Origin of the sequence: Pseudomonas sp. CFBP13509, assembly GCF_005233485.1 — a bacterium.
Classification (GTDB): Bacteria; Pseudomonadota; Gammaproteobacteria; order Pseudomonadales; family Pseudomonadaceae; genus Aquipseudomonas; species Aquipseudomonas marginalis.
On sequence record NZ_QGAA01000001.1, the window covers coordinates 56,290 to 507,180 of the forward strand.

The following is a 450,891-nucleotide window of genomic DNA, read 5'->3' on the forward strand; positions in this document are numbered from 1 at the left end:
GCGGCAGGCGCACGGTGCCGCCGAAGCCCGGGTAGATGCCCAGCTTGACTTCAGGCAGGCCGATCTTGGCGGTGGCCGCCATGACGCGGAAGTCCGCCGCCAGGCACATTTCCAGGCCGCCGCCCAGCGCGATGCCATTGATCGCGGCAACGGTCGGTACGTTGAGGTCTTCGAAATCGCTGAAAATCTTGTTGGCTTCGAGGTTGCCAGCCACCAGCTCGGCATCGGGCAGCTTGAAGTTGTCGACGAATTCGGTGATGTCAGCGCCGACGATAAACACGTCCTTGCCGCTGGAGACGATCACACCTTTGATCGATGCATCAGCCTTGATGGTGTCTACGGCCTGACGCAGTTCGTTCAGGGTTAGACGGTTGAACTTGTTGACGGACTCACCCTTGAGGTCGAACTTCAGTTCGACGATGCCACTTTCAAGAGCCTTAACCGTGATGGCTTTACCTTCGTAAATCATCAACTGATCTCCACGATATGGAAGCTGAACAGTACACATTGGACGCTGGCCTATGCTTGGACATTGATAATTTCGTCAATGCTCAGGCCAATCCGCCAGGCACACCCGCCAATGCGATAGTCGGGTTTCTGTATGAGCGGTCTGACAGACAAACGCTCAATTCATACGCCCGTTTGATTTGGGTACGCCACCTTCATCCAATTCCGAGCAATTGTCAATCGCTCGAAAGGCTAGGAAAAACGCGACTTTCCAGTCATTTCAGAACCCCGGGGCCAGGCCCGCAATTCGTCAATATTCAACTATTCACGAAATCAATAATGAAAAAGATAGGGAAAACCGCTGTACAGAACCGGATATGCCGCTAGGCTAGCGACAACCGTAACGCGCCTGGATGAACATCCGACGCGGAAAACCCAGATTTACCGGCCTGCCTGGCCAACTCCAGCCCGATGATGCTTTCGGGCTTTTTATTTCCTGGCGTTTGGTATTTTTGTAGGAGCGAGCTTGCTCGCGAAAAATTCAAGGGCGCCGCGTATAACCTGAATACCCGCGTTATCGTTGACGATTTTCGCGAGCAAGCTCGCTCCTACAGAGAGCGGCAGAGGGCAGCATCAGGCCAGGGCCTTGAGCAATGTATCAATGGCCAACAGGTCGCTCGCCTCGCCCTTCTCTCCCCAGTAAAGGGCGATCATTTGCTTGTCGGCCTCGACCTTGTAGACATTCGCCGGCAGCGTTGCAAAATGCGGCAACAACTTCTCGTCCACACACACTTCGCGCCACTGATTGACCCACACGCCAGGCTCCAGCTGCCAGTAGCTCCAAACGGCCGGCATACTGCCGCGCCGGGGTCGGCAGTACTGCGCACACGGGCTCGGCGGCTCTTGCTTGAGCCAGTGCGGCCACTCCTGGGGCGCCAGTTGCATGGCCAGGCCGATGCGGCGTGCCTCCATGCGCAGGGCCATGCGCCCGCTCTGATGGCGTGATGGGCGCAGCCATGCCAGGGGGCTCAGAACCACGACAAGGATTGACACCACTATCCAGACCGTCATATGTGTACTCCCGATTTTTCTGATGAGCGGATTTGACCTGACGCAACCCTATCCGCTTGAAAGCAGCCATACTGAATCTATTGCAGTCCCCTGGAGGAACGCCCCATGTCCTACGAACATATTCTGGTCGCCGTAGACCTGACCGAAGAGTGCGATCCAGTGATCAAGCGCGCCCGAGCGTTTGCCGTTGCCAGTGGCGCAAAACTGTCACTGGTGCATATCGTCGAGCCCATGGCCATGGCCTTTGGCGGCGACGTGCCCATGGACCTTTCCCAATTGCAGCAACAACAGTTCGACCAGGCCAAGGAGCGCCTTGACCGCCTGATCGTCAAATACCCCGAAGTGACCAAGGAAAACTCCCACCTCACCTACGGCCAACCGCGCCAGGAAATCCACCACCTGGCCAAGGAGCAGCATTGCGACCTGATCGTGGTCGGCAGCCATGGCCGTCATGGTTTGGCGTTGCTGCTGGGTTCTACTGCCAATGATGTGCTGCACGGTGCGCCGTGCGATGTATTGGCCGTCAGACTGGTAAAAACCTCTTAAGGCCACATTTGAACCGCATTTCATATGAAAAAGCCCGGCGCCCATATTAGGGCGCCGGGCTTTTTTATTGCACGAAGGTCACTCAGGCATCCAGCTCGGCCCAACGCTCGACCAGCACTTCCAGCTCCTGGTTCAACGTCTCCAGGGAGGCGATGACCTTGGCGGTTTCCGCCGCCGGACGCAGGTAGAAACCCGCGTCAGCCATTTCCGCTTCTACTGCGGCGATCTGCTGTTCCTTGGCGTCGATATCACCCGGCAAGGCTTCCAGCTCACGCTGCAGCTTGTAGCTGAGTTTCTTCTTGGCCGCCGGTGCCGCTTCCTGGGCCGGTGCAGCCGCTTCCACCGGAGCCACCACAGCGGAGGTCAGGTCGGCCTTGCCGGACTTGCTCTCGGTCACGCCCAACAGGCGCGGCGAGCCGCCCTGACGCAGCCAGTCCTGGTAACCACCGACGTATTCGCGCACCTTGCCTTCACCTTCGAAGACCAGGGTGCTGGTGACCACGTTGTCGAGGAATGCCCGGTCGTGGCTGACCATCAGCACAGTGCCGTTGAAGGTCAGCAGGACCTCTTCCAGCAGCTCGAGGGTTTCCACGTCGAGGTCGTTGGTCGGTTCGTCGAGCACCAGCAGGTTGGCCGGCTTGCTGAACAACTTGGCCAGCAGCAGGCGCGCACGCTCGCCACCGGACAAGGCCTTCACGGGCGTACGCGCACGTTGCGGGCTGAACAGGAAATCACCCAGGTAGCTGAGTACGTGGCGGCTCTGGCCGTCGATATCGATAAAGTCGCGGCCTTCGGCGACGTTGTCGATCACGGTCTTTTCCAGGTCCAACTGATGGCGCAACTGGTCGAAGTAGGCCACGTCGATGCGCGTGCCCTCTTCCACCGTGCCGCTGGTCGGTTGCAGACCATTGAGCATCAGCTTGAGCAAGGTGGTCTTGCCGGTACCGTTGGCACCCAACAGGCCGATACGGTCGCCGCGTTGCAGGACCATGGAGAAGTCCTTGATCAGGAACGGGCCATCCGGGTGATGGAAGCTGACGTTCTCGAGCACCATGACCTGCTTGCCCGACTTATCGGCGGTATCCAGCTGGATATTGGCCTTGCCGGTGCGCTCGCGACGTTCGCTGCGCTCGACGCGCAGGGCCTTGAGGGCACGCACGCGGCCTTCGTTACGGGTACGGCGCGCCTTGATGCCCTGGCGGATCCAGACTTCTTCCTGGGCCAGTTTCTTGTCGAACAGGGCGTTGGCGGTTTCTTCGGCGGACAGCGCAGCTTCCTTGTGCACCAGGAAGCTGGCGTAGTCGCCGTTCCAGTCGATCAGGCCGCCACGATCCAGCTCAAGGATGCGCGTCGCCAGGTTTTGCAGGAAGGAGCGGTCGTGCGTGATAAACAGCACGGCGCCCTGGAAATCCTTGAGGGCTTCTTCCAGCCAGGCGATGGCGCCGATGTCCAGGTGGTTGGTTGGCTCGTCAAGCAGCAGCAGGTCGGGCTCGGACACCAGGGCCTGGGCCAGCAGCACACGACGACGCCAGCCGCCGGACAACTCGGCGAGGGTCTTGTCGGCCGGCAGCTGCAGGCGGCTCAAGGTGCTGTCCACCAGTTGCTGCAGGCGCCAGCCGTCACGGGCTTCGAGGTCCTGCTGGACGTGCATCAGCTTGTCCAGGTCGGCTTCGGTGACGCAGTTCTGGGCCAGGTGATGGTATTGCGCAAGCAACTCACCGACACCGTCCAGGCCTTCGGCAACCACGTCGAACACAGTCCGTCCGTCGGCAACCGGCAATTCCTGCGGCAATTCGCCAATCTTGAGGCCTGGGGCGCGCCAGACAGAGCCGTCATCGGGCTTCTGGTCGCCCTTTACCAGCTTCATCATGCTGGACTTGCCGGTGCCGTTGCGGCCGATGATGCACACCCGCTCACCACGGGCGATCTGCCAGGACACCTTGTCCAACAACGGCATAGCGCCGAAAGCAAGGGACACATCGCTGAATTTGAGCAGGGTCATACGCTTCTCCAAAAACTGGGCGCGCATTCTACCTGACTTGAGGGTGGGATGCGGCCAGCATTTTCGCTACCGACACGTTCTGTAGGACATTTCCGGAGAACTTGAACGAACCACCCGGCAAAGCTTTCGCCGGCCGCTGGCAAAAGGCTAAGCTAGGGGCAATCAGTGTCGGCGGTGCCGGTGCTAGTCGTGATTTCTCTGCACGGACGTCTCATGCGCAGTCGCCTTTTCAACTTTTTATCTTGTCTGCTTTTTTCCGCCACCGCCGTTCAATCCGCCCAGGCCGTGGACCTCACCACCCAACGTCAATATTACGATGAAGCCAAACGCGCCCTGGCCAAGGGCGATACCGGCCCCTACATGCAATACAGCCAGGCCCTGGCCGACTACCCGCTGACGCCTTACCTGGCCTACGACGAACTGACCGCCCGGCTGAAGACCGCCAGCAACGAGGAAATCGAACAATTCCTTGCCAAAAACGGCGACCTGCCCCAGGCCAACTGGATGAAACTGCGTTGGTTGCGCTGGTTGGCCGAGCGTGGCGACTGGCAGACCTTTGAAAAGTACTACGACCCCAAGCTTAATTTCGTCGAGCTGGACTGCCTGCACGGTCAGTTCCAACTGACCCACAACTTGAAGGCTGAAGGCTACAAAACCACGGAAAAACTCTGGATGACCGGCAAATCCCAGCCGGCCGCCTGTGATGCCACCTTCAGCCAATGGGCCGCCGACGGCCAACTCACTGAACAAAAAATCTGGGACCGCGCCAAACTCGCCGCCGAAGCACGCAATTACCCGCTGGCCAACAGCCTGGTAAAAACCCTGCCGACCCTGGGCGCCCAGGGCCGCCTGATGGTGGACGTAGCACAGAAGCCCGACATGCTCGGCGACCCGTCGCGCTTCCTACCGGCCACCGAGGCGATGTCTGACGCCGTCGGCCTGGGCCTGCGCCGCCTGGCACGCCAGGATCCGGACAAGGCCATGGCCCTGCTCGACGGTTACGCCAGCAGCATGCACTTCTCCCGTGACGAAAAAGTGGCAATCGCCCGTGAAATCGGCCTGACCCTGGCCAAGCGCTTCGACCCGCGAGCGCTTGAGGTGATGACCAAGTACGACCCCGAGTTGCGCGACAACACCGTGTCCGAATGGCGCCTGCGCCTGCTGTTGCGCCTGGCCCGCTGGGAAGATGCCTACCAACTGACGCGCAAACTCCCGCAGGATTTGGCCACCACCAACCGCTGGCGCTACTGGCAGGCCCGGAGCCTGGAACTGGCCGAGCCGAAAAACCCGCAAGCCCTGGTGCTGTACAAGAATCTCGCGCAGGAGCGTGACTTCTATGGCTTCCTGGCCGCCGATCGCTCCAAGGCTCCGTACCAGCTGAAGAACAAGCCGCTGCTGATGAGCCAGGCGCTGGTCAACAAAGTGCGTAACACCCCGGGTGTGCGCCGTGCCCTTGAGTTCTACGCCCGTGGCCAGATCGTGGATGGCCGCCGCGAGTGGTACCACGTCAGCCGCCATTTCAACCGTGACGAAATGGTCGCCCAGGCCAAGCTGGCCTACGACATGAAGTGGTACTTCCCAGCGATCCGCACCATCAGCCAGGCCCAGTACTGGGATGACCTGGACATCCGCTTCCCGATGGCCCACCGCGACACCCTGGTGCGCGAAGCCAAGGTCCGTGGCCTGCATTCCAGCTGGGTATTCGCCATCACCCGCCAGGAAAGCGCATTCATGGACGACGCCCGCTCCGGCGTCGGCGCCAGCGGCCTGATGCAACTGATGCCCGGCACCGCCAAGGACACTGCGCGCAAGTTCAGCATCCCCCTGGCCTCACCCGCCCAGGTGCTGGACCCGGACAAAAACATCCAGCTCGGCGCGGCTTACCTGAGCCAGGTGCACAGTCAGTTCAACGGCAACCGTGTCCTCGCCTCTGCCGCCTACAACGCCGGTCCCGGCCGCGTGCGCCAGTGGCTACGTGGCGCCGACCACCTGAGTTTCGACGTATGGGTGGAAAGCATCCCGTTCGACGAAACCCGCCAGTATGTGCAGAACGTGCTGTCTTATTCGGTGATCTACGGGCAGAAGCTCAACTCGCCACAGCCGTTGGTGGACTGGCATGAGCGCTACTTTGATGATCAATAAGGTTTGAAGCAGAAATGAAAATGCCCGCATTGAGAGATGCGGGCATTTTTTATGCGCACCGCAACTCAGTGTTCGCTGCTCTCCTCAACCCCATCACTGAACTGCAACGCCGCCAATCGCGCATATAACGGATTGCTCGCAATCAACTGCTGATGCGTGCCCACCGCCACCAGCCTGCCCTGATCCATCACCGCGATACGGTCAGCGTTCTTCACCGTCGCCAGTCGATGGGCGATAACCAGCGTGGTACGCCCTTGCATCAATTGCGGCAACGCTTGCTGGATCAGGTGTTCACTCTGGGCATCCAGGGCACTGGTGGCTTCGTCCAGCAGCAGGATCGGCGCGTCCACCAGCAACGCACGAGCAATCGCCAATCGTTGGCGCTGGCCGCCGGAGAGGCCCATGCCGCCGTCGCCGAGGTGGGTCTGGTAGCCGTCGGGCATTTGCAGGATGAAATCGTGGGCGTGGGCGATGCGGGCGGCGGCTTCGACTTGCTCGCGCGTGGCCGCTGGGTTGCCGTAGCGGATGTTCTCCTCGACGCTGCCGAAGAACAGCGCCGGGCTCTGGGACACCAGGGCGAAGTGGCGACGCAGGTCCAGGGGGTCCAGATCGGTCAGCGCCTGGCCTTCAATCAGGATGCGGCCTTGCTGGGGATCGTAGAAGCGCAGCAGCAGGTCGAAAAGCGTCGATTTGCCCGCGCCGGACGGCCCCACCAGTGCCAGGGTTTCGCCGGGGTTGATGCTCAGGTTCAGGCCGTCGATGGCGTAGCTGTCCGGCCGCGAAGGGTAGGAAAAACGCAGGTCCTGCAGCTCCATACGGCCGCTGACGCGCTCGGGCAACTGCACTTTACCCGTGGCCGGCGCCTGGATCTCGTTGCTCGACTGCAACAGCTCACCAATGCGCTCCGCTGCACCGGCGGCACGTTGCAGTTCACCGAGGACTTCGCTCAGGGTACCGACGGCGCTGCCGACGATCAGGCTGTAGAACACGAACGCAGCCAGCTCGCCGCCGGAAATGCGCCCGCTGATCACATCCATGCCGCCGACCCACAGCATCACGCCCACCGCACCCAGCACCAGCATGATCACCAGGGTAATCAACCAGGCGCGCTGGGCGATGCGTTTGCGTGCGGTGGTGAACGCCTCTTCCACGGTCACGGCAAAGCGTTGCTCGTCCTGGACCTGGTGGTTATAGGCTTGCACGGTCTTGATCTGGCCAAGGGTCTCGGACACGTAGCTGCCCACATCAGCAATACGGTCCTGGCTCAGGCGCGACAGGCTGCGCACGCGACGGCCGAAGATCAGGATCGGCGCCAGCACCAGCGGCAGCGCCACCACCACGATGCTGGTGAGCTTGGGGTTGGTGATGAACAACAGCACGATGCCGCCGATCACCATCAAGGCATTACGCAGGAACAGCGACAGCGACGAACCGATCACCGATTGCAGCAAGGTGGTGTCGGTGGTCAGCCGCGATTGGATTTCCGAGCTGCGGTTGTTCTCGTAGAAACCTGGGTGCAGGTAGATCAGGTGGTTGAAGACCTGCCGGCGAATATCCGCCACCACCCGCTCACCGATCCACGACACCAGGTAAAACCGCGCAAACGTGCCCACGGCCAAGCCCAGCACCAGCACCATGAACAGGCCGATGGACTGGTTGAGCAGGTGCGGCGATTGGGTCATGAAGCCCTGGTCCACCAGCAGGCGAATGCCCTGCCCCATGGACAAGGTGATGCCGGCGGTGACGATCAGCGCGACCAGAGCACCGAGGGCCTGCCAGCGGTAGGGCGCGATGAAACGACTGGCCAGGCGAATTGCACGGCGTTGACGGACTGAGAGCATGGAGGGCATCACCTGATCGGAAAGGGTTGGTACCTGCCTGCTTACATGGGGGGAACTTGCGCGAATAACAATGAGTCAGGTTAATTATGCCCGCCGATGCTGGCCCCTAGAGGCTATCGGTCTAACACCCGGCTGGAAATCCACAGCGGTTTCTGGTGGACTGGGTGTTCGAACCGGTGATCTCGTAAGGAGTTGTAACAGCGCGGTCACTCGGGGGTTATACAGTAGGTACACAACCTGATGAGGAGACAGGCCATGACCTTGCAAAACAGCAGCGATGCCAAGATTGAAGTGATCCGCCAACCGCAGCACTTGCCTTGCTCCGTGATCGACGCCCAGGGCCGCGAAGTGCAGATTACCGAAGAGATGATCCAGCAAGCGTGCCGCGAGCTGGAACAGCGACTGGTCAAGCCTGCCCAGCAAGGCTGAAGGGCCTACGCTCTTTCAAACCCGGCCCCGGTGGCCGGGTTTTTTATTCGGTGTTTAAACGGTTGCCGCGCCCAATGCGGACACGATGCGCGCCAACACCGCTGACTCCCCATTCACAATGCGCACCTTCAAGCCGTCGATTTCACGACGCTCCGGATAATGCTTGCGCAGCACGTCGAACGCCTTGCGTTGTTCTTCGACGGTACCCACCAGGCTGCGGCGGAAATCCGCATCATCACGGCGCGGGTCGTACACGCTGCGGCACAACGTCGCCAGCGCCCAGGCCGGATCGGTCGATGCGTTCAAGTGCACTTCGGCCAGCCACGGTTGCGGCAACAAGTCGCCCAACTGAATGCTCGGCTCCTGGCCCAGGTGCCCGCAGAACGCCTGATAGATCTGCGCCGTACCGCGCTGCTTGCCGTCCAGGCTGTAACCGGCGATATGCGGGGTGGCCAACACACACAGGTCGGCCAGGTCGACGTCCACCTCGGGCTCGCCTTCCCAAACGTCCAGCACCGCTTGCAGGTCTTCACGCGCCAGCAGCACATCGCGCAGGGCCGCGTTGTCCACCACCGGGCCACGGCTGGCGTTGATCAGCCAGGCGCCGGGCTTGAGGCGGTTGAGGCGGTCGCGATCAAACAGGTGCCAGGTGGAACCATTGCCGGACTTGGTCAGCGGCGTGTGCAGGCTGATCACATCGCATTGCTCGATGATCTGCTCGAGGCTGACGTAATCGCCGTCTTCGGCGATCTGCCGCGGCGGGTCGCAGACCAGCACGTTCCAGCCCAGGCCCTTGAGCACTTCGATCAGCCGCCCGCCCACTTCACCGGCGCCGACCACGCCATAGGTACGCTGATTGAGGTCGGCGCCTTCGATCTCGGCCAGGGTTTGCAGGCTGCCCAGCACATAGTCCACCACGCCACGCGCATTGCAGCCGGGGGCGCTGGACCACTGGATACCGGCCTGCTTGAAGTAATCGAGGTCGAGGTGGTCGGTGCCGATGGTGCAGGTGCCGACAAAACGCACCTGCGTGCCGTCCAGCAGGGCGCGGTTGACGTTGGTCACCGAGCGCACCAGCAGCACATCGGCCTGTTCGACGGTGGCGCGGTCGATGGAACGGCCGGACACTCGGCGAATCTCGCCAAATCCTTGGAAGAACTCATCGAGCAGCGGGATATTTTCGTCGGCAACAATCAGCATGGCAGGCTCCTTTGGCGGATCAGCAGTGTACAGGGATGCGATCTTCAATGTGGGAGGGGGCTGGCAGGTCGCTTACAAATCCCTAACACAGGTTTTTTCCTGACCGTTACGTCAAGGCGTAGAATCCGCGGCCTTGCACCCTCTTGACTGGACTTGCGTACGTGAACACTGCCACTGCCCCCCTCACCCGCCCCGCCCGCATCAGCCGGGAAGTGGGTGGCCTGCTGACGCTCGCGCTGCCGATCATGATCGGCCAACTGGCAACCACGGCCATGAGCTTCGTCGATGCGGTGATGGCCGGGCGCGTCAGCCCCCAGGACCTGGCGGCGGTGGGCCTGGGCAATTCGATCTGGATTCCGGTGTACCTGCTGATGACCGGTACGCTGCTGGCCACCACGCCGAAAGTCGCCCAGCGCTACGGTGCGGGCCACTACGGCGAAATCGGGCCGTTGGTGCGTCAGTCACTGTGGCTGGCGGTGGTGGTCGGCATCATCGGCGCACTGCTGTTGCTTTGCGCCGAGCCGATCCTGCATGCCATGAAGGTCGAGCCGGACCTTATCGCCCCCACCATGGGCTACCTGCATGGCATCGCCGCCGGGATGCCGGCCATCGCCCTCTACTACGTGCTGCGCTGTTTCAGTGATGGCCTGGGCCGCACCCTGCCCAGCATGGCCATGGGCCTGTGCGGGCTGGCGCTGAATATTCCACTGAACTACATCTTCATCTACGGCCACCTGGGCGTGCCGGCCATGGGCGGCGTGGGCTGCGGCTGGGCCACGGCCATTGCGATGTGGGTGATGATGCTCGGCATGGCCGCCTGGACCCGCTGGGGGGCGGCCTACCAGAGCAGCGAACTGTTCAAGCGCTTCGACTGGCCGCAGTGGTCGGTGATCAAGCGCGTACTGGGGATTGGCCTGCCGATCGGCATCGCGATCTTTGCCGAATCGAGCATCTTTGCCGTCATCGCCCTGCTGCTCGGCAGCCTGGGCGCCACCGTTGTGTCGGGGCACCAGATCGCGCTGAACGTCAGCTCACTGGTATTCATGATCCCCTATTCCCTGAGCATGGCCGTCACCGTGCGCGTCGGCCAGGCCCTGGGGCGTGGCGAGGCGCGTGAAGCACGCTTCGCCGCCGGGGTCGGCATGGGCACGGCGCTGGCGTACGCCTGTCTGTCGTGCAGCCTGATGCTGGTGTTTCGCGAGCAGATTGCGGCGATCTACACCCCGGACCCCATCGTCATACACCTGGCCTCGACGCTGATCGTGTTTTCAGCGCTGTTTCAGTTCAGTGACTCGATCCAGGTCACCGCCGCCGGCGCCCTGCGTGGCTACCAGGACACCCGTGTCACCATGGTGCTGACCCTCTTTGCCTATTGGGGCGTGGGGCTGCCGGTGGGGTACGCCCTGGGGCTGAGCAACTGGCTGGGCGAACCCAGCGGCCCGAGCGGTTTGTGGCAAGGGCTGATCGTGGGCTTGAGCTGTGCGGCGGGGATGCTGCTGGTGCGCCTGGCGCGCAGTGCACGCCGGCGCATTCGCGCCAACAAGGCATAAGCACAACGCGTACCCCTGTAGGAGCGAGCTTGCTCGCGAAAAACCCGAGAGCGCCGCGTTCCTTCAGGATACCCGCATCATCGTTAACGCCCTTCGCGAGCAAGCTCGCTCCTACAGGGACCGGTGTTAGTCGAGTTTTTTGCGGATCCAGTACAGATAGGTACCGGCCTGCTCCTGTTGATCCACCAGTTCATGGTCAAGGAACACGCAGAACTTGGGGATATCGCGGCGCGTCGACGGGTCGGTCGCGATCACCTTGAGCAAGCCGCCGGGCGGCAGGTCGCGGATGTGCTGGTGCAGCATCATCACCGGCTCAGGGCAGTTGAGGCCCGTTGCGTCGAGGGTGCCATCCACGGCGGTGTCGAAAATATCGCTCATTGTCTACTCCTGAAACCGGCGCTCAGTTTAGCGGGCCTTGGTTTTCTTCACATCCACCAGCCGACGCAGGTGGCAGGTCACTTCTTCACGGTCGTGATACAGCTGCTTGCAGCCGATCTCCACCCGAATGCCGCGCGCCTTGAAACCGTCCTCGATACGTTCCAGCAGGCGCTTGACCTCGGCGTAACGCTGTTTCATCGGCAACTTCAGGTTCACCACCGCCTCGCGGCAATACCCTTCGCCGATCCAGGTCTCAAGCAGCGCCGCGTTGCGCGCCGGCTTTTCGACGATGTCGCACACCATCCAGTCCACCGGCTGCTTGGGCACGAAAGTAAAGCCGTCGGCCATCAGGTGCTGCACCAGGCCGGTGTCCATCAGGCTTTCGGCCATGGGACCGTTGTCGATGGCGGTCACCAGCATGCCACGGTTGACCAGTTGCCAGGTCCAGCCACCAGGGGCCGCGCCCAGATCGACGCCGGTCATGTCGCCATGCAGGCGCTCGTCCCACTGGTCGCGGGGGATAAAGTGGTGCCAGGCCTCTTCCAGCTTCAGGGTCGAGCGGCTGGGCGCGTCCCGGGGGAATTTCAACCGCGGGATGCCCATCGGCCACATCGCCGAGTTATTCGACTCGGCCAGGCCCATGAACACTTCGCGGCCGCTTTTGAAGGTCAGCAGCAGGCGCGGCTTGCTCGGGTCGTCCACCAGCTTGCCGGCGTTCAACAAGGCTTTGCGCAGGTGCACTTCGAATTTCTTGCAGAAGTTCGAGAGTTCCTTGCCGTCATTGGTGTCGACCATCTCCAGCCACAGGCTGCCGCACACCGGGAATTCACGCAGGTGAGCGAGGATCACGCTGATACGGTCGGTTTCCGGCAGGTCGATAAACACCCCGCGCGCCCACTGCCGCGGGAAGATCAGCTCGGCAAAGCGCTGGCCGTGCATCAGGCGCTGGGCGCCGTCTTCTTCGGTGCAGACAAATTCGGCGCAGGCGCTGCCGGTCTTGGCCTTGGCGTAGCCGGAAACGTTCAGGCGCGCGGCGTGTTCCGCGATCTCGGAACAGACTTCGCCCTCAAACCCCGGGCGGCAGTGCATAAAAAGGGTGTTCATCGACTCTCCTGGTGACTCAACTGACGTTGCGCTATCGCAATGCCTGTCATGAAAACGCGCGCATGATAGCCGAGTTCGGAACCTTGGTTCTGTCCATAGAGTCCAGTAATTAGCCAGCTACTGAAAACAGCGCTAGTTTGAAAGCTCTGTTCGTCCCGTCAGGTCCGTAGCCGTGCGGACCATAAGGAGTCATGTAATGTCATCCCTTGATAGCCTGAGAACCCTTAAAACTTTAGAAATCGACGACAAGACCTACCACTATTTCAGCCTGCCCGAGGCCGCCAAGCGCCTGGGTGACCTGGATAAGCTGCCGATGTCCCTCAAGGTGCTGCTGGAGAACCTGCTGCGCTGGGAAGACAACAAGACCGTCACCGGCGCCGACCTCAAGGCCATTGCCGCCTGGCTCAAAGAGCGCCAGTCCGACCGCGAGATCCAGTACCGCCCCGCCCGCGTCCTGATGCAGGACTTTACCGGCGTACCCGCCGTGGTCGACCTGGCCGCCATGCGCGCCGCCGTGGCCAAGGCCGGCGGCGACCCGCAGCGCATCAACCCGCTCTCGCCCGTGGACCTGGTGATCGACCACTCGGTGATGGTCGACAAGTTCGGCAACGCCGACGCCTTCGAGCAGAACGTCGACATCGAAATGCAGCGCAACGGCGAACGCTACGCCTTCCTGCGCTGGGGACAGAGCGCCTTCGACAACTTCAGTGTGGTACCGCCGGGCACCGGCATCTGCCACCAGGTCAACCTCGAATACCTGGGCCGCACCGTGTGGACCAAGGACGAGGACGGCCGCACCTACGCCTTCCCAGACACCCTGGTGGGCACCGACTCCCACACCACCATGATCAACGGCCTCGGCGTGCTCGGCTGGGGCGTGGGCGGGATCGAAGCGGAAGCGGCGATGCTCGGCCAGCCGGTATCGATGCTGATCCCGGAAGTGATCGGCTTCAAGCTCACCGGCAAATTGAAAGAAGGCATCACCGCCACCGACCTGGTGCTGACCGTCACCCAGATGCTGCGTAAAAAAGGCGTGGTGGGTAAATTCCTCGAGTTCTACGGCGACGGCCTGGCCGACCTGCCCCTGGCGGACCGCGCGACCATCGCCAACATGGCCCCGGAATACGGCGCCACCTGCGGCTTTTTCCCGGTGGATGAGGTGACGCTGGACTACCTGCGCCTCTCCGGTCGCCCGGCTGCCACTGTGAAGCTGGTCGAGGCCTACACCAAGGCCCAGGGCCTGTGGCGCAACGCTGGTCAGGAGCCAGTGTTCACCGACAGCCTGGCCCTCGACATGGGCAGCGTCGAAGCCAGCCTCGCTGGGCCGAAACGCCCACAGGACCGTGTGTCCCTGCCCAACGTCGGCCAGGCGTTCAGCGACTTCCTCGACCTGCAGTTCAAACCCACCACCAAGGAAGAAGGCCGCCTGGAAAGTGAAGGCGGCGGCGGTGTGGCCGTGGGCAACGCCGACCTGGTGGGCGAAACCGACTATGAATACGAAGGCCAGACCTATCGCCTGAAAAACGGCGCCGTGGTGATCGCCGCCATCACCTCCTGTACCAACACGTCCAACCCCAGCGTGATGATGGCCGCCGGCCTGGTGGCGAAAAAAGCCGTGGAGAAAGGCCTCACGCGCAAACCCTGGGTGAAAACCTCCCTGGCGCCTGGCTCCAAAGTGGTCACCGACTACTACAAGGCCGCGGGCCTCACCCAGTACCTGGATAAAATTGGCTTCGACCTCGTGGGCTATGGCTGCACCACCTGCATCGGCAACTCCGGGCCGTTGCCCGAGCCGATTGAAAAAGCCATCCAGAAGGCCGACCTCGCCGTAGCGTCGGTGCTGTCCGGCAACCGCAACTTTGAAGGCCGCGTGCACCCCCTGGTGAAAACCAACTGGCTGGCCTCGCCGCCGCTGGTGGTGGCCTACGCTTTGGCGGGGACCGTACGCATCGATATCAGCAGCGAACCGCTGGGTAACGATCAACAGGGTAATCCGGTGTATTTGAAGGACATCTGGCCGAGCAGCCAGGAGATCGCCGACGCCGTTGCGCAGGTCAGCACCGGAATGTTCCACAAGGAATACGCCGAGGTGTTTGCCGGTGACGAACAGTGGCAAGCCATTGAAGTGCCACAGGCCGCGACCTATGTGTGGCAGAAAGACTCCACCTACATCCAGCACCCGCCATTCTTCGACGACATCGCCGGGCCTCTGCCGGTGATCAAAGACGTCAAGGGCGCCCACGTACTGGCGTTGCTGGGGGACTCGGTGACCACCGACCACATTTCCCCCGCCGGCAACATCAAGACCGACAGCCCCGCCGGCCGCTACCTGCGCGAGCAAGGCGTGGAGCCGCGTGACTTCAACTCCTACGGCTCACGTCGGGGCAACCATGAAGTGATGATGCGCGGCACCTTCGCCAATATACGCATTCGCAACGAAATGCTTGGCGGCGAGGAAGGCGGCAATACGCTGTACATCCCCACCGGCGAGAAAATGCCGATCTACGATGCGGCCATGAAGTACCAGGCCTCGGGCACACCGCTGGTGGTGATCGCCGGCCAGGAGTACGGCACCGGCTCCAGCCGCGACTGGGCCGCCAAGGGCACCAACCTGCTGGGGGTCAAGGCGGTGATCGCCGAGAGTTTCGAGCGGATTCACCGTTCCAACCTGGTGGGCATGGGCGTGCTGCCGCTGCAGTTCAAGCTGGATCAGAACCGCAAGGCGCTGAAGCTTACGGGCAAGGAGAAGATCGATATTCTCGGCCTGACCGAGGTAGAGATCGTGCCGCGGATGAACCTGACGCTGGTGATTACCCGCGAGGATGGCAGCAGCGAGAAGGTCGAGGTGCTGTGCCGGATCGATACCTTGAATGAAGTGGAGTACTTCAAGTCGGGGGGGATTCTGCACTATGTGCTGCGGCAGTTGATTGCCAGCTAAGGGTCGCTGGAGATCAAATGTGGGAGGGGGCTTGCTCCCGATGACGGTATGTCAGTCAAAACATCTATGACTGATCCACTGCCATCGGGAGCAAGCCCCCTCCCACATTTTGACCGCGTCTAACGCTTCAGATCAGCCGAACAACCACTTCCACAGCAGTACCAGCACCACTACCGCCAGCACCGGCCGCGCAATGCGGTAAGCCTTCGGATGCTTGCGCTTCCACTGCTTGACCACACCGCTGAACTTGTCGCTGAAGGTCTTGCTCCAGGCATACGCCTGGTTGATGCCGCCGACGCGCTCGTCATCCAGGTTCTGCGGTGCGGTGGCGCGGCCCAACTGCTTGCTGACCCAGCGGTTGACGCGGGTCATCAGGCGGTTGCTCAGCGGACGCTCGATGTCGCAGAACAGGATCACGCGGGTCTTCTCGGTTTCGTTCTTCACCCAGTGCACATAGGTTTCGTCGAACATCACGTCTTCACCGTCGCGCCAGGCATACACCTGGCCGTCGACGAAGATGCGGCAGTCGTCGGAGTTCGGCGTGGACAAGCCCAGGTGATAACGCAGGGAACCGGCAAACGGGTCACGGTGCGGGTTGAGGTGGCTGCCGCCCGGCAACAGCGCGAACATCGCGCCCTTGACGTTGGGGATGCTGCTCACCAAGGCCACGGTTTTCGGGCACAGCACCTCGGCCGATGGCAGGGGTTTGTCGTACCACTTGAGGTAGAAACGCTTCCAGCCCTTCTTGAAGAACGAACCGAAACCGGCGTCGTTGTTCTTTTCGGCGGCGCGGATGTAACCCTCGTCGAACAGGTGCATGGCCTCTTCGCGGATCACCTCCCAGTTGTCCTTGAGCACGTCCAGTTCCGGGAACTTGCTGCGGTCCAGGTACGGCTTGGACGGCACGGCCGAAAACAGGTACATCAAGGCGTTATAGGGGGCGAACAGCGCCGAATGGTTGACGAACTGGCGCAACATCGGCAAACGGGCCTTGCCGCGCAGGTGCACATACAGCGTGCTGCCGATAAACAGCAACAACACCGACAGTTTGGCGGCCAAAGAAAAGGTCATGCAGCAACTCCTGGAAATAAGCGCCTGGCCAACAGCCTCCCGGCGACGGGAGACCAGACGTGACAGCCGGCCATGATAAACAGTTGGGCCATTATGCAGAAGGCCCAGGCTGACCGGCTGACATAAATCAAGCCTGGTTTTCCTGCTCGGTAAACAAATCGCTGAACAGCATGCTCGACAGGTAGCGTTCACCGGAGTCCGGCAGGATCACCACAATGGTCTTGCCCTGCATTTCCGGCTTCTCGGCCAGGCGTACGGCCACGGCCATGGCGGCACCGCAGGAGATACCGCACAGGATGCCCTCTTCCTGCATCAGGCGCAGGGCCATGGCCTTGGATTCCTCGTCGGTCACCAGTTCCACGCGGTCGACCATCGACAGGTCGAGGTTTTTCGGCACGAACCCGGCGCCAATCCCCTGGATCTTGTGGGGGCTGGGCTTGATCTCTGCACCGGCCAGGGCCTGGGTGATCACCGGCGACACCATCGGCTCGACAGCCACCGACAGGATCGGCTTGCCTGCAGTGTTCTTGATGTAGCGCGACACACCGGTGATGGTGCCCCCCGTGCCCACGCCCGCCACCAGCACGTCCACGGCGCCATCGGTGTCGTTCCAGATTTCCGGGCCGGTGGTTTTTTCGTGGATGGCCGGGTTGGCCGGGTTTTCGAACTGGGCCGGCATAAAGTAGGTGGCCGGGTCACTGGCAACGATTTCGCCGGCCTTGTCGATGGCACCCTTCATGCCCTTGGCCGGCTCGGTCAGGACCAATTCGGCGCCGAGGGCCTTGAGCACCTTGCGGCGTTCGATACTCATGGACGCCGGCATGGTCAGCAGCAACTTGTAGCCACGGGCGGCGGCGACAAAGGCCAGGCCGATACCGGTATTGCCGGAAGTCGGTTCCACGATGGTCATGCCCGGCTTGAGCTTGCCGGTGCCTTCGGCGTCCCAGATCATGTTTGCGCCAATGCGGCACTTCACCGAATAACCCGGGTTACGCCCCTCGATCTTGGCCAGGATGGTCACGCCACGCGGTGCGATACGGTTGATCTGAACCAGGGGCGTGTTACCGATGGAGTGCGCGTTGTCTGCAAAAATGCGGCTCATGGCGGGTCCTATTAGGCGGTTTTCAGAAAGGCTCCAAGGGTATGCCTCGTGCTGCAAAGCGTCCAGTCGAAGGAACGTTGCACCTGCCGCAGGGGTCCACCGCACCAGTATGGACAGAGGACTCTCCCCATGAAACGTCGCTACAGCTGGCCACTATGGACCATTGCCGGATTGCTGGTGGTCCTGGTCGCCGTGAGCATCGCGCTCCCTTACCTGGTGCGTAACTACCTGAATGACAAGCTCGCCGACATGGGCGATTACCGCGGCCAGGTGACCGACGTGGACCTCGCGCTGTGGCGGGGTGCGTACCGGATCAACGGCCTGGAGATCGTCAAGGTCGACGGCAAGGTGCCCGTCCCGTTCGTCAAGGCGCCGCTGATCGACCTGGCGGTGAGCTGGCACTCTCTTTGGTACGACCACGCGGTGGTGGCCAAAGTGCTGTTTATCCAGCCCGAGGTTAACTTCGTCGACGGCGGCGCCAACAAACAAGCCTCCCAGACCGGTAAGGGTACCGACTGGCGCGAGCAGTTGAGTAAGTTGGCCCCCATCACCCTCGACGAAGTACGCATCGAAGACGGCAAGATCGCCTTCCACAACTTCAGCTCCAAGCCCGTGGTGAAGATCGACGCGACCGACGTCAACGCCAGCTTCTACAACCTGACCAATGTGGTCGACGTGAAAGGCCGGCGCGACGCGCGCTTCGACGGCAAGGCCCTGCTGCAAGGCCAGGCCCCGCTGGAAGCCACCGCCACCTTCGACCCGCTGAGCAATTTCGAGAACTTCGAGTTTCGCTTCCGCGCCAGGGACTTGCAGCTCAAGCGCATGAACAACTTCGCCGCCGCCTATGGCAAGTTCGACTTCAAGGCCGGCACCGGGGACGTGGTGATCGAAGCCCAGGCGGAAAAAGGTCAATTGACCGGGTACATCAAGCCGCTGCTGCGCGACGTGGAAGTCTTCGACTGGCAGCAGGACGTGGAGAACAAGGACAAGAACATCTTTCGTTCGATCTGGGAGGCCGTGGTGGGCGCCAGCGAGACCGTATTGAAGAACCAGGCAAAGAACCAGTTCGCCACCCGCGTGGAACTCAGTGGCAGCGTGCACCAGCAAAATGTCAGCGCGTTCTCCGCATTTTTGGCGATTTTGCGTAATGGTTTTATCCAGGCGTTCAATGCGCGCTATGAGCAGCCCAAGCCCAGCGCAGATTAAAATGTGGGAGGGGGCTTGCTCCCGATGGCAATGTTTCAGCCAACAGATTCATTGGCTGATCCGCCGTCATCGGGAGCAAGCCCCCTCCCACATTGGTCATTCAGAGACTGAATAACCCGTCTGCGTTCACAGTCGCCGGGGCCGCGCGGTATAGTCCGGGCATTGATGAATTCGAGGAATGACCGATGAAGTTCGAAGGCACCCAGGCCTACGTTGCCACTGATGACCTGAAACTGGCCGTCAACGCTGCCATCACCCTGGAGCGTCCGCTGCTGGTCAAGGGTGAGCCCGGCACCGGCAAGACCATGCTCGCCGAACAACTGGCCGAGTCCTTCGGCGCCAGGCTGATTACCTGGCACATCAAGTCCACTACCAAGGCCCACCAGGGCCTGTACGAGTACGACGCGGTCAGCCGCCTGCGCGACTCGCAACTGGGAGTGGACAAGGTGCACGACGTGCGCAACTACCTGAAGAAGGGCAAGCTCTGGGAAGCATTCGAGTCCGAGGAGCGGGTGATCCTGCTGATCGATGAAATCGACAAGGCCGACATCGAGTTCCCCAACGACCTGCTGCAAGAGCTCGACAAGATGGAGTTCTACGTCTACGAAATCGACGAGACCATCAAGGCCAGGAAGCGCCCGATCATCATCATTACCTCCAACAACGAAAAAGAGCTGCCGGACGCGTTCCTGCGCCGCTGCTTCTTCCACTACATCGCCTTCCCCGACCGCACCACCCTGCAAAAAATCGTCGACGTGCACTACCCGGACATCAAGAAGGAGCTGGTCAGCGAGGCGCTGGACGTGTTTTTCGACGTGCGCAAAGTCCCCGGCCTGAAGAAAAAACCGTCCACCTCCGAGCTGGTTGACTGGCTCAAGTTGCTGATGGCCGACAATATCGGCGAAGCGGTGCTGCGCGAGCGCGACCCCACCAAGGCCATCCCGCCTCTGGCCGGTGCCTTGGTCAAGAACGAGCAAGACGTGCAGTTGCTCGAACGCCTGGCATTCATGAGCCGTCGCGGTAATCGATAATGTTGCTCAACCTGTTCAATGAAATGCGCGCAGCCAAGGTCCCGGTGTCGGTGCGCGAGCTGCTCGACCTGATCAACGCGCTGAAACAGCGCGTGACCTTTGCCGACATGGACGAGTTCTACTACTTGGCCCGGGCGATCCTGGTCAAGGACGAACGGCATTTCGACAAGTTCGACCGCGCCTTCAGCGCCTACTTCAATGGCCTGGAAAAGCTCGACGATCACCTGCAGGCGCTGATCCCCGAAGACTGGCTGCGCAAGGAGTTCGAGCGCTCGCTGAGCGATGAAGAGCGCGCACAGATCCAGTCCCTGGGCGGCCTCGACAAGCTGATCGAGGCATTCAAGAAACGCCTGGAAGAACAGAAGGAACGCCACGCCGGCGGCAACAAATGGATCGGCACCGGCGGTACCAGCCCGTTTGGCTCCGGCGGCTACAACCCCGAAGGCATTCGCGTCGGCGACGCCGGCAAACGCCAGGGCAAGGCGGTAAAAGTCTGGGACCAGCGCGAATACAAGAACCTCGATGACCAGGTGGAACTGGGCACCCGCAATATCAAGATCGCCCTGCGCCGCCTGCGCAAGTTCGCCCGCCAGGGTGCGGCCGAAGAGTTGGACATCGACGGCACCATCGACCACACCGCTCGCGATGCCGGGCTGCTGAATATCCAAATGCGCCCGGAACGGCGCAACACCATCAAGCTGCTGTTGCTGTTCGATATCGGCGGCTCGATGGATGCCCACGTGAAGATCTGCGAAGAACTGTTCTCGGCCTGCAAGACCGAGTTCAAGCACCTGGAGTACTTCTACTTCCACAACTTCGTGTACGAGTCGGTGTGGAAGAACAACCAGCGCCGCACCTCCGAGCGCACCTCCACCCAGGACCTGCTGCACAAGTACGGTGCCGATTACAAAGTGATCTTTATCGGCGATGCGTCGATGGCGCCCTATGAAATCACCCAGGCCGGCGGCAGCGTCGAGCATTGGAATGAAGAGCCGGGGTATGTGTGGATGCAGCGCTTCATGGCCAAGTACAAGAAACTGATCTGGATTAACCCGTATCCCAAGGATACCTGGGGTTATACGGCCTCGACGGGGATTGTGCGGGAGTTGGTGGAGGATCAGATGTACCCGCTGACGTTGCGCGGGCTTGAGGAAGGGATGCGCTTCCTTTCGAAATAAACGCCGGTCCCCATAATGCAGGAGATCTCATGTGGGAGGGCGGTGCGACGATTCGACTTGCTCCCGATAACGGTGGTTCAGTCACTGATGTGTTGGCTGACACACTGCTATCGGGAGCAAGTCGAATCGTCGCACCGCCCCTCCCACATTTTAAATTGCGGTGTTATGTAAAGCGGCGCAAATACTCGACATGCTGCCGATGCGCCGTTTCCTGCACCACCGGCGCCAACCTCACCTTTTCTCCCGGCAAACACTGCGCCAGCCGCGCCAGCGCCAATGGCGTCAACGCCCCTAGACGCGGGTACCCGCCAATGGTCTGGCGATCATTGAGCAACACAATCGGCTGCCCATCCGGCGGCACTTGGATGCCACCCAACGGGATCCCTTCGGAAATCAGCGAGGGCCCCTGGTACTGCAACGGCGTACCGAGCAAGCGCATGCCCATACGGTCGGCGCGGCTGTCCAGGGCCCAGTCGGTGTTGAAGGCATCGAACAGGCTCTGGCCGCTGAACAGGCCAATTTGGGCGCCGACGATCACCTCCAGCGGCACCTTGGCCGGCAACGCCTGTTCGCTCAGCACTTTCATCGCACTGCCGGTACCGGAATAGGCCAAGCGCCCGCCTTCGGCCAAGGCCTTGCCGAAACCGTCCGGCCCGCCCAGCGCCTCACGTACCACCGTGGCGCAGCTGCCCAGCACATCCGGCGCATCAAACCCGCCGGGCGCCGCCAGGTAAGCCCGCGCGCCGCTGAACGGCTGGGTGAAGCGCAGGCGCTGGCCCTTTTGCAGGATAAAACTGCGCCCGGGGCTGAGGGCGCGCTCGTCGATATACGCGCCCAGATCCGCACCGGCCAACGCCAGCAGGCAATACTCCTCGGCCTGCACAGTAAAGCCGCCGAGGGTGATTTCCACCACCGGCGCGTCCAGCGCATTGCCCAGCAGCCAGTTGGCCCAGGACATCGACACCCAATCCAGCGCGCCGCCCTGGGTCACGCCCAGGTGACGCACGCCAAAACGACCGGCGTCCTGCAACAGGCACAGCGGCGTGCTGGCCTCGATGATCAAGCGGCTCATGCCTGCGCCTCCAACGGCGTGTCATCGCCACCCAGATTGATAAATTCGGCGTGGCTGACTGACTCAAAGCGTACCGTGTCGCCAGGCTGCATCAGGCTGTAGCCGTCGCGCTCGCGATCAAACAGCTTGGCCGGGGTACGGCCAATGAGATTCCAGCCACCGGGGGACACCACCGGATAGGCAGCGGTCTGTCGCTCGGCGATACCGACGCTGCCGGCCGCCACGCGCTGGCGCGGGGTGCTCAGGCGCGGTGTGGCGAGGATTTCATCCACCAGCCCCATAAAGGCAAAACCGGGGGCGAAGCCGAGGGCGAATACCTGGTATTCGTGGGCGCTGTGGCGGCGGATCACGTCGTCGACGGCCAGGCCACTGCGCTGGGCCAGCAATGTCAGTTCAGGGCCGACGCTCAGGTCGTACCACACCGGCAGCACATGGCATTGGCCGCTGCCCTGGGCCTGGGGTTGCAGGCCGGTCAGGGCCTGGTCGATCAATTCCCGCGCCTGGGCCGGGCTCAACGCCGTGAGGTCGTAATGCACCATCAAGGTGGTGTAGGACGGCACCAGATCCACCAAGGCTGCGCCAAAACCGCTGCGCAAGCGATGGGTGGCGGCGAGCATCCACGGCATATTGGCTTCGGCGATCACCTCGAACAGACGCACCATCAGGCAGTCGATCGCCACCACTTCAATCCGCGGCTTCATGCTGGCTTCAATGCCTCGCGGATACGCTTTACGGCGGCGACCGAGCTGGCATTGTCGCCATGCACGCACAGGGTATTGGCGCGCAATAGCAGCGGGCTGCCGTCGCTGGCGGTCAGGGGTTGGCCACGGGAAAGGGTCAAGGACTGTTGGACAATGACCTCTGGATCATGGTGCACCGCCCCCGGCAATTGACGTGAAACCAGATGGCCGTTGGCGTCGTAGGCACGGTCGGCAAAGGCCTCGAACCACAGGATCACCCCGTATTCGTCGCCCAGTGCCTGGGCCACGCTGTTGTCGCGGGTCGCCAACAGCATCAGCGGCAGGTCGCCATACGCAGCCACGGCCTCGATCACCGCACGCAGTTGCGCCGGGTTGGCCATCATGTCGTTGTACATCGCGCCATGGGGTTTGACGTAACTGACACGTCCGCCCTGGGCACGGCAGATGCCGTCGAGGGCGCCGATCTGGTAATGCAGCAGGTCCTGGATTTCCTGGGGGGTGTAGGCCATGGAGCGGCGGCCGAAGCCTTGCAGGTCCTGGTACGCCGGGTGTGCGCCCACCTGTACACCGTGCTTGAGGGCCAGGCTGACGGTCTTGCGCATGATGCTCGGATCGCCGGCATGAAAGCCGCAGGCCACGTTGGCGCAATCGATGAACGGCATCACCTCGGCGTCCAGACCCATGGTCCAGTTGCCAAAGCTCTCGCCGATGTCGCAATTCAATAGCAGACGGCTCACGGTGGTTGCTCCTGTAGGCTTTGTTTTTTGTAGTGTGGGATTTTTTACGCAGAACTCGCAACTTGTCCTGATACCCCAACGGCGCTTATCGTGGAATAGCCTGATTTTTGGCGTTTGCCCGGTGCGGCGTCCAACTAATAAAAACCGATCCATGCATAAGAAAAAGTTGATCCCATGAATTTGAAGTTCCTCGAAACCTTCGTCTGGGTGGCCAAGCTCAAGAGCTTCCGCCTGACTGCGGAGAAGCTGTTCACCACCCAGGCCTCGATTTCCAGCCGCATCGCCGTGCTGGAAAGCGAGCTGGGGGTAAAGCTGTTCCTGCGCGACTCCCGGGGCGTCAGCCTGACCCCGGAAGGCTTGAAGGTGCTCGATTACGCCGAGCAGATGATGGTGACCATGCAGGGCCTGAAACAGTCCCTGGAAACCACCAGCAGCAAGGTCGGGCGCATTCGCATCGGTGCGATGGACACGGTGATCCATACCTGGCTCAGCCCGTTGGTGGCGGAACTGATGGATCATTTCCCCCTGGTGGAAATCGAATTGATCGCCGACACCGCGCTTAACCTCAGCGATCAGCTGCAAAAAGGCTTTCTCGACCTGATCCTGCAAACCGACCTGCTGCGCCTGGAAACCGTGCGCAGCCTGGAGCTGGCCAGCCACCCCATGGCCTGGATCGTCGCCAGCCAGTCGATCTACAACCGCGACTACGCCTCCCTCGCCGAACTGGCCCAGGAGCGCATCATCACCTACTCGAAAAACTCCCACCCGCACCAGGACGTCATCAGCCTGATGCAGGCCAACGGCGTGGCCGCGCCACGGATGAACTGCGTGAACTCGGTGTCGGCGATTACCCGGTTGTTGCGCGATGGCTTCGGGATTGGTGCGTTGCCGCCGGTGCTGGTCAGGGAAGAACTGGCGCGGGGCGAATTGGTGATGTTGCCGATGGCGCAGAAACTGCCGAACCTGCAGGTGGTGGTGTCGTGGCGCGTGGGGGTGGAATTGGTGGAGGAGATCGTGGGGTTGTGCCAACAGGTCGTTGCCCGCTATGCCGAGGAAGTCGGCGAAGAGCGGATGGTGCTGAGCAACTGAATAAACCGGTACAAATGTGGGAGGAGGCAAGCCCCTCCCACATTAGGCCGAGGTGTGGGTTAGAGACCTTTCAGGTCCCGCTCTTCGATTGGCCGGCTCTGGCGCAAGCGCTTGCCACCCAGCACCACCCAGTCGATCAGGCGGAACAGACACTCCAGGCCAAACGACAGCAGCATCGCCCCGCCCAGGCCCCAGCCCATGGCTTCGGGGGTCAGCAGGATCTGGTAGCTGTAGCCGTTCCAGGTCTCCAGGCGGATATCCGGGTCGGCGGCCACCGCCACTTGCAGGGCACGGATGTACCACGGGCCTTGCATGGCCTGGAATTGCTTGTCCAACGCCACCTGGCGGTCAAGCATGGCGCCCAGGCTGTTGGCGTCGCTCTGGAACACCGGGTCGTCGCTGGCGCGGTAATGCGCCACCAAGGCCTTCAAGTCACCGTTGAAGAACTGTCGTGCGGTGGTTTCAAACCCGCTCAGACCGGTCTGCGCCTCGATCAGGTGGGCTTCGACGCGCTTGGCGTAGTCGTTGATAAACCCCGGCACTTGCACGCCGACCAACAGGCCAATGGCAAACAGCACCAACCGCAGATAGCTGAGCAACATGGTCGATATCCTTACTCGGTAACGCCCTGGCTGACGCATTCACCGCGTCGCCACAGGCTCCATTGGCCCGGTTCGTAGCGGGTCCAGTTTTCGTTGTCGGTCAACGGCTCGGTGGCGATCACCGTCACCACATCGTTGGGGGTGGTTTCGGCCTGAAAATCGACGATCACGTCGACATCCTTCAGGCGCGCCGGACCAAACGGCGCACGCCGGGTGATCTGCGCCAGTTTGGTCGAGCAATAGCAAAACAGCCAGTCACCGTCGCTGAGCAGGCAGTTGAACACACCTTTGCTGCGGTATTCGGCGCAGGCGGCGATCAGGTCCGGCAGCATCTGTTCGATGTCCACCGGCTCGGGGAAGGCCTCGCGCACGCGGTTGAGCAGGTCGCAGAAGGCCGCTTCGCTGTCGGTATCGCCGACTGGCCGATAGAACGTGGCGCGGGGGTGGAAGTCTGCCAACTGGCCGTTGTGGGCGAAACACCAGTTGCGGCCCCACAGTTCGCGCACGAACGGGTGGGTGTTGGCCAGGCTCACCTTGCCGACGTTGGCCTGGCGGATATGGCCGATCACCACTTCACTCTTGATGGGGTAACGCTGCACCAGCAGGGCGACTTCCGACTCACTGCTGGCGGCCGGGTCCTGGAACAGGCGCAGGCCACGACCTTCGTAGAAGGCGATGCCCCAACCGTCGCGGTGGGGGCCCGTACGTCCACCGCGCTGCATCAGCCCGGTAAAGCTGAACACGATATCGGTGGGGACGTTGGCACTCATGCCCAATAATTCACACATGCCAGGGCTCTCGCTGCAGGGCGGACAACGTTAAAGGCGCGGTTCGACCCGCATACCGCTCACCGGTGCAGGACGACGGAACGGCTCATCGTCTTCATCCACAGGCTCGGCGGCCAAGGCGGCGTCGGTGGCGGCCTTGCGCTCACGGCGGGCGTTGGCGGCGCGCTCGATGGGCCAGCGGATCAGCACAAACACGAGGTACACACCAAAGGCGATCAGGGTGTACATGAACAAATCGGAAATCGCCCGCCAGGCGTTATTGCCGACCTTGAGCACCAGGTCCAGGGCCGTGATGGCCACGGCCGGCGCGAACTGAGTCTTGACCGGGTCGACGATGGTCGGGCTCAACAACAGCACGGCCATCAGCAATTGCAGCGGTTCGCGCAGCCAGCGCCAGATCCAGCGGGTCATGCGCCACCACACCAACAGGCAGCCCAAGGCAGCGAAGGCGTAAAGGCCCCAAGCGGTCAGATAGTCGTTCTCGGTCATGGTGTCCATGGCAAGGTAGGCAAACAGGCGGCTATGATAACGGCTTTTGCGTGTCGCGGCTGCAATGCCTGCCACCTTCCGCCAGACAGAGAGTGCTCCATGCCTTCATCGACCGCCCCGATTGCCCGTAAAGCCCCAGGCCAGGACCCGTACGCCTGGCTGCAAGAGCGCGACAGCGTTGAAGTCCTTGATTACCTGAAGGCCGAAAATGCCTTCCAGGAAGCCCAGCTCGCCGACCAGCAGGCCCTGCGCGAAACCCTGTTCGAGGAGATCAAGGGCCGCATCCTCGAAACCGACCTGTCCCTGCCCTCTCCCTGGGGCCCGTATCTGTATTACACGCGCACCACCGCCGGTGACGAATACGCCCGCCACTACCGCTGCCGCCGCCCGGCCGACGACGGCAACCAGGTGGACGACAGCAGCGAAGAGCTGTTGCTGGACCCGAACGTGCTGGCCAACGGCGGCTTCTTTTCCCTCGGCGCATTCAGCATCAGCCCCGATCACCAGCGCCTGGCCTACAGCCTCGATACCAGTGGCGAAGAGATCTATACCCTGTTCGTGAAGGAATTGGCCACCGACAAAGTCAGCGAACTGGCGTTCGAGAACTGCGACGGCAGCATGACCTGGGCCAATGACAGCCTGACCCTGTTCTTCGGCGAGCTGGACGACACCCACCGCCCGCACAAGCTGTATCGCTACCGCCTGGATGGCACGGCGGCGCAGGAAGTGTTCCATGAGCCCGACGGGCGTTTCTTCCTGCACTGCTACCGCTCCAGCTCCGAGCGCCAGTTGCTGCTCTCGCTCGGCAGCAAGACCACCAGCGAGGTCTGGGCGCTGGATGCCGACCAGCCGCACCTGGACTTCACCTGCCTGGCGCCACGGGTCGAGGACCATGAATACGATGTCGACCACGGCCAACTGAATGGCGCGTGGACCTGGTTTATCCGTAGCAACCGTGATGGCATCAACTACGCCCTGTTTGTGGCGACCGACATTGGCGACGTGCCAACCGAGGATGAGTGGCAGAACCTGATCCCCCACAGCGATGACGTGATGCTCGACGGCGTCAGCCTGAACACCGGTGCCATGACCCTGAGCCTGCGCATCGGCGGCCTGCCGGTGATCGAAGTACACCCCCAGGGCTTGCCGCCGTATCGCGTGGAGTTGCCCGATGCCGCCTACAGCCTCTACGTGCAAAACAGCCTGGAATTCGTCAGCGACAAGATCCGCCTGCGCTATGAAGCCCTGAACCGCCCGGCCCAGGTGCGCCAGCTGGAACTGGCCAGCGGCGCGCAACAGGTGCTCAAGGAAACCCCGGTACTCGGCGTGTTCAATGCCGATGACTACGTCAGCCAGCGCCTGTGGGCCACCTCCGCCGATGGCACCCAGGTGCCGATCAGCCTGGTGGTCAAGCGCGACCAGCTCGGCAAGCCAACACCGTTGTACCTGTATGGCTACGGCGCCTATGGCTCAAGCCTCGACCCGTGGTTCTCACATGCACGCCTGAGCCTGCTGGACCGTGGCGTGGCCTTCGCCATTGCGCATGTGCGCGGCGGTGGCGAACTGGGTGAAGCCTGGTATCGCAATGGCAAGCAGGAACACAAGCAGAACACCTTCAGCGACTTTATCGCGTGTGCCGAACACCTGATCGCCGAGGGCCTGACCACCTCCAGGCAACTGGTCATCAGCGGCGGCAGTGCCGGCGGCCTGTTGATCGGCGCGGTGCTCAACCAGCGTCCGGAGTTGTTCCAGGCGGCGATTGCCGAAGTGCCGTTTGTCGACGTACTCAACACCATGCTCGACCCGGAATTGCCGCTGACCATCACCGAGTACGACGAGTGGGGCAACCCCGAAGAGCCCGCGGTGTATGAACGCATCAAGGCCTACGCGCCGTACGAAAACGTCAGCGCCCAGGCCTACCCGGCCACCCTGGTGATCGCCGGCTACAACGACAGCCGCGTGCAGTACTGGGAAGCGGCCAAGTGGGTGGCCAAGTTGCGCGCAACCAAGACGGACGACAACCTGCTGTTGCTCAAGACCGAACTGGGTGCCGGCCACGGCGGGATGAGCGGTCGCTACCAGGGATTACGTGACGTAGCACTCGAATATGCATTTGTGTTCAAGGCGCTGGGGCTGGTTTAAGGAACTTAGCGGGGCGGTCCTGTCTGAACATTCAGACCGCCTCCTGATTGATGGACCAAGATTGCAGCCATGGCACTCCCGACTTTAATGAATACCGAAATCCGCGACATGCTCATGGACTGCGGCCTGTTCGACCCGTTGTTGCCGGAAGACTTTTACGTCGCCGCCGGCTACTTCAATATCAGCAGCATTGCCGAGGGCGAGGTGATTTTCCTCGAGGGCGATGCCGGCACCTTCATGTGCATCATCCACAGCGGCCAGGTGGCGGTGCAGAAAACCAACCACACCGGCCAGCGCCTGACCATCGCCACCCTGCGCAGCGGCCGGGCCTTTGGGGAGATGGCCGTGCTTGACGGCGAGCGACGCTCCGCCAGTTGCGTGGCCGCCAGCGACTGCGTGTTGTTGAACCTGGGCAAGGACGCCCTGGAAAAGATGCTCAATGAAACGCCGCGTGTGGCGGCGAAGATCATCCGCGCAATCGCCATCGCGTTGTCCAAGCGCCTGCGCATGGCCGATGGGCAATTACTCTCCCAACAGTTTTAACCGTCGGGCGTCTTCGGCTTGCTGTCGTTCTGCTGCAGGCCAGGCACCGTCTGGTCCTTCGGCGGCGTCGGCAATACGATGGGCACCAACGGCGGTGAACCGTTCGTCTTCGGCACGGCCGGCGGGGTGATCTGCGGATACAGCGTCGGCGTTGGCGTGCCCGGTGCGCCGGGGCTAGGTGCCGGCGCCACCGGTACGGTTTGCAACTCCTGAGCCTGCGCCGCACCCAATGCGAGCGCGCTCAACACAATGACCGTTAGAATGCTGCACTTCATCGATGGCTCCATGGCCTGACCGGAATGTCGTAAGGCTACTCCCAACCGCGCAAGAATGCCCTTCCCAATGAGATTTCCATGAAACGTTTCGTTCTGCTGGACACCACCCCGATCCCCGACAACGGCGGTGCCTTGTGCCTGTTCGAATACGGTGAAGACTTTGTCATCAAGATCCAGGGCGGTGACGGCGGCCAGTTGATGAACACGCGCATGCACGGCTCCGAAGACGCGCTGGCGCAAATCCCTTGCCGCAAGGTCGCGGGGCGCCCGGGCTCACGGGTATTGATCGGTGGGTTGGGCATGGGCTTTACCCTGGCGTCGGCGCTCAAGCACCTGGGCAAGAGCGCCGAAGTGGTGGTGGCGGAACTGGTGCCCGGTGTCGTGGAATGGAACCGGGGGCCACTGGGGGAAAAGTCCGGCCGCCCACTGCTGGACCCGCGCACGGTGATCCGCATGGAAGACGTGGCCAAGGTGCTGCAGGCCGAGCCCCAGGGCTTTGACGCGATCATGCTCGACGTCGACAACGGCCCCGAAGGCCTGACGCAGAAGGCCAACAGCTGGCTCTATTCCGCCGGTGGCCTGGCTGCCTGCGCCAAGGCCTTGCGGCCCAAGGGCGTGCTGGCGGTGTGGTCCGCCAGCGCCGACAAACTGTTCAGCGACAAACTGCGCAAGGCCGGTTTCAAGGCCGAGGAAGTGCAGGTGTTTGCACATGGCAACAAGGGCACCCGGCATACCATCTGGATAGCGGAGAAGCTCAAGGGCTGAGCACGCTTCCCAAGACGCCCCTCCCACATGTTGAGCCCTGTCAGTTGTGGGATTTGCGGTAGTCGATCACGTACGGCACTTTTTTGTCGAAGGTCTTCTCCAGCTCATCGCGGTCCAGCCGGGTCATGCCGCCCAGTTGATGGGCGGTAAAACCGCTGTCACCCACCTGTGAGCCCGGCGCCAGGCTGACCATGCGCTTGGCGACCGCTTCGATAGCATCCTTGTAGCCGCCTTTCTTGTTCAGGTTGTACTGGCCCAGATCAATCTGCGTGCGCAGCCAGTTACCCCAATAGAACTCCAGGAACTCCGGGGCGATCTGCCCGTCATTCGGCTTGCCATAGGCGGCCTTGCGGGTGAAGTACACCAGGCTGCGGAAGGTGTCGTCCTGCAGGTTCTTGAAGCCCAGGTGTGCCGGCAGTTGTTCCGGCGGCAGGGCCTGGCCCTGGTTGTCCTTGAGCCAGACCTTGCGGGCCGCTTCCATGCGCTGCCAGAAGCTCGCCAAGTTCGGGCTGTTGCTGAAGTCGTCGGTGACCTTGACCCACATCTTCAAGCGCGGGCCGCCGCCGGGCACTTCCCACAAGGTGGTGAAACTGTGGTGACCGTCGGTCAGGTACAGCTGGCCGGCAGGGCCGACCACCACGGTTTTCATGTCCTCGGGATGGGTGCCCACCGGGTCCTTGCAGGTGAAGCTGTCGGGCTGGTGCAGGTCAGCCTTGTCGGGCACTTTGCCGGCCTCACCCTGGCCGTTGGTTTCGCAGTATTCATCGAAGACCTTGGCGGGTTTGTCGGCGAACAGGCCCAGGCTGTAGTAGATCTGGTCGAAGCCCACCACCGCCTGGGTCGGATGCAACTGTTCAAGGGCAACCTCGATCACCTGCCCGGGCTTGGGCGTCGAGAACGCCTGGGCCTGAAGGGTAACGACACACAGCAGCAGTGCAACAGTCCATGAAAGCAGACGCATGTTTTTCAGATCCTTATGAGTAAAGTAAATCGATCCCAGCAGTCATTTGCGACGCAAGCGGCTAGAATCAACGCTATCCGTGACCACCAAACAGCCAGGAGCCATGATGAGCTCGACCAACCCGCCCTCCCACACCGCCAAGCTGGACCGCATCCTTGCCGATGCCCAGCGCGACCGGGAAATGGGCTACCGCGACAAAGCCCTGAAGATGTACCCCCACGTGTGCGGCCGCTGCGCCCGTGAGTTCGCCGGCAAGCGCTTGAGCGAACTCACCGTACACCACCGTAACCACAATCATGATGACAATCCCCAGGACGGCTCGAACTGGGAGTTGCTGTGCCTGTACTGCCACGACAACGAACACTCGCGCTACACCGACCAGCAGTACTTCGGCGAAGGCTCCACCAGCAGCCCGACGATCGCCAAGGCCACGCATAACCCGTTTGCGGCGTTGGCGGGGTTGATGAAGAAAGACGACTGAAGAGTGTCGTCGCCTGTCCTGGCCTCATCGGGAGCAAGCCCCCTCCCACATTTTGAGTTGTGAACACTTTCAAATGTGGGAGGGGGCTTGCTCCCGATAGCGTTAGCCCAAGCAATACACCGCCTTGAGGCCGTATAATCGCCGCTTTTCTCCAAGGCACCCTTCCCCGTGGCCAATAAACGCTACAGCTGCATCGGTCTGTATAACCCCAAATCCCCCGAAAACGTTGGCTCGGTCATGCGTGCCGCCGGCTGCTACGGCGTGGCCTCGGTGTTCTACACCGGCGTGCGCTACGAGCGCGCCCGGGACTTCATCACCGACACCAAGAAGGTCCACCACGATATTCCGCTGATCGGCATCGATGACCTGAAGAAGATCCTGCCCCTGGGCTGCATCCCGGTCGCCGTGGAGCTGGTGGACGGTGCCCGCCCGCTGCCCGAATACACTCACCCCGACCGCGCGCTGTACATCTTCGGCCCTGAAGACGGGTCGCTGGATAAAGACATCCGCGATTGGTGCGAAGACGTCGTGTACATCCCCACTACCGGCTGCATGAACCTGGCCGCCACCGTCAACGTGGTGCTCTACGACCGAATGGCCAAGGGCAACAACACCCGTTCGGGCCCCAAGTACTGATCTTTTGGGAACATCCGGCGCCTGCGCGCAGTCAGCTGCATACACTTGACCTTGTTGGAGACAGATCATGAGCGACAGCACAACCTTGCGACCTATCATCGAACACACCCCCTTCCAGAATCAGCCCACCCAGAACGTGCACGGCTGGGAACGTATCGGCTCAGTGGCCGGTGGCGTGATGATGGTGGGCAAAGGCCTGCGCCGTGGCGGGATTTTCGGCCTGATTCAGGTGGCGATCGGCGGCGTGGCACTGGCGCGCGGGTTTACCGGGCACAGTGCGCTTAAAGACAAGCTGGAACAGGGCCGCCAGGAAATGAACAGCGTACGCACGAAGATCGAGCGTGCCGGTGCAGAGCTGAAAAACCTGAAGACCAAGGCGGAAGTGGCGGCTGAGAAGGCCGTTAAGACCACTGGTTAGATTCAAATGTGGGAGGGGGCAAGTCCTAATGCCATCATGTAGGAGCGAGCTTGCTCGCGAAAAACTCACAGGCGCCGCGTTCATTCAGGAAGCACGCGTTATCGTTGACGTTTTTCGCGAGCAAGCTCGCTCCTACATGGCATTAGAGCTTGCCCCCTCCCACATTTTGTTTTGTGTATGGCGAAGACTCAGCGCAGCAGCTTGCTGTCCAGTACCACCGACGATTCCCCAATGATGCTCTCGGCCAACTGCACAAACTCCGCAGTAGTGATGCTGTTGGCGCGCATCACCGCCTGCGCGAGGTCATCCAGGGAGCGCTTGTTGTGAGTCTTTACGCGGATCTCGCGATCCAGCTCCTGCAACACCACCACCGCCCGTGACACCGTCGCACCGCTGACGTGGTCGCCGCGCAGGCTGGTCACGTCCTTGCCTTCCTTGGCCAAGCGCGCCTGTATCGCCTGATAGCGCTCATCGGTCACCCCGCCGGCACGGCGCACCAGCTCAATGGCGTAGTACTCCGCCAGCCCCTCGCTGATCCAGTCGCTGGTGTCGTGGTCGTTGAAGCGGCCAATCGCCTGCACCACTTCACGGATCAACGGGCTGCTGCCGTTCTCGCTGACCAGCGGCGTGCGGCTGTTGAGGTAGATCGAGTCGCGCGCCGAGACCGCACCACGGCGCATCGGATCGCTGGCGCCCACCACCAGCAGCTTGGCCGGATGACGTGGGAACGCCGCTTCCACCTGCGGCCAGACAAAGGTCAGCAGTGTCAGCACATCCATCCGCCGCATGGCTTGCCCCTTGGGCGAGGCGATGGTCACTTCGGTCTCGCCCAGGCGCACGCGGCGGCTGCCCAGGGTGCCGGCGAGCATCCAGCCGGTGGGCCGGTCAAACAGGCGCGAGACGTTGTCGATGCGGAACTTGTTCTTGCCGATGCGCGGCCAGGCGGTTTCGATGCTTTTCCAGCCGGCCGGCAGTTCGAACACCAGGCGCGAGACCAGTTCGACGCCGTCCTGCTGGTCGAGGCGTGCGGGCGGCACCAGGTCTTCGCCGCGAAACAGCGCCCAGCTCGGGGTCATCCGAGCTTCGTAAATACCCGGTTTGCGCGCGTGGCTCAGGCGCACCCGATAGGTCAGGCTGGCCTTGTTGGCGCTGGGTTGCCACAGGCCACGGTGGTCATTGACACTCCACTGGCCATCGGCCTTGAAGTCGCTGTAGTCGCCGGCGCGGCCCAAGTCGAAGTTCAGGCTGCGCACCGCCGAACCCTGGGACAGGCTCACCCGCACCTCGGCCTGATCGTCCTGGGGCAGCAGCTTGACGTGATAATCCAGGTCGACTTTCTTCGCGCACCACGCAGGCATGCTCAACGCCAGCAACACCAGGCTTGCCGCCAGCTTGGTTCCCGCCCTCATACACACTCCTTGTTCAGCCCGCGCGGAAGATCAGGTAATCCTCCCAGTCGTCCTCGGGCACGCTGCCTTCGCTGAGCATGCGCCCGGACTGGGAAATGCGTTCGTGGTGCACGGCATCGCGGTCGCCGCAGACCAGGTGGTGCCACAACGGCAGGTCCTTGCGCTCGCTGACCAGGCGGTAGCCGCAGGTGGGCGGCAGCCATTTGAACTGGTCGGCCTGGCCCGGGGTGAGCTGGATGCAGTCGGGTACCGAGGCACGGCGGTTGGAGTAGTCGGTGCACTGGCAGGTTTTCAGGTCCAGCAGCTTGCAGGCGATGCGCGTGTAATAGACGCTGTTATCGTCTTCATCCTCAAGCTTTTGCAGGCAGCACAGGCCACAGCCGTCGCACAACGACTCCCACTCCTCCTGGTCGAGGTGTTCAAGGGTTTTGCGTATCCAGAAAGGTTCGACTTTGGCGGCCATGGCTCTACATCGGTATCGGTAGGTGAAAAGGCCGCCAGTCTAGTGCCCAAGGCCCCTGGGGCCAAGCGCTTACGACTGTCGGTATGACAAGACTTGTCAGTCTAGCGGGGGCGCAGTAGCTTTGAGCGCCGAATTGACGATCAGGAGCTGCCCATGACACGCGTTGCCGATTACCCGATCCATACCCAGTTCACCGAACGCTGGTCGCCCCGTGCCTTTACCGGCGAGAGCATCCCGCAGGAAACCCTGCTGAGCTTCTTCGAAGCCGCACGCTGGGCACCGTCGGCCTACAACTCGCAGCCTTGGCGTTTTCTCTACGCACGCCGTGATACGCCGGACTGGGAGCGCTTCCTGGGCCTGCTGAATGAATTCAATCGTGGTTGGGCACAGCATGCGTCGGCCCTGGTGATCATTGCCTCGAAAACCGACTTCATCGCCCCCGGTGCCACGGAAGAAACCCCGGCACTCTGGCACACCTTCGACACCGGCTCGGCCTGGGGCCACCTGGCGCTGCAAGCCAGCCTCAGCGGCTGGCACACCCACGGCATGGCCGGCTTCGATCAGGAGCTGACGCGCAAGGAGCTGAAGATTCCACAGGGTTATGCGCTGCATGCCGCCGTTGCGGTGGGCAAGCTGGGCGACAAATCGACCTTGCCGGAGTACCTGCAAGGCCGTGAAGCGCCAAGCCCGCGCAAGCCGCTGAGCGAGCTGGTGTCAGAAGGTGATTTCAGCCTCTGAAACTGACGCAATCTCAAAATGTGGGAGGGGGCTTGCCCCCGATAGCGGTGGTTCAGTCAATAGATACAGTGACTGACACTCTGCTATCGGGAGCAAGCCCCCTCCCACACTTTCTCCCCGCACCGCCTCAGTAACCGCGCTCGAAATCCACTTCCCCGCGCAAGGCTTGCTTGGCCTTGTACGCGCGCAGGTTTTCCAGGAACAACTCCACCATCATCGGCGGCGAGGTCGGTGCGGAGCTGTGCCCGGTCAACAGAAGGCCCCAGGCGGTCCAGAACGGGTGGCGCTGCGGCAACGGTTCCTGGCGGCACACGTCGATCACCGCGCCGGCCAGGTGCCCTTCTTTCAGGGCCTCGACCAGATCGGCATCCACCACCGCCACACCGCGCCCGACGTTGATGAACAAACCGGTCGGCTTGAACTGCTTGAACAGCGCTGCGTCGTACAGGTCATGGGTGTTCGGTGTGTTGGGCAGCAGGTTGATCACGTAGTCCACCTCCCCCACCAACCGGCCCAGTTGGTCGAGCCCGGCCACTTCGATAAACGGCGCTTGTTCCCGCGCAGTGCTGGCGATGCCGTACAGCTTGACGCCGAACGGCACGAGAAACTCGGCGACACGCTGGCCGATGTCACCGGTACCCACGATCAATGCCTTGCGCCCCGCCAGGCTCTGGCCGGTGCGGCTGTCCCACTTGCGCTCGACCTGGCTGACCAGTCGCGCCAGTACTTCGCGCTCGTGGCCCAGCATGTAGGTGAGGACAAATTCGGCCATGACCTGGCCAAAAATACCGACGGCGCGGGTCAGGCGATAGTCGCGGGGCAAGCCTTCGGCCAGCAGCGGCGTAATGCCGGCCCAGGTCGATTGCAGCCACTGCGGCTGGTGTCCCTGGCGCAACAGCGTCGCCAACAGGTCCGGCTGGCCCAGCCATACCGGGCAATCGGCGGCCAGGCGCGACAGCTCGGCCGAGTCGCCGCTGGTGAGCACCTCCAGGTCCGGCGCCGCGTCATTGAGCAATTGGGCGTAGAGCGGGTGATCCTGTTCAGCAATCAGAACACGCATGGTTCAAACCTTTCAAAAACAGTGCAGACGGCCGCCCGCTTCCCTACGGCCACCGCCCACTAATACGATTCCATTGAAACCTGTGCCCCGGGCGAGGCACTGCCCGATCACATCGGGTCGTTGCGACGCAGCAGCTCTTCGGGCAGGTGCTCGATGTACTCGTCCTCGGCCGGCGGCATTTGCAGGTGATAGCCCTGCTTGTCGAGGTTTTCCAGCACCACGATGATGTCTTCGCGGGACAACTTGCGCTCCGGCGTCAGCACCATGTCGAAGGCGTGGTGCGGTTTGCCGAACGCCGCCATCAAGGGCTCCGGCACGCGCTCCAGGGCGTCGCTTTTGAGCACGTAGAGGTACATGCCGTCTTTTTTCAGGCTGCGATAGATCGAGCAAATACGTTTCAAGGCTGTTCTCCGGCAGGGGCCAGGCTGTCGAGCAGCGCCTGACCCATCAACTCGCGGCGCCAGCCACGCAGCGAGTCTGGCAATTGGTAAGGCCCATCGGGGAAGCCACTTTTAACCAGGGCTTCGAGGGTTTTCTTGCGCAGCATCAGTTCCGGCGCCATCTCCAGGCGCTCGGCGAATGTCTGGCCGAGGGCGCGCAGTTGCTTGATCAACGTGGCGGCGTCCACCGGCAGCGGTTCGGCCACGGCCGGCGGCCACTGGTCCATGGACACGCTGCCGGCACGCTTGATCAGGTCCAACAGGAACTGGCCATCCTGGCGCACGGTACGCGGGTGCATGTCTTCGATCTTGCCCAGGGCGGCGAGGTTGTCCGGCTGGGACTTGGCCAGGGGCCACAGCGAGTGTTCGCGAATGATGCGGTTGCGCGGCAGGTCGCGGGCGCGGGCCTGTTGCTCGCGCCAGGCGCAGAGTTCACGCAATACGGCAAGCTGGGCACGGGAGAGTTTCCACGCCAGCTTGGCGTCACGGTAGACCTCGTACGGGTCGACTTCGCGGCGCAGGTTGGCAACCAGTTCGGCACCGTCTTCCAGGACCCAGGCGTATTTATCATCCGACAAGCGCGGGCGCAGGCGAATGTAGACCTCGGCCAGGTGCACGGCGTCTTCGGCGGCGTAGCTCACCTGGGTCTCGGACAATGGCCGCTGCAGCCAGTCCGAACGGGTCTCGCCCTTGGGCAACTCGATATCGAGCACGGCTTGCACCAGGCGCGAGTAGCCCATGGAGAAGCCGAGGTTCAGGTAGGCGGCGGCCAATTGGGTATCGAACAACGGCACCGGCAGGCTGCCGGTCAGGCGCAGCAACACCTCAAGGTCTTCGCTGCATGCGTGCACCACCTTGATCACCGCCGGGTTCTCCAGCAACGCGGCCAGGGGTTGCCAGTTGTCGATGGTCAGGGGATCGATCAGGTAAGCGCGTACGCCATCACCGATCTGGATCAGCCCGGCAATGGGATAAAAGGTGTCGACCCGCATGAATTCGGTGTCGAGGGCGACGAATGGCAACTGCTGCCATTCGGCGCAATGCTGGCCGAGGCTATCGTTGTCGCAGATCCAGTGAATATCGATGGCCACACGGCTCTCCCTTGAAGAATGGCGCGCAGTATATATCGCGAACGGGGCTAGCGAGCATCCGCAGTGCACAGGCAACCATGAAAACTCAGACAGGAGATGAAGAATAGTCCGACAAGTGGGAGTTATCCTTTCTTACGAAGAACGTAGACCCGCCACAGGCTGGAGCCCGGCATGAATTCCTGCTGACTCAAGACCTTGAACCCGGCCTGGCGAAATTCCTCTTCCACAGCGGTACGCGAGGGTACCGAGACAATCACCGTGTCGCGGCTGACCCGGTGAAACTCGCGCAGCAACGCCATGCGCCCTTCGCTGCTGGGCACATGACGAAACAACTCCAGGCAGAAAATGCAATCCACCGCATTCGCCGACAAACCGATGGAAAATGCCGAGCCCTGAAAGGTCTTGACGCGCTTGAGCAATGACGGCGGATGGTGGCTACGGGCGTGGTCGAGCATGTCCTGGGAATTGTCCGAGGCCAGGATCACGCGGTTGACGTGCTCGGCCAACACCGGCCAGAAGCGCCCCGAGCCGCAGGCCAGGTCCAGGATCAGCCCCGGCTCGCCAGCGACCTTGAGCGCCTGGCGCACCAACCACTCGTCGCGCCATGACGCCAGGCGCTGGCGCAGACCGGGCGGGCGCGTGTCACCGCAGACCCTGGCGTGCTCAAGGCCACAGCGTTCGGCGTATTCGATCTCGATGGAAGAAGGAGGTTGTGGCGACATCGCAGGCTCATGTGACTGAAACGGTAGTGAACGACCTTGATTCGCAGCTTAACCCTTGCAACGTGAAAAAAAGGTCGAAGCCCTCACCAGCGTAAAAACCATCACGCCTGATGCAGATACCAACGCCAGTCCTGCTCGCCCACCTCGCCCATGAACTGGCGGTATTCAGCATGTTTCACCGCCAGGTACACGCCCAGGAACTCGCTGCCGAACGCCTCCCGCGCCCAGCTTGAAGCCTCCAGTGCGCGCAGGGTGGTGAGCCAATCGGTGGGCAGCAACGCCTTGGCCTGGGCGTAGCCGTTGCCTTCCACCGGGGCACCGGGGTCGCGTTGTTCGCGAAGGCCACGGTGGATGCCCGCCAGGATCGCGGCCGCCGCCAGGTAAGGGTTGGCATCGGCGCCGCAAATGCGGTGTTCGATATGCCGGGAATGGGCCGGACCACCCGGCACCCGCAGGCTGACGGTGCGGTTGTCCACGCCCCAGGTGGCGGCCAGCGGCGCATAGCTGTTGGTTTGGAAACGGCGATAGGAGTTGGCGTTGGGGCAGAACATCAGCAGTGAATCGAGCAGGGTGCTGAGCATGCCCCCCACTGCGTGGCGCAGCAGTGGCGTGCCGTCGGCGGCTTCACTGGCGAACAGGTTGTTGCCCTCGGCGTCGGCCAGGCTGACGTGCATGTGCATGCCGGTGCCCGCCAGGTCATCGAACGGCTTGGCCATGAAGCACGCAGCCATGCCGTGTTCGTGCGCCACGCCCTTGACCAGGCGCTTGTAGCGCACCGCTTCGTCCATGGCTTGCAGGGCGTCGGCGCGGTGTTCCAGGGTGATTTCCACCTGGCCCGGGGCGTATTCGGAGATCGCCGTGCGCGCCGGAATGCCTTGCAGTTTGCAGGCGCTGTAAAGGTCGGCGAGGAACGGTTCGATCTGCTCCAGCTCACGCAGGCCGTAGACCTGGGTTGCGCGTGGGCGCCCGCCGTCCACGTCCCGTGCGGGTTGCGGGCGGCCATTGCCGTCGGGCTTCTGGTCGAGCAGGTAGAACTCCAGCTCCGCCGCCATTACCGGGTAATAACCGTCGGCGTTCAGGCCCTCGATCACCTTGGCCAGCAAATGCCGGGGGTCGGCCACGGTGGCGGGCAGGCCTTCGGTGGGGTGCATGCTGACCTGCACCGCAGCGGTCGGGATCAGCCGCCACGGCATGCGCTGCAAACTGCCGCTGATCGGGTAGGCGCGGCAGTCGATATCGCCCACTTCCCACACCAGCCCGGAATTTTCCACATCGTCGCCATTGATGGTCAGGCCGAGGATGGTGCTGGGCAGCGGCCGCCCGCTTTCATACACCGCCAGCAATTCGTCGCGGTGCAGCAACTTGCCGCGCGGCACGCCGTTGTTGTCGAGGATAAACAGCTCGAACATCTCGATGTCCGGATGCTGTTCAAGGAAGGCGTGGGCTTCGTGCAGGCTGGCAAAAACACTCATGGGGGGTTCTCGTACGTTTGTTTCAGGCAGGCGCGCACAAGGGTGCGTCATCCGTGGGGTAAATCAGCGTAGGAGAAGGGGGTCTGGCGGGCGCGCGTGGCGGCAGTGGAACAGGGCCCAGAAGGCGAGCTCGGAGGGCAGTGTCGCAGGGTGAGTGTCGGAAGAGCCGCCCATGGGTGGATCACAATGATAGAGATGCGCCCAGCGTCACACGCCCGCATAGGTGTTTAAATTCAGGGTTGATGGAGTTTGGTTGCGACTTGGCTAAACATTCAACGCCCCTTGCTACCTGGCCTTGCTGCTGGAAATAATGACCGCCCCCGAGCATGCCCCAAGGACTCGATCGCATGAAAACAACGATAACCCTGTGCGTACTGGTAAGCCTGGCCACCTCCGCCCTGGCCGACACCGCCCCCTCGCGCCTTGACCAGGTGCTTGAGCGCGGCACCCTCAGCGTCTGCACCACCGGCGACTACAAGCCCTACACCTCGTTGCGCGCCGATGGCGGCTATGAAGGCATCGACATTGCCATGGCCGAGTCCCTGGCCAAGAGCCTTAATGCCAGGATCCAGTGGGTGCCCACCACCTGGAAAACCCTGATGCCGGACTTCCTCGCCCAGCGCTGCGACATTGCCGTGGGCGGGATTTCGGTGTCCCTGGAACGCCAGAAAAAAGCCTTCTTCAGCCAGTCCCTCGGGGTCGACGGCAAGATTCCGCTGGTGCGTTGCGCCGACGTCAAGCGTTACCAGACCGTGGAGCAGATCAACCAGCCCCAGGTGCGCGTGATCGAACCGGCAGGCGGCACCAACGAAGTCTTCGCTCGCGCCCATCTGGGCCAGGCGCAAATCCGCCTGCACGACAACGTGACCATCTTCGACGAACTGCTGGCCGGCAAGGCCGACGTGATGATCACCGACGCCAGCGAGGCGCGTTACCAGCAGAAGCAAAAGCCCGGGTTGTGCGCGGTCAACCCGGAGCGGCAGATGCAGTACAGCGAAAAAGCCTTCCTGCTGCCCCGCGATGATGTGGCGTGGAAGAGCTATGTCGACCAGTGGTTGCACCTGAGCGTGGCCACCGGCGTCTACGACGGCATCGTCAGCCAATGGTTGGCGGCGCCCTGAGCCATGGCCGTCTACGCTGTGGTCACATCAATAAGAACGAGGGACGGAACATGAAGGGATTGCTCCGCGCCACCTGGCTGCTGCTGTTGTGTTTCAGCCAGGTGCACGCCGACACGCCGGGTGAGGACGCCCAGGCCGCCAAGGCCTTGCTGGGAAAAGCCCTGGCCTACTACCAGACCAACGGTGACAAGGCCTTTGCGGCGTTCAGCCGCCAGGGCGAGTTCATCGACCACGACCGCTATGTGTTCGTGGTCGATACCCAGGGCGTGCTGCTGGCCAGTGGCGGGCCCTCCTCCGCCCTGATCGGCCGCGATGTGTCCGAGGTACTCGGGCCGGAGTTGCGCCAGTCATTCAAGGACGCGCTCAAGGTGCCGGAAGGCCAGGGTATCCAACAGGCCGACTACCGCTGGCAGAACTGGAACGACGGCAAGGTCGAGCACAAGCATGTGTTTTACCAGCGCGTCGGCCAGCGCATCCTCGCTGTGGGTTATTACCTGCCGCGCGCCACCCCGGAACAGGCCCGGGCCCTGCGCAACAAGGCGGTGAACGCGTTGGTGAAGGATGAAGCCGGCACGCTCAAGGCCATCAACTCATTGCAGGGCGGTTTCCTGCAGGATGACCTCTATGTGTTTGTGGTGGACTTGAACACCCAGCGTTACGTGGCCCATGGCACCAACCTGCGACTGATCAACACCGATTTCAGCAAGATCAAGGACCCCGACGGCAAGCCGGTGGGCGAGCCGATCCTCAAGCTGATGGCCGAGCAGGACCAGGGAGAATACAAATACCGTTGGAAGAACCCGGTGACGGGCAAGGTCGAGAACAAGCATGCGTATATCCGCAAGAGCGGGCATTTCATGGTTGCGGTGGGTTACTACAGCCCCTGATCTGAACTGGAATGCATTCAAATGTGGGAGGGGCGGTGCGACGATTCGACTTGCCCCCGATGGCAGTGTGTCAGTCGAAGATGTTCCAACTGAACCACCGCCATCAGGGCATGGGTATCTACACAATTTTCAGAGACAAGCCCGCTCGCCACAAGGAGATTTGTCAGGGGCTGAAAAGTTGTGTAGATACCCATGGCCTCCGGGGGCAAGCCCCCTCCCACATTAGGTCTCTATTGTGTCAGTCAGCGAGTTTTGTCTTCCCGCCCGCGCAGCACGCGATTGGGCATCGCGATCGCCGCCGCCAACCCCAGCAGCGACACCCCCGCACTCACCAGCAGCAAATGCCGGAACGTCACCCCCAGCTCCCCGCGCAGGGCATCCTGCGCCGGGCCTGGCGCGGCGTTCAGGCCGTCAAGCAGCACGTTGCCGGAACCGCCTTCGGCCACCAGCGCACCGCTGGCCAGATGGGCGAAGCTGGAGTCCTGCAACAACGCCAGCAGCAACGCCGACATGCACGCCACCCCCACCGCGCCGCCCAGGGAGCGGAACAGGTTGGTGGTGCTGGTAGCAACGCCGATGTCCCGTTGCTCCACCGAGTTCTGCGCCCCCACCAGGGAGGTGGGGAACTGCATGCCGGCGGCGATCCCGCACAGCAACATGAACACGCCGGTCAGCAGCATATCCTGGGGCGCACTGTAGGCCATGCCCAGGATCGCCAGCGGGCTTAACAGCGCGCCGCTGAGGATCATCGGTTTGTAACGCCCGGTCACCGAGGTCATGCGCCCGGCGCAATAGGCGCCGATGGGCAGGCCCATCGCCAGGGGCAGCAAATGCAAGGCGGCGCTGTCGGCACCGCCGCCGGTCACTGTCTGAAAGCGCAAGGGCATCAGCACCGTCAGGGAAATCGCCTGGAAGCTGGTGAAGAAAATCGTGCACCAGCACAGCACCGCACTGCGGTTGGCAAACAGGTGCATCGGCAGCAACGGCTCGCGGGCGCGGCGCTCGTGCCAGACGAACAGGGTCAATGCCACCAGGGCACAGGCCAGCAGCCCCAACACCTGGCTGTCACGCCAATGATGGCCCTGGCCGATTTCGGTAATGCCCAACAGCAAGGCGGTGAGGCCGATGATCATCAGCACCGTGCCGAGGTAATCGATGATCGGCTTGCGTTGCGGCGCCGGCAGCCCCACCAGGGTGCGATGGGCCACGTACCAGGCACCGGCGCCCAGCGGCAGGTTGATCAGGAACACCCAGCGCCAGGATAAATACTCGGTCATGTAGCCGCCCAACACCGGCCCGGCCACGCTGGCCACTGCGTACATGCTGCTGAAATAGCCCTGATAGCGCCCGCGCTCACGGGGCGGGATGATGTCGCCGATGATCGCCTGGCTCACCGAGATCATTCCGCCGGCGCCGATGCCCTGCAGCACCCGCGCCAGCACCAGTTGCTCCATGCTCTGGGCCATGCCGCAGAACAACGAAGCGACGGTGAACAGGCCCATGCCGATCAGCATCATCGGCCGCCGCCCGTAGAGGTCGCCGAGCTTGCCGTAGATCGGCACCGCCACCGTCATCGCCACCATATAGCCGGAGATGACCCAGGCCAGCAGGTTGACGTCGTGGAATTGCGCGGAGATGGCGGGCATGGACACGGCGACGATGGTCTGGTCCAGGGCACCGAGGAAGATCGCCATCATCAACGAGGCGAGAATACTGCGCACCGCGGGGAGCGGTGGCGCGGGCTGATTGAGCTGAGTCACGGCAGAACCTTCGAGCAGGGCCCGCGGGAAAAGGCAGCCCGCGGGAATGCTCGATACGATAGCAGGCTATTCGATAGGCTCGTAAGGAAGTCCGACGTAATTTTCCGCGATGGTCTGGCGCCCGGCTTCGGAGTGGATGAAGTACTCCAGCTCGCTCTGGGCAATGCGCTGGCTGAATCCGTCGGACTCAGGGAATTGATGCAACATCGAGGTCATCCACCAGGAAAACCGTTCGGCCTTCCACACCCGGCGCAGGCAGATGGCGGAATAACGTTCGAGCAAGTCCACGCGCCCCTCGCCATACACCTTGAGCAAAATCCGGAACAGGGTGCTCACGTCGCTGGCCGCCAGGTTCAAGCCCTTGGCCCCGGTGGGCGGCACGATATGGGCCGCATCGCCGAGCAGGAACAGGCGCCCGTACTGCATCGGTTCCACCACAAAACTGCGCAGGGGCGCGATGCTTTTTTCGATGGAGGGGCCGGTGACCAGTTGTTCAGCCAAAGCGTTGGGCAGCCGGGTTTTCAGTTCCGCCCAGAAGCGTTCGTCCGACCATTCGCCTACCGGCTCCTCGGCCGGCACTTGCAGGTAATAGCGGCTGCGCGTCGGTGAACGCATGCTGCACAGCGCAAAGCCCCGTGAATGCTTGGCGTACACCAGTTCCGCGTGCACCGGCGGGGTGTCGGCAAGGATGCCCAGCCAACCGAAGGGGTAGACACGCTCGAACACCTTCAGCGATTCAGCCGGGATCGACTGGCGCGCCACACCGTGGAACCCATCACAACCGGCGATGTAGTCGCACTCCAGGCGAAACGCCTGGCCCTGATGCTCGAACGTCAGCCAGGGTCGATCACTTTTAAGATCATGGGGCTGCACGTCGCGCGCTTCATACAGCGTGGTGGCGCCAGCGGCGGCGCGGGCGGCCATGAGGTCGCGGGTGACTTCGGTCTGGCCGTAGATCATCACCGATTGGCCGCCGGTCAGCGCCTTGAGGTCGATGTGGGTCAGTTGACCGTCCAGCGCCAGCTCGAAGCCATCATGTACCAGGCCTTCGGCATCCATGCGCTGGCTCACGCCCGCCTCGCGCAGCAGGTTGACCATGCCTTGTTCCAGCACCCCGGCGCGGATACGGCCTTGTACGTAGTCGGCACTCTGGCGCTCCAGGATCAGGGTCTGGATACCGGCGTTGTGCAACAGCTGGCCGAGCAAGAGTCCGGAGGGACCAGCGCCGATAATGGCGACTTGGGTTTTCAGGGTTTTCATTATTTTTATCGCCCGCAAGTTCCACCCGAACGGATCGAGTGAAAGAGTTGTCATTGATCTTGTGGCTGACAGTTTTCACTTGAGTGCGCAGTATAAGAAGGTGAAAACTGCGACAAAACCTGCGCTTTTTGCCAATTTGGGCGATTACCGCACCACTGTCCTGAGTATCGGATTGAAACCATGACCAACACCGCGATTCCGGTCTTCAAGCTTTACGGAGAAAGCCAGCAATGGCCGACCCCCGATTTGTTGCACTGCGAAACCATTTCCCGGCGCAGTCGGGAATACCAGTGGGAAATCCAGCCCCACCGGCACGCGGATCTGTGCCAACTGCTGTACGTGCACAAAGGCCAGGCCGAGTTGGAAATCGAAGGCCAGCGCACCACCCTCAACGAAGCCACGCTGCAGGTATTGCCGCCGTTGTGCGTGCATGGGTTTCGCTTTGCCGAAGATGTGGAAGGCTATGTAGTTACCCTGGCGGCACCGCTGGTCAGCCACTTGCAAGCCCAACTGGGCGCAACGGCAGGCGGTTTGCAGACCCTGGGCAGCTACCCGGCGGGCAAGGACAGTGATTACCTCAACAGCCAGTTCGCCCGCCTGCAGGACGAATACGCCGACGACCAACCGGCCCGGGACATGCTGATGCACGCGCTGGTCAGTGTGCTGCTGGTGTGGATCAGCCGCCAGGCCATCCAGCGTCGCCACCCGCGCGCGCCAAGGGGCCGCGAGTATTTCCGGCGCTTTACGCAATTGGTTGAACAGCACTATCGGGAACACCCGAAGATTGAGGATCTGGCCCACAAACTGGGTATCTCGGTCTCACACCTGAATGGGACGTGTCGGGAACTGGGCGGGCAGCCTGCCTTGCAGATCATGCATGACCGTCAATTACTCGAGGCCAAGCGCCTGCTGACCTACACCAGCATGACCATCAACGAAATGTCGGAAGTACTGGGTTTTTCCGACCCGACCAACTTCTCTCGGCTGTTCCGCCGACGGGTCGGGTTCTCACCCAAGGCGTTTCGCGAGCAACTCAAGGCCGAACAGCCGTCTACCTGAGTGCACTGAAACTGCCGGTGTGGGGAACGCATTGGTCCTGATGGCAGCTGATCGCAAAGGTCGGCTGCATCCGGGTCTGCTCCACGCGGTAGGCGGCGGTGCCATACAGGCCGGTCGCCAAGGCGCAGAGGAAGAAAATCATCAGGTATTTGCGGGTTTTAATGCTCATGGCACAGACCTCTGAGCGGATCTACAGGGTGCTGTTTAAAGCATAGGTCAACCAGGGCGAGTTGCCATTATTGGGCGACATTCAACAGGGTTATGTCGCCCTAAAGACACCTATCCCACACCGGCTCCTCGGGGAACCTCACCACCAGGAAATCCAGCAGGCTGCGCAGCGCCGAAGGCATGTGTTTGCGTGACGCATAGACCGCGTAGATGTTCATCTGCCGGGGTTCGGCCTCGGGTAGCAGACGTACCAGTTCACCACGGCGGATGTGATCGCCGGCCTGGTAGCTGGGCAGCATCGCCACACCCGCGCCGGCCAGCGTCACGCGTAACAACGTACTGGCTTCGTTAGCGGTGATATTGCCGTGCACCGGCACCGAGACGTGCTCGCCGTGCTCCTCGAAATGCCACAGGCTTTTGCCGAAGTACGAATGGGTCAGGCAGTTGTGCCGGGCCAAGTCTTCGACTTTCTGCGGCGCCGGGTGCTCCAACAGGTAGGCCGGGGTTGCGCACACCACGGAGCGACAGACCGTCAGGCGCCGGGCGATCAGGTTGGGGTCCAGGTCGTTGCTGGTGCGGATGGCCAGGTCGATGCGCTCGTCCACCAGGTTCACCGTGCGGTCGAGCATTTGCAGGTCAATGGTCACCAGGGGATAGCGCTTGACGTACTCGGCAATGGCCTCGGCCAATTGCGCCTGGCCGAACGAGGTGCTGACACTCAGGCGCAACAGGCCACGGGGCGCCTTATCAGGCTCACTGACGGCGGCCTGCATATCACCGCACAACTCCAGGAGTTGCCGACAGCGTGGCAGGGTTTCGCCACCGGCCGCCGTGAGGCTGAGCTTGCGCGTGGTGCGGTGCAACAGGCGCGCGCCGACCCAGTCTTCCAGCTCGGCCAGGTAACGCGACACCACCGGGCGCGACAGGTCCAGATGGTCGGCGGCGGCGGACTGACTGCCCAGGTCCACCACCGTGACAAACACGCGCATTGCTTGAAGACGATCCATGATTTGCCCGATTTCAGAAACAAACTATGTCCTAGCATCGCATTTTTAGTTCGGTTTAGTGCAACTAAGCTCTGTGCATCCTTTGAATCCACTGCTGGAGCTGCCCGATGTTCTCAACCCTCAAGCGCTTGACCTTCACCGCTGCCTTGGCGTTTGCCGGCCATGCAGCGGCGGCCGACCTGACCCTGGATGTCTACAACCCTGGCGAGGCGGCGATCTTCCCGGTCAGCTCGGTGCTGGTCAGCGGTGCCAAAGACGCGATCCTGGTGGACGCGCAATTCGGCAAGGGCCAGGCCGAGCAACTGGTGCAGAAGATCCGCGCCAGCGGCAAACACCTGACCACCATCTACATCAGCCATGGCGACCCGGATTACTACTTCGGCCTCGACACCCTGACGGCCGCGTTCCCCGACGCCAAGGTGCTGGCGCCGCAACCGGTGGTCGACCATATCAACGCCACCGTGGCCGGCAAACTTGAGTTCTGGGGCCCGAAAATGGGTGCCGACAAACCGGGCAAAACCATCGTGCCCCAGGTGCTGCAAGGCCACAGCCTGACCCTTGAAGGGCAGCAGTTGGAGGTGATCGGCCTGGATGGCCCGCAGCCGGACCGCAGCTTCGTGTGGATCCCGTCGATCAAGGCCGTGGTCGGGGGCGTGGTGGTCGCGCAAAACATTCACCTGTGGATGGCCGACACCCAAAGCGCGCAATCCCATAAAGACTGGCTTGCGACCCTGCAACGCATCGAACAGTTGAAGCCACGCACGGTGATTCCTGGCCACTACCTGGGCACGCCGTCACCGCAAGCCGTGGCCTTTACTGCCGACTACATCAAGGCCTTCGACGTAGAAACCGCCAAGGCCAAGGACGCCGCCGCCCTGATCGCGGCCATGAAAAAGCGCTACCCCACCCTCGCCGACGAAAGCTCGCTGGAACTGAGCGCCAAAGTCGCCAAGGGCGAAATGAAGTGGTGAATGCCTTTAAACCCTGACCGTACTGGAGAACATCATGAGCAAGATCGCAATCATTGGGGCCACCGGCCGTGCCGGCAGCCAATTGCTGGAAGAAGCCCTGCGTCGTGGGCATAGCGTGGTGGCTATCGCGCGTAACACCGACAAGCTGGCTGTACGCCCCGGCGTCACCGTCAAGCAGGTTGATGCACTGGATGCCAATGCCCTGGAACAAGCCATCAGCGGCAGCGATGTGGTGATCAGCGCGGCACATTTCGCCACCCTGCCCGCCAGCGCCGTGATCGGCCCGGTAAAAAAAGCCGGGGTGAAACGCCTGCTGGTGGTGGGCGGCGCCGGTTCGTTGCTGCTGCCCGGTGGCGGGCGTGTGATCGACAGCGAGGGCTTCCCGGCGGAATACAAAGCCGAAGCCAGTGCAGGGGCCGCGTTTCTCGACGTGCTGCGTCAGGAAAAGGACCTGGATTGGACGTTCCTGTCGCCGTCGGCCTTGTTCGATGGCACCCAGCGCACCGGTAAATTCCGTCTGGGCCAGGATGACTTGCTGGTGAGCAGTGACGGTAGCAGCTCGATCAGCTTTGCCGACTACGCCATCGCCATGCTCGATGAAGTGGAAACACCGAAGCACTCGCGCCAGCGCTTCACCGTCGGTTACTGACCTCCCTCCCACTCCCGTAGCAGCTGCCGAGCGCAAGCGAGGCTGCGTCAGCGGTGTACCTGACACACCGCAACGCAGCCTCGCTTGCGCTCGGCAGCTGCTACGGGATTTTCGCGGAGGTTGCCTGATCAACCAGCCAGTTCATCAGCGCTTCAAGCCCTGCCGACGGCACCGTCCCCGGCGGATACACCAGGTAGTACCCCTTCCCCGTCGGTACCCGCAGTTCAAACGGCATCGCCAAGCGCCCCGCCTTGAGATCCTCGCCCATCAACGCACTGTCGCCCATCGCCACCCCGGAGCCCTGGGAGGCCACGTTCATCGCCAAGTCCAACGTCTCGAAATGATGCCCCTGGCTCACGTTGCTCAACCGCGTATCCGCCGCCTGGAGCCAGCGCGCCCAATCGCGCTCATCCCGCGTGGGGTGCAACAGCACCTGTTGCTGCAAGTCCGCCGGGGTGTGCAAACCGGCGAGCAGCGCCGGTGCGCAGACCGGGGTGAGTTGCTCATCGAACAAATGCCGCGCCTCGGCCGATTGCTCGGCGATGGGCGCATAGATCACCGCCGCGTCGAATTGCTCGCGACGAAAATCCACGCTGTAGGCCACGGTGGTGGTGAGTTCCACCGGAACGTCCGGGCGCTCCCGCTGCCATTGCATCAGGCGCGGCAACAACCAGCGCATTACGCAGGTGGAGGCCTTGATTTGCAGGGTATGGCGGCGATTGCCGATCTGCTCCACCGCGTCACCGAGCAGGCCAAACACCTGCTGCACCCGTTGCGACCACTCGCGACCTTCTTCGGTCAGGCTCAACCCCCGTGCCTGGCGCTGGAACAAGGCGTAGCCCAAATGGCTCTCCAGCCCGGCGATCTGCCGGCTCACCGCACCTTGTGTGATATGCAGTTGCTCGGCGGCGCGGGTGAAGTTGCAGCACTGGGCCGTGACCCAGAAGGTATGCAGCGCGGGCAGGGGCGGAAGGCGTTTCATAAGGGCGCAGCCATGACGTGAGGACATGGCTAGTATGACTTTTTATCGATTGTTGCCGCTACGGGCCAGCCGTTCCAATACCGCCACGAATCCATAACAAGAGCGACACCTATGGCGACCTGTGGCGAAGTATTGGTCAACCTCCTGGAAAGCTACGGCGTGGACCAGGTGTTTGGTATTCCCGGCGTGCACACCGTGGAGCTGTATCGCGGCCTGGCCCGCTCGAGCATCCGCCACGTCACCCCACGCCACGAACAGGGCGCCGGCTTTATGGCCGACGGCTATGCGCGTACCAGCGGCAAACCGGGCGTGTGTTTCATCATCACCGGCCCCGGCATGACCAATATCACCACGGCCATGGGCCAGGCCTATGCCGACTCGATCCCGATGCTGGTGATTTCCAGCGTGCAATCGCGCAGCCAGTTGGGCGGCGGGCGCGGCAAACTGCATGAGCTGCCGAACCAGGGCGCGATGATGGCCGGCGTGGCGGCGTTCTCCCATACCTTGATGTCGGCAGCGGAGTTGCCCGCCGTGCTGGCGCGGGCGTTTGCGTTGTTCCAGGCCGGCAGGCCGCGCCCGGTGCATATCGAGATTCCATTGGATGTGCTGGTGGAAAACGCCGATGCACTGCTCGGCAGTCAACCGGTCAGCATCGCCCGTGCCGGTGCGGCACCGGCGGCGGTCAAGCAGATGAGCCAGTTGCTCGCCGCCGCCAAACGCCCGCTGATCCTGGTCGGTGGCGGCGCGATTGAGGCGGCCGCCGAATTGACCCGCCTGGCCGAAGCCCTCGGCGCGCCGGTGGCCCTGACCATCAATGCGAAGGGCATGCTGCCTTCCGAGCATCCGCTGCTGATCGGCTCGACTCAGTCCCTGGTCGCTACCCGCGCGCTGGTGGCCGAGGCCGATGTGGTGCTGGCCATCGGCACCGAGCTGGCCGAGACCGACTACGACGTGACCTTCGCCGGTGGCTTCGAGATACCCGGTGCGCTGCTGCGCGTCGATATCGACCCCGACCAGACCGTGCGCAACTACCCGCCGCATCTCGCCTTGGTGGCCGACGCAAGGATCGCCGCCGATGCCTTGCTGGCCGACTTGAACCGCACGCCGCTGGGCCCCCGCCACATCGACTGGGGCGCTCAGCGCGTCGCCCGGTTGTGGGCCGAACTGGCCCCCACCTGGGACGCCGCCACCCGCGCGCAAACCCTGTTCCTCAATACGGTGCTGGAGGCACTGCCGGGCGCCGTGCTGGTGGGCGATTCGACCCAACCGGTGTACAGCGGCAACCTGACCCTGAACCTCGATCACCCGCGCCGCTGGTTCAATTCCTCCACCGGCTACGGCACCTTGGGCTACGCCCTGCCGGCCGCCATCGGCGCCTGGTTGGGCCGTGGCGATGGGCAACCGGTGGTGTGTTTGATCGGTGACGGCGGGCTGCAATTCACCCTGCCGGAACTGGCCAGCGCAGTGGAAGCGCGCACGCCGATCATCGTGCTGCTGTGGAATAACCAGGGATATGAAGAGATCAAGAAATACATGCTCAACCGCGCCATCGAACCGGTCGGCGTAGACATCTACACCCCGGATTTTATCGGCGTGGCCAAGGCCCTCGGCAGTGCTGCCGACAGCGCTCACAGCGTTGCACAGCTGCGCAACGCCTTGCGCGCCGCCGCCGATCGCCCGGGGCCGACGCTGATTGAGATCGACCAGGACCTATGGATGCAGGAGCCAGCGGTATGAGCGCAGTAATGAACGGTGTGTATATCGACGGCGCATGGCGTGCCGGCCATGACGTGCTGGAGGTGATCAACCCGGCCACCGAGGCGACCCTGGCCCGTGTCAGCGTCGGCGATGGGCAGGCCGTGACCGAGGCCGTGGATGCAGCCAGCGCGGCCTTTATCGACTGGTCGAAAAGTAGCGGCCGTGATCGCGCCAGCCTGCTGCGCAAAATCGCCCAAGGCGTCAGCGCGCAGCGCGAACAGTTGATGCACCTGCAATCGAGCAACAACGGCAAGCCGCTGTTTGAAGCCGGCATCGATGTGGACGACGTGATCGCCACGTTCGAGTACTACGCCGGTATCGCCGACGACATGGACGCCGGCCAGGACCGCCCGGTGGCGCTGCCCAGCGATGACTTCAGCGCGCGCCTGCGCCGTGAGCCGTGCGGCGTGGTGGGGTTGATCGTGCCGTGGAATTTCCCGATGGTCACCACCGCCTGGAAACTCGCCCCGGCCCTTGCCGCCGGTTGCTGCGTGGTGCTCAAGCCCTCGGAAGTCACGCCCTTGGCGGAGTTGCAGTTGGCGCAAATCATCGCTGACGCGGGGTGCCCGGCGGGGGTGTTCAACCTGGTCTGCGGCACCGGCTTGGCCGTTGGTGCACCGCTGGCGGCAGACCGTCGCGTGGCGAAGATTTCCTTCACCGGCAGCAACGCCGTGGGGGTGCAGGTGATGCAACGTGCAGCGGAAACCATCAAGGGCGTGAGCCTGGAATTAGGCGGTAAATCTTCGCTGCTGGTACTGGCGGATGCCGACCTCGACCTGGCGGTGGAGCTGGCGTGTGGCGGTGGTTTTTTCAACGCCGGGCAAATGTGTTCCGCCACCAGCCGCGTGCTGGTGGCCGACAGCCTGGCGGATGAATTCCTGCAACGCTTGCAGGCACGGGCTGAAGCAATTCGCGTCGCCGACCCATTTGCCGACGACGTGGAAATGGGCGCGTTGATCAACCGCGTGCAGTATCAGCGGGTGCTGGGGCATATCCAACGGGGCATTGAGGCTGGCGCGCGATTGGTGTGTGGCGGCGAACGCCCGGCGAACCTGGCGAAGGGCTACTTCATTCGCCCAACCGTGTTTACCGACGTGCCATTGGACAGTGCATTGTGGAACGAAGAAATCTTCGGCCCGGTGCTGTGTGTACGACCTTTTGCCACTGAGGAAGAGGCCATTGCCCTGGCCAACGACAGCGATTTCGGCCTGGTGGCCAGCGTGGTCAGCCGTAGCGTCGAGACCACCGAACGCGTGGCGAATGCCTTGCAGGCCGGGTTGGTGTGGATCAACGCACCGCAGGTGATCTTCCCGCAGACGGCGTGGGGTGGTTACAAGCAGAGCAGTATCGGCCGTGAGCTGGGGCCGTGGGGCCTGGCGGCGTTTCAGGAGATCAAACATGTGATCCGGTCTATCTGACGACGCAGAACAAATATGGGAGGGAGCTTGCACCTAATGCCAGTCAGTTAAGGAGGAACACTGTAACTGTGGTGAGCGGGCTTGCCCGCTCTCACACTTTGACTTGCGGTGTTTCAGTTAACCGCAATTTTTAGATAGCCCCTGCGACTTTCTCATTTGCCCCCCTCCCCCATGCGTGGCCTGATTCGCCCTTGTTCATTCAAGGCAGGCCCATGGAAAACGTTCAGGCAAAACCCACCACCGCCGTGTGGCTGATGATCAGCGTCGTGCTGGTCGCCCTTAACCTGCGGCCGTCGATGGCCGCCGTGGGGCCGTTGTTGTCGTCGATTCGCGGCGAGGTGCCGTTGAGTTTCAGCAGCGCGGCGTTGCTGACCATGTTGCCGGTCATGGCCATGGGCCTGGCGATGTTCTTTGGCATGGGCCTGGCCAAGCGCGTTGGCGAGCACCGCAGCATTGTGCTGTCACTGCTGGTGATTGGCGTGGCGACGTTGTCGCGGCTGTTCCTGGATTCGGCTCTGGAATTGATCGTCAGCGCGATTGCCGCCGGTGTGGGCATCGCCATGATCCAGGCGTTGATGCCGGCGCTGATCAAGTCGCGGTTCAGCGAAAACGTGTCGTTGTTCATGGGCCTCTACGTCACCGCTATCATGGGCGGCGCGGCGCTGGCGGCAGCGTTCTCCCCCTTCGTGCAGGTGCAGACCGGCAGCTGGCGCATCGGCCTGGCGATCTGGGCGTTTCTGGCGTTACTGGCCCTGGTGTTCTGGTACGCCCAGCGCTCGGTGTTGCCACCGTTGCCCCAAGCCGCCGCCGGCCCTCAGGAATCGTTTTTCGGCAACGGCCGCGCCTGGTTGCTGGCGATCTTTTTCGGCCTCGGTACGGCGTCCTACACCTGCGTGCTGGCGTGGCTGGCGCCGTACTACGTGGAGCAAGGCTGGAGCGAACAGAATGCCGGTTTGTTGCTGGGTTTCCTGACCGCGATGGAGGTGGTGTCCGGCCTGGTCGCGCCGGCCATCGCCAACCGCCGCCGGGATAAACGCGGGGTGGTGGCGGTGTTGCTGGGGCTGATCATCCTCGGGTTCTGCGGCCTGATCCTCAGCCCGCAACACCTCAGTTTGCTGTGGCCGTGCCTGCTGGGGCTGGGTATCGGCGGGTTGTTCCCGATGAGCCTGATCCTGTCCCTCGACCACCTCGACAACCCGCGTCGCGCGGGGAGCCTTACCGCATTCGTGCAGGGCATCGGCTACCTGATTGCCGGCCTGTCGCCGCTGATCGCCGGGATGATCCGTGACCAGCTGGGCAGCTTCGAATGGGCCTGGTGGTCGTTGACGGCGGTGGTCGTGGTGATGCTGCTGATCGTCACGCGCTTCAACCCAAGGCATTACGCACAACATATTCGCTGACGTCGTGTTGCAAACAGTATTTGTCCCACGCAAAACATTGAAACGCCCTACAGAGCTTTCTATTGGCACGGCCGTTCCGTTAAGCTTTCGCGCTGTCTTGTACTGACTTCGGTACATGGGGTTTACGGACGAAACCGATGTTAAACAGTAACTTGCTCAGAAAACTCGATATGCAGGACTTGATGGTGTTTATCGCCGTCTATGACCAGAGCAGCGTTACCGACGTGTCAGAAACGCTGTTCGTCAGCCAGTCCACCGTGAGCTACAGCCTGAAGAAACTGCGGACCAGTTTTGAAGACGAGCTGTTTATCAACACGCGGGCGGGCATGCGGCCTACGTACAAGGCCACCACCATGTACGCCCATGTGCAGAAGATCCTCGAAAGCATCAACCTGTGCCATGCCGGTGGCCAGGCCTTCGACCCGACCCAGAAGGCCGTGACCTTCAATGTCTGCGCGCCGGAGTACTTCGAACAACTGATCCTGCCGCGCCTGTTGAAGCATTTCGACCGCGCCGACCTGCCGGTGATCGTCAATGTGCAGAAACTGGAAGCCGACATCCCCGCCGACGACCTGCGCGAGGGCCGTCTGGATCTGGTGATCTGCTTCGGACCGCACTTTCACCGCGCCCATAAAGACTTCAAGACCCAGATGCTGCTGGAGGACGATCTGGTGTGCGTCTTCGATAAACGCTCGGCACCGCGCGAGCCGGCATTCAGCCTGCAATCGTTCGTCGAGCGGCGCCACGTGTTCCCCACGCCATGGACCTCCGACACCAACATGATCGACGGCTGGCTGGCGCGCCAGGCCCAAAAGCGCCAGGTGATCGCCCGCGCCAACAGCTACAGCGCGGCGCTGAAGATGATCACCGGCACCGACTTCATCGTCACCCTGCCGCGCCGCGTGCAGAAACTGCTGGCACCGGCAACGGTGTTCGGCCACTGCGAGGCCCCCAACGGATTGCCGGGGTTCACCCTGGATATGCAGTGGAATGAAAGCAGTGAACAGGACAGTGCCAATACCTGGTTTCGTGAACAGGTGGTGAAGGTGTGTGCGGATCAGGGATTACTCTAACTTCTGTGGCGAGGATTAGCCGATGGCGACTTTGCTGTAGGAGTCGCGATCCATGTCGACCAGCTGGACGCTGAGCTGAACCTGTAGATCCGCCGGCCAGTCGCCCAGATCCTGCAACGCTGCCAGCAGGCTTTGCGACAATTGTTGCTTGACCTGCGGCGACCGCCCGCTGAGCAGTGACAGCTTCACCGCGATGAAACCGCGTGGGTTGAGGGAGGTGCCCACCTGAAAACTCTCGAGCTTCACAGCGCGGCTTTTGATATCGAACTCGGAACCGAACTGCCCGGACGCCATCAGCACATTGTTGAGCCGCAACAGGGTTTTCTCGACGGCCAGGCTTGTCAGGTTGGCGGTGTATTCCAAGTGCAGGTGTGGCATGGATGACTCCGAGTCATTCGTAGGAAAGTCTGTAGATATAGCACGGATAAAAGCCTCAGGCCTTGTTCGCCTGACCTCGATCGCTCATGAACGCTTCCAGCCGCGAACGCACCCAGCGTTCGGCCGGGTCGGTGTCCACATGACTGAGCCAGACCATGGACAAATCCAGGGTCGGCGTCTCGAACGGAAACGGCTCGCAGAACAGGTTGCCCGACACCGCCATGGCCTCGGCCGTGTAGTCCGGCAGGCTGGCAATCAAGTCGGTCCCGGCCAGCAGCGCGGGCAATGCGCTGTATTGCGGCACCGACAACACCACATGGCGCTTGCGGCCGATTTCCGCCAGCCACTCATCGGCAAACCCGGACACGTTGGCGGTGTGGGACACCAGCACATGGGGGCGCGAGCAATATTCATCGAGGGTCAGCGGGGTGTCCGAGGCATCGGCGCGCAGCAGTCGCGGACGAATGTGGCGCAGCAACTTGCGCTTGGCATTCGCCGGCAGGCCACGGGTCTGGGTGATGCCGACGGTAATATCGCCGGACGCCAGCAGATCGGGAATCCGCCAATAGTCCACGTGCTGCACCACGAACACCACCTGCGGCGCTTCCTGGCGCAAGGCGCGCAGCAACGGTGGCAACAGGCCGAACTCGACGTCGTCGGACAGTCCGATGCGAAAGGTCATGGTGCTGACGGACGGGTCGAAATCGTGGGTCAGGCTCAAGGCCGACGACAGTGAGTCCAGGGCGGGCGACAGGTGCTGGATGATTTCCTCGGCGCGCGCGGTAGGTTCCATGCGATGGCCGACGCGAATGAACAGCGGGTCGTTGAACAAGGTACGCAGACGGTTGAGGGCCGAACTGATGGTCGGCTGGCCGAGAAACAGCTTCTCGGCCACTCGCGTCACATTGCGCTCGAGCATCAGTGCTTCGAAGACCACCATCAGGTTGATGTCGGCCTTGCGTAATTCATTGCGATTCATCGGCGCCTGCCCCTAGCCCAAGACAAGCCGCAGTTTAGAAAGCCGGGCCGGCCGCGTCTATGTGCACACTGTTCATCACGCGGCTTTGGGACTATAAACAGCGCTCGAACGTCGCAGGAACACTACCGTGCTGGTCATTTTTGGCCTGCCCATTCTGGTGGCCGGGTTCTGCCTCTGGCTTATCCGCTTTGTCACCCGCCCCACCGTCCGCACCTTATTGCGGGTGTTTGTCGGCCTGTGCCTGTCGGCAGTGGTGGCGTACCTGATGCTGGCTTCGGGTTTTCCTGTTTCGTTGCTGGTTTCATAGCCCCCTCTTTGAACTGGATGCTATTGCCTTGATAAACATCCGCAACATCGCACTACCGCTGTTACTGGCCGGATGTACCGCCATGACGCCCTACAAGGCACCGCTCGAAGGCCCGCGAGCACAGCTCAAAAGTGAGTTGAGCACCCACGCCAGCTACAACGAATGGCTGTCTGTCAGCGTTTCGACGGATCATGAATGCCTGCAAGGCAGGGTGGGAACGCCGAGTAAGGAAACCGCACTGTTTGCGGTGCACGGCAGTACTTCGCGCCCCGACAGTTACGTGGACATCGCCGCCGACCAACCGCTGCACTTGATCGTGTCGGGCCTGGCAAGCGCCGGCCGGCGCTGTGTGATTGAGTTCAACACCCAGTTCGCCGCCCAAGAGCGCTACTTGCTCAAAGGCGGGATTGCCGACGCCGACAGTGGGTGGTGTCGCGTTAAGGTGATCAATGCCGATACCGGCGCCGCGCTGGCGGAATTCGAAACCCCGACCCAGGTAACACCCGCCCCCACGGAGAGCCCTTCGTGGAGGCAGTTCATGGCCCGTCAAGGGTGCTTTTTAGCCCCGGCCGAACATTGATCAGGGCTTGAGCGGACGCTCCTGATCCCGCTCGGACAGCTCAGTGCCGTCGTCCGGGTGCTTCCAGGTCTGGGGTTTTTCCTCTTCATGTCGCCGGGGTTGCTCATGCTCCGGCTCATCTTGGCGCTTCGGTTCATTGCCCATAGCCATCTCCCTTCCGTAAGAATGGGTCATACCTTCCAGCATAGAACAGAGCGGGATCTTTGAAAGGCGCGCAAATTCATAACCAACAGACATTAATCAATCCATATTTTTCACTTTTCATTTCTAAATGTGTCAGCCACTATCCTCGGTCTTACGCGAAACAAGCACTTAAAAGAACGCTGGAGACACAAAACCATGACTAGCCCTTCCCGGCCCGATTCTGCCCGTTCGAAAGTAGGTGCGGTATTCCGCGTTACTTCGGGCAACTTCCTTGAACAGTTCGACTTCTTTCTGTTCGGCTTCTACGCCACCTACATTGCTGCCGCGTTCTTCCCTGCCGCCAATGAATTTGCCTCATTAATGATGACCTTCGCCGTGTTCGGCGCGGGCTTCCTGATGCGCCCACTGGGCGCCATCATCCTCGGCGCTTATATCGATGACGTCGGTCGCCGCAAAGGGTTGATCGTGACCTTGTCGATCATGGCCAGCGGCACGCTGTTGATCGTGCTGGTGCCGGGTTATCACACCATTGGCCTGTGGGCGCCGCTGCTGGTGCTGCTGGGTCGCCTGTTGCAAGGTTTCTCGGCCGGCGCGGAGCTGGGCGGTGTGTCGGTATACCTGTCTGAAATGGCCACCCCAGGCCGCAAGGGGTTCTACACCAGCTGGCAATCCGGCAGCCAACAGATCTCCATCGTGGTCGCCGCCGCCCTGGGCTATGGCTTGAACGTGTGGATGGAACCAGCGGTGGTTGCCGACTGGGGCTGGCGCATTCCGTTCGCCATTGGTTGCGTGATCATCCCGTTCATCTTTGTGCTGCGCCGTAACCTGCAGGAAACCGAAGAATTCGCCAACCGCAAGCATCGCCCGACCATGCGCGAGGTGCTGGCCACACTGGTGAAAAACTGGACCGTGGTCATCGGCGGCATGCTGATGGTGGCCATGACCACCACCGCGTTCTACCTGATCACCGTGTACGCGCCGACCTTCGGCAAGACCGTGCTGCAACTGAGCACCTCCGACGCGCTGCTGGTGACCTTGCTGGTGGCGGTGTCGAACTTTGTCTGGCTGCCGATCGGCGGCACCCTGAGCGACCGCTTCGGCCGCAAGCCGGTGCTGATCGCCATGACCGCGTTGACGGTGCTCACGGCTTATCCGGCACTGTCCTACGTGGTGAATGCACCGAGCTTCGCCCATATGCTGGAGACGCTGCTGTGGTTCTCGTTCCTGTACGGCATGTACAACGGCGCGATGATCCCGGCGCTCACGGAAATCATGCCGGTGGAAGTGCGCGTGGCGGGCTTCTCCCTGGCCTACAGCCTGGCGACCGCGATCTTCGGTGGGTTTACCCCGGCGATCTCCACCTGGTTCATCCACATCACCGAAGACAAGGCCTCGCCGGCCTACTGGATGATGTTCGCTGCGTTGTGCGCGCTGTGTTCGACCCTGGCGCTGTATCGTCGCGCCAACGCACGCGGGCAGGTGATGCAGGGGGCGGCGTGATGGGGCCTTTGTTCAAGACCCTGACGGCCCTGGCCCTCGGTGCCCTGGCGCTGACGGCCCAGGCCGAGGAACTCAAGGTGATGACCTCCGGTGGCTTCACCGCCGCCTATAAACTGCTGGGCCCGCAATACGCGCAGTACAGCGGCGACACCCTCGACACCGTCCTCGGCCCCTCCATGGGCAAGGCGCCGGAAGCGATTCCCAACCGTCTGGCCCGTGGCGAACATGCCGACGTGGTGATCATGGTCGGCTATGCCCTGGATGACTTGATCAAACAAGGCAAGGTCGACCCGGCGTCCCGCGTGGAACTGGCGGATTCGCGCATCGGCCTGGTGGTGAAGGCAGGTGCGACCAAACCCGCGATCGGCACCGATGCCGAGCTCAAGGCCGTACTGAGCAAGGCCAAGTCCGTGGCGTATTCGGACAGCGCCAGCGGTGTGTATGTCGAGAAAGAGCTGTTCAAGAAGCTCGGCATGCCCGCCAAAGGCACCATGATCGAACGCCTCCCGGTGGCCGAACAGGTCGCCAAGGGCGATTACGAAGTGGGCTTGCAGCAGGTGGCGGAGTTATTGCCGGTGGCGGGTGTGACGTACGTCGGCAAGATCCCGGAAGACGTGCAATCGGTGACGCGCTTTGCGGCGGGCATTCCGGTCAATGCCGAACACCCTGCGCAGGCCAGGGCGCTGTTGCAGTTCCTGGCCTCGCCCCAGGCACAACCGGTGGTGCAATCCACCGGCCTGGACTCGGTGGCGCGCTGACCGAAACGGTATCTCCCGCGCCCACCGCTCCAATTCCAGCGCCGCTGGCGGCAAAGTCCGCCCGCGGCGCTTGTTCCTTCAAGCCCCCATCGCAATGGTGACGTTGCCCATGCGCATGGACGCGACGTTGCTGGTGCCCATCGTGAATAGCGGGATGTAGAGCAATATCGTACAAGCGCCAGTGGGAAGCTATGGAGTAGAACTGCCAGAAAAACTGCCGCTGAGGCTTAGCCTGTTTCCGAGAGGCCAGTCAGTTGCTTCTTGTTTTTCCTGACGTAAAGACACGGTTGCTCGGGTTCCCTAGAATCCCGCGTTCGACTCTATGACTAAGGACCCAGGCATGGCCGAACCGATCGTAAAAAGCACACCGCTGACCTGGTATGTGGAGCATTTCGCCTTCTTCAGCGGGGCTTTCACCTTTCTCGCTATCGCGGGGCTGTTGATATTTATCTACCGGCGCTCTGGATCGCTGCTGTTTCTACGGGATTGGATATGGCGGTTTTTTGGTGGCAAAACGCGCTTCGAAACAGACCGTTTTGAACGCATGCGCAAGGACTTGCGCGAGCTGGAATATTATCGCTATGAATTCAACATCCCCGCCAATACGCTGCGCGAGGCCGACTTGGCTGAGGATTGGATGTACAGCAATGACTTCACCCCACGCGACTTCGGTCGCGTGAAGCGCTACATCGAGTGGAGCGACTTTACAGCACTGAGCTTCATCACCAAGCGGTTCGCACAGTGGCGTATCAACTGCTTTTTCTTTCTTGCTATCGCGCTTCTGGCGGGCGTAGCCATTGCGGTTCCGCTGATTGAATCCAAGTATCTGATGGTGTCCCTCAAAAACGCCCCGGATGCCCCCTCGTTCTATTTATCGGAAGATAACGTGAAGTTCGGTATCTGGTCTGACACCGTCCTCAAGGTCGAGCACTGTCGCTCGTCCGAGTCGCTCCAGGCGTTCCTGCGCCCAGGATTACCGGAAGATAAACTCGACATCATTTGCTCATTCTTCCTCGACAAGACCTACAACAAATACGTACGAGAAGGCCTGGGCCAACAACGCGGGCTGCTGTTCTCGCTGGTGCTCGTGTCGATGGCATGGATGATTTACCTGGTGATCCTGATCGCGCGAATGGAAGTCGCCCGCAAACTCTATAAACAATGGCAGGCCAACCAGCCTTGAAAAAACAAGTGCCTGCTAGCCGCCCCTTTTCGACTGAGAGTTCAATGAGCAAGGCATCTGACAGAAAAACGCTTCACCGCGCGCTGAAATGGGCGGCCTGCCTGGTGGGCCTGCCTTGCCTCGCCGCGCTGGGTTTCTTCACCTGGCAAAGCTTCTACCCGGTGAGCGCCGCTGCCGGCTGGAGCGTTCAGGTCGTACACCGCGACGTGCCAAAAGCCGCCTCGCTGATGCCGTTGCCGGACGGCGCGCTGATGGTCAGCCTGGAGCTCGACGACGCCAAGGGCAGCATCGTGCGCATTCATCCGGACGGAACACGCGAAGTGGTGGTGGGCAACCTGTCCAAACCCGACGGTATGTTCGCCACCCGTGGCGGCTGGGTGTTCAGCCAAGAAGCACTCGACTCCCCCGTCAGCTTCCTCAAGGACGGTACCGTCACCGAATTGTTCAGGGGCGAAAACGTGCAAGGCCTGTGGGACGACGGTGACTACCTCTATGCCATGGAGGACCGTCGCGACGAGGGGCGCATCCTGCGTTATCGCTGGAGCGACCAGACCTTAAGCGTCGTTCGCAAAGGCCTCGACGAGGGCGAATCGATCATCCGCTGCACCGATGGCCGCATGCTCTACACGAAGAAGAAAGAAGGCATGGTCCGTGAGCTGACCGAAGACGGCAGCGACCCGGTGGTACTGGCCAAGCTGAACCAGCCGACCTTTTTGATGTGCGATGAGCGCGGGTTATGGATCAACGAAGACGCCACCCACCGCGCGCGGTTGTTGCTGATCGATAAACAGGGGCGCCAGCAGACGATTTTGTCGTTCTTGAAGGCGCCACAGTCGATTGTGCCGACCGGGCATGGGACTTATCTGCTGGCCGAAGGTGGGCGTGATCGCGTGCTGGAGCTGACCCCGCCCCAGCCCGTTATCGCGCAGGAATAAGCGCGCTGCACTACAGCTGAAACCGCGCAACCGCCTCGTTCAGCGAGACCGCCAATTGCGCCAGTTCGCGGCTTGATCCATTGATCTGCCCGGCGCCGGAAGAGGATTGCGCAGACAGGTCGCGAATATTGACGATGTTGCGATCGACTTCCTTGGCCACCTGGGCCTGCTCCTCGGCGGCGCTGGCGATGACCAGGTTGCGCTGGTGGATCTGGTCGATGGAGTCGGTGATCTGGCTCAATGCACCGCCCGCCCCCTCAGCCAGGGCCAGGGTGTCGGTGGCACGCTGGGTACTCGACTGCATCGAGCTCAACGCCTCGTTGGACCCCGTGCGCATCGCGGTCACCATCTGGTCGATTTCCAGGGTCGATTGCTGGGTACGGTGGGCCAGTGCACGGACTTCGTCAGCCACCACCGCAAAGCCGCGCCCGGACTCACCGGCCCGCGCCGCCTCGATCGCGGCGTTGAGTGCCAGCAAGTTGGTCTGCTCGGCGATGGAGCGGATCACATCGAGCACCTTGCCGATATCGCGCGATTGCTCGGCGAGGTTCTGCACCAGGGTCGAGGTTTCGCCGATGTTGGTGCTCAGGGCTTGAATGGCGCTGACCGTTTCACCCACACGGTGCTGGCCTTCGCGCGCGGTTTCATTGGAAAGGCGAGTGGACTCGGAGGTGGACACCGCATTGCGCGCTACCTCATCCGCCGCCGAGGTCATCTCGTTGACGGCGGTGGCGGCCTGCTCGATTTCAGCGGTCTGCTTTTGCAGGCTGCGGCTGCTCTGGTCGGTGATGCCGTTGAGGTCGGTGGCCGATGACGCCATCTGCCCGGCCGACTGGCGAATCAGTTGCAAGGTCCCGCGCAGGTTGGCCTGCATGGTCTTGAGTGCCACGAGCAGGCGCGTCACTTCGTCGTCGCCGCTCACGTCCACCGTTTGGGTCAGGTCACCCTGGGCAACGTTCTCGGCAGCCCGTACGGCATGACTGAGCGGGCCGACAATGCTGCGCGTGAGCAACCAGGCCAGCAGCACGGTACTCAACCCGGCCACGATCACAAAGCCGAACACCATGGTGCGCGAACGGCCGTACTGCGACTCGGCCGCCTGGCCTTGCTGGTTGATCTGGGCGTTGTAGTAGTCGGCCAGGGCATTGAGTTGGGCCCCGGAGCCATCGACCACGGTTTTCATATCCACCAGCAACAGCTTGTTGAGTTCAGCGCCCTGCTGCTTGTCGGCGAGGATGAACGACTGCGCCAGCCCTTGCTGGTATTGGCGCAGCGAGACCTGGAACTGATCATAGAGCGTGCGTACTTCGGGGGTGTCGATCACTGCATCGAGGTCGGCCAGCCGTTTGCTCAGGTCCTGGCTGCGGGTGTCCATCTGGCTACGGTATTGCGGGATGCTCGCCGGGTTCGGGTCCAGGGCCATGCGCAAAGAGATCGTACGAATGCGCAGCATGATTTCACGAATGTCCGCCACCAGCCGCATCTTCGGCACCAGCCCGCTTTCCACCTGCACCGCGCTGGCGCGGATGCTTGCCATGTTCGACAGTGCAAAAAAACCCAGCAGGGCCACGAGCAAAGCAATCAGGGCAAAACCCAGACCCGCACGGCGGGCGATGGACAGGCTGCGAAGGGACATTAGGGGGGACTCTCTTATTGGGGATACGATGTCGTACGAGAGTGTTTCGGCCGTTTGGATAAAGACTTGAGGGACGTACACCCAGGAAATGGGAAGTTATAAATATCAGTGAGTTATTTGCAGCGTCGCCGAGCATGATGCCCACGAGAATACTGGGAACACATCAAAGATGACGAAACGGAGTAACCCATGAACATCCGACCTATCCACACCGAACAGGATTACAAGGACGCGCTCAAGTCTGTCTCCGCGCTGTTCGACAACGAACCAGAACCCGGCGCCCCGGAAGGTGATTACTTTGACGTAATGATCACGCTGATCGAGGCCTATGAAGCCAAAAACTTTCCCAATCGATGCCATTCGCTTCAGAATGGAACAGTCTGGCCTGTCAGCGGCTGATCTTATTCCCGCCATTGGTCGCCAGAATCGTGTTTATGAAGTGCTGAATGGAAAACGAGCGCTGACCTTGCCAATGATTTGGAAGCTGCATGAGATGTTTGGAATTCCAGCAGAAAGCCTGATCAAGCCAGTAAGGCATGCTTGAAGACGGAATACGGTTGGTTGTGCCTGCTGGAAACAACCACTGCGGCCCTTTTTGCTGCTAGGAACGAGTAGCTTGCCCCCAAATCTCAGAAACGAAAAAGCCCCGTAGCTGAATAAGCTACGGGGCTTTTTCTATGTAATGGCGGAGAGATAGGGATTCGAACCCTAGGTACCGGTGAAGGTACAACGGATTTCGAATCCGTCCCATTCGGCCACTCTGGCATCTCTCCAACGGCGCGCATCATAACAGCCTGTTTCGTGGAAGCAAAGCGCAGAAGCGATTTTTTTCCGTGCTATCAGATGCTTGCGTCGATTAAAGCGGTACGCCGAGACGCTTGGCGACTTCTTCGTAGGCTTCGATCACATCACCGAGGCCTTGGCGGAAGCGGTCCTTGTCCATCTTCTTCTTGGTGTCCTTGTCCCACAGGCGGCAACCGTCCGGGCTGAATTCGTCGCCGAGGACGATGGAGCCGTCGTGGAACACGCCGAATTCCAGCTTGAAGTCCACCAGCAGCAGGCCTGCGTCGTCGAACAGCTTGCTCAGCACGTCGTTGACCTTGAGGGACAACTCCTTCATGCGTGCCAGTTGCTCGGCGGTGCCCCAGCCGAATGCCACGACGTGGGATTCGTTGATGAACGGGTCGCCCTTGGCGTCGTCCTTCAGGAACAGTTCGAACGTGTAAGGATTGAGCTTGAGGCCCTCTTCCACGCCCAGGCGCTTGACCAGGCTGCCGGCGGCGTAGTTACGCACGACGCATTCCACCGGGATCATGTCCAGCTTCTTCACCAGGCACTCGTTGTCGCCCAGCAGTTGGTCGAATTGGGTCGGAATACCGGCCGCTTCGAGTTTCTGCATGATGAAGGCGTTGAACTTGTTGTTCACCATGCCCTTGCGATCAAGTTGTTCGATGCGCTTGCCGTCGAACGCCGAGGTGTCGTTGCGAAACAGCAGGATCAGGCGGTTGGCGTCGTCGGTCTTGTAAACCGACTTGGCTTTGCCGCGGTAGAGTTCTTCACGTTTTTCCATGATGGGCTCCGCTTTGAGTGAGGTGGGCTAGGCGATATGTCGCCAGTCGAGCCCTGAATCTTGATCGGCCAGTTGCAGCCAGTCCGGGTCGCACCCGAGGGTGTCGACAAAACATTGCCGGGCAAGCGTCGGCAGGTTGTTCTTGCTGCTCAAGTGGGCCAGGACCAGGTGTTGCAGGTCTTGCCAGCCCAACTCATACACCAGGTACGCCGCCTGATGGTTGTTCAAATGTCCCAGTTCGCCGCCGACCCGTTGCTTGAGAAAGTACGGATAGTGACCGCGAGCCAACAGGTCCCGGCAGTGGTTGGACTCGATCATCAAGGCATCGAGGTTCCGGTATCCGTCCAGTACCTTGGCGCAGTAGGAGCCCAGGTCGGTGAGCACGCCGAAACGCCGCTCTCCGTCACTGAATACATACTGCGTCGGTTCCTGGGCGTCGTGCGCCACGGCAATCACATCGATGCTCAGGGCACCGATTTGCAGCTGCTCGCCACCGGCCAGGAAACCTGCGGGTTCTATAGGTTTGCGCATCCCGCGCAGTGTGCCGCGACTGAGGTACACCGGAAGATTGTAGCGCCGAGACAGCAAACACACGCCATGCACGTGGTCGGCATGTTCGTGGGTCACCAGAATCGCGCTCAGCTGCGAGGGGTGAACCCCCAGGCGCAGCAGGCGCCGCTCGGTTTCCTTTAACGAGAAACCACAATCCACCAGCACGTACGTGTCGTCATGGGCGACCAGCGTGCCGTTCCCTTGGCTACCGCTGCCGAGAACGGCAAAACGCATCGGATCAGCCCAGGTTGTCCTGAATCACGCCCAACACTTTGCGCGCCGTTTCAGCCGGCGCGACGGTGTTGATGTTCTTCTCGACGGTGACCTGCACAGTCTCGCCAACCTTGCTCAAACGCACCTGATAACGCTCGGCGCGGGTCTCGATTTCTTCCTTGGTCGGCTTGCTGCCGAACAGTTTGCCGAAGAAACCAGGCTCTTCGTCTTTGCGCTCGGCCTTTTCAGCCACGTTGATGTAGTACAGGCCCAGGCTGCGGTTGATGTCTTCAACACGCCAAGGGCCTTGCTCCAACGCGCGGCCGACGCTGGCCCAGGCGCGATCCAGGTCTTCACCCAGGTTCAGCACCACGTTGCCGCTGCCGTCCTCGGTGAGGCTGACGCGGCTCGGGGTGTCGTAATCACGGGCGGCGAGCAGGGAAACGGAACCGCCCTTCTCGGAGATACGGCTCATGCTGGCCAGCATCTCGTCGACCAATGCCGAGTCGACACCGGTGTTGACCGAGCGGTTGGTGAAGTCGACGTTGGCGGTGCTGCCGGCAGGACGCTCGGCGCTGACCACGTAGACTTCACTGGTGTTGCGCTGCACGCCCGGCTCGATGCGCACACGCACACGGGCTTCGCTGTCGGCGGCGACACCGCCGGCCTGCAGGCGCTTGGCCATAGTGGCGGACAGCTCGCTGCCTTGCTGCCATGCCGTGGTGAATTCACCGGTCTGCGGGCGCTGCTCGTCGATGCGGAAACCGTTGTCCTGGAAGAACTGCACCGCTACCGGCCAGACTTCGGCAGGTGGACGCTGCGCCACGATCCAACGCGAATCACCGCTCTTCTGCAGGCTGTAGTCGCTGGCATCCGCCACGGCCGAGATCGGCTGTGGACGTGGCACGACGTATTCACCCTTGGTGGTGTCGTCGGCAACGTTGCGTGGAATCGGCAGCAACGGGTCAAGGCGCTTGGCGACGTTGACGTCCGGCGGCAGTTGCATCGGTTTGGTTGCTTGTGCTTCCAGGTAATCGCTGCCGCGGTCACGGAAGTAGCCTTCCGGGCCCCAGATCCAACCGCAGCCACTGGTGCTGGAGATAATCAAGGCAAGTGCGGAAAGTCCGGCCAATCGCTTCATGCGTAGTGCTTCCTCAATTAAACCAGGACGCCGGACTGGCGCAGGGCCTGTCGCAGCGGTTCGTGACAGGCTTCGCTGAGGCGGGTGAGCGGCAGACGGATACCGTCCGGCATCAGGCCCATCTCGAACAGCGCCCACTTCACGGGAATAGGGTTGGATTCGATAAACAGTGTCTTGTTGAGCGGCATCAGCTTCTCGTGGATCGCACGGGCGGTCACGGCGTCGCCAGCGATGGCGGCGGCACACAGGTCGCTCATGGCGCGCGGGGCCACGTTGGCGGTCACGGAGATATTGCCCTTGCCGCCCAGCAGGATCAGCTCGACAGCCGTGGCGTCGTCACCGGAATACAGCAGGAAGTCGCTGCTCACCCCGGCCAGGATGTCCTTGGCGCGCTGCAGGTCGCCGGTGGCTTCCTTGATGCCGATGATGTTCGGCACGGTAGAGAGGCGGATCACGGTCTCGGCCTTCATGTCGCACGCGGTACGACCCGGCACGTTATAGAGGATCTGCGGAATGTCGACGGCTTCGGCAATGGTGCGGAAGTGCTGGTACAGGCCTTCCTGGGTCGGCTTGTTGTAGTACGGGGTCACCAGCAGGCAAGCGTCGGCGCCGGCTTTCTTGGCGTTTCGGGTCAGCTCGATGGCTTCGCGCGTCGAGTTGGCGCCCGTGCCGGCGATCACGGCAATACGCCCCGCGACACGCTTGACCACGAATTCGATCACTTGGATGTGTTCTTCCACATCGAGGGTGGCCGATTCACCTGTGGTGCCGACCGCCACGATGGCGTTGGTGCCTTCTTGCAGGTGGAAGTCCACCAGTTTGCCCAGGCTGTCCCAGTCGAGATGACCTTGTGCATCCATGGGTGTGACCAGTGCCACCATACTGCCCGCAATCATGCAACCGCTCCTGCCGGAAAAAGAGAGCCGTAATGGTACTGGCGCCAAGATGCTTGTACAAGCGAAGTACCGCCTGAGGATGCGTTCTGGCGCAACTAAACGACGGGCAATGCCATCATTGGGCCAAAGCACGGGTTGAGGCTGGGCAAAATCAGGCGGATCACGCAATGAAAACGCCACCTCCTATCCCTTGGCGACGCTTTTCGCTACCCTTCATGCTTTGATCGATACAGCCCTCACAGTATCGACCGCTCATCGTTTTAGGAAGGCTGCATGTCCACCCCCACAGTTCGCGAACAATTCCTTGTTATCAGTGCCCTCGGCGCCAACCCCATGGAGCTGACCAACGTCCTGTGCCGCGCCAGCCATGAAAACCGCTGTGCCGTGGTGACCTCCCGCCTGACCCGCCATGGCGAGTGCAGTGCGCTGGTCCTGCAGATTTCCGGCACCTGGGATGCCCTGGCGCGCCTGGAGACCGGCCTGCCGGGCCTGGCCAAGAAGCACGACTTCACCGTCAACGTGGTGCGCAGCGCCGCCCTGGAAAATCGCCCGCAGGCGCTTCCTTATGTGGCGTATGTCAGCTCGGCCTACCGCTCGGACATCGTCAATGAGCTGTGCCAGTTCTTCATCGACCATAACGTCGAACTGGAGAACCTGACCTGCGACACCTACCAGGCCCCGCAAACCGGCGGCACCATGCTCAACGCCACCTTCACCGTGACCCTGCCGGCCGGCGTGCAGATCAGTTGGCTGCGCGACCAGTTCCTGGATTTCGCCGATGCCCTGAACCTCGACGCGCTGATCGAGCCGTGGCGCCCACAGAACCCAATGTAAGGAAGTCATCATGGCGGTAGTCATCGATAAACCGGTCGCCGATTTCGAAGCCCAGGCCACCAGCGGCCAGACCTTCAGCCTTGCCGCCCTCAAGGGCAAGCAAGTGGTGATCTACTTCTACCCGAAGGACAGCACCCCGGGCTGCACCACCGAAGGCCAGGGTTTCCGTGACCAGTACGCAGCATTCAAGGCCGCCAACACCGAAGTGTTTGGCGTGTCGCGCGACAGCCTGAAGTCCCATGAGAACTTCAAGGGCAAGCAGGAATTCCCGTTCGAGCTGATCAGCGACAAGGATGAGGCGGTCTGCCAACTGTTCGACGTCATCAAGCTGAAGAAGCTGTACGGCAAGGAATACCTGGGTGTGGATCGCAGCACCTTCCTGATCGACAAGGACGGTGTGCTGCGCCAGGAATGGCGCGGCGTGAAAGTGCCGGGCCATGTGGACGCCGTTCTGGCCGCAGCCCAGGCATTGAACAAGGCCTGATCTGTAGCGCGGATCACTGCAGCGATGAAGCAGTGATTCGCGCCTACCCTTACAACAAAGGTGCCACCACCGGCTCCTGCCGCGGCCACGCATCCAGCACGGCCTTGAACAGCGTCGCCAGGGGAATCGCAAAGAACACCCCCCAGAATCCCCACAGTCCACCAAACAACAGCACTGCACAGATGATCGCCACCGGGTGCAGGTTGACCGCCTCCGAGAACAGCAGCGGCACCAGCACGTTGCCATCCAGGGTCTGGATGATGCCGTAGACCGCCATCAAGTAGATGAACTGGTCGCTCCAGCCCCACTGGAACAAGGCGATCAAGGTCACCGGCACCGTCACCACCACGGCACCGACATACGGCACCACCACCGAAATCCCCACCAGCAGTGCCAGCAAGGCGGCGTAGTTGAGGTCCAGTGCGATAAACGCAATGTAGGTAACGCCCCCGCAGATAATGATCTCGATGACCTTGCCACGAATGTAGTTGGCGATCTGTCGGTTCATTTCTTCGGCCACCCGGGTGATCAGCGCTCGTTCGCGCGGCAGATAGCCGCTCACCCAACGCCCGATCATGGCGCGGTCCTTGAGGAAGAAGAACACCAGGATCGGTACGAGCACCAGGTAGATCATGATGTTGACCAGCAGCGGCAGGCTGGACAGGGAAAAGGTCAGCGCCCATTGCCCGAACTTTCCGATTTCGCCCCGTGCCACTTCTATCGCCTGCAGCACTTGCTCGTCCGACACCAGATGCGGGTAGCGCTCCGGCAGCAGCAGCAACAGCGACTGCCACTTGGCGAGCATGCCCGGCAACTCGTTGAACAACGTGATCAGTTGGTGCCACAGCAGCGGTAACACCACGACAATAAACACCACCAGCAGCCCCATGAACAAGGCAAATACCAGGCCCACAGCTGCGCCGCCCGGCAAGCGTAAACGCTCCAGGGTGGTGACCAGGCCCTGCATCAGGTAAGCCAGCACCATCCCCGCCAGTACCGGCGCCAGCATGCCTCCCAAGGTGAGTACGGCCGTAAAGGCCAGAAACAGCAGGACCGCCAGCACCACGGCTTCTTCATCGGAGAAGTAGCGCTGGATCCAGTCTCGTAACACTTTGAACATCAATCAACCTCGGGTGGTAGGGGCAAACGGTTCAGGCCTTGCGCAACCAGTAACGGTACACACCGGCGGCGTCTTCTTCATGCAGCAGGGTATGGCCGGCCAGCTTGGCGAAGGTACGAAAATCACGCTGGGAACCTGCGTCGGTGGCGATCACCTTGAGCACAGCGCCACTGGCCAATCGATTGAGTTCCAGCTTGGCCTTGAGCAGAGGCAACGGGCAATTGAGGCCGCTGGCATCGAGTTCGGCATCAAAGGCTACAGCGTCGGTCATGGTTTTACTCCGGGCACGCATTCGGGGTGCTTAGAATATCTGGTCCGAAGCTCAGTGTCCGGCTACAGTAAGCTCTTTGTCGAAAGGCTCTGTGCATGACTTTTTTGCGCCCTACCCTGCTGACGCTGGCTTGCCTGCTGGCCTCCCCAGGCTTCGCTGACGACCTGCCGTCACTTGGCGACGCCAGTTCTGCCATTGTCTCGCCGCAACAGGAATATCAGCTGGGCCGCGCCTGGCTGGCCTACCTACGGGGCCAGGTCTCGCAGTTGAACGACCCGCAGCTCAAGGATTACGTCGAAACCAGCGTGTACAAGCTGGTGGAAACCAGCCAGGTGAATGACCGGCGCCTGGAATTCATCCTGATCAACAGCCCGCAACTGAACGCCTTCGCCGCACCCGGCGGTATCGTCGGCGTGAACGGCGGCCTGTTTCTCAATGCCCAGACCGAAGGGGAATACGCGTCGGTGCTGGCCCACGAACTGGCTCACTTGTCCCAGCGTCACTTCGCCCGTGGTGTCGAGGCGCAGCAGCGCATGCAGATCCCGATGATGGCCGCCCTCCTCGGCGGCATCATTGCGGCCGCCGCCGGTGCCGGGGATGCCGGGATCGCCGCAATCGCCGGCACACAGGCCGCGGCCATCCAGGAACAACGACGATTCTCTCGCCAGAATGAACAGGAGGCGGACCGTATCGGCATCGTCAACCTGGAGAAAGCCGGCTACGACCCGCGCTCCATGCCAACCATGTTCGAACGCCTGATGCGTCAGTATCGCTTCGACGCCAAGCCGCCGGAATTCCTGCTGACTCACCCGGTGACCGAATCGCGTATCGCCGACACCCGCAACCGCGCGGAACAAGCCAAGGCCGGCGGCAAGGAAGACAGCCTGCGCTACCAATTGATTCGCGCGCGGGTACAGTTGCAATACGAAGACACCTCCGGACTCGCCGCCAAGCGCTTCCAGGCGCAACTGGACGAAAATCCTAAAAACGACGTGGCGCGCTATGGCCTGGCCATCGCCCAGATCAAAGCCTCCCAGTTCAAGCAGGCACGGGAAAGCCTGCAACCCTTGCTGGCCAAGGCGCCCAACGACATCACCTACAACCTGGCGCAAATCCAGTTGGACATCGACAACAACCACCTGCCCGATGCCCAGCAACGCACGGATCGGATGCTGACCCAATACCCCGGCAACTACCCGCTGAATCAGATTCGGGTAGATCTGCTGCTTAAACAGAATCGCACCGCCGATGCGGAAAAGGCCCTGGATGGCTTGCTCAAGTCTCGCCCGGACGATCCGGATGTGTGGTACCAGGTCGCCGAGACTCGTGGCTTGTCGGGCAATATCATCGGCCTGCATCAGGCTCGCGCCGAATACTTTGCTTTGGTGGGCGACTTCCAGCAGGCGATTCAGCAGTTGGACTTTGCCAAACGTCGCGCCGGCAGCAATTTCCCGTTGTCGTCACGCATCGATGCACGTCAGCGTGAGTTGATCGAACAGGAGCGCCTGGTTAAAGGCATGATGGGCTAAACCCATCGCCCACAAAAAGCCCCGCCCTCGTAACACGAAGGCGGGGGCTTTTTATTGGCCTGGTGGGTTACTCGGCCAGCTTGAAGGTAATGAAGCTGGCACGCCCCTGACGAAGCACGCGCATCGATACCGAGCGGTTCTTCGGCAACGCCTTGGCGATGTCGGTGAACTGCTTGGTAGTCTCAATCGCCTGATTGTTCAGGTGAGTGATCACGTCGCCAGGCTGCAGGCCGATCAACGCTGCCGGGCCGTCCTGCACTTCCTTGATCACCACGCCGCTCTTGAGATCGAAGGCTTTCTTCTGCTCGTCAGTCAGCTCGGCCACGGCAATGCCCAGGCGATTGCTGCTGCGCTCGGCGCCCGGCTTGGTGTTACCCAGGGCATCCAGGGTCGCGCCCTCTTCAGGGATCGCACCCACGGTCAGCTCGACATTCTGGCGCTTGCCATCACGAATCACTTCCAGCTTGGCCTTGCTGCCGGCCTTGAGTGCGCCAACCAGGTGCGGCAGGTCGGCCGACATAACGATCGGTTGACCGTTCATGCTCAGGATCACGTCGCCCACTTGCAGACCGCCTTTGGCAGCCGGGCCGTCATCCTGGATTTGCGCGACCAGGGCGCCCGCCGGCTTGTCGAGGCCGAAGGATTCAGCCAGGTCCTTGTTCACTTCCTGGATGACCACACCCAACCAGCCACGGCTGACCTTGCCACCACTTTTCAGCTGATTGGAAACATCCATGGCCACGTCGATAGGAATGGCGAACGACACCCCCATAAAGCCACCGGAACGGGTGTAGATCTGCGAGTTGATCCCCACCACTTCGCCCGCCAGGTTGAACAACGGGCCACCGGAGTTGCCCGGGTTGATAGGCACGTCGGTCTGGATGAACGGCACATAGTTCTCGTTCGGCAGGCTGCGACCAATGGCACTGACGATACCCTGGGTAACGGTATGGTCAAAACCAAACGGCGAGCCTATGGCTACCACCCACTGCCCCGCCTTCAGGTCCTGGGACTTGCCCAGCTTCAGCACCGGCAGGTCCTTGCCCTCGATCTTCAGCAAGGCCACGTCGGAACGCGGATCGGTGCCGACCAATTTGGCTTTCAGCTCACTGCGATCAGCCAGGCGCACAAGGATCTCGTCGGCGTCGGCAATCACATGGTTATTGGTGAGGATGTAGCCATCTGGCGAGATGATGAAGCCCGAACCCAGGGACTGCGCTTCACGCTGGCCACCACCGCCGCCACGCGGAGTACGAGGTTGTGGCATACCACGCTCGAAGAACTCGCGCAGCATCGGCGGCAGGCCTTCCAGGTCAGGCATCTGCTGGTTGGAGACTTTGCGATCCGGCAGCTTCTGGGTGGTACTGATGTTCACCACGGCAGGCGAGGCTTGCTCAACCAATTGGGTGAAGTCAGGCAACTCGACCGCTTGCGCGGGCACGGCCTGACCCAGCACCAATACCGTGGCGACTATGGATAGGTAAGACTTCAAACGTGGTATCGACATACAGCTCCCGTTACGACGAGCAGGGTTGAGCGACAGGGTTCAAGAAACGCCGAAAACTGCGAACGACATCTTTGTTCCGCGAACTAAACAAGGCCAGGGCCAACAAGCCCTGACCTATAAAAAACATGGGAGATTTTTGCAAGTGAAAATGCTGATCCAGACATTTCATGCTCTCGGCAGCCAACCTGGCATGGACGTACTGTGAAAGATCTGGATGAACATAGGATTAACGACTCACGGCTTGGGGGTGGCCTTTTTTTCACCGCGCACCGACAGTGCGATGCGTTCGGCGGTGCCAATAGGTATTTCGCCGACCACAGTCACCATCATTTCGCCATCCACCGTATTCAAGCGACGAGATACAGCAACCGTAGGGCCTAATTGGGTGCGAGTCTCGGTCACGCTCACATCGCTGATCGGTTCGAGAAACACCGAGAAGCGCGCCAGTCCATCTTCATACATCAGGCTGTCGACCGTGGCCTTGGTATGGGGATCCTTGCGGGCACTGCTATTGGTCAGCTGAAAGCCTGGCGGCAACCACTCCAAGTGCCACGCCTCGGTGGCCTCTACGGCCGCTGCCTTGGTATCGCCGACGGCGATGGAGGTGCATTCGCCGCTAGGCTGCAAGTCGCGATCATTAGGCGTGGAGGTGTCCAATCGAGTGAACTGAAAGCGCTCCAGCAACTGCCCTTGATCATTCAGCAACAAGGACTTGAGCGGCAGCGCAGTTTCACGATCAAGGTGCAGCTCAAAACCGTAGCGGTATTGATCACGGGGTGTAATCGAAACAATCACTGCATTACGACCGGCCACGCGAGACTTTCCGATAACGGCCAGTTCGTAGAATTGATTGAGTCTTTGCGGATCGAGGGCGCGCGAGGGCGCATCACGCGAATTGCCCAGGCCGGCGACAAGAGTGCCGCTGACGCACTGAGTGCGGCCATCTACGCGAACGACTTCCTGGGCAGAACCATCAAGCTGCAAGAGCCGCTCACGGACCTGGCCATTCTGGGCGCGATGCCAGATGTCGTGGGTAGAAAAACTGCCATTACGTTCGTAGACAAACGTACCTTGGAAACTTTGCTGCTGCTCTGCACGCCCAAGTCGAGTCAGCCAGTCTTGGGCTTCGTCGGCATGGGCGGGGAGTGCAAACCAACCACTGAGCAATAACGTAAGGAGCGGTATGGCGCGCATAGGGCTCCTTAACGGATCAGCGGTTTTCCAGGCTTGCAGCGCGAGCGTATGGCAGAGCGCTTTCAGTGCCTTTCAAGGCGGATTCCTGTGCGTGTTGGCGCAGGTAGCCTGGAAGACGCTGGTCCTGCCAGCCGGATTGCCCTTGCAGCACACCGTTGGCCATAGGGCCGGTGGTGTCGGAGCTTTCTTTGTAGCCGGCCAGTACCGCTGGGCCTTTGACTTGCGGACCGGCCATGACCGGTTGCTGAGTCTGCTGGGCCAGTTCGGCCCCGGCGATTTCGTCCTGGTTGTACAGGCGAACACCGGCCAGCACTGCAACAGTCACCGAGGCAGCCACTGCCAGGCGACCCAGGCTGCGCCAAGGGCCACGAGCAGCTTTTGCCGGAACGGCTTCATCAGCCAGCGCGGCAGAAACGGCCGCAGCAATATCCAGACGAGGGATTAGAAGATCCTTGTGCATCACCGCCCGAGCGACTTGGTAACGAGACCAGGTATCACGGGTTTCGGCATCATCAAATGCGTTGAGCACTCGACGAAGTTCCAGTTCATCCGCTTCGTTATCCATCACTGCGGACAGCGATTCCTGCAGGGCATCACGACTCATGGCGGTTCCTCTCTTGGCTGTCGCCGCTGTCTTTAGTTTTCCTGCAACAACGGTTGCAAGGCTTTATCGATGGCTTCCCGGGCCCGGAAAATCCGTGACCTTACAGTCCCCACCGGACACTGCATGACGCTCGCAATGTCTTCGTAACTCAGACCATCGAATTCACGTAAAGTTAACGCCGTACGCAAATCTTCTGGCAGTTGCTGAATTGTGCGATGAACGGTGCCTTCGATCTCGTCGCGCAGCAATGCACGCTCCGGCGACTCGAGATCTTTGAGGCCGTGATCACCATCGTAAAATTCTGCATCTTCTGAACTTACATCACTATCCGGTGGGCGGCGTCCGCGAGACACCAGATAGTTCTTCGCCGTGTTGATGGCGATGCGGTAGAGCCACGTGTAAAACGCACTATCACCGCGGAAATTGCCCAGTGCACGGTACGCCTTGATAAAGGCTTCCTGTGCAACGTCCTGCGCTTCATGGGTGTCGTGCACAAACCGCACGATCAACCCGAGAATTTTGTGCTGGTATTTCAGCACTAGCAGATCAAATGCTCGCTTGTCACCGCGTTGAACGCGCTCGACCAGCTGCTGATCCTCTTCCTGGGTTAGCATGAACACTCCTCGTTGTACTTGAAGGAGGCTTGCATAACTAAACGATCAGGCTTGCAAACATAGACTCGGACTTTTCGCAAAAGTTCTCCCCCTTCAAGCAAGTTTCCGGCACGCACTGATTTGGCACACACGAAAAACGCAGCGCGGGCAACGCCGGCTGCGCGAATAATCTTGTCGTCGGTTTTCTGACGCGTCCAATGCTCCCGACGGGCCAATAAACTCAACGTTTCCCAGCTTTCGGGCAACCTGCTATTGAGTCGAGGCTTATGCAAAAAGTTCCCACCTCAATAACCTGCCGATTTTACCCGAGCCGTGCACCGTAATCTCACATTGCCACGAATGCCCGGCTATTGTGCCGCTCCCCCCCTCTATATACTAGTGGCCCGTGTGACCCTTTGATTCGCCGATCCAGGCGTCCTGTTTGCGCCAGCCCTGTGGATCGCTTTTTGCGGAATCCTTCAAATGAGCCAACAGTTTCAACACGATGTCCTGGTGATCGGTAGCGGCGCGGCCGGCTTGAGCCTTGCGCTGACCCTTCCCAGCCACCTGCGCATTGCCGTCCTGAGCAAAGGCGACCTGGCCAACGGTTCGACATTCTGGGCCCAGGGCGGTGTCGCCGCGGTGCTGGACGACACCGATACGGTGCAATCCCACGTTGAAGACACCCTCAACGCCGGCGGTGGCCTGTGCAACGAAGACGCGGTGCGCTTCACCGTCGAGCATAGCCGCGAGGCGATCCAATGGCTGATCGACCAGGGCGTGCCCTTCACCCGCGACGAACACGCAGGCAGCGATGACGGCGGCTTCGAGTTCCATCTGACCCGCGAAGGCGGCCACAGCCATCGGCGTATCATCCACGCCGCCGATGCCACCGGTGCCGCGATCTTCAGGACCTTGCTCGACCAGGCCCGCCAACGCCCCAACATCGAACTGCTGGAACAACGCGTCGCTGTCGACCTGATCACCGAAAAGCGCCTGGGCCTGCCGGGCGAACGCTGCCTCGGCGCCTATGTGCTCAACCGCGCCAGCGGCGAAGTGGATACTTATGGTGCGCGCTTCACCATCCTCGCCTCAGGCGGCGCCGCCAAGGTCTACCTCTATACCAGCAACCCCGACGGCGCCTGCGGCGACGGCATTGCCATGGCATGGCGCTCGGGCTGCCGGGTGGCCAACCTGGAATTCAACCAGTTCCACCCCACCTGCCTGTATCACCCACAGGCCAAGAGCTTCCTGATCACCGAAGCCCTGCGCGGCGAAGGTGCACACCTCAAGCTGCCGAACGGTGAGCGCTTCATGCAGCGTTTCGACCCGCGCGCCGAGCTGGCTCCACGGGATATTGTCGCCCGCGCCATCGACCATGAAATGAAGCGCCTGGGCATCGACTGCGTCTACCTGGACATCAGCCACAAGCCCGAAGCGTTCATCAAGACCCACTTCCCGACCGTCTACGAGCGCTGCCTGGCGTTCAACATCGACATCACCAAAGGGCCGATCCCGGTGGTACCGGCGGCGCACTACACCTGCGGCGGTGTGATGGTCGACCAACATGGACGTACCGATGTACCCGGCCTGTACGCGATTGGCGAAACCAGCTTCACCGGCCTGCACGGCGCCAACCGCATGGCCAGCAACTCACTGCTCGAATGCTTCGTCTACGCCCGCTCGGCCGCAGCCGACATTCTCGAACAACTGCCGCGCATCCCGGTGCCGGCCGCCCTGCCCCGCTGGGATGCCAGCCAGGTTACCGATTCGGACGAAGACGTGATCATCGCCCACAACTGGGACGAGCTGCGGCGCTTCATGTGGGATTACGTGGGGATCGTGCGCACCAACAAGCGCCTGCAACGGGCGCAACACCGGGTGCGACTGCTGCTGGATGAGATTGATGAGTTCTACAGCAACTACCGAGTAAGCAGAGACCTGATTGAATTGAGGAACCTTGCTCAAGTAGCGGAACTGATGATCAGGTCAGCCATGGAACGTAAGGAATCTCGGGGTCTGCACTACACGCTGGACTATCCAGGGATGCTGCCAGAGGCGAAGGATACGATCCTTACACCGACCTGATGAGGCACGTTAGGAGCCCATAGCGTAGCACCATAGGACCCCGTTTTGTAACAGCTTTGGCGCACATTTGTCCCAACGCTGGGGTCCTTATCGTGCGCCTGAGCGAGCGTGCAAGGGCCTACGGGGGTAAGCGCGCAGGTTAGTAGTTACAGGTGGTCACTCAGAAATTTCTGTCAGATCCTTAAAGGGCTCCAGACGCATCCGCTATGACCTCTCCGACCAGTCCAGCGATTAGCTCGCCATGAGCGCAGCCATAAAGAACCGCTACGATGCCGACCAGCTTCCATGTGGCTTTCGACATAGCGATAGCCTTGAGGACGGCCAGCCATTGTTTCTTGGCGGCCATAGCGGTCTCCTACGTGAAGTCTGATAAAGAATGTGGGGCATTGCCCTGCACATTTTGCATAGCAACGCATTTCACATGGGCTCATCTGAAGGTCCACCATTTAGATAGACGCTCAGATCAACCCACGAGGCCCATCACGGACCTCATGGATACAGCGGGTGTTACGGCTTGACGACCACACGGGTGATCAGCGGGAAGTCCACGACCTCTACTTGCAGTTTCTCAGTTGCGTCTTCAGGGTTCGCCAGCTTGATCCTGACCTTGGCCTGAGCCATTACGTCAGCGATACCGCTTACCTCGAAGTCCCAACCCTGTACGCCCGCGTTGCGGCTCGCATGGATCTTCCATACGTCGCCCTCTTGATCGTGGCGGAACGACAGCGAGGCAAAGCCCTTAGGCAGCATGAAGACGCCACGGTCAGACCCAGAGTAGAACTGAGTGCGGCAACCCAACAGGTCCTCAATGGACTCGACACCGGCGCGCTGGGCAGCACGTTCAAGCATTGCCTGCTCGGTCATGTGCATCAGCAACACGAAGTCGCTCAGAGAGTTACCTACAGACTGGTTAATGCTCATGGTCAAAGCGTCGATCCAGTCCTCAGCACGATCACGCGGAGTGGTGCCCGCAATGGTGACCTCCTTGGCTTCGGTGCTTGGGGACTTAATGAGGATGTCCACAACGGTGGAACCACATGCCTTCTCGAAGTCGGCCAGCATCTTGTCCATCATCTGCTCCATGCCGTTGCCAGTGAAGCCAGCAACAACGTGGGCATCCAGAAGGGTGAAGCGGTGCGAAAAGAACGCAGCGGTATTGGTCGGCTCAGTGAAGATGAAGTCGCCCGCTACGGCCTCACCTTTAGTGATCTTGGAGTGATCGTAGATCGACTGGCGTGGGTCAAACTCGACGTTGCGATTGACCATGTTGACCAGTTGAACGGGGGTCGGCTCGGTGCCCTTAGGGCGGAACTCACAGGGGATCGCATCGATAGCGTTGTCGTGCCATTCGCCACCATTGAAGAATTCGTCCATGGCTTGAGTGATGACCTGGGCCAGAAAACTGGAGTCAGTAGTCTGGGCGCCCATAGATGCCTGGGTGGAGAACTGAAGGTTACCGCCATTGCCCCACACGGCAGTCTCATAGGAAGTCGGCGCGGTGTAGCGGTCGCGTTGGTCGCGGTGATCTGTAGATTTGGATGGGTTGGACATGAGATTGGTCTCCTGAAATAGAATGAAGTAGAGGTAGGTGGGCGACGTGACGGCGAGACTTAGCTGTTCTCAAGCCAATTAGCAGACGAGAAGTCGCTACGACCATTAGCGCTACGAATGGCATTACCCATAGCTCGGTATTGGTCTTCACGGGCGTGGCGCTTGGCACGACGACGCGCTTCGTCCAAAGGGGAGGTCTCGTAGGACCTGACGCGCTCTTCATGCTCACGAGCCTCGCGTTGGCGACTCTCAGCTTCCTGCGCTTCACGGGCCTTACGGACCTGAATGGCTCGAATGACTTGAGGGAAGGCAGCAGCGCTCAGACCAGCGTCCAGGTACTGGCTTACGATGACTTCCTGGGCGGGCTTATTGGTTCCCGCTGTGGCAATCAAGGTAGCCAGCATCACGCCTTCAGCGTAAGCACGAGCCACGACCTGACCTTGTACTTCGACAGTTTCAGGGGTTACGTTTTGGATATTCAGTTGCATGGTGTTGGGTCTCCTACATCGAGACATTGATTCATGGCCTTGCCGCATAGAGGCAACGTGACCAGATGGCAAGGAGTAGCCGCACGGGCCTCTCAAGGTCATGATCAATATCTTCTGGGTTTGGGTTGGTTGGTGCGATCACGGGTCTGTAGCTTGGCGGGTGTGATCCGGGTGCCGATGGCGGACGGCGATAAGTTAAAGCGGGGAAGTGATCGGTTGGCGGGTTAGTGGGATGCGCATAGGTGCGCGCATGACTGCATCGAGGTTCATGCTGGTTGTTGTAGTGATGAACTCAACGAATGAGACCATGACCGGATTGGTCGCCTTCAGGTGTCCTATAAGTTTCTGGTAGTCCACTCCATATTCATCGTTGGTGATGACCTGTTCGCGGACATGCCAATCACGCCAGATTGTGCGCAGGGTGATCAGCTTTGTTCGGCTGGCTGGAGACGTGAAGAATGCGTTTAGCTGGTCAGCAAAGGTCACGGGTGTTGCTCCCGCTGGTGATACGGGTAGCGCTGACACTTACGTGCCTCCCGATAGTAGTGAAGCCTCCGCTCGATGATGGCGCGACGATCCTCTTCAGGGAGCCCGGCGAGCATTAGTTTCAGAGTCAGGCAAAGTAGGTGGCGTTGGCGGTTACTCAACGGCCCCAGATTTGGGGGCGTTAACGCCTTCATCGGGTCACCTCCTTAGGCCGCTTGGCTTTTGCCTTGAGGGCTTTCGTCGCGACTACCCGTAGGTTGACTTCCTCGGCGTGCTTATTCAGCCAGTCGAGACCTCGCGGCTTGACCCGCCATCCCTCCTTGTTACCGAAGTCCGTCGAGACCTTCACGAAAGCACCGACCGCAAAGCCCTGTTTCTTCGGCCTTGGGGACCCTTCAGGGCTACCAAAGCTGTCCACTGGATAGACGAACCACTTCATCTTGACCAATTCAGCAAGGGCCAAACGGGGCTGCTGTACGCCCGCCACACGGCAAGCCTCAGTCCATGTGAGACCAGCGCCACGGGCCTTCAGGTCGAGGGTCGTAGCCTTGGGCATATTAGCGTCCAAGAGGGCATCCTTCTGGCGCAGTTCACGGACGGCACTGTTACGCATGGCAACGAATGCATCTACGACCATCACATAAAAGTCCAGTGAACAGGACATCGCGTAAGCAATGGTCGCTCGCTCAGTCGCGTAGGTTCCTCGGTCAGAGCCGCCATTTTCACTATGCAGATTTGCACAGTGGTCAAAGTAGTCGCGGTCACGACCACGCCATTGAGCTGGTGGCTTTGTCAGGCCAGGAAGTGCCCTGTTGATTTCAGTTAGACTCCACAGGCCCTCGGCGTTCGGCTTGAAGGTGCGACCCTCGATAACGATGGGCAGCAGGTCGGTTGGGTTGTTGGTTAGCATAGTTGTCGTGTCCTTTTTGGTAGTGCCCTCCAGGTCGCACCCACAGCCGAGCATCCAGACCCCGACAAAGGGACCCGGCGTGGCATGGAAGGCACTATCAGAAAGACTGGATTGATGGCTGGCCCAGCGACGGGCGTGACCAGGGAATGGCTGCTGATATTTATTTCAGAATAAACCGAGCTGTCCCTGTTATTGTGAGGGTTTTTAAATCCACTTGACGAACCGCTTAGATTCCTTTAGGGAATCATGAAGTCCGTACCGGATGGCGAGACCCGTGGCAGACCCAAAGGGAGGGAGTTCCTTATGGGATCTTAAAGTCCACTCCGTGAGTAGGGATTATTTTGCTATTGCAAATCCCTTCACCCTGGGTCCACCTTCATCCCAGGGAGTCCGCATTGAGAAACTCAGAGTTTTACCCCCAGACCTTAAAGAGCTGGGTCATAAAGGTTTCTTTTATATTATCCGGCGTTAAGTCTGAAGGGCCCGGAATAGAGCCTCCGAGTCCAATTCAGCCTTGATTGAAGGGTGCCGCTCGACGTAGGAGGCGATCCCATGAGCAGCATGTCGGGCAGCCTTGGCGATGCGCTGTGCGGTCCGTAAACTGATCTCGCCGGTCTTGCAGGCCTCCGCCGTGATCTCCGTGGCGAACAACGCACCGATGACTGCACGTGCCTTTACGTTGATCTTGCCATTCGTAACCCCGGCACTGGTGATGATCGACCCCGTGACTATGTGATCGACCCACGGCAGTAGGTCAGGCACCGCGAGAAGGTACATGTAGGCAGCTACTGGATTAGCAAAACTGGTCTTGGGTCTGCCACGGACTGACTTGGCTGGCTCGACAGCTTCAGCAGTTGGTTCAACCTTTGACAGGGTGACATTGCCATGGTCCGCCGCGAGGCGATTATCAGCCCTACGCTCAGCAGTCCAGGCTTGATACTGTGCCTCAGGATTCTTGGGCAGGACCATCTCGCTTTGAGTGATGACCTCGCCCGTGGTCGGATCGGCGTGAAGGATGTGCCCCGTCTCATAATCAACGTGACGGTGAAGTGGTCCGGGTTGAGTAAGCAAAGTCATAGGGTGCCCTCACAAGATCAAATTGGCGACCGTTGCGGCCACCGTGTTCTTGTGAGGGTTTTAAATTTGATGCGCCAAGAAGCGGATTATCAGTTAGCGCGAGCTGATAGGGAAAACTACCCAGTCGCCTTCTACATATGGAGTAATCTTGTGCCGGTTGACCTCGTATCGAGAGTCTTCCCCTGTTTCTTTATTTTTAAGCCAAATAATCTCAGCTGAGTACCAGCCTGGAAACTCACCAGTCTTCATACTCAGCTTCCCATTCCTCCGAATTAGCGTCATTCCGCCATCAGCAAATGGTTGCATCGTAGGGGCTGGATAAGACACGGAAACCTCAACGTCTTTTAACTCAGTCTCTATACCCATTTGGGCATCAACATGGACATCAAATACGTTAATACTCATATCAATTAACCTTCTTGGATAATATTAGCGTGATCATAGCGCGTTTCAACGCCTCAGCCATGCGCCCCACCTCAACGGCACTCCCAGCCCCATAATGGTCATAGCTAATCGAACCTGAAGCGTGCCCCAAGATGGACTCAGCGGTCCCCACAGGCACCTCAGCGGCCTTCAAGGCACCGGCCAGAGAGTGACGCAATGAGTGGAAGGTCTGGGTCCGATCAGCGTTCAAGCTTAGGACATCTCGTAGCGCACCATTAAGCACGTTTGAGAACTGACCAGCGCCCAATTTGAACAGCCGGGAGTCGGAGCTATCGACAAACTCACGGAAGGCCTGAAGATCAAACCCATAGGCACCGTCAGTTAGCGGTATGACACGCAGAGCATTCTTGGTCTTGGCCGTCTTGCCATCGTTCCTATTGATGTCGATGACCCACACACCCCCGACCTGCTTAACGTCAGCCTTGGTCAACTGCCTGAGTTCCTCAATACGGGTCCCAGTGATGACCCCAAGGGACAACGCCCAGCGCTGCCAAGCGTCCACTGGTAGTGAGTTAGCGTGAGACATCAAGGCAGTTACCTGAGCCTGAGAGAGCGCCTCACGGGAACTGTCAGCGCCTTTGGTTGGCTTCAGACCCTTGTCGAAACTCTTATCGAGGTAGCCGTTATTCACAGCCCAATCCATCACTGTTGATAGCTTTGTCAGAATCTTTTTCACGGTGATCGGTTTGCGGCTCACAAGGAGCTTCTCCCTCAGATCCTTCATGTCCTCCCGCGTATGCGTCTTCAAGTCCAAGTCCCCAAGAATCGCTCCGATGGTCTCACACGATGACTTCACGTCTCGCATGGTGCTGACCTGAATGCTGTCCTTGCGTTCCTCCATGTACAGCGCAGAAAGGGACTTGAAGGTCAGACCTGGGGAAGCGTTTACAGATATAGGCAGGGAGAGGGCCAAAGGCGTGCCACAAGGTTCACCATTGAGGTCCTTCACGATCTCGACCAGCTTCCCTGAACGCCCCCGCATACGTTCCTGTGAGGCCTCAAGGATCTCAAGTACCTTACTCACTGCCCGTTGCTGATTGATGCTCAGGGGCAGCTTTGCGGATGCCTTACGCAACGCCAAGTGGTGCTCATCGTTGATCATCTCGTAAGCGACCAGTGAGCTGTCACCGTGTGCCATCGTCAGGTTGTACTCAGCGAACTCAATCAAGCGCTCACGGAGTTCGTCCCATGACGCCTCGGGGTTGTCCAAGTGGTAAGCCTTGAGGGTCGAGAGGATGTCGTCGGAGATGGTCATTGCGGTGGCCTTGTCGGTAGTCCTGAGTGACAGCGTGAAGAAGCCCTTAACGGTTCCTTGAGGGCGAAGGCGAAGGTAATAGCGACCAGACCGGCGATAGTGGTACGGCTTGGCGAGCGCAGTTTGTAACAGGTTTGTCCCACTTGGGGAGCGGTGGTTGACGGTCATCGGCTGAAACCCCTGTATCCATTGGGTTTAGCCTCATAGGGTCGAGTTCTACAGCAACTATAAGGTCAGCCGTGACCTGATCGAACTGCGCAACCTTGCCCAAGTCGCGGAGTTGATGATCCGTTCAGCCATGGAACGCAAGGAAAGCCGGGGCCTGCACTACACCCTCGACTACCCGCAGATGTTGCCCGAGGCCCGCGACACTATTCTGGTGCCAACCACCTACGGCGGCTGAACTTCAAGCGAACCCGCAGGCGCCGGTGCACATCGGCGGCCTGCGAATCCGTCGGCACGCAGACCGAGCGCACCCGCCATTCCCCCGGTACGCGATAGCGCAACACCACAATCAGCGGCAACGCCAGGCTGTCGGGCCGCAGCTGCACGCGATGCCAGCCGCGCTCACTGCTGAATAATTGCCAGCCCTCTTCATCCCGTCGCAGGCCACGAATCGACGAACGGTGAGTCAGCAGGACATAACGCGGCAATACCCAGGCAGCATGGGCCAGGCACGCCAGCACGCCGAGGACAGCAAAGGGAGAGTCGAGGACCATCAGCGCACCCAGCGCGAACAGCTGGGCAAGGAGATACGCCGCCAGCAGCAGCCGTGAGGCCTGCCAGCGGCATTCGAAACGATTACTTGGGCTGGACACGATCCAGGATCATCCGGACCATGCGCTGCAGTTCAGGATCTTCGGATTCGGCCCGCTCCATGAACCAGCCGAACATGTCCTGATCTTCGCAAGTCAGCAGCCTGACGTAGAGATCGCGATCTTCCTTATTGAGCGTCGCATACACCTCTTTGGTAAAAGGCACCAGCAACACATCAAGCTCAAGCATGCCACGACGGCTGTGCCAGTAGAGACGATTGATTTCTACATCTTCGACCATGGAGCGCTCCTCAAATAGAGCGCAAGTATACAGGCCCGACGGCACCGGAACAGTCGGCTTTGGTCGCCCCTACGGAAACTATCCATTTGCCGGGCGCCCCTCTATGATGCACCCATGACTTTTTGACCTGCGATGACCCATGGCTGACTCTGCTTTCTTCTGCCCCCTGTCCCACGAAGGCGTTCTCGCCGTCCGCGGCTCCGACGCTGCCAAGTTCCTGCAGGGACAACTCACCTGCAACCTCAATTACCTGAGCGACACCCAGGCCAGCCTCGGTGCGCGCTGCACACAAAAAGGCCGCATGCAGTCGAGCTTCCGCATCCTGTTGCAGGGCGACGGCGTACTCCTGGCCATGGCCACCGAGCTGCTCGAACCGCAACTGGCGGACCTGAAGAAATATGCAGTGTTCTCCAAGTCCAAGCTCACCGACGAAAGCGCCGCCTGGGTGCGTTTCGGTGTGATCGATGGCGATCAGGCGCTGACCGGCCTTGGCCTTGAGCTGCCCACCGAAACGGACAGCGTTGCCCGTACCGAACACCTGATCGCCGTCCGCGTGTCTCCCGCCCGCGCCGAACTCTGGGTACCTGCCGAGCAAGCCGACGGCGTGCGCGGCCAATTGGCCGCACAGTTGACACAAACCGACTTGAATCACTGGCTACTGGGCCAGATCCGCGCCGGTATCGGCCAGGTCATGCCCCAGACCCGCGAACTGTTCATCCCGCAGATGCTCAACCTGCAGGCCGTGGGCGGCGTCAGCTTCAAGAAAGGCTGCTACACCGGCCAGGAAATCGTCGCGCGCATGCAGTACCTGGGCAAACTCAAGCGTCGCCTGTACCGCTTGAGCCTGAACGCGGCTGAAATGCCCGAGCCAGGCACCCCGTTGTTTTCCCCCAGCCACAACAGCTCGATCGGCGAAGTGGTGATTGCAGCAAAAGCTGACCAGGTGATTGAACTTCTGGCGGTATTGCAAGCCGAAGCTGCCGATAGTGGCGATGTGCACCTAGGCACGCTGGAAGGCCCCGGTTTGCAACTGCTTGACCTGCCTTACACCCTTGACCGCGATCGTGAGATCCAGCGTTAGTCGCCGTATTTTCCTGCAACACCCTAGAGAGCATGAATGAACAAACTGGCGGAAAAAGTCCAACAGGCGTTGGTTAAGGCCATCGACAACGATGACCTGGTTCTGCCGACATTGCCGGAAGTGGCCCTGAACATCCGTCAGGCCGCTGAAGACCCGGAAATCAGCATCAGCCACTTGAGTAAAGTGATCGGCCGCGACACTGCGTTGTCGGCGCGCCTGATCAAAGTGGTCAACAGCCCGCTGTTGCGCGCCACCCAGGAAGTCACCGACCTGCACACCGCCATCACCCGGCTGGGCACCAACTACAGCAGCAACCTGGCCATCGGCCTGGTGATGGAGCAGATCTTCCACGCCCGTTCCGAAGTGGTCGAACAGAAAATGCGCGATGTGTGGCGCCGCAGCCTGGAAGTGGCGGGCGTCAGCTACGCCCTGTGCCGCAACCACAGCCAGCTCAAGCCGGACCAGGCAGCGCTGGGAGGCCTGGTGCACCAGATCGGCGTGCTGCCGATCCTGACCTACGCCGAAGACCACTACGAGCTGTTGTCAGATCCGGTCAGCCTCAACCACGTGATCGACAGCATCCACCCGGTGCTGGGCGACAAGTTGCTGAGTGGTTGGGACTTCCCGGAAATGCTGGCGAAACTGCCGGGCCAGTACCTGAACCTGGACCGGGACTCAGCCTGCCTCGACTACATCGACGTGGTGCAGATTGCCATGCTGTATTGCCATCACGGCACCGATCACCCCCTGGCCAAGGTGGACGTCTCCAGCGTGCCTGCGATGAAAAAACTGCGGGTTGATCCCTACAGCGAAAAACTGCGCGCAGAGCTGGATGAAGCGCGCGCCATGTTCGATTGATCAACCGGCGATAAAACTCACACGCACCTTCAACCCCGCGTGCTCGCCGTCATGCAGGCTGATCTGGGCCAGATGCGCACGACAGATTTCGCCCACGATCGCCAACCCCAGGCCTGAGCCCATGCCTTGCTGGCTACGGCGGTAGAAGCGCTCGAACACCCGGTCGCGCTCCTCCTGCGGAATACCTGGGCCATCATCTTCCACCTCCAGTACCGCCGGCGCCGTGACCCGCAGGATCACGTTGCCGCCCGGTGGCGTGTGCGCCAGGGCGTTGTCCACCAGGTTGCTCAACAGTTCGTTGAGCAGCGTCGGCTCGCCACGCAACCACACCGGTTCATCCGCCTCCAGCGCCAGTGCCACGCCACGCGCATGGGCCAACGGCGCCATGGCCATGCCCAGCTCACGGGCCAATTGGCTGAGGTCGAGCAACTGCGCGCCGCCTTCGGCAATCGCCCGGGCACCGTTTTCGATGCGCGCCAGGGACAGCAACTGATTGGCCAGGTGGGTCAACCGATCGGTGCCTTGGGCGGCGGTTTCCAGGGTACTGCGCCAGGTCGCGGGGTCTTCGGCACGCAGGCCCAGCTCCAGGCGTGCCTTGAGCGCCGCCAACGGGGTACGCAGTTCATGGGATGCATCGGCAATAAACTGCGCCTGACGCTCGAACTGGCCGCGCAGGCGTTCGGTGAAGTGGTTGAGGGAACGCACCAGCGGGCCGAACTCATGCTGCACTTCCACCAACGGCAACGGCCGCAAGTCGTCGGGCTGGCGCTCTTCCACCGCGGTGCGCAGGCGCTCCAGCGGGCGCAATGCGGCGCTGACGGCAAACCACACCAGCAACAAGGCACCGATGGCGAGCATGCCCAGGCGCAGCAAGGTGTCGGCCATCAGGCTGCGGGCCATGCTCACCCGTGCCTCATCGGTTTCGGCCACGCGGATTTCCGCCATGCCGTTCATGTTCGGTTCGGAGACCGCCTTGAGCAGGCTGACCACCCGCACTTCCTGGCCCTGGTACTTGGCGTTGTAGAAGCGCGCCAGCGCCGGGTAGTCGTCGGTGCGCGGAGTGCCGGGGGGCGGGCCGGGGAGGTTTTCGTAGCCGGAAATCAGCTTCTGATCAATGTCATTGACCTGGTAATAGATGCGCCCGGCGCTGTCGTAGGCAAAGGTGTCGAGGGCGACATAGGGCACGTTGGCGCTGAGGGTGCCGTCCACCTGGGTCAGGCCGGCGGCAATGGTACGCGCCGAGGCCAGCAACGTGCGGTCATAGGCGGTGTCGGCCGCTTCGCGACCGTTCCAGTAGGCGCTCATGCCACTGGCGAGCATCAACAGCACCAGCAGCAGCGCCAGGTTCCACAGCAGGCGCCAGCGCAGACTGCTGGGCTTATGCATCGCGGGCTTCCAGCAGGTAGCCGAGACCGCGGAACGTCACGATGGCGATGGGTTGGCCATCGAGCTTCTTGCGCAGGCGGTGCACGTAGATTTCGATGGCGTCGGGGCTGGCCTCTTCGTCCAGGCCGAACACCTGTGAAGCCAGTTGCTCCTTGCTCATCACCCGGCCTGGGCGGGCAATCAGCGCTTCAAGCACGGCTTGCTCGCGGGAGGTCAACGTCATCAACTCGCCGCCCACGGTGAAACGACGGGTGTCGAGGTCATAAACCAGCACACCACACGCCTGCTGACGCTCGCCGCCCAACACACTGCGGCGCAGCAGCGCCTTGACCCGGGCTTCCAGCTCGGTCAGTTCGAACGGTTTGGCCAGGTAGTCATCGGCGCCCAGGTTCAGGCCATGCACGCGGTCCTTCACATCGCTGCGCGCGGTCAACATCAGCACCGGCAGGTTTTTCCCACGCGCCCGCAAGCGCGCCAGTACCTCGAAACCGTCCATGCGCGGCAGGCCCACATCGAGGATGGCCACCGCGTAATCCTCGCTGCTCAAGGCCAGATCGGCGGCCACGCCGTCATGCAATACGTCAACGGTCAAACCTGTGCTCTTGAGCGCTTGGGCGACGCTTTCGGCGAGTTGCAGATGGTCTTCAACCAGAAGGACACGCATGGATTTCCACCTTATTCGGACGTGGTCGGCGCCACGCTTTGCCGGGCAGTTTACAGGCGCCGACTGCCCTGTGAAGCCTGAAAACATTGAAAGACAGCTGAAAGGTTAGTGAAAGCTTCGCCCTTTAGCATCCAGCCACGGTAGGTCATGCCTGCCGAGCGACCTGATGGGTCGCGCCCGAAAAACGCCTCGAAGCGTTTTCGCCAAAATAAGAACAATAACGGAGTGCACCACGATGCTGTCGACACAGCCCCAGGCTTGCCCGCCTGTTCGTATTTCCCGCCTGACCCACACCGCCCTTGCCAGTGCCGCTGCCCTTGCCGGCTTTTCGCCGCTTGGCCAGGCTGCCTTCTTCGAAGACAGCAGCGCGACCCTGGAAACCCGCAACATGTACTTCAACCGCGACTTTCGCGACGGCACCAGCGCCCAGCAGTCCAAGCGCGACGAGTGGGCCCAGGGCTTCATGCTCAACCTGCAATCGGGCTACACAGACGGCACCGTCGGCTTTGGCGTGGATGCGCTGGGCATGCTCGGGGTCAAGCTCGACTCCAGCCCCGACCGCACCGGCACCGGCCTGCTGCCTACCCACGACGATGGCCGCGCCGCCAACGAGTACTCCAAGCTGGGCCTGACCGGCAAAGTGAAGATTTCCGCTACCGAGCTGAAGATCGGTTCGCTGATGCCCGAGCTGCCGATCCTCAAGCCCAACGACGGTCGTATCCTGCCGCAGACCTTCAACGGTGGCCTGATCACCTCCAAGGAATTCAAGAACCTGGTCTTCACCGGCGGCCGTCTCGACAAAGCCAAGGACCGCGACGACAGCAACTACGAAGACATCGCCCTCAATAACAAGAACAGCCGCTTCCTCAGCGGTGCCACCGGCAAGCATTTCAACTTCGGCGGCGTCGACTACAAGTTCGCCGACAAGATCACCGGCAGCTATCACTTCGCCCAACTCGACGACGTGTACCGCCAGCACTTCCTCGGCCTGGTCGCCGCACGCCCGATGGGCCCCGGCACCTTCGCCACCGACCTGCGCCTGGCGATCAGCGATGACGCAGGCGCAGCCCGTGGCGGCAAGATCGACAACACCTCCCTCAACGGCCTGTTCAGCTATGCCCTCAATGGCCATAAGCTCAGCGCCGGCTACCAGCATATGTCCGGCGACAGTGCCTTTCCGTACGTGGATGGCAGCGACCCGTACCTGGTCAACTTCGTGCAGATCAACGACTTTGCCGGCGCCGAAGAGCGCTCCTGGCAGGCGCGCTACGACTACGACTTCGCCAAGCTGGGTATTCCCGGCCTGAGTTTCATGAGCCGTTACCTCTCGGGTGACAATATCAAGCTCAGGAACGGCGACACCGGCAAGGAATGGGAGCGCAACAGCGAGATCAAGTACGTGGTGCAAAGCGGCACATTCAAGGATGTCGCCGTGCGCCTGCGCAATGCCACCTACCGTTCCAACTATTCAGCCCGTGATGCGGATGAAATGCGCCTGCTGGTCAGCTACAGCGTTGCGCTCTGGTAAGCCACTCATAACAACAAAGACGGAGATCACCATGACCCCTTCATTGCGTAAATTGGCCCTCGCCGCCGGCTGCATGCTGTTCGCCGGCCAACTGCTGGCCGCCGACGAACCCAAGCGCCCGGAATGCATCGCCCCGGCCTCCCCCGGCGGTGGTTTTGACCTGACCTGCAAACTGGCGCAAAGCGCGCTGGTCAACGAGAAACTGCTGAGCAAACCAATGCGCGTGACCTACATGCCGGGCGGCGTGGGCGCGGTGGCCTACAACGCCGTGGTAGCCCAGCGTCCTGCGGACGGCGGTACGTTGGTGGCCTGGTCCAGCGGTTCGCTGCTGAACCTGGCCCAGGGCAAGTTCGGACGCTTCGATGAGAGCGCCGTACGCTGGCTGGCCGCCGTGGGTACCAGCTACGGTGCCATCGCCGTTAAAGCCGATTCGCCCTACAAGACCCTCGACGACCTGGTTAAAGCCCTGAAGAAAGATCCGGGCAGCGTGGTGATCGGTTCCGGCGGCACCGTCGGCAGCCAGGACTGGATGCAAACCGCCCTGATCGCCAAGGCCGCCGGGATCAACCCGCGCGAGCTGCGCTATGTGGCGCTCGAAGGCGGCGGTGAAATCGCCACCGCCCTGCTCGGCGGGCATATCCAGGTCGGCAGTACCGACATCTCCGACTCCATGCCGCACATCCTCAGCGGTGACATGCGCCTGCTGGCGGTGTTCTCCGAGGAGCGCCTGGACGAGCCGGAAATGAAGAATATTCCGACCGCCAAAGAGCAAGGCTACGACATCGTCTGGCCGGTGGTGCGTGGCTTCTACCTCGGGCCAAAAGTCAGCGATGCCGACTACGCCTGGTGGAAGGAGGCCTTCGATAAACTGCTGGCCTCCGACGAGTTCGCCAAGCTGCGTGACCAGCGCGAGCTGTTCCCGTTCGCCATGACTGGCCCGGAGCTGGACACCTACGTGAAGAAACAGGTGGCTGACTACAAAGTGCTGGCCAAAGAGTTCGGCCTGATCCAGTAAACGCCCCTCTTTTGTGTAATGCCCCTGTAGGAGCGAGCTTGCTCGCGAAGAACCCAAGGACATCCACGTGCATCCAGACAGCACGCGTTATCGTTGACGTTTTTCGCGAGCAAGCTCGCTCCTACAAGAGGGGCCTTGGAGTTTCCTATGCTCTTACAACGCGTTTTTGCCGCTGTGTTGTTGCTGGCCTGTGCCGGCCTGGCACTGATGGCCTGGCCGTATCAGGCAGCGTTTTCCTACGAACCGGTCGGGCCTCGGGCCTACCCGTTGCTGATGCTCGGGCTGATGAGCCTGGCGCTGATCTATATGCTGATCCGCCCACAACCGACCCAACACACCGAAGAAGAACCGCCGCTGGACCGCCAGACCCTGATCAAGATCAGCATCTGCGTGGCGCTGTTGATCGTGTTTGCCGGCACCTTCGAGCCCCTGGGTTTCATCCTCAGCAGCATGCTGATCGGCATCCCCATGGCGCGCCTGTATGGCGGCCGCTGGGTGCCCAGCGTGGTGATCGTCAGCCTGATGGCCATCGGTCTTTATCTGCTGTTCGATAAAGCCATGGATGTTCCGCTGCCCCTCGGCCTGCTCGACGTTCTGGAGAACTGATATGGATACTTTCGGCTATTTGGGCCAGGGCTTCGGCGTTGCACTGTCCCCCTACAACCTGGTGACCGCCCTGTGCGGCACCTTGATCGGCACCGTGGTCGGGCTGTTGCCGGGCCTGGGCCCGATCAACGGCGTGGCGCTGTTGATCCCCATCGCGTTCGCCCTGGGCCTGCCGCCGGAATCGGCGCTGATCCTGCTGGCCGCCGTGTACCTGGGCTGCGAATACGGCGGGCGTATCAGCTCGATCCTGCTGAACATCCCGGGCGAAGCCTCCACCGTGATGACCACCCTCGACGGCTACCCGATGGCCCGCAAAGGCTTGGCCGGTGTGGCGCTGTCGTTGTCCGCGTGGAGTTCGTTCATCGGCGCGTTTATCGCCACCTGCGGCATGGTGCTGTTCGCGCCGCTGCTGGCCAAATGGGCGATTGCCTTCGGCCCGGCGGAATATTTCGTGCTGATGGTGTTCGCGATTGTCTGCCTGGGCGGCATGGCCGGTGACAAACCGTTGAAGACCTTTGTGGCGGCGCTGATCGGCCTGTTCCTTTCCGCCGTGGGCATCGACGCCAACAGCGGTGTGTACCGGTTCACCGGCGATAACATCCACCTCACCGACGGCATCCAGTTTGTGGTGTTGGTGCTGGGCTTGTTCTCCATCAGCGAGATCCTGTTGCTGCTGGAAAAAACCCACCGTGGCCAGGAAGCGGTAAAGGCCACCGGGCGGATGATGTTCAACCTGAAAGAAGCAGGTTCGGTGTTCGTGGTGAACATTCGTTGCGGCCTGCTCGGTTTCATCATGGGCGTGCTGCCCGGCGCGGGCGCGACCCTGGCCTCGGCGGTGGCCTACATGACCGAGAAACGCCTGGCCGGTGCCAGCGGCAAATTCGGCCAGGGCGACATGCGCGGCCTGGCTGCACCGGAAACCGCCATCGGCGCGTCCGCCTGCGGTGCCCTGGTACCGATGCTGACCCTCGGCGTTCCCGGGTCGGGCACCACCGCCGTGATGATCGGCGCCCTGTCGCTGTACAACATCACCCCCGGCCCGCTGCTGTTCCAACAGCAACCGGACATCGTCTGGGGCCTGATCGCCTCGTTGTTTATCGCCAACATCATGCTGGTGATCCTCAACATCCCGATGATCCGCATCTTCACGCGCATCCTCGCCGTGCCGAACTGGGCGCTGGTGCCGGTGATCGCGATCATCACCGCGATCGGTGTGTACGCGGTGCACGCCACCACCTTCGACCTGTTCTTGATGGTCGGTATCGGCATCTTCGGCTACATCCTGCGCAAGCTGGACTTCCCGCTGTCGCCGGTGCTGCTGGGCTTTATCCTCGGTGGGCTGATGGAACAAAACCTGCGCCGTGCGCTGTCGATCTCCAACGGTGCGCTGGAAATCCTGTGGTCGAGCCCGATTACCTTTGGCGTCTGGGTGCTGACCGCCATCATGCTGTTTGTACCGTTGCTGCGTATCTGGCGTAAACGTGCCCAACAGCGTCGTGCCGTGGCCGATGTCTGAGGTCATCTTTAAACATTGGTGGGGAACACCGCTGGTCGGCCTGGCCGGCGGTTACCTGGCCAGCCTGGTTGGCTGGCCTTTGCCGTACATGGTCGGCTCCTTACTGGCGATCATCCTCGTGCGTTGCCTAACGCCCTGGCAGTTAGCGGAGATTCCCGGCGGGCGCAAATGCGGCCAATGGGTGGTGGGCATCGGCATCGGCCTGCACTTCACCCCGGTGGTGATCGAACAGGTGATGAGCCACTTCGGCCTGATTTTCTTCGGGGCGCTGGTCACCAGCCTGTCGAGCGTGGTGGGCGTGTGGTTGATGCGCCGCAGTGGTGAAGACCGCGCCACCGCGTTCTTCTCGAGCATGCCGGGCGGTTCCGGGGAAATGGTCAACCTCGGCTCGCGCAATGGCGCAGTACTCAGCCGTGTCGCGGCTGGGCAAAGTCTGCGCGTGCTGGTGGTGGTGCTGTGTGTGCCGGCGATCTTCAAGTATCTGTTGGGCGGCGGTGCGCCGCAGTTTCATCCGGCGCCTGTCAGTTGGGCGTGGCTGGCGCTGCTGTTTCCACTCGGTGCACTGGTGGCCTGGGGCTGGCAGCGCTTGCGCCAGCCTAACCCGTGGTTGTTCGGCCCCTTGCTGGTCAGTGCGACGGCCAGCGTGGTGTGGGACCTGCATATCGGCCTGCCCGAAGGCGGCAGCCAGATCGGCCAGTGGTTGATCGGCAGCGGGTTGGGCTGCCACTTCAACCGGCAGTTCTTTCGTCGAGCACCGTCGTTCATGGGCCGCACCTTGATCGGCACGGCCTTGACCATGGCGTTGGCAACGTTGGCGGCGGTGGGCTTGAGCGCCCTCACCCACCTGGACCTGCGCTCGCTGACCCTGGGCATGATGCCCGGCGGGATTGCCGAGATGAGCCTTACGGCCGAGACCCTGCAACTGTCGGTGCCGTTGGTGACGGCGATGCAGGTGATGCGCTTGTTGTTTGTGCTGTTTCTGGCGGAGCCGTTGTTTCGGCATTGGAACCGTCAGCCGGAAAAAATCTAAACCTTCGGCACAGTTCAACCTGTGGGGGGCTTGTCCCTCCCACATTTGAATGTGCCTGGCCTTAGAGCGGCGGCAACCGCCACTCAATCGGCGTCTCGCCGTTCTGCTCAAGAAACTTGTTGGTGCGGCTGAAATGCCCGCACCCCAGGAACCCGCGATACGCCGACAACGGCGACGGATGCACCGACGTCAGCACCAAATGCTTGGTGGCATCGACCAGCTTCTGCTTGCCCTGGGCATGGGCGCCCCACAACAGGAACACCAAATGCGGCTGGTGTTCGCTGACCACTTCGATAATCCGATCGGTAAAGAATTGCCAGCCCTTGCCCGCATGGGCATTGGCGTTGGCGCGTTCCACGGTCATGGTGGTGTTGAGCAGCAATACGCCCTGGTCGGCCCAGCTCTGCAGGCAGCCGTGGTTGGGGATGTCGATGTTCAGGTCGCGCTTGAGCTCTTTGTAGATATTGACCAGGGACGGCGGCGCCGGCACGCCCGGTTGTACCGAGAAGCACAGGCCGTGGGCCTGGCCGGGGCCGTGGTACGGGTCCTGGCCGAGGATCACCACCTTGACCTTGTCCAGCGGCGTTGAGTTAAGCGCATTGAAGATCAGCGGGCCGGGCGGGTAGATCTCTTTGCCGGCGGCATGTTCCTGGCGCAGGAACTCGCGTAACTGGCCCATGTAGGGCTTATCGAACTCATCACGCAGGGCGTGTTTCCAGCTGGGTTCGAGTTTGATACGGTCGCCTTCGGTCATAGTTGAAATGTCTTGTAGAAAAGAATGAGGCGAACCCTAGGAAAGCCGGCCCTGCTTGTCAATTGATCTGACACACCACCGGCACTTTCCCACGAAGCGATCATACTGATCCTTCACCTTCTCGATTGAGGTCACGATGAATCTGCACTTCGAAGAACTGACCGGCAGTGGCGGCGCCCGCGTCGGCATCGCCAGCCTCAACGCTGAAAAGTCCCTCAACGCCCTCTCTTTGCCGATGATCCTGGCCCTGACTGATCGCCTGGAGGCCTGGGCCAAAGACCCGGCCATCGTCTGTGTGCTGCTGCGTGGCAACGGGCCCAAGGCGTTTTGCGCCGGGGGCGAAGTGCGCAGCCTGGCCCAGGCCTGCCGCGAGCAGCCGGGTGAAGTGCCGGCCCTGGCCGCACAGTTTTTTGCCGCGGAATACCGCCTCGACTACCGCTTGCACACTTACCCTAAGCCGCTGATCTGCTGGGGCCACGGTTACGTGCTGGGCGGAGGCATGGGCCTGCTGCAAAGCGCGGCCATACGGATTGTCACGCCGAGCAGCCGCCTGGCCATGCCCGAGATCAGCATCGGCCTGTACCCGGACGTGGGTGCCAGCTGGTTCCTGTCGCGCCTGCCCGGCAAGCTGGGCTTATTCCTTGGCCTCACCGGCGCCCATATCAACGGCCGTGACGCCCTGGACCTGGGCCTGGCCGACCGTTTCCTGCGTGACGATCAACAAGACGAGTTGCTCGATGGCTTGCTGCAACTGAACTGGCAGGAGCAGACCGCGATACAGCTCAACAGCCTGCTCAAGGCCATGGCCCAGGAAGCCGTGGCCCAGCAACCCGAGGCGCAATGGCTGCCGCGCCGGGCACAGATCGACGAATGGCTGGACGTCGGCGATGTGCGCAGCGCCTGGCGCGCCTTGAGCCCGCTGCGTGACCACGCGGACCCACTGTTCAATCGCGCCGGCAAGACATTGAGCGAAGGCTGCCCGCTGACCGCGCACCTGGTGTGGGAACAGATCCAGCGGGCCCGCCACCTGTCCCTGGCCGAGGTGTTCCAGATGGAATACACCCTGAGCCTGAACTGCTGCCGCCATCCGGAATTCAGCGAGGGGGTGCGCGCGCGGTTGATCGACAAGGACCAGAAGCCCCATTGGCATTGGCCAGACATCAATACGGTCCCGGACGCCGTGGTGCAGGCGCACTTCACCAAGGCGTGGGAAGGCCGGCACCCGCTGGCGGACTTGTCCGATTACTGAGGTTTTGCGCCCATAAAAAAGCGGCGCTTCATGCGCCGCTTGTCATACAGGCCGGTCAACGGTGACCGCCACGGCCACCTCCACGGTCATGATCACCACCGCGTCCATGCCCGCCATTGTTCCAACGATCCCCCCAGCCCTGGTTCGGGTAAGGCCGGTAACCGGCCCTTGGCCCTGACGGGTAATAGCGAGGCGCCGGCTGGTAATAACGCGGTGCCGAGTAGTAACGCGGTGCCGGAGCGTAGTAACGCGGCGACGGGTAGTAATCACGGCGATATTGATACGCCGTGCCGCCGCCATAGTAATAAGCCGGCGCCGGTGAGGTGTAGACCTCGGAACGGTAGTAGCTCTGGCCTCCATCGTAGTAGGGCACACAAGCGCAAAGGGTCAGACCGAGTAAAGCGCTGAGCAGCAGTCGTCGATACATGGCGGCCTCCTGGACCGCGGAAGAGCACCTCCAGCGACGCTGGGGGGCGGCATTCAGCTTTCACTGAATGACGAAACATCTGACATCAAAAACCGAATCTGGTGCGTTTTGGTAACAACTTGATACATCAATGCCAAGGGCAGCCACATCCCGTCAGACGCACTGCGGTATAGCACTTAACAACCCCCAGGTTTATCGATTCAGTAAATTTTTCTGGCTCGAAACTTTCCCGATTGCGATGATGTCACTATGACATCGCATAAGCCAGGGAGGCTCTAACGTGCGCCCTTCGCCACTTTCGCCGGATCCGAGCCATGAAAATCTCAACCAAACTGCTGCTTTCATTTCTATTGTGTGCACTGGTCACCCTCGGGGTCGGCCTGCTGGGTATCAAAAGCGTGGTCCGCCTCGCCAATGCATTGGAACTGACGTTCTCCAATAACCTGGTGTCCGTCAGCACCACAGCCGCCACCCTCAACAGCCTGGTCGCCCACAACCGTGGTTTGTACCGTTTGATGGATGCGAGCAACGGCGACGTATCCCAACAAGACCGCGACCGTGTACGCCAGGACATCGCCAACGAACTCAAACGCAGCCAGAGCGCCTACGCCACCTACCGCGCCACGCCCCTGGAAGACGACGAACGGGCAGCAGGCGACAAGCTCGACCAGATCTGGCCAACTTACACCAGCAGCTCCGAACGCATCATGTCGATGCTCGACAGTGGCCAGGTCGAGCAGGCCCGCGCCCAGCTCAACAGCACCAACAATGAACTGTTCCGCCAGGCGCGCGAGTTGATCCGTGTGATGATCGAGTCCAATAACCGCCAGATCAAGGAAGGCGCCCTCGCCGCCGAGGACCTTCGCAGCAGCGCATTGACCTGGATGATCAGCGGCATTGTCCTGGCCTTCATCATTGCGATTATCATCGGTGTGCTGATCACGCGCCTGATCACCCGTCCTATCGCACAAGCGGTTGAGAACGCACAGCGCATTGCCAAAGGTGACCTGACCCAAGCCATCACGACCGACCGCACCGACGAAGCCGGGCAACTGCTGATGGCGTTGTCCGATATGCAGGGCGGCCTGAAAAGCACGCTGATGGAAATCGCCAATGCCTCCGACCAGCTCGCGTCGGCAGCCGAAGAGCTGAGTGCCGTCACCGATGAAAGCACCCGTGGCCTGACCCGCCAGAACGACGAAATCCAGCAAGCGGCCACCGCCGTCAACCAGATGACCGCAGCGGTCGACGAAGTGGCGAGCAACGCCGTGTCGACCTCCGAGGCGTCGCGCCAGGCCACCGCCGAAGCCGAGGACGGCCGCCAGCAGGTGGAGCAGGCAGTGTCGGGCATGTCATCGATGGTGGTGGAGATCAACGATTCGACCCAATCGGTCGCTGACCTCGCCAACCAGGTGCGCGAAATCGGCAAGGTGATTGATGTGATCCGCGGCATTGCCGACCAGACCAACCTGCTGGCCCTCAATGCCGCCATCGAAGCCGCCCGTGCCGGTGAGCAAGGTCGCGGTTTTGCGGTGGTGGCCGATGAGGTGCGCGCGCTGGCCCATCGCACCCAGACCTCCACGGTCGACATCGAGAAAATGATCGGTGAAGTGCAGGCAGGCGCCGATGGCGCCGTGGCCGCCATGAACAAGAGCCTGAACTGGGCCAACAACACCCAGACCCTGGCGCAAAACGCCGGCCAGGCGCTGGAGCGCATCACCGCCAGCGTGGCCAGTATCAACGAGCGCAACCTGGTGATCGCCTCGGCGTCCGAGGAACAGGCCCAGGTGGCCCGCGAAGTGGATCGCAACCTGCTCAACATTCAGGACCTGTCGACCCAGACCGCCGCCGGTGCCCACCAGACCAACGCCTCCAGCCAGGACCTGTCGCGCCTGGCCACCTCGTTCACTATGCTGGTCAGCAAGTTCCAGCTGTAAGCGCCTCATCACAGTGCGCCGGCGCACCTGCGTGGCGCACACCGCCCTCGTCTACACCCTCCTCTCCCGCTCGCCCGGCTGAACCGCCGGGCATCGAAGCCACTTGGCACGACTCTCGCTTTGTCTCTTGCGTGCAGGATTGATAACAGGTTCGCGGCACCACAATTTGCAATGGCCGACTAGGGTTCCGGCTCGCCGAAAGCGAGTGGCTGGTCCGAGAGTTGGCGACCTCCAGTTGAGGTTACACGGCGGGATAAAAGCCCGGGAGACAAGCCACCGTTCACGGTGCCGCGTTGCTCCTGCTCGCCCTTGATCAACTGGAGAAGCCCCATGCCCTCAATCCGTTTACCCGCCCTGCTCGCCGCCGTCTTTGCCGCCGTGCTGAGCGTCCAGGCCCAAGCCGCCACGAAAAACCACTTCAGCGTGTGCTGGACGATCTACGCCGGCTGGATGCCATGGGAGTACGCCGGCAGCCAAGGCATCCTCGACAAGTGGGCGAAGAAGTACGGCATCACCATCGACATGGTGCAGCTCAATGACTACGTCGAATCCATCAACCAGTACACCGCCGGCCAGTTCGACGGCTGCACCATGACCAACATGGACGCCCTGACCATCCCCGCCGCCGGTGGCGTGGACAGCACCGCGCTGGTGGTCAGCGACTTCTCCAACGGCAACGACGGCGTGGTAATCAAGGGCACCGGCAAGACCGTGGCCGACCTCAAGGGCATGAACGTCAACCTGGTGGAACTCTCGGTGTCTCACTACCTGCTGGCCCGCGCGCTGGAGTCGGCGGACTTGACGGAAAAAGACCTGAAGGTGGTCAACACCTCCGATGCCGACATCGCGGCGGCCTTCAACACCGACCAGGTCCAGGCCGTCACCACCTGGAACCCGATGCTCTCGGAGATCAAGGCCAAGCCTGGGGTGAGCCAAGTGTTCGACTCGAGCAAAGTACCCGGCGAAATCATGGACATGATGGTCGTCAACACCCAGGTCCTCAAAGACAACCCCAAGCTGGGCAAAGCGCTGACCGGCGCCTGGTTCGAAGTGGTCGCGCTGATGAACGCCAAGGGCCCCGCCAGCACCGCAGCCCTCGAACATATGGCCAAGGCCTCGGGCACTGACCTTGCGGGCTTCCAGTCGCAACTGGACACCACCCAGTTGTTCGCCACGCCCCAGGAAGCCCTGGCCTTCGCCACCAGCCCACAGTTGCCCGCCACCATGGGCAAAGTCGCCGAGTTCTCGTTTAAACACGGCCTGCTGGGTGAAGGCGCCAAGGACAGCAGCGCCGTGGGCATGCGCTTCGCCAACGGTGTGACCAGCGGCGACAAGGCCAACCTCAAGCTGCAGTTCGACCCCAGCTACGTACAGATGGCCGCCGACGGCAAGCTGTAAGAGGACCCGGCCATGCGCCTGATCAACCGTCACCCGGACCGTTCCAGCCGCCTGTTGCTGGTGCTGCTGCCGTTCGCCCTGCTGCTGTTCGCCTACTTCGTGGGCTCGGCCGAGCGCCTGGCGGACAACCCCAACGACAAGCTGCTGCCCGGTGCCGGGCAAATGCTTGACGCGGTAAAGCGCCTGGCCTTCAACGCCGACACCCGCACCGGCGAATACGTGCTGTGGCAGGACAGCGCTGCCAGCCTGCGGCGCCTCGCCATCGGTCTGGGGATCAGCGCCCTCGCCGGCCTGTGCCTGGGGATCGCCGCCGGCACGCTGCCGCTGTTTGGCGCGCCGTTGTCACCGTTGCTGACGGTGCTGTCGATGGTGCCGCCGCTGGCGATCCTGCCGATTCTGTTCATCGTGTTCGGGCTGGGGGAATTGTCCAAGGTGATGCTGATCGTCATCGGCGTCACCCCCTGCCTGGCCCGGGACCTGGAACAGCGCGCGCGGGAAATTCCGCTCGAGCTGCTGGTGAAGGCGCAGACCCTCGGCGCCTCCACCTGGACCCTGATGCTGCGTGTGGTATTGCCGCAATTGCTGCCGCGCCTGTTGATCTCGCTGCGGCTGATGCTCGGCTCGGCGTGGTTGTTTTTGATCGCCGCCGAAGCCATCGCCTCCACCGACGGTTTGGGCTACCGGATCTTCCTGGTACGACGCTACCTGGCGATGGACGTGATCCTGCCTTACGTGGTGTGGATCACGCTGCTGGCGTGGCTGATGGACTGGGGCCTCAAGGCCCTGACCCGGCGTGCGTTCCCCTGGTACGAAGGAGCGCGGGCATGAGCTTTATCAGCGTCAATAATGTGTGGCAGCGCTATCGCGATCAGGTGGTGCTCGAAGGCCTCAACCTGCACGTCGCCGAGGGTGAGTTTTGCACGCTGGTGGGTACGTCCGGGTGTGGCAAGTCGACCTTCCTGCGCCTGCTGCTGGGCCAGGAAACCGCGAGCAAGGGCCTGATCCTGCTGGACGGCCAGGCCCTCGCCGCCGAGCCGGATGCCAGCCGTGGCGTGGTGTTCCAGCGCTATTCGGTGTTCCCACATCTGACTGTGCTCGACAACGTCGCCCTCGGCCTGGAACTGCCACATTCTCGCCTGCTGGGCCGGCTGTTCGGTAAAGCCAGGAAGGACGCCCGCGAACAGGCTGCCGCGCTGCTGCACAAGGTCGGCCTCGGCCACGCCCTGGACAAGTACCCCGCGCAGCTCTCCGGCGGCATGCAACAACGCCTGGCCATCGCCCAGGCCCTGATCATGAAACCCCGCGTGTTGCTGCTGGACGAACCCTTCGGCGCCCTCGACCCGGGCATTCGCAAAGACATGCACCAGCTGCTGCTGGAACTGTGGCGCGAAACCCGGCTGACGGTGTTCATGGTCACCCATGACCTGAGCGAAGGCTTCAGCCTCGGCACGCGCCTGCTGGTGTTCGACAAGGTTCGCGTCGATCCCCACGCCCCCGGCGCCTATGGCGCGCGCATCACCTACGACATCCCTTTGAACAGCGAACGCCGCAAGGCGCTCGCCGCCGAACTTGGAGCCACGTCCAAATGACCGATTCCACCCAACTGTTCCCACCCTTCGCCGAAGAAATGCTGCCCGGCGGCGGCCACCGCTCGTTCGTGCTCAAGCGCGGCCAACTGCTGCGCCTGACCGACCTGCGCGGCGGCGCCAACGTCAGCCTGACTCTGCTCAACGCCAACGAAAAAACCGAGCGCCTGAACCTGCCCGACAGCCTCAAATGCCAACACACCGCCAAGCTCACCACCGGCCATTGCCTGTACTCGGACATGGGCCGCGTACTGGCCGCGATCACCGCCGACACCTGCGGCTGGAGCGACAGCATCGGCGGTGTGCTGTGCGCCGCCGAAGTCGCCGAGAAGTACGGCCAGGGCCGCTATCAGGAACTGCGCAACGGCTTCTTCCGCAACGGCACCGACAACCTGCTTGTGGAGTTGGGCAAGTGGGGGCTGGGCCTGTCCGACCTGCTGATGACCCTCAACCTGTTCAGCAAAGTCGCGGTGGATGGCGACGGTGGCCTGCACTTTGTAGCGGGCCATTCCAAGGCTGGCGACTACATCGAGCTCTACGCGCCGATGGACACCCTGGTGGTGCTCACCGCTCTGCAACACCCCATGGACCCGAACCCGCACTACGCGCCGCAACCGCTGAAACTGAGCTGGATGAACGCCGACAAAAGCGTCGCCGAACACTGCCGCACCTCGCGCCCGGAAAACGAGCGCGGCTTTATCAACACCGACCGCCTGTTCGCCTGAGGAGCTGCCATGTCTATCGCACTGAAACAACCGGACGCGGCCGTGTACAGCGCAACCATCCCCGCCGGCGAACCGTGGCTGATGGAGGTCAAGGCCGGGCAGACCCTGCGCATCCTCGACCTGGAGGGCAACCAGGCCGTCGATACGTTGTTCTACAGCGTGAAAAACCCGCGTGAACGCTACGACGTGCAGCGCACGTTGCGCCGGCAGAACAGCGTGTACCTGGGCACCGGCAGCGTGCTGTATTCCAACCTCGGCCAGCCGATGCTGACCATCGTCGATGACACCTGCGGGCGCCACGATACCCTCGGCGGCGCCTGCGCCCAAGAGAGCAACACCGTGCGCTACGCCCTGGAAAAACGCTACATGCACAGCTGCCGCGACAACTACCTGCGCGCCTGTGCCCATGACGGCCGCCTGGGCAAAGGCGACATCGGGCCGAACATCAATTTCTTCATGAATGTGCCGGTGACGGCCGACGGCGGGCTGACCTTCGAAGACGGCATTTCCGCCCCCGGCAAGTACGTCGACCTGCGCGCCGAGATGGATGTGATCGTGCTGATCTCCAACTGCCCGCAGTTGAACAACCCATGCAACGCCTACAACCCCACCCCTGCGGAGCTGCTGGTATGGAACTGAAACTCAAGCGCCTGCGCCGTTGGCTGTTTGCCCTGTGCCAATCCCGAGCCGGGCAGTGCATCCGCAAACAATAGCGCGCCAATGTGGGATCCACACTGACTGCACGCACTGCGGACGACCGCAGTGCTCCCCCACTTTGCGGGACGGCCCGCAGGGTTTTGCCATGTTCGAAAAACTGTTGATCGCCAACCGTGGCGCCATCGCCTGCCGCATCCTGCGCACCTTGCGCGAGCTGCAGGTCAAGGGCATCGCCGTGTACGCCGAGGCCGATGCGGCGAGCCTGCATATCCAGCAAGCCGACGAGGCCTACAGCCTCGGTGAAGGCGCAGCGGCCGGTACGTACCTGGCGGTGGACAAAATCCTCGCCACCGCCAAGGCCTGTGGGGCCAAGGCGATCCACCCCGGCTACGGTTTCCTGTCGGAGAACGCAGCGTTTGCCGAAGCCTGTGAAAACGCGGGCATCGCCTTTGTCGGGCCGACGCCGCAACAGCTGCGGGTATTTGGCCTCAAGCACACCGCCCGCGCCCTGGCCAAGCAACACGGGCTTGCGCTGCTGGAAGGCACCGAACTGCTCGACAGCCTCGCCTGCGCGTTGCTGGCCGCCGACGTCGTGGGCTACCCGGTGATGCTCAAAAGCACCGCCGGTGGCGGCGGTATCGGCATGCGCGTGTGCCGCAGCAGCGTTGAGTTGAGCGAGTCCTTCGAGACGGTCAAACGCCTGGGGCAGAACAATTTCAGCGATGCCGGCGTGTTTATCGAGAAGTACATCGAGCACGCGCGCCACCTGGAAGTGCAGGTGTTCGGCGACGGCGCCGGTGAAGTGATCGCCCTCGGCGTGCGCGACTGCTCGGTGCAACGGCGCAACCAGAAAGTCCTCGAAGAAACCCCGGCGCCGAACCTGCCCGAAGGCATGGCCGAGGCCCTGTGCGCCGCCGCCATCACCTTGGCCAAGGCCGTGAACTACCGCAGCGCCGGCACCGTGGAATTTATCTATGACAGTGCTGACGGGCGCTTCTACTTCCTCGAAGTGAACACGCGCTTGCAGGTGGAACACGGCGTCACCGAACAGGTATGGGGCGTGGACCTGGTGCGCTGGATGGTGCAACTGGCGGCCGGGGAAATGCCGCCGCTGAACACACTCGAGTTAACCCCCCGGGGCCACGCGATCCAGGCGCGCTTGTATGCCGAAGACCCGGGCCGCGATTTCCAGCCGAGTCCCGGCTTGCTGACCTGTGTGGATTTCCCGCTGGCCGAAGGCCTGCGGATCGACACCTGGGTGGAAGCCGGTTGCGAGATCCCGCCGTACTTCGACCCGATGATCGCCAAGCTCATCACGTGGGCGCCCACCCGCGAACAGGCGCGCCTGGATCTGCACCGGGCGTTGAGTGACAGTCGGTTGTACGGCGTGGAAACCAACCGCGATTACCTGCGCCAAATCCTGCTGGCCGCGCCCTTTGCCAATGGCCGGCCGTGGACGCGGTGCCTGGAAGACCTGGTCTACGTGGCCGACACGTTTGAAGTGATCAGCGCGGGCACGCAAACCAGTGTGCAGGACTATCCCGGCCGCCTCGGCTACTGGGCCGTGGGTGTGCCGCCGTCGGGGCCGATGGACAGCCGCTCGCTGCGCCTGGGCAATCGCCTGCTGGGCAACGACGAGGGAGCAGCGGCGCTGGAAATCACCCTGAGCGGGCCGCTGCTACGCTTCAATTGCGCGGCGGTGGTCGCCGTGACCGGTGCTGAAATCCCGCTGCGGTTGAATGATCGAGCCGTGCCGATGAACACCGCGCTATTGATTGAGGCCGGGTCGGTCCTGAGCCTGGGCACCCTCGCCGGCGCCGGGGCGCGCAGTTACCTGTGCCTGCGTGGCGGGCTGCAAGTGCCGGACTACCTGGGCAGCAAAAGCACCTTCACCCTCGGCCAGTTTGGCGGGCATGGCGGGCGCGCCTTGCGGGCGGGCGATGTGTTGCATCTGTTGCCGTTGGAAGACCGGAACGCCGGGCAACAATCAGTCGCTGAACCGCTGCCGGAGGTCCGCACACTGCGGGTGATTTATGGCCCCCACGGCGCGCCGGAATACTTCCTGCCGGCGTATATCGACACGTTCTTCGCCACGCAGTGGGAAGTGCATTTCAACTCCAGCCGCACCGGTGTTCGGCTGATCGGGCCGAAGCCATTGTGGGCGCGTACCGATGGCGGTGAAGCGGGGTTGCATCCATCGAACATCCATGACAACCCCTATGCCATCGGCGCGGTGGATTTCACCGGGGACATGCCAGTGATCCTCGGGCCGGATGGGCCAAGCCTGGGCGGTTTTGTGTGCCCGGTGACGGTGATCGAGGCAGACCTTTGGCAACTCGGCCAGCTCAAGGCCGGTGACAAGATTCGCTTTGAACCGGTGGACCTCAAGACCGCCCGCGACCTTGCCCTGAACTGGGATCAAAAGAATGCCGAAACCCTGTGGGAGCAGAGCTTGCTCGCGATGGGACCAACTCGGTCCGTCGCCGGCATCGAGCAATTGCCATCCCCCATCATCCTGGACATCGGCCACGCCGACACCCGCCTGGTCGCGCGCCTCGCCGGCGACACCCACCTGCTGCTGGAAATCGGCGCGCCGGAGCTGGACCTGGTGCTGCGCTTTCGCGCCCATGCCCTGATGCAGGCCCTGGAAACCCGAGCATTGAAGGGCGTGATCGACCTGACGCCCGGGATCCGCTCGCTGCAGATCCACTACCAGCCCGAACAACTGCCCCTGGCCGACCTGCTGGCACTGATCAGCCACGAGTGGACCGCCGTGTGCACCCGGCAAAACCTGCAAGTGCCCTCGCGCATCGTGCACCTGCCGCTGTCCTGGGACGACCCGGCATGCCAGCTGGCCATCGAAAAATACATGACCACCGTGCGCAAGGACGCCCCGTGGTGCCCGAGCAACCTGGAGTTCATCCGTCGCATCAACGACCTGGCCAACCTCGATGAGGTGCGCCACACCGTGTTCGACGCCAGCTACCTGGTAATGGGCCTGGGCGACGTCTACCTCGGCGCGCCGGTGGCCACGCCGCTGGACCCGCGTCATCGGCTGGTGACCACCAAATACAACCCGGCCCGCACCTGGACCGCCGAAAATTCGGTGGGCATCGGCGGCGCGTATTTGTGCGTGTACGGCATGGAAGGGCCCGGCGGTTATCAGTTTGTCGGGCGCACCTTGCAGATGTGGAACCGCTATCGCGAAGTGGCGGCGTTTGACGGCAAGCCGTGGCTGCTGCGCTTCTTCGATCAGATTCGGTTCTATCCCGTGAGCGCGAATGAGCTGGTACGGATTCGTCGGGATTTCCCCCTGGGACGCTTCGAGCTGGATATCGAGGAGAGCACCCTGAACCTGGCGGATTACCAGGCATTTCTTGCGCGGGAAGCCTCGGGGATCAGTGCTTTTCGTGAACAACAGCAACAGGCCTTCAATGCCGAGCGCGAACGCTGGATCGCCAGCGGCCAGGCGCATTTCGACAGCGAAGAGCTCGCGGCGCCAGCGGCGCAAGACACGCTGCTCAAGGCCAATGAATACAGCATCGACAGCCCTATCGCCGGCAACCTCTGGCAGGTGCCGGTGGCCGTGGGTGCACGTGTTGCCGCCGGGGATGTGCTGGTGATTCTGGAGTCGATGAAAATGGAGATCCCGGTGCTGGCGCCCTTTGCCGGGGTGGTGCGGGAAATCCCGGTGCAGCCGGGCAGCGGCATTGGCGCCGGCCAACGGGTCGTGGTGCTGGAACGGGACTGACCGGCGCTGTATCGTGCAGGGACTTCCGAGACCCTGCCCCAGCGACCATGACCACGCCAACCCTTTGCCCCGCCTGCGGTGCCCGCAACGATTGCACCCTGGCCGACCCACGCACCGCCGACCAGCCGTGCTGGTGCTACAGCGTCACCATCGACCCGGCGGTGCTTGAAGCGCTGCCCGATGCATTGCGCAACACAGCCTGCCTGTGCCCGCGCTGTGCTCAGGTGGATGAGCAGCTTCGCAATGCGCGTTGACCGTTTCCTCAGCAACCTGCCGCGTTTCAATCGCCAACAAGTGCGCGTGTTGCTGGTGGAGCGGCGGGTGACGGTGGATGGCGTGGCAGTCAACGACCCGCATCATGAAGTGCGCGAATTCAGCCGCGTGTGCGTGGACGATGACGTGCTGCAGGTGGGTAAAGCGGCGCGCTATTTCATGCTGCACAAACCAAAGGGCTGCGTCAGCGCGACCTCGGACCCACAACACCCGACTGTCCTGGACCTGCTGGATGAGCCGGACAAAGGCGAGCTGCATATCGCCGGCCGCCTGGATTTCAACACCACCGGCCTGATGCTGATCACCAACGACGGCCAGTGGTCGCGGCGCCTGACGCAACCGCAGACCAAGTTGCCCAAGGTCTATCGGGTAGAGACGGAGCAGGACATCGGCCCCGAATACGCGGCAACCTTTGCAGCGGGCCTTTATTTCGCCTTTGAAGACCTGACCACGCAACCGGCCGAGCTGGAGCTGCTGGGGCCACGCCTGGCACGACTGAGCATCACCGAAGGCCGCTATCACCAGGTGAAGCGCATGTTCGGGCACTTCAACAACAAAGTGATCGGCCTGCACCGTGAGCGAATGGGCCCATTGGGCTTGGATGCGGCCCTGGCGCCCGGCAAGTACCGGGCGCTGTCCGAGGAAGAAATCCGGAAGGTCTGACGACCGTTCGGCCGGTGATGGCAAAAACCCATTTGTGTGACTTGCGGCATCCCCGGTCTACTGCTTGAATCAAACCGTCAGCCAAATTATGACTGACGAGTCGCCTATAACCTCCAAGAAACACCTTGCCCCGCCCGCGCTTGATCCACGGGCCTCCCAGGCAAACAGCCCGCCCTAACAACAGCCGTCGGCCAGCCGTCATCGGACCGACATGGGCTCTCATCTTCCAGGCGTATGCCTACCTGTCACAAAGCTCGTGCAGAGTGATCTGCGCGCCCTACCCGCTTGCCAGGAGTCTTACGACATGAGGCCAGAAATCGCTGTGTTGGATATACAGGGTCAGTATCGGGTTTACACGGAGTTCTACCGCGCGGATGCTGCTGAAAAGACCATCATCCTGGTCAACGGCTCGCTGGCCACCACGGCCTCCTTCGCCCAAACCGTGAAAAGCCTGTACCCGCAATTCAATGTGGTTTTGTACGACCAGCCCTACGCCGGTCGCTCCAAAATCCATAACCGTCATGAGCAAATGCTGACGAAGGAAGTCGAAGGCCAGATCCTCCTGGAGCTGATCGACCACTTCGCCGCCGAGCACGTGCTGTCCTTCTCCTGGGGCGGCGCCGCCACCCTGGTGGCCCTCGCCCAGCGGCCACGGCGTGTGGAAAAGGCGGTGATCAGCTCGTTCTCGCCGGTGATCAACGCCCCAATGCGCGACTACCTCGAGCGTGGCGTCGACTACCTCGGCAACCTCGACCGCGACCGCGTCGGGCACTTGATCAACAGCACCATCGGCAAACACCTGCCGTCGCTGTTCAAGCGTTTCAACTACAAGCATGTGAGCAGCCTGGCCGAGCACGAATACGGGCAGATGCATTTTCACATCAGCCAGGTGCTGCACAGCGACCGCCTGTGCTACCTCAAGGCCGCGCGGCAGATCGATGTGCCGGTGCTGTTTCTGAACGGCGAATGGGACGAATACACCAGCGCCGAAGACGCCAGGCAGTTCGGGCAGTACGTGACGAAGAGCAGCTTCAGCACCCTCCAGGCGACGGGGCATTTCCTGGATATGGAGCACAAGGCCGCCTGCCGGGACAGCCGGGACGCGGTGGTGGGCTTTTTGAAACCGGAACGGCAGGCCAGCCGATTGCGTTATCACCAGGGCCAGACGCAGCATGCATTCGCCATCTGAAATGAAGGCTTGCCGTGGCGAACGGACCTGCTCGCCACGGCAAGCTGCACAAATTCCGAAGAAAAACTTCAAATCCCGGCGCACATCTGGTACAAAGTCAGCCGCTCTGAGCGGGTGTCGTATAATGGCATTACTCCAGCTTCCCAAGCTGATAACGAGGGTTCGATTCCCTTCACCCGCTCCACTCAGACATAGATTCCACGCCGGCAGGGTTTTGGCGGGGGGTGCATAAAAAACCGGTCCTTGGTGGCCGGTTTTTTTATGGGTGGGATTTGAGATTCAAAAATAGAGTGCGCACAAACCTGTACAAATTTTACTTCTTGTACAAGTATCATGCTTCGAGCGGCGGCACTTCGCCCCGCACCTTCGAAGAGCCAGGCCATGACACGTCTACTGTTTTCACTGTTGCTGGTCGTGAGCTTGGCCAGTTGCAGCAACGTTGAGGTCGACCACTACGCCGACCAGCAACCGAAACTGGACCTGGAGCGCTTCTTCAGTAAACCCGTGAAAGCCTGGGGCATCTTCCAGAAGCGTTCGGGGGAAGTGGCCAAGCGCTTTGAGGTCGATATCGCCAGCCGGCGCGAGGGCGACGCGTTGATTCTGGATGAGCGTTTCTTGTACAGCGATGGCACGCGTCAGCAACGGGTGTGGACACTGACGCCGGACGGCCCAGGGCGCTGGCGCGGACGAGCCGGGGATGTGGTGGGCGAGGCGATCGGCGAAGTGGCGGGTAATGCGCTGCGTTGGCGCTACCGGCTCAATCTGCCGGTGGATGGCTCGGTGTACGAAGTCAGCTTTGACGATTGGATGTACCTGATGGACGAGGACACCTTGATCAACCGCTCGAGCATGTCCAAGTTCGGTGTCGAGTGGGGTCAGGTCACGCTGTTCTTTCGTCGCCAATGAGCCCCAAGCGAGGGTCAATCATGAATATGCAAATGCTGGCCGAGCTGGCCGGGAAAGGCGAAATACGTGAGCTGGAGTTGCTGTCCCTGGAGGGCGGTTTCTATATCGCTCGCGTCAGGCTGGAGCACGTCGAGGCGACGTTACTGGACGATCACGGCAAGCCGATGCGCATCGGGTCCACCACGCATTTACGCGACCTGTTGCAGCGGGTTCCGCCGTTTCCTTGCGTACTGGTGCAACACTGCGTTCACGATGAAATGTGCGGTACGCGTGAAGGGCCTATCGGTGCGTTGCGCATTCCGTTTTCGCTGGCGGCGACACTGTAAATCCTGGCTCCCCTCCCCCGTGGTATGGGCGGCCTGGGAAGGCAAGCCGTTTACACCGTACGGGTGACCTATGCGGCTCGGTCCACGCGGTCCTGAACAGCCTCGACCAGCAGCAGGCCCAGTTCAATCATTTGCTGAATGGCCAGGGCCAGGTAGCGCTGTTGAGAGGGCAGGCTTTCGACGAACTCGTGGGTCATGGCACCGGCACCGGCGATGGTTTCGTAGGCGTTGGCGAGCAGCGCTTGAGTGTCGATTTCGGGACGGACGCTGAACAGTTTTACGGATGGATTGCATGAGTCAGTACACATCTGTTGATCCTCGTTAGGGACCGCATACCAGAGCTACTAAACAATGGGTGGCGGCTGTACGCAGGTTAGTAGACCGGCGAATCAACGAAACCGGCGCGCCCGAAGACGCCCTGCGTGCAGCCACCATAAGAGCAGCTGTACGCCGTTGATCGTATCGGGCTACTAAACCCGACCGCTGATGGGCAGCGGCTGACGAACCTTAAAGAGGTCGCCCAAGACGCACAACTCGGACGAGTCTGATCGTTGTGTAGGCAATGCCGCAAGGTTCAACTCTACGTTCTGACACCTCACTTTTCCTCCCCCCTCTGCACCACCCACGCCAACGGCAACGTCACACCCAACATCCCCGCCAACACCATCACCGCCACCGGCACGCCCAGCACATCCCCCACTGCACCAAACACCACCGGCGCCAACGCGCCACCGCCAATCGTGCCGGTGTAGAACAGCGCAAACGCCTGCTCGCGCTTGCCCGCGCCGGCAAGGTCGGGCACGGCGCCGTACAGCACCGAGGAGGTGCCATTCAGTACCAGCCCCAACAGCGGCAGCATCACCATCAACCCGCTGAGCGGCAGGTACACCGCCGCGACGATCAGCACTGCAGTGCTGGTTTCCGTGATCCACACGGTCTTCATCATGCCGATGCGTGCGCCGAGGTAGCCGCAGAACAGTTTGCCGAAGGCACCACCGATGAACAGCAAGGTCAGGGCGAGGCCGATGCCAGCAGTACCGGCGCCTTTGGCTTGCAGCAGGAACGGCAGGAAAGTAAGAAATCCCATGCGCACGGCGCTGTCGAGGGTGCCGGTGAGGATCAGCGCGCGCAGGCCCGTGGCGGAGCCGCTACCCCTGAGGAACTCGGCTTTTTTTGTGGCGGTGGATTCGGATGCTTGAGCAGGAATCAGCCACCACAACAGCCCCGCCGCCGCCAGACCAAGCAGGCCCAGCAACGTGGCACTGGCCCGCCAACTGATGACGGTTAGCAGCAGCCCGACCAGACCAGGAATCAGGGTTTTGCCGATATCGCCGGAGAAGTTGTACTGGGACAGCGCCTGCTTGATCCCACCGCCGTCCTCGTAAGCGTCGGTGATCATCGACGAGGCCAATGGGTGCTGGGTGCTGGCGCCCAGGCCGCCGAGCAGCAGCGCCACCAGCAACACGCTCAGCCCTGTCGCCTGGCCCACCAACAGGTAGGCGACACCCGCCAACGCCGTGCCGCCCACCAGCATCGGTGTGCGGCCCCAGCGTCTGGCGGCGCGGCTGGCCAGCAATTGGAACACAGCCATCATCCCGGAATAGGCACCCCGCAGAAGGCCGATCTGGGCGTAGGACAAGCCGAACTGAGCCTGCCAGACAGGCAGCAAAACGTAGATCACATCAGTGAGCCCATCATGCACGGCATGGGCGCTGCAACCGGCGAACAAGGCGCGACGGCGCGTCGATGATTCGGGCGAAGGCACAGCGACGGTGTCGTTCATGGTGCAGGAATCAGCTCAGGTTTAAGGGGCTTCCAGCCGGTCAAGGCGATCAACAAGGTCAGCAGCTGGAAACCGATGATCAGCACCACGCACCCGACCCAGCCCCAGCGCTCCCAGATCAGCGCCGGGACAATGGCGCCGCCACTGCCGCCCAGGTAATAACAGGTGAGATACACCCCGACAGCACCCGTCTTGTTATCGCCCGCGGTGGCCGTGATAAACCCATTGGCGGCCGCCTGGGCGAGGAACACACCGGTGGAACTGAGCGCCAGGCCGACGACGATGCACCACAGGGACGGCATCAGGGTCAACGCCGAACCACTGACGCCCAGCACGGCGGCGACACCCAGCAGTTGGGCATGGGGCCGGGCTTTGCTGAGGCGTCCGGCGATGGGAATCACGATCAACGCCAACAGGAACACCATATACAGCGTCCCCAACGCCGCAGGCCCAAGGTTGAACGGCGGCAGGCCCAAGTACAAACCTGCGTAGGTAAACGCCGCGACTTGCGAAAACAACACGCAGAAACCTACGGCGTATGCCGCCAACAGCGGCCTGCGAAATACACCTGACGAGGAGGCTTTAACCTGCACGGTCCGCGGGCGGTTGGCCGGCAACAGAAACTGGATGAATCCGCCGACCATCAAGCTCAGCACCGCGAGCACTTCAAAGGCCTCACGCCAGCCCACATACTCGGTCATGACTCCGGTGACGAAGCGCCCGGCGAACCCGCCCAACACGGTGCCCGCGACGTAGAGACTCGTCACCTCCGTGACCGTGCCGCCGCTCCAGCGGTCGCCGATGTAGGCCACACTGGTGGCGAACAGCACCGGGATCAGCATGCCCTCGACAAAGCGCCACACCAGCACTTCGGCAAAGCTGTCGGCATAAGCGGTCATCAATGCCGGCACCGCCAGCAGCACAGCGGCCACCGAGATCACCGTGCGTTGTGCAAAACGTCCGGTCAGGCGACTGACGAAAGGTGCCGTGATCGCCACCGCCAGGGTGGTGACGGTGATGCTCCAGCCCGCCTCCTTGGCACTGATATGAAAGTGCGCAGCGAACGTCTGGAGGATGCTTTGGGTCGCATAGAGGTTGAGAAACGCCGCGCAGCCACACAGGAACAGGGCAAGGCGGGCACAATGCAGGCGCAGTTTCATGAAACCTCTCGTTTTATTTTGAAAGGTCTTTATAGAATGGCCGGCAGGTCTTGAACCAATACCGAATTCCGACCGATTGATACCCAAGGATCAGGATGCTCGACCTACGCAAGCTGCGTTACTTTCTGACCGTCGCCGAAGAATTGCATTTCGGTCGCGCCGCCCTGCGCCTGCACCTGGCCCAGCCGCCTTTGACCCGGCATATTTCAGCGCTGGAGGCAGAGTTGGGTTTCAAGCTGTTCGATCGCACCAGCCGCACCGTGACCCTCACCGCACAGGGACGCTCGTTCTTGCCCTATGCACGTGGCGTGTTGGAACAGGTGGAGTTGGCTCAGGTGATTGCCGGGAAGTTGGCAGCAGGGACAGCGGGTCAACTGGCCTTGGGCTACGTCAGCTCGATTGCCCTGTCGGACCTGTTCAGCCAATCGATCCAGGCCTTCGCCCAACGCTTTCCCGATGTGCAACTGACCCTGGTGGAATGCGCCTCCGGCAGTCTCGGTGCGCAAGTGGCCGATGGACGGCTGGATATTGGGTTGAGCCGGCTGTTGCCACAAAACGACGCAGTGCAAGCGCTGTCGTTGGGCGAGGAACCCTTGGTGGCAGCGGTGTCGAGTGACAGCCCGTTGGCCAGCCTGGCCGACATCAGCCTGGCGCAGCTCAGTGCCTATCCTTTGATTCTGTTTCCAGCCGATTACGGCTCGGGGCTGAACCAGTCCATCGAGCAGCTTTACCGCCACCATGGCGTGCCCCTGCATGCCGGGCCGACCGGACGGCAGATCACTTCGATCATTGCACTGGTGGCCGCCGGGCAAGGGGTGGCGCTGGTACCGGCCTGTACCCGGAGTTTGATGAACAAGGGCGTGACTTATCGGCCTTTGGTGGAGGCGGATGCGTGTGCGCAGTTGTTGGTGTTGACGCCGACCGAAAGACACAGTGTGTTGATTGACGCGTTTCTTGCCGTTATCGAAGAGGCATTACACATCCGGCAATGACCCGAAAAACCCCGCAATATCTCCCCGCTGCGCCGATTCCACTCGCTCTTACACTGCATTCACCATCTGCCGAAATGCCGGTCATCGAAGACCGGTAGGTAGAGTGTTGATAATTTATTTTCAGTGGTTATAGTCACCACCAACACACACCACAAGGAGGTGCTGTGGATAGCCGATACTTGATAGGTCACATCGTCGCAGACGGCTGGTACCTGGTGCGCATCAGAGGCAGTCATCACCACTTCAAGCACCCGACGAAGCCTGGCTTGGTGACGATCCCCATCCAAAGAAAGACCTGTTGGACAAGACCGCCAAGAGCATTTTGAAACAAGCTTTGTTGAGTTAATCGTCCCTGGAGAACAACGAACATGCTGTACCCCATCGCAATTTCAACCGGTGACCACGATCACGCCTGGGGCGTGGAAGTCCCGGATATTCCCGGTTGCTACTCTGCCGGTGACGATCTGGACGACGCCATGGCCATGGCGCGCGAAGCCATCGAAGGGCACTTCGAAATCCTCGCGGAAGACGGCGCGCCGATCCCGAGCGCCCAGAAGGTCACCGTGCATGCCGCCAACCCTCAGTACGCCGGCTGCACTTGGGCGGTTGTAGACATCGATGTCACCAAGTACCTGGGCAAGGCGCAAAAACTCAACATCACATTGCCGGGCTACCTGCTCAACCGCATCGATGAATATGTACTGCACCACCCGGAGGAAAAAAGCCGCTCCGGCTTCCTCGCGTCGGCGGCGCTCAAGGTGCTGCAACAGGATCGGTAGCTGCAACGGGAGCAAAGTCTGAATGCGGCACTGCATCCATAGCGTGATGATGTCGCTTCATTGAGCTTGCGACCCCAGGGTTATTGCCATGATTGAACCCAAACAACCCACATCCACACCTGTACTGCGCCAAGTGCTCGGCTGGGTGCTGGTGTTGCCACTGCTGGTCGCGCTGGTGCGGCTTCCGTATCCCTTGGGGCTGGGGCTGGCGCTCGGATCAATCGCCGCGTCCGTCTACGGCGTAGGGTTTGCCAGGCGCCATGCCAGCCGAGGCGTGACCGTATTCGCTGCAATCGTCACGCTGTTCAATCTGATTTCCCTGGTCGCCATCGGGGAGGCCTCAGTCATCATGGGGCTCTACAGGATTTCCTGGTTCTACTGGTACCCGTACTATTCCAACTGGGTTTACTGGAATGTCCAGGGCCAGTAAGAATTCCACCGCAAGAAACGTAGTGTTCAGTCCGGCGGATGGCAATACCGTAGGCCTGTAGCGTTTAACAACTGCCCCTCGAGGAGCCCGCTCATGCCTTACGAATACAAGCTCATGCCTTCCCCTGTCGGTGAGCTCACCCTGGTGGCGCGCGATGGCAAGCTCAGTGCCATCCTGTGGGAAGTCGAGCGCGCCAACCGTGTGCGCCTGGGTCAATTGCACGAAGCCAACGACAGCCCGGTGCTGTTGGAAACCGAGCGCCAGTTGAAGGAGTACTTTGCGGGGACTCGCCACACATTCGACCTGGAACTGGATTTCACCGGTACCGCCTTTCAGAAGCAGGTCTGGCAGGCGCTGCTGACTATTCCTTTTGGCGAAACCCGCAGCTACAGCCAGATCGCCCGGCAGATCGGCAACCCGAAAGCCGTACGTGCCGTGGGCGCTGCCAATGGGCGTAATCCTATCTCGATCATTGCGCCGTGCCATCGAGTGATTGGTGCCTCGGGCACCTTGACCGGGTTTGCCGGAGGACTCGACGCCAAGCAGTATCTGTTGACGCTTGAGGACCGCAGCCAGGTGAAAATGAGCTTCTGATCAGGCGATTGCAACCGGCCCCCGAGTAAAAGCCTGGTAATCGAATAAGCCTTCGAAACCCAGCTTGCGATACAGCGAGATCCCCTCCATCGTCGCTTCAAGAAAACAGCGCCGGGCCCCCAGGCTTGCAGCGTGAAGCAGGGCGGCTTGAAGCAATCGTGTGCCATAACCTCTTGCGCGAAAATCCACGAGCGTGCCGAAATCGCTAAGCCGTGCCTCCCCATTCCACATGGATAAAGTCAACGAACACCTCACCTGCCCCTCGGTGGAAAGGATGAAGTGGTGAAGCGATTGGCCCGCTTCAAGAGCCCGCTGGTGCCGGGCTTGATAACGTGCAACACCCTCGGGCGCCATCGAAAACGCATTGCCAAGGGGAACTGCCCAGTGGGCCAGGTTCCGAGTCAAGCTGATCTGCACCGAGCGGTCATCCGTAGATGAAACAAAGCCCGACAGATCGAGGACCATCGCAGTGGTCTTTTCGGCAGGCTGAAAACCCAGCCCGATGAGGGCCTCGGCTACCGCACCGACCTTTTCCTCATGAATCACGACGCGCGTATCCAGAAAGATACGACGAAGCAAGTCCAGGGGCGCTGCCATAGCCCCCCCCATCGGGGCACTGCCGACTCGGATAAACAGCAGGTTCCATGGGTCGAAATATTCGCCGGTAAAGTAAGCGTTGATACAAGCGTTGTAGCGGCGATGCAGCGAGCACGTCGCGGCGAAATAATGATCTTCGGTCTGGTGATAAAGCGAAGGCAGGTCGCAGGCGGTATCAGCGTGCATGGGAATTTCCGCATAAAAACCCAGTCTTGCGCCTATCGCTGCAGAGCGCCGTAGGCTCACTCCTAAGAACCCTGCAGAAAACGCACAATGTTGTTCACACCCTAAGTTGTAAAAAGAAATTTCAGAGCGTGCCTGTGGTCAGTATTTTCATCACTCACCTTTAAGGAAAACGGTCATGAAATTCTCTGCAGTCTCACAATCCCTGTCCCGTTGGGCAGGCAGTGCCCGGACGTTCTATGCGGCGGTCGCGTTGATTTTCCTGTGGAGCTTGAGCGGTCCGTACTTCCACTACAACGACACCTGGCAGTTGATCATCAACACTTCGACCACCATCATCACCTTCCTGATGGTGTTCCTGATCCAGAACACGCAAAACCGCGATAACGACATCCTGCACATCAAGATCGATGAACTGCTGCGGGTCTCCAAGGATGCGCAGAACGCCGTGCTGAGCCTGGATGGCCTGGACCGCAAGGAGCTGGAAAAACTGCGCCAGGAATACCGCAGCATCGGCAACACCGGCACCGTAAGCCTGAACAGCAGTTGCGGCCACGCGGCCGATGACGCGGCCCCGAACAAAACCGACCTGAACCAGGCGTAAAAAAACGGCGGTTGGACATGATCCAACCGCCGTTTTTCATATCAAGCGAAGGGCTCAACCGTCGCCTTGATGGCCCTTACCGTAGGTCGAGGCCAGGGCTCGGGCCTTTTGCAGACGTTCTTCCAGCTTGGGCAGCGTCTCATCCACCAGTGCCTTGATTTCCGGCACATCCGAGGCCGCCCCTTCGCGCTTGAACAGGGCAATGGCGTCTTCGTTTTCCTTCACTTGCTGCGCGGTGTAGGCCGCGTCGAAGGAGTCGCCGTCCTTGAGTTCGGGCATCAGGGTTTCGGCCTTGTCGACGATCTTCTCCCGTGGGGCCACTGGCAGGTCGAGCTTCTTGGCGATCGCCGCCAAATGCTGGTTGGCCAGGGTGCGCTCGTTGATCACCTCGATGGTGTAGTCCTTGATTTCCTGGGACGAGGTCTTGGCGTGGGCCATGCGACTGGTTTCGATATCGGCCATGCCTTTGGCCGAAGCCTGCTCGATGAATTCAGCAGGCGACTGGGCGAAAGCATTGCTGGCGCCGAGGCCCAGCAGCATCGCGAAACTGGCGGTGCGTAACCGGATAGCCATGCGGCTCATGATGGGTTCCTCCAGGGCAAAAATAGGTGCGGGGAAAGACACCTCGCCCTGAATTCGAATTTTCCGGGCGGCAAAGGTTTAGAAAAAACTTACCCGTGCGACGAACGGTCGTGGCCCGTCAGGCGGGTTTGCTGCCGAACAGGCCTGGCAGCGCATGGGCCAGGGCATTGATGGCGAAGCCGATAAACATCACGCCGCAGAGCCTGGTGATGAGGATTTCATGGCGCTGATACACGGTGCGCACCCGCTGGGCACCGACCACGCCGATCAGGATCGCGTAGGCCAACAGGCCACCGACGAAGCTCAGGAAGATCAACGCCGGCAGCATCGACCAGGTCAGCAATTCGGCGCGGCTGGACAGCAATGCAGTAAATGTCGCCACGGCCACCGGATACGCCTTGGGGTTGGTCAAGCCGAACAGGATGCCGTGCCAGAACGGATGCCGCGCCGCGCCCTGGGGGGCTTCACTGCTGCGACGCTGGGTACGAATCGCGCGCCAGCCGAGCCAGAACAGGTACAGCCCACTGAGCACGCCGAGCACATCGAACGCGCTGCTGCCTACTTCCCGCGCGCCCACAATCGCGATCAGCGCCGTACTGCACCACAGCACATCGCCGAGCAAGTGCCCGCACAGAAACCCCGCCCCGGCACGACGCCCCCGGGCGGCGCCGATGCCAAACACCGCCAATACGCCGGGGCCAGGCGTAATACCGTAGATAAAACCCGAAGCGAGGACGGCGAGCAGCATGGAGGGGGTCATGGGCGCGACTCTGACAAAGCATGGGAAGGTGGACGGATTCTGCACGTTCCTGCGCTATGGGTAAAACCTCATTCCCGCATAGGGATTGTCGCGGCAAGCCAACAGACGCGAAGCCAGGTCGCCGACATGGGCTTCGAGCTTATGGCCGTCGGGATCGAGGAAATAGAACGAGGCACCTTCGCTGCGATTGTCGCGCCACTCTTGCACCCTGGCGGCGCGCAGACGCGAGACCAGCGCAGCGAACTCACTCGTTGCGACTGTAAACGCATAGTGGGTGTAATCGGCCCCTGGCTTCGACTCGCGCAACGGATCAAGCGACAGGCATAGCCATAGGCCCGGCAATGACAAATAGGCTCCGGAGTCCCAAGTAGCCTCGAGCTTGAGTTGCAACAAATCATGGTAAAACCCGACGCTGCGCTGCAAATCGGTGACCGACAGGGTCAAGTGATTGAGGCCTGAGAGCATGAGCATTTTCCTTATCGGCCCCCCCTGACGAACGGGGGTAAATCGTGAAGAGATGACAATGTAGTATGTTGCACTACATATCACTACATCGAGGCTCCCCATGTCTGTTATGTCCCTACGCATACCCGAAGACATCGCCGCCACGCTTGCCAGTCTCGCCAAGGCGACCGGGCGCAGCAAATCCTTTCTCGCAGTCGATGCATTACGCGAATATTTGACGCGCGAAGCGTGGCAAATCGAAGAAATTCAAAAAGCATTGAAAGAAGCAGACGCAGGCGAGTTCGCAACGGCTGCGGAAGTAAAAGCCATCGCCGATAAATGGCGCACCAATGCAGGTTGAGTGGCTGAGGACAGCCCTCAAGAACCTTGATGATGAAGCCGCGTACATTGCGCAGGAAAATCCCAAAGCCGCCCATGAGTTCGTCCAGGCCATCATGGTTGGGCTAGGACATGTCGCTGAATTTCCTGCAGTGGGAAAGGAAGGTCGAGTGCCAGGAACGCGGGAGTGGGTAGTGCCTCGATGGCCTTACATCGTTCCCTACCGGATTCGAGATGGACGATTACAAGTGATGCGAATTTTTCATACACGTCGCCAGCCACCGACATCCTGGTAGCAACCATTCAGCCCTGTAACCCTCCCTGCACTCGCCCAATCAACCACTGCAACCCCGAATCCCCGCCTCGTCGCGCATGCCACGCCAGTTCAAAGGTAAACGACGGAATATGAAACGGCGGCGCCACGGCGACCAGATGCGGGTGATCAATATTCAGCAAGCCTCGCGACGATACGGTGAGAATCAAGTCCGTGCCCTCAATCAATTGCGGCGCCACGCCCCAGTGCGGCAGGCTGATCGCCACGTGCCGTCGTTCACGAATCGCCGTCAGCGCCCGTTCGATTTCCGGCGCGCCGCTGCCGCGCATTTCCAGCAGTACGTGGGGGCGCGACAGGTAGGTGGGCAGGTCGAGCGCACCGTTGTGCGGCAGGCTGTTGCGGTCCAGCAGGCAGGTGTAATGCTCTTCGAACAACGGCGCGGTGCGCAGCTCGGCGGGCATGTCGGGGAAGACACCGGCAGCCAGGTCCAGATCACCATTGAGCACACCGTCGACCATGCCTTCGCGGCTGGCCTGGATGATTTGCAGGTCGATACCGGGCGCCTCACGCCGCAGGACGCGGACCAGACCCGGCAGGAAAATCGCCGCACTGTAGTCCGACATCGCCACGCGAAACCGGCGCTTGGCCGATGCCGGGTCAAAGCGATTCGGCGCCAGCAGCGCCTGCACCTGGGCCAGGGCTTCAGCCAATGGCGCCGCCAACTCCAGGGCACGGGCCGTGGGCACCAATGTGCCGCCCTGACGCACCAGCAGCGGGTCACCCAATAAATCGCGCAAGCGCGCCAGCGCGTGGCTCACTGCCGGCTGGCTGAGGTGCAAACGGTCGGCGGCGCGGGTGACGTGTTGCTCACTGAGCAAGGCGTCAAGGACCACCAACAGGTTAAGGTCGATGCGGCGCAGATCATTCATCAGCTGCATGCTCTATATAAAAACTTGGAATTTAAATTTGCGTGACGAATAGCCTAGAGTCCAGCAAAACCTCTGGGAGATTCGCCATGACGACGTTGCATTGGGCCGGTTTTTTGTTATTGGCGGTGATCGCCGGGGCGGTAGTGCCGTTTCAAAGTGCGATCAATGCCAACCTCGGACGCGGCCTTGGGCATCCGTTGTGGGCCACCCTGGCGTCGCTGCTGGTGAGCATCCTCGTGCTGCTGCCGGTGATCGTGGCGCTGCGCCTGCCGCTGCCCGGCCTCGCATTTATCACCAAGGCGCCGCTGTGGATGTGGGCCGGGGGCGCGTTTGGCGTGTGCTTTATCGCGCTGGCGTTGACGCTGCTGCCCAAGCTGGGCGCGTCGGGATTTATCGCCCTGGCCATGGCCGGGCAAATTCTCGCGTCGCTGCTGCTGGATCACTTCGGCCTGTTTGGCTTGGCCGAGCGCTCACTGACAACGCCCCGAATCCTTGGCGCGTTGTTGTTGATGGGCGGCGTGGCGTTGATTCAGTTCAGCGCCACACCGGCCCGAGCGCTGACAAACGCCGGCTGATCAGGCCTTGTCGAGGGTGCGCAGCTTTTGCGGCAGGCCCCACAGCAGCAGCGCCGCCGCCAACAACGCGCACACGCCGATCACATAGAGTGCCGGGGTGGTGCTGCCGGTAAGGTCCTTGATCCGCCCCACCATCACCGGGCTGACAATCCCACCGAACTGCCCGAGGGTATTGATCACCGCAATCCCGCCCGCCGCGCCTGCGCCGGCACCGGCCAGCAACTTGGGCGGCAGGGTCCAGAAGGTCGGGATCGACGCGATGATGCCGGCGCCCAACATGCCCAGGGCGATGATCAGGAAGGTGGTGTGGTCGGCAAAGATCCCGGCACTGAAGAAGCCCACCGCGCCCAGCACCACCAAGCCGCAGACAAACTTGCGGCGCTCGCCGGTCGCGTCCGACAGCCGCCCGATCACCACCATGCTGATCGCGCCGCACACATAGGGAATCGCGGTGAGCAGGCCGATCATCACCGGGCTTTGGGTGCCGGCGCTGCGGATCAGCTGCGGCGCCCAGAAGTTGAGGCCGTAAGACGCCACCTGGATCAGGAAGTAGATAAACCCGAGCATCAGGAAGCCGGGAATGCGGATCGCCGACAGCAGTGAGCCGCCATGTGTGTTCGGCTCATGCCGGGCAATACGGCTCGACAGCAAAGTCTTCTCCGCCGGCGTCAGCCAGTGCGCGTCTTCGATACGGTCCTTGAGCAAGGTCAGCACCAGCAAGCCCAAGCCGATGCAGGGCAAGCCGCCGAGCAGGAACAGCCAGTGCCAGCCGCGCATCTGCAGCACGCCGTCGAGGTGTTCCAGCACCAGGCCGGAGAACGGCGCACCTACCAGGCCGGCAAAGGCGGACGCCAGGAACAGCATCGAGGTAATGCGCCCGCGGAAGTGCTGCGGGAACCACAACGTCAGGTAATACAGCACACCGGGCGCGAAGCCCGCCTCCATCGCACCGATGATGAAACGCAGGCCATAGAACTGCCATTCGGCGGTGACAAACACCATGGCCGCCGTGGCCAGGCCCCACGACATCATGATCCGCGCGATCCAGCGCCGCGCGCCGACCTTGTACAGCATCATGTTGCTCGGCACTTCAAAGATCACATACCCCACCACGAACAACCCGGCGCCCAGGCCGTAGGCGGTATCGCTCAGGCTGAGGTCGGCCTGCAGCTGGAACTTGGCAAAGCTGATGTTGATGCGGTCAAAAAACGCGAACAGGTAACACACCATGATCAGCGGCATCAGGCGCCAGGCGACCTTGCTGACCAGGGCTTTTTCGGCATCGATTTCAGCGGCCGGGCGCGCGCCGGCCTCCAACGTATTAGTGCTCATGGTTTCTCTCCAGCGGACTGCTCACAGGCGTCCGATTGTTTTTGTTGTCTGGTATGGCGTTACAAGGCGGCGATGTAGTCCGGCGGCGGATGCAGGTCGCAATTGCGCCCGGCCTTGGCCACCTGGCCGGGTAATTCATGGCCCAGCAAGGCCGGCAAGCGGCGGGACAGGCTCAGCAGGTGCGGCAGGTCGACTCCGGTGTGAATGCCGACCTCTTCACACAGGTTGACCAGGTCTTCGGTGCAGATATTGCCCGACGCCCCCGGCGCAAACGGGCACCCACCCAGGCCACCCAACGCCGCGTCAAAACGCCGTGCCCCGGCTTCGTAGGCGGCCAGCACATTGCACAGGCCCAGGCCGCGGGTGTTATGAAAATGCAGGGTCAGGTCGCTGGCGGGCACGCGTTGCAACACGCGCTTGACCAGGCGTTCCACCTGGCGCGGGTTGGCCATGCCGGTGGTGTCGGCAAGGCTGATGCCCTGGATGCCCAGTTGCAGATAGGCGTCGACCAGTTGCAGTACGCGGTCTTCATCGATCCTGCCTTCGAACGGGCAGCCAAAGGTGGTGGCGATGCTGCCGTTGAGGCGTACCGGGTGCCCGGCGGCAAAGCTGACGATCTCGCCGAATGCCGCCAACGACGCCTCGCACCGCATGCGCATATTCGCCAGGTTGTGGGTCTGGCTGGCCGACATCACCAGATTCAGTTCATCGGCGCGCGACTCGACGGCGCGCTGGGCGCCCTTGAGGTTAGGGATCAGCGCAACGTAGATCACACCGGCTTTACGCTCGATGCCCTGGAACACGTGTTCGCCATCGCGCAATGCAGGGATGGCCTTGGGCGACACGAAAGAACCGGCTTCGATCCGCGAAAACCCGGCCAGGGAAAGCTGGTCGATCAGGGCGATCTTGTCAGCGGTTTCAACCCAGGTCGGTTCGATTTGCAGGCCATCGCGCGGGGACACTTCCTGCACGATCAGCGGGTCGCAATAGTCAGTGATCATTGCACCACTCCCGAGGTTTTCAGGCGTTGAATGTCGGCAACCGTAAGGCCCAGGCTGCCGAGGATGTCATCAGTGTGCTGGCCCAGGCTCGGGCCCTGCCAGTTCACGGCGCCGGGGGTTTCCGAGAGCTTGGGCACGATGCCGGGCATCTTCACCGACACACCGCCCGGCAGCTCGGCATTGAGCAACATGTCGCGCGCCTGGTAGTGCGGGTCGCTGACGATATCGGCCACGGAGTAGATGCGCCCGGCCGGCACTTCGGCGGCTTCCAGGGCGCTGAGCACCTGCTCGATAGGCAGGCTGCTGGTCCAGTGGGTGATGGCGGCATCGAGCAAAGCGCTTTTCGCCGCACGACCATCGTTGTGGGCGAATTCGGCGGCTTCGGCCAGGTCGGCACGGCCGATGGTGGTCATCAGGCGCTTGTAGATCGGGTCGCTGTTACCGGCGATCACCACATAGGCACCGTCGGCGGTCAGGTAGGTATTCGAAGGTGCGATACCGGGCAAGGCACCGCCGCTGCGCTCACGCACGTGGCCGAGCATGTCGTATTCGGGCACCAGGCTTTCCATCAGGTTGAACACGCTTTCCGCCAGGGACACATCGACAATCTGCCCGTCGCCCTGGCCGGTCTTGACCCGCAACAACGCCATCAGCGCGCCGATCACGCCATGCAACGACGCCAGGGAGTCGCCGAGGCTGACGCCGACCCGAGCCGGGGGCGAATCGGGGTTGCCGGTGGTGTAGCGAATCCCGCCCATGGCTTCGCCGATGGCACCGAAACCAGGGCGGTCGCGGTACGGGCCGGTCTGGCCGTAGCCGGAGATACGCACCAGGGTCAGCTTGGGGTTGAGCGCGTGCAGTACGTCCCAGCCCAGGCCGAGTTTTTCCAGGCCACCGGGGCGCAGGTTTTCGATCAGCACATCGGCGTCGCCGAGCAGCTGCTTGATCAGGTCCAGGCCTTCAGCGGACTTGAGGTCCAGCGCCAGGGATTTCTTGTTGCGCGATTGCAGGTACCACCACAGCGAGGTGCCTTCATGCAGCTTTCGCCATTTACGAAGTGGATCGCCCTGCCCCAGGGCTTCGATCTTGATCACCTCGGCACCGAACTCGGCCATCAGCCGGGCGGCGAACGGCGCGGCAATCAGCGTGCCGATCTCGATCACCTTGATACCGCTCAAGGGAGCCGTCATGGGGTGTACCTCTTATTCTTGGAATGTGCAGCCAAGGCTAGAGGACAGGGACAGGAAAAATCCAACCGTCAGTTGGCAAGGAGCGTTCGCTGAATGCGAACGCTCAGATAATCGAACAGCAGCCGGCTCACGGGTGACAACTGCGCCTCATCGCGCACCACCAGGATCAAACTGCGGTCCGACCAGGCATCGGTCAGTGGCACGGCATGCAGGCCCAGGGCACGGCCAAACAACTCATAGGCCTTCAGCGGCAGGATGCCGATGCCCATGTTCGCCTGGACCATCCGGCACATCGCATCAAAGCCCGGCACATGAATACGCAGGCGCAGTGTCTTGCCGGCCTCGCGCGCGGCGGCGTGGGTGCGCATGTTGATCGAGCTGGCGGCGTGCAGGCCCACGTAGTCACTGTCCAGGGTCTCGGCGAAGGCCAGGCTTTCGCGCGGCGCCAACGGGTGATCCGCCGGCATCAATACCACCAGTTTGTCGTGGCGATAGGTCACGCTGGGCAGGCCCTTGGTGTCGGTATCACTGGAGCAGATCCCCAGGTCCGCCACCCCATCCAGCACACCTTGCACCACGCCATTGCTGGGGCGCTCTTCAAGGTCGGTTTTCACTTCGGGATGCAGCTCGGAAAAATCCCGCAAGTCTTCTGGAAGAAACTGAATAATCGCCGAGAGATTGGCCAGCATCCGCACGTAACCGCGCACGCCGTGGCTGTGTTCGCCCAGTTCCAGGCCCATTTTTTCCACGTTGAACAGCATCTGCCGGGCATGATGCAGCAGGGTTTCGCCGGCGGCGGTGAGGTCCATGCCCTTGGCCCGTCGCACGAACAGGCTCACCCCCAGCACCTGCTCCAGCTCCATCAAACGCTTGCTGGCTGCCGACACGGCGATGGCTTCGCGGGCGGCGGCGCGGGTCAGGGTGCCCTCTTCGAACACCGCGACGAACAGCTGCAGGGTGATCAAGTCAAGGCGACGCACCAGGCTCTTGTGCAACATCAGGCGCGCTCGGACGCCAGGCGATTGATCTCGGCCTGTTCCACCACCGGTTGCGGCGCGCCATGGCGCACCGCCGCGAGCATCGCCCGGCCGACAGTCTCCGTGCTCACCACCCAGCCCGGCTTGACCCGACGCACCAACGACAGCACTGGCCCGAGCACGGAATAGAAGGCTTGATACAACGGCGTCTTCGAGCGCACACCGTGCAGCGGCTGAATGATCCCCGGCCGGAACAGGTACACCGCCTTGAACGGCAGGCGCAGCAGGGCATTCTCGGTCTTGCCCTTGACCCGCGCCCACATCGACTTGCCCGCCTCGGAGCTGTCGGTACCGGCGCCGGACACGTAGATGAACGTCATTTGCGGATTAAGCCGCGCCAGGGTGCTGGCGGCGACGAGGGTCAGGTCATAAGTGAGGTGGGTGTACTTGGTTTCATTCAGGCCCGCCGAGGAGACGCCGAGGCAGAAGAAACACGCGTCAAACCCTTGCAGCAGGTTTTCCAGGGGTTGGAAATCCAGCATGTCGCTGTGCAACACCTGATGCAACTTGCCGTGTTCCCGGGTCAGGGGCGTGCGGCCGACGGCGACGACTTCCTGTACGTCATCGGCCAGCAGGCACTCGCGCAGGACGCCCTGGCCGACCATGCCGGTGGCACCGAATAACAGAACTCTCATAAGGGGACCTCAGCGGCAAGCCGCAAGCTTCATGCTCAAGTTGAATGCAGTGCGAGACTCGCACCTTAACAGCTTGTAGCTTAACGCTTGCAGCTTGAGGCTGCGCCGTCAGAACGCGCTGCGAAAGATCTCCTCAATCTGACGCTGATCGGCGCGCCGTGGGTTGGTCAGCCCGCACGCGTCCTTCAATGCATTGGTAGCCAGCAGCGGAATGTCCTGCAACTTGGCCCCCAGTTCGCGCAGGCCGGCGGGGATTTCAACGTCCTGGGACAACGCTCGAATAGCCGCGATGGCCGCCTGAGCCCCCTCTTCCACAGTAATACCCTGGGTGTCCGCGCCCAGCGCGCGGCCGACATCGCTCAAGCGCTTGGCACTGACGCTGGCGTTGAAGCTTTGCACATGGGGCAGCAGCACCGCGTTGCACACGCCGTGAGGCAGGTCGTAGAGACCGCCGAGTTGGTGGGCCATGGCATGCACGAAACCCAGGGACGCATTGTTGAACGCCATGCCTGCGAGGAACTGGGCATAGGCCATGTTTTCCCGCGCGGCCTTGTCGCTGCCGTCGCGTACGGCCAGGCGCAGGTTGGCGCTGATCAGTTCGATGGCCTTGATCGCGCAGGCGTCAGTGATCGGAGTGGCCGCCGTGGACACGTAGGCTTCGATGGCGTGGGTCAGGGCGTCCATGCCGGTGGCGGCGGTGAGGCCCTTGGGCATGCCGACCATCAGACTCGGGTCGTTGACCGACAGCAGTGGCGTGACGTTGCGGTCGACGATAGCCATTTTCACGTGGCGGGTTTCGTCGGTGATGATGCAGAAACGCGTCATCTCGCTGGCGGTGCCGGCGGTGGTGTTGATCGCCACCAAGGGCATCTGCGGCTTGCTGGATTGGTCGACGCCTTCGTAGTCGCTGATATGCCCGCCGTTGGTGGCGCACAGGGCGATGCCCTTGGCACAGTCATGGGGCGAACCGCCGCCCAGGGACACTACGAAATCGCAGGCGCTCTGCTGCAGCAACGCCAGGCCTTTCTCGACGTTTTCCACATTGGGGTTGGGCTTGGCGCCGTCGTAGACCACCGAATCGATGTCCTGCATCGCCAACTTCTCGGCGATCATGCTGGCCACGCCCGCCTTGGCCAGGCCCGCGTCGGTGACGATCAGCGCTTTGCGAAAACCGTAGTTGCGAATGGCATTCATGGCTTCGTCGAGGCAATCGGTGCCCATGATGTTGACGGCGGGAATGAAGAAGGTGCTGCTCATGGCGAATCCTCGGATGACGTGTATGCCTACAGCATCAACCTCACTTGCCTGCGGCATCTTGACCAGGATCAACGCCGGCTCGTGATAAAGTCGCCATCCAGCCGATTTCGAGTAGACCCACAGCAATGAAGGATTTCCAGGATATTGACGCCCACCTTGAAGACTGGAGCACCCTGCGCAGCAGCACCGTCTTCAGTGGGATTCTGATCGGCAATGGCGCGAGCCGCACGATTTGGGAAGACTTTGCCTACGACTCGCTGTTCGAAAACGCACGCACCGTCGAAGAAAAACCCCTGGGCCCATCCGAGCTCAGCGTGTTCGACGCCCTGCAGACCCGCAGCTTCGAGCAGACCCTGGGGGCATTGAAAACCACCAGCCGAGTCAACAAGGCCCTGGCGGTCAGCTCGGCGGCACCGCGTAATCGCTACTACGCGATCAAGGAAGCGCTGATCAATACCATCCACGCCGTGCACATTCCGTGGCGGCTGGTGCAGCCGTCGACGCTGGCGACGATCAACCGCGAACTGGCGAACTACACCAGCGTGTTCACCACCAATTACGACCTGCTCAACTATTGGGCGATCCTGCACACGCCGGGCATCGACGACCTGTTCCGCAGCGCCGACTCGAGCTTCGACCTGCGCAACACCCACACCGATACCACGCGCATCCTCTACCTGCACGGCGGCCTGCACCTGGTGCGCAACCTTGACGGCACCGCACGCAAATTGCCGAGCACCGACAGCACCTTGCTCAGCAGCTTTGCGATCAACAACACGATCAAGACCCTGGACGATGTGCCGCTGTTTATCAACGAAGGCACGGTGCAAGAGAAGCTCAAGACCATCCGCAGCTCGGATTACCTGTCGTTCTGCTATGAACAGTTGCTGAGCCATGAGGGCGCGCTGTGCATCTTTGGCCATGACCTGGGGCCGCAGGACCAACACGTGGTGGATGCAATTCGCCAGGCCCGCCCCGCGACCCTGGCGATCTCGGTATCGGGCCGCAGCGACGGGTTTATTCGCCAGCAGAAGCGGCGGTATTCGCAGTTGTTTGATGGCAGTGGCGCGCAGTTGAAGTTTTTTGCCGCGCGCACGCATCCGTTGGGTGATCCGGCCCTGTCGGTACCTGTCGAACGTTGAGCCACCGGTGGGAGGGACTTGTTCCCGCCCATACCGATCGCATTTCAAACCGTCAGCGCGGTCATTCTTGCGAGCTGTGTACAACCACCAATAGCTGCGCCTGCACAGGCCCTACCGAACGCAGCCGATGCGGCTTCTGGGCATTGAAATGCAGCGCATCGCCGCGCTCCAGAATCACCCGCTCGTTCATGAAATCCACTTCTACCGCCCCTTCATGCACGAACAAGAACTCCTCTCCAAGGTGCTCCTTGAAGGTTTTGTCGGAGAATTGCGCCGGCGGGTAGATGATGAACGGCAACAAGCTGCGCTCACTGACCTGATGGGCCAGTACTGCGTAACCCGGCGCGGTGTCGGGCCGCTCATGGCTGCGCACCAGGCTGTAGCTGTCGAGGCTGACGCGGTCTTCGCTGAACAGCTCTTCGACCTTCACGTTCAACGCCTTGGCCAGTTTCAACGCAGCGGCAATCGACGGCGTGTTGAGCCCGCGCTCGACCTTGGACAGGTAACTCTTGGTCATCCCGGATTTTTCAGCCAGGGCCTCCAAGGTTACGCCAAGTTTTTTCCTCAATAATTTCAAACGGATAGACATGTGCTGCGGTTAATCCATGCAGAAGCGATAAGCTGCGCTTGCCAATGACACTTTGTGTCATATAGCATCATTAGTGTCATTTGCCTCACCCAACGACCTTGCGAGCAGAGGGAGACCAGCAAATCCGACGTCCATTGAACCACCCAAAGGACACCGATATGGCCAAGACATTAGCACTCCCCAAAGACCAACTGGTCAAGCAAGCGCTGGTCCAGATGCAAAACACCCTGGCGGATAATACGTGGACCGTCCGGCAAAAGCTGGCGCTCACTTGCCGAATCCTGTTCGAACACGGCCACGACTCCGGCCTCGCCGGCCAGATCACCGCGCGCGGGCCTGAACAGGGCACCTACTACACCCAGCAACTGGGCCTGGGTTTTGATGAAATCACGGCCAGCAACCTGTTGCTGGTAAACGAGGATCTTGAGGTGCTGGAAGGTCACGGCATCCCCAACCCGGCCAACCGCTTTCACAGCTGGGTGTACCGCGGGCGAGCGGATGTGAATTGCATTATTCATACGCACCCGACCCATATCGCTGCGCTGTCGATGTTGGAAGTGCCGTTGCAGGTGTCCCACATGGACCTTTGCCCGTTGTACGAAGACTGCGCGTTCCTGGAGGCCTGGCCGGGTGTGCCGGTGGGCAATGAAGAGGGGGAAATCATCACCGAGGCCCTGGGCGACAAGCGCGCGATCCTGCTGTCGCACCACGGCCAGTTGTCGACCGGGGCGAGTGTCGAGGAAGCCTGCGTGATCGCGCAGTTGATCGAACGCGCGGCCAAGTTGCAGTTGCTCGCCATGGCAGCCGGTGCGATCAAGCCGATCCTGCCGCAACTGGGGCGCGAAGCCCATGCCTGGATTTCCCGCCCCAAGCGCCACGGCGCCGCGTTCAATTACTACGTGCGGCAGAACCTGCGCCAGCACGCCGATTGCCTGAACTGACCCGCCCTTTTTCTACCGGAGACTTTCCATGTCCAGCCCAACTATTCACGGCATCATCGGCTACACCATCACCCCGTTCAGCGCTGACGGCCAGCGCATCGACCTCGACGCCCTCGGTCGTTCCATCGACCGTTTGATCGACAGCGGCGTGCACGCCATCGCGCCCCTGGGCAGCACCGGTGAAGGTGCGTATTTGAGCGATGCCGAGTGGGACGAAGTCAGCGCCTACAGCCTGGCAAAAATCGCCCGGCGCGTGCCCACGGTGGTCAGCGTCTCCGACCTGACCACCGCCAAGGCCGTGCGCCGCGCCCGCTACGCCGAAGCCAATGGCGCGGATGTGGTGATGGTGCTGCCGGCCTCGTATTGGAAGCTCAGCGAGGCGGAAATCCTCGCCCACTACGCTGCGATCGGCGACAGCATCGGCGTGCCGATCATGCTCTACAACAACCCGGCCACCAGCGGTACGGACATGTCGGTGGATCTGATCCTGCGTATCGTCAAGCAGGTGGCAAATGTGACGATGGTCAAGGAGAGCACCGGGGACGTTCAACGCATGCATCAACTGCGGCGCCACAGCGACGTGCCGTTCTACAACGGCTGCAACCCGCTGGCCCTGGAAGCCTTTGCGGCCGGAGCCAAGGGTTGGTGCACGGCGGCGCCCAACCTGATCCCGCACCTGAACCTGGCATTGTATGCGGCAGTGCTGGCCAATGACCTGGACAAGGCGCGCGAGCTGTTTTATCAGCAGTTGCCGTTGCTGGAGTTCATCCTCAAGGGCGGGTTGCCGGCGACGATCAAGGCCGGGCTGCGCCTGACCGGGTTGGAGGCGGGCGAGCCTCGCTTGCCGGTGTTTCCATTGGGTGAAGCAGGGATCGAACAACTGAAGACCTTGCTGCGGTAAAACTGCGACCTTATGTGGGAGGGGTTTGCCTCCTCCCTATATTTTAATCCGGGCCCGTCTAAAATAGAGACAAATGACAATAGTTCTCGATATCATTCGCGACTTTTCCACGTCGTGCTTCGTCAAGAAGGATATCCATGTCTCGTCCCAAGCCCGACCCGGTGTCGGCCGATGCCTTTCGCGGGTTCTATGCAGATATTCTGTATTTCCTGCGCAGACGCACGGACAACGCCAGCGACGCGGCGGACATGACCCAGGACGTCTTTACCCAGTGGCTGGACTACCGCGACCGGGCCAAGGTCGAACAGCCACGGGCATTTTTGTTCCAGATGGCACGCAACCTGCTGCGTGATCACTGGCGCAAACAGAAGGTACGGCAGACCGTCCACCCAGATCAGGCCGACAGGGACGCGGAACCGATCACCGACGAGCAAAACGACCCCATGGCCGCCGCCCAGCGCTTGCAACGCCTGGAACAGTTGAAAGAAGTCCTCGCCGAACTCTCGCCCCGCCGGCGAGAAGCCCTTATGCTGCACCGCTTCGAAGGCCTGAGCCAGGCGCAGATCGCCGAGCGCATGGGTATTTCGACGAGCATGGTGGAAAAGCACATCGCTTTTGCCCTGCTGCATTGCAAGCGACGCCTTCAAAACGACCCCGGCACGGAGCAGCCAGAATGAACCGCCTGAGCGACACCGACGGCCTGGATATCGAAGCCAGTGACGCCATCGATGCCCAAGCCGCCAGTTGGTTTGCGCGCAACCGTAACGACACAGGCCGTGCCGACCGCAAGGCCTTTGCCGCCTGGCAGGCCACGCCCGCCCATGCCCGCGCCTATGCCGAATTCGAGCAACTGTGGGCCGACCTGGCCCAGTTGCAGCAACTGAACAACCCCGTGGCGCTGCCCAAGCGCAAAGCATCGGTATTGCGCCCGGCCCTGGCCGTAGCCGCCGCCGTGCTATGCGCCGTATTGGCCCCCCACATCGGTGCGCCCCGCGAGTTGTATCACAGCCAGGTGGCGGCCCATGCCAAGGGCGTGCGCACCCTGAACCTGCCCGATGGCAGCACCCTGTCGGTGAATGCCAACACCCGCCTGCGCGTGGACTTCAGCGCCCACCAGCGCATCGTGCACCTGGACAAGGGCCAGGTGTATATCGAAGTGGCGGCCGACAAAGAGCGGCCGTTGTTCGTTCAAGCCGGCGAAGCAAATGTGCGGGTGGTCGGCACCGGCTTCGATGTGCGCCGCAGCCAGCAGCAACTGGTGGTCAGCGTCGCCCACGGCCAGGTCGCTTTCGAGCCATCCGCCAAAAGCCCCGTTTCCCTGCTCGGCGCCCAGCAACGCGCCATCTACAGCTACGCCAAGGGCACCTTGCAACAGCAAACCCTCACGGCCGAAGAAGTGGCCGATTGGCGCAGCGGGCACTTGTCATTCCGCAACCGTGAACTGGCCAGCCTGATCGATGAACTGGGCCTGTATCGCCCGCAGGCACCGTTGCAGGTCAGCAACGCGGTGGCGCACCTGAAAGTCTCGGGCAATCTGGACGTGAATGATCCGGATGCCCTGCTCAACGCCCTGCCCGCCCTGTTGCCGGTGAAAACCGTGGTCTCGGCCGATGGCATCGTGCGGATTGAACCGAGCAAATAACCTGCGAAAATCTTATTTGAGAATATTTTGCATTCGCAGGTGTGGATTTTTTTGCCTGCCCCGTCTTCCTCCGGTCTGCATCTGATCAGCACACCTTTTTGGCCATTTGGCCGCTCCGGGGGATTCCATGTTTCGCGCGCCTTGCCACGCTTCGCACCTGTATCTTCGACCGACCCTCATCGCCACCTGCCTGACGTTCAGCCTCAGCGCCCAGGCCGAGTCATTCACCTTGCAACTGCCCGCCCAGGCGCTGGCCACGTCCCTGAGCCAAGTAGCGCAGCAGGCGAAGATCCAGCTGTTGTTCGATGAGGAGCTGCTCAAGAACGTGCAGGCACCTGCACTCAACGGTGACTTCACACCGGAAGTTGCGATTCGCAGCCTGCTGAAAAACGGCGCGTTCACCCTGATCAAGGTCGGCAGCACGTACGTGGTAAAGCCCGAAGAGGCCAAGACCACCCAGAGCGGCGCGATCCAGCTGGACGCCCTGAGCGTGATCGGCACCGGCAATCAGGTCGACTCCAGCACCGTCGGCCGCTCCACCCTGAGCCAGGCGGATATTGATCGCTACCAGCCCGACAACATTCCTTCGCTGCTGCAGACGCTGCCGGGGGTATTCATGGGCGGCTCTCCCAAGCCGGGGGGGCAGACCATGAATATTCGCGGCATGGGCGACGCCGAAGATGTGCCGATGACCGTGGATGGCGCGACCAAAAGTGGATTTGAGCGCTACCAGCAAGGCACGGTTTTCATCGAGCCTGAACTGATCAAAAGCATTGAGGTGGAGAAAGGTCCTTACTCGCCCTTCACCGGCAACGGCGGTTTCGGTGGCACGGTCAACATGGTCACCAAGGATGCGCCCGACCTGCTCAAGGACGGGCGTAACACCGGGGCCATGACCAAATACGGTTACTCCAGCAACACCCATGAACAGGTGTACAGCGGCGCCGTGTATGGCCGCACCAACGACGGTCGCATGAATGGCCTGATCTACCTCACACAGCGCGACGGCGGCGACTTGAAGCTCGCCGGCACACCGCCCGACCCGCGCAATGAATACCCGATCAATCCCAAGCGCCTGCCCAACAGTGCCCAGGACGTAGAAGGCAAGTTGTTCAAATTCAACGCGTATTTTACGGATGAGCACAGCATGGGCCTGTCCTACTCCAGTGCAAAAAGTGAGCGCATGGCGCCCTTCTCAGCGAAATCCTACCCGTCGCCGCCGAACCAATCGGCCATCAACCGATATGGCTACGAAGGCGCACTGAAACGTTTTCTGGCCGACCGCGAAACGGTGGACACCACCTGGTCGGGCAAGTACGAATACCAGCCGCTGGACAACCCGCTGATTGACCTGAAGCTTAGCTACTCGGCGTCCAAGACCGACCAGACCGACGAGCGGGGCGAAAACGCAGTCATTGGCCTGAGCACCGGTGGGCGCAAGATGGAAACTTCATACTCCGATCGCCTCCTTGAACTGCGTAATATCAGTCTGCTGACCACCGGCCCACTGGAACATGCGGTGACCGCCGGCGTGCAGATTCGCAAGCACAATCGAGAAACCGAAAGCTGGATGCCGGGCGCTACCTACAACACCGCAAGATACAACTACGGGCATTTCCAGCCGTATTTCATGCCCCACGGCAAGGCCGATACCCACTCGTTTTACCTCCAGGACGCCGTGACCCTTGGCGATCTGACCATCACCCCGTCCCTGCGCTATGACCACGTGCGCAATCGCGGCGAAGCCAACGATGCGCCGTACTACAGCAACCCGGACCCGAGCGTCGGCCATGACTACAGCGACCGCACCTACACCGGCTGGTCGCCGCGCCTGGCCGCGTTCTGGAACCTGACCCCGGATGTGGCCTTCTTCGCCAGCTGGAATCGCACATGGCGTGCGCCGGTCATCGATGAACAGTACGAAGTCCAGGGCGCCGCCAGCACCCGCAGCGCCACAAGCCTCAACCTCGACCCAGAGCGCATCACTGCGATTACGGCGGGCAACGTGACTCACTTCTCCGGCGTCTTAACCCACGGCGATGACCTGCAGTTGCGCACCACGCTGTTTCACAACCGCATCGAAGACGAGATCATGAAGGCCACCGGCATCGGCTGTGAACGGCAAATGACGGTGCCGGGCAATATCGATACAGTGTGCAACGACACGGCCTCCAGGACCAACTATCGCAATGTGGGCGGCATGACCATCAAGGGCGTGGAGCTGGAAAGCTACTACGACTCAACGTACGTGTTCGGCTCCCTGACTTACTCCTGGGCTACGGGCAAACGCGATAACCCCTATACCAACCCGTGGGCAACCGACCGACACGTGTGGGCGCGGGACATTCCACCGGCCAAATGGGTGGTGGTGCTGGGCACCAAGATCCCGAGCTGGGATGCACAGGTGGGCTGGCAGGGCCAGTTCGTGCGCAAGACCGACCGCGTGCCTACAGACATCTACGCTGGCGGCTTGAATTCGACCATTGGTGACTTTATCTACGACCAGACTGAGAACGCCAGCTATGACACCCAAGGCCTGTTCGCCAACTGGAAACCGCAGCAGGCCGGCCTAAAGGGCACCGAGGTCAACTTCACTGTCGACAACCTGTTCAACCGCAGCTACCAGCCGGCGCTCAGCGGGGAAGGTGTCTACAGCGAAGGCCGCAACGCCAAGATCAGCATCACGCGCTTCTTCTGAAAACTGTACGGATAAATCCGCACCCAGCTGTAGGCCCTCAATCGGCGGGGGTTGTGGCTAGATGGGCTTCCCTTGAAGCCCTCTGGATTTCGGATCCCGCCCATGAGCTCGCGCGAAAACACCGGCATGGCCCTCGGCCTGCTGGGTGTCATCATCTTCAGCCTGACCCTGCCCTTCACCCGTATCGTGGTGCAGGAGATCCACCCGTTGCTCAACGGCCTGGGCCGTGCCTTGTTCGCGGCGGTCCCGGCGGCGGCGCTGTTGCTGTGGCGCCGCGAGCGCTGGCCGACCTGGCGCCAGGTACGGGGTTTGTGCCTGGTCATTGCGGGGGTGATTCTGGGCTTCCCGGTGCTGTCGGCGTGGGCCATGCAAACCTTGCCGGCCTCCCATGGCGCACTGGTCAATGGCCTGCAACCGCTGTGCGTGGCGCTGTATGCGGCGTGGCTGTCCCATGAGCGGCCGTCCAAAGCCTTCTGGGCCTGCGCGGCGCTCGGCAGCGGGTTGGTGTTGAGTTATGCATTGATCACCGGCGCCGGCAGTATCCAGGCCGGCGATTTATTGATGCTCGGCGCGATAGCCGTGGGTGGCCTGGGCTATGCCGAAGGCGGCCGGTTGGCCAAGGAGATGGGCGGCTGGCAGGTGATCTGCTGGGCGCTGGTGCTGTCCACGCCGGTGTTGATCGGCCCGGTGTGGTACCTGGCGGCGCAGCACCAAGGCGCGGTCTCGATGCGCGCCTGGTGGGCCTTTGGTTATGTGTCGCTGTTCTCGCAGTTCCTGGGCTTCTTCGCCTGGTACGCGGGGTTGGCCATGGGCGGCATTGCGCGGGTCAGCCAGATTCAGCTGTTGCAGATCTTCTTCACCATCGCGTTTTCGGCGCTGTTCTTTGGTGAACATATCGAGCCGATTACCTGGGTGTTTGCCTGTGGGGTCATCGTCACGGTGATGCTCGGGCGCAAGACCGCGGTGCAGCCGGCACCAGCTCCCTGTAGGAGCGAGCTTGCTCGCGAAGGTCGCTAACGATAACGCGGGAAACCTGAAAGCCTGCGGTGCTCTCAGGCTTTTCGCGAGCAAGCTCGCTCCTACAGTGGGCGGCGGTCAGATCAGGTAGCCATCCGCGCGCAGCAGGGTTTCCAGGCAGTGTTCGCAGATGTGATAGAACGCCTTCAACTCCTGGATTCTCTCCAGCAACTGCGCGTTGTCCACCGGCTCCGCACGCTTGACCGCCAGGATCATCTTGTTCTTGTTGGTGTGCTCCAGGGAGATGAACTCGAACACCTTGGTCTCGTAGCCGCAGGCTTCGAGGAACAACGCACGCAAGCTGTCGGTGACCATTTCCGCCTGCTGGCCCAGGTGCAGGCCATATTGCAGCATCGGCTTGAGCAGCGCCGGGCTCTGGATCTGCAGGCGAATCTGCTTATGGCAGCACGGCGAGCACATGATGATCGATGCGCCGGAACGAATGCCGGTGTGGATCGCGTAATCGGTGGCGACGTCACAGGCATGCAGGGCGATCATCACGTCCAGTTCGCTGGGCGCCACGCTGCGCACATCACCACATTTGAACACCAGCCCGGGGTGCTCCAGGCGGGCCGCGGCGGTGTTGCACAGGGTCACCATGTCTTCGCGCAACTCGACGCCGGTGACTTCGCCTTCGGCCTTGAGGGTGTTGCGCAGGTAGTCGTGGATCGCAAACGTGAGGTAGCCCTTGCCCGAACCGAAATCGGCGACGCGCACCGGTTGGTCCAGCCTCAGCGGTGAGGAGGTCAGCGCATGGCTGAACACTTCGATGAATTTGTTGATCTGCTTCCACTTGCGCGACATCGACGGGATCAGCGCCTGCTTGGCGTCGGTCACGCCCAGGTCGGCGAGGAATGGCCGGCTCAGGTCGAGGAAGCGATGCTTCTCACGGTTATGCTCGGCCGATGGCGCCTCGCGCAGTTGCTGAGTCTTGCTCCTGAACAGCGAGCTTTTGTTCTTCTTGCTGTATTCCAATTGGGCTTCGTCGGTCAGCGACAGCAGGTGCGCGTTCTTGAACGAGCCCGGCAGCAACGCGGCAATCGCCGCCACGCCGTCGGCCAGCGCCAAGTTCTTGGTGATGTCGCGGGTCTTGTAGCGGTAGACGAAGGACAGGCACGGCTGCTCCTTGACGGTCACCGCCTTGATGATCAGCCGCTGCAACTCGGCTTCGTCGCCGACGTATTTGGCCAGCACCAGCTTGATAAAGGCGTTCTGCGCAAGGCTTGTGCTCAACAGTTCGATGAACTGGGCGTGATGATCCGGCGCGGGGCTGGCAGGTTGAGCGGTAACGGACATGAACAAAAACGCCTCGGGCAGTGAATGCCGGGCATTTTAGGGGGGATAGCCCACCAGGGCACGGAGTTATTTGACCAATGGTCAACACCGATCCAAATGTGGGAGGGGGCTTGCTCCCGATGAGGGCGTGTCAGCTAATCCATCCGTGACTGACCCACTGCCATCGGGATGTAAGCCCCCTCCCACATTTTTTGCTCAGTGGTGTCTGGATTATTCGAGTACGACCAGGCGGTTTGGCAATTCATTGCGGGTTTGTGTCAACGGTACATGCACCTTCAACAACTCACCACACGCCTCGATACAAGCAATAAACCCAGCCAGCGTCTGCCCCTGTTTCACTTGCTGGGTAAACGCCTTGACGATCCCATCCCAACTGTTGTCATCCACGCGACTGGAGATGCCATCGTCCACCAGGATCTCCACATAACGCTCCGCCTCGCTGACAAAAATCAGCACCCCGGTGCTGCCCAGGGTGTGGTGCAGGTTCTGCTCCAGGAACTGCCGGCGCGCCAGGTTGGAGGCGCGCCAATGGCGTACCGAGCGTGGGATCAGGCGGGTGGTCACCTTGGGCAGGCGAAACAGCAGGCACAACACGATGAACGTCGCCCATTGCGCCAGCAGCAAGGTATACATGGTCAGGTAGCCCGACAGGTAATGCACCACGCCCGGTACCACCAAGGCGATCAGGCTGGCCCACAGCAGGGGGATGTAGGCGTAATCGTCGGCGCGGGCCGCCAGCACGGTGACCAGTTCGGCGTCGGTGGTTTTTTCGACCCGGGCAATCGCTTCGGCGACTTGGCGCTGCTCGTGTTCAGTCAGTAATGCCATGGTTGTAGTTGCTCTCTAGTTATTGTCATTACCAGCCGCCCGACGCGCCGCCGCCGCCGAAGCCACCACCGCCGCCTCGGAAACCGCCGCCACCTCCCCCGCCACCGCCGCCGCGTCCACTGCTGCTGAGGATCGCCAAAAGGATCGCGCCCACCGGCAGGCCCATGCGATTGCACAGCCACAACACGCCGATCAGCAGGATGAACAGGCCGATGGAAAAGCCGGGATTATCCTTGGCAAAGTTGGCATCCGCCACATGCGCCGGCACCGCTAGCGGTTCACCGCCGACCACCTGCACCATCGCCGCCACGCCGTCGCTGATGCCCTGGCTGAAATTGCCGGCCTTGAACTTGGGGGCAATCACCTGGTTGATGATCACCCAGGACTGCGCATCGGTGAGCACGCCTTCAAGGCCATAGCCGACTTCGATGCGCAACGTGCGCTCGTCACGGGCGACGATCAGCAACGCGCCGTTGTCCTTGCCCTTCTGGCCGATGCCCCACTGGCGACCCAGCTGGTAACCGTAGTCCTCGATGGGCACGCCCTGCAGGTCGGGCACCGTGACCACCACGATCTGGTCGCCACGGCTCTGCTCCAGCGCCTGCAACTGCTGGGTGATGTGCTCGCGCGTGGCCGGGTCGATCATCTGGGCGGTGTCCACCACCCGTCCGCTCAACGCCGGGAACGTCAGCGCCGCCTGGGCCACACCCACGCAGGCCAGCATCCATAGCGCCAGGCCTATCCGTAATAAACGCATCGACACCTCAGTGCAGCCTTATTTGAACTTCACTTGCGGCGCTTTATCGGCATCGGCACTGGTGGCTTCAAAGGTGGCGCGGATCGGCAGGTCGCTGTACATCACGCTGTGCCACAGGCGACCAGGGAAGGTGCGGATCTCGGTGTTGTACGCCTGCACGGCCTGGATGAAATCGCGACGGGCCACGGCGATGCGATTTTCGGTGCCCTCGAGCTGGGATTGCAGGGCCAGGAAGTTCTGGTTGGCCTTCAGGTCCGGGTAGCGCTCGGACACCACCATCAAGCGGCTGAGGGCACCGCTCAAACCGTCCTGGGCCTGCTGGAACTGCTTGAGTTTTTCCGGGTTGTCCAGGGTGCTGGCATCCACCTGGATCGAGGTGGCCTTGGCACGCGCCTCGATCACGGCGGTCAGGGTGTCTTGCTCATGGGCGGCGTAACCCTTGACCACTTCCACCAGGTTGGGGATCAGGTCGGCGCGGCGCTGGTACTGGTTCTGCACCTGGCCCCAGGCCGCCTTGGCCTGTTCGTCCAGGGTCGGGATGTTATTGATGCCGCAGCCGCTCAATACTGTGCTGATCAATAGCAAAGCCGCGGCCTTGAGGCCCCAGCGGGAATGTTGTGCTGCTTGCATGGTGTTTCTCCTGCCCAGACTGGATGGAATATGACGACTAACCCTAAAAACCACACGCTTGGGGCATAATCCGCCACCACTGGAATGCATCGAGCCAATCAGCTACAAAGATGCCCAGCGCGATAAAGAGTTCAGAGTGTGCTGCATTTATCTGAACAACACCCGAACAACAATAGACGCTCCCCACATTTTGGCCGATCAGCCCAAGCGCTGTGCAGTGAGCCGAAAAAGGATATTCATGAAGAAGCTGTGTTTGCTCGGCCTTGTTGCCACGCTGGCCACCCACCCCGTCTGGGCAGAAACAAAGCCTGCTGCGCTTAAGGACAAGGACGCTTTCGTCAGCGACCTGCTCAAGCAGATGACCCTGGACGAAAAGATCGGCCAGTTGCGCCTGATCAGCATCGGCCCGGAAATGCCCCGTGAGCTGATCCGCAAGGAAATCGCCGCTGGCCGCATCGGTGGCACGTTCAATTCCATCACCCGCCCGGAAAACCGTCCGATGCAGGACGCGGCCATGCGCAGCCGCTTGAAGATCCCGATGTTCTTCGCCTATGACGTGATCCACGGCCACCGCACGATCTTCCCGATCAGCCTGGCCCTGGCCTCCAGCTGGGACATGGACGCCATCGGCCGCTCCGGACGCATCGCCGCCCACGAAGCCGCCGCCGACAGCCTCGACATCACCTTTGCACCGATGGTCGATATCTCCCGCGACCCGCGCTGGGGTCGCACGTCCGAAGGTTTCGGTGAAGACACCTATCTGGTCTCGCGCATTGCCGAGGTGATGGTCAAGGCCTTCCAGGGCGCCAGCCCCGCGAATGCCGACAGCATCATGGCCAGCGTCAAGCACTTCGCCCTCTACGGCGCAGTGGAAGGCGGGCGTGACTACAACGTGGTCGACATGAGCCCGGTCAAGATGTACCAGGACTACCTGCCGCCGTACCACGCGGCGATCAAGGCCGGTTCCGGCGGCGTGATGGTGGCGCTGAACTCGATCAATGGCGTGCCCGCCACCGCCAACACCTGGCTGATGAACGACCTCTTGCGCAAGGACTGGGGCTTCAAGGGCCTGGCCGTCAGCGACCACGGCGCGATATTCGAGCTGATCAAGCACGGCGTGGCCAAGGACGGGCGCGAAGCCGCCAAGCTGGCGATCAAGGCCGGCATCGACATGAGCATGAACGACTCGTTGTACGGCAAGGAATTGCCGGGGCTGCTCAAGTCCGGCGAGATCGAACAGAGCGACATCGACAACGCCGTGCGTGAAGTGCTCGGCGCCAAGTACGACATGGGCCTGTTCAAAGACCCGTACCTGCGCATCGGCAAGGCCGGGGATGACCCGGCCGACACTTACGCCGAAAGCCGTCTGCACCGTGCCGAGGCCCGTGATGTGGCGCGCCGCAGCCTGGTGCTGCTGAAGAACCAGAACGACGCCCTGCCGCTGAAAAAGTCCGCGACCATCGCGCTCGTGGGCCCACTGGCCAAGGCGCCGATCGACATGATGGGCAGTTGGGCGGCGGCCGGCAAGCCGGAACAATCGGTCACGCTGCTTGACGGCATGAACGCGGTTATCGGCGAAAAAGGCAAGATCATCTACGCCCGTGGCGCCAACATCACCAACGACAAGGCGGTGGTCGACTACCTCAACTTCCTCAACTTCGATGCCCCGGAAGTGGTGGATGACACCCGCCCGGCCCAGGTGATGATCGATGAAGCGGTCAAGGCCGCCAAGGATGCCGACGTGGTGGTGGCCGCCGTGGGTGAATCCCGTGGCATGTCCCACGAATCCTCCAGCCGCACCGACCTGAATATCCCGCAAAGCCAGCGCGACCTGATCAAGGCCCTGAAAGCCACCGGCAAACCGCTGGTGCTGGTACTGATGAACGGCCGCCCGCTGTCGATCCTGGAAGAGAAACAACAAGCCGACGCGATCCTGGAAACCTGGTTCGCCGGTACCGAAGGCGGCAACGCCATCGCCGACGTGCTGTTCGGTGACTACAACCCATCGGGCAAGCTGCCGATCACCTTCCCACGCTCCGTGGGGCAGATTCCGACCTACTACAACCACCTGACCATCGGCCGGCCATTCACCCCAGGCAAGCCGGGCAACTACACCTCACAGTACTTCGATGACACCACCGGGCCGCTGTTCCCGTTTGGCTATGGCCTGAGCTACACCACGTTCAGCCTGTCGGACATGGCGCTGTCGTCCACCACCCTGAACAAGACCGGCAAGCTCGACGCCAGCGTCACGGTGCAGAACACCGGCAAGGTCGATGGCGAAACCGTGGTGCAGTTGTATATCCAGGACGTGGCGGGTTCGATGATCCGTCCGATCAAGGAGCTGAAGAACTTCCAGAAGGTCATGCTCAAGGCTGGCGAAGAGCGCACGCTGCACTTCACCATCACCGAGGACGACTTGAAGTTCTACAACACCCAGCTCAAGTTCGCCGCCGAACCGGGTGAGTTCAATGTGCAGATCGGGCTGGACTCCCAGGACGTACAGCAGCAGACGTTCGAATTGCTATAGGAGGCAGCTTCAAGTTGCAAGCTACAAGCGGCAAGGAAGAGCAGTTCTGCTTTTAACTTGCAGCTTGCAGCTTGCCGCTGTTCCTAGCTCCTTCTGTCAAGAAGGTTCACCACCAACCGATCAATCCATCCCCACACCCGCTGCTTCACCCGTCGCCACAACGGCCGCGCCTTCCACGCTTCCAGGCTGACCACCAGGCTCTGGGCAAAATCCGCGGTAAAGCTCGCCGCCACCGCCTGCGTCAGCCCAGGGTCCAACGCTTCCAGGTTGGCTTCCAGGTTGAAGCGCAGATTCCAGTGATCGAAGTTGCACGAGCCGATACTCACCCAATCGTCCACCAGCGCCATCTTCAGGTGCAAAAAGCACGGCTGGTATTCAAAGATCTGCACGCCTGCGCGCAGCAAGCGCGGGTAATAACGGTGCCCGGCGTAGCGCACGGACGGGTGATCGGTGCGCGGGCCGGTGAGCAGCAGTCGCACATCCACCCCACGCCCTGCGGCCCGACGCAATGCACGGCGCACGCCCCAGGTGGGCAGGAAATACGGCGTGGCAAACCAGATACGTTGCTGGCTGCTGTTCAGCGCGCGGATCAGCGATTGCAGGATATCGCGGTGCTGTCGGGCGTCTGCATAGGCCACTCGGCCCAGGCCTGGCCCCGTCGCCGGCACCTTGGGCAAACGCGGCAAACCGAAATGGGTGGCGGGCTTCCACGCCCGGCGCGCGACATTGGCGTGCCATTGCCGTTCGAACAGCGCCTGCCAGTCCAGCACCAGCGGGCCGCGGATCTGCACCATCACCTCATGCCACTCAGCGGTGTCTTGCCCCGGCGTCCAGAACTCATCGGTGACGCCCGTGCCGCCGACCACGGCGATTTCCTGATCGATCAGCAACAGCTTGCGGTGGTCGCGATACAGGTTGCGCATCCAGCGACGCCAGCTGAGGCGATTGTAGAAACGCAGCTCCACACCGGCGTCGGTCAGGCGCTTACGCAGCCCCAGGGTAAATGCCAGGCTACCGTAGTCATCAAACAGACAACGCACCCGCACGCCGCGCTCGGCGGCCAGCACCAGCGCCTGCACCATCGCTTCGGCGCAGGCTCCAGCCTCCACCAGATACAATTCCAACTCCACTTGCCGCTCGGCCCGGGCAATGCCCACCAGCATCTGCGGAAAAAATTGCGGGCCGTCGATCAACAACTCGAAACGGTTGGCGCTGCGCCACGGGAACACTGCGCCGCTCACGTCAACGCGCCGTAAAGATCAGCACCGCACCCACCGGCACCGACAAACTGATCGACTTGAGCCCGGCCGCTTTGCGCAACATCGCCACCCCCGGCGCCAGGTCGAAATCCTCGGCATGCAAAACCACCGGTTCCAGGGTCACCACCTGGAAACGCCGGTCATCCAGGCGCGTGGCCAACAACTCGGCGCTGTAGGTCTGGGTCTTGCCATGCAGGGTGACGCTCAGGGGCAAGCGCAGTTCCAGTTGCGCGCCAGGAGCCAGGTCATTGATGGGTTGCAGGTTGATCTGTGCGCTGATCAGCGCCTCGGGGAAGGTCTTGATCTCGAACAGCTGGTTGCGCATGCGCTCGTCGCGCAGCGGGATGCCGCTGTTGACCGACTCCAGCTCTACTTCCAATTGCGCCGCGCCCTTGCTGTCGACCTTGCCGTGCAGCACCAGGAAGCGATGGACTTCAGCGATCTCGGTGTTTTTGGTGGTAACGAACGACAGGCGCGAGGACTCGTTGTCCAGGTACCAGTCGGCATGGGCGGGCACCACGGCAGCGGCCAGCAGGGCGAAGGCCAGGGGTTTGATAACAGACGCGTTGAACATTAAGGACTCGTGGGGCGAAAAACCTGCACGAACCTTAAGCGCAATGTCACGAACGGCGCAAATCCAATGTGCGGGGTGGCTGGCGCTGTGTCAGGGATTCAGACGACAGCCCTGTCGATCCCCCAACCACCGCGCGCTGTGCGTACGCCCCAAGCCACTCGCCGTCACTTCACTGCGTTCCGGGTTATCGCTGAACCCACTGGTGGGCACGTACTGCTTCACATACCCCCGGCAATACTCGGCTGGATTGTTCGCCACATAGCGGCACGAGCAATACTCCTTGGCCGTGTACGCCGCGATGATGCCGGGGAAGGCTTGCAGGTTGACGCGCTCGTGCCAAACCCAGCCTGACAGGGCGAGCAACAGCACCAGAAAAAGGCTGGTAAACGGCCGACGACGCATCATGGTTGCACCGCCGCAAGCACGCGCTTGAGCAGTTCGTTGTGGCGGTAGCTGCCGTCGCGGTCATCGCCATAGCGCACGATCACCAGGTGTTCGTCGGGCATCACGTACAGCGCCTGTCCCCAATGACCGAGGGCGGCGAAGGTGTCGGCGGGGGCGTCGGGCCAGGGCCTCGGGGCGCCTTGGTTGAGCCACCATTGGCCACCGGGGACCGCTTCGTCCTGGCCGGCGGTGTATTTGTCGAAGGGTTGGCGGTTGAACACGACCCAGTCCTTGGGCAGCAATTGTTGATCCCCCCAGCGCCCGTCGCGGGCCATCAGCAGGCCGACACGCGCCAGGTCACGCGCGGTGAGGAACGCATAGGACGAGGCGACAAAGGTTTCGTCGGCATCGGTTTCCCAGGTGGCGTTGTGAATGCCCAGCGGCTTGAACAGCGCGTCCCAGGGGTAACTCATGTACGCCTTGTGCCCGAGCATGCCCTTGAGCGCGGCGGACAGGATATTGCTGTCGCCGCTGGAATAACGAAAGGCCTGGCCCGGTGCGCTGAAGGACTCAGTGCTGGCGGCGAACTCGGCCATATCGGCGCGACCACGGGTGTAAAGCATCGCCACCACCGAGGACTTCAGCGGCGCGTATTCATAGTCTTCCTGCCAGTCCAGGCCCGAGGCCCAGTGCAGCAGGTCGGCCATGGTCACCTTGGGGTGTTGTTTCATCGGCGGATAAAAGCGTGCTGCGGGGTCGGTCAGTTTGAAACGGTTTTCGCCGTAGGCCACGCCGAGCACCGTGGCCATCAGGCTTTTGCTGATGGACCAGGTCAAGTGTGGCGTGCTGGCCGTGGTCGGTGCGGCGTAGCGTTCATAGATGACCACACCGTCGCGGATCACCAGCAGCGCGTCGGTGCGAATGCCTTGGCGGGCAGTGTCGTCACGGGGCGGGAATGCATAGGCGTCAAGGGCTTCGACGGCGGGCCCTGCGAGTGGCGGGCCCTTGGCCCACTCCTTGTCGGGCCAGGTTTCAGCGCAGGCGGTAACGGTGACGAACAGCAGGGAAACGCACAGCAGGCCTCTGACCATGGACACACACTCAAGGGAGCATTCAAGCCCGCGAGCCTAGCCGAGGGCAATGACAGATTTGCTACAGAGACCCTGTCATCCAAGCGTCACCATAACTTCATGGAGATGACACCGGGGCTACATAGCCTGACTTTGGACAACAAAGTCGACCGGCCGAAACGTGGCTGGCACTCGGAGATTCGCCATGACTCAGATCGCCCGCATCAGCGACACCGGCAATGAACGCCGTCTGCAAGCCGAACGCCTGGTTGGCGCCAAGGCTTTGCAGGAAGCCCAGGCCCTGCGTTTCAACGTCTTCAGCGGCGAGTTCAACGCCAAGCTGAAAGGCGCGGAACACGGCCTGGACATGGATGACTATGATGTTCACTGCAGCCACATCGGCGTGCGGGACTTGAACAGCGGTCGACTCGTCGCCACCACCCGTTTGCTCGACCACCAGGCCGCCAGCACCCTGGGCCGGTTCTACAGCGAAGAAGAATTCAGCCTGCATGGCCTGCTGCATCTGCAGGGCCCGATCCTGGAAATAGGCCGCACCTGCGTCGACCCGGCCTACCGCAACGGCGGCACCATCGCCGTGTTGTGGGGCGAGTTGGCCGAAGTGCTCAACCAGGGCGGCTACAGCTACCTGATGGGCTGCGCGAGCATCCCGATGCACGACGGCGGCATCCAGGCCCACGCGATCATGCAGCGCCTGCGCGAACGCTACCTGTGCAACGAACACCTGCGCGCCGAACCGAAAAAACCGCTGCCGGCGCTGGACCTGCCGACCAACGTAATCGCCGAGATGCCGCCACTGCTCAAGGCCTATATGCGCCTGGGTGCGAAGATCTGCGGCGAACCGTGCTGGGATGAGGATTTCCAGGTCGCCGACGTGTTCATCCTGCTTAAGCGCGATGAGCTATGCCCGCGCTATGCGCGCCACTTCAAGGCGGCCATGTGATGAGCCGCCTGCGCGTGTACGGGCGCATCGCCCGGGTGCTGGTGGTAGTGGCGCTGGGCTTGAGCATGGCCAGTGTGTTTGGCGTGTTCGAACGCTTGGGCGTGGCCAACTCGATGGTGCGGCGCCAACGCTGGTCGCGGTTCTTCATGGCGCGGCTGACCAACGCCCTGCCCTTTCGCGTGACAGTGCACGGCGAGTTGCCGACCCAGCCCATGCTGTGGGTGAGCAACCACGTGTCCTGGACCGATATTCCGTTGCTGGGCGCAGTGGCGCCGATGTCGTTTTTGTCCAAGGCCGAAGTGCGCACCTGGCCGGTGGCCGGCTGGTTGGCGGCCAAGGCCGGTAGCTTGTTTATCCGTCGCGGTTCGGGCGACAGCCAGTTGATCCGCAAGCAGATGACCCGCCACCTGGAACAACAGCACCCGCTGCTGATGTTCCCCGAAGGCACCACCACCGACGGCCGCAGCCTGCGCACCTTCCACGGGCGCTTGCTGGCCAGTGCGATTGACGCGGATGTGTCGCTGCAACCGGTGGCCATCCGTTATCTGCGCAATGGGCAGGTCGACCCGCTGGCACCGTTCATTGGCGATGACGATTTGCTCTCGCACCTGATGCGCCTGTTCGGCAATGACCAGGGCGATGTGGAAATCCATGTGCTCAAGCCGATTGCCTGCGCCGGGCAGGAGCGTGCGGCGCTGGCGTTCCAGGCGCAGCAGGCGGTGCAGAAGGCGTTGTTTGGGCCGGTGCCGGAGACTGAACAAGTGCATGCTCGACCGGCTTTTGCAGCCTGAGATGTGAACACAGTTCAAATGTGGGAGGGTCGCACCGCCCCTCCCACATTTTAGCTTTGTGTTGTCAGGTGGTTATGCGCGAAGGCTTGCAGTTCGGGGTAGAAGATCCGGAAGTCCTCACTCAGCGGCTCATACAACACCCGCAACTCCTGCATCGCATACCCCAATGCCTCAGGCTGCGTCAGCCGCCGCGAAATCCCGCGCAACACCGGCTCCATCACCGCAAACTCGCGGTACGACCCCAACCAGTCATCCGCCGCCATATACGGCGCTATCTGCGCCAGCCGCCCCGGCAACTGTGGTTCGGCCGCCAGCACGCGGTACACCTGCGAGGTGAAGTGCTCCAGGGGCTGGTCGGCGTACAGCGCCCAATCCCGCGCCAGGCAGTGATCGAAGAACACATCAAGGACAATCCCGGCATAGCGCCGGCGGGTCAGGCTGAAGCGCGACAACGCCTTGCCCACCAACGGGTGGCTGTCGGTGAAGCGGTCGATCGAGCGATGCAACTGGATCGCCGCTTCGATTGGCGGGCTGAACTGGCCCAGCAGGCGGCCTTTGACAAAGTCGCCGTACAGGCTGCCCAGCAGTTGCGCAGGAAGTTGGCCGCCCAGGTGCAGATGTGCGAGATAATTCATGCCGCGCAGTCTAGCACTGGCGCCAATGTATCGTTATAACCCGATATACCGATTCAGCCTGAGCTCAGAGCAAATTCATATTGGTATATCGGGATATAACGATTTAAAGTTCGCCTCATCGCGATATAACGCTTTACGACACCGAGCACCTGCCATGTCCATCGACCTCGACGAAATAATAAAAGCCCTGGCGCACCCAGTACGACGAGACATCCTCACCTGGCTGAAAGACCCGAAAGTGCAGTTCCCCGAGCAAGTGCACAACCACGAATACGGCATCTGTGCCGGGCAGATCGACCAGCGCTGCGGCTTGTCCCAGTCGACCGTGTCGGCCCACCTGGCCACCTTGCAACGGGCGGGATTGATCAGCAGCCAGAAGGCCGGGCAGTGGCACTTTTTCAAGCGCAATGAGGAAGTGATCCAAGCCTTCCTCGCGGCGCTTACCACTGAACTCAGCGCTGAAATCAGCGCGACGTTGTAACAAGGAAACGATAATGCCCCTCTCGCTACTCATCCTGGCCCTGAGCGCCTTCGCCATCGGCACTACCGAGTTCGTGATCATGGGCCTGCTGCCCGATGTGGCGGCGGACCTCGGCGTGTCGATTCCCGGCGCCGGCTGGCTGGTCACCGGCTATGCCCTGGGCGTGGCCATCGGTGCGCCATTTATGGCACTGGCCACCGCCAGGTTGCCCCGCAAGGCGGCCCTGGTAGCGTTGATGGGCATCTTCATTATCGGCAATCTGCTCTGCGCCCTGGCCAGTGACTACAACGTGCTGATGCTTGCCCGTGTGGTCACCGCGTTGTGCCACGGCGCGTTCTTCGGCATCGGTTCGGTGGTCGCCGCCAACCTGGTGCCGGCCAACAAGCGCGCTTCGGCCGTGGCCCTGATGTTCACCGGTTTGACCCTGGCCAACGTGCTTGGTGTGCCACTGGGCACCGCGCTGGGCCAGGAAGCCGGCTGGCGCTCGACCTTCTGGGCAGTGACGGTGATTGGGGTGGTGGCGTTGATCGGCCTGATCCGCTTCCTGCCAGCCAAGCGTGACGAAGAAAAACTCGACATGCGCGCCGAACTGGCCGCCCTCAAGGGTGCCGGCATCTGGTTGTCGCTGAGCATGACCGCGCTGTTCGCCGCGTCCATGTTCACCCTCTTCACCTATGTTGCGCCGCTGCTCGGCGATGTCACCGGCGTGTCGCCCAAAGGCGTGACCTGGACCCTGCTGCTGATCGGCCTGGGCCTCACCGTGGGCAATATCATCGGCGGCAAGCTGGCGGACAAACGCCTGGCAGCCACCCTGATCGGCGTGTTTATCAGTATGGCGGTGGTGTCCACCGCGCTGACCTGGACCAGCGTCGCCGTGATCCCGACCGAGATCACCCTGTTCCTGTGGGCCACCGCTTCATTTGCCGCCGTACCTGCGCTGCAGATCAACGTGGTGACCTTCGGCAAGGCCGCGCCGAACCTGGTGTCCACCCTGAACATCGGCGCCTTCAACATCGGCAACGCCCTCGGCGCCTGGGTGGGCGGCAGCGTGATTGCCCACGGTTTCGGCCTGAGCAGCGTGCCTCTGGCGGCAGCGGCCCTGGCGATCCTGGCGCTGCTGGTAACCCTGATTACTTTCCGTCAGGGCGGCGATGCCGACCTGGCCCCTGCGACCCACTGATCAACTTCAAAGAGAAGGGTGTTTTCCCATGACGACTATTTTCGATCCGATCAAACTGGGCGACCTGGAGCTGTCGAACCGCATCATCATGGCACCGCTGACCCGCTGCCGTGCCGATGCCGGCCGCGTACCCAACGCGCTGATGGCCGAGTACTACGTGCAACGCGCTTCCGCCGGGCTGATCCTCAGCGAAGCCACTTCGGTGACACCGCTGGGCGTGGGCTACCCGGACACGCCGGGCATCTGGTCCAACGACCAGGTGCGCGGCTGGGCCAATATCACCAAGGCCGTGCATGGCGCAGGGGGCAAGATCTTCCTGCAACTGTGGCACGTCGGCCGCATTTCCCACGCGTCCTACCTGAACGGCGAAACCCCGGTGGCGCCGAGCGCGATCCAGGCTAAAGGCCACGTCAGCCTGGTGCGCCCATTGGCCGACTACCCGACGCCGCGCGCCCTGGAAACCGCTGAAATCGCCGACATCGTCGACGCTTACCGCACCGGTGCCGAGAACGCCAAGGCCGCAGGCTTTGATGGCGTGGAGATCCACGGCGCCAACGGCTACCTGCTCGACCAGTTCCTGCAAAGCAGCACCAATAAGCGCACCGACAACTATGGTGGCTCCCTGGAAAACCGTGCACGCCTGCTGTTGGAAGTGACCGATGCGGCCATCGAGGTCTGGGGCCCTGGCCGTGTGGGTGTGCATTTGGCACCGCGCGCCGATGCCCACGACATGGGCGACGACAACCTGAAGGAGACCTTCACCTACGTCGCCAGCGAGCTGGGCAAGCGTGGTATCGCCTTCATCTGCTCCCGTGAAAAGGCAGGTGCGGACAGCCTCGGTCCTCAATTGAAAAAAGCCTTTGGCGGCGTGTACATCGCCAACGAACGTTTCACCAAGGACAGTGCCAATGCCTGGCTGGCCGAAGGCAAAGCGGACGCCGTGGCCTGGGGTGTGCCGTTCATTGCCAACCCGGACCTGCCAGCACGCCTGAAAGCCGATGCGCCACTGAACGAAGCGCATCCGGAAACCTTCTACGGCCAGGGCCCGGTGGGCTACATCGATTACCCGACGCTGCCGCTGTAATCGCCCGACACGCGAAACCAAATGTGGGAGGGGGCTTGCTCCCGATGGCGGTGCGTCAGTCACTGTATGTGTTGACTGAACCACTGCCATCGGGGCAAGCCCCCTCCCACATTGTTGCCCTGGGAAACACTCCTTAACAGCCTTGCAACAAAATCCCTACAAAATACTTAGGCGGCTATGTATCAACCGCCCGCCAGCCCGTATATAAAGTCACCCCACCCATCAGGCAGAAGGACGATTGACGGTCCTTAGGCTTTACTGTTGACACAACCTGATGCAATTACGCATTTTGTCTCAATTGCGCAGGCTGGGGCTCAGGCGCAGCATATCGAGCCCTGCATCCACCCAGCGTTCGGCTTCCTGATGTAGCTGGAAGCTGTCGGGTACCAGCAGCCACTGGCCAATCAGCCCGTTGATGTAGGCATGGATGCACACTGCGCCACGGGTGGTGTCGAGGTTTTCCGGAAGTTGCCCGCGATGGACCGCGTTGCGCAGTGTCAGGCCGATGCGCAGGTTGCATTCCAGGCTGTGGGTCTGGCGCTGACGGCGCATGTCGCACATTTCATCGGTGAATTCGCACTTATGAAACAAAATCTCATTGATGCGCCGGGTTTTCGGGTCCAGGGCCACCTGATGAAACAAATGAATCAGCAGCTTGCGCATGCACCCCAACGGGTCGACCTCGTCCTCGCTTTCACTGGCCCTGGCCAATTCGTCCAGTGGCTCATGCAGCGTGTCCAGCAGGGCCTGCAACAGATCGGATTTATTACTGAAGTGCCAATAAATCGCGCCCCGCGTGACACCGGCCAGCGCAGCGATATCCGCCAGCGTCGTCCGTGCAACGCCGCGCTCATAAAAGGCTTGCTCGGCGGCTTCGAGAATTTGGCTGCGCGTTTCCTGAGCTTCCTCTTTAGTGCGACGAACCATGGCAGTACAACCTCAATCAGGACACCTGAGACTATCGTTAACGCAGTGTTAATAGATGTTAACGATCATCCGAATATTTGTGGGACGACACCGTCATGGGCGCCGAACGTAATGGAATCGAGACTTTTGGCCTGCGTTGTCAACAATCCGCGAAGCCTGTCAAGAGTTTACAAACAACCATGAACGTAAGTATATTGCGTAGCAAGCTACTTATCCACTCACAGCTTGTTTTTTACCCTTCCACACTTCTTGTGCGCACCCTGCGCGCCTGACCCGAGGATCTTCATGCAACTTAAGCCAGCTGTTACCGCTCTGGTCACTGCCGTCGCCCTGGCATCGCTGCTCAGCGGATGTAAAAAGGAAGAAGCGGCTCCGCCCGCTCAAGCCCCTCAGGTCGGCGTGGTCACCATTCAACCGCAAGCCTATACCCTGACGTCCGAGCTGCCAGGCCGCACCACCGCCTACCGCATCGCGGAAGTTCGCCCGCAGGTCAACGGCATCATCCTCAAGCGCCTGTTCAAGGAAGGCGCGGATGTGAAGGAAGGCCAGCAGCTCTATCAGATCGATCCGTCGGTCTATGAAGCCACGCTGAAAAGCGCACAAGCCAGCCTGACCCAGACCAAGTCCATCTCCGACCGCTACAAGCAGTTGGTCGATGAGCAAGCCGTCAGCCGCCAGGAATACGACACCGCCGTGGCCAACCGCATGACTGCGGAAGCAAACGTGCAAACCGCCCAGATCAACGTGCGCTACACCAAGGTGTTCGCGCCGATCTCCGGGCGTATCGGTCGTTCTTCGGTGACCGAAGGCGCGCTGGTCAGCAATGGCCAGACCGATGCCATGGCGGTAATCCAGCAACTGGACCCGATCTACGTCGACGTCACGCAGTCTTCGGCTGAAATGCTGAAACTGCGCCGCGACCTGGAAAGCGGCCAACTGGAAAAAGCCGGCGCCAATGCCGCCAAGGTCAAGCTGACCCTGGAAGACGGCAGCGACTACGGCCAGGACGGCAAGCTGGAATTCTCCGAAGTCTCGGTCGACCAGACCACCGGCTCCGTGACCCTGCGCGCAGTGTTCCCCAACCCTGACCACACCCTGCTGCCGGGCATGTTCGTACACGCCCAACTGCAAGCCGGCGTGAACAGCAAGGCGATCCTCGCGCCACAGCAAGGCGTGACCCGCGACCTCAAGGGCATCCCGACGGCGCTGGTGGTCAACGCCGACAACAAGGTCGAGCAGCGTGTACTGGTGGCCAACCGCACCGCCGGCGCCTATTGGCTGGTGGAGAAAGGCCTGAACGCCGGTGACCGCGTGATCACCGAAGGCCTGCAGTACGTCAAGCCGGGTGTGGAGGTCAAGGTCAAGGAGGCTGACAACGCCAAGCCCGCCGGTTCCGCCGCTGCTCCTGCTGCCGCGCCTGGCCAAGGGGAGTAATCCATGTCGAAATTTTTTATCGACCGTCCCATTTTCGCCTGGGTAATTGCCCTGGTGATCATGCTGGTCGGGGCACTGTCGATCCTGAAGTTGCCCATCAACCAATACCCGGCCATCGCGCCAACCGCCATCGACATCCAGGTAACCTACCCAGGCGCGTCCGCACAAACCGTGCAGGACACCGTGGTGCAGGTCATCGAGCAACAGCTCAACGGTATCGACAACCTGCGTTATGTGGCCTCGGACAGTAACTCCGACGGCAGCATGACCATCACCGCGACGTTCAACCAGGGTACCAACCCGGACATCGCCCAGGTGCAGGTGCAGAACAAGCTGAACCTGGCGACCCCACTGCTGCCGCAGGAAGTGCAGCAACAGGGTATCCGCGTAACCAAGTCGGTAAAGAACTTCCTGATGGTGATCGGCCTGGTGTCGGAAGACGGCAGCATGACCAAGGATGACTTGTCCAACTACATCGTTTCCAACATCCAGGACCCGATTTCCCGGACCGCAGGTGTGGGTGACTTCCAGGTGTTCGGTTCGCAGTACGCCATGCGTATCTGGCTGGACCCGGCCAAGCTGAACAACTTCCAGCTCACGCCGGTGGATGTCAGCACGGCCATCTCGGCACAGAACGTCCAGGTGGCCACCGGTCAATTGGGCGGCCTGCCTGCCCTGCCCGGCAACCAACTGAACGCCACCATCATCGGCAAGACCCGCCTGCAGACGGCTGAGCAGTTCGGCAACATCCTGATGAAGGTCAATGCCGACGGTTCCCAGGTTCGCCTGCGTGACGTGGCGCGTATCGAACTCGGCGGCCAGAACTACAGCATCAGCGCGCAGTTCAACGGCAACCCGGCTTCCGGCATGGCGATCAAGCTCGCGTCGGGCGCCAACGCCCTGGACACCGCCAAGGCCATCCGTGCCACCGTGGCGTCCCTGGAACCGTTCTTCCCGCCTGGCATGAAGGCGGTGGTGCCGTATGACACCACCCCGGTCGTGACCGAATCGATCTCCGGTGTGGTGCACACCCTGATCGAAGCGATCGTGCTGGTGTTCCTGGTGATGTTCCTGTTCCTGCAGAACTTCCGCGCCACCATCATCACCACCATGACCGTACCGGTGGTACTGCTGGGTACCTTCGGGATCCTCGCGGCGTTCGGTTTCACCATCAACACATTGACCATGTTCGGCATGATCCTCGCCATCGGCCTGCTGGTGGATGACGCCATCGTCGTGGTGGAAAACGTCGAGCGGGTAATGGCCGAGGAGCACCTGTCGCCGAAAGAGGCGACGGTCAAGTCCATGGGCCAGATCCAGGGCGCCCTGGTGGGTATTGCCCTGGTACTGTCGGCGGTACTGTTGCCGATGGCGTTCTTCGGCGGCTCCACCGGTGTGATCTACAAACAGTTCTCCATCACCATCGTTTCGGCCATGGCGTTGTCGGTACTGGTTGCCCTGATCTTCACCCCGGCCCTGTGCGCCACCATGCTCAAGCCGATCGACCCGGAAAAACACGGCCAACCCAAGCGTGGTTTCTTCGGCTGGTTCAACCGCACCTTCGACCGTGGCGTACTGAGCTACGAGCGCGGCGTGGGTAACATGATCAAGCACAAGATCCCGGCGTTCCTGGTGTACGCCCTGATCATCGCCGGCATGATCTGGCTGTTCATGCGCATCCCGGCTGCGTTCCTGCCCGATGAAGACCAGGGCGTGATCTTTGCCCAGGTGCAGACCCCGGTAGGTTCTTCGGCTGAACGCACGCAAAAAGTCATCGACGACATGCGTGCCTATCTGCTCAATGACAAGGAAGGCGAACCAGGCGAAGGCAAAGGCGTGAAATCGGTGTTTACCGTGAACGGCTTCAACTTCGCCGGTCGTGGCCAGAGTTCGGGCCTGGCCTTCGTGATGCTCAAGCCGTGGGATGAGCGCGACTCGTCCACCTCGGTGTTCGAGATTGCCAAGCGTGCCCAGGGTTACTTCATGCAGACCTTCCAGGACGCCATGGTGTTTGCCATTGTGCCGCCGTCTGTACTGGAACTCGGTAACGCCACCGGTTTCGACGTGTTCCTGCAAGACCAGGGCGGTGTCGGCCATGAAAAGCTGATGGCGGCGCGTAACCAGTTCCTGGGCATGGCTGCCCAGAGCAAGATCCTGGCCGGTGTGCGCCCCAACGGCGTGAACGATGAGCCGCAATACGAGCTCACCGTCGACGACGAGAAGGCCAGCGCCCAGGGCATCACGCTGTCCAACATCAACCAGACCCTGGCGATTGCCTTGGGTGGCAGCTACGTCAACGACTTCATCGACCGTGGTCGGGTGAAGAAAGTCTACGTGCAGGGTGAAGCCGCCAGCCGGATGTCCCCGGAAGACCTGAACAAATGGTACGTGCGCAGCGACTCCGGGAAGATGGTGCCATTGTCGGCCATCGCCTCGGGCAAGTGGATCTACGGTTCGCCGAAGCTCTCGCGTTATAACGGTGTAGCGGCGATGGAAATCCTCGGTACCCCGGCACCGGGCTACAGTACCGGTGACGCCATGGCCGAAGTCGAACGCATCGCCAAGGAGCTGCCGGCGGGTGTGGGCTACGCCTGGACGGGCCTGTCGTATGAAGAACGCCTGTCCGGCTCCCAGGCGCCGGCACTGTATGCGCTGTCGCTGCTGGTGGTGTTCCTGTGCCTCGCGGCGCTGTACGAAAGCTGGTCGATCCCGATCGCAGTGATCCTGGTGGTTCCACTGGGCGTGGTGGGTGCGTTGATCGCCACCAGCATGCGCGGCTTGTCCAACGACGTGTTCTTCCAGGTGGGCTTGCTGGTGACGGTGGGCCTGGCGGCGAAGAACGCCATCCTGATCGTGGAGTTCGCCAAGGAACTCCACGAGCAAGGCAAAGGCATCGTCGAGGCGGCCATCGAGGCCTCGCGGATGCGCCTGCGGCCAATCATCATGACCTCCATGGCGTTCGTCCTCGGCGTGTTGCCGCTGGCGATCTCCTCGGGCGCCGGCTCAGGCAGCCAGCACGCAATCGGTACCGGTGTAATTGGCGGTATGATCACGGCCACGGTGCTGGCGATCTTCTGGGTGCCACTGTTCTTCGCGAGCGTGTCCGCCATGGGCGAACGTAACAAGACTGAACCTAAGCAAACTCCTCAAGAGGCTGGCCAATGAGCAAGTCGCTACTTTCCTTAGCCGTCACCGCATTCGTGCTCAGTGGCTGCTCGCTGATCCCTGACTACCAGCGCCCTGAAGCGCCGGTGGCAGCTCAGTTCCCACAGGGGCCGGCGTATTCGTCGGCCCAGGCGCCGGGCCAGGCCGCTGCCGAGCAGGGCTGGAAGCAGTTTTTCCATGACCCTGCCCTGCAACAGCTGATCCAGACCGCGCTGGTGAACAACCGTGACCTGCGTGTCGCGGCCCTGAACATCGACGCGTATGCGGCGCAGTACCAGATCCAGCGTGCCGACCTGTTCCCGGCCGTATCGGCCACGGGCAGCGGCAGCCGTTCGCGCACCCCGGCCAAGCTGTCACAGACCGGCGAATCGACCATCACCAGCCAGTACTCGGCCGGCCTCGGGATCAGTTCATATGAACTGGACCTGTTCGGTCGTGTGCGCAGCCTGAGTGAAGAAGCGCTGCAAAAGTACTTCGCCACTGAAGAAGCACGGCGCAGCACCCAGATCAGCCTGGTGGCCAGCGTGGCGAATGCCTACCTGACCTGGCAGGCCGACAAGGAACTGCTCAAGCTGACCCAGGACACCCTCGGCGCGTACGAGCAGAGCTTCAAGTTGACCTCGCGCAGCAATGAAGTCGGCGTGGCTTCGGCCCTCGACCTCAGCCAGGCGCGCACCTCGGTGGAAAATGCCCGCGTGGCACTGGCACGCTACACCCGCCAGGTGGCCCAGGACGAAAACAACCTGACCCTGCTGCTGGGCACCGGCCTGCCGGCGAATATCGCCAGCAAGCCGCTGTCGGATGACCTGCTCAGCGACGTACCAGCCGGGTTGCCCTCCGACCTGCTGCAACGTCGTCCAGACATCGTGCAGGCCGAGTACAACCTCAAGGCCGCGAACGCCAACATCGGTGCGGCCCGTGCAGCGTTCTTCCCGAGCATCAGCCTGACCGCCAGCGCCGGTACCGCCAGCCCTACCCTGGGCGGCCTGTTCAAAGGCGGTTCGGGCACCTGGTCGTTCGCCCCGCAGATCAACATCCCGATCTTCAACGCCGGCAGCCTGCGCGCCAGCCTGGACTATTCGAAGATCCAGAAAGAGATCAACGTGGCGAACTACGAGAAGGCGATCCAGACCGGCTTCCAGGAAGTCTCCGACGGCCTCGCCGCGCGTGAGACCTACAAGCAGCAGTTGGAGGCCCAGCGTGGCTTCGTCGCGGCCAACCAGGATTACTACCGCCTGGCCGAGCGTCGCTACCGCATCGGTGTCGACAGCAACCTGACCTTCCTCGACGCCCAGCGCCAACTGTTCAGTGCCCAGCAATCGCTGATCACCGACCGCCTGGCGCAGCTGACCAGCGAGGTCAACCTGTACAAGGCCCTCGGCGGCGGCTGGAACGAGCAGACCGCGAAGAACGAGCCGTTGAAAGAAGAAGCACCGGCGTTGAAGTTGTTCTGATAGCGCCGCAATAAACAAAAACCGCCTCCCTTATCAGGAGGCGGTTTTTTATGGCCCGCGATATTTTAAAGGCTGGGTGCCAAGGTTAAGTTCTCAATTCACTGACTTGCACCTGAAACCTAAGGCTCGTAATTTTATATTCGATTTCTCTTCCATCGGCGTTGCGGGCAGTGAGTGAGAAATTAAACTCAGCGATAAACCAGAACCCTTCCTCTGAATCTTCAGTGCGCCTTACGCGGAATGTACCCGTCGGATCAGAAAACCCGTATGAGAATTCAGGCCGCATAATAAGAAGCGTATCAACACTTTCTGGCGCCCCCCCAGGCGCTGTGATTGGATAATCAGTAAAGGTTTTCAAGGCACTCCCTGCAAACTCAAGGGACGCACGATCACCTCCATGACGGGGCAAGCACTGAATAAAATAACTCGAGTCTGAGTAGATCACGAAAAATACATCACCCAGGTCGATGGGGTCATAACTACCATCGACACTGGCGTCGATCTCACAAAAAACTGGAACCTTCGCTTGCGCTCGGTGCTTGGGTACAAACTTACCCGTTGCGCGGTGGTTTGCTAACGCGCCGGTGATTTGAAGGGCATGGCAAACGACTTCCATATCGCCCTTGCCCTGTGGCTCGAAGTAGATGGAGAACTGCATGCTCAGCGCCAGATGGCCGTCCTTGTAGTCAAGACGGTCAACGGTCAGGAACCCCGAATATTCCGCCGGGAAATACTCGATGCGTGCTCCGAAGGCAAAGGTTGTCCTGATTCCAGGGTCTTGCGGCCGGATCGGATAGGTCTGGCCTGCTTTCAACTCTTTAGCCTCAAGAGTCAGTTCATTTCTGGACCCCGGATTGCCCTCAAACCCTAAACGAATGAAAAACTGAGAACCCTCGATATAGATCAACTCGAATGTGTCGAATGTAATCGGGATCTTCTTTTTATTCCCAAAGATCAGGTCCGCGTTGAACGTATTCGACGAGGTTAAAAACTCACCCATTTCTGTTCCAAAGCTCATGAGCACTTCTCCCTTGAGCACCAGCAAAAATACTGCCACCGCCTTGAACATAGGCTTTCAAAAACGGGTCATCTACTGTCAACCCTGACAGTAGACGCAGAAGCGGTTAAGCATAAGGCTGACAGGTTGGACACTCTCCGTGGTGAGCGGGCTTGCCCCGCGCTGGGGCGCGAAGCGGCCCTGATGCAGGCGCCACGTTCTTTCAGGCAGAACGCATTGGCAGGATTTGGGGCCGCTTCGCGCCCCAGCGCGGGGCAAGCCCGCTCACCACAACAAGCCTGCCAACTACAATAAGCCCGCTTGTAAGAACAGTCTCCCGCCTTGCTTTCCGCTCAAGCTTTCAGGGTAAAATTGGTAACAGATTCTTACAGACCACAGAGGGAGCTTGTCGTAATGATCGTAGGAATCGACCTGGGGACCACCAACAGTCTCGCAGCCGTCTGGCGCGGCGATGCCGCCGAAATGGTGCCCAATGCCCTGGGCCAGTTGCTGACCCCCAGCGTGGTCGGGCTGGATGACCAAGGCCGTGTCCTGGTAGGCCAGGCCGCCAAGGAGCGCCTGCACACCCACCCGCACCTGACCACCTCGCTGTTCAAGCGCTACATGGGCAGCGCCACCGAAGTGCGCCTGGGCGACCGCTCGTTCCGCCCCGAAGAACTCTCTGCCCTGGTGCTCAAGAGCCTCAAGGAGGACATCGAGCGTACCTATGGTCAAACCGTCACCGACGCGGTGATCAGCGTGCCCGCCTATTTCAGCGACGGCCAACGCAAGGCCACACGCATCGCCGGTGAACTGGCGGGGCTCAGCGTTGAGAAACTGATCAACGAACCGACCGCCGCGGCCTTGGCCTACGGCCTGCATCAGCGGGATAAAGAAACCTCATTCCTGGTCTTCGACCTTGGCGGCGGCACCTTCGACGTGTCGATCATCGAGCTGTTCGATGGGGTAATGGAAGTGCGTGCCAGCGCCGGCGACAACTTTCTCGGTGGCGAAGACTTCGACACCCTGTTGCTCGAACACTTTGTCGACAGCCAACGTAACGCCACGGGTTTCCCGCCCACCAGCACGGTGCTGCAAGCCCTGCGCCGCGAAGCCGAGCGCGTACGCAAAGCCCTGGGCCAGGACGACAGCGCCGAGTTCGCCCTGCGTGTCGACGGCCAGCAATGGCTGAAAACCATCACCCAACAGGAACTGGCCAAGCTCTACACGCCGCTGCTGGAACGCCTGCGCGCGCCGATCGAACGCGCCCTGCGCGATGCACGGATTCGGGTCGGCGACCTGGATGAAATCCTGCTGGTGGGCGGTACCACACGCATGCCGCTGGTGCGCAAACTCGCCGCCGGCCTGTTCGGGCGCTTTCCCTCCATCAGCCTCGATCCCGACCAGGTGGTCGCCCACGGTGCGGCGATCCAGGCCGCCCTCAAGGCCCGTTCCGCGGCCCTCGAAGAAGTGGTGCTGACCGACGTCTGCCCCTACACCCTGGGCATCGAAACCTCCAACCAATACGGCGGCCATATCGAAAGCGGCCATTACCTGCCGTTGATCGAACGCAACAGCAGCGTGCCGGTCAGCCGGGTCAAAAGCGTGGTCACCCTGCACGACGACCAGGCCCACGTACTGCTGAAGATCTACCAGGGCGAAAGCCGCCTGGTCAAAGACAACATCGAGCTGGGCCAACTGGATATTCCGGTGCCCAAGCGCAAGGCCGGTGAAGTCTCCCTGGACGTGCGTTTCACCTACGACAACAACGGCCTGCTGGAAGCCCAGGTGAATATCCCGCTGACCGGCGAGCAGCATTCGCTGGTGATCGAGAACAACCCCGGCGTGCTCAACCCGCAGGAGATCCAGCAACGCCTGCAGGCCCTGGCGCAATTGAAGGTCCACCCACGCGACCAGCAGGTCAATACCGTGCTCGTCGCCCGCCTCGAACGGCTCTACCAGGAAAACCTCGGCGAGCTGCGCGAACAGTTCGGCCATTGGGCGGCGCAGTTCCAGCAGGTACTCGACACCCAGGACGAACGCCGCATCCGCGACGCCCGCAGCGAACTGAGCCGTCAACTTGAGCAACTCGACAACGGGTTCTGGCGCTGAGGGCACACCGATGGATTGCTGGACCGTACTGCAACTGCCGGAGGACGCCGACGAGCGCACCATCAAGCGCAGCTATGCGCGTCTGCTGAAAAACTGCCGCCCGGACGACGACGCCCAAGGCTTCCAACGCCTGCGCGAGGCCTATGAACACGCGCTGAATGAAGCACGCTGGCGAGCGGATAACGAAGAGGCAGAACCCGTCCAGGCGCCCGTGGCCGAAGCGGCCTACGCCAACCTGAATGACCTGGCCGAATTGCTGGACATCAGCCCCGTCAGCCCGGCGCCCTTCGACGCCCCCACACCGGACCCGGCCCAGGCACTGCTCGACGGCCTTAACGCGCGTAACCTCGACGAGCGCTGGGCCCAGGCTCGGCAACAGGGCTGCACCGATGCGTTCCAGGCCGGCCTGTTGCGCCATTGTTTCGAAGCACCGGGCGAACGCAGCGCCATCGCCGCTTGGGCCGCGCAACACCTGGAATGGCTGACCCCCTGGCAGCAGGTGGCGATGACGTCCTGGCAATACGAAGCGCTGACCGGCGAGCTGCTGCAAGACTACCGCCGCACCCTGCAGGAACTGCTGGAGCAAAAGGCCGAGCGCGAGTTCATCACCCAGCTCACGCAGTACAACGACCAACCCTGGCTGCGGGTGTTCGACCTGCAACAGCAGTGGCAGCGCATCGTCCTGCACCTGCTGCATGACACCCAATGGAGCGTGCCGCTGTTCGAGCGGGTGTGCCAGGCATTCGGCTGGGACGACCAGAAAGGCGTCTACCCGGAACCGGCGTGGATGTGGCGCGAATTGGTGTCGCGTTGCGAGCAGGAAAGTTTCTACGCCAACTTGCAGGACAAGGCCCAGGACACGCGGCGCACATCAGCCGATGCCCTGGCCGCGCGCCTGCTGCTGACGCCGATGTCCGCCACGCAACACAAACGCCTGATCGATGGGTTTGGCGAGAACGAGTGGAACGCCTGCCAGCACCTGGCGCAAACACTGACCTGGCGCTATCCGCAACTGGTCGAGCGCCTGCCTCAAACAGACCTGTTCTTTTGGCGCAAATTCGTGCCCCGGCCGATCTACACCCAGGTGTTTATCCGGCTATGGGCCGTCTTCGCCCTGGGGCTTGGCCTGAGCATCGCCCACGATAAGCCAGACAGAATGGACGGGATGTCGCTGGTCATTTTCATGCTGATGGCGTTCGTGCCGGCGGCCGTTGGCTTTCGCGTCACCCAAATGTGGGCCGGGATGAGTTCAACCTATCGGGTGCTGGATGTGTGGCTGAGCCAGTACCTGATCCCCAAGCGAATCAACCCCAACGACTACTGGCTGGTGATTCGCCACGGCGTACCGCAGGCGATCATGCTGGTGGCCTGCGGCTTGATGCTCGGTGTACTGGGTGCGGTGACCTATGCCGGCGCGCTGCTGATCAACCTGCTGCACAAAAAACGCATCGGTCATATGAGCCAGAAGTTCGCCGAAGGCTACCCCTGGCTGAACGGCCTGCACTGGGCCTTCTGGAGCCCTCTGCAAGGGGTGTTCCTGGTGGTGATGGTGGCGCTGATCGTAGCTGCGCAACACTACCTGCCGACTGTGCCCTGGACCCACTTCGACCTGCCCAAGCGATAACCCCGCAATGCCGAGGCCGGGCCTGTGCGCCCGGCAACTTGCGTTCGATCATCGCCCACAACCCGCCCTGCCCCGATTGAACCGCCCCCGCACCGCCCCGCACCATGGCCGCCACCTGCATAAACCCAATAACAACAGGTCCACCACCATGAGCACTTTTCACCCGCGCCGGCTCCTGCTGGCCACCGCTATCGCCAGTCTTGCCATGCCCGTCGTCGCCGAAGAACACGGTTTTCTGGAGGACGCCAGCGCCAACCTCAACCTGCGTAATTTCTTCTTCAACCGCAATTTCACCAACCCCACCAAAACCCAGGGTGGCGCGCAGGAGTGGACACAGAGTTTCATCCTCGACGCCAAGTCCGGCTTTACCCAAGGCACCGTCGGTTTCGGTGTGGATGTGCTCGGGCTGTACTCGTTGAAGCTCGATGGCGGGCGCGGTACCGGTGGCACCCAATTGCTGCCGCTGGACCACGATGGCCGCCCTGCAGATGAATTCGGCCGTCTCGGCGTGGCGTTCAAGGCGCGTATTTCCAAGACCGAAGTGAAGGTCGGCGAATGGATGCCGGTGCTGCCGATCCTGCGTGCCGACGATGGCCGCTCCCTGCCGCAAACCCTGCGCGGCGGGCAGATCACCTCGAAGGAAATCGACGGCCTGACCCTGTACGGCGGCCAGTTCCGCGCCAACAGCCCGCGCGACGACAGCAGCATGTCGGACATGTCGATGGTCGGCAAAACCGCGTTCACCTCGGACCGCTTCAACTTCCAGGGCGGCGAGTACGCCTTCAACGACAAACGCACCCAGGTCGGCGTGTGGAACGCCCAGCTCAAGGACATCTACAGCCAGCAGTTCGTCAACCTGATCCACAGCCAGCCCCTGGGCGACTGGACCCTGGGCGCCAACCTCGGGTTCTTCTACGGCAAGGACGACGGCAGCGCCCGCGCCGGCGACCTGGACAACAAAACCTGGTCCGGTCTGTTCTCGGCCAAGTATGGCGGCAACACCTTTTACGTCGGCCTGCAAAAACTCACCGGCAACAGCGCGTGGATGCGCGTCAACGGCACCAGCGGCGGCACCCTGGCCAACGACAGCTACAACTCGAGTTACGACAACGCCGAGGAAAAATCCTGGCAGGTGCGCCACGACTACAACTTCGCCGCCCTCGGCGTACCGGGCCTGACCCTGATGAACCGCTATATCAGCGGCAGCAACGTGCACACCGGCACCATCACCGACGGCAAGGAATGGGGTCGCGAAAGCGAATTGGGCTACACCGTACAGAGCGGCGTGGTGAAAAACCTTATGGTGCGCTGGCGCAATTCGAGCATGCGCCGCGACTACAGCAACAATGAGTTCGATGAAAACCGGTTGATCGTCAGTTACCCGATAAGTCTGCTGTAATCCGGCGCCGCACTTACTGTATCGTGCGCGCCTGCCGCTGCTGATCCGCCCAGCAGCGGCCTCTTATCCGAGCCTGCGCACACCATGAAATCCTTTGCCATCGCATCCGCCGTGCTTGCCCTGGCCTTGAGCCTCAGCGGCTGTATCGGCGCGCCCATTGCCCTGACCGCGCAGACCGAGCAACGCCTGCAAGCCCAGGCGCCGATCCGTTTTTTGCTGACCTTCGATGACGGCCCCAGCGCCTCGGGCTACGACAACCCCAGCCGTTCAGTGATCGCCGACCTGGCGCACAACCCGGTGCTGCCGGGGATCAAGGCGGTGTTCTTCCTGCAGACCGAATCGTCGCGTTCCGGCGGCAGCTCGCGGGGGCGCAAGACGATGGAGCGTGAATACGCCGGCGGGCATGTGCTGGCTTTTCACACTGCCACGACCTTTCATACCAACCACCGCTGGCTGAATGATGCCGAGCTGGAACGCACCCTCAGTCAGGGCGCGAGCGATATCGCCTCGATCACCGGCGCGCCGCCCGTGCTGGTCCGCCCGCCGTTCTGGAACTACGACCGGCGCACCTTCGCCGCCTACCAGCGCCATGGCATGCAGGTCCTGCTGACCGACCTGAGCGCCAATGACGGCAAGATCTGGGGCTTCAATGGCAGCCCAAGGCGCCGCGCCAACCTGTATCGACAACTGTCGGTGGTGCGCGAGCGCATCGCGCTGGGGGAGCTACCGACGGTGGACGGTGTGATTCCGGTGGTGGTGACCTTCCACGACATCAACCGCTATACCGCGCGGCATATGCAGGAATACCTGCAGATCCTGCTGGACAGCGCACGAGTCAATGGCATGAAGACCGCAGCCGAACCGTTCTACACCGATACGGCCGCCCTGCAACGCGCGGCATTGGTGCGTACGGTCAAAGACGTGAATGAAGCAGTGCATCTGCCGGGCGTGTGGAATTGGGTGTGGGACGCCGACTCCCATTAACTCCAGGCCGTTCTTAAGGCATGCAATATCAAGACAGCGTTTGACTGCTTTTTCCTTGGAACAGCATTTCCCCTCCCGCCACTCAAAGGAACGCCCGCCAACCACGATCGAGTCCAACCATGACTATCTCTGCGTCCATGCCCGTGCTGACGAACTACACCAACAGCCCATCACCGGCAACGCCAGAACCCCCCGTCCACATCAAATACAAACGCCCTGACTCCGATGCCCTGACTCCCTCCTCCCGGCCGTCTCCCGAAGTCGCCCTGGGACACAAAAGCTACGTAAACAGCGAGGTCCTGTTTCAGGACAAACACGTAAAAATCTCCCAGGAGGTTGAATTCAGCGCCGCACAAAACGGCGACGTCGGCACAATATTCAGTCAAATCGTATTGGAAACCGGCAACCGTGCAGACCGGGTGAACATCACCCGTACCTCCGATGGAAAGCTGCTCGCTACCGTCAACGATAAAGCCTACACCCTTGAGCTGCTCAATCGCCCCGAGCTGGGCATGGTCCAGCCCCTGTATATCAAGACCCACGGCGGCAACGACTGTGTGGTGGTGGCTCCGGACGTGACGACGCCCATCAGGATCGACCTCGGAGACGGTGACGACTACGCCCGTGGCGGTGGTGGTACCACCCAAATCAAGGGCGGCGCGGGCGACGACTTTATCGAAATGGGCAAGGGCCGTGGAGTCGCATCGGGCGGAGAAGGCAACGACACGCTGGTCGCGGGCAGTGGTAGCAGTGCGCTTTATGGCGGCAATGGTAATGACCGTCTGCAGGCCCTGGAAGGACCTGTCGGTCGAATCGTGCATATGGATGGAGGTCGTGGTCATGACTTCATGATCGCCAAAAATGGCCACACCGTGATGCACGGTGGCGGTGGTGACAACCTGATGGTCAGTCTTGGCAGCTCGGTCATTTACACCGGCAGAGGTCATAACAACGTGAGGTCTCACCATGACAACACGGTTATCTACGCCAAACCTTCGGATAATGTGATCCGCTCGCTCAGCTCACGCAGGTTTGATGTAACGCCCAGTGACGCCGGCAAAACAGCCTATCTGGTCGAGGGTTCCGCCGAGTTCAGACAGCGGGTCGAAGACGATCTGGAGCTATTGAGAATGTCGCCCATAGGCCAGCAGTCGTTGAAGAAAGAGGACGAATTGGCGGCACGCAACAACGCGCCAGTCACCCTGCGCGAGCTGGACACCCGTGATGACATGACCTACGGCTTCAACACCCAAGCCATTCAACGGTATCTTCAAGCAGGCGGCGACGTCGAATCACTGACCGATTCACAGTTGGGTTACATCGTGGAGGGTGAACCGGGAGAAACGGCTGACCTGGGCACGATCAATTACAACCCGATGTATATGTATGACGACAGATCTCCCCCGATCACCAGCCTCGCTCATGAGAGGGGACACGCATTCGCGGGTGCCACAGGTCAAAATCTAAAGGGAGAAACTGCAACACCCGACACTCACCAGGAACGCGAACCCAACATAGAGCGGCAGGCGATCGGTCTGCAAACGGCAGTCCCCCCGGTTGATTTCGACGGCGACCCCAGCACCGCGAAAACCACCACCAATCCACGGGAATTTACCGAAAACGGCCTGAAAGAAGAGATGGGGCTTCCATTGCGCAAGAGGGTCTACACGACAAAGCGGGCCTGAGCCTGTTACTTCGGCGGGCGGGACTCAACCCCCAGTTCGTCCCACACTGATTCAGCCAGGTGGAACGTTGCATTCGCCGCCGGGATCCCGCAATAGATCGCGCTCTGCATCAGCACTTCCTTGATCTCGGCACGGGTAACGCCGTTGCTGGCGGCGGCGCGCAGGTGCAGCTTGAGTTCTTCGCTGCGGTTCATGCCGATCAGCATGGCGATGGTGATCAGGCTGCGGGTGTGGCGAGGCAGCCCGGGGCGGGTCCAGATGTCACCCCAGGCGTGGCGGGTGATCATGTCCTGGAACTCGCTGTTGAACTCGGTCAGCGCGTTGAGGCTGCGGTCGACATGGGCATCGCCCAGCACTTCGCGGCGCACCTGCAGGCCGTCGGCATAACGTTGTTTCTCGTCCACAAAAAACTCCTGGTTCAATAAGATTTCAACTCGATGACCTGTGGCGAGCGGGCTCCTGTGGCGAGCGGGCTTCTTGTGGTGAGCGGGCTTGCCCCGCGCTGGGCTGCGAAGCAGCCCCAATACGGACGCCGAATTATTTCAGACAGACCGTGGCGCCTGATTTGGGGCCGCTTCGCGCCCCAACGCGGGGCAAGCCCGCTCACCACAGGAAGCCCACTTGCCACAACAAGCCAGTTGCCACAACAGCGGCCTCAGCGGGCCAGCAGGAATTTGATAACCCGATCACTGAACGCAGCACCGGCCTGCACATTGGACAGGTGCGCCGCGTAGAACTCGGCGTACTCGGCGCCCTGCACATGGTGCTGGATAAAGTGACCACCGGCCGGTGGCGTGACGGCATCTTCAGTGCCGGCAATCACCAGGGTTGGCGCCTTGATCTTCGACAACTGCTCACGGAAATCGGCATCACGCACGGCGGCGCAGTTGGCCGCGTAACCTGGGGGCGAAGTCGCGGCAAGCATGTCGGTGATCTGCTTGGCCTGGTGCGGGTTGGCTGCCGCAAAATCGGCGGTGAACCAACGCGCAATCGACGCATCGCGCAAGGCCACCATGGCCGCCGCGCCATCACGCTGGACCATCTCGATCCGTGGGTTCCAGATCTCCGGCGTGCCGATTTTGGCGGCGGTGTTGCACACCACCAGGCGCTGCAGGCGCTCACCGGCATTAATCCCCAGCCATTGGCCGATCAAGCCACCCATGGACAGCCCGCAAAAATGTGCACGCTGAATATCCAGCGCATCCAGCAGTGCGATCACGTCGAGGCCCAACTGCTCGATGCTGTACGGTCCCTCGGTCACCAGGGATTTGCCGTGGCCACGGGTGTCGAAACGCAACACCCGGAAATGCTCGGTAAACGCCGGGATCTGGATGTCCCACATATGCAGGTCGGTACCCAGCGAGTTGGACAGCACCAGCACCGGTGCGTCCAGGGGGCCATCGAGTTGGTAATGCAGTTCGCCCTCGGCGAGTTGTACGAAAGCCACAGCGTTCTCCTTAGGCGGTCAATGCAAAGTGTTCGGTGACAGCGCGAGTGACCCAGGTGTGCGCCTGGCCCAGGTAGTGGGCCGGGTCGAGCAGGCGGTCCAACTCAGGGGCGGACAACTCGGCGGTGACCTGCGGTTCGTCCGCCAGCACCGCGCGCAAGTGGCGCCCTTCTGCGACGGCGCGTTTGCAGCATTGCTCCAGCAGGTGGTGCGCGGTTTCCCGGCCCAGGCGTTGAGCCAGCACGATGCTGACGGCTTCGGCCAGCACCAGCCCTTGGGTCAGGTCGAGGTTGTGGGCCATGCGTCCGGGGTCGACTTCCAACCCTTCGCTCACCAGCAGCGCTTGTTTCAGGGCCCCGGACACCAGGCGGCAAATCTCCGGCAAGGTTTCCCATTCGGCGTGCCACAGGCCCAGGCTGCGTTCATGTTCCTGGGGCATGGCGCTGAACATCGTCGCCACCAGGCCGGGCACGCGCGTGGCGGTGCTGATCAGCACAGCGGCGCCCACCGGGTTGCGTTTGTGCGGCATGGTCGACGAACCGCCCTTGCCGGGCGCCGACGGCTCGAACACTTCGGCCGCTTCGGTTTGCATCAGCAGGCTGATATCGCGACCCAGTTTGCCGAGGCTGCCGGCGATCAGGCCCAGGACGCAGGCGTACTCCACCAGACGATCCCGTTGGGTGTGCCAGGGTTGTTCAGGCAAGCTCAGTTGCAACTCCGACGCCAGCGCCTCGGCCACCGGCATGGCGTGTTCACCGAGTGCCGCCAACGTCCCGGACGCGCCGCCGAATTGCAGCACCAGCAAACGCGGTTGCAGTTCTTTCAAACGCTGGCGACTGCGCGTCACCGCGCCCAGCCAACCGGCAATCTTCATCCCCAGGGTGACCGGCGTCGCGTGTTGTAACCAGGTACGCCCGGCCAACGGCGTCGTCGCATAACGCTGGGCCTGGGCGGCCAGCACATCGCCCAGACGCGCCAGATCCGTTTCGATCAACCCCAGGGCCCGGCGCAGTTGCAGCACCAGCCCGGTGTCCATCACGTCCTGGCTGGTCGCGCCCAGGTGCACATAGCGTTCGGCCCCGGCATCCCCGCTGGCAATCAACTTGCCCAGCGCCTTCACCAGCGGAATCGCCGAATTCCCCGCCGTGGCAATCGCCACACCGAGGGCATCCACGTCGTACAGCGACGCCAGGCAGGCCTGGGCAATCGGCGCCACGGCCGCCTGGGGGATCAACCCGACCCGGGCCTGCGCCCGGGCGAGCGCGGCTTCGAAATCGAGCATGCCCTGCAGGCGTCCCTGGTCGCAGAACACCTCGGCCATGCTGTCAGCGGTGAAGTAAGCGTCGAACAGTTGATTGCTCGTGCGCAGTGTCATAACTCATCCCTTACAAATCGTGATGCAGGTACGCCGCCTGTTTCGGCAGGCGCAAGCTGAACAGGAAGGCCACCGCCATCATGCCGGTGACATACCAATAGAAGGTGTTTTCCATGCCCATGGATTTGAGGCCCAGGGCCACGTATTCCGCCGAACCGCCGAAGATTGCGTTGGCCACCGCATAGGCCAGGCCCACGCCCAGGGCGCGCACTTGTGGCGGGAACATTTCCGCCTTCACCAGGCCGCTGATCGAGGTGTAGAAGCTGACAATCGCCAGGGCCAGGGTGATCAGCACAAACGCCAGGAACGGACTGCTGACGGTTTTCAAGCTGAGCAGGATCGGCACCGTGCACAGTGTGCCCAACGCGCCGAACCACAGCATTGAGTTACGCCGGCCGATCTTGTCGGCCAGCATGCCGAACAGCGGCTGCATGCACATGTACAGGAACAGCGCGCCGGTCATGATGTAACTGGCGGTCTTGGCGTGCATCCCGGCGGTGTTCACCAGGTACTTCTGCATGTAGGTGGTAAAGGTGTAGAAAATCAGCGAACCGCCTGCGGTGTAGCCGAGCACGGTGATGAATGCCGCCTTATGGTCACGAAACAGCGCGGCGATACTGCCGGCGTCCTTGTCCTCGCGGGTTTCCTTGCTGGTGGTTTCCTTGAGGGTGCGGCGCAGCAGCAGGGAAATCACCGCGGCAATCGCACCGATCACGAACGGAATCCGCCAACCCCAGGCCCGCAGTTCTTCCTCAGTGAGGATCTGTTGCAGGATCACCACCACCAGCACCGCCAACAGTTGGCCACCGATCAGGGTCACGTACTGGAACGAGGCAAAAAACCCACGCTGGCCCTTGAGCGCGACTTCACTCATGTAGGTGGCGGTGGTGCCATATTCGCCCCCCACCGACAGGCCCTGGAACAGCCGCGCCACCAGCAGCAGAGCCGGGGCCCAGGCGCCGATGTCTTTGTAGGTGGGCAAAAAGGCGATGACCAGGGAACCGGCGCACATCATCAGCACCGAGATCATCATCGAATTCTTGCGTCCGTGCTTGTCGGCGACCCGGCCGAACAGCCAGCCGCCGATGGGGCGCATCAGGAAGCCGGCAGCGAACACGCCAGCGGTGTTGAGCAGTTGGACCGTGGGGTCATCCGACGGAAAAAACGCTGGGGCGAAGTAAATGGCGCAGAAGGCATAGACGTAGAAGTCGAACCATTCGACCAGGTTGCCGGAGGAGGCACCGACAATCGCAAAGATCCGTTTGCTGCGCTCTTCTCCGGTGTAGTGACTGGTGGTTGTTGTCATGGTTTTTCACTCAGTGGGAACGGTTATAGCCTAGACATACTTTGCAACAACCGGAGGTAGTTGCAAGCAGCAAGCTATAAGCTGCAAGAGAAAAACCGACGCGGTCACTGCTCTTCCTTGTAGCTTGCAGCTTGAAACTTACCGCTGCTACCGATCAATAATCGAAGAACACCGTCTCCTTATCTGTGCCCTGCAAAATCACATTCCACTGATGTACACCCGCCGCATCCCGCTTGGCAATCAACGTGCCGCGCCGCTCGGCAGGCACACAGGCCAGCAACGGGTCGTCCCCGTTCAACGCCTCGCCCTCGAAATAAATCCGCGTCAGCAGGTGCTTCACCAGCCCACGGGCAAACACCAGCACCACCAGGTGCGGCGCCTGGGTCGTGCCTTGCAGGCCCGGCACGCTGCCCGGCTTGATCGTGGTAAAGCGGAAGCGCCCTTCGGCATCCACCGGCACCCGGCCAAAGCCTTCGAAGTTCGGGTCCAGCGCCTTGTCCTGCTCATCTTCAGGGTGGTCGTACTTGCCGGCGGCATTGGCCTGCCAGACTTCGAGCATGGCGTCGTTGACAACATCACCGTTGCCGTCCACCACTTGCCCGCTGATCGCCACGCGCTCGCCGAGGGTGGCGGCGACGGTCAAGTCTTCGCGGTTCAGCCAGGTCAGGCCGATGTGGTAGTACGGCCCGACGGTGTGGGACGTGGTCGCGTTGAGTGTCATCTCATTTCTCCATCGGCGTGGCGTCGCGGCCGCGCAGGACGATGTCCCAGCGGTAGCCGAGGGCATAGGAAGGAATGGTCTTTTCCAGATCGAAACGGGCGATCAGGCGTTCCTTGGCGCTGGTATCCGGTACGCAGTTGTAGATCGGGTCGTATTCCAGCAGCGGGTCGCCGGGGAAATACATCTGCGTCACCAGGCGCGTCAGTACGCTCGGGCCGAACAGCGAAAAGTGGATATGCGCCGGGCGCCACGCGTTGTGGTGGTTGCCCCACGGGTAGGCGCCGGGCTTGATGGTCTGGAACTGGTACCAGCCATCGGCGTCGGTGACGGTGCGCCCGGTGCCGGTGAAGTTCGGGTCCAGCGGCGCATCGTGCAGGTCACGTTTGTGGTTGTAGCGACCGGCGGCGTTGGCCTGCCAGATCTCCACGAGGATACCCGGCACCGGCAGGCCGTTTTCATCCAGCACGCGGCCGTGAATGATGATGCGTTCGCCCAGGGGCTCGCCGTCGTGTTGGGCGGTGAGGTCGTTGTCCTTCTCGCTGAGGCGTTCGGCGCCGATGGTCGGGCCGGTGATTTCCGACAAGGAATGAGGCAGGAACACCAACGGCTGGGACGGCGAACGCAGGTTCGTCGACTGGTAGGCCGGGTGCAGGTAATCAGGCTGAGTGCCCGCTTGCGGGCGCCGGTAACCGGGCTTGTCACTCATGGAGCAGTCCTCTCTTATTAGATGCGTTCAATCGCCAGGGCCAGGCCTTGGCCGACGCCCACGCACATGGTCGCCAGGCCTTTACGGCCGCCGGTTTTTTCCAACTGATGCAGGGCCGTCAGTACCAGCCGCGCACCGCTCATGCCCAAGGGGTGGCCCAGTGCGATGGCGCCACCGTTCGGGTTGACCTGGGGTGCGTCGTCGGCGATGCCCAGTTCACGCAGCACCGCCAGGCCTTGGCTGGCGAAGGCTTCGTTGAGTTCGATCACATCGAAGTCAGTGACGGCCAGGCCCAGGCGCTCCACCAGCTTGCGCACCGCCGGCACCGGGCCCATGCCCATCACCCGTGGCGCGACAGCGGCGCTGGCCATGCCCAGCACGCGGGCGCGGGCAGTCAGGCCGTGTTTTTTAACCGCTTCGGCAGACGCCAGGATCATTGCGGCCGCACCGTCGTTCACCCCAGAGGCATTGCCCGCGGTGACGGTCTTGTCCGGGCCGTTGACCGGTTTGAGTTTGGCCAGGGCTTCAAGGGTGGTATCCCTGGGGTGCTCATCGTGCTCCACCACGGTTTCGCCTTTTTTATGGGCGACCCGCACCGGCACGATTTCTTCGGCGAAGAATCCGGCCGCCTGGGCGGCGGCGGTGCGTTGCTGGCTGCGCAGGGCAAAGGCGTCCTGGTCGGCGCGGGAGACCTGGTAGTCGTCGGCGACGTTATCGGCGGTCTGCGGCATGGCGTCCACGCCGTACTGGGCTTTCATCAACGGATTGATAAAACGCCAGCCGATGGTGGTGTCTTCCAGCTTCATGTTGCGCGAAAACGCCGCATCAGCCTTGCCCATCACGAACGGCGCACGGGACATCGACTCGACGCCACCGGCAATCGCCAGCTCCATTTCGCCGCTGGCGATGGCGCGAAACGCGGTGCCGATCGCATCCATGCCCGAGGCGCACAAACGGTTGAGGGTCACCCCCGGAATACTCTCCGGCAGGCCGGCCAGCAACAGCGCCATGCGGGCGACGTTGCGGTTGTCTTCACCGGCCTGGTTGGCGCAGCCGAGGAACACCTCGTCAACGGCCGACCAGTCCACGGAAGGGTTGCGCTCGATCAGCGCCTTGATCGGCACGGCCGCCAGGTCATCGGCGCGCACGCTGGACAGGCCACCGCCAAAGCGGCCGATGGGGGTGCGAATCGCATCGCAGATAAACACCTCGCGCATCAGGCTTCTCCCGGTGCTTGGCCGTGGGCGGCGGCCGTACGTGCTTCAAGGTCACGCAGGGCGGTCAACTCGACCTCGGTCGGTTCGGCGGTGGTGCTGACCTGCTCGGCAAATCGAACCGCCCAACCGGTGGCCGCTACGACTTGCTCGCGGGTCACCCCTGGGTGCAGGGCGGTGACCACGAATTCGTGGGTGCCCTCTTCCGGTTCCATGATGCACAGGTCAGTAATGATTCCGACAGGACCGGCACCCGGCAGACCCAGGCGTTTACGCGAATCCCCACCTTCGCCGTGGCCGACCGAGGTGATGAAGTCCAGCTTGTCGACAAACGAACGGGACGACTGCTTGAGGATGATCAACACGCTCTTGGCCGAGCCGGCGATTTCGGGCGCGCCACCGGCGCCCGGCAGGCGCACCTTGGGTTGGTGATAATCACCGACCACGGTGGTGTTGATGTTGCCGAAGCGGTCGACTTGCGCGGCACCGAGAAAGCCCACGTCGATACGCCCGCCCTGCAGCCAGTAGCGAAAAATCTCGCCGGTCGGCACCACGGTGTCGGCGGTTTCCGCCAGCTCGCCATCACCGATCGACAGTGGCAATACGCTGGGCTTGGCGCCAATCGGGCCGGACTCATAGATCAGCACCACATCCGGCGACGAAGTCAGGCGTGCCAGGTTGGCGGCCTTGGACGGCAGGCCGATGCCCACAAAGCACACGGAGCCGTTCTTGAGGCGGCGCGCGGCGGCGACGGTCATCATTTCATTGGTCGAGTAAGCCATTACTTGGCCTCCTGCTGCGTGGTCAGCTTGGCCTGGAATTCACTGAAATCGGCAGTGCCGTGGATGTATTCATCCATCCAGGCGGTAAAGGTCCCACGGTCGCGGGCGATGGGGTCCCACGCCTGGTAGAAGCGATTGTCACGCTCGTTGTAGCCGTGGGCGTAGGACGGATGGGCACCACCGGGTACGTGGCACACCGCAGTGAGGGCCCAGGTCGGCAGCACGCAGCTGTTCATCGGCGCGTTCAGGTCATCGACGATTTCTTCCACGGTGACGATGCAGCGCTTGGCCGCCAGGGCCGCTTCCTTCTGCACCCCAAGAATGCCCCAGAGCAACACGTTGCCCTTGCGATCAGCCTTTTGCGCGTGGATCACGGTGACGTCCGGACGCACCGACGGTACCGCTGCCAGCACTTCACCGGTGAACGGGCACGTCACGGTCTTAATCAGCGGGTTGACCTTGGGCAAGTCGGAACCCGCGTAGGCGCGCAGCACCGCGAACGGCAGGCCCGATGCGCCGGCGACGTAGGCATTGGCCAGGTCGGCGTGGCTGTGTTCTTCGATTTCCAACGGTTGCGGCCATTGCTTCTCGACCGCGTCACGCAGGCGATGCAGGGAACCTACACCCGGGTTACCGCCCCAGGAGAAAATCAGCTTGCGCGCACACCCGGCACCGATCAACTGGTCGTAGATCAGGTCAGGCGTCATACGCACCAGCGTCAGGTCTTTCTTGCCCTGACGAATGATTTCATGACCCGCTGCCGTAGGGATCAGATGGGTGAAGCCTTCCAGTGCGACAGTGTCGCCGTCGTTCACGAATTGCTTCACCGCGTCACGCAGCGCAAGAATTTCAGCCATGGGGTTGGGCTCCCGGTGTGGATCGAAAAGGCGCTGAGGTGGCGCCGAAGTGCTTGAAGATTAAGCCGGGGAAATCGGCCAAACAATCCGATAATCGACTCAGCGTTCGATTATCGAACGGATTGTTGGCAGGCTATCGATTGATCTCAGGTCGCATCCGCATGGCTGACCATGCCTTTGATGACCACGGCTGCTGTGGCCAAAGCGGCCGGAATGACCAGGGCGGTGAGCACCTGCTCGAAGTTCCAGCCCAGGCCGAGCAAGGTGGCGCCCATCCACGCGCCGAGGATCGCGCCGAAACGGCCGATGCCGAGCATCCACGACACGCCGGTGGCGCGGCCTTGGGTTGGGTAGAAGCGCGCGGCCAGGGACGGCATCGCCGATTGCGCACCGTTGACGCACATCCCGGCGACCAGCACCAAGGTGGCCAATAGGGTGATATTGCCCAGGCTCTGCCCGACCGCGTAGGCAAACACCCCGGCCAGCAGGTAGAAAGTGCCGATGACCTTGTGGGGATTGAACCGGTCCATCGCCCATCCCACGCCGACGGCACTCAATACGCCACCAAACTGGAACAGCGCGCCGATAAACGCAGCCTGCTCCATGCTGGCGCCGCTGTCGCGCATCAGGGTCGGCAGCCAACTGGTCAGCAGGTACACGATCACCAGGCCCATGAAGTACGTCAGCCACAGCAGCAAGGTGCCGACGCTGTAGGTGCCCGAGAAAATCACCGCGAACACGTTGCGCGCCTTGACGGTTTTTTGTTCGGGCACGCTGAAGGCGGTGGCCTGGGCAACAATAGAGGGTTCGATGGGCGACAGCGTTTTGCGCACCTTGTCGGTGCCTCGGTTGCGCACCACCAGGAAACGCGCCGACTCCGGCAGCCACAGCATCAGCACCACCACCAGGATCAACGGCAGGATGCCGCCGATCATCAACAAGGCGTGCCAGCCGAACGCCGGGATCAGCTTGGCCGAGATAAACCCGCCACCGGCCATGCCCAGGTTGAAACCACAGAACATGCTGGTCACCAATAGCGACTTGTGGCGTTCAGGGGTGTATTCGGAGAGCAGGGTCGTCGCGTTCGGCATGCCGGCACCCAGGCCCAGCCCGGTGAGAAAACGCAGCACCAGCAATTGATCCACGCTGCTGCTGTAGGCCGAGGCCAGGCTGAACGCACCAAACACCAGCACCGCGCCCACCAGCACAACCTTGCGCCCGAAACGGTCAGCCAACGGTCCGGAACCCAGGGCGCCGAATACCATGCCGATCAACGCAGCGCTCATCACCGGGCCAAGGCTGGCGCGGTCGATGCCCCAGTCCTGTGACAGCGCGGGCGCGATAAAGCCCATGGCGGCGGTGTCGAGGCCATCGAGGAAAACAATGAGGAAACACAGGATCACCACGCGCCACTGGTAACGGGACAGTGGCTGGGTGTTGATAAAGGACTGCACGTCCAGGGTGGTACCGACAGAAGGCTGATTCATTATTCTTATTCCACACCGATGGCGGGCCAACGGCCTGGGGCCGTCATTATTATTGGGGCGCCCTCAAGAGCGCTGCCGCACAGTAATAAGCCGGGGGAAACATCGTCAATTGATCAAGCGGGGATCTGTGCGGTCACCGAACACCTTAGGCAAACAACTGCGCACTCAACTCACGGCTGGCACTGAGCATGCTCGGCAGGAAACGCTGCTCCAGCTCGCTGCGGCTGACCCGTCCAGCGTGAGTACTGACATTGAGCGCCGCCAGCACCTGGCCGGACGCGTCATACACCGGCACGGCGATGGAGCGCAGGCCCTGTTCCAGTTCCTGGTCGACAATGCACCAGCCCTGCTGACGCACTTGTTGCAGGCATTCGAACAAGGCTTCAGGGGTGGTCAGGGTGCGGCTGGTCTTGGTTTGCAGGTCGGCATGGTCGAGGTAGTCCTGCAGCGAGGCGTCATCCAATGCCGCGAGCAGGATGCGGCCCATGGAGGTGCAATAGGCCGGCAACCGTCCGCCCACCGACAGGTCCACGGAAATCAGGCGCTGGGTGGTGGCTGAACGGGCGATGTAGAGGATGTCGTCGCCTTCGAGGGTGGCCATGTTGCAGGCTTCGTGCAGTTGCTCGCTCATACGGTCCAGATAAGGCTGGGCCGATACCGCCAATGGCGTGGAGGACAGGTAGGCATGCCCCAGGGTCAGGACTTTGGGCAGCAATGAATAGGTGCGCCCATCGGTGGTGGCGTAGCCGAGCTTGATCAAGGTATGCAGGCAACGGCGTACGGCGGCGCGGGGGATCTCGGTGCGGTGACTGATCTGGGCGATGGTCAGGTGGCGCTTGCGCTCCTGGAACGCCTGCACCACCGCCAGGCCGCGAGCCAGGGAGGTCATGAAGTCGGGGTCACCGGTAAACGCCTGGATACGCTTGGCCGGCGAGGCAACGATCGGCGGCGCCACTGACGCGAAAGAGTTGCGCAATTGATCGTTCATGCCAGGTTCCTTTCTCTTATTGTCAACCGCAGGGGATTGGGCTGCTATTACAAGCCGGGCCGGCCGTGATGCACAAGGCAGGCCCCGCAACATTGGGCGATTATCGGACAATCATGCGATTATCGCAATTTAGCGCTACGCCTGAGGGCGATCTATCAACCACGTCCCCGGCGATGTTAAGCCGTTAATTTAATAGCTTGTTTCCTTGTTGAGTTTATGACGCCAGAATTTCAGCAAATACTGACGCGTCGACGTAACAAAACACTCACACAAAGTTGACGCTTTTTAACTTTATGCCGATAGTGTTATTCAAATGCGCCGCTATAATGCATCCTGTGCGGAGGAGAGCCCGGTTTCATATTGAGGCTGGAACTCGCCAAACCATGCACAGGTCGTGCATGGACGATCGCAACTACCTGCCTGGAATGACCGCCCAACAGTGGCCTCCCGTTTTCATTCAAACTTGAACACTTCGTGGGTTCAAGTTGGAACAACCCGAGGGCGACATTCAGGCCAAACACTGCCATGTACTTACACCCAACTCAATTAGGTAACAACGTGACGAAAGATGAACTGCGCGCGGAACTTGAGCGCCAGGAGCAACGTTACAAGGACGTTTACGGCGGGGAAGTCACCACCTATGCCGCCCAGCCTGAACCTGAACGCAAACCATGGCGCAAGCGAGCCAGCCTGCTCGACCAGGCATTTGCCCAGGAAATCCAAAAGATTGAACAGGAACTCAAGGCCGAAGAGCCATAAGCGCTTCGGAGCGAGTCCAGGGCCCTGCCTGCAGCGATGCCATTTAGCCATCCTCCAGCCGACCTGAATCCCACCATCGTCTGTAAAATTTCATACAAATGTTTCAGGCATGACGATTTGGTGACAAAACCCTGTCCTTTCAGCCCTGGGCTTTATAAATCAAAGACTTGCCAAAGCCCCGAAAACCCTGGGATCGCCAGCTTTCGCCCATGGCGATTCGATGAAGATTGATACCGATGAGCAGCTAGTGCATCGATTACCGAGGTTTTCTGGCATAATCGCGCCCCCTTACGACCGGGTCAGAAAACCTTCATGATCGATTTATTCAGCGGACTGGATGCTTGGGTTCTCGTGAGCCTGTTGCTCGCCCTGGCCTTTGTCCTCGCCTTCGAGTTCATCAATGGCTTTCATGACACCGCTAACGCGGTGGCCACAGTCATCTATACCAAAGCCATGCCGCCGCATCTGGCCGTGTTCTTCTCCGGGGTGTTCAACTTCCTCGGCGTGTTGCTCGGTGGTGTCGGTGTCGCCTACGCCATCGTGCACCTGCTGCCCGTGGAGTTGCTGATCAATGTGAACACCGGCCATGGCTTGGCGATGGTCTTCTCGTTGTTAGCCGCGGCGATCACCTGGAACCTGGGCACCTGGTACTTCGGTATCCCCGCCTCCAGCTCCCACACCCTGATCGGTTCGATCCTCGGTGTCGGCCTGGCCAATGCCCTGATCAACGACATCCCCCTGGCTGACGGTGTGAACTGGCAGAAGGCCGTCGATATCGGCGCGTCCCTGGTGTTCTCGCCGATGGCCGGCTTCCTGGTCGCAGCCCTGGTGCTGATCGGCCTGAAATGGTGGCGCCCGTTGTCGAAGATGCACAAGACCCCGGACCAGCGCCGCAAGCTCGACGACAAGAAGCACCCGCCGTTCTGGAACCGCCTGGTCCTGGTGATTTCGGCCATGGCCGTGAGTTTTGTGCACGGTTCCAACGATGGCCAGAAGGGCATCGGCCTGATCATGCTGGTGCTGATCGGTATCGTGCCGGCGCAGTTCGTACTCGACCTGGGCAGCACCACCTACCAGATCGAGCGCACTCGCGACGCTACCGTGCATTTGAGCCAGTTCTACCAGCGTAACAACGCCACGCTCGGCGAATTCCTGGCACTGGGCAAAAGCGTGAAAGACGATCTGCCAGGCAAGTTTCAGTGCAACCCGCAGCAGACCGAGCCCACCATCAATGCGCTCGTCAGCACCTTGAAAGGTGTCTCCGACTACCACTCCCTGAACGCCGATCAACGTATCGAAGTTCGCCGCTACCTGCTGTGCCTGGACGACACCGCAAAGAAAGTTGGCAAGCTGCCAGGCCTTGATGCGCGTGAGAAGTCCGACCTCGACAAGCTACGCAAAGACCTGACCGCCACCACCGAGTACGCGCCGTTCTGGGTGATCCTCGCGGTCGCACTGGCCCTGGGCCTGGGCACCATGGTGGGCTGGAAGCGTGTGGTACTGACGATCGGTGAGAAGATCGGCAAGCAGGGCATGACCTATGCCCAGGGCATGTCGGCACAGATCACCACCGCCACGATGATTGGCTTTGCCAATATCTTCGCCCTGCCGGTCTCCACTACCCACGTACTGTCTTCCGGCGTGGCGGGCACCATGGTCGCCAACAAGAGCGGCCTGCAAGGTGGCACGGTCAAGACCATCCTGATGGCTTGGGTGTTGACCCTGCCTGCGACCGTAGGCCTCTCGGCCGGCTTGTTCTGGCTGGCCTCCAAGGCACTGGGCAACTGATAGCCAGGCGCTGACAAAAAAGGTGCGGCCTCTGTGAGGACCGCACCTTTTTTTATGGACCTGAAATGAACACCCAAAAAAAAGGGCGACCGAAGTCGCCCAAAATGCCTTGCGTGCTCATGTAACCCGGAAAGACCTAAGGTTTTTTACGCTTGTTCGCGTCTTTCCAGATAAAAAATCCAAACCCTACAAAAAACAGCACCATGAGGCTTACAGTCAGCACTCCGGCGAATACCACATTATCGATAAACATGACCGGCCTCCTGCACTTGCCTTGTTGCGATAGGGCTAAGTTAATGGAGAAGGCGGATTGAAAAATTGACGGGGATCAATGTCGCCCGCGACGGGGCGTAAAGAAGGGTAATAACTGACCTGCATCAATAGATGCAGGCCGTTTTAACGCTTTTTGGGTTTGTTCTTTGATTTTTTCTTGGCTTTGCCTAAAGGCATCGCCTGTTCAAACGCCTGGCGCACTTCATTCAGGCGCTTGTCATTCAGGTCATGCACGCGCTTGGCACGTTCGGCGTTCAGGTCGATCAGCTTGTCGTCATCACTCATGGCTTGGCTTACGTCGTGGCGAGTAAGGCTCAATAATGCGGACTCCTGCGCCCGACGGCAAATCAACCGGCGACAAAAGGCCGACCGACGCCCAAAATCGGCACTTTCCAACCACTCAAGGAGGCCCATTCAGGTGGCACTGCATAAGGATCTTCCGCCGCTGCTGGCCCTGCGCGCCTTTGAAGCCGTGGCCCGGCACTTGAGCTTTATCAAGGCAGCGCGGGAATTGTCGGTAACCCAGAGTGCCCTGAGCCATCAGGTACAAAAGCTCGAACAGCACCTGGGTAAATCGCTGTTTATCCGACGCACCCGCGCGATCGATCTGACCGCAGACGGCCAGCAGTATTACGCTGAAATCCGCCCAGCTCTTGACGCCATCGCCGTCGCAACCCGCGCCCAACGGCTGGTACCCAGCGCCACGGTGTTACGTGTCGGCCTGCTGGCGTCTTTCGCCACCCTGTGGTTGGCGCCGCGCCTGGCCGGTTTTCTCAACCGCTATCCGCATATTCAGGTGGAGTTGCTGCCGGCGATTCAACTGGCCAACGTCGCCGCTGCTGAAGTCGACCTGGCTATTCGCTACGGCAAAGGCGATTGGCCCGACGTGCAGGCCACGCGACTGATGCCGGAGGTGATCTCACCGGTGTGCAGCCCGGCATTCAAGGCCAGCCAAGTGCACAACGGTGCGCTGTTGATGGCCACTTCGCACCGGCCTTTTGAGTGGACGGACTGGTCTGGGCATTATCAAGTCGACCTCAAGCACCACCCGCGCGTCATGCTCCACGACTACAACATCGTGGTCGAAGCCGCAGTGGCCGGCCAGGGCATTGCCATGGGCCGTCATCGCTTGATCCAACGCAGGCTGGATGATGGCAGCCTGGTAGAAGCCTTCGATTGGCCGCCCTATCACAGTGAAATAGGCTACTGGTTGATTGCAGCGCAAGGCCCTGCCAGCGACGCCGCGCGGTGTTTCAGCGAGTGGTTGAAGGACATCTGCCGCGACACGTGAGTTATTTCGATACGTCGAATGAGATCTATCCGTTTGTCGACGCTCCCCCTGCCCCTCATGCTGAAACCTCCTGACCCCAGAGGATTCACCATGAGCGACTCCCTCCGCCACCGCGTGCAAGCCCTCGGCCTGACGCTGCCATCACCCAGCCAGCCGATTGCCAACTACATCAACCATGTGGTCAGCCAGAACCAGCTGTTTATCTCTGGGCAAATCCCGCTGATAGACGGCAAGCCTGCCTACGTGGGCCGCCTGGGCGAATCCCTCAGCGAGGAAGAAGGTGGCCAGGCCGCGGAACTGGCTGCACTGGGCTTGCTCGCGCAATTGAGCGATGCCCTGGGCGATGACCTGTCGCGTCTGGTGCGCGTCCTGCGCCTGGGGGTGTTTATCGCCAGCAGCAGCGACTTCCAGCGCCAGGGCGCCGTGGCCAATGGTGCGTCCAACCTGCTGGTGAATGCCCTCGGCGAAAAGGGCCGGCATGTGCGTACGGCAGTGGGTGTCTGCAGCCTGCCGGCCGGCGTGGCGGTGGAGGTTGACGGGATTTTCGAGTTGCAGCCGTGAGCCCGCTTGAGGTCCAACACCTGCGCGATGGCACTCCCGGCTGCCAGTCGGGCACCGTGCACTTCAACCCTGCCGGCGCCTCCTTGCCGAGCCAGGCGACCCTCGATGCCATCATCGGCCAACTGCAACGCGAAGCCCGCGACGGCCCGATGGAAGCCGGCGAACAGGGTGCCGTGCTGGTGGAGAAAGCTCGCCGCGCTGCCGCGCAGTTGCTCAACGCGCCCATCCCATCGATTGCCTTTGCCAGCAGCGGCTCGACCGCCTGGAGCATGGCGTTCCAGGCCTTGGGCCCGTGGCAGCCGGGCGACCGCATTCTGGTAGGACGCCACGAATGGGGCGGCAACCTGGCGAGCATGCAGTTGGCGGTGCAAGCCGGCGCGCGGGTGGACGTCATCCCCTGCGATGCCACCGGCGCGGTGTGCCCCGTGGCGTTGGAAGCCATGCTCGATTCAAGCGTAAAGCTCATCGACCTCACCTGGCTCCCCGCCAACGGCGGCCTGATCAACCCCGCCCAGGCCATCGGCGAAGTGGCCAGGCGTCATGCCATCGCCTACTTTATCGATGCCGGCCAAGCCGTCGGCCAGGTGCCGGTGGATGTGCAGGCGTTGCAGTGCGATGTGCTCAAGGCGGCCGGGCGCAAGCACCTGCGCGGGCCACGGGGGACGGCGCTGCTGTATGTGCGGCCGGATTTCCTCCCGCACTTGAACCCCGCCCAGCGCGACGTGTTTTCCGCCCCCTGGAGCGCCGACGGTTTCGACCTGCGCAACGACGCCCGGCGCTTTGAGACCAGCGAGGTGTCCTTTGCCCTGTTGGCAGGCCTGGGCAATGCACTGCAGGAGATGAATCAGCTGGGGATCGAGCGTGTGTGGGAAAAGGTCACGCACACCAGCAGGCGAATCCGCGAAGCATTGCGCGGGATTCCGGGTATTTCCCTGCATGACCTGGGCACGCTTCAATCGGGCTTGATCGCCTTCAACCTCGCCGGCTGGGACGCCTTCGAACTCAAACGGCAATTGGGATTGAAGCGGATCAACATCGGCGCCAACGGTGTGGCCTACACCCCGTTGGATATGCAGGCCCGGGGCCTGACCAGCATTGCGCGGATCTCCGTCAGCCCGCTCAACAACGATCACGACATCGAATTGCTGATGACCGCACTGCGGGAACTGCGGGGCTAAACCTCGACGTCCACCCACAAGCCCTGGCGCGGCGCATCTTCGATCAGCGGCACAACCGGTACGGTGTTGTCGGCATTGAGCAGGTCGCCCGGGATCGCCAAGTGCTGATCCGGGTCCTCATCGGCTTCGCGCCGGCGTTTCTGCTGTTCCTGCTGGCGGCGTTGTTCCTCGCGCAGCAAAAAAGTCGACTGCTCGGCATCGCCCTTTTTCAGGTCGATAGTGCTTTCGTTGGAGCCCGCTTGCACAGGGACCACGGGCGGAATATCGGGTTTCTGGCGGACCGGGTCGAGTTGCGACGTAACCGGTACGACGCTGACGGGCAGCATAGGTGGAAGCATGATAGTTGTTCTCCTGTCAGCAGGCTGTCGGCGGGCCGCGCGACGACTTGAGCGCAGGTTCGCCAACCTGTGACCCAGTCGACACTCACAAGTGCCCTCCACCCGTCGATTGCGTGCTCACCCGGCCGCCCAAACGGAGTAGTTTTTGTCAGAGTCCTTGGGCGTGGGGCCTTGTTCCGTTAACATAGTCGGCTTTTTCACGGCGGGAGTCAGGCAGCATGGCGCAGCAGTATCAACCGGGGCAACGCTGGATTAGTGACAGCGAAGCAGAGCTGGGGTTAGGCACCGTTCTGGCACAGGACGGCCGCTTGTTGACCGTGCTCTATCCGGCCACTGGCGACACCCGCCAGTATGCGCTACGGAATGCGCCCCTCACCCGTGTGAGGTTCTCGCCGGGTGACTCCATCACCCATTTCGAAGGCTGGAAAATGACCGTGCAGGAAGTCGATGACGTCGACGGCCTGCTGGTCTACCACGGCCTCAATGGGCAGAACGAGCAGGTCACCCTGCCGGAAACCCAGCTCTCCAACTTTATCCAGTTCCGCCTGGCCAGCGACCGTCTGTTCGCCGGGCAGATCGACCCGCTGGCCTGGTTCTCGCTGCGCTATCACACCCTCGAACACACCAGCCGCCAATTGCAATCCTCGCTGTGGGGCCTGGGTGGCGTGCGTGCGCAACCTATTGCCCACCAATTGCATATCGCCCGTGAAGTCGCTGACCGTATCGCACCACGGGTCTTGCTGGCGGACGAAGTGGGCCTGGGCAAGACCATCGAAGCGGGCCTGGTGATCCATCGCCAACTGCTGTCGGGCCGCGCCAACCGCGTACTGATCCTGGTACCGGAAAACCTGCAGCACCAGTGGCTGGTGGAAATGCGCCGCCGCTTCAACCTGCAAGTGGCGCTGTTCGATGAAGAACGCTTTATCGAAAGCGATGCCGCCAACCCGTTCGAAGACACCCAGCTGGCCCTGGTCGCGCTGGAGTGGCTGGTGGACGATGAGAAGGCCCAGGACGCACTGTTCGCCGCCGGCTGGGACCTGATGGTGGTCGACGAAGCCCACCACCTGGTCTGGCATGAAGACAAAGCCAGCCCGGAATACAGCCTGGTCGAACAACTGGCCGAGGTCATCCCGGGCGTGCTGCTGCTCACCGCCACTCCGGAACAGCTGGGCCAGGACAGCCACTTCGCGCGCCTGCGCCTGCTGGACCCGAACCGTTTCCACGACCTGCACGCCTTCCGTGCCGAAAGCGAGAACTATCGCCCGGTGGCCGAAGCCGTGCAGGAGCTGCTCGACAAGGGCCGCCTGTCGCCTGCCGCGCACAAGACTATCCAGGGTTTCCTCGGCAACGAAGGCGAAGCGCTGCTGACCGCCGTCAATGATGGCGACGCCGAAGCCAGTGCGCGCCTGGTGCGTGAACTGCTCGACCGCCACGGCACCGGCCGCGTGCTGTTCCGTAACACCCGTGCCGCCGTGCAGGGCTTCCCGGAGCGTAAGCTGCACGCCTACCCGCTGCCAAACCCGGACGAATACCTCGAGTTGCCCCTGGGCGAACACGCCGAGCTGTACCCGGAAGTCAGCTTCCAGTCGCAACCGGACATCGACGAAGAAAACCGCTGGTGGCGCTTCGACCCGCGCGTCGAATGGCTGATCGACCAGTTGAAAATGCTCAAGCGCACCAAGGTCCTGGTGATCTGCGCCCACGCCGAAACCGCCATGGACCTGGAAGACGCCCTGCGCGTGCGCTCCGGCATCCCGGCCACGGTATTCCACGAGGGCATGAACATCCTCGAGCGTGACCGCGCCGCTGCTTACTTCGCCGATGAGGAATTCGGCGCCCAGGTGCTGATCTGCTCGGAAATCGGCAGTGAAGGCCGCAACTTCCAGTTCTCCCACCACCTGGTGCTGTTCGACCTGCCGTCCCACCCCGACCTGCTGGAACAGCGGATCGGCCGTCTGGACCGGATCGGCCAGAAGCATGTGATCGAACTGCACGTGCCCTACCTGGAAACCAGCCCGCAACAGCGCCTGTTCCAGTGGTACCACGAAGCCTTGAACGCGTTCCTCAACACCTGCCCGACAGGCAACGCCTTGCAGCATCAGTTCGGCCCGCGCCTGCTGCCGCTGCTGGAAAACGCCGACGACAGCGAGTGGCAAGCCCTGATCGACGAGGCCCGTGCCGAGCGCGAGCGCCTGGAGCAGGAACTGCACACCGGCCGCGACCGCCTGCTGGAACTCAACTCCGGCGGTGCCGGTGAAGGCGATGCGCTGGTGGAGGACATCCTCGAGCAAGACGACCAGTTCGCCCTGCCGATCTACATGGAAACCCTGTTCGACGCCTTTGGCATCGACAGCGAAGATCATTCGGAAAACGCGCTGATCCTCAAGCCCAGCGAGAAGATGCTTGACGCCAGCTTCCCCCTGGGCGACGACGAAGGTGTGACCATCACCTACGACCGTAACCAGGCGCTGTCCCGTGAAGACATGCAGTTCATCACCTGGGAACACCCGATGGTGCAGGGCGGCATGGACCTGGTGCTGTCCGGCTCCATGGGCAACACCGCCGTGGCGCTGATCAAGAACAAGGCGCTCAAGCCTGGCACCGTGTTGCTGGAACTGCTCTACGTCAGCGAAGTGGTCGCGCCGCGCGCACTGCAACTGGGCCGCTACCTGCCGCCGGCGGCGCTGCGCTGCCTGCTGGATGCCAATGGCAACGACCTGTCTGGCCGTGTCTCGTTCGAAACCTTGAACGACCAGCTGGAAAGCGTGCCACGGGCCAGCGCCAACAAGTTCGTGCAGGCCCAGCGCGATCAATTCACACCGCGGATCAACGCCGGTGAAGAGAAGATCACACCGCGTCACGCCGAACGTGTGGCCGAAGCCAAGCGTCGCCTGGCGGCAGACACCGACGAAGAACTGGCGCGCCTGACGGCCTTGCAAGCGGTCAACCCGACCGTCCGCGACAGCGAATTGGTTGCCCTGCGTAACCAACGCGAGCAAGGCCTGGCCATGCTGGATAAGGCGGCGCTGCGACTGGAGGCGATTCGGGTGTTGGTGGCCGGTTGATTACCGCCCTGCCCTGTTAATAGAGGCCCGCGCACTGCGGGCCTTTTTTATTCACTTGAGAACAGCGTTGGCGTTGCGGGCCTCATCGGGGCATAGGTATCTACACAACTCTTAAAGGCTGACACATAACTCTGTGGTGAGCGGGGGCAAGCCCCCTCCCACAGTTGACCGCGTTGTCATGTCGGTCACCGATCAATGTGGGAGGGGGCTTGCTCCCGATGGAGTCACCGCAATTTCAAGCCGTCGCCGCCCCAGCCGGCACCTCAACAGCCACCAACCCCTCCTTCATCCGCTTGGCATCACGCACAAAACTGCGTGACGCCTGGAACAGGAACAACATGGTCAAGAACAACGCCACCGGAATCAGGTACATGGCGTCATGCAAGCCCACCGCCTTGTAAGCCTCGGTCATCTGCTCGGCCCCCGCCGCATACATCGCCGCATGGGCAAAGTGATCGGACAACCCGCCCACCACAATCGGCCCCATGCCTCCGCCCAGTAAGTACAAGCCGGCAAAGAACAACGCCATCGCCGTGGCCCGCAGGCGCGGCTCGACCACGTCCTGGATCGCCGTGTACACACAGGTGTAGAAGTTATACGCAAACAACCAGCCCACACTGAACAGCGCCACAAACACGCCGATCTCGATGCGCCCGGCATGCAGGGCCCAGGCTGTAGTGACGGTGGAGATGATCAGGCTGCACGCCGCAAACAGCAGTCGGCCATTGGCAACACGTTGATGGATCTTGTCGGCAATCCAGCCCCCCAAGGTCAGGCCCACCAGGCCGGTCAACCCGACGATGACGCCGGTGGCGACCGCCGCGTCCTGCAATGGCATGAGGAAATAGCGTTGCAGCATCGGCACCAGGAACGAGTTGCACGCGTAGGTGGCGAAGTTGAAGCACAACCCGGCCAGCACCAGCCACAGGAAGGTCGGTACGGCAAGCACGCGGCGAATCGGGCGATCAACACGCTCCTGGGAGACTTGTACGGCTTCGGCGGCGCCGCGCTTGGGTTCCTTGATATAGAACATGAACACCGCAAGGATCAGCCCCGGCACGGCGGCGATAAAGAACGGCGCGCGCCAGCTGTCGAACGCCTTGACCATCCAGCCGATGGTGAAGAACGCCAGCAACAGGCCCAAGGGCAGGCCCAGCATGAAAATCCCCATTGCCCGGGCGCGACGGTGCGCCGGGAACAGGTCGCCAATCAGCGAGTTGGCAGCCGGCGCATAGCTGGCTTCACCGATACCGATGCCCATGCGCACCAGCAAAAACGTCCAGAAACTGCCAACCAGGCCGTTGACCGCTGTCAACCCGCTCCACGCGAACAGGCCCCAGCCCATCAGTTTGCTGCGCGAGCCGGTATCGGCCAGACGCCCCAGCGGCAGGCCGGCAATGGCATAAACGATGGTGAAGGCGGTACCGATGATGCCGAGCTGGAAGTCGCTCAGGTGCCATTCCATGCGGATCGGTTCGATGATGATCGCCGGAATGGTGCGGTCGAAGAAGTTGAACAGGTTGGCGAGGAACAGCAGGAACAGAATGCGCCAGGCATTCGCCGCTTGGGTCGAGTTCTGCATGGGTCCGTCTCTTTTATTGTTATGAGAGCTGCGATGCCCGATGCATCCCGCCCGGTACCTGCAACATAGTCAGGCGAGCCGTGGTTGTCTGTAATGATTCGTAAAGCTGATAGGGCATGATTTCACCCGACAACACGGGACTTTGCCGACAAAAATATAAGTGCCTGCCCCCCTTCCCAACGGCCATGACCCGATTAGAATGGCGAGCCTTCCAGTAGTACCCCACTCTACTTTTCTTATCGATGACGCCCATGTCCGAAGCCAGTCCGTGTCTGAGTTGCGGTGCCTGCTGTTCACACTTTCGTGTGTCTTTCTTCTGGGGTGAGTGCGCCTCCTCGGGGGGGACGGTGCCTGATGACCTGGTGGTGCAGATCAACCCGACCCGCGTGGCAATGATCGGCACCGACCAGAAGCCCGCGCGCTGCTGCAGCCTTGAAGGCGAAGTCGGCAAAGGTACGAGCTGCTCGATTTATGAGCAGCGCTCAAGCCCCTGCCGGGAATTCGAAGCTTCATGGAGCCAGGGCGAGCAGAATGTCGATTGCGACGCGGCCCGCGCTGCGTTCGGCCTGCCGCCGTTACAAGCACCGTTCGAGTTGGAGTTGCCCATCAGCGCTTAGCACTAATTGCTATGCACGGCATGCCAAAATCATTCAGAGCAAAGTGCCATTATCGCTGGAAAATCCCGCGAGGCTTCTATACTCGACCTCATAGGTCATCGCCGTAGGCTGTGACGTGACGCTATGACGGGACATGCTATGGAATGGCTAGGTCTGCACTTTTTTACCGACCTCCCAGCGAACGGGCACTTATTACTCAATTGCAGTCATAACCCTTTTCTGGTGCTGCTGGCCTATCTGGTCGCCTGTGCGGCGGGGTTCGGCACCCTGGACATGGCCGAACGGGTTGGCCATGTCGAAGACCCTACCGCTCGCCGCCATTGGCGTTGGCTGGGTGCCGGTTGCCTGGCAGGGGGTATCTGGTCCACTCATTTCATCAGCATGCTGGCCTTCCAGGCCCCCATCGCGATTCACTACGACCTGCTCATGACGTTCGCCTCGCTGGTCATCGCCCTGATCGCCTCGTTGTTCGCCATGCAAACCCTCGGTCACACCAGACTGCGGTTTAACCAATACCTGCTGGCATCGCTGTGGATGGGCATCGGCATCGCCCTGATGCATTACGTCGGCATGTCGGCCATGCGTTCCCAGGCCCAGGCGTATTTCGAGTCGGGCCTGCTGCTCGCCTCGGTCGGCATCGCCATTGGCGCCAGCCTGGCCGCTCTGTTGTTGTCGAGCTACCTGCGTACCGGCGCCGGCGTCTTCCATCAACTGCTCAAATACGCTGCCAGCCTGATGTTGGGCGCAGGCATTATCAGCATGCACTTTACCGGCATGGCCGCCATGCAACTGATCGTCCCCACCGGCGCCGATCTCTCGTTACCACTGAACAATAACCCTATCCAACTGGGCCTGTCGGTCGCCGTGATCACCCTGCTGGTGATCGGCAGCAGCATCAGCGCCGCGCTGGCGGATAAGAAGCTGCAGCACAAGGAGCGCGACCTGCGTCGGGTCAACGCGCTGCTCAGCGAACTGGACCAGGCCCGCGCCTCCCTGCAACAGGTGGCTCATTACGATGCGCTGACCGGCCTGCTTAATCGGCGCGGCTTCAATCAGATTTTCGCGGAAAAAATCGCCGAAAAAACGGCTTCAAACGGCATGATGGCGGTTATTTTCCTCGATATCGATCACTTCAAACGCATCAACGACAGCCTCGGCCATGACGCAGGGGATCAGTTGCTCAGTGTTCTCGCCAGCCATATCAAAGGCTCCGTGCGCAGCCATGCGGACGTGGTCGCACGGTTTGGCGGCGATGAGTTCTGCATCCTGATCAGCGTTCACCACCGCGACGAAGCGCGACACCTGGCCCAGCGCATCATGCAGAAGATGAAGGACCCGGTCGAACTCGCCGGCCGTCGTATGGTGATGACCACCAGCATCGGCATCAGCCTGTTTCCCGAGGATGGCCTGACCTGCGAAGAGCTGCTCAAAAACGCCGACCTGGCGCTGTACCAGTCCAAGGACATGGGACGCAATGGCCTGAACTTCTTCAGCTCCAACCTGAAGACCCGTGCCTTCCTCGAACTGCAATTGGAAGAAGAGCTACGCAGCGCCCTGCGCGCCCAGAACCAGTTGGTACTGTTCTACCAACCGATCTTTGACATGAAGCTGGGCAAAGTCACACGCCTGGAGGCCTTGGTGCGCTGGCAGCATCCGCAACACGGGCTGCTGACCCCAGACCGGTTTATCGGAATTGCCGAAAGCAACGGGCTGATCGCCGAACTCGACCACTGGGTCTTGCGCCAGGCCTGTCATGACTTGAGCCTGCTCTCCGACCGAGGCTATACCGAACTGACCATGACAGTGAATTGCTCGGCCCTGAACCTGGCCCGCGATGAGCTGGCGGATGAGATCGAAGATGCGCTGCGCTTCAGCGGGATCAGCGCCAACCGCCTGGAGCTGGAAGTGACCGAAAATGCCTTGATGGGCAATATCAGCAGCACCCTGGCCCTGCTGCGGCAAATCCGCGCGCTGGGCGTGTCGCTGGCCATCGACGACTTTGGCACCGGCTACTCCTCCCTCGCCTACCTCAAGCGCCTGCCGCTCAACACCCTGAAGATCGATCGCTCGTTTATCCAGGACATTCCCAAGTCGACCGCCGACATCGAGATCGTCCAAGCGATTATCGGCATGGCTCACACCCTGCACCTGCAGGTAGTGACCGAGGGAGTGGAAACCCAGGCTCAGTTCGAACTGCTGCTCAAACACGGCTGTGATTTCGTCCAGGGCTACCTGTTGAGCCCGGCGGTGGCCGCCAGTGAAATAATTGGCGCAATGCAAGATATCGACATACGCAATCCGCTCTACCCATTCAGCGTGGCGGGCACCAAGGACACTCGCCCGGCGAAAGAGTCCTCCCCAGGCCGCTCCGGATCGACCTCCATCGTCAGGCCAATTCGCTGACGTCGAATCTTTGGCATTTCGCCATCATTTACCTAAAGATCGCCGACAAACGGCCGATTCATCAGAGTCCGGCCAGGTTTTTCCTGAGCACACAGGGTCAGCCTGAGCGTTCCGGACAAGGACGCACTGTAAAGTCGCGAACTCCCATTCCGTGATGGCCATTTGATACTTTTCAGCCATCCTCCCAGGCACATGGCGCACAATGACTTCTAAAAATAACCCAGCCACCGTGGTATCCGATGTGTTGCTCCCAGCTCCTGCGGACAAGCCCTCAGGTTCAAAGTCATTGAGCACCGCCCGCCCGCTGGCTACCCAGCAATACCTGTACTTCACCGAAACCAATACCGACCGCATCCTCGATAACCTCGACGGCCTGCGCGACATGGTGTTCCCGCGCCCGCCTCACCTGGAAGGCGACAGCGAGCAGCACAACGAGCAGGAATTCCCCTCGGTGTGCCTGATCGGCCTGGGCCGCTGCGGTTCGAACATCGCGCTGGACGTGGCGGAGCTGGTGTACAACGCGCGCAAGTTCTACCTCAACGAATTCAGCACCGAAGACAAATCCTTGGATAAGGGTTACAGCCCGGCCCAGTGGATTCGCAACAACCTGCGCCTGGGCGGCGGCAAGGCCAGCAAGCCGGTGTTCCTGGTGGAACCGCTGGTGATGCTCGGCGACCTGGACAAGGACATCGCCGGGCGTATCCGTTTCTCGCGCAAGGGCGAAAAAAGCGGCTTCCTGCGCGACTACAGCAAGATGAAAATCATGGACCTTTCCGAAGTCCATGCCGGTGGCGCCGGTAACGCGCCGATCCTCGGCCAGTACCTGGCCAAGATCATCCTCAACAAAGACACCCAGCGCTTTTCCAGCCCCGACTGGAAGATGATCCACTCGTACCTGATCGACTCCTGCGGCATCAAGGCCAACCAGTCGCGCCTGTACTTCTCGATCTTCAGCGCCGGCGGCGGTACCGGTTCGGGCATGGCCTCGGAATTCGGCCTGGCGCAGCAGCATTCGTACATGAACAAGACGTTCGACACCAAGCCCGCCGACGAGCACGACAGCAAGAGCGGTCACGCCTTCGTGTTCGAGCCGATCTTCACCAGCGGTATTTGCGTGCTGCCGAACATCTCCGACCACCGCAGCGAAATGTCCGAGGCGCTGCACATCAACGCCGGACGCTTGCTGTGCAAGTACCTGTCGGAAGAATGGGACTTCTCATACAACTTCGACAATGAAGACAGCAGCGAAGCCAGCGTAAAGGGGCGTATCCGGCCGTGGAACGCGATGATGCTGATCTCCAACGACATCATGCGCTACGCCGAAGAGAGCGATGACGGCAATATCCAGAACATTGACGTCAATGCCATGGAAAAACACGCCAACCAGTACATCTCCCAGCAGATCTTCAACATCCTCACCGCCCAGGCCGTGACCACCGACTACGACCAGAACTACTTCCGTCGCGCCGGCATCGACATCGGCGAAACCATCCGCCTGGACGCCAATGACCTGTTCATGAGCCTGGCCGGGCCGGTGGCGATTGCCTACGCCGAATCCGTAGTACCGGAAACCCCGGCGCCGTCCAATGACAAGTTCAAAGTCTTCGAGAAAGAGCCCCAGCGCCTGAACATCGATGACCTGTTCTTCCGCTCCATCGACCTGCCGCATTTCAACAAGGTCACCCAGGCCATCGAAGGCATCAGCCTGTTGCCGATCGAGTCCAAGCGCTACAAGGCGTCCCTGGAGCAATACAAGAACTCCGGCTACGATGCGGCGGCGCTGCATGACCTGCACTTTTTCAAGAACTGCTCGTCGGTGGTGTCGATCGTCTCGCTGCCCAAGGACTATAAGCTGTCCTACATGGACCTGAACCGGCTCAAGACGCACCTCAACAGCCTGTTCCCCAACACCACCCTCAAGCGCTATGCCCTGGTAATCGGCGCGTCCGCCAACCTGTCGCTGACCACCCTGATCGCCAAGAGCCCGTGCCTGTCGGATGACTTCCTGACGCTGATCGTGGCCTTTATCAAGCGTTGCTTTGCACGCAACCCGTACCGCTTCGACGACACCCTGGACAACTCGATCCTGGATTTCATCATCCACGAGGACTTCGACGAAGACCGCATCGACGAGTTGCTCAACGAGTTTGAAAACCCGGCGAAGATCCTCGATACCAACTGGTACGCGATCAAGCCGATGTATGAGAAGAAGTACCGCGAGTTGATCAACGACAAAGAGAAGTTCGTGTCGATCAATGACATTCGCCTGTCACGGGATTGCGTGAAGAAGGCGATCAAGTACCTGCGCGAGATTTATCGTCACAGGATCGGCAAGACCAAGGTTATCTCGTTGAACAACCATACCGGCAAGACCGGCTGACTTGAGGGGATGCCATCGCGGGCAGGCCCGCGATGGCGCTTTCAGTAACGACCAGATTCCACCTCATTGGCACACCCGGAAACAATTCCCCAGGCTTTCGGCGCGGCCTGAAACTGTTCCCGTGACGTGCACGTCACCCTTGGCTGTGACCTTTCTCCACGGCAAGATGCCATCACGCCGACAGCGGTTACTCCACTACACACTTCTTCGCGCGAAAAACACGCACCTTTTTAGTGCGGGCTTTTCTTACCCTGCCCTTTCCTGGATCAGAATCCACGGGGAAACCACCACCGCCCATAAGCTCGGATCGCGCTCCACCAGGTCCAATGCCCGCGGTGCAGACACTTCGCCAAGGCTGCCCGCAGCCAGCCAGGCAGCGACTTTGTCGCGATTGTCCTCGGCCATTCCCTCGGCGGCTTCGATCAAATCCAGGCTTGGGTCGACCCACAATAGGGCACCTTTGGCAAAGAACGGTTCAAGCTCTTTCCAGGAGATTTCGGCGGTTTCACCGAGCAGCTTGGCATAGAGGGTGCTAGGTTCTTGCGTCATGGGAGTTCACCTGAAGAAAAAATCGGCGCAATCATAACGTCACGCTTCAGGCAGAAAAACCCAGTTGCAAATGCGTTATCGATTGAAAGGGTCAGGAAAGCCAAGGAATGCGCGAGAGTCAGGCATTACCCCCGCCGCAATTCTGTCTTTTTCTTTCATTTAAGCGACACCCCCGGGGTTTGCCCCCGGCAGCCAGCTTTTCAAGCGATCAACCGGCGCTCTACACTGTACCGGTACAGTTGCCAGGCGGTTGCCGGGGGGATATCCGAGATATCCGATCCGGTTCAGCAGCTCACAAGGCCGCCAGAACTATAAAAAATACAACAGTAAGAGTGGAGCACTATGAATAAGGCTACTAAGCAGATTTCCAAACTGTTTGCCGCTATGGTCCTGGCTGGGGTTGCCGGCCATTCGTTCGCAGCCGACACCATCAAGATCGGCATCGCCGGTCCAAAGACTGGTCCTGTAACGCAATACGGCGACATGCAATTCATGGGTGCCAAGCAGGCCATCGCCGACATCAACGCCAAGGGCGGCGTCGACGGCAAGATGCTCGAAGCCAAGGAATACGACGACGCCTGCGATCCTAAACAAGCCGTGGCCGTAGCCAACAAAGTGGTCAACGACGGCGTCAAGTTCGTGGTCGGTCACCTCTGCTCCAGCTCCACTCAGCCAGCGTCCGACATTTATGAAGACGAAGGCGTGATCATGATTACCCCGGCAGCCACCAGCCCGGAAATCACCGCCCGTGGCTACAAGCTGATCTTCCGCACCATCGGCCTGGACAGCGCCCAGGGCCCGGCAGCCGGCAACTACATCGCCGACCACGTGAAGCCGAAAATCGTTGCCGTCCTGCATGACAAGCAGCAATACGGCGAAGGCATCGCCACCGCCGTCAAACAGACCCTAGAGAAGAAAGGCACCAAGGTTGCCGTCTTCGAAGGCCTGAACGCCGGCGACAAAGACTTCTCCTCGATCATCCAGAAGCTCAAGCAAGCCAACGTCGACTTCGTCTACTACGGCGGCTACCACCCGGAGCTGGGCCTGATCCTGCGCCAAGCCAAGGAAAAAGGCCTGAACGCCAAGTTCATGGGTCCGGAAGGTGTCGGCAACGACTCCATTTCGCAAATCGCCCAGGGCGCTTCCGAAGGCCTGCTGGTGACCTTGCCTAAATCCTTCGATACCGACCCGGCCAACAAGGCCATCGTTGAAGAGTTCGCCAAGAACAAGCAGGACCCAACCGGTCCGTTCGTGTTCCCGGCCTACTCGGCCATTGAAGTCATCGCCGGCGGCATCAAGGCCGCCAAGAGCGAAGACACCGCAAAAGTGGCCGAAGCCATCCACGCGGGCACCTTCAAGACCCCTACCGGCGAGCTGAGCTTCGACGCCAAGGGCGACCTGAAGGACTTCAAGTTCGTGGTCTACGAATGGCACTTCGGCAAACCAAAAACCGAAGTTTCCCCTCAGTAAGCCAGGCGTTACTGGTCCAACAAGCCCACTGTGAGAGCAGTGGGCTTTGTTTTACGAGGTTTATGGGCCTGTCACCCGCGATCCGGGCGCTGGCTCACCTGAAAATCTTAAAACCGTCACCAGCGGTTCGCTGGCAAACGCTTTGTGCAAATGTGCTCACAGAACACAGCACGGGGCCGGAACATGACTCCACCAGTGAAATGCGTATCGGGTTTTTAGGAGCGCTGTAATGCCTGAGATCTATCATTTTTTCCAACAGCTGGTTAATGGGCTGACCATTGGCAGCACCTATGCCTTGATAGCCATTGGCTACACAATGGTTTACGGCATCATTGGAATGATCAACTTCGCCCATGGCGAGGTATACATGATTGGTTCCTACGTGGCTTTCATTGCCCTCGCCGGGCTGGCCATGATGGGTATCCACTCCCTGCCGCTGTTGATGACCGCCGCGTTCCTGGCGTCGATCGTCGTAACCAGTGCCTATGGCTACAGTATCGAGCGCGTTGCCTACCGTCCCTTGCGTGGCAGCAACCGTTTGATCCCGCTGATTTCCGCCATCGGCATGTCAATTTTCCTGCAGAACACCGTATTGCTGTCCCAGGATTCCAAGGATAAATCCATCCCCAACCTGATCCCGGGGAGCTTCTCCTTCGGTCCGGGCGGTGCGGAAGAAGTGCTGATTTCCTACATGCAGATCCTGGTCTTCGTCGTCACCCTGGTGGCCATGCTGGGCCTTACCCTGTTCATCTCCCGCTCCCGTCTGGGGCGCGCCTGCCGGGCCTGCGCCGAAGACATCAAGATGGCCAACCTGTTGGGCATCAATACCAACAACATCATCGCCCTGACCTTCGTGATCGGTGCCGCGCTGGCAGCCGTCGCGGCGGTACTGCTGAGCATGCAGTACGGCGTGATCAACCCCAACGCCGGTTTCCTGGTAGGCCTCAAGGCCTTTACCGCAGCGGTATTGGGCGGCATCGGCAGTATCCCGGGCGCGATGCTCGGCGGCCTGGTGCTGGGGGTGGCCGAAGCGTTTGGTGCCGATATTTTCGGCGACCAATACAAGGACGTCGTCGCGTTCGGCCTGTTGGTCCTGGTGCTGTTGTTCCGTCCGACCGGCATCCTGGGCCGTCCGGAGGTTGAGAAAGTATGAGCAGATATCTTAAATCGGCGTTTTTCAGCGCCTTGCTGGTGTGGGCGGTGGCCTTCCCGGTACTCGGTCTCAAGCTGAGCATTGTCGGCATAAACCTGGAAGTGCATGGCACCGGCCCCGTGACGCTGACCATCATCGCCCTGTGTTCGGTGCTGATGTTCCTGCGCGTGCTGTTCACCCAGCAGGTCGGCGCCCTGTTCAAGCGCAACCGTGGCCCGCTGGTCTCGCCCAAGGTCAGCCAATTCCTGACCCTGCCACGCACTCAGCGCTACATCATCATCGGCCTGATCGTGGCCGCGTTGATCTGGCCATTCTTCGGCTCGCGCGGTGCGGTCGACATTGCCACCCTGATCCTGATCTACGTGTTGCTGGGCCTGGGCCTGAACATCGTGGTGGGCCTGGCCGGTCTGCTCGACCTGGGTTATGTGGGCTTCTACGCCGTGGGTGCCTACACCTACGCGCTGCTGTCGCACTACCTGGGCTGGAGCTTCTGGATCTGCCTGCCGCTGGCCGGCATGGCGGCGGCCACGTTCGGCTTCCTGCTGGGCTTCCCGGTATTGCGCCTGCGTGGTGACTACCTGGCCATCGTGACCCTGGGCTTCGGGGAAATCATCCGTCTGTTCCTGCGTAACCTGACCGACATCACCGGTGGCCCCAACGGCATCAGCAGCATCCCCAAGCCGACGTTCTTCGGGCTGTCGTTCGACCGCACCGCTGCCGAAGGCATGCAGACGTTCCACGAGTACTTCGGGATCGACTACAACCCGGTGAGCAAAGTGGTGTTCCTGTACCTGGTGGCGCTGTTGCTGGCGCTGGCGGCACTGTTCGTGATCAACCGCTTGCTGCGCATGCCGATCGGTCGTGCCTGGGAAGCGTTGCGCGAAGATGAAATCGCCTGCCGTGCCCTGGGCCTGAACCCGACCATCATCAAGCTCTCCGCCTTCACCCTGGGTGCCGCGTTCGCCGGTTTTGCCGGCAGCTTCTTCGCCGCTCGCCAAGGCCTGGTGACCCCGGAGTCGTTCACCTTCATCGAGTCGGCGATCATCCTCGCCATCGTGGTGTTGGGTGGCATGGGCTCGCAGCTGGGCGTGATCCTGGCGGCGATCGTGATGATCCTGCTGCCGGAAATGATGCGTGAGTTCAGCGAATACCGCATGTTGATGTTCGGCGCCATGATGGTGCTGATGATGATCTGGCGACCTCAAGGCCTGCTGCCCATGCAACGTCCACACATGGAGCTGCGCAAATGAGCCGCGAGATCCTGAAAGTCGAAAACTTGAGCATGCGCTTCGGCGGCTTGCTGGCGGTCAACGGCGTCGCCCTGACCGTGAAAGAGAAACAGGTGGTTGCGCTGATCGGCCCCAACGGCGCCGGCAAGACCACGGTGTTCAACTGCCTCACCGGTTTCTACAAGCCGAGTGGCGGCAGCATCCTGCTGGACGGCCAGCCGATCCAGGGCCTGGCCGGTCACGAGATCGCCCGCAAGGGCGTGGTGCGCACCTTCCAGAACGTACGGCTGTTCAAGGACATGACGGCGGTCGAGAACCTGCTGATCGCCCAGCATCGTCACCTGAACACCAACTTCTTTGCGGGCCTGTTCAAGACCCCGGCGTTCCGCAAGAGCGAGCGCGAGGCTATGGAGTACGCTGCGTACTGGCTGGACAAGGTCAACCTCACCGAGTTCGCCAACCGCCCCGCCGGCACCCTGGCCTATGGTCAGCAACGTCGCCTGGAAATCGCCCGCTGCATGATGACCCGCCCGCGGATCCTGATGCTCGACGAACCGGCCGCCGGCCTGAACCCCAAGGAAACCGAAGACCTCAAGGCGCTGATCGGCGTGTTGCGTGAGGAAAACAACGCCACGGTGCTGTTGATCGAACACGACATGAAACTGGTCATGAGCATTTCCGACCATATCGTGGTGATCAACCAGGGCACGCCGCTGGCGGACGGGACGCCGGAGCAGATCCGTGACAATCCTGAAGTGATCAAAGCCTATCTGGGGGAAGCGTAAAATGCTGCAATTCGAAAACGTTTCCACTTTCTACGGCAAGATCCAGGCCCTGCACAGCGTCAACGTCGAAGTGCGCCAGGGTGAGATCGTCACGCTGATCGGCGCCAACGGCGCCGGCAAGTCGACCTTGCTGATGACCTTGTGCGGCTCGCCGCAGGCCCACAGCGGCAGCATCCGCTACATGGGTGAAGAGCTGGTGGGCCAGCAGTCGTCGCACATCATGCGCAAGAGCATTGCCGTGGTGCCGGAAGGCCGGCGGGTATTCTCGCGCCTGACCGTGGAAGAAAACCTGGCCATGGGCGGGTTCTTCACCGACAAGGGCGACTACCAGGAGCAAATGGATAAGGTGCTGCACCTGTTCCCTCGCCTCAAGGAGCGCTTCAGCCAGCGCGGCGGCACCATGTCCGGCGGCGAGCAGCAAATGCTCGCCATCGGCCGGGCGCTGATGAGCAAGCCCAAGCTGTTGCTGTTGGACGAACCCTCCCTGGGCCTGGCACCGATCATCATCCAGCAGATCTTCGACATCATCGAACAGCTGCGCAAGGACGGTGTAACGGTGTTCCTCGTGGAGCAGAACGCCAACCAGGCGCTGAAGATCGCTGACCGTGCCTATGTGCTGGAAAACGGCCGGGTGGTGATGCAGGGCACTGGCGAGCAGCTGCTGACCGATCCGAAGGTACGTGAGGCGTACCTGGGCGGCTAAGAGACGGTTGCTGGATAAGCCGGATCTCATGTGGGAGGGAGCAAGTTCCCTCCCACATTTTTTTGCATTGTTTGAAATTATTTCGTCTGACCTTGTAACGAACATCCCCCTCCCGCCTCTAGTGGTGCAAGCAGGCATTCAAGCCTGCTCTTCAACCTACTGCTGGAGATCCACCATGACCACCAAACTGTCCGCCGCTAGCCTCGTCCTCGCCCTGAGTACGGCCTTGAGCCTGTCCGCCCTGACCACCACCGCCCACGCTGCCGACGACATGCAGAAATGCTTCGGCGTCGCTGAAGCCGGCAAGAACGATTGCGCCGCCGGTGCCGGCACGTCCTGCGCCGGCACCTCGAAGACCAAGGATCAGGCCAACGCCTGGAAACTGGTCCCGGCCGGCACCTGCACCCAAACCCCAAGTTCCACCTCGCCGACCGGCTTCGGCCAGGAAGCCGCCTTCACCGCCAAGTCCTGACCCCTGCCTGGCCTGAGTACGGATGATGACGCTTTCACTCCTACCCGCAGTCTCACCGATTCAGATGCCCGGGCTCCCCTATCGGACCGGGCTGGGGCTGAAGCACGAGCACTTCAATGAAGTGCTCGATACTTCGCCCGACATCGGTTTTTTTGAAGTGCACGCCGAAAACTACATGGTGGCCGGCGGCCCGTTTCATCACTACCTGGGGTTGATTCGCGAACGTTACCCCCTGTCGTTGCACGGCGTGGGCCTGTCCATCGGTGGCGAAGGCCCGCTCAACCGTGAGCACCTGGGACGCTTGGCCGCACTGATCGAACGCTACCAACCCCACTCATTTTCGGAACACCTGGCCTGGTCCAGCCACGGCCCGGTGTTCCTCAACGACCTGCTGCCCCTGGCTTATGACGCCACCACCTTGAGTCGAGTGTGCGAGCACGTCGACCAGGTACAGAGCACCCTCAAGCGGCCGATGCTGCTGGAGACCCCATCGACCTACCTGCAGTTCCAGCGCTCGACCCTGGACGAGACCGACTTCATCAGCGAGATCATCCGCCGCACCGGCTGCGGCCTGCTGCTGGACGTGAACAACGTCTACGTGTCGTGCATCAACCACCAGCGCGACCCTCTGGCCTACATCCACGCCCTACCATTGCGCGCCGTGGGTGAGATTCATCTGGCCGGCTTCGCCGAAGACACCGACAGCCTGGGCGATCGCCTGCTGATCGATGACCACGGCGCGCCCATCGATAACGCAGTGTGGCTGCTGTACGAACACTTACTCGCGCTGACGGGCCCGGTCGCAACCCTGATCGAGCGCGACAACCAAGTGCCGGCCTTCAGCGTGCTATGCGCAGAAGCCCAGCAGGCTGAACGGTACTTATCGCAGGTCCACCCATGAGCCTTCACGACGCCTTTTCCAGCGCCTTGCTGGCGCCCGGCCAACCTTGCCCCGACGGCCTGTTCAGCAGCAACGGGGCCGACCCGGCCAGTCGTTTTGCGGTGTATCGCAACAATGTTCACAACTCGTTGATCAATGCGCTGGCAACCGCATACCCCGTAACCGCGCAATTGGTCGGCGATGAATTTTTCCGCGCCATAGCCGGCATTTTCGTTCAGGCATCCCCGCCCGCCAGCCCGCTGATCAGCGAGTACGGCGGCACATTCGCCGACTTTATCCAAGGTTTTGAACCGGCCGCCAGCGTGCCCTACCTGGCCGATGTCGCCCGGTTGGAACGCTTGCGGGTTCGCGCTTATCACGCAGCTGATACAGCCGTGGTGGATCCGCAAGCCGTTCTGCAGCAACTGCAAGCCCACACGAAGCCGGGGGCGCTGCATCTGCAACTGCACCCGTGCGTTGGCACATTGAACTCCGCCTACGCAGTGGTTGCGGTATGGGCGGCCCACCAGACCGAGGGCGCCCTGGTCACTCTCGATCCCTGGCATGCCCAAGGCGCGCTGGTGTTGCGCCAAGGGTTGAGCGTCAAGGTCTTCGCCATCGACGGCGGCTCGGTCGCCTTTATCAATAGCCTGAAACAAGGCTCGGCACTGGAAATGGCCGTCGCCAATGCCCTCGAGGCCAGCGCCGAGTTCGACCTGCACCAATGCCTCACGCTGCTGATCAACCACGACGCACTCACTCATCTGCTCCCAGAACAACAGGTATCACCATGAACACTTACGCTTCGTGTCTGATCAAGCAGGCCATCGCGCTTTTCGAGAAAATCCCTTACAGCCTGATCGCGTTTATTGCGCGCTTCTCCATTGCGGCAGTGTTCTGGAAGTCCGGGCAAACCAAGGTCGAAGGCCTTGCCATTGACCTGATCAACGGCACGTTCGAATTCGGTACCCCCAAACTCGCCGCCTCGACATTGCCGCTGTTTCGCAGTGAATACCACGTGCCGTTGCTGTCGCCGGAAGTCGCCGCGCACATGGCGGCGTTTGCCGAGCACTTTTTCCCGGTGCTGATCCTGGCGGGCCTGGCCACGCGCTTCTCAGCCCTGGCCTTGATCGGCATGACCCTGGTCATTCAGTTGTTCGTGTACCCGGACGCCTACCCCACCCACGGCACCTGGATGGCGCTGCTGTTGCTGTTGGTCGCCAAAGGCCCGGGCAGCCTGTCCATCGACCACCTGATTGCGCGCCGCTACCGTTAAAGCCGATCCAGTGCCTCGCCGCTGCGCTTGAACCAGTCCACCAGGTAGTCGGCCAATACTTGGGTACGTCTCGGCAGGCCGCCTTGATAAGGATGGACCAGGTACATCGGCAGACTCCGCGTCTGGTAATCACGCAGTAGCCAACACAATCGGCCGTCAGCCAATTCCGTCGGCAGCACGTAGGACGGCAAGCGGGCGATACCGGCACCGACCAGGGCAGCCTTCTTCAGCAAGTTGTAATGGTTGGAGGCAAAGGTGCCACTCACCCTCACCCGCAACAACTCGTGCTGCTGGTGATACAGCCATTCCTCGCGACCGCTGTAGTGGCTGTTGAGTAAACAGGTGTGCGCCGCAAGATCCCCAGGGGTCAGTGGCTCGCCATGTTGCTCCAGGTAAGCGGGACTGGCACAGGTCATCTCGTGCCAGGCCAGCAGCGGCCTGGCCACCAGACGCTCGTTTTCAATCGCCCCCGAGCGCACCCCCAGGTCAAAGCCGTCTCGCGCCAGGTCTCGGTAGCTGTTGTTGAGCTCCAGCTCGATCTGCACCTGTGGATACTGCTTGGAAAACTCCAGCAACAAACCATCGAAGAAGGTTTCCCCTAATGAAACCGGAACCGTCATACGCACAGGCCCGGCCAAATCGTCCTTGAGACGCGCCAATGCCTGTCGGGCGCGATCCACCTGCACCACCAGCGCTTGCGCCTGGGGCAACAGCGCCGCACCGGCGGCGGTCAGGCTGAGCCTGCGTGTGGTGCGGTGCAGCAAGACCACGCTGAACTGTGCCTCCAAATGGCTGATGCGCTTGGACAGCTGGCCCTTGCTGCAACCCAGTTGCTCGGCCGCCACGGTAAAACTGCCGGCTTCAATCAGTACGGCAAAGGCCGCCAGGTCATCCATCTCGCTCATGGACTGTTTCCATTTGAAAACCAAAGGTTGCCTATTAGCACGTTTATCCGTCTGAAAAGCCACCCTAGACTTGATGCCTACCCCCCTACTGTAGGAGCGAGCTTGCTCGCGAAAATCGTCAACGATAACGCGCTCAGCCTGGTACACAGCGGCGCTTTTGCGTTTTTCGCGGGCAAGCCCGCTCCTACAGTTCCTGAGAAACCCAGAGGAACAGCACCATGAAAATCCTATTGATTGGCGCCAGTGGCACCGTCGGCTCGGCAGTCAAGGCCGAACTGGCCCAGCGTCACGAAGTGATCAGCATTGGCCGCAGCAGCGGCGACTTCCAGGTGGATATCAGCGACAGCACCTCGATCCGCAACCTGTTCGAGCAGACCGGCAAATTCGATGCACTTGTCTGCACTGCAGGCAACGTGAATTTCGTGGCGCTGGGGGATATGGGCGAAAGCGACTTTGAACTGGGCCTGCGTGACAAGCTGATGGGCCAGGTCAACCTACTGTTGATCGGCCGCGAGTATGCCAACGACGGCGCGTCGTTCACCTTCACCAGTGGCATTCTCAACCGTGACCCGATCCGTACTGGCGCTTCGGCTGCGCTGGTCAATGGCGCACTCGACGCGTTCATCAAAGCCGCGGCAATCGAATTGCCACGGGGGCTACGCATCAACTCCGTGAGCCCGACCGTGCTGGTGGAGGCCATGGGCAGCTACGCACCGTACTTCCGTGGCTATAAACCGGTTCCGGGGGCCGATGTGGGATTGGCCTATGCAAAAAGCGTGGAAGGCTTACAGACCGGCCAGACATTTATTGTTGGCTGAATGTAACCATTGTAAGAATTGCCTGAAGCAGGGCTGCGGGGTTGTGATGCAACGCCAGCCTGCGTAACGTGGCGGCACTTGTCTGGAGACCCGATCATGCGTGCCGCCCGTACCCTCGCCCTGTTTGCCTTGCTTCCTGTGTTCGCCGCTTGCCAGATGTTCGAAAACGAGCCGACCAAGCCGTCTACCGCCGGGTTGACCCGCATGCAGGGCGAACTCACGGCGGTAGGTAGCAAGCTGCTGTTCCAGCCGTGCGACGATAAACGAAACTATGTCGTCAACGACACCAGTGGCACCAGCATCCTGCAGGAAGCGGCGTCCCTGGCCGGCCAGCAAGGGGCATTGTTTGCCGATTTGCGTGGCAAGTTCTCGGGCGTCGCCAGCGGCACCCAGGGCAGCGTCGACCTGCAACAACTCTATCGCGTAGAGCGCTCGACCTCTGCCTGCACCGACCCGGACTTCAAGCGCATGACCCTGCGGGCCAACGGCCACAAGCCAGCCTGGGCCATGAACGTCACCGCCAAGGGCATGGTGCTCGAGCGTGAAGGCCAGCCGCCACTGGCGGTGCCTTATGTCGAAGAGCAGATCGGCGACGGCCGCTTCAACCTGATGACCGAAGCCAACAACCAGCACATCGAACTGTGGGTCGCGCCGCAACGCTGCATCGACAGCGTCAGCGGCAGCCTGCAACACATGACGGCGGAGTTGCGCGTCAACGGCCAGGTACAGCGCGGTTGCGCGGCGTTTGGTGGTTCCCGGGACGACTGATTCAGCGCTGCGCTGTTTTAACCTGACGGAAAACCGCCATTGAGGCTTATAATCGCCGGTTTGCAAAACAGCCGGCCTCTTTGTCCGCCGCCTACCGGATCCCGTCATGTTACGAATCACCGAACTCAAGCTGCCCATCGACCATCCCGAAGAAGACCTGCGGCCTGCCATTGTGCAGCGCCTGGGCATCGCCAGTGATGACCTGCTCGATTTCACCCTGTTCAAACGCAGCTACGACGCGCGCAAGAAGTCGTCGGAGCTGTGCTTCATCTACACCATCGACCTCAATGTGAAGGGTGAGGCCGCCCTGCTGCTCAAGTTCGCCGATGACCGCAACGTCAACCCCGCGCCGGACGTCAGCTACAAGGTCGTGGGCCAGGCCCCGGAAGGCTTGGTCGAACGGCCTGTGGTCGTCGGTTTTGGCCCGTGCGGTATCTTCGCCGGACTGTTGCTGGCGCAGATGGGCTTCAAGCCGATCATCCTCGAACGCGGCAAGGAAGTACGCCAGCGCACCAAGGACACCTGGGGCCTGTGGCGCAAAAGCGTGCTCAACCCCGAGTCCAACGTGCAGTTCGGTGAAGGCGGCGCCGGGACCTTCTCCGACGGCAAGCTCTACAGTCAGATCAAGGACCCGAACTTCCACGGCCGCAAAGTCCTGCACGAGTTCGTCAAGGCCGGCGCGCCGGAAGAAATCCTCTACGTCAGCAAACCCCACATCGGTACCTTCCGCCTGACCGGCGTGGTGGAAAACATGCGCGAGCAGATCATCGCCCTGGGCGGTGAAGTGCGTTTCGAGCAACGGGTGACCGACGTGCTGATCGAAGACGGCCAGTTGAATGGCGTGGTCATCGACGGTGGTGAGCAGATCCTCTCCAGGCATGTGATCCTGGCCCTCGGCCACAGCGCCCGCGACACCTTCCGCATGCTCCACGGCCGTGGCGTCTACATGGAAGCCAAACCGTTCTCGGTGGGGTTCCGGATCGAACACCCGCAATCGCTGATCGACGCCGCGCGCCTGGGCAAATATGCCGGGCACCCGAAGCTGGGCGCCGCCGACTACAAGCTGGTGCACCACGCCAAGAACGGCCGTTCGGTCTACAGCTTCTGCATGTGCCCGGGTGGCACCGTGGTGGCAGCGACCTCCGAGCCGAACCGTGTGGTGACCAACGGCATGAGCCAGTACTCGCGTAACGAGCGCAATGCCAACTCCGGCATCGTCGTCGGCATCACGCCGGAAGTGGATTACCCAGGCGGCCCGCTGGCGGGTATCGAGTTGCAGGAGCGCCTGGAGTCCCACGCCTACATCCTCGGCGGCAGCAACTACGAGGCTCCGGCACAGTTGGTCGGCGACTTTATCGCTGGCAAGCCGTCCACGGCGATCGGCAGTGTGGAACCGTCCTACAAGCCAGGGGTGGCCCTGGGTGACCTGGCCCTGGCCTTGCCGGACTTCGCCATCGAAGCGATCCGCGAAGCACTGCCGGCGTTCGAGAAGCAGATCAAGGGCTATTCGCTGCACGATGCCGTGTTGACCGGTATCGAGACGCGCACCTCGTCGCCGCTGCGGATTACCCGTGACGAATCGATGCAGAGCCTGAACGTGAAAGGCCTGTTCCCGGCCGGTGAAGGCGCTGGGTATGCGGGTGGGATTCTGTCGGCCGGTGTCGACGGGATTCGGATTGCCGAGGCGTTGGCGCGGGATATGCTCGGCATCGAGGCCTGAGAACAGCGCAAATTAAATGTGGGAGGCGGCTTGCCCCCTCCCACATTTGGTTTGCATCGGATCAGATATTTGCGCGCAGGATGCTGGCGGGTAATGGCTCGCCCTGCTCCACACTGGCCGCCACGGCCGCGATCAACCCCTCGAGCGCATAGCCCTGCCCCGCCAACCACGCCTGGTCGTAATAGGTCGTCGCATACCGCTCGCCCCCATCACACAAGATCGCCACGATCGAACCTGATTCCCCCATCGCTTTCATCTGCTGCGCCGCCATTAATGCGCCAATCAGGTTGGTCCCGCTGGAACCGCCGACTCGCCGCCCCAGGCGCTCAGCCAGGTAATGCATGGCCGCCAGCGACAGCGCATCCGGCACCTTGACCATCGCATCAATCACCTTGGGCAAAAACGACGCCTCGACCCGTGGCCGGCCAATGCCTTCGATCCGCGAACCACAGTCCAGGCGCAGGCTGGCGTCACCGCTCTGGTAGAAATCGAAAAACACCGAGCGCTCGGCATCGGCACACAACACGCGGGTACAGTGCTGGCGATAACGCACATAACGACCCAGGGTGGCGGTGGTGCCGCCGGTACCGGGGCTGGAAATCAACCAGCTCGGTTCCGGGTGCCGCTCAAAGCGCATCTGCTGGAAGATCGACTCGGCGATGTTGTTGTTCGCCCGCCAGTCGGTGGCACGCTCGGCATAAGTGAACTGATCCATGAAATGACCGCCGCTTTCCTGGGCCAGGCGTTCGGACTCGGCGTAGATCTGCGTGGGATCCTGTACCAGATGGCTTTTGCCGCCGTAGAAGGCAATCTGCGCGATCTTTTCCTGGGACGTCGTGGCGGGCATCACCGCAATGAACGGCAGCCCGAGCAGCCGGGCAAAGTACGCTTCGGAAATCGCCGTCGAGCCGCTGGATGCTTCAATCACCGGCGCGCCTGGCTTGAGCCAGCCATTGCACAGCGCGTACAGGAACAGCGAACGGGCCAGCCGATGTTTCAGGCTGCCGGTGGGGTGGCTGGATTCATCCTTGAAGTACAACTCGATGCCCGGCAGGCCCGGCAGCGGTAACGGAATCAGATGCGTGTCAGCACTGCGTTGGAAGTCCGCTTCGATGATGCGAATGGCTTCGCGGGCCCAGGGACGGTGGTCGCTCATAAGGAAGAACTCTAAGGATTTCAGCACCGATCTTAGGATGTTTCCTACACTGCACACAGATACAGTGACGACTCAATTGGACACACAATTGCTAGGCTTTGGCGCTACGCCACCCTACACCATCTCTTATAACAAATAAGAATATAACTTTTGTTTTAACAACTAACGGTACGGGTTAGGGTACCCACCTATTGAACCTGGATTGGAGAGCATCCCTTGCCTCTGCGTAGCACTTTTACCCGTTTCTTCCAGCTGGAAGCCGCCAGCGGCCTGTTGTTGATCGCCGCTGCCGCCTTGGCGCTGATCATCAACAACTCTCCGTTGTCGCACCTGTATGGCGCGTTTCTCGACGTGCCGGTGGTGGCCCAGATTGGCGCGCTGCAAATCGCCAAGCCCGCACTGCTGTGGATCAACGATGGCCTGATGGCCCTGTTCTTCCTGCTGATCGGCCTGGAGGTCAAGCGCGAGCTGCTTGACGGCCACCTGTCCAAGCCTTCGCAAGTGGTGCTGCCAGGCGCAGCCGCCATCGGCGGCATGGTCGTGCCGGCGCTGATCTACTGGGCAATCAACAAGGACTACCCCGCCGCCCTCTCCGGCTGGGCAATCCCGATGGCCACCGACATCGCCTTCGCGTTGGGCGTCCTGGCACTGCTGGGCAAGCGGGTGCCGGTGTCGTTGAAGCTGTTCCTGATGACCCTGGCCATCATCGACGACCTGGGCGCGATCATTGTTATTGCAGTGTTCTATTCCGCCGACCTGTCCGGTGCGGCCCTGGCCGGCGCGGGCGCCTGCCTGGTTGCCTTGATTGCAATGAACCGCCTGGGCGTGATCAAGCTCGGGCCCTACCTGATCATCGGCCTGATCCTGTGGGTGTGCGTACTCAAGAGCGGCGTGCACGCCACCCTGGCCGGCGTGACCCTGGCGTTCTGCATCCCGATGCGCACCAGGAATGCCGAGCCCTCGCCGCTGCTTACACTGGAACACGCCCTGCATCCATGGGTGGCCTACGGCATCCTGCCGCTGTTCGCCTTCGCCAACGCCGGGGTGTCACTCACCGGGGTCAGCCTGGAAAGCTTCACCCACCACGTGCCGATGGGCATTGCCGCCGGCCTGCTGATCGGCAAGACCGTCGGCGTGTTCGGCCTCACCTGGCTGGCCATCAAGACCGGCCTCGCAGCACTGCCCAGCGGCGCCAACTGGGGCCAGGTCTTCGGCGTGGCGATCCTGTGCGGCATCGGCTTCACCATGAGCCTGTTCGTAGGCTCCCTGGCGTTTGTGCCGGGTGCCAGCGAGTTTGCCGGGGAGGATCGAATGGGGATTCTGACCGGATCGATACTTGCGGCGTGTATCGGGTACGTGGTGACGGCGATGGCGAGTCGCAAAAAAGCCTGAGCCGACTGAAACGCAGCCCATAAAAAACCCCAACCGGTCACCCGGTTGGGGTTTTCTTTTGCCTGCTGCTTACCGGTCAGCGAGTAACGCGGCTGGTGCCATCAACGGTCATGATGCGGACGCGATCACCGATGCGGAAGATTTCATTTTCCTGCACGGCTTGCACGTAGGCACGCATGCTGCCGTCGTCTTCGCGAACGGTGATTTCCACGCCCTGGGTGCGGGTCAGGCCTTCTTCGGTGGCCGAGCCCAGCAGGCCGCCGGCAACGGCGCCGATCACGGCAGTCACGATACTGCCACGGCCACCGCCGATGGCGCTGCCGCCCACACCACCGATGACCGCGCCGGCAGCGCCGCCAATTGGGGTCTTGGTGCCTTCGATTTTTACCGGACGCAGGGATTCAATGGTGCCCATGCGAACGGTTTGTACACGACGCGCTTCGTCACGGGAGTACGAGTCGCCGGTCAGACTCGAGGCGCAGCCACCCAGCAGCAACGACAGCGTGGTAAAGCAGGCAACCAGTAAAACGGACTTACGCATAGCATCAACTCCAAAGGACAGGTATTCATTAGACGCTGCAGCTTGACGCCTGTCACGACAAGCCCGGCAGGAAATTGCTTTCATTCAGCCTCAGTACAGACTGCCCGTAGCCAAAATACCGACCAACGGTAGCACTCTCATCGTAACCAGGAACTTCATGGACTATTTCATCATTGTAGTCACTACCGTCGCCGGCCTGTACTTCCATGGTTGGTTGTACCTGCGTATCCGACGCTGGATAGACCGCGACCTGGCACTGTCCCTGGCGGGAGACGATCTGCACAAGCGTGCCTTTATGCTGCAACAACTGGAGCAGGCGCGGATCTCGAAGATCAAGCGAAGCGAGTTGCCGCAGTGGCTGACGAACGCCGCACAACAGTACACAGCCGAAACCTCTTCAACAGAGACTTCGGTGTGATCGACATCATTCCAGTGGGGTGACGAAAGGTGCCGCTCAGGGCGCCAGGCGCTCGCGGGTCCATTCGGTCCCTTGCAGGCGGTAGTTCAGGCGGTCATGCAGGCGGCTGGCGCGGCCTTGCCAGAACTCGATGCGCTCCGGCAGCAGGCGATAGCCACCCCAATGCTCGGGGCAGTCGGGCTGGGTATCGCTGAAACGCTGTTCGGTGGCCTTGAGCAGGTCCTGCAGTTCTTCACGGTCACGAATGACCTGGCTCTGCGGGGAAGCCCAGGCGCCTAAACGACTGCCCAGGGGGCGGACCTGATAATAAGCGTCGGACTCCTCAGGGGTGACCTTGACCACCCTTCCTTCAATACGCACCTGGCGCTCCAGGGTCGGCCAGAAGAACGTCATGGCCGCAAACGGCCGCGCCGCGAGCTGTTCGCCCTTGGCGCTCTGATAGTTGGTGAAGAAGGTAAAGCCCTGCGCATCCAGGCCCTTGAGCAGCAGGATGCGGCAGTGCGGGCGACCGTCCTGGTCGACCGTAGCCAGGGTCATGGCATTGGCTTCCACCGGTGGCTGCTCGGTTTTCACCGCATCGGCAAACCACTGGTGGAACAACGCAAACGGCTCGTTCGGGGCTTGGGCCTCGCTCAAACCGTCCCGTGTGTAGTCACGGCGCATATCGGCCAGTGCCTGGGTCATGCGGCTTTATCCTTGTGGTTCAGCGGATCAGTTTTTCGCCTGGTCATTCGCAGCCGGTGCAGCAGCCTTGGCTTTGGCCGGGGCCGGTTTCTTCGCAGCGGGCTTGGCCGGGGCTTTTTTAGCCGCTGGCTTGGCAGCAGCCTTTTTAGCTGCGGGTGCCTTTTTAGCCGGTGCCTTGGCGGCCGGGGCCGGGGCTGGAACGTTCTGCACCGCAACCATTTCGGCTACAGGCGGGGTCTTGCCCGATTGATACTTGCTCAACAGCGCCAGCATGGTCGTGCGCTGGGTGAACATGATTTCCATGCGGCGGTTCAGCGCGCGGCCCTGGGTGCTGTCGTTGGCGGCACGTGGCATCAGGTCACCCATGCCACGCAGCATCAGGCGGTCCTGTTTCAGGCCGCTGAGGCTGAAGATCGAGGCGATGGACTGCGCACGTTCCTTGGTCAACGCCTGGCTGGCAGGCGCGGTACCGGTGGCATCCACGTGACCCAGCACCAGCACGGCGGTTTTTGGATCGGCTTCCACCGCCTTGGCGACGCGAGTGAACGGCCCCAGGGTAACCGGCAGCAGCATCGCCGGGCGTTTCGGGTTGTAGGAGCCGTCTACCGGAGCAATCACCACGAGTACGTTATCGCGACGTTCCAGCTGCAGGTTGCTGTCCTTGATGGCGGCGCGCAGGCGCGGCTCATAGTCGTCCAACCAGGCCTGGGTGATTTTCGGGTCAGGCATCGGCACATTGGTCACGTCGACCTTGGCCAATGGCTTGGGTTTGCTTTCGAACGGCCACCACCAGTGAGTTTCGCTGTCGGTCTTGGCGACGGCAGGCGCGGCGTCTGGAGCCGGGGTCGCGGCCTTGAGGTCGGCTTTCAGGTCAGCCTTGGCATCAGCGGCCTTCTCGTCGGCGCTCTTGGAGGAGAACGGCCACCAGCTGGAACCGGTGTCAGCCTTGGCGGCCGGCGCTGGCGCGGAGGCGACAGGCGCAGCAGCAGCAGCAGCAGCAGCAGCAGCGGCTACAGGTGCGGCAGGCTTGCCGCCGGCAGCGGGCTTGGCGTCCGGCTTGGCGTCGGTTTGGGTCACTGCGTCCTTGGTCGTGGCCTTATCCGATCCAAATGACCACCAATGCCCACCCTCGGCATCATTTTGTGGAGTTTGTGCGCAACCGGTAATAGTGAGGCAAAGCGCCAGTGCCAAGGACTTGTTCGATAACATGAGATATCCACAAAATGAGAAAAGAAACGGGGGTCTCGATGACCCGTTAAACAGACGCTTACAGAACATTAAAGTTACATCATTTCGTTCAGCGCCTTCTTATAGTTGCCTTTGTAACAAAAAAATGTGAAACAGCAAGGGGTTTACAGACAACCGGCCAATATTCCGACCAACTTCTGTGCCCGTGGGTCCATAAGTACATAAGGCCCCAATGTATTAGTCACGAAACCAAACGCTACATCATGCTCAGGATCGGCAAAACCCACCGAGCCGCCGGCGCCTGGATGCCCGAACGCACGGGCGCCAAGGCCAAATGTAGCATTGGGCAACTGTGGTTGATCCAACATGCAGCCCAGCCCGAAGCGGGTTTGTGTCAATAATGTTTTATCCGGCCCGATACTGTGTTCACGGGTCAATTCTTCGAGCATGTCGGCTTCCAACAAACTACCGTCCAACAAACCACTATAAAAACCCGCCAGACTACGCGCATTACCGTGACCATTTGCCGCCGGCTGCTGCATGCGTCGCCATTCAGGTTTATTAGTACTGGTGAGAATAGACGGCGGGTTGGCAAATGCCCGCGTCGTCATGGCGGTGGGCTCGCGCATCATTACTTGCAGTAAACGCTGCGCGGCTTCATCGCCCATATTGCCTTTGCTGCGCGCTATATGTGCAACACGATAAAACTCTTCGTCGGCCAGGCCCACGTGGAAGTCCAGCCCCAGCGGCCGTGCCACCCGCGCCACAATGGACTCACCCGGCCCACGCCCATCGGCGCGGCGCAGCAATTCGCCGACCAGCCAGCCGTAGGTGATCGCCTCGTAGCCATGGCCCTGGCCCGGCGTCCACCACGGGGCTTCGGCTGCCAGGGTGTCGACCATCAATTGCCAGTCGTACAAGGCTTCGGTGGGCAGCATCTCGCGGATTGCCGGCAACCCGGCCTGATGGCAGAGCAATTGGCGCAGCGTAATGTTTTCCTTGCCGGCAGCAGCGAACTCAGGCCAGTACCTGGCCACTGGCGCGTCCAATTGCAACTTGCCCTCGGCCACCAGTTGCAGGGCCGTGACAGCGGTGAAGGTCTTGGTGCAGGAAAACAGGTTGACGAGGGTGTCGCTGTGCCAGGCCTCGGTACCGTCCTTGTCGGCGGTACCGGCCCACAGGTCAACGACGGTTTCGCCGCCGACCTGGATGCAGAGCCCGGCGCCACGCTCCTGCGGGTCATCGAACAACGCGGCGAACGCTTCACGCACCGCTTCGAACTGGAGCTCGTAATGACCCTGAACCTGCACCTAAGCCCCCTAGGAAAACACCGTAAAAAGTGGCCGACATTGTTCCAGCCATTGTGGGATTTGTGAACCCGTCAACAATGAATCAATGACCATTTCCCGAATGCCCACCGGCGTGTCCGGCGCCCTGTCCCGGGCCTTTGCCCTCACGTCCAGGTTTGCTGCCTTCGCTTTCATGAACCGTGCTGGCGGCCTTGGCCTTTTCCGCTTCCTTGCCCAGTTGATCCACCGCCGCCAGGTTGCTTCTACGCACACTGTCGACGAACCCCTGGAACGGTACGTCAGTGATGCCCACCAGGCCGAAGTGGCCGTTTTCACCGTCCAGCAAACGGCCGGTCACCGGCTGGTCCAGGTACTGGAACCAATGCACGCCGACAATGGACGGCTCGGCCATGGCTTGCTTGAGGAAGTTGGCATATGCCACGCCACGCTCTTCTTCCCTAGGCAACTGGGTCACGCCGCCCCAGAACGGGCCACGGTCCGCAGAGCCGAAGTTGAATTCAGTGATCAACACCGGTTTGTCCAGGGCGCGCAGCGCGGCAAAGTCATAGCCGTCCTGGGGTTTGAGCGTGTACATGTTGAAGCTCAGCACATCGCAATACTGCGCGCACGACGCCACGGCTTCAGGCGTACTCACCGCATAACGCCCGCCCAGCAGCAGTTGGTTGGGTGCGTGCCATTTCAGCGAGTCGGAGATGGTCTTGAAGTAGGCATCGGCGAAGGTCTTCTGGAAGTATTTGAAGTCAGCTTCGATTTCCGGGTGCTCAGGGTTGGGCATCGGCGGTTCGAAGCCCGGGTCTTCCATCAGCTCCCACCCCGCCAACTCGATGCCCCAGGCTTTCGACAGGCCTTGCTCGTTGCGATACTTGTCACGCAATTGCTTGAGGAACGCGCGCTTGGCCGGTACGTCGGTGGTCATGCGCAAGGTGCCGTAGGCCAGGGCGTAGCGGGATTTCGGATCATCGCCGGGGCCGGCCCAGGCCAGTTCGTTATCGGCAAAGAAGCCGATCAGCCAGGGGTCGTCGCGGTGGTCGCGGGCGGCAATGGCCACCGCGCGCTCGGTCGCCATGGCGAAACGCGGATCGAACGGATCGGGCATGCCGCCCCACCAGTCGGTGCCGGTGCTGATACTGGCGTAGTCGCCGACGATCGACAGCGGCAAGGTGTACGGCACACGATCGGCAGTGGCCAACGCGCCGTCGCTCCAGTTGCCGACGGTATTGAAACCCCAGGCTTGCAGGCGATCAAGGGTATGGGTCACCCAGCGTTTCTGGTCAAATCCTTCGCCGCCATAAGTACGCTGCAGGTTGGCGCCGTAGAAATCGTACCAACGCCCGGCAGCAAAGCCACGACCTTCACCCGCACCATTGCCGGTGCGGTTATCGCCGCTGCCGTAGTACTTGTCGAAGGGTTCACCGGCCTTTGGCAGCGCCGCGAACATCCACTCACGACCGGCCACGTAGGTCTGGCTGTTGTCCGGGGCCACGGTATTGACACCCAGGGAATAGAACGGATGGCCTTCCGGAGTCACCAGGTACCAGCGACCGTCACGCTTTTCGGTGCGGAAAAAGCCACTGGCCTTGAACGCCGGCCCTTTGTTCCAGCCGCCGAACGTGTCCAATGCGGATTTATCACGCGCGGCCAGCCAGCCCTGCAGTTGGGTTTGCTCCTTTGCCGCGGCCGCCTTGAGCTGTTCGTCGCTGCTGATCTTTTCCGGCCAGCGCGCGCGGGTGGACTGGCCATAGGTATCCACCAGTTCGCTGTAGGCCGCCTTCAGCACCGGCTCGCTGTCCTGCACACCAAAGCGTTCCAGCAGGATGCTTTGCGCGGCGTTGGGCTTGATCATCGACAGGGTCACCGAGACCACCTGGCTACGGTCGATCTCGCCGGCGCTGCTGGCCAGCAACACACGCTGGCCATCCACGGTGATCGGCATCGGCGGGCCGGCCTTCATGCCCTGGCTCAACGGCGAGTTGGCTTGCAGCGGGACCAGCAAGGTCTGGGCGGGGCCGGCCGGCAGGTCGATGCGGCTGACCAGGGTCTTGCCATCGCTGCTCTGCACCTTGACGTAGAGGGTCAGCGCCCAGTCCATGGCACTCTGGATACGCAGGCTCATGGCGCCGGACTGCGACCAATCCCAGGCACCGGCCTGTGGGCTGAGCACCAGGCTCGGCTCGGCGGCCGGGTTGAAGGTGATGCGACGCAACACCTCGCCTTCGGGGGTTTGTTCGGCGTTGTATTGCGGCAGGCTGGCGTCCTGGGTCGCCACCTTGACCACATCGGCAGGCCGGACGAAGTTGAACAATGTCTGTTGCCCCGCGGGCGCGGCCATCAACGGCGCAGTGAACAGCAGGGCAAAAAGGGCGGGCAGCGTGCGAATCATACGAACAAGGTTCTCCCAAACGGCCGGTAAATAGCCTGATGACATAAATCGATAGCAGTGAGATAGACCACGAAGTGGGCGAATTCGCCCACGATGGCTTAAGAAATTTCGCGCCGGAAGGGCGGCAACGCATTCAGGATCGCCTTGCCGTAGCGCTGGGTCACCAGGCGGCGGTCGAGCAAGGTGATGGTGCCCCGGTCTTCCTCGGTACGCAGCAAGCGACCGCAGGCCTGCACCAGCTTCAAGGAAGCATCCGGCACCGAGATCTCCATGAACGGGTTACCGCCCCGCGCTTCGATCCATTCGGCCAATGCGGCCTCGACCGGATCATCCGGCACCGAGAACGGGATCTTGGCGATCACCACGTGTTCGCAGTAGGCGCCGGGCAAGTCCACGCCTTCGGCGAAACTCGCCAGGCCGAACAGCACGCTGGAATCCCCGCCATCGACCCGCGCCTTGTGCTTGTTCAGGGTTTCCTGCTTGGACAGGTTGCCCTGGATAAACACCTGCTTGCGCCAGTCGCGGTCGAGGCCGTCGAACACGTCCTGCATCTGTTTGCGCGACGAGAACAACACCAGGGTGCCGCGCGAACCTTCCACCAGGGAGGGCAGGTCGCGGATGATCGCAGCGGTGTGCGCCGGCGCATCCCGTGGATCGGCCTTGAGATCGGGCACCCGCAGCACACCGGCGTCGGCATGATGGAACGGGCTTGGCACCACCGCCGTGACGGCCTTTTTCGGCAAGCCCGCGCGCATGCGGAAGCGGTCGAAGGTGCCCAGGGCGGTCAGCGTGGCGGAGGTCACCAGGCAGCCGTACGCCACGTTCCACAGGTTGCGCCGTAGCATCTCGGCGGCAAGGATCGGGCTGGCGTTGACCTCGATATCAAACAACGCACCGCTTTCCGACAGGGTCAGCCAGCGGGCCATGGGCGGGTTGTCTTCGGGGTCTTCGACGGTAAAGGCCGTCCACAGCTCCCAGTTGCCCTGGGAACGGGACAACAGGCTGCCGAACAGCGGATACCATTCCTCGGCCTGGTTGCTGGCGATGCCGATGTTGACCTCACCGTCCATGCCTTCCTTGAGCAAGTCAGTCAGGCGGGTGAACAGGTCGGTAAGACGGGAAAAGCCTTTCTTCAGCTCGATGCCCATTTCGCGCATATGCTCGGGGATCATCCCACCGACAAAACGGTGGCGCGGGCGCTCACGGCCTTCCACATCTTCGCCGGGCTTGAAGTCGGCCACCTGTTCGCAGGCGCTGAACATGAACTGTTGCTGGGTCTTGATCTCCCGCGCCAGCTCCGGCACCTGTTCGATCAGCTTGCCCAAATCGCCGGGCAGCGGGTGCTGGGCGAGCAATTTGGTGAGATTCTTCGCGGTGGTTTCCAGCCAATCGGCGGTGGAGCGCAGGCGCGTGTAGTGGGCGAAGTGGCCGATAGCCTTGTCGGGCAGGTGATGGCCTTCGTCGAACACGTAAAGGGTGTCACGCGGGTCCGGCAACACGGCACCGCCGCCCAGGGCCAGGTCGGCCAGGACCATATCGTGGTTGGTAACGATCACGTCGACCTTGCCCATGCCTTCGCGGGCCTTGTAGAAGGCGCACTGGCCAAAGTTGGGGCAATGGCGGTTGGTGCACTGGCTGTGGTCGGTGGTCAGGCGTGCCCAGTCGGCATCTTCGAGGGCGGTGGGCCAGCTGTCGCGGTCGCCGTCCCATTTATTGCCGGCCAGTTTCTCGATCATGCTGGTAAACAGCTTCTGGCTGACCTCATCCACTTCGATCTTGAAGCCTTCTTCCTCGAACAGCGACGCCGTGGCGGTTTGCGCGTGGCCTTCCTGCAGCAGCACGTCGAGCTTGGACAGGCACATGTAGCGGCCACGGCCCTTGGCCAGGGCGAAGGTGAAGTTCAGGCCGCTGTTGCGCATCAGGTCGGGCAGGTCTTTGTAGACGATCTGCTCCTGCAGGGCGACAGTGGCAGTGGCGATCACCAGGCGCTTGCCGGCGGCCTTCGCGGTCGGGATCGCAGCCAGGCTATAGGCCACGGTCTTGCCGGTACCGGTGCCGGCTTCGACGGCCACGACGGCGGGCTCACCTTCGCGGCGGCCTTCGTCATCGGTGTCGATATCCCCGAGGACCTTGGCCACTTCGGCGATCATCAGGCGTTGGCCGTAGCGCGGTTTCAAGCTCTTGGCTTCGAGAAAACGCGTGTAGGCGCCCTGGATCGTGGTTTTGAGTTCAGTGCTGATCATGGATAGTCGGGCGCAAAAAACGCTGGATAAATTTTCAGTGGTTCGGATCGGCAGCTATCATACCCCGCTAATTAATCCCGCGCAGAACGGAGTACCACAATGACCGCGTTTAGCCTCGTTTACACCCTGCATGTATTGGCCGCCCTGATCTGGGTCGGCGGCATGTTTTTCGCCTGGATGATCCTGCGCCCCGCCGCTATGGCGGCCCTTGAGGGCCCTGCCCGACTCAAGCTGTGGGCCAATGTGTTTCAACGTTTTTTCGTGTGGGTATGGGTGGCAGTGCTGGTTTTGCCGATCAGCGGCGTCGGCCTGCTGCACCTACGGTTCAGCGGGTTTGAAAGCGCACCGCGCTATGTGCAGGTGATGATGGGTTTGTATCTGGTGATGACGGCGTTGTTTATCCGCATCCAGGCGCTGAAGTTTCCGCAGCTGAAGGCGGCGGTGACGGCTGAGGATTGGCCGGCGGGTGCGGCTGCACTGGGGCAGATTCGCAAGCTGGTGGGGATCAACCTGATCGTGGGGTTGGTGGTGGTGGCGATTGCATCGGCTCGGCCGATATTTTGAGTACAGCCACAAGCTGCAAGCTTGAAGCTTGCAGCTCTTTAGAACTTAGAGCCGCTGAATAGTCACGGTACCCGCAGGCCCAGCTGGCCCTGGCTGCCCTTCCAACCCTGGGCGGCCCTTCTCGCCACCATCGGCGCGGTACACCAGGCAGCCTTTGGACTCCCCGCCTTTGCCCGGCTTGCCGGCCGTACCGGCCAAACCGCCAGCACCGCCATCCACCCAGACCTTGATGTGTTCCGCCGGGAAGTCCTTCGGCAATTCCACGCGAACCTGTGCACCCGCCCCACCCGGCAGGCCATCGCCGCCGTTATCGCCATTGAAACCGCGCCCCGCCGAGCCCCAGGTACACCCAGGATCCACGCCATTGGCGCCATCCAGCCCGGCATACCCTTGGGCACCGGCGCCGCCACGGGCATCCACCGAGAGTTCTTCAGCCGTCAGCGAGTTGATGCGCAAGGTCAGGTCACGCCCGGCCTTGGCCGGTTTTTCATGGGTACCGGGGGCACCGCGCGAGGTGATCTGGCTGCCATGCTCAAGGTGCGCATGCCGCACCTGCAATTGCAGCGCGGTATTGCCAGGAACAATCGCGATGCGTGCGTCGCGGCCCAGGTGCAGTTCATCCACCGTGACCTGGCTGATGGTGGCCGGAATCAGCAACGTGCCGTAGTCCGCCACGTCCAGGCGCTCCAGTTGCAACACACTGGTGCTGGAGGGAAGGCGCATCAATGAGTTCGTTTCGACACTGACGCTCTGGGCCAGGGCAACGGGGCTGACCAACAGGGCCAACAGAAAAACCTTACGCATCATGGGGCTCCTGAGTGTTTTCAAATTTTTCTTTGGACGCACAGTAACGACTTCTACAGGCGATTTGCCAGTGAAGGTTCAAAAAACTTGAGAGGGAGCGGTTCAAGCGAGGGTGGCCGGCAATGCCCCTGTGGATCCCACAGGGGCAAGGGCTGTCAGCGGTTGATCTGGATTTCCGTACGGCGGTTCAGGGCGCGGCCTTCAGCGGTCTTGTTGTCGGCGACCGGATGGCTTTCGCCCGCCCCGGTGACAGACACAAAGGCACTGCGGGGCACCCCGGCGCCGATCAGGTAATCGGTGACCGAATGGGCACGTTTTTCCGAGAGTTTCTGGTTGTAGGCGTCTTTACCGACGCTGTCGGTGTGACCACTGACCCGTAGCTGGGCGCTCGGGGCCTCCTGTTTCAGGCGCGTGGCAATGGTGTCGAGTTTGGTTTTATCCGCTGCCGTCAACTTGGCCGAGTCGAACTGGAAGTGCACATCGCGGATCACGATGGTTTCTTCCTTGACCACGACCACCTCCTCGACCACCGCCGCTGGCGGCGCCGGAGGGCAACCATTGGCGTCGACCTGCACACCTTTCGGGGTGCCCGGGCACTTGTCGCGGCTGTCCGGCACGCCATCGCCATCTTCGTCGCCATCGCCGTGCACCCAGCAATAGGCGCCGGCCATACCGCCGACCAGCAACGCGCCATAGCCTGCGTAGGCCGAGCTTTCAGTCGCACCGATCGCCGCACCGGTCACACCGCCAACAGCGGCACAGGTAGGCCAATCGGTTTTTTGCAAGCCTGCGCAACCTGTCAATACTCCGGTTAGCAGAACCAAGGGTAGAGCTGTCCGCATGATGCTCATCTGACTTTCTCCTGAGGGGATCGGCGGGGGCCGATGGGTGGAGTAAAGACCGCTCTTTTCAACTGCGCCACTACGCCAAGCCCCCGTATTCATTGGGGATCGCCGCCCACGTAGGACTTTTCGCAGCCACCCGCTCTAGGCCCGCACGCTCAGCCGCGCTAGTCTCTATGGTCCTGATGTGAGGATCTCTGATGACCGCTGGTATTTCTGCCCGTACTCCCCAGCAAGCGCTGGCCGCCTTGCTCGATCTGCACCAGCCCAAACGCCTGTTGCTGTTGGGTGCCAGCCAGTTCCCGGCGCTGGACGCCTTTAAGGACGCGCACCCTGACACCCAGGTGTTCTGCGCCGCGCCAGGGCCATTGCCGCAAGCGCTGGCGGCCCAGCGTTTTGACCTGGCGCTGGTGGTCGATTGCCTCGAGTACCTGCCAAAACCCCAAGGCCTGACCTTGCTCGGCGGCATCCGCAACCTCAACGCCAGCCGCATTGCGGTGCTGGTGGACCTGGGCGCCTGCGGCTGGAAGGAAACCGACTTTTTCTCCCTGGCCCTCCAGGCCGGCGAGCGTTTCCAGCGCGACGAGCAGGTGCTGACGCTGTTTACCTACGATCTGCTTGACTATAAACAGGTGCCGGACTGGCTCAACGCCCGTTTCTGGGCCAACCCGGAAAACTTCGGAAAGTATTGGTGGTAACCCGATGAGTACATCCATTTGCCCCTGCGGCAGTGGCAACCTGCTGGATGCCTGCTGCGGTCATTATCACGCCGGGCACCCGGCCCCCTGCGCCAGCGCCCTGATGCGTTCACGCTACAGCGCCTATGTGCTGGGCCTGGTGGATTATCTGGTCGCAACCACGTTGCCCGCGCAACAGGCCGGCCTGGACCGTGAGGCCATCGCCGCCTGGAGCGCCCAGAGCACCTGGCTCGGCCTGGAAGTTGAAAGTTCCGAGGTGTTCGGCGGCCAGCCGGAACACGCCTTCGTGACCTTCACCGCACGCTGGCATGACAGCACTGGCGAACATAGCCACCGCGAGCAGTCTTCTTTCGTACAGAATGAAGGGCGCTGGTACTTCATCGACCCCACGGTGGAAGTGAAAACCGGACGCAACGATGCGTGCCTTTGCGGCAGTGGGCAAAAATTCAAGAAGTGTTGTTCCAGCTATCTCTAACCACCACAGGACTCACGCCATGCTTCGGATCTGCAGCTTGATGCTGGCGTTAACCTTCGGCATGACCGGTTGCGCCTCCTGGTTCGAAGACGATTCGCCCCCGCCGCACGTTTCCCTGGTGAAAGTCGAAGTGGTGCGGGCCAAGCTGCTGGAGCAGAAATTCAAGCTGTACTTTCGCGTGGATAACCGCGACGACTCGGACCTGACCGTGCGTGGGCTGATCTACAAGGTCACCCTGGATGATTTTGTGCTCACCGAAGGCGAGTCCAATGAATGGCTGACGGTACCGCCCAAGGGCCATGCATTTTTCAAGGTGTCGGTGCGCACCAACCTCTGGCCGCAGATCCGCGATGTGGTGCAGATGCTGAAAAAACCCGACCAGCCTGTGCCGTATCGTCTGGAGGGTGAACTGAAAACCGGATTACTCATCGGTTATGACGTGCAGGTGAACCACAATGGCGAGATAATCCCCGGCGATTTTATTCCGGAGCGACATCGATGACTCAGCAACCCCATGTCCATGGTCCTGACTGCAACCACGATCACGATCACCATGATCACGACCACGGCCATGTCCACGGCCCGAACTGCGGCCACGCTCACCAGGAGCCGGTGCGCAATGCATTGAAGGACGTTGGTCGCAACGATCCTTGCCCGTGCGGCAGTGAGAAAAAATTCAAGAAGTGCCACGGGGCGTAAATCGCTCTGAAGGCCCCTGTGTGAGGGAGTTCGCTCCCTTCCACAGCTGCATCGCATTCCAAATCGAAAGCGTCTAAGGGTAGGCGCAAATGTTTGATTGAATTTTCCCCCTCCCACCTTTACCTATACCTACAGGCATTCGCTCAAGCATCACCACTTTTGGAGAGCTTCATGATCGACCTGTATTACTGGACCACCCCCAACGGCCACAAAGTATCGCTGTTCCTGGAAGAAGCCGGCCTGCCCTACAAAGTGCACCCGATCAACATTGGCCAGGGCGACCAGTTCAAGCCAGACTTCCTGAAGATTGCCCCCAACAACCGCATCCCGGCCATCGTCGATCAGAACCCGAGCGACGGCGGCGCGCCGATTTCGCTGTTTGAATCCGGCGCGATCCTACTGTACCTCGCGGAAAAAACCGGCCAGTTCATTCCAAAAAACCTGCGCAGTCGCCAGGAAGCGCTGCAATGGTTGTTCTGGCAAATGGGCGGTCTCGGGCCGATGGCGGGCCAGAACCATCATTTCAGCCAGTTTGCCCCGGAGAAAATCCCCTACGCGATCAAGCGCTACGTAGATGAAACCGCACGCCTATACAGTGTGCTGGACCGCCGTTTGGCGGACCGTGCGTTCGTGGCGGGTGAGGACTACAGCATTGCCGATATGGCGATCTATCCGTGGATCGTTTCCCACAAGTGGCAGAGCCAGAGCCTGGAGGATTTCCCACACGTTCAGCGCTGGTTCAATAGCATCAAGGAACGGCCAGCGACGGTTCGGGCGTATGAATTAGTCCAAAAGGTCAATCCGCCTAAATCCTGACCTGAAGTCGTACGCGGTCAACAGGTGAGAGGGGCGATGCGACTCAAGATCTAACGGTTTACCCAAACTCCTGCTTGCGTCGTTTCACCGCGCTCACTAACGTAGCGCCTTTACTGACGCTACCCCCCGCAGGAGCTTTGCCATGGCCTCGCCAGCCCTCTCACATTTTCTTCCCCGGTTCGGCGTTGCCGCGGCAGTGGCCAGTGCATTAAGCCTGGCCGGTTGCCAGCTCCAGAGCACCCAGGACACCCTGCCGCCAGTGGCCGGCGTGCAGCCGATCAAGGGCCTCGCACAGAATGTTTCGATACGCCGCAACGCCCAAGGCATGCCGCTGATCGAAAGCAATACCTTCCACGACGCACTGTTCAGCCTGGGTTATGTGCACGCCAGTGACCGCATCACCCAGATGGTCACCCTGCGCCTGTTGGCCCAGGGCCGCCTGGCTGAAATGTCCGGCCCTGAGGTGCTGGATGTGGACCGCTTCATGCGCGCGGTCAACCTGAAGAAAAGCGCCGGCGAGCTGTATAACGCCTCGTCGCCGCGCCTCAAGCGCTTCTTCGAAGTGTATGCCCGTGGCGTCAACGCCTACCTGTTCCGCTACCGCGACAAGCTGCCGCCGGACCTGGCCCAGACCGGCTACAAGCCTGAGTACTGGAAGCCGGAGGATTCGGCGCTGCTGTTCTGCCTGCTGAATTTCAGCGAGTCGGCCAACCTGCAGGAAGAGCTGGCGTCGTTGCTGCTGGCGCAAAAGGTCGGCGTGGACAAACTCGCCTGGCTGACACCGAGTGCGCCGGATGAGCCGATCCCCCTGGCCGAAGCCGAGAAACTCAAGGGCGTGAACCTCAGCCAGATCACCGGCCTGGCCGGGCTGGACACGGTCAGCCAGCAATTGAGCAGCCTCAACTCGCTGGCGGTTACCACGTCGAGCAACTGGGCCATCGGCCCGCAACGCAGTCGCAGCGGCAAGAGCCTGCTGGCAGGCGACCTCGCCGCCCAGCCGCAAGCACCGTCGCCGTGGAACTACGTGCAGATTCGCGCACCGAAATACCAGGCCGTCGGCGCCTCGATTGCCGGCCTGCCGACCCTGTTGTCCGGTTTCAACGGCAACGTGGCGTGGAGCATGAGCACGGTCAAGGGCGATACCCAGGACCTGTTCCTGGAGAAGGTCAAACGCCAGGGCAGCGCGCTGTACTACGAGAACAACGGAAAATGGCTGCCGGCAGCGGTGCGTAATGAAACCTTCTTCGTCAAGGGTCAACGCTCGATTCGCGAAGTGGTGTACGAAACCCGCCACGGCGCCCTGCTCAACAGCAGCCAGGCCCTGACCAGCGGTTTTGGCCTGGCCCTGCAAACCGCCGACTTCAAGGATGACAAGAGCCTCGACGCGTTCTTCGACCTGTCCCGCGCGCAAAACGCCGGCAAGGCCTCGGACGCAACCCGGAACATTCGCGCCATTGCCTTGAACATGGTCTTCGCCGACGCCGGCAGCATTGGCTGGCAGGTCACCGGCCGCTTCCCCAACCGCCGCGAAGGCGAAGGCCTGCTGCCCTCGCCCGGCTGGGATACGCGCTTTGACTGGGACGGTTACGCCGACGCGATGCTGCACCCCTATGACCAGGACCCGGCCCAAGGCTGGATCGGCACCGCCAACCAACGCACCGCGCCGCGCGGCTACGGCATGCAGTTGTCCAATTCCTGGGATGCGCCGGAGCGCAGCGAGCGCCTGGCGCAACTGGCCAATGCGGGCAAGCACGACAGCCGCAGCATGATCGCCATGCAATACGACCAGACCACCACCTTTGCCGCCAAGCTCAAGACCATGTTCCAGGCGCCGGGTATGGCCCAGCCATTGAAGCAGGCGATTGATGCGTTGCCGGCGGCCGACCAGGCCAAGGCACGGGAAGCACTGACGCGCCTGATGGCCTTCGACGGCCGCCTGGTGTCGACGTCCGCCGACGCGGCGCTCTACGAACTGTTTCTGCAGGAAAGCACCCGGCAGATATTCCTCGACGAACTGGGGCCGGAAAACAGCGCCAGTTGGAAAGCCTTTGTCAGCAACGCCAACCTGTCCTATGCCGCCCAGGCCGACCACCTGCTGGGCCGCGAAGACAGCCCGTTCTGGGACGACGTGCGCACCGCGCAGAAAGAAGACAAACCCGCCATCCTCGCCCGCAGCCTGGCCGCCGCGATCAGCGCTGGCGAGAGCCAACTGGGTGCTGACCACAAGACCTGGCAGTGGGGCAAGCTGCACAGCACCACCTGGAAAAACACCAGTGGCCAAGTGATTCGCGGCCCACTGGCGTCCGGTGGCGACCACAACACCTTGAACCCGGCACCGTACAGCTGGGGCCAGGACTTCAACACCACCCAGGTGCCGGCGCTGCGCATGATCGTCGACTTCGGCCAGGTGGAGCCGATGATGGGCCAGGGTGGCATCGGCCAGTCCGGCAACCCGGCAAGCCCGAACTACGCCAACGGCATCGACCCGTCGCTCAAGGCGCAATACCTGAGCTTCCCGATGCAGCCGCAGAACTTCGAGAAGGTATATGGGAAGGCCAGGTTGACCCTGACCCCAGGCAAGTGACCTGACTTCAACCTGGTGAAACCTGATCCAAATGTGGGAGGAGCGGTGCGACGATTCGACTTGCCCCCTCCCACATTTGGCCCACATGCATTCAGATAGAACTTCTGCGCTCGCCCCCGCCTCATACCTGATAAGCCCATCGCCCCGGTCAGCCCATGGACCTTGTCATCGCCCGGCCCGAAGGCCTCTACTGCCCCGCCGGAGATTTCTACATCGATCCTTGGCGCCCGGTGGAACGCTCCGTCATCACCCACGCCCACGGCGACCACGCCCGCACGGGCAATCAACACTACCTGGCTGCCGCCCCTGGCGAAGGCATCCTGCGCTTGCGCCTGGGCCAGGACATCAACCTGCAAACCCTGGCCTATGGCGAAAAACTCGTCCACCACGGCGTGACCCTGAGCTTCCACCCAGCCGGGCATGTACTCGGCTCGGCCCAGGTGCGCCTGGAGTACCAGGGCGAAGTCTGGGTGGCGTCCGGCGACTACAAAGTGGAACCGGACGGCACCTGCGCGCCCTTCGAACCGGTGCGTTGCCATACCTTTATCACCGAATCCACCTTTGGCCTGCCGATCTACCGTTGGCAGCCCCAGGCGCAGATCTTCGCCGGGATCAACGACTGGTGGAGGGGCAATATTGCCGCCGGCAAAGCCAGCGTGTTGTTCTGTTATTCCTTCGGCAAAGCCCAGCGCATCCTGCATGGCATCGACGCCAGCATCGGGCCGATCCTCAGCCATGGCGCGGTCGAGCCGCTGAACCGGGTTTATCGCGAGGCCGGCATTTATATCCCCGAAACCCTCTACGCCGGCGATTTCAAAAAGACCGACCCATTGCTGCGCCAGGCCCTGATCATCGCGCCGCCTTCCGCAGGTGGCAGCAGTTGGATCAAGCGCTTCGGCGACTACAGCGATGCCTTCGCCAGCGGCTGGATGCGCCTGCGCGGTACGCGGCGGCGACGCGGAGTGGACCGGGGCTTTGTGCTGTCGGATCATGCGGACTGGCCCGGGCTGCTGTGGGCGATCGAACAAACCAGCGCCGAACGGGTGATGGTCACCCACGGCTCCGTCGGCGTATTGGTACGCCACCTGCGGGAAAAAGGCCTGGATGCCCAGGGCTTCACCACCGAATACGGTGATGACGAAGAGGAGGCCACGGCATGAAAGCCTTCGCCGAGCTGTACGCCAACCTCGACGCCACCACCTCCAGCAATGCCAAGCTCGCGGCCCTGCAAGCCTACTTCCTGCAAGCGCCGCCTGAAGACGCTGCGTGGGCGGTGTATTTCCTGTCCGGCGGACGACCGCGGCAATTGGTACCGACGCGTCTGCTGCGGGACATGGCCACCGAAGCATCCGGCATCGAGCCGTGGCTGTTCGAAGAGAGCTACCAATCAGTAGGCGACCTGGCCGAGACGATTTCCCTGCTCCTGCCGGAATCCACCTACACCTCCGAGGACGGTCTCGCCGTATGGCTGGAAGAAAAACTCCTGCCGCTGCGTGGCCTGTCGCCCCTGGACCTGGCCGAACGGTTACCGGCGTTATGGGCGCAACTGGACCAGCCGAGTCTGATGGTGTGCGTCAAGTTGATCACCGGCAGCTTTCGCGTCGGCGTATCCAAACTGCTGGTCACCCGCGCCCTCGCCGCCATGGCCGACCTCGACAGCAAGCGCGTTGCACAGCGGCTGGTGGGCTACACCGATCTGTCCAACCGTCCGACAGCCGAGGGATACCTCAAGCTGATCGCTGCCGAATCATCCGACGAGCATGCACAACGGGGCGGACAGCCCTATCCGTTTTTTCTCGCCCACGGGTTGTCGCAGCCGGTGGAGCAGTTCGACACGTTGCTCGGCTCTCCCGCCGACTGGCAGGTGGAATGGAAGTGGGACGGCATTCGCGCGCAACTGGTTAAGCGTGAAGGCCGCCTGTGGATCTGGTCGCGGGGCGAAGAGCTGGTGACCGAGCGTTTCCCCGAACTGCACAGCCTGGTCAGTGGCCTGCCCGATGGCACGGTGATCGATGGCGAGATCGTCGTCTGGAAAGACGCGGTGCAACCCTTTGCCCTGCTGCAGCAGCGGATCGGCCGCAAGACCCTGAGCAAAAAAGTGCTCGACGATGCACCGGTCGCCGTCCTCGCCTATGACCTGCTGGAACACCAGGGCGACGACTGGCGCAACCACACCCAGGCCGAACGCCGCGCCCAGCTCGAACAGTTGATCACCCAGTGCAACCAACCGGTGCTGCTGCCCTCGCCACTGCTGACGGCCGCGACCTGGCAGGCCTTGGCCGAGCAACGTGAAGCGTCTCGCAGCCTCGGCGTGGAAGGCATGATGCTCAAGGATCGCCAGGGCCTCTACGGCGTGGGCCGCACCAAGGACATGGGCCTGTGGTGGAAGTGGAAAGTCGACCCCTTCAGTGTCGATGCGGTGTTGATCTACGCCCAACGCGGCCATGGCCGGCGCGCCAGCCTCTACAGCGACTACACCTTTGCCGTATGGGATGGCCCGCCCGGCAGTGAACGCACGCTGGTGCCCTTCGCCAAGGCCTATTCAGGGCTGACCGACGAAGAAATGCGCAAGGTCGACGCCATCGTGCGCAAGACCACCGTGGAGAAGTTCGGCCCGGTCAGCAGCGTGACGCCCAGCATGGTGTTCGAGCTGGGGTTTGAAGGCATTGCCCTGTCCAAGCGGCACAAGAGCGGGATTGCGGTGCGCTTTCCGCGGATGTTGCGTTGGCGCCAGGACAAGGCGGTGGATGAGGCGGATAACCTTGCCACCCTGCAGGACTTACTGGCCTGACCCAGAACACCGCCCCTCCACAATGGACCTCCAAATGTTCCGAAATAGTGCGTTCGATTTTCAATGCCCATTTTCGGGCATCTTCTACACTCATGACTCCCTTGTCCCACCTTTTAAAACGCTCATTCGGAACTATGGTGCAGAAATTGCTACTCGTGATCCGTCTGACACCGTTCAGTAACAGTCCTAAAACGCGCCACAAGCGCTTATCTTGGTTTCCAGGGATTAAATAATGAAAAAAGCATTGCTGACCCTTTCTGCACTGGCTCTGTGCATGGCCGCCGGTACCGCGTTGGCCAAGGAATACAAGGAACTGCGTTTTGGTGTCGATCCGTCCTACGCGCCGTTCGAATCCAAGGCGGCCGATGGCAGCCTGGTAGGCTTCGATATCGACCTGGGCAATGCGATCTGCGCCGAACTGAAAGTGAAGTGCAAGTGGGTCGAGAGTGACTTTGACGGCATGATTCCAGGCCTCAAAGCCAACAAGTTCGACGGAGTGATTTCGTCCATGACCGTGACCCCGGTGCGCGAGAAAGCCATCGACTTCTCCAGCGAACTGTTCTCCGGCCCGACCTCGCTGGTGTTCAAGAAAGGCGCGGGGTACTCGACGCCAGAGTCCCTCAAGGGCAAATCCGTGGGCTACGAGCAAGGCACCATCCAGGAAGCCTACGCCAAGGCCGTATTGGATAAAGCCGGTGTAACCACCAAGGCCTACGCCAACCAGGACCAGGTTTATGCCGACCTGACTTCCGGTCGTCTCGACGCTTCGGTGCAGGACATGCTGCAAGCCGAACTGGGCTTCTTGAAGTCCCCGGCCGGTGCCGGCTATGAAGTCAGCGCCGCCATCGATGACCCATTGCTGCCATCGAAAACCGCCGTCGGTATCAAAAAAGGTAACACTGAACTGAAGGCCCTTTTGGATAAAGGTATCAAAGCGTTACACGATGATGGCACCTACGCCACCATCCAGAAGAAACACTTTGGCGATCTGAACCTGTACAGCGGCAAATAATGCCTGGGGCGCCCCTCCTATGGAGGGGCGCTTTTTTATCGCCATAGGTCCTGATTTATGTTCGAAGAACTGTTGCAAACCCTCGAGCTGAGCGCACTCAGCTTGAAGGGTTTCGGCCCGTTGTTGCTGCAAGGCACCTGGATGACCATCAAGTTGTCGGTGCTGTCCCTGGCTGTCAGCGTATTGCTGGGCCTGCTTGGCGCCAGCGCCAAGCTTTCCAGCCTGCCCTTCCTGCGCATCCCCGCCCAGCTCTACACCACCCTGATTCGCGGTGTACCCGACCTGGTGCTGATGCTGCTGATTTTCTACAGCCTGCAAACCTGGCTCACCGGCCTGACCGACTTCATGGAATGGGAATACATCGAGATCGACCCATTCAGCGCCGGGGTGATCACCCTGGGCTTTATCTACGGTGCTTATTTCACCGAGACGTTTCGCGGCGCGATCCTCGCCGTCCCCCGTGGCCAGCTGGAAGCCGCCACGGCCTATGGCCTCAAGCGCGGGCAACGCTTTCGCTACGTGACCTTCCCGCAGATGATGCGCTTTGCCCTGCCGGGTATCGGCAACAACTGGATGGTGATGCTCAAGGCCACGGCCCTGGTGTCGATCATCGGCCTGGCGGACCTGGTCAAGGCCGCCCAGGATGCCGGCAAAAGCACCTACCAACTGTTCTACTTCCTGGTACTCGCCGCGCTGATCTACCTGTTGATCACCAGCGCGTCCAACTTCGTCCTGCGTCGTCTTGAACGTCGCTACTCCGCAGGCTCACGGGAGGCGGTGCGATGATCGAACTCTTGCAGGAATACTGGCGCCCCTTCCTCTATAGCGACGGCCAGCACATCACCGGCCTGGCCATGACCCTGTGGTTGCTCAGCGCCGCCCTGGTCATCGGCTTTGTGGTGTCGATCCCGCTGTCCATCGCCCGTGTATCGCGCAACCCGCTGGTACGCTGGCCGGTGCAGTTCTACACCTACCTGTTTCGTGGCACGCCGCTCTATATCCAGTTGCTGATCTGCTATACCGGCATCTACAGCATCGCCGCCGTACGCGAACAACCGCTGCTGGATGCGTTCTTTCGCGATGCCATGAACTGCACGATCCTGGCATTCGCCCTCAACACCTGCGCCTACACCACGGAGATTTTCGCCGGGGCCATCCGCAGCATGGCCCACGGCGAAGTCGAGGCGGCCAAGGCCTACGGTTTAAGCGGCTGGAAGCTGTACGCCTACGTGATCATGCCCTCGGCGTTACGCCGCTCGTTGCCCTACTACAGCAACGAAGTGATCTTGATGCTGCACTCGACCACGGTAGCGTTTACCGCGACGATCCCGGACATCCTCAAGGTGGCGCGGGACGCCAACTCGGCCACGTTCATGACGTTCCAATCATTCGGTATCGCCGCGCTGATCTACCTGACCGTGACCTTCGCCCTGGTCGGTCTGTTTCGTCTGGCGGAGCGCCGCTGGCTGGCGTTTCTCGGACCAAGCCATTAAGGAGCCTTCATGCGTCATCAGGTACACGATCTGATCGCACCGGTGCCAGGCACGGCGCGGCAGATTCACAGTTTCCACTTCGGCCCCGAACATGCCGAAGGCAAGGTCTATATCCAGTCATCGCTGCATGCCGATGAACTGCCGGGCATGCTGGTGGCCTGGCACCTGAAAGTGCGCCTGGCCGAGCTGGCGGCAGCCGGGCGGTTACTGAGCGAGATCGTGCTGGTGCCCATCGCCAATCCGGCAGGCCTGGAACAGGTGTTAATGGACACCCCGCTGGGCCGCTACGAGTTGGAAAGCGGGCAGAACTTCAATCGCCTGTTTGTCGACCTCAGCGATACCGTCGGCGATCAGGTCGAGGGCTCGCTCGGCGATAACCCGCAACAAAACGTCGAACTGATCCGCGCCGCCTTGAGCGCTGCCCTGGCCGTGCAAATCGCCGAGACCCAGTTGCACTCCCAACGCCTGGTGTTGCAACGCCTGGCCTGCGATGCCGACATGGTGCTGGACCTGCATTGCGACTTCGAAGCCGTGGCGCACCTGTACACCACGCCCGAAGCCTGGCCGCAGGTGGAGCCGCTGGCACGCTATATCGGCTCGGAGGCCAATCTGCTGGCTACCGACTCCGGCGGGCAGTCCTTCGATGAGTGTTTCACCCTGGTGTGGTGGCAGTTGCAGCAACGCTTTGGCGCGCGCTTCCCGATCCCCATGGGCAGTTTTTCGGTGACCGTCGAACTGCGTGGCCAGGGCGACGTCAACCATGGGTTGGCCGCCCTCGACTGCCAGGCAATCATCGACTACCTGATTCACTTCGGCGCGATTGCCGGCGACGCCGCACCGCTGCCCGAGCTGCCCTACCCCGCCACGCCGCTGGCGGGCGTCGAACCCGTAGCAACGCCGGTGGGCGGCCTGCTGGTGTTCAGCGCCCTGCCCGGTGAATACCTGGAAGCCGGGCAACTGATCGCCGAAATCATCGACCCCATTACCGACCGCGTAACGCCCGTGCACTGCCAGAAGGCCGGCCTGCTTTACGCCCGTTCGCTGCGCCGCATGGCCACTGCCGGGATGGTCGTCGGCCATGTCGCAGGCACCGAGGCCTACCGCAGCGGCTACCTACTTTCGCCTTGAGGATGCACGCCCCATGTACAAATTGACCGTTGAAGGCCTGCATAAAAGCTATGGCGACAATGAGGTGCTCAAAGGTGTCTCGCTCAAGGCCAGGACCGGTGATGTGATCAGCCTGATCGGCGCCAGCGGCTCGGGCAAAAGCACCTTTTTGCGTTGCATCAACTTCCTGGAAACCCCCAACGACGGCGCCATGACCCTCGACGGCCAGCCGATCCGCATGGTCAGCGACCGCCACGGCATGCGCGTGGCCGACGATGCCGAACTGCAACGCCTGCGCACACGACTGGCGATGGTGTTCCAGCATTTCAACCTGTGGAGCCATATGAGCGTGCTGGAAAACATTACCATGGCCCCGCGCCGGGTGCTGGGTTGCAGCAAGAAGGACGCCGAAGACCGTGCCCGTCGCTACCTGGACAAGGTAGGTTTACCGGCACGCGTGGCGGACCAATACCCGGCGTTCCTGTCCGGTGGCCAGCAGCAACGGGTGGCCATCGCCCGCGCCCTGGCCATGGAGCCGGAAGTGATGCTGTTCGACGAACCCACCTCGGCCCTCGACCCGGAGCTGGTGGGTGAAGTGTTGAAGGTGATCCAGGGCCTGGCCGAGGAAGGCCGCACCATGATCATGGTGACCCACGAAATGAGCTTTGCACGCAAGGTATCCAGCCAGGTGCTGTTCCTGCACAAGGGCCTGGTGGAAGAGCAAGGCGCGCCGGAGGATGTGCTGGGCAATCCGAAGAGCGAGCGCCTGCAACAGTTCCTGAGCGGCAATTTGAAGTAAACCTTTGCAACGCCTGGAGGGTCTGTGGAATAGACCCTCCAGAGCGTTCGCGGCCCCATGGCAAAACCCCTCGACTTCGCCAAAACGTGGTTTGCCGCCAAAGGCTGGAAGCCGTTCGCCTTCCAGAAAGACGTATGGACGGCGGTCAAGGACGGCCGCTCGGGCTTGCTGCACGCCAGCACCGGCGCCGGCAAAACCTACGCCCTGTGGTTTGCCGCCCTCAATCGTTTCGCGATCACCCGCCCGCCCGCCACCGGTAAACGCAAACCGCCGGCTGAGCCACTGACCGTGCTGTGGATCACGCCCATGCGCGCGTTGGCCGCCGACACCGCACGCGCCCTCGAAGCGCCGCTCGAGGCCTTGCAGATTCCCTGGAGCGTCGGCCTGCGCACCGGCGATACCAGCAGCAGCGAGCGTGCCCGGCAAACCCGACGCCAGCCCACCGCGCTGGTCACCACCCCGGAAAGCCTGACCCTGATGCTCGCCCGCGCCGACAGCGAAACGAGCCTGGCGCACCTGCGCATGGTGGTGGTGGATGAATGGCATGAGCTGATCGGCAACAAGCGCGGCGTGCAGTTGCAACTGGCGTTGGCGCGGCTGCGGCGCTGGCATCCTGAACTGATGGTCTGGGGCATTTCGGCCACCCTCGGTAACCAGTCCCACGCCTTGGAAGTGCTGATCCCACAAGGGGACGGGATTAATGTGCAGGGACAAACGGTCAAGCAGTTGCACGTCGACACCTTGCTGCCGCCCATCGCCGAGCGGTTTCCGTGGGCCGGGCATATCGGCTTGAAGATGCTGCCGCAGGTGGTCGCCGAGGTCGACGCCAGCAGCAGTTGCCTGGTCTTTACCAACACGCGGGCGCAGTCGGAAATCTGGTATCAGGCGCTGCTCGAGGCCCGACCGGATTGGGCCGGGGTGATTGCCCTGCACCATGGTTCTCTGTCCCGCGAGACCCGCGACTGGGTGGAGCGGGCGTTGAAAGACGGTCAGCTCAAGGCGGTGGTGTGCACCTCCAGCCTGGACCTGGGGGTGGATTTTTTGCCGGTGGAGCGCGTGCTGCAAATCGGCTCGGCCAAAGGCGTGGCGCGCCTGATGCAACGCGCCGGGCGCTCCGGCCATGCACCCGGACGGCCGTCGCGGGTGACCCTGGTGCCGACCCACAGCCTGGAACTGGTGGAAGCCGCTGCGGCCCAGGACGCCATTGCAGCGCGGCGTATCGAAGCCCGCGAATCGCCCCACAAGCCGTTGGATGTGCTCGTACAACATTTGGTGAGCATGGCCCTCGGCGGTGGCTTTACGCCGCAGGCGCTGCTGGCGGAGGTCCGTGGCGCCTGGGCCTATCGTGACCTCACCGAGGCCGATTGGGCCTGGGCCCTGGGCTTTGTACGGCATGGCGGCTTATCGCTGACCGCTTACCCGGATTACCGCCGCGTGGAGCCGGACGCGCACGGCATTTGGCGCGTCCCCGATGCCCGGCTTGCGCGCCGCCATCGCATGAGCGTGGGTACCATTGTCAGCGACGCCAGCATCCAGCTGAAATTCTGGAGCAAGGGCGGCGGTGGCAAGAACCTGGGCAGTGTTGAAGAAGGCTTTATTGCACGCCTCAAGCCGGGTGATGGCTTCTTGTTTGCCGGGCGCCTGCTGGAATTGGTGCGGGTGGAAAACATGACCGCCTATGTGCGCCGTAGCAGCGCCAAAAAAGCTGCAGTACCGCGCTGGAATGGCGGGCGCATGCCCCTTTCCAATGAGCTGGCCCAAGCCGTGGTGGAGCGCTTCGATGCGGCCGCGCACGGGGTCTACGAGGGGCCGGAAATGCGGGCTGTGCAACCGCTGCTGCACACGCAACTACGCTGGTCCGGCTTGCCCACGCGCACAAGTTTGCTGGCCGAAGCGCTGAAGTCACGGGAGGGTTGGCACCTCTTTCTTTACCCCTTCGCCGGGCGTCAGGTGCATTTGGGCTTGGCGAGTTTGCTCGCGTGGCGGGTCAGCCAACGCCAGCCTGTAACCTTCTCGATTGCCGTGAATGATTACGGGCTGGAACTGCTGAGTGCAACGCCGGTGGATTGGCCGTTTTTATTGAATGAGGCGCTGCTGAGTCCGACAAACTTGCTGCAAGACGTGGCGGCCAGCCTGAATGCCGGGGAACTCGCCCTGCGCCGCTTTCGCGAGATTGCGCGTATCGCCGGACTGGTGTTTGCCGGTTACCCCGGCGCGCCGAAAAGCACGCGCCAGGTGCAGGCATCCAGCGGGTTGTTCTTTGAAGTGTTCAAGCAATATGACCCGCAAAACCTGTTGCTGGCCCAGGCGGGGGAAGAAGTCCTGCGTGATGAATTAGATATTCGTCGGCTGGAAGAGACCTTGCTTCGCCTCTCGGCGCTGACACTGGACGTGCATATGATCGAACGTCCTACGCCCCTGGCCTTCCCACTGCTGGTGGAACGGATGCGCGAAAGCATGAGTTCGGAAAAACTCTCCGAGCGCATTGCGCGGATGGTCAAGGACTTGGAAAAAGTCGCCGATAACGGCAAACGCTGATGGTGTGCTCAGTGACGCTGGAGAGCGAAGAGCTGTGGCTGTTGGCGGATAAGGCGCTCTACTGGCCCGCGCGCCAGTGCCTGCTGATCGCCGATGCACACTTTGGCAAGGCATCGGCCTATCGCAGCCTGGGCCAGCCGGTACCGCAAGGCACCACCACCGAAAACCTGCAGCGCCTGGATCGGCTGTTGGCGGCCGTACCGTGCGCCCAGGTGATCTTTCTCGGCGACTTCCTCCACGGGCCCGGCTCCCACGCCAGCGGCACCCTCAGCGCCTTGAGGGCCTGGCGAGCACGTCATTGCGACCTGTCGATGACCTTGATTCGCGGTAATCACGATAAACGCGCGGGCGACCCACCGGCTGACTTGAGGATCGATGTGGTTCCGGAGCCACTGCTGATGGGCCCTTTCGCCCTGCAACACGAACCGCACGCCCATGCCAGCCACCATGTGCTGGCGGGGCATGTGCACCCGGTGTATCGCTTGCGCGGCAAGGGCCGGCAGAGCCTGCGCCTGCCGTGTTTCCAGTTCGGCACGCGCGTCAGCCTGCTGCCGGCGTTTGGGGCGTTTACCGGGGGGCATACGGTGGAGCAGGACAATGACCGCCGAATCTTTGTTATCGGCGATCACCAGGTGTGGCAGGTTCGCTGACCGGCCTTGCGGGTATCAGGCGACCGGTGCGGGAGGCGGCTCGTCCGGAAGGGTCGGCTCACCGGGTTCGGTGGGCTGCTGTGGCCAATCTTCATCGGGTTGGCCGGGGATGCCGCCTGCATAGGCGGGATCAGCCATCAGGGACCAGGCCAGAACGCCAATCTGGTTGGGTTCAAGCCGGGCAAGTTCTGCGCTGATTCGCGGGTCAATCTTCATAAGGCACTCCTCAAGCGTGGCTCGGTGCGTTTTGCACGCACCGAGGCAGTACACCCAATAGAGTCACTTTCTGCGGACTAATTCCCTTTACGCGTAGGACCTTTCGATCAAGCGCGTGGCAAGGTGACGCCGCGCTGGCCCTGGTACTTGCCGGCGCGGTCTTTGTAGGACACTTCACAGGCCTCGTCAGACTGCAAGAACAGCATCTGCGCCACGCCTTCGTTGGCGTAGATTTTCGCCGGCAGGGTGGTGGTGTTGGAGAATTCCAGGGTCACGTGGCCTTCCCACTCAGGCTCAAGTGGCGTCACGTTGACGATAATGCCGCAGCGCGCGTAGGTGCTTTTACCCAGGCAGATGGTCAGCACGTCGCGGGGAATACGGAAGAATTCCACGGTGCGTGCCAGGGCAAAGGAGTTCGGAGGGATAATGCACACGTCGCTTTTCACATCGACGAAGCTCTTTTCGTCGAAGTTCTTCGGATCCACGATCGCCGAGTTGATGTTGGTGAACACCTTGAACTCGTCGGCGCAGCGCACATCGTAGCCGTAGCTGGAAACGCCGTACGAGATCACGCGGTCATCGCCTTCACCACGAATCTGACGCTCGACGAACGGTTCGATCATGCCGTGCTCTTGCGCCATGCGGCGAATCCACTTGTCCGATTTGATGCTCATGGCGGGTGTCCTGAATAGCGAGGTGGAAAAATTCTGTGGGGCATCTTACCGGGGCCGGCGTTGGGGTTCAAAGGGCGTCGGGCTTTTCTTGATGAACGCACCGGCTGCCATAAGGCGCGGCCAGCGGGGCCGGGCCCCGTATTGCCGCAACCGGTGTGTGTAAATACCACCGCCAGTCACGAAAATAGAGAAACCTTCGGAAATACCATTGGCACGTTCCGGAAAAAGGGTTAAGGTGGCGCCACTGTGCTGCTTGTGTCACTGAGAATCTCTACACGATATGTTGAATTTCGATCCAACCATCTCCAAGAATTTTTCCTGCTCTTTGCACTCAGTCTCGGCCAGGGCTTTTCCTGAGTCGCAGTTAACTTTGTCCAAGGAGATACACCATGTCTAATCGCCAAACTGGTACCGTTAAGTGGTTCAACGATGAAAAAGGCTTCGGCTTCATCACTCCACAATCCGGTGACGACCTGTTCGTTCACTTCAAAGCTATCCAATCCGACGGCTTCAAAAGCCTGAAAGAAGGCCAACAGGTTTCTTTCATCGCTACCCGCGGTCAGAAAGGCATGCAAGCTGAAGAAGTTCAAGTTATCTAACTTGCACTGACTCAGTCGAAAAGACCCCGCCCTTAAAAGCGGGGTTTTTTTATGCCTGGGATTTGGGCATACATGAATAAAATGTCGTGCGCAAAAAATGTGGGAGGGGGCTTGCTCCCGATAGCGGCGTGTCAGTCGATACATCCAGTGACTGAACTACCGCTATCGGGAGCAAGCCCCCTCCCACATTCAAGCATTCAAGCGGCGTCGTTATTGAAACAACGACTCACTCGACAAGCCATTCTTCTCCAGGATCTCGCGCAAGCGCTTGAGCCCTTCCACCTGGATCTGCCGCACCCGCTCACGGGTCAGGCCAATCTCCAGGCCTACGTCCTCCAGCGTGCTGCTCTCATGGCCACGCAGGCCGAAGCGGCGAATCACCACCTCACGCTGCTTGTCCGTGAGCTCCGACAGCCACTGGTCAATGCTTTGGGAAAGATCATCGTCCTGCAGCAGCTCGCAGGGATCCGTAGGACGATCATCCGTCAGGGTGTCCAGCAGGGTTTTATCCGAGTCCGGACCCAGCGAGACGTCGACCGAAGACACACGCTCGTTAAGACCCAGCATGCGCTTGACCTCCCCTACCGGTTTTTCCAGCAGGTTGGCGATTTCTTCGGGCGAGGGTTCATGATCGAGTTTTTGAGTGAGCTCACGTGCCGCCCGGAGGTAGACGTTGAGTTCCTTGACCACATGGATCGGCAACCGGATCGTGCGGGTCTGATTCATGATCGCCCGTTCGATGGTCTGGCGAATCCACCAGGTGGCATAGGTCGAGAAGCGGAAGCCCCGCTCAGGATCGAACTTCTCCACCGCCCGGATCAAGCCCAGGTTGCCCTCCTCGATCAGGTCCAACAAGGACAGCCCACGATTGACGTAGCGTCGGGCGATTTTCACCACCAGGCGCAGGTTGCTTTCAATCATGCGCTTGCGCCCAGCCGGATCACCCTTTTGCGACAAGCGCGCAAAATGGACTTCTTCTTCGGGAGTCAGCAGAGGGGAAAAGCCGATTTCATTGAGGTACAGCTGGGTCGCATCGAGCGCCCGCGTGTAATCAATGTATTTGTGTTGCTTTAACGCGGTGGAGTTCTTGGATTTGGTGCGAACTGAAGGTACAGCAGGTCCCTCATTCGACATCGATTCCGTAGCGATGCCGGTCTCCATAAGGAGAACCTCATCGTCGATGTCAAACTCCGGCGCTTCTTTACTGAGAGCCATTGTTATAGTCCTTTGGTGAGTTCGACCTCAAGCTCAAGCGACGCCTTTATCCTTGGCAACGCTGGAGCCTGTTCCTTCTACGTGAGGAACAGGCTGTGCAACATATCAACGACGGGGTAGGAATTGCAGTGGATCTACAGGCTTCCCTTGACGGCGAATCTCAAAGTGCAGTTTCACCCGGTCCGTACCAGTTGACCCCATTTCGGCAATTGTCTGTCCGACTTTGACCTGCTGCCCCTCCCGAACCAACAGCCTACGGTTGTGGCCGTAAGCACTGACGTAGGTATCGCTGTGTTTGATGATGACCAGTTCGCCGTAGCCCCGCAAACCACTCCCGGCGTACACCACCGTCCCATCAGACGCAGCTAAAACAGGCTGTCCCAAATCCCCGGCAATATCAATGCCTTTATTCAAACTGCCGTTTGAAGAGAATTTTCCAATTAACACTCCATTTGAGGGCCATCCCCAACCGGTCGGCGCAGGCCCTGCCGGGGGCAACGGCGCGGGTGCCGGCTTGTTCGCAGCACTCGGCGCAGCGGTACCCGCAGGCCGGGTAATGATGGTGGTTTTGCTCGAAGACGACGGCGAAGATCCGGTGTTTGTCACAACTGCCGTAGGGGTAGAACCGGTGCGACCGTCAAAGCGAATCGTCTGACCCGGATGTATCGTGTAGGGCACAGGAATATTGTTACGGGCTGCGAGGGCCTTGTAGTCCCAGCCATAACGGAAGGCAATCGAGAACAAGGTGTCGCCCTTGCGCACGACATACTGCCCGGTGGTCACCGTCGGCTTTTGTGGTGCAGCGTTATTGCGGTCAACCACCCGTGCACCGCTGCTTGGCGAGCTGGAACACCCTACCAGAAGGGAACCAAAGACAAGGCCAAGCACCAGTCGCTGAAAACTTGTTTTACTCATACGCTGCGCAAGACCTGTGAGACTCACCCGCCGCTCCCTTTGTGGTGGCTGAACATGAATGCCTGTATCAGGCTTGAAATATGACGCAAGTATAACTGGGCATTGAAGTTTTACCGTCACGCGACTGAAACGAATCATTCAGCGCGTTGAATCGCTCTGTCCATCATGTTGACTTGATAGACCCCGCCGTAAGACACATCCTCACCAACAGAATTCACTGCCCGCGAAAAATGATCAGGCCAGCGGGCCATTGAGCAACGGCACAAAACGCACGGCGCCGAGTACATGCCGGGAAAAACCATCGTCTTCACGGACAATAAGCATCAATTGTTGCACTTCACCGGAACCCACCGGAATGACCAGCCGCCCTCCCGGGGCCAGTTGATCGAGCAGCGCCTGCGGCACATCGGTGGCCACGGCAGTGACGATAATCCCGTTGTAGGGCGCCAGCGCCGGCCAGCCTTCCCAACCATCGCCCCAGCGGAATACCACGTTGCGCAGGTTCAGCTCCACCAGGCGTTCCTTGGCGCGGTCCTGCAGCACCTTGATGCGCTCCACCGAGAACACCCGCTCCACCAGTTGCGACAGCACCGCCGTCTGGTAGCCGGAACCGGTGCCAATCTCCAGCACCTTGTCCAACGGCCCCGCCGCCAGCAGCAGCTCGCTCATGCGCGCAACCATATAAGGCTGGGAGATGGTCTGGTTATGGCCGATGGGCAATGCCGTGTCTTCGTAGGCACGATGGGCCAAGGCTTCATCGACAAAGAGGTGCCGAGGCGTACGCCGGATCACTTCCAACACCTGGGCGTTGGAAAGCCCCTCTTCGTACAGGCGCTGGATCAAACGCTCACGGGTGCGCTGGGAGGTCATCCCGATGCCCCGGCGCAGCAGGTCGTCTTGTTCACGAGCCATCAGCGCAGCCCCTCCAGCCAGCCATCGAGACCACTGAAGGCATCACTGAAGGTGCGATCAAGTTGCAACGGGGTAATCGACACATAGCCTTGCATCACCGCGTGAAAGTCCGTGCCTGGGCCACCGTCTTCGGCATCGCCCGCTGCCGCGATCCAGTAGCCTTCCTTGCCACGCGGGTCGACGACCTTCAACGGCGCTGCCGCGCGGGCGCGATGGCCCAGGCGTGTAAGCTGGATACCGCGAATGTGGTCGAGGGGCAAATTGGGAATGTTGACGTTGAGCACCGTGCGCGGCGGCAGGTCCAGGGCGCCATGGGCCTCCACCAGCTTGCGCGCGAAATAGGCCGCGGTGGGCAGGTTGTCCAGTTGACGCGATGCCAACGAAAACGCAAACGAGGTCCGGCCGAGGAAGCGTCCTTCAAGCGCCGCCGCCACCGTGCCGGAATACAGCACGTCGTCGCCAAGGTTGGCGCCGAGGTTGATGCCCGACACCACCAGGTCCGGCTCCTGGTCCAACAAACTGTTGATCGCCAGGTGCACGCAGTCGGTGGGGGTGCCGTTCACACTGATGAAGCCATTGGCCAGAACCTGCGGGTGCAGCGGACGGTCGAGCGTCAGCGAACTGCTGGCGCCGCTCTTGTCCTGGTCGGGGGCAACCACCACGCACTCGGCGTAATCCTGCAGCGCAGCATAGAGCGCGGCAAGACCGGGTGCGGTGGCACCGTCATCGTTTGATATCAGAATACGCATGGGCTGTCCGTCTGCCCCACCGGCACCAGATCAACAAGCTCGCGCACCAAGACAGTGGCGAAGCATCCGGCCGGCAGGACGAATTCCAATTGCAGAATGTCAGGCCCGGGATAATGCCACGTCAACCCGCCAATGGGCAGTCGCAGAATGCGACGTTCCTGGCTCATGCCGGCACTCACCAGCCAATCACGCAGGTCGGCTTCACCGGCGGCAACCGCCTGCTCCAACTCAAACGTGGCGCCTGTCGCCGGAGAATCGCCCTCGCCCCACTGCGGCCCGGTGGGGTGCAGGTCCAGGATCGCCAGGCGCGGGTCGCTGCACTCTGCCTCCCCCGCCGGAAAAAAGCTGCGGCTGTCGGTAAACGCCAGCAGATCACCCACTTGCGCGCGCTGCCAGGAACCGTCGGCAACGCGTGCCGCCAGTACTTTGTTGAAGAGAAAACTGCGCGCGGTGGATAACAACCGCGAACGCACATTGCGCTGCTCCGGCAGGGCCTTGCGCGCGGCCCATTCGCGGGCGTCGACGACATTGCCACCGTTGTGGCCAAAACGCTGGGTGCCGAAATAGTTGGGAATGCCGTACTGGGCAATCAATTGCAGCCGCGCGTCGATGGCGGCGGTATCACCGGCCAATTGGGTCAGACGCAAGGTAAAGCCGTTGGCCGAGTGCGCGCCACGCTGCAGCTTGCGCTTGTGGCGGGCGGTTTTCAGGATCTTGAGGGTGTCGTTTTCCGCACCGCTCATGTCCGGATCGGCCTTGCCCGGCAGTTGTACGCTGAACCACTGGCGGGTCAACGCCTGACGGTCCTTGAGCCCGGCATAGCTGACGGTGCGCAACGGCACGCCAGCCGCCTTGGCGATACGCCGCGCGGCTTCCTCAGTATTGAGCCCGCGCTTCTCAACCCACAACCACAGGTGCTCGCCTTCGCCGGTAAGCGGAATATCGAGCACTTCGTCGACCTGGAAATCTTCAGCCGTGGCCTTCAGGACCGCGCTGCCCAGGGCCTCGCCATAGGCACGCGGGCCCAGCAGTTGCAGGTCGTTCATGCGCGCAGCAACAAGGCGACGGAGTGCACCGCGATGCCCTCTTCACGACCGGTGAACCCGAGTTTTTCGGTGGTGGTGGCTTTCACGTTGACTTGATCCAATTCAATTTGCAGGTCTGCGGCAATCAGTGCGCGCATGGATTCGATATGCGGGGCCATTTTCGGCGCCTGGGCCACGATGGTGTTATCGACATTGCCGACCTTCCAGCCCTTGGCATGGATCAGGCCGACCACATGGCGCAGCAGGACACGGCTGTCCGCGCCCTTGAAGGTGGGATCGGTATCCGGAAAGTGCTTGCCGATATCGCCCAGTGCCGCCGCGCCGAGCAAGGCGTCGCTCAAGGCATGCAGGACAACGTCGCCGTCGGAATGGGCCAGCAACCCATGGTGGTGCGCAATGCGCACGCCGCCCAGGGTGATGAAATCGCCTTCAGCGAAACGGTGCACATCGTAGCCGTGGCCAATACGCATAAAAAAACGCCCCGATTTAATTCAGGGCGTGATTCTACCTACTTTTGCCTCACATTAACCGAGCAAAGCACGACCATGATGTCGCAAATGGTCCTCGATGAAGCTGGCGATAAAGAAGTAGCTGTGGTCGTAGCCAGGCTGCAGGCGCAGTTCCAGCGGATGGCTGGCCGCCTTGGCCGCTTGCTGCAAGGCTTCGGGCTTGAGCTGCACGGCAAGGAAATCGTCGCGGTCGCCCTGGTCCACCAGCAACGGCAGCTTTTCCGAGGCTTCGCCGATCAGCACACAGGCATCCCATTCACGCCATTTGGCGCGCTCTTCACCCAGATAACGGGAGAAAGCTTTCTGGCCCCACGGGCAATCCATCGGATTATTGATCGGCGAAAACGCCGACACCGACAGGTAACGCCCAGGGTTGCGCAGGGCACACACCAACGCACCGTGGCCGCCCATGGAGTGGCCGCTGATACCCCGTTTGTCCGAAGCCGGGAAATGCGCTTCAACCAATGCCGGCAATTCCTGCACCACGTAGTCATGCATCCTGTAGTGCTTGGCCCAAGGTTCCTGGGTGGCATTCAGGTAGAAGCCGGCACCCAGGCCAAAATCCCAGGCGTTGTCCGGGTCGCCCGGCACACCGGGGCCACGGGGGCTGGTGTCGGGCGCGACAATGATAAGCCCCAGTTCTGCGGCCATGCGCTGAGCACCGGCTTTCTGCATGAAGTTCTCATCGGTGCAGGTCAAGCCGGACAGCCAGTACAGCACCGGCAATTTGCTGCCCTGCTCCGCTTGCGGCGGCAGGTAGACGGCGAAAGTCATGTCGCAGCCGAGCACGTGGGAACTGTGTTTGTAGCGTTTGTGCCAGCCGCCAAAACTCTTCTGGCAGGAGATATTTTCCAGGGTCATGGGAGTGCTCCCAGCTGCAAGTTGCAAGCCTCAAGCGGCAAGTAAGGCGTACACCCACTTGCTGCTGATAGCTTGCCGCTTGCCGCTGCTTCAAAAGTGAATGACGGTACGAATGCTCTTGCCTTCATGCATCAGGTCAAACGCTTTGTTGATGTCTTCCAGGCCCATGGTGTGGGTGATGAAAGTGTCCAGCGGAATCTCGCCGGTCTGGGCCATTTCCACGTAGCTTGGCAATTCAGTACGGCCGCGTACGCCACCGAACGCCGAGCCACGCCAGACACGACCGGTCACCAGCTGGAATGGGCGGGTGGAGATTTCCTGGCCGGCACCGGCAACCCCGATGATCACCGATTCACCCCAACCCTTGTGGCAGCACTCGAGCGCGGCACGCATCAGTTGCACGTTGCCGATGCACTCGAAGGAAAAGTCCACGCCGCCGTCAGTCAAATCGACAATCACGTCTTGGATCGGACGGTCATAGTCTTTCGGGTTGATGCAGTCGGTGGCGCCCAGTTGCTTGGCGATCTCGAACTTGGCCGGGTTGATGTCAATCGCAATGATACGGCCGGCCTTAGCCTTGACCGCACCGATCACGGCCGACAGGCCAATACCGCCAAGACCGAAGATCGCCACGGTGTCGCCCGGCTTGACCTTGGCGGTGTTGAGCACCGCACCGATGCCGGTGGTGACGCCACAGCCGAGCAGGCAGACCTTCTCCAGCGGCGCTTCTTTAGGAATCTTGGCGACGGAAATTTCCGGCAGCACGGTGTACTCGGAGAACGTCGAAGTCCCCATGTAGTGGAAAATCGGCTGCCCCTTGTAGGAAAAGCGCGTGGTGCCATCCGGCATCAGGCCTTTGCCTTGGGTGGAACGAATGGCCTGGCACAGGTTGGTCTTACCCGACAGGCAGAACTTGCACTTGCCGCACTCCGGGGTGTACAGCGGGATCACATGGTCGCCCACCGCCACCGAAGTCACGCCCTCGCCGATGGCTTCGACCACCGCACCGCCTTCATGGCCAAGGATGGACGGGAAGATGCCTTCCGGGTCGGCGCCGGAGAGGGTGTAGGCGTCGGTATGGCAAACCCCGGAGGCGACCACACGCAACAGCACTTCGCCCGCCTTGGGCATGGCCACATCGACTTCCACGATCTCGAGGGGTTTCTTGGCTTCAAAGGCAACGGCAGCGCGGGACTTGATCATCCAGGTTTCTCCAGGGCGTTAAAAATGATGGAGAGAGTGTAAAACATGGCTCCATGATTAATAATCCAGGCAAAAGCAAAACTTTATTGCTGTACAGGGATAATCGCCATGCTGGAGAACCGCTGGGAAGGCATCGATGAATTCGTTGCCGTCGCCGAATGCAGCCAATTTACGGCGGCTGCCGAGCGGCTGGGTGTGTCTTCGTCCCACATCAGCCGCCAGGTGGCACGCCTGGAAGAGCGCCTGCAAACGCGGTTGCTGTATCGCAGTACCCGTAAGGTGACGCTGACTGAAGCGGGTCAGACCTTTCTGCAACATTGCCAGCGCCTACAGGACGGCCGCGAAGAAGCCCTGCGCGCCGTGGGTGACCTGACCAGCGAACCGAAAGGCATGTTGCGCATGACCTGCGCGGTGGCCTATGGCGAGCGGTTTATCGTGCCACTGGTGACGCGGTTCATGGGCCTGTACCCACAATTGCGGGTGGACATCGAACTGAGCAACCGTCAATTGGATCTGGTGCACGAAGGACTCGACCTGGCGATTCGCCTGGGGCGATTGCAGGATTCGCGCATGGTCGCCAGCCGCCTCGCGCCTCGGCGCATGTACCTGTGCGCGTCGCCGTCCTACCTGGCCCGGTATGGTCGGCCACATAGTTTGTCGGAATTGAGTCGGCATAATTGCCTGATCGGCAGCTCGGACATTTGGCAACTGGCCCAGGACGGGAGGGAATTTTCCCAGCGAGTGCAAGGCAACTGGCGCTGCAACAGTGGGCAAGCGGTGTTGGATGCGGCGTTGCAAGGGGTGGGATTGTGCCAACTGCCGGACTATTACGTACTGGAGCATCTGCACAGCGGCGCGCTGGTGTCGCTGCTGGAGGCACATCAGCCACCGAATACGGCGGTGTGGGGGCTGTATCCGCAACAACGGCACTTGTCGCCGAAGGTCAGGAAGTTGGTGGATTTCTTGAAAGAGGGCTTGGCCGAGCGGCCAGAGTACAGCGGTTGATTAACGACGATTCGCCCAACGCAACCGCAGCCACTCCAGGTCTTCCGGCCGGGTCACCTTGATATTGTCCGAGCGCCCTTCGACCAAGCGCGGCGCCTGCCCGGACCACTCCATGGCCGAGGCTTCATCGGTGATCACTGCATCGGCCACCAGGCTATCAGCCAATGCGCGGTGCAAGACCCCGAGGCGGAACATCTGCGGTGTATAGGCTTGCCAGATCAAGCTGCGGTCGACGGTTTCCACCACCCGCCCCTGCTTGTCGACGCGCTTGAGGGTATCGCGGGCCGGCACGGCCAGCAGACCGCCGACCGGGTCGTTCGCCAGTTCGGTGAGCAACTTATCCAGATCATCGCGACTCAGATTCGGCCGCGCCGCATCGTGGACCAGTACCCAATCGTCATCGCTGGCGCCCAGGGCATTGAGTTGCAGCAACGCATTGAGCACCGAGCCAGAACGCTCCGAACCACCGTCCGCACGCACGATACGCGGGTCAGCGGCACATGCCAGGCTTGGCCAATACGGGTCATCAGCAGCAAGACTGACCACCAACCCCTTGAGGTTGGGATGATCGAGAAAACAGCCAAGGCTGTGTTCGAGAATAGTGCGCCCGCCCAACTGCAAGTATTGCTTGGGACGGTCCGCGGCCATACGGGCACCGACGCCCGCGGCAGGTATCACGGCCCAGAAGGCCGGCAAACGGTAACTCATTGGGCCAACTGGTAGAGGGTTTCGCCCTCCTTGACCATGCCCAACTCATGACGGGCCCGTTCTTCAACGGTCTCGGTACCCTTTTTCAGCTCAAGCACTTCAGCATCGAGGACGCGGTTGCGCTCCAGCAGGCGTTCGTTCTCGGCGTGCTGGTCGGCAATTTGCTGGGTCAGGTCTTTTACCTGCGCAAAGCTGCCATTACCTACCCATAGGCGGTACTGCAGGCCAGCCAGCAACAAGAGCAAGACGAGGAACAACCAATTGGGACTGCGCATCGAATATCGGGTATCCAGTGGAAAAACACGCCATGCAAAACTTTTACAGCAACTGATAGCACGAAGCCTGGAAGAACCAGGCTTGTGCTTGATCGCCATCAGATTAGCGTCGAAACTCGCACCTTCGTGATCTTTCCGACGCAATCCACCGACTTTTTACCACTTACCGATCAGCCGCGAAACTCGCCGCGACCGTTGTACTTGGCTTTGCCGGCCAGTTGCTCTTCGATACGCAGCAATTGGTTGTACTTGGACACACGGTCAGAGCGGCACAGGGAGCCGGTCTTGATCTGGCCCGCCGAAGTGCCCACGGCCAGGTCGGCGATGGTCGAATCTTCGGTTTCGCCGGAGCGGTGCGAGATCACGGCAGTGTAGCCCGCAGCCTTGGCCATCTGGATAGCTTCCAGGGTTTCGGTCAGGGTGCCGATCTGGTTGAACTTGATCAGGATCGAGTTGGCGATCTTTTTGTCGATGCCTTCTTTCAGGATCTTGGTGTTGGTCACGAACAGGTCGTCACCCACCAGCTGGACTTTTTCGCCGATCTTGTCGGTGAGGATCTTCCAGCCATCCCAGTCGGACTCGTCCAGGCCGTCTTCGATCGAGATGATCGGGTAGCGCTGGGTCAGGCCCTTCAGGTAGTCGGCAAAGCCTTCGGAGTTGAACACCTGGCCTTCACCGGACAGGTTGTATTTGCCATCTTCGTAGAACTCGCTGGCAGCGCAGTCCAGGGCCAGGGTCACGTCGGTGCCCAGTGTGTAGCCGGCGTTGGCCACGGCTTCGGAGATCACTTTCAGTGCATCTTCGTTGGACGCCAGGTTCGGTGCGAAACCACCTTCGTCACCCACGGCAGTGCTCAGGCCACGAGCTTTCAGCACGGCTTTGAGGTGATGGAAAATCTCGGTGCCCATGCGCAGGCCTTCGGAGAAGGTCTTGGCGCCGACCGGCTGCACCATGAATTCCTGGATGTCGACGTTGTTATCGGCATGCTCGCCACCGTTGATGATGTTCATCATCGGAACCGGCATCGAGTAGACACCCGGCGTACCGTTCAGGTTGGCGATGTGGGCGTAAAGCGGCAGGTCCTGGTCCTGGGCGGCGGCCTTGGCAGCAGCCAGGGACACGGCGAGGATGGCGTTGGCGCCGAGGCTGCCTTTGTTTTCAGTGCCGTCGAGCTTGATCATCGCGTGGTCCAGGGCTTTCTGGTCCAGCGGGTCCTTGCCCAGCAGCAGGTCACGGATCGGGCCGTTGATGTTGGCTACAGCCTTGAGGACACCCTTGCCCAGGTAACGGCTCTTGTCGCCATCACGCAGTTCCAGCGCTTCGCGCGAACCTGTGGAAGCACCGGACGGCGCGCAGGCGCTGCCGATGATGCCGTTATCGAGAAGCACGTCGGCTTCGACGGTGGGGTTGCCACGGGAGTCGAGAACTTCACGACCTTTGATGTCGACGATTTTTGCCATTGTTGTAAACACTCCAAAGTTGACGAAAACGACGCAGCTGAAGGAAATCTTTTGACCGACCGCAAGGGTGGAACAACGGGGCAGGCTTGCAGGCGACAAGGCTCAGGCCCGTAGGCCTGAGCGTAAAGCGTGGGAAAGTCTACCGGAGAATCAACGCTTACGCGGTCTCTACCGTCGGAAAACTCTTGACCAGTTCGTCCAACTGCTTGAGCTGGGCCAGGAATGGCTCCAGCTTGTCCAGGCGCAGGGCGCATGGGCCGTCGCATTTGGCGTTGTCCGGGTCCGGGTGGGCTTCGAGGAACAGGCCCGCCAGGGACTGGCTGATGCCGGCCTTGGCCAGGTCCAGTACCTGGGCACGGCGCCCACCGGCGGAATCGGCACGACCACCGGGCATTTGCAGCGCGTGGGTCACGTCGAAGAACACCGGGTATTCGAACTGCTTCATGATGCCGAAACCGAGCATGTCCACCACGAGGTTGTTGTAGCCGAAGCTAGAACCACGCTCGCAGAGGATCAACTGGTCGTTACCCGCTTCCACGCACTTGTTCAGGATGTGTTTCATCTCCTGGGGCGCGAGGAACTGGGCTTTCTTGATATTGATCACCGCACCGGTCCTGGCCATCGCGACCACGAGGTCGGTCTGGCGCGACAGGAAGGCCGGCAGCTGGATGATGTCGCACACCTCGGCGACCACGGCAGCCTGTTCAGGCTCGTGGACGTCGGTGATGATCGGCACGCCGAAGGCTTGCTTGATGTCCTGGAAGATCCGCATGCCTTCTTCAAGGCCCGGGCCGCGATAGGAGGTCACGGACGAACGGTTGGCCTTGTCGAAGCTGGCCTTGAACACGTAGGGGATACCCAGTTTCTCGGTAACCTTGACGTACTCTTCACAGACCTGCATCGCCATGTCACGGCTTTCCAGCACGTTCATGCCGCCGAACAGCACCATGGGCTTGTCGTTGGCAATCTCGATGTCGCCTACGCGAATGATCTTCTGGGCCATCAGGTTTACGCCTTCTTCTGGTGTTGCGTCAGTGCAGCCTTGACGAAACCGCTGAACAACGGGTGACCGTCGCGCGGTGTCGAGGTGAACTCAGGGTGGAACTGGCAAGCGACGAACCATGGATGATCCGGGGCCTCGACCACTTCAACCAGCGCGCCATCACCGGAGCGACCGGAGATTTTCAGGCCAGCCTCTTTGATCTGCGGCAGCAGGTTGTTGTTCACTTCGTAGCGGTGACGGTGACGTTCGACGATCACGTCCTTGCCATAGCAGTCGTGAACCAGGGAACCCGGCTCCAGCAGGCAGTCTTGCGCGCCAAGGCGCATGGTGCCGCCCAGGTCGGAGCTTTCGGTACGGGTTTCGACGGCGCCGGTGGCGTCTTCCCACTCGGTGATCAGGCCCACGACCGGGTGGCCGCTCTTGCTGTCGAACTCGGTGGAGTTGGCGTCTTTCCAGCCCATCACGTTACGGGCGAACTCGATAACGGCCACTTGCATGCCCAGGCAGATGCCCAGGTACGGCACCTTGTTCTCGCGAGCGTACTGCACGGCAGTGATCTTGCCTTCCACGCCACGCAGGCCGAAACCGCCTGGAACGAGGATCGCATCGACACCTTCGAGCAGCGCGGTGCCCTGGTTCTCGATGTCTTCTGAATCGATGTAGCGCAGGTTGACCTTGGTACGGTTGCTGATACCCGCGTGGCTCATCGCTTCGATCAGCGACTTGTACGCGTCCAGCAGTTCCATGTACTTGCCGACCATGGCGATGGTGACTTCGTGCTCAGGGTTGAGCTTGGCGTCAACCACAGCTTCCCACTCGGACAGATCCGCGCCGTTGCACTGCAGGCCGAAACGCTCGACCACAAAATCATCCAGGCCTTGCGAATGCAGGATGCCCGGGATCTTGTAGATGGTGTCGGCGTCTTCGAGGGCGATCACTGCACGTTCTTCAACGTTGGTGAACTGCGCGATCTTGCGACGCGAGGAAATATCGATCGGGTGGTCGGAGCGGCACACCAGCACGTCCGGCTGCAGGCCGATGGAACGCAGTTCCTTGACCGAGTGCTGGGTAGGCTTGGTTTTGGTTTCGCCGGCGGTGGCGATGTAAGGCACCAACGTGAGGTGCATCAGCATCGCGCGCTTGGCGCCGACTTCGAAACGCAACTGGCGGATGGCTTCGAGGAACGGCTGGGATTCGATGTCACCCACGGTGCCACCGATCTCGACCATCGCCACGTCGGCATCGCCTGCACCCTTGATGATGCGGCGCTTGATTTCGTCGGTGATGTGCGGGATCACCTGGATGGTTGCACCCAGGTAGTCACCACGGCGCTCTTTGCGCAGCACGTGCTCGTAGACGCGGCCAGTGGTGAAGTTGTTGTTCTGGGTCATGGTCGTGCGGATGAACCGCTCGTAGTGGCCCAGGTCCAGGTCGGTCTCGGCGCCGTCGTGTGTGACGAACACTTCACCGTGCTGGAACGGGCTCATGGTGCCCGGGTCGACGTTGATGTACGGGTCCAGCTTGAGCATGGTGACTTTAAGCCCCCGCGCCTCCAGGATGGCCGCCAATGAAGCGGAGGCAATGCCTTTCCCCAATGAAGAAACAACACCGCCCGTGACGAATATGTAGCGCGTCATGAAAAACCCTAGAAGTCTGCGTTAAAGCGGTCCGAGCCGCCGGGGAAAGCGAAGAGAGGCCGAAGCCCCCGATCACCTGCATTAATCACAGTGCACCTTTCAAAAAAACCGCCGCGTTGTGACAGACCAGCAGTGAAACTGCCGGTACGTTGATCGCTACACATTTTTTGGAATCGCCCAGCAAAGACTGCTTGGTAATCGGCAACTGCTGCGATTCAGGCGAATCCACAGAAGTTGTATCAAGAAGGGAGCGTAGTCTACCGGAAAGGCGCTATCAGCTCAAACCTTGATCGCAGCTCCGTGGCATCCAATGTAATTGCCAAGCTTCACTCGGTGCGGCCCAGAGTCCAGCGAGGAGGGGCACACCGAGCAATTGCTCGCCCTGATACAGCAGCGGCAATCTGCCACGGATGAAGCCCGGCACCCCCTGTTCATTAAGCAGGCGCTTCAAGTCACGCCGGCCTCGGCCTGGTAGTTCAAGCATTTCGCCGCCCTGGCGATAACGGACCTCCAGCGGGCCTTCGGGCACCTCGCCGCTCATTTCCAGCAGGCCATTACCGGGTAACTCTAGTGGCTTTTGCGGATCAGGCCAGCTCACCGATGCGTGGGAAAACTCCGACCAGCCGCGAGGCAACCACCAGATGCGTGCGCCGCAACGTTGCAAATCTCCATCAGCCAGACGCCATAAGGGCTGTGCGTCGCCCTTGGCGTCGCGCAGGGAATACCAGCCGGCCCAATGGTCGCTGTCGGGTAACCGGGTCAACGGCGCCAGCCAATGGCGCAGGACATTGCGCTGACGAGCATCGGAAAGTTCGCGCAGTGGACCAAGGACCAATGATGGCACCGCCAGCCAAGGAAACCGCGAAGGCTGATCGGCGGCTTGCAGGTCCATGCAGGCCAATTCGCCCAGCAGCGCCTGGGCTTCACCGAGGTGGTCGGCAGTCCGGGCCAGACTGGAGATGGCTTGGGGCCAACGCGCCGTCAGCGTCGGGATCACGCGGTGGCGCAGGTAATTACGGGAGAAACGTGGATCGGTGTTGGAAGGATCTTCAATCCACTTGAGTTGATGCTCATCGCCGTAGGCTTCCAGCTCGGCGCGCGAGACCTCCAGCAACGGCCGCACCAGGAAACCACCTGCCAACGGGCGATGCGCAGGCATTGCGGCGAGCCCTCGCACCCCGGCACCGCGCAGCAGGCGGAATAGCAGGGTTTCGGCTTGATCATCGCGATGCTGGCCGGTGAGTAACACTTCCCCTGCCCCGATCACCTCGGTAAACGCCCGGTAACGCGCATCACGCGCTGCACGCTCAAGACTGGCGCCGGGCTGCACGTGCACGCGCATGACCCGCAAGGGGACGCCCAGGCTGTCGCACACCGACTGGCAATGACCTGGCCAGGCGTCGGCGACAGCCTGCAGGCCATGATGGACATGGACAGCGCTTAGAGGCGGAAGGGCTTCGGCGTTGGCCAGGAGATGCAGCAGGACAGTGGAATCAAGACCACCAGAGAAGGCGATATGCCAAGCCGGGGCGTTGCGCCAGGGGGCTAGGGCGTGCAGGAGCTTGGCGGATAAAGTCGGTTTCATCACAGGTTACCGCCGCAAATCTGGAATACCCAAGCCAAGCATACACAAAGCAAATGTGGGAGGGGGCTTGCCCCCCGATAGCGGTGCATCAGCCAGTGAATACAGTGACTGACACTCAGCAATCGGGGGCAAGCCCCCTCCCACATTAGTGCTGCTGCGACCTTAGAGACCGTAGCTCATCAGGCGCTCGTAGCGACGGGCCAGCAGCGCTTCGTTATCCAGCTTTTTGAGCATCGCCAGTTGCGAACCCAGTTCGGCACGGATAGTGGCAGCGGCGGCGGCCGGATCGCGGTGGGCGCCGCCCAATGGCTCGGCGATCACTTTGTCGACGATACCCAGGCCCTTGAGGCGATCGGCAGTGATGCCCATGGCTTCGGCAGCGTCCGGCGCCTTCTCTGCGGTTTTCCACAGGATCGAGGCGCAACCTTCCGGCGAGATCACCGCGTAGGTCGAATATTGCAGCATGTTCAACTGATCGCAGACGCCAATGGCCAGTGCACCGCCGGAACCACCTTCACCAATCACGGTAGCGATGATCGGGGTTTTCAGGCGGGCCATCACTCGCAGGTTCCAGGCAATCGCTTCGCTCTGGTTGCGCTCTTCGGCATCGATACCCGGGTAAGCACCCGGGGTGTCGATGAAAGTCAGGATCGGCATCTTGAAGCGCTCGGCCATTTCCATCAGGCGGCACGCCTTGCGGTAGCCTTCCGGACGCGGCATGCCGAAGTTGCGGCGTACTTTCTCGCGCACTTCACGGCCTTTCTGGTGACCGATGACCATGACCGGCTGGTCGTCCAGGCGAGCGATACCGCCCACGATGGCCGCGTCGTCGGAGAAATGGCGGTCGCCGTGAAGCTCGTCGAACTCGGTGAAGATGTGCTGAATGTAGTCCAGGGTATACGGACGGCGCGGGTGGCGAGCCAGGCGCGCGATCTGCCAGCTGGTCAGCTTGCCGAAGATGTCTTCGGTGAGCGTGCTGCTCTTGTCTTGCAGGCGAGCGATCTCATCGCCGATATTCAGCGAATTGTCATTGCCGACCAGGCGCAGCTCTTCGATCTTGGCTTGCAGGTCAGCGATCGGCTGTTCGAAATCAAGAAAATTCGGGTTCATAAGCGTCCGTCTTGGGTCGACGGCCAAGGGTTGCCTGGCCAGCCGGTTGTCTATTCGCGCCCTACCTTAAGGGAGAGGCGCGTTTAGGTCGAGATTAAATGTTCAGCCGAGGTCAGGCGTTCTGACCGTCAACGGTATTGGAGGAAGACGTTGTCACGGCCGAACTGGTCACGCAAAGCTTGAATCAAGCCGTCAGCGGGATCAATTCGCCACGTCTCGCCAAACTGCAACATGGCCTTGGCGTCGTTGCCGGTGTACTCCATGGTCACCGGGCAGGCGCCACGATGACGCTTGAGCAGGTCACCCAACCAGCGTAGCTGATCGCCCTTGAGGGCTTCGGTCTTCACCTTCAGGCGCAGGCTTTCGGCCAGGTTGGTGCGCGCATCTTCCATGCTCATCACCCGCTTGATCCGCAGGCGCAAGCCGCCGGAGAAGTCATCGTTGCTGACCTCCCCTTCCACCACCACCATGGCGTCGGTTTGCAGCAGCGATTGCGCAGAGTGAAAGGCGTCGGCAAACAGCGACGCCTCGATCCGGCCCGAGCGGTCGTCGAGGGTGATAAAGCCCATCTTGTCGCCCTTTTTGTTTTTCATCACCCGCAGGGCGATGATCATGCCGGCGACGGTCTGGGTATCCCGCGCCGGTTTCAGGTCGATGATGCGTTGACGAGCGAAACGACGGATCTCGCCTTCATATTCGTCAATCGGGTGACCGGTGAGGTACAGGCCCAAGGTGTCTTTCTCACCCTTGAGGCGTTCCTTGAGGGTCAGCTCCTTGGCCTTGCGGTGGTTGGCATACACGTCCGCATCTTCTTCGACGAACAACCCGCCAAACAGGTCGGCGTGGCCGCTGTCGTGGGTGCGGGCGGTCTGTTCGGCGGCCTTGATCGCTTCTTCCATGGCGGTGAGCAGCACCGCGCGATTGCGATCGATATTCGCCTGATACGCCTTCGGCTCATCGTGGAAATACGGCCCGAGACGGTCGAGCGCACCGCTGCGGATCAGGCCATCGAGGGTACGTTTGTTGATGCGCTTGAGGTCAACCCGTGCGCAGAAGTCGAACAGATCCTTGAACGGCCCGTCCTGGCGCGCTTCGGTGATGGCTTCCACCGGGCCTTCGCCCACGCCCTTGATCGCGCCCAGGCCATAGATGATGCGACCTTCGTCGTTCACCGTGAACTTGAACTCCGAGGCGTTCACGTCCGGTGCGTCGAGGCGCAGCTTCATGGTGCGCACTTCCTCGATCAAGGTCACGACCTTGTCGGTGTTGTGCATATCCGCCGAGAGTACCGCAGCCATGAACGGCGCCGGGTAGTGGGCTTTCAGCCAGGCCGTCTGGTACGACACCAGGCCGTAGGCGGCGGAGTGGGATTTGTTGAAGCCATAACCGGCGAATTTTTCCACCAGGTCGAAAATGTTACCGGCCAGGTCGGCGTCGATATTGTTGGTGGCGCACCCTTCAATGAAACCGCCGCGTTGCTTGGCCATTTCCTCGGGCTTTTTCTTACCCATGGCCCGCCGCAGCATGTCCGCGCCACCGAGGGTGTAGCCGGCCATCACCTGGGCGATCTGCATCACCTGTTCCTGGTACAGGATGATGCCGTAGGTCGGCGCCAATACAGGCTTGAGGCCTTCGTACTGGTAATCGGAGTGCGGGTACGCCAACTCGGCGCGGCCGTGCTTACGGTTGATGAAGTCATCCACCATGCCCGATTGCAGCGGGCCCGGACGGAACAGGGCCACCAGTGCGATCAAGTCTTCCAGGCAGTCGGGCTTGAGCTTTTTGATCAGCTCTTTCATGCCGCGGGATTCAAGCTGGAACACCGCCGTGGTTTCGGCTTTTTGCAGCAAGGTGTAGGTCGGCTTGTCGTCCAGCGGGATGAAGGCGATATCCAGCGGTTCTTCGTTGACCTTGGCGCGGTCGCGGTTGATGGTCTTGAGCGCCCAGTCGATGATCGTCAGGGTGCGCAGGCCGAGGAAGTCGAACTTCACCAGGCCGGCCGCCTCCACATCGTCCTTGTCGAACTGGGTGACCAGGCCGCCGCCCTCTTCATCGCAATAGATAGGCGAAAAATCAGTCAGCTTGGTCGGCGCGATCACCACGCCACCGGCGTGCTTACCGACGTTACGCACCACGCCCTCGAGCTTGCGCGCCATCTCCCAGATTTCGGCGGCCTCTTCATCGACCTTGATGAAGTCGCGCAGGATCTCTTCCTGCTCGTAGGCTTTTTCCAGGGTCATGCCGACTTCGAACGGGATCATCTTCGACAGGCGGTCCGCCAGGCCGTAGGACTTTCCCTGCACCCGCGCTACGTCACGGATAACCGCCTTGGCCGCCATGGAACCGAAGGTGATGATCTGGCTCACGGCGTTGCGGCCGTATTTCTCGGCCACGTATTCGATCACACGGTCGCGGCCGTCCATGCAGAAGTCGACGTCGAAGTCGGGCATGGAGACCCGTTCCGGGTTCAGGAACCGTTCGAACAGCAGGTCATATTCCAGGGGGTCGAGGTCGGTGATCTTCTGTACATAGGCGACCAGCGAGCCGGCACCCGACCCCCGGCCCGGACCTACCGGCACGCCGTTGCTCTTGGCCCACTGGATAAAGTCCATCACGATCAGGAAGTAACCGGGGAACCCCATCTGGATGATGATATCCAGCTCGAAATTCAGCCGATCGACATAGACCTGACGCTTGGCCTCGTAATCTTCGGTGGTGTCCTTGGGCAGCAGGACGGAGAGACGCTCCTCCAGACCATCAAACGACACCTTGCGGAAATACTCGTCGATGGTCATGCCATCGGGAATCGGGAAGTTGGGCAAAAAGTGCTTGCCCAGCTTCACTTCGATATTGCAGCGCTTGGCAATCTCGACGGAGTTTTCCAGGGCCTCGGGCAGGTCGCTGAACAGCTCGGCCATTTCGTCCGCGCTCTTGAGGTACTGCTCTTCGCTGTAGTTCTTGGAACGACGCGGGTCATCCAGGGCCCGGCCTTCACCGATGCACACGCGGGTTTCGTGGGCCTCGAAATCTTCCTTCTTGATAAAGCGCACATCGTTGGTCGCCACCAAGGGCGCGCCCAGCTTGTCGGCCAGGGCTACGGCGGCGTGCAGATGCTCTTCATCGTTGGGGCGGTTGGTGCGCTGGACTTCCAGGTAGAAACGGTCGGGGAAGACCTGCATCCACTCCCTCGCCAGCACTTCGGCTTCATGGGGATTGCCACCCAGCAGTGCGATACCGATCTCGCCCTCCTTGGCGGCCGACAGCATGATCAGGCCTTCGCTGGCCTCGGCGACCCATTCGCGCTCGATGATGATCGAGCCGTTGCGCTGGCCGTCGATAAAGCCACGGGAAATCAATTCGGTGAGGTTGCGATAACCCACGCCATTCATCGCCAGCAGGCTGATGCGGCTCAGGGGGTTATCCGGGTCTTTGTTGGACAGCCACAGGTCGGCGCCGCAGATCGGCTTGATGCCGGCGCCCATGGCGTTCTTGTAGAACTTGACCAGGGAGCACATGTTGTTCTGATCGGTAACCGCGACCGCAGGCATGTTCATGCCCACCAGGGTCTTGACCAGCGGTTTGATCCGTACAAGGCCGTCGACCAGGGAGTATTCAGTGTGCAGGCGCAGGTGAACGAATGAAGCCGGCATAGTGATCCTGTCCAGAAACTTAGAAACAACAAGGCCCGGGATTGTACCGGGCCTTGGCAAAAACATCAGCCTTGCGACTAAACCTCGCTGAGGTTCTCGCGCAGCTCATAAGCCTGGCGCACCGGGGCAAACGAGCGCCGATGGATCGGCGTTGGGCCGAGACGGGCCAGGGCTTCCAGATGAACGGGCGTCGGATAGCCTTTATGGCCCCCGATGCCGTAGCCGGGGTAAATCAATTCGAAGGCAGCCATTTCACGGTCTCGGCTGACCTTGGCCAGGATCGACGCGGCGGCAATGGCTGGAACCTTGCTATCGCCCTTGACCACCGCCTCAGCCGGCATCGCCAGCTTCGGGCAACGGTTGCCGTCGATCATCGCCAGTTTTGGCGTGATATGCAGGCCTTCAACGGCACGCTGCATGGCCAGCATCGTGGCGTGCAGGATGTTCAATTCGTCGATTTCTTCGACTTCGGCCCGGGCGATATGCCAGCTCAAGGCCTTTTCACAGATTTCGTCGTAGAGTTTTTCACGACGCGCTTCGGTGAGTTTTTTCGAGTCGTTGAGGCCCAGGATCGGGCGGTTCGGATCCAGGATCACGGCCGCCGTCACCACCGCGCCACACAGCGGGCCGCGCCCCACTTCGTCAACGCCGGCCACCAGTTCGTGGGTTTGGGCAACCAGGCTGAAATCCAGGCCTATTTGCGTGCTCATAAAGCTTCCTGTTTTTGGCCGATCAAGGTCAATACGGCGTCGGCCGCCTGGTTCGATGCATCACGGCGCAGGGTGCGGTGAATGTCGTCAAAACCGCGGGTCTGTTCTTCGCCGCCGTCGATCAAGGGTAGTAGGGTTTGCGCGAGGGCTTCGGGCGTTGCATCGTCCTGCAACAACTCCGGCACCAACAAACGCTGGGCCAGCAAGTTGGGCAAGGAGATGTAGGGACTTTTGACCATGCGCTTGAGAATCCAGAAGGTCAGTGGCGCCAGGCGATAGGCCACGACCATCGGGCGCTTGTAGAGCAGGGCCTCCAAGGTCGCGGTACCTGAAGCGATCAGCACCGCATCACAGGCCGCCAGGGCCAGGTGCGACCGACCGTCGAGCAGGGTCAATGGCAGATTGCGACCGACCAGCAGTGTCTCGATTTGTGCACGCCGTTGCGGGCTGGCGCAGGGCAACACGAACCGTACCCCGGGCTTCAAGGCTTGAAGGCGCTCGGCAGCATCGAAAAACACGCTGGCAAGACGGCCCACTTCGCCGCCTCGACTGCCCGGCATCAGCGCAACGAGCGGGCCTTCGGGCAACCCCAGTTCGGCACGCGCGGCTGCGCGGTCAGCCTGCAAAGGAATGCTGTCGGCCAGGGTATGCCCGACAAACCTTACCGGCACGCCCTTCTCCTCGTAGAACCTGGCTTCGAACGGCAACAGGGTCAACATCAGGTCGCAGCCTTCGCGGATCTTCAACACACGCTTCTGCCGCCACGCCCACACAGAGGGGCTGACGTAGTGCACGGTCTTGATCCCGGCCTGACGCAACTTGAGTTCGATATTGAGGGTGAAGTCCGGCGCATCGATGCCGATAAAGACATCGGGCTTTTCTTCGATCAACGTCTGGATCAGCAGCTTGCGACGAGCCAGGAGCTCACGCAGGCGACCCAGCACCTCGACCAGGCCCATGACCGACAGACGCTCCATAGGGAAGTACGACGTCAGGCCTTCGGCCTGCATCAGCGGGCCGCCGACGCCGATAAACTCCACCGCAGGGTGCCGGGCCTTGAGTGCCCGCATCAGACCTGCGCCCAAAATGTCGCCGGAAGCTTCTCCGGCCACCAGCGCGATACGCAGAGTAGCCATGATCAGCGGGTGATGCCGCGGGTCGACGCCTGGATCGAGTCACGGAACACCGCGACTTCCGGAAACAACGCTGCCGGCTCGGCCAGTTGGATCAACGCCTGGTCCACCGTCAGCCCCTGACGGTAGACCACCTTGTAGGCGCGGCGCAGGGCGTGGATCGCCTCTTCGCTGAAGCCACGACGGCGCATGCCTTCGAAGTTCATGCTGCGGGCTTCGGCCGGGTTGCCGAACACCGTGACGAACGCCGGAACGTCCTTGCCGATGGCAGTGCCCATGCCGGAAAAGCTGTGGGCGCCAATATGGCAATACTGATGCACCAGGGTAAAACCGGACAGGATCGCCCAATCGTCAACGTGTACATGGCCAGCCAACGCGGTGTTGTTGACCAGGATGCAGTGGTTGCCGATCACGCTGTCATGACCGATATGGGCATAGGCCATGACCAGGTTGTGATCACCCAGCGTGGTCTCGGCACGATCCTGCACGGTGCCACGGTGAATGGTCACGCCTTCACGGATGATGTTGTGATCACCGATTACCAGGCGGGTTTCTTCACCCTTGTACTTCATGTCCGGGGTGTCTTCGCCTACCGAGGAAAACTGGTAGATGCGGTTATGTTTGCCAATGCGGGTCGGACCCTTGAGGATCACGTGCGGCCCGATGACAGTCCCCTCGCCGATTTCCACACCTGCGCCGATGATCGACCAGGGGCCGACCTCAACGTCGGCGGCCAGTACGGCCGACGGATCGATGATTGCGCGAGGGTCAATCAAACTCATAGTTTGCGTTCCGCACAGATGATCTCGGCAGAGCAAACCGGCTTGCCATCTACCGAGGCCTGGCATTCGAACTTCCAGATCTGGCGCTTGCAGCTGATGAACTTGGCTTCCAGGATCAACTGGTCACCCGGGGTAACCGGGTTGCGAAAGCGCAACTTGTCGGAGCCGACGAAATAGTAAAGCGTGCCGTCGGCAGGCTTGAGGTCGAGCATTTTGAAACCAAGGATACCGGCAGCCTGGGCCATTGCTTCGATGATCAATACGCCCGGCATGATGGGATGCGCGGGAAAGTGACCGTTGAAGAACGGTTCGTTGATGCTGACATTCTTGTAGGCACGAATGCGCTTTTCCTCAACATTGAGGTCCACTACACGGTCCACCAGCAGGAACGGGTAACGGTGAGGCAGGTATTCGCGAATCTCGTTGATGTCCATCATTTCGGGGGGAAGCCTGTAATAAAGATTGGGGGCGGGCGACTAAACGCACGCCCCGCTAGCAAATCAAGGAGGCAGTCTAGCGGCTGTGCACACTTGATATGGAAATGGTATCAGCCTTCTGATGAAGCATTACCGCCAGGGGTCACGTCCCCAACACGCTTTTCCAGCTGTTTGAGACGTCGAGCCATGTCGTCGAGCTGCCTCAAACGTGCTGCGCTCTTGCGCCATTCAGCTGCGGGCTGCATGGCGGTACCAGATGAGTAGGCCCCCGGTTCGGTAATCGAGTGGGTCACCATGGTCATACCGGTGATGAAAACGTTGTCGCAAATATCGATATGCCCCACCAGCCCTACGCCACCGGCGAGCATGCAATGCTTGCCGATCCGGGTGCTGCCGGAAATGCCTACACACGCGGCCATGGCGGTGTGATCGCCAATCTGCACGTTGTGGGCGATCTGGATCTGGTTGTCGAGCTTCACGCCGTTACCGATCACGGTATCGGCCAGGGCTCCGCGATCGACAGCCGTGTTGACACCGATTTCCACGTCGTCGCCGATCAATACACCGCCGACCTGGGCAATCTTGTGCCAGACGCCCTTGGCGTTGGCAAAACCGAAGCCTTCACCACCGATCACGGCACCCGACTGAATGACCACACGTTCACCGATGCGCACGTCGTGGTACAGGGTCACGCGAGGTGCCAGCCAACCGTCGGCGCCGATTACACAGCGAGCGCCGATAAAGCAATGCGCACCGACCGTTACACCGGCCGCGATGCGTGCACCGCTCTCGATCACCGCAAACGCACCGATGCTGGCCGCAGGGTCAACCTGGGCATCATCGGCGATAACCGCAGACGGATGAACACCACCTGCTGCCTTGGGCTTCGGGTCGAACAGATGCGACGCCTTTGCGTACGACAGGTAGGGGTCAGCCACTACCAGGGCATCCCCGGCATAACTCTCGGCGTCAGCGGCCTTCAGCAACACGGCTGCGGCCTGGCAGTCGACCAGGTATTTACGGTATTGGGGGTTTGCGAGGAAGCTCAACTGAGCTGGGCCAGCCTCCTGCAAGGTGGCTAGCCCAGTAATTTCCTTCTCCGGGGAACCACGCAAGGTGGCTCCCAGGAACTCGGCCAACTCGCCGAGCTTGATAGTCGCGGTCATGGCTTACTTCAGCTGGTTCATGCGCTCGATCACCTGACGGGTGATGTCGTATTGAGGCTTGACGTCAATCACTGCGCCACGCTCGAACACCAGGTCAAAGGCACCTTTCTTGATGACTTCTTCCACGGCGCTGTCGAGTTTAGGCTTCAGCTGTTTCAGCATTTCACGGTCGGCAACAGCCTTGGCTTCGTTCAGCTCCTTGGATTGGAACTGGTAGTCACGGGCCTTTTGCTTGAACTCAAGCTCCAGACGCTCGCGCTCGCCTTGCTGCATCTTGTCGCCACCCGCTACCAGACGGTCCTGGATACCCTTGGCGCTGCTTTCCAACGTCTTGAGCTTGGTCAGTTGCGGACCGAATTTTTTCTCGGCATCCACGGCGTATTTCTTGGCCGCATCGGATTCCAGCAGGGCCATCTGATAGTTCAGGACGGCGATTTTCATTTCGGCGAAGGCCGGGGTGGCTACCAGCACGGTGGCCAGCAGAACCAATTGAGTCAACTTACGCACGATGTACTCCTACAGAATCCGTTGTCGTTATCTTGGGTCAGACGCTTAGAACGTCTGGCCGAGGGAGAATTGGAAAATCTGGGTTTCAGCGTTATCCGGTTTCTTGATCGGCATGGCCAGAGCAAAGCTCAACGGGCCAAGCGCAGTCACCCAGGTCACACCGACACCCACCGAGCTCGCCAGGTTGCTGAGGCTCACGTCGTTGCACTCAGTCCGTGACTTCACGCCGCTTGGGTTGGTGATCTGTTCGCACTTGGAGTCGAAAACGTTACCCACATCCCAGAAGACCGAAGTACGCAGGGACCGCTGATCCTTGACGAACGGCAGCGGGAACAGGATTTCCGCACCACCCTGGATCAACACGTTACCACCGAATGGCAGCGGGTCGTTGTCGGAGTCAGCTACGGTGCCCTGGTTACCGGTCACACCAACGCCACGGCTCGGTGTACCACGTGGACCCAGGGTGCTGTCCTTGAAGCCCCGCACGGAGTTGAAGCCACCCGCGTAGTAGTTCTCGTAGAACGGCAGCCCATTGGTGGAACCATAACCGTCGCCATAACCCAGCTCGGTGTGCAGGCGCATGGTGTAGTTATCGCTCAGCGGCTGGAACAACTGGCCACGGTAGTCGAGCTTGAAGAACGACAGGTCGCTGCCCGGCGTCGTTGCTTCCAGCGTCAGGCTCTGGGAATGGCCACGGGTGGCAAGCACGCCTTTGTTCAGGGTCGACTCGGACCAGCCGGCGGACGCCTTGAAGTTCAGGAACTTGTCGCCTTCCTTGCGAGTGAAGTCGAAGATCTCGTCCACGGTGTACACACCGGTCTTGATCTCATCCTGTTGAGCAGTCAGGCCGAAGGTCAGGCGCGAGGTCTCGCTGATCGGGTAACCGATGTTGGCGCCTACGCCCAGGCTGTCGATTGCATAGCTGGCTACGTCGACGTCAAGGTCTTTGTAGTCGGTGGTGCGATAGAAGGCGTTGTAGCCCAGGCTGACACCGTCCGCGGTCCAGTAGGGGTCGACATAACCGAAGTTATAACGGCTCTGGTATTCGCTTCGGGTCAGGCCGATGGACACCTTGTTACCGGTACCCAGGAAGTTGTTCTGGGTGATGGAACCACCGAGGATCAGGCCGGCACTCTGTGCGAAACCGACACTGGCGGTGATCGAACCCGACGCTTGCTCTTCCACGGCGTAGTTCACGTCAACCTGGTCATCCACACCCGGTACGGCTGGCGTTTCGACGTTCACTTCCTTGAAGAAGCCCAGGCGCTCAAGACGGGTCTTGGACTGGTCGATCAGGTAAGTCGATGCCCAGCCACCTTCCATCTGGCGCATTTCGCGGCGCAGCACTTCGTCCGCGGACTTGGTGTTGCCACGGAAGTTGATGCGGTTCACGTAGGCACGCTTGCCTGGGTCGACGACAAAGGTGATGTCCACGGTGTGGTCTTCATCGTGGGGGGTAGGCACGCCGTTGACGTTGGCGAAGGTATAGCCTTCGTTACCCAGGCGACGGGTGATCAGTTCGGACGTGGTGGTCATCAGCTTGCGCGAGAACACCTGGTCTTTCTGCACCAGCAACAGGGCCTTGACCTGATCTTCAGGCACTTTCAAGTCGCCGCTGAGCTTCACGTCACGAACCTTGTACTTCTCGCCTTCGTTGACGTTGACAGTAATGTAGACGTGCTTCTTGTCCGGGGTGATGGACACCTGGGTCGAAGCGATATCCATGTTGATATAGCCACGGTCCAGGTAGTAGGAACGCAGGCGTTCCAGGTCACCGGAGAGTTTTTCGCGGGCGTACTTGTCATCGTTCTTGAAGAACGACAACCAGTTGGTGGTCTTGAGCTCGAACAGGTCGATCAGGTCTTCATCAGCGAACTTGGTGTTGCCCACCACGTTGATGTGCTGAATGGCCGCCACGGTACCTTCGTTGATGTTGACCTTGAGGCCGACACGGTTACGAGGCTGCGGCACGACTTCCGTTTCCACGGTCGCGGAGTAGCGACCCTGGGCAACGTACTGGCGCTGCAGTTCGTTACGCACACCTTCAAGGGTGGCGCGCTGGAAGATCTCGCCCTCGGCCAGGCCGGATTGCTTCAAGCCTTTCATCAGGTCTTCAGTGGAGATCGCCTTGTTGCCTTCGATCTCGATACTGGCGACGGAAGGTCGCTCGACGACGGTGATGACCAGGACGTTACCTTCGCGACCCAGTTGGATGTCTTGAAAGAACCCGGTTTTGAACAGCGCACGAGTGGATTCCACCAGGCGACGGTCATCAGCCTGTTCCCCGACGTTCAACGGCAAGGCACCAAAGACACTACCCGCGGAAACCCGCTGGAGGCCGTTGACGCGAATATCGGAGATGGTGAAGGACTCGGCGTGAACTTCGGCGATCATCAATACGGTGAGAACCGCAGTTAGCAGCAGACGTTTCATGAAGTCCTTTCTTATTCCAACTGGCAATAAACAAACTGCCGCAAAATGCGGCAGATTCGCAATTCAGCGAAGCGTTACAGTCGACCCAGATCGTTGACCAAGGCTAATAACATCACCCCGACCACCAAGCTGATACCGATCTGTATCCCCCAACCCTGCACCCGATCCGACAAGGGGCGACCACGCACCCACTCGACCAGATAAAACAACAGATGCCCCCCATCCAATACTGGAATGGGCAGCAAATTCAGAACACCCAGGCTGATACTCAGATAAGCCAGGAAATTCAGGAAATCCGCGACACCCGACTGGGCAGAAGCGCCCGCCACTTTAGCAATGGTTATCGGTCCACTCAAGTTTTTTACCGAGAGCTCGCCGAACAACATTTTCTTGAGGGATTCGAGGGTCAGCACACTCATGGTCCAAGTGCGTTTTGCACCCTCGCCAATGGCCGCCAGCGGCCCGAAACTGACCTCACGCACCATCGAGGGCGGCCACTCCGGACTCTTGACGCCTGCACCCAGGTAACCCCCGGCCGCCTTGGCTTCCCCACGTACCGCCAGGGTCACGGGGACGTCAATTTGAGCACCGTCACGCTCAATTTTCAGCACAATCCTTGTATCAGGGCGTACGCGCACCAGGTCGACTACCTGCTGCCACTCACCCAACGCCTGGCCATCGAGGGCCAGCAAGCGATCGCCGGTTTTCAGACCCGCGGCCTGGGCCGGACCCTTCGGATCCAGCTCGGCAAGCACTGGCGGCAGCGCAGGACGCCATGGACGGATGCCCAGGGACTTGATCGGATCAGGCTCGTCAGCGCCCTTGAGCCAATGGTCCAAGGCCAACGTGCGCGGGGTCTCGGCACTGGAATCCTGCTCACGCACCACGACGTTGACGGTGCCGCTTTCACCCAAACGACGTACCAGCTGCAAATTGACCGCGCCCCAACCCGTCGTCGGCTCACCATCAATGGAAACAATTTCCTGCCCTGCGACCAGACCTGCCTTGGCGGCGATACTGTCCGCCTCGACCGCGCCGATGACAGGACGCACCTGCTCGCTGCCGAGCATGGCCAGGACCCAGAAAAACAGCATCGCCAGGAGGAAGTTGGCGATCGGACCGGCCGCAACAATGGCGATACGCTGACGAACGGTCTTGCGATTGAAGGATTGGTCCACCTGATCGGCCGGCACTTCGCCTTCACGCTCATCGAGCATCTTGACATAGCCACCCAACGGGATGGCCGCGATCACGAACTCGGTGCCGTGCCGGTCGTGCCAGCGAACCAGCGGCATGCCGAAGCCGACGGAAAAGCGCAGTACCTTGACGCCGCAACGACGTGCCACCCAGAAGTGGCCGAATTCGTGGAAGGTAACCAGCACACCCAGAGCAACCAGGGTGCCGACAATCATGTAAAGCGCACTCATCTAATTTCTCCGCATTCCAATCCAGTGCCCCAAGGCTCAATCGCGCCCACAAGACTAACGCGCGTTGCGGTCCAACCATTGCTCGGCCAAGGCGCGCGCCTTGGTGTCCGCCTCGAATACCGCGCCGAGGTCGTTCACCGCGACCACGGGCTCAAGACTCAGGACGTCCTCGATGATACTCGCGATCTGCGGAAAGCGGATGCGCCGTTCGAGAAACGCCGCCACGGCCACTTCATTCGCCGCATTGAGCATCGCCGGCGCGCTGTTACCCGCCTCCGCGGCCTCACGTGCCAGACGCAGGCACGGAAAACGTTGCTCGTCCGGCGCCTCGAAGTCCAAGCGGGCAATGGCAAACAGATCCAGTGGCGCCACGCCGGAATCAATTCGCTCCGGCCAGGCCAGGGCATTGGCGATCGGGGTGCGCATATCCGGATTGCCCAATTGGGCCAATACCGAGCCATCCACGTAGTCGACCAGTGAATGAATCACACTTTGCGGGTGAATCACCACCTCGACCTGATCCGGTCGCGCATCGAACAACCAGCAGGCTTCGATCAACTCCAGGCCTTTATTCATCATGCTTGCCGAGTCCACGGAGATCTTGCGCCCCATCGACCAGTTAGGATGAGCGCACGCCTGGTCCGGAGACACGTGCTCCAACTCCCCCAAGGGAGTTTGCCGGAAAGGACCACCCGACGCGGTCAGCAGAATCCGACGCACACCCACCTGTCCCAGGCCGCGAGCAAAGTCGCCGGGCATGCATTGGAAGATCGCATTGTGTTCACTGTCGAGGGGCAGCAATACGGCGCCGCTCTTGCGCACCGCCTGCATGAAGAGCGCGCCGGACATCACCAGCGCTTCTTTGTTGGCCAGCAGGATCTTCTTGCCCGCATCCACGGCAGCCAAGGTCGGACGCAAGCCGGCGGCACCGACGATAGCGGCCACCACCGTATCCACCTCGGCATCGGCCGAGACCTGGCACAACCCCTCCTCCCCCACCAGCACCTGAGTGGCCAGCCCGGCAGCCCGCAGATCATCCTGCAGGCCCCGTGCAGCCGAACGCCCGGGCACGACTGCAAAGCGCGGCACGTGGCGCACGCACAGTGCCAGCAGTTCGCTGAGACGGGTGAACCCGGTCAGGGCAAACACTTGATAGCGGTCGGGATGACGAGCGATCACATCCAGGGCGCTCAACCCTACCGAGCCGGTTGCACCCAGCACGGTCACTTGTTGCAGGCGGCTCACGAAGCGGTCATCCACAACAGCACGGCAAAGATCGGGATGGCTGCGGTAAGGCTATCGATACGATCCAGCACCCCGCCATGACCCGGCAGCAGGTTGCTGCTGTCCTTGATCCCGGCCTGGCGCTTGAACATGCTTTCGGTGAGATCACCGACCACCGAGATAAATACGACGATGGCCGTGCCCAGCAGGGCCAGGAAGATTTCCTTCGCCGACCAGTCGCGCACCAGACCCACCACAAGCGTGATCACCAGCGTCAACGCCAGGCCGCCATACACGCCTTCCCAACTCTTGCCCGGACTGACTGACGGCGCCAGCTTGCGCTTGCCGAATGCCCGGCCAGAGAAGTAGGCGCCGATGTCTGCACCCCAGACCAGCACCATCACCGCCATGATCAGCCAGTTACCCATCGGCGAATTCTTGATCTCCACCAGCCCTTGCCAGGCAGGCAACAGAATCAACAAGCCAATCACCAGCTTGCTGGCGACACTGGACCACTGGCCACTACTGCGCGGAAAAGTCAGCACCAGGTAGGTCGCAAGCGCCCACCACAGCACCGCTGCCCCCAACACCCAGGGCACGATAATGCTCGACAGGGTATGCATCAGAAACAGCAGTACCGCCACCACAAGGGCATACGCCACACGCGGCAGCTGCGCATTGAAACCTGCCAATCGCGCCCATTCCCAGGCACCCAGGGTGACCACCAGGCCGATAAACAGCGCAAAGCCGGAGCCATCCAGCAGGAAAAACCCGCACAAGGCAATCGGCAACAGTATCAGTGCTGTGATGATTCGTTGTTTAAGCATTTAAACCCGGGCTCCAGCTTCGATCTGCTCACTCGTTTTACCGAAGCGACGCTGACGGGAAGCGAAATCGGCCAGCGCAGTGCGCATGGCATCGTGTTTGAAGTCCGGCCAGAACAGGTCGGAGAAGTACAGCTCGGTATAGGCCAATTGCCATAAGAGGAAATTGCTGATGCGATGCTCACCACCGGTACGGATACACAAGTCAGGCAACGGCAGGTCGCCGGTCACCAGGCAGGTCTGTAACAGTTCAGGCGTGATGTCGTCCGGCCGCAGATGACCGGCCTGCACTTCGCGGGCCAGTCGCTGCGCAGCCTGGGCAATGTCCCACTGGCCACCGTAATTGGCGGCGATTTGCAGCACAAAGCGGTCAGTGCCGGCAGTGATCGCCTCGGCTTCACGCATGGCCGCCTGCAGTTCCGGGTGAAAGCGCGAGCGGTCGCCGATGATGCGCAGGCTGATGTTGTTGTCATTCAGGCGCTTGGCCTCACGACGCAGGGCCTTGAAGAACAGATCCATCAAGGCACTGACTTCTTCGGCGGGCCGCTGCCAGTTTTCACTGGAGAACGCGAACAGGGTCAATACCTCGACCTTGGCCTCGGCACACACCTCGATCACGGCCCGTACCGCATCGACACCCGCCTTATGCCCGGCAACACCCGGCATAAAACGCTTCTTCGCCCAGCGATTATTCCCATCCATGATGATCGCGACATGGCGCGGCACCACGGAGGGCACAGTCTGCTTGGTCTTTTCCATGAAGGCGTCCTGACCCCTTATACGGCCATCAGGTCCTTTTCTTTTTCTTCGGTTGCCTGGGTGATCTTCGCCTCGGCTTCCTTGGTCAGCTTGTCGATATCGGCGACGGCACGACGCTCTTCGTCTTCGCTGATTTCCTTGTCCTTGACCAACTTCTTCAGCTCGCCCAAGGCATCACGACGAATGTTACGCACTGCAACACGCGCATCTTCAGCCGCGCTGCGGGCCTGCTTGGTGAAGCCCTTGCGGGTTTCTTCAGTCAGGGCCGGCATGGAGATCAACAGCAACTCACCCAGGTTGGTCGGGTTGAGGTTCAGGCCGGCGCTCTGGATGGCCTTGTCGACTGCAGCGAGCATGTTGCGCTCGAAAGCCACGACCTGCAGGGTGCGCGAATCCTTTACGGTAACGTTGGCCACGCCGCTCAGCGGGGTATCAGCGCCGTAATAAGGCACCATCACGCTACCCAGGATGCTCGGGTGCGCCTTGCCGGTACGAATCTGGCCAAATGCGTGGCTCAGAGACTCCAGGGATTTCTGCATACGCGCTTGGGCGTCTTTCTTGATTTCGTTGATCATTGTTGGCCTTCCTCGATCAGAGTCCCTTCCGCGCCGCCGTGTACGATATTCAGCAGGGCACCGGGCTTGTTCATGTTAAATACGCGCAGCGGCATCTTGTGGTCGCGGCACAGGCAAATAGCCGTCAGGTCCATCACGCCCAGCTTGCGATCCAGCACTTCATCGTAGGTCAGATGATCGAACTTCTCGGCATGCGGGTCTTTGAATGGGTCTGCGGTGTACACGCCATCTACCTTGGTCGCCTTGAGCACCACGTCGGCATCGATCTCGATGGCGCGCAGGCAAGCAGCCGAGTCCGTGGTGAAGAACGGGTTGCCGGTACCGGCAGCGAAGATCACCACCTCTTTGGCGTTCAGGTGGCGCATGGCTTTGCGACGATCATAGTGATCGGTCACACCCACCATGGAAATAGCCGACATCACGATAGCCGAGATATTGGCACGCTCCAGGGCGTCACGCATGGCCAGGGCGTTCATCACAGTGGCCAGCATGCCCATGTGGTCGCCGGTGACCCGATCCATGCCGGCCGCACTCAGTGCTGCGCCGCGGAACAGGTTACCGCCACCGATCACCAGGCCGACCTGTACGCCGATGCCGACCAACTGGCCGACTTCCAGCGCCATGCGGTCGAGTACCTTGGGGTCGATCCCGAACTCTTCCGAGCCCATCAGGGCCTCGCCGCTAAGCTTGAGTAGAATGCGTTTATAGCGAGCCTGATAACCACTGCCCTGCTGAGCCATTGCGAATCTCTCCTGCGGCGTATTTTTAAAAAATTCTTGGCGAGCCGTTTACGGCTTGCGTTCACTCTAGCTGGACGCTCTCACAGCGCCATCGGAACACGGCTTTGTAAGCCAGTTCCGAGGGTAAGCCAAATTAAATCGGCCTGCCCATTTGAAAAGAGGCTGCGCGCGTGAGCGGGCAGCCTCTTTCGGGCGACAGTTAAAAACTGTCTTATTGCTTGGCGGCAGCCAGCTGGGCAGCAACTTCTTCAGCGAAGTTGTCGACCGGCTTCTCGATGCCTTCGCCTACCTTGAAGTAAGTGAAGGAAACGATTTCAGCACCGGCTTTCTTGGCCAGTTCGCCAACCTTGACTTCAGGGTTCTTGACGAACGCCTGCTCAACCAGGCTTGCTTCGGCCAGGAACTTGCTGATACGGCCCTTGACCATGTTCTCAACAATGTTTTCTGGCTTGCCTTTGATTTTTTCTTCGTTCAGCTGCAGGAACACAGCTTTTTCACGCTCGATCGCTTCGGCAGAAACTTCCGAAGGCAGCAGGAACTCAGGGTTGCTGGCCGCTACGTGCATAGCGATGTCTTTAGCCAGCTCAACGTTGCCGCCCTTCAGGACCACTGCAACGCCGATCTTGTTGCCGTGCAGGTAACCACCGACAACATCACCTTCAACGCGTACCAGGCGACGGATGTTGACGTTTTCGCCAACCTTGCCGACCAGTACCAGGCGATCAGCTTCTTGAGCGGCGATCAGCGGAGCGACGTCAGTCAGCTTGTCGGCGAACGCTTTTTCAACGCTGGCAGCAACAAATGCCTTGAAGTCGTCCTGCAGGGCCAGGAAGTCGGTCTGGGAGTTCACTTCCAGCAGAACAGCAGATTTGCCGTCTTCTTTCAGAGCGATAGCGCCTTCAGCAGCCACGTTGCCTGCTTTCTTGGCAGCCTTGATGGCGCCGGAAGCACGCATGTCATCAATGGCTTTTTCGATGTCGCCGTCAGCCTTTTCCAGGGCTTTCTTGCAATCCATCATGCCTTCGCCGGTACGCTCACGCAGTTCTTTAACCAACGCTGCAGTAATTGCTGCCATTTTCAAATTCCTCTTGGATAGGTTTTCAACCATTCCACCCGATCGAACGGGGGATCAATTCTTCCCGAACCACCCTTGTTAGCCGCTGCACGTTACAGGTGATGTAGCTGCGCTGCTGACAAATGGTTTTCGAGGTGGCAAAAAGGGGGCCAAGCCCCCTTTTTGCTTACTGAGTCAACGCCAGGGCGTCAATTACTCAGCTGCGGCTACCGGAGCTTCTTCAACGAACTGCTCGGTGCCACCAGCAACGTGGTTGCGACCACGGATGACAGCGTCAGCCATCGAACCCATGTACAGCTGGATGGCGCGGATGGCGTCATCGTTGCCTGGGATGATGTAGTCAACGCCTTCCGGGCTGCTGTTGGTATCGACTACGCCGATAACAGGAATGCCCAGCTTGTTGGCTTCGGTGATCGCGATGCGCTCGTGATCAACGTCGATAACGAACAGTGCGTCAGGCAGACCGCCCATGTCCTTGATACCACCCAGGGAACGATCGAGCTTTTCCAGGTCACGAGTGCGCATCAGCGCTTCTTTCTTGGTCAGCTTGGCGAAAGTACCGTCTTCGGCCTGCACTTCAAGGTCACGCAGACGCTTGATGGAAGCACGGATGGTTTTGAAGTTGGTCAGCATGCCGCCCAACCAGCGGTGATCGACGTACGGCGAACCGCAACGTGCTGCTTCTTCAGCAACGATCTTGCCAGCGGAACGCTTGGTGCCGACGAACAGGATCTTGTTTTTGCCCTGGGCCAGGCGCTCTACGAAAGTCAGAGCTTCGTTGAACATTGGCAGGGTTTTTTCAAGGTTGATGATGTGGATCTTGTTACGCGCGCCGAAAATGTACTTACCCATTTTCGGGTTCCAGTAACGGGTCTGGTGACCGAAGTGCACACCGGCCTTCAGCATATCGCGCATGTTGACTTGGGACATGATAGTTCCTTAATAAGTCGGGTTTGGCCTCCACGTATCCCAATGACCAACCAGCGGCATCAAGGCCTCCGGCACCCAGGTCATCGTGTCGACACGTGTGTGGATTTAAGCTTTTCGGGGTATCCCCGGAAAGCGGCGCATTTTATACCACACGAAGGGCGAAAACGAAACACGCAATCACATTTGGCGTGGGCGACGTGTACGCAACCCTTTGAATAGAGCCGATATAACCCCATTTGATAGAGAGAAGCGATCGTCGGGGGCTCATGATTTGCCGCCCGCGTCTGTTAGAATCGCGTTTTTTGGCGCTTGTGCGAACTCTGCAACCTTTTGTCGCACGCCCGTAAACCGTATTGATTTCAGCGCATCGCGCTAGAGAGAGCCTGTATGACCGTTAGTTTGAAAACCGCCGAAGACATCGCCGGCATGCGCATTGCCGGCAAACTGGCTGCCGACGTGCTGGAAATGATCGCCGAGCACGTCAAGCCCGGCGTTACCACGGAAACCCTGAACCAGATCTGCCACGACTATATAGTCAATGTGCAGGGCGCCATTCCTGCGCCGCTGAACTACAAGGGCTTCCCCAAGTCGATCTGTACTTCGGTCAATCACGTGGTCTGCCACGGGATTCCGGGCGACAAGCCGTTGAAGGACGGCGACACCCTGAACATCGACGTCACCGTGATCAAGGACCGCTACTTCGGCGACACCAGCCGCATGTTCCACGTCGGCACCGTGCCGGTGTGGGCCGAGCGCCTGTCCCAGGTCACCCAGGAATGCATGTACAAGGCCATCGAGATCGTCAAGCCTGGCTGCCGCCTGGGCGACATCGGTGAAGTGATCCAGAAGCACGCCGAAAAGAACGGTTTCTCGGTGGTGCGCGAATTCTGCGGCCACGGTATCGGCACGGTCTTCCACGAAGAACCGCAGATCCTGCACTACGGCCGCGCCGGCACCGGCATGGAGCTCAAGGCAGGCATGACCTTTACCATCGAGCCGATGATCAACCAGGGCAAGGCCGACACCAAGGTGCTGGGCGACGGCTGGACCGCCATCACCAAGGACCGCAAGCTCTCGGCCCAGTGGGAACACACCCTGCTGGTCACCGAGACCGGCTACGAGATCTTCACCCTGCGCGCCGACGACACGATCCCACGCGTTTCGGCGTGAAGGGCTGCCAAGGTTTTCCCAAACTGTGTTGTGACTGACTGATAGATAGAAAGGAAAGCCGATCAATGCCCCAGGTGGATCCCGAACTCTTCGACCGTGGCCAGTTCCAGGCCGAGCTGGCACTGAAAGCGAGCCCCATCGCCGCATTCAAAAAGGCGATCCGCCAGGCCCGCGAGGTGCTCGACGAGCGCTTTCGCAGCGGCCGGGACATCCGCCGGCTGATCGAAGACCGCGCCTGGTTCGTCGATAACATCCTGCAAAAAGCCTGGGAACAGTTCAGTTGGAGCGAAGACGCCGATATTGCCCTGGTGGCGGTCGGCGGCTACGGTCGTGGCGAGCTGCACCCGTACTCCGACATCGACCTGCTGATCCTGCTGGACAGCGCCGACCATGAGATCTTTCGCGACTCCATCGAGCGCTTTCTGACACTGCTGTGGGACATCGGCCTGGAAGTCGGCCAGAGCGTGCGCTCGGTGGATGAGTGCGCCGAAGAGGCCCGCGCCGACCTGACCGTCATCACCAACCTGATGGAAAGCCGCACCATCGCCGGCCCCGAGCGCCTGCGCCAGCGCATGCTCGAAGTCACCAGCACCGCGCACATGTGGCCGAGCAAGGATTTCTTCCTGGCCAAGCGTGCCGAGCAGAAGGCCCGGCACCACAAGTACAACGACACCGAATACAACCTCGAACCCAACGTCAAAGGCTCGCCGGGCGGGTTGCGCGACATCCAGACGATTCTGTGGGTCGCACGTCGCCAATACGGCACCCTGAACCTGCGCGCCCTGGCCGGCGAAGGCTTCCTGGTAGAGAGCGAAAATGCCCTGCTGGCGTCGTCCCAGGAATTCCTGTGGAAAGTGCGCTACGCCCTGCACATGCTCGCCGGGCGCTCCGAAGATCGCCTGCTGTTCGACCACCAGCGCTCCATCGCCACCCTGCTGGGGTTTGAAGGCGAAGACGCGAAGACCAGCATCGAAAGCTTCATGCAGCAGTACTACCGGGTGGTCATGAGCATTGCCCAGCTCAGCGACCTGATCATCCAGCATTTCGAAGAAGTGATCCTCGCTCCGGAAGACGAAGCACCGCCGCAGCCGATCAATTCGCGCTTCCAACTGCACGACGGCTATATCGAGGCACGCAACGACAACGTGTTCCGCCGCACTCCGTTCGCCATGCTGGAAATCTTCGTGCTGATGGCCCAGCAGCCGGAAATCAAGGGCGTACGCGCCGACACCATCCGCCTGCTGCGGGAAAACCGTCACCTGATCGACGACGACTTTCGCAACGACATTCGCAACACCAGCCTGTTTATCGAGCTGTTCAAGTGCAAGATCGGCATCCACCGCAACCTGCGGCGCATGAACCGCTATGGCATCCTCGGGCGTTACCTGCCGGAGTTCGGGTTTATCGTCGGGCAGATGCAGCACGACCTGTTCCACATCTACACCGTGGACGCCCACACCCTCAACCTGATCAAGCACTTGCGCAAGTTGCAGTACACCCAGGTATCAGAGAAATTCCCGCTGGCCAGCAAGCTCATGGCCAAGCTGCCCAAGCCGGAGTTGATCTACCTCGCCGGCCTGTACCACGACATCGGCAAGGGCCGGCATGGCGACCACTCGGAAATCGGCGCGGTGGATGCCGAGGCGTTCTGCCAGCGCCACCAGTTGCCACTGTGGGACAGCCGCCTGATCGTGTGGCTGGTGCAGAACCACCTGGTGATGTCGACCACTGCCCAGCGCAAGGACTTGTCCGACCCGCAGGTGATCCACGACTTCGCCGGGATCGTCGGCGATGAAACCCGCCTCGACTACCTGTACGTGCTGACCGTCTCCGACATCAACGCCACCAACCCGACCCTGTGGAACTCCTGGCGCGCCAGCCTGTTGCGCCAGCTCTACACCGAGACCAAGCGCGCGCTGCGCCGTGGCCTGGAAAACCCGGTGGACCGCGAAGAGCAGATCCGCCGCACCCAAAGCGCCGCCCTGGACATCCTGGTGCGCGGCGGCAACGACCCGGACGACGTCGAGCAGTTGTGGTCGCAATTGGGGGACGATTACTTCCTGCGCCACACCGCCGGCGATGTCGCCTGGCACAGTGACGCGATCCTGCAGCAGCCGGCCGATGGCGGCCCGCTGGTGTTGATCAAGGAAACCACCCAGCGCGAATTCGAAGGCGGCACGCAGATCTTCATCTATGCACCCGACCAGCACGACTTCTTCGCCGTGACCGTGGCGGCCATGGACCAGCTCAACCTGAATATCCATGACGCCCGGGTCATCACCTCCAGCAGCCAGTTCACCCTCGACACCTATATCGTGCTCGACACCGAAGGCGAGTCCATCGGCGATAACCCGGCGCGGGTGAAAAAGATCCGCGAAGGCCTGACCGAAGCCCTGCGTAACCCCGACGACTACCCGACGATCATCCAGCGCCGGGTACCGCGTCAGCTCAAGCACTTTGCCTTTGCGCCCCAGGTGACCATTTCCAACGATGCACAGCGCCCGGTGACCGTACTGGAACTCAGCGCGCCGGACCGGCCAGGCCTACTGGCGCGGATCGGCGGCATTTTCCTGGAATTCGATTTGTCACTGCAGAACGCCAAGATTGCGACCCTCGGCGAGCGGGTGGAGGACGTGTTCTTTATTACCGATGCCGATAACCAGCCGCTGTCCGACCCGGAGCTGTGCCTGCGCTTGCAGGCGGCGATCGTGCAGCAGTTGAGCGTGCCCCAGGAACCCGGTGTCGAGCTGACGCGCCTGACGATTTGATACCAGGAGCGGCCCACCGCTCCCTCCCAGTTTTTAACGCCTTGCACGAGATCCACCGATGAACAACGCCCTGAACCAGCTCCAGCCCTACCCGTTCGAAAAGCTGCGCGCCCTGCTGGGCAGCGTCACGCCGAACCCGGACAAGCGCCCGATCGCGTTGTCCATCGGCGAACCCAAGCACAAATCGCCGCAGTTCGTTGCCGATGCCCTGGCTAACAACCTCGACCAGATGGCGGTCTACCCCACCACCCTGGGCATCCCGGCCTTGCGCGAGGCCATCGGTGGCTGGTGCGAACGCCGCTTCGACGTCCCCAAGGGCTGGCTGGATCCGGCGCGCACTATCCTGCCGGTCAACGGCACCCGTGAAGCGTTGTTCGCCTTCACCCAGACCGTGGTCAACCGGGGCGATGACGCGCTGGTGGTCAGCCCGAACCCCTTCTACCAGATCTACGAAGGCGCCGCGTTCCTGGCCGGGGCCAAGCCGCACTACCTGCCATGCCTGGATGAAAACGGCTTCAACCCGGATTTCGACGCGGTATCGCCAGACATCTGGAAACGCTGCCAGATCCTGTTCCTCTGCTCCCCCGGCAACCCGACCGGTGCACTGATCCCGGTCGACACCCTGAAAAAACTCATCGCCCTGGCCGACGAATATGACTTCGTTATCGCCGCCGACGAGTGCTACAGCGAACTGTACTTCGACGAACAAACCCCGCCACCGGGCCTGCTCAGCGCGTGCGTCGAGCTGGGCCGCCAGGACTTCAAGCGTTGCGTGGTGTTCCACAGCCTGTCCAAGCGCTCCAACCTGCCAGGCCTGCGCTCCGGTTTTGTTGCTGGCGACGCCGAGATCCTCAAGGGTTTCCTGCTGTACCGCACTTACCATGGCTGTGCGATGCCGGTGCAAACCCAGCTGGCAAGCATTGCGGCCTGGCAGGACGAGGCCCATGTGCAGGCCAACCGCGACCTGTACCGCGAGAAGTTTGATGCCGTGCTGGCGATCCTCAAGCCGGTGCTGGACGTACAGGCCCCGGACGGCGGCTTCTACCTGTGGCCGAATGTGCAAGGCGATGATGCCGCGTTCTGCCGCGATTTGTTCGTGGAGGAACACGTGACCGTGGTGCCGGGTTCGTACCTCTCCCGGGAAGTGGATGGCGTGAACCCCGGCGCCGGGCGCGTACGCCTGGCGTTGGTTGCGCCGCTGGCCGAATGTGTGGAAGCGGCTGAGCGTATTCGGGACTTCATTCAGCGTCGTCGATAGGCAACCGGGTCATTTCATCTGGCCCAGATTCGCCTCACTCATATCCAGCTCCGCCAACACTTCCCTCAAAACGTCATCACCAATTTGGTGATGACGGCTCAAGCTGTACAACTCCAAGCGTTGCGCACGCAGGGCCTTGAGCCGCAGTTTTCGCTCAAGCAGGTCCATCTGCATCGCGAGCGCCTGGGCTTCGGCCGAGTCGTTGAACACTTCCAACTGATGGCGGTATTCCGACATCAACCGTGCCTTTAGCTCCGTAGCCAGCGCCGCCTGGGCGGCGTCGGACGTTTCCGAGTCTAAGGGCTCTTCCGCCTCCAGTGCGTGAATCGCTGCCACGGCGGTTTTTTTCCAGGCCTCGCGCACTTCGTTATGGCGCTTTTCATCCGGACTCTTTTCAACGCCCCGCAAGAGCAGCGGCAGGGCGATGCAGGCAGCGATCAGTGACAGCAGGATCACACCGGCCGCGATAAAGATCAGCAGGTCGCGCTCGGGGAAATCCTGGCCTGGCACCAGCAGCAATGGCACCGACATTACACCGGCCAGGGTCACCGCACCGCGCACACCGCCCACGGTCAACAGCCAGCAGGAACGCGCAGTGGGCACCAGGGTCAACTCACTTTTCCCACGCAGTCGCCGGAGCAAACCCGATAGGCGCCAGATGCTCTGCACCCAGATAAAACGCAGCACCACCAACACCAGGAAAATAGCAATCACATCCAGGCAGCGATACAACAAGGTGGGCCACAGCGTCGGCTCATGACTGGCCACGGCCTTGATAATGTCCGGCAGTTGCAGGCCCAGCAGCAGGAAGATCAGGCCATTGAAGGCAAATTCCAGCAATGACCAGACACTGCGATTGAGCAGGCGCGTACTGGTCTGGCGAGGCAGCAGGTCGAGCCAGCTTTGCATCATGCCCGCCGCGACCGCCGACAAGATGCCCGAGGCGCCGAGCCGTTCGGCCAACACGTAGGCCGCAAACGGCAACAGCAACATGAACACCACATGCGTTGCCGGGTCGTCCCAGCCCCGGGCAATCATCCAGGCACGCAGGCGGCCGACCAGCCAACTCAGCGCCACCCCCACCGCCAGGCCGCCCAAGGCCACCAAGACAAAGGTCAGGCTGGCATCGGCCAACGAGAACACACCGGTCAACGCGGCCGCCAAGGCGAACTTGAAGGTCACCAGGCCCGAGGCGTCATTCATCAACGCTTCGCCCTGAAGCATATGCATCAGCGGCGTCGGCAAGCGGTTCTGGGCAATTGCCGACACGGCCACGGCATCTGTCGGCGACAACACGGCCGCGAGGGCGAAGGCCACCGGCAGCGGGATCGTCGGCAATAGCCAATGAATGAAGTAGCCAGCACCGACCACGGTGAACAGCACCAACCCGACGGCCAGCGTCAGGATCGGCCCACGCAGGCGCCACAATTCGCGCTTGGGCATGCGCCAGCCATCGGAGAACAGCAGCGGGGGCAGGAACAGAAACAGGAACAACTCCGGGTCCAGCGCCACGTGCAGCCCCAGCGTGGGCCAGGCCAGCAAGGCGCCGGCGGCAATCTGCACCAGGGGTAACGGCAGAGGGATGACACGCCCGACCAGACGCGAAACGCTGACCAGCATCAGCAGGATAAGAACGGTGTAGGCGGTTTGCATAACGCGGGTTTCCCGGACGATCGGCTTGCAACGACACACATCAGGCAACAACTGGCCGTTGAAGTGCCATATTACCCGGCTATCTTACCGGCCTATGCTGCGCGCTGGCTTTTGCACAAAAGTCGCACGCTGCTGACGAGCGGCACCCAAAATCTCTGGGCGTGGCATAATCCGTGACCTTTCATTTTCATTGGCACTTGCATCAGTAAAGCAGGGGGGGCAATTCCTTGACCGCTTCAAGCAAAACGTTGCACCTTTTCGGCATCAAAGCCTGCGACACCATGAAAAAGGCGCGCACCTGGCTCGATGAGCACGCGGTGAGCTATGCGTTCCACGACTACAAAACGGCCGGTATCGACCGCGAACACTTGACCCAATGGTGCAACGAGCACGGTTGGCAGGTGGTTTTGAACCGTGCGGGCACCACCTTTCGCAAACTCGAAGACGAACGCAAAGCCGATCTCGATCAGTCGAAAGCCATTGAATTGATGCTCGCGCAACCTTCGATGATCAAGCGCCCGGTGCTTGATCTCGGTGACAGAACCCTGATTGGCTTCAAGCCAGATAGTTATTCGGCGGCCCTCAAGTAGGCCAGCCCTTCCATTTTTGTAGAGGTAACAGCATGTCCAATTCCCTGTTCAGCCTGGGCTTCGGCGTCGGCACTCAGAACCGCCAAGGTGCTTGGCTGGAAGTGTTTTACGCACAACCCTTGCTCAATCCATCGGCTGAAATCGTTGCCGCCATCGCGCCGATCCTCGGCTACAGCGAAGGCAACCAGGCGATCACCTTCACCGTCGCCCAGGCCCTGCAACTGGCCGACGCGCTCAAAGGCGTCGACGCCACCCAAGCCGCCCTGCTGAGCCGCCTGGCTGAAAGCCACACACCGCTGGTCGCCACCTTGCTGGCCGAAGACGCCGCACTGACGTCCACCCCAGAGGCCTACCTCAAGCTGCACCTGCTGTCCCATCGCCTGGTCAAGCCACACGGCCTGAGCCTCGCCGGTGTGTTCCCGCAACTGCCGAACGTGGCCTGGACCAGCCAGGGCGCAATCGACATCAATGAGCTGGCCGAACGCCAACTGGAAGCCCGCCTGCGTGGCGAGTTGCTGGAAGTGTTCTCGGTGGACAAGTTCCCGAAAATGACCGACTACGTGGTACCGAGCGGCGTGCGTATCGCTGATGCCGCGCGTATCCGCCTCGGCGCCTATGTGGGCGAAGGCACCACCGTGATGCACGAAGGTTTCGTCAACTTCAACGCCGGCACCGAAGGTCCGGGCATGATCGAAGGCCGTGTATCGGCTGGCGTGTTCGTCGGCAAGGGTTCGGACTTGGGCGGCGGTTGCTCGACCATGGGCACCCTGTCGGGCGGCGGCAACATCGTGATCAAGGTCGGCGAAGGCTGCCTGATCGGCGCCAACGCCGGTATCGGTATCCCATTGGGCGACCGCAACACCGTGGAATCGGGCCTGTACGTCACCGCCGGCACCAAGGTTGCGCTGCTGGACGAGTCGAACCAACTGGTCAAGGTGGTCAAGGCGCGTGAGCTGGCCGGCCAACCGGACCTGCTGTTCCGCCGTAACTCCGAGACCGGTGCCGTGGAGTGCAAAACCCACAAATCGGCCATCGAACTGAACGAAGCGCTGCACGCTCACAACTAAGCAGCCACTCGATGCCACTAGCGGGCCCCGACCCTGGGGCTCGCTTATACGAGTCTTGAACACCATGCTTGTGCCCTCCCCCTGGCGCGCCGACTTTCCGGCCATCGCCACCCTGCAACGGCAAGACCAGACCTACCTGGACAACGCCGCGACGACGCAAAAACCCCAGGCCCTGCTGGATGCCATCAGCCATTACTACGCCAATGGCGCCGCCAATGTGCACCGTGCCCAGCATTTGCCGGGCGCCCATGCGACCCAGGCCTTCGAGGACAGTCGCAGCAAGGTTGCGCAGTGGTTGAATGCAGGTGACAGCGGGCAAATCGTGTTCACCCACGGCGCGACGTCAGCGCTGAACCTCCTGGCTTATGGCCTTGAGCACTTATTCAATGCGGGCGATGAGATTGTCATCAGCGCCCTGGAACACCACGCCAACCTGTTGCCGTGGCAGCAACTGGCCAAGCGTCGCGCGCTCACCCTGGTGGTATTGCCTCTCGACGATGACGGCGTGACCGACCTGCAAGCCGCCGCCGAGTTGATCGGCCCGCGTACGCGCCTGCTGGCGGTGAGCCAACTGTCCAACGTGCTTGGCACCTGGCAGCCGCTGCCGGCCTTGCTGGCGCTGGCCCAGGCCCACGGCGCCCTGACCGTGGTCGATGGCGCCCAAGGCATCGTCCACGGCCGCCACGACGTGCAGGCCCTGGGCTGCGATTTCTATGTATTTTCCAGCCATAAGCTGTACGGCCCGGACGGCGTCGGCGTGCTGTACGGCAGCCACGCAGCCCTGCATCACCTGCGCCATTGGCAATTCGGTGGCGAGATGGTGCAACAGGCCGACTACCACAGCGCCAGCTTCCGCCCGGCACCGCTGGGGTTCGAAGCCGGCACCCCGCCGATTGCCGGCGTGATCGGCCTGGGCGCGACCCTGGACTATCTGAGTTCGCTGGACCCACAGGCGATTCTCACCCATGAAGCGGCCCTGCATGACTACCTGTTGCGCGGGCTGAACGCGCGCAATGGCGTCCGTGTGTTGGGGTCGCCGCAGGCGGCGCTGGTCAGTTTTGTGGTCGAAGGCGTGCACAACGCCGACCTCGCGCACCTGCTGACCGAACAAGGCATTGCCGTACGTGCCGGCCATCATTGCGCGATGCCGCTGCTCAAGGCGATGCACTTGTCGGGGGCGATCCGCGTCTCCCTGGCGCTGTATAACGATTCCGATGACCTGGAACGCTTCTTTGAAGCGCTGGACCGGGCGCTGGATATGCTGCGATGAGCCTGCCGGTGGTTGCAATTGCTGCGCTAGAAGCCTTCCAGTCAGTAGGCAGCTGGGAGCAACGCGCTCGAATGCTGATGCAGTGGGGTGAACGCCTGCCCGTATTGGCGGATGAGGAGAAGGTCGATGCCAACCTGGTGCAGGGCTGTGAGAGCCTGGTGTGGTTGGTGGGGCGCTTGCACGATGGCCACTGGCAGTTCGCCGCGAGCAGCGATGCGCGGATGATTCGTGGCTTGGTGGCATTGCTGCTGGCACGGGTCAATGGGCTGTCGGCGGACGAGTTGCAGGCGGTCGACTTGCCTGACTGGTTCAATCAGCTAGGGCTTTCCCGTCAACTGTCGCCGTCGCGCAGCAATGGGCTGAATGCAGTCCTGCAGCGCATGCGAACGCTAAGCCATACACAGGACTAAATGTGGGAGGGAGCAAGTCGAATCGTCGCACCGCCCCTCCCACATTTGAACCGTCTAAAGTTCTGAGACTCAGGTCGGTTTGACCCGTTCCGAGGGCCTGCGCACCCCGGCCACAATCTTGTCCACCGCCTTGGTCGCCGCGACCATGCCGAAGGTCGCCGTCACCATCATCACCGCGCCAAACCCGCCGGCGCAGTCCAGCTTCACCCCATCACCGACAAAACTCTTCTGCAAACAGATGCTGCCATCCGGCTTGGGGTAGCGCAGTTGCTCGGTGGAAAACACGCACGGCACGCTGTAGTGGCGGGTCACGGTGCGGGAAAAGCCGTAGTCACGGCGCAAGGTGGAACGCACTTTCGACGCCAAGGGATCATTAAAGGTGCGGTTCAGGTCGCAGACCTGGATCAGCGTCGGGTCGATCTGCCCACCGGCGCCACCGGTGGTGATGATCTGGATCTTGCGGCGCTTGCACCAGGCAATCAGTGCGGCCTTGGCGTTAACCGCGTCGATGCAGTCGATCACGCAATCGATGTTGGGCGTGATGTACTCGGCCATGGTGTCGCGGGTGACGAAATCCGCTACCGCATGCACCGTGCAATCCGGGTTGATCGCGCGCAGGCGCTCGGCCATCACCTCGACCTTGGGCTTGCCCACGGTACTGTCCAAGGCGTGCAGCTGGCGGTTGCTGTTGCTGACGCAGACGTCGTCCAGGTCGAACAGCGAAATCTCGCCCACCCCGCAACGGGCCATGGCTTCCGCCGCCCACGAGCCGACGCCACCGACGCCGACGATCGCCACATGGGCCGCTTTCAAGCGCTCCAGGCCTTCAATGCCATACAAGCGGGCGACGCCTGCAAACCGCGGATCTTCTGTACTCATGACCATTACCCCAAAAACCGGCGCGCATTATAGGGCTACGCAGCGACAAGTTTTAAGCTACAAGCTACAAGTTAAGAACTTAGATGTACTTTCGCTGCCCAATGTCCGGTTTTTCTCGGCTTGCTGTACGGTCAGGGAAAGGCCGGTGTAGGATGCGCGCCGTTCGGTGCAGGCCGACACCTCTTTTCGTTCCACACCCTTTGGAACCCGACATAACCATGGCATCGCGTAAATTTGGACTCAACCTGGTGATAGTGCTGGCAATTGCCGCGCTGTTCACCGGCTTCTGGGCGCTGATCAACCGCCCGGTCACTGCTCCCAACTGGCCCGAGCAGATCTCCGGTTTTTCCTACTCGCCGTTCCAGCAAGGCCAGTACCCGCAGAAAGACCAGTACCCCACCGACGAGCAGATGCGTCGCGATCTGGAGATCATGAGCAAGCTGACGGATAACATCCGCACCTACTCGGTCGACGGCACGCTGGGGGACATTCCCAAGCTCGCCGAAGAGTTCGGCCTGCGCGTAACCCTGGGGATCTGGATCAGCCCGGACCTGGAGCGTAACGAGCGCGAAGTCCAGCGCGCCATCGAGATCGCCAACAGCTCGCGCAGTGTCGTGCGGGTTGTCGTCGGTAACGAGGCGCTGTTCCGTGAAGAGATCACCCCTGAAGCACTGATCGTGCTGCTGGACCGGGTGCGCGGCGCCGTGAAAGTACCGGTGACGACCTCCGAGCAATGGCATATCTGGGAAAAGAACCCGCAACTGGCCAAGCACGTCGACCTGATCGCCGCGCACATCCTGCCGTTCTGGGAGTACATCCCGATGGACAAGGCCGGCCAGTACGTACTCGACCGCGCCAAGGACCTGAAGAAACTGTTCCCGAAAAAGCCGCTGCTGCTGTCGGAAGTGGGCTGGCCAAGTAACGGCCGGATGCGCGGCGGGAATGAAACGTCCCCCGCAGACCAGGCCATTTACCTGCGTACGCTGGTGAACAAGCTGAACCGCCAGGGCTACAACTACTTCGTGATCGAGGCCTTCGACCAGCCGTGGAAGGTCAGCGACGAAGGCTCGGCCGGCGCGTATTGGGGCGTCTACAACGCCGCGCGCCAGCAGAAATTCAACTTCGAAGGGCCGGTGGTGGCAATCCCGCAGTGGCGCGTCCTGGCGATCGGCTCGGTGGTGCTCGCCTTGCTGTCCCTGACCCTGCTGATGATCGACGGCTCATCCCTGCGCCAGCGTGGCCGCACCTTCCTGACCTTTATCGCGTTCCTCTGCGGTTCCGTACTGGTGTGGATCGGCTACGACTACAGCCAGCAATACAGCACCTGGTTCAGCGTGACCGTCGGCATCTTGTTGGCCCTGGGCGCCCTGGGCGTGTTCATTGTGTTGCTGACCGAAGCCCACGAACTGGCGGAAGCGGTATGGACCCACAAGCGCCGGCGTGAATTCCTGCCGGTGGAAGGGGAATCGGACTACCGCCCGAAAGTGTCGATCCATGTGCCGTGCTACAACGAGCCGCCAGAGATGGTCAAACAGACCCTCGACGCCCTGGCGGCCCTCGATTACCCGGACTATGAAGTCCTGATCATCGACAACAACACCAAGGACCCGGCGGTATGGGAACCGGTGCGCGACTACTGCGAAACCCTGGGCCCGCGCTTCAAGTTCTTCCACGTCGCACCCCTGGCCGGTTTCAAGGGCGGTGCACTGAACTACCTGATCCCGCACACCGCCAAGGATGCCGAAGTGATCGCGGTGATCGACTCGGACTACTGCGTGTCGCCGAACTGGCTCAAGCACATGGTGCCGCACTTCGCCGACCCGAAAATCGCCGTGGTGCAGTCGCCGCAGGACTACCGCGATCAGAACGAAAGCACCTTCAAGAAGCTCTGCTACGCCGAATACAAAGGCTTCTTCCATATCGGTATGGTCACCCGTAACGACCGCGACGCGATCATCCAGCACGGCACCATGACCATGACCCGTCGCTCGGTGCTCGAGGAACTGGGCTGGGCCGACTGGTGCATCTGCGAAGACGCCGAACTCGGCCTGCGGGTATTCGAGAAAGGCCTGTCGGCGGCGTACTACCACGACAGCTACGGCAAGGGCCTGATGCCGGATACCTTTATCGACTTCAAGAAACAGCGTTTCCGCTGGGCCTATGGCGCGATCCAGATCATCAAGCGTCACACCGCCAGCCTGCTGCGCGGCAAAGACACCGAGCTGACCCGTGGCCAGCGCTACCACTTCCTCGCGGGCTGGTTGCCGTGGGTGGCGGACGGTATGAACATCTTCTTCACCGTCGGCGCGCTGTTGTGGTCGGCGGCGATGATCATCGTGCCGACGCGGGTCGACCCGCCGCTGCTGATTTTCGCGATCCCGCCGTTGGCGTTGTTCGTGTTCAAGGTGGGCAAGATCATCTTCCTCTACCGCCGCGCGGTAGGTGTGAACCTCAAGGATGCGTTCTGCGCCGCCCTGGCTGGCCTGGCGTTGTCCCACACCATCGCCAAGGCGGTGCTGTATGGCTTCTTCACCACCAGCATTCCGTTCTTTCGTACCCCGAAAAACGCGGATAACCACGGCTTCTGGGTAGCGATTTCCGAAGCCCGCGAAGAAATGTTCATCATGCTGCTGTTGTGGGGCGCGGCGCTGGGGATCTACCTGGTGCAAGGCCTGCCGAGCAATGACATACGTTTCTGGGTGGTGATGCTGCTGGTGCAATCGCTGCCGTATGTGGCGGCGTTGATCATGGCGTTCCTGTCGTCGCTGCCGAAACCAGCCGTGGCACCTGAGCCTGCACCTGTGGCTTAAAAACTTGCGCAATGCACTAAACGGCGGCCTCTGGCCGCCGTTTTGCTATAAGATAACGGCCGTTTTGTCCGCCCGCCCCGCTCTTCCAGACATGCTTCCCGGAGTTTTCCCATGACGGCCCATGCCGACCTTTCGCCGACCCTTCAACTTGCCATCGACCTGATCCGTCGCCCCTCGGTCACGCCGATCGACGCCGATTGCCAGAAGCTGATGATGCAGCGCCTGGGCGACGCCGGTTTTGCGCTGGAGCCGATGCGCATCGAGGACGTGGACAACTTCTGGGCCACCCATGGCAAGCACGACGGCCCGGTGCTGTGCTTCGCCGGCCACACCGACGTGGTTCCCACCGGTCCGGTGCAAGCCTGGCAGAACGACCCGTTCGACGCATTGATCGACGAAAACGGCATGCTCTGCGGGCGTGGCGCGGCCGACATGAAGGGCAGCCTGGCCGCCATGCTGGTGGCGGCCGAGCGCTTCGTCAGCGACTACCCGGACCACAAGGGCTCGGTCGCGTTCCTGATCACCAGCGATGAGGAAGGCCCGGCGCACCATGGCACCAAGGCCGTGATCGAACGCCTGGCCGCGCGCAAGGAGCGCCTGGACTGGTGCATCGTCGGCGAACCGTCGAGCACCACCCTGGTGGGTGACGTGGTCAAGAACGGCCGTCGCGGCTCCCTCGGCGCCACCCTGACCGTGCGCGGCGTACAGGGCCATGTGGCCTACCCGCACCTGGCGAAGAACCCGATCCACCTGGCCGCGCCGGCCCTGGCCGAACTGGCCGCCGAGCACTGGGACAACGGCAACGCCTTCTTCCCGCCGACCAGCTTCCAGATTTCCAACCTCAACTCTGGCACCGGCGCCACCAACGTGATTCCGGGTGACCTGACGGCGGTGTTCAACTTCCGTTTTTCCACCGAATCCACTGTCGAAGGCCTGCAACAGCGCGTTGCGGCGATTCTCGACAAGCATGGCCTGGACTGGCATGTGGAGTGGGCGCTGTCGGGCCTGCCGTTCCTCACCGAGCCGGGCGCATTGCTCGATGCGGTGTCGGCCAGCATCAAGGCGATCACCGGGCGTGAGACCCAGGCCTCCACCAGTGGCGGTACCTCCGATGGGCGCTTCATCGCGACCCTTGGCACCCAGGTGGTCGAGTTGGGCCCGGTGAACGCGACGATCCACCAGGTCAACGAGCGGATCCTGGCCAGCGACCTCGACGTGCTGACCGAAATCTATTACCAGACCCTGATCAAGTTGCTCGCCTGATGCTGGCCTGCCCGATTTGCAGCGCCCCGCTCAACGCGGTGGACAATGGCGTGGCGTGCCCGGCCGGGCACCGTTTCGACCGCGCGCGCCAGGGTTACCTGAACCTGCTGCCGGTGCAGCACAAGAACAGCCGCGACCCGGGCGACAACCTGGCCATGGTCGAGGCGCGCCGTGACTTTCTCAACGCAGGGCACTACGCCCCGGTGGCCAAGCGCCTGGCCGAGCTGGCCGCCGAACGCGCACCGCAGCGCTGGGTGGACATCGGTTGCGGCGAGGGTTACTACACCGCGCAAATCGCCGCGGCCCTGCCCCATGCCGATGGCTACGCGCTGGACATTTCCAAGGAAGCGGTCAAGCGCGCGTGCAAACGCGACCCGGCGCTGACCTGGTTGATCGCCAGCATGGCCCGCGTGCCGTTGGCCGACGCCAGCTGCCAGTTCCTCGCCAGTGTGTTCAGCCCGTTGGATTGGCAAGAGGCCAGGCGCCTGCTCAGTCCCGGCGGCGGCCTGATGAAGGTCGGCCCGACCAGCGGCCACCTGATGGAACTGCGCGAGCGCCTGTACGACGAAGTGCGCGAGTACACCGACGACAAGCACCTGGCCCTGGTGCCGGACGGCATGAGCCTGGCCCACAGCGAAACCCTGGAATTCACCTTGAGCCTGGCCGAGCCCCGGGACCGCGCCAACCTGCTGGCCATGACCCCTCACGGCTGGCGCGCCAGTGCCGAGCGCCGTGCCGAGGTGATCGAGGCGGCCGAGCCGCTGCTGGTCACGGTGTCGATGCGCTACGATTATTTCGTTCTTCAATAACCGACTTTTAACCATCCGCGAATGGATTTTCGAATCCCGCAACGAGGAATATCCATGCGCCAACCCGATATCGAGATTTACCTGAAGGACGCCGACGTCGACTACAAGGCCATCGCCGCCTGGCTGGGCGCTGCCCTGGGCCCTTGCAGCGACTGGGTCCAACGTGGCCAGACCTACAAGTGCAAGGCCGGCAATGTGCCCGTCACCTGGCTGCCGAAAGCCGTAGGCAAGTGGAACAGCCTGTACCTGGAAAGTGACCAGACACCGTGGGAAGACGACATTGCCTGTGCCCGCGCTGCGTTTGCTGCGCTGAATGTTGAAGTACGTTGCGCACCGGGTAGCTGGGTCGAGGAAGAAGGTGAGGAAAGCGCCGACACCTGGATCCGCATCAGCGCGGACGGTGAAGAGCAGATCACCTGGAAAACAGCTTAAAAAGCAGCTTCAAGCTGCAAGCTGCAAGTCATAGCGCTTGCAGCTTGTAGCTTGCCGCTCGGCCTACAGGCCGACCACATCCTCCGCCTGCAACCCCTTCTCGCCGCTTACCACGGCGTATTCCACTTGCTGGCCCTCGGCCAACGAACGGTGGCCGTCGCCGCGAATGGCGCGGTAGTGCACAAACACATCCTTGCCATCTTCACGCTGGATAAAGCCATAGCCCTTGGCGTCGTTGAACCACTTCACATTGCCTGTCTCGCGCGTTGCCATCTGTTCACTCCCACTTGATTGTTATTGTTGAGCCGATCGCGTTGAACTGCCGAGTATAAGACAGGCTCAAAAACGATCAACTCAAGTTTACATCGCTGCTTTTTTGCCGATTTTCGGCGAATACGGCACACTACCCGCCCGAGCGCCTGCTCGGTTTTTCCCACTTGAAGCAGCTCGCCTATGACCCGCTCCCCGTTCCGCCGTCTGGTGTTTGGCACCTTGCGCCGACTGTTGTACCTCTGGGTTCGCTCGGAGACGATCAACCAGTCGTCCCTTACCCTCAACCTGGACCGCAGCCGGCCGGTGTTTTACGTCCTGCAATCGCCCTCCCTCACCGAATTGGCCGTGGTCGATGCCGAGTGCACCAAGGCCGGCCTGCCGCGCCCGGTACTGCCGGTATCGGTAGGCCCGCTGATGGAACCCGCGGCGTTCTTCTACCTCACACCCGAGCCGGACTGGCTGGGGCGCCAGGACAAGCGCGGCGCGCCGCCGACCCTGACCCGCCTGGTCAACACCCTCAGCGAACACGCCGAAGAGAATGCACAAATCATTCCGGTCAGCGTGTTCTGGGGACAAACCCCTGCGAGCGAGTCCAGCCCGTGGAAACTGCTGTTTGCCGACAGCTGGGCGGTCACTGGGCGTCTACGCCGGTTGTTGAGCATCCTGATCCTGGGGCGCAAGACCCGCGTGCAATTCTCCGCGCCCATCAACCTGCGTGAATTGATCGAGCACAATAAAGGCCACGAACGCACCGTGCGCATGGCCCAACGTATCCTGCGCGTGCACTTTCGTAACCTGAAGACGGCGGTGATCGGCCCCGATTTGTCCCACCGGCGCAATCTGGTGAAAGGCCTGGTCAACATGCCATTGGTGCGCCAGGCCATCCTTGACGAAGCCGAACGGGAAAAAATCAGCCCGGAAAAAGCCAAGGCCCTGGCCCTGCGCTACGGCAACGAGATCGCCTCGGACTACACCTACACCGCGATCCGCTTCCTGGAAGTGGTGTTGAGCTGGTTCTGGAACAAGATCTACGACGGCATCAAGGTCAATAACATCGAGGGCGTGCAACAGGTTGCCCAGGGCTACGAGGTAATTTATGTGCCTTGCCACCGCAGCCATATCGACTACCTGCTGCTGTCCTACCTGCTGTTCAAGAACGGCCTGACCCCGCCGCATATCGCCGCCGGCATCAACCTGAACATGCCGGTAATCGGCAGCCTGTTGCGCCGTGGCGGTGCGTTTTTCATGCGCCGCACCTTCAAGGGCAACCCGCTGTACACCTCGGTGTTCAACGAATACCTGCACACCTTGTTCACCAAGGGCTTCCCGGTGGAGTACTTCGTCGAAGGCGGGCGCTCGCGCACCGGGCGCATGCTGCAGCCGAAGACCGGGATGCTGGCGATTACGCTGCGCAGTTTCCTGCGCTCCTCGCGCATGCCGATCGTGTTCGTGCCGGTGTATATCGGCTATGAGCGCGTGCTCGAAGGCCGCACCTACCTCGGCGAGCTGCGGGGTGCGAGTAAGAAGAAAGAGTCGATCTTCGATATTTTCAAAGTGGTCGGCGCGCTCAAGCAGCGCTTTGGCCAGGTCGCGGTCAACTTCGGCGAGCCGATCAAGCTGGCCGAGTTCCTCGACGCCGAGCAACCGGACTGGCGCAGCCAGGAACTGGGCCCGAACTACAAACCGGCCTGGCTCAACGAAACCACCAATCGCCTCGGCGAACAGGTGGCCCGCCACTTGAACGAAGCGGCCGCCGTGAACCCGGTGAACCTGGTGGCCCTGGCGCTGCTGTCGACCACGCGCCTGGCCCTGGATGAACAGGCCATGGCCCGCCAGTTGGACCTGTACCTGGCGCTGCTGCGCCGCGTGCCTTATTCGCCCCACACCACTTTGCCCGAAGGCGACGGCCTGGCGCTGATCAAGCACGTCAAGGACATGGACCTGCTGTCGGAACAGAGCGATGCCTTGGGCAAGATTCTGTACCTGGACGAGCAGAACGCCGTCCTGATGACCTACTACCGCAACAACGTACTGCACATCTTCGCCCTGCCGGCGCTGCTGGCCAGCTTCTTCCAGAGCAGCTCGCGGATGAGCCGCGAGCAGATCCTGCGCTATACCCACGCGCTGTACCCGTACCTGCAATCGGAGCTGTTTATCCGCTGGTCGCTGGAAGAGTTGGATACGGTGGTCGATCAATGGCTGGACGCGTTCGTCGAACAAGGCCTGCTGCGCTTCGAAAACAATGTGTTCCTGCGCCCTGCGCCAAGCTCGCGACACTTCGTGCTGCTGACCCTGCTGTCCAAGACCATCGCCCAGACCCTGCAACGCTTCTACATGGCGATCTCGCTGCTGCTCAACAGCGGCCAGAACAGCATCAGCGCCGAAGAACTGGAAGACCTGTGCACGATCATGGCCCAACGCCTGTCGATCCTGCATGGCCTCAACGCCCCGGAGTTCTTCGACAAGAGCCTTTTCCGACATTTCATCCAGACCTTGCTGGAACAAGATGTGCTGCGTCGCGACGAGGCCGGCAAGTTGAGCTACCACGACCTGCTCGGCGAACTGGCCGAAGGCGCGGCCAAGCGCGTGTTGCCCGCGGAGATTCGCCTGTCGATCCGCCAGGTGGCCCTGCACCGTGTGGATGGCGCAGCCGAAGCGCCGGTGGAAGCGGAAGAAACACGCTAGATTGAACAAGGCGCCAGTTGGATGCTGGCGCCGTTGAAAAGGAGCTGCACCATGAAAAAGATCATTCTCCTGGGCCTCACCGCCCTGCTCGGAGCCTGCCAATCCATGCATCCAGCGCCCAAGGCCAGCCTCGACGGCGAGGTGTTCTACCTGCAACGCATTGCCCTGCCGCCCGCCGCCACCTTGAGCGTGAGCCTCCAGGACGTGTCCCTGGCGGATGCGCCTGCGGTGACGTTGGCCGAGCAGAAAGGCCCGGTCAAAGGCCAGGTGCCGCTGCCGTTTCACCTGACCTACGACCCCGCACAGGTCAAGCCAGGCCACAGTTATTCGGTGAGCGCTCGCATCGAGCTGGATGGCAAGCTACTGTTTATCACCACCGAACGGCACACGGTGCAGCTCAACGGCCAGGATCCACAGCCGCTGCGCGTGCGCGTGAACGCCGTAGCACCCTAAACTCGAACATAAGGACGCTCCCATGCTCCGCAACTCCCTTCGCCTCACTGCCCTGTGTGCCGGCCTGCTGTTCGGCGCCAATGCCATGGCCCTGGACCTCAGTAGCCTGTCCCAGGGCGACGCCAGCGGCGGCCTCAAGGACGCCCTGACCCAAGGCGCACAGATCGCCGTGAAACAACTGGGTGTACCCGGCGGTTTCAGCAACAACCCTGAAGTGAAGATCGGCCTGCCGGGCAAGCTGGGCAAAGTCGCCGACAAGCTGAAAATGTTCGGCATGGGTGACCAGGTCACGCAGTTGGAAGACAGCATGAACAAAGCCGCTGAAACCGCCGTGACCCAGGCCCAGCCGATCCTGGTCAACGCGGTGAAGAACATGAGCGTGACCGACGCCAAGGGCATCCTCAGCGGCGGCCAGGACTCCGCCACCCAGTACCTGAACAAAAGCAGCCGCGAAGCCATCCGCGCCAAGTTCCTGCCGATCGTCAAGGCCGCTACCGACAAGGTGGGCGTGGCCCAGCAGTACAACGCCCTGGCAGGCAAGGCCGCCGCATTTGGCGCCGTGGATGCCAAGAGCGCCAACGTCGAAAGCTACGTGACCGAACAGGCGCTGGATGGTTTGTTCAAGATGATTGCGCAGCAGGAAGAGACGATTCGCAAGAACCCGGCGGCTGCGGCCACCAGCCTGGCGAAGAAGGTGTTTGGCGCCTTGTAATAGCTGTGATGCCCACGTTTCAGCGAGACGTGGGCATTGGGAAGCCGCTCAATGAGAAGCCTTTAACCAGTTCTTTTGTATTTCTGCTTGATCTCGCATTGAAAAGAACCATTCGCGGCCAACCTTCTTTTTGACAAATATATTCAAGTCGACTAGACCGTTCAGCACGGCCGATGCCGTATTGTAAGAACAGCCTAGATTTTCCTTCACATTGACGGCTGTGAACTGTTTGGCGGTACCGCTCTTGGCGACCTGAAATACCGTCTTTTGTTTCTCATTCAGTTCCTTATAAAGTCCTGACTCCCATAACCAACGCTCAAACGCCTCGGCCTCTCGGACACTTATCTCGTAAGACTGCTTAAATCCATCAACTGCGCGTTGCACGATGGAGCACTGATAGTCGATGAAGTAAGTCAGATCGAGTTCATCCGTCTCCGTATACAGATAAGACATACCGTATTGAACAGCCGCATTCTTCAGCAAGACACTGATGGAGATATACCTGAATGCCGCGTAATCGCTTTTAAACATGAACCAATAAAACAACGCACGCGCAACACGACCATTGCCATCCCGAAAGGGATGCTCGTAACCCAAGGCAAAGTGCAGAGAAATGCCTTTGATCAGTGGATGCAGGTAGCGGGTGGCCGTAGCATCGTCGTGACAAGTATTGATCCAATCAGCCAACCGCTCCAGCCGAGTGATGATCCCTTCTGCGGGAGGTGGCGAATGCACAACATTGCCATCACCATCCTGGACAACCACCTCATCGTTTAAACGAAAGCTGCCAGGAGAATATTTATCATCGTCAATGCCCTGAACACCTACTTCGTGCATGTCCGCGATCAACTCCACACTTAGCGGCTCGTTTCTCTTATCCCAAGCGAAACGCATCATTCGGTAATTGCCGATGATCATTTTTTCATCTGGCGTTCTGGGCAGTCGCTCTCGCTTCAACATATCTTTTGCAACGAGCGTCGTGGTTGCCGCGCCCTCCAACTGGCTGCTACTGATGGCCTCATCTTCAATCAGGTCGTTGAGCAAATACTTTATATGAGCAGCCTTCCCGACCTTGCTGCTCATGTACTCAAGTGCGGCAGTCGAGGCATATCTGTCGACCGTGGAGACCACGCGTTGTGCGGTTGGCGTTAATACAAAGTTGCACCAGACCTCAGGCGTACCTACGGGCACTATTTTCTGATACAGACGGGAGCGCTCGTACTTTACGATCCCCCAGCATATCGCTTGATCCAAGTGCTGAGGAAAACGGTGGCGTAGCTGATCAAAGTGCAAATAGCGGCCCCGACTGTCTGTTGGCTGAGACAGCTTCATATAGTCAGATAGATGCTGAAGATGGGGCTCCTGGCCAATGAGAACAAAAACCCGTTCCGGCACCTTGGGTGGCAGTTTAATCATCAAAATCTCAATTTTTGATTTCTGAGACTTGAGTACAGCAGAAAACCCCACCTATCTCAATAACCACGAAAATTGAGACATGCCTTTCTTCAATGCAATACCGACTCAGCCAATCGCCCCACCGTCAACGTTGCAAAGCCCCCCAAGGCCAGCGCCGTCGCACGGTTGATCTTCAAGGGTGTCAGCCAGGCTTTTTGCAGCCCTTCGAAGCGACTGCCGAATACGATCCACGCAGACCCTACCGGTATCACCACCAATGCCAGTGTGGCCATGAACCCGGCATAGCCTTGCCATGCGGCAAAGGTGCCGGCCGGCGCAATAAACGACACGATCAACAGCCCCTTGGGGTTCATCAGTGTCAACCAGAAAAAACTCCACCCACTGAGGCGGTCACGGCCAGGGTCGACGGTGCTGTTTTTGCGTTGCCAGAGCTTGTACGAGACATACAGCAGGTATCCGGCCGCCGCCAATTGCGTGAACTTCGACGCCCAAGGCGAATAGGCCGCCAGGTAGAGCAGTGCAACACCCCATATCGAAACCTGAAGCACGTAAGCCAGGCACTCGACAAATGCCAACCACCAGGACGCACGATAGCCAAACAATACGCCGGCACGAAACAGCAAGGTATTGGTGGGACCGGGGGCAAGCAGTAGCAACATCAGGGCTGGAATGCAGGCGAACATGCAGGTTTTCCTCAAGAGTGACGACCCAAAGTCGTTCCCCCCATCGAAACTGACGCGTCAACATGGATGGCCCGGCGACAGTGGCCATCATCAAACTCGCGAAGTCTACTGCAAGTACCCGCAAGATGCCCTCACCGGGAGGGCATGCAGATTCGTTCCAGCGGTTAAACCAGACAACTACAGGAAAGCGCCCACGACAAAAGTCGTCGTTGTTGCCACGCCATAACCAATACTCATGGGCGGCTCGGCCGAACGCATTGAACAAGGGAGTGGCCTCGCGGGACTGGGCTCAGGCCAGCAAGGGCTAGGCGGTTTTGCGTAGCAAGGCCGGGGCGGCGGCGGGCAAGGTCGGGGGGGCGGCTCTTGCGGGCAAGGACCGCTTACCGGGGGTCTTTGAGGCATCGACAGCGCAGAAAAAAAGCACTTGAAGGGGCAAAAAAACATAAAGTATTCCTTAAGTCCAAAGAGATGAGTCCATTTACCGTTGTCGTCAACAACTGACATCGACAAATCCATACCTGTGATCAGGTAGTCTCTAAGTGGCAGGAATGCAGGAAGCGTTCCTGGCTCCTGCCACCCGTTTCGACACTCAAATATTGGCCCTTACCCCTCTATGCCGCCTTCCGAACCTTGAACCACGCCGCGTAGAGCGCCGGCAAGAACAACAGGGTCAACGCCGTCGCCACGATCAAGCCACCCATGATCGCCACTGCCATCGGCCCGAAGAACACGCTGCGTGACAGCGGGATCATCGCCAGCACCGCCGCCAGGGCGGTCAGCACAATCGGGCGGAAACGCCGTACGGTGGCTTCGATAATTGCCTGCCACGGCGCCAGCCCGGCCTTGATGTCCTGTTCGATCTGGTCCACCAGGATCACCGAGTTGCGCATGATCATCCCAGACAACGCGATGGTCCCGAGCATGGCCACGAAGCCGAAGGGCTGGCGGAACACCAGCAGGAACAGCGTCACGCCAATCAGGCCCAACGGCGCGGTCAGAAACACCATCGCCGTGCGTGAGAAGCTGCGCAATTGCAGCATCAGCAAGGTCAGCACCACCACGATAAACAGCGGCACGCCGGCCTTCACCGAGTTCTGCCCGCGGGCGGAGTCTTCGACGGTGCCACCGACCTCCAACAGGTAGCCATCCGGCAATTCGGCGCGCACCCCCTCAAGGGTTGGCAGGATTTGCTGGACCAACGTTGCCGGTTGTTCCTTGCCGTAGATATCGGCGCGCACGGTCACCGTCGGCAAGCGGTTGCGGTGCCAGATAATACCCTCTTCAAAGCCGTATTCGAGGGTGGCGATCTGCGACAGGGCCACGCTTTTACCGTTGTCGGTCGGTACCGCCAGGCTGGGCAGCAGCGACAACTCGGTGCGCTCGTGGACGGTGCCGCGCAGGAGAATTTCGATCAACTCGTTGTCCTCCCGGTATTGACTGACGCTGGAACCGGTCAGTGAGCTTTGCAGGAATTTCGACAGGTTGGCGGTACTGACACCGAGGGCGCGGGCGCGGTCCTGGTCGATATTGAGGTAGACGATCTTGCTCGGCTCTTCCCAGTCCAGGTGCACATTGACCACATGGGTATTTTCGCGAACCTTGGCCGCGACTTTCCGCGCAAGGGCGCGGACTTCCTCGATGTGTTCGCCGGTTACGCGAAACTGCACCGGATAGCCCACGGGAGGGCCATTTTCCAGGCGGGTAACGCGTGAGCGCAGGTCGGGGAATTGTTCGTTGAGGGTTTCGATCAGCCAGGTGCGCAGGCTTTCGCGGCCCTCGATGGTCTTAGCCAACACCACGAACTGCGCAAAACTGGCCGCTGGCAGTTGCTGGTCCAGTGGCAGGTAGAAACGCGGCGAACCGGTGCCGACGTAGGCCACATAGTTATCAATGCCGGCGTGTTCCTTGAGCAAGGCTTCCAGGCGCTTGACCTGGTCGGCGGTGTTGCTCAGGGAAGCGCCTTCGGCCAGTTTCAGGTCGACCATCAATTCCAGGCGGCCTGAGGCCGGGAAGAACTGTTGCGGCACAAAGCGAAACAACCCCACCGAGCCGATAAACAGCAGCAACGTCAGGACAATCACGGTTTTGCGCCGACGCACGCACCACTCCACCAAACGTCTTACACGTTGGTAGAACGGCGTACCGTAGGGATCCGGGCCATCGATGCCATGTTTGGCCGCGTGAATCTTCGCCAGGTCCGGCAGGAGTTTCTCCCCCAGGTACGGCACAAACACCACGGCGGCGATCCATGAGGCGAGCAACGCGATCGTCACCACCTGGAAGATCGAGCGTGTGTATTCACCTGTGCTCGACTGCGCGGTGGCAATCGGCAGGAAGCCGGCCGCCGTGATCAGCGTGCCGGTGAGCATCGGAAAGGCGGTGCTGGTCCAGGCAAAACTGGCCGCCTTGAGCCGGTCGTAGCCCTGCTCCATTTTGATTGCCATCATTTCCACGGCAATGATCGCATCATCCACCAGCAAGCCAAGGGCCAGCACCAACGCACCGAGGGAAATCTTGTGCAGGCCGATGCCGAGGTAATACATGGTGGCAAAGGTCATCGCCAGCACCAGCGGAATCGCCAGTGCTACGACCATGCCAGTGCGTATGCCGAGGGAGAAGAAACTCACCAGCAAGACAATCGCCAATGCCTCGGCCAACACCTGCACGAATTCGCCGACACCGGTTTTCACCGCTGCCGGTTGGTCTGACACCTTGCGCAGCTCCATGCCCGCCGGAAGGTTCTTTTGCAAGCGTGCGAATTCGCCTTCGAGAGCCTTGCCCAGCACCAGGATGTCGCCACCGTCGCGCATGGCCACGGCCAGTCCGATAGCATCCGCCCCCATGTAACGCATGCGCGGCGCCGGTGGATCGTTGAAGCCGCGGTGAATATCGGCAACATCACCGATGCGGAAGGTTCGATCAGCGACACGAATAGGAAAGTCGCGGATTTCTTCCACCGTCTTGAAATTACCCGACACGCGCAGTTGCACGCGCTCGCTCGGGGTTTCAAAGAAGCCGGCAGTGGAGACCGCGTTCTGCTCCTGCAACGCCTGCTGCACAGCGGCCAACGGCAGGCCAAGGGTGGCGAGCTTGAGGTTGGACAGCTCGATCCAGATCTTCTCATCCTGTAGGCCAAGTAACTCGACCTTGCCCACATCCGCCACTCGTTGCAGCTGAATCTGGATGCGGTCGGCGTAGTCCTTGAGTACGGCATAGTCGAAGCCGTCGCCGGTCAGGGCGTAGATATTGCCGAAGGTGGTACCGAACTCGTCGTTGAAAAACGGCCCCTGGATATCCGGCGGCAAGGTCTGCCGGATGTCGCTGATCTTCTTGCGCACCTGGTACCACAACTCAGGAATCTGCACAGAGTGCATGGAGTCGCGCGCAATGAAGGTGACGGTGGACTCGCCCGGGCGAGAGAAAGAGACAATGCGCTCGTATTCGCCGGTCTCCATCAGTTTTTTCTCGATACGCTCGGTGACCTGGCGCGAGACTTCCTGGGCCGTAGCGCCGGGCCAGTTGGTCTTGATCACCATGGCCTTGAAGGTAAACGGTGGATCTTCGCTTTGCCCCAGTTTGGTATAGGACAAAGTACCGACCACAGCCAGCAGGATCATCAGGAACAGTACAATCTGGCGGTTACGCAACGCCCATTCGGAAAGATTGAAAGCCATCGGGGACTACTCCTTGGCCGCCAGGTTCACTATACGGTTGGAGCCATCCACCGCGCGCACTTGCTGGCCCTCGTGGAGCACATGCACGCCTGCTGCGACCACCCAGTCGTTGGGGGTCAAGCCTTCCAGCACCGGCACGGTTTTTTCGCCAAAGGCGCCGATGCGTACCGGCGTGCGCTTGAGGGTGTTGTCCTGCTCTACACGCCAGACGTAGGACGCACCGTTCTCCGCACTCAGGGCAGACAGCGGTACCGACAGCGGAATAACGCCGTCGGCCTGTATGAATACGCGAGCGCTTTGCCCCAGTTCCGCCGGGACTTTGCCGCCGGTGAAGGCAACGCGAGCGGCGAAGGTGCGCGATTTTGGATCAGCCGCAGGCGACAGTTCACGAATGCGCCCGGTGAAACGCTGGCCCGGCTGGCTCCACAACTCCACCGCGACCGGCTGACCGATCTTGAAGCGACCAAACCCTTGTTCGGGCAGGCTGATAAGCACTTCGCTCTCGCCATCGGTGGCCAGGGTGAACACGGTCTGGCCAGCGGATACCACTTGGCCGACTTCCACCGCGCGCTTGGCGACGACGCCATCCTGAGGGGCGCGCAATACGGCGTAACCGGCCTGGTTACTGGCCACGTCGAACTCGGCCTTGATCTGCTTGAGGCGCGCTTCACCGGAACGGTAAAGGTTTTCGGAATTGTCGTACTGGGAACGGCTGACCATCTGACGGTCCATCAGGGTCTTGTAGCGATCACGCTCAGCGCGTACCAGGCGCAGGTTGGCCTCGGCAGCGGCGACCTGGGCACGGGCGGCCTCCAGTTGCAGGCGCACATCCTGAGGGTCAAGTTCCGCCAGTGCCTGGTTGGTCTTGACCCGCTCGCCCTCCTCCACCAGACGCTTGCTGACTTTGCCACCGATGCGAAAGGCCAGGTCCGGCTCATAGCGCGCGCGTACTTCACCGGGGTAGCTGTCCGTCGACTGCGCCGAGGGTTGCGGCTGCACCACCATGGCCGGGCGGACGGTGGTCTGGACCGCTTCTTCCTGGCCGCAGGCGGCCAACAGGAAGACCAGGCAGACAGGCAACGCAAAGGGCAGGAAAGTGCTGCGCATGCTGAAGGACCTTTCGCAAATGGAGCTAGGAATAATTATACTGGCCGGTATGTTATTAATACCAAACTCGCCAGTCCAGTATTAAAGGTAGAAATGTCCGACAATCGTGTAAGCACCAATAGCCCCGGGCGTCCCAAGGACATGGCAAAACGCCAGGCTATCCTCTCGGCAGCGAAAATCCTGTTCTTGAGCAACGGCTACGCCAACACCAGCATGGATGCCGTGGCCCTTGAGGCCGGCGTATCGAAACTGACCGTCTACAGCCACTTCACCGACAAAGAAACCTTGTTCACCGCCGCCGTGGTGGCCAAGTGCGAGGAACAGTTGCCGGTGATGTACTTCGAACTGCCCGAAGGCATGCCGGTGGAAACGGTATTGTTGAATATCGCCCGGGGGTTCCATCGACTGATCAACAGTGAAGAGTCGGTTAACCTGCATCGCCTGATGATGACCACCGGCAATCAGGACGTGAAACTCTCACAGATCTTCTTCGAAGCCGGGCCCATGCGGATGCTCCAGGGCATGGAGCGCCTGCTCGGCAAGATCGACCAGAGCGGCGCGCTGAGCATCGACAGACCGCTTACGGCAGCCGAGCACTTCTTCTGCCTGCTCAAGGGCACCGCGAACTTCTGCCTGCTGTATGGCTGCGGCGGGCAACTGAGTGAGGAAGCCGCCGAAGCCCATGTGCAGGAGGTGGTGGGGTTGTTTATGCGGGCCTATAGGAGAGATGCGGCTGCAAGTGGTTAGCTGCAAGCAGCAAGTGAAAAGCGCTTTTGCTTGCAGCTTGTGGCTTGTGGCTTGTGGCTTAAGACTTGAGCGCTTTCTTGGGATAAATGTCATACCGGCTGGACTTGCCATCCAGCGCATGGCTCGGCTTGGGCCCTTCGATGCAGGGCGCCTTGCGCGGGCGCTTGACCACCACGCGGTGGCTGGCCAGGGCCAGGGCGGCGGCCAGCAGGGCCGGTGCATCCGGATCATCGCCCACCAGTGGCCGGAACAAGCGCATTTCTTTCTTCACCAGGGCGGTTTTCTCACGGTGGGGGAACATCGGGTCGAGGTAGATCACCTGGGGTGGCTCCCCTTGCCAATTGAGCATCACGTCAATGGAGTTGCCCTTGAGCAGCTTCATGCGCGCCACGATGGGCGCTACGTCAAAATCCTGCGTAGCGCGCGCCAGGCCATCCTCGAGCAAGGCACCGATCAGCGGTTGGCGCTCGATCAGGCTCATCTCGCAGCCCAGGCTGGCCAGCACGAACGCGTCCTTGCCCAGACCGGCCGTGGCGTCCAGCACACGGGGACGCACGCCTTGGGCAATGCCCACGGCCTTGGCGATCATCTGTCCGCTGCCGCCGCCATACAGCCGACGGTGAGCCGCGCCGCCTTCGACGAAGTCCACCCGCACCGGTCCCGGCGCGTCAGGTCCAAGCTGCTGCAGTTGCAGGCCGTGTTCCCCCACTTGCAGGGAAAAATCCGCATCCGCGAGCTGTAAAGGCAAGCCGAGCTGTGCAGCCCACTGCTCGGCCCGGGCCTGGAAACCTTCGCCCAAGGCCTCGACCTGGATGCGGCTGGCCGCTGGTTGTTCGCTCATCAATCGCTACGCTCAAAAATATTAAGGATCGGCAAACAACGGCCGATAAAAACAACAGTCAGGTATTTTGCCAGAGCTGAGCGTCGACCGAGAAAAATGTCAGACATTCTCCCCCTAACCATCGGTGTACTGCCGACCCATAACCACTACGGCCTGCGCAATACTCAAGCGCTGGCCGGGGTGAGCCATGTGTGGCAGGACTTCTTCGCCCGGGCGCTGGCCGAGCAGCTCGGTGAAACGCCGGACGCGCTCGCCGCCAAGGCGTCGGCACCGGCGGACCCGGCGGTAGAGCCCAGCGCCGGTGCCGACCTGTTGTCGCAGATCCTCACGCAGCGTGAGTGCGACGTCAAAGACACCGAGATTGCGCCACCTGAGCCACTGTTCCTGCCTATCGCCGAATTCGAAACCGAGTTGCTGCCACCGGCCGCCACGCCATTCCCACAGGAAGAAATCGTCGCGCAGCAGCGCCAGCAGAATTTCGAAAGCGCTTGGGTTCGCCCGATCGTCCTCACGGCCGGCCAGCCATTGCCTGAGCCCGGCCCGGCGCCGGAACCACGCCCTCTGCACTTGCCGATTGCCGAGTTCGAACTGGACCTGTTGCCACCACCCGCCACGCCTTACCCAACCGAAGAACTGCTGGCGCAACAGAAGGCGCTGGACTTCGACTACCACTGGGCACGCCCACTGATCACCCACAACCTGCGCCTGGCGGCCTAGCGACACACCCACCAACGCCCCATGTCCAGATGGAAATGGTTGCGGTGCGCGGCGTTGTAGTCCGGGCTCAACACCACATTGAAATCATCACAGGCGCCATCGCGCACCTGGCGCAGGAACCGCGCGCTGTCGCCCTCCCCGGACCAATCCTTGAGCACGCTGATACTGCGCCCATCCGCCAGGCGAAACCCGGCGATATCCAAGGCATTGGCCGACGCATGCTGGCTGAGCCGCCCTTCGGCACGGTTATACATGTTGCGACAGGCAAAGCTGCCCAGGTGATCGACCCGTGTCACCGCCTGGCCGAACACCGCCTGGGCTGCCGGTTGCAGGCTGTGACGCTCGAACAGCGCGAATGCCACGGCCAACGGGCAACTGGCGAGAAAGCTGCTGCTTAATGCCACGTCTGCACCCTGCACGCGCAAGGTATTGCGCAGAGGACAGGCAGCGTCAGCGGGCGTGTCAGCCTGATGGCTGACACGCAAACCAGAGGTTTTCAGCACTTGGTCGCAGAGCTCGGGGTCATCCTGCAGGCGTCCCAGCTTGTAGCGGGTCAACAGGTTCGGGCTGGACCGTACGTCCAGCGGCGACCAGGGGTTCCATTCGGCCGGCAACGGCAGCCAGCCACGCCATACACCCACGGCAAATGCACCACTGAGCACCAGCAGAGCACCCAGCAGTTTGAAAAAACGCACGGCTCAGTCCTTGAAGAACTGATTGGCCTGGCTGAAGGGCATCGAGCGCTCGGTAAAGCTGAAGGTGCCCAGCTCATAGACTTCCTGGGCCGCTCGGTAGAATTCACCATAGGCCGCCAGTGCCATGGCCGAGCCCACGCTGATGCGCTTTACCCCCATCGCGCTCAATTGCGCCACGCTGAGTTTCAGGCCGCCGGACATCAACACGTTCACCGGCTTTGGCGCCACGGCCTTGACCACCGCCAGCACGTCCTCAGCACTGCGCAGGCCCGGCGCATAGAGCACGTCGGCGCCGGCTTCGGCGTAGGCCTGCAGGCGACGAATAGTGTCGGGCAGATCCAGGCGACCATGCAGGAGGTTTTCCGCGCGGGCCGTCAGTGTGAAGGGGAATGGCAAGCTGCGGGCAGCGGCGACGGCGGCTTCCACGCGCTCTACGGAAAGGTCGAAGGGATAGATCGGGTCGACGGCAACGCCGGTGGCATCTTCGATAGAGCCCCCCACGATACCGCTGGCCGCCGCCCGCAAGATGGTTTCGGCACAGCCTTCAGGGGTATCGCTGAAGCCGTTTTCCAGGTCGGCCGCCACCGGCAGCGCGGTGGCCTTGGCGATCATGGCGGCATTGAGCAACGTGTCTTCAAGGGACAACGCGCCTTCCGCGTCCGGGCGCCCCAGGCTGAACGCATAACCCGCACTGGTCGTGGCAAGGGCTTCAAAGCCAAGGCTGGTGAGCATCACCGCGGAGCCGGCATCCCAAGGGTTAGGCATCACGAAGGCGCGGTCGCGCTCATGCAGGGACTTGAAGGTTTCGGCGCGAAGGGCTTGGGCATCCATGACTGACTCCTGGCGGGAAAAGGAGCCCTAGAGTAACCCCAGTTGTTCCGCTTCGGGTTGCCGATCCAACGTCGGCAGCGCCGGAAGGCCGGGCAGGCGCACCATCAACTTGGCGTGGAAACGCAGGGCCAGTTGTGCGGCCAGGCGGTTGTCCGAGGTGTGCAGGAACACGTAGGGTGTGCGGCCTTCTTCGATCCAACCCGCGATTTTTTCCACCCACGGCACCAGGAACGGGTCATTGGCCTCAAGCTCCGGATGGCCGATAAAACGCACTTGGGGAAACCGGGTCAGCGCGGCCGGACGGGGCGGCACCTTGGGCTTTTTCGATTGTGCGTGCAGTACCGCCGCCGAAGTCGACGTGCAACTGAACAACGCACGCGGGTCGAGGCAGATGCGCTCGACACCGCGATCACGCAACAAACGGTTGAGCATGCGCTCGGCATCGCCCTTGGCGAAGAACTCAGGGTGGCGTACTTCCACCGCCATCGGGCGTTCCAGGCCATCGATAAAACCGGCCAGTTCAGCCAGGCGTTGCGGCGAAAAACTCGCCGACAGTTGCAGCCACAGCGGCGAAACACGTTCACCGAGCGGGCTCATCAAACCGACAAAACTTTCCGCCGCCGGCAATTGCTCGCGCAAGTCGCCACCGTGACTGATGTCACCGGGGAATTTTGCAGTGAAGCGAAAATCGTCGGGCATGATGTCGACCCAGCGCTGCACGGTAGCGGCCGAGGGGCGAGCGTAGAACGTGGTATTGCCCTCAACGGCGTTGAAGACCTGGGAATAAAGTGCAAGGTAATCGCTGGAGCGGGCGTCGACTGGGTACAGGTACTCGCGCCAGGCGTTTTCACTCCAGGACGGGCAGCCGAGGTAGTAAGGCAGGCGCATCAGATGTGGATGTCGAGACCCAGCACTTCCATATCCCATTCGACAAATCCGGCGGTGGTCAGGTAGCTGGCCAGGGCGGTGGCAACGCTTTTGCTCATGGAGCGCGGGAAGACCATGTCTTGCTGACGGGCGGGAACGCCGCTGATGCGGGCTTGTGAACTGGCCTGCGCATCGGATTGGACCTCAATGAAGTCCGGCGAATCCTCGACGGAGTCGTCCACCGTGGCGTTTGCCTTACGCGGCTTGCGCTTGATCGGGTACGACTGTGAGGAAAATCCATCTATACGCATAGGCGCGAACTCGCTATCAGTAATGGCATTTTGGCAGCACTGTCCGTCGCGCGCAAATGCTCTGGTGATAACTAGAACACATAATTTGAAAAAGGTTTAAAAACCCGGGCAAATTCTGACGATTGGCGACTTTTGCCTCAAATTGCCATCATTTTTGGCGTCAAATAATCCCTCTTTCCGCCTTGGTCTGCGCGACTTTATCGCGCAGGTAAACCGGTGCGGCCTGATCCGCAGGAATAGCCTCGCCACGTTCGAACGCAAAGCGCGCCAGGGTCAGCAGGTCTTCGGCGTGAGGCAACAGGGTGGCGTCCTGGCCAGCGGGTTGAACGCCGATACGCTCGCCATAACCCCAACCGGTGCCAGCGCCGAACCAGTCACCGCTGGCATCGCCCGGCAATACCGCCGATTCCGGTGGCTGCACCGCTTCCACGCCGACAAGGCGCATTTCGCCAGCCGTTTCGCGGTAGCAACCCCAATACACTTCGTCCATACGCGCATCGATCGCCGCCGCCACCTGCTGGGCGCCGTGTTCGCGCAAGGCACGTTGGGCCAGTACGGCAAGGTTGGAAACCGGCAGCACCGGGCGCTCCAACGCAAAGGCCAGGCCCTGGACCACCCCAATGGCGATGCGCACCCCGGTGAACGCTCCCGGGCCACGGCCGAAGGCGATGGCATCCACGGCCGACAGGGTGGTGCCCGCGTCTTCAAGCAGCTGCTTGATCATCGGCAACAGCTTCTGCGCGTGCAGGCGCGGGATCACCTCGTAGTGGCTTGTGACCTTGCCATCGTGCAGCAAGGCAACGGAGCAAGCTTCAGTCGCGGTGTCCAGGGCCAGCAGGGTGCTCATCGGTATGGGTGTCCAAGTCGAAAAAAAGTGCGCCAGTATAAACAACAACGGCCCGCAAGCGGGCCGTTGTCTATCAAGCCGATAAAGGATCAGCTCAGTGCTTGCAGGACCTTGGCGGTGATCGCTTCCACCGAGCCGACGCCAGGGATATGGCTGTACTTCGGCTTGCCCTGGGCTGCGGACAGCTTCTGGTAGAAATCCACCAGCGGCTTGGTCTGGGAATGGTAGACAGACAGGCGATGACGCACGGTTTCTTCGGTGTCGTCCTTGCGCTGCACCAGGTCTTCACCGGTGACATCGTCCTTGCCTTCAACTTTAGGCGGGTTGTAGACGGTGTGGTACACGCGGCCGGAGGCTTCGTGGACGCGACGACCGGCAATACGCTGGACGATCTCTTCATCTTCAACCGCGATTTCCACCACCGCGTCCAGCTCGACGCCGGCTTTCACCAGGGCTTCGGCCTGGGGAATGGTGCGTGGGAAACCGTCGAACAGGAAGCCGTTCTTGCAGTCTTCCTGGCTGATGCGTTCCTTGACCAGGTTGATGATCAGGTCATCGGAGACCAGGCCGCCGCTGTCCATCACGCTCTTGGCGATCAGGCCCAGCTCGGTGCCGGCCTTGACGGCAGCACGCAGCATGTCGCCGGTGGAGATTTGTGGAATGCCGAATTTTTCAGTGATGAACTTTGCCTGAGTACCTTTACCGGCCCCGGGAGCTCCCAGCAGAATGACGCGCATCGATGTGCTCCTCAATTTTTTATAGAGATGACGCTCGGATTCGCCGCGTGGGGCCAATCTCGTAAAAATAATATAGGGCTCATGAAACTATGGGCCCAGGCCGCCCAAACGGCCAAAGGCTGATCAAGATACACAGCGGGCCCTAACCACACAAGCCGCCAAAAGTCGCAGGAACCCGCGCCACGCGTACGTCATAGGTAGGGTGTGCCTGAGTGCAACCAGCGCTGTAAACGCCGACCACCCCTTTCAGGGCGGCCGTCGTGGTTTATCCGCAAGCTTTTGAGAACACGCAAAAAACCTCAGCCGGTGTTGCGCAGGCCGGCGGCAATACCCGCCACGGACACCAGCAACGCCTGTTCCAGAGGGCTGTCCTGCGCGGCTTCCTGGCGACGCGAGCGCGCGAGCAACTCGGCCTGCAACAGGTGCAAGGGGTCGAGGTAGGTGTTGCGCAGGCGGATGAACTCCAGGGTGTCAGGGCTATGGGCCAGCAGTTGCGACTGGCCGGTCAGGCCAAGCACCACGTCGCATGCCTGCGACAATAGGTCGCGTAAGTGCGCCCCCAATGGCAACAGGTCCGGCTGCACCAAGCGCTCGTCATACAGGCGCGCAATATCGGCATCGGCCTTGGCCAGGACCATTTCCAGCATATCGATGCGGGTGCGGAAGAACGGCCACTGTTCGCGCATCTGCCCCAGCAGTTCCCCTTCGCCGCGCTCCAGGGCCTTGCTCAATGCGGCTTCCCAACCCAGCCAGGCCGGCAGCATCAGGCGAGTCTGGGTCCAGCCGAAGATCCACGGAATGGCGCGCAGGCTTTCTATACCACCGGCGCGACGCTTGGCCGGGCGACTGCCCAGAGGTAGCCGGCCCAGCTCCTGCTCCGGGGTGGATTGGCGAAAATACTCGACGAATTGCGGATTTTCCCGCACCACCGCACGGTAAGCGCTGACGCCGTCGGCCGCCAATTCATCCATCAAATGGCGCCACGCCGGCTCCGGTGGCGGCGGTGGCAGCAATGTCGCTTCCAACACGGCGGCCAGGTAGAGATTGAGGTTCTGTTCAGCAATGTCCGGCAAGCCGAACTTGAAGCGAATCATCTCGCCTTGCTCGGTGGTACGGAAACGCCCCGCCACCGAACCCGGCGGTTGCGACAGGATCGCCGCGTGGGCCGGGCCGCCGCCACGCCCGACGGTGCCGCCGCGACCGTGGAACAGCAGCAATTCCACCTGTTGCTCACGGCAGATATCCACCAGCCGCTCCTGGGCCCGGTACTGCGCCCAGGCGGCGGCGGTGGTGCCGGCGTCCTTGGCCGAGTCGGAGTAGCCGATCATCACTTCCTGCGGGCCCTGCAAGCGCGCCCGGTAGCCTGGCAGCAGCAACAGTTGTTCGATCACGGGACCGGCGTTATCCAGGTCGGCCAGGGTTTCGAACAGCGGCACCACGCGCATCGGCCGTTGAACGCCCGACTCTTTAAGCAGCAGCTGCACCGCCAATACGTCCGACGCGGCACCGGCCATGGAAATGACATACGAGCCTAACGATGCGGCAGGCGCGGCGGCCACTTCCTTGCAGGTATTGAGCACTTCGGCCGTATCGGCCGATGGCTTGAAATAGCCCGGCAACAGCGGTCGACGGTTGGCCAGCTCCTTCATCAGGAAGCTGATGCGCATGTCTTCGTTCCAGTCCTCGTAACGGCCCAGGCCCAGGTAATCGGTGATTTCAGTCATCGCCGCCGAATGACGACTGGAATCCTGGCGCACATCCAGGCGCACCAGAAATAGACCAAAGGTTACGGCCCGGCGCAGGCAATCGAGCAGCGGGCCGTCGGCGATCACGCCCATGCCGCACGCGTGCAACGACTGGTAGCACAACTCCAGTGGCTCGAGCAGATCGCGGTTGTTCTGCAACACCTCGGCAGGCGCCGGCGTGCTGCTGCTCAACGCGGTATGGGCCCATTGGCGCGTGGCGCGCAGGCGTTCGCGCAGTTGCTTGAGCAGGGCACGATAAGGTTCGACGCTGTCGCCGACCTTGGCCTGCAACGCCGGGCTGGCCTGTTGCATCGACAGTTCGGAGGCCAGGTGGTCGATATCGCGCAGGTACAGGTCGGCCGCCATCCAGCGCGCCAGCAGCAACACCTCGCGGGTGACCGGCGCGGTGACATTCGGGTTGCCGTCACGGTCGCCGCCCATCCACGACGCAAAGCGGATCGGCGCGGCTTCCAGCGGCAAACGCAGGCCCGTCGCCGCGTGTAACGCCTGGTCGGCCTTGCGCAAGTAATTGGGGATGGCGTGCCACAACGAATGCTCGATCACCGCGAAGCCCCACTTGGCTTCATCCACCGGGGTGGGCCGAGTGCGGCGGATTTCTTCGGTGTGCCAGGCTTCGGCGATCAAGCGCTGCAGGCGCTGGCGGATCTGCTCGCGCTCAGCGCTGGTGAGGTCGCGATGATCCTGCAGCGCCAGTTGCGCGGCGATGGCGTCGTATTTCTGGATCAGGGTGCGGCGTGCCACTTCGGTGGGGTGGGCGGTGAGGACCAGTTCGATGTCCAGGCGCCCCAACTGGCGGGCGAGGGACTCATTGCTGTGGCCCTCGCCCTGCAGGCGAGCCAGTAACTCCGGCAATACGCGGGACTCGAACGGCGCCGGTTGCGACTCGTCGCGCCGGTGAATCAACTGATACTGCTCGGCGATATTGGCCAGGTTGAGGAACTGGTTGAAGGCCCGCGCCACCGGCAGCAGTTCGTTTTCCTGCAACTGATTGAGGCTGGCGCTCAGTTCATCACCCGCGGCTTTGTCCGGGGCGGCTCCGCGGCGGTCGGCCTTGGCGCCTTTGCGGATCTGTTCGATCTTGGCGAGAAAATCATCGCCGTACTGCTCTCGAATGGTGTTGCCCAACAGTTCACCGAGCAGGTGAACATCCTCACGCAAGCGTGCATCGATATCACTCATCAGCCAATCTCCAGCCAGAAATCCGGGACGCGCAGGTGTGTCAGAGTGCCGCCGGCATCGTTTTATGACAAGACTTTAAACCTTGTGACTTGCAGCTAGTCTCAAGTGTGAGCCGCCGCGTTTATCCACGCGCACGGCTGGTCACTCATCACCGCCTGCCACCGCAGGCTTTATTGAGGTTGCCATGAAAATTCGAGAACTGGCCCAGCATTGGGAAGAGAACGCCAAGGGTCGCCTGACCAAGACCGAGTACGCCATCCATCTGGATGTGGAGGCTGCTGCACGGCTGGCAGCCATCGCCGAGATGTACCCCAAGCGCCACACCGAAGAACTGCTCGGCGAGCTGATCGGTGCCGCCCTTGAGGAGCTGGAAGCCAGCTTTCCCTACATCAAGGGACAACAGGTCATCGCCACCGATGAAGAGGGCGACCCGCTCTATGAGGACGTCGGGCCAACGCCGCGGTTCCTGACCTTGTCCCGTCGCTATCTGCATGATTTGTCTGCCAGTGCCGACGACCAAAAGCACTGACGGACTCGATTGACACCCATCTGAACCCCGTATTCCGGGCCTCTGCCGAGGCTCGGAGTACCCCTGCACGTGGCAAAAGTTCCAACTTTTTACCCTGACCAATCAGTCAGATATTTTTTTAGGCAAATCGCCATCTCTTCTGAACTTTTGAAAAAAGCCTCCGGTCACAGCCAGTAAGCCATCACTTGGAACGGCCGTTTGAAAGGGCCTGTCGCGCTTTACCGCCGCGCCCAAAGCCGTTCACCGACTGCGATGGATTTTGATGTTTTTAGGAGCTATCCAATGGAGTTGAAGACGATGAAGACCAGCACTGCCAAATCCACGTTTAACCACCTGCGCGGGCTTAAATTGGCCGCGCTGGCAATCGGCACCAGCTTCGTTTTGGCTGGCTGCGCCGGCAACCCGCCAACCGAGCAGTACGCGGTGACTCAGTCCGCGGTCAACAGCGCAGTGAGCGCCGGCGGTACCGAGTACGCAGCAGTTGAAATGAAATCGGCCCAGGACAAGCTCAAGCAAGCCGAAATCGCCATGCACGACAAGAATTATGACGAGGCGCGTCGCCTGGCCGAACAGGCTGAATGGGATGCTCGCGTTGCAGAGCGCAAGTCCCAGGCGGCCAAGGCCGAACAGGCTGTGAAGGATTCCCAGAAAGCTGTTCAGGAGCTGCGTCAGGAAGGTATGCGCCCGGCTGCTATCCAGCAGAAATAAAGCGCCGCGCCTGATTGCACTGCACCCGATATCGAATTGAAAGGACGACACGACTATGCGTAAACAATTGATGATCCCTGCCCTGCTGGCGATGAGCGTTGCCCTGGCGGCCTGCTCTACCCCGCCCAACGCGAACCTGGAAAACGCACGGACCAACTTCTCGTCCCTGCAAACCAACCCGCAAGCCACCAAGCTTGCCGCGCTGGAAACCAAGGATGCCAGCGATTGGCTGGACAAGGCTGACAAGGCCTACCGCGACAAGGAAGACCAGAAGAAGGTCGATCAACTGGCCTACCTGACCAACCAGCGCGTTGAAGTGGCCAAAGACACCATCGTGCTGCGCGAATCCGAAGCCAAGCTGAAAAACGCCGGCGACGAACGCGCCCGTGCCCTGCTCGAGGCCCGTGATGCGCAGATCAAGCAGCTGCAGGACAGCTTGAACGCCAAGCAAACCGAGCGCGGTACTCTGGTGACCTTTGGCGACGTGCTGTTTGCCACCAACAAGGCCGACCTGAAGTCCAGCGGCCTGGTCAACATCAATAAGCTGGCGCAGTTCCTTCAGGAAAACCCGGATCGCCAGGTGATCGTTGAAGGTTACACGGACAGCACAGGCAGCGATGCCTACAACCAGAGCCTGTCGGAGCGACGTGCCGCTTCTGTGCAGGTTGCGCTGATCAAGATGGGCGTTGACCCACGCCGCATCGTGACCACCGGCTATGGCAAGGAATACCCGGTTGCCGACAACGGCAGCGTCTCGGGCCGTGCCATGAACCGCCGCGTTGAAGTGACCATCTCCAACGATAACCAGCCGGTCAAGCCACGCTCGTCCGTCGCCAACTGATTGATTGATGCTGGATAAGAAAACCCACCTTATGGTGGGTTTTTTTTGGGCTCGCCGAATTGGACAGGACGGTTTGTGTCCTCCGCTGGCAGCTCAATCTTCGGGGCATGGGCCTGTTTCGGCAAATGCTCCATCAGTTGCTTTTTCTGCTCCCGAGCTTGCTGCCGTTCCAGATCCTCATGGCACCTGACCATATCCCGCATGTTGCGTAATGCCGGACTTTCAGGAGCTGCAGGATTTGCAGGATTTGAAAAAATAGATATCGCCACTTTCTCGGCCCTGAACTGTGTAAGTTACACCGCTTTATGTGGCGTCTTGCGCGATATGGTTCCAAATAAATCCCGCCCCCCTGTGGACATTGAGCGGGCCGTGGCTAACCTGACCCCGGATACACAAAAACCCGCCTATGGCAGGCGGGTTTTTCCACGGGTGGGCAATCAGGTGTTGATCGAGCCCCCCCCCTGATAGTCGGGTTGCGGAATCTGGCCATTGCCCTGGCCGCCTTCGCCGCCTTGGCCGCCCTGTGCACCTTGTTGCTGCAGTTGTGCAAGCAGCTTCTTCAGTAGCTCCTTCAGGTCCTCGAGACTCTCTCCGCCGCCGGCCCCACCGCTTCCCTGCCCACCCTGGGAGCCTTGTGACTCCATTTGGTTAATTTTGCTTTTTACGTCATCAATCTGTTGGTTGAGGTCTCCCTGGGAGCTCCCGCCGGCGCCATAGCTGCCCGTATTCACTGGAGACTGTGTTCCGCTGATGCTTGTCATAAATGTCGACTCCACAATAACTAACGAAAAGGACCGATCAGTCACACCGATCAGTCCATAGTCTGTGGCGGGCAAATAGAGATGGTTCCGGCCTGGGAAGACTCGGACCTGCACCAAGGGACGAATCCCCAGGCTGAGTGGCGTTTTCCCACGGACTCGACGCGCTGGCTTACTGCTGCAGTTGCGGGGTTTCCTGGCCCATGCAACGCACCGCCTGCTTCTTATTATTGACCAACACACCACTCAAGCCTTTTTGTTCGGTATCGAACATGACCAGCACGCCATCGACGCACTGCGCCACTTGAGCGGCCGGGGTCAGGGAGATCTTGTAGTCCTCGCCCGGCACGGTCTTGAGCATGGTGAAGTCGCTGAGCAGCAACGCATCCTCAGGCTTGGCGAAGTGCAAATAGCCGTAGTACCACAGGCAGCCGACGGTGCCGATGATGGTGCCGATACCGGTGAGGATCAGCGGGATCATGTTGCGTTCTTCACTCATTGCGGGCTCTCTGATGGATCAACTTTAGGAATGGGGTAATTCGGAATCTCGCCCAGGCGGCGCAGGCCGTTGAAGTGCTGCGGGTCGTCCAGATAGCGCAGCATCACGGTTTGCCAAGTCTTGTCGGCAAAGGTCTGCACATGGCCGCCGCGGGTCAACTGCAATACCCGTGGCGGTGGCGCGGCCTGATACAGGCGGATACCGTTGGCCACGGGCACGATCGGGTCATCCAGGCTGTGGAACAGCAATTTCGGCACGCCGGTCAGTTGCGGCATGGCGTTGATCGCGCTGTCGGCGTCGGGCACCAGCCAAGACAAGGGCACCTGGAAGGGCCATGTTAACCAGGAGGTGCTCAGGGCGAATTGTCCTACGTCACGATAACTGGCCGGCACGCCGTCCAGTACCAGGGCCTTGAGTTGGACTTGACGCTGCGGGTGTTCCGCCAGGTAATGCACCGCCAGCGCACCACCGAGGCTTTGACCGAGGACGATCAACGGCTGGCCCTGGGTTTCGGGCGCCTGGTCGAGCCAGTTGAACGCCGCGTCCACGTCCTGATAGATCGCTGGCAGCGAGGGCTTGCCTGCCGACAGCCCGTAACCGCGATAGTCCAGCAGCAGTACCTGGTAGCCCTGCTCCGGCAACCACCAGCTGCCGCCCAGGTGCCAGGCCAGGTTACCGCCGTTGCCGTGCAGGTGCAGCACCGTCCCTTTGACGGGTACTCCGGCCTTGGCCGGCAGCCACCACGCGTGCAGCTTCACACCGTCGGCGGTGGTGAGGGTGACATCGCGGTATTGCAAGTGCGCTTTTTCGGGCGTGAACGGCAGGCCGGGTTCGGGGTAGAACAGCAGCGAGCTGCAACCGTTCAATGTGAGTAGCAGGCACAGAATGCCGAGGATTCTCATCCGTTGAAGCCTCGTGAATAACAACGTTTAAAGGATATTGGAGTAATCCGCCTCGATCCGGTCCAGGCTCAAGTGGTTGAGGAAGTTGGAGAAACACATCCACGCCGCCAGTGCATTCATGTCGCGGAACTGCTCCGGCAGGTACTTGGGCGGCACCACCAGGCCTTCGTCCACCAGTTGGCGCAAGGTGCGCATGTCTTCCAGGGTGGTCTTGCCGCAGAACAGCAGCGGCACTTGCTCCAGCTTGCCTTTGCGCACGGCCAGCTGGATGTAGTTGTAGACCATGATAAAGCCCTTGAGGTAGGACAGATCCTTGGTAAACGGCAGGCCGTTCGGCACCGAGCCACGGAATACCCGGCTGGCGTTGCCATAGCTTTCGGCCATTTCAAAGCCTTGCTCGCGGAAGAACTCGAACACCTGCAGGAAGTCGGCACCCTCTTCCACCATGTGGATCGCACGGGTGCGGTTGGTCAGCTTGCGCAAGCGGCTCGGGTAGGAGGCGAACGTAATGATCTCCATGAGGATCGCCAGGCCTTCCTGGGTCACGGTGGACGACGGCGGGCCCTTGGACAGGAACGTGCAGATCGGCTGGTTCTGGCCGTTGAGCGTGGTACCGACATGCACCAGGCCTTCGTGGACTTCCAGCGCACGCACGTCGCGGTCGTTGAACATCGCGTCGGCGCGGATCTTGATGTAGTCGGCGCCCGCTGCGGCATCGGCAACGATGCCGTCGGACTCAAACACCCGGATGGTCTCTTCGGCTTCGCCAAATACCTTGTTCAGGCGGGTTTGCAGCAGGGCCACGGCGTCCTTGGCGGTCAGGGTCTTGGCTTCGTCCTTGAGGTCACCACGGCCGTCGATATTGTTCAGGTAGTCGGAGAGCATCAGGCCCAGGTCAGCCAGGGTCGGGTCGCCGGCGTGGAAGGCGTCGGAGGCGGCGCCGTACAGCTCCTGGGAAATCAGGCCGAAGTCCTCGGTGCCGCGGGCTTCGAGCATGCGCACCACCATGCGGTATTCGCGGCACATGCGGCGCATGATCTGCCCCACCGGGCTGAACTGGCCGAGGCGGCGAGTGATGTCGCGTTCGATGTTCTGGAATTCCAGCTTTACCGCACTAGAGTCGAACGACAGCGGCCGGTTCAGGTAATAGTCGCGATCCACGGCGGGCATGGCCTTGCCCTTGGCCTTGAGGAATCCCTGGCGAATGTTGTCGTCCCACTTCACGGCGTCGAGGACGCGAATCGGTGTTTGCGCCAGCACAATGCGATCGGACAAGCTGCGTATCGTCTGCTGGTAATCGTCCACCCGGTGCTTCCTCTTTAAACGTTATTTGCCCGCACGCTGGTAGCGCACGGCTTCAACGAACACATCGGCATTGGCCGGATCATCCAGGTAGGCAAACACCTGGCTCATGGAACTGTCGACCCGTACGCCGGCGCCTTCGACGGTATCCACGCTGCTGCCCTGCAGCACCTGTTGCCCGATGGCCTGGTGAATCTGTTCGAGGTCGAGGTTATAGACCACCAATTCGTGCTTATCGTCGAACTCGAACCCCGCCAGGAAGTAATGCCCTCCGAACCGGGCCGGCAACGGTGCCGACAGGTACCAGCGGTTGCCATGACGCGAAACGGTAAACAGGTACTCATCGCGCTGGGCCGGCGTGGCTTTAGGGTAGCTCACCGCCTTGTAGCGGTGCTCACCGGCACGGCTGATGCGCAGATTGAGCGGTTCGCCCCAGGCATTCCTGCTGGTCCAATGGCCCAGCAACTCATCCGGTGCCGCCTCATGGGCGGGCAACGGGTCCTTGAACGTGACCAGGCAACCGCTGAGCAACAGGAACGACAAGGCGATTACCGCCACACGCCAGGTTTTCATTGGACTCCCCCGGTGTCAGACCGAGGCCAACACCAAATGCATGTAACGCTTGAGGATCTCAAGCATCTCTTCACCGGTCAGAGGCTCTGCGCCGCCCAGCAGGCCCTGATATTCCATCCGACTGATAATCGCCGTCAACACCTTGGCGTCCTGTTGCGGCTCGCGGGAGCCCAATACCTGGAAAAACTGCCCCGTGCCCTGCAACAGGATCTGCTGGTGGGAACGCACCAGCTCAGCCAGGCGCGGGTTGAGCAAGGCTTCCTGGCGAAAGGCCTGTTCGGCCATCAAATGCTCGCGGCGGTTGGTCAACTGGCGCAGCACATAGTCGGCGGTCAGCCGCGCGATGTCATCGGCCAGTTGCGAGCGCGATTCCGGGCTGCCATCGCCATAGGCGACCATCTCACGCAGCAGGCCTTCGTTACGCACCCATAGCTTGCCCATGAAGGCGGCGCTGCGTTCAACGTACTGGGCGAAGGTATCGGTGAGCAGGTCATCGATGTCCTTGAAGTAATAGGTAGTGGCTGACAACGGCACACCGGCCTCGGCCGCCACGGCCCGATGGCGCACGGCCCGCACGCCATCGCGCACCACGATGCGCATGGCTGCATCGAGAATGTCTTGCCTGCGTTGCTCGCTGCCCCGACGGCTGGCCTTACGGCCCTGGTACTGGACGCTTTCAGCCACGGCAGCGGCAATGCCGGCGGCACCTTCTTGAGCGGTTACGCGGTTCACGACACACATCCTTGAATAGATCAAAACCTGGCGCTGTTTGCTTGACGCTTAAAAACGCCACATAAAAAAGCCGCCTTATAAAAGGCGGCTTCGGATTTCGCTACATTTACGCTTGTGGCCGCATGTGCGGGAACAAGATCACATCGCGGATCGACGGCGAGTTGGTCAACAACATCACCAGGCGGTCGATGCCGATACCTTCACCGGCCGTTGGCGGCATGCCGTATTCCAGGGCACGTACGAAGTCGGCGTCGTAGTGCATGGCTTCGTCGTCGCCAGCGTCCTTGTCGGCCACCTGGGCCATGAAGCGCTCGGCCTGGTCTTCGGCATCGTTAAGCTCGGAGTAGGCGTTGGCGATTTCGCGGCCGCCGATGAACAGCTCGAAACGGTCGGTGACGTTCGGGTTGTCGTCGTTGCGACGGGCCAGCGGCGACACTTCGAACGGGTACTGGGTAATGAAGTGCGGCTGTTCCAGCTTGTGCTCCACCAGCTCTTCGAAAATCATCACCTGCAGTTTGCCCAGGCCTTCGAAACCGAGCACCTTGGCACCGGCTTTCTTGGCGATGGCGCGGGCCTTGTCGATGTCGTTGAGGTCGTCTGCGGTCAACTCAGGGTTGTACTTGAGGATCGAGTCGAACACCGACAGGCGTACGAACGGCTCGCCGAAGTGGAACACCTTGTCGCCGTACGGCACGTCGGTAGTCCCGAGGACAAGCTGCGCCAGCTCGCGGAACAGTTCCTCGGTGAGGTCCATGTTGTCTTCGTAGTCGGCGTAGGCCTGGTAGAACTCCAACATGGTGAATTCCGGGTTGTGCCGGGTCGAGACGCCTTCGTTACGGAAGTTGCGGTTGATCTCGAACACCTTCTCGAAGCCACCGACCACAAGACGCTTGAGGTACAACTCAGGCGCGATACGCAGGAACATTTCCAGGTCCAGTGCGTTGTGGTGGGTTTCGAACGGCTTGGCTGCGGCACCACCCGGGATGGTCTGCAGCATCGGGGTTTCCACTTCCAGGAAGTCACGCTGCATCAGGAAGCTGCGGATGTGCGCGATGACCTGCGAACGCACGCGGAAGGTCTGGCGCACGTCTTCGTTGACGATCAGGTCAACGTAGCGCTGGCGGTAACGCTGCTCGGTGTCGGTCAGGCCGTGGTGCTTGTCCGGCAACGGGCGCAGGGACTTGGTCAGCAGGCGCACGCTGGTCATTTCCACGTACAGGTCGCCCTTGCCGGAACGGGCCAGGGTGCCTTCGGCGGCGATGATGTCGCCCATATCCCAGGTTTTCACCGAGGCCAGGGTTTCTTCGGACAGGGTCTTGCGGTTGACGTAGACCTGGATACGCCCGGTCATGTCCTGGATCACCATGAACGAGCCACGGTTGAGCATGATGCGACCTGCCACCTTGACCGGGATCGCCGCTTCTGCCAGCTCTTCCTTGGTCTTGTCCGCGTACTGCTTCTGCAAGGCATCGCAGTAGTTGTCGCGACGGAAGTCGTTGGGGAAGGCATTGCCCTTGGCGCGCTCGGCAGCCAGCTTTTCCTTGCGCAGGGCGATCAGGGAGTTTTCTTCCTGTTGCAGGGCTTGCGGGTCGAGTTGTTGGTCGCTCATGTCTTTAAATTTTCCATCAGGTTCGTTGTCCCAGGCGTAGGCCGGGGATCGCCGGCAAGGACCAGGCGTCCCCCCGGTTCCTACAAGGGGTTACAGGCCAGATTTCAGGCTGGCTTCCAGGTATTCGTCAATGTCACCGTCGAGCACCTTGTCGCAGTCGCTGCGTTCGATGTTAGTGCGCAGATCCTTGATCCGCGACGCATCGAGCACATAAGAGCGGATCTGGTGACCCCAGCCGATATCCGACTTGGTGTCTTCCAGGGCCTGGGAAGCGGCGTTGCGCTTCTGCATTTCCTGCTCGTACAACTTGGCCCGCAGCATTTTCATGGCGGTGTCCTTGTTCGCGTGCTGGGAACGTTCGTTCTGGCAGCTCACCACGGTGTTGGTCGGTACGTGGGTAATACGTACGGCCGAGTCGGTGGTGTTTACGTGCTGGCCACCGGCACCGGAGGAGCGGTAGGTGTCGATACGCAGGTCGGCCGGGTTGATCTCGATTTCCACCTTGTCATCGATCTCGGGCGAGACGAACACCGCAGAGAACGAGGTGTGGCGACGGTTGCCGGAGTCGAACGGGCTCTTGCGCACCAGGCGGTGTACGCCGATCTCGGTACGCAGCCAGCCAAAGGCGTATTCACCCTTGATGTGCACGGTCGCGCCCTTGATGCCGGCGACTTCACCAGCCGACAGTTCCATGATGGTGGCGTCGAAACCGCGTTTGTCGGCCCAGCGCAGGTACATGCGCAGCAGGATGTTGGCCCAGTCCTGGGCTTCGGTGCCGCCGGAACCGGCCTGGATGTCCAGGTAGGCGTTGTTCGGGTCCATTTCGTGGCTGAACATGCGACGGAATTCAAGCTTGGCGAGGTTTTCCTCGAGACGGGCCAGCTCGGCGACGACATCGCCCACTGCGCCTTCGTCGTTTTCCTCGACGGCCATGTCCAGCAGGTCGCGGCAATCGGCCAGGCCGGTATTCAGTTCGTCGAGGGTGTCGACGATCTGCGCCAGCGCAGCGCGCTCGCGCCCCAGTTCCTGGGCGTATTCAGGTTTGTTCCAGACACTCGGATCTTCAAGCTCGCGATTGACTTCGGTCAGGCGCTCATGCTTTTGATCGTAGTCAAAGATACCCCCGAATAGTTTCGGAGCGCTCGGACAGGTCCTTGATGGTGTTAAGGATCGGGTTGATTTCCATGGCGGGCAGCACTCGTTGGCGAACTTTTGAAAGCCGGCGAGTATAACGGCAAACGGGGGGGAGCGGCAGCCCGCCTGGCGAAAAGGCAGACTACGCAGGGTTAAATGTGGGAGGGGGCAAGCCCCCTCCCACATTTTGATCTGTTGCGGCCTCGAGTCACTCAATGCCGACCAGGTTTCGCCCGTTGTGCTTGGCCGTATACAAGCCCTTGTCCGCCGCCATGATCAACTGGCGGCAATCGGTACCCTGCACCGGCGTCATGGTCGACAGCCCGATGCTGATGGTCAGGCTCGAGCCTTCCGCCGGGGCGATATGCGGGATTTTCAGTGCGGCGACGGCCATGCGCAGCTTTTCCGCCACCAGGCGTGCCCCACCCGGCGAGGTGTTCGGCAACACCAGGGCAAACTCTTCGCCGCCGTAGCGCGCCGGCAGGTCCGAGGGGCGGCTGCTGGCTTCGCGGATAGTGTTGGCGACCTTGCGCAAGGCTTCATCCCCCTCGACGTGGCCAAAGCTGTCGTTGTAGGTCTTGAAGAAATCCACGTCGATCATCAGCAATGACAGCTGGGTCTGGTCACGCATGGCGCGGCGCCATTCCAGCTCCAGGTATTCGTCGAAGTGGCGGCGGTTGGACAGCCCGGTCAGGCCATCGGAGTTCATCAGCCGTTGCAGCACCAGGTTGGTGTCCAGCAGCTGTTGCTGGCTGACCCGCAGCGCACGGTAGGCGGCATCGCGCTGCAACAGGGTCATGTAAGAACGCGAGTGATAGCGGATGCGCGCCACCAGTTCGATGTTGTCCGGCAGCTTGACCAGGTAATCGTTGGCCCCCGCCGAGAACGCCGCGCTCTTGATCAGTGGGTCTTCCTTGGTGGAAAGCACGATGATCGGGATGTTCTGCGTGGCCGGGTGGTTGCGGTATTCGCGCACCAGGGTCAAGCCGTCGAGGCCCGGCATCACCAGGTCCTGCAGGATCACCGTGGGCTTGATGCGGATGGCCTGGGCAATCGCCTGGTGCGGGTCGGCACAGAAGTGGAAGTCGATGTTTTCTTCGTGGGCCAGGCCGCGCCGGACGGCTTCGCCGATCATGGCCTGGTCGTCGACCAGCAACACCATGGCGGCGTTTTCGTCGGTCTTGATGTCGTCGATCTGTAAATCATTCATGTGCAGTCACCTGAATTACTGCCTGCAAGCCAACACCGCGGAAGGTCATGATCATTTTGCAAAGACCTCCAGCAATCGGGGCGCAATTCTATCCAGTGGGCGAATTTCAACAGCAGCATCAATCGCCGCCGCCGCTTTGGGCATGCCATACACCGCCGAGCTTTGCTGATCCTGGGCGATGGTCAAATAACCTTGTTCACGCATTAGCTTGAGCCCCTGGGCCCCGTCACGCCCCATACCCGTCAGCAGTACGCCGACGGCATCGCCATTCCAGTGGCTGGCCACGCTTTCGAAAAACACGTCGATCGAAGGCCGGTAAATCTCGTTCACCGGCTCTGCGGTATAGGCTAGCGTGCCATTCTTCAATAAACGAATGTGGTGATTGGTACCGGCCAGCAGCACCACCCCGCTTTGCGGCGGTTCGCCTTCGCGGGCCAGGCGTACCGGCAGGCCGGAGGCGCTGCTCAGCCACTCGGCCATGCCGGCGGCGAAGACCTGATCCACATGCTGCACCAGCACAATGGCGGCGGCAAAGTCCCGGGGCAATCCCTTGAGCAGGGTTTCCAGGGCAGCCGGGCCACCCGCCGAAGAACCGATCGCCACCAGGCTCTGGCGTTCGCCGGTGCTGCGCTCCGGGGTGGTTTCGGCGCGCACACGGCTGCCGCGCTGGCCGATCAGCCAGCCGATGTTGAGGATCTTGCGCAGCAACGGCGCCGCCGCATCCTTGGGGTTGCCCACACCGAGCGCCGGCGTGTCCACCACATCCAGGGCGCCGTGGCCCATGGCTTCGAACACCCGGCTCACATTGGCCTGGCGGTCGACGGTCACCAGCAGGATCGCGCACGGGGTCTCGGCCATGATCTGCCGCGTGGCCTCCACGCCGTCCATCACCGGCATGATCAGGTCCATCAGAATCAGGTCCGGGGTCAATTCGGCGCAGCGCTGCACCGCCTCCAGGCCATTGCTGGCCACCCACACAACCTGGTGCGCGGGCTCGAAGCTCAAGGCACGGCGCAGGGCCTCCACGGCCAGGGGCATGTCATTGACGATCGCAATCCTCATGACCGCGCGCCTCCGATCAGCTCCACCACGGCATCCAGCAGCGCGTCATCGTGGAAACTGGCCTTGGCCAGATAATAATCGGCCCCAGCATCCAGCCCGCGACGGCGGTCTTCTTCACGGTCTTTGTACGACACCACCATCACCGGCAACGATTGCAGGCGACTGTCACGGCGCAGGAGTGTGACCAATTCAATACCGTCCATACGAGGCATATCGATATCAGTGATAAGCAGGTCGAAGTCTTCGGAGCGCAAGGCGTTCCAGCCGTCCATGCCGTCAACCGCGACGGCCACTTCGTACCCGCGATTGAGCAGCAGTTTGCGTTGCAACTCCCGCACAGTGAGCGAGTCGTCCACCACCAGTACCCGCTTGCGCGGTGCCTCGGTGGCCTGCTGGCTGCGCCGGGCGATGCGTTCCAGGCGCCCGGTGTTGAGCAGCTTGTCCACCGAGCGCAGCATATCTTCCACATCGACGATCAATACCACCGAGCCGTCGTCCAGCAAGGCACCGGCGGAAATATCCTGGACCTTGCCCAGGCGATCATCCAGCGGTAACACCACCAGGGTGCGTTCGCCGATAAAGCGTTCCACGGCGATCCCGTAAACCGCATCGCGCTCGCGGATCACCACCACCTTCAAGGTTTCGTCATTGCTCTGCCCCAATGGGCGCTGCAACAGCTGGCTGGCGGCGACCAGGCCCACATGCCGACCTTCATGCCAGAAATGCTGGCGGCCTTCCAACTGCACAATGTCGTCGGGTGCCAGGTCGCACATGCGCTCGATATGCGCCAGCGGGAACGCATAGGCTTCCTCGCCGACTTCCACCACCAGGCTGCGCACCACCGACAGGGTCAGCGGCACCTCCAGGTGGAAGCGACTGCCCTGCCCTGCCGCCTGCTCCAGCACCACCGCGCCGCGCAGTTGGCGAACCATATGCTGCACCGCATCCAGCCCGACACCGCGCCCGGACACTTCGGTGACCTTGTCGCGCAGGCTGAACCCCGGCAGGAACAGGAACGTCAGCAGCTCCTCTTCACTCAGGTTCAGGGCCGTCTCCCAGGTTGAAAGATGCCGATCGACGATGGTGCCGCGCAGGCGCTCCAGGTCGACGCCATTGCCGTCGTCACTCAGCTCCAGCACCAGCAGGCCGGCCTGATGGGACGCGCGCAGGCGGATCAGGCCTTCGGCAGGTTTGCCTGCCAGCAGGCGTTGCTCGGGCATTTCGATGCCGTGGTCGACGGCATTGCGCAATAGATGGGTGAGTGGCGCTTCGAGCTTTTCCAGCACGTCGCGATCGACCTGGGTCTTTTCTCCCTCGATCTCCAGGCGCACTTGCTTGCCCAGGCTGCGGCCGAGGTCGCGCACCATGCGCACCTGCCCGGCCAGCACGTCGGCAAACGGGCGCATGCGACAGGCCAGCGCAGTGTCGTAGAGCACCTGGGCACGCTGGCCGGCCTGCCAGCCAAACTCATCCAGCTCGGCGGTCTTTTCCGCCAGCAGCGCCTGGGCTTCGCTCAGCAGGCGGCGGGTATCGGCCAGGGCTTCCTCGGCTTCGAGGCTCAAACCCAGGGTCTTGAGCTGGCCATCCAGGGTATCCAGGGCGCGTACGCTCTGGCTTTGAATCCGTTTGAGACGCTGCATGCTGGCCAGGTAGGGCTTGAGCCGCTGGGTTTCCACCAGAGACTTGCTCGAGAGGTCCAACAGGCTGTTCAAGCGCTCGGCGGTCACGCGCAATACGCGTTCGCCACCTTCAGTCATGCGCCGGCCCTGACGCGGCGGATCACTGGCGACGTGCGGTGCGGGCTCAGGCTCCGGCGGCAGCTCTTCGATGAGCGGCGCCGGGGCGGGCTCAGGCGCAGCGGGCAGCGGCGCGACGTAGGCACTGGGCTGGGATGGATCCAGCAGGCGCTCCATCAACGCCACATAGGCATCGATGTCCGCCGTGCCGACATCGTTGCCAGGGGTGGCGATACGCATCAGCAAGTCGGTGCCTTGCAGCAACGCGTCGATATGTTCGGGTTGCAGGTACAGGCGGCGTTCCTGGGCGCTGACCAGGCAATCCTCCATGACATGGGCCACGCTGACCCCGGCGTCCACCCCGACGATGCGCGCCGCGCCCTTGAGCGAATGCGCGGCACGCATGCAGGCTTCAAGCTGGTCGGCCTGGGTAGGGTTGCGCTCCAGGGCCAGCAGGCCCGCGCTCAGCACCTGGGTCTGGGCATCGGCTTCCAGGCTGAACAGCTCCAGCAGCGAGGCGTCGCGCATCTGGTCGGGGGTCATGTGAGGCTCCGGGTCACGGCGGACAACAATTGCGCCTCGTCCAGCCACCGCAGGCTACGGCCTTTCCACTGCAACACACCCTGGGTGTAGCGCGCGCTGGCCTGGGTACCCGAGGCCGACGCCGCCTTCAGGGTGCGCTCATCGATGGCATGGATGCCATCCACTTCGTCCACCGGCACCACCACCGGGCCATCCTGCGCGGCGATGATCAGCATGCGCGGCATGATCCGCCCACCGCTGGCGCCCTGATGGGTTGTTTCCAGGCCAAGCAACTCCACCAGCGACAGGCACGCCACCAGCGCGCCACGCACATTGGCCACACCGAGCAAGGCACGGGAGCGCTGGTGCGGCAGCGAGTGAATCGGTTGCAACGGCGCCACCTCCACCAGGCAGCGGGTGGCGATGCCCAGCCATTCCTCGCCGAGGCGGAACACCAACAGCGAGCGGGTGACGATCTTTTCGTCAACCTCGGCAGCCGCCACCGGACGACGGTCGTCCTGCTGCAAGGCATAGCGGTCCAGCAAGCGCGTGGCGGCAGCCGAGTACACCGAACAGTTACGGCAGTGGATATGTTCCACAAGCAACGGGCACGACTTGTCGCCATGGATACCGATACGGTTCCAGCAGTCGTCGATGGCTTGGGTGTCGGCCAGGGTCAGGTCCAGGCCTGCGGTGTTGAGCGCCTCGGTGCTACTCATCGTTTGGACTCACTGTCTGCTCGCTCGCTGCGGGCAGCCCGCGCCTGTAAACGGCGCGCCCCCGCACTGTCGCCCTGGGACTCGAGCAAGGCGGCCAGGTGCATCAAGGCCTGCGGGTGCTGGGGTTCCAGGTACAAGGCTTTACGATAAAACCCCTGGGCTTCCAGGGCGCTGCCGGCCACGTCGCTGAGCAACCCCAGCCAGTAGAACACCTGGGCGGCCGGCGGGTGACTGTTCAGATACTGCTCGCAGGCGGCGCGGGCCTCGGCACTTTTGCCTTCGTTGGCCAGGCTGGCGATGCGGCTGAGCAAGGTGCCCGCATCGGAGGGCGGCGCCTTGATCGGCCCCGCCTGGGTGCTGGCCGTGCTGAACGGTCGCGGCTTGACCGGGACCGGCGCGGCGCTGCGCGGTGGCGTCGGCATGGGCACGAATACCGGCTCAGGCTTCACCGGTTCGGCATGCCGGCTGAAGGCAAATGACTGCGGCACCCCAATCGAGCGCATGCCGTGGCGCCCCAGCAAGCTGCCCTCGGCGGGACCGATAAACAGCACGCCGTCCACATGGGTCAGGCCCTTGAGCACATCGAAGACTTGTTTCTGGGTCGGCTGGTCAAAGTAGATCAGCAGGTTGCGGCAAAACACGAAATCGTAGCTCGCCTCGTTCGCCAGCAGCGTCGGGTCGAGCAGGTTGCCGACTTGCAGGCGCACCTGTTCGCGCACGCGGTCGGCGATGTGGAACCCGTCGCCGTATTCCGTGAAGTGGCGGTCGCGAAAGGCAATATCGCCACCGCGAAACGAGTTCTTGCCATACACCCCACGCCGGGCGCGCTCCACCGACAGCGGGCTGACATCCAGGCCCAGGACCTTGAACTGGTGCGGCGCCAGCCCGGCATCCAGCAAGGCCATGGCAATGGAATAGGGTTCTTCGCCGGTGGAACACGGCAGGCTGAGAATGCGCAGGGCGCGCATCTGCTTGATCTCGGCCAGGCGTGCAAGCGCCAGTCGGGCCAGGGTCGCAAAGGATTCGGGGTAACGGAAAAACCAGGTCTCGGGGACGATCACGGCTTCGATCAGCGCGTGTTGCTCGTCCTCGGAGCTTTGCAGGTGCTGCCAGTACTGCCCTGGCGTTTGCGCCTGCACGGCCTGGCTGCGCTGGCGTACGGCGCGCTCGATGATGGCCTCGCCGACCGACGCGACGTCCAGGCCGATACGTTCTTTCAAGAAGGCAAAGAAACGCGGGTCGTTGCTCATAGGCTCAGCTCGGCAGAAAACAACAGGGCGCGCACATCATCGGTGAGCACGTCATTCACGCCAATCCACTGCATCAGGCCCAGGGCATCCTCACGCACCGGCCCCAGGTACCGCGCCTGGCGGTTATCCAGGCCGTAAGGCTGGAATTCGGCCGGGTCGCACCGCAGGGTGTCCGTGGCCTGCTCGAGGATCAGCCCGAGCCAGCGCGATTCGACCCAGGTGTGCGGCTGGTAATTGACCAGCACCAGGCGCGTACTCGTACGCGCCTGGGCCGCTGTGCCGAAGGTCAGCGCACTCAGGTCGATGACCGGCACCAACACCCCGCGATGGGCAAAGATGCCCGCCACCCACAGTGGCGCGTGGGCGATAGGCTTGAGCGGCAGGCGTGGCAACACCTCGGCCACCTCCGTGGCCTTGAGCGCAAAGCGTTCGCTGCCGATGTGAAACACCAGGAACAAGGCTTTTTTCGCTGCCGGAACGGCGCCGCGTTTAGCCGCAAGGTCGCTCATCAGACTTTGAAACGCGACACGCCGCTGCGCAGACCCACCGCAACCTGGCTCAGTTCATCGATGGCAAAGCTGGCCTGGCGCAGGGACTCCACCGTCTGGCTGCTGGCATCGCCCAGTTGCACCAGGGCATGGTTGATCTGCTCGGCGCCGGTGGCCTGGGCCTGCATGCCTTCGTTGACCATCAACACCCGCGGCGCCAGGGCCTGTACCTGATGGATGATCTGCGACAGCTGCTCGCCTACTTGCTGCACTTCGAACATGCCTCGACGGACTTCTTCGGAGAACTTGTCCATGCCCATCACGCCCGCCGAAACCGCTGACTGGATTTCACGCACCATCTGCTCGATGTCGTAGGTGGCCACGGCGGTCTGGTCGGCCAGGCGCCGCACTTCGGTGGCCACCACGGCAAAACCGCGCCCATATTCACCGGCCTTTTCGGCTTCGATGGCGGCATTCAGGGACAGCAGGTTGGTCTGGTCGGCGACCTTGACGATGGTCACCACCACTTGGTTGATATTGCCGGCCTTCTCATTGAGGATCGCCAGCTTGGCGTTCACCAGGTCGGCGGCGCCCATCACCGAGTGCATGGTTTCTTCCATGCGCGCCAGGCCTTGCTGGCCGGAACCGGCGGCCACCGAGGCCTGGTCGGCGGCGGTGGACACTTCGGTCATGGTGCGAACCAGGTCCTTGGAAGTGGCAGCGATCTCCCGTGAAGTGGCACCGATCTCAGTGGTGGTGGCCGCGGTTTCAGTGGCAGTGGCCTGTTGCTGCTTGGAGGTGGCCGCAATCTCGGTGACCGAGGTGGTGACCTGCACCGAAGAGCGCTGGGCCTGGGACACCAGGGCCGTGAGCTCGGTCATCATGTCGTTGAAGCCGGTTTCCACCGCACCGAACTCGTCCTTGCGCTCCAGGTTCAAGCGTTTGCTCAGGTCACCGGTGCGCATGGTCTGGAGGATCTCGACGATGCGTTGCATCGGCGCCATGATCGCGCGCATCAGCAGCAGGCCACACAGGCCGGCGGCGAGAATGGCCACGGCCAGCGACAGGAACATGCTGACCTTGGCCGAGGCAACGGCGTCGTCAATGGCGGCCGTTGCCCTGTCGGACACGGCCTTGTTTTCCGTGATGATGTCATTGAGCTTCATGCGCCCTTCGGTCCAGATCGGCGTCAATTGCTCTTCCAGCAGCTCGCGGGCGGCCGGCAGGTCATTGGCTTCGACGCGCTCAAGCACCTCGGCCAGGACCTTGTTGTAATTGATGTGGGCGGCCTTGAAGTTATCGAACTCCATGCGATCGGCCTGGCTATGCACGGTTTTTTCGTAATTGGCCATCTGCTGTTCGATACGCGCCTCGAAGGCCTTGTAATCCGACTTATCGCTATTGGTGAAGGTTTTATCCTCGCGCAGACCAATGATATCGATGGTCTGCAAATAGCTGTCGACCCACGCGCTGCGGATCATCGAACTGAGGTAAACCCCCGGCACCGCGTCGTCACGCACCGATTCCTGGCTGGCTTCGATCTTCAGCAACCGTGAGTAGGACACCACAACCATCAGCAGCATGATCGCGATAATGACCGCAAAGCTCGCCAAAATCCGCTGGCGCAAGGTCCAATTCTTCACAGTGTTTCCTCGAAGGGCCATTCAAATGGAGGGGAGTATAGCTGAGCAGAAGCCCTCATTTATCAATGGGTTTTGGTGTTGTGCCGACATATATGCAAAAACACCTGTGGGAGGGGGCTTGCCCCCGATTGCGGTGGAACAGCTGCAAATACTCCAACTGGTCTACCGCTATCGGGGCAAGCCCCCTCCCACATTGCGTACACTCGTCGGTTATTGGTTAAGCCGTACCTGCTTTTCCAGTTCCAGCTTCAAGCCCGGCTCGAGCTTGAGTTGGCGGGCCAATTCGTCCAGATACGCCTTTTCCATAAAGTTCTCCTCGTCCACCAGCATCACGCTGGCGATGTACATCTCGGCAGCCATTTCCGGGGTGCCGGCGGCGCGGGCGACGTCGGCCGGGTCCAGCGGCTTGTTCAATTCGGCGTGCAGCCAGCTTTGCAGTTCGCGGTCGTTGTCCAGCTTGGTGAATTCACCTTCGATCAGTGCGCGTTCACGCTCATCCACATGGCCGTCGGCCTTGGCGGCGGCGACCAATGCCTTGAGGATCCCCTGGCTGTGCTGCTCGACCTGGGCCGGTGGCAGGCGGTCGATGGTTTGCGGTTCGCCCTGAGGCGCGTTGGCCTGCTTGGCCTGCCAGTTGCCGTAGGCTTTGTAGGCAATCACGCCCAACGCGGCCAGCCCGCCATAGGTCAGGGCCTTGCCGCCAAACTTGCGCGCCTTCTTGTTGCCCAGCAACAGGCCCATGGCACCCGCCGCCAGGGCGCCACCGCCCGCACCGCCGAGCAGGCTGCCCAGACCGCCGCCGAGCAGCCCGCCGAGGGCGCCTTTATCGTCCTGCTTGCGCTGGCCGCCGGTTTTGTTCTGCAACATGTCCTGGCCGGACTTGAGCAACTGATCGAGCAATCCACGGGTATTCATTCGTAGCCTCCAGACACTAGTGTTCATAGGACCAATAGGCCCTCAGCGTAAAACTAAGTGCCAAAAAGCCGCGATCTAGAGTGCTTCCAGATGTAACGCCGCTGCCCTTCGCTTAAATCGATATACACTCGGATAAATCTATAAAAACACCCCACTGGTAATTCCAGCATGATGACCTTGCGTCAAATCCGGCATTTTATCGCCGTGGCCGAGACCGGTTCGATCTCCGCCGCCGCGCAGACCGCGTTCATTTCCCAGTCCACCCTGACCCTGGCGATCCAGCAACTGGAGCAGGAAATCGGCGTCACCCTGTTCAACCGCCACGCCAAGGGCATGACCCTCACGCACCAAGGCCATCAGTTCCTGCGCCAGGCGCACTTGATCCTCGCCACCGTCGACAATGCCAAGCGCAGCCTGCAACAGAGCACCGACCAGGTCGCCGGGCAGTTGATCATCGGCGTGACCAGCCTGGTCGCCGGCTACTACCTGGCGGATTTGCTCACCCGCTTCCAGCGCGCCTACCCCAACGTGGAGATCCGCGTGATGGAAGACGAACGCCCGTATATCGAGCATTTGCTGGTCAGCGGCGAGATCGATGTGGGCGTGCTGATCCTCTCCAACCTGGAAGACCGCCACGCCCTGCAGACCGAAGTCCTCACCCACTCGCCCCACCGCCTGTGGCTACCGGCGCAACATCCGCTGCTGGAGCACGACAGCATCAACCTCGCCGACGTGGCAAGCGAGCCGTTGATTCAGCTGAACGTCGACGAAATGGGGCATAACGCCCAGCGCCTGTGGGCAGCAGCCGGCCTGCAACCGCGCGTGACCCTGCGCACCGCCTCCACCGAGGCCGTGCGCAGCCTGGTGGCCGCAGGCCTGGGCGTATCGATCCAACCGGACATGACCTACCGCCCCTGGTCCCTGGAGGGCGACATTATTGAAGCGCGGCCGATTGCCGACCTCAGCCAGACCCTGGACGTCGGCCTGGCCTGGCGTCGAGGCACCGCGCGACCAGCCTTGGTGGATCCGTTCCTCACCGTTGCGCGGGAACAACCACACCCGCGCAAGCCATCTATTTAATCGAATGCTGCATTCAGTATTTAGTATTTGTTGACCTCACGCCTGGCCTCTAGTCTCTGTTTATTCATAGGAGAAGGTCATGCGCCTTGTAAGAGAACGCCCATGACCACACAAGAAAAGAGATCACGAAAAATGTCCGGCGCGCCAACCCCGCTGCTCACTGCGTTGCTGATCGACGGCGAACTGGTCCAGGGCCAGGGCGTTGCCGAGCCGATCCTCAACCCGGCCACCAGCGAAGTGCTCACCCAGATCGCCGAAGCCAGCACCGAGCAGGTCGAAAGTGCGATCCTCGCCGCACACCGCGCTTTTGCCGGCTGGTCGCGGACCACGCCGCAACAACGCTCCAACATCCTGCTGGGCATCGCGGACGCCATCGAGAAACACGCCGACTATCTGGCCCGCCTGGAATCGCTTAACTGCGGCAAGCCGTTGCACCTGGCGCGCCAGGACGACTTGAGCGCCACCATCGATGTGTTCCGCTTCTTCGCCGGCGCCGTGCGCTGCCAGACCGGCCAGCTCAGCGGCGAATACCTGCCGGGCTACACCAGCATGGTGCGCCGCGATCCGATTGGCGTGGTGGCCTCGATTGCGCCGTGGAACTACCCGCTGATGATGGCCGCGTGGAAGATCGCCCCGGCGCTGGCGGCCGGTAATACCTTGGTGTTCAAGCCGTCGGAACACACGCCGCTGTCGATCCTCGCATTGGCTCCGGTCCTGAAGGACGTGTTACCACGCGGGGTCATCAACATTCTGTGCGGTGGCGGTGAAGGCGTCGGCAGCCATTTGGTCAGCCACCCCAAGGTGCGCATGGTCTCGCTGACCGGCGACATCGTCACCGGCCAGAAAATCCTGCAGGCCGCCTCCAAGACCCTCAAACGCACACACCTGGAATTGGGCGGCAAGGCGCCGGTGATCGTGTGCAACGACGCCGATCTGCAAGCCGTGGTCGAAGGCGTACGTGCCTACGGTTACTACAACGCCGGCCAGGACTGCACCGCGGCGTGCCGCATCTATGCTCAGGCGGGCATCCACGACAAATTGGTCGCCGAGCTGGGCGCAGCCGTCAGCAGCCTGCGCTTCGCCGGCAAGCGCGATGCCGATAATGAACTCGGCCCGCTGATCAGCACACGCCAGCGCGACCGCGTGGCCAGCTTTGTCGAGCGCGCCCTGGGCCAGCCGCATATCGAGCGGGTCACCGGCGCGGCCGTGCATTCCGGGGCCGGCTTCTATTACCAGCCGACGCTGCTCGCCGGTTGCAAGCAGAACGATGAAATCGTCCAGCGCGAAGTGTTCGGCCCGGTGGTCACCGTGACCCGCTTCGACGAACTGGAACAGGCGGTGGACTGGGCCAACGATTCCGAATACGGCCTGGCCTCCTCCGTCTGGACCCAGAACCTGGACAAGGCCATGCAGGTCGCCGCGCGCCTGCAATACGGCTGCACCTGGATCAACAGCCATTTCATGCTGGTCAGCGAAATGCCCCACGGCGGCTTGAAGCGCTCGGGGTATGGGAAAGATCTGTCCAGCGATTCGCTACAGGACTACAGCGTGGTGCGCCACATCATGGCCCGCCACGGCCAGCATCTTTAAAACAACAACTAAGCTCATGCGTCACGGCTTCACACACTGCCCCGACCATAATTAAAGAAGAGGGAATCCCCATGTCTGCGCATAAGACCGCACTGCTCAGTGCCTTGACCACCGCGCTGCTGGCCAGCGTCAGTATCCAGGCCGCCGAACCGCTCAAGGCGGTGGGCGCTGGTGAAGGCCAGCTGGATATCGTCGCCTGGCCCGGCTATATCGAACGTGGCGAAAGCGACAAGGCCTACGACTGGGTCACAGGTTTCGAGAAGGAAACCGGCTGCAAGGTCAACGTGAAAACCGCCGCCACCTCTGACGAAATGGTTAGTTTGATGGCCAAGGGCGGTTATGACCTGGTCACCGCGTCCGGGGATGCGTCGCTGCGGTTGATCGTTGGCAAGCGTGTGCAACCAATCAACACGGCGTTGATCCCCAACTGGAAGAACATCGACCCGCGCCTCAAGGATGCGCCGTGGTACGTGGTGGGCCAGCAGACCTACGGCACCCCGTACCAGTGGGGGCCGAACGTGCTGATGTACAACACCACCGTGTTCAAGACCGCGCCCACCAGCTGGAATGTGCTGTTCGATGCGCAGAACCTGCCGGACGGCAAGCCGAACAAAGGTCGCGTGCAGGCCTATGACGGTCCGATCTACATCGCCGATGCGGCGCTGTACCTCAAGAGCACCCAGCCGGAACTGGGGATCCAGAGCCCCTATGAACTGACCGAAACCCAGTACAAGGCCGTGCTCGACCTGTTGCGCGCGCAGCAGCCGTTGATCCACCGCTACTGGCATGACACCACCGTGCAAATGAGCGACTTCAAGAACGAAGGCGTGGTGGCCTCCAGCGCCTGGCCGTATCAGGTCAACGGCCTGCAGAACGAGAAGCAGCCGATTGCTTCGACCATTCCCAAGGAAGGCGCCACCGGCTGGGCCGACACCACCATGTTGCACAGCGAGGCCAAGCACCCGAATTGCGCCTACAAGTGGATGGACTGGTCGCTGCAGCCGAAAGTCCAGGGCGATGTCGCCGCCTGGTTCGGCTCGCTGCCGGCGGTGCCCGCAGCCTGCAAGGAAAGCGAACTGCTCGGCGCCGAGGGTTGCAAGACCAACGGCTTCGACCAGTTCGACAAGATCGCCTTCTGGAAAACCCCGCAGGCCGAGGGCGGCAAGTTCGTGCCGTACAGCCGCTGGACCCAGGACTACATCGCGATCATGGGCGGGCGCTAAGCCATCTGACCCTCAGGGGCCGCTTCGCGGCCCAACGCAGCCTCGTGCCTCGGCAGCTGCTACGGATCTTTACTGCTCCTACACCGTTGGTAGGAGGTGTCGAGTGAAACGAGGCTGCGATTTCTGAGCACCTCCTACGATTTTATTTTTATCCAAAACGCGCCTTTTTGGAGCACCGCACCATGACGCTTGCAGTCCAATTCACCCACGTTTCCCGTCAGTTCGGCGAAGTGAAGGCCGTTGACCGGGTTTCCATCGATATCCAGGACGGCGAGTTCTTTTCCATGCTCGGCCCATCCGGCTCGGGCAAGACCACCTGCCTGCGCCTGATCGCCGGTTTCGAGCAACCGAGCGCAGGCTCGATCCGCATTCATGGCGAGGAAGCCGCTGGCTTGCCGCCGTATCAGCGTGACGTAAACACGGTATTCCAGGATTACGCACTGTTCCCCCATATGAACGTGCGCGACAACGTCGCCTATGGCCTCAAGGTCAAAGGCGTGGGCAAGACCGAACGCCTCAACCGCGCCGAAGAAGCCTTGGGGATGGTCGCCCTCGGTGGCTACGGCGAGCGCAAGCCGGTACAGCTCTCCGGCGGCCAACGCCAACGAGTGGCCTTGGCCCGTGCCCTGGTCAATCGCCCCCGCGTGTTGCTGCTCGATGAACCCTTGGGCGCCCTCGACCTCAAGCTGCGCGAACAGATGCAAAGCGAGCTGAAGAAGCTGCAACGCCAGCTCGGCATCACCTTTATCTTCGTCACCCACGACCAGACCGAAGCGCTGTCGATGTCCGACCGTGTGGCGGTGTTCAACAAGGGCCGTATCGAACAGGTCGACACCCCGCGCAACCTGTATATGAAACCGACCACCGCGTTCGTCGCCGAGTTCGTCGGCACCTCCAACGTGATTCGCGGCGAGTTGGCCCAGCGCCTCAGCGGCAGTGCGCAGCCGTTTTCGATTCGCCCGGAACACGTACGGTTTGCCGAGGGCCCGCTGGGCGCCGGCGAAGTGGAAATCAGCGGCCTGCTGCACGACATCCAGTACCAGGGCAGCGCCACCCGCTATGAACTGAAACTGGAAAACGGCCAGGCGCTGAACATCAGCCAGGCCAACAACCAGTGGCTGGACATCAGCAGCGGCCATCAGGTCGGCCAGTCCATCACCGCCCGCTGGGCGCGAGAAGCCATGACGCCGCTGACTGACCGCGCAGGCGAGGTGTGACATGAGCCTGGCCCTTTCCCAACCGCCGATGCGCAGGTTTTCCAACCTGCTGTACCGCAAGCCCAACCTGTACCTGGCGATGCTGCTGGTTCCGCCGCTGATCTGGTTCGGCGCGATCTACCTGGGTTCGTTGCTGACCCTGCTATGGCAAGGCTTCTATACCTTTGACGACTTCACCATGGCGGTCACCCCGGACCTGACCCTGGCCAACTTCGCCGCGCTGTTCCAGCCTTCGAACTTCGACATCATCCTGCGCACCCTGGGCATGGCGATCGTGGTGTCGATCGCCAGCGCCATCGTCGCCTTCCCGATCGCCTACTACATGGCGCGCTACACCACGGGCAAGACCAAGGCGTTCTTCTATATCGCGGTGATGATGCCGATGTGGGCCAGCTACATCGTCAAGGCGTATGCCTGGACGTTGCTGCTGGCCAAAGGTGGAGTGGCGCAGTGGTTCGTGCAGCACCTGGGCCTGGAACCGGTATTGCAGTTCGTGCTGGGCATTCCCGGCGTGGGCGGCAGCACCTTGAGCACCTCGCACCTGGGGCGTTTCATGGTGTTCGTCTATATCTGGCTGCCCTTTATGATCCTGCCGATCCAGGCGTCCCTGGAGCGCTTGCCGCCGTCGCTGCTGCAAGCCTCCGCCGACCTCGGCGCCAAGCCGCGCCAGACCTTCATGCAGGTGATCCTGCCACTGTCGGTGCCGGGGATTGCCGCCGGTTCGATCTTCACGTTTTCGCTGACCCTGGGCGATTTCATCGTGCCGCAACTGGTGGGTCCGCCGGGTTACTTCGTCGGCGGAATGGTCTACGCCCAGCAAGGCGCCATCGGCAATATGCCCATGGCGGCGGCGTTCACCCTGGTACCGATCGTGCTGATCGCGGTTTACCTGTCCATCGTCAAACGCCTGGGGGCCTTCGATGCACTCTGAGAAATCATCATTAGGCTTGAAGATCGCAGCCTGGGGCGGGTTGGTATTCCTGCACTTCCCGATCCTGATCATCTTCCTCTACGCCTTCAACACCGAGGAAGCCGCGTTCAGCTTTCCGCCCCAGGGCTTTACCCTGAAGTGGTTCAGCGTGGCCTTCGCCCGGCCGGATGTGCTGGAAGCGATCAAGCTGTCGTTGCAGATCGCCGCCATCGCCACCCTGATTGCCATGGTGCTGGGCACCCTGGCCTCGGCGGCGCTGTATCGCCGCGAGTTCTTTGGCAAGCAAGGTGTGTCGCTGATGTTGATCCTGCCGATTGCGCTGCCGGGGATCATCACCGGTATTGCACTGCTGGCGACGTTCAAGACATTAGGCATCGAGCCGGGGATGTTCACCATCATCGTCGGCCACGCGACGTTCTGCGTGGTGATCGTCTACAACAACGTCATTGCCCGCCTGCGCCGTACGTCCCACAGCCTGATCGAAGCCTCGATGGACCTGGGCGCCGACGGCTGGCAGACCTTCCGCTACATCATCATGCCCAACCTCGGCTCGGCGCTGCTGGCCGGCGGCATGCTGGCGTTTGCGCTGTCGTTCGACGAAATCATCGTCACCACTTTCACCGCCGGCCACGAGCGTACGTTGCCGCTGTGGTTGCTCAACCAATTGAGCCGGCCACGGGATGTGCCGGTGACCAATGTGGTCGCGATGCTGGTGATGCTGGTGACGATGTTCCCGATCCTGGGCGCCTATTACCTGACCCGCGGCGGTGAAAGCGTGGCCGGGAGTGGTGGTAAATAATTTTTTATTGAAGACACCGAGCCCTCTCCCACATTCAGAGCCGGTTTATTCAGTGACATAACGATCGCTTTTTGGAGGACTGAACCATGCAAACCAAACTCTTGATCAACGGCCACCTCGTCGAAGGCGAAGGCCCGGCGCAAGCGGTGTTCAACCCGGCATTGGGCCGCGTGCTGGTGGAAATCAAAGAAGCCAGCGAAGCCCAGGTCGACGCCGCCGTGCGCGCCGCCGATGCGGCCTTCGAAGGCTGGTCGCAAACCGCGCCCAAGGATCGCTCGCTGTTGCTGCTGAAACTGGCCGACGTGATCGAAGCCCACGGCGAAGAACTGGCCAAGCTGGAATCGGACAACTGCGGCAAGCCCTACAGCGCCGCGCTGAACGACGAGATCCCGGCGATTGCCGACGTGTTCCGCTTCTTCGCTGGCGCCAGCCGTTGCATGAGCGGTTCGGCCGGCGGTGAATACTTGCCCGGCCACACCTCGATGATCCGTCGCGACCCGGTGGGCGTGATCGCGTCCATCGCGCCGTGGAACTACCCACTGATGATGGTCGCCTGGAAAATCGCACCGGCCCTGGCCGCGGGCAATACCGTGGTGCTCAAGCCGTCGGAGCAAACCCCGCTGACCGCGTTGCGGATGGTCGAGTTGGCGTCGGAGATTTTCCCGGCCGGAGTACTCAACCTGGTGTTCGGCCGTGGGCCTACCGTGGGCAGTCCGCTGGTGAACCACCCGAAAGTGCGCATGGTGTCGCTGACCGGTTCCATCGCCACCGGTGCGAATATCATCTCCAGCACCGCCGACAGCGTGAAGCGCATGCATATGGAGCTGGGCGGCAAGGCGCCTGTGATCATCTTCAACGATGCGGATATCGATGCAGCGGTGGAAGGCATTCGTACCTTTGGCTTCTACAATGCCGGCCAGGACTGCACCGCAGCGTGCCGGATTTATGCGCAGGCGGACATCTACGACGCCTTTGTGGAGAAGCTCGGCGCGGCGGTCGCCAGCATCAAATACGGCTTGCAGGATAACCCGGCCACTGAGCTGGGCCCGTTGATCACCGCGCAACACCGCGACCGGGTTGCCGGGTTTGTCGAACGCGCCGTGGCGCAGCCGCATATCCGCCTGGTCACCGGTGGCAAGGCGGTGGAAGGCAATGGTTTCTTCTTTGAGCCGACCGTGCTCGCCGATGCGCAACAGGACGATGAAATCGTGCGCCGCGAGGTGTTCGGGCCGGTGGTGTCGGTAACCAAATTCACCGATGAGGCGCAGGTACTGGGCTGGGCCAATGATTCGGACTACGGGTTGGCGTCATCGGTATGGACCGCCGACGTAGGACGCGCCCACCGCCTGGCCGCGCGTTTGCAGTACGGCTGCACCTGGGTAAACACCCATTTCATGCTCGTCAGCGAAATGCCTCACGGTGGTCAGAAACTGTCGGGGTATGGCAAGGATATGTCCATGTATGGCTTGGAGGACTACACCACGGTTCGGCATGTGATGTTCAAGCACTGATCGCCCAAGTGCCGTAACGCTTTATTGTAGGAGCGAGCTTGCTCGCGAAGAACGCAAGCGCACCGCGGTTAGTCAGAATGTCCGCGTTATCGTTGACGTTCTTCGCGAGCAAGCTCGCTCCTACATTTGGATCTTCATAATTCGTGGGTAATGTGTTCGCTCACAGCGTCGGAAATGTCTTGTCGCATTTGCAATGCAATCACCCCGCCATCAATCAATTTTCCTACGTCATCGAACCGCTTAAGCTATCCGGCGTCTGTTTAATGTCCGTTGTGTTTGGCCGAAGGCATGTCCGAACCGTAATTTCTGATCCAGCACGTGCCAGGAACGGCGCGGGATTTGCTCACGACAGGTTGTCTCTATGCACCGCAGGAATTTGCTCAAAGCCTCCATGGCCATTGCGGCCTACACCGGTTTATCGGCCAGCGGCCTGCTTGCCGCGCAGGCCTGGGCCGGGAACCGTGCCGCCGATGGCAAGGCCGTGGCGTTCGATTTTGAAACGCTCAAGGCCCAAGCCAAACAACTCGCCGGAACCGCGTATAAAGACACCAAACAGGTGCTGCCGCCCACCCTGGCGACCATGACCCCGCAGAATTTCAACGCCATCGGCTACGACGGCAACCATTCGCTGTGGAAGGAATTGAACGGCCAACTCGACGTGCAGTTCTTCCACGTCGGCATGGGCTTCAAGACGCCGGTGCGCATGCACAGCGTCGACCCCAAGACCCGTGAAGCCCGGGAAGTGCATTTCCGCCCCTCACTGTTCAATTATGAAAAAACCACCGTCGACACTAAACAGCTGACCGGCGACCTGGGTTTCTCCGGCTTCAAGTTGTTCAAGGCGCCGGAACTGGATCGCCATGACGTGCTGTCGTTTCTCGGCGCCAGCTACTTCCGCGCGGTGGATTCCACCGGCCAGTACGGCCTTTCCGCACGCGGACTGGCGATTGATACCTACGCGAAGAAACGCGAGGAGTTCCCCGACTTCACGCAGTTCTGGTTCGAGACCCCGGACAAGAACGCGACCCGCTTTGTGGTCTACGCCCTGCTCGACTCGCCGAGCGCCACCGGCGCCTATCGCTTCGATATCGACTGCCAGGCCAACCAAGTGGTGATGGCCATCGACGCCAACATCAATGCCCGCACTGCCATCGAACAGTTGGGCATCGCCGCCATGACCAGCATGTTCAGTTGCGGCACCCACGAACGCCGCATGTGCGACACCATCCACCCACAGATCCACGATTCGGACCGCCTGGCGATGTGGCGGGGTAATGGCGAGTGGATTTGCCGCCCGTTGAATAACCCGGCCAAGCTGCAGTTCAATGCGTTCGCCGACACCGACCCGAAAGGTTTCGGCCTGGTGCAGACCGACCATGAGTTCGCCAGCTACCAGGACACCGTCGACTGGTACAGCAAGCGTCCAAGCCTGTGGGTCGAACCGACCACCGCCTGGGGCGAAGGCTCGATCGACCTGTTGGAAATCCCCACCACCGGTGAGACCCTGGACAACATCGTGGCCTTCTGGACCCCGAAAAAGCCGGTGGCGGCCGGCGACTCACTCAACTATGGCTACAAGCTGTACTGGAGCGCCCTGCCCCCGGTCAGCACGCCGCTGGCGCAAGTCGACGCGACCCGTTCCGGCATGGGCGGTTTTATCGAAGGTTGGGCACCGGGCGAGCACTACCCGCCAGTGTGGGCGCGCCGGTTCGCCGTGGACTTCAAGGGCGGCGGCCTGGACCGTTTGCCGGCCGGCACCGGGATCGAGCCGGTGGTGACCTGCTCCCACGGCGAAGTGAAAGACTTCAGCGTGCTGGTGCTCGACAACATCAAGGGCTACCGCATCCTGTTCGACTGGTACCCGACCAGCGACAGCGTGGAGCCGGTGGAACTGCGGCTGTTTATTCGCACCCAGGACCGCACCCTGAGTGAAACCTGGTTGTATCAGTACTTCCCGCCGGCACCGGAGCAGCGCAAGTACACCTGATCCAGATCGTTCCCACGCTCGCGTGGGAACGATCCTCGCGCACAGCATCAGAACCGCGACACACTCTTCATCGCTCCAATCAGATACCGCATCGCTACCTGATCGCTTTCGGTCAGCGCGCGATACTGCGCCAGTAATTCGGCTTCGTCCGAACTCAACCTGCGGCCACGCAAGGACACCCTGCGGGTAAAAAAAGACACCACCGCACCCGCTACACCATAGGACTTGGCCATGGACTGTTTCTCCTGATATCGATCAAAAACTCCTGTGCCCACAAACCGTTTCCCGGGGAGCGCAATGCCTCGCTGTACAAACAGACTGACTCCCTGGGCCAGAAATCAGTCGTACCCTAAGCGTAGAAACAATCTCGTTACGTGTGGGATTTTTTTAGAGCATTCACTTAAAAAATCACTTCGGTAACAAATACCTACAACCCCATCCCACAGCAGCAGGCAAAAAAAACCCACCGGTTCAAGGTGGGTTTCGAGGGCGCCGACGCAGGATCAATCCCTCAAGTCAGACTCATGAATCGGTTGGTCCCGATGGGTCGCTCGTTGGTACTGAGCCGGCCAAATGGCCTTGCGCCCACCCAGATCATCATCGGCATGCAACGGCCAGTAAGGGTCACGCAGCAGTTCACGCGCCAGGAAGATGATGTCGGCCTGGCAGGTACGCAGGATGTGTTCGGCCTGGGCCGGCTCGGTGATCATGCCGACGGTGCCGGTGGCGATGCCCGATTCCTTGCGTACACGCTCGGCAAAGCGCGTCTGGTAACCGGGGCCGGTGGGGATTTCGGCGTTGGCGGCAGTGCCACCGGAAGACACGTCGATCAGGTCCACGCCCAGGTCTTTGAGACGGCGCGCGAGCTCCACGGTTTCATCAGGGTTCCAGCCGTCTTCCACCCAGTCGGTGGCCGACACCCGCACGAACAGCGGCAGCTCCTGGGGCCAGGCTTCGCGCACCGCCTGGGTCACTTGCAGCACCAGGCGGATACGGTTCTCGAAGGAGCCGCCGTACTGGTCCTGACGCTGGTTGCTGATGGGCGAGAGGAATTGATGCAGCAGGTAACCATGGGCGGCATGGATTTCCACCACTTCAAAACCGGCGGTCAGGGCGCGCCTGGCGGCGGCGACAAAGTCGGCGATCACTTGCTGGATCTGCGCCTCATCCAAAGGCTTGGGTTGGGTGTGCTGCGGGTCAAAGGCAATCGGCGACGGTCCCACCGGCACCCAGCCACCGTCTTGCGGCTTGACGCTGCCGTGCTTGCCGATCCATGGGCGGTGGGTGCTGGCCTTGCGCCCGGCATGGGCCAGCTGGATGCCCGCCACCGCGCCCTGGGCGGCGATAAACCGTGTGATGCGCCGCAGGGGTTCGATCTGTTCGTCGTTCCACAGGCCCAGGTCTTCGGCCGTGATGCGACCATCGGCGGTTACGGCGGTAGCTTCGGTGAATATCAGCCCGGCGCCACCGACCGCGCGGCTGCCGAGGTGGACGAGGTGCCAGTCGTTGGCCAGGCCATCGACACTTGAGTACTGACACATCGGCGACACGGCGATGCGGTTGAGCAGGGTCAATTGACGCAGGGTATAGGGTTCGAGCAGCTGACTCATGGCGCACCTCTTCTTGGCTTTTGGGCACTTTTGTAGGAACGAGCTAGCTCGCGAAGGCCTCATAGGCGCCGCGTTTATCCAGGATTAACGCGTTACCGTGACGTTTTTCGCGGGCAAGGACTAGGCGTCCCCCCCGCTCCTACACAACAGTGCTTAGAGCCTAGTCGACAACCGTGGATTGCACAGGGTTCAGACGTAAAGCGGGAGCCGATTGCCGGCTCCCGTACCGCGCAGGCTTACATTTCGACCTGGGTGCCCAATTCGATCACTCGGTTGACCGGGAGCTTGAAGAACCGCAGGTTGCCGTTGGCGTTCTTGAGCATGAATGCAAACAACGCTTCGCGCCAACGGGCCATGCCCTTGATGCGGGAGGCGATGACGGTTTCACGGCTGAGGAAGTACGTGGTGCGCATCGGACTGAAATCCAGGCCGTCCAAATGGCACAGCTTCAAGGCTTCGGGGACATCCGGCTCATCGGTAAAGCCGAAGTGCAGGATCACGCGAAAGAACCCCTCGCCGTAGGAATCCACCTCGAAGCGCCGTGAGGCCGGGACACGCGGGATGTCTTCGTAGACCACCGTCAGCAACACCACCTGTTCATGCAGCACCTGGTTATGCAACAGGTTGTGCAACAGCGCATGGGGCACGGCGTCCGGGCGCGCGGTAAGGAACACGGCGGTACCCTGCACGCGATGCGGCGGCTGCACGCGGATGCTGCTGATGAAGATCGGCAACGGCAGGCCACCTTCGTCGAGGCGGTCCACCAGCAATTGCTTGCCGCGCTTCCAGGTGGTCATCAGCACGAACAGCACAATCCCCGCCAATACCGGGAAGGCGCCACCCTGGATGATCTTCGGCACGTTGGCCGCGAAGTACAGCCCGTCCACCAACAGGCAGCAGACCAGGACCGGTACGGCCAGAATCGGTGGCCATTTCCACAGCAACAGCATGACTGCCGACACCAGGATGGTGGTCATCAGCATGGTCCCCGTCACCGCCACGCCGTAGGCCGACGCCAGTGCGTTGGAGGACTCGAAACCCAGCACCAGCAGGATCACGCCGACCATCAGCGACCAGTTCACCGCACCGATATAGATCTGGCCCTGTTCGGCGCTTGAGGTGTGCTGGATATGCATACGCGGGATATAACCCAACTGGATCGCCTGGCGCGTCAACGAAAACGCACCGGAAATCACCGCCTGGGACGCAATCACCGTGGCCAGGGTGGACAACACCACCAGCGGGATCAGCGCCCAACTTGGCGCCAGCAGGTAGAACGGGTTGCGTGCGGCTTCCGGGTCGCCCAGCAGCATGGCGCCCTGGCCGAAATAATTGAGCACCAACGCCGGCAACACCAGGATGAACCAGGCGCGGGCGATGGGTTTGCGGCCGAAGTGGCCCATGTCGGCATACAGCGCCTCGGCACCGGTCAACGCCAGCACTACCGCACCGAGGATCGCCACGCCAATGCCAGGGTGGGCCTCGAAGAAACGCACGCCCCACATCGGGTTCAGGGCATTGAGCACTTCAGGGTGCAGGGTAATGCCATACACACCGAGGCCACCCAGCACCAGGAACCAGGTCACCATCACCGGCCCGAACAGCTTGCCGATGCGGTCGGTACCGTGCTTCTGGATCAGGAACAGCGCCACCAGCACCACCAGGGCGATCGGCACCACCCATTTTTCCAGGCCGTCGAACGCCAGCTCCAGGCCTTCAATGGCCGACAGCACCGAAATCGCCGGGGTGATCATGCTGTCGCCATAGAACAACGCCGCACCGCACAGGCCGCACACCACGAGGAAACTGCGTAACTTCTTGCGCTCCCCCGCCGCCCTTCGCGCCAACGCGGTCAGGGCCATGATGCCGCCTTCGCCCTGGTTATCGGCGCGCAGCACGAACAGCATGTACTTGATCGACACCACCCAGATCAACGACCAGAAGATCAGCGCCAGGATCCCCAGCACACCGTCATGGTTGACCTGCACCCCATAACCGCCGTTGAACACCTCTTTGAGGGTATAGAGCGGGCTGGTACCGATATCGCCGTAAACCACCCCGACCGCTGCCACCAGCATGCCGATCGGCTTTGCGTTGGAATGCTCGGCACCTGCTGCCTGACTACTTGCCTGACCCATCAACCACTCCTGCCCTTTGACCTGAGGTCTCTTATAAACAGCGCGTCTAAGCTGACCCTAGCATGCGCTGTTTTACTTCTCGTAACAGACGTTTTATTGACCCAAGGGTTTTCCCCGTGCGCAACGGCGCGAAGCATAGCGCAGCAGTCGTCGTATTTCCCTGCATAAAGCTGGAGTCTTTTTGCCTGCATTGACGTCATTTAGTTCCAACGCTAGGTTTTTCGCTTTTTACGGACTTCGCGATTTCCGACGCATGGGTTGCATAGCGGCGTGCTGGGAACAAAAAGCGTTTGATCAAATTTTATGGGCTGTCTCATACTCTGGCTGTAGCCACAACGTAGCTACAACTTTGAGAGGGAGTCATGATATGCCTGCATTACTGAAGACTACTGACGTGCGATGCCGCATCGATGAGGATTTGAAGGAGCGTGCCACTGCTGTGCTCAATGCCTGTGGGCTTAGCCTCAGTGACGCCATGCGTCTTTTCCTCCGCCAGGTCGTGACAACACAGGGAATACCGTTTGAGGTGCGGGTTCCTTCGCAGAAGACCGCTCGTGCCATGGCACAAGCGCATGCGATACGTCGCCAGTTTGACTCGATCGACGACATGCTAAGGGACACTGATGGCGAAACAGGAGAAGAAACAAAAGCGCGCTGACCTGCCAAACCAATGCGCGCAGACGCCTGAGTTTAAAAAGTCTGGGAACGCTACAAACGTGCCGGGCGTCGGGATATGAATGAGGTCCGGGTGGTGATGGTGATGCTTTTTTTAGGCGAACAACTACCCGCCGAGTATCGAGACCATGCGCTTACCGGGAATTGGGACGGTTTCAGAGAGTGCCACATCGGCGGTGATTTTCTGATGATTTATGAACAATCGCGGGCTGACCTGACCACCTTTGTGGACTTGGGGAGTCACGCGGAATTGTTCGCGTAGTGATTGGCGAATCGAATGACGCAGCACTCGTCGCATTTCCCTGCATAAAGCTGGTCAAGTGCGTTGCCCGTCGCTAGAATTGCGCACTTTTTGATCAGAGGCGCGGCAAGCGCCCGTCCGCAGCCCTGTCGTGCCCGACTGGCGGCGTCATTCAATACCGAGGTTAGACATGTCCACCACCATCGCAAAAGCCAACCCCAAGGTTGGCTTTGTTTCCCTGGGTTGCCCGAAGGCTCTGGTCGATTCCGAACGCATCCTCACGCAACTGCGCATGGAAGGCTATGACGTGGTGTCCACTTACCAGGACGCCGATGTGGTGGTGGTCAACACCTGCGGCTTTATCGACTCGGCCAAGGCAGAGTCCCTGGAAGTGATCGGCGAAGCCATCAAGGAAAACGGCAAGGTCATCGTGACCGGCTGCATGGGTGTGGAAGAAGGCAATATCCGCAACGTGCACCCCAGCGTACTGGCCGTGACCGGCCCGCAGCAGTACGAGCAGGTGGTCAATGCCGTGCACGACGTGGTGCCGCCGCGCCAGGATCACAACCCGCTGATCGACCTGGTACCGCCTCAAGGCATCAAGCTGACCCCGCGTCACTATGCGTACCTGAAGATTTCCGAAGGCTGCAACCACAGCTGCAGCTTCTGCATCATCCCGTCGATGCGCGGCAAGCTGGTCAGCCGTCCGGTGGGTGACGTACTCGACGAGGCCCAGCGCCTGGTCAAGTCCGGCGTCAAGGAGCTGCTGGTGATCTCCCAGGACACCAGCGCCTACGGCGTCGACGTGAAATACCGCACCGGCTTCTGGAACGGCGCGCCGGTGAAAACCCGCATGACCGAGCTCTGCGAAGCCCTCAGCAGCCTGGGCGTGTGGGTGCGCCTGCACTACGTCTACCCGTACCCGCACGTGGACGAGCTGATCCCGTTGATGGCCGCCGGCAAGATCCTGCCGTACCTGGACATCCCGTTCCAGCACGCCAGCCCGAAAGTGCTCAAGGCCATGAAACGCCCGGCCTTCGAAGACAAGACCCTGGCGCGCATCAAGAACTGGCGCGAGATCTGCCCCGAGCTGATCATCCGTTCGACCTTCATCGTCGGCTTCCCCGGCGAAACCGAAGAAGACTTCCAGTACCTGCTGGACTGGCTGACCGACGCGCAACTGGACCGTGTGGGTTGCTTCCAGTACTCGCCCGTGGAAGGTGCCCCGGCCAACCTGCTGGACCTGGCCGTGGTCCCGGATGACGTCAAGCAGGACCGTTGGGAGCGCTTCATGGCGCACCAACAGGCAATCAGCTCGGCGCGCCTGCAACTGCGTATCGGCAAGGAAATCGAAGTGCTGATCGACGAAGTCGACGAGCAAGGCGCAGTCGGCCGTTGCTTCTTCGATGCACCGGAAATCGACGGTAACGTGTTTATCGACGATGCCAGCGGCTTGAAGCCGGGTGACAAGGTCTGGTGCACCGTGACCGACGCTGATGAGTACGATCTGTGGGCTGAAAAGCGCGACTGATCGAAAAAACTTGAAAAGCCCTGCTTCTGGACAAGATGCGGGGCTTTTTTAGGTCTATCTTTTGCCCATCAGCGCCAATCATCGCAAGGGGCAGCGGGCATGCGTCAGCATTCGGTTATCCACACACCTAAAGCCAGCGACTACGCGGAGTTGGCGCGCATCTGGGAGGCCTCGGTGCGGGCCACCCATGATTTTTTGCCGGACAGTTACATCATATTGCTGAAAAACCTGCTGCTGACCCGCTACCTGGATTCGGTGATGCTGATCTGCACCAAAGACGCACGCCAGCGTATTACCGGGTTTGCCGGGGTGGCGTGCGGTAAGGTGGAGATGCTGTTTATCGACCCGCAATACCGCGGGCAAGGCCTCGGCCGGCAGTTGCTGCGTTATGCAATCGAGCGCATGAACGCCGACGAACTCGACGTTAACGAGCAGAATCCCCAAGCCTTGGGGTTCTATTTCAAGCAGGGTTTCGAAGTGGTCGGACGCACCGAGCATGACGGCCTGGGCCAGCCCTATCCGTTGCTGCACCTGCGCCTGCGCCAGCAACAACAAAACGCCCGTCAGGGCTAAATGAAATGGGGCCGGGATTAACCGCGCCCACACAGGTACAATAGCCGCCCCCTTTTGTTACGGCCCTTGTCATGACTGACCCCATACGCCTCTCCAAACGCCTTATCGAACTGGTCGGTTGCTCCCGTCGGGAGGCTGAGCTGTTTATCGAAGGCGGCTGGGTCTCGGTGGACGGTGAAGTGATCGACGAGCCGCAATTCAAGATCACCACCCAGAAGGTCGAACTGGACCCGGAGGCCAAGGCCACTGCGCCAGAGCCGGTGACCATCCTGTTCCACGCCCCGGTTGGTGTCGATGCCGAGACGGCAATGGCCTCGATCAGCGCCGAAACCCTCTCGGAGGAACACCGCTTCAGCAAGCGTCCGCTCAAGGGCCACTTCCTGCGCCTGACCGCCAGCGCCGACCTGCAGGCCAAGGCCAGCGGCCTGCTGGTGTTTACCCAGGACTGGAAGATCCTGCGCAAGTTGACCGCCGATGCAGCCAAGATCGAGCAGGAATACGTGGTGGAGGTTGAAGGCGACATGGTTGCCCACGGCCTCAACCGCCTGAACCACGGCCTGACCTACAAAGGCAAAGAGCTGCCAGCCGTAAAAGCCAGCTGGCAGAACGAAAATCGCCTGCGCTTTGCGATGAAAAACCCGCAACCAGGCGTGATCGCCCTGTTCTGCGAAGCCGTTGGCCTGAAAGTCGTCGCTATCCGCCGCATTCGCATCGGCGGCGTGTCCATCGGCAAAGTGCCGGTTGGCCAATGGCGTTATCTGTCCGGCAAAGAAAAGTTCTAAACAGCCTCCCCCTTTCCAGGCACCGCCCCACCCGGCGGCGCCCACCGTTGAAAACCAGGATTGCCCACCATGATTCACAACGACGTACTGCGCAGCGTGCGCTACATGCTCGACATCAGCGACAACAAGATGGTCGAGCTTATCAAGCTCGGCGGCATGGACGTGACCAAGGAAGACCTGCTGACCTACCTCAAGAAAGACGAAGAAGAAGGCTTTGTGTTCTGTCCGGATGAGGTCATGGCCCACTTCCTCGATGGCCTGGTGATCTTCAAGCGCGGCAAGGACGAAAGCCGTCCGCCGCAGCCGATCGAAACCCCGGTGACCAACAACATCATCCTCAAGAAACTGCGTGTGGCCTTCGAACTGAAGGAGGACGACATGCACGCCATCCTCAAGGCTGCCGAATTCCCGGTGTCCAAGCCTGAGCTGAGCGCGCTGTTCCGCAAGTTCGGCCACACCAACTACCGCACCTGTGGCGACCAGTTGCTGCGTAACTTCCTCAAGGGCCTGACGCTGCGCGTCAGAGCATAAGAACAGCCATAAGCTTCAAGCTGCAAGTTAAAAGCTTGTGGCTTGCGGCTTGCAACTTGAGGCTCCAGTAATGGCCTACCAGGTCTCGCCCGTCGGTTTCGTACGCTCCTGCTTCAAGGAGAAGTTCGCCATTCCGCGCCAACCGCAACTGGCGCCTGCCGCGCGGGGCGTGCTGGAGTTGGTGGCGCCGTTCGACCAGGGCGAGGCGGTACAGGGCCTGGAGCAGGTCAGCCATGTGTGGCTGTTGTTTCTGTTCCACCAGGCCCTGGAGGACAAGCCCCGCCTGAAAGTGCGCCCGCCCCGCCTGGGCGGCAACACGTCCATGGGCGTGTTTGCGACCCGCGCGACTCATCGGCCCAACGGGATTGGCCAGTCAGTGGTCAAGCTGGACAAGGTGGAGCCGGGCCGGCTGTGGATCTCCGGGATCGATTTGCTCGATGGCACCCCGGTATTGGATATCAAGCCGTATGTGCCCTACGCCGACATCATCGACACAGCCACCAACAGCATCGCCAGTGGTGCGCCGCAGCTGATTCCCGTGCAGTGGCTGAAGAGCGCACTGCAGCAGGCACAAGGCCATGCCCAGCGCCTTGGGGAGCCGTTGGTGGAGTTGATCGATCAGTGTCTGGCACAGGATCCACGGCCGGCGTACCAGACGCCAGGGCCTGAACGCGAATACGGGGCGCAGTTCTGGGATGTGGATGTGCGCTGGCACTATCCAGAGGCCGGGATGATTTGTGTGTTGGAAGTGGTGCCAGCGGGATAAACCGGAACCCAATGTGGGAGGGGGCTTGCTCCCGATGGCGGTGGATCAGTCAACGTGTATATCGACTGACCCATCGCCATCGGGAGCAAGCCCCCTCCCACATTTTTTACCGCAGTTATTTCTCGACGAACGCGCGCTCGATCAAGTAATCACCCGGCTCACGCATGCGTGGCGAAACTTTCAGGCCGAAGCTGTTCAGCACTTCGCTGGTCTCGTCCAACATGCTTGGGCTGCCGCACAACATGGCGCGGTCGTCCTCGGGGTTGATCGGTGGCAGGCCGATGTCGCTGAACAGCTTGCCGCTGCGCATCAGGTCGGTCAGGCGGCCTTCGTTTTCGAACGGCTCGCGGGTCACGGTCGGGTAGTAGATCAGCTTCTCACGCAGGGCCTCGCCGAAGAACTCGTTCTGCGGCAGGTGCTCGGTGATGAATTCGCGGTAAGCGACTTCGTTGACGTAGCGCACGCCGTGGCACAGGATCACTTTTTCAAAGCGCTCGTAGGTTTCCGGGTCCTGGATCACGCTCATGAACGGAGCAAGGCCAGTACCGGTGCTGAGCAGGTAGAGGTGTTTGCCCGGCTTCAAATCGTCAAGCACCAGGGTGCCTGTCGGTTTTTTGCTGATGATGATCTCGTCGCCTTCCTTCAAGTGCTGCAATTGGGAAGTCAGCGGGCCATCCGGCACCTTGATGCTGAAGAACTCCAGATGCTCTTCCCAGTTCGGGCTGGCAATGGAGTAAGCGCGCATGAGCGGGCGGCCGTTGGGCTGTTGCAGGCCGATCATCACGAACTGACCGTTCTCGAAGCGCAGGCCCGGATCGCGGGTGCACTTGAAGCTGAACAGAGTGTCGTTCCAGTGATGAACACTGAGGACACGCTCGTGGTTCATGTTGCTCATGTACGGGGGACTCCTGGAAATGGGTCTGCGCCAAAGATGAAGTGCGCAATTGCACAGCATTCTAATGGCGGCGACAATATCTGTTAACTGGATTATTAAGATAAGGGTTATCGGTTATATCGATATGCGATTTACTCTCCGTCAACTGCAAGTCTTCGTCGCCGTCGCCCAGCAGGAAAGCGTCTCCCGCGCTGCTGGCCTTCTGGCCTTATCTCAATCCGCCGCCAGCACCTCGATTACGGAGCTGGAGCGTCAATCCAGCTGCCAATTATTCGACCGTGCCGGTAAACGCCTGAGTCTCAACGCCTTGGGCCATCAGCTGTTGCCCCAAGCGGTGGCGCTGTTGGACCAGGCCAAGGAGATCGAAGACCTGCTCAACGGTAAGTCCGGCTTCGGCTCCCTGGCGGTCGGCGCTACCCTGACCATTGGCAATTACCTGGCCACCCTGCTGATCGGCAGCTTCATGCAGCAGCACCCCGAAAGCCAGGTGAAGCTGCATGTGCAGAACACTGCCAATATCGTGCACCAAGTTGCGCACTACGAAATTGACCTGGGTCTAATCGAAGGCGACTGCAGCCACCCGGATATCGAGGTGCAAACCTGGGTGGAAGATGAGCTGGTGGTGTTTTGTGCACCTCAGCACCCCCTGGCCAAGCGCGGCGTGGCCACCCTGGAAGAATTGACCCATGAGGCCTGGATCCTGCGGGAACAAGGCTCCGGCACCCGCCTGACCTTTGACCAGGCCATGCGCCATCACCGCAGCGCGCTGAATATCCGCCTGGAGCTGGAGCACACCGAGGCGATCAAACGGGCGGTGGAATCGGGTTTGGGCATTGGGTGTATTTCTCGGCTGGCGCTGCGCGATGCATTTCGCCGTGGCAGCCTGGTGCCGGTAGAAACCCCGGACCTGGACCTGGCCCGACAGTTCTACTTCATTTGGCATAAACAGAAATACCAGACCTCCGCCATGCGGGAGTTCCTGGAGCTGTGCCGCGCCTTCACTGCCGGGGTTCAGCGCAGCGACGAGATCGTGCTGCCGAGCATTGCCTGATCGTCAGATCAGGATCACGGCCCACACCAGGGTGATCATGGTCAACGCCACGAATTGCGCGGCGCTGCCCATGTCCTTGGCGTTTTTCGACAAGGGGTGGCGATCGAGGGAAATACGGTCGATCGCCGCTTCTACCGCCGAATTGAGCAATTCAACGATCAAGGCCAACAGGCACACCGCAATCAGCAGCGCGCGCTCAACACGGCTGACATGCAGGAAAAAACTCAGCGGGATCAGGATGACGTTCAACAAGACCAGTTGACGGAACGCCGCCTCACCGGTGAAAGCCGCGCGCAGGCCATCCAGGGAATAGCCCCCTGCATTGAAGATACGTTTGAGACCGGTTTGACCCTTGAAAGGCGACATAGACGTAGGCAACTGAACCAAAGGAGTGGGGAAACTAGATCACGCAAAGTCAAAAAAGCGTGAATCGGTAACAACTTAATGCTGAGCAATTGACTCAAGTTGTTGCAAGAGCAGCGCCGCCTGGGTCCGCGTACGCACCCCCAATTTGCGAAAGATTGCCGTGACATGAGCCTTGATGGTCGCTTCCGACACACTCAGCTCATAGGCGATCTGCTTGTTCAGCAAACCTTCGCAGACCATGGTCAGCACTCGAAACTGCTGGGGTGTCAGGCTGGCCAAGCCATCACGGGCGGCCTTGGCTTCGTCGGACACGTTGATGTGTTCAAACGCTTGCGGCGGCCAGGACACATCACCGTCCAACACTGCGCGCACGGCCTTCTGAATATCTTCCATCGCGCTGGACTTTGGAATGAAGCCGCTGGCGCCAAACTCCTTGGAACGCACCACCACGTCGGCATCTTCCTGGGCAGAGACCATCACCACGGGGATCTGCGGGTATTGCCCACGCAGGAGCACCAGCCCCGAAAAACCGTAGGCGCCGGGCATGTTCAGGTCGAGCAGCACCAGGTCCCAATCGGATTTTTCGGTAAGGCGGGCTTCCAGCTCGGCAATGCTGGCCACTTCAACCAGGCGCACGTCCGGGCCAAGGCCCAGGGTCACGGCCTGATGGAGCGCACTGCGAAACAGCGGGTGGTCATCGGCTATCAGGATTTCGTATGTGGCCATTGATTAAATGATCCTGTTTTTTATGGCAGCCCCGATGGGTTCGGGGTTCACCAATACACAAGGCGACGGCCAGGCAGCCATCGCCACAGGGTACGTTCAACGTCAAAAGCACTTGGAACGACGTCGAAAACTCACGGTTGCACCCCAATCGGCGCTCAGCATGCCCAGCGCAGCCTGGGGGGTCAAGCACTACGCCCATGGGCATTTTAGCGGCATGCAGGTTTACGGTGCCATCATGCAAACGTCGTCTGGCTATAGCGTGGCTATATAGGGTGCAAGACGAGTATGGACGCTGTCGGTCGGGTCCAATGGCAGCTGGAACTTGGCAGCCAGGTAATGGGTGCTGAATACGTCGAGGTAGGCGTCCAGCACTTCGCTGGCAGCGGTGTCATCGGCCAGTTCCAGGCACAGGGCGGCGACTTCGGCGGTGCAGAAATGGTCATCACGCTTGGAGCGGCGCAGTTTGTAGCGCGAAAGCTGCTCAGGCGCCAGGCTCAATACCGGCAGATACTCCAGATAGGGACTCTTGCGGAACATCTTGCGCGCTTCGCTCCAGGTGCCATCCAGCAGGATGAACAGCGGGCGCCTGCCTTCTGCCACCGTCACGGTACTGACGACACGCTCGGGCGCCACGAATTCGCCGGGGAACACGATGTAGGGCTGCCACTGCGGGTCAGCTAGCAGGGTGAGCAAATCCGGGTCGACTTCGGTGCGCGACCAGGCGAATGCCGTGGTGTCCTCGACCACGTCGGCGATCAGCCAGCCGGTGTTGCTGGGTTTCATCGGTTCGACATCGTGCATCAGCAGGCACATGGCGGACCTGGCCGCGACCTGGGGGCGCCAGGCGCACAGGCAATACTCGGGGATGACCCGGCAGCCGGGGCAGCGTTCGGCACGTGAGCCTCGATTGACGAAGGGCTTGATCGCGCGTGCCAGGCGCTGTGTGCGCAGGCGGGAGACGGCATGGCTCATCGGATGCGCCGTACAGAGGGGTAGATCGACACGGAGAAAACTCGTGGAAGGCTGAAGTGACCGCAGTTTACCAGCGATACGCCTGGCTGTAGTGGCAAGGGGTCACCTATAATTGCGCGCCACTGAACGCACAGCGCAGTGGCTGGTCTATGCACCAGTAACCGAATCAGGAGAGTTTCATGCTGCGTTCCATGCTGCGTCTTGCCGCCCCATCCATCGCACTTGCGCTGGTACTGCCCGTGGGCGCCCAGGCGGCCTCGCTGCTGGAGGCCCAAATGAACCGGAAGCTGCAAAGCGTCGCGACTGAAAGCAACAAGGACCTGCCGCGGGAAATCGACGAAAAAACCCTGGAAGTGGCCTACACCGTTGAGGGCATGCAACTGATTGATCACCTCAGCGTATTGCCTGATCGCGCCGAACAGATGCGCGCCAACCCCAAGGCGGTGTACTTCCAGCTGGGGCAAAGCGTGTGCCTGAACAAAGGTTATCGCGAGCTGATGGCCAAGGGCGCAGTGATGCGCTATGAAATCACCGAGAACAAGACCAATCGTCCTGTGGCATCGGTGAAATTCGTGGAAGCGGATTGCCCGGCACCGGCTGCCGCCAAGAAGAAAAAGTAATCTTCGCTTGCCCTTCGCGCGCTGCTGTCCAGTAGCGCGCACTCCCCTGCTTCATTTCCCTGCAGGCGGCTAAACTCCCTGCTGAGTGACCAATAAGCGGTTGCCAGCCAAGGGTTTTTCGGCCCATGATCAAGTCATCCCGACCGCCCGTTCATCACGGCTTCCACGCCGTTCTGTAACATTTCCAGGGCAAAAGAGGGTTGCCCTCCTGCGACGTGCAGTGCAAAGGTTTTTTAAATCACAAGGAATATACAGAGCCCGTTTGCTGCCTGGCGAACACGTGCAATGCCTTGGTATGCAGCGACACATGCAGTGTCGTGGCCCCCGGACGAATCTCTCGCCGTTGGCCCAGCCTCTGTGAAGAAGGAGAAGTTGAATGCCTTACGAACCGAATGACCGCCTGCTCCGGCATTTTGAAGAAAACGGGGCCGACCTTACGCAACAGGTTGAAGCTCAGCTCAAGCAGATCGCCCCCAACAGCCCGAATATCCCCCTGTATCGCGACATGATCCTGACCGTGCTGCGCATGGCCCAGGACGACCGCAACCGCTGGAACGCCAAGATCACCTTGCAAGCCATTCGCGAACTGGACCACGCCTTCCGCGTACTCGAACAGTTCAAGGGGCGCCGCAAGGTCACGGTGTTCGGCTCGGCACGCACCCCGGTGGAAAGCCCACTGTACGCCTTGGCCCGCGAGGTGGGTGCCGCACTGGCCCGTTCGGACCTGATGGTAATCACCGGTGGTGGCGGCGGCATCATGGCGGCGGCCCACGAAGGGGCAGGCCTGGAGCACAGCCTGGGGTTCAATATCACCCTGCCGTTTGAACAGCATGCCAACCCGACCATCGATGGCACCGAGAACCTGCTGTCCTTCCACTTCTTCTTTACCCGCAAGCTGTTCTTCGTCAAGGAAGCCGATGCGCTGGTGTTGTGCCCGGGTGGTTTCGGCACCCTGGATGAAGCCCTGGAAGTATTGACCCTGATCCAGACCGGCAAAAGCCCGCTGGTGCCGGTAGTGTTGCTGGATGCGCCCGGTGGCGGTTTCTGGCAAGGCGCCCTGGACTTTATCCGTAGCCAGCTGGAAGCCAATCGCTACATCCTGCCCACCGACCTCAAGCTGGTACGCCTGGTGTACAGCGCTGAAGAGGCAGTGGAAGAGATCAATCAGTTCTATGCCAACTTCCATTCCACGCGCTGGTTGAAACGTGAGTTTGTGGTGCGCATGAATCACCCGCTCAGCGATCGAGCGCTGGCTCATTTGCAGAGTGAATTTGCCAGCCTGCGGTTGAGCGGAGAATTCCAGCAGCTTGCCTATACCGGTGAGGAGCATGATGAGCCGAAGTTCAGCCATTTGACGCGGTTGGTGTTCAACTTCAATGGCCGCGACCAGGGCCGGTTACGGGAGCTGGTGGATTACATCAACTTGCCGGAGAACTGGGCGCAGGCTCAGGGGAAGACGCAACAGCGGGTAGCGCCGCAGCCGGCGTGAAATCCAGAAACGCAGGATCCAGAAACGCAAAAAGGCCCGCTATTTTCATAGCGGGCCTTTTTTGGGGACTTCAGGTTTGGTGTTTCAGGTTTAGATCGAAGGTGAGGCTATTGGGGCTGCTTCGCAGCCCAGCGCGGGGCAAGCCCGCTCACCACAAGCAAGCCCGCTCGCCATAACAAGCCCATTCACCACACAACAAGGCCGTTCACCGCACAACAAGGTGTTCAGTCATCCATGTCTCGGCCACTTAATAAGCGGCTGATCATTTCCATCGAAAAACCGCGATAACTCAAGAAGCGTCCCTGCTTGGCGCGTTCCCTGGCATCAATGGGGAGATGACCCGAGAATTTGCGGCGCCAGGTGTCCTCCAACTGCGCCTGCCAACTGATACCGCACTCACGCAAGGCAAGGTCGATATCGGCGCGCTGTAAACCACGCTGGCTCAGCTCTTCGCGAATACGCGCCGGGCCATAGCCGGACCGGGCTCGGTAGGAGACAAAACTTTCGAGATAACGGGATTCCGAAAGCAGCCCCTCTTCCGTCAACCGGTCAAGGGCGGTTTCGATCATCTCAGGTTCCGCACCGCGCTGACGCAGTTTACGCGTCAGCTCGACTCGACCATGCTCGCGGCGAGCGAGCAGGTCCATTGCGGTGCGCCGAACAGCGACAAGTGTATCCAGTACAACGGTCATCGTTTATTTCAGATGTCAGTGTCGGCTTCTTCTACTTCTTCAACCGGCTCGCGGTTGGCGGCAGCTTTCACGTCTGGTGTTGGGGTCAGCAGTTTGTCGCGGATCTGCTTCTCAAGCGTGGCAGCGATGTCCGGGTTGTCCGCCAGGAACTTGGCCGAGTTGGCCTTGCCCTGACCGATCTTGCTGCCATTGTAGGCATACCAGGCACCGGACTTTTCGACGAAGCCGTGCAGCACGCCCAGGTCGATCATCTCGCCGTTCAGGTAGATACCCTTGCCGTAGAGAATCTGGAACTCAGCCTGGCGGAAAGGCGGAGCCACTTTGTTTTTCACGACCTTGACGCGGGTTTCGCTACCCACAACCTCGTCACCCTCTTTCACCGCGCCGGTACGGCGGATGTCCAGGCGGACCGACGCGTAGAACTTCAGCGCGTTACCACCGGTGGTGGTTTCCGGGCTGCCAAACATCACGCCGATCTTCATGCGGATCTGGTTGATGAAGATCACCAGGCAGTTGGCGTTCTTGATGTTACCGGTGATTTTACGCAGCGCCTGGGACATCAGGCGGGCTTGCAGGCCCACATGCATGTCGCCCATTTCGCCTTCGATTTCAGCCTTGGGTACCAGGGCTGCCACGGAGTCGACCACGATCACGTCGATGGCGTTGGAGCGCACCAGCATGTCGGTGATTTCCAGGGCTTGCTCACCGGTGTCCGGCTGGGACACCAGCAGGTCATCAACGTTGACGCCCAGCTTGCCGGCGTATTCAGGATCCAGGGCGTGCTCGGCGTCGACGAACGCGCAGGTGGCGCCCATTTTTTGCGCCTGGGCAATCACCGACAGGGTCAGGGTGGTTTTACCGGAAGATTCAGGACCGTAGATTTCAACGATACGACCTTTTGGCAGGCCGCCAATGCCGAGCGCGATGTCCAGACCCAGAGAGCCAGTGGAAATAGCCGGGATCGCCTGACGGTCGTGATCGCCCATACGCATTACGGCACCCTTGCCGAATTGACGTTCGATCTGACCCAGGGCCGCAGCCAAGGCTTTCTTCTTGTTGTCGTCCATTAAAGTCCTCACGTAATCAATAAGGCCTGACGGCCAACACCTGTATAAGTAGACAGTATTGTTCCACAAAGATCGGAGATCGCCTACCCCTGATTTTCTATTTCTGCTGCAGCTCGTCGCAACAAGCCCTCCAGCGCGGCCTTCACCGTTTGTCGGCGGACCTCATCTCGGTTGCCGGAGAAGTGCGCAAGCTCGGCCGTGACCTCCTCGCCAACGCCAAAGGCCAGCCAGACGGTGCCCACCGGCTTGTCCACCGAACCACCATCGGGCCCCGCCACACCGCTGACCGCCACGGCAAAGCGCGCCAGGCTTTTCTCCTGGGCGCCGCGCACCATGGCCTCCACCACTTCCTGGCTGACCGCCCCAACCTTTGGAAACAAGGTTTCCGGCACATTCAACTGCCGGGTCTTCTGCCGATTGGAATAGGTGACATACCCCGCCTCGAACCAGGCCGAACTCCCCGGGATCCGCGTAATGGCCTCGGCGATACCGCCACCGGTACAGGATTCGGCCGTGGTGACGTGGGCATTGAGCATCTGCAGGCGGCGGCCCAGGTCAGCGGCAAGTTGAGTGATTTCCTTCACGACGGTCTCCAGAAGTGGGCGGGGGTTTGCCTACCCTACAGGAGCAAATCGCTCATGCAAGCGACAGACTGGAACAAGAGATTAGCGGGCGACAGCGTGCACATACGCCTGGCAAGCGCGCAAGGCGATCAGTCCTTGGTCGCCGGCATCGGTGATGCCGATAATTCGCTGAGCATGCGCCGGGTCAAGTCGGGCTCGTGCGGCTGCATGAACCAGGCCGCCGGTGGTGGTGGTACTTGGCACTGCGCAGCCATCGGCGGCTTTGGTGGCGTCGAGAAGGACTGACAACCGCACATCAGCAGTGGCCAGACGGTCGCGCAGAGCAGCCTGGTTACGTTGGGCATCGCTCAACTCCCGAGCATGGTGTTGGTCGCTGGCACTGAGCTGTTGCTCCAGGGCCAGCCGTTTGTCCTGTTCAGCCTGTTGTTGATGCAAGACCGCCTGGCTTTGCTGGCTGAGCGCCTGTGCATGGACAGAAGCCTGGCGCTCAAGCTGTACCCCCAAGCGCCAGGCCTGGACCTGCCAGGTCACCGCCACCAACAGGCAAGCACCGATCAGTTGGTAGGCCCCTAGGAAACGCATAACACCGCCTTCGCCCGCGCCCACAGCCGCAAGCGATCCTCCAGCCCATTCAGCCCGCCATTGATACGCCGTGTAATGGTGGTGAACTGGTCCTTGTCGGCCAGCTCATTCAGGCCATTGACCTGCCAGAACCAGGCGGCCGACTCAGCCGCCCATTGGGGTTGCTCGAGCAACATCGGCTCACGCAACAGACGATCGTCACCAAACAACGCCTGACTGCAGGCCAGGTAATTGCGCCGACCGGTGATCTGGATCAGCCCCCGCCCCCGGTACAAAGGACCATCGCCATCCGCTTCGGGGCTATTGCCCAGGCGCGCGGCCAGGCTGCCGGTGTCGTATTTGCTCAGGTAGTAATCGCTGCCCAGTTCACGGACGTAACGCAGTTCGGCGGATTCGTGGCCAATCTGGGCGAGGAAGGCGGCGATGCGCTTCGCACAGTTGATCTCGAAACGAACGAAAGCCGCATTCAAGGGCATTAAAAAAACGCCCGCTCTAAGGCGGGCATCCGGCATAACGTCAAGCAGCTGGGGGAGTGTTATCACCATTGGTTTTACTCTCGAAAAGTAGCTATATCGACAACCCACCGGCCGTGATCGAACTGCGGTATCCCGTCGCCGGATCGCCGACATGAACCACCTGCTTTATCGACCAGCGCCCCTGCATATAGGACGGCCAGCTCTCATCCAGCACTAACAGGCCTTCCGCGGCCAACAATGGATTGCCCGGGCAATCGATCAGCAACTTCAAATTTTCACGCCCCACACGACGCAGTTCACCTTCGGCAACGGCGCGGGCTTCGGCTTCGTTCTGGTAGCGTTGGCGCAAGGTTTTGAACGGTGCATTCCCCACCTGGACGACGCGCTGCTTGCCGGCGGAGACATCCCACCAACTGGCACGGCAGCCTTGGTATTTCGAGCGGGATTTTTCGTCGAGCTTGGCGGTGATAAAGCCTTGTTCACCGGGGCGGGGTTTACACCGGTGATCTGGATACTCGGGGCGAGGGTGACTTGCACGTTATCCGTGCGCGCCGCATTGAGTTCCTTGCTCACCGCATTGGGTGCAGGCAGGCGATCCGTTGAGCCGAACAGTTTGTCACCGAGCCAACTGCCTGCCTCGCTGCCGAGCAAACCACCGATTGCGCCACCGACAGCGGTGCTGAGGCCTGAGCCGACGGCGTTTACGCCACCGCTGCGTACGCCTTGAACCACATTGACTTGAAGAGAAATTTCTCAGCCATAACAGACCACCGAGCAGAACAGTGCCGGTACCGCCAAGCCACGCGAACGTGTGCCTGGCCCCAGGTCGTTAGGATCCATCGCCACTCCATAGAGAAAGGTGGCCGAAGTACGACCTGTACAAATGAGTTAGCCCCAGCAGCACTCCCAGCTTGGAGCAATGGGTGTGGTGGAGCCGAAAACGAAAAGGCCCCCCACGATGGCGGGGGTATTGGAAAGATTCACGTGGCTTACGTAACAAACAAGATGGCCGACTCTAGAGTCGGCCAGGTCTCGCTTATGGCAGCAGATCGTAGGTCAGGAACAGCGAGGATGAGCCCGAGTTAGTGGCGATCCAAAGCCCATACCCCGCCGGTAAAGTGACGGGGAACTGCAAGGCATTGTAGGTCGCCGCTACCGAAGCCAAAACAACAGGCTTCGTCTTGTCGGTGGCCCCGGTGACGGGGGTTGTGCCAGTTGCGAGGATCGAATACTGCGTACCGAGGAAAGAAGCCGTTCGAAGCACTGCTCCATTGGTGTTCATCGCAGGATTGATGACTTGAACTACGCTGGCACTGTATTCGCCAGAAAACAATTTAGAGCCGATTGGTTGTGCGTCCATGTTTTCACCTGTTGAGTCGAATGATTTGTCGCGGAGGATTCCGCTTTCATGTCGCTCAAAGGCGATTGCTCGAGGCTCGTGGCCTTCCCATGATTCAACGTCCCGCATCGGGAACATTTGATCTGGAGCTCTGTAAACCCACCCGTACGGGCGAGAAGTCTTTTGCAGTTACCGCATCTGAATTCTTTCAACATCTGCAAGTCCGTTTATTTATCTGCTAGGCTCCGTCCCGCTCGCGCGAGCAGTGAGGGGCTGGCTTGCAGGCTAGATCTGCGATCTGGCGTCTCCTTAGGGTGTTAGTGCACCCTCTGGAGTCGCCCTCTCTTTTTTCGATCTCAACAAAAAGCCCTGAACTTGTCGGGGCTTTTTGCTTTCTTCCGGGCACAAAAAATCCGACACAATGGCCGTTTTTTGTGAATCATCATGATCGGCCTCAAGGGCTCGAGTATCTGCAGTTGCGCGCACCGGCGCTGTGGAACGCATAGTCGATCCAACTTGGGTTCACGCGGCCGTCCAAGCAAGGGCAGGAGTCGGCGTAGGTTTGCAGCAGTTGCTGCGCGGCCGCTTGGGTCAGCAGTCCGCTTTCGTTGTCGAGGCTGACCTTGAGTCTGGCCGCGCTGTGCGGCGCGCGGGTGGCGACGTAGTCGACGACAAACGCCTTGAACTCCGCCAGCAGTGGTTCGAATTCATCGACCGCGATAATCGCCGGCTCCGCCAGTTGGTTCTGGCCTGGGATCAGCATGCTCATGTCACAACCTCGAAGGATTGTTGGCGGTTTTTCCAGGTGCCGGCAAAACGCAGCAATAACCCGGCGCCCTGGCGGGTGGCGACGATGACCTGGGGCTGGAAGTCGACAATGCCGTTCTGGCTGTTGTAGAACGCTTGCGCGGCATGGCTTTTGGCGAGGATCAATAGGTCATCGCCAAGGTTCTGGCCGAGCAGTTGCGGGATCATCGAGCCGTTAATCCAGTTGAAGGTGTGGCTGGCATCGTCGTAGTCGCTTTGGGTGCCATCCTGATGGCGCCGCCGGGTCAGCGAGGCCACGCTGGACACCGGTGGAAACAGACTACTGTTCAGCCCGAACAGCGCCACAGACTGCATGCCCCCTTCCCCACCGCCGTAGTTGAGCAACAGGCATTGCTCGCCCACCGACGGAATACGGGTTTCGGTCTGCGCACCCGCGCTGGGGTTGAAGAACCGAATCGCCGGGGTAAGCAACTCACCATGGCTGACCTTGCAGGTATTGCTGGCAGCGTCGACCTCCTGGCACACGCCAATGCGGCAGAAACTGTCCGCGCGTCGATACAGGTCTTCGAGCTGGGCTTCCATTTCCGCCAGGCGCTCGACAATCGGCCCCAGTTGCATGCGTAACAACGCGTCGAACATGGACTACTCCTGCAGGGGCCGATATTGATCCGGATCGTCGATGTCCGAGACTTCCCAGGTGCGGGCAAACAGCGGTGTGCCGGTGGGGTCTTCGAGCAACGACGGGCCGAGATAGAGGGTTTGGGTGAAGGACACGGTCCAGGTGTCGTAGTCCGTTTCGGCGCTGGCGAGCCCAGAGGGCGCCGCGACGACGGCCGTGGGTAAATCGCACTGGTCCGACGGCAGGCCCCAGCGGTTATCCAGGGCCAGGTCCATCAATTGGCTGGCCAGGTCGCACGCGTCAAAAGGCGCCGCCGCACTGGCGACCGTAACCCTGAGTGATACCGACAAGGCATGCGCCTTGCGCCCTTCACGGGAACGCACACCGGGGCCGTTGCGTTCCACGCTGATCAGCACGCCAGTGTGATCCCCGGCGCCGCCAACGTCCTGGTGGTTGCCTACCTGTAATTGTGGGAAGGCACGCTTCAGCGCCCCCTCAATGGCTACAGGCAGTTGGGAGGGTTTTTCGATAAGTGTCATCAGTTGCGTCCTTGCAGCAGTTACTGCTGATCCGAGCGGGATGTCGGCGCTTCGTTGACCCCGATGCGCTTGGCCGCCCAGCGTTCATAAAGGCCGATGGCGACGTCTGCGCCGGCCATGGCCGTCAGGCAACCAATGGCGCCGGCGGTCCAGATCGACATGCCGGCGGCGTAGCACAGCATCAATGCCGAAACCCCGCAGACCATGCACGCCCCGGACCGCAGGGCCAGACGCCGGACCAGCGACCAACCGCGGGCGCCCTCCTTGTCGGCACGCCACATTTCGCCGGATACGCCGCCAATCAGCGCCAGTGCGATCACCAGCCAGATAGGCATTTCCGCTAACGCTTGCTGCTCGTTTGTCATGTCACGCCTCCTGGCTGAGCAATGCCGGCAACGCACCGGCTTTTGGGTAAATCCATGTATAGGTAGGCATTCCAAAAAGCCCGGTTGCCCAGGCTTTTCAGTAATGCGGTCCAGCGTCGATCTTTCGGCGCTACTGGCGCGGTACGGATCTTTCCTCGATGTTTTTCCGACCACGATCCCTGTCTGCCGGATAACTGCTTCTGGTGCTTTACGCTGCACACCCGGGTCAGTTGCCAACCCTCTGAACCGTTAAGGCCGGTTCATCGCTGCCTGTCGCTGAAGCGGTGTCACTAAAGAGCGTCGGCATCCTTGCCGGTGTTGCCTGGCATCCCTGCCATCGCTCTGATGGCGTCCTTGCCGATGTTGCGTGCCTTCCTTGTCTTCCTTGTCTTCCTTGGCAGCATCCTTGCCGCCTCCACCAGGCCTTGTTGGCTGGCTTGAGATGAAGGATATGCATGTATGCATATACAGTCAATGCACAAATGCATTTATTTCACCAAGCTAATGCACTGGTGCACTTCATGCCTTGCGGGCAAAGGGTTTGGCGATTTTCCACGGGCGAAAAAAAGCCCGCTCGATGGCGGGCTCTCTCTTACGCAAGGAGGTTAACGGGCGTACATCCCCCACCAGAACACATGACCGAGGATGCTGATCTGCTCATCCTGGATATCCTGGAAGCTGTAGTCCTCATCCGGGTGTTCATCGCGATTGAAACTGCGCAGGCGAATCCCGGAAGGCAGGCGATAGAGCTGTTTAACCCGCAGCTGGCCATTGTGATTGATGGCATACAAGTCGCCATCGACGATGTCGCCGATGCCACTTTTGCCAGCATTCACGCCGACCGTCGCGCCGTCGCGCAGTACCGGCAACATACTGTTGCCGCGCACCGTCACACACTTGGCCTGGTCGAACTGCACACCGTTATGTCGCAGGCTGCGCTTTCCAAAACGCAGGCTGGCCTTCTCGCTTTCCTCGATGACGAATCTTCCTGATCCAGCAGCCAATTCAACCTCGCGCAGAAAGGGGATCGACACCTCGTCATCATTAACGGGGGTGTCATCGTCCCACAGGCTTATATCCTTGAGTTCCGAATGCGTCGGGTCGCGCCCGTCATCGCGCAACGCCCCCACCGCCGCACGCCCGCGCAGTTGATCGGTGCTGACGCGGAAGTACTCGGCGATACGCGAGATGTGTTTATCCGACGGATCAACGATCTTGCCGCTGAGAATCCGGGACAACGTGGATTGAGGCACGCCAGTACGCCGGTGAAGCTCCGTGGGGGAGATCCGGTCGCGGTCCAGCAGTTCTCTTAAGACGATAGAAACGTTGCGTTTTTGCATAGCGGCGATAGTGACGGGAGTTTTTGGGGTTGGCAAATGCTAATTTGCATCATTCATGCATTAATTATGCACTCGCAATACCTTTCAGTGGACCTGCTTCAATCGAAAGCGCATCTTCAGCGCGGGATTCATTGTGCTCGGCAGCGCCTTATATCTGCAAAGGGACCGCCTCTGCTATCGTGCGGCCTCTCACAGAAATGGAAGCATCGAAGAATGGGCTCATGGAAGACGCTGGCGATCGCTGCCGTGGCAGTGATCGGCAACCCGGTAGCGGCGGCTGAAAACGCCAACCCTTTCGATAAAGTGCTGATGTACACGACGTTCGTGCCCACCATCCTGATTGGGGGAGCCAGCGTTCTCACGACCGATGCGCCAAAGCTTTTCACATCCTCCAAAACCGATGCCCTCGCCTTTATCGGTTCGGACGGCGAGATCCGCGGTGCTGAGTTCGAACAGGCATCTCGGTACTATCGCGCGACCTACGCCTCGCCTCTTATGTCCGACATGCAACTGGCCAAGGCGATCGCCTCATCGTACTGAGGGAGGCATTTTCGGCTGCGCGCCAATAGCGACACGTCCCTGCGCATTTAAACAAATGCGCCATCCCACTTTGCGTTTTACCTATCCGTTTGCGACCTGCGAAGGGCCGACCTCGCGTGTTAACCTTGCGGCCATTGCAAAATCAGCAGGGCCGAGTGCCCCACCTTTGCCCCACTCCTTTCAACGAATTTGCCTATTATCCAATGAGTAAAAACACGTCCGATCTGTCCTCTCACACCCCGATGATGCAGCAGTACTGGCGCCTGAAAAACCAGCACCCTGATCAGTTGATGTTCTATCGCATGGGCGACTTCTACGAGATCTTCTATGAAGACGCGAAGAAGGCCGCCAAGTTGCTGGACATCACCTTGACCGCGCGCGGGCAGTCGGCGGGGCAGTCGATTCCGATGTGCGGGATCCCTTATCACTCGCTGGAGGGTTACCTGGTCAAGCTGGTGAAGCTGGGCGAATCGGTGGTGATCTGCGAGCAGATCGGCGATCCGGCCACCAGCAAGGGCCCGGTGGAACGCCAGGTGGTGCGCATTATTACGCCGGGGACGGTGAGTGATGAGGCGCTGCTGGATGAGCGTCGCGATAACCTGATCGCTGCGGTGCTGGGCGATGAGCGCTTGTTCGGGCTTTCGGTACTGGACATCACCAGCGGCAATTTCAGCGTGCTGGAGATCAAGGGCTGGGAAAACCTGCTGGCGGAGCTGGAGCGCATCAATCCGGTGGAGTTGTTGATCCCGGATGATTGGCCGAAGGATCTGCCTGCGGAAAAACGCCGTGGGACCAAGCGTCGCGCGCCGTGGGATTTCGAGCGTGACTCGGCACTGAAAAGTCTATGCCAGCAGTTCTCGGTGCAGGACCTTAAAGGCTTCGGTTGCGAAACCCTGACCCTGGCCATCGGCGCTGCGGGTTGCCTGCTCAGCTATGCCAAGGAAACCCAACGCACCGCCCTGCCGCATTTGCGCAGCCTGCGCCATGAGCGCCTGGACGACACCGTGGTGCTCGATGGCGCGAGCCGTCGCAACCTGGAACTGGACACCAACCTGTCCGGCGGGCGTGACAACACCCTGCAATCGGTGGTCGATCGCTGCCAAACTGCCATGGGCAGCCGTCTGCTGACCCGCTGGTTGAACCGTCCGTTGCGGGATTTGACGGTGCTGCAGGCGCGCCAGACGTCGATTACCTGCCTGCTGGACGGCTATCGCTTTGAAAAGCTGCAGCCGCAGCTGAAGGAAATCGGCGACATCGAGCGCATCCTGGCGCGGATCGGCCTGCGCAATGCGCGACCCCGTGACCTGGCGCGTCTGCGCGATGCCCTCAGCGCCCTGCCGCAACTGCAAGTGGCAATGACCGAACTGGATACGCCGCACCTGCAACAGCTCGCCGTAACGGCCGGTACCTACCCGGAACTGGCAGCGCTGTTGGAAAAGGCCATTATCGACAACCCGCCGGCGATCATCCGTGACGGCGGCGTGCTCAAGACCGGCTACGACAGCGAACTGGACGAACTGCAGTCCCTGAGCGAAAACGCCGGGCAGTTCCTGATCGACCTGGAAGCCCGCGAAAAAGCTCGCACCGGCCTGGCCAACCTGAAGGTGGGCTACAACCGCGTGCATGGCTACTTTATCGAGTTGCCGAGTAAGCAGGCCGAGTCGGCGCCCATCGACTATCAACGCCGCCAGACACTCAAAGGTGCCGAGCGTTTTATCACCCCGGAGCTGAAGGAGTTTGAAGACAAGGCGCTGTCGGCCAAGAGCCGTGCCCTGGCCCGGGAAAAGATGCTCTACGAGGCGTTGCTGGAAGACTTGATCAGCCAGTTGGCGCCGCTGCAGGACACCGCCGCCGCCCTGGCGGAGCTGGATGTGCTGAGCAACCTCGCCGAACGGGCGCTGAATCTCGACCTGAACTGCCCACGGTTTGTCAGCGAGCCGTGCATGCGCATCGTGCAGGGGCGCCACCCGGTGGTGGAGCAGGTGCTGACCACGCCGTTCGTCGCCAACGACCTGTCGCTGGACGACGATACCCGCATGTTGGTGATCACCGGTCCGAACATGGGTGGTAAATCCACCTACATGCGTCAAACCGCCTTGATCGTACTGCTGGCGCATATCGGCAGCTTTGTGCCAGCGGCCAGTTGTGAATTGTCCCTGGTAGACCGCATCTTCACCCGGATCGGCTCCAGCGATGACCTGGCCGGTGGCCGTTCGACCTTTATGGTGGAAATGAGCGAGACCGCGAATATCCTGCACAACGCCACCGAGCGCAGCCTGGTGCTGATGGACGAAGTGGGTCGCGGCACCAGTACGTTTGACGGCCTGTCCCTGGCATGGGCGGCGGCCGAACGGTTGGCGCATCTGCGTGCCTATACGCTATTTGCCACCCACTACTTCGAACTGACGGTGCTGCCGGAAAGCGAGCCGCTGGTGGCCAACGTGCATCTGAATGCCACCGAGCACAACGAGCGCATCGTATTCCTGCACCACGTGCTGCCAGGGCCGGCCAGCCAGAGTTACGGGCTGGCCGTGGCGCAATTGGCCGGCGTGCCGAACGACGTGATCACCCGTGCCCGCGAGCACCTCAGCCGCCTGGAAACCACGGCCCTGCCCCATGAAACCGTGGTGGCCAGCCCTGCCAAGGCCAGCCGCAAACCTGCTGCGCCGCACCAGAGCGATATGTTCGCCAGCCTGCCCCATCCGGTGCTGGATGAATTGGCAAAGCTTGACCTGGACGACTTGACGCCGCGAAAAGCGCTGGAAATGTTATATGCACTGAAGACTCGGATATAACGCTCACGCTTGCAAGCTGATAGACTCTCGCGCGGTTTGGGATGCTGCTGGCTCTTAGCCTGGCCTGCAGACTATCGCTCCCGAACCTCGCGAGCCCTACCACAAAGGGTTTCGCTGCCGCCGCCTGAGGAGAGAATTAGAAATGACCTTCGTCGTCACCGACAACTGCATCAAGTGCAAGTACACCGACTGCGTAGAAGTGTGTCCGGTGGACTGCTTCTACGAAGGCCCGAACTTCCTGGTCATCCACCCGGACGAGTGCATTGACTGCGCCCTGTGTGAACCTGAATGCCCGGCCGTCGCCATTTTCTCCGAGGACGAAGTCCCGGCGGGCATGGAACAGTTCATTCAGTTGAACGTTGAATTGGCTGAAATCTGGCCAAACATCACCGAGAAGAAAGACTCGTTGCCGGATGCCGCCGAATGGGATGGCAAACCCAACAAGATTGAGCAACTAGAGCGCTAAAAGCGCCGCTGCCCAACAAAAAAAGGCCCTTCAAGGGCCTTTTTTGCGTTCCGGGGAACGCATTCACTTTTCTATAGACGAAAAAAGGGGCGGTATGACCCGCCCACATTTTTTCCCTAGTCCCTGTGTTCCTTTTCATCATCCTGATGAATCGCATCCTGCGACGTTCCTTCAACCATCGTTCCTTGATGGCTGTGTCAATCCGTGGACACAGGGCTGATGTTAGAGAGTTCCGAGGGAAGTTCAACGGGATCCAAACTTGGCACTGACAGTTTCCAGCGCCCAGACAAAGATAAATAATTGTTATATTTCAATTAGATAGAAAACTCCCTCAAGGATTAGAGACGCACCCCCCCGGCAAAAAAACCAAACACTTACGAGAAAGTAAGCGAATGCTTACGCGCGCCATTGCGTAAAAGCGTAAAAGAAACCCATTGACCGATCTCCAGACAAGAAAAAGCCCCGACAAGTCGAGGCTTCTTGTCCTTCAGCGAGTTCAGTCGTCGCTGACCGTAATGGTCGGCATTGCCGGGGCCGCCGCTTCCTGCAGGACGATCCGGGCGCCCACATGGCGAGCCAATTCCTGGTAGATCATGGCGATCTGGCCATCGGGCTCTGCCGCTACGGTGGGCTTGCCGCCGTCGGCCTGTTCACGAATGCCCATCGACAATGGCAACGAGGCCAGTAGTTCAACGCCGTACTGGGTCGCCAGCTTCTCGCCACCGCCTTCACCAAACAGATGCTCTGCGTGGCCGCAGTTGGAGCAGATGTGCACCGCCATGTTCTCCACCACACCCAGCACCGGAATGTTGACCTTGCGGAACATCTCCACGCCCTTCCTGGCGTCCAGCAACGCCAGGTCCTGGGGCGTGGTCACGATCACCGAGCCGGCCACCGGGACTTTCTGTGCCAGGGTCAGTTGGATATCGCCGGTGCCTGGCGGCATGTCGATCACCAGGTAATCCAGGTCGCCCCAGGCGGTCTGGGTGACCAACTGCAGCAACGCGCCGGAGACCATCGGCCCGCGCCACACCATCGGCGTGTTGTCATCGGTCAGGAACGCCATGGACATGACCTCCACGCCCATGGACTCGATCGGCACGAACCACTTCTGGTCCTTGACCTTCGGCCGCGTGCCTTCGGCGATGCCGAACATCACGCCCTGGCTCGGGCCGTAGATATCGGCGTCGAGAATACCCACGCGCGCGCCTTCACGGGCCAGGGCCAGGGCCAGGTTGGCTGCGGTGGTGGATTTGCCCACGCCGCCCTTGCCGGAAGCGACTGCCACCACGTTCTTGACGTTGGCCAGGCCCGGGATCTGCGCCTGGGCCTTGTGCGGGGCGATCACGCACTGGATGTCGACCTTGGCGGCACGCACACCATCAAGGCCTTCGATGGCCATTTGCAGCATCTGCGCCCAACCGCTCTTGAACAGGCCGGCGGCATAACCCAGCTCCAGTTGGACCGAAACCTGGTCACCCTGGACCTCGATGGCGCGTACACAGCCGGCGCTGACCGGATCCTGGTTCAAATAGGGGTCGGTGTACTGGCGAAGAACGGCTTCCACCGCTGCGCGATTGACGGCGCTCATGGGCAACTCCCGAAAAAAGACTGACTGAAACAGGCGGCTATCCTAACCGTTCCAGCAGCGTTACGGCATGCTTTCGCAGGTGCGGAAGATTCTGAAACAGCACCACGGGGTGAAATAAATTTCCCGGCGCTTTATAGTGGCCGACCTCCGTTTCATCAAGTAGCCGAGCCCCATGTCCGAGCCACGCAAGATCCTCGTCACCAGCGCCCTGCCCTATGCCAATGGTTCCATCCATCTTGGCCATATGCTTGAGTACATCCAGACCGATATGTGGGTGCGCTTCCAGAAGCATCGCGGCAATCAATGCATCTATGTCTGCGCGGACGACGCCCACGGTTCGGCCATCATGCTGCGCGCCGAAAAGGAAGGCATCACCCCGGAACAGCTGATCGCCAATGTGCAGGCTGAACACAGCGCCGACTTTGCCGAGTTCCTGGTGGATTTCGACAACTTCCACTCGACCCACTCCGCCGAAAACCGTGAGCTGTCGAGCCAGATCTACCTGCGTTTGAAGGACGCCGGGCACATTGCCACGCGCTCGATCACGCAGTATTTCGACCCGGAAAAGAAAATGTTCCTGGCCGACCGCTTCATCAAGGGCACCTGCCCGAAATGCGGCACTGAAGACCAGTACGGCGACAACTGCGAAAAATGCGGTGCCACCTACGCACCGACTGACCTTAAGAACCCGCGCTCGGCTATCTCCGGCGCCATCCCGGTACTCAAGGATTCCCAGCACTTCTTCTTCAAGCTCCCGGATTTCCAGCAGATGCTGCAAACCTGGACCCGCAGCGGCACCCTGCAGGACGCCGTGGCCAACAAGATCGCCGAATGGCTGGATGCAGGCCTGCAACAGTGGGACATCTCCCGCGATGCGCCGTACTTCGGCTTCGAGATCCCAGGCGAGCCCGGCAAATACTTCTATGTATGGCTGGACGCGCCGATCGGCTACATGGCCAGCTTCAAGAACCTCTGCGACCGTACGCCGGAGCTGGACTTCGATGCGTTCTGGGGCAAGGACTCCACCGCCGAGCTGTACCACTTCATCGGCAAGGACATCGTCAACTTCCACGCCCTGTTCTGGCCAGCCATGCTCGAAGGTTCGGGCTACCGCAAGCCAACCGGCATCGCGGTACACGGCTACCTGACGGTCAATGGCCAGAAGATGTCCAAGTCCCGTGGCACCTTTATCAAGGCACGCACCTACCTGGACCACCTGTCGCCGGAATACCTGCGCTACTACTACGCCTCCAAGCTGGGCCGTGGCGTCGACGACCTGGACCTGAACCTGGAAGACTTCGTCCAGAAGGTCAACTCGGACCTGGTTGGCAAGGTGGTCAACATCGCCAGCCGCTGCGCCGGTTTTATCCACAAAGGCAACGCCGGCCTGCTGGTGGCCGAGAACGCCGCGCCGGAACTGACCGACGCGTTCCTGGCTGCCGCCCCAAGCATCGCCGACGCCTATGAAGCCCGCGACTTTGCCCGCGCCATGCGCGAGATCATGGGCCTGGCCGACCGCGCCAACGCCTGGATTGCCGACAAGGCGCCCTGGTCGCTGAACAAGCAGGAAGGCAAGCAGGACGAGGTCCAGGCGATCTGCGCCACCGGCGTCAACCTGTTCCGCCAGCTGGTGATCTTCCTCAAGCCCGTGCTGCCATTGCTGGCCGCCGACGCCGAGGCGTTCCTCAATGTCGCGCCGCTGACCTGGAACGACCACGCCACGTTGCTCAGCAACCATCAGTTGAATGAATTCAAGCCTCTGATGACCCGCATCGACCCGGTCAAGGTCCAGGCCATGACCGACGCATCTAAAGAAGACCTGGCTGCCAGCCAGACCGATACCGGCGAATCGAAACCGGCCGGTAACGGCGAGTTGGCCAAGGACCCGCTTTCCCCGGAAATCGACTTTGACGCCTTTGCTGCCGTGGACCTGCGCGTGGCGCTGATCATCAAGGCCGAAGCCGTGGAAGGGGCCGACAAACTGCTGCGCCTGACCCTGGATATTGGTGACGAACAACGCAACGTGTTCTCCGGAATCAAGAGCGCCTATCCGGACCCATCCAAGCTCAATGGTCGCCTGACCATGATGATTGCCAACCTCAAGCCGCGGAAAATGAAGTTCGGTATCTCCGAAGGCATGGTGATGGCGGCTGGCCCTGGCGGCGAAGAGATCTACCTGCTGAGCCCGGACAGCGGCGCCAAGCCGGGTCAACGTATCAAGTAAGCGCTGCAAAACAGCCCTGTCGTTTCGGCGACGGGGCTTTTCAACTAGTCCCCCCTTCTCGCTTGCCGGATAATCAAACCCTGTTTGTTCAACCGGCACGCCAATGATCACTCCATGAATCTGATTCAACGTATCGACGCGCTGCTGCCGCAGACACAATGCGGCAAGTGTGGGCACCCGGGCTGCAAGCCTTACGCCGAGGGTATCGCGCGGGGCGAGGCAATCAACAAATGCCCACCCGGAGGACAGGAGACGATCACCGGCCTTGCGCTATTACTGCGTGTACCCATTCTGGAGCTGGATACCAGCCGTGGGGACGCCCCGGCCCAGGTCGCCTACATCCGCGAGGCCGAGTGCATCGGCTGCACCAAATGCATCCAGGCCTGCCCGGTGGACGCGATTGTCGGCGCCGCCAAGTTGATGCACACCGTTATCATCGATGAGTGCACCGGTTGCGACCTGTGCGTCGCGCCCTGCCCCGTCGACTGCATTGAGTTACGCCCACTGGTCACAGGGCTGCCGATCGTCGGCGGCCTGGCAGCGAACGAAAACGAACGCCGTGAACGAGATTTCAAGCGCGACCGTGCCCGGCAACGCTTTGAACAACGCAATGCGCGCCTGCAACGGGAAGAAGAGCACAGGATTGCCCAACGTGTGGCGCGGCCTCAGCGTTCAGCACCAACTCCCCCTTTGCCACTTGACGCAGCGCGAGCCGCCCAGGATGCGGAGGTGAAAAAAGCCAAGATCAATGTGGCCATGAGCCGCGCCCAATTGCACAAATCCTTGCAGGCTTTTGGGCACCCGCCGACCTTTGAACAACAATCCCAACTGATCGCCCTGCAACAGCAGTTCGAGGCAGCGGAGCAGGCGTTGGCAGCCCTGGGCCAGCATCACACACCCGCGACACCGCTGCCTGCCGTCAACAACGCCGACCTCAAGCGCGCCAAAATCCAATTGGCGATGCGCCGGGCCGAGTTGAAGAAAGCCCTCGACCAACAGGCGGATCCGCAACAATTAGCCGACGCGCAACACAAGCTCGATGATGCGCAGCGCCAAGTAGACGCCCATGGCACATGACTGATAATACTGGGGGTTGTTACAGTCCATCGCCGACACCACATTGATATCGTCGGCTTGTCCTGCTCGCAGGACTCCAGGCCTGGACCCACTATTCGAAACTACGCTGACTGCCCGAAAGGAACCTTCCGCCCCATGAACGCCGCAAAACGCCTGGAAATTTTTCGCAGGCTTCACGAAGACAATCCGGAACCCAAGACCGAACTGGCCTACTCCTCGCCGTTCGAGTTACTGATTGCAGTGATCCTGTCGGCCCAATCCACGGACGTCGGCGTCAACAAGGCCACGGCCAGGCTGTATCCCGTGGCAAACACGCCAGAGGCGATTTACGCCCTGGGCGTGGACGGGTTATCGGAGTACATCAAGACCATCGGCCTCTACAACAGCAAGGCCAAGAATGTCATCGAGACCTGCCGCTTGCTGATAGAACGGCACAATAGCGAAGTGCCAGAAACCCGCGAAGCACTGGAAGCCCTGCCGGGGGTGGGCCGTAAAACCGCTAACGTGGTGCTCAACACCGCATTCAGGCAACTCACCATGGCCGTGGATACCCATATTTTTCGGGTCAGTAATCGAACCGGAATAGCCCGCGGCAAGAACGTGGTCGAAGTGGAAAAGCAGCTCATGAAGTTCGTGCCCAAACCGTACCTGCTTGACTCCCACCATTGGCTGATCCTGCACGGACGCTATGTTTGCCAGGCCCGCAAGCCGCGCTGCGGCAGCTGCCGCATTGAAGACCTGTGCGAATACAAGGGCAAGACGTCGGACGATTGAGGGCTCATTGGTTTTCTCGATCAGTCGATTGAAAAAATCTTTTTTACCCATTCATGGATTATCGTTATAAGGAGCGCCAACGGCAGTCTTACTCCGGAGTTAACGTTATGAGCACTGACAAAGAACAGTTGGATGTGGAAGACGACCTCGTTGAATCGGAGGACGATGGCGTGGAAGCACCTGTGGCGGAGGTCGCCAAGACCAATCTGAGCAAACGCCGTACTATCGACAACCTTCTGGAAGAACGACGCTTGCAAAAACAACTGGCCGACTACGACTTCGACCTCTGATCAAGCGGTCGACGGCCGGAAGCCTCCCTGTCGGAGGCTTTTTTCTGCCGGTTGTGCGGCCTATGCGCAGTGCTGTGCCCTCACCTATACCAAGCCGTTACGCTGGGCCAGCTCGATCAAGTCCACGAGAGAGCGGGCATTGAGCTTGAGCAGCAGACGAGTCTTGTAGGTGCTGACGGTCTTGTTGCTGAGAAACATACCGTCGGCAATCTCCTTGTTGGTCCTGCCCCGGGCCAACTGCTGCAACACCATCATCTCCCGGCCGGACAGACGCTCGACCATATCGGCCTCACTGGCATTGCCCATGGTGGAGCGTACCGAGTTGAGTGCCTGGTTTGGGAAATAGCTGTAGCCCGACAACACCGCCTTGATCGCGCTGAGCAATTCAGTCAGGTCCTGTTGCTTGCACACATAGCCAGCAGCACCCGCCTGCATGCAACGCATCGAAAAGTGACCTGGAGCCTGGGAGGTGAGCACCAGGACCTTGAACGGGACAGCCTGCTTGGTAGACGAAAGTCGGCAAATAACTTCCAGGCCATCGAGCTTGGGAATCCCAATATCCAGTATGACAATGTCCGGCATATGCTCCCGCGCAAGTTGCAACGCATCGACACCGTTATTGGTCTCTGCAACGACCTCATAACCATGACGCTCCATTAGCATACGCACAGCAAGACGAATGACGGGATGATCATCTACGATCAGCACTTTATTCATGAGAAAGTCCAATTTCGCTGTTCGAATTATTTAGAGCAAACACAATAGCCTAGTCGTTTCCTAGTTGGCATAGCGTTCCCCCCCGAGCAACAGCAAGCAGAGACCCAACCCACAGAGATAAAGGAAACGCCCTACAAAAAAACACCGATACAGATGTTTCCAGTTTTATGAGGCCCTTCAGAACTTTCCGGGACCTCACATATTTTGAGTGAAATTTCCAGCCCCCCCAGGGGATAAGGTAAACGTGCCGCACGCAACTATCAGGAAATGCCCCTTGCCTGTCGACTGCAGGTAGCGGAGCTGGCAGAGAAAAATCGGTAGTTTCAGTTCCATTTAACATATTTACTTACATCCTTATTTCCTACAGAATTTTTGGCTTCTTACATATTCCTCGCACCTACATGAGTGAATTCTCTGTAAGACTGGTTCCTACACAAATGATAAAAAACATTCCCCCGACAAAAAACCAGCGTCCCCATCATCAAAAACACTGATTAAACAAGTTTAAAGAAAGTGGACTTAATCAAGAATTCAAGACAAAAAAATGGCCCCTTGAACAAGGGGCCATTTTTACAACCGGCTTGACACTCAGAACAACGAACGACCTTTGTTGGCAGCAATGCGCATGCGCAATGCATTCAACTTGATAAAGCCCGCTGCGTCGGCCTGGTTGTAGGCGCCGCCATCTTCTTCGAAAGTGGCGATGTTGGCGTCGAACAGCGAGTCATCCGACTTACGGCCGGTAACGATCACATTGCCCTTGTACAACTTCAGACGCACAACGCCATTCACGTGGGCCTGGGAAGCATCGATCATCTGTTGCAGCATCAGACGCTCAGGGCTCCACCAGTAGCCGGTATAGATCAGGCTGGCGTACTTGGGCATCAGCTCGTCTTTGAGGTGAGCCACTTCACGGTCCAGGGTGATGGACTCGATGGCGCGGTGGGCACGCAGCATGATGGTGCCGCCCGGGGTTTCGTAGCAGCCACGGGACTTCATGCCCACATAGCGGTTCTCGACGATGTCGAGGCGACCGATGCCGTGTTCGCCACCGATACGGTTCAGCGTCGCCAATACGGTGGCCGGGGTCATTTCGACGCCGTCCAGCGCGACGATGTCGCCATTACGGTAGGTCAGTTCCAGGTATTGCGGCTTGTCTGGAGCGTTCTCCGGGGAGACGGTCCATTTCCACATGTCTTCTTCGTGCTCGGTCCAGGTGTCTTCCAGCACGCCGCCTTCATAGGAGATGTGCAGCAGGTTGGCGTCCATCGAGTACGGGGACTTTTTCTTGCCATGACGCTCGATCGGGATCGCGTGCTTTTCAGCGTAATCCATCAGCTTTTCACGGGACAGCAGGTCCCATTCACGCCAGGGGGCAATCACTTTCACGCCGGGCTTGAGCGCGTAGGCACCCAGTTCGAAACGCACCTGGTCGTTGCCCTTGCCGGTGGCGCCATGGGAAATGGCATCAGCGCCGGTTTCGTTGGCGATTTCGATCAGGCGCTTGGCGATCAGCGGACGTGCGATGGAAGTACCCAGCAGGTACTCGCCTTCGTAGACAGTGTTGGCGCGAAACATCGGGAAGACGAAATCGCGGACGAATTCTTCGCGCAGGTCGTCAATGTAGATCTCTTTCACGCCCATGGCTTGCGCCTTGGCACGTGCAGGTTCGACCTCTTCGCCCTGACCCAGGTCAGCGGTGAAGGTCACCACTTCACAGTTATAAGTATCCTGCAGCCACTTGAGGATCACCGAAGTGTCCAGGCCGCCGGAATACGCGAGAACGACCTTGTTTACGTCGGCCATGCCATCACTCCACGGGGTTGTACGGAAAGGCGTCGATTCTACCGATCAAAACCGTGGATTTACAGGGGCGCGACAGCAAATGAAGATAAAGCGACAGATTATGTCGAGCGAGCGACCGATGGTCGCACGTCAGGAGGTGTGTGCCGGGTTGCTCGGCCCCGTGGCCTGGGGGGCCGGTTTCTCAGGGGCAGCCACGCGTTCGAGCTGAATATTCACACGGCGGTTACGGGCCCGGTTGGCGGCAGTGGTGTTGGGCGCCAAGGGGTAGCTTTCACCATGGAACCGCAGGGTGATCTGAGACTCAGGAATACCGTTGGCCTTGAAGTAGTCCATCACCGTCAGCGCACGACGGCGTGAAACATCACGGTTGCTCAGACGATTGCCGCTGTTGTCCGAGTGGCCGTTCAATTCGATATGGTTGACGGTAGGGTCCGCCTTCATGAATTCGAGAATCACCGCCAGCTTCTGCTTTGCCGCAGCGTCCAGCTCGATGCCGCCACCGGGGAAGCCCACTTCGGTCTGCTTGACCTGATCGTAATTCATCGGCAGCAACTTGGCGGTGCACAGTTGATAGTCGCTGTAGGCCTTGTTGAATTTCACCGGCAGCAGGCGAATCTCCGAATAGCCACCCTCGCGTCCATAGTGCCGCACAGTGGGCGAGCGTCCATCGAGCAAACCGTTGAAGAGACGCCCGGCCTGGGCCTGAGAGCTGTTGAACAGCACATCTCCGCTGCCGGCACGTACGGCGCCGAGATTGATGTCACCCCGACCGGGCTGCCAGGGGGCTGCGGCGGCCAACAAGGTGGCCGACCCTGCGCCCAACGACCCGTTATAGGCTTTCAGACGAAACGTCGCCTGCTCGCCGGCCCGGCGCACGAACTCACCCGAACCGAAGTCGGTGATCGGTTGGCTCAGGCGGCACTCGAACTTGTCCCCCTCTACCTTCCACTCAATGTTCTCCAGACGTGTCTGGAACGTGAGGGCCATAGCAGGCAGGCTGGCGAACACACTGAGCAGGGCTAGATAATGCTGGCGCACGGGAGGCTCCACTGGTTTCTACAACACTTCAAAGCGTCATACATCGATAAGGCATACGAAAGGCTATCGGATGCATCCTGCAAAACTTGATAGCGAGTGCCTGCAAGAGTCTTTTCCGGTAGCATTCCCACCAGATTGACCCGCCTGGAATCCCCAATGTCCGACCGCCTGACCCTGCTGCGTCCCGACGACTGGCATATTCATCTTCGCGATGGTGCTGCGTTGCCCCAAACCGTGGCCGATGTAGCGCGTACGTTTGGCCGCGCCATCATCATGCCTAACCTGGTACCACCGGTGCGTAATGCCGCCGAAGCCGACGCCTATCGCCAGCGCATCCTCGCTGCACGGCCGGCCGGCAGCCGCTTCGAACCGTTGATGGTGCTCTACCTCACCGACCGTACCCAGCCCGAAGAAATTCGCCAGGCCAAGGCCAGCGGTTTCGTGCACGCCGCCAAGCTGTACCCGGCCGGTGCGACCACCAACTCCGATTCCGGCGTGACCAGCATCGACAAGATCCTGCCGGCCATCGAAGCCATGGCCGAAGTCGGCATGCCGCTGCTGATCCACGGTGAAGTCACCCGTGGCGACGTGGACGTGTTCGATCGCGAGAAAATCTTCATCGACGAGCACATGCGCCGCGTGGTCGAGCTGTTCCCGACCCTCAAGGTGGTGTTCGAGCACATCACCACGGCCGATGCCGTGCAGTTCGTCACCGAGGCCTCGGCCAACGTCGGCGCAACCATCACCGCCCATCACCTGCTGTACAACCGCAACCACATGCTGGTGGGCGGGATTCGGCCGCACTTCTATTGCCTGCCGATCCTCAAGCGCAACACCCACCAGGTGGCCTTGCTGGATGCCGCGACCAGCGGTAATCCGAAGTTCTTCCTCGGCACCGACTCTGCGCCCCACGCCCAGCACGCCAAGGAAGCCGCGTGCGGTTGTGCCGGTTGCTACACCGCGTTTGCCGCCATCGAGTTGTATGCCGAAGCGTTCGAACAGCGCAACGCCCTGGATAAACTCGAAGGTTTCGCCAGCCTCAATGGCCCGCGATTCTATGGCCTGCCGGCGAATACCGACCGTATCACCCTGGTCCGTGAAGACTGGACTGCCCCCGCCAGCCTGCCATTTGGCGAGCTGACCGTTATCCCGCTGCGCGCCGGTGAAACACTGCGCTGGCGCCTGCTGGAGGAAAGCAAGTGAGTGAAGACCATTACGATGACGACCAGGAACACGGTGGCGGTGGTGGTTCGCGCCACCCGATGGCCGAACGTTTCCGCGGCTACCTGCCTGTCGTTGTCGACGTAGAAACCGGCGGCTTCAATTGCGCCACCGATGCACTGCTGGAAATCGCCGCAACCACTATCGGCATGGACGAACAGGGCTTTGTGTATCCGGAGCACACCCACTTCTTCCGCGTCGAGCCGTTTGAAGGTGCCAATATCGAAGCGGCAGCCCTGGAGTTCACCGGGATCAAGCTGGATCACCCCCTGCGCATGGCCGTCAGCGAAGAGGCGGCACTCACCGATATCTTCCGTGGCGTACGCAAGGCCTTGAAGGCCAACGGCTGCAAGCGCGCGATCCTGGTCGGGCATAACAGCAGCTTCGACCTGGGCTTCCTCAACGCCGCCGTGACGCGGCTGGACATGAAGCGCAATCCGTTCCACCCGTTCTCCAGTTTCGACACCGCCACCCTTGCTGGCCTGGCCTATGGCCAGACCGTCTTGGCCAAGGCCTGCCAGGCGGCCGGCATCGACTTCGACGGTCGCGAAGCCCACTCGGCCCGCTACGACACCGAGAAGACCGCCGAGCTGTTCTGCGGCATCGTCAACCGCTGGAAGCAGATGGGCGGCTGGGAAGACTTCGGCGACTGAGGTCAAATCCCGCGCATGAAAAAACCGGCCTTCTCAGGCCGGTTTTTTTGTCCCGCGAATCCGGCTTACAGCTTGCCAGCGTTCTCGGTCAGGTAAGCCGCAACGCCTTCAGGCGAAGCGTTCATGCCTTTGTCGCCTTTTTTCCAGTTGGCAGGGCAGACTTCGCCGTGCTCTTCGTGGAATTGCAGGGCGTCGACCAGGCGGATCAGCTCTTCCATGTTACGGCCCAGCGGCAGGTCGTTGATGATCTGGGAGCGTACAACGCCCTTGTCATCGATCAGGAACGCGCCACGGAAAGCCACGCCACCTTCGGACTCAACGTCGTAGGCCTTGGCGATGTCGTGCTTCATGTCGGCAGCCATGGTGTATTTGACTTTGCCGATGCCGCCATCGTTGATGGCCGTGTTGCGCCAGGCGTTGTGGGTGAAATGGGAGTCGATGGAAACGGCAACCACTTCAACGTTACGCGCCTTGAAATCGTCCATGCGGTGGTCCAGAGCGATCAGCTCCGAAGGGCAGACGAAGGTGAAGTCCAGCGGGTAGAAGAACACCAGGCCGTATTTGCCTTTGATGGCTTCAGACAGTTTGAAGCTGTCAACGATTTCGCCATTGCCGAGCACGGCAGGTACGTCGAAATCCGGGGCTTGTTTGCCGACGAGTACGCTCATTGGGTATCTCCTGATGTAAGGGTGACGATTGAAGTAAAAGGACCGGCCTTGAGTCTGCCGCATTCAAGCGACAGCCCTGTGACGCAGTCACGCTTCGTGAAGACCGACCATCATACACTGAAAAAACCGTTCGTCAGCGTGAGGGCGGTGCAGGCCAATACCCTACGAATCTACTTTGACAATCATTCTCGTTAACATTAAGATCCATCGCACTTAAGCCTTAAACCCGCGACGGTTCTCCCTTATGTATGTGTGCCTGTGTACCGGCGTCACCGACGGACAAATCCGCGAAGCAATCTATGAAGGTTGCTGCAGCTACAAGGAAGTGCGTGAAACCACCGGCGTTGCCAGTCAATGTGGTAAATGTGCTTGCCTCGCCAAGCAAGTGGTACGGGAAACCCTGACGCAGCTGCAAACAGCACAGGCCGCTGTTCCCTACTCAGCAGAATTTACACACGCCTAAATAGGCGTGTTTTGAAGAACCGGACCGAGTGTCCGGTTTTTTTATGCCTGTAATTCAATTAGTTAGCGCTAAGACGCGGAACACAAACATTCTTATTCCGATTAATTTTCATTTATTATTCAATAACTTAGGTTTGACACTAGGGTTTTCGCCGCTCAAACTCCGCCTTATACACAGCTACTACAGGGCAGGACCCCAGTCATGAAAGGCGACATCTCAGTCATCCAGCAACTCAACAAAATCCTTGCCAATGAACTGGTCGCGATCAATCAGTACTTCCTGCATGCGCGCATGTACGACGATTGGGGCCTGGAAAAGCTTGGCAAGCGTGAATACAAAGAATCCATCAAGGCCATGAAGGACGCCGACGCGCTGATCAAGCGCATCCTGTTCCTCGAAGGCCTGCCGAACGTACAGGACCTGGGCAAGCTGAACATCGGCGAGCACACCCAGGAAATGATCAGCAGCGACCTGGGCTTTGAACGCAAGAGCCACAGCGACCTCAAGGCCGCCATTGCACATTGCGAGACCAAGGGCGACTTCGGCAGCCGCGAACTGCTGGAAGACATCCTGGAAGACCAGGAAGAACATATCGACTGGCTGGAAACCCAACTGGGCCTGATCGATAAAGTCAGCCTGGAAAACTACCTGCAATCGCAGATGGGCGAATAATCCCGTCGCTCTCTCAGGTACAAAAAAGCCCCGCTCTCTCACGAGAAGCGGGGCTTTTTATCGCAGGCGAATCAAGCGTCGGTCTTGGCCGCCGCGTTTGCTGCTGCATCTTTGATCAACGCCTGCAACGAACCATCAGCTGCCATTTCGGTGATGATATCGCTACCGCCGACCAGCTCGCCGGCTACCCACAGTTGCGGGAAGGTAGGCCAGTTGGCGTACTTCGGCAGGTTGGCGCGGATTTCCGGGTTTTGCAGGATATCCACGTAAGCGAACTTCTCGCCACACTGCATAACAGCCTGGGAAGCCTTCGCGGAGAAACCGCACTGAGGAGCGTTAGGTGCGCCCTTCATGTAAAGCAGAATGGTGTTGTTGGCAATCTGCTCTTTGATCGTTTCGATGATATCCATGGAACACCTCGGCTGGAACTTTGCGACTCACAGGTCGGCACGGTGGCGCATTGTAACGCAAAATTCCAACGCGGTGCTCGGGCTCCTTATGCGGCAGCGACTTGGACAGGTACGCCATTCAATGCCGCATTGCCCGACAACTCATCCAATTGCCGCTCGTCGGTCAAGTCATTCGCGCTCGCCCCCGGTTGCTCGCTGGCGATGCTCATCTGCACCCCCGGACGGCCGTGACCCCAACCATGGGGCAGGCTGACCACGCCGGGCATCATGTCCAGGCTGGCGACCACCTCCACCTCGATCATGCCGATACGTGAACTGACGCGCACCCACTGCCCATCTGCCAACTGGCGACTGGCCAGGTCATCGGGATGCATATGCAACTGGTGCCGAGGCTTGCCCTTCACCAGCCGGTGATAGTTATGCATCCAGGAATTATTACTGCGCACATGGCGACGGCCGATCAGCAGCAACTCGTCAGCCACAGGCATCGGTTGCGCCGCAAAGCGCGCCAGATCCGCCAGAATCACTGCCGGTGCCGCCTGCACCTTGCCATCCACGGTTTTCAACCGCGCGGCGAGATTTGGCTTGAGCGGCCCCAGGTCCATGCCATGGGGATGGTCCGCCAGCTTCGCCACCGACAACTGATGGCTCGACGCATCACCATAAGCGCCGGCGCGCAGGCCGAAGTCGATCATTTGCGCAGGCGGCATGGTGGGCTTGAGCGCCATACCGGTGTGCGCAGCGAATGCCGTGGCCAGGCCGACGAAGATCTCCCAGTCATGCAACGCCCCCTCAGGCTTGGGCAGGATCGCGCGATTGAAACGGGTGACATTGCGCACGGCGAACATGTTGAACGTGGTGTCGTAGTGGTCGTTTTCCAGCGCCGAAGTGGACGGCAGGATCAGATCGGCATAACGCGTGGTCTCGTTGATATAGAGGTCGATGCTGACCATGAACTCCAAGCCGTCCAGGGCCTGCTCCAACTGGCGGCCATTGGGGGTCGACAACACCGGGTTGCCCGCCACCGTCACCAGCGCGCGGACCTGTCCTTCGCCGCCGGTGAGCATTTCTTCGGCCAATACAGACACTGGCAACTCGCCGCCGTACTCCGGGCGCCCGGACACGCGACTCTGCCAGCGATTGAAATGCCCGCCACCGGTGGACGCGACCAAGTCCACTGCCGGACTGGTGCATAACGCACCGCCTTCGCGGTCGAGGTTGCCAGTGACCAGGTTGATCAACTGCACCAGCCAATGACACAGCGTACCGAACGCCTGGGTCGACACCCCCATGCGCCCGTAGCACACCGCTTTATCCGCAGCAGCGAAATCCCGTGCCAACTGGCGAATCTGCCCGGCGGGTACGGCACACTGGCGGCTCATGGCTTCGGCGGTAAAGCCGAGGATCGCACGGCGCACATCCTCAAGGCCCTCTACCGGCAAATGACTGTCACGCGTCAGGTTCTCGGTGAACAGTGTGTTGAGTACCCCGAACAGCAACGCCGCATCCCCGCCAGGCCGCACGAACAGATGCTGATCAGCGATCGCCGCCGTCTCACTGCGCCGAGGATCGACCACCACCACCTTGCCACCCCGGGCCTGGATAGCCTTGAGACGCTTCTCCACATCGGGCACGGTCATGATGCTGCCGTTGGAGGCCAGCGGGTTGCCGCCCAGGATCAGCATGAAGTCGGTGTGGTCGATGTCCGGAATCGGCAGCAACAGGCCGTGGCCGTACATGAGGTGGCTGGTGAGGTGATGGGGCAACTGGTCTACGGAGGTGGCAGAAAATCGGTTGCGCGTCTTGAGCTGGCCGAGGAAGTAGTTGCTGTGGGTCATCAGCCCATAGTTGTGCACGCTGGGGTTGCCCTGATACACCGCCACTGCATTCTGTCCATGCCGCGCCTGGATGCCCGCCAGCCGCTCGGCGACCAGGGCAAACGCCTCATCCCACGGGATTGGCTGCCATTCGCTGCCCACCCGCAACATGGGCTGGTGCAGGCGGTCAGGATCATTCTGTATGTCCTGCAATGCCACGGCCTTGGGGCAGATATGGCCGCGACTGAAGCTGTCCAGCGTGTCGCCCTTGATCGAGGTGATCGCCAGGCTGCCGTCTTCGGCTTGGGTGGTTTCCAGGGTCAGGCCACAAATGGCTTCGCACAGGTGGCAGGCACGGTGGTGGAGAGTCTTGGTCATGGCCAGTCTCTTTATTGGGCTTTGGCCTGACTATGGGCTGTGACCATGACAGGCACCAGCATCGTTCGCCCTGTGAATCGATAGCCATCAGGCCAGGCCATGAGCAAACATGAGCAAATGTTACAGAGCCTGTAACCCACGTCTAAAACCGACACAGCCCGGCCTGGGCCCGCCCCTGCACATTGCAAATGGTTGCGAGGCCAGTGTACAAATGACCTGCTGCTGTCTGGAAACCGTCTTCGAATGCGCTCTTGCGCCCTTCTTGAACACCCATAAAACCGTAGCCCTATTGGTAAGACGCGACATTTAATTATAAGATCGCGCCTTCCCCTATTTCGTCGCCCCGTGCGGCTTTCGCCGCAGGTCTCGCCCGTTGTCACAATAAACAAGGCTTTGAGTATCTGCGGTCTGTTGCAAAAAGGTAGTTAATGATGAGCGCAAGGCACTTTCTCTCCCTGATGGATTGCACGCCCGAAGAGCTGGTCAGCGTGATCCGTCGAGGCATTGAGCTTAAAGACCTGCGTAACCGCGGCGTACTGTTCGAGCCTTTGAAAAACCGCGTGCTCGGGATGATTTTCGAGAAGTCGTCGACCCGCACTCGCCTGTCGTTCGAAGCGGGCATGATCCAGCTGGGTGGCCAGGCCATCTTCCTGTCGCCGCGTGACACCCAACTGGGCCGTGGCGAGCCGATCAGCGACTGCGCGATCGTCATGTCGCGAATGCTCGATGCGGTGATGATCCGTACCTTCGCCCACAGCACCCTGACCGAATTCGCCGCCAACTCGCGCGTGCCGGTAATCAACGGCCTGTCCGATGACCTGCACCCATGCCAGTTGCTGGCCGACATGCAGACCTTCCTTGAGCACCGTGGCTCGATCCAGGGCAAGACCGTGGCCTGGATCGGTGACGGCAACAACATGTGCAACAGCTATATAGAAGCGGCGATTCAGTTCGACTTCCACCTGCGCATCGCCTGCCCGGAAGGCTTCGAACCGGCCGCCGAGTTCCTGGCCAAGGCCGATGGCCGTGTGCAGATCCTGCGCGATCCAAAGGATGCAGCGATCGGCGCCCACCTGGTCAGCACCGACGTCTGGACCTCCATGGGCCAGGAAGACGAAACCGCCAAGCGCCTGGCCCTGTTCGCGCCCTTCCAGGTGACCCGCGCCCTGCTCGACATGGCCGCGCCGGACGTGCTGTTCATGCACTGCCTGCCCGCCCACCGGGGTGAAGAAATCAGCCTCGACCTGCTCGATGACCCACGCTCCGTGGCCTGGGACCAGGCAGAGAACCGCCTGCACGCGCAAAAAGCCCTGCTCGAATTCCTCGTCGAACCGGCGTACCACCACGCATGAGCCAGCCATTACTGCTGAACTTGCGCAATCTGGCATGCGGCTACCAGGATCAACGGGTGGTGCAGAACCTCAATCTGCACCTCAACGCGGGCGATATCGGTTGCCTGCTGGGTTCTTCGGGCTGTGGCAAAACCACGACCTTGCGCGCGATTGCCGGTTTTGAGCCGGTGCACGAAGGCGAAATCAGCCTCGCGGGCGAAGTGATCTCCAGCGCCGGTTTTACCCTGGCGCCGGAGAAACGTCGTATCGGCATGGTGTTCCAGGACTACGCACTGTTTCCCCACCTCAGCGTGGCCGACAACATCGCCTTCGGCATTCGCAAACACCCGCAAAAAGACCGTGTGGTCGCCGAACTGCTGGAGCTGGTCAACCTCAAGAACCTGGGCAAGCGCTTCCCCCACGAACTGTCGGGTGGCCAGCAACAACGCGTCGCCCTCGCCCGCGCCCTGGCGCCGGAGCCACAACTGTTGCTGCTGGACGAACCGTTCTCCAACCTCGACGGCGAACTGCGGCGCAAGCTCAGCCACGAGGTACGCGACATCCTCAAGGCACGGGGCACCAGTGCGATCCTGGTCACCCATGACCAGGAAGAGGCGTTCGCTGTGAGTGATCACGTCGGAGTGTTCAAGGAAGGGCGCCTGGAGCAGTGGGATACCCCCTACAACCTCTATCACGAACCCCTGACGCCGTATGTCGCCAGCTTTATCGGCCAGGGTTATTTCATTCGTGGCCAGTTGAGTTCGCCCGAGTCCGTCCACACCGAACTGGGCGACCTGCGCGGAAACCGCGCCTACACCTGGCCTACGGGGGGTGCCGTGGACGTCTTGCTGCGCCCGGACGACATCGTCTACGCGCCGGACAGTGCCTTGAAAGCGCGGATCGTCGGCAAGACCTTCCTCGGCGCATCAACCCTGTACCGCCTGCAACTGCCGACGGGTGCGCAGTTGGAGTCGATTTTCCCCAGCCATGCCGACCATCAGGTGGGCGCACAAGTGGGCATTCGCGTGGCCGCGGAGCATCTGGTGCTGTTCCAGGCCTCAGGCAGCGTCGCGGCGCAGGTTCCTCACGCCGAATCCGGCGTACGGCGCTACAGCCCGGCTGGCTGAGTCAATGATCAACGTGTGGGAGAGGCAAGCCCCCTCCCACATTGATTCTCCAGCATATCGGGATTACACCCGGCCAATTTCTGCGAATTTGGCCTGGGTATGTTCCGCCAGCACCGCGGCGGACAACTCCACTTCCAGCCCGCGCCTCCCCGCACTCACAAAAATTGTCGCGAACGGCTGCGCCGTTACATCGATAAATGTGCGCAGCCGCTTCTTCTGCCCCAGTGGGCTGATGCCTCCCAGCAGGTAACCGGTGGAACGCTGCGCCGCTGCCGGATCAGCCATTTCGACTTTTTTCACACCCGCCGCATGAGCCAGGGCCTTGAGGTCCAGACTTCCGACGACCGGCACCACAGCCACCAATAATTCGCCTTTTTCACTGCTGGCCAACAAGGTCTTGAACACCTGCGCCGGGTCGAGGCCCAATTTCTCTGCGGCCTCCAGGCCATAGGAGGCCGCCTTGGGGTCGTGTTCATAACTGTGGACGCGATGTTCGGCGCGAACTTTTTTCAACAAATCCAATGCGGGGGTCATGACCTCTCCGAGCGTGGCAAACAGACGGCCAATTCTAGGCCAAGCCCGCATAAAACGCTCTAGTCCGCCCTCCCCGTCCACAATACTTAACGTGGCGAGCGTGATCATTCATCAAACCAATAGTTGGAAAGTGACCGACAGTTCACTTTCGACCTTTGACAGCCGTCATTCTTGTCTATATTTTTTCGTTTCCGAATACTGTAGGAATACACCTGCAGCGTTCCAGCAGTAAGCCGTGTCTTGGATGGGGATCCTGTCACGGTGAAAATCGCGCAACCGTCCGTTGAGGCAGTGCGCCAGACAAGAACAACAATCGAGGTTTTCCATGACAACTGCTCTTCAACAGCCTTCACTTTCAAGCCAATGCATGGCCGAGTTCCTGGGGACTGCGCTGCTGATCTTCTTCGGTACAGGCTGCGTTGCTGCGCTCAAGGTCGCGGGTGCCAGCTTCGGGTTGTGGGAAATCAGCATCATCTGGGGGATCGGCGTCAGCATGGCGATCTACCTGAGCGCCGGTATTTCCGGGGCCCACCTCAACCCGGCGGTCAGTATCGCCCTGTGTATTTTTGCCGACTTCGACAAGCGCAAACTGCCGTTCTACATCCTGGCCCAAATCGCCGGTGCCTTCTGCTCGGCGGCGCTGGTGTACACGCTCTATAGCAATCTCTTTTTCGATTACGAACAAACCCACCATCTGGTACGCGGCACCCAGGCCAGCCTGGAATTGGCCTCGGTGTTCTCCACCTACCCCCATGCACTGCTGAGCACGGCGCAGGCCTTCCTGGTGGAAATGGTCATTACCGCGATCCTGATGGGCGTGATCATGGCCCTCACCGATGACAACAACGGCCTGCCGCGCGGCCCGCTGGCGCCACTGTTGATCGGCCTGCTGATTGCGGTCATCGGCAGTGCCATGGGCCCGCTGACCGGCTTTGCGATGAACCCGGCGCGGGATTTCGGGCCCAAGCTGATGACCTTTTTCGCTGGCTGGGGTGAAATGGCCTTTACTGGCGGCCGCGATATTCCTTACTTCCTGGTTCCGATTTTCGCGCCGATTGTCGGCGCATGCCTCGGTGCTGCGGCCTATCGCGGGCTGATTGCCCGCCACTTGCCGAGCGCCGCACCTGCTATAGCGGAAACAACTGACACGGCTGTCAACGGCAAGACTCGTATTTCCTGAAAGCGCCAGCCTGGTCCCCTGCCCTATGCGGCCCCGGCTGATTTCTGACTTCCTTATTTCGTCCAAGGCAATTGACATGACCGACATCGAGAATAAGAACTACATCATTGCCCTTGATCAGGGCACCACCAGTTCCCGGGCAATCATCTTCGATCGCGACGCCAACGTGGTCTGCACCGCCCAACGTGAATTCACCCAGCACTACCCGCAAGCCGGCTGGGTCGAACATGACCCGATGGAAATCTTCGCCACCCAGAGCGCGGTGATGGTCGAGGCCCTGGCACAGGCCGGCCTGCACCATGACCAGGTCGCCGCCATCGGCATCACCAACCAGCGTGAAACCACCGTGGTCTGGGATAAGGTCACCGGCCGCCCGATCTACAACGCCATCGTCTGGCAGTGCCGCCGCAGCACCGAAATCTGCCAGCAGCTCAAGCGCGACGGCCACGAGCAATACATTAACGACACCACCGGCCTGGTCACCGACCCGTACTTCTCCGGCACCAAGCTCAAGTGGATCCTCGATAACGTCGAAGGCAGCCGCGAGCGTGCGCGCAACGGCGAGTTGCTGTTCGGCACTATCGACAGCTGGCTGATCTGGAAATTTACCGGCGGCAAAACCCACGTCACCGACTACACCAACGCCTCGCGCACCATGCTCTTCAACATCCACACCCTGGAGTGGGATGCGAAGATGCTGGAGATCCTCGACGTTCCGCGGGAAATGCTGCCGGAAGTGAAGTCTTCCTCCGAGATCTACGGCCGCACCAAAAGCGGCATCGCCATCGGCGGTATCGCCGGTGACCAGCAAGCGGCACTGTTCGGCCAGATGTGCGTTGAGGCCGGCCAGGCCAAGAACACCTACGGCACCGGCTGCTTCCTGCTGATGAATACCGGCGACAAAGCGGTCAAGTCCAAGCACGGCATGCTCACCACCATCGCCTGCGGCCCCCGTGGCGAAGTGGCCTATGCGCTGGAAGGCGCGGTGTTCAACGGTGGATCCACCGTGCAATGGTTGCGTGACGAGCTGAAAATCATCGCCGATGCCACCGACACCGAATACTTCGCCGGCAAGGTCAAGGACAGCAATGGCGTGTACCTGGTCCCGGCCTTCACCGGCCTGGGCGCCCCCTACTGGGACCCGTATGCCCGTGGCGCACTGTTTGGCCTGACCCGCGGCGTACGCGTGGATCACATTATTCGTGCCGCCCTGGAGTCGATTGCCTACCAGACCCGCGACGTGCTCGACGCCATGCAACAGGACTCGGGCGAACGCCTCAAGGCCCTGCGTGTGGACGGCGGTGCGGTGGCCAACAACTTCCTGATGCAATTCCAGGCCGACATCCTCGGCACCCAGGTCGAGCGCCCGCAAATGCGCGAAACCACCGCACTCGGCGCCGCCTACCTGGCCGGTCTGGCCTGCGGCTTCTGGGGCAGCCTCGACGAGCTGCGCGGCAAGGCCGTGATCGAGCGCGAATTCGAACCGCAGCTGGAAGAAGCCGCCAAGGAAAAACTCTACGCCGGCTGGCAAAAAGCGGTGAGCCGCACCCGCGACTGGGAACCCCACGAAGGCGCCGAATAAGCCATGCGCGGGCCCCATATCGGGTTGTAACTGGCAGGGAGCAGATTCCTGCGTCATCATGGGCCACTTTTGTATGGCAGCCCAAAGGACGCCCCATGAATCTGCCTCCCCGCCAGCAGCAAATCCTCGAACTGGTCCGCGAACGCGGCTACGTCAGTATCGAGGAAATGGCGCAGCTATTCGTTGTCACCCCGCAAACCATCCGCCGCGATATCAACCAACTGGCGGACGCCAATCTGCTGCGCCGCTACCACGGCGGCGCGGCCTATGACTCCAGTGTCGAGAACACCGCGTACGCCATGCGGGCCGACCAGATGCGCGATGAGAAACAACGCATCGGCGAAGCCATCGCGGCACAAATCCCCGATCACGCCTCGTTGTTCATCAATATCGGCACCACCACGGAATCCATTGCCCGTGCGCTGCTCAACCACAACCACCTGAAAATCATCACCAACAATCTCAACGTCGCCACCATGCTCAGCGCCAAGGACGACTTCGACGTGTTGCTGACCGGCGGCAATGTGCGCCGTGACGGCGGTGTGGTGGGTCAGGCCAGTGTCGATTTCATCAACCAGTTCAAGGTCGACTTCGCGCTGGTGGGTATCAGCGGCATCGACGAGGACGGCAGCCTGCTGGACTTCGACTACCAGGAAGTCCGGGTTTCCCAGGCGATCATCGCCAATGCACGCCAGGTGATCCTGGCGGCGGACTCGAGCAAATTCGGGCGCAATGCCATGATTCGACTGGGGCCGATCAGCCTGGTGGACTGCCTGGTGACGGATCAGGAGCCGGTGCCGGCGCTGGTGCAGTTGCTGAACCAGCACAAGGTTCGCCTGGAAGTCGTATAGCGTCTGCATTGAAGCCATCGGGGGCAAGCCCCCGATGGCGATTTATCCAGCGCCTTTTTCTCGAGCCTTGCCCAGGCTTATGTTCACAAATTTTCCTTTTCCCGCCCTTCGATGAGTTTTTTCAATCGAAGTCGGCTGGCTGTGCCTACGTTTATCAGCTACCATTTTCGCAAATGAACATTAATGTTCGAATTCAAATACGAAAAAGCTCCCGAGGCCAGTCGATGAACCCTTCTACCTTGCCTGCTCCACCGCTTGCCGAAGTCTATGACGTTGCCGTAATCGGTGGCGGGATCAACGGCGTCGGCATTGCAGCAGACGCAGCCGGTCGCGGTTTGTCGGTATTCCTTTGCGAAAAGGACGACCTGGCCAGCCACACCTCCTCCGCCAGCAGCAAACTGATCCACGGCGGCCTGCGCTACCTCGAACATTACGAATTCCGCCTGGTACGCGAAGCCCTGGCTGAACGTGAAGTGCTGCTGGCCAAGGCCCCGCACATCGTCAAACAGATGCGCTTCGTCCTGCCACACCGCCCCCACCTGCGCCCGGCGTGGATGATCCGTGCCGGCCTGTTCCTCTATGACCACCTGGGCAAGCGCGAGAAACTCGCCGGCTCCAAGAGCCTCAAGTTCGGCCCTGACAGCCCGCTGAAAAGCGAAATCACCAAAGGCTTCGAATACTCCGACTGCTGGGTCGACGACGCCCGCCTGGTCGTCCTCAACGCCATGGCGGCCCGTGAAAAGGGTGCGCACATCCATACCCAGACCCGCTGCATCAGTGCCCATCGCAGCAATGGCATGTGGGACATGAACATGGAACGCGCCGATGGCAGCCTGTTCTCGATCCGTGCCCGCGCCCTGGTGAACGCCGCCGGCCCGTGGGTCGCCAAGTTCATCAAGGACGACCTGAAGCTGGACTCGCCCTACGGTATCCGCCTGATCCAGGGCAGCCACCTGATCGTGCCGAAGCTGTATGAAGGCGCCCACGCGCACATCCTGCAGAACGAAGACCAGCGCATCGTCTTCACCATTCCGTACCTGAACCACCTGACCATCATCGGCACCACCGACCGCGAATACACCGGCGACCCGGCGAAAGTGGCGATCACCGAAGGTGAAACCGACTACATGCTCAAGGTGGTCAACGCGCACTTCAAGAAACAGCTGAGCCGCGACGACATCGTCCACACCTACTCGGGTGTGCGCCCACTGTGCAACGACGAGTCGGACAACCCGTCGGCCATCACCCGTGACTACACCCTGTCGCTGTCCGGTGGTACGGGCGAGGCGCCGATCCTGTCGGTGTTCGGCGGCAAGCTGACCACCTACCGCAAGCTCGCCGAATCGGCGATGGCGCAACTGGCCCCGTACTTCACGCAGATGCGTCCCAGCTGGACCGCCACCGCCAGCCTGCCCGGCGGCGAGGACATGACCACCCCAGAAGCCCTGGCCGAGGCCATTGGCAGCAAGTTCGACTGGTTGCCGAGCGAGATCGCGCGCCGCTGGTCCACCACCTATGGCAGCCGCACCTGGCGCCTGCTCGAAGGCGTGCAGTCGCTGGCTGACCTGGGTGAACATTTGGGCGGCGGCCTCTACACCCGCGAGGTCGATTACCTGTGTGCCGAGGAATGGGTAACCCAGCCCCAGGACGTGCTATGGCGCCGGACCAAACTCGGCCTGTTCACCACCCCACAGGAACAGGATAACGTGCAACGCTACCTGTCCAAGGTTGAGCAGACCCGCAGCAAGATCGAAGCGGCCTGACAGGCCCATCGCACAAAAGCCCCTGCGCCGTAAGGCCCAGGGGCTTTTTTATACCGCCTGGCATTCGGTTTTCCGAACGCCACAGGCAAGCCTATTCGGTTTACCGGATCAAACGGTTACATATTTGTCGTCATACAAAATTAATCATCATATAAATCAACTTGTTAAGCTTTTATTTTCGGTCTGGCACGACTCATGCTCTACACTCCCAGACGATTGCCTGGGACGCTTCAGGAGCCGTCACGGGCATTCGCTGTACAAGAGAGCCGTCTAGCCGGCTTCATAAAAAAAACAAATGTCGAGGAAGTATTGATGCGCATCGTTCCCCATATCCTGGGCGCAGCTATCGCTGCTGCTCTGATCAGCACTCCAGTCTTTGCCGCCGAACTCACCGGCACACTGAAGAAAATCAACGACTCCGGCACCATCACCCTCGGGCACCGCGACAGTTCCATTCCGTTTTCCTACATTGCGGATGGTTCGGGCAAACCTGTGGGCTACTCCCACGACATTCAGCTGGCCATCGTCGAAGCCCTGAAAAAAGACCTGAACAAACCCGATCTGCAGGCCAAGTACAACCTGGTCACCTCGCAGACCCGTATTCCGCTGGTTCAGAACGGCACCGTCGACATCGAGTGCGGTTCCACCACCAACAACGCCGAACGCGCCCAGCAAGTCGCCTTCACCACCAACATCTTCGAAATCGGCACTCGCCTGCTGGTCAAGAAAGACAAGGAAGGCAAGCCTAGCTACGCCGACTTCGCCGACCTGAAAGGCAAGAACGTCGTGACCACCGCCGGCACCACGTCCGAGCGCATCATCAAGGCGATGAACGCTGACAAGCAGATGGGCATGAACGTCATCTCCGCCAAAGACCATGGCGAGTCCTTCCAGATGCTGGAAAGCGGCCGTGCCGTAGCCTTCATGATGGACGACGCCCTGCTGGCCGGTGAAGAAGCCAAGGCCAAGAAGCCGGATGACTGGGTCATCACCGGTACTCCACAGTCCTTCGAAGCCTACGCGTGCATGGTTCGCAAAGAAGATCCTGCCTTCAAGAAAGCGGTGGATGACGCCATCGTTGGCCTGTACAAGTCCGGCGAAATCAACAAGATCTACGCCAAGTGGTTCGAAAGCCCGATCCCACCAAAAAACCTGAACCTGAACTTCCCAATGAGCGACAAGGTTAAGGAACTGATCAAGAACCCGACCGACAAGCCGGCGCCTGAAGTAAAAATCTGATTCCTGACTAACCTTATCGCCTGAGGGAGCCAACCCTCCCTCAGGCGTCTGTTACTACCTGCTGGCTATACTTTGGAACACTCGACCGGGCGGTTTTCGAGCCGATCGCGTGTGCCTGGCGTTCATCGCCAGGCGGGAATGGACTTTCCCCAAGCGGGTGCTTGTACATCGATCGATCTCGAGGGGAGACCCTAATGAATTACAACTGGGACTGGGGCGTGTTCTTCAAGTCCACCGGCGTGGGCAGCGAGACTTATCTCGACTGGTACATCGCCGGCCTGGGCTGGACCATCGCCATCGCTGTCGTGGCATGGATTATCGCCTTGCTGCTGGGCTCCATTCTGGGGGTCATGCGCACTGTGCCAAACCGCCTCGTATCGGGCATCGCGACCTGCTACGTGGAACTGTTTCGTAACGTGCCGCTGCTGGTGCAGCTGTTCATCTGGTACTTCCTGATACCCGACCTGCTGCCGCAGAACCTGCAGGACTGGTACAAGCAGGACCTCAACCCGACCACCTCGGCCTACCTGAGCGTTGTCGTGTGCCTGGGCCTGTTCACCGCTGCCCGTGTGTGCGAGCAAGTGCGTACCGGTATCCAGGCGCTGCCACGGGGCCAAGAGGCCGCTGCACGTGCCATGGGCTTCAAGTTGCCGCAGATCTACTGGAACGTGCTGCTGCCCCAGGCCTACCGGATCATCATTCCGCCGCTTACCTCGGAATTCCTCAACGTCTTCAAGAACTCCTCCGTGGCGTCCTTGATCGGCCTGATGGAACTGCTGGCGCAAACCAAACAGACCGCCGAGTTCTCGGCCAACCTGTTTGAAGCCTTCACCCTGGCCACGCTGATCTACTTCACCCTGAACATGAGCCTGATGCTGCTGATGCGCGTGGTCGAGAAGAAAGTCGCAGTGCCCGGCCTGATCTCCGTGGGGGGTAAATAATGGAACTCGATTTCAGCGGCATCATCCCCGCCATCCCGGGCCTGTGGAACGGCATGGTCATGACCTTGAAGCTGATGGTCATGGGCGTGATCGGCGGTATCGCGCTGGGTACGATCCTGGCACTGATGCGCCTGTCGTCCAGCAAACTGCTGTCCCGGGTGGCCGGCGCCTATGTGAACTACTTCCGCTCGATCCCGCTGCTGCTGGTGATCACCTGGTTCTACCTGGCGGTGCCGTTCGTGTTGCGCTGGATGACCGGCGAAGACACGCCGATCGGTGCGTTCACCTCCTGCGTCGTGGCGTTCATGATGTTCGAAGCGGCGTACTTCTGTGAGATCGTGCGGGCCGGCGTGCAGTCGATCCCCAAGGGCCAGATGGCGGCGGCACAAGCGATGGGCATGACCTATGGCCAGACCATGCGCCTGATCATCCTGCCCCAGGCGTTCCGCAAGATGACCCCGTTGCTGCTGCAACAGTCGATCATCCTGTTCCAGGACACCTCGCTGGTCTACACCGTGGGCCTGGTGGACTTCCTCAACTCCGCCCGCTCCAACGGCGACATCATCGGGCGCTCCAATGAGTTCCTGATCTTCGCCGGTGTCGTCTACTTCATCATCAGCTTTTCCGCCTCGCTGCTGGTCAAGCGTCTGCAAAAAAGGTTTGCCGTATGATCTCTATCAAGAATATCAACAAGTGGTATGGCGACTTCCAGGTGCTGACCGATTGCAGCACCGAGGTTAAAAAAGGCGAAGTGATCGTGGTGTGCGGGCCATCGGGCTCGGGCAAGTCCACCCTGATCAAGTGCGTCAACGCGCTGGAACCGTTCCAGAAAGGTGACGTGATCGTCGACGGCACCTCCATCGCCGACCCGAAGACCAACCTGCCGAAACTGCGTTCGCGCGTGGGCATGGTGTTCCAGCACTTCGAGCTGTTCCCGCACCTGACCATCACCGAAAACCTGACAATCGCACAGATCAAGGTGCTCGGCCGCAGCAAGGAAGAAGCCACCAAGAAAGGCCTGCAACTGCTTGAGCGCGTCGGCCTGTCGGCGCACGCCCACAAGCACCCGGGCCAGCTTTCCGGTGGCCAGCAGCAACGTGTGGCGATTGCCCGCGCCCTGGCCATGGACCCGATCGTCATGCTGTTCGACGAACCGACCTCGGCCCTCGACCCGGAAATGGTCAACGAAGTACTGGACGTGATGGTGCAACTGGCCCAGGAAGGCATGACCATGATGTGCGTCACCCACGAAATGGGCTTTGCCCGCAAAGTGGCCGACCGCGTGATCTTCATGGACGCCGGCAAGATCATCGAAGACTGCCCGAAGGAAGAGTTCTTCGGCGACATCAGCGCCCGCTCCGAGCGCGCGCAGCACTTCCTTGAGAAAATCCTGCAGCACTAAAAACAGCCTCACTCCCACCCTGTAGGAGCGAGCTTGCTCGCGAAGAACCCAAGAGCACCGCGGACATCCAGGATGCACGCGTCATCGTTGACGTTTTTCGCGAGCAAGCTCGCTCCTACAGTTGGCCGGAGGGCGGTAGCTGACCCAAGGCATCTGTGATGAAATGCGACCCCAACCTCTATCGCGCCGCACCGCCATCACTTGCCGTGAAACCTCGTCTGATTCGCCAACTGTTCCTGCCGCCGTTGATCATCGCCCTGATGATCGGCCTGGGTTATATCGGCTTCTGGATCAGTGAGTACTACGGCATCCGCACCCTCAGCGACAACGGCGAACGCCAGCTGGAGCTGCATGCCCGCACCGTCGAAAGTGAAATCAGCAAATACACCTACCTGCCCAGCCTGCTGGAGCTGGAGTCGAGCGTCTCCAAGCTGCTGGCCGAGCCGAACCAGGAAACCCGCAAAACGGTCAACGACTACCTCGAAGGCCTGAACCGACGCAGTCGCAGTCGGGCCATCTACGTTATGGACACCACCGGCCGTGTGCTGGCCACCAGTAACTGGCGCGATGCCGACAGTTACCAGGGTGAAGACCTGTCCTTTCGCGCCTATTTCCAGAATGCCGTGCGCGGCCAGCCCGGGCGTTTCTACGGCATCGGCAGCACCAACGGCGAACCCGGCTACTACCTGGCCCATGGCCTGGAGGAACACGGCAAGATCATCGGCGTGGCGGTGGTCAAAGTGCGCCTCGAAGCCCTGGAAGAGCGCTGGCAACGCGCGCGCCTCGAAGCCTTTGTGAGCGACGAGAACGGCATCATCATTCTCTCCAGCGACCCGGCTCGACGCCTCAAGGCGGTGCGACCGCTGAGCGACGAGACCAAGGATCGCCTGGCCCACAGCCTGCAATATTACTGGGCCACGCTCAACGAACTGGAACCCCTGGCCCGTGAGCGCTTGAATGAACGCAGCGAGAAGCTGACTTTCCCGGCCAACACTGAAGTGGTCAACGACGAGCACGAAGTCAGCTACCTGGCGCAAACCCGCCCACTCAATGACACACCGTGGAATTTCACCCTGCTCACCCCGCTCAACGACCTGCGTCGCGCGGCGATCAACCAGGGCATCCTGGTGGCTGTCGCGTTTGGCCTCGTCGCGTTTTTGCTGATTGCCTGGAACGAGCGGCGCAAAGTCATCGCCACCCGCCTCGCGGCGCGGGAAGCCTTGCAGGAAGCCAACAGCCAGCTGGAACGGCGGATCGCCGAACGCACCGCCGACCTGCGCGCCAGCAACGAGCGGCTCAAGGGCCAGATCCGCGAACGGCGCCAGGCCGAAGAAACCCTGCGCCGCGCCCAGGATGAACTGGTACAGGCCGGCAAGCTGGCGGCCATCGGCCAGATGTCCACCAGCATCGCCCATGAACTGAACCAGCCGTTGGCCGCGCTGCGCACCTTGTCCGGCAACACCGTGCGCTTCCTCGAACGCGGCGCGCTGGACACCGCCAGCGCCAACCTCAAGACCATCAACGAACTGATCGACCGCATGGGCCGTATCACCGCCAGCCTGCGCTCCTTTGCCCGACGCGGCGATGACCAGGGCGAAGCCAGCCTGGCCAAGGCGGTGGACGCCGCGTTCCAGGTCCTGGGCCCACGCCTGGACAGCCTGCCGCTGAGCCTGCACCGCGACTTTGCCCCGGCCCAATTGCAGATCGACCAGACCCGCCTGGAACAGATCCTGGTCAACCTGATCGGCAACGCCCTCGACGCCATGCAGGCACAACCGGCTCCCGAGTTGTGGCTGGAAGGCAGCGCCGCCGAGGGCAAATACCGCCTGCTGGTGCGCGACAACGGCCACGGCATCGACGCCGAGGCGCGCAAGCATCTGTTCGAACCCTTCTTCACCACCAAACCCGGCGAGCAAGGCCTGGGCCTGGGCCTGACCCTCTCCGCCAGCCTCGCGGCAGCCACCGGCGGCACCCTCGCCGTGGAGCACCCGGCCGGCGGTGGCACTGCCTTTGTCCTGAGCCTGCCGCTGGTGGGCGCTCAACAAGCTGAGTCGACATGAATATTGATCCTCAAGACCTCACCGTGCTGATCGTCGAAGACGACCCCCATGTGCTGCTCGGCTGCCAACAGGCGCTGGCGCTGGAAGATATCCCAAGCGTGGGCGTGGGCAGTGCCGAGGAGGCATTGAAACGTATCGGCGAGAACTTCGCCGGCATTGTGATCAGCGACATTCGCCTGCCGGGCATTGACGGCCTGGAACTGCTCACCCGTCTCAAGGCCCTGGATAAAAGCCTGCCGGTGGTGCTGATCACCGGGCATGGCGACATCTCCATGGCGGTCGGCGCCATGCGCAATGGCGCCTACGACTTCATGGAGAAACCCTTCTCCCCCGAGCGCCTGGTCGACGTCGCCCGCCGCGCCCTGGAACAACGCGGGCTGGCGCGGGAAGTCTGGTCGCTGCGCCGTCAGTTGGCTGAGCGGGATTCGCTGGAAGGCCGCATCATCGGTCGCTCGCCGGCCATGCAGAACCTGCGCGAGCTGATCGCCAACGTTGCCGACACCTCGGCCAACGTGCTGATCGAAGGCGAGACCGGTACCGGCAAGGAGCTGGTCGCGCGTTGCCTGCATGATTTCAGCCGCCGGCATGCCCACCAGTTCGTCGCCCTCAACTGCGGCGGCCTGCCGGAGAACCTGTTCGAAAGCGAGATTTTCGGCCACGAAGCCAACGCCTTTACCGGCGCCGGCAAGCGCCGTATCGGCAAGATCGAACACGCCCATGAAGGCACGCTGTTCCTCGATGAAGTGGAAAGCATGCCGATCAACCTGCAGATCAAATTGCTGCGAGTGCTGCAGGAGCGCACCCTGGAACGCCTGGGCTCGAACCAGAGCGTGGCCGTGGATTGCCGGGTGATCGCCGCCACCAAGTCCGACCTCGACGAACTGAGCCGCGCCAGCCAGTTCCGCAGCGACCTGTACTACCGCCTCAACGTGGTGACCCTGGAACTGCCGCCCCTGCGCGAACGCCGCGAAGACATCCTGCAGCTGTTCGAACACTTCCTGCAGCAGTCGTCGCTGCGTTTTGACCGCACCGCGCCGGAACTGGACAACCAGACCCTCTCCAGCCTGATGAGCCACGACTGGCCCGGTAACGTACGCGAACTGCGCAACGTCGCCGAACGCTTCGCCCTCGGCCTGCCCGCCTTCAAGAAAAGCGGGGCCAGCAGCGGCAGCCAAGGCCTGGCGTTCACCGAAGCGGTGGAAGCCTTTGAACGCAACCTGCTCAGCGATGCCCTGCAACGCAGCGGCGGCAACCTGACCCAGGCCAGCCAGGAACTGGGCATGGCCAAGACCACCTTGTTCGACAAGGTCAAGAAATACGGGTTGAGCCACTGATGGATCTTTTTTTGAAAGCCGCCCTGGGCGCGGCGGTGGTGCTGATCCTGGCGGCGCTGGCCAAGACCAGGAACTACTACATCGCCGGGCTGGTGCCGCTGTTTCCGACCTTTGCGTTGATCGCCCATTACATCGTCGGCAAGGGCCGTTCGCTGGACGATTTGAAGACCACCATCCTGTTCGGGATGTGGTCGATCATTCCCTACTTTGTGTATTTGGCGACGTTGTATGTGATGGTGGACCGCATGCGGCTGGAGGCCTCTTTAACCGTCGCAGCGGTAGCGTGGCTGATGGCAGCGACGATCCTGGTGAGTATCTGGGTACGCTTCCATACCTGACCCGACTCGGTCAAAAAATGTGGGAGGGGGCTTGCCCTAATGCCAGTCATTTAAGGCTTTTTGTAGGAGCGAGCTTGCTCGCGAAAAACTCACAGGCGCCGCGTTCATTCAGGAAGCACGCGTTATCGTTGACGTTTTTCGCGAGCAAGCTCGCTCCTACAGGAGGCGATGTACGCTTAACTGACTGACATTAGGGCAAGCCCCCTCCCACATTTTAATCAGCGGACTATTTTGTCGACCTGGATGCCCAGTTTCTTCAGGCGATACCAAAAGCTCCTTTCGGAAATCCCGATCTTCGCCGCCGCCGCAGCCTGCACGCCATTGCTCTCCTGCAACGCCGCGAGGATATAGGCCTTCTCCACCTCCGCCAGCGCCGCGTCCAGGTCCTGGGGAATCCCCGGCCCGTCGCTGAGGATCGCGGTCACGCCGCCTTCGCTGGGTTTGGAAGCAAACAGATAGCCCGGCAAATCAATGTCTTCGATCACAGGCGTGGCGGCCACGATGGTCGCGCGCTCCACACAGTTTTGCAGCTCACGGATATTGCCCGGCCAGTGATACGCGGCCATGGCCTGCAACGCTTCAGGGCTGAAGCCGGTAATACGCTTGCCGGCAGTGGCGCTGAGGGTCCGGGCAAAGTGACGGGCCAGGGGCGCGATGTCTTCCACGCGTTCACGCAGGGCCGGCAGCGGGATCGGGAACACATTGAGGCGGTAATACAAGTCTTCGCGAAACTCCTTGTTGGCCACCGCCTCCAGCAGGTTCTTGTTGGTGGCGGCGATCACCCGCACATCCACCTTGCGCTCGCGGGGGTCGCCCACAGGCTCGATCACCCGCTCCTGCAAGGCGCGCAGGATCTTGGCCTGCAATGCCAGGGGCATATCGCCCACTTCATCGAGAAACAGCGTGCCCTTGTCGGCCTGCTGGAAGCGCCCGACCCGGTCAGACACGGCGCCAGTAAACGCGCCCTTGCGATGGCCGAACATTTCGCTTTCCAGCAGCCCTTCGGGGATCGCCGCGCAGTTGACCGCCACAAACGGCTTGTCGGCACGGCTGCCGTGCTTGTGGATGGCGCGGGCGACCATTTCCTTGCCGGTGCCGCTTTCGCCGGTCAGCAGGATGGTGGTGCTGCTGTCGCGCACCGAATCCACCGCCTGCAACACTTTGCGAAACGCCGGGCTGTCGCCCACCAGGCTGTCGAACTGCGCCTGCTCATCCAGCTCGGCGCGCAGGCGCGCGTTGTCGCGCATGATGTCGCGAAACTGCAGGGCCTTGGCCACGGTGATGTCCAGCTCGTCGATATCGAACGGTTTGGCAATGTAGTCGTAGGCACCGTTGCGCATCGACTGCACGGCGTTTTTCACCGTGCTGTAGGCGGTCATCACGATCACCGGCACGTGGGGATAACGCACCTTGATCTCGGCCAACAAGGCCGGCCCGTCCATGCCCGGCATGCGCCAGTCACTGATCACCAGGTCGATGTCTTCCTGTTCCAGCACCTTGAGCGCATGCAGACCGTTGCCCGCAATGAACACCTGCACGCTGTTCTGGCCCAGGGCCGACGCCAGCAGGTCGCAGAGCTTGGGTTCGTCGTCGACTACCAGAATGTTATGCGTCATGACTGTCCTCGTCGTCTTCGCCTGTCGCTGGAATGTACAGGCTGAAGGTGGCGCCGGCATCGTTTTCGCTGGCGCATTCGATGCTGCCGTCGTGACTTTCCATGATCGAATAGACTTTGGCCAGGCCCAGGCCCGTGCCCGAGGCCTTGGTGGTGACGAATGGCGTAAAGATGCGCTCGATCATCTCCGGCGCGATGCCCTGGCCGGTGTCGGCGATGGTGATGACGGTGTTGTCGCCCTCGCTGCGAATCCCCAGGGTCAGGCGCCCGCCTTCAGGCATGGCATCGATGGCGTTGAGAATCAGGTTGAGGCAGGCCTGCTTGAGTTGCTTGGCGTCGGCGTAGATCGTCGCCCCCGGCGCCTGGTCGTCGATCTGCGCGTCGATGTTATGGCTGGCCAGTTCCGGCGCACAGAAGCCCAGGATCTCCTCCACCAATGGACGGGCCGGCTGCAGCACGCGCAACGGTGGGTTGGGTTTGGCAAAATCGAGGAACTCGGTGATCAAGTCGTTGATGCGGCTGACTTCGCTGATCACATATTCCAGGTGGCGCTTGTCGGCGTCCGGCAGATCAACGCGGCGGTGCAACAACTGGGTCGCCGTCTTGATGATGCCCAACGGGTTACGGATCTCGTGGGCCAGGCCCATGGCGACTTCGCCCAGGGCATGCAGGCGATCGCGCCGGCGCAGTTGGGCTTCGAGGTGGTGCAACTCGCCCAGGCGCTCGGTCATATGGTTGAAGGTGCTGCTCAATTGCGCCAGTTCGTCGCCACCACTGACCAGCACGCGGTGCGCGTAGTTACCTGAGATCACCGCACCCACGCCTTCGGACAAGTCCCGCAACGGCTTGGTCAGGCGCCGCGACACCAGCACACCGGCCGCCAGGGACAATGCCGAACTGAGCAGGAAAATCAGCACGAACAGGTTGCTCTGGTTCACCAGCCCCACCAGGCTGGTATGGCGCAACAGTCCGCTGAAAATCACGCCTTGGAGGTCACCGGCGTCGTTGAAAATCGGCCAGTACAACCCGCTGTAGCTGTTGGTGAACTGCTCGCTGGGCTGCTTGGTACTGCGCATCGCGGTCTCGACACTTTTCGGGATACGCGCCGGGTGATCCACGAAGCGCTGGGTCGAAAATATCTCCGAGAACCCCTCGGGGTTGGCCAGGTACAGGCGCAGGTCGAGGGAATGCACATCGGCCACGCTGGTGAGAAAGCTGCTGTCCAGGTAGGTCGCCACCAACAGGCGGTAGTCGACGCCGTCCTGGCTGGTTTCGAAGGTCGAGACCACAATCCCGGTACTCACCCCCGCCACTTGCACGGTCTGCAGCACCGCGTTGCTGGTCAGGCTGATCTGTTTGACGATGTCATCGGAGGCGGTGCTGAACACCACCTTTTGATCGCTGGTGCGGATCAGCGCCACCACGTCGATGTCGGTGGCATCGGCGATGTCCGCGGTCAGCCGGTCATGCTTGGCCGCCTGCCGGCTCGAGGGCGGGCTGGTGTAGCGCAGGAACAGCTTGGCCATGCGCGCGTTGTCGTGAAGGATGTCGCCGATCTCGTCCTTGACGATCTTGGTCGATTCCTGCAGCCAGATACGCACGTTGCTGTCGAAAATCTGCGACAGCGTGGTCGCCGCCAGCTCCGCCGCGATCATGGTGGGAATCACGCTGACCAGCCAGAACGCCAGCACCAGCTTGCGCTGGACGCTCCAGCGCGAAATGGCAAAGGGGCGGGCTTTCTGGCGGGTCTTGGTGATCATCAGGTTTCGCTTATCGCAGCAGCCATGGCAGGGTCGGAACGATCCGGTCGAATAAACAGTTTTACAAGCGTGAGCAGGCCGTTGACCAGCCGGTTGCGGTGGCGGAAAAACACACTGTTGCCCTGGAACTCGCAGCCCAGGCGCAGCTTACTGGCATACCCGGCCTGGCCGCACTCATACACCGCAATATTGTGTTGAATACAGTAGTCGACGTTGGTCAGCCAGCTGCGGAAGTACAGGTTGTAGTCACGGCTGAACGCAACGTCATGGGCGAAAAACTTGTCCACCAACCGGTGCTCGTCCAGCAGCAGCAGGTTGAACGCCACCAACTGCTCGTCGACCCAGTAAAGAACACAGACGGCGCGATCGCCAAGGCGTTCCAGCACGCCGGTGAAATAGCCGGCAGGCAGGTGTTCGAACTGCAACTCGGCCCGCTTCAGCGTGGCTTCGTACAGGCCCATGACCTCGGGCAGCACGTCGTCGATATTGCCGCGCCATTCCACCCGTGGTCCCGGTGCACGCAGCTTGCGGCGCAAGTCCTTGCGGGTGGATTTGCCCAGCGAGCCGAGGTAGGCGTCCACCGAGCCGTACGGCAGCGGCAACACGCCGGTGGGCAAGCTCGGCATGCTTTGAAAACCCACGGCCCGGCAACTGTCGAGCCAATACGGGTCCTGGCTGGGTGCATCCTTGACCGCCACCAGGCCGATACCGAAGTCATCGGCATCCTGGCGCGCGGCTTCCAGCAAGTGTTTGAGCAACAACGGGCGACGCGACTCGGGCACGCCACTGGCAACCCCGGCGTCGCAACGCTCGGCCACCGGGGAGCCAATGGCATACAGGCCCAATTGCAAAACACCCGGCCACAGCCGCTCCACACGTTCGGCCAAACGCTTGCCGGCGCCCGACACCGTGGTGTCGAGGCGATAATGGGTGATGAAGGCGGCGGCCACGGCCACCAGCGTTCCATTGTCGTAAACCGCCAGGTAGCGCCATTGGAAGTCATCGATGGCGGCGTTTTCCACGGCGACGTAATAGTCCCAGTCTTCCAGGGCACCGGGAAAACAGTCGTTCCAGGCGCTACGCTGGAGGGCCCGGATGGTCGGGAAGGCTTGGGTGGTGATCACATCGTTTCCCTTGTTATGGCTGACAAGCGACATCTTGTGGTGAGCGGGCTTGCTGTTGTGAGCGCGCTTGCTGTTGTGGTGAGCGGGCTTGCCCCGCGCCGGGTGGCGAAGCCGCCCCATCACTGACACTGCATGCGTCCAGTTAGAACTGAGGTGCCTGGGTTTGGGGCGGCTTCGCCACCCGGCGCGGGGCAAGCCCGCTCACCACAACAGCAAGCCCGCTCACCACAAAGTAAGCCGGCGTCCACAAACGCGGTGTGCCGCTCGACAAAGTCGGCACTCAACTCGATCACCCGGCGGTATTGCAGGTCGACGGTGATCATGTGGTAGCAGTTGTCCAGCAGGATCTTGGTCACCGGGCCGCCCAGGTGACGCTCCACGTAATCGGCGTTCCAGCGGCTGGTGATGTCGTCTTCGAGGGAGTGCAGCACCAGGGCCGGCACCTTGACCTTGGGCATGCATTTCCTGACCACGGCATTCATGCGGTGCAACTCGCGCACCGTGATGCCTTCCATGGTCAGCAAACCGGCTTCGCTGCTCTGCCCTTCCTTCATCTGCCGCTCGACGATTGCCCGCAGGCGTTCGTTCTTGATGCCGTAGGGCGGCTTCTCTTCGAAGCGGCAGATGTGCACGCCGAACGGAATCTTCATCAGCAACGGAGTGAGGAACGCCAGCTTGTTGATGCTCCAGCCGTCGTACTTGAGGGTGGTGGAATACATCAACAGCCCGGCAACTTGCCCAGGGTGCTCGGCAGCCACGTACATCGACATCACCGCACCCATCGACAAGCCACCGACAAACACCTGCTCGTGGCGTTGCCTGACCTGCACGAAGGTCTTGCGCACGCCCTCGTACCAGTCCAGCCAGCCGGTGGCCTGCAGGTCGCTGTTGTCACCGCAGTGCCCGGCCAGGGTGGGCACGTACACCGTGCAGTTACCCGCCTTGACCAGGCCCTTGGCGACCTGGCGCAACTCCGTCGGGGTGCCGGTCAGGCCGTGGATCAACAGGATCCCGACCGGACCTTCACCGAGAACGAAACCGGCACTGCCTTCACCGAGGTCGATCCCGGCGGCGCTCACCGTTGGGTCGCCCGTACCAGCAGTTGCTCGAGCAGCTTCAGGCCCAGTTCGATTTCCGGGTAGCTGATTTCCAGGGACGGTGCCAGGGTGATCACGTTTTTGTAGTAGCCGCCCACGTCGAGGATCAGGCCGAGTTTGCGGCCATCGACGACCATGTCGCCTTTCATGCCTTCTTCGACCATGTAGTCCAGGGTCGCCTTGTCCGGCGTGAAGCCGTCCGGGCCGCAGATTTCGCAGCGCAGGGCCAGGCCCAGGCCGTCGACGTCGCCGATGATCGGGAACCGTTTCTGCAGGTCCTGCAGGCCTTCGAGGAAGAATTTGCCCTTGGCCATGACCATCGCGCCGTAGTCGACTTCGTTGGTCATCTTGAACATTTCCAGGCCCACCGCCGTGCCCAATGGGTTGGAGGCGAAAGTGGAGTGGGTCGAACCTGGCGGGAAGATCTTCGGGTTGATCAACTCTTCACGGGCCCAGATGCCGCCCAGTGGGTTGAGGCCGTTGGTCAGCGCCTTGCCGAACACGATCACGTCCGGTTGTACGTCAAAGTGCTCGATGGACCAGAGTTTGCCGGTGCGGTAGAAGCCCATCTGGATTTCGTCGGACACCATCAGGATGCCGTGCTGATCCAACACATGCTTGAGTTCGCGATAGAAGTTCATCGGCGGGATCACGTAGCCGCCGGTGCCCTGGATCGGCTCGACATAGAACGCGGCGTATTCGCTCTGGCCGACTTTCGGGTCCCACACACCGTTGTATTCGGTCTCGAACAGGCGCGCGAATTGCTGCACGCAATGGCTGCCGTACTCTTCCTTGGTCATGCCCTTGGGGCCACGGAAGTGGTACGGGAACGGGATGAACTGCGCACGCTCGCCGAAGTGGCCGTAGCGGCGACGGTAGCGGTAGCTGGAAGTGATCGACGAGGCGCCGAGGGTCCGGCCGTGATAGCCGCCTTCGAAGGCGAACATCAGGCTTTTGCCGTTGGTGGCGTTACGCACCACCTTCAGGGAGTCTTCGATCGACTGCGAACCGCCGACGTTGAAGTGTACGCGACCGTCGAGGCCGAATTTCTTCTTGGCGTCCACCGCGATCATTTCCGACAGCTCGATCTTGCCTTTGTGCAGGTACTGGCTGGCGATTTGCGGCAGGGTGTCGATCTGCTGTTTCAACGCATTGTTCAGGCGCGGGTTGGCGTAGCCGAAGTTGACGGCCGAGTACCACATTTGCAGGTCGAGGTAGGCCTGGTCTTCGGTGTCCCACACGTAGGAGCCTTCGCAACGGCTGAAAATACGCGGTGGCTCGATGTAGTGAACGGTGTCGCCGTAGGAGCAATACTTGGCTTCTTTATCCAGAAGGATCTGGTCTTCGGCGGTAGCGATGCGGATATCAGACATGATGGAAGAGTTCCTGATTGTCAGAAGAGGTGTTGAAGGTGGTGGCGTTGGCGGCGATGCCCTGAGGCAGGCGGGCCAGCAGCGCAGGCACTTCGGCGAAGGTGTCGAAGCGCGCGTGAGGGATGTTGTTGGCTGCGCAGTACTGGGCGAGGCTGCCTTTGGCAAATACGAAGTCGGCGGTGGAGGCCACGCACATGTCCGACTTGCCGTCGCCGATCACCAGCACGCGCTTGTTGCGCGGGGTGGATTTGCACTTGCAGTTGCCGGACGCGGCGCGGCAGGCATCGCTGGCATACGGGAAATCGATGCGCCAGCTGTTCTGGTCGATCTGGCGCAGGCGGTTGGCGAGGATCGGCAGCAAGGTCACGTAGTTGCGCGACAGGATCCGCGCAATCCCCTGTTCGATACCGTCGCTGACCACTTCGAGAGAAGCGCCCAGGCCGAGCACGTGATCGACGAAGTCGGGGAAATCCGGGTCGATCTCGACACTGTCGAAATACGCCAGCAGTTCACTTGGGGTGGCCTTGATCAGCGCCAGTTGACGGCTCAGGCATTCGCGGGAACCGATATGCCCATCCAGCCATTCCTGTTCGATGGTTTCCCACTCGGGGCCGGCGAAGCGTTGGAGGACGTTGTCGATGACATCGGTGGGGGTAATGGTCCCGTCGAAGTCACACACGATATGCCAGTGGATCATCTGCGTTTACCTTGAGGAGCGCGCTGTGTGCGCTTGCCCAAGGGGTAGAGCAGGGAGTGTGCCAACTGGCTGAAGCCCAGCCGGGCTGGGGATTCTGGCGTTAGCGGTGGCGATATGTGTCGTGCAAGCTACAATTTTTGTAGCTCGCTACAAACAAGATGAGTGCTTGCGCAAGGGATGCCCTTCGCGCGTTCATGCGCGCATGTCCAGATAAGGAACCTGCTCCATGCTCAAACTCACTTGCGCTGTATTCGCCGGTTTACTGGGGCTGTGGGGCATTGCCGACACCGCCCTGGCAGCCCCGGTCACCGGTGAAGCCGGCGCGGGCCTCAGTTATCAACCCCACGACCCCACCGGCAGCCGCTACGAAACCCGCCCCGTGCCCTACCTGGACCTGGACTGGGGCAACGTCAGCCTGAGCACCGATGACGGCCTGACCTGGAGCGCCCTGAACACCAACGGTTTTACCGCCGGCCCCTATATCAACTACCTGCAGGGGCGTACCTCCAACGGTGAGCTGCAAGGCCTGCGCAATGTGTCGGACATGGCGGAAGTGGGCGGCTTCATCCAATACGCGCCGGCCGACTTCTGGCGCGTGTACGCCCGGATGGGCCAGGCCATGGGCGGCGGGCACTCGCAGAGCGGCGCGCTGGGCAAGGTCGGCGGCGAGCTGGGCTACCCCCTGGGTGGCGGGGTGATCGGCAGCAGCGGCCTGGCGGCGAATTTCGCCGATGCGCGCCAGACTCAAACCTATTTCGGGGTAGACGCCAATGAATCCGCGGCCTCTGGTATTCGTCCGTATAACGCCAACGGCGGCTTCCAGAACCTCACGTTGACCCAGAGTTTCGAATTCCCCCTGGCCTCCAATTGGTCACTGCTGACCAGCGCCAGCTGGGTGCACCTGGTGGGTTCGGCGGCCAACAGCAGCATCGTCAAGGAGACCGGCGACGTGAACCAGGGCCAGGTACAAACGGCGATCAGCTACAAGTTCGATTGATCACTTCGAACAAAATATGGGAGGGGCAAGCCCACTCCCCATGAATTCGTGTTTCAGTTTTCTTCGCCTTCGGCCAGCAGCGCTATACCGCCGATGATCACCGCCACGCCTACCCAGTGCAGCGGGCTGATATGTTCCCCCAGCCCCAGCCACGAACCCAGCAACACCACCACAAACACCAGCGAACTGAGCGGAAACGCCAGGGACAGGCTGCTGCGCCGCAGGATCAGCATCCACACGAAAAACGCGCCGATGTAACTGGCGATCGCCGCCAGGATCCCCGGGTTACGCGCCACCTCGGACAACCACTGCCAGTTGAAATCCATCTGCCCCAGTTGGTCCCCTGCAACTTTGGTAAACAGCTGCCCGGCACTCTCGGTGCAGATCAGCAAGGCCCACAGCACCACCGTGCCCAGGCGCCCATGCAACCAACCGGTATGCATCGTTTGCGTACTCATGCCTGACTCCCAGCAATCGCTACCAGCATCACACCCAAGGTAATCACCAGCGTGCCCAGCCAACGACGTCGGCTGACGGTTTCGCCCAGTACCACCTTGCCCGCCAGCACCACCCCGCAATAAGCCAGGGCCGCCGCCGGGAATAACAAGCTCAACGGCGCACGAGACAGCGCTTCGAGCCACACGAAAAACTCGATTACATAGGCACCGATCCCCGCCCACAGCAACGGCGCATTGAACACCTGGCCCCAGAACGCATTCAGGCGAAAGCCGCCCTCCAGCTCCGGCAAGCGGTCCAGGCCGAGCTTGAAACACAGTTGGCCGATCACATCGAGCACGATGGAAAACGCCACGAGTAACACCACGGTCAGGCTCACGGGAACAGCTCCTCAAACAGGTCGATCAGGGCTTCATTGGTGGCGGCGTTGCGCTGCAGATCCTCCGGGCTCCAGCGCTCCGCGGGCGGCTGGTCGGACTTGGCTTCCCAACGCTTGAACGCGTTGCTGAACGCCGGCGTGGCGAACTCGCCGCACACATCGATACCGATGATGCGCTTGCGCGCCGCCAGCGCCCGCAGGGCTTGCAGCAGGTGGGTCAGGCGCATGCCGCCCTGGTCCCAGTTGGTGGCGGCGTCTTCACTGGCGAGCACGTCTTTGTCGATGGTGATCCAGATCGCTTCGGTGGGCAGGCTGCCGATCATCTGCTCGAGAAACGCCGGCCAGTCCAGCTCCGCCAGGTTGCGCCAGTGCAGGTGGTTTTCCTGCTGCTGGTGGCCGGCGCCATCGCCGACCCGGCCCCAGACTTTCGACGGCGGGTGCTGCCAGGGGAACAGTTGCAGGCGCCCGCGCTTGAGGGCACCGAGGTTGCCGCCACGCAGTTGCGGGTTATGCAGGTCATCGCTGCAGGGGCCGAGGGTGACGATGCGTTTGATCGCCGGCATGTTCAATGCGCGGTTGACCCACGAGCCACAGTGGCGCCTGGGCGCAAAGCGCACCCAGTCGGGGTGGTTGTCGAAGTGGATCAGGCTGATGGGTTCTTTCAGGTCGGCCAGAAACGCCGGCGTCAGGTGGTGATAATCGCCGGAACCGACGAACAGGATTTCCGGACGCGCATCCGTGGGCCGGGGCCGCCGGGCCAGGCGTTCGGCGAAGCGCTTCCAGGTTTTTTCGGTGGACCACAGGCGCAGCTTCGGGCCCAGGTCCAGCAGGTCGATACGCGTGGCACGGCCACTGGCCAGACGCCGGGCAATCGGTGCCTGACCGGTGAGGCTGTGGTCGAGGTCGAGAATGTTCAAGGTCATGTTTCCCCTATGGCTTTAGGGGGTCGATGCAAGGGGCGGGCCAGCGCTTACCTCAAGGACAGTGAGAAACAAATGTGGGAGGGGGCAAGCCCCCTCCCACATCTGGATCAGTGTTCGATTTTAGTTTTTAGCTTCGTTGATGATCTGGCGAATCGCGCCCACAAAGGCTTCCGCCGGCTGGCCACCGCTGACGGCGTACTGGTCGTTGAACACGATGGTCGGCACTGACGTCACCCCACGGGAGGTCCACAATTGCTCTTGCTCGCGGACTTCGGCGGCGTATTCATCGCTGGCGAGAATCTCGGCGGCGCGCTGGATATCCAGGCCGACGCTTTCGGCGATGATCGCCAGGGTGGCGTGATCGGAAGGGTCCTGGCCATCGCTGAAGTAGGCCTTGAACAACGCCTCCTTGAGGTTGTACTGCAAGCCCTCGAGCCCGGCCCAATGCAGCAGGCGGTGTGCGTCGAAGGTGTTGTAGATACGGCTCTGGCCGTCGGTGCGGAAGGCAAAGCCCAGCTCGGCGCCCATGTCGCGGATACGCGCACGGTTGGCCTGGGACTCTTCGGCGCTGGAGCCGTATTTCTCGGTGATGTGTTCGACGATATTTTGCCCTTCGGCGGGCATGTTCGGGTTCAGTTCGAACGGCTGGAAATGGATCTCGGCCTGCACCTCGGTGCCAAGCTGGTCGAGGGCTTCGGTCAGGCCGCGCAGGCCGATGATGCACCAGGGGCAGGACACGTCGCTGACGAAATCGATTTTCAGGGGAGTACTCATGACAGGCAACCTCGCAGGCTTCAATACGCCGTAAAGGGTGCACGATACACCAATGTCACAGCAGCTTCGAAGGCGCGACCGGGTCAATCTGCGCCCAATGTGCGGCATCTTCACGATGAGCCTGCAGGTACGGCAACACCGCCGTCAGCAGCGGCGCCTTGAACGCTTCCTGGAAACGATGGGCCATGCCGGGAATCAACTTCAACTGGCTGCCCTGGATATGCGCCGCCAGGTGCACGCCGTGCATCACCGGCAGCAACGGGTCGGCGGTGCCGTGGACCACCAGTGTCGGCACGCGCAGCCGGTTGAGCAGCGGCACACGGCTGGGTTCGGCGAGGATCGCCATGATCTGGCGCTTCACGCCGTCCGGGTTGAAGGCGCGGTCATAGGACAGCGCCGCCTGGTGCAGCAGCACCTGGCGATCGTCCTTCACAGTCGGGCTGCCCAGCGCCGCGAGCAAATCGGCCTGCTGCTCCAGCGCCACTTCACGATTCGGCGCACTGCGTCGCGACAATAATTGCACCAGCGCCGCATTCGGGGCCGGCAAGCCTTCGGCGCCGGAGCTGGTCATGACCAGGGTCAGGCTTTCCACGCGCTGGGGCGCCATCGCCGCCAGGTGCTGGGCGATCATGCCGCCCATGCTTGCGCCCAGTACATGGAATTGCTGGACCTGCAAGGCGTCCATCAGGCCCAGGGCGTCATCGGCCATATCCGTCAGCGTGTACGGCGCCGATACCGGCAGGCCGAGCTTGTAGCGCAGCACTTCAAAGGTCAGGTTGGCGTTCGCCGGCGCCTGGCGCCAGGTGGAGAGGCCGACATCGCGGTTGTCGTAGCGGATCACCCGGAAACCCTGCTGACACAGGGCAACGACGACTTCGTCGGGCCAGTGAATCAGTTGCCCGCCCAAGCCCATCACCAGCAGCAAGGCCGGGTCGGACGCACGGCCGATACTCTGGTAGGCGATGCTCACCTGGGCCAGGTCGACCGTTTGGGTCGGGACATTGACATCACATCGAGACGCCGCAAAAGACGGCAGGCCGAACAGTAGAGCGGCCAGTAAAAACAACACGCGCATGAAAAACACCGAAACGCAGAACCCCAGTAGAGCGCGAGTCTGATGAAGTTTGTTCAAGGGCGCTGCCACAGTTCCATGACAGTTTGATGAAGAGTGCCCGGCGGTCATGGTCGACATGGATTGCAACATGAGACAAACTCACGCTATTCCGTTTCGTCACAAATTGTCTTCATGGAGAGCCCGTGCTCGAGATCCGTCACCTCAAGACCCTGCACGCCCTGCGCGAAGCCGACAGCCTGGTGGAGGCCGCCGAGCGTCTGCACCTGACGCAGTCGGCGCTGTCCCACCAGTTCAAGGAGCTGGAAGAGCGCCTGGGCATGCCGCTGTTCGTGCGCAAGACCAAACCCGTGCGCTTCACCAGCGCCGGCCTGCGCCTGCTGCAACTGGCCGACGCCGCCCTGCCCCTGCTGCGTGGTGCCGAGCGCGATATTGCACGCCTGGCCGGGGGCACCGCCGGACGCCTGCACATGGCGATCGAGTGCCACAGTTGTTTCCAATGGCTGATGCCGACCATCGACCAATTCCGCGATGCCTGGCCGGAAGTCGAGCTGGACCTGGCCTCGGGCTTTGCGTTCGCGCCACTGCCGGCCCTGGCCCGTGGCGACCTGGACCTGGTGGTGACCTCCGACCCGCTGGAGCTGCCGGGCATCACCTATGTGCCGCTGTTCACCTACGAAGCCATGCTCGCCGTGGCCAACCAGCACGCGCTGGCGAACAAGGCGTACATCGTGCCCGAAGACCTGCTGAGCGAAACCCTGATCACCTACCCGGTGGAGCGTGACCGCCTGGACATCTTCACCCGCTTCCTGGAACCGGCCGATGTGGAACCGGCCCAGGTGCGCACCTCGGAACTGACGGTGATGATGATGCAACTGGTCGCCAGCGGCCGTGGCGTGTGCGGCATGCCCCATTGGGCGCTGCATGAATACAGCTCGCGCGGCTACGTGAAGGCCAAGCGCCTGGGCGAGAAAGGCTTGTTTGCGACGCTGTATGCGGGGATTCGTGCGGACATGCTGGATGCGCCGTATATGCGCGATTTTTTGCTGACGGCAAAAGATACGTCGTTTTCAACGCTGGATGGCGTGAGCGCGGTACGCTGAAACAACACAGTTCCAAATGTGAGAGGGGCAAGCCCCTCCTACATTGGATCTCAGTGAGCCGTGAGTTCGCGCCACATGTAGATTTTGTCGAAGTAGTCCACGCCCACTCGCACCGCCAACGGTTCCAGGCCGTACTGGATAAACCCGCAGCGGCGGTACAGCGCAAACGCTGCATCGTTGCCGGCGGTGACGGTCAGCTGGATCACTTTCAGCCGCGGATGTCGGCGCGCTTCATCCAGCGCTGCCTCGACCAATCGCCGGCCCAAGCCTTTCTGCTGGTAAGCCGCGTTCACGTACATGCCGAACAGGGTCACCTTGTGCCGCGCCTTCTCCCTAGGCTCGAAGGCCAGGCCGACGATGCCGGCCAGTACCCCGTCGACGTACGCGCCGAGCAAACGATCCAGCGGACTCTCCAGGCGCTTTTCCCACCAGCTCAACGGTATCGACGCACGCTCGGCCACACTGGAAGTGAACGCCTGGGGATAGGCGCCGTAAGCTTCCAGCATCAACGCCCGATAAGCCTCGGCATCGTTGGCCCCCAGCGCACGCACGCTCATTCGCGTCAGGCCGGCGTGGTCAGTGACGCGCGGTAAAACGGCAGGATCAGGTCACGGGTCAAGGGCGCCAGCACCAGGCCGCCATCACCGGCCGGGTCGATCCAGCGCACCTCTTCGATTTCAGCGGCCGGGCTGACCGGAGCATCGATCTGCACCTGGAACAATTCAGCGTCCACGGTAAACCCCGGTTCGTTGGCCGCAGGGGCCGAGAAGTGACCCAGGTAGACCGCGTCGCCGGGCTCGATGCGCAGGTTCAGCTCTTCGTACAGCTCGCGGGCCAGGGCCTCGACGGGCTGCTCACCGGCGTCGATCTTGCCACCGGGTTGCATAAAGGCCTGGGTACCGCGCTTGCGCACCAGCAAGGTGTGGCCGTCGCTGCCGATCAGCAGGGCAGCGGCGATACGGATAGTGCTAGGCATGAACTGAAAACCTTGAACTCAAAAAATGAAAATTAATGGAGCACCCCTTCGCTCTCGTCCGGCTCCTTGATGAACACGCTGTACTTGGCGCCTTCCATCGCCTCGAACGCAATCAGCTTGTCCACCAACGGCAGGTTCAGCACCTTGCCGGCGTTAAGCAGCAACATGCCGTTATCGGCGTTGAGGTTACGCGCCAGGACCATGCCGTCTTCCAGCTCACGGGTGGTGAGCACCTTGACGGTCGGATCGCCCAGGGTCACGTCACTGAGAAACGCAGCGCACGCCAGGATGAAGTCCTCGACCAGGTCCGGATCGTAGAGGCGCCCGGCATACTTGCGGATATACAACAGCGCTTCATCGCTGTTCAGGTGCCGCTCAAGGATCAGGCCTTTCTGCAACTCGATGAAGTCCACCGCCAGTTTCAGCAGGCGTGAACCGAACGGAATCGCATCGCCCTTGAGGTGGTCGGGAAAACCACTGCCGTCCCAGCGTTCCTGGTGATGACGGATGATCCGCGCCGCATCCTTCATCGGCTCCAGGGTCATCAGCAGCGATTCGCTCTGGGCCGGATAGCCACGGTAGCGCTCGCGATCGGTGCTGTGCAGCTTGTCGGCCGGCTCGATCAACATGCTGTCGCTCCAGCTCAGCTTGCCGATGTTGTACAGCGCGGCGGCCATGGCCATGTCGCGGGCGCTGGCTTCGTCTATGGACTGGGCGGTGCAGTACACTCGCACCAGTTCGATCAGTGCGCGGTTGGTCTGTTTGTTCTTGGGCAGGCGCAGGTTGGCCAGCAACGAAAACACTTCGGTGCCGGTCACGTAGCTGCGCTTGAGCTCGTCGTAGGCCAGGTCGAGCATGTCGGCGGTCTGTTGCAACTCACTGGTGCGTGCTGCCACGCGTTTTTCCAAGGTGGCGTTCAACAGCTTGAGCTGGTCGTTCTGCTGATGGGCCAGGCGCTCCAGCCGCTGAAATTCCAGGGCCTGCTGCAGGATCAGCTTCAGTTCGTCGTCGTTCCAGGGTTTACCGATATAGCGGTGGATCGCCCCTTCGTTGATCGCCTTGATGATCGTCGGCAGGTCGGCGTAGCCGGTGAGCAGGATGCGACTGGTGGCGGGATAAAGGCGATGAACCTCGGCCAGCAGCTGCGCGCCGTCCATGCCGGGCATGCGCGCATCGCTCATCACCAGGTCGATGGGCTGGGCGGCCATGATCTCCAGGGCCTGTGCGCCGCCGCCCGCGAGCACGACATCAAAGGGTTGGCCGCGCAACAGGCGGCGCAAGCTGTTGAGGATCGACTCTTCATCGTCGACCAGCAAAATAGTGGGTTTCGTCGCAAGTTGTTCATCCATGCCTGTTGCGCCTTCACATTGAACTGAATTGAGCTGATTTGAACCCCTGTGCCAAGCCATCTTCCCTCGCTTAAGGCGCGGAGTTGATTTGACGCCAACTGGCCGCCGAATTCAAGGGACCTCGACTACACTGTCACGGCAGGTCTGCGCCCCGCTCAGCCATGGAACCAAGGAAGGAATGGTTATGCCGTCGAACCGTTTGCAGATAAGGCGCGCACTATGAACCCGAACGCAGGGCGGGCCAACCGTCGCATCCTGATCGTCGATGATGCCACGTCCATCCACCTGGACTTTCGCAAGATCCTGTGCGCCGACGCCGACGCCGAGCCCTCCCTGGATACCCTTGAGCAGACCCTGTTCGGCACAACGGCCGTTGCTCGCCAGGCGTTTATCCTCGATTCCGCCTACCAGGGCCAGGAGGCCTTGGATCTGGTGAGTCGGGCCCTGGCAACCAACACCCCCTACGCCATGGCGTTCATCGACATGCGCATGCCGCCCGGCTGGGACGGCCTGCAAACCATCGAGCAGTTGTGGAACGTCGATCCCAACCTGCAGATCGCCCTGTGCACCGCCTATTCCGACTATTCCTTTGAAGCGATCGAGGCGCGATTGAAGTACAACGACCAGTTGCTGATCCTGAAAAAGCCCTTCGACCACCTGGAAATCCGCCAGATGGCCAGCGCCCTGACCTGGAAATGGCAGCTCGCCCAGGATGCCGCCCTCAAGGTGATCGGGCTCGAACGCACGATTGAGGAGCGCGTGCAGGAGTTGCTGAAAGTCTCGCACCTGCTGCAATACGACGCGCTCACGGAGCTGCCCAACAGCACGCTGCTGGGCGACCGCCTGACCCAGGCCATTGCCCTGGGCCGGCGCCATGATACGCAACTGGCGGTGATGTTTATCGGGCTCGACCGCTTCAAGCGCATCAACAACGCCCTGGGTTATCCGGTGGGGGATGAGGTGCTCCAGCAGGTCAGCCAAAGCCTGGTGGCGGCCGTGCGTGAGTCTGACTCGGTGTTTCGCTATGGTTCGGACGAGTTTGTGATCCTGCTCAATGATGTCCAGCATCCCCAGCAAACCCAGCACATCGCCCAGAAGGTGCTCCAGGCCATCAGCGTTACCCGGCATGTCGCGGGGCACGACCTGAGCGTTACCGCCAGCCTCGGCATCAGCATCTACCCGAATGACAGCAGCACTGCGGTGGAACTGATCAAGCACGCCGAAACCGCCATGCACACCACCAAGGAGCGTGGCCCGGACGACCTGAGTTTCTACACCGAAGACATGAACCTGCGCGCCCGGCATCAACAGAACCTGGAAAGCGCGATCCGCCAGGCCCTGGAGCACGATGAGTTTGCGCTGCACTACCAGCCCAAGCTGGACCTGAAAACCGGGCGGATCCTCGGCGCAGAGGCGCTGATCCGCTGGTTTCAACCGCGCTCGGGCTGGGTCCACCCGGCCGACTTCATTCCGGTGGCCGAAGACAGCGGGCTGATCGTCTCCTTGACCCAGTGGGTGCTGCGCCACGCCTGCGAACAGGCACAGGCCTGGCGCACCATGGGCCTGGCGCCGCTGCGCATCTCGGTGAACATCTCGGCCATCGACTTCCGCCAGCGGGAGTTTGTCGACAACCTGGCCGCCATCCTCAAGCAGACCGGCCTGCCGCCCAACCAGCTGGAGCTGGAAATCACCGAAAGCGTGCTGATGCAGAATGTCGACGAGACGGTCGATATCCTCAACCGGATCAAGGCCATGGGCGTGCGCCTGGCCCTGGATGATTTCGGCACCGGCTACTCCAGCCTCAGCTACCTGCGACGCTTTCCCATCGATGTGCTGAAGATCGACCAATCATTCGTGCGCGGGCTGCACGAAAATAGCCAGGACGCGCAACTGATCAGCGCTATCATCGGGATGGGCAAGAGCCTGGAGCTGAACATCATCGCCGAAGGGGTAGAGACCGTCGAACAGCTGAACTTCCTGAGAGCCCAGCACTGTGAAGAAGGCCAGGGCTTTCTGTTCAGCAAGGCCGTGCCTGCGAAGGATTTCGCCCAGTTGCTGCAGGTGGGCAGCCCCACACTGATGCCCGACCAATAGCCCTATGCCTGCAAGGAGTGCTCGCTTGAGCGACGTTTCAACCTACCATTTCGGCTCCATCCTCGCGTTGGGGCTGTGCCTGGGGACGACCGTGACGGCCGCGCCGCTGGACGAAGCGCTCAAACCCCTGCCGCCGGTGCCGCACCTCGATGCGGCCAAGGTCGAGCTGGGCCGCCAGCTGTTCAATGAGCCGCGCTTGTCAGTGAACAACACGCTGTCTTGCGCCAGTTGCCATCACCTCGAATCCGGGGGCGCCGACACCAGGCCCTTCTCCCTGGGTTTCGACGGCAAACCCGTGGAGATCAATACGCCGTCGGTCTTCAACGCCAGCCTGAACTTCAAACAATTCTGGAATGGCCGCGTGGACACCCTGGAAGCGCAGGTCGAGCAAGTGGTCATCAGCCCGGTGGAAATGGGCAGCGACTGGAACACCGTGGTGCAGAACCTGACCGCCCTGCCCGCCTACCAGGCGGCGTTCAAGCAGGCCTACCCCGATGGCGTCACCGCCGCCAATGTGCAAAACGCCCTGGCCACCTATGAACGCACGCTGCTGACGCCCAACTCACGGTTTGACCAGTACCTGCTGGGCAACACGGACATCCTCACGATCCAGGAAAAGTACGGCTACCAGCGCTTCAAGGACTACGGTTGCATCGCCTGTCACCAGGGCATCAACATCGGCGGCAACATGTTCCAGAAATTCGGCGTGATGGGCGACTACTTCAAGGTCCGCGGCAACCCCGTCGAGTCGGACCTGGGGCGCTACCTGCTGACCAAGGATGAGGAAGACCGGCACGTGTTCAAGGTCCCCAGCCTGCGTAACGTCGCGGTCACGGCCCCGTATTTTCACGATGCCTCGGCCAAGACCCTGGAAGAAGCCGTCGACGTCATGTTCAAGTTCCAACTGGGGCGCAATCCTTCACAGGAGGATAAAGACCTGATCATCCAGTTTCTCAAGACCCTGACCGGCGAATGGAAAGGCAAGCCTTTATGAGCAGACCGTCATGACCCTTTCTCGCCGCCGCACCAGCCAGTTGGCCTTGGGATTGATCACCCTGTTGCTGGCCTCGACCCTGATTTTTCTGTACATCAAGTCGTCCAGCGACCAGTCGTCTTCCTACACCCACTCCCGGGACCTGATCCGGCAGTTGCAGCAACTCAATGCCCAGTGGGACAGCGAAGTCCTCAAGGCCAGGATCGCCATCACCCACAACTACGACCCCCTGGTGACGCCCCTGACGGAAATGACCCGGTTGTGGGCCGAACTGGAAGCACGCGGCTCGTACCACAGCCCGCAAGACCTGCCCGCCTGGCAAGCCAGCCAACAGGCTTATCAGGCGGCCATCCAGGAAAAGGCCCGGCGCGTCGACCAGTTCAAGTCCCATAACGCGGTATTGCGCAACTCCCTGGCCTTCCTGCCGACCGCCGAAGACGATATCCAGGCGCAGTTCAACCAGGTGAACGACGATACAAAACCGCAACTGCAAAGCGTGGCCACCGACACCTACGACTTGCTGCTCAGCAGCCTTGAATTCGCCCAGGTCACCAGCGACGAGCGCGCCGCCGACATTCTCGTCGGCCTGGGCAAGCTGGCCGTCAACCAGGAACTGCTGCCCAGCGAATTCCGCGGCCCGGTGGAGATCCTGAGCAATCACATCGAACTGATCCTGCGCGAGCAGCCGGTGGTGAACACGTTGCTCGAACAGATCGCCGCCATTCCGGTAGCCGAACGCCTGGATGACCTGACCACCCACCTCAACCAGGACCAACAGGCCCTCGACCTGGTCGAGCAGCAATACCACCGTTACCTGCTGGTGTTCTCGACCCTGCTGGTGGCCCTGCTGCTGTTCCTGGCGGTTCGCCTGCTGCGCAGTTTCGCCGAGATCAACCGCGTCAACCGCGCCTTGCAGGCGGTGAACGAAACCCTGGAACAGCGTGTGGAACGACGTACCCGACAGCTCAAGGATGCCCAGAGCGAGCTGATGGACAGCGCGCGCCAGGCCGGCATGGCGGAGATCGCCACCAACGTGCTGCACAACGTCGGCAATGTGCTTAACAGCGTGAACATCTCCGCCGACCTGGTCACCCGCAAACTGCGCAGCAGCAAGGCAATGGGCCTGGGCAAGGCCATGCAGTTGATCAACGAACGCCAGGGCGACCTGGGCACTTTTATCACCGAGGATGAGAAGGGCAAGTTGCTGCCCGGCTACTTGAACCAATTGGTGGACGCCATTGCCGTCGAGCAGCAAGGCCTGATCGAGGAGCTGGGGCAACTGAGCAAGAGCGTGGACCATATCAAGGACATCGTCTCCACCCAACAATCCTATGCGGGCGCGCCCTCGATGAAGGAACCGGTGCAGATCAGCACCTTGATGGAAGACGCCCTGCGCATGAACGCGGGGGCACTGAGCCGGCACAATGTCACGGTGGTCAAGCACTATGGGCAGGTACCGGAAGTCCTCGGGGACAAACACCGCTTGCTGCTGATCATGGTCAACCTGATCAGCAACGCCAAGTACGCCATGTCCAACCTCACCGACCGGCCACGGCAGATGACCCTGACAGTCCAGTCGCTGGAGGGCAACAGGTTGCAGATCAGCGTGAAGGACGAAGGCGAAGGCATACCGGCCGAGAACATGACCCGGATATTTACCCACGGGTTTACCACCCGCAAGGAAGGTCACGGCTTCGGCCTGCACAGCTGCGCCCTGGCCGCCGTCGAAATGGACGGCCACCTCAGCGCCCACAGCGACGGGCCGGGCCTGGGCGCGCTATTCACCCTGACTATCCCCCTCATTCCTGCCGGAAGCCTCGTATGAACCAGCCTCCCAACCGGCGCATCCTGTTGATTGATGACACGCCGTCGATTCATGAGGATTTCCGCAAGATCCTGATGCCGCCCACTGAATCCAACCAGGAGCTGGATGACATGGAGTCGGCACTGTTCGGTGAAACCAGCAAACCCACGGCCCCCCCTTTCGACCTGCACTCGGCCTACGGCGGCGAAGAAGGCCTGCAGTTGCTCATCACCGCCATGGCGCACCAGCAGCCCTATGCCCTGGCGTTTGTCGACATGCGCATGCCCCAGGGCTGGGACGGCGCGAGGACCATAGAAGAGCTCTGGAAAGTCGCCCCCGACCTGCAAGTGGTGGTGTGCACCGCGTACTCGGACTATTCCTGGGAGGACCTGCTCGACCGCCTGCAAGGCCATGATCGCTTGCTGATCCTGAAAAAACCGTTCGATAACATCGAAGTCCAGCAGATGGCCAACACCCTGGCCAATAAATGGGACATGGCCCGTCGCGCCACCCTGCAAACCACTCATCTGGAACGGCTGGTGGAACAACGCACCCACGCGCTGCAGCTGGAAATCGAAGAGCGCAAGCACCTGGAAAGCCAACTCGTGCAGTCGGAAAAACTCGCCTCCCTGGGGCAACTCGCCGCGGGCGTGGCCCATGAGATCAATAACCCGGTAGGCTTTATCTCCTCCAACCTCAGCACCCTCGACGGCTACTTCAACCAGTTGCAACAGATGCTGGAGGCTTACCGGCAGGCCGAAGAAAGCCTCGCCACGGGTGAACAGCACGAGCAGCTCAAGGCCTTGCGCACCCGCCTGGAACTGGAGTTTCTACAGGAAGACATTCCGGTGTTGATCCGCGAGTCCAAGGAGGGCATCGGCCGCGTGGTGCAGATCGTCAAGGACCTGAAAAACTTCTCGCGGGTGGACAACGACCAGACCTGGCAATTCGCAAACCTGCAACAGGGCATCGATTCGACGCTGAACATCGTTGCCAGCGAACTCAAGTACAAGGCCGATGTGGTCAAGCACTACGCGCCGCTGCCAGAGATCGAATGCCTGGCCTCCCAGCTCAACCAGGTGGTGATGAACCTGGTGATCAATGCGGCGCAGGCCATGGGGCCGGAGCGCGGCATCATCACCATCAGCAACGGCGTGGAAGGCGAGAACGTGTGGCTGGAAGTGGCGGACAACGGCTGCGGGATTGCCCCCGAGGCGGTGCAGAAAATCTTCGACCCGTTTTTCACCACCAAGCCGGTGGGCGAAGGCACTGGGTTAGGACTGTCACTCTCCTACGGCATCGTCAAGAAACACCATGGCGATATCTCTGTCAGCAGCGAACTGGGCAAGGGCACGAAGTTTCGCGTGGTATTGCCGATTCGGCAGACGGCGGCGTAGGACACGCCGCCGAATCATCCGCCCCTGCGCACCCTGTTATTTCTGACAGTAGACAGCCCCTTTTCCCGACTCGAGACTCCACACAAGCAACACGATTGCATGCCGGTGGCGTGCTGAACGTGAGGCCTGGACCCTCATCGTCGAAGGAAAGGACAGCATGTCTACGCGCCGCGACTTCCTCACATACGCGTCACTGGGCGCCTTGCTCATGCCACTGGGCAGGGACGCCCTGGCGGCCGATACAGCCGACCAGCCCAGCGCTTTTTCCTTCGAAGGCTTGATCGAACAGGCACAGGCCGATGCCTTGAAACCCTACACCTACCCCAGCACCGCATCGGCCGCGCTGCTGGCGCGACTCGACTACGCCGCCCATGGCCAGATCCGCTTCAAACCCGAGCACGCCCTGTTCGCCAAAGGCCCCGGCAAGTTCCCTGTGACATTCTTTCACTTGGGGTCGTTTTTTCGCACGCCCGTCAGGCTGTATGTGCTGGACAACGGCATCGCCCGCGAGATCGTCTACGACCCGGCGCACTTCGATATGCCGGGCGACAGCCCGGCCCATGCCCTGCCCCGTAACAGCGGGTTCGCCGGTTTTCGTATCCAGGAAAGCCGCCTGGGCGACCAGGCCAGGCTGGCGTGGCAACAGAACGACTGGGTGGCCTTTCTTGGCGCGTCGTACTTCCGGGCCATCGGCGAGTTGTACCAGTACGGCCTGTCGGCACGGGCGATTGCCCTGGATGTGGCACAAGCCGGCAAGGCCGAAGAATTCCCCGACTTCACCCACATCTGGTTCGAGCCGCCAAAGAACCAGCACACAAACGCCATGACCCTCTACGCGCGGCTCGACGGCCCCAGTATCTGCGGCGCCTACCGTTTCGAGATCCACCGCACACAGGGCGTGGTCATGGACATCGACTGCACGTTTTTCCTGCGCAAGAACGTCAGCCGGCTGGGCATTGCGCCGCTGACCTCGATGTTCTGGTTCAGTGAAACCGCCAAGCGCACCGCCGCCGACTGGCGCCCCGAGGTCCACGACAGTGACGGCCTGGGGCTCTGGACCGGCAACGGAGAACGTATCTGGCGGCCCTTGAACAACCCGCCACGCACCCTGGTTTCGGCGTTCAGCGACCGGCAACCGAAGGGCTTCGGCCTGTTACAGCGCGACCGTAATTTCGACCACTACCTTGATGGGGTGAATTACCAACGGCGTCCCAGCCTGTGGGTCGAGCCATTGGGCGATTGGGGCGAAGGCAGCGTGCAACTGATGGAAAACGGCACCGACGACGAGATCCACGACAACATCGTCGCGATGTGGGTGCCCTCGGCCCCGGCGGAAGCGGGCAACCGCTATGCGCTGCGGTATCGCCTGCACTGGCTGGCCCGGGAGCCCTACGTTTCGCCACTGGCGGTGTGCGTGGCCACTCGCCTGGGCAAAGGCGGCTCACCGGGTGAGCCGCGCCCGCTGGGGGTACGTAAATTCGTGGTGGAATTCCAGGGCGCCCCATTGGAAAAACTCGCACCGGGGGTCAAGCCCGAGGCCGTGATCAGTTGCTCCAGGGGCGCCCTCAGCCGGGTCTTTACCGAAGCGGTGCCGGACGGCGTCGCCGGCCATTGGCGAGCACAGTTCGACCTGAACGTCGACGGCAAGGAGCCGGTGGAATTGCGCCTGTTCCTGCGCCTGGACGGCCAGCCGCTGTCAGAGACCTGGCTGTATCAGTACCATCCCTTCCATTCGGAATCGACGGCAATCGGTACCCCTTCAACGGCCGACACCGGCAATAGTCCATGAGGCTCGGCGGCCAATGGGCGCTGTTCTGCGTGGTGTTCAGTGTCAGCGGCAACGCTCTCCACGCCGGTGAGCAAGACCCCGTAGAGGCCTTGTTGCAACAGATGACGCTGGAAGAAAAAGTCGGCCAACTCAGCCAGCTCGGCGTCCAGGACACACCTACCGGCCCGGTCATTGACCAAGGCGAGCTGGCGCAACTGCCCATGAACACCGTGGGCTCGGTCCTTGGCGCCTACGGCGTCGAACAGACCCGCCGGTTGCAGGAACACGTCGTCACCCGTTCTCGCCTGCCTATACCGTTGTTGTTTGCCTTTGATGTGATCCACGGGTTTCGCACCGTATTTCCCGTGCCGTTGGCGCAAGCCGCTGCCTGGGACCCTGACCTGGCACAACGGACCGCTCGCGCGGCGGCCGTTGAAGCGACGGCCAGCGGCATACACTGGACCTTCGCGCCCATGGTCGACATTGCCCGCGACCCGCGCTGGGGCCGTGTGGTGGAAGGCACCGGCGAAGATCCGTTCCTGGGCGCAGCGCTGGCCAGCGCCAAGGTGCGAGGGTTCCACGGCGCCGGGCCTGCCGACCCGTCATTTATGCTGGCGACCGCGAAACACTTCGTGACCTACGGCGCGGCAGAAGGCGGGCGCGACTACAACGTCGCCGACGTGTCGGAACGCACGTTGCGGGAAGTGTACTTGCCGCCTTTCCAGGCGGCCGTGGCGGCTGGCGTCGATGGGATCATGCCCTCGTTCAACGAACTGGCCGGGACGCCCCTGCACAGCAACACCGCGCTGTTGACCGGTGTGCTGCGCAATCAGTGGCGGTTCCGTGGCCTCATTGTCAGTGACTTCAACGCCCTCTGGGAGCTGAGCCAGCACGGCATCGCCGGCGGTCCGGCCGACCGGGCACGGCTGGCGTTCAACGCCGGGGTGGACATCGACATGGTCAGCCAGACGTACCGCCAATACCTGCCCACCCTGGTGCGCACTGGCCAGGTTCCCCTGACCGCCGTGGATAATGCGGTGCGCCGTGTACTCCAGGCCAAGCAGCGCCTGGGACTGCTTGACGATCCCTACCGCTACAGCGACGAGGCGCGGCAACGGGCCAATGTCCTGACACCGCAGCACCGGGCACTGGCACGCGAGGCCGCGCAAAAGTCCATCGTATTGTTGAAAAACACCGACGCCCTGCTGCCGCTGTCCAAGCACCTGCGCAACGTGCTGGTGGTCGGCAGCCTGGCCACGGACGCCGAGGCCACGATCGGCCCCTGGGCCTTGGCGGCTCATCCCGAAGATTCGATCACGGTCTTGCAGGGCATACGCCGCGCCGTCGCCCCTGGCACCGAGGTGGTTTACCTGCCCGGCGCTTCGCCCATCAGCACCGAGACGCAGAACCTCAACGAGGTCCGGCAGGCCGCCCGCCGCGCCGAGGTAGTGATCGCCGTGCTCGGCGAGCGCGCCGATCAGAGCGGCGAAGCCCGCAGTCGCGCGGACCTCGGCCTGCCGGGTGCCCAGGAGGCGCTGTTGCGTGCCCTGCTGGACAGCGGCAAACCCGTGGTCATCCTGTTGATGAATGGCCGCCCGCTGGTGCTCTCGCAGAACGTGCGCCAGGCGCCGGCGCTGCTGGAAACCTGGTTCCTGGGCAGTGAGATGGGCCATGCCGTGGCCGATATCCTGTTCGGTGACGTCAACCCCAGCGGCAAACTGCCGATCACGTTCCCGCGCAACGTGGGGCAGATCCCCCTCTACTACGCGCACAAAAGCACCGGGCGTCCGCCCAGCGGCGATGAAAGGTATACCTCCGGCTACATCGATGAACACTGGACGCCGCTGTATCCCTTCGGCTTCGGCCTGAGCTATACCTCGTTCAGTTACTCCACACCGCGGCTCAGCACACAGCGGCTGGCGTCCACCCAAGTGCTGAGCGTGGCGGTCACCGTCACCAATACCGGAGCGCGCCCAGGCGAAGACATCGTGCAGTTATACCTGCGCGATGATGTCGCCAGCGTGACCCGCCCGGTTCGCCAACTACGCGGTTTCCGCAAAGTGCAGCTGGCGCCCGGCGAGGCGCGGGAGCTGACCTTCACCCTTGACCAGGCAGACTTCGCCCTGCTGGACAGCAACTTTTCGCCGGTGATTGAGGCCGGTACGTTCACCGTCTTCGTCGGGGCAGATTCGACCACCGAAAACCAGGCCCGGTTTGAACTGACCGATAGCCGCGCCTTGTCTATTTCGGGCCAGTCCGTCCCATCACCGGGATCAAACTGAGTACACCTGCAGGTTGTCTGGCGTTTCGTTACTGGCGCAGAATGCCGGATCGACCTGAGAGTCCGAACCCAAGGAAACCGTATGAGCCTGTCCTTGCTAAGCCGCTACGCCTTCTTTGCCGTGTGCGTCATTTTCACCCTCGCCAGCCTGCCCTTTATCCAACACGAATGGCTGTGGCCCATCACCCTGGTCACCGGCGTGTTGAGCCTGATCGGTATTTTCGACCTGTTGCAAAGCCCCCACGCGGTGCGCCGCAACTACCCGATCCTGGGCAATATCCGTTACCTGGTGGAAGCTATCCGCCCGGAAATCCGCCAGTACCTGCTGGAGTCCGACAGCGACGCCCTGCCCTTCTCGCGCTCGCAACGATCCCTGGTGTACTCGCGGGCCAAGAACGAAACCGCCGACAAACCCTTCGGCACCCTGATCGATGTGTACCAGCTGGGTTTCGAATTTATCGGCCACTCCATGCGCCCCGCGCCCCTGAGCGACCCCAGCGCCTTTCGCGTGATGGTCGGCGGCCCGCAATGCACCCAGCCGTATTCGGCGTCGGTGTTCAATATCTCGGCGATGAGCTTTGGCTCGTTGAGCGCCAATGCGATCCGCGCGCTCAACCAAGGCGCCAAGCTTGGCAATTTTGCCCATGACACCGGCGAAGGCAGCATCAGCCCCTATCACCGCGAAAACGGCGGCGACCTGACCTGGGAATTGGGCAGCGGCTACTTCGGCTGCCGCACCAGCGACGGCCGCTTCGACCCGGAGCGCTTCGCCGCGCAGGCGCAGAACCCGCAGGTGCGCATGATCGAAATCAAGATGAGCCAGGGCGCCAAACCCGGCCACGGCGGCATCCTGCCCAAGCACAAGGTGACTCAAGAGATCGCCGAAACCCGCGGCATCCTGATGGGCGAAGACTGCATCTCGCCGTCACGTCACAGCGCGTTCTCTACCCCCATCGAGTTGATGCAATTCATCGCCCAATTGCGTGAACTGTCCGGCGGCAAGCCGGTGGGCTTCAAGTTCTGCCTGGGCCACCCGTGGGAGTTCATGGGCATTGCCAAGGCCATGCTCGAAACCGGCATCCTCCCGGACTTTATCGTCGTCGACGGCAAGGAAGGCGGCACCGGCGCCGCGCCCGTGGAGTTCACCGACCATATCGGCGTGCCGCTGCGCGAAGGCCTGCTGTTCGTGCACAACACCCTGGTAGGCCTGAACCTGCGCGACAAGATCAAGCTGGGGGCCAGTGGCAAGATCGTCAGCGCCTTCGATATCGCCAGCGTGTTGGCCATTGGCGCCGACTGGGCCAACTCGGCGCGGGGGTTTATGTTTGCCATTGGCTGCATTCAATCGCAGTCGTGCCACACCAACAAATGCCCCACCGGCGTCGCCACCCAAGACCCATTGCGCCAACGTGCACTGGTGGTGCCGGACAAGGCCCAGCGGGTGTTCAACTTCCACCGCAACACCCTCAAGGCCCTGGCCGAAATGCTCGCGGCGGCAGGCCTGGATCATCCGTCGCAGCTGTCGGCCAAGCATCTGGTACGACGCATGTCGGCCACCGAGATCAAGCTGTTCTCGCAGTTGCATGTGTTCCTCAAGCCTGGCGAGTTGCTCACCGGCGAAGTGAATGGCGAGTTCTATTCGCGCATGTGGCAGATGGCGCGGGCGGACAGTTTTGAGCCCCATGAAGTCGCCGCTGCTTAAGGACCCAGATCGTGTTGAAAGTCATCGCCGAAGATTTCATCAAACCCGAATACCTCGACACCGTACGTCCCTGGTACGCCGAACTGGTGGAAAAAACCCGCCAGGAACCGCTGTGCATCGCCTACGATCTGTTTGTCGATCAGAAAGACCCAGGGCACTTCATTTTCATCGAGCAATGGCCCGACCAGGCCGCGCTCGACACCCATTGCCAGACCGAACACTTCACCCGGCTGGTGCCGCAGATCAATGAGCACCAGGCCAAGCCGTGCAAAGTGCTGCTGATGGATGCGTTCTGACCCACCTCTTCCCCGCTGAACCGGACCACCGACGGCATCGTAGAAACAAGGAGATTCACATGCCGTTACTGGACTTCGCTGCACTCGCCGGGCAACTGCCTGACAGCTGGAAATCGATACGCCTGGGCCAGGTCGGCCCGGCGCGGATCAAGGTGTTGCGCATGGATGAGCAGGCTTACGAAGAAGAGGTGCACGACTACAACGAAGGGCTACTGGTGATCAGCGGCCATTTGCGCCTGAGCATCGCTGATGAAGAGATCCACGTAGAGACCGGCCAGATGTACCTCGTGGAAGCAGGCACCGCTCATGCCGTACTTCCAGGTAGCCAGGGCACCCTGGTGATCATTGACGCCTAGAGACATTCAGTAATACCCAACCTTTGCAATTGCTTACAAATACCGCCAACCTGCGCCCGCCCGACGTGCGGCGTACGACAACCTGCGCGCTCGCCGGTCATTACTAAACCTTTTGTTCAAGAGCCCGCTGCCATGCTGAACGGACGCGACCCGCGCATCGATTTTTTTCGGGGCCTGGCGTTGATCTTCATTTTCTGGGATCACGTCCCCCACAACCCCCTCGGCCAGATCACCCTGCGCAACTTCGGCTTCAGCGATGCTGCGGAAGTCTTTGTGTTTCTGGCCGGCTACGCCTCGGTACTGGCCTACAGCAAGGTCTTGCAACGCGAAGGCTACTGGATGGCCTGCCTGAAGATCCTGCGCCGCGCCTGGGTGCTGTACGTGGTGCATATCTTTTTGCTGGCGATGCTGATGGGCATCGTGTTCTTCGCCAACAGCAAGGTGGAAACCCGCGACCTCGTCCAGGAAATGGGCCTGACGCACTTCATCACCAACCCGCAACAAGCCTTGACCGACGAGTTGCTGCTGCGCTTCAAGCCCAACCTGATGGACCCGCTGCCGTTGTATATCGTGCTGCTGGCGGGGTTGCCGCTGGTGTTGCCGCTGCTGCTGCGCCACACCTGGCTGGTGGTGGCCGCGTCGGCGACGGTGTATCTGCTGGCGCCGTGGATGGGCTGGAACCTGCGGGCGATTGCCGACGGCGTGTGGTACTTCAACCCGGTGACCTGGCAGTTCCTGTTTATCCTCGGTGGCGCGGCGGCGCTGCAGGCCAGTCAGGCGCGCCCGCCGGAACAGCGCCCGCTCAAGCGCCAGCCGTTGTTCATGGCGGCGGCGGTGTACACCGTGGTGGCGTGTGTGCTGACCCTGTCATGGCGCTGGCCCGAGGTGCATGACGCGCTGATGCCGTCGTGGCTCAGCGACCTGATCTACCCCATCAGCAAGACCGACCTGTCGCCGCTGCGCCTGCTGCACTTCCTGGCCCTGGCCTATGTCACCGCCAAGCTGTTGCCGGGTCGCGGCTGGACGCAAACCTGGTGGGCGCAACAAAGCTGTCGCATGGGCCGCTACTCCCTGGAGGTGTTCTGCCTCGGCGTGCTGCTGGCGCCGCTGGCGGACATGCTCAACGCCCAGGTCGAGGATGCCTGGCCGATGCAGGTTTTCAGCGCGTTGCTGGGCCTGGCGCTGATGGCCGGGCTGGCGGCGTGGCTGGAGTTCAACAAGCGCCTGGACCTGGCGCTGCGCGGCGAGGCGCCGGCCCTTAAATAGATAGCCCCAGCGCCGGCATGCGCGGTGCTTCCATCTGCCCTCCACTTATCGTGAAAGGTAGAGCGCATGCCGACTCAACAATTACTCAACGGCCTGTCCGGCAATCTGCAATCGAGTACCTCCTGGACCCAGCAACAGGCGCTGGAGCTGATCCAGCGCAACGTGATCCAAGCCTTGGATGGCCTGGACGACGAGGAAAAGCGACGTTTCGTAAACCTGCAACGCCAGGCCCTCGCGGCCTTGACGGCAGTCGAGACCGAGAAAGAACGGGTCGTAAGTGCCTTCAAGACCAAGGGCCTGGCGCAATTGCGCGACAGGATCGGCGGGCGCGACCCGGAACAGTACCGCTTCGAAACCACCTACCTGGAAAAAGTGGAACAACCCTTGCCATGGGAGCGGCGAACCGGCAGCCACATCCGAGTGCCGCGTCGTTCGGATATGGACCTGCGCCATATCGAACACGTCAAGAGCCTGTCGCTGTGGGAGGCAGCTTGCGTGAACTTCGGCTTCACCGCGTACGCTCGCACGGATTCCGGCTATACCCTGATTGATGCCAGCCGCGTGGTCGGTCCCGACGGCGACCGAAGCCTGAGTGCCCGCGAGTTCATCGGCATCGCCCGCGAGCTGGACCTGGGTCACCAACTGCACGTTACGATCCGAGCCACGCTGGGCGAGCATGGCACGCTGCGTCAATTGATGAATGACGCCGCGCAGGCCCTGCTGCAGTTCGATGTATTAGACGCCTGGCGCAACCGCGCCCACAACGGTTTGACCCGCACGATGTATGAGCGCCTCAGGGCATCGATCGACGGCAGCGGGACGCAGCTGTCGATCGAGAGCCTGAGCCTGACCTCAGGCGTCACGCCCATTGTCTCCGTGCCGTTCGTGGCGTGGGAGAGTTACATTCCCGTGCCCTTGATGCTGATCAAGATTGCCAGCCTCGGGGTGCTGTCCTATTTTCCTTTCCGCCCTGGCGGCGCGTTTCGCTACCACGACGATGCCCGCTCGGCAGAAGCCGACTTTCGTCAGCAACTGCTGGACAGTCACCAGCAAGGCGACCTCGGCTGGTTTTCCCGGCAGTTGCCCTTGGTGGGCTTGTCGGCCTTCCAGTCATTGCTGACCCAGGAAAAACGCCCCGAGGGCATGAACTGGCTGGCGGGCACACTGTACGACGGGTTTCACAACGCCTTCCCGGAACGCACACTCAACGATATCCGCTTCGCCACCGACCCGCATGCCGGCCCCGCCGAGACATTGCGCCAAGCCCTGGCATATCGTCAGTTGCAGCGTTGCCAGGCCGACATGGACACCCTCGCCAGCAGCCGCTCCGAAGCCGATTGGCAAGCCGTCAAGGATGCCGCCGCCGCCATTGCATCCGAAGTCCTGCAACTGCTGCTGACCCCCCTGCCCGGTGGCGTCACGGGCATGAACCGAATCATGCAACTGGCGGTGCTGGGCAGCATGACCTACAGCGTCAGCGTCGGCCTGAATGAAGCCGCCAAGGGCGACGCCAGCGGCTTTGCCTCGACCCTGACCGACGTCGCCGACCTGGCAATCAGCGGACGCCTGATCAATGTCGCGGGTAAAGCCCATCGCCAACGCATGCTCGAACACCTGCAACGGCTGGGCAACCCCCGCAAGGTCACGCGCCCCGACGGCGTGGATGAACTGTGGAAGGCCGACCCAGGCCCTTACGCCCATGATCGGCAATACCTACTGGATGGCAAAAGCGCCGATGCCCTGGGCGTGTTCACCGTACACGGCAAGCAATACGTCAAGCTGCATCATGAAGGTCAGACCCTGGTAGCCGAAGTGAGCCACGACGTGCCGGGCCTGCGCTACGTGCTCAAGAATGGTCGCAGCAGCTACAAGCCACCCATTGTGTTCGAGCCCGCGCTGCAGGCCTGGACCTTCGACCTGCACAACGCTCATACCCTCTCGGATATCCAATTGCTGCAACGGATGCTGCCCAACGGTTCGTCGGTCATCCATCAGCTCGACCTGGAACGCATGCTGCGCAGCACCGCAACCACCCGCACCACCCTGGATCGGGTCTGGCGTGGCGAACCGGCACCGTTGAACCTGATCGAGGGCGTACGGCGCCTGCAGGCTGACCAGGTGATCCAGCAGATCATCGAACGTTTCCCTGAGCCCGGTTACCTGCCGCCCTACGGTGACAGCCTGGTGCTGTGCCTGCTGACCCAACTGCCGGACTGGCCCGCCAGCCTGCTGCTGAGCATCAGCGACCCGCAACGCAGCGTGATCGAAACCTTCGGCAACCTCGAGCACACGGTGGCCGAGTCAAAGACCCTGACCCTCATCCGCAGTGAAGACAGTGGCTACCAGGTCGAAGGGGATCGTGGCCAGCCGCCCTATCGGGCCGAGCCGCTGTTGAGCCTGATCATCAGCCTGCAACCGGCCCACTCACGGCTGGGCCTGGCGGATCAGGCCGACGCCTCGCCCGAACAGCGGATCATGAGCGTTCGCCGGGACGTGGCCGCGCTGGCGAGCCGTGAGCGGATGGCGTTGTTCGCGGCAATCTTCAGCTATGCCGGGTATGAAAAAAGTGAACCACTCCCGCCCATCAATGCCCGACGCTTCTTGCCCATCCAGGCACCGGCCCCGCTGGTGGCGGTCACGCCGCTGCTCAAGAAACTGCGCGACCTCAATCGCCCCTTGTCCCCAGCCCTGCTGGAACGCCTGCTGCAGCAGCACCCTCTGACACCGCGCCAACAGCAGGCCTACTTGCAGGAGGGGGCGCTGCCCAGCCACTTTCATGAAGAACTGGAAAACCACCGCATCGCCCTGCGTATCGACGCGGCAATCGACGGGCTTTATCACCCAAGGCCCTACAACACTGACGCCGACCAATGGGCCAGGGAGTTCGCATCGGCGCTGGTACGCCATCGGCTCAAGCGCGACTTCGTGATCACAGAAGTGCATGCCGGAGCCATCGCCACCCCCTATCGCTCCAGCGGCCCAGACGACCGAACCGTAGAGCTGCGGCACTCAGGCGACGGCGCCTATGAGGCCTACGACATGCGCAATGCCGGCACGATTGCCGTGTCCCCGGTCGTCGACAGTTTCTACCTGGCCATCGGCTCGGTACTGCAACCCCACGAGCACCAGGCGCTGGGCATGCACAGTGCGACCGATGCGCTGGGCCTGCGCCACACCCTGGGCGACTACATGAGCAGCCAACGCACCCCCGAAGGTTTTGTGAGCCTGGTCAACGGGTCACTGGCGCAGTACGAACACACATTGCCCTTGCCGCCCGCCCTGCAACCGGATGCCCAAGGTATTTTCCCCCTGGAAGGCCGCCACTACCTGCCGTTGTTCGGTTCTCTGTACCGCATCATCTATGACAAGCGCAGCTTTAAATGGCGGCTCAAGCACCCGCAGAAGGTCGGCGTCGACACCCCGACCCTGGAGCACAACGGTCACGGTGCCTGGCGCCTGTCCAGCGAGAACCCGATGAGCTGGGACGACCATAGCCTGCTCTATCGCCTGGGGGGCAATCACCACAGCTTCACCCAGGACATGTCCAAAAACATCCTCGCCCTGACCGACACCCCTGCCCACCTATTGCGCCAGGTTCACCGCTGCGGCCGTGCAGCGCCGCCATTGCTGGTCGACACCTGCAAACGCTTTCGGATCGACCAGGAAATCGACCAGTTCATCGACGCGATGTACGAAACCCCCATCGCCTCCAACGCCCGACCGGACTTGCAATTACTGGTGCTCTCCAGCCTGCCGGAATGGCCCGACAGCCACGTACTGCAAATTGTCGATGACAACCACCAGGTCACCCATCAATACCCGCAACGCAGCAGCCCGGACGACCTGACGGTGAAGATCACCGAATCCGACTTCAAAAACGCCAGGCTGCTGGAAAACATTATCACCCACGATGACGTGACCCTTGCCCTGCTCGGTGAATTGCCGACGACTCACGAGCAGCGCTTGTTCCAGTTGATCACCCGGATCGTCGAGTACACCGACCGGGAAAAGGCGCAGATCCTGCACTCGCTGTACCAACGCAGCGAGTCCGGGGGCAGCGAGTCGGTGCGACGGTTCAAGGCCAAGCATCCCGATCTGCCCACCAGCACCGTCACGGCGATTCTTGGCCACGCCTCGCCACGCGAACTCAAGCAACTGCATGAAAACAACCAATTGAGCCTGCGACTCGCGGAACAGGCGCGCTTGAGTAGCCACGACCTGCGACTGAACCGCGCCTATGAGGGCTTGCATGTGTCTGCCTGCGCCAATGCCGACAGCGACCGGATTATCCTGCATTTGCTCAAACTCCTGCCCACCTGGCCGAGGCATGTGCGCATCGATATTCGTGAACGGGACGAACAGGGGCGCCTGCTCAAAACGGCCGGTCATTTGGTAGGCACCTCGCGCAAGACCGTGGCCAAGACCCATCGTGGCTATCAGGCTTATGACGCCAACAGCGTGCCCCTTGGCCAACCTTCGAACGACTTGCTGAGGGTGATTCTCAGCACCTTGTCGGCGAGCGAGCAAACGGTCCTGGGCGTTACCGATGAAACCGGCATCACCGAACTGCGCCAGCAACTCGCCGATATCGCCCTGTCCCGCCGCGTAGAGATCAAGGGCCTGCTGGATATCCCGCACCTGCAACCCTGGATGCAACCGGCGATGGGCCTGGAGCGTTCGTTCCTGGTGTACCCGCTCTGGTCACGTTTCTGGCCGTTCAACGGCCCCAGGCCGCCGGACCTGGTGGCCAAGGTCCAAGAGATTTATCCGCGTTTCACCCGCGACGACGCGCGCCAATTGATCCAGTCGCTGAACCTCACTGAGCCGGCGGTGTTGATTGAGCTCGAACGTCGCAAGGCCGAGTACCAGGCCATGGACCTGGAGTTGCGGCGCTGGAGCGAAACCGTGCTGGATGAAGACAACGTGATCGACGACCCCATCGGGCAGCGCCAGGCCCGGCGCCGCTACATTGCCGAGCAATTGCGCCAGGCATGGCGGCGGGACAACAGGGCGGTCTACATCGCCGGGCTGTTCCACGTGTACTCCCTGGAGTTGCAACTGGACGATGGTGGCCTGCCGCCCGCCTCGTTCATCACAGGTACCAGCGGTTTCAGCCATATTGAACACCTGCGGATTTCCGGCAATGCCTTCCCGTCTTCGGCGGTTGAATTCCTCGCTAAATTCAACCAGCTCAAGGCATTGCACCTCGATTGCCGGATGACCGAACTGCCCAGTGCAATCACGGACATGACCTCGCTCACCTACCTGGACCTGAACGACAACGACATCCGCTTGACCGAAGAGGCGGTACAACGCCTGGCAACCATGGTCAACTTGCGCGACGTGGACTTCAGCGACAACCCGGACCTGGCACTCGCCCCGGATGTCAGTCAAATGACCCAACTGCGCATCCTGCACCTGGGTAACACCGGCATCACGCAATGGCCCCGTGGCGCCAGTGCGCTGCCGTACCTGATGGAGTTGCACCTGCAGGAAAACCAGATCTCCACCATTCCAGAAGAGGTCTTCACCAACCCCTGGCTGCAAGCCGCCAATCGCAACACGCTCCTGCATGAAAACCCGCTGTCGGCACCGACCCTGGCGAGTATCGAAGCGTACCGGCTGGATACCGGCATTCGCCTGGGTGGCCAACTGCGTACGCCTCGGCATACGGCTGTGGCCGTCGACGACCTCAGCCAATGGCTGATGGGCGTGCCGCTCCAGGATGTACCGGCACGCAGAGCGCTGTGGGAGGGTTTGAAAACCAATGAGACGGCGAGTGCCGATGATGTGTTCCGGGTCTTGCAGGACCTGACGCGGACCTACGCCTACATCCACGGCGACACCCCAAGGAGAGCATTGACCCACAGAGTCTGGACCTTACTGAGCGCCATGGGCGAGTCGAGGCAACTGCGCGACACGGTATGCCTCAACACCTACGGCTCAGGCGACTGCGGCGACAGTGTGCTGCTGGCGTTCACCAACATGGAGTTGCATCACCGTATCCACCAGGCCAAGCAGCAACCCCGCAGTTACATGGCTGACAGGGCCTTGCTGGCGCTGGCCAAGAGTTGCTTCTACCTCAATCAGCTGGATCACTTTGCCGATCAGTTCATTCTTGAGCGTGAACGGGCCAACCTGACGGTCGACCCAGCCGAGGTAACGGTGTACCTGCGCGAAAAACTGGCCCGTGAGTTCGACCTGCCGTTTTATCCGCTGGAACTGCTGTACACCGTGAATGACTACGTCACGGACGAGGTGGTCAACACTGCGCGCAACACCCTGCTCCGGCTTGGCGAGTCGCCCGCCTTGCAGGAGTGGATCTTGATGAGCGAATTCTGGATCGAATATTTGGCAAGTAGCGAGCCGGAGCCGTTTCTGACCATCAAGGACACCATGAGCTACAAAGTCAGCGTGCTCGAGCAGCAACTGCCGGACAAGCGTTCGGATGCGTACCTGGAGCGCCGCCAGTCACTGGCCGAGGAAGAACGAAGTGAACATAACCGCCTGGTGCGGCAACTGACAGAAGGCACCCAACTGACCCTGCAACACGTCTGACCTGTGGCCTGCCTGTCGCAAGGGGCAGGCAGGCCATCGTTCAGGGGGTCATGCCGAGCGCGGCGAACCCTGGCCAGCCTGGGCCGGCTGCAGCTTGAACACATAGAACAACACGGTCAGCAGCACCAGGAACGCCGGGCCGATGTACAGCGCGATCCGGGTGTCCGGGAAGTAGGCCATCAAGCCGACCACCAGCACCAGGAACGCCAGCGCCAGGTAGGAACTGACCGGGTACAGCCACATGCGGTACTTGAGCCCGGCGCGCTCATCCGGGCTCAGGCCGCGACGGAACTTGAGCTGCGCCAGCAGGATCATCACCCAGGTCCATATCGCGCCGAAGGTGGCGATGGACGTCACCCACACAAAGACTTTTTCCGGCACCAGGTAGTTGAGCAACACGCCCAACAGCAACGCGCCTATCGACAACAACAGGGCGCGACGCGGCACGCCATTGCTGGAAGTGGTGGCGAACGTCGCCGGAGCCTGGCCGTTCTGTGCCAGGCTGTAGAGCATGCGACCGGTGCTGAAGATGCCGCCGTTGCACGACGACAGCGCAGCGGTGATCACCACGAAGTTGATAATGCCGGCGGCGGTCTTGATGCCCAACCGCTCGAACGTCATCACGAAGGGGCTGCCCTGGGTGCCGATTTCATTCCACGGGTAAATCGACAGGATCACGAACAACGCGCCGACATAAAACAGCAGAATCCGCCAGAACACCGAGCCGATGGCATTGGGGATGGTCTTCTGCGGGTTCTTCGCCTCACCGGCGGTCAGGCCGATCATCTCCACGCCCAAATAGGCGAACATCACCATCTGCAGCGACATCAACACACCCTGCACGCCGTTGGGCAGGAAGCCGCCGTGGGCCCACAGGTTGGAAATACCCAGGGCAACACCGTCATTGCCGAAACCGAAGGCAATGATGCCGACACCGCCGATGACCATCGCGATGATGGTGACGATCTTGATCAGGGCGAACCAGAACTCGAACTCACCGAAGGCCTTGACGGCGATCAGGTTGATGGTGCCCATGCTCACCAGGGCCGCCAGGGCCCAGATCCAGCGCGGTACATCGGGGAACCACACGCCCATGTACACCGCCACGGCGGTGATCTCGGCGACGCAGGTCACCAGCCACAGGAACCAGTAGTTCCAGCCGGTCAGGAAGCCCGCCAACGGGCCAAGGTAGTCTTGGGCATAACGGCTGAACGAACCGGCGACCGGGTTGTGCACGGCCATCTCGCCGAGGGCGCGCATGATCACCAGGATCGCCAGGCCGCCAATGATGTAGGAGAGCATGATCGCCGGGCCGGCCATCTCGATGGCCTTGGCCGAACCGAGGAACAGGCCGACACCGATACAGGCGCCGAGGGCCATCAGGCGGATATGCCGCTCACCGAGTTCGCGTTTGAGCGGGCCGCCAGAAGCGGTCTCGCCATGGGGCAGGTGGTTGCCAGCTGGCATGGGGATACAACCTCATTTTGTTATTGGATTGAACCACCGAGTGTTCAGCGCCACAGCGGGTCGCCGTGACGCTGTCCTAGCGGGCTCACCTCGTGGGTAAACCCGTCCGGCCGACACACCGGCCAGCTCAGGGGGCGTGCAGTATAGAAAGCCGCAAGCAGGGCTTTTCACTCAATAAGCAACAAAATTCAGCGAGATTCCTCGGCAAATGCCGCTTCTGCGGAGGGGCATCACCTGGGAACTGTAGGAATAGTCTGTCGCAAACGGCGGCGAGTATTGCACAGCATCGGTGCACCGTCATGCCCCTGCCCTGGTCGTATTTACCGGAGCTGGAGCGCTCTAGCCCGAGGGTCCGTATCGATCACCAGTCGCCGGTCCACTGCGGCGCATCGAAAAACAACCTGCGCGCCATCCTGAGGTTGATTTCGCCCCGATGGATCTCCAGAGTTTGCGTCACACGCCCGCTTTGCCCCGCCTGCATGCTGGCGAATGCCTGGGCACGGGCCTGGGCCTGGGACTGTTTGCCCATTCGATGTTGCGCGGGTGTCTTGAGGTGCGCAGCGGTGAAATGGTCGTCCGGCCCGGTCGGCCGTTCGTAGTGAAAATGCCCGTAGCACAGGGCCTGACGCGTTTGCGCGTCCATCACCACGTACGCTTGCAACCAGTCATTGGACCGTCCGGCGAGTTCGACCCGCGCCCCCTGGCGAAAGATGCGCGCTTCGTGATGACTGACCAGCACCTCCACCCCGGCCTGGGTCGGCAGGCGCGCCTTGATTGCAGCCAGGCGTGCCTGCAAACCTTGCTCGGACAAGCGGCTGGCGGCCGCGCGCAACTCATCGGCCTCGGTTGTGGCCCGGGCACGCTGCGTCGCGGCCAGGCGCTCCGGCACGCTGTGCAGCAACCGCTGCTGGATCGCCTCGGCGCACTGGCGCAACTTGTCGGCGCGCTGCTCCAGCAGGTCCTGCAACGACTGAGGCTCATTGGCCCGACTGGCCATTTTGAGTACCTCGGCGATGGCCTTTTCCACCGGTGCGCGTAACGCCTGCCCCTGTTCGACCAGCCGGCCCAGGTTGGGCAGCGGCCCAGGAAGCGCCGGGGCGGGTGCCTTGACCGGCTCCCAAATGCCATCGTCGGCCTGGGTAAACGTGGCGATCACCGCGTCCTGGGCATCCGTGACTTCGGCCACTTCCTGGGGATGCTCGCCGGTTGTCACTTTGACCTGGGCGACGTACATGTCCTGGTTGCGCACGCGAATGATTTTTTTCTGCCGAACCCGCGCACGTCCCGCAGCAGGCGTCGCGGCGGCTGTCGGAACCAGCACCGCTGCCAGCTCACGCTGAACCTCCTTGTGCAATTGCGCGAGCAACTGTTGCAGCTTCTCCAGGTACTTGAGATCGAATCGCTCCGGGGCCATAGCGCGCCAGAACTCAATCCGATCATCGCTCAAGGCGTAGACACGGTCGAAACTCTCCAGCAACTCGGTACGCAGCTCCGCACTTTGCGGCGCCAGCTCGTCCAAGTGCGCCTGCGAGCCACTGGCCCAACGGGCGCGGTGAATGGTGTCGTCCAGGCTTTGAAAAAAACCTTCCTCCAGCGTCGGCCCTTCGGTATTGATCGCCACGGCCCACAAGGCGGTGACCTGCAGCGATTGCAGTTCGAGCACCGTCGGCGCGGACAACTCGCTCTCGCGCAAGGCTTGGGCCTTGTCCCGCCCATACTTGGGCACCTGACTCAGTTCATCCAGCAAACCCAGTTGCAGGCCGCGCCAGTCAATGGCTTGCTCATTACTGTCGGCCAACTGCCGCAGCCCCTCCATGATCTGCCGGTGGGGCTGCTGATAGATATCCAAAAGTGCCTCCTGCGCGCTCAGCGATTGCACCAGCTCCAGCAGCGGCACCAACCTGCGGTGGATCGCGACGGTCTGTTGGCGGGCGTGCTGGAGCAATAGCTGCAACGTGAGCGCCGTCCCTTCCAGCAACGTGGACAACTCTCTCGCATAACCGGGTCGGCGCCTGATGACCTGCAGCGCCCTGAGGCACTCCAGCTCAAGCAATGAGGCCTCGAGTTTGTTCTGAAGCTCCTGCACATAGCGAGCGCCCGCCGTGGCGCGATGCTGTTCGGTGACGCGCGTATCCTCACTGTCTCTAAGCATGCGGGCCGTGGTCAGGGCACGGTCTGCGGTTTCCCGGCGCTCGGTGGATTGGCGGTAATCCTGCTCCAGTTGCTGACGGCGTGACTCACTGTCAACCAGGCCGGTCGGGGTATCCGATTGCCCGCCGCGCAGGCGCAAGCCCAAGTCCACATCCCATGCACCGCCCCCCAGCGACTTGAGCCACGGCCCGTTCGCGCTACCGTCGGCGCTGACCACTCGCACGCGGCCACGGGCCACTTGCACGCGGTACACATGACCGCGCACCAACGCCTGCCAGTGGACCGGGTTCGACGCCGTATCCAGTAGCAAGCCTTCGTGTATCCCCGAAGCCTGTGCGCCTGGCAGCCGTGATGGCCAAGGTTGGGGCAAGGCCTTAAGACTCATACCCTCCAGCCGGGCGCGCAAGGACGGTGTGAGCGTATCGCGCGAATTACTCCAACTGAAGGGAGGCTGCAACTGCACGGTGGCAGGGCCAGGTATCACTGCGGGAGGACGCTGCATCGACGCTGGCGAAGCAAACGTTGAGGCTTGCTGTTCCAGCATCGCCGGCCACTCATGAGGCGAGGCCCGATGGGCCAGGATCATCACCAGATTGGTCAACAGGTCTATCACACCTTGGGTCTGCATGACCGAGTCGTTACTGGCCAATGCCGCCACATCCCGTTGGACACTGTCCATCACCTGCACCATCCAGCCCGCCAGCAGTGCCGGCCCCCGGACAAACGGCAGCAGTGTATTGAACAGCAACCAACCGCCTGCCTTTAACGTCCGCCAGCGTTGCTGAGCATTGGACACCGACTGGGCCTGGGCCAGGCTGACCAACGCCTGGGCAGTCGAGACAAACAGGCCAGGCAACGGGTCGCCTTCCTCCAGCCGTTTACTGAGCTGTGCCGGCGCTGGCCGATCCGGCACGCTGAACTCATCACCGGCCAGAAAGTGCGCGACATGCGGTTCCTGGAAACCACCGTTGGCATACACCGGCTGGCGGGCCGGGGCCATCCAGGCGAGGACACTGTCGTGCAATTCCCCTGGCGCCTTGATGGCCTCCAACAACGCCTGCTGCGACTCGAACTCACGCAGGCTTGGGGTCGACAACGGCCGGTACAACAGATGCGGCCCGTGCTCGGTGTCACGTGGGCCGATCACGTAAAAACCGACCACATCGTCCGCCGTCGCAGCTGGCGTGGCCTTGAATGCCAGCGACCACATACCCGCCGCGCGTCCATCCGCACTGGCCTGGACGGCCGCCTCCACCAACCGGTAACCGGCCTGGCTCAAGCCGCCCTCGCGTTTGAGCTTCAGCTCCAGCGCCAGCAGCGGCAGTTGCGCCCGCAGTTGCCGACTGAACAGCTTCTCGCGGCGGGCCGATTCAATCGGGTCGTCGATCAGTTTTTTGCGCAACAGGTCGGGGTACGCCTGGCCGACGTCCGTCTCGGTCACGCAGCCGGTCAACAAAGAGGCGCTCAACCAAGCGGGCGCCACGTCGCCGTTGAGTTTTATCCGGGACGGCGCATGGGGGAAACCGCCGAGGTTTTCCAGGGCCAGCTCCGTCAGCGTGAGTGTCACCCGGTGGGCATCACCACTGGTAAAACCGCCTGGCAACATCACCGCCGTGACAAGGCTGTAGGTCAGTTCAATGTGATCCGGGCTGATCGCCTTGGCGCGGGGCTCCTTCTCCAGGCAGTGCGTCAGGGCCTGGGCGGTGAACGTGCGAATCGGCGCGATACCGTCGAGAAAGGTGTGCCCCGCCGCCGCTGTTTGCGCAGCGACCAGCCCCTGTAGCAGGCGAGCATAGGCCAGGCTGTCGTCCGGCGAAGCATGGATGAGCCAGAGCGGTAATCGATCTTGCAAGCGTTGCTGTTCAGGTGTGAGGGCCGACTCGAACCAACGATGGGGGTCAGTCACGTAGTCCAGCATTGCCTGGCACTGCTCGGGCGTACGTGATACTGAGCGGTCGATTGCCATGACTTCGGCGCTCTGCTGTTGGGCAAAGCAGGCCGCCAACGCATCGAACGGGTCGCCGGGTAGTTCCTCGACAAACCACTCCACGGCCCCGTGTGCCAGCGAGGCGCTCACGAACCCGGGGATCAGGGGTTCGATATCCTCCAACTGTTGCAACGGATGAATCCCCGTGGCGGGACTGAACACGAGCAGCGTGCGCAGTTCGGCCCCCAGCAGCCGGTGATCAAGGATCAATACCGGCACCATGTCAGGGGGTTGCGTGCTCTGGCCACGGCGCACCGACAGCGTACGTACCGTCAACGTCTCACCCTGAGAACGCCACGTACGATCAGGTCGGCTGGGGTGCAGCGCCTGACGTGGAAACAGCCGTGAAAAGTGCTCTGCACTCATGCCCGCAGGCATCTGGCATTCATACAGCAACCCCACTAATTCATCGGACAACTCAGCCCAGCGGCTCGTCCCCTCCCCTCGCGGCGCCCCCCACCAATCCCGCAAACGTGCGAGCCAGGCATCCAACAACTCGCCTCCCGCGTGGTTGACCAGCCGTTCCAGATCGACCAGCCCCGGCCCGCCCTGCACGTAGACCTCCCGTTGATGCTGCATCACCTGGTGAAAGTCTTCGACATACCGAACCGGTCGCGCACGGGCCAGGCGCGCCAGCACTTCGTCGGCCAGCGCACTGTAGCGATAACCCTGACCTACCGGTATGCCAATGGCGAGGTGTGCGGCGGCATAGTGCAAGGAAGGGTACTGCCGATCCAGTGCCGCCTGGATCTGGGCCTGCGCTACCGTACGCAAGCTCGGCACAGAGGAAAACGTATTGACGATCCGCTCGATGCGCGCACGCCGCAACGTGGGCACAGGGGGGGTTTGAGACATGAGGGAGCTCCTGGTAACGGACACCGGAAATCGGTCCGATTGACCTCGCAGGCTATGGCTTGCCTTCCACGCACCTGCGGTAGCCCGCTAGGGGTTTGCGACAAATCCCTTGTCTGCCTCAATCAACGTCTACGCTTGAATCAAGTCCGATCAATCTGCGTGAATGGATCAATCGACTATGGGCGCTTTATGGCAAACCGATTCACCCAAGGCTGCTGGCCCCGCCGACAGCCTGGATGAACAGCCATTGCCGCAAAGCCCCCGCAAGCGGCGGTATGCGTGGCGAATGGTCTGGTTACTGCTGCTGATCGGCCTGATCGCGCTGGGGTTTGCCGCCCATCGGGAAATGCGCACGGCCCACTGGCAAGCCCGAGAGTTAAGCCGTCTCGCCCACGCGTTGAGCTATACGGTACAACCCGGTGCCAGCGACGCCATTGTCTATCCCGGCGACGGTCCGTTCGACCGGCGCCTGGGCTACAGCGCCCTGGGTGAGTTCCTGCCGCGCCTGCTCAAACGCAACTACCTGATCGAACGTCAGGCACGCTTCTCCACGGCGCTGATCGACTACAGCGATCACGGCCTATTCATTCCCTACCGCGAGAAAATCCAGGCTGGTCTGACGATTACCGATTGCCGGGCCGCCCCGGTGTACCGCTTCAATTACCCGCAACAGGCGTACCCGCGTTTCAGCGCCATCCCGCCCGTGATCGTCAGTAGCCTGCTGTTTATCGAGAACCGCGACCTGCTCGACCCCGACCAACCCCAAGCCAACCCCGCCGTGGATTGGCCACGTTTTGCCAAGGCCGCGTGGTCGCAGGTCGCACGCTTGCTGCACCTGCCTGGCCAAAGTGCCGGTGGCAGTACCCTGGCCACGCAATTGGAAAAATACCGCCACTCACCCGATGGGCTGACCCTGAGCGGTGGTGAGAAAATCCGCCAGATGGTTTCCGCCAGTGTACGGGCGTATCAGGGCGGGCCGGACAGCCTGCAAGCACGTCAGGATGTGGTGCGCGACTACCTCAACAGCGTGCCGCTGTCGGCGGTGCCCGGCCACGGCGAGGTGCATGGCCTGGCAGAAGGACTGCGGGTCTGGTATGGCGCCGACTTCAACCAGACCAACGCCCTGCTCGCCAGTGACGACCCGCAAACGCTCAAGCAAAAAGGCCTGGCCCTGCGCGAAGTGTTGTCCCTGATGATTGCCCAGCGCCGCCCGTCTTACTACCTCGCCAAGGGCCGTGCCGACCTTGAGCAACTGACCGACAGTCATCTGCGTTTGCTGGCGCAGAACGGGGTGATTGAGCCGGGGCTGTCCGAAGCCGCACTCGCCAGCCGGGTCACTTACCGGGACTGGCAGCAGCAGCCCACGGTCCAGCCAATCGAAAGCAACAAAGGCATCAACGTTGCCCGCAGCCGCCTGGGTTCCCTGCTCAACCGGCCGCTGTATGACCTGGACCGCCTCGACCTGTCCGCCACCAGCACCCTGCACAGCGACCTGCAAACCCAGGCCACCGACTACCTCAAACGCCTGGCAGACCCGGCCTTCGCCGGCCAACTGGGGCTACTCGGCCCGCGCCTGCTGACGCCCAGCAGCACCGCCCAAGTGCGCTACAGCTTCACCCTGTATGAGATGACGCCCGACGGTGCCCGCGTACGGGTGCAGACCGACAACACCGACCAACCGTTCGACATCAACGAAAGCAGCAAGCTGGAACTGGGCTCCACCGCCAAGCTGCGGGTACTGACCACCTACCTGCAAATCATCAGCGAGTTGCATGATCGATACGCCGGCCAGCCGCCCGCTGCGCTGAAAAAAATCGAGATCGATGACCAGGATCGCCTGTCCCGCTGGGCCCTGGATTACCTGGCGCAGAACAGCGACCAGAGCCTGCCGAAGATGCTCGACGCAGCCCTTGATCGGCAATATTCGGCCAGCCCCGGCGAAAGCTTTTTCACCGGTGGCGGCCTGCATCACTTCCACAACTTTCGCAACGAAGACAACGGCCGCAGCCCGACCCTGCGTGACGCCCTGCGCGAGTCGATCAACCTGCCCTTCATCCGCCTGATGCGCGACCTGGTGCGCTACAGCACCTACCAGGCCCCGGGCAACAGCGCGCAATTACTCAAGGACGACAGCGACCCACGGCGCCAGGAATACCTGGCCCAGTTCGCCGACCGCGAGGGCACGACGTTTTTGCTGCGCTTCTGGAAAAAATACCGCAACAAGGACACCCAGGCCCGGCTCAACACCTTCCTCGACGGCCTGCACCCCACCGCCATCCGTCTGGCGGCCGTGCATCGCTACCTGCTGCCCCAGGCCAGCCAAGAGAGTTTCGACCGTTTCATCCGCTCCCACCTGAGCGGCAGCAAGACCAGCGAAAAACTCAGCGACGAGCGCCTGCAAAAACTCTACCTGAGCTACGGCCCCGGCGCCTACGACCTGCCGGACCAAGGCTATATCGCCAAGGTTCACCCACTGGACCTATGGCTGCTCGGTTACCTGCTCAACCATCCCGACGCGACCTTTACCCAGGCGGTCGCGGCCAGCGAGCATGAGCGCCAGGAAGTCTATGGCTGGCTGTTCAAGAGCCGGCACAAAAGCGCCCGCGACAGCCGCATCCGCACCATGCTGGAGATCGAAGCGTTCCTGGATATTCATCAACGCTGGAAAGCCGTCGGCTACCCCTTCGATCACTTGGTGCCGTCCCTGGCCACGGCCATCGGCAGTTCTGGCGACAAGCCCGCGGCCCTCGCCGAACTGGTGGGCACGATCCTCAATGACGGTGTGCGCCAACCGACCCTGCGCATCGACAGCCTGCACTTTGCCGCCGGCACACCTTATGAAACCCGCCTGATCAATGACCCGAATCGCGGCAAACGGGTGATGCCCAGCGAAGTGGCCACTGCCTTGCGTGGGGCCTTGTCGCAAGTGGTGGACGCAGGCACCGCCAAACGTGTCTCCGGCAGTTTCAAGTTGGCCGATGGCAGCCCCTTGGCGATGGGCGGCAAGACCGGCACCGGGGATAACCGCATCGAGGCGATTGGCGCGGGTGGGCGGGTCCTGAGTTCCAAGGCGATCAACCGCACCGCGACCTTTGTGTTTTACATCGGTGAACACCACTTCGGCACCCTGACTGCCTTTGTTCCCGGCAGCGGCGCGCAGAATTTCACCTTTACCTCAGCGCTGCCGGTGCAGGTGCTCAAGGGCATGGCGCCGGTGCTGATGCCCTATCTGCAACCGGGCAGCCATACCTTGTGCACCGCTGCTAGCCACTGATTTCGACGATTCTTTGGGTAGTGCCCTCTACCAGATAGAACCGATAAGTACGCCCGGCCTGTTTTTCAAAGCTGAACACCCGCCCCGGAAAAATATGATTCTTGGTGGTGGGGGCGCACGACGTTCGGTCATTGGCCGCGCAATCTTTGAACTCATCCACCACAACCACCGTATTCCCCGCATTGCGCAAGGTGTAACGCTGCCCGCCATTTTCGACCCGCGTATCGAAGCGGCTGTCCTTGGGCCGCACGAAGAACACGGTGCCGTAGCCAGCCATCACCTGCACACCGCCCACCAAGGTCTCTTCATAGGCTTTGCGCTCCTCATCGGTGACACCAAAGCCGTCGTCTTTCTCGGGCGCCACTGGCAGGTAACGTACCCGGAAATAGCGCTCGCTATCGCGCTCACCGATGAATACAAAACGTGTGCTCTGCATGCCATCGGCCGGCACGATCAGCCGCGCCGGGCTGGCGACCAGACCATTGCGCACGCTGCCGTCGGCTTCGAGCTTGAGCGGCACTTCGTCATAGCTGCCGTCGGGTTTGTAGAGCATTTCGGTGACGTTGACCTTGACGAAGGCGGTCTTGGTGCCACCGTTGAAGACACGCTTGAGGTAGGTGCTTTTATCGCCACGCAAATAGTCGTAAAAGTCGCCAATGTTGATGTTCGGCCCGGCCTGGGCACTCAACGAACACACCATCAAGCCCAGCATTGCCGCTACACGTTTCATAACCCCTCCTTTAAAAATCGTCATGGGCGTACCGCGTCGAACAGCAACTCGACGCTGCCGTAATACTCGCCGGGGGTAAACCCATCCGCCGGCTCGACCGCCGAGATGTCCAGCAGCACACGTTTGCCCTGGCGCGCTTCGTCCTGGGGCACCACCAGGGTGTCGTCGAGGCTCAGCGCCTGGCCATTGAACGTGACACTCAAGTCGATATAGGTACGCCCGCCGTTGAACAACATGGGCACCGCGCCCAGCCGCGCGTTGATCCCGCCCGCCGAACTCTTCACGTCGAAGTGTTCGCGCAGCGGACGCAGGCGACCCGGCACCAGGTCCCAGACCATCTGTTGCTCACGCTCCAGGAACCCTGGGGTGATCGGCAGTACGTAAAAGTCCGAGGTCGGGATGGTCACCGACACATCGAACACCCGCGCTTCGCGAACCGCCAGCGCCGATGAACTGAACAGCACGGCGACCAACAACACCGCCCCCGCGAGGCCTTTGTACAGCGTCTCCGACGGCCGTCCGCGCCAGCCGACGTGGGTTGTTTCACTGCTCATCATCCTTTGACCTCATAAGGTTTTTTGTCACCGCCTTCGATCAGAGTGAAGCGGTAAGTCCGCCCGGCCTGCTTGTCAAAGTCAAACGCGCGGCCTGGCAAAATGTGGTGCTTGGTGGTGGGCTGGCAGTCCTGGGGCGCGGCGGTGGAACAGTCCTTGAACTCATCGATCACCACCACGCTATTGCCGTCGTTACGCAGACGGTAGCTCCCGGCACTGTCATCGGTGCCCGTCGCAAAGCGCGTCACCTTGGGCCTCACGAAAAACACCGTGCCGAACCCTGCCAATACCGTGACCCCGGCTGACAAGGACGTTTTGTAGGCTTCGCGTTCCTCATTCGAAACCGCAAACTCGTCGTCCTTTTCTGGCATCACCGGCACGAAGCGCACGCGGAAATAACGCTCTTTTTCGCGCTCGCCGAGGTACAACAGGCGCGTGCCCTGCATGCCTTCGGCCGGCACGATCAAGCGCGTCGGGCTGGCCATCAGGCCGTCACGAATGCTGGGGTCGGCGGCCGGCTTGAGCGCCACCTCTTCGGAGGTTCCGTCATTGTTGTAGAGGATTTCCTGCACCTGGATCCGTACAAAGGCGGTGCTGTCGCCAGCATTGAAGACCCGCTTGAGGTAGGTACTCTTATCGCCTTCCAGGTAGTCGTAGAACGCCCCGACGTTGAGGCTCGGGCCGGCGTGTGCCCACAGCGGCAAGCCGCCGAGCACCCACAGGGCCAACACATACTTGATCCACATAACGCTCTCCGTTTACAGGTCCGAATCCCAGATCACCGTGACCTGCCCCGAATAGGTGCTGCCGCCCTGGCTGAGCATGGCGTCGACATGTTCCTTGGCGACCTCGAAATGCAAGGTTCCAGGGCGGCGGTTCACATAGAACCCCGGCTGGAATTGCTCGGTGCCGGCACCGCTCAACAACAGCGGCTGGCGATTGACGGCAGAGCTGTCAGGGCGGTTCAGGCCGTGGGGCAAGGAGACACTGATATTCACGGGAACCTGGTGGTCGGCCGCGTTTCTCAAGGCGCAGGTATTGCCCATCACTCGCTCGCACTCCAACTGCATCTTGAAACGCGACGAAGCGGAAATATTGAAAGTCTGGTCGCGAAACAGCCGCGCCGGCTTGCGCCCTTGGTTCAGCCAAGCCTGCCAACCGCCTTGGGGTACCAGTTCAATGCGGGTGCCTCCCGGCGGCACCTCGACTTTCAGGTCGTGCTCCACACTCAAGGTGAAATTGAAGGTGAGGGCATTTTTCGAGGGGATCACAACATCGCCAAAATCGTAATCGCCACCGGGGCCCATGGTGTACGTAATGCTTCCGGTGTAGTGACCACTGGACATGCCCAACGGGTTGGGAGTGCGCAGTTCGTAGGCATACTCCATGGTGTTGTAACGCAGGGTCGCCAAGTCCTGGGACGGTTGCCGACTGCAGGGGCCCGCACCTTCGGGTGTCAGCCAGAAGTACGAGGCAAAGAAAGTGCCGGCAGCAAGGTGGCCGGTGCTCTGACAGGGCGCGGGCGCCGTCGTCCATCGACTTTGCCATCTCACCCCAGGCTGTGCCCACGCCGAAACGCCAGGTGGCCGCGGCACATACCAAAGCGATCCGACGCCGGCGATCCTGACCTGTACGGTCTCGGTCTCCTGGGTGACCGTATGCGTCACGGTCAAGTCACGCCAATCAGACGGCACCTTGACCATGAAGCCTTGGCGCTCGTCCGAATGGTTGGCCTGGATGGGCGCAATGGCGGCTGCCGTGAAGTTGGTGTCGCGCAGGCTGAAGATATTCAACGCCTTGCACCGGGCCGGAATGTGCGCGGCGCAAATCGAACTGATCGGCGTGGTGTTCTCGAACCTGTTCACCATGGGGTTGCCGGGGTCCGGCCTGAACCGTGCGGTGATGTCCTCGTCGGCCAGCGCCGCGAAGGAACACAGGAGCATCGCCGTACCCACTACATGGCGTTGGGTGGCGCGGGAAAGAAGCGTTTTCATGACTGTGCGTGTTCTCATCTTCATGCTCAACCGGCAATCTGTTCGGTGACTGTGGACTCCGCCAACGTATCCGGCGTGCAGCGCAAGTCCCCGATCATCAGCACACTGTTTTCAAGGCGCGCCTTGGAAGGATCAAGCCTGAACTGGCAGAGCAGTTGGTTGTTGCGGCGCACTTCCAGGGTCGGCGAACTGGCATTCATTTCCAGGGAGAAGAACCCGTCGACCTCACTCACCCCACGCGTGGCGTGGTTGATCACATGCAGGCCCTTGAGCGGTTTACCCTGGGGGTCCACCAGGCGCCCGAGCACGGTGACGGTTTGCATCACGCTGACCTTGCGGTACTCCACGCCGCCCTTGTTCAGGTGGTAGCGCGTGCGCGGCGGTTGAATCGAGGCCGAGGGCGCGTGGTTGCCTTCGAAGTCGAAGCTCACCGAGCTGCCTTTGTAGGCGGTGATCGGGATGAAGTTGCGACCAGGGCGCAGGGCCGTACTGCCACCGCTCAAGTCGTCGGCGCGCAGGGCGATGTCGTCGACGTCGGTTTCGACATCCACGATCAACCCGGAGCCGGTGCCGTGGTATTGGCTGGTGAGCACCATTTTTTGTTGGCCCAGGGCAAAGGTGCTGTCCAGGTTCAGGCCGCCCGCCAGCTCATTGTTGAATGAAGAACGCTGGACGTAGCCGTCACCACTGACAAACTCGTTCTCGAAACTGGCCATGCCGGACAAACCGATGCCGTAGGTGTCAGTGGTCGCCGTGGCGGAGACGCTTTGCAGCATGTGGTCTTGCAGGTCCTTGCGGTAGGTCAGCGAGGCATTGTTGTCGCGGGTGCCCTCGCGGGAGGTACGCGTGCCGATGCTGGCGGACCACTGCTCGCCGGGGGCGCCGAGGGCCAGGCTGATGCTCAGGTCGACCCCACGGTTGCGCCGGTCGCCCGTGCTGGCGGTGGCTGGCCGGTCAAATACCGACACGCGCCAGTTGGCGTCGTTGCCGAACATATGGGTGCGCTCGGTCCAGCCCAGGTCCAGGCCGACGCCTTCACTGTTGCCTTCGCTGTAGAACAGGCGAGCGTTGATCGAGCGCAGGTTGCTCAAGCGGTGGTTGACTGAAATCGATGAGTTACTGGTCTGGCCCACAAACACGTCGCGCTGGCGAATGCGCGTGCCATCCGGCAGGGTTTCATAGGTGTTACGGGTGTCTAGCCAGCTGCGCGTGTGGTTGAACACGACGCTTCCCAGGCCGTAGTTGTACAGGCCGTTGAGGTCGAGGCCGGTGCCGTATTTTTCCGTCCAGTAGACGTTGGCATACAGGCTGGCCTGGTCGGCGAGGGTCCAGTCGACCGAGGTGCCGTATTGCATGTTGTCCTTGACCTGGCGACCGGACGCCCCCAACACCACACGGGGGTGAGCCAGGTAGTTCACCGAGATGCCTGCGGTCGGGCTGCCGCTGCTCTGCTCATCAAAGTTGCTCAGCAGTTTGCTTTCCCGGCCAGCAAACAGGTTGTAGCGCCAGCGCTCGTCGTGGTTGCGCCAGTTGTTGGGCTTGTACACCAACTCCTGGGTGGTGCTGGTGATCTGGCCGTCCTCCACCAGGCGTACTTCCACTTCATAAATGCCACCGGGCAGCGGCCGCGTGTCCAGGCTGTGCAAGCCGCTGCTGACCGGCTGGGTGTTGATCAGCAGGCCATTGCGATAAATCTCCACCGATGCCTGGCGGCTGGCGGTGACATAGATCGGGTAAACGGCAGGCTTGGAATTATTGATCATCAGGCTGTCGGAACTGCCATACATCACGCCCACGGCGGTGTCCGGGCTGGCCCCGAAGGTTCGCAACTGGCGGGTCAGGCCTTCGGCATTGGGTGTGAAGTAGCCCAGGCGCAGGAAATTGCCCTGCAGTTCACGCTGGGTATAGAGCGCATACACGGCGTGGTTGAGGTCATCGTCGTCCGGCCCGCCGAGGCGCGAGAACTGCATGTTCAGGGTCTGGCTCCACAGGCCCAGGCTGCTGCTGGCATCGATGCCGAAGCGTCCGCCCAGGTCCTGCCCTTCGCCACCGCTGAGGTTCATCTGGTTGCGCACGATCAGGCCAGTGCTGCCGCCGGTGGGCAGAAAGTAGTAGCGCTGCTCCTCGGCGTCGCGCTCGGCATTTTCGGTCAGCAGGGAAACCGTGGAGTTTTCCAGGTTGTAATGCACGGCCATGAGCCCGTCGGGGCAATTGGTTTCGCATGCCCCCAGGGGCACGCCTTGTTTCAGGTACTCGGCCCAGCGGTCACGCTCGTCATCCTTGATCACGCTGCCGTCATGGTCGGTAAAGTCGAGTAAGGTCAGCCCGTCATCACGGGTCAATACGATCATCGCTTCGGACACAAACTCTTGGTCCAGATCCACCTTGACTGCCAGGGGCACGTCGAAGAAATGCTCTTCAAAGTCCGCCGGTAGTCCCTTGGCCTGGGAAAGCAGACTACGAGGTGTAGTGCCGTCGGCAGTACCTGCCGCCAGCGCGTTCGCACAAAACAACAAGGCAAGCGCTGCCGCGATGGGAGTCATCGGGAACATGAACGGAATACTCTGATTTCGAATTTCAATACGAGAAAACCGGCCGACCGACAGACAGAGACTGACTGCCGACCGGTTTGACTACCGAGCCACAGGCCGGTGCTTACCGCTCAACGAGCCTGGCTTCACGGCGTGACGCGCGGCTCGTGGTCGAACACGATGGTGTAGTTGGTGGTGAAGAGCCCGGAAACGCCATCCGCAGGTTTGGCAGCGGCCACTACCAGGTCCGCCTGGGTACCTGGAGTGGAGCTGGCATCATCGACCACTTCCAGCGGCGAGCCGGTCAGTACGACACCGTTGAAGGTGTTGGTCAGTGCGATCGCGTCGCTACCGTTGGTCAACGAAGCAGGGCCGCCCTCGATGTAAGCCTTGATCGAGCCGTCGGTGTTTTTCACATCGTAGGTGGCGCGCAACTGGCTCAACTCGCCGGTGACGGTGTTGTAGTTCATGGTTTCGTCACGACCGAAGTTGGGGTCACGTGGCTGCGCGTGGAACTGCTTGGTCGGAATCGTTGCCTTGATGTTGATGACACTGCTGGCTTCACCTGCGGCGAACACGCTGGACGTGCTGAAAGCCAGTGCGAGAAACGGCAGTACGAAAGCGGTCTTCTTAAGCATTTTAAGTACCTGTTGTGGCATTAGATATTGGTTGGGAAACCGATTTTCCCAATGCGACAAAACACGAATAAACCGGGTCTTGCGACGCAGGTAAATAGTGCTTGGAAATCACACTTGACGATGCCGG

At 61.2% G+C, this 450,891-nt stretch carries 420 protein-coding genes, 2 tRNA genes, 10 pseudogenes and 1 riboswitch (1 of these 433 only partly in view); of the genes and pseudogenes, 205 read left to right on the forward strand and 227 right to left on the reverse strand.

The features are described from left to right. Together fadB and PspCFBP13509_RS00280 are read right to left on the reverse strand one after the other, a co-directional pair. A protein-coding gene (fadB, locus tag PspCFBP13509_RS00275) for a fatty acid oxidation complex subunit alpha FadB (protein WP_065947397.1) crosses the window boundary here: on the reverse strand, window positions 1-469 show its beginning. 1,679 nt of this gene lie to the left of the window's left edge; the window shows 469 of its 2,148 coding nt (coding positions 1-469); the start codon lies at window positions 467-469; the stop codon falls past the left edge of the window. A gap of 611 nt (window positions 470-1,080) precedes the next feature. Then, a complete protein-coding gene (locus tag PspCFBP13509_RS00280; RefSeq protein WP_027604243.1) occupies window positions 1,081-1,518 on the reverse strand; it encodes a hypothetical protein in 438 nt (145 codons plus the stop codon). Window positions 1,519-1,623: 105 nt separating this feature from the next. On the opposite strand from PspCFBP13509_RS00280, the gene PspCFBP13509_RS00285 reads away from it, so the two are divergent. Continuing rightward, on the forward strand, window positions 1,624-2,064 hold the full coding sequence (locus PspCFBP13509_RS00285; RefSeq protein ID WP_027604244.1) for a universal stress protein: 441 nt from the start codon (window positions 1,624-1,626) through the stop codon (window positions 2,062-2,064). A gap of 82 nt (window positions 2,065-2,146) precedes the next feature. On the opposite strand, the gene PspCFBP13509_RS00290 is transcribed toward PspCFBP13509_RS00285, so the two are convergent. Beyond that, a complete protein-coding gene (locus PspCFBP13509_RS00290; protein ID WP_065947396.1) occupies window positions 2,147-4,066 on the reverse strand; it encodes an ATP-binding cassette domain-containing protein in 1,920 nt (639 codons plus the stop codon). A 213-nt stretch (window positions 4,067-4,279) separates the two neighbouring features. On the opposite strand from PspCFBP13509_RS00290, the gene PspCFBP13509_RS00295 reads away from it, so the two are divergent. Further along, window positions 4,280-6,208, forward strand: a complete 1,929-nt coding sequence (locus PspCFBP13509_RS00295; protein WP_065928162.1) for a transglycosylase SLT domain-containing protein — start codon at window positions 4,280-4,282, stop codon at window positions 6,206-6,208. 65 nt (window positions 6,209-6,273) lie between these two features. Here PspCFBP13509_RS00295 and PspCFBP13509_RS00300 read toward each other — a convergent pair whose 3' ends face one another. Then, a complete protein-coding gene (locus PspCFBP13509_RS00300) occupies window positions 6,274-8,058 on the reverse strand; it encodes an ABC transporter transmembrane domain-containing protein (RefSeq protein WP_161985709.1) in 1,785 nt (594 codons plus the stop codon). Window positions 8,059-8,304: 246 nt separating this feature from the next. Here PspCFBP13509_RS00300 and PspCFBP13509_RS31460 point away from each other — a divergent pair, with 246 nt between their 5' ends. Continuing rightward, the gene (locus tag PspCFBP13509_RS31460; RefSeq protein WP_027604248.1) at window positions 8,305-8,478 is read left to right on the forward strand and encodes a PA1571 family protein; all 174 of its coding nucleotides are present in this window, start codon (window positions 8,305-8,307) and stop codon (window positions 8,476-8,478) included. A gap of 54 nt (window positions 8,479-8,532) precedes the next feature. On the opposite strand, the gene pdxB is transcribed toward PspCFBP13509_RS31460, so the two are convergent. Next, complete coding sequence (gene pdxB / locus PspCFBP13509_RS00305; protein ID WP_065928164.1) at window positions 8,533-9,678, reverse strand: 4-phosphoerythronate dehydrogenase PdxB; 1,146 nt, start codon at window positions 9,676-9,678, stop codon at window positions 8,533-8,535. Between the two features lie 161 nt (window positions 9,679-9,839). Here pdxB and PspCFBP13509_RS00310 point away from each other — a divergent pair, with 161 nt between their 5' ends. Continuing rightward, window positions 9,840-11,228, forward strand: coding sequence for an MATE family efflux transporter (locus tag PspCFBP13509_RS00310; protein WP_065928165.1), 1,389 nt, complete (start codon window positions 9,840-9,842; stop codon window positions 11,226-11,228). A 126-nt stretch (window positions 11,229-11,354) separates the two neighbouring features. Here the strand turns inward: PspCFBP13509_RS00310 and tusA are convergent, their stop codons facing one another. Together tusA and rlmM are read right to left on the reverse strand one after the other, a co-directional pair. Then, window positions 11,355-11,606: a sulfurtransferase TusA gene (gene tusA, locus PspCFBP13509_RS00315; RefSeq protein WP_065928166.1), complete on the reverse strand. Its 252-nt coding sequence runs from the start codon at window positions 11,604-11,606 to the stop codon at window positions 11,355-11,357. Window positions 11,607-11,633: 27 nt separating this feature from the next. Continuing rightward, on the reverse strand, window positions 11,634-12,710 hold the full coding sequence (gene rlmM, locus PspCFBP13509_RS00320; protein WP_046490414.1) for a 23S rRNA (cytidine(2498)-2'-O)-methyltransferase RlmM: 1,077 nt from the start codon (window positions 12,708-12,710) through the stop codon (window positions 11,634-11,636). A 196-nt stretch (window positions 12,711-12,906) separates the two neighbouring features. Here rlmM and acnA point away from each other — a divergent pair, with 196 nt between their 5' ends. Further along, window positions 12,907-15,648 (forward strand): aconitate hydratase AcnA, encoded by a 2,742-nt coding sequence (acnA, locus tag PspCFBP13509_RS00325; RefSeq protein ID WP_137211416.1) that lies wholly within the window; start codon window positions 12,907-12,909, stop codon window positions 15,646-15,648. 132 nt (window positions 15,649-15,780) lie between these two features. On the opposite strand, the gene PspCFBP13509_RS00330 is transcribed toward acnA, so the two are convergent. Together PspCFBP13509_RS00330 and cysK are read right to left on the reverse strand one after the other, a co-directional pair. Further along, complete coding sequence (locus tag PspCFBP13509_RS00330; RefSeq protein WP_065928168.1) at window positions 15,781-16,719, reverse strand: aspartyl/asparaginyl beta-hydroxylase domain-containing protein; 939 nt, start codon at window positions 16,717-16,719, stop codon at window positions 15,781-15,783. 127 nt (window positions 16,720-16,846) lie between these two features. After that, a complete protein-coding gene (cysK, locus tag PspCFBP13509_RS00335; protein ID WP_027604255.1) occupies window positions 16,847-17,821 on the reverse strand; it encodes a cysteine synthase A in 975 nt (324 codons plus the stop codon). A 129-nt stretch (window positions 17,822-17,950) separates the two neighbouring features. On the opposite strand from cysK, the gene PspCFBP13509_RS00340 reads away from it, so the two are divergent. The 3 genes from PspCFBP13509_RS00340 to PspCFBP13509_RS00350 all read left to right on the forward strand — a co-directional run bounded on the left by PspCFBP13509_RS00340 (window position 17,951) and on the right by PspCFBP13509_RS00350 (window position 21,236). After that, a complete protein-coding gene (locus tag PspCFBP13509_RS00340; RefSeq protein WP_137211417.1) occupies window positions 17,951-19,027 on the forward strand; it encodes a DUF748 domain-containing protein in 1,077 nt (358 codons plus the stop codon). Between the two features lie 185 nt (window positions 19,028-19,212). Continuing rightward, a complete protein-coding gene (locus PspCFBP13509_RS00345) occupies window positions 19,213-20,058 on the forward strand; it encodes an AAA family ATPase (protein WP_027604257.1) in 846 nt (281 codons plus the stop codon). Continuing rightward, entirely contained in the window at window positions 20,058-21,236 is a 1,179-nt protein-coding gene (locus PspCFBP13509_RS00350) for a vWA domain-containing protein (RefSeq protein WP_024074064.1), read from the forward strand. The genes PspCFBP13509_RS00345 and PspCFBP13509_RS00350 overlap by 1 nt, the downstream gene beginning before the upstream one ends. A gap of 163 nt (window positions 21,237-21,399) precedes the next feature. Here the strand turns inward: PspCFBP13509_RS00350 and PspCFBP13509_RS00355 are convergent, their stop codons facing one another. From PspCFBP13509_RS00355 to PspCFBP13509_RS00365, 3 genes are read right to left on the reverse strand one after another with little or no spacing between them, the layout of a single operon-like run. Then, on the reverse strand, window positions 21,400-22,308 hold the full coding sequence (locus PspCFBP13509_RS00355) for a 5-oxoprolinase subunit C family protein (protein WP_137211418.1): 909 nt from the start codon (window positions 22,306-22,308) through the stop codon (window positions 21,400-21,402). Then, window positions 22,305-23,009, reverse strand: a complete 705-nt coding sequence (gene pxpB / locus PspCFBP13509_RS00360) for a 5-oxoprolinase subunit PxpB (RefSeq protein ID WP_137211419.1) — start codon at window positions 23,007-23,009, stop codon at window positions 22,305-22,307. The genes PspCFBP13509_RS00355 and pxpB overlap by 4 nt, the downstream gene beginning before the upstream one ends. After that, entirely contained in the window at window positions 23,006-23,746 is a 741-nt protein-coding gene (locus tag PspCFBP13509_RS00365; protein ID WP_137211420.1) for a 5-oxoprolinase subunit PxpA, read from the reverse strand. The genes pxpB and PspCFBP13509_RS00365 overlap by 4 nt, the downstream gene beginning before the upstream one ends. Window positions 23,747-23,920: 174 nt before the next feature. Between PspCFBP13509_RS00365 and PspCFBP13509_RS00370 the strand changes: the two genes are divergently transcribed. After that, on the forward strand, window positions 23,921-24,835 hold the full coding sequence (locus PspCFBP13509_RS00370; RefSeq protein ID WP_065928174.1) for a LysR family transcriptional regulator: 915 nt from the start codon (window positions 23,921-23,923) through the stop codon (window positions 24,833-24,835). Window positions 24,836-24,894: 59 nt separating this feature from the next. On the opposite strand, the gene PspCFBP13509_RS00375 is transcribed toward PspCFBP13509_RS00370, so the two are convergent. The 3 genes from PspCFBP13509_RS00375 to PspCFBP13509_RS00385 are packed head-to-tail and all read right to left on the reverse strand — an operon-like array spanning window position 24,895 to window position 26,789. Then, complete coding sequence (locus PspCFBP13509_RS00375; protein ID WP_027604263.1) at window positions 24,895-25,437, reverse strand: DUF2937 family protein; 543 nt, start codon at window positions 25,435-25,437, stop codon at window positions 24,895-24,897. An 11-nt stretch (window positions 25,438-25,448) separates the two neighbouring features. Beyond that, entirely contained in the window at window positions 25,449-26,225 is a 777-nt protein-coding gene (locus tag PspCFBP13509_RS00380; protein ID WP_065928175.1) for a class II glutamine amidotransferase, read from the reverse strand. A 30-nt stretch (window positions 26,226-26,255) separates the two neighbouring features. Then, complete coding sequence (locus tag PspCFBP13509_RS00385) at window positions 26,256-26,789, reverse strand: hypothetical protein (protein ID WP_027604265.1); 534 nt, start codon at window positions 26,787-26,789, stop codon at window positions 26,256-26,258. Between the two features lie 24 nt (window positions 26,790-26,813). On the opposite strand from PspCFBP13509_RS00385, the gene PspCFBP13509_RS00390 reads away from it, so the two are divergent. Then, window positions 26,814-28,856 (forward strand): S9 family peptidase, encoded by a 2,043-nt coding sequence (locus PspCFBP13509_RS00390; protein WP_065928178.1) that lies wholly within the window; start codon window positions 26,814-26,816, stop codon window positions 28,854-28,856. Window positions 28,857-28,925: 69 nt separating this feature from the next. Continuing rightward, window positions 28,926-29,399 (forward strand): cyclic nucleotide-binding domain-containing protein, encoded by a 474-nt coding sequence (locus tag PspCFBP13509_RS00395; RefSeq protein ID WP_027604267.1) that lies wholly within the window; start codon window positions 28,926-28,928, stop codon window positions 29,397-29,399. Here the strand turns inward: PspCFBP13509_RS00395 and PspCFBP13509_RS00400 are convergent. Then, window positions 29,396-29,674 carry a hypothetical protein gene (locus PspCFBP13509_RS00400; protein WP_137211421.1) on the reverse strand — a complete coding sequence of 93 codons (279 nt, stop codon included), beginning with the start codon at window positions 29,672-29,674 and terminating at the stop codon, window positions 29,396-29,398. The genes PspCFBP13509_RS00395 and PspCFBP13509_RS00400 overlap by 4 nt on opposite strands. Window positions 29,675-29,752: 78 nt before the next feature. On the opposite strand from PspCFBP13509_RS00400, the gene PspCFBP13509_RS00405 reads away from it, so the two are divergent. Further along, complete coding sequence (locus PspCFBP13509_RS00405) at window positions 29,753-30,439, forward strand: spermidine synthase (RefSeq protein ID WP_065928179.1); 687 nt, start codon at window positions 29,753-29,755, stop codon at window positions 30,437-30,439. A gap of 40 nt (window positions 30,440-30,479) precedes the next feature. Here the strand turns inward: PspCFBP13509_RS00405 and PspCFBP13509_RS00410 are convergent, their stop codons facing one another. Continuing rightward, entirely contained in the window at window positions 30,480-31,400 is a 921-nt protein-coding gene (locus PspCFBP13509_RS00410) for a ParB/Srx family N-terminal domain-containing protein (RefSeq protein ID WP_137211422.1), read from the reverse strand. Window positions 31,401-31,506: 106 nt separating this feature from the next. On the opposite strand from PspCFBP13509_RS00410, the gene PspCFBP13509_RS00415 reads away from it, so the two are divergent. The 3 genes from PspCFBP13509_RS00415 (at window position 31,507) to PspCFBP13509_RS00425 (ending at window position 32,935) form a co-directional block, all read left to right on the forward strand. After that, the gene (locus PspCFBP13509_RS00415) at window positions 31,507-31,881 is read left to right on the forward strand and encodes a YajD family HNH nuclease (RefSeq protein ID WP_003210675.1); all 375 of its coding nucleotides are present in this window, start codon (window positions 31,507-31,509) and stop codon (window positions 31,879-31,881) included. A 168-nt stretch (window positions 31,882-32,049) separates the two neighbouring features. Beyond that, window positions 32,050-32,517 carry an RNA methyltransferase gene (locus PspCFBP13509_RS00420; RefSeq protein WP_065928181.1) on the forward strand — a complete coding sequence of 156 codons (468 nt, stop codon included), beginning with the start codon at window positions 32,050-32,052 and terminating at the stop codon, window positions 32,515-32,517. 67 nt (window positions 32,518-32,584) lie between these two features. Further along, on the forward strand, window positions 32,585-32,935 hold the full coding sequence (locus tag PspCFBP13509_RS00425) for a YgaP family membrane protein (RefSeq protein WP_027604272.1): 351 nt from the start codon (window positions 32,585-32,587) through the stop codon (window positions 32,933-32,935). Between the two features lie 188 nt (window positions 32,936-33,123). Here the strand turns inward: PspCFBP13509_RS00425 and PspCFBP13509_RS00435 are convergent, their stop codons facing one another. Further along, window positions 33,124-34,344 carry a hypothetical protein gene (locus PspCFBP13509_RS00435; protein ID WP_065947387.1) on the reverse strand — a complete coding sequence of 407 codons (1,221 nt, stop codon included), beginning with the start codon at window positions 34,342-34,344 and terminating at the stop codon, window positions 33,124-33,126. 13 nt (window positions 34,345-34,357) lie between these two features. After that, a complete protein-coding gene (locus PspCFBP13509_RS00440; RefSeq protein WP_137211423.1) occupies window positions 34,358-34,807 on the reverse strand; it encodes a YcgN family cysteine cluster protein in 450 nt (149 codons plus the stop codon). A gap of 153 nt (window positions 34,808-34,960) precedes the next feature. Between PspCFBP13509_RS00440 and PspCFBP13509_RS00445 the strand changes: the two genes are divergently transcribed. Beyond that, the gene (locus tag PspCFBP13509_RS00445; protein ID WP_027604274.1) at window positions 34,961-35,545 is read left to right on the forward strand and encodes a nitroreductase family protein; all 585 of its coding nucleotides are present in this window, start codon (window positions 34,961-34,963) and stop codon (window positions 35,543-35,545) included. Between the two features lie 127 nt (window positions 35,546-35,672). Here PspCFBP13509_RS00445 and PspCFBP13509_RS00450 read toward each other — a convergent pair whose 3' ends face one another. The 5 genes from PspCFBP13509_RS00450 to PspCFBP13509_RS00470 all read right to left on the reverse strand — a co-directional run bounded on the left by PspCFBP13509_RS00450 (window position 35,673) and on the right by PspCFBP13509_RS00470 (window position 40,330). Further along, on the reverse strand, window positions 35,673-36,605 hold the full coding sequence (locus PspCFBP13509_RS00450) for a D-2-hydroxyacid dehydrogenase (RefSeq protein WP_027604275.1): 933 nt from the start codon (window positions 36,603-36,605) through the stop codon (window positions 35,673-35,675). Window positions 36,606-36,712: 107 nt separating this feature from the next. Continuing rightward, window positions 36,713-37,006 (reverse strand): YcgL domain-containing protein, encoded by a 294-nt coding sequence (locus PspCFBP13509_RS00455; RefSeq protein ID WP_027604276.1) that lies wholly within the window; start codon window positions 37,004-37,006, stop codon window positions 36,713-36,715. Then, complete coding sequence (gene rnd, locus PspCFBP13509_RS00460; RefSeq protein WP_065928184.1) at window positions 37,003-38,136, reverse strand: ribonuclease D; 1,134 nt, start codon at window positions 38,134-38,136, stop codon at window positions 37,003-37,005. Before rnd ends, PspCFBP13509_RS00455 begins: the two co-directional genes overlap by 4 nt. Window positions 38,137-38,258: 122 nt before the next feature. Beyond that, window positions 38,259-38,858 (reverse strand): class I SAM-dependent methyltransferase, encoded by a 600-nt coding sequence (locus PspCFBP13509_RS00465; RefSeq protein ID WP_027604278.1) that lies wholly within the window; start codon window positions 38,856-38,858, stop codon window positions 38,259-38,261. Window positions 38,859-38,959: 101 nt separating this feature from the next. Beyond that, on the reverse strand, window positions 38,960-40,330 hold the full coding sequence (locus tag PspCFBP13509_RS00470; protein ID WP_137211424.1) for a glutamine synthetase family protein: 1,371 nt from the start codon (window positions 40,328-40,330) through the stop codon (window positions 38,960-38,962). A 347-nt stretch (window positions 40,331-40,677) separates the two neighbouring features. Here PspCFBP13509_RS00470 and PspCFBP13509_RS00475 point away from each other — a divergent pair, with 347 nt between their 5' ends. Next, complete coding sequence (locus PspCFBP13509_RS00475; RefSeq protein ID WP_065928186.1) at window positions 40,678-41,451, forward strand: transporter substrate-binding domain-containing protein; 774 nt, start codon at window positions 40,678-40,680, stop codon at window positions 41,449-41,451. Between the two features lie 50 nt (window positions 41,452-41,501). Then, window positions 41,502-42,338, forward strand: a complete 837-nt coding sequence (locus tag PspCFBP13509_RS00480) for a cache domain-containing protein (protein WP_065928187.1) — start codon at window positions 41,502-41,504, stop codon at window positions 42,336-42,338. A gap of 242 nt (window positions 42,339-42,580) precedes the next feature. On the opposite strand, the gene PspCFBP13509_RS00485 is transcribed toward PspCFBP13509_RS00480, so the two are convergent. Together PspCFBP13509_RS00485 and pobA are read right to left on the reverse strand one after the other, a co-directional pair. Further along, a complete protein-coding gene (locus PspCFBP13509_RS00485) occupies window positions 42,581-44,098 on the reverse strand; it encodes an MDR family MFS transporter (RefSeq protein ID WP_065928188.1) in 1,518 nt (505 codons plus the stop codon). 66 nt (window positions 44,099-44,164) lie between these two features. After that, the gene (gene pobA, locus PspCFBP13509_RS00490) at window positions 44,165-45,349 is read right to left on the reverse strand and encodes a 4-hydroxybenzoate 3-monooxygenase (RefSeq protein ID WP_174562733.1); all 1,185 of its coding nucleotides are present in this window, start codon (window positions 45,347-45,349) and stop codon (window positions 44,165-44,167) included. Between the two features lie 189 nt (window positions 45,350-45,538). Between pobA and PspCFBP13509_RS00495 the strand changes: the two genes are divergently transcribed. Further along, window positions 45,539-46,417, forward strand: coding sequence for a helix-turn-helix domain-containing protein (locus PspCFBP13509_RS00495; protein WP_065947382.1), 879 nt, complete (start codon window positions 45,539-45,541; stop codon window positions 46,415-46,417). On the opposite strand, the gene PspCFBP13509_RS31465 is transcribed toward PspCFBP13509_RS00495, so the two are convergent. Both PspCFBP13509_RS31465 and PspCFBP13509_RS00500 read right to left on the reverse strand, forming a co-directional pair. Then, window positions 46,410-46,586, reverse strand: coding sequence for a hypothetical protein (locus PspCFBP13509_RS31465; protein ID WP_162844255.1), 177 nt, complete (start codon window positions 46,584-46,586; stop codon window positions 46,410-46,412). The genes PspCFBP13509_RS00495 and PspCFBP13509_RS31465 overlap by 8 nt on opposite strands. Before the next feature lie 100 nt (window positions 46,587-46,686). Continuing rightward, window positions 46,687-47,592 (reverse strand): LysR family transcriptional regulator, encoded by a 906-nt coding sequence (locus tag PspCFBP13509_RS00500; protein WP_065928191.1) that lies wholly within the window; start codon window positions 47,590-47,592, stop codon window positions 46,687-46,689. Window positions 47,593-47,699: 107 nt separating this feature from the next. On the opposite strand from PspCFBP13509_RS00500, the gene PspCFBP13509_RS00505 reads away from it, so the two are divergent. Continuing rightward, the gene (locus tag PspCFBP13509_RS00505; protein WP_065928192.1) at window positions 47,700-48,563 is read left to right on the forward strand and encodes an MBL fold metallo-hydrolase; all 864 of its coding nucleotides are present in this window, start codon (window positions 47,700-47,702) and stop codon (window positions 48,561-48,563) included. Window positions 48,564-48,597: 34 nt separating this feature from the next. Further along, complete coding sequence (locus PspCFBP13509_RS00510; RefSeq protein ID WP_065947380.1) at window positions 48,598-49,212, forward strand: NAD(P)-dependent oxidoreductase; 615 nt, start codon at window positions 48,598-48,600, stop codon at window positions 49,210-49,212. A 100-nt stretch (window positions 49,213-49,312) separates the two neighbouring features. On the opposite strand, the gene PspCFBP13509_RS00515 is transcribed toward PspCFBP13509_RS00510, so the two are convergent. Continuing rightward, window positions 49,313-50,194, reverse strand: coding sequence for a LysR substrate-binding domain-containing protein (locus PspCFBP13509_RS00515; RefSeq protein ID WP_065947379.1), 882 nt, complete (start codon window positions 50,192-50,194; stop codon window positions 49,313-49,315). A 111-nt stretch (window positions 50,195-50,305) separates the two neighbouring features. Here PspCFBP13509_RS00515 and PspCFBP13509_RS00520 point away from each other — a divergent pair, with 111 nt between their 5' ends. From PspCFBP13509_RS00520 to PspCFBP13509_RS00535, 4 genes are all read left to right on the forward strand, one after another. Further along, complete coding sequence (locus PspCFBP13509_RS00520; RefSeq protein ID WP_137211425.1) at window positions 50,306-51,931, forward strand: 5-guanidino-2-oxopentanoate decarboxylase; 1,626 nt, start codon at window positions 50,306-50,308, stop codon at window positions 51,929-51,931. Then, window positions 51,928-53,370, forward strand: coding sequence for an aldehyde dehydrogenase family protein (locus PspCFBP13509_RS00525; protein WP_065928196.1), 1,443 nt, complete (start codon window positions 51,928-51,930; stop codon window positions 53,368-53,370). Before PspCFBP13509_RS00520 ends, PspCFBP13509_RS00525 begins: the two co-directional genes overlap by 4 nt. Before the next feature lie 212 nt (window positions 53,371-53,582). Next, a complete protein-coding gene (locus tag PspCFBP13509_RS00530; protein WP_137211426.1) occupies window positions 53,583-54,770 on the forward strand; it encodes a cyanate transporter in 1,188 nt (395 codons plus the stop codon). A gap of 137 nt (window positions 54,771-54,907) precedes the next feature. Next, complete coding sequence (locus PspCFBP13509_RS00535; protein ID WP_137211427.1) at window positions 54,908-55,843, forward strand: LysR family transcriptional regulator; 936 nt, start codon at window positions 54,908-54,910, stop codon at window positions 55,841-55,843. Window positions 55,844-55,858: 15 nt separating this feature from the next. Here the strand turns inward: PspCFBP13509_RS00535 and PspCFBP13509_RS00540 are convergent, their stop codons facing one another. Next, window positions 55,859-56,221 (reverse strand): 5-carboxymethyl-2-hydroxymuconate Delta-isomerase, encoded by a 363-nt coding sequence (locus PspCFBP13509_RS00540; RefSeq protein ID WP_065928199.1) that lies wholly within the window; start codon window positions 56,219-56,221, stop codon window positions 55,859-55,861. 55 nt (window positions 56,222-56,276) lie between these two features. Continuing rightward, complete coding sequence (locus PspCFBP13509_RS00545) at window positions 56,277-57,200, reverse strand: LysR substrate-binding domain-containing protein (RefSeq protein WP_065928200.1); 924 nt, start codon at window positions 57,198-57,200, stop codon at window positions 56,277-56,279. A gap of 127 nt (window positions 57,201-57,327) precedes the next feature. Here PspCFBP13509_RS00545 and PspCFBP13509_RS00550 point away from each other — a divergent pair, with 127 nt between their 5' ends. Continuing rightward, window positions 57,328-57,507, forward strand: coding sequence for a hypothetical protein (locus PspCFBP13509_RS00550; protein WP_137211428.1), 180 nt, complete (start codon window positions 57,328-57,330; stop codon window positions 57,505-57,507). A gap of 82 nt (window positions 57,508-57,589) precedes the next feature. Beyond that, window positions 57,590-58,087: a hypothetical protein gene (locus PspCFBP13509_RS00555; protein ID WP_137211429.1), complete on the forward strand. Its 498-nt coding sequence runs from the start codon at window positions 57,590-57,592 to the stop codon at window positions 58,085-58,087. On the opposite strand, the gene PspCFBP13509_RS31470 is transcribed toward PspCFBP13509_RS00555, so the two are convergent. Continuing rightward, entirely contained in the window at window positions 58,088-58,231 is a 144-nt protein-coding gene (locus PspCFBP13509_RS31470; RefSeq protein ID WP_162844254.1) for a hypothetical protein, read from the reverse strand. It lies immediately after the preceding gene. Between the two features lie 195 nt (window positions 58,232-58,426). Between PspCFBP13509_RS31470 and tcuC the strand changes: the two genes are divergently transcribed. The 4 genes from tcuC to PspCFBP13509_RS00575 all read left to right on the forward strand — a co-directional run bounded on the left by tcuC (window position 58,427) and on the right by PspCFBP13509_RS00575 (window position 62,607). Beyond that, on the forward strand, window positions 58,427-59,731 hold the full coding sequence (gene tcuC / locus PspCFBP13509_RS00560; RefSeq protein ID WP_065928204.1) for an MFS transporter: 1,305 nt from the start codon (window positions 58,427-58,429) through the stop codon (window positions 59,729-59,731). Continuing rightward, entirely contained in the window at window positions 59,731-60,489 is a 759-nt protein-coding gene (locus PspCFBP13509_RS00565) for a substrate-binding domain-containing protein (protein ID WP_065928205.1), read from the forward strand. The genes tcuC and PspCFBP13509_RS00565 overlap by 1 nt, the downstream gene beginning before the upstream one ends. A gap of 340 nt (window positions 60,490-60,829) precedes the next feature. Further along, window positions 60,830-61,672 (forward strand): DUF6216 family protein, encoded by an 843-nt coding sequence (locus tag PspCFBP13509_RS00570; RefSeq protein WP_137211430.1) that lies wholly within the window; start codon window positions 60,830-60,832, stop codon window positions 61,670-61,672. Between the two features lie 44 nt (window positions 61,673-61,716). Continuing rightward, on the forward strand, window positions 61,717-62,607 hold the full coding sequence (locus tag PspCFBP13509_RS00575) for a hypothetical protein (RefSeq protein WP_242001044.1): 891 nt from the start codon (window positions 61,717-61,719) through the stop codon (window positions 62,605-62,607). A 10-nt stretch (window positions 62,608-62,617) separates the two neighbouring features. On the opposite strand, the gene PspCFBP13509_RS32060 is transcribed toward PspCFBP13509_RS00575, so the two are convergent. Next, window positions 62,618-63,481 (reverse strand): methyl-accepting chemotaxis protein, encoded by an 864-nt coding sequence (locus PspCFBP13509_RS32060; RefSeq protein ID WP_370671287.1) that lies wholly within the window; start codon window positions 63,479-63,481, stop codon window positions 62,618-62,620. Beyond that, window positions 63,476-64,243, reverse strand: a pseudogene (locus PspCFBP13509_RS32065) (MCP four helix bundle domain-containing protein); the annotation flags it as partial. The pseudogene PspCFBP13509_RS32065 and the gene PspCFBP13509_RS32060, both read right to left, overlap by 6 nt. Before the next feature lie 189 nt (window positions 64,244-64,432). Between PspCFBP13509_RS32065 and PspCFBP13509_RS00585 the strand changes: the two are divergent. Further along, window positions 64,433-64,787, forward strand: a pseudogene (locus tag PspCFBP13509_RS00585) (helix-turn-helix domain-containing protein). A 139-nt stretch (window positions 64,788-64,926) separates the two neighbouring features. Here the strand turns inward: PspCFBP13509_RS00585 and PspCFBP13509_RS00590 are convergent. The 5 genes from PspCFBP13509_RS00590 to dapA form a co-directional block, all read right to left on the reverse strand. Continuing rightward, a tRNA-Ser gene (locus PspCFBP13509_RS00590) sits at window positions 64,927-65,016 on the reverse strand. 83 nt (window positions 65,017-65,099) lie between these two features. Next, the gene (gene purC / locus PspCFBP13509_RS00595; RefSeq protein ID WP_065928209.1) at window positions 65,100-65,813 is read right to left on the reverse strand and encodes a phosphoribosylaminoimidazolesuccinocarboxamide synthase; all 714 of its coding nucleotides are present in this window, start codon (window positions 65,811-65,813) and stop codon (window positions 65,100-65,102) included. Between the two features lie 27 nt (window positions 65,814-65,840). Continuing rightward, on the reverse strand, window positions 65,841-66,599 hold the full coding sequence (locus PspCFBP13509_RS00600; protein ID WP_137211431.1) for an MBL fold metallo-hydrolase: 759 nt from the start codon (window positions 66,597-66,599) through the stop codon (window positions 65,841-65,843). Window positions 66,600-66,603: 4 nt separating this feature from the next. Beyond that, the gene (gene bamC / locus PspCFBP13509_RS00605) at window positions 66,604-67,719 is read right to left on the reverse strand and encodes an outer membrane protein assembly factor BamC (protein ID WP_027604311.1); all 1,116 of its coding nucleotides are present in this window, start codon (window positions 67,717-67,719) and stop codon (window positions 66,604-66,606) included. A gap of 17 nt (window positions 67,720-67,736) precedes the next feature. Further along, window positions 67,737-68,615: a 4-hydroxy-tetrahydrodipicolinate synthase gene (dapA, locus tag PspCFBP13509_RS00610; protein ID WP_065928210.1), complete on the reverse strand. Its 879-nt coding sequence runs from the start codon at window positions 68,613-68,615 to the stop codon at window positions 67,737-67,739. Window positions 68,616-68,888: 273 nt separating this feature from the next. Here dapA and PspCFBP13509_RS00615 point away from each other — a divergent pair, with 273 nt between their 5' ends. Both PspCFBP13509_RS00615 and PspCFBP13509_RS00620 read left to right on the forward strand, forming a co-directional pair. Continuing rightward, on the forward strand, window positions 68,889-69,449 hold the full coding sequence (locus PspCFBP13509_RS00615; RefSeq protein WP_003172487.1) for a glycine cleavage system protein R: 561 nt from the start codon (window positions 68,889-68,891) through the stop codon (window positions 69,447-69,449). Window positions 69,450-69,459: 10 nt separating this feature from the next. After that, complete coding sequence (locus PspCFBP13509_RS00620; RefSeq protein ID WP_137211432.1) at window positions 69,460-69,933, forward strand: peroxiredoxin; 474 nt, start codon at window positions 69,460-69,462, stop codon at window positions 69,931-69,933. A 49-nt stretch (window positions 69,934-69,982) separates the two neighbouring features. Here the strand turns inward: PspCFBP13509_RS00620 and PspCFBP13509_RS00625 are convergent, their stop codons facing one another. Together PspCFBP13509_RS00625 and PspCFBP13509_RS00630 are read right to left on the reverse strand one after the other, a co-directional pair. Beyond that, window positions 69,983-71,053 (reverse strand): AI-2E family transporter, encoded by a 1,071-nt coding sequence (locus PspCFBP13509_RS00625; protein ID WP_032888556.1) that lies wholly within the window; start codon window positions 71,051-71,053, stop codon window positions 69,983-69,985. A gap of 31 nt (window positions 71,054-71,084) precedes the next feature. After that, entirely contained in the window at window positions 71,085-71,324 is a 240-nt protein-coding gene (locus PspCFBP13509_RS00630; RefSeq protein WP_010212198.1) for a sulfurtransferase TusA family protein, read from the reverse strand. A 95-nt stretch (window positions 71,325-71,419) separates the two neighbouring features. Here PspCFBP13509_RS00630 and PspCFBP13509_RS00635 point away from each other — a divergent pair, with 95 nt between their 5' ends. Continuing rightward, window positions 71,420-72,853 carry a M48 family metalloprotease gene (locus PspCFBP13509_RS00635; RefSeq protein WP_027604315.1) on the forward strand — a complete coding sequence of 478 codons (1,434 nt, stop codon included), beginning with the start codon at window positions 71,420-71,422 and terminating at the stop codon, window positions 72,851-72,853. Window positions 72,854-72,920: 67 nt separating this feature from the next. On the opposite strand, the gene PspCFBP13509_RS00640 is transcribed toward PspCFBP13509_RS00635, so the two are convergent. The 4 genes from PspCFBP13509_RS00640 to rpoE form a co-directional block, all read right to left on the reverse strand. Next, on the reverse strand, window positions 72,921-74,360 hold the full coding sequence (locus tag PspCFBP13509_RS00640) for a DegQ family serine endoprotease (RefSeq protein WP_137211433.1): 1,440 nt from the start codon (window positions 74,358-74,360) through the stop codon (window positions 72,921-72,923). 234 nt (window positions 74,361-74,594) lie between these two features. Continuing rightward, a complete protein-coding gene (locus tag PspCFBP13509_RS00645; protein ID WP_137211434.1) occupies window positions 74,595-75,554 on the reverse strand; it encodes a MucB/RseB C-terminal domain-containing protein in 960 nt (319 codons plus the stop codon). 16 nt (window positions 75,555-75,570) lie between these two features. Next, on the reverse strand, window positions 75,571-76,158 hold the full coding sequence (locus PspCFBP13509_RS00650; protein WP_003172479.1) for a sigma-E factor negative regulatory protein: 588 nt from the start codon (window positions 76,156-76,158) through the stop codon (window positions 75,571-75,573). Between the two features lie 32 nt (window positions 76,159-76,190). Beyond that, window positions 76,191-76,772, reverse strand: coding sequence for an RNA polymerase sigma factor RpoE (gene rpoE, locus PspCFBP13509_RS00655; RefSeq protein ID WP_003172477.1), 582 nt, complete (start codon window positions 76,770-76,772; stop codon window positions 76,191-76,193). A 462-nt stretch (window positions 76,773-77,234) separates the two neighbouring features. On the opposite strand from rpoE, the gene nadB reads away from it, so the two are divergent. After that, window positions 77,235-78,839, forward strand: coding sequence for an L-aspartate oxidase (gene nadB / locus PspCFBP13509_RS00660; protein WP_065947366.1), 1,605 nt, complete (start codon window positions 77,235-77,237; stop codon window positions 78,837-78,839). Window positions 78,840-79,020: 181 nt separating this feature from the next. On the opposite strand, the gene PspCFBP13509_RS31335 is transcribed toward nadB, so the two are convergent. From PspCFBP13509_RS31335 to PspCFBP13509_RS00695, 8 genes are all read right to left on the reverse strand, one after another. Continuing rightward, window positions 79,021-79,185, reverse strand: a complete 165-nt coding sequence (locus PspCFBP13509_RS31335; RefSeq protein ID WP_161985710.1) for a hypothetical protein — start codon at window positions 79,183-79,185, stop codon at window positions 79,021-79,023. Between the two features lie 161 nt (window positions 79,186-79,346). Further along, entirely contained in the window at window positions 79,347-80,390 is a 1,044-nt protein-coding gene (locus PspCFBP13509_RS00665; RefSeq protein WP_137211435.1) for a hypothetical protein, read from the reverse strand. A 59-nt stretch (window positions 80,391-80,449) separates the two neighbouring features. Continuing rightward, entirely contained in the window at window positions 80,450-80,878 is a 429-nt protein-coding gene (locus PspCFBP13509_RS00670; RefSeq protein WP_065947364.1) for a hypothetical protein, read from the reverse strand. Between the two features lie 195 nt (window positions 80,879-81,073). After that, window positions 81,074-81,364: a hypothetical protein gene (locus PspCFBP13509_RS00675; RefSeq protein ID WP_137211436.1), complete on the reverse strand. Its 291-nt coding sequence runs from the start codon at window positions 81,362-81,364 to the stop codon at window positions 81,074-81,076. 190 nt (window positions 81,365-81,554) lie between these two features. Next, a complete protein-coding gene (locus tag PspCFBP13509_RS00680) occupies window positions 81,555-82,274 on the reverse strand; it encodes a hypothetical protein (protein ID WP_056857376.1) in 720 nt (239 codons plus the stop codon). A 468-nt stretch (window positions 82,275-82,742) separates the two neighbouring features. Next, the gene (locus PspCFBP13509_RS00685) at window positions 82,743-83,351 is read right to left on the reverse strand and encodes a hypothetical protein (RefSeq protein WP_137211437.1); all 609 of its coding nucleotides are present in this window, start codon (window positions 83,349-83,351) and stop codon (window positions 82,743-82,745) included. Between the two features lie 93 nt (window positions 83,352-83,444). Beyond that, window positions 83,445-83,756, reverse strand: coding sequence for a hypothetical protein (locus PspCFBP13509_RS00690; RefSeq protein ID WP_137211438.1), 312 nt, complete (start codon window positions 83,754-83,756; stop codon window positions 83,445-83,447). Between the two features lies 1 nt (window position 83,757). After that, window positions 83,758-85,218, reverse strand: coding sequence for a tyrosine-type recombinase/integrase (locus PspCFBP13509_RS00695; protein ID WP_137211439.1), 1,461 nt, complete (start codon window positions 85,216-85,218; stop codon window positions 83,758-83,760). A 43-nt stretch (window positions 85,219-85,261) separates the two neighbouring features. Between PspCFBP13509_RS00695 and PspCFBP13509_RS00700 the strand changes: the two are divergent. Next, window positions 85,262-85,453, forward strand: a pseudogene (locus PspCFBP13509_RS00700) (L-aspartate oxidase); the annotation flags it as partial. Here PspCFBP13509_RS00700 and PspCFBP13509_RS00705 read toward each other — a convergent pair. Together PspCFBP13509_RS00705 and PspCFBP13509_RS00710 are read right to left on the reverse strand one after the other, a co-directional pair. Next, window positions 85,422-85,868 (reverse strand): protein YgfX, encoded by a 447-nt coding sequence (locus tag PspCFBP13509_RS00705; protein ID WP_065928215.1) that lies wholly within the window; start codon window positions 85,866-85,868, stop codon window positions 85,422-85,424. The pseudogene PspCFBP13509_RS00700 and the gene PspCFBP13509_RS00705 overlap by 32 nt on opposite strands. Continuing rightward, window positions 85,852-86,106, reverse strand: a complete 255-nt coding sequence (locus tag PspCFBP13509_RS00710; protein ID WP_027604321.1) for an FAD assembly factor SdhE — start codon at window positions 86,104-86,106, stop codon at window positions 85,852-85,854. Before PspCFBP13509_RS00710 ends, PspCFBP13509_RS00705 begins: the two co-directional genes overlap by 17 nt. Window positions 86,107-86,245: 139 nt before the next feature. On the opposite strand from PspCFBP13509_RS00710, the gene ygfZ reads away from it, so the two are divergent. Further along, window positions 86,246-87,187, forward strand: coding sequence for a CAF17-like 4Fe-4S cluster assembly/insertion protein YgfZ (gene ygfZ / locus PspCFBP13509_RS00715; protein ID WP_065928216.1), 942 nt, complete (start codon window positions 86,246-86,248; stop codon window positions 87,185-87,187). Between the two features lie 36 nt (window positions 87,188-87,223). Further along, complete coding sequence (locus PspCFBP13509_RS00720; protein WP_065928217.1) at window positions 87,224-88,045, forward strand: HDOD domain-containing protein; 822 nt, start codon at window positions 87,224-87,226, stop codon at window positions 88,043-88,045. On the opposite strand, the gene PspCFBP13509_RS00725 is transcribed toward PspCFBP13509_RS00720, so the two are convergent. Beyond that, the gene (locus PspCFBP13509_RS00725) at window positions 88,046-89,431 is read right to left on the reverse strand and encodes a sensor histidine kinase (protein ID WP_065928218.1); all 1,386 of its coding nucleotides are present in this window, start codon (window positions 89,429-89,431) and stop codon (window positions 88,046-88,048) included. Continuing rightward, window positions 89,424-90,095: a response regulator gene (locus PspCFBP13509_RS00730; protein ID WP_027604325.1), complete on the reverse strand. Its 672-nt coding sequence runs from the start codon at window positions 90,093-90,095 to the stop codon at window positions 89,424-89,426. The genes PspCFBP13509_RS00725 and PspCFBP13509_RS00730 overlap by 8 nt, the downstream gene beginning before the upstream one ends. Before the next feature lie 235 nt (window positions 90,096-90,330). On the opposite strand from PspCFBP13509_RS00730, the gene PspCFBP13509_RS00735 reads away from it, so the two are divergent. The 5 genes from PspCFBP13509_RS00735 (at window position 90,331) to PspCFBP13509_RS00755 (ending at window position 95,790) form a co-directional block, all read left to right on the forward strand. Continuing rightward, window positions 90,331-91,623, forward strand: coding sequence for an OprD family porin (locus tag PspCFBP13509_RS00735; protein WP_065947359.1), 1,293 nt, complete (start codon window positions 90,331-90,333; stop codon window positions 91,621-91,623). A gap of 31 nt (window positions 91,624-91,654) precedes the next feature. Beyond that, entirely contained in the window at window positions 91,655-92,638 is a 984-nt protein-coding gene (locus PspCFBP13509_RS00740; RefSeq protein WP_027604327.1) for a Bug family tripartite tricarboxylate transporter substrate binding protein, read from the forward strand. Between the two features lie 147 nt (window positions 92,639-92,785). Continuing rightward, the gene (locus PspCFBP13509_RS00745; RefSeq protein WP_137211440.1) at window positions 92,786-93,244 is read left to right on the forward strand and encodes a tripartite tricarboxylate transporter TctB family protein; all 459 of its coding nucleotides are present in this window, start codon (window positions 92,786-92,788) and stop codon (window positions 93,242-93,244) included. Between the two features lies 1 nt (window position 93,245). After that, window positions 93,246-94,760: a tripartite tricarboxylate transporter permease gene (locus tag PspCFBP13509_RS00750; protein ID WP_032888527.1), complete on the forward strand. Its 1,515-nt coding sequence runs from the start codon at window positions 93,246-93,248 to the stop codon at window positions 94,758-94,760. Beyond that, entirely contained in the window at window positions 94,753-95,790 is a 1,038-nt protein-coding gene (locus PspCFBP13509_RS00755) for an AbrB family transcriptional regulator (RefSeq protein ID WP_065928293.1), read from the forward strand. The genes PspCFBP13509_RS00750 and PspCFBP13509_RS00755 overlap by 8 nt, the downstream gene beginning before the upstream one ends. 61 nt (window positions 95,791-95,851) lie before the next feature. Here the strand turns inward: PspCFBP13509_RS00755 and ung are convergent, their stop codons facing one another. After that, window positions 95,852-96,544 (reverse strand): uracil-DNA glycosylase, encoded by a 693-nt coding sequence (ung, locus tag PspCFBP13509_RS00760; RefSeq protein WP_027604331.1) that lies wholly within the window; start codon window positions 96,542-96,544, stop codon window positions 95,852-95,854. 136 nt (window positions 96,545-96,680) lie between these two features. Here ung and PspCFBP13509_RS00765 point away from each other — a divergent pair, with 136 nt between their 5' ends. Next, window positions 96,681-97,793 (forward strand): enoyl-CoA hydratase/isomerase family protein, encoded by a 1,113-nt coding sequence (locus PspCFBP13509_RS00765; RefSeq protein ID WP_137211441.1) that lies wholly within the window; start codon window positions 96,681-96,683, stop codon window positions 97,791-97,793. 55 nt (window positions 97,794-97,848) lie between these two features. On the opposite strand, the gene PspCFBP13509_RS00770 is transcribed toward PspCFBP13509_RS00765, so the two are convergent. Beyond that, a complete protein-coding gene (locus PspCFBP13509_RS00770) occupies window positions 97,849-98,220 on the reverse strand; it encodes a hypothetical protein (protein ID WP_074844425.1) in 372 nt (123 codons plus the stop codon). 314 nt (window positions 98,221-98,534) lie between these two features. Between PspCFBP13509_RS00770 and PspCFBP13509_RS00775 the strand changes: the two genes are divergently transcribed. The 13 genes from PspCFBP13509_RS00775 to PspCFBP13509_RS00840 all read left to right on the forward strand — a co-directional run bounded on the left by PspCFBP13509_RS00775 (window position 98,535) and on the right by PspCFBP13509_RS00840 (window position 111,631). Continuing rightward, complete coding sequence (locus PspCFBP13509_RS00775) at window positions 98,535-100,157, forward strand: methyl-accepting chemotaxis protein (protein WP_074844420.1); 1,623 nt, start codon at window positions 98,535-98,537, stop codon at window positions 100,155-100,157. Window positions 100,158-100,325: 168 nt separating this feature from the next. Next, window positions 100,326-100,427, forward strand: a riboswitch (guanidine-I (ykkC/yxkD leader). 60 nt (window positions 100,428-100,487) lie between these two features. Continuing rightward, the gene (locus PspCFBP13509_RS00785; protein WP_065928223.1) at window positions 100,488-101,555 is read left to right on the forward strand and encodes a putative urea ABC transporter substrate-binding protein; all 1,068 of its coding nucleotides are present in this window, start codon (window positions 100,488-100,490) and stop codon (window positions 101,553-101,555) included. A gap of 12 nt (window positions 101,556-101,567) precedes the next feature. After that, window positions 101,568-102,383 carry an ABC transporter permease gene (locus PspCFBP13509_RS00790; protein ID WP_065928224.1) on the forward strand — a complete coding sequence of 272 codons (816 nt, stop codon included), beginning with the start codon at window positions 101,568-101,570 and terminating at the stop codon, window positions 102,381-102,383. Continuing rightward, complete coding sequence (locus PspCFBP13509_RS00795; protein WP_137211442.1) at window positions 102,380-103,144, forward strand: ABC transporter ATP-binding protein; 765 nt, start codon at window positions 102,380-102,382, stop codon at window positions 103,142-103,144. The genes PspCFBP13509_RS00790 and PspCFBP13509_RS00795 overlap by 4 nt, the downstream gene beginning before the upstream one ends. Then, the gene (locus PspCFBP13509_RS00800) at window positions 103,141-103,866 is read left to right on the forward strand and encodes an urea amidolyase associated protein UAAP1 (protein ID WP_065928226.1); all 726 of its coding nucleotides are present in this window, start codon (window positions 103,141-103,143) and stop codon (window positions 103,864-103,866) included. The genes PspCFBP13509_RS00795 and PspCFBP13509_RS00800 overlap by 4 nt, the downstream gene beginning before the upstream one ends. Before the next feature lie 9 nt (window positions 103,867-103,875). Further along, complete coding sequence (locus tag PspCFBP13509_RS00805) at window positions 103,876-104,505, forward strand: urea amidolyase associated protein UAAP2 (RefSeq protein ID WP_137211443.1); 630 nt, start codon at window positions 103,876-103,878, stop codon at window positions 104,503-104,505. A 163-nt stretch (window positions 104,506-104,668) separates the two neighbouring features. Then, window positions 104,669-108,274, forward strand: a complete 3,606-nt coding sequence (uca, locus tag PspCFBP13509_RS00810; protein ID WP_137211444.1) for an urea carboxylase — start codon at window positions 104,669-104,671, stop codon at window positions 108,272-108,274. A gap of 47 nt (window positions 108,275-108,321) precedes the next feature. Then, on the forward strand, window positions 108,322-108,528 hold the full coding sequence (locus PspCFBP13509_RS00815; protein WP_065938870.1) for a cysteine-rich CWC family protein: 207 nt from the start codon (window positions 108,322-108,324) through the stop codon (window positions 108,526-108,528). Continuing rightward, window positions 108,518-109,210 carry a pseudouridine synthase gene (locus tag PspCFBP13509_RS00820; RefSeq protein ID WP_137211445.1) on the forward strand — a complete coding sequence of 231 codons (693 nt, stop codon included), beginning with the start codon at window positions 108,518-108,520 and terminating at the stop codon, window positions 109,208-109,210. Before PspCFBP13509_RS00815 ends, PspCFBP13509_RS00820 begins: the two co-directional genes overlap by 11 nt. Before the next feature lie 304 nt (window positions 109,211-109,514). After that, window positions 109,515-110,399, forward strand: coding sequence for an alpha/beta fold hydrolase (locus PspCFBP13509_RS00825; protein ID WP_137211446.1), 885 nt, complete (start codon window positions 109,515-109,517; stop codon window positions 110,397-110,399). Window positions 110,400-110,509: 110 nt separating this feature from the next. After that, window positions 110,510-110,583, forward strand: a tRNA-Gly gene (locus tag PspCFBP13509_RS00830). A gap of 197 nt (window positions 110,584-110,780) precedes the next feature. After that, entirely contained in the window at window positions 110,781-111,305 is a 525-nt protein-coding gene (locus PspCFBP13509_RS00835) for a DUF3833 domain-containing protein (RefSeq protein ID WP_065928232.1), read from the forward strand. Window positions 111,306-111,325: 20 nt separating this feature from the next. Beyond that, entirely contained in the window at window positions 111,326-111,631 is a 306-nt protein-coding gene (locus PspCFBP13509_RS00840) for a DUF6482 family protein (RefSeq protein WP_027604346.1), read from the forward strand. Between the two features lie 68 nt (window positions 111,632-111,699). On the opposite strand, the gene PspCFBP13509_RS00845 is transcribed toward PspCFBP13509_RS00840, so the two are convergent. From PspCFBP13509_RS00845 to PspCFBP13509_RS00855, 3 genes are all read right to left on the reverse strand, one after another. Then, window positions 111,700-111,939, reverse strand: a complete 240-nt coding sequence (locus PspCFBP13509_RS00845; protein WP_027604347.1) for a DUF6124 family protein — start codon at window positions 111,937-111,939, stop codon at window positions 111,700-111,702. Between the two features lie 287 nt (window positions 111,940-112,226). Continuing rightward, entirely contained in the window at window positions 112,227-113,414 is a 1,188-nt protein-coding gene (locus PspCFBP13509_RS00850; RefSeq protein WP_065928233.1) for an MFS transporter, read from the reverse strand. Further along, on the reverse strand, window positions 113,411-114,574 hold the full coding sequence (locus PspCFBP13509_RS00855; protein WP_074844395.1) for an MFS transporter: 1,164 nt from the start codon (window positions 114,572-114,574) through the stop codon (window positions 113,411-113,413). Before PspCFBP13509_RS00855 ends, PspCFBP13509_RS00850 begins: the two co-directional genes overlap by 4 nt. Window positions 114,575-114,669: 95 nt before the next feature. Here PspCFBP13509_RS00855 and PspCFBP13509_RS00860 point away from each other — a divergent pair, with 95 nt between their 5' ends. The 5 genes and pseudogenes from PspCFBP13509_RS00860 to PspCFBP13509_RS00880 all read left to right on the forward strand — a co-directional run bounded on the left by PspCFBP13509_RS00860 (window position 114,670) and on the right by PspCFBP13509_RS00880 (window position 117,369). After that, window positions 114,670-115,566, forward strand: a complete 897-nt coding sequence (locus PspCFBP13509_RS00860; protein WP_065928235.1) for a LysR family transcriptional regulator — start codon at window positions 114,670-114,672, stop codon at window positions 115,564-115,566. A gap of 164 nt (window positions 115,567-115,730) precedes the next feature. Next, window positions 115,731-115,912 (forward strand): annotated as a pseudogene (locus PspCFBP13509_RS00865) (type II toxin-antitoxin system HicA family toxin). Between the two features lie 22 nt (window positions 115,913-115,934). After that, window positions 115,935-116,345 (forward strand): type II toxin-antitoxin system HicB family antitoxin, encoded by a 411-nt coding sequence (locus PspCFBP13509_RS00870; protein WP_027604351.1) that lies wholly within the window; start codon window positions 115,935-115,937, stop codon window positions 116,343-116,345. 88 nt (window positions 116,346-116,433) lie between these two features. Beyond that, window positions 116,434-116,775, forward strand: a complete 342-nt coding sequence (locus PspCFBP13509_RS00875) for a hypothetical protein (RefSeq protein WP_065928236.1) — start codon at window positions 116,434-116,436, stop codon at window positions 116,773-116,775. Between the two features lie 93 nt (window positions 116,776-116,868). After that, entirely contained in the window at window positions 116,869-117,369 is a 501-nt protein-coding gene (locus PspCFBP13509_RS00880; RefSeq protein WP_065928237.1) for a methylated-DNA--[protein]-cysteine S-methyltransferase, read from the forward strand. Here the strand turns inward: PspCFBP13509_RS00880 and PspCFBP13509_RS00885 are convergent, their stop codons facing one another. Further along, the gene (locus PspCFBP13509_RS00885) at window positions 117,370-118,152 is read right to left on the reverse strand and encodes a GNAT family N-acetyltransferase (protein WP_137211447.1); all 783 of its coding nucleotides are present in this window, start codon (window positions 118,150-118,152) and stop codon (window positions 117,370-117,372) included. 175 nt (window positions 118,153-118,327) lie between these two features. Here PspCFBP13509_RS00885 and PspCFBP13509_RS00890 point away from each other — a divergent pair, with 175 nt between their 5' ends. Next, entirely contained in the window at window positions 118,328-118,753 is a 426-nt protein-coding gene (locus PspCFBP13509_RS00890) for a low affinity iron permease family protein (protein WP_027604355.1), read from the forward strand. A gap of 54 nt (window positions 118,754-118,807) precedes the next feature. Here PspCFBP13509_RS00890 and PspCFBP13509_RS00895 read toward each other — a convergent pair whose 3' ends face one another. From PspCFBP13509_RS00895 to fos, 3 genes are all read right to left on the reverse strand, one after another. Continuing rightward, the gene (locus tag PspCFBP13509_RS00895) at window positions 118,808-119,335 is read right to left on the reverse strand and encodes a DUF4142 domain-containing protein (protein WP_027604356.1); all 528 of its coding nucleotides are present in this window, start codon (window positions 119,333-119,335) and stop codon (window positions 118,808-118,810) included. 118 nt (window positions 119,336-119,453) lie between these two features. Continuing rightward, the gene (locus tag PspCFBP13509_RS00900; protein WP_137211448.1) at window positions 119,454-120,095 is read right to left on the reverse strand and encodes a LysE family translocator; all 642 of its coding nucleotides are present in this window, start codon (window positions 120,093-120,095) and stop codon (window positions 119,454-119,456) included. Between the two features lie 54 nt (window positions 120,096-120,149). Then, complete coding sequence (fos, locus tag PspCFBP13509_RS00905; protein ID WP_137211449.1) at window positions 120,150-120,560, reverse strand: fosfomycin resistance glutathione transferase; 411 nt, start codon at window positions 120,558-120,560, stop codon at window positions 120,150-120,152. A gap of 100 nt (window positions 120,561-120,660) precedes the next feature. Here fos and PspCFBP13509_RS00910 point away from each other — a divergent pair, with 100 nt between their 5' ends. Both PspCFBP13509_RS00910 and PspCFBP13509_RS00915 read left to right on the forward strand, forming a co-directional pair. Beyond that, the gene (locus tag PspCFBP13509_RS00910) at window positions 120,661-120,900 is read left to right on the forward strand and encodes a CopG family ribbon-helix-helix protein (protein WP_137211450.1); all 240 of its coding nucleotides are present in this window, start codon (window positions 120,661-120,663) and stop codon (window positions 120,898-120,900) included. Next, window positions 120,890-121,174: a type II toxin-antitoxin system RelE/ParE family toxin gene (locus PspCFBP13509_RS00915; RefSeq protein ID WP_074844384.1), complete on the forward strand. Its 285-nt coding sequence runs from the start codon at window positions 120,890-120,892 to the stop codon at window positions 121,172-121,174. The genes PspCFBP13509_RS00910 and PspCFBP13509_RS00915 overlap by 11 nt, the downstream gene beginning before the upstream one ends. A gap of 7 nt (window positions 121,175-121,181) precedes the next feature. On the opposite strand, the gene PspCFBP13509_RS00920 is transcribed toward PspCFBP13509_RS00915, so the two are convergent. Further along, complete coding sequence (locus tag PspCFBP13509_RS00920; protein ID WP_446730743.1) at window positions 121,182-122,090, reverse strand: LysR family transcriptional regulator; 909 nt, start codon at window positions 122,088-122,090, stop codon at window positions 121,182-121,184. Window positions 122,091-122,167: 77 nt separating this feature from the next. Here PspCFBP13509_RS00920 and PspCFBP13509_RS00925 point away from each other — a divergent pair, with 77 nt between their 5' ends. After that, window positions 122,168-122,656, forward strand: a complete 489-nt coding sequence (locus PspCFBP13509_RS00925; protein WP_065947350.1) for a DMT family transporter — start codon at window positions 122,168-122,170, stop codon at window positions 122,654-122,656. Here the strand turns inward: PspCFBP13509_RS00925 and PspCFBP13509_RS00930 are convergent, their stop codons facing one another. From PspCFBP13509_RS00930 to yiaY, 6 genes are all read right to left on the reverse strand, one after another. Then, complete coding sequence (locus PspCFBP13509_RS00930) at window positions 122,657-123,988, reverse strand: MFS transporter (RefSeq protein ID WP_027604361.1); 1,332 nt, start codon at window positions 123,986-123,988, stop codon at window positions 122,657-122,659. Between the two features lie 59 nt (window positions 123,989-124,047). Further along, the gene (locus tag PspCFBP13509_RS00935; RefSeq protein WP_065928245.1) at window positions 124,048-124,989 is read right to left on the reverse strand and encodes a hydroxymethylglutaryl-CoA lyase; all 942 of its coding nucleotides are present in this window, start codon (window positions 124,987-124,989) and stop codon (window positions 124,048-124,050) included. After that, the gene (locus PspCFBP13509_RS00940) at window positions 124,986-126,179 is read right to left on the reverse strand and encodes a CaiB/BaiF CoA transferase family protein (protein WP_065928246.1); all 1,194 of its coding nucleotides are present in this window, start codon (window positions 126,177-126,179) and stop codon (window positions 124,986-124,988) included. Before PspCFBP13509_RS00940 ends, PspCFBP13509_RS00935 begins: the two co-directional genes overlap by 4 nt. A gap of 68 nt (window positions 126,180-126,247) precedes the next feature. Beyond that, window positions 126,248-127,177 carry a LysR family transcriptional regulator gene (locus PspCFBP13509_RS00945; protein WP_065928247.1) on the reverse strand — a complete coding sequence of 310 codons (930 nt, stop codon included), beginning with the start codon at window positions 127,175-127,177 and terminating at the stop codon, window positions 126,248-126,250. Continuing rightward, complete coding sequence (locus tag PspCFBP13509_RS00950; protein WP_137211452.1) at window positions 127,177-127,851, reverse strand: NAD(P)H-binding protein; 675 nt, start codon at window positions 127,849-127,851, stop codon at window positions 127,177-127,179. Before PspCFBP13509_RS00950 ends, PspCFBP13509_RS00945 begins: the two co-directional genes overlap by 1 nt. Before the next feature lie 108 nt (window positions 127,852-127,959). Further along, the gene (gene yiaY, locus PspCFBP13509_RS00955) at window positions 127,960-129,108 is read right to left on the reverse strand and encodes an L-threonine dehydrogenase (protein ID WP_065928250.1); all 1,149 of its coding nucleotides are present in this window, start codon (window positions 129,106-129,108) and stop codon (window positions 127,960-127,962) included. A 125-nt stretch (window positions 129,109-129,233) separates the two neighbouring features. Between yiaY and PspCFBP13509_RS00960 the strand changes: the two genes are divergently transcribed. After that, window positions 129,234-130,250 carry a DUF4917 family protein gene (locus PspCFBP13509_RS00960; protein WP_074844366.1) on the forward strand — a complete coding sequence of 339 codons (1,017 nt, stop codon included), beginning with the start codon at window positions 129,234-129,236 and terminating at the stop codon, window positions 130,248-130,250. Window positions 130,251-130,311: 61 nt separating this feature from the next. Here PspCFBP13509_RS00960 and PspCFBP13509_RS00965 read toward each other — a convergent pair whose 3' ends face one another. Then, complete coding sequence (locus tag PspCFBP13509_RS00965) at window positions 130,312-130,839, reverse strand: helix-turn-helix domain-containing protein (RefSeq protein WP_027604369.1); 528 nt, start codon at window positions 130,837-130,839, stop codon at window positions 130,312-130,314. 158 nt (window positions 130,840-130,997) lie between these two features. On the opposite strand from PspCFBP13509_RS00965, the gene PspCFBP13509_RS00970 reads away from it, so the two are divergent. From PspCFBP13509_RS00970 to PspCFBP13509_RS31600, 7 genes and pseudogenes are all read left to right on the forward strand, one after another. After that, window positions 130,998-131,780, forward strand: a complete 783-nt coding sequence (locus tag PspCFBP13509_RS00970) for an aldolase (protein ID WP_065928252.1) — start codon at window positions 130,998-131,000, stop codon at window positions 131,778-131,780. Between the two features lie 28 nt (window positions 131,781-131,808). After that, a complete protein-coding gene (locus PspCFBP13509_RS00975; RefSeq protein ID WP_065928253.1) occupies window positions 131,809-132,681 on the forward strand; it encodes a dihydrodipicolinate synthase family protein in 873 nt (290 codons plus the stop codon). 137 nt (window positions 132,682-132,818) lie between these two features. Continuing rightward, a complete protein-coding gene (locus PspCFBP13509_RS00980) occupies window positions 132,819-133,358 on the forward strand; it encodes an RNA polymerase sigma factor (RefSeq protein ID WP_027604372.1) in 540 nt (179 codons plus the stop codon). After that, complete coding sequence (locus tag PspCFBP13509_RS00985) at window positions 133,355-134,323, forward strand: FecR family protein (RefSeq protein ID WP_065947344.1); 969 nt, start codon at window positions 133,355-133,357, stop codon at window positions 134,321-134,323. Before PspCFBP13509_RS00980 ends, PspCFBP13509_RS00985 begins: the two co-directional genes overlap by 4 nt. Window positions 134,324-134,450: 127 nt before the next feature. Then, a complete protein-coding gene (locus PspCFBP13509_RS00990; protein ID WP_074844363.1) occupies window positions 134,451-137,021 on the forward strand; it encodes a TonB-dependent receptor in 2,571 nt (856 codons plus the stop codon). A 102-nt stretch (window positions 137,022-137,123) separates the two neighbouring features. Continuing rightward, window positions 137,124-138,038, forward strand: a complete 915-nt coding sequence (locus PspCFBP13509_RS00995; RefSeq protein ID WP_065928256.1) for a DMT family transporter — start codon at window positions 137,124-137,126, stop codon at window positions 138,036-138,038. Then, window positions 138,019-138,108 (forward strand): annotated as a pseudogene (locus tag PspCFBP13509_RS31600) (outer membrane lipoprotein carrier protein LolA); the annotation flags it as partial. The gene PspCFBP13509_RS00995 and the pseudogene PspCFBP13509_RS31600, both read left to right, overlap by 20 nt. Window positions 138,109-138,116: 8 nt before the next feature. Here PspCFBP13509_RS31600 and PspCFBP13509_RS01000 read toward each other — a convergent pair. The 4 genes from PspCFBP13509_RS01000 to PspCFBP13509_RS01015 all read right to left on the reverse strand — a co-directional run bounded on the left by PspCFBP13509_RS01000 (window position 138,117) and on the right by PspCFBP13509_RS01015 (window position 141,549). Then, window positions 138,117-139,334, reverse strand: a complete 1,218-nt coding sequence (locus PspCFBP13509_RS01000) for a class I SAM-dependent methyltransferase (protein WP_065928257.1) — start codon at window positions 139,332-139,334, stop codon at window positions 138,117-138,119. A 210-nt stretch (window positions 139,335-139,544) separates the two neighbouring features. Continuing rightward, window positions 139,545-140,162 (reverse strand): TPM domain-containing protein, encoded by a 618-nt coding sequence (locus PspCFBP13509_RS01005; RefSeq protein WP_065928258.1) that lies wholly within the window; start codon window positions 140,160-140,162, stop codon window positions 139,545-139,547. A gap of 28 nt (window positions 140,163-140,190) precedes the next feature. Then, window positions 140,191-140,919, reverse strand: a complete 729-nt coding sequence (locus tag PspCFBP13509_RS31930) for a TPM domain-containing protein (RefSeq protein ID WP_065928259.1) — start codon at window positions 140,917-140,919, stop codon at window positions 140,191-140,193. An 18-nt stretch (window positions 140,920-140,937) separates the two neighbouring features. Then, entirely contained in the window at window positions 140,938-141,549 is a 612-nt protein-coding gene (locus PspCFBP13509_RS01015) for a LemA family protein (protein ID WP_065928260.1), read from the reverse strand. 238 nt (window positions 141,550-141,787) lie between these two features. Here PspCFBP13509_RS01015 and bglX (PspCFBP13509_RS01020) point away from each other — a divergent pair, with 238 nt between their 5' ends. Beyond that, entirely contained in the window at window positions 141,788-144,079 is a 2,292-nt protein-coding gene (gene bglX, locus PspCFBP13509_RS01020; protein ID WP_065928261.1) for a beta-glucosidase BglX, read from the forward strand. An 83-nt stretch (window positions 144,080-144,162) separates the two neighbouring features. Here bglX (PspCFBP13509_RS01020) and PspCFBP13509_RS01025 read toward each other — a convergent pair whose 3' ends face one another. The 4 genes from PspCFBP13509_RS01025 to PspCFBP13509_RS01040 form a co-directional block, all read right to left on the reverse strand. After that, on the reverse strand, window positions 144,163-145,320 hold the full coding sequence (locus tag PspCFBP13509_RS01025) for a phospholipase D-like domain-containing protein (RefSeq protein WP_065928262.1): 1,158 nt from the start codon (window positions 145,318-145,320) through the stop codon (window positions 144,163-144,165). 1 nt (window position 145,321) lies between these two features. After that, complete coding sequence (locus tag PspCFBP13509_RS01030) at window positions 145,322-145,912, reverse strand: YceI family protein (RefSeq protein WP_065947339.1); 591 nt, start codon at window positions 145,910-145,912, stop codon at window positions 145,322-145,324. Window positions 145,913-146,002: 90 nt separating this feature from the next. After that, window positions 146,003-146,317 carry an amidase gene (locus PspCFBP13509_RS01035; RefSeq protein WP_137211453.1) on the reverse strand — a complete coding sequence of 105 codons (315 nt, stop codon included), beginning with the start codon at window positions 146,315-146,317 and terminating at the stop codon, window positions 146,003-146,005. Next, complete coding sequence (locus tag PspCFBP13509_RS01040; RefSeq protein WP_065928265.1) at window positions 146,314-147,387, reverse strand: serine hydrolase domain-containing protein; 1,074 nt, start codon at window positions 147,385-147,387, stop codon at window positions 146,314-146,316. Before PspCFBP13509_RS01040 ends, PspCFBP13509_RS01035 begins: the two co-directional genes overlap by 4 nt. A 184-nt stretch (window positions 147,388-147,571) precedes the next feature. On the opposite strand from PspCFBP13509_RS01040, the gene olsB reads away from it, so the two are divergent. Next, complete coding sequence (gene olsB, locus PspCFBP13509_RS01045; protein ID WP_027604385.1) at window positions 147,572-148,327, forward strand: L-ornithine N(alpha)-acyltransferase; 756 nt, start codon at window positions 147,572-147,574, stop codon at window positions 148,325-148,327. Continuing rightward, the gene (locus tag PspCFBP13509_RS01050; protein WP_065928266.1) at window positions 148,327-149,118 is read left to right on the forward strand and encodes a lysophospholipid acyltransferase family protein; all 792 of its coding nucleotides are present in this window, start codon (window positions 148,327-148,329) and stop codon (window positions 149,116-149,118) included. Before olsB ends, PspCFBP13509_RS01050 begins: the two co-directional genes overlap by 1 nt. 50 nt (window positions 149,119-149,168) lie before the next feature. On the opposite strand, the gene PspCFBP13509_RS01055 is transcribed toward PspCFBP13509_RS01050, so the two are convergent. After that, window positions 149,169-149,753 (reverse strand): acyl carrier protein phosphodiesterase, encoded by a 585-nt coding sequence (locus tag PspCFBP13509_RS01055; RefSeq protein WP_065928267.1) that lies wholly within the window; start codon window positions 149,751-149,753, stop codon window positions 149,169-149,171. Window positions 149,754-149,907: 154 nt separating this feature from the next. Between PspCFBP13509_RS01055 and PspCFBP13509_RS01060 the strand changes: the two genes are divergently transcribed. The 3 genes from PspCFBP13509_RS01060 to PspCFBP13509_RS01070 are packed head-to-tail and all read left to right on the forward strand — an operon-like array spanning window position 149,908 to window position 152,498. Further along, window positions 149,908-150,234, forward strand: a complete 327-nt coding sequence (locus PspCFBP13509_RS01060) for an ArsR/SmtB family transcription factor (RefSeq protein WP_027604388.1) — start codon at window positions 149,908-149,910, stop codon at window positions 150,232-150,234. 13 nt (window positions 150,235-150,247) lie between these two features. Then, window positions 150,248-151,414 (forward strand): MFS transporter, encoded by a 1,167-nt coding sequence (locus tag PspCFBP13509_RS01065; protein WP_074844333.1) that lies wholly within the window; start codon window positions 150,248-150,250, stop codon window positions 151,412-151,414. Between the two features lie 28 nt (window positions 151,415-151,442). Continuing rightward, window positions 151,443-152,498 (forward strand): alkene reductase, encoded by a 1,056-nt coding sequence (locus tag PspCFBP13509_RS01070; RefSeq protein WP_027604390.1) that lies wholly within the window; start codon window positions 151,443-151,445, stop codon window positions 152,496-152,498. Window positions 152,499-152,792: 294 nt separating this feature from the next. On the opposite strand, the gene PspCFBP13509_RS01075 is transcribed toward PspCFBP13509_RS01070, so the two are convergent. Then, window positions 152,793-153,425 (reverse strand): TetR family transcriptional regulator, encoded by a 633-nt coding sequence (locus PspCFBP13509_RS01075; protein WP_027604391.1) that lies wholly within the window; start codon window positions 153,423-153,425, stop codon window positions 152,793-152,795. Window positions 153,426-153,710: 285 nt separating this feature from the next. Here PspCFBP13509_RS01075 and PspCFBP13509_RS01080 point away from each other — a divergent pair, with 285 nt between their 5' ends. The 3 genes from PspCFBP13509_RS01080 to adeC are packed head-to-tail and all read left to right on the forward strand — an operon-like array spanning window position 153,711 to window position 159,478. Beyond that, on the forward strand, window positions 153,711-154,859 hold the full coding sequence (locus PspCFBP13509_RS01080; RefSeq protein ID WP_065928269.1) for an efflux RND transporter periplasmic adaptor subunit: 1,149 nt from the start codon (window positions 153,711-153,713) through the stop codon (window positions 154,857-154,859). A 3-nt stretch (window positions 154,860-154,862) separates the two neighbouring features. Continuing rightward, a complete protein-coding gene (locus PspCFBP13509_RS01085; protein ID WP_065928270.1) occupies window positions 154,863-158,024 on the forward strand; it encodes an efflux RND transporter permease subunit in 3,162 nt (1,053 codons plus the stop codon). Further along, window positions 158,021-159,478: an AdeC/AdeK/OprM family multidrug efflux complex outer membrane factor gene (gene adeC, locus PspCFBP13509_RS01090; protein WP_027604394.1), complete on the forward strand. Its 1,458-nt coding sequence runs from the start codon at window positions 158,021-158,023 to the stop codon at window positions 159,476-159,478. The genes PspCFBP13509_RS01085 and adeC overlap by 4 nt, the downstream gene beginning before the upstream one ends. Before the next feature lie 85 nt (window positions 159,479-159,563). Here the strand turns inward: adeC and PspCFBP13509_RS01095 are convergent, their stop codons facing one another. Further along, on the reverse strand, window positions 159,564-160,547 hold the full coding sequence (locus PspCFBP13509_RS01095; protein ID WP_137211454.1) for a hypothetical protein: 984 nt from the start codon (window positions 160,545-160,547) through the stop codon (window positions 159,564-159,566). 342 nt (window positions 160,548-160,889) lie between these two features. Here PspCFBP13509_RS01095 and PspCFBP13509_RS01100 point away from each other — a divergent pair, with 342 nt between their 5' ends. From PspCFBP13509_RS01100 to PspCFBP13509_RS01120, 5 genes are all read left to right on the forward strand, one after another. Continuing rightward, window positions 160,890-162,587, forward strand: a complete 1,698-nt coding sequence (locus tag PspCFBP13509_RS01100) for a molecular chaperone HscC (protein ID WP_074844328.1) — start codon at window positions 160,890-160,892, stop codon at window positions 162,585-162,587. Window positions 162,588-162,597: 10 nt separating this feature from the next. After that, window positions 162,598-164,211 (forward strand): J domain-containing protein, encoded by a 1,614-nt coding sequence (locus PspCFBP13509_RS01105; protein WP_065928274.1) that lies wholly within the window; start codon window positions 162,598-162,600, stop codon window positions 164,209-164,211. A 148-nt stretch (window positions 164,212-164,359) separates the two neighbouring features. Then, window positions 164,360-165,610: an OprD family porin gene (locus PspCFBP13509_RS01110; protein ID WP_065928275.1), complete on the forward strand. Its 1,251-nt coding sequence runs from the start codon at window positions 164,360-164,362 to the stop codon at window positions 165,608-165,610. A gap of 84 nt (window positions 165,611-165,694) precedes the next feature. Next, window positions 165,695-166,594 carry a polysaccharide deacetylase family protein gene (locus PspCFBP13509_RS01115; RefSeq protein ID WP_074844323.1) on the forward strand — a complete coding sequence of 300 codons (900 nt, stop codon included), beginning with the start codon at window positions 165,695-165,697 and terminating at the stop codon, window positions 166,592-166,594. A 119-nt stretch (window positions 166,595-166,713) separates the two neighbouring features. Next, window positions 166,714-168,279, forward strand: a complete 1,566-nt coding sequence (locus PspCFBP13509_RS01120) for a M91 family zinc metallopeptidase (protein WP_083381319.1) — start codon at window positions 166,714-166,716, stop codon at window positions 168,277-168,279. A gap of 5 nt (window positions 168,280-168,284) precedes the next feature. Here PspCFBP13509_RS01120 and pcaC read toward each other — a convergent pair whose 3' ends face one another. From pcaC to pcaR, 11 genes are all read right to left on the reverse strand, one after another. Further along, window positions 168,285-168,683 (reverse strand): 4-carboxymuconolactone decarboxylase, encoded by a 399-nt coding sequence (gene pcaC, locus PspCFBP13509_RS01125; protein ID WP_065928295.1) that lies wholly within the window; start codon window positions 168,681-168,683, stop codon window positions 168,285-168,287. A gap of 251 nt (window positions 168,684-168,934) precedes the next feature. Beyond that, window positions 168,935-169,726, reverse strand: coding sequence for a 3-oxoadipate enol-lactonase (pcaD, locus tag PspCFBP13509_RS01130; RefSeq protein WP_065928277.1), 792 nt, complete (start codon window positions 169,724-169,726; stop codon window positions 168,935-168,937). Between the two features lie 10 nt (window positions 169,727-169,736). Beyond that, window positions 169,737-171,101 carry a 3-carboxy-cis,cis-muconate cycloisomerase gene (locus tag PspCFBP13509_RS01135; protein WP_137211455.1) on the reverse strand — a complete coding sequence of 455 codons (1,365 nt, stop codon included), beginning with the start codon at window positions 171,099-171,101 and terminating at the stop codon, window positions 169,737-169,739. Between the two features lie 10 nt (window positions 171,102-171,111). Next, entirely contained in the window at window positions 171,112-172,407 is a 1,296-nt protein-coding gene (locus PspCFBP13509_RS01140) for an MFS family transporter (RefSeq protein WP_065938827.1), read from the reverse strand. A 154-nt stretch (window positions 172,408-172,561) separates the two neighbouring features. Then, complete coding sequence (pcaG, locus tag PspCFBP13509_RS01145) at window positions 172,562-173,128, reverse strand: protocatechuate 3,4-dioxygenase subunit alpha (RefSeq protein ID WP_065928280.1); 567 nt, start codon at window positions 173,126-173,128, stop codon at window positions 172,562-172,564. A 1-nt stretch (window position 173,129) separates the two neighbouring features. Next, window positions 173,130-173,834 (reverse strand): protocatechuate 3,4-dioxygenase subunit beta, encoded by a 705-nt coding sequence (gene pcaH / locus PspCFBP13509_RS01150; protein WP_065928281.1) that lies wholly within the window; start codon window positions 173,832-173,834, stop codon window positions 173,130-173,132. A gap of 17 nt (window positions 173,835-173,851) precedes the next feature. Further along, entirely contained in the window at window positions 173,852-175,054 is a 1,203-nt protein-coding gene (pcaF, locus tag PspCFBP13509_RS01155; RefSeq protein WP_178084536.1) for a 3-oxoadipyl-CoA thiolase, read from the reverse strand. Next, entirely contained in the window at window positions 175,051-175,830 is a 780-nt protein-coding gene (locus PspCFBP13509_RS01160; protein WP_065928283.1) for a CoA-transferase subunit beta, read from the reverse strand. Before PspCFBP13509_RS01160 ends, pcaF begins: the two co-directional genes overlap by 4 nt. After that, window positions 175,830-176,687, reverse strand: coding sequence for a CoA transferase subunit A (locus PspCFBP13509_RS01165; protein ID WP_065928284.1), 858 nt, complete (start codon window positions 176,685-176,687; stop codon window positions 175,830-175,832). The genes PspCFBP13509_RS01160 and PspCFBP13509_RS01165 overlap by 1 nt, the downstream gene beginning before the upstream one ends. Window positions 176,688-176,833: 146 nt before the next feature. Beyond that, the gene (locus PspCFBP13509_RS01170; RefSeq protein ID WP_065947329.1) at window positions 176,834-178,174 is read right to left on the reverse strand and encodes an MFS transporter; all 1,341 of its coding nucleotides are present in this window, start codon (window positions 178,172-178,174) and stop codon (window positions 176,834-176,836) included. Between the two features lie 145 nt (window positions 178,175-178,319). After that, a complete protein-coding gene (gene pcaR, locus PspCFBP13509_RS01175) occupies window positions 178,320-179,162 on the reverse strand; it encodes a pca regulon transcriptional regulator PcaR (protein WP_025855315.1) in 843 nt (280 codons plus the stop codon). Between the two features lie 558 nt (window positions 179,163-179,720). Here pcaR and PspCFBP13509_RS01180 point away from each other — a divergent pair. After that, window positions 179,721-179,921: a hypothetical protein gene (locus PspCFBP13509_RS01180; protein ID WP_003172389.1), complete on the forward strand. Its 201-nt coding sequence runs from the start codon at window positions 179,721-179,723 to the stop codon at window positions 179,919-179,921. Between the two features lie 312 nt (window positions 179,922-180,233). After that, window positions 180,234-181,709 (forward strand): inorganic phosphate transporter, encoded by a 1,476-nt coding sequence (locus tag PspCFBP13509_RS01185; protein ID WP_065928286.1) that lies wholly within the window; start codon window positions 180,234-180,236, stop codon window positions 181,707-181,709. Between the two features lie 136 nt (window positions 181,710-181,845). Here PspCFBP13509_RS01185 and ccoM read toward each other — a convergent pair whose 3' ends face one another. After that, window positions 181,846-181,962 (reverse strand): cytochrome c oxidase subunit CcoM, encoded by a 117-nt coding sequence (ccoM, locus tag PspCFBP13509_RS32010; RefSeq protein WP_017530457.1) that lies wholly within the window; start codon window positions 181,960-181,962, stop codon window positions 181,846-181,848. A gap of 143 nt (window positions 181,963-182,105) precedes the next feature. Further along, a complete protein-coding gene (locus PspCFBP13509_RS31410) occupies window positions 182,106-182,300 on the reverse strand; it encodes a hypothetical protein (protein WP_131697188.1) in 195 nt (64 codons plus the stop codon). A 100-nt stretch (window positions 182,301-182,400) separates the two neighbouring features. Between PspCFBP13509_RS31410 and PspCFBP13509_RS01195 the strand changes: the two genes are divergently transcribed. The 3 genes from PspCFBP13509_RS01195 (at window position 182,401) to PspCFBP13509_RS01205 (ending at window position 185,012) form a co-directional block, all read left to right on the forward strand. Then, a complete protein-coding gene (locus tag PspCFBP13509_RS01195; protein ID WP_137211457.1) occupies window positions 182,401-183,273 on the forward strand; it encodes a LysR substrate-binding domain-containing protein in 873 nt (290 codons plus the stop codon). A gap of 90 nt (window positions 183,274-183,363) precedes the next feature. Further along, on the forward strand, window positions 183,364-183,834 hold the full coding sequence (locus PspCFBP13509_RS01200; RefSeq protein WP_074844295.1) for a RidA family protein: 471 nt from the start codon (window positions 183,364-183,366) through the stop codon (window positions 183,832-183,834). Then, window positions 183,831-185,012 carry an aminotransferase class V-fold PLP-dependent enzyme gene (locus tag PspCFBP13509_RS01205; protein WP_137211458.1) on the forward strand — a complete coding sequence of 394 codons (1,182 nt, stop codon included), beginning with the start codon at window positions 183,831-183,833 and terminating at the stop codon, window positions 185,010-185,012. Before PspCFBP13509_RS01200 ends, PspCFBP13509_RS01205 begins: the two co-directional genes overlap by 4 nt. On the opposite strand, the gene PspCFBP13509_RS01210 is transcribed toward PspCFBP13509_RS01205, so the two are convergent. Further along, window positions 185,009-185,350, reverse strand: a complete 342-nt coding sequence (locus tag PspCFBP13509_RS01210; RefSeq protein WP_065926412.1) for an aspartate-semialdehyde dehydrogenase — start codon at window positions 185,348-185,350, stop codon at window positions 185,009-185,011. The genes PspCFBP13509_RS01205 and PspCFBP13509_RS01210 overlap by 4 nt on opposite strands. Window positions 185,351-185,568: 218 nt before the next feature. Between PspCFBP13509_RS01210 and rapA the strand changes: the two genes are divergently transcribed. Next, the gene (rapA, locus tag PspCFBP13509_RS01215) at window positions 185,569-188,415 is read left to right on the forward strand and encodes an RNA polymerase-associated protein RapA (protein ID WP_137211459.1); all 2,847 of its coding nucleotides are present in this window, start codon (window positions 185,569-185,571) and stop codon (window positions 188,413-188,415) included. A 235-nt stretch (window positions 188,416-188,650) separates the two neighbouring features. On the opposite strand, the gene PspCFBP13509_RS01220 is transcribed toward rapA, so the two are convergent. Next, window positions 188,651-189,997, reverse strand: coding sequence for a spinster family MFS transporter (locus PspCFBP13509_RS01220; protein WP_065947325.1), 1,347 nt, complete (start codon window positions 189,995-189,997; stop codon window positions 188,651-188,653). 251 nt (window positions 189,998-190,248) lie between these two features. On the opposite strand from PspCFBP13509_RS01220, the gene PspCFBP13509_RS01230 reads away from it, so the two are divergent. The 3 genes from PspCFBP13509_RS01230 (at window position 190,249) to PspCFBP13509_RS01240 (ending at window position 195,397) form a co-directional block, all read left to right on the forward strand. Beyond that, window positions 190,249-190,614: a YkgJ family cysteine cluster protein gene (locus PspCFBP13509_RS01230; RefSeq protein WP_027604417.1), complete on the forward strand. Its 366-nt coding sequence runs from the start codon at window positions 190,249-190,251 to the stop codon at window positions 190,612-190,614. Window positions 190,615-190,752: 138 nt separating this feature from the next. Next, complete coding sequence (locus PspCFBP13509_RS01235; RefSeq protein WP_137211460.1) at window positions 190,753-193,017, forward strand: putative bifunctional diguanylate cyclase/phosphodiesterase; 2,265 nt, start codon at window positions 190,753-190,755, stop codon at window positions 193,015-193,017. A gap of 202 nt (window positions 193,018-193,219) precedes the next feature. Continuing rightward, on the forward strand, window positions 193,220-195,397 hold the full coding sequence (locus tag PspCFBP13509_RS01240; RefSeq protein ID WP_074844292.1) for a hypothetical protein: 2,178 nt from the start codon (window positions 193,220-193,222) through the stop codon (window positions 195,395-195,397). Window positions 195,398-195,643: 246 nt separating this feature from the next. Here the strand turns inward: PspCFBP13509_RS01240 and PspCFBP13509_RS01245 are convergent, their stop codons facing one another. Continuing rightward, entirely contained in the window at window positions 195,644-195,946 is a 303-nt protein-coding gene (locus PspCFBP13509_RS01245; protein ID WP_065926417.1) for a DUF2288 domain-containing protein, read from the reverse strand. 342 nt (window positions 195,947-196,288) lie between these two features. Here PspCFBP13509_RS01245 and PspCFBP13509_RS01250 point away from each other — a divergent pair, with 342 nt between their 5' ends. The 9 genes from PspCFBP13509_RS01250 to PspCFBP13509_RS01290 all read left to right on the forward strand — a co-directional run bounded on the left by PspCFBP13509_RS01250 (window position 196,289) and on the right by PspCFBP13509_RS01290 (window position 203,914). Beyond that, window positions 196,289-197,416 carry a branched-chain amino acid ABC transporter substrate-binding protein gene (locus tag PspCFBP13509_RS01250; RefSeq protein WP_027604422.1) on the forward strand — a complete coding sequence of 376 codons (1,128 nt, stop codon included), beginning with the start codon at window positions 196,289-196,291 and terminating at the stop codon, window positions 197,414-197,416. A gap of 229 nt (window positions 197,417-197,645) precedes the next feature. After that, a complete protein-coding gene (gene livH / locus PspCFBP13509_RS01255) occupies window positions 197,646-198,569 on the forward strand; it encodes a high-affinity branched-chain amino acid ABC transporter permease LivH (RefSeq protein WP_003172375.1) in 924 nt (307 codons plus the stop codon). Beyond that, complete coding sequence (locus tag PspCFBP13509_RS01260; RefSeq protein ID WP_027604423.1) at window positions 198,566-199,819, forward strand: high-affinity branched-chain amino acid ABC transporter permease LivM; 1,254 nt, start codon at window positions 198,566-198,568, stop codon at window positions 199,817-199,819. Before livH ends, PspCFBP13509_RS01260 begins: the two co-directional genes overlap by 4 nt. After that, entirely contained in the window at window positions 199,816-200,583 is a 768-nt protein-coding gene (gene livG / locus PspCFBP13509_RS01265) for a high-affinity branched-chain amino acid ABC transporter ATP-binding protein LivG (RefSeq protein WP_027604424.1), read from the forward strand. The genes PspCFBP13509_RS01260 and livG overlap by 4 nt, the downstream gene beginning before the upstream one ends. A gap of 1 nt (window position 200,584) precedes the next feature. Further along, a complete protein-coding gene (locus tag PspCFBP13509_RS01270; protein ID WP_017844798.1) occupies window positions 200,585-201,286 on the forward strand; it encodes an ABC transporter ATP-binding protein in 702 nt (233 codons plus the stop codon). Window positions 201,287-201,461: 175 nt separating this feature from the next. After that, on the forward strand, window positions 201,462-201,758 hold the full coding sequence (locus PspCFBP13509_RS01275; RefSeq protein ID WP_137211461.1) for a BufA1 family periplasmic bufferin-type metallophore: 297 nt from the start codon (window positions 201,462-201,464) through the stop codon (window positions 201,756-201,758). 22 nt (window positions 201,759-201,780) lie between these two features. Further along, on the forward strand, window positions 201,781-202,659 hold the full coding sequence (gene bufB / locus PspCFBP13509_RS01280; RefSeq protein WP_137211462.1) for an MNIO family bufferin maturase: 879 nt from the start codon (window positions 201,781-201,783) through the stop codon (window positions 202,657-202,659). Then, window positions 202,656-203,432 (forward strand): HvfC/BufC N-terminal domain-containing protein, encoded by a 777-nt coding sequence (locus PspCFBP13509_RS01285; protein ID WP_137211463.1) that lies wholly within the window; start codon window positions 202,656-202,658, stop codon window positions 203,430-203,432. Before bufB ends, PspCFBP13509_RS01285 begins: the two co-directional genes overlap by 4 nt. After that, window positions 203,429-203,914: a DoxX family protein gene (locus PspCFBP13509_RS01290; RefSeq protein ID WP_137211464.1), complete on the forward strand. Its 486-nt coding sequence runs from the start codon at window positions 203,429-203,431 to the stop codon at window positions 203,912-203,914. The genes PspCFBP13509_RS01285 and PspCFBP13509_RS01290 overlap by 4 nt, the downstream gene beginning before the upstream one ends. Here PspCFBP13509_RS01290 and PspCFBP13509_RS01295 read toward each other — a convergent pair. Further along, a complete protein-coding gene (locus PspCFBP13509_RS01295; RefSeq protein WP_137211465.1) occupies window positions 203,911-204,819 on the reverse strand; it encodes a LysR family transcriptional regulator in 909 nt (302 codons plus the stop codon). The genes PspCFBP13509_RS01290 and PspCFBP13509_RS01295 overlap by 4 nt on opposite strands. Before the next feature lie 218 nt (window positions 204,820-205,037). On the opposite strand from PspCFBP13509_RS01295, the gene PspCFBP13509_RS01300 reads away from it, so the two are divergent. The 3 genes from PspCFBP13509_RS01300 to PspCFBP13509_RS01310 all read left to right on the forward strand — a co-directional run bounded on the left by PspCFBP13509_RS01300 (window position 205,038) and on the right by PspCFBP13509_RS01310 (window position 208,125). Continuing rightward, window positions 205,038-205,637: a short chain dehydrogenase gene (locus tag PspCFBP13509_RS01300; protein WP_065947320.1), complete on the forward strand. Its 600-nt coding sequence runs from the start codon at window positions 205,038-205,040 to the stop codon at window positions 205,635-205,637. A 96-nt stretch (window positions 205,638-205,733) separates the two neighbouring features. Further along, the gene (locus tag PspCFBP13509_RS01305; RefSeq protein WP_065926423.1) at window positions 205,734-206,405 is read left to right on the forward strand and encodes a COG3650 family protein; all 672 of its coding nucleotides are present in this window, start codon (window positions 205,734-205,736) and stop codon (window positions 206,403-206,405) included. A 106-nt stretch (window positions 206,406-206,511) separates the two neighbouring features. Further along, window positions 206,512-208,125, forward strand: a complete 1,614-nt coding sequence (locus PspCFBP13509_RS01310) for an NAD(P)/FAD-dependent oxidoreductase (protein WP_137211466.1) — start codon at window positions 206,512-206,514, stop codon at window positions 208,123-208,125. A gap of 61 nt (window positions 208,126-208,186) precedes the next feature. Here PspCFBP13509_RS01310 and PspCFBP13509_RS01315 read toward each other — a convergent pair whose 3' ends face one another. After that, window positions 208,187-209,281 (reverse strand): PLP-dependent cysteine synthase family protein, encoded by a 1,095-nt coding sequence (locus PspCFBP13509_RS01315; RefSeq protein ID WP_074844280.1) that lies wholly within the window; start codon window positions 209,279-209,281, stop codon window positions 208,187-208,189. Window positions 209,282-209,497: 216 nt separating this feature from the next. On the opposite strand from PspCFBP13509_RS01315, the gene nhaA reads away from it, so the two are divergent. Beyond that, window positions 209,498-210,673, forward strand: a complete 1,176-nt coding sequence (gene nhaA / locus PspCFBP13509_RS01320) for a Na+/H+ antiporter NhaA (RefSeq protein ID WP_065926426.1) — start codon at window positions 209,498-209,500, stop codon at window positions 210,671-210,673. 76 nt (window positions 210,674-210,749) lie between these two features. Here the strand turns inward: nhaA and PspCFBP13509_RS01325 are convergent, their stop codons facing one another. Next, on the reverse strand, window positions 210,750-211,214 hold the full coding sequence (locus tag PspCFBP13509_RS01325) for a glycine zipper 2TM domain-containing protein (RefSeq protein ID WP_003189251.1): 465 nt from the start codon (window positions 211,212-211,214) through the stop codon (window positions 210,750-210,752). A gap of 157 nt (window positions 211,215-211,371) precedes the next feature. On the opposite strand from PspCFBP13509_RS01325, the gene PspCFBP13509_RS01330 reads away from it, so the two are divergent. After that, entirely contained in the window at window positions 211,372-211,632 is a 261-nt protein-coding gene (locus PspCFBP13509_RS01330) for a hypothetical protein (RefSeq protein ID WP_065947319.1), read from the forward strand. Window positions 211,633-211,668: 36 nt separating this feature from the next. Here the strand turns inward: PspCFBP13509_RS01330 and pdxH are convergent, their stop codons facing one another. From pdxH to dinG, 5 genes are all read right to left on the reverse strand, one after another. Next, entirely contained in the window at window positions 211,669-212,316 is a 648-nt protein-coding gene (gene pdxH, locus PspCFBP13509_RS01335) for a pyridoxamine 5'-phosphate oxidase (protein WP_027604436.1), read from the reverse strand. A 27-nt stretch (window positions 212,317-212,343) separates the two neighbouring features. After that, the gene (locus PspCFBP13509_RS01340) at window positions 212,344-213,525 is read right to left on the reverse strand and encodes an OmpA family protein (RefSeq protein WP_137211467.1); all 1,182 of its coding nucleotides are present in this window, start codon (window positions 213,523-213,525) and stop codon (window positions 212,344-212,346) included. 143 nt (window positions 213,526-213,668) lie between these two features. Further along, window positions 213,669-214,814 (reverse strand): serine hydrolase domain-containing protein, encoded by a 1,146-nt coding sequence (locus tag PspCFBP13509_RS01345; RefSeq protein ID WP_065926429.1) that lies wholly within the window; start codon window positions 214,812-214,814, stop codon window positions 213,669-213,671. Window positions 214,815-214,896: 82 nt separating this feature from the next. Further along, window positions 214,897-217,194: a beta-galactosidase gene (locus PspCFBP13509_RS01350; protein ID WP_137211468.1), complete on the reverse strand. Its 2,298-nt coding sequence runs from the start codon at window positions 217,192-217,194 to the stop codon at window positions 214,897-214,899. 98 nt (window positions 217,195-217,292) lie between these two features. Then, on the reverse strand, window positions 217,293-219,437 hold the full coding sequence (gene dinG / locus PspCFBP13509_RS01355; RefSeq protein WP_027604440.1) for an ATP-dependent DNA helicase DinG: 2,145 nt from the start codon (window positions 219,435-219,437) through the stop codon (window positions 217,293-217,295). A 99-nt stretch (window positions 219,438-219,536) separates the two neighbouring features. Here dinG and PspCFBP13509_RS01360 point away from each other — a divergent pair, with 99 nt between their 5' ends. Beyond that, window positions 219,537-220,001 carry a CopD family protein gene (locus PspCFBP13509_RS01360; protein WP_137211469.1) on the forward strand — a complete coding sequence of 155 codons (465 nt, stop codon included), beginning with the start codon at window positions 219,537-219,539 and terminating at the stop codon, window positions 219,999-220,001. A gap of 45 nt (window positions 220,002-220,046) precedes the next feature. Here PspCFBP13509_RS01360 and PspCFBP13509_RS01365 read toward each other — a convergent pair whose 3' ends face one another. Both PspCFBP13509_RS01365 and PspCFBP13509_RS01370 read right to left on the reverse strand, forming a co-directional pair. After that, window positions 220,047-220,805 (reverse strand): collagen-like protein, encoded by a 759-nt coding sequence (locus tag PspCFBP13509_RS01365; RefSeq protein WP_137211470.1) that lies wholly within the window; start codon window positions 220,803-220,805, stop codon window positions 220,047-220,049. A gap of 155 nt (window positions 220,806-220,960) precedes the next feature. Beyond that, window positions 220,961-221,656 (reverse strand): OmpA family protein, encoded by a 696-nt coding sequence (locus tag PspCFBP13509_RS01370; RefSeq protein WP_027604443.1) that lies wholly within the window; start codon window positions 221,654-221,656, stop codon window positions 220,961-220,963. Window positions 221,657-221,847: 191 nt separating this feature from the next. Here PspCFBP13509_RS01370 and PspCFBP13509_RS01375 point away from each other — a divergent pair, with 191 nt between their 5' ends. From PspCFBP13509_RS01375 to pdeM, 15 genes are all read left to right on the forward strand, one after another. Beyond that, window positions 221,848-222,345, forward strand: coding sequence for a DUF6231 family protein (locus PspCFBP13509_RS01375; RefSeq protein ID WP_065926433.1), 498 nt, complete (start codon window positions 221,848-221,850; stop codon window positions 222,343-222,345). 4 nt (window positions 222,346-222,349) lie between these two features. After that, the gene (locus tag PspCFBP13509_RS01380) at window positions 222,350-222,820 is read left to right on the forward strand and encodes a YchJ family protein (RefSeq protein ID WP_065926434.1); all 471 of its coding nucleotides are present in this window, start codon (window positions 222,350-222,352) and stop codon (window positions 222,818-222,820) included. Between the two features lie 19 nt (window positions 222,821-222,839). After that, window positions 222,840-223,322: an LEA type 2 family protein gene (locus PspCFBP13509_RS01385; protein WP_137211471.1), complete on the forward strand. Its 483-nt coding sequence runs from the start codon at window positions 222,840-222,842 to the stop codon at window positions 223,320-223,322. Then, window positions 223,319-223,519: an SEC-C metal-binding domain-containing protein gene (locus PspCFBP13509_RS01390; protein ID WP_003189235.1), complete on the forward strand. Its 201-nt coding sequence runs from the start codon at window positions 223,319-223,321 to the stop codon at window positions 223,517-223,519. Before PspCFBP13509_RS01385 ends, PspCFBP13509_RS01390 begins: the two co-directional genes overlap by 4 nt. 171 nt (window positions 223,520-223,690) lie before the next feature. After that, entirely contained in the window at window positions 223,691-224,335 is a 645-nt protein-coding gene (locus tag PspCFBP13509_RS01395) for a glutathione binding-like protein (protein WP_065947315.1), read from the forward strand. A 142-nt stretch (window positions 224,336-224,477) separates the two neighbouring features. Further along, window positions 224,478-226,919 (forward strand): penicillin acylase family protein, encoded by a 2,442-nt coding sequence (locus PspCFBP13509_RS01400; protein ID WP_074844275.1) that lies wholly within the window; start codon window positions 224,478-224,480, stop codon window positions 226,917-226,919. A 155-nt stretch (window positions 226,920-227,074) separates the two neighbouring features. Next, a complete protein-coding gene (locus PspCFBP13509_RS01405; RefSeq protein ID WP_137211472.1) occupies window positions 227,075-228,079 on the forward strand; it encodes a ligase-associated DNA damage response exonuclease in 1,005 nt (334 codons plus the stop codon). Then, window positions 228,076-229,710, forward strand: coding sequence for an ATP-dependent DNA ligase (locus PspCFBP13509_RS01410; RefSeq protein WP_065947312.1), 1,635 nt, complete (start codon window positions 228,076-228,078; stop codon window positions 229,708-229,710). Before PspCFBP13509_RS01405 ends, PspCFBP13509_RS01410 begins: the two co-directional genes overlap by 4 nt. Window positions 229,711-229,942: 232 nt before the next feature. Further along, entirely contained in the window at window positions 229,943-230,722 is a 780-nt protein-coding gene (locus PspCFBP13509_RS01415; protein WP_016975034.1) for a transporter substrate-binding domain-containing protein, read from the forward strand. Window positions 230,723-230,779: 57 nt separating this feature from the next. Beyond that, on the forward strand, window positions 230,780-231,508 hold the full coding sequence (locus PspCFBP13509_RS01420) for an ABC transporter permease (RefSeq protein WP_137211473.1): 729 nt from the start codon (window positions 230,780-230,782) through the stop codon (window positions 231,506-231,508). Next, entirely contained in the window at window positions 231,505-232,215 is a 711-nt protein-coding gene (locus PspCFBP13509_RS01425) for an ABC transporter permease (RefSeq protein WP_027604453.1), read from the forward strand. The genes PspCFBP13509_RS01420 and PspCFBP13509_RS01425 overlap by 4 nt, the downstream gene beginning before the upstream one ends. A gap of 9 nt (window positions 232,216-232,224) precedes the next feature. Beyond that, entirely contained in the window at window positions 232,225-233,343 is a 1,119-nt protein-coding gene (locus PspCFBP13509_RS01430) for a succinylglutamate desuccinylase/aspartoacylase family protein (protein ID WP_065926442.1), read from the forward strand. A gap of 13 nt (window positions 233,344-233,356) precedes the next feature. Then, on the forward strand, window positions 233,357-234,121 hold the full coding sequence (locus tag PspCFBP13509_RS01435) for an ABC transporter ATP-binding protein (RefSeq protein ID WP_016973168.1): 765 nt from the start codon (window positions 233,357-233,359) through the stop codon (window positions 234,119-234,121). A 57-nt stretch (window positions 234,122-234,178) separates the two neighbouring features. After that, on the forward strand, window positions 234,179-236,659 hold the full coding sequence (locus tag PspCFBP13509_RS01440) for a ligase-associated DNA damage response DEXH box helicase (protein WP_137211474.1): 2,481 nt from the start codon (window positions 234,179-234,181) through the stop codon (window positions 236,657-236,659). Further along, window positions 236,659-237,309: a ligase-associated DNA damage response endonuclease PdeM gene (pdeM, locus tag PspCFBP13509_RS01445; RefSeq protein ID WP_065926444.1), complete on the forward strand. Its 651-nt coding sequence runs from the start codon at window positions 236,659-236,661 to the stop codon at window positions 237,307-237,309. Before PspCFBP13509_RS01440 ends, pdeM begins: the two co-directional genes overlap by 1 nt. Window positions 237,310-237,324: 15 nt before the next feature. Here pdeM and PspCFBP13509_RS01450 read toward each other — a convergent pair whose 3' ends face one another. Next, complete coding sequence (locus PspCFBP13509_RS01450) at window positions 237,325-237,525, reverse strand: hypothetical protein (protein WP_027604457.1); 201 nt, start codon at window positions 237,523-237,525, stop codon at window positions 237,325-237,327. A gap of 107 nt (window positions 237,526-237,632) precedes the next feature. After that, complete coding sequence (gene dcd / locus PspCFBP13509_RS01455) at window positions 237,633-238,199, reverse strand: dCTP deaminase (protein ID WP_003172320.1); 567 nt, start codon at window positions 238,197-238,199, stop codon at window positions 237,633-237,635. 389 nt (window positions 238,200-238,588) lie between these two features. Between dcd and PspCFBP13509_RS01460 the strand changes: the two genes are divergently transcribed. After that, window positions 238,589-238,798, forward strand: coding sequence for a cold-shock protein (locus PspCFBP13509_RS01460; RefSeq protein WP_002554837.1), 210 nt, complete (start codon window positions 238,589-238,591; stop codon window positions 238,796-238,798). 210 nt (window positions 238,799-239,008) lie between these two features. On the opposite strand, the gene rpoS is transcribed toward PspCFBP13509_RS01460, so the two are convergent. From rpoS to PspCFBP13509_RS01500, 8 genes are all read right to left on the reverse strand, one after another. Continuing rightward, window positions 239,009-240,013, reverse strand: coding sequence for an RNA polymerase sigma factor RpoS (rpoS, locus tag PspCFBP13509_RS01465; RefSeq protein WP_025855149.1), 1,005 nt, complete (start codon window positions 240,011-240,013; stop codon window positions 239,009-239,011). A 105-nt stretch (window positions 240,014-240,118) separates the two neighbouring features. Further along, on the reverse strand, window positions 240,119-240,955 hold the full coding sequence (locus PspCFBP13509_RS01470) for a peptidoglycan DD-metalloendopeptidase family protein (RefSeq protein ID WP_065948790.1): 837 nt from the start codon (window positions 240,953-240,955) through the stop codon (window positions 240,119-240,121). A gap of 207 nt (window positions 240,956-241,162) precedes the next feature. Then, complete coding sequence (locus PspCFBP13509_RS01475) at window positions 241,163-241,798, reverse strand: protein-L-isoaspartate(D-aspartate) O-methyltransferase (protein WP_169899534.1); 636 nt, start codon at window positions 241,796-241,798, stop codon at window positions 241,163-241,165. Window positions 241,799-241,839: 41 nt separating this feature from the next. After that, entirely contained in the window at window positions 241,840-242,589 is a 750-nt protein-coding gene (surE, locus tag PspCFBP13509_RS01480) for a 5'/3'-nucleotidase SurE (RefSeq protein WP_065926446.1), read from the reverse strand. Next, a complete protein-coding gene (gene truD, locus PspCFBP13509_RS01485; RefSeq protein WP_137211475.1) occupies window positions 242,577-243,635 on the reverse strand; it encodes a tRNA pseudouridine(13) synthase TruD in 1,059 nt (352 codons plus the stop codon). The genes surE and truD overlap by 13 nt, the downstream gene beginning before the upstream one ends. Next, window positions 243,632-244,105 carry a 2-C-methyl-D-erythritol 2,4-cyclodiphosphate synthase gene (ispF, locus tag PspCFBP13509_RS01490; RefSeq protein ID WP_012722614.1) on the reverse strand — a complete coding sequence of 158 codons (474 nt, stop codon included), beginning with the start codon at window positions 244,103-244,105 and terminating at the stop codon, window positions 243,632-243,634. Before ispF ends, truD begins: the two co-directional genes overlap by 4 nt. Window positions 244,106-244,159: 54 nt before the next feature. Then, window positions 244,160-245,005 carry an S-formylglutathione hydrolase gene (gene fghA / locus PspCFBP13509_RS01495; protein WP_137211476.1) on the reverse strand — a complete coding sequence of 282 codons (846 nt, stop codon included), beginning with the start codon at window positions 245,003-245,005 and terminating at the stop codon, window positions 244,160-244,162. A gap of 90 nt (window positions 245,006-245,095) precedes the next feature. Beyond that, the gene (locus tag PspCFBP13509_RS01500; protein ID WP_065926449.1) at window positions 245,096-246,208 is read right to left on the reverse strand and encodes an S-(hydroxymethyl)glutathione dehydrogenase/class III alcohol dehydrogenase; all 1,113 of its coding nucleotides are present in this window, start codon (window positions 246,206-246,208) and stop codon (window positions 245,096-245,098) included. A 108-nt stretch (window positions 246,209-246,316) separates the two neighbouring features. Here PspCFBP13509_RS01500 and PspCFBP13509_RS01505 point away from each other — a divergent pair, with 108 nt between their 5' ends. Continuing rightward, window positions 246,317-247,213 (forward strand): LysR substrate-binding domain-containing protein, encoded by an 897-nt coding sequence (locus PspCFBP13509_RS01505; RefSeq protein WP_065926450.1) that lies wholly within the window; start codon window positions 246,317-246,319, stop codon window positions 247,211-247,213. Here the strand turns inward: PspCFBP13509_RS01505 and ispD are convergent, their stop codons facing one another. The 23 genes from ispD to rpsB form a co-directional block, all read right to left on the reverse strand. Then, complete coding sequence (gene ispD, locus PspCFBP13509_RS01510) at window positions 247,214-247,921, reverse strand: 2-C-methyl-D-erythritol 4-phosphate cytidylyltransferase (protein ID WP_137211477.1); 708 nt, start codon at window positions 247,919-247,921, stop codon at window positions 247,214-247,216. Continuing rightward, window positions 247,918-248,196: a cell division protein FtsB gene (gene ftsB, locus PspCFBP13509_RS01515; RefSeq protein ID WP_003172294.1), complete on the reverse strand. Its 279-nt coding sequence runs from the start codon at window positions 248,194-248,196 to the stop codon at window positions 247,918-247,920. The genes ispD and ftsB overlap by 4 nt, the downstream gene beginning before the upstream one ends. Before the next feature lie 170 nt (window positions 248,197-248,366). Next, window positions 248,367-249,656 (reverse strand): phosphopyruvate hydratase, encoded by a 1,290-nt coding sequence (eno, locus tag PspCFBP13509_RS01520; protein WP_027604464.1) that lies wholly within the window; start codon window positions 249,654-249,656, stop codon window positions 248,367-248,369. Between the two features lie 157 nt (window positions 249,657-249,813). Next, entirely contained in the window at window positions 249,814-250,659 is an 846-nt protein-coding gene (gene kdsA, locus PspCFBP13509_RS01525; RefSeq protein WP_027604465.1) for a 3-deoxy-8-phosphooctulonate synthase, read from the reverse strand. Between the two features lie 5 nt (window positions 250,660-250,664). Next, entirely contained in the window at window positions 250,665-252,296 is a 1,632-nt protein-coding gene (locus PspCFBP13509_RS01530) for a CTP synthase (RefSeq protein WP_053137224.1), read from the reverse strand. A gap of 274 nt (window positions 252,297-252,570) precedes the next feature. Further along, window positions 252,571-253,881 carry a tRNA lysidine(34) synthetase TilS gene (tilS, locus tag PspCFBP13509_RS01535; protein ID WP_137211478.1) on the reverse strand — a complete coding sequence of 437 codons (1,311 nt, stop codon included), beginning with the start codon at window positions 253,879-253,881 and terminating at the stop codon, window positions 252,571-252,573. Between the two features lie 162 nt (window positions 253,882-254,043). Next, entirely contained in the window at window positions 254,044-254,991 is a 948-nt protein-coding gene (locus PspCFBP13509_RS01540; protein ID WP_016976871.1) for an acetyl-CoA carboxylase carboxyltransferase subunit alpha, read from the reverse strand. Window positions 254,992-255,119: 128 nt separating this feature from the next. Then, the gene (gene dnaE / locus PspCFBP13509_RS01545) at window positions 255,120-258,641 is read right to left on the reverse strand and encodes a DNA polymerase III subunit alpha (RefSeq protein ID WP_065926453.1); all 3,522 of its coding nucleotides are present in this window, start codon (window positions 258,639-258,641) and stop codon (window positions 255,120-255,122) included. A gap of 77 nt (window positions 258,642-258,718) precedes the next feature. After that, window positions 258,719-259,351 carry a ribonuclease HII gene (rnhB, locus tag PspCFBP13509_RS01550; protein ID WP_027604470.1) on the reverse strand — a complete coding sequence of 211 codons (633 nt, stop codon included), beginning with the start codon at window positions 259,349-259,351 and terminating at the stop codon, window positions 258,719-258,721. Continuing rightward, on the reverse strand, window positions 259,348-260,487 hold the full coding sequence (gene lpxB, locus PspCFBP13509_RS01555; protein ID WP_065926454.1) for a lipid-A-disaccharide synthase: 1,140 nt from the start codon (window positions 260,485-260,487) through the stop codon (window positions 259,348-259,350). Before lpxB ends, rnhB begins: the two co-directional genes overlap by 4 nt. Before the next feature lie 2 nt (window positions 260,488-260,489). Further along, complete coding sequence (gene lpxA, locus PspCFBP13509_RS01560; protein ID WP_027604472.1) at window positions 260,490-261,266, reverse strand: acyl-ACP--UDP-N-acetylglucosamine O-acyltransferase; 777 nt, start codon at window positions 261,264-261,266, stop codon at window positions 260,490-260,492. Beyond that, entirely contained in the window at window positions 261,263-261,703 is a 441-nt protein-coding gene (fabZ, locus tag PspCFBP13509_RS01565; RefSeq protein ID WP_003172281.1) for a 3-hydroxyacyl-ACP dehydratase FabZ, read from the reverse strand. The genes lpxA and fabZ overlap by 4 nt, the downstream gene beginning before the upstream one ends. Before the next feature lie 110 nt (window positions 261,704-261,813). Beyond that, window positions 261,814-262,869, reverse strand: a complete 1,056-nt coding sequence (gene lpxD, locus PspCFBP13509_RS01570; protein WP_065948794.1) for a UDP-3-O-(3-hydroxymyristoyl)glucosamine N-acyltransferase — start codon at window positions 262,867-262,869, stop codon at window positions 261,814-261,816. A gap of 3 nt (window positions 262,870-262,872) precedes the next feature. Next, window positions 262,873-263,376, reverse strand: coding sequence for an OmpH family outer membrane protein (locus PspCFBP13509_RS01575; protein ID WP_003219314.1), 504 nt, complete (start codon window positions 263,374-263,376; stop codon window positions 262,873-262,875). 45 nt (window positions 263,377-263,421) lie between these two features. Then, the gene (gene bamA, locus PspCFBP13509_RS01580; RefSeq protein WP_053137245.1) at window positions 263,422-265,809 is read right to left on the reverse strand and encodes an outer membrane protein assembly factor BamA; all 2,388 of its coding nucleotides are present in this window, start codon (window positions 265,807-265,809) and stop codon (window positions 263,422-263,424) included. Between the two features lie 74 nt (window positions 265,810-265,883). Further along, window positions 265,884-267,236 carry a sigma E protease regulator RseP gene (gene rseP / locus PspCFBP13509_RS01585; RefSeq protein ID WP_065926456.1) on the reverse strand — a complete coding sequence of 451 codons (1,353 nt, stop codon included), beginning with the start codon at window positions 267,234-267,236 and terminating at the stop codon, window positions 265,884-265,886. 54 nt (window positions 267,237-267,290) lie between these two features. Continuing rightward, window positions 267,291-268,481, reverse strand: coding sequence for a 1-deoxy-D-xylulose-5-phosphate reductoisomerase (gene ispC / locus PspCFBP13509_RS01590; RefSeq protein WP_137211479.1), 1,191 nt, complete (start codon window positions 268,479-268,481; stop codon window positions 267,291-267,293). Beyond that, the gene (locus PspCFBP13509_RS01595; protein WP_065926458.1) at window positions 268,478-269,287 is read right to left on the reverse strand and encodes a phosphatidate cytidylyltransferase; all 810 of its coding nucleotides are present in this window, start codon (window positions 269,285-269,287) and stop codon (window positions 268,478-268,480) included. The genes ispC and PspCFBP13509_RS01595 overlap by 4 nt, the downstream gene beginning before the upstream one ends. After that, window positions 269,288-270,043, reverse strand: a complete 756-nt coding sequence (gene uppS, locus PspCFBP13509_RS01600; RefSeq protein ID WP_027604478.1) for a polyprenyl diphosphate synthase — start codon at window positions 270,041-270,043, stop codon at window positions 269,288-269,290. It abuts the gene before it with no gap. 17 nt (window positions 270,044-270,060) lie between these two features. Continuing rightward, a complete protein-coding gene (gene frr / locus PspCFBP13509_RS01605) occupies window positions 270,061-270,618 on the reverse strand; it encodes a ribosome recycling factor (protein WP_065926459.1) in 558 nt (185 codons plus the stop codon). Continuing rightward, window positions 270,615-271,358 carry a UMP kinase gene (pyrH, locus tag PspCFBP13509_RS01610; protein ID WP_003172271.1) on the reverse strand — a complete coding sequence of 248 codons (744 nt, stop codon included), beginning with the start codon at window positions 271,356-271,358 and terminating at the stop codon, window positions 270,615-270,617. Before pyrH ends, frr begins: the two co-directional genes overlap by 4 nt. Window positions 271,359-271,569: 211 nt before the next feature. Beyond that, complete coding sequence (gene tsf, locus PspCFBP13509_RS01615; RefSeq protein ID WP_065926460.1) at window positions 271,570-272,433, reverse strand: translation elongation factor Ts; 864 nt, start codon at window positions 272,431-272,433, stop codon at window positions 271,570-271,572. 192 nt (window positions 272,434-272,625) lie between these two features. After that, window positions 272,626-273,363 (reverse strand): 30S ribosomal protein S2, encoded by a 738-nt coding sequence (gene rpsB, locus PspCFBP13509_RS01620; protein WP_003219330.1) that lies wholly within the window; start codon window positions 273,361-273,363, stop codon window positions 272,626-272,628. 387 nt (window positions 273,364-273,750) lie between these two features. On the opposite strand from rpsB, the gene map reads away from it, so the two are divergent. The 3 genes from map to dapC all read left to right on the forward strand — a co-directional run bounded on the left by map (window position 273,751) and on the right by dapC (window position 278,559). Continuing rightward, window positions 273,751-274,533, forward strand: a complete 783-nt coding sequence (gene map, locus PspCFBP13509_RS01625; protein ID WP_012722594.1) for a type I methionyl aminopeptidase — start codon at window positions 273,751-273,753, stop codon at window positions 274,531-274,533. Window positions 274,534-274,598: 65 nt separating this feature from the next. Next, window positions 274,599-277,301 (forward strand): [protein-PII] uridylyltransferase, encoded by a 2,703-nt coding sequence (locus PspCFBP13509_RS01630; protein WP_027604481.1) that lies wholly within the window; start codon window positions 274,599-274,601, stop codon window positions 277,299-277,301. A gap of 58 nt (window positions 277,302-277,359) precedes the next feature. Beyond that, window positions 277,360-278,559, forward strand: a complete 1,200-nt coding sequence (gene dapC, locus PspCFBP13509_RS01635) for a succinyldiaminopimelate transaminase (protein WP_065926461.1) — start codon at window positions 277,360-277,362, stop codon at window positions 278,557-278,559. Window positions 278,560-278,568: 9 nt separating this feature from the next. Here the strand turns inward: dapC and PspCFBP13509_RS01640 are convergent, their stop codons facing one another. After that, on the reverse strand, window positions 278,569-280,212 hold the full coding sequence (locus PspCFBP13509_RS01640) for a Na+/H+ antiporter (RefSeq protein WP_065948797.1): 1,644 nt from the start codon (window positions 280,210-280,212) through the stop codon (window positions 278,569-278,571). Window positions 280,213-280,493: 281 nt separating this feature from the next. Here PspCFBP13509_RS01640 and PspCFBP13509_RS01645 point away from each other — a divergent pair, with 281 nt between their 5' ends. The 4 genes from PspCFBP13509_RS01645 to PspCFBP13509_RS01660 all read left to right on the forward strand — a co-directional run bounded on the left by PspCFBP13509_RS01645 (window position 280,494) and on the right by PspCFBP13509_RS01660 (window position 283,549). Next, the gene (locus PspCFBP13509_RS01645; RefSeq protein ID WP_232005376.1) at window positions 280,494-280,802 is read left to right on the forward strand and encodes an arsenate reductase; all 309 of its coding nucleotides are present in this window, start codon (window positions 280,494-280,496) and stop codon (window positions 280,800-280,802) included. A gap of 32 nt (window positions 280,803-280,834) precedes the next feature. Next, the gene (dapD, locus tag PspCFBP13509_RS01650; RefSeq protein WP_027604485.1) at window positions 280,835-281,869 is read left to right on the forward strand and encodes a 2,3,4,5-tetrahydropyridine-2,6-dicarboxylate N-succinyltransferase; all 1,035 of its coding nucleotides are present in this window, start codon (window positions 280,835-280,837) and stop codon (window positions 281,867-281,869) included. Between the two features lie 64 nt (window positions 281,870-281,933). Beyond that, a complete protein-coding gene (locus tag PspCFBP13509_RS01655) occupies window positions 281,934-283,139 on the forward strand; it encodes an aminotransferase class V-fold PLP-dependent enzyme (protein ID WP_065948848.1) in 1,206 nt (401 codons plus the stop codon). Beyond that, window positions 283,136-283,549 (forward strand): SufE family protein, encoded by a 414-nt coding sequence (locus PspCFBP13509_RS01660; RefSeq protein ID WP_065948849.1) that lies wholly within the window; start codon window positions 283,136-283,138, stop codon window positions 283,547-283,549. The genes PspCFBP13509_RS01655 and PspCFBP13509_RS01660 overlap by 4 nt, the downstream gene beginning before the upstream one ends. Window positions 283,550-283,618: 69 nt before the next feature. Here the strand turns inward: PspCFBP13509_RS01660 and tcdA are convergent, their stop codons facing one another. Beyond that, the gene (tcdA, locus tag PspCFBP13509_RS01665; RefSeq protein WP_046036662.1) at window positions 283,619-284,428 is read right to left on the reverse strand and encodes a tRNA cyclic N6-threonylcarbamoyladenosine(37) synthase TcdA; all 810 of its coding nucleotides are present in this window, start codon (window positions 284,426-284,428) and stop codon (window positions 283,619-283,621) included. Window positions 284,429-284,646: 218 nt separating this feature from the next. Between tcdA and PspCFBP13509_RS01670 the strand changes: the two genes are divergently transcribed. From PspCFBP13509_RS01670 to PspCFBP13509_RS01685, 4 genes are all read left to right on the forward strand, one after another. Further along, entirely contained in the window at window positions 284,647-287,238 is a 2,592-nt protein-coding gene (locus PspCFBP13509_RS01670; RefSeq protein ID WP_065926467.1) for a glycosyltransferase, read from the forward strand. A 111-nt stretch (window positions 287,239-287,349) separates the two neighbouring features. Then, the gene (gene dapE, locus PspCFBP13509_RS01675) at window positions 287,350-288,501 is read left to right on the forward strand and encodes a succinyl-diaminopimelate desuccinylase (protein WP_027604490.1); all 1,152 of its coding nucleotides are present in this window, start codon (window positions 287,350-287,352) and stop codon (window positions 288,499-288,501) included. Further along, a complete protein-coding gene (locus PspCFBP13509_RS01680) occupies window positions 288,501-289,310 on the forward strand; it encodes a putative RNA methyltransferase (protein WP_065926468.1) in 810 nt (269 codons plus the stop codon). Before dapE ends, PspCFBP13509_RS01680 begins: the two co-directional genes overlap by 1 nt. A 54-nt stretch (window positions 289,311-289,364) precedes the next feature. After that, the gene (locus tag PspCFBP13509_RS01685) at window positions 289,365-289,742 is read left to right on the forward strand and encodes a hypothetical protein (protein WP_065948851.1); all 378 of its coding nucleotides are present in this window, start codon (window positions 289,365-289,367) and stop codon (window positions 289,740-289,742) included. 63 nt (window positions 289,743-289,805) lie between these two features. On the opposite strand, the gene PspCFBP13509_RS01690 is transcribed toward PspCFBP13509_RS01685, so the two are convergent. Further along, a complete protein-coding gene (locus tag PspCFBP13509_RS01690) occupies window positions 289,806-290,015 on the reverse strand; it encodes a cold shock domain-containing protein (protein ID WP_017529713.1) in 210 nt (69 codons plus the stop codon). A 180-nt stretch (window positions 290,016-290,195) separates the two neighbouring features. On the opposite strand from PspCFBP13509_RS01690, the gene plsB reads away from it, so the two are divergent. Genes plsB through PspCFBP13509_RS01705 form a run of 3 tightly spaced genes read left to right on the forward strand, consistent with a single transcriptional unit; the run spans window position 290,196 to window position 293,865 of the window. Further along, on the forward strand, window positions 290,196-292,700 hold the full coding sequence (gene plsB, locus PspCFBP13509_RS01695; protein WP_065926470.1) for a glycerol-3-phosphate 1-O-acyltransferase PlsB: 2,505 nt from the start codon (window positions 290,196-290,198) through the stop codon (window positions 292,698-292,700). Window positions 292,701-292,751: 51 nt separating this feature from the next. Then, window positions 292,752-293,153, forward strand: coding sequence for a YbaY family lipoprotein (locus PspCFBP13509_RS01700; protein WP_027604494.1), 402 nt, complete (start codon window positions 292,752-292,754; stop codon window positions 293,151-293,153). A 22-nt stretch (window positions 293,154-293,175) separates the two neighbouring features. Next, entirely contained in the window at window positions 293,176-293,865 is a 690-nt protein-coding gene (locus PspCFBP13509_RS01705) for a DUF4197 domain-containing protein (protein WP_065926472.1), read from the forward strand. Window positions 293,866-293,913: 48 nt separating this feature from the next. Here PspCFBP13509_RS01705 and PspCFBP13509_RS01710 read toward each other — a convergent pair whose 3' ends face one another. From PspCFBP13509_RS01710 to PspCFBP13509_RS01730, 4 genes are all read right to left on the reverse strand, one after another. Further along, complete coding sequence (locus PspCFBP13509_RS01710) at window positions 293,914-295,278, reverse strand: Fic family protein (RefSeq protein ID WP_065949012.1); 1,365 nt, start codon at window positions 295,276-295,278, stop codon at window positions 293,914-293,916. A gap of 92 nt (window positions 295,279-295,370) precedes the next feature. After that, window positions 295,371-295,964 carry a LysE family translocator gene (locus tag PspCFBP13509_RS01715; RefSeq protein ID WP_065926473.1) on the reverse strand — a complete coding sequence of 198 codons (594 nt, stop codon included), beginning with the start codon at window positions 295,962-295,964 and terminating at the stop codon, window positions 295,371-295,373. 611 nt (window positions 295,965-296,575) lie between these two features. Then, the gene (locus PspCFBP13509_RS01725) at window positions 296,576-299,638 is read right to left on the reverse strand and encodes an efflux RND transporter permease subunit (protein WP_065926474.1); all 3,063 of its coding nucleotides are present in this window, start codon (window positions 299,636-299,638) and stop codon (window positions 296,576-296,578) included. A 6-nt stretch (window positions 299,639-299,644) separates the two neighbouring features. Then, on the reverse strand, window positions 299,645-300,745 hold the full coding sequence (locus PspCFBP13509_RS01730) for an efflux RND transporter periplasmic adaptor subunit (protein ID WP_137211481.1): 1,101 nt from the start codon (window positions 300,743-300,745) through the stop codon (window positions 299,645-299,647). A gap of 93 nt (window positions 300,746-300,838) precedes the next feature. Here PspCFBP13509_RS01730 and PspCFBP13509_RS01735 point away from each other — a divergent pair, with 93 nt between their 5' ends. After that, window positions 300,839-301,492, forward strand: coding sequence for a TetR/AcrR family transcriptional regulator (locus tag PspCFBP13509_RS01735; protein WP_065926476.1), 654 nt, complete (start codon window positions 300,839-300,841; stop codon window positions 301,490-301,492). 58 nt (window positions 301,493-301,550) lie between these two features. Here the strand turns inward: PspCFBP13509_RS01735 and PspCFBP13509_RS01740 are convergent, their stop codons facing one another. Beyond that, window positions 301,551-302,333: a class I SAM-dependent methyltransferase gene (locus PspCFBP13509_RS01740; RefSeq protein ID WP_065926477.1), complete on the reverse strand. Its 783-nt coding sequence runs from the start codon at window positions 302,331-302,333 to the stop codon at window positions 301,551-301,553. A gap of 96 nt (window positions 302,334-302,429) precedes the next feature. Here PspCFBP13509_RS01740 and PspCFBP13509_RS01745 point away from each other — a divergent pair, with 96 nt between their 5' ends. Further along, window positions 302,430-303,050: an energy transducer TonB gene (locus PspCFBP13509_RS01745; RefSeq protein WP_137211482.1), complete on the forward strand. Its 621-nt coding sequence runs from the start codon at window positions 302,430-302,432 to the stop codon at window positions 303,048-303,050. Here PspCFBP13509_RS01745 and PspCFBP13509_RS01750 read toward each other — a convergent pair. The 7 genes from PspCFBP13509_RS01750 to ppc all read right to left on the reverse strand — a co-directional run bounded on the left by PspCFBP13509_RS01750 (window position 303,047) and on the right by ppc (window position 310,283). Next, window positions 303,047-303,745 (reverse strand): extensin-like domain-containing protein, encoded by a 699-nt coding sequence (locus tag PspCFBP13509_RS01750; protein ID WP_065926479.1) that lies wholly within the window; start codon window positions 303,743-303,745, stop codon window positions 303,047-303,049. The two genes, PspCFBP13509_RS01745 and PspCFBP13509_RS01750, sit on opposite strands and share 4 nt — an antisense overlap. A 3-nt stretch (window positions 303,746-303,748) precedes the next feature. Next, a complete protein-coding gene (locus tag PspCFBP13509_RS01755) occupies window positions 303,749-304,576 on the reverse strand; it encodes an isocitrate lyase/PEP mutase family protein (RefSeq protein WP_065948855.1) in 828 nt (275 codons plus the stop codon). Between the two features lie 27 nt (window positions 304,577-304,603). Then, window positions 304,604-305,464, reverse strand: a complete 861-nt coding sequence (locus PspCFBP13509_RS01760) for a DUF72 domain-containing protein (RefSeq protein ID WP_065948856.1) — start codon at window positions 305,462-305,464, stop codon at window positions 304,604-304,606. Further along, window positions 305,464-305,754 (reverse strand): hypothetical protein, encoded by a 291-nt coding sequence (locus PspCFBP13509_RS01765; protein ID WP_065926482.1) that lies wholly within the window; start codon window positions 305,752-305,754, stop codon window positions 305,464-305,466. The genes PspCFBP13509_RS01760 and PspCFBP13509_RS01765 overlap by 1 nt, the downstream gene beginning before the upstream one ends. A 160-nt stretch (window positions 305,755-305,914) precedes the next feature. Next, window positions 305,915-306,601, reverse strand: a complete 687-nt coding sequence (gene tsaB / locus PspCFBP13509_RS01770; RefSeq protein WP_137211483.1) for a tRNA (adenosine(37)-N6)-threonylcarbamoyltransferase complex dimerization subunit type 1 TsaB — start codon at window positions 306,599-306,601, stop codon at window positions 305,915-305,917. Between the two features lie 89 nt (window positions 306,602-306,690). Then, window positions 306,691-307,338, reverse strand: a complete 648-nt coding sequence (gene adk, locus PspCFBP13509_RS01775) for an adenylate kinase (RefSeq protein WP_010212617.1) — start codon at window positions 307,336-307,338, stop codon at window positions 306,691-306,693. Between the two features lie 299 nt (window positions 307,339-307,637). Continuing rightward, window positions 307,638-310,283 (reverse strand): phosphoenolpyruvate carboxylase, encoded by a 2,646-nt coding sequence (ppc, locus tag PspCFBP13509_RS01780; RefSeq protein ID WP_065926484.1) that lies wholly within the window; start codon window positions 310,281-310,283, stop codon window positions 307,638-307,640. Window positions 310,284-310,467: 184 nt separating this feature from the next. Between ppc and PspCFBP13509_RS01785 the strand changes: the two genes are divergently transcribed. The 3 genes from PspCFBP13509_RS01785 (at window position 310,468) to PspCFBP13509_RS01795 (ending at window position 312,361) form a co-directional block, all read left to right on the forward strand. Beyond that, the gene (locus PspCFBP13509_RS01785; protein WP_027604509.1) at window positions 310,468-310,812 is read left to right on the forward strand and encodes a hypothetical protein; all 345 of its coding nucleotides are present in this window, start codon (window positions 310,468-310,470) and stop codon (window positions 310,810-310,812) included. Between the two features lie 282 nt (window positions 310,813-311,094). Continuing rightward, window positions 311,095-311,520 carry a DUF4398 domain-containing protein gene (locus PspCFBP13509_RS01790; RefSeq protein WP_027604510.1) on the forward strand — a complete coding sequence of 142 codons (426 nt, stop codon included), beginning with the start codon at window positions 311,095-311,097 and terminating at the stop codon, window positions 311,518-311,520. 55 nt (window positions 311,521-311,575) lie between these two features. Further along, window positions 311,576-312,361 carry an OmpA family protein gene (locus tag PspCFBP13509_RS01795; protein ID WP_027604511.1) on the forward strand — a complete coding sequence of 262 codons (786 nt, stop codon included), beginning with the start codon at window positions 311,576-311,578 and terminating at the stop codon, window positions 312,359-312,361. Between the two features lie 437 nt (window positions 312,362-312,798). Here PspCFBP13509_RS01795 and PspCFBP13509_RS01805 read toward each other — a convergent pair whose 3' ends face one another. The 16 genes from PspCFBP13509_RS01805 to PspCFBP13509_RS01880 form a co-directional block, all read right to left on the reverse strand. After that, window positions 312,799-313,122, reverse strand: coding sequence for a hypothetical protein (locus PspCFBP13509_RS01805; protein ID WP_065926485.1), 324 nt, complete (start codon window positions 313,120-313,122; stop codon window positions 312,799-312,801). Window positions 313,123-313,291: 169 nt separating this feature from the next. Then, window positions 313,292-313,618 (reverse strand): hypothetical protein, encoded by a 327-nt coding sequence (locus tag PspCFBP13509_RS01810; protein ID WP_003172217.1) that lies wholly within the window; start codon window positions 313,616-313,618, stop codon window positions 313,292-313,294. After that, window positions 313,615-314,520: an alpha/beta hydrolase gene (locus tag PspCFBP13509_RS01815; protein ID WP_027604512.1), complete on the reverse strand. Its 906-nt coding sequence runs from the start codon at window positions 314,518-314,520 to the stop codon at window positions 313,615-313,617. The genes PspCFBP13509_RS01810 and PspCFBP13509_RS01815 overlap by 4 nt, the downstream gene beginning before the upstream one ends. Window positions 314,521-314,547: 27 nt before the next feature. Further along, on the reverse strand, window positions 314,548-315,825 hold the full coding sequence (locus PspCFBP13509_RS01820; RefSeq protein ID WP_027604513.1) for a flavohemoglobin expression-modulating QEGLA motif protein: 1,278 nt from the start codon (window positions 315,823-315,825) through the stop codon (window positions 314,548-314,550). 21 nt (window positions 315,826-315,846) lie between these two features. Continuing rightward, window positions 315,847-316,395: a hypothetical protein gene (locus PspCFBP13509_RS01825; RefSeq protein ID WP_065926486.1), complete on the reverse strand. Its 549-nt coding sequence runs from the start codon at window positions 316,393-316,395 to the stop codon at window positions 315,847-315,849. A 15-nt stretch (window positions 316,396-316,410) separates the two neighbouring features. After that, on the reverse strand, window positions 316,411-317,127 hold the full coding sequence (locus PspCFBP13509_RS01830; RefSeq protein WP_027604515.1) for a TetR/AcrR family transcriptional regulator: 717 nt from the start codon (window positions 317,125-317,127) through the stop codon (window positions 316,411-316,413). 106 nt (window positions 317,128-317,233) lie between these two features. After that, a complete protein-coding gene (gene lysS / locus PspCFBP13509_RS01835) occupies window positions 317,234-318,736 on the reverse strand; it encodes a lysine--tRNA ligase (RefSeq protein ID WP_065926487.1) in 1,503 nt (500 codons plus the stop codon). 90 nt (window positions 318,737-318,826) lie between these two features. Beyond that, a protein-coding gene (gene prfB / locus PspCFBP13509_RS01840; RefSeq protein ID WP_098465888.1) for a peptide chain release factor 2 occupies window positions 318,827-319,922 on the reverse strand; the annotation gives its coding sequence in 2 pieces (ribosomal slippage) (window positions 318,827-319,849 and window positions 319,851-319,922; 1,095 coding nt in all). A 156-nt stretch (window positions 319,923-320,078) separates the two neighbouring features. Continuing rightward, window positions 320,079-321,080 carry a response regulator gene (locus PspCFBP13509_RS01845; RefSeq protein WP_065926488.1) on the reverse strand — a complete coding sequence of 334 codons (1,002 nt, stop codon included), beginning with the start codon at window positions 321,078-321,080 and terminating at the stop codon, window positions 320,079-320,081. A 51-nt stretch (window positions 321,081-321,131) separates the two neighbouring features. Then, window positions 321,132-322,142, reverse strand: coding sequence for a chemotaxis response regulator protein-glutamate methylesterase (gene cheB / locus PspCFBP13509_RS01850; RefSeq protein WP_065926489.1), 1,011 nt, complete (start codon window positions 322,140-322,142; stop codon window positions 321,132-321,134). Beyond that, the gene (locus PspCFBP13509_RS01855) at window positions 322,139-324,421 is read right to left on the reverse strand and encodes a hybrid sensor histidine kinase/response regulator (protein WP_065926490.1); all 2,283 of its coding nucleotides are present in this window, start codon (window positions 324,419-324,421) and stop codon (window positions 322,139-322,141) included. The genes cheB and PspCFBP13509_RS01855 overlap by 4 nt, the downstream gene beginning before the upstream one ends. After that, window positions 324,418-325,119 (reverse strand): chemotaxis protein CheW, encoded by a 702-nt coding sequence (locus PspCFBP13509_RS01860; protein ID WP_027604520.1) that lies wholly within the window; start codon window positions 325,117-325,119, stop codon window positions 324,418-324,420. The genes PspCFBP13509_RS01855 and PspCFBP13509_RS01860 overlap by 4 nt, the downstream gene beginning before the upstream one ends. Further along, window positions 325,116-326,369, reverse strand: coding sequence for a CheR family methyltransferase (locus PspCFBP13509_RS01865; RefSeq protein ID WP_065948859.1), 1,254 nt, complete (start codon window positions 326,367-326,369; stop codon window positions 325,116-325,118). The genes PspCFBP13509_RS01860 and PspCFBP13509_RS01865 overlap by 4 nt, the downstream gene beginning before the upstream one ends. Next, window positions 326,366-326,878 (reverse strand): chemotaxis protein CheW, encoded by a 513-nt coding sequence (locus PspCFBP13509_RS01870; protein ID WP_137211485.1) that lies wholly within the window; start codon window positions 326,876-326,878, stop codon window positions 326,366-326,368. The genes PspCFBP13509_RS01865 and PspCFBP13509_RS01870 overlap by 4 nt, the downstream gene beginning before the upstream one ends. Further along, entirely contained in the window at window positions 326,878-328,500 is a 1,623-nt protein-coding gene (locus PspCFBP13509_RS01875) for a methyl-accepting chemotaxis protein (protein ID WP_065926492.1), read from the reverse strand. The genes PspCFBP13509_RS01870 and PspCFBP13509_RS01875 overlap by 1 nt, the downstream gene beginning before the upstream one ends. Before the next feature lie 210 nt (window positions 328,501-328,710). After that, on the reverse strand, window positions 328,711-329,415 hold the full coding sequence (locus tag PspCFBP13509_RS01880; protein ID WP_137211486.1) for a tellurite resistance TerB family protein: 705 nt from the start codon (window positions 329,413-329,415) through the stop codon (window positions 328,711-328,713). A 168-nt stretch (window positions 329,416-329,583) separates the two neighbouring features. Between PspCFBP13509_RS01880 and PspCFBP13509_RS01885 the strand changes: the two genes are divergently transcribed. The 8 genes from PspCFBP13509_RS01885 to PspCFBP13509_RS01920 all read left to right on the forward strand — a co-directional run bounded on the left by PspCFBP13509_RS01885 (window position 329,584) and on the right by PspCFBP13509_RS01920 (window position 339,753). After that, window positions 329,584-330,495: a LysR family transcriptional regulator gene (locus PspCFBP13509_RS01885; protein WP_065926494.1), complete on the forward strand. Its 912-nt coding sequence runs from the start codon at window positions 329,584-329,586 to the stop codon at window positions 330,493-330,495. Between the two features lie 132 nt (window positions 330,496-330,627). Beyond that, entirely contained in the window at window positions 330,628-332,085 is a 1,458-nt protein-coding gene (locus PspCFBP13509_RS01890) for a gamma-aminobutyraldehyde dehydrogenase (RefSeq protein WP_178084534.1), read from the forward strand. Window positions 332,086-332,156: 71 nt separating this feature from the next. After that, window positions 332,157-333,308, forward strand: a complete 1,152-nt coding sequence (gene ydcS / locus PspCFBP13509_RS01895) for a putative ABC transporter substrate-binding protein YdcS (protein ID WP_065926496.1) — start codon at window positions 332,157-332,159, stop codon at window positions 333,306-333,308. A 182-nt stretch (window positions 333,309-333,490) separates the two neighbouring features. Next, the gene (locus PspCFBP13509_RS01900) at window positions 333,491-334,525 is read left to right on the forward strand and encodes an ABC transporter ATP-binding protein (protein ID WP_137211488.1); all 1,035 of its coding nucleotides are present in this window, start codon (window positions 333,491-333,493) and stop codon (window positions 334,523-334,525) included. Between the two features lies 1 nt (window position 334,526). Further along, window positions 334,527-335,456, forward strand: coding sequence for an ABC transporter permease (locus PspCFBP13509_RS01905; RefSeq protein WP_027604529.1), 930 nt, complete (start codon window positions 334,527-334,529; stop codon window positions 335,454-335,456). Further along, complete coding sequence (locus tag PspCFBP13509_RS01910; protein ID WP_025856826.1) at window positions 335,446-336,255, forward strand: ABC transporter permease; 810 nt, start codon at window positions 335,446-335,448, stop codon at window positions 336,253-336,255. The genes PspCFBP13509_RS01905 and PspCFBP13509_RS01910 overlap by 11 nt, the downstream gene beginning before the upstream one ends. Window positions 336,256-336,341: 86 nt before the next feature. Next, on the forward strand, window positions 336,342-337,766 hold the full coding sequence (locus tag PspCFBP13509_RS01915; protein ID WP_137211489.1) for a gamma-aminobutyraldehyde dehydrogenase: 1,425 nt from the start codon (window positions 336,342-336,344) through the stop codon (window positions 337,764-337,766). A 361-nt stretch (window positions 337,767-338,127) separates the two neighbouring features. After that, a complete protein-coding gene (locus PspCFBP13509_RS01920) occupies window positions 338,128-339,753 on the forward strand; it encodes a glucan biosynthesis protein D (RefSeq protein WP_137211490.1) in 1,626 nt (541 codons plus the stop codon). 47 nt (window positions 339,754-339,800) lie between these two features. On the opposite strand, the gene PspCFBP13509_RS01925 is transcribed toward PspCFBP13509_RS01920, so the two are convergent. The 3 genes from PspCFBP13509_RS01925 to PspCFBP13509_RS01935 all read right to left on the reverse strand — a co-directional run bounded on the left by PspCFBP13509_RS01925 (window position 339,801) and on the right by PspCFBP13509_RS01935 (window position 343,501). Next, window positions 339,801-339,986 (reverse strand): hypothetical protein, encoded by a 186-nt coding sequence (locus PspCFBP13509_RS01925; protein WP_065926501.1) that lies wholly within the window; start codon window positions 339,984-339,986, stop codon window positions 339,801-339,803. 270 nt (window positions 339,987-340,256) lie between these two features. Then, window positions 340,257-341,363, reverse strand: a complete 1,107-nt coding sequence (locus PspCFBP13509_RS01930) for an NADH:flavin oxidoreductase/NADH oxidase (protein ID WP_074844206.1) — start codon at window positions 341,361-341,363, stop codon at window positions 340,257-340,259. Window positions 341,364-341,599: 236 nt separating this feature from the next. Continuing rightward, a complete protein-coding gene (locus tag PspCFBP13509_RS01935) occupies window positions 341,600-343,501 on the reverse strand; it encodes a potassium transporter Kup (RefSeq protein ID WP_027604535.1) in 1,902 nt (633 codons plus the stop codon). A 367-nt stretch (window positions 343,502-343,868) separates the two neighbouring features. Here PspCFBP13509_RS01935 and PspCFBP13509_RS01945 point away from each other — a divergent pair, with 367 nt between their 5' ends. The 7 genes from PspCFBP13509_RS01945 (at window position 343,869) to tsaA (ending at window position 348,600) form a co-directional block, all read left to right on the forward strand. Further along, window positions 343,869-344,159, forward strand: a complete 291-nt coding sequence (locus PspCFBP13509_RS01945) for a type II toxin-antitoxin system RelB/DinJ family antitoxin (RefSeq protein WP_074844204.1) — start codon at window positions 343,869-343,871, stop codon at window positions 344,157-344,159. A 75-nt stretch (window positions 344,160-344,234) separates the two neighbouring features. Then, entirely contained in the window at window positions 344,235-344,438 is a 204-nt protein-coding gene (locus PspCFBP13509_RS31475) for a type II toxin-antitoxin system YafQ family toxin (protein ID WP_065926504.1), read from the forward strand. A gap of 169 nt (window positions 344,439-344,607) precedes the next feature. Then, window positions 344,608-345,948 (forward strand): 30S ribosomal protein S12 methylthiotransferase RimO, encoded by a 1,341-nt coding sequence (gene rimO, locus PspCFBP13509_RS01955; protein WP_065926505.1) that lies wholly within the window; start codon window positions 344,608-344,610, stop codon window positions 345,946-345,948. Window positions 345,949-346,047: 99 nt separating this feature from the next. Further along, the gene (locus PspCFBP13509_RS01960; RefSeq protein ID WP_065926506.1) at window positions 346,048-346,521 is read left to right on the forward strand and encodes a GNAT family N-acetyltransferase; all 474 of its coding nucleotides are present in this window, start codon (window positions 346,048-346,050) and stop codon (window positions 346,519-346,521) included. A gap of 71 nt (window positions 346,522-346,592) precedes the next feature. After that, window positions 346,593-347,303, forward strand: coding sequence for an rRNA pseudouridine synthase (locus PspCFBP13509_RS01965; protein WP_027604539.1), 711 nt, complete (start codon window positions 346,593-346,595; stop codon window positions 347,301-347,303). 69 nt (window positions 347,304-347,372) lie between these two features. Further along, window positions 347,373-347,834, forward strand: coding sequence for a DUF1456 family protein (locus PspCFBP13509_RS01970; protein WP_065926507.1), 462 nt, complete (start codon window positions 347,373-347,375; stop codon window positions 347,832-347,834). A 70-nt stretch (window positions 347,835-347,904) separates the two neighbouring features. Beyond that, window positions 347,905-348,600 carry a tRNA (N6-threonylcarbamoyladenosine(37)-N6)-methyltransferase TrmO gene (gene tsaA / locus PspCFBP13509_RS01975; RefSeq protein ID WP_065926508.1) on the forward strand — a complete coding sequence of 232 codons (696 nt, stop codon included), beginning with the start codon at window positions 347,905-347,907 and terminating at the stop codon, window positions 348,598-348,600. Window positions 348,601-348,715: 115 nt separating this feature from the next. On the opposite strand, the gene fpr is transcribed toward tsaA, so the two are convergent. Further along, complete coding sequence (gene fpr, locus PspCFBP13509_RS01980; protein ID WP_003172178.1) at window positions 348,716-349,495, reverse strand: ferredoxin-NADP reductase; 780 nt, start codon at window positions 349,493-349,495, stop codon at window positions 348,716-348,718. 124 nt (window positions 349,496-349,619) lie between these two features. On the opposite strand from fpr, the gene PspCFBP13509_RS01985 reads away from it, so the two are divergent. Then, window positions 349,620-350,546 (forward strand): LysR family transcriptional regulator, encoded by a 927-nt coding sequence (locus tag PspCFBP13509_RS01985; protein WP_053137418.1) that lies wholly within the window; start codon window positions 349,620-349,622, stop codon window positions 350,544-350,546. 3 nt (window positions 350,547-350,549) lie between these two features. Here PspCFBP13509_RS01985 and PspCFBP13509_RS01990 read toward each other — a convergent pair whose 3' ends face one another. From PspCFBP13509_RS01990 to PspCFBP13509_RS02000, 3 genes are all read right to left on the reverse strand, one after another. After that, window positions 350,550-350,912, reverse strand: a complete 363-nt coding sequence (locus PspCFBP13509_RS01990) for a diacylglycerol kinase (RefSeq protein ID WP_065938722.1) — start codon at window positions 350,910-350,912, stop codon at window positions 350,550-350,552. Between the two features lie 75 nt (window positions 350,913-350,987). After that, entirely contained in the window at window positions 350,988-351,638 is a 651-nt protein-coding gene (gene erdR, locus PspCFBP13509_RS01995) for a response regulator transcription factor ErdR (protein ID WP_065926510.1), read from the reverse strand. A 252-nt stretch (window positions 351,639-351,890) separates the two neighbouring features. Beyond that, complete coding sequence (locus tag PspCFBP13509_RS02000) at window positions 351,891-352,610, reverse strand: tRNA-uridine aminocarboxypropyltransferase (protein ID WP_065926512.1); 720 nt, start codon at window positions 352,608-352,610, stop codon at window positions 351,891-351,893. Between the two features lie 179 nt (window positions 352,611-352,789). Between PspCFBP13509_RS02000 and PspCFBP13509_RS02005 the strand changes: the two genes are divergently transcribed. Together PspCFBP13509_RS02005 and PspCFBP13509_RS02010 are read left to right on the forward strand one after the other, a co-directional pair. Continuing rightward, window positions 352,790-353,230: a PA3611 family quorum-sensing-regulated virulence factor gene (locus PspCFBP13509_RS02005; RefSeq protein WP_027604548.1), complete on the forward strand. Its 441-nt coding sequence runs from the start codon at window positions 352,790-352,792 to the stop codon at window positions 353,228-353,230. A 376-nt stretch (window positions 353,231-353,606) separates the two neighbouring features. Then, the gene (locus PspCFBP13509_RS02010; protein WP_137211492.1) at window positions 353,607-354,719 is read left to right on the forward strand and encodes an LOG family protein; all 1,113 of its coding nucleotides are present in this window, start codon (window positions 353,607-353,609) and stop codon (window positions 354,717-354,719) included. 224 nt (window positions 354,720-354,943) lie between these two features. Here the strand turns inward: PspCFBP13509_RS02010 and recX are convergent, their stop codons facing one another. From recX to PspCFBP13509_RS02085, 15 genes and pseudogenes are all read right to left on the reverse strand, one after another. Continuing rightward, window positions 354,944-355,411: a recombination regulator RecX gene (recX, locus tag PspCFBP13509_RS02015; RefSeq protein ID WP_012722522.1), complete on the reverse strand. Its 468-nt coding sequence runs from the start codon at window positions 355,409-355,411 to the stop codon at window positions 354,944-354,946. A gap of 8 nt (window positions 355,412-355,419) precedes the next feature. Next, a complete protein-coding gene (gene recA, locus PspCFBP13509_RS02020) occupies window positions 355,420-356,478 on the reverse strand; it encodes a recombinase RecA (protein WP_065926514.1) in 1,059 nt (352 codons plus the stop codon). An 83-nt stretch (window positions 356,479-356,561) separates the two neighbouring features. Continuing rightward, on the reverse strand, window positions 356,562-357,062 hold the full coding sequence (locus PspCFBP13509_RS02025; protein ID WP_065926515.1) for a CinA family protein: 501 nt from the start codon (window positions 357,060-357,062) through the stop codon (window positions 356,562-356,564). Window positions 357,063-357,143: 81 nt separating this feature from the next. Beyond that, on the reverse strand, window positions 357,144-357,644 hold the full coding sequence (locus PspCFBP13509_RS02030) for a lysis system i-spanin subunit Rz (protein ID WP_137211493.1): 501 nt from the start codon (window positions 357,642-357,644) through the stop codon (window positions 357,144-357,146). Beyond that, on the reverse strand, window positions 357,632-358,189 hold the full coding sequence (locus tag PspCFBP13509_RS02035) for a glycoside hydrolase family 19 protein (RefSeq protein WP_074844192.1): 558 nt from the start codon (window positions 358,187-358,189) through the stop codon (window positions 357,632-357,634). Before PspCFBP13509_RS02035 ends, PspCFBP13509_RS02030 begins: the two co-directional genes overlap by 13 nt. Before the next feature lie 22 nt (window positions 358,190-358,211). Further along, a pseudogene (locus PspCFBP13509_RS02040) lies at window positions 358,212-358,610 on the reverse strand (phage late control D family protein); the annotation flags it as partial. A 231-nt stretch (window positions 358,611-358,841) separates the two neighbouring features. Next, window positions 358,842-358,960, reverse strand: a pseudogene (locus PspCFBP13509_RS02050) (chemotaxis protein); the annotation flags it as partial. 196 nt (window positions 358,961-359,156) lie between these two features. After that, window positions 359,157-359,480, reverse strand: a complete 324-nt coding sequence (locus PspCFBP13509_RS02055) for a hypothetical protein (RefSeq protein ID WP_074844189.1) — start codon at window positions 359,478-359,480, stop codon at window positions 359,157-359,159. After that, on the reverse strand, window positions 359,423-359,674 hold the full coding sequence (locus PspCFBP13509_RS02060; protein WP_242001045.1) for a zinc finger domain-containing protein: 252 nt from the start codon (window positions 359,672-359,674) through the stop codon (window positions 359,423-359,425). The genes PspCFBP13509_RS02055 and PspCFBP13509_RS02060 overlap by 58 nt, the downstream gene beginning before the upstream one ends. A 368-nt stretch (window positions 359,675-360,042) precedes the next feature. Then, window positions 360,043-360,228: pseudogene (locus PspCFBP13509_RS02065) on the reverse strand (baseplate J/gp47 family protein); the annotation flags it as partial. Beyond that, window positions 360,225-360,440: pseudogene (locus PspCFBP13509_RS31480) on the reverse strand (phage baseplate protein); the annotation flags it as partial. The pseudogenes PspCFBP13509_RS02065 and PspCFBP13509_RS31480, both read right to left, overlap by 4 nt. Further along, a pseudogene (locus PspCFBP13509_RS02070) lies at window positions 360,438-360,866 on the reverse strand (phage baseplate assembly protein V); the annotation flags it as partial. The pseudogenes PspCFBP13509_RS31480 and PspCFBP13509_RS02070, both read right to left, overlap by 3 nt. Before the next feature lie 3 nt (window positions 360,867-360,869). Continuing rightward, a complete protein-coding gene (locus PspCFBP13509_RS02075; RefSeq protein ID WP_065948866.1) occupies window positions 360,870-361,385 on the reverse strand; it encodes a hypothetical protein in 516 nt (171 codons plus the stop codon). Between the two features lie 20 nt (window positions 361,386-361,405). After that, window positions 361,406-361,750 (reverse strand): phage holin family protein, encoded by a 345-nt coding sequence (locus tag PspCFBP13509_RS02080; RefSeq protein ID WP_027604569.1) that lies wholly within the window; start codon window positions 361,748-361,750, stop codon window positions 361,406-361,408. 605 nt (window positions 361,751-362,355) lie between these two features. Further along, a complete protein-coding gene (locus tag PspCFBP13509_RS02085) occupies window positions 362,356-363,090 on the reverse strand; it encodes a LexA family transcriptional regulator (RefSeq protein WP_083221282.1) in 735 nt (244 codons plus the stop codon). A gap of 213 nt (window positions 363,091-363,303) precedes the next feature. Here PspCFBP13509_RS02085 and PspCFBP13509_RS02090 point away from each other — a divergent pair, with 213 nt between their 5' ends. The 3 genes from PspCFBP13509_RS02090 to fdxA all read left to right on the forward strand — a co-directional run bounded on the left by PspCFBP13509_RS02090 (window position 363,304) and on the right by fdxA (window position 366,891). Beyond that, on the forward strand, window positions 363,304-363,630 hold the full coding sequence (locus PspCFBP13509_RS02090; protein ID WP_137211495.1) for a DUF2388 domain-containing protein: 327 nt from the start codon (window positions 363,304-363,306) through the stop codon (window positions 363,628-363,630). 203 nt (window positions 363,631-363,833) lie between these two features. Continuing rightward, window positions 363,834-366,425, forward strand: a complete 2,592-nt coding sequence (gene mutS / locus PspCFBP13509_RS02095; RefSeq protein WP_065926522.1) for a DNA mismatch repair protein MutS — start codon at window positions 363,834-363,836, stop codon at window positions 366,423-366,425. A 142-nt stretch (window positions 366,426-366,567) separates the two neighbouring features. Then, complete coding sequence (gene fdxA / locus PspCFBP13509_RS02100; protein ID WP_027604581.1) at window positions 366,568-366,891, forward strand: ferredoxin FdxA; 324 nt, start codon at window positions 366,568-366,570, stop codon at window positions 366,889-366,891. A 496-nt stretch (window positions 366,892-367,387) separates the two neighbouring features. Here fdxA and apbC read toward each other — a convergent pair whose 3' ends face one another. Then, complete coding sequence (apbC, locus tag PspCFBP13509_RS02105; protein WP_027604582.1) at window positions 367,388-368,482, reverse strand: iron-sulfur cluster carrier protein ApbC; 1,095 nt, start codon at window positions 368,480-368,482, stop codon at window positions 367,388-367,390. A 172-nt stretch (window positions 368,483-368,654) separates the two neighbouring features. Here apbC and metG point away from each other — a divergent pair, with 172 nt between their 5' ends. From metG to PspCFBP13509_RS02125, 4 genes are all read left to right on the forward strand, one after another. After that, a complete protein-coding gene (gene metG, locus PspCFBP13509_RS02110; protein WP_065926523.1) occupies window positions 368,655-370,706 on the forward strand; it encodes a methionine--tRNA ligase in 2,052 nt (683 codons plus the stop codon). Between the two features lie 114 nt (window positions 370,707-370,820). Beyond that, window positions 370,821-371,783 (forward strand): electron transport complex subunit RsxB, encoded by a 963-nt coding sequence (gene rsxB / locus PspCFBP13509_RS02115; protein ID WP_065926524.1) that lies wholly within the window; start codon window positions 370,821-370,823, stop codon window positions 371,781-371,783. Between the two features lie 135 nt (window positions 371,784-371,918). Beyond that, the gene (nth, locus tag PspCFBP13509_RS02120; protein ID WP_074844074.1) at window positions 371,919-372,557 is read left to right on the forward strand and encodes an endonuclease III; all 639 of its coding nucleotides are present in this window, start codon (window positions 371,919-371,921) and stop codon (window positions 372,555-372,557) included. 107 nt (window positions 372,558-372,664) lie between these two features. Beyond that, window positions 372,665-372,847, forward strand: a complete 183-nt coding sequence (locus PspCFBP13509_RS02125) for a PA3496 family putative envelope integrity protein (protein WP_027604586.1) — start codon at window positions 372,665-372,667, stop codon at window positions 372,845-372,847. 84 nt (window positions 372,848-372,931) lie between these two features. Here PspCFBP13509_RS02125 and PspCFBP13509_RS02130 read toward each other — a convergent pair whose 3' ends face one another. The 3 genes from PspCFBP13509_RS02130 to PspCFBP13509_RS02140 form a co-directional block, all read right to left on the reverse strand. Next, window positions 372,932-373,564: a response regulator transcription factor gene (locus PspCFBP13509_RS02130; protein ID WP_027604587.1), complete on the reverse strand. Its 633-nt coding sequence runs from the start codon at window positions 373,562-373,564 to the stop codon at window positions 372,932-372,934. Between the two features lie 588 nt (window positions 373,565-374,152). Continuing rightward, the gene (locus PspCFBP13509_RS02135) at window positions 374,153-375,370 is read right to left on the reverse strand and encodes an argininosuccinate synthase (RefSeq protein WP_012722490.1); all 1,218 of its coding nucleotides are present in this window, start codon (window positions 375,368-375,370) and stop codon (window positions 374,153-374,155) included. 129 nt (window positions 375,371-375,499) lie between these two features. Next, entirely contained in the window at window positions 375,500-376,408 is a 909-nt protein-coding gene (locus tag PspCFBP13509_RS02140; protein WP_137211496.1) for a flagellar protein MotY, read from the reverse strand. Between the two features lie 156 nt (window positions 376,409-376,564). On the opposite strand from PspCFBP13509_RS02140, the gene pyrC reads away from it, so the two are divergent. Further along, complete coding sequence (gene pyrC / locus PspCFBP13509_RS02145) at window positions 376,565-377,611, forward strand: dihydroorotase (protein ID WP_027604589.1); 1,047 nt, start codon at window positions 376,565-376,567, stop codon at window positions 377,609-377,611. Then, a complete protein-coding gene (gene rnt, locus PspCFBP13509_RS02150; protein ID WP_027604590.1) occupies window positions 377,608-378,282 on the forward strand; it encodes a ribonuclease T in 675 nt (224 codons plus the stop codon). Before pyrC ends, rnt begins: the two co-directional genes overlap by 4 nt. Before the next feature lie 65 nt (window positions 378,283-378,347). Here rnt and PspCFBP13509_RS02155 read toward each other — a convergent pair whose 3' ends face one another. Further along, window positions 378,348-378,950, reverse strand: a complete 603-nt coding sequence (locus PspCFBP13509_RS02155) for a peroxiredoxin (RefSeq protein ID WP_003172097.1) — start codon at window positions 378,948-378,950, stop codon at window positions 378,348-378,350. 244 nt (window positions 378,951-379,194) lie between these two features. Between PspCFBP13509_RS02155 and PspCFBP13509_RS02160 the strand changes: the two genes are divergently transcribed. Then, window positions 379,195-379,413 (forward strand): bacterioferritin-associated ferredoxin, encoded by a 219-nt coding sequence (locus tag PspCFBP13509_RS02160; protein ID WP_074844072.1) that lies wholly within the window; start codon window positions 379,195-379,197, stop codon window positions 379,411-379,413. Window positions 379,414-379,614: 201 nt separating this feature from the next. Further along, a complete protein-coding gene (gene bfr, locus PspCFBP13509_RS02165) occupies window positions 379,615-380,085 on the forward strand; it encodes a bacterioferritin (RefSeq protein WP_012722487.1) in 471 nt (156 codons plus the stop codon). A 71-nt stretch (window positions 380,086-380,156) separates the two neighbouring features. On the opposite strand, the gene grxD is transcribed toward bfr, so the two are convergent. Beyond that, complete coding sequence (gene grxD, locus PspCFBP13509_RS02170; protein WP_027604591.1) at window positions 380,157-380,495, reverse strand: Grx4 family monothiol glutaredoxin; 339 nt, start codon at window positions 380,493-380,495, stop codon at window positions 380,157-380,159. An 86-nt stretch (window positions 380,496-380,581) separates the two neighbouring features. Beyond that, window positions 380,582-382,690 (reverse strand): molybdopterin oxidoreductase family protein, encoded by a 2,109-nt coding sequence (locus tag PspCFBP13509_RS02175; RefSeq protein ID WP_137211497.1) that lies wholly within the window; start codon window positions 382,688-382,690, stop codon window positions 380,582-380,584. Between the two features lie 431 nt (window positions 382,691-383,121). Here PspCFBP13509_RS02175 and argF point away from each other — a divergent pair, with 431 nt between their 5' ends. Together argF and PspCFBP13509_RS02190 are read left to right on the forward strand one after the other, a co-directional pair. Further along, entirely contained in the window at window positions 383,122-384,042 is a 921-nt protein-coding gene (gene argF / locus PspCFBP13509_RS02185; RefSeq protein ID WP_027604593.1) for an ornithine carbamoyltransferase, read from the forward strand. After that, window positions 384,039-385,148, forward strand: coding sequence for an ABC transporter ATP-binding protein (locus PspCFBP13509_RS02190; RefSeq protein WP_065926527.1), 1,110 nt, complete (start codon window positions 384,039-384,041; stop codon window positions 385,146-385,148). Before argF ends, PspCFBP13509_RS02190 begins: the two co-directional genes overlap by 4 nt. Window positions 385,149-385,211: 63 nt before the next feature. Here the strand turns inward: PspCFBP13509_RS02190 and ybaK are convergent, their stop codons facing one another. Beyond that, on the reverse strand, window positions 385,212-385,682 hold the full coding sequence (gene ybaK / locus PspCFBP13509_RS02195; protein WP_065926528.1) for a Cys-tRNA(Pro) deacylase: 471 nt from the start codon (window positions 385,680-385,682) through the stop codon (window positions 385,212-385,214). Between the two features lie 325 nt (window positions 385,683-386,007). On the opposite strand from ybaK, the gene PspCFBP13509_RS02200 reads away from it, so the two are divergent. From PspCFBP13509_RS02200 to PspCFBP13509_RS02250, 11 genes are all read left to right on the forward strand, one after another. Next, the gene (locus PspCFBP13509_RS02200) at window positions 386,008-386,862 is read left to right on the forward strand and encodes an MIP/aquaporin family protein (protein WP_027604596.1); all 855 of its coding nucleotides are present in this window, start codon (window positions 386,008-386,010) and stop codon (window positions 386,860-386,862) included. 76 nt (window positions 386,863-386,938) lie between these two features. Beyond that, window positions 386,939-388,444, forward strand: coding sequence for a glycerol kinase GlpK (gene glpK, locus PspCFBP13509_RS02205; RefSeq protein ID WP_065926529.1), 1,506 nt, complete (start codon window positions 386,939-386,941; stop codon window positions 388,442-388,444). Between the two features lie 95 nt (window positions 388,445-388,539). After that, window positions 388,540-389,295, forward strand: a complete 756-nt coding sequence (locus tag PspCFBP13509_RS02210) for a DeoR/GlpR family transcriptional regulator (RefSeq protein ID WP_027604598.1) — start codon at window positions 388,540-388,542, stop codon at window positions 389,293-389,295. A gap of 224 nt (window positions 389,296-389,519) precedes the next feature. Further along, on the forward strand, window positions 389,520-391,058 hold the full coding sequence (gene glpD, locus PspCFBP13509_RS02215) for a glycerol-3-phosphate dehydrogenase (RefSeq protein ID WP_027604599.1): 1,539 nt from the start codon (window positions 389,520-389,522) through the stop codon (window positions 391,056-391,058). A 312-nt stretch (window positions 391,059-391,370) separates the two neighbouring features. Further along, window positions 391,371-392,297, forward strand: a complete 927-nt coding sequence (locus PspCFBP13509_RS02220) for a glutamate/aspartate ABC transporter substrate-binding protein (protein WP_027604600.1) — start codon at window positions 391,371-391,373, stop codon at window positions 392,295-392,297. Between the two features lie 194 nt (window positions 392,298-392,491). Beyond that, window positions 392,492-393,238: an amino acid ABC transporter permease gene (locus PspCFBP13509_RS02225; protein ID WP_024073702.1), complete on the forward strand. Its 747-nt coding sequence runs from the start codon at window positions 392,492-392,494 to the stop codon at window positions 393,236-393,238. Then, a complete protein-coding gene (locus PspCFBP13509_RS02230) occupies window positions 393,238-393,909 on the forward strand; it encodes an amino acid ABC transporter permease (RefSeq protein WP_137211498.1) in 672 nt (223 codons plus the stop codon). The genes PspCFBP13509_RS02225 and PspCFBP13509_RS02230 overlap by 1 nt, the downstream gene beginning before the upstream one ends. Further along, a complete protein-coding gene (locus PspCFBP13509_RS02235) occupies window positions 393,906-394,640 on the forward strand; it encodes an amino acid ABC transporter ATP-binding protein (RefSeq protein WP_065926530.1) in 735 nt (244 codons plus the stop codon). Before PspCFBP13509_RS02230 ends, PspCFBP13509_RS02235 begins: the two co-directional genes overlap by 4 nt. Window positions 394,641-394,798: 158 nt before the next feature. Continuing rightward, entirely contained in the window at window positions 394,799-396,700 is a 1,902-nt protein-coding gene (locus PspCFBP13509_RS02240; RefSeq protein ID WP_065926531.1) for a sensor histidine kinase, read from the forward strand. Then, window positions 396,697-398,034: a sigma-54-dependent transcriptional regulator gene (locus tag PspCFBP13509_RS02245; protein WP_065926532.1), complete on the forward strand. Its 1,338-nt coding sequence runs from the start codon at window positions 396,697-396,699 to the stop codon at window positions 398,032-398,034. The genes PspCFBP13509_RS02240 and PspCFBP13509_RS02245 overlap by 4 nt, the downstream gene beginning before the upstream one ends. Next, complete coding sequence (locus tag PspCFBP13509_RS02250; protein ID WP_137211499.1) at window positions 398,034-398,372, forward strand: GlpM family protein; 339 nt, start codon at window positions 398,034-398,036, stop codon at window positions 398,370-398,372. Before PspCFBP13509_RS02245 ends, PspCFBP13509_RS02250 begins: the two co-directional genes overlap by 1 nt. A gap of 218 nt (window positions 398,373-398,590) precedes the next feature. On the opposite strand, the gene PspCFBP13509_RS02255 is transcribed toward PspCFBP13509_RS02250, so the two are convergent. From PspCFBP13509_RS02255 to PspCFBP13509_RS02280, 6 genes are all read right to left on the reverse strand, one after another. Continuing rightward, window positions 398,591-399,988: a sigma-54-dependent transcriptional regulator gene (locus PspCFBP13509_RS02255; protein WP_065926534.1), complete on the reverse strand. Its 1,398-nt coding sequence runs from the start codon at window positions 399,986-399,988 to the stop codon at window positions 398,591-398,593. Next, window positions 399,978-401,747: a HAMP domain-containing sensor histidine kinase gene (locus tag PspCFBP13509_RS02260; RefSeq protein ID WP_137211500.1), complete on the reverse strand. Its 1,770-nt coding sequence runs from the start codon at window positions 401,745-401,747 to the stop codon at window positions 399,978-399,980. The genes PspCFBP13509_RS02255 and PspCFBP13509_RS02260 overlap by 11 nt, the downstream gene beginning before the upstream one ends. Further along, complete coding sequence (locus PspCFBP13509_RS02265; RefSeq protein WP_137211501.1) at window positions 401,747-402,871, reverse strand: GNAT family N-acetyltransferase; 1,125 nt, start codon at window positions 402,869-402,871, stop codon at window positions 401,747-401,749. The genes PspCFBP13509_RS02260 and PspCFBP13509_RS02265 overlap by 1 nt, the downstream gene beginning before the upstream one ends. A gap of 119 nt (window positions 402,872-402,990) precedes the next feature. Beyond that, a complete protein-coding gene (locus PspCFBP13509_RS02270) occupies window positions 402,991-403,950 on the reverse strand; it encodes an alpha/beta hydrolase (RefSeq protein ID WP_137211502.1) in 960 nt (319 codons plus the stop codon). Further along, the gene (locus PspCFBP13509_RS02275) at window positions 403,947-405,341 is read right to left on the reverse strand and encodes an aspartate aminotransferase family protein (protein ID WP_027604609.1); all 1,395 of its coding nucleotides are present in this window, start codon (window positions 405,339-405,341) and stop codon (window positions 403,947-403,949) included. Before PspCFBP13509_RS02275 ends, PspCFBP13509_RS02270 begins: the two co-directional genes overlap by 4 nt. Then, window positions 405,334-406,038, reverse strand: coding sequence for an MtnX-like HAD-IB family phosphatase (locus tag PspCFBP13509_RS02280; protein ID WP_137211503.1), 705 nt, complete (start codon window positions 406,036-406,038; stop codon window positions 405,334-405,336). Before PspCFBP13509_RS02280 ends, PspCFBP13509_RS02275 begins: the two co-directional genes overlap by 8 nt. A gap of 226 nt (window positions 406,039-406,264) precedes the next feature. Here PspCFBP13509_RS02280 and PspCFBP13509_RS02285 point away from each other — a divergent pair, with 226 nt between their 5' ends. Further along, window positions 406,265-407,035, forward strand: coding sequence for a MipA/OmpV family protein (locus PspCFBP13509_RS02285; protein WP_137211504.1), 771 nt, complete (start codon window positions 406,265-406,267; stop codon window positions 407,033-407,035). Window positions 407,036-407,088: 53 nt separating this feature from the next. Here PspCFBP13509_RS02285 and PspCFBP13509_RS02290 read toward each other — a convergent pair whose 3' ends face one another. The 5 genes from PspCFBP13509_RS02290 to PspCFBP13509_RS02310 form a co-directional block, all read right to left on the reverse strand. Continuing rightward, entirely contained in the window at window positions 407,089-407,493 is a 405-nt protein-coding gene (locus PspCFBP13509_RS02290; protein WP_065926540.1) for an EamA family transporter, read from the reverse strand. Then, on the reverse strand, window positions 407,490-407,870 hold the full coding sequence (locus tag PspCFBP13509_RS02295; protein ID WP_065926541.1) for a transporter: 381 nt from the start codon (window positions 407,868-407,870) through the stop codon (window positions 407,490-407,492). The genes PspCFBP13509_RS02290 and PspCFBP13509_RS02295 overlap by 4 nt, the downstream gene beginning before the upstream one ends. Further along, complete coding sequence (locus PspCFBP13509_RS02300) at window positions 407,867-408,787, reverse strand: arginase (RefSeq protein WP_065926599.1); 921 nt, start codon at window positions 408,785-408,787, stop codon at window positions 407,867-407,869. The genes PspCFBP13509_RS02295 and PspCFBP13509_RS02300 overlap by 4 nt, the downstream gene beginning before the upstream one ends. A gap of 126 nt (window positions 408,788-408,913) precedes the next feature. Further along, window positions 408,914-409,567 (reverse strand): DsbA family oxidoreductase, encoded by a 654-nt coding sequence (locus PspCFBP13509_RS02305; RefSeq protein ID WP_065926542.1) that lies wholly within the window; start codon window positions 409,565-409,567, stop codon window positions 408,914-408,916. Between the two features lie 55 nt (window positions 409,568-409,622). Next, window positions 409,623-410,642 (reverse strand): alpha/beta fold hydrolase, encoded by a 1,020-nt coding sequence (locus tag PspCFBP13509_RS02310; protein ID WP_137211505.1) that lies wholly within the window; start codon window positions 410,640-410,642, stop codon window positions 409,623-409,625. Window positions 410,643-410,824: 182 nt separating this feature from the next. Here PspCFBP13509_RS02310 and metR point away from each other — a divergent pair, with 182 nt between their 5' ends. Further along, a complete protein-coding gene (gene metR / locus PspCFBP13509_RS02315) occupies window positions 410,825-411,742 on the forward strand; it encodes a transcriptional regulator MetR (RefSeq protein ID WP_137211506.1) in 918 nt (305 codons plus the stop codon). A gap of 50 nt (window positions 411,743-411,792) precedes the next feature. Here metR and PspCFBP13509_RS02320 read toward each other — a convergent pair whose 3' ends face one another. From PspCFBP13509_RS02320 to PspCFBP13509_RS02330, 3 genes are read right to left on the reverse strand one after another with little or no spacing between them, the layout of a single operon-like run. Beyond that, entirely contained in the window at window positions 411,793-412,299 is a 507-nt protein-coding gene (locus PspCFBP13509_RS02320) for a GNAT family N-acetyltransferase (RefSeq protein ID WP_065926544.1), read from the reverse strand. Window positions 412,300-412,304: 5 nt separating this feature from the next. Beyond that, on the reverse strand, window positions 412,305-412,718 hold the full coding sequence (locus tag PspCFBP13509_RS02325) for an NUDIX hydrolase (protein ID WP_065926545.1): 414 nt from the start codon (window positions 412,716-412,718) through the stop codon (window positions 412,305-412,307). Between the two features lie 32 nt (window positions 412,719-412,750). Further along, entirely contained in the window at window positions 412,751-414,067 is a 1,317-nt protein-coding gene (locus PspCFBP13509_RS02330; protein ID WP_065926546.1) for an HD domain-containing phosphohydrolase, read from the reverse strand. 219 nt (window positions 414,068-414,286) lie between these two features. Between PspCFBP13509_RS02330 and PspCFBP13509_RS02335 the strand changes: the two genes are divergently transcribed. The 11 genes from PspCFBP13509_RS02335 (at window position 414,287) to PspCFBP13509_RS02385 (ending at window position 434,583) form a co-directional block, all read left to right on the forward strand. Beyond that, window positions 414,287-416,161 carry a putative bifunctional diguanylate cyclase/phosphodiesterase gene (locus PspCFBP13509_RS02335; protein WP_137211507.1) on the forward strand — a complete coding sequence of 625 codons (1,875 nt, stop codon included), beginning with the start codon at window positions 414,287-414,289 and terminating at the stop codon, window positions 416,159-416,161. Between the two features lie 25 nt (window positions 416,162-416,186). Continuing rightward, on the forward strand, window positions 416,187-417,155 hold the full coding sequence (locus PspCFBP13509_RS02340) for a cytochrome-c peroxidase (RefSeq protein ID WP_065948876.1): 969 nt from the start codon (window positions 416,187-416,189) through the stop codon (window positions 417,153-417,155). A 10-nt stretch (window positions 417,156-417,165) separates the two neighbouring features. After that, window positions 417,166-418,980 (forward strand): DAHL domain-containing protein, encoded by a 1,815-nt coding sequence (locus PspCFBP13509_RS02345; RefSeq protein ID WP_065948877.1) that lies wholly within the window; start codon window positions 417,166-417,168, stop codon window positions 418,978-418,980. After that, window positions 418,977-420,356, forward strand: a complete 1,380-nt coding sequence (locus PspCFBP13509_RS02350) for an ATP-binding protein (protein WP_065926549.1) — start codon at window positions 418,977-418,979, stop codon at window positions 420,354-420,356. The genes PspCFBP13509_RS02345 and PspCFBP13509_RS02350 overlap by 4 nt, the downstream gene beginning before the upstream one ends. A gap of 208 nt (window positions 420,357-420,564) precedes the next feature. After that, window positions 420,565-422,145, forward strand: coding sequence for a glucan biosynthesis protein (locus tag PspCFBP13509_RS02355; RefSeq protein WP_242001050.1), 1,581 nt, complete (start codon window positions 420,565-420,567; stop codon window positions 422,143-422,145). Then, window positions 422,142-424,406 (forward strand): beta-glucosidase BglX, encoded by a 2,265-nt coding sequence (gene bglX / locus PspCFBP13509_RS02360; RefSeq protein WP_137211509.1) that lies wholly within the window; start codon window positions 422,142-422,144, stop codon window positions 424,404-424,406. The genes PspCFBP13509_RS02355 and bglX (PspCFBP13509_RS02360) overlap by 4 nt, the downstream gene beginning before the upstream one ends. A gap of 81 nt (window positions 424,407-424,487) precedes the next feature. Further along, the gene (locus tag PspCFBP13509_RS02365) at window positions 424,488-426,107 is read left to right on the forward strand and encodes an FMN-binding glutamate synthase family protein (protein WP_065926551.1); all 1,620 of its coding nucleotides are present in this window, start codon (window positions 424,488-424,490) and stop codon (window positions 426,105-426,107) included. An 11-nt stretch (window positions 426,108-426,118) separates the two neighbouring features. Continuing rightward, a complete protein-coding gene (locus PspCFBP13509_RS02370; RefSeq protein WP_065926552.1) occupies window positions 426,119-426,403 on the forward strand; it encodes a putative quinol monooxygenase in 285 nt (94 codons plus the stop codon). Between the two features lie 59 nt (window positions 426,404-426,462). Next, complete coding sequence (locus tag PspCFBP13509_RS02375; protein ID WP_065926553.1) at window positions 426,463-426,759, forward strand: cupin domain-containing protein; 297 nt, start codon at window positions 426,463-426,465, stop codon at window positions 426,757-426,759. Between the two features lie 132 nt (window positions 426,760-426,891). Further along, the gene (locus PspCFBP13509_RS02380) at window positions 426,892-428,025 is read left to right on the forward strand and encodes an OpgC family protein (RefSeq protein ID WP_065948881.1); all 1,134 of its coding nucleotides are present in this window, start codon (window positions 426,892-426,894) and stop codon (window positions 428,023-428,025) included. Window positions 428,026-428,091: 66 nt separating this feature from the next. Further along, a complete protein-coding gene (locus PspCFBP13509_RS02385) occupies window positions 428,092-434,583 on the forward strand; it encodes an NEL-type E3 ubiquitin ligase domain-containing protein (RefSeq protein WP_137211510.1) in 6,492 nt (2,163 codons plus the stop codon). Window positions 434,584-434,631: 48 nt separating this feature from the next. Here the strand turns inward: PspCFBP13509_RS02385 and PspCFBP13509_RS02390 are convergent, their stop codons facing one another. Together PspCFBP13509_RS02390 and PspCFBP13509_RS31620 are read right to left on the reverse strand one after the other, a co-directional pair. After that, window positions 434,632-436,050: an amino acid permease gene (locus PspCFBP13509_RS02390; protein ID WP_065926556.1), complete on the reverse strand. Its 1,419-nt coding sequence runs from the start codon at window positions 436,048-436,050 to the stop codon at window positions 434,632-434,634. Between the two features lie 361 nt (window positions 436,051-436,411). Beyond that, the gene (locus tag PspCFBP13509_RS31620; RefSeq protein ID WP_242001046.1) at window positions 436,412-441,043 is read right to left on the reverse strand and encodes a hypothetical protein; all 4,632 of its coding nucleotides are present in this window, start codon (window positions 441,041-441,043) and stop codon (window positions 436,412-436,414) included. A 178-nt stretch (window positions 441,044-441,221) separates the two neighbouring features. Between PspCFBP13509_RS31620 and PspCFBP13509_RS02400 the strand changes: the two genes are divergently transcribed. Further along, window positions 441,222-444,317 (forward strand): transglycosylase domain-containing protein, encoded by a 3,096-nt coding sequence (locus PspCFBP13509_RS02400; RefSeq protein ID WP_137211511.1) that lies wholly within the window; start codon window positions 441,222-441,224, stop codon window positions 444,315-444,317. Here the strand turns inward: PspCFBP13509_RS02400 and PspCFBP13509_RS02405 are convergent. The 6 genes from PspCFBP13509_RS02405 to PspCFBP13509_RS02430 all read right to left on the reverse strand — a co-directional run bounded on the left by PspCFBP13509_RS02405 (window position 444,307) and on the right by PspCFBP13509_RS02430 (window position 450,764). Next, on the reverse strand, window positions 444,307-445,047 hold the full coding sequence (locus PspCFBP13509_RS02405; RefSeq protein ID WP_065926559.1) for a pilus assembly protein: 741 nt from the start codon (window positions 445,045-445,047) through the stop codon (window positions 444,307-444,309). The genes PspCFBP13509_RS02400 and PspCFBP13509_RS02405 overlap by 11 nt on opposite strands. A gap of 20 nt (window positions 445,048-445,067) precedes the next feature. Continuing rightward, window positions 445,068-445,601 (reverse strand): CS1 type fimbrial major subunit, encoded by a 534-nt coding sequence (locus tag PspCFBP13509_RS02410; RefSeq protein ID WP_137211512.1) that lies wholly within the window; start codon window positions 445,599-445,601, stop codon window positions 445,068-445,070. Continuing rightward, a complete protein-coding gene (locus PspCFBP13509_RS02415) occupies window positions 445,601-446,347 on the reverse strand; it encodes a pilus assembly protein (protein ID WP_065926560.1) in 747 nt (248 codons plus the stop codon). Before PspCFBP13509_RS02415 ends, PspCFBP13509_RS02410 begins: the two co-directional genes overlap by 1 nt. A 12-nt stretch (window positions 446,348-446,359) precedes the next feature. Further along, on the reverse strand, window positions 446,360-447,595 hold the full coding sequence (locus PspCFBP13509_RS02420; protein WP_065948885.1) for a hypothetical protein: 1,236 nt from the start codon (window positions 447,593-447,595) through the stop codon (window positions 446,360-446,362). Between the two features lie 26 nt (window positions 447,596-447,621). Then, the gene (locus PspCFBP13509_RS02425) at window positions 447,622-450,147 is read right to left on the reverse strand and encodes a CS1-pili formation C-terminal domain-containing protein (protein ID WP_065948886.1); all 2,526 of its coding nucleotides are present in this window, start codon (window positions 450,145-450,147) and stop codon (window positions 447,622-447,624) included. A 125-nt stretch (window positions 450,148-450,272) separates the two neighbouring features. Next, window positions 450,273-450,764, reverse strand: coding sequence for a CS1 type fimbrial major subunit (locus PspCFBP13509_RS02430; protein ID WP_065926563.1), 492 nt, complete (start codon window positions 450,762-450,764; stop codon window positions 450,273-450,275). Window positions 450,765-450,891 lie beyond the last annotated feature (127 nt).

What these genes read in the sequence shown, in the direction of transcription:
- PspCFBP13509_RS00280 (WP_027604243.1), bottom strand. Translation starts at nt 1,518, where the DNA reads ATGACGGTCTGGATAGTGGTGTCAATCCTTGTCGTGGTTCTGAGCCCC.
- PspCFBP13509_RS00285 (WP_027604244.1), top strand. Translation starts at nt 1,624, where the DNA reads ATGTCCTACGAACATATTCTGGTCGCCGTAGACCTGACCGAAGAGTGC.
- PspCFBP13509_RS00290 (WP_065947396.1), bottom strand. Translation starts at nt 4,066, where the DNA reads ATGACCCTGCTCAAATTCAGCGATGTGTCCCTTGCTTTCGGCGCTATG.
- PspCFBP13509_RS00295 (WP_065928162.1), top strand. Translation starts at nt 4,280, where the DNA reads ATGCGCAGTCGCCTTTTCAACTTTTTATCTTGTCTGCTTTTTTCCGCC.
- PspCFBP13509_RS00300 (WP_161985709.1), bottom strand. Translation starts at nt 8,058, where the DNA reads ATGCCCTCCATGCTCTCAGTCCGTCAACGCCGTGCAATTCGCCTGGCC.
- PspCFBP13509_RS31460 (WP_027604248.1), top strand. Translation starts at nt 8,305, where the DNA reads ATGACCTTGCAAAACAGCAGCGATGCCAAGATTGAAGTGATCCGCCAA.
- pdxB (WP_065928164.1), bottom strand. Translation starts at nt 9,678, where the DNA reads ATGCTGATTGTTGCCGACGAAAATATCCCGCTGCTCGATGAGTTCTTC.
- tusA (WP_065928166.1), bottom strand. Translation starts at nt 11,606, where the DNA reads ATGAGCGATATTTTCGACACCGCCGTGGATGGCACCCTCGACGCAACG.
- rlmM (WP_046490414.1), bottom strand. Translation starts at nt 12,710, where the DNA reads ATGAACACCCTTTTTATGCACTGCCGCCCGGGGTTTGAGGGCGAAGTC.
- acnA (WP_137211416.1), top strand. Translation starts at nt 12,907, where the DNA reads ATGTCATCCCTTGATAGCCTGAGAACCCTTAAAACTTTAGAAATCGAC.
- PspCFBP13509_RS00330 (WP_065928168.1), bottom strand. Translation starts at nt 16,719, where the DNA reads ATGACCTTTTCTTTGGCCGCCAAACTGTCGGTGTTGTTGCTGTTTATC.
- cysK (WP_027604255.1), bottom strand. Translation starts at nt 17,821, where the DNA reads ATGAGCCGCATTTTTGCAGACAACGCGCACTCCATCGGTAACACGCCC.
- PspCFBP13509_RS00340 (WP_137211417.1), top strand. Translation starts at nt 17,951, where the DNA reads ATGAAACGTCGCTACAGCTGGCCACTATGGACCATTGCCGGATTGCTG.
- PspCFBP13509_RS00345 (WP_027604257.1), top strand. Translation starts at nt 19,213, where the DNA reads ATGAAGTTCGAAGGCACCCAGGCCTACGTTGCCACTGATGACCTGAAA.
- PspCFBP13509_RS00350 (WP_024074064.1), top strand. Translation starts at nt 20,058, where the DNA reads ATGTTGCTCAACCTGTTCAATGAAATGCGCGCAGCCAAGGTCCCGGTG.
- PspCFBP13509_RS00355 (WP_137211418.1), bottom strand. Translation starts at nt 22,308, where the DNA reads ATGAGCCGCTTGATCATCGAGGCCAGCACGCCGCTGTGCCTGTTGCAG.
- pxpB (WP_137211419.1), bottom strand. Translation starts at nt 23,009, where the DNA reads ATGAAGCCGCGGATTGAAGTGGTGGCGATCGACTGCCTGATGGTGCGT.
- PspCFBP13509_RS00370 (WP_065928174.1), top strand. Translation starts at nt 23,921, where the DNA reads ATGAATTTGAAGTTCCTCGAAACCTTCGTCTGGGTGGCCAAGCTCAAG.
- PspCFBP13509_RS00375 (WP_027604263.1), bottom strand. Translation starts at nt 25,437, where the DNA reads ATGTTGCTCAGCTATCTGCGGTTGGTGCTGTTTGCCATTGGCCTGTTG.
- PspCFBP13509_RS00380 (WP_065928175.1), bottom strand. Translation starts at nt 26,225, where the DNA reads ATGTGTGAATTATTGGGCATGAGTGCCAACGTCCCCACCGATATCGTG.
- PspCFBP13509_RS00390 (WP_065928178.1), top strand. Translation starts at nt 26,814, where the DNA reads ATGCCTTCATCGACCGCCCCGATTGCCCGTAAAGCCCCAGGCCAGGAC.
- PspCFBP13509_RS00395 (WP_027604267.1), top strand. Translation starts at nt 28,926, where the DNA reads ATGGCACTCCCGACTTTAATGAATACCGAAATCCGCGACATGCTCATG.
- PspCFBP13509_RS00400 (WP_137211421.1), bottom strand. Translation starts at nt 29,674, where the DNA reads ATGAAGTGCAGCATTCTAACGGTCATTGTGTTGAGCGCGCTCGCATTG.
- PspCFBP13509_RS00405 (WP_065928179.1), top strand. Translation starts at nt 29,753, where the DNA reads ATGAAACGTTTCGTTCTGCTGGACACCACCCCGATCCCCGACAACGGC.
- PspCFBP13509_RS00410 (WP_137211422.1), bottom strand. Translation starts at nt 31,400, where the DNA reads ATGCGTCTGCTTTCATGGACTGTTGCACTGCTGCTGTGTGTCGTTACC.
- PspCFBP13509_RS00415 (WP_003210675.1), top strand. Translation starts at nt 31,507, where the DNA reads ATGAGCTCGACCAACCCGCCCTCCCACACCGCCAAGCTGGACCGCATC.
- PspCFBP13509_RS00425 (WP_027604272.1), top strand. Translation starts at nt 32,585, where the DNA reads ATGAGCGACAGCACAACCTTGCGACCTATCATCGAACACACCCCCTTC.
- PspCFBP13509_RS00435 (WP_065947387.1), bottom strand. Translation starts at nt 34,344, where the DNA reads ATGAGGGCGGGAACCAAGCTGGCGGCAAGCCTGGTGTTGCTGGCGTTG.
- PspCFBP13509_RS00440 (WP_137211423.1), bottom strand. Translation starts at nt 34,807, where the DNA reads ATGGCCGCCAAAGTCGAACCTTTCTGGATACGCAAAACCCTTGAACAC.
- PspCFBP13509_RS00445 (WP_027604274.1), top strand. Translation starts at nt 34,961, where the DNA reads ATGACACGCGTTGCCGATTACCCGATCCATACCCAGTTCACCGAACGC.
- PspCFBP13509_RS00450 (WP_027604275.1), bottom strand. Translation starts at nt 36,605, where the DNA reads ATGCGTGTTCTGATTGCTGAACAGGATCACCCGCTCTACGCCCAATTG.
- PspCFBP13509_RS00465 (WP_027604278.1), bottom strand. Translation starts at nt 38,858, where the DNA reads ATGTCGCCACAACCTCCTTCTTCCATCGAGATCGAATACGCCGAACGC.
- PspCFBP13509_RS00470 (WP_137211424.1), bottom strand. Translation starts at nt 40,330, where the DNA reads ATGAGTGTTTTTGCCAGCCTGCACGAAGCCCACGCCTTCCTTGAACAG.
- PspCFBP13509_RS00475 (WP_065928186.1), top strand. Translation starts at nt 40,678, where the DNA reads ATGAAAACAACGATAACCCTGTGCGTACTGGTAAGCCTGGCCACCTCC.
- PspCFBP13509_RS00480 (WP_065928187.1), top strand. Translation starts at nt 41,502, where the DNA reads ATGAAGGGATTGCTCCGCGCCACCTGGCTGCTGCTGTTGTGTTTCAGC.
- PspCFBP13509_RS00495 (WP_065947382.1), top strand. Translation starts at nt 45,539, where the DNA reads ATGACCAACACCGCGATTCCGGTCTTCAAGCTTTACGGAGAAAGCCAG.
- PspCFBP13509_RS31465 (WP_162844255.1), bottom strand. Translation starts at nt 46,586, where the DNA reads ATGAGCATTAAAACCCGCAAATACCTGATGATTTTCTTCCTCTGCGCC.
- PspCFBP13509_RS00500 (WP_065928191.1), bottom strand. Translation starts at nt 47,592, where the DNA reads ATGGATCGTCTTCAAGCAATGCGCGTGTTTGTCACGGTGGTGGACCTG.
- PspCFBP13509_RS00505 (WP_065928192.1), top strand. Translation starts at nt 47,700, where the DNA reads ATGTTCTCAACCCTCAAGCGCTTGACCTTCACCGCTGCCTTGGCGTTT.
- PspCFBP13509_RS00510 (WP_065947380.1), top strand. Translation starts at nt 48,598, where the DNA reads ATGAGCAAGATCGCAATCATTGGGGCCACCGGCCGTGCCGGCAGCCAA.
- PspCFBP13509_RS00515 (WP_065947379.1), bottom strand. Translation starts at nt 50,194, where the DNA reads ATGAAACGCCTTCCGCCCCTGCCCGCGCTGCATACCTTCTGGGTCACG.
- PspCFBP13509_RS00520 (WP_137211425.1), top strand. Translation starts at nt 50,306, where the DNA reads ATGGCGACCTGTGGCGAAGTATTGGTCAACCTCCTGGAAAGCTACGGC.
- PspCFBP13509_RS00525 (WP_065928196.1), top strand. Translation starts at nt 51,928, where the DNA reads ATGAGCGCAGTAATGAACGGTGTGTATATCGACGGCGCATGGCGTGCC.
- PspCFBP13509_RS00530 (WP_137211426.1), top strand. Translation starts at nt 53,583, where the DNA reads ATGGAAAACGTTCAGGCAAAACCCACCACCGCCGTGTGGCTGATGATC.
- PspCFBP13509_RS00535 (WP_137211427.1), top strand. Translation starts at nt 54,908, where the DNA reads ATGTTAAACAGTAACTTGCTCAGAAAACTCGATATGCAGGACTTGATG.
- PspCFBP13509_RS00540 (WP_065928199.1), bottom strand. Translation starts at nt 56,221, where the DNA reads ATGCCACACCTGCACTTGGAATACACCGCCAACCTGACAAGCCTGGCC.
- PspCFBP13509_RS00545 (WP_065928200.1), bottom strand. Translation starts at nt 57,200, where the DNA reads ATGAATCGCAATGAATTACGCAAGGCCGACATCAACCTGATGGTGGTC.
- PspCFBP13509_RS00555 (WP_137211429.1), top strand. Translation starts at nt 57,590, where the DNA reads ATGACGCCCTACAAGGCACCGCTCGAAGGCCCGCGAGCACAGCTCAAA.
- PspCFBP13509_RS31470 (WP_162844254.1), bottom strand. Translation starts at nt 58,231, where the DNA reads ATGGGCAATGAACCGAAGCGCCAAGATGAGCCGGAGCATGAGCAACCC.
- tcuC (WP_065928204.1), top strand. Translation starts at nt 58,427, where the DNA reads ATGACTAGCCCTTCCCGGCCCGATTCTGCCCGTTCGAAAGTAGGTGCG.
- PspCFBP13509_RS00565 (WP_065928205.1), top strand. Translation starts at nt 59,731, where the DNA reads ATGGGGCCTTTGTTCAAGACCCTGACGGCCCTGGCCCTCGGTGCCCTG.
- PspCFBP13509_RS00570 (WP_137211430.1), top strand. Translation starts at nt 60,830, where the DNA reads ATGGCCGAACCGATCGTAAAAAGCACACCGCTGACCTGGTATGTGGAG.
- PspCFBP13509_RS00575 (WP_242001044.1), top strand. Translation starts at nt 61,717, where the DNA reads ATGAGCAAGGCATCTGACAGAAAAACGCTTCACCGCGCGCTGAAATGG.
- PspCFBP13509_RS32060 (WP_370671287.1), bottom strand. Translation starts at nt 63,481, where the DNA reads ATGCAGGCCAACCTGCGCGGGACCTTGCAACTGATTCGCCAGTCGGCC.
- purC (WP_065928209.1), bottom strand. Translation starts at nt 65,813, where the DNA reads ATGGAAAAACGTGAAGAACTCTACCGCGGCAAAGCCAAGTCGGTTTAC.
- PspCFBP13509_RS00600 (WP_137211431.1), bottom strand. Translation starts at nt 66,599, where the DNA reads ATGCGTTTTGCCGTTCTCGGCAGCGGTAGCCAAGGGAACGGCACGCTG.
- bamC (WP_027604311.1), bottom strand. Translation starts at nt 67,719, where the DNA reads ATGAAGCGATTGGCCGGACTTTCCGCACTTGCCTTGATTATCTCCAGC.
- dapA (WP_065928210.1), bottom strand. Translation starts at nt 68,615, where the DNA reads ATGATTGCGGGCAGTATGGTGGCACTGGTCACACCCATGGATGCACAA.
- PspCFBP13509_RS00615 (WP_003172487.1), top strand. Translation starts at nt 68,889, where the DNA reads ATGTCCACCCCCACAGTTCGCGAACAATTCCTTGTTATCAGTGCCCTC.
- PspCFBP13509_RS00620 (WP_137211432.1), top strand. Translation starts at nt 69,460, where the DNA reads ATGGCGGTAGTCATCGATAAACCGGTCGCCGATTTCGAAGCCCAGGCC.
- PspCFBP13509_RS00625 (WP_032888556.1), bottom strand. Translation starts at nt 71,053, where the DNA reads ATGTTCAAAGTGTTACGAGACTGGATCCAGCGCTACTTCTCCGATGAA.
- PspCFBP13509_RS00630 (WP_010212198.1), bottom strand. Translation starts at nt 71,324, where the DNA reads ATGACCGACGCTGTAGCCTTTGATGCCGAACTCGATGCCAGCGGCCTC.
- PspCFBP13509_RS00635 (WP_027604315.1), top strand. Translation starts at nt 71,420, where the DNA reads ATGACTTTTTTGCGCCCTACCCTGCTGACGCTGGCTTGCCTGCTGGCC.
- PspCFBP13509_RS00640 (WP_137211433.1), bottom strand. Translation starts at nt 74,360, where the DNA reads ATGTCGATACCACGTTTGAAGTCTTACCTATCCATAGTCGCCACGGTA.
- PspCFBP13509_RS00645 (WP_137211434.1), bottom strand. Translation starts at nt 75,554, where the DNA reads ATGCGCGCCATACCGCTCCTTACGTTATTGCTCAGTGGTTGGTTTGCA.
- PspCFBP13509_RS00650 (WP_003172479.1), bottom strand. Translation starts at nt 76,158, where the DNA reads ATGAGTCGTGATGCCCTGCAGGAATCGCTGTCCGCAGTGATGGATAAC.
- rpoE (WP_003172477.1), bottom strand. Translation starts at nt 76,772, where the DNA reads ATGCTAACCCAGGAAGAGGATCAGCAGCTGGTCGAGCGCGTTCAACGC.
- nadB (WP_065947366.1), top strand. Translation starts at nt 77,235, where the DNA reads ATGAGCCAACAGTTTCAACACGATGTCCTGGTGATCGGTAGCGGCGCG.
- PspCFBP13509_RS31335 (WP_161985710.1), bottom strand. Translation starts at nt 79,185, where the DNA reads ATGGCCGCCAAGAAACAATGGCTGGCCGTCCTCAAGGCTATCGCTATG.
- PspCFBP13509_RS00665 (WP_137211435.1), bottom strand. Translation starts at nt 80,390, where the DNA reads ATGTCCAACCCATCCAAATCTACAGATCACCGCGACCAACGCGACCGC.
- PspCFBP13509_RS00670 (WP_065947364.1), bottom strand. Translation starts at nt 80,878, where the DNA reads ATGCAACTGAATATCCAAAACGTAACCCCTGAAACTGTCGAAGTACAA.
- PspCFBP13509_RS00680 (WP_056857376.1), bottom strand. Translation starts at nt 82,274, where the DNA reads ATGCTAACCAACAACCCAACCGACCTGCTGCCCATCGTTATCGAGGGT.
- PspCFBP13509_RS00685 (WP_137211437.1), bottom strand. Translation starts at nt 83,351, where the DNA reads ATGACTTTGCTTACTCAACCCGGACCACTTCACCGTCACGTTGATTAT.
- PspCFBP13509_RS00690 (WP_137211438.1), bottom strand. Translation starts at nt 83,756, where the DNA reads ATGAGTATTAACGTATTTGATGTCCATGTTGATGCCCAAATGGGTATA.
- PspCFBP13509_RS00695 (WP_137211439.1), bottom strand. Translation starts at nt 85,218, where the DNA reads ATGACCGTCAACCACCGCTCCCCAAGTGGGACAAACCTGTTACAAACT.
- PspCFBP13509_RS00710 (WP_027604321.1), bottom strand. Translation starts at nt 86,106, where the DNA reads ATGGTCGAAGATGTAGAAATCAATCGTCTCTACTGGCACAGCCGTCGT.
- ygfZ (WP_065928216.1), top strand. Translation starts at nt 86,246, where the DNA reads ATGGCTGACTCTGCTTTCTTCTGCCCCCTGTCCCACGAAGGCGTTCTC.
- PspCFBP13509_RS00720 (WP_065928217.1), top strand. Translation starts at nt 87,224, where the DNA reads ATGAACAAACTGGCGGAAAAAGTCCAACAGGCGTTGGTTAAGGCCATC.
- PspCFBP13509_RS00725 (WP_065928218.1), bottom strand. Translation starts at nt 89,431, where the DNA reads ATGCATAAGCCCAGCAGTCTGCGCTGGCGCCTGCTGTGGAACCTGGCG.
- PspCFBP13509_RS00730 (WP_027604325.1), bottom strand. Translation starts at nt 90,095, where the DNA reads ATGCGTGTCCTTCTGGTTGAAGACCATCTGCAACTCGCCGAAAGCGTC.
- PspCFBP13509_RS00735 (WP_065947359.1), top strand. Translation starts at nt 90,331, where the DNA reads ATGCTGTCGACACAGCCCCAGGCTTGCCCGCCTGTTCGTATTTCCCGC.
- PspCFBP13509_RS00740 (WP_027604327.1), top strand. Translation starts at nt 91,655, where the DNA reads ATGACCCCTTCATTGCGTAAATTGGCCCTCGCCGCCGGCTGCATGCTG.
- PspCFBP13509_RS00745 (WP_137211440.1), top strand. Translation starts at nt 92,786, where the DNA reads ATGCTCTTACAACGCGTTTTTGCCGCTGTGTTGTTGCTGGCCTGTGCC.
- PspCFBP13509_RS00750 (WP_032888527.1), top strand. Translation starts at nt 93,246, where the DNA reads ATGGATACTTTCGGCTATTTGGGCCAGGGCTTCGGCGTTGCACTGTCC.
- PspCFBP13509_RS00755 (WP_065928293.1), top strand. Translation starts at nt 94,753, where the DNA reads ATGTCTGAGGTCATCTTTAAACATTGGTGGGGAACACCGCTGGTCGGC.
- ung (WP_027604331.1), bottom strand. Translation starts at nt 96,544, where the DNA reads ATGACCGAAGGCGACCGTATCAAACTCGAACCCAGCTGGAAACACGCC.
- PspCFBP13509_RS00765 (WP_137211441.1), top strand. Translation starts at nt 96,681, where the DNA reads ATGAATCTGCACTTCGAAGAACTGACCGGCAGTGGCGGCGCCCGCGTC.
- PspCFBP13509_RS00770 (WP_074844425.1), bottom strand. Translation starts at nt 98,220, where the DNA reads ATGTATCGACGACTGCTGCTCAGCGCTTTACTCGGTCTGACCCTTTGC.
- PspCFBP13509_RS00775 (WP_074844420.1), top strand. Translation starts at nt 98,535, where the DNA reads ATGAAAATCTCAACCAAACTGCTGCTTTCATTTCTATTGTGTGCACTG.
- PspCFBP13509_RS00785 (WP_065928223.1), top strand. Translation starts at nt 100,488, where the DNA reads ATGCCCTCAATCCGTTTACCCGCCCTGCTCGCCGCCGTCTTTGCCGCC.
- PspCFBP13509_RS00790 (WP_065928224.1), top strand. Translation starts at nt 101,568, where the DNA reads ATGCGCCTGATCAACCGTCACCCGGACCGTTCCAGCCGCCTGTTGCTG.
- PspCFBP13509_RS00795 (WP_137211442.1), top strand. Translation starts at nt 102,380, where the DNA reads ATGAGCTTTATCAGCGTCAATAATGTGTGGCAGCGCTATCGCGATCAG.
- PspCFBP13509_RS00800 (WP_065928226.1), top strand. Translation starts at nt 103,141, where the DNA reads ATGACCGATTCCACCCAACTGTTCCCACCCTTCGCCGAAGAAATGCTG.
- PspCFBP13509_RS00805 (WP_137211443.1), top strand. Translation starts at nt 103,876, where the DNA reads ATGTCTATCGCACTGAAACAACCGGACGCGGCCGTGTACAGCGCAACC.
- uca (WP_137211444.1), top strand. Translation starts at nt 104,669, where the DNA reads ATGTTCGAAAAACTGTTGATCGCCAACCGTGGCGCCATCGCCTGCCGC.
- PspCFBP13509_RS00815 (WP_065938870.1), top strand. Translation starts at nt 108,322, where the DNA reads ATGACCACGCCAACCCTTTGCCCCGCCTGCGGTGCCCGCAACGATTGC.
- PspCFBP13509_RS00820 (WP_137211445.1), top strand. Translation starts at nt 108,518, where the DNA reads ATGCGCGTTGACCGTTTCCTCAGCAACCTGCCGCGTTTCAATCGCCAA.
- PspCFBP13509_RS00825 (WP_137211446.1), top strand. Translation starts at nt 109,515, where the DNA reads ATGAGGCCAGAAATCGCTGTGTTGGATATACAGGGTCAGTATCGGGTT.
- PspCFBP13509_RS00835 (WP_065928232.1), top strand. Translation starts at nt 110,781, where the DNA reads ATGACACGTCTACTGTTTTCACTGTTGCTGGTCGTGAGCTTGGCCAGT.
- PspCFBP13509_RS00840 (WP_027604346.1), top strand. Translation starts at nt 111,326, where the DNA reads ATGAATATGCAAATGCTGGCCGAGCTGGCCGGGAAAGGCGAAATACGT.
- PspCFBP13509_RS00845 (WP_027604347.1), bottom strand. Translation starts at nt 111,939, where the DNA reads ATGTGTACTGACTCATGCAATCCATCCGTAAAACTGTTCAGCGTCCGT.
- PspCFBP13509_RS00850 (WP_065928233.1), bottom strand. Translation starts at nt 113,414, where the DNA reads ATGAACGACACCGTCGCTGTGCCTTCGCCCGAATCATCGACGCGCCGT.
- PspCFBP13509_RS00855 (WP_074844395.1), bottom strand. Translation starts at nt 114,574, where the DNA reads ATGAAACTGCGCCTGCATTGTGCCCGCCTTGCCCTGTTCCTGTGTGGC.
- PspCFBP13509_RS00860 (WP_065928235.1), top strand. Translation starts at nt 114,670, where the DNA reads ATGCTCGACCTACGCAAGCTGCGTTACTTTCTGACCGTCGCCGAAGAA.
- PspCFBP13509_RS00870 (WP_027604351.1), top strand. Translation starts at nt 115,935, where the DNA reads ATGCTGTACCCCATCGCAATTTCAACCGGTGACCACGATCACGCCTGG.
- PspCFBP13509_RS00875 (WP_065928236.1), top strand. Translation starts at nt 116,434, where the DNA reads ATGATTGAACCCAAACAACCCACATCCACACCTGTACTGCGCCAAGTG.
- PspCFBP13509_RS00880 (WP_065928237.1), top strand. Translation starts at nt 116,869, where the DNA reads ATGCCTTACGAATACAAGCTCATGCCTTCCCCTGTCGGTGAGCTCACC.
- PspCFBP13509_RS00885 (WP_137211447.1), bottom strand. Translation starts at nt 118,152, where the DNA reads ATGCACGCTGATACCGCCTGCGACCTGCCTTCGCTTTATCACCAGACC.
- PspCFBP13509_RS00890 (WP_027604355.1), top strand. Translation starts at nt 118,328, where the DNA reads ATGAAATTCTCTGCAGTCTCACAATCCCTGTCCCGTTGGGCAGGCAGT.
- PspCFBP13509_RS00895 (WP_027604356.1), bottom strand. Translation starts at nt 119,335, where the DNA reads ATGAGCCGCATGGCTATCCGGTTACGCACCGCCAGTTTCGCGATGCTG.
- PspCFBP13509_RS00900 (WP_137211448.1), bottom strand. Translation starts at nt 120,095, where the DNA reads ATGACCCCCTCCATGCTGCTCGCCGTCCTCGCTTCGGGTTTTATCTAC.
- fos (WP_137211449.1), bottom strand. Translation starts at nt 120,560, where the DNA reads ATGCTCTCAGGCCTCAATCACTTGACCCTGTCGGTCACCGATTTGCAG.
- PspCFBP13509_RS00910 (WP_137211450.1), top strand. Translation starts at nt 120,661, where the DNA reads ATGTCTGTTATGTCCCTACGCATACCCGAAGACATCGCCGCCACGCTT.
- PspCFBP13509_RS00915 (WP_074844384.1), top strand. Translation starts at nt 120,890, where the DNA reads ATGCAGGTTGAGTGGCTGAGGACAGCCCTCAAGAACCTTGATGATGAA.
- PspCFBP13509_RS00920 (WP_446730743.1), bottom strand. Translation starts at nt 122,090, where the DNA reads ATGCAGCTGATGAATGATCTGCGCCGCATCGACCTTAACCTGTTGGTG.
- PspCFBP13509_RS00925 (WP_065947350.1), top strand. Translation starts at nt 122,168, where the DNA reads ATGACGACGTTGCATTGGGCCGGTTTTTTGTTATTGGCGGTGATCGCC.
- PspCFBP13509_RS00930 (WP_027604361.1), bottom strand. Translation starts at nt 123,988, where the DNA reads ATGAGCACTAATACGTTGGAGGCCGGCGCGCGCCCGGCCGCTGAAATC.
- PspCFBP13509_RS00935 (WP_065928245.1), bottom strand. Translation starts at nt 124,989, where the DNA reads ATGATCACTGACTATTGCGACCCGCTGATCGTGCAGGAAGTGTCCCCG.
- PspCFBP13509_RS00940 (WP_065928246.1), bottom strand. Translation starts at nt 126,179, where the DNA reads ATGACGGCTCCCTTGAGCGGTATCAAGGTGATCGAGATCGGCACGCTG.
- PspCFBP13509_RS00945 (WP_065928247.1), bottom strand. Translation starts at nt 127,177, where the DNA reads ATGTTGCACAAGAGCCTGGTGCGTCGCCTTGACTTGATCACCCTGCAG.
- PspCFBP13509_RS00950 (WP_137211452.1), bottom strand. Translation starts at nt 127,851, where the DNA reads ATGAGAGTTCTGTTATTCGGTGCCACCGGCATGGTCGGCCAGGGCGTC.
- yiaY (WP_065928250.1), bottom strand. Translation starts at nt 129,108, where the DNA reads ATGAGCAGCACCTTCTTCATTCCCGCCGTCAACATCATGGGCACCGAT.
- PspCFBP13509_RS00960 (WP_074844366.1), top strand. Translation starts at nt 129,234, where the DNA reads ATGAAGGATTTCCAGGATATTGACGCCCACCTTGAAGACTGGAGCACC.
- PspCFBP13509_RS00965 (WP_027604369.1), bottom strand. Translation starts at nt 130,839, where the DNA reads ATGTCTATCCGTTTGAAATTATTGAGGAAAAAACTTGGCGTAACCTTG.
- PspCFBP13509_RS00970 (WP_065928252.1), top strand. Translation starts at nt 130,998, where the DNA reads ATGGCCAAGACATTAGCACTCCCCAAAGACCAACTGGTCAAGCAAGCG.
- PspCFBP13509_RS00975 (WP_065928253.1), top strand. Translation starts at nt 131,809, where the DNA reads ATGTCCAGCCCAACTATTCACGGCATCATCGGCTACACCATCACCCCG.
- PspCFBP13509_RS00980 (WP_027604372.1), top strand. Translation starts at nt 132,819, where the DNA reads ATGTCTCGTCCCAAGCCCGACCCGGTGTCGGCCGATGCCTTTCGCGGG.
- PspCFBP13509_RS00985 (WP_065947344.1), top strand. Translation starts at nt 133,355, where the DNA reads ATGAACCGCCTGAGCGACACCGACGGCCTGGATATCGAAGCCAGTGAC.
- PspCFBP13509_RS00990 (WP_074844363.1), top strand. Translation starts at nt 134,451, where the DNA reads ATGTTTCGCGCGCCTTGCCACGCTTCGCACCTGTATCTTCGACCGACC.
- PspCFBP13509_RS00995 (WP_065928256.1), top strand. Translation starts at nt 137,124, where the DNA reads ATGAGCTCGCGCGAAAACACCGGCATGGCCCTCGGCCTGCTGGGTGTC.
- PspCFBP13509_RS01000 (WP_065928257.1), bottom strand. Translation starts at nt 139,334, where the DNA reads ATGTCCGTTACCGCTCAACCTGCCAGCCCCGCGCCGGATCATCACGCC.
- PspCFBP13509_RS01005 (WP_065928258.1), bottom strand. Translation starts at nt 140,162, where the DNA reads ATGGCATTACTGACTGAACACGAGCAGCGCCAAGTCGCCGAAGCGATT.
- PspCFBP13509_RS31930 (WP_065928259.1), bottom strand. Translation starts at nt 140,919, where the DNA reads ATGCGTTTATTACGGATAGGCCTGGCGCTATGGATGCTGGCCTGCGTG.
- PspCFBP13509_RS01015 (WP_065928260.1), bottom strand. Translation starts at nt 141,549, where the DNA reads ATGCAAGCAGCACAACATTCCCGCTGGGGCCTCAAGGCCGCGGCTTTG.
- bglX (WP_065928261.1), top strand. Translation starts at nt 141,788, where the DNA reads ATGAAGAAGCTGTGTTTGCTCGGCCTTGTTGCCACGCTGGCCACCCAC.
- PspCFBP13509_RS01030 (WP_065947339.1), bottom strand. Translation starts at nt 145,912, where the DNA reads ATGTTCAACGCGTCTGTTATCAAACCCCTGGCCTTCGCCCTGCTGGCC.
- PspCFBP13509_RS01035 (WP_137211453.1), bottom strand. Translation starts at nt 146,317, where the DNA reads ATGATGCGTCGTCGGCCGTTTACCAGCCTTTTTCTGGTGCTGTTGCTC.
- PspCFBP13509_RS01040 (WP_065928265.1), bottom strand. Translation starts at nt 147,387, where the DNA reads ATGGTCAGAGGCCTGCTGTGCGTTTCCCTGCTGTTCGTCACCGTTACC.
- olsB (WP_027604385.1), top strand. Translation starts at nt 147,572, where the DNA reads ATGACTCAGATCGCCCGCATCAGCGACACCGGCAATGAACGCCGTCTG.
- PspCFBP13509_RS01050 (WP_065928266.1), top strand. Translation starts at nt 148,327, where the DNA reads ATGAGCCGCCTGCGCGTGTACGGGCGCATCGCCCGGGTGCTGGTGGTA.
- PspCFBP13509_RS01055 (WP_065928267.1), bottom strand. Translation starts at nt 149,753, where the DNA reads ATGAATTATCTCGCACATCTGCACCTGGGCGGCCAACTTCCTGCGCAA.
- PspCFBP13509_RS01060 (WP_027604388.1), top strand. Translation starts at nt 149,908, where the DNA reads ATGTCCATCGACCTCGACGAAATAATAAAAGCCCTGGCGCACCCAGTA.
- PspCFBP13509_RS01065 (WP_074844333.1), top strand. Translation starts at nt 150,248, where the DNA reads ATGCCCCTCTCGCTACTCATCCTGGCCCTGAGCGCCTTCGCCATCGGC.
- PspCFBP13509_RS01070 (WP_027604390.1), top strand. Translation starts at nt 151,443, where the DNA reads ATGACGACTATTTTCGATCCGATCAAACTGGGCGACCTGGAGCTGTCG.
- PspCFBP13509_RS01075 (WP_027604391.1), bottom strand. Translation starts at nt 153,425, where the DNA reads ATGGTTCGTCGCACTAAAGAGGAAGCTCAGGAAACGCGCAGCCAAATT.
- PspCFBP13509_RS01080 (WP_065928269.1), top strand. Translation starts at nt 153,711, where the DNA reads ATGCAACTTAAGCCAGCTGTTACCGCTCTGGTCACTGCCGTCGCCCTG.
- PspCFBP13509_RS01085 (WP_065928270.1), top strand. Translation starts at nt 154,863, where the DNA reads ATGTCGAAATTTTTTATCGACCGTCCCATTTTCGCCTGGGTAATTGCC.
- adeC (WP_027604394.1), top strand. Translation starts at nt 158,021, where the DNA reads ATGAGCAAGTCGCTACTTTCCTTAGCCGTCACCGCATTCGTGCTCAGT.
- PspCFBP13509_RS01095 (WP_137211454.1), bottom strand. Translation starts at nt 160,547, where the DNA reads ATGTTCAAGGCGGTGGCAGTATTTTTGCTGGTGCTCAAGGGAGAAGTG.
- PspCFBP13509_RS01100 (WP_074844328.1), top strand. Translation starts at nt 160,890, where the DNA reads ATGATCGTAGGAATCGACCTGGGGACCACCAACAGTCTCGCAGCCGTC.
- PspCFBP13509_RS01105 (WP_065928274.1), top strand. Translation starts at nt 162,598, where the DNA reads ATGGATTGCTGGACCGTACTGCAACTGCCGGAGGACGCCGACGAGCGC.
- PspCFBP13509_RS01110 (WP_065928275.1), top strand. Translation starts at nt 164,360, where the DNA reads ATGAGCACTTTTCACCCGCGCCGGCTCCTGCTGGCCACCGCTATCGCC.
- PspCFBP13509_RS01115 (WP_074844323.1), top strand. Translation starts at nt 165,695, where the DNA reads ATGAAATCCTTTGCCATCGCATCCGCCGTGCTTGCCCTGGCCTTGAGC.
- PspCFBP13509_RS01120 (WP_083381319.1), top strand. Translation starts at nt 166,714, where the DNA reads ATGACTATCTCTGCGTCCATGCCCGTGCTGACGAACTACACCAACAGC.
- PspCFBP13509_RS01135 (WP_137211455.1), bottom strand. Translation starts at nt 171,101, where the DNA reads ATGACACTGCGCACGAGCAATCAACTGTTCGACGCTTACTTCACCGCT.
- PspCFBP13509_RS01140 (WP_065938827.1), bottom strand. Translation starts at nt 172,407, where the DNA reads ATGACAACAACCACCAGTCACTACACCGGAGAAGAGCGCAGCAAACGG.
- pcaG (WP_065928280.1), bottom strand. Translation starts at nt 173,128, where the DNA reads ATGACACTCAACGCGACCACGTCCCACACCGTCGGGCCGTACTACCAC.
- pcaH (WP_065928281.1), bottom strand. Translation starts at nt 173,834, where the DNA reads ATGAGTGACAAGCCCGGTTACCGGCGCCCGCAAGCGGGCACTCAGCCT.
- PspCFBP13509_RS01160 (WP_065928283.1), bottom strand. Translation starts at nt 175,830, where the DNA reads ATGGCTTACTCGACCAATGAAATGATGACCGTCGCCGCCGCGCGCCGC.
- PspCFBP13509_RS01165 (WP_065928284.1), bottom strand. Translation starts at nt 176,687, where the DNA reads ATGGCTGAAATTCTTGCGCTGCGTGACGCGGTGAAGCAATTCGTGAAC.
- PspCFBP13509_RS01170 (WP_065947329.1), bottom strand. Translation starts at nt 178,174, where the DNA reads ATGAATCAGCCTTCTGTCGGTACCACCCTGGACGTGCAGTCCTTTATC.
- pcaR (WP_025855315.1), bottom strand. Translation starts at nt 179,162, where the DNA reads ATGAACGATCAATTGCGCAACTCTTTCGCGTCAGTGGCGCCGCCGATC.
- PspCFBP13509_RS01185 (WP_065928286.1), top strand. Translation starts at nt 180,234, where the DNA reads ATGATCGATTTATTCAGCGGACTGGATGCTTGGGTTCTCGTGAGCCTG.
- ccoM (WP_017530457.1), bottom strand. Translation starts at nt 181,962, where the DNA reads ATGTTTATCGATAATGTGGTATTCGCCGGAGTGCTGACTGTAAGCCTC.
- PspCFBP13509_RS01200 (WP_074844295.1), top strand. Translation starts at nt 183,364, where the DNA reads ATGAGCGACTCCCTCCGCCACCGCGTGCAAGCCCTCGGCCTGACGCTG.
- PspCFBP13509_RS01210 (WP_065926412.1), bottom strand. Translation starts at nt 185,350, where the DNA reads ATGCTTCCACCTATGCTGCCCGTCAGCGTCGTACCGGTTACGTCGCAA.
- rapA (WP_137211459.1), top strand. Translation starts at nt 185,569, where the DNA reads ATGGCGCAGCAGTATCAACCGGGGCAACGCTGGATTAGTGACAGCGAA.
- PspCFBP13509_RS01220 (WP_065947325.1), bottom strand. Translation starts at nt 189,997, where the DNA reads ATGCAGAACTCGACCCAAGCGGCGAATGCCTGGCGCATTCTGTTCCTG.
- PspCFBP13509_RS01230 (WP_027604417.1), top strand. Translation starts at nt 190,249, where the DNA reads ATGTCCGAAGCCAGTCCGTGTCTGAGTTGCGGTGCCTGCTGTTCACAC.
- PspCFBP13509_RS01235 (WP_137211460.1), top strand. Translation starts at nt 190,753, where the DNA reads ATGGAATGGCTAGGTCTGCACTTTTTTACCGACCTCCCAGCGAACGGG.
- PspCFBP13509_RS01240 (WP_074844292.1), top strand. Translation starts at nt 193,220, where the DNA reads ATGACTTCTAAAAATAACCCAGCCACCGTGGTATCCGATGTGTTGCTC.
- PspCFBP13509_RS01245 (WP_065926417.1), bottom strand. Translation starts at nt 195,946, where the DNA reads ATGACGCAAGAACCTAGCACCCTCTATGCCAAGCTGCTCGGTGAAACC.
- PspCFBP13509_RS01250 (WP_027604422.1), top strand. Translation starts at nt 196,289, where the DNA reads ATGAATAAGGCTACTAAGCAGATTTCCAAACTGTTTGCCGCTATGGTC.
- livH (WP_003172375.1), top strand. Translation starts at nt 197,646, where the DNA reads ATGCCTGAGATCTATCATTTTTTCCAACAGCTGGTTAATGGGCTGACC.
- PspCFBP13509_RS01260 (WP_027604423.1), top strand. Translation starts at nt 198,566, where the DNA reads ATGAGCAGATATCTTAAATCGGCGTTTTTCAGCGCCTTGCTGGTGTGG.
- livG (WP_027604424.1), top strand. Translation starts at nt 199,816, where the DNA reads ATGAGCCGCGAGATCCTGAAAGTCGAAAACTTGAGCATGCGCTTCGGC.
- PspCFBP13509_RS01270 (WP_017844798.1), top strand. Translation starts at nt 200,585, where the DNA reads ATGCTGCAATTCGAAAACGTTTCCACTTTCTACGGCAAGATCCAGGCC.
- PspCFBP13509_RS01275 (WP_137211461.1), top strand. Translation starts at nt 201,462, where the DNA reads ATGACCACCAAACTGTCCGCCGCTAGCCTCGTCCTCGCCCTGAGTACG.
- bufB (WP_137211462.1), top strand. Translation starts at nt 201,781, where the DNA reads ATGATGACGCTTTCACTCCTACCCGCAGTCTCACCGATTCAGATGCCC.
- PspCFBP13509_RS01285 (WP_137211463.1), top strand. Translation starts at nt 202,656, where the DNA reads ATGAGCCTTCACGACGCCTTTTCCAGCGCCTTGCTGGCGCCCGGCCAA.
- PspCFBP13509_RS01290 (WP_137211464.1), top strand. Translation starts at nt 203,429, where the DNA reads ATGAACACTTACGCTTCGTGTCTGATCAAGCAGGCCATCGCGCTTTTC.
- PspCFBP13509_RS01295 (WP_137211465.1), bottom strand. Translation starts at nt 204,819, where the DNA reads ATGAGCGAGATGGATGACCTGGCGGCCTTTGCCGTACTGATTGAAGCC.
- PspCFBP13509_RS01300 (WP_065947320.1), top strand. Translation starts at nt 205,038, where the DNA reads ATGAAAATCCTATTGATTGGCGCCAGTGGCACCGTCGGCTCGGCAGTC.
- PspCFBP13509_RS01305 (WP_065926423.1), top strand. Translation starts at nt 205,734, where the DNA reads ATGCGTGCCGCCCGTACCCTCGCCCTGTTTGCCTTGCTTCCTGTGTTC.
- PspCFBP13509_RS01310 (WP_137211466.1), top strand. Translation starts at nt 206,512, where the DNA reads ATGTTACGAATCACCGAACTCAAGCTGCCCATCGACCATCCCGAAGAA.
- PspCFBP13509_RS01315 (WP_074844280.1), bottom strand. Translation starts at nt 209,281, where the DNA reads ATGAGCGACCACCGTCCCTGGGCCCGCGAAGCCATTCGCATCATCGAA.
- PspCFBP13509_RS01325 (WP_003189251.1), bottom strand. Translation starts at nt 211,214, where the DNA reads ATGCGTAAGTCCGTTTTACTGGTTGCCTGCTTTACCACGCTGTCGTTG.
- PspCFBP13509_RS01330 (WP_065947319.1), top strand. Translation starts at nt 211,372, where the DNA reads ATGGACTATTTCATCATTGTAGTCACTACCGTCGCCGGCCTGTACTTC.
- pdxH (WP_027604436.1), bottom strand. Translation starts at nt 212,316, where the DNA reads ATGACCCAGGCACTGGCCGATATGCGCCGTGACTACACACGGGACGGT.
- PspCFBP13509_RS01340 (WP_137211467.1), bottom strand. Translation starts at nt 213,525, where the DNA reads ATGTTATCGAACAAGTCCTTGGCACTGGCGCTTTGCCTCACTATTACC.
- PspCFBP13509_RS01350 (WP_137211468.1), bottom strand. Translation starts at nt 217,194, where the DNA reads ATGATTCGCACGCTGCCCGCCCTTTTTGCCCTGCTGTTCACTGCGCCG.
- dinG (WP_027604440.1), bottom strand. Translation starts at nt 219,437, where the DNA reads ATGATCAGCACTGAACTCAAAACCACGATCCAGGGCGCCTACACGCGT.
- PspCFBP13509_RS01360 (WP_137211469.1), top strand. Translation starts at nt 219,537, where the DNA reads ATGACCGCGTTTAGCCTCGTTTACACCCTGCATGTATTGGCCGCCCTG.
- PspCFBP13509_RS01365 (WP_137211470.1), bottom strand. Translation starts at nt 220,805, where the DNA reads ATGCGTAAGGTTTTTCTGTTGGCCCTGTTGGTCAGCCCCGTTGCCCTG.
- PspCFBP13509_RS01370 (WP_027604443.1), bottom strand. Translation starts at nt 221,656, where the DNA reads ATGAGCATCATGCGGACAGCTCTACCCTTGGTTCTGCTAACCGGAGTA.
- PspCFBP13509_RS01375 (WP_065926433.1), top strand. Translation starts at nt 221,848, where the DNA reads ATGACCGCTGGTATTTCTGCCCGTACTCCCCAGCAAGCGCTGGCCGCC.
- PspCFBP13509_RS01380 (WP_065926434.1), top strand. Translation starts at nt 222,350, where the DNA reads ATGAGTACATCCATTTGCCCCTGCGGCAGTGGCAACCTGCTGGATGCC.
- PspCFBP13509_RS01385 (WP_137211471.1), top strand. Translation starts at nt 222,840, where the DNA reads ATGCTTCGGATCTGCAGCTTGATGCTGGCGTTAACCTTCGGCATGACC.
- PspCFBP13509_RS01390 (WP_003189235.1), top strand. Translation starts at nt 223,319, where the DNA reads ATGACTCAGCAACCCCATGTCCATGGTCCTGACTGCAACCACGATCAC.
- PspCFBP13509_RS01395 (WP_065947315.1), top strand. Translation starts at nt 223,691, where the DNA reads ATGATCGACCTGTATTACTGGACCACCCCCAACGGCCACAAAGTATCG.
- PspCFBP13509_RS01400 (WP_074844275.1), top strand. Translation starts at nt 224,478, where the DNA reads ATGGCCTCGCCAGCCCTCTCACATTTTCTTCCCCGGTTCGGCGTTGCC.
- PspCFBP13509_RS01405 (WP_137211472.1), top strand. Translation starts at nt 227,075, where the DNA reads ATGGACCTTGTCATCGCCCGGCCCGAAGGCCTCTACTGCCCCGCCGGA.
- PspCFBP13509_RS01410 (WP_065947312.1), top strand. Translation starts at nt 228,076, where the DNA reads ATGAAAGCCTTCGCCGAGCTGTACGCCAACCTCGACGCCACCACCTCC.
- PspCFBP13509_RS01415 (WP_016975034.1), top strand. Translation starts at nt 229,943, where the DNA reads ATGAAAAAAGCATTGCTGACCCTTTCTGCACTGGCTCTGTGCATGGCC.
- PspCFBP13509_RS01420 (WP_137211473.1), top strand. Translation starts at nt 230,780, where the DNA reads ATGTTCGAAGAACTGTTGCAAACCCTCGAGCTGAGCGCACTCAGCTTG.
- PspCFBP13509_RS01425 (WP_027604453.1), top strand. Translation starts at nt 231,505, where the DNA reads ATGATCGAACTCTTGCAGGAATACTGGCGCCCCTTCCTCTATAGCGAC.
- PspCFBP13509_RS01430 (WP_065926442.1), top strand. Translation starts at nt 232,225, where the DNA reads ATGCGTCATCAGGTACACGATCTGATCGCACCGGTGCCAGGCACGGCG.
- PspCFBP13509_RS01435 (WP_016973168.1), top strand. Translation starts at nt 233,357, where the DNA reads ATGTACAAATTGACCGTTGAAGGCCTGCATAAAAGCTATGGCGACAAT.
- PspCFBP13509_RS01440 (WP_137211474.1), top strand. Translation starts at nt 234,179, where the DNA reads ATGGCAAAACCCCTCGACTTCGCCAAAACGTGGTTTGCCGCCAAAGGC.
- pdeM (WP_065926444.1), top strand. Translation starts at nt 236,659, where the DNA reads ATGGTGTGCTCAGTGACGCTGGAGAGCGAAGAGCTGTGGCTGTTGGCG.
- PspCFBP13509_RS01450 (WP_027604457.1), bottom strand. Translation starts at nt 237,525, where the DNA reads ATGAAGATTGACCCGCGAATCAGCGCAGAACTTGCCCGGCTTGAACCC.
- dcd (WP_003172320.1), bottom strand. Translation starts at nt 238,199, where the DNA reads ATGAGCATCAAATCGGACAAGTGGATTCGCCGCATGGCGCAAGAGCAC.
- PspCFBP13509_RS01460 (WP_002554837.1), top strand. Translation starts at nt 238,589, where the DNA reads ATGTCTAATCGCCAAACTGGTACCGTTAAGTGGTTCAACGATGAAAAA.
- rpoS (WP_025855149.1), bottom strand. Translation starts at nt 240,013, where the DNA reads ATGGCTCTCAGTAAAGAAGCGCCGGAGTTTGACATCGACGATGAGGTT.
- PspCFBP13509_RS01475 (WP_169899534.1), bottom strand. Translation starts at nt 241,798, where the DNA reads ATGACCTCCCAGCGCACCCGTGAGCGTTTGATCCAGCGCCTGTACGAA.
- surE (WP_065926446.1), bottom strand. Translation starts at nt 242,589, where the DNA reads ATGCGTATTCTGATATCAAACGATGACGGTGCCACCGCACCCGGTCTT.
- truD (WP_137211475.1), bottom strand. Translation starts at nt 243,635, where the DNA reads ATGAACGACCTGCAACTGCTGGGCCCGCGTGCCTATGGCGAGGCCCTG.
- ispF (WP_012722614.1), bottom strand. Translation starts at nt 244,105, where the DNA reads ATGCGTATTGGCCACGGCTACGATGTGCACCGTTTCGCTGAAGGCGAT.
- fghA (WP_137211476.1), bottom strand. Translation starts at nt 245,005, where the DNA reads ATGACCCTGGAAAATATCTCCTGCCAGAAGAGTTTTGGCGGCTGGCAC.
- PspCFBP13509_RS01500 (WP_065926449.1), bottom strand. Translation starts at nt 246,208, where the DNA reads ATGATCAAGTCCCGCGCTGCCGTTGCCTTTGAAGCCAAGAAACCCCTC.
- PspCFBP13509_RS01505 (WP_065926450.1), top strand. Translation starts at nt 246,317, where the DNA reads ATGCTGGAGAACCGCTGGGAAGGCATCGATGAATTCGTTGCCGTCGCC.
- ispD (WP_137211477.1), bottom strand. Translation starts at nt 247,921, where the DNA reads ATGAGTTACCGTTTGCCGGCCTTCTGGGCCGTGATACCTGCCGCGGGC.
- ftsB (WP_003172294.1), bottom strand. Translation starts at nt 248,196, where the DNA reads ATGCGCAGTCCCAATTGGTTGTTCCTCGTCTTGCTCTTGTTGCTGGCT.
- eno (WP_027604464.1), bottom strand. Translation starts at nt 249,656, where the DNA reads ATGGCAAAAATCGTCGACATCAAAGGTCGTGAAGTTCTCGACTCCCGT.
- kdsA (WP_027604465.1), bottom strand. Translation starts at nt 250,659, where the DNA reads ATGGCCCAGAAGATCATTCGCGTAGGCGACATCGAGATTGCCAACGAC.
- PspCFBP13509_RS01530 (WP_053137224.1), bottom strand. Translation starts at nt 252,296, where the DNA reads ATGACGCGCTACATATTCGTCACGGGCGGTGTTGTTTCTTCATTGGGG.
- tilS (WP_137211478.1), bottom strand. Translation starts at nt 253,881, where the DNA reads ATGAAACCGACTTTATCCGCCAAGCTCCTGCACGCCCTAGCCCCCTGG.
- PspCFBP13509_RS01540 (WP_016976871.1), bottom strand. Translation starts at nt 254,991, where the DNA reads ATGAACCCGAATTTTCTTGATTTCGAACAGCCGATCGCTGACCTGCAA.
- dnaE (WP_065926453.1), bottom strand. Translation starts at nt 258,641, where the DNA reads ATGCCGGCTTCATTCGTTCACCTGCGCCTGCACACTGAATACTCCCTG.
- rnhB (WP_027604470.1), bottom strand. Translation starts at nt 259,351, where the DNA reads ATGAGCACGCAAATAGGCCTGGATTTCAGCCTGGTTGCCCAAACCCAC.
- lpxB (WP_065926454.1), bottom strand. Translation starts at nt 260,487, where the DNA reads ATGGCTACTCTGCGTATCGCGCTGGTGGCCGGAGAAGCTTCCGGCGAC.
- lpxA (WP_027604472.1), bottom strand. Translation starts at nt 261,266, where the DNA reads ATGAGTTTGATTGACCCTCGCGCAATCATCGATCCGTCGGCCGTACTG.
- fabZ (WP_003172281.1), bottom strand. Translation starts at nt 261,703, where the DNA reads ATGATGGACATCAACGAGATTCGCGAATACCTGCCTCACCGTTACCCG.
- lpxD (WP_065948794.1), bottom strand. Translation starts at nt 262,869, where the DNA reads ATGACCGCGACTATCAAGCTCGGCGAGTTGGCCGAGTTCCTGGGAGCC.
- bamA (WP_053137245.1), bottom strand. Translation starts at nt 265,809, where the DNA reads ATGAAACGTCTGCTGCTAACTGCGGTTCTCACCGTATTGATGATCGCC.
- rseP (WP_065926456.1), bottom strand. Translation starts at nt 267,236, where the DNA reads ATGAGTGCGCTTTACATGATTGTCGGCACCCTGGTTGCTCTGGGTGTG.
- PspCFBP13509_RS01595 (WP_065926458.1), bottom strand. Translation starts at nt 269,287, where the DNA reads ATGCTTAAACAACGAATCATCACAGCACTGATACTGTTGCCGATTGCC.
- uppS (WP_027604478.1), bottom strand. Translation starts at nt 270,043, where the DNA reads ATGGAAAAGACCAAGCAGACTGTGCCCTCCGTGGTGCCGCGCCATGTC.
- frr (WP_065926459.1), bottom strand. Translation starts at nt 270,618, where the DNA reads ATGATCAACGAAATCAAGAAAGACGCCCAAGCGCGTATGCAGAAATCC.
- pyrH (WP_003172271.1), bottom strand. Translation starts at nt 271,358, where the DNA reads ATGGCTCAGCAGGGCAGTGGTTATCAGGCTCGCTATAAACGCATTCTA.
- tsf (WP_065926460.1), bottom strand. Translation starts at nt 272,433, where the DNA reads ATGGCAGCAATTACTGCAGCGTTGGTTAAAGAACTGCGTGAGCGTACC.
- rpsB (WP_003219330.1), bottom strand. Translation starts at nt 273,363, where the DNA reads ATGTCCCAAGTCAACATGCGCGATATGCTGAAGGCCGGTGTGCACTTC.
- map (WP_012722594.1), top strand. Translation starts at nt 273,751, where the DNA reads ATGACCGTTAGTTTGAAAACCGCCGAAGACATCGCCGGCATGCGCATT.
- PspCFBP13509_RS01630 (WP_027604481.1), top strand. Translation starts at nt 274,599, where the DNA reads ATGCCCCAGGTGGATCCCGAACTCTTCGACCGTGGCCAGTTCCAGGCC.
- dapC (WP_065926461.1), top strand. Translation starts at nt 277,360, where the DNA reads ATGAACAACGCCCTGAACCAGCTCCAGCCCTACCCGTTCGAAAAGCTG.
- PspCFBP13509_RS01640 (WP_065948797.1), bottom strand. Translation starts at nt 280,212, where the DNA reads ATGCAAACCGCCTACACCGTTCTTATCCTGCTGATGCTGGTCAGCGTT.
- PspCFBP13509_RS01645 (WP_232005376.1), top strand. Translation starts at nt 280,494, where the DNA reads ATGAAAAAGGCGCGCACCTGGCTCGATGAGCACGCGGTGAGCTATGCG.
- dapD (WP_027604485.1), top strand. Translation starts at nt 280,835, where the DNA reads ATGTCCAATTCCCTGTTCAGCCTGGGCTTCGGCGTCGGCACTCAGAAC.
- PspCFBP13509_RS01655 (WP_065948848.1), top strand. Translation starts at nt 281,934, where the DNA reads ATGCTTGTGCCCTCCCCCTGGCGCGCCGACTTTCCGGCCATCGCCACC.
- PspCFBP13509_RS01660 (WP_065948849.1), top strand. Translation starts at nt 283,136, where the DNA reads ATGAGCCTGCCGGTGGTTGCAATTGCTGCGCTAGAAGCCTTCCAGTCA.
- tcdA (WP_046036662.1), bottom strand. Translation starts at nt 284,428, where the DNA reads ATGAGTACAGAAGATCCGCGGTTTGCAGGCGTCGCCCGCTTGTATGGC.
- PspCFBP13509_RS01670 (WP_065926467.1), top strand. Translation starts at nt 284,647, where the DNA reads ATGGCATCGCGTAAATTTGGACTCAACCTGGTGATAGTGCTGGCAATT.
- dapE (WP_027604490.1), top strand. Translation starts at nt 287,350, where the DNA reads ATGACGGCCCATGCCGACCTTTCGCCGACCCTTCAACTTGCCATCGAC.
- PspCFBP13509_RS01680 (WP_065926468.1), top strand. Translation starts at nt 288,501, where the DNA reads ATGCTGGCCTGCCCGATTTGCAGCGCCCCGCTCAACGCGGTGGACAAT.
- PspCFBP13509_RS01685 (WP_065948851.1), top strand. Translation starts at nt 289,365, where the DNA reads ATGCGCCAACCCGATATCGAGATTTACCTGAAGGACGCCGACGTCGAC.
- PspCFBP13509_RS01690 (WP_017529713.1), bottom strand. Translation starts at nt 290,015, where the DNA reads ATGGCAACGCGCGAGACAGGCAATGTGAAGTGGTTCAACGACGCCAAG.
- plsB (WP_065926470.1), top strand. Translation starts at nt 290,196, where the DNA reads ATGACCCGCTCCCCGTTCCGCCGTCTGGTGTTTGGCACCTTGCGCCGA.
- PspCFBP13509_RS01700 (WP_027604494.1), top strand. Translation starts at nt 292,752, where the DNA reads ATGAAAAAGATCATTCTCCTGGGCCTCACCGCCCTGCTCGGAGCCTGC.
- PspCFBP13509_RS01705 (WP_065926472.1), top strand. Translation starts at nt 293,176, where the DNA reads ATGCTCCGCAACTCCCTTCGCCTCACTGCCCTGTGTGCCGGCCTGCTG.
- PspCFBP13509_RS01715 (WP_065926473.1), bottom strand. Translation starts at nt 295,964, where the DNA reads ATGTTCGCCTGCATTCCAGCCCTGATGTTGCTACTGCTTGCCCCCGGT.
- PspCFBP13509_RS01725 (WP_065926474.1), bottom strand. Translation starts at nt 299,638, where the DNA reads ATGGCTTTCAATCTTTCCGAATGGGCGTTGCGTAACCGCCAGATTGTA.
- PspCFBP13509_RS01730 (WP_137211481.1), bottom strand. Translation starts at nt 300,745, where the DNA reads ATGCGCAGCACTTTCCTGCCCTTTGCGTTGCCTGTCTGCCTGGTCTTC.
- PspCFBP13509_RS01735 (WP_065926476.1), top strand. Translation starts at nt 300,839, where the DNA reads ATGTCCGACAATCGTGTAAGCACCAATAGCCCCGGGCGTCCCAAGGAC.
- PspCFBP13509_RS01740 (WP_065926477.1), bottom strand. Translation starts at nt 302,333, where the DNA reads ATGAGCGAACAACCAGCGGCCAGCCGCATCCAGGTCGAGGCCTTGGGC.
- PspCFBP13509_RS01745 (WP_137211482.1), top strand. Translation starts at nt 302,430, where the DNA reads ATGTCAGACATTCTCCCCCTAACCATCGGTGTACTGCCGACCCATAAC.
- PspCFBP13509_RS01755 (WP_065948855.1), bottom strand. Translation starts at nt 304,576, where the DNA reads ATGGATGCCCAAGCCCTTCGCGCCGAAACCTTCAAGTCCCTGCATGAG.
- PspCFBP13509_RS01760 (WP_065948856.1), bottom strand. Translation starts at nt 305,464, where the DNA reads ATGCGCCTGCCTTACTACCTCGGCTGCCCGTCCTGGAGTGAAAACGCC.
- PspCFBP13509_RS01765 (WP_065926482.1), bottom strand. Translation starts at nt 305,754, where the DNA reads ATGCGTATAGATGGATTTTCCTCACAGTCGTACCCGATCAAGCGCAAG.
- tsaB (WP_137211483.1), bottom strand. Translation starts at nt 306,601, where the DNA reads ATGAGCACCCTGCTGGCCCTGGACACCGCGACTGAAGCTTGCTCCGTT.
- adk (WP_010212617.1), bottom strand. Translation starts at nt 307,338, where the DNA reads ATGCGCGTCATTCTGCTGGGAGCTCCCGGGGCCGGTAAAGGTACTCAG.
- ppc (WP_065926484.1), bottom strand. Translation starts at nt 310,283, where the DNA reads ATGAGTGATATCGATGCACGCTTGCGTGAGGATGTTCACCTGCTCGGT.
- PspCFBP13509_RS01785 (WP_027604509.1), top strand. Translation starts at nt 310,468, where the DNA reads ATGAAAATTCGAGAACTGGCCCAGCATTGGGAAGAGAACGCCAAGGGT.
- PspCFBP13509_RS01790 (WP_027604510.1), top strand. Translation starts at nt 311,095, where the DNA reads ATGGAGTTGAAGACGATGAAGACCAGCACTGCCAAATCCACGTTTAAC.
- PspCFBP13509_RS01795 (WP_027604511.1), top strand. Translation starts at nt 311,576, where the DNA reads ATGCGTAAACAATTGATGATCCCTGCCCTGCTGGCGATGAGCGTTGCC.
- PspCFBP13509_RS01805 (WP_065926485.1), bottom strand. Translation starts at nt 313,122, where the DNA reads ATGACAAGCATCAGCGGAACACAGTCTCCAGTGAATACGGGCAGCTAT.
- PspCFBP13509_RS01810 (WP_003172217.1), bottom strand. Translation starts at nt 313,618, where the DNA reads ATGAGTGAAGAACGCAACATGATCCCGCTGATCCTCACCGGTATCGGC.
- PspCFBP13509_RS01815 (WP_027604512.1), bottom strand. Translation starts at nt 314,520, where the DNA reads ATGAGAATCCTCGGCATTCTGTGCCTGCTACTCACATTGAACGGTTGC.
- PspCFBP13509_RS01825 (WP_065926486.1), bottom strand. Translation starts at nt 316,395, where the DNA reads ATGAAAACCTGGCGTGTGGCGGTAATCGCCTTGTCGTTCCTGTTGCTC.
- lysS (WP_065926487.1), bottom strand. Translation starts at nt 318,736, where the DNA reads ATGAGCGACCAACAACTCGACCCGCAAGCCCTGCAACAGGAAGAAAAC.
- PspCFBP13509_RS01845 (WP_065926488.1), bottom strand. Translation starts at nt 321,080, where the DNA reads ATGAATGATTTACAGATCGACGACATCAAGACCGACGAAAACGCCGCC.
- cheB (WP_065926489.1), bottom strand. Translation starts at nt 322,142, where the DNA reads ATGAGGATTGCGATCGTCAATGACATGCCCCTGGCCGTGGAGGCCCTG.
- PspCFBP13509_RS01855 (WP_065926490.1), bottom strand. Translation starts at nt 324,421, where the DNA reads ATGACCCCCGACCAGATGCGCGACGCCTCGCTGCTGGAGCTGTTCAGC.
- PspCFBP13509_RS01860 (WP_027604520.1), bottom strand. Translation starts at nt 325,119, where the DNA reads ATGAGTAGCACCGAGGCGCTCAACACCGCAGGCCTGGACCTGACCCTG.
- PspCFBP13509_RS01865 (WP_065948859.1), bottom strand. Translation starts at nt 326,369, where the DNA reads ATGAGCAACGACCCGCGTTTCTTTGCCTTCTTGAAAGAACGTATCGGC.
- PspCFBP13509_RS01870 (WP_137211485.1), bottom strand. Translation starts at nt 326,878, where the DNA reads ATGAGCGACCTTGCGGCTAAACGCGGCGCCGTTCCGGCAGCGAAAAAA.
- PspCFBP13509_RS01880 (WP_137211486.1), bottom strand. Translation starts at nt 329,415, where the DNA reads ATGAATACCCGTGGATTGCTCGATCAGTTGCTCAAGTCCGGCCAGGAC.
- PspCFBP13509_RS01885 (WP_065926494.1), top strand. Translation starts at nt 329,584, where the DNA reads ATGATGACCTTGCGTCAAATCCGGCATTTTATCGCCGTGGCCGAGACC.
- PspCFBP13509_RS01890 (WP_178084534.1), top strand. Translation starts at nt 330,628, where the DNA reads ATGTCCGGCGCGCCAACCCCGCTGCTCACTGCGTTGCTGATCGACGGC.
- ydcS (WP_065926496.1), top strand. Translation starts at nt 332,157, where the DNA reads ATGTCTGCGCATAAGACCGCACTGCTCAGTGCCTTGACCACCGCGCTG.
- PspCFBP13509_RS01900 (WP_137211488.1), top strand. Translation starts at nt 333,491, where the DNA reads ATGACGCTTGCAGTCCAATTCACCCACGTTTCCCGTCAGTTCGGCGAA.
- PspCFBP13509_RS01905 (WP_027604529.1), top strand. Translation starts at nt 334,527, where the DNA reads ATGAGCCTGGCCCTTTCCCAACCGCCGATGCGCAGGTTTTCCAACCTG.
- PspCFBP13509_RS01910 (WP_025856826.1), top strand. Translation starts at nt 335,446, where the DNA reads ATGCACTCTGAGAAATCATCATTAGGCTTGAAGATCGCAGCCTGGGGC.
- PspCFBP13509_RS01915 (WP_137211489.1), top strand. Translation starts at nt 336,342, where the DNA reads ATGCAAACCAAACTCTTGATCAACGGCCACCTCGTCGAAGGCGAAGGC.
- PspCFBP13509_RS01920 (WP_137211490.1), top strand. Translation starts at nt 338,128, where the DNA reads ATGCACCGCAGGAATTTGCTCAAAGCCTCCATGGCCATTGCGGCCTAC.
- PspCFBP13509_RS01925 (WP_065926501.1), bottom strand. Translation starts at nt 339,986, where the DNA reads ATGGCCAAGTCCTATGGTGTAGCGGGTGCGGTGGTGTCTTTTTTTACC.
- PspCFBP13509_RS01930 (WP_074844206.1), bottom strand. Translation starts at nt 341,363, where the DNA reads ATGAGTCAGCTGCTCGAACCCTATACCCTGCGTCAATTGACCCTGCTC.
- PspCFBP13509_RS01935 (WP_027604535.1), bottom strand. Translation starts at nt 343,501, where the DNA reads ATGGGTCAGGCAAGTAGTCAGGCAGCAGGTGCCGAGCATTCCAACGCA.
- PspCFBP13509_RS01945 (WP_074844204.1), top strand. Translation starts at nt 343,869, where the DNA reads ATGCCTGCATTACTGAAGACTACTGACGTGCGATGCCGCATCGATGAG.
- PspCFBP13509_RS31475 (WP_065926504.1), top strand. Translation starts at nt 344,235, where the DNA reads ATGAATGAGGTCCGGGTGGTGATGGTGATGCTTTTTTTAGGCGAACAA.
- rimO (WP_065926505.1), top strand. Translation starts at nt 344,608, where the DNA reads ATGTCCACCACCATCGCAAAAGCCAACCCCAAGGTTGGCTTTGTTTCC.
- PspCFBP13509_RS01960 (WP_065926506.1), top strand. Translation starts at nt 346,048, where the DNA reads ATGCGTCAGCATTCGGTTATCCACACACCTAAAGCCAGCGACTACGCG.
- PspCFBP13509_RS01965 (WP_027604539.1), top strand. Translation starts at nt 346,593, where the DNA reads ATGACTGACCCCATACGCCTCTCCAAACGCCTTATCGAACTGGTCGGT.
- PspCFBP13509_RS01970 (WP_065926507.1), top strand. Translation starts at nt 347,373, where the DNA reads ATGATTCACAACGACGTACTGCGCAGCGTGCGCTACATGCTCGACATC.
- tsaA (WP_065926508.1), top strand. Translation starts at nt 347,905, where the DNA reads ATGGCCTACCAGGTCTCGCCCGTCGGTTTCGTACGCTCCTGCTTCAAG.
- fpr (WP_003172178.1), bottom strand. Translation starts at nt 349,495, where the DNA reads ATGAGCAACATGAACCACGAGCGTGTCCTCAGTGTTCATCACTGGAAC.
- PspCFBP13509_RS01985 (WP_053137418.1), top strand. Translation starts at nt 349,620, where the DNA reads ATGCGATTTACTCTCCGTCAACTGCAAGTCTTCGTCGCCGTCGCCCAG.
- PspCFBP13509_RS01990 (WP_065938722.1), bottom strand. Translation starts at nt 350,912, where the DNA reads ATGTCGCCTTTCAAGGGTCAAACCGGTCTCAAACGTATCTTCAATGCA.
- erdR (WP_065926510.1), bottom strand. Translation starts at nt 351,638, where the DNA reads ATGGCCACATACGAAATCCTGATAGCCGATGACCACCCGCTGTTTCGC.
- PspCFBP13509_RS02000 (WP_065926512.1), bottom strand. Translation starts at nt 352,610, where the DNA reads ATGAGCCATGCCGTCTCCCGCCTGCGCACACAGCGCCTGGCACGCGCG.
- PspCFBP13509_RS02005 (WP_027604548.1), top strand. Translation starts at nt 352,790, where the DNA reads ATGCTGCGTTCCATGCTGCGTCTTGCCGCCCCATCCATCGCACTTGCG.
- PspCFBP13509_RS02010 (WP_137211492.1), top strand. Translation starts at nt 353,607, where the DNA reads ATGCCTTACGAACCGAATGACCGCCTGCTCCGGCATTTTGAAGAAAAC.
- recX (WP_012722522.1), bottom strand. Translation starts at nt 355,411, where the DNA reads ATGACCGTTGTACTGGATACACTTGTCGCTGTTCGGCGCACCGCAATG.
- recA (WP_065926514.1), bottom strand. Translation starts at nt 356,478, where the DNA reads ATGGACGACAACAAGAAGAAAGCCTTGGCTGCGGCCCTGGGTCAGATC.
- PspCFBP13509_RS02030 (WP_137211493.1), bottom strand. Translation starts at nt 357,644, where the DNA reads ATGCGTTTCCTAGGGGCCTACCAACTGATCGGTGCTTGCCTGTTGGTG.
- PspCFBP13509_RS02035 (WP_074844192.1), bottom strand. Translation starts at nt 358,189, where the DNA reads ATGGTGATAACACTCCCCCAGCTGCTTGACGTTATGCCGGATGCCCGC.
- PspCFBP13509_RS02055 (WP_074844189.1), bottom strand. Translation starts at nt 359,480, where the DNA reads ATGGACGCACAACCAATCGGCTCTAAATTGTTTTCTGGCGAATACAGT.
- PspCFBP13509_RS02060 (WP_242001045.1), bottom strand. Translation starts at nt 359,674, where the DNA reads ATGTTGAAAGAATTCAGATGCGGTAACTGCAAAAGACTTCTCGCCCGT.
- PspCFBP13509_RS02075 (WP_065948866.1), bottom strand. Translation starts at nt 361,385, where the DNA reads ATGACACTTATCGAAAAACCCTCCCAACTGCCTGTAGCCATTGAGGGG.
- PspCFBP13509_RS02080 (WP_027604569.1), bottom strand. Translation starts at nt 361,750, where the DNA reads ATGACAAACGAGCAGCAAGCGTTAGCGGAAATGCCTATCTGGCTGGTG.
- PspCFBP13509_RS02085 (WP_083221282.1), bottom strand. Translation starts at nt 363,090, where the DNA reads ATGCAAAAACGCAACGTTTCTATCGTCTTAAGAGAACTGCTGGACCGC.
- PspCFBP13509_RS02090 (WP_137211495.1), top strand. Translation starts at nt 363,304, where the DNA reads ATGGGCTCATGGAAGACGCTGGCGATCGCTGCCGTGGCAGTGATCGGC.
- mutS (WP_065926522.1), top strand. Translation starts at nt 363,834, where the DNA reads ATGAGTAAAAACACGTCCGATCTGTCCTCTCACACCCCGATGATGCAG.
- fdxA (WP_027604581.1), top strand. Translation starts at nt 366,568, where the DNA reads ATGACCTTCGTCGTCACCGACAACTGCATCAAGTGCAAGTACACCGAC.
- apbC (WP_027604582.1), bottom strand. Translation starts at nt 368,482, where the DNA reads ATGAGCGCCGTCAATCGCGCAGCGGTGGAAGCCGTTCTTCGCCAGTAC.
- metG (WP_065926523.1), top strand. Translation starts at nt 368,655, where the DNA reads ATGTCCGAGCCACGCAAGATCCTCGTCACCAGCGCCCTGCCCTATGCC.
- rsxB (WP_065926524.1), top strand. Translation starts at nt 370,821, where the DNA reads ATGAATCTGATTCAACGTATCGACGCGCTGCTGCCGCAGACACAATGC.
- nth (WP_074844074.1), top strand. Translation starts at nt 371,919, where the DNA reads ATGAACGCCGCAAAACGCCTGGAAATTTTTCGCAGGCTTCACGAAGAC.
- PspCFBP13509_RS02125 (WP_027604586.1), top strand. Translation starts at nt 372,665, where the DNA reads ATGAGCACTGACAAAGAACAGTTGGATGTGGAAGACGACCTCGTTGAA.
- PspCFBP13509_RS02130 (WP_027604587.1), bottom strand. Translation starts at nt 373,564, where the DNA reads ATGAATAAAGTGCTGATCGTAGATGATCATCCCGTCATTCGTCTTGCT.
- PspCFBP13509_RS02135 (WP_012722490.1), bottom strand. Translation starts at nt 375,370, where the DNA reads ATGGCCGACGTAAACAAGGTCGTTCTCGCGTATTCCGGCGGCCTGGAC.
- pyrC (WP_027604589.1), top strand. Translation starts at nt 376,565, where the DNA reads ATGTCCGACCGCCTGACCCTGCTGCGTCCCGACGACTGGCATATTCAT.
- PspCFBP13509_RS02155 (WP_003172097.1), bottom strand. Translation starts at nt 378,950, where the DNA reads ATGAGCGTACTCGTCGGCAAACAAGCCCCGGATTTCGACGTACCTGCC.
- PspCFBP13509_RS02160 (WP_074844072.1), top strand. Translation starts at nt 379,195, where the DNA reads ATGTATGTGTGCCTGTGTACCGGCGTCACCGACGGACAAATCCGCGAA.
- bfr (WP_012722487.1), top strand. Translation starts at nt 379,615, where the DNA reads ATGAAAGGCGACATCTCAGTCATCCAGCAACTCAACAAAATCCTTGCC.
- grxD (WP_027604591.1), bottom strand. Translation starts at nt 380,495, where the DNA reads ATGGATATCATCGAAACGATCAAAGAGCAGATTGCCAACAACACCATT.
- PspCFBP13509_RS02175 (WP_137211497.1), bottom strand. Translation starts at nt 382,690, where the DNA reads ATGACCAAGACTCTCCACCACCGTGCCTGCCACCTGTGCGAAGCCATT.
- argF (WP_027604593.1), top strand. Translation starts at nt 383,122, where the DNA reads ATGAGCGCAAGGCACTTTCTCTCCCTGATGGATTGCACGCCCGAAGAG.
- PspCFBP13509_RS02190 (WP_065926527.1), top strand. Translation starts at nt 384,039, where the DNA reads ATGAGCCAGCCATTACTGCTGAACTTGCGCAATCTGGCATGCGGCTAC.
- ybaK (WP_065926528.1), bottom strand. Translation starts at nt 385,682, where the DNA reads ATGACCCCCGCATTGGATTTGTTGAAAAAAGTTCGCGCCGAACATCGC.
- PspCFBP13509_RS02200 (WP_027604596.1), top strand. Translation starts at nt 386,008, where the DNA reads ATGACAACTGCTCTTCAACAGCCTTCACTTTCAAGCCAATGCATGGCC.
- glpK (WP_065926529.1), top strand. Translation starts at nt 386,939, where the DNA reads ATGACCGACATCGAGAATAAGAACTACATCATTGCCCTTGATCAGGGC.
- PspCFBP13509_RS02210 (WP_027604598.1), top strand. Translation starts at nt 388,540, where the DNA reads ATGAATCTGCCTCCCCGCCAGCAGCAAATCCTCGAACTGGTCCGCGAA.
- glpD (WP_027604599.1), top strand. Translation starts at nt 389,520, where the DNA reads ATGAACCCTTCTACCTTGCCTGCTCCACCGCTTGCCGAAGTCTATGAC.
- PspCFBP13509_RS02220 (WP_027604600.1), top strand. Translation starts at nt 391,371, where the DNA reads ATGCGCATCGTTCCCCATATCCTGGGCGCAGCTATCGCTGCTGCTCTG.
- PspCFBP13509_RS02225 (WP_024073702.1), top strand. Translation starts at nt 392,492, where the DNA reads ATGAATTACAACTGGGACTGGGGCGTGTTCTTCAAGTCCACCGGCGTG.
- PspCFBP13509_RS02230 (WP_137211498.1), top strand. Translation starts at nt 393,238, where the DNA reads ATGGAACTCGATTTCAGCGGCATCATCCCCGCCATCCCGGGCCTGTGG.
- PspCFBP13509_RS02235 (WP_065926530.1), top strand. Translation starts at nt 393,906, where the DNA reads ATGATCTCTATCAAGAATATCAACAAGTGGTATGGCGACTTCCAGGTG.
- PspCFBP13509_RS02240 (WP_065926531.1), top strand. Translation starts at nt 394,799, where the DNA reads ATGAAATGCGACCCCAACCTCTATCGCGCCGCACCGCCATCACTTGCC.
- PspCFBP13509_RS02245 (WP_065926532.1), top strand. Translation starts at nt 396,697, where the DNA reads ATGAATATTGATCCTCAAGACCTCACCGTGCTGATCGTCGAAGACGAC.
- PspCFBP13509_RS02250 (WP_137211499.1), top strand. Translation starts at nt 398,034, where the DNA reads ATGGATCTTTTTTTGAAAGCCGCCCTGGGCGCGGCGGTGGTGCTGATC.
- PspCFBP13509_RS02255 (WP_065926534.1), bottom strand. Translation starts at nt 399,988, where the DNA reads ATGACGCATAACATTCTGGTAGTCGACGACGAACCCAAGCTCTGCGAC.
- PspCFBP13509_RS02260 (WP_137211500.1), bottom strand. Translation starts at nt 401,747, where the DNA reads ATGATCACCAAGACCCGCCAGAAAGCCCGCCCCTTTGCCATTTCGCGC.
- PspCFBP13509_RS02275 (WP_027604609.1), bottom strand. Translation starts at nt 405,341, where the DNA reads ATGTCTGATATCCGCATCGCTACCGCCGAAGACCAGATCCTTCTGGAT.
- PspCFBP13509_RS02280 (WP_137211503.1), bottom strand. Translation starts at nt 406,038, where the DNA reads ATGATCCACTGGCATATCGTGTGTGACTTCGACGGGACCATTACCCCC.
- PspCFBP13509_RS02285 (WP_137211504.1), top strand. Translation starts at nt 406,265, where the DNA reads ATGCTCAAACTCACTTGCGCTGTATTCGCCGGTTTACTGGGGCTGTGG.
- PspCFBP13509_RS02290 (WP_065926540.1), bottom strand. Translation starts at nt 407,493, where the DNA reads ATGAGTACGCAAACGATGCATACCGGTTGGTTGCATGGGCGCCTGGGC.
- PspCFBP13509_RS02305 (WP_065926542.1), bottom strand. Translation starts at nt 409,567, where the DNA reads ATGAGTACTCCCCTGAAAATCGATTTCGTCAGCGACGTGTCCTGCCCC.
- PspCFBP13509_RS02310 (WP_137211505.1), bottom strand. Translation starts at nt 410,642, where the DNA reads ATGCGCGTGTTGTTTTTACTGGCCGCTCTACTGTTCGGCCTGCCGTCT.
- PspCFBP13509_RS02320 (WP_065926544.1), bottom strand. Translation starts at nt 412,299, where the DNA reads ATGAGCGTGCGTGCGCTGGGGGCCAACGATGCCGAGGCTTATCGGGCG.
- PspCFBP13509_RS02325 (WP_065926545.1), bottom strand. Translation starts at nt 412,718, where the DNA reads ATGCCTAGCACTATCCGTATCGCCGCTGCCCTGCTGATCGGCAGCGAC.
- PspCFBP13509_RS02330 (WP_065926546.1), bottom strand. Translation starts at nt 414,067, where the DNA reads ATGGATGAACAACTTGCGACGAAACCCACTATTTTGCTGGTCGACGAT.
- PspCFBP13509_RS02335 (WP_137211507.1), top strand. Translation starts at nt 414,287, where the DNA reads ATGAACCCGAACGCAGGGCGGGCCAACCGTCGCATCCTGATCGTCGAT.
- PspCFBP13509_RS02345 (WP_065948877.1), top strand. Translation starts at nt 417,166, where the DNA reads ATGACCCTTTCTCGCCGCCGCACCAGCCAGTTGGCCTTGGGATTGATC.
- PspCFBP13509_RS02350 (WP_065926549.1), top strand. Translation starts at nt 418,977, where the DNA reads ATGAACCAGCCTCCCAACCGGCGCATCCTGTTGATTGATGACACGCCG.
- PspCFBP13509_RS02355 (WP_242001050.1), top strand. Translation starts at nt 420,565, where the DNA reads ATGCCACTGGGCAGGGACGCCCTGGCGGCCGATACAGCCGACCAGCCC.
- bglX (WP_137211509.1), top strand. Translation starts at nt 422,142, where the DNA reads ATGAGGCTCGGCGGCCAATGGGCGCTGTTCTGCGTGGTGTTCAGTGTC.
- PspCFBP13509_RS02365 (WP_065926551.1), top strand. Translation starts at nt 424,488, where the DNA reads ATGAGCCTGTCCTTGCTAAGCCGCTACGCCTTCTTTGCCGTGTGCGTC.
- PspCFBP13509_RS02375 (WP_065926553.1), top strand. Translation starts at nt 426,463, where the DNA reads ATGCCGTTACTGGACTTCGCTGCACTCGCCGGGCAACTGCCTGACAGC.
- PspCFBP13509_RS02380 (WP_065948881.1), top strand. Translation starts at nt 426,892, where the DNA reads ATGCTGAACGGACGCGACCCGCGCATCGATTTTTTTCGGGGCCTGGCG.
- PspCFBP13509_RS02385 (WP_137211510.1), top strand. Translation starts at nt 428,092, where the DNA reads ATGCCGACTCAACAATTACTCAACGGCCTGTCCGGCAATCTGCAATCG.
- PspCFBP13509_RS02390 (WP_065926556.1), bottom strand. Translation starts at nt 436,050, where the DNA reads ATGCCAGCTGGCAACCACCTGCCCCATGGCGAGACCGCTTCTGGCGGC.
- PspCFBP13509_RS31620 (WP_242001046.1), bottom strand. Translation starts at nt 441,043, where the DNA reads ATGTCTCAAACCCCCCCTGTGCCCACGTTGCGGCGTGCGCGCATCGAG.
- PspCFBP13509_RS02400 (WP_137211511.1), top strand. Translation starts at nt 441,222, where the DNA reads ATGGGCGCTTTATGGCAAACCGATTCACCCAAGGCTGCTGGCCCCGCC.
- PspCFBP13509_RS02405 (WP_065926559.1), bottom strand. Translation starts at nt 445,047, where the DNA reads ATGAAACGTGTAGCGGCAATGCTGGGCTTGATGGTGTGTTCGTTGAGT.
- PspCFBP13509_RS02410 (WP_137211512.1), bottom strand. Translation starts at nt 445,601, where the DNA reads ATGAGCAGTGAAACAACCCACGTCGGCTGGCGCGGACGGCCGTCGGAG.
- PspCFBP13509_RS02415 (WP_065926560.1), bottom strand. Translation starts at nt 446,347, where the DNA reads ATGTGGATCAAGTATGTGTTGGCCCTGTGGGTGCTCGGCGGCTTGCCG.
- PspCFBP13509_RS02420 (WP_065948885.1), bottom strand. Translation starts at nt 447,595, where the DNA reads ATGAAAACGCTTCTTTCCCGCGCCACCCAACGCCATGTAGTGGGTACG.
- PspCFBP13509_RS02425 (WP_065948886.1), bottom strand. Translation starts at nt 450,147, where the DNA reads ATGTTCCCGATGACTCCCATCGCGGCAGCGCTTGCCTTGTTGTTTTGT.
- PspCFBP13509_RS02430 (WP_065926563.1), bottom strand. Translation starts at nt 450,764, where the DNA reads ATGCTTAAGAAGACCGCTTTCGTACTGCCGTTTCTCGCACTGGCTTTC.